The 454,013-nt window shown below is 72.4% G+C and carries 450 protein-coding genes, 2 tRNA genes, 1 other RNA gene and 8 pseudogenes (2 of these 461 running past the window's edge); 255 read left to right on the forward strand and 206 right to left on the reverse strand.

Going from position 1 to position 454,013, the window contains the following annotated elements; translation table 11 throughout:
* The 7 genes from fabF to OHQ87_RS01045 form a co-directional block, all read right to left on the reverse strand.
* A protein-coding gene (fabF, locus tag OHQ87_RS01015; RefSeq protein WP_328344056.1) for a beta-ketoacyl-ACP synthase II crosses the window boundary here: on the reverse strand, window positions 1-98 show its start. 1,129 nt of this gene lie to the left of the window's left edge; 98 of the gene's 1,227 nt are visible here — the first part of the coding sequence; it begins with the start codon at window positions 96-98; its stop codon lies beyond the left edge, outside the window.
* 1 nt (window position 99) lies between these two features.
* Complete coding sequence (locus tag OHQ87_RS01020; RefSeq protein ID WP_067313076.1) at window positions 100-339, reverse strand: acyl carrier protein; 240 nt, start codon at window positions 337-339, stop codon at window positions 100-102.
* A 76-nt stretch (window positions 340-415) separates the two neighbouring features.
* Complete coding sequence (locus OHQ87_RS01025; RefSeq protein WP_328344060.1) at window positions 416-1,360, reverse strand: beta-ketoacyl-ACP synthase III; 945 nt, start codon at window positions 1,358-1,360, stop codon at window positions 416-418.
* Entirely contained in the window at window positions 1,357-2,529 is a 1,173-nt protein-coding gene (locus OHQ87_RS01030) for an acyltransferase domain-containing protein (protein ID WP_328344062.1), read from the reverse strand. Before OHQ87_RS01030 ends, OHQ87_RS01025 begins: the two co-directional genes overlap by 4 nt.
* Window positions 2,530-2,663: 134 nt before the next feature.
* Window positions 2,664-3,854, reverse strand: coding sequence for a PucR family transcriptional regulator (locus OHQ87_RS01035; protein WP_328348701.1), 1,191 nt, complete (start codon window positions 3,852-3,854; stop codon window positions 2,664-2,666).
* Window positions 3,855-4,077: 223 nt separating this feature from the next.
* The gene (locus OHQ87_RS01040) at window positions 4,078-5,157 is read right to left on the reverse strand and encodes a cellulose binding domain-containing protein (protein ID WP_328344064.1); all 1,080 of its coding nucleotides are present in this window, start codon (window positions 5,155-5,157) and stop codon (window positions 4,078-4,080) included.
* Between the two features lie 126 nt (window positions 5,158-5,283).
* Entirely contained in the window at window positions 5,284-5,727 is a 444-nt protein-coding gene (locus tag OHQ87_RS01045; protein WP_442930641.1) for a LuxR C-terminal-related transcriptional regulator, read from the reverse strand.
* A 36-nt stretch (window positions 5,728-5,763) separates the two neighbouring features.
* Here OHQ87_RS01045 and OHQ87_RS01050 point away from each other — a divergent pair, with 36 nt between their 5' ends.
* Together OHQ87_RS01050 and OHQ87_RS01055 are read left to right on the forward strand one after the other, a co-directional pair.
* The gene (locus OHQ87_RS01050) at window positions 5,764-6,303 is read left to right on the forward strand and encodes a hypothetical protein (RefSeq protein WP_328344066.1); all 540 of its coding nucleotides are present in this window, start codon (window positions 5,764-5,766) and stop codon (window positions 6,301-6,303) included.
* 104 nt (window positions 6,304-6,407) lie between these two features.
* A complete protein-coding gene (locus tag OHQ87_RS01055) occupies window positions 6,408-6,761 on the forward strand; it encodes a hypothetical protein (protein ID WP_328344068.1) in 354 nt (117 codons plus the stop codon).
* Window positions 6,762-6,853: 92 nt separating this feature from the next.
* Here the strand turns inward: OHQ87_RS01055 and OHQ87_RS01060 are convergent, their stop codons facing one another.
* Window positions 6,854-7,513, reverse strand: a complete 660-nt coding sequence (locus tag OHQ87_RS01060) for a hypothetical protein (RefSeq protein ID WP_328344069.1) — start codon at window positions 7,511-7,513, stop codon at window positions 6,854-6,856.
* A 223-nt stretch (window positions 7,514-7,736) separates the two neighbouring features.
* Here OHQ87_RS01060 and OHQ87_RS01065 point away from each other — a divergent pair, with 223 nt between their 5' ends.
* Complete coding sequence (locus OHQ87_RS01065; protein WP_328344071.1) at window positions 7,737-8,348, forward strand: copper resistance CopC family protein; 612 nt, start codon at window positions 7,737-7,739, stop codon at window positions 8,346-8,348.
* Window positions 8,349-8,466: 118 nt separating this feature from the next.
* Here the strand turns inward: OHQ87_RS01065 and gltX are convergent, their stop codons facing one another.
* The 3 genes from gltX to OHQ87_RS01080 form a co-directional block, all read right to left on the reverse strand.
* The gene (gene gltX / locus OHQ87_RS01070; protein ID WP_328344073.1) at window positions 8,467-9,876 is read right to left on the reverse strand and encodes a glutamate--tRNA ligase; all 1,410 of its coding nucleotides are present in this window, start codon (window positions 9,874-9,876) and stop codon (window positions 8,467-8,469) included.
* 144 nt (window positions 9,877-10,020) lie between these two features.
* Complete coding sequence (locus OHQ87_RS01075; RefSeq protein WP_328344075.1) at window positions 10,021-11,298, reverse strand: MFS transporter; 1,278 nt, start codon at window positions 11,296-11,298, stop codon at window positions 10,021-10,023.
* Window positions 11,295-12,620 (reverse strand): GH1 family beta-glucosidase, encoded by a 1,326-nt coding sequence (locus OHQ87_RS01080; protein ID WP_328344077.1) that lies wholly within the window; start codon window positions 12,618-12,620, stop codon window positions 11,295-11,297. The genes OHQ87_RS01075 and OHQ87_RS01080 overlap by 4 nt, the downstream gene beginning before the upstream one ends.
* 183 nt (window positions 12,621-12,803) lie before the next feature.
* Here OHQ87_RS01080 and OHQ87_RS01085 point away from each other — a divergent pair, with 183 nt between their 5' ends.
* Window positions 12,804-13,250, forward strand: coding sequence for an SRPBCC family protein (locus OHQ87_RS01085; RefSeq protein WP_328344079.1), 447 nt, complete (start codon window positions 12,804-12,806; stop codon window positions 13,248-13,250).
* Between the two features lie 699 nt (window positions 13,251-13,949).
* On the opposite strand, the gene aceE is transcribed toward OHQ87_RS01085, so the two are convergent.
* A complete protein-coding gene (aceE, locus tag OHQ87_RS01090) occupies window positions 13,950-16,688 on the reverse strand; it encodes a pyruvate dehydrogenase (acetyl-transferring), homodimeric type (RefSeq protein ID WP_328344081.1) in 2,739 nt (912 codons plus the stop codon).
* Window positions 16,689-16,932: 244 nt separating this feature from the next.
* Here aceE and OHQ87_RS01095 point away from each other — a divergent pair, with 244 nt between their 5' ends.
* Window positions 16,933-17,337, forward strand: coding sequence for a YjbQ family protein (locus OHQ87_RS01095; RefSeq protein WP_328344084.1), 405 nt, complete (start codon window positions 16,933-16,935; stop codon window positions 17,335-17,337).
* 74 nt (window positions 17,338-17,411) lie between these two features.
* On the opposite strand, the gene OHQ87_RS01100 is transcribed toward OHQ87_RS01095, so the two are convergent.
* On the reverse strand, window positions 17,412-19,079 hold the full coding sequence (locus OHQ87_RS01100; protein ID WP_328344086.1) for an alkaline phosphatase D family protein: 1,668 nt from the start codon (window positions 19,077-19,079) through the stop codon (window positions 17,412-17,414).
* A 239-nt stretch (window positions 19,080-19,318) separates the two neighbouring features.
* On the opposite strand from OHQ87_RS01100, the gene OHQ87_RS01105 reads away from it, so the two are divergent.
* From OHQ87_RS01105 to OHQ87_RS01120, 4 genes are all read left to right on the forward strand, one after another.
* Complete coding sequence (locus OHQ87_RS01105) at window positions 19,319-22,090, forward strand: thiamine pyrophosphate-dependent enzyme (RefSeq protein WP_442930642.1); 2,772 nt, start codon at window positions 19,319-19,321, stop codon at window positions 22,088-22,090.
* A 113-nt stretch (window positions 22,091-22,203) separates the two neighbouring features.
* Complete coding sequence (locus OHQ87_RS01110) at window positions 22,204-22,641, forward strand: DUF3052 domain-containing protein (protein WP_091238156.1); 438 nt, start codon at window positions 22,204-22,206, stop codon at window positions 22,639-22,641.
* A 94-nt stretch (window positions 22,642-22,735) separates the two neighbouring features.
* Window positions 22,736-23,203: a peroxiredoxin gene (locus tag OHQ87_RS01115; protein ID WP_328344088.1), complete on the forward strand. Its 468-nt coding sequence runs from the start codon at window positions 22,736-22,738 to the stop codon at window positions 23,201-23,203.
* Between the two features lie 104 nt (window positions 23,204-23,307).
* Window positions 23,308-23,379, forward strand: a tRNA-Val gene (locus OHQ87_RS01120).
* Window positions 23,380-23,529: 150 nt separating this feature from the next.
* Here the strand turns inward: OHQ87_RS01120 and OHQ87_RS01125 are convergent.
* On the reverse strand, window positions 23,530-23,724 hold the full coding sequence (locus tag OHQ87_RS01125) for a hypothetical protein (RefSeq protein WP_328344089.1): 195 nt from the start codon (window positions 23,722-23,724) through the stop codon (window positions 23,530-23,532).
* Between the two features lie 565 nt (window positions 23,725-24,289).
* Here OHQ87_RS01125 and OHQ87_RS01130 point away from each other — a divergent pair.
* Together OHQ87_RS01130 and OHQ87_RS01135 are read left to right on the forward strand one after the other, a co-directional pair.
* On the forward strand, window positions 24,290-24,649 hold the full coding sequence (locus OHQ87_RS01130) for a nuclear transport factor 2 family protein (RefSeq protein ID WP_328344091.1): 360 nt from the start codon (window positions 24,290-24,292) through the stop codon (window positions 24,647-24,649).
* A gap of 62 nt (window positions 24,650-24,711) precedes the next feature.
* Window positions 24,712-25,503 carry an alpha/beta fold hydrolase gene (locus tag OHQ87_RS01135; protein ID WP_328344093.1) on the forward strand — a complete coding sequence of 264 codons (792 nt, stop codon included), beginning with the start codon at window positions 24,712-24,714 and terminating at the stop codon, window positions 25,501-25,503.
* Between the two features lie 66 nt (window positions 25,504-25,569).
* Here OHQ87_RS01135 and OHQ87_RS01140 read toward each other — a convergent pair whose 3' ends face one another.
* Complete coding sequence (locus OHQ87_RS01140) at window positions 25,570-26,517, reverse strand: phosphotransferase (protein ID WP_328344095.1); 948 nt, start codon at window positions 26,515-26,517, stop codon at window positions 25,570-25,572.
* 297 nt (window positions 26,518-26,814) lie between these two features.
* Between OHQ87_RS01140 and OHQ87_RS01145 the strand changes: the two genes are divergently transcribed.
* Window positions 26,815-27,963: a polysaccharide pyruvyl transferase family protein gene (locus tag OHQ87_RS01145; RefSeq protein WP_328344097.1), complete on the forward strand. Its 1,149-nt coding sequence runs from the start codon at window positions 26,815-26,817 to the stop codon at window positions 27,961-27,963.
* A 135-nt stretch (window positions 27,964-28,098) separates the two neighbouring features.
* On the opposite strand, the gene OHQ87_RS01150 is transcribed toward OHQ87_RS01145, so the two are convergent.
* Complete coding sequence (locus OHQ87_RS01150) at window positions 28,099-28,296, reverse strand: hypothetical protein (RefSeq protein ID WP_328344098.1); 198 nt, start codon at window positions 28,294-28,296, stop codon at window positions 28,099-28,101.
* Between the two features lie 84 nt (window positions 28,297-28,380).
* Between OHQ87_RS01150 and OHQ87_RS01155 the strand changes: the two genes are divergently transcribed.
* The 3 genes from OHQ87_RS01155 (at window position 28,381) to OHQ87_RS01165 (ending at window position 33,341) form a co-directional block, all read left to right on the forward strand.
* Window positions 28,381-28,902, forward strand: coding sequence for a DinB family protein (locus OHQ87_RS01155; RefSeq protein ID WP_328344099.1), 522 nt, complete (start codon window positions 28,381-28,383; stop codon window positions 28,900-28,902).
* A gap of 162 nt (window positions 28,903-29,064) precedes the next feature.
* Entirely contained in the window at window positions 29,065-32,361 is a 3,297-nt protein-coding gene (locus tag OHQ87_RS01160; protein WP_328344101.1) for an SNF2-related protein, read from the forward strand.
* Window positions 32,358-33,341, forward strand: a complete 984-nt coding sequence (locus tag OHQ87_RS01165; protein ID WP_328344103.1) for an SWIM zinc finger family protein — start codon at window positions 32,358-32,360, stop codon at window positions 33,339-33,341. The genes OHQ87_RS01160 and OHQ87_RS01165 overlap by 4 nt, the downstream gene beginning before the upstream one ends.
* 37 nt (window positions 33,342-33,378) lie before the next feature.
* On the opposite strand, the gene OHQ87_RS01170 is transcribed toward OHQ87_RS01165, so the two are convergent.
* A complete protein-coding gene (locus OHQ87_RS01170; protein ID WP_328344105.1) occupies window positions 33,379-33,642 on the reverse strand; it encodes a DUF3040 domain-containing protein in 264 nt (87 codons plus the stop codon).
* A 501-nt stretch (window positions 33,643-34,143) separates the two neighbouring features.
* Here OHQ87_RS01170 and OHQ87_RS01175 point away from each other — a divergent pair.
* Genes OHQ87_RS01175 through OHQ87_RS01195 form a run of 5 tightly spaced genes read left to right on the forward strand, consistent with a single transcriptional unit; the run spans window position 34,144 to window position 40,393 of the window.
* A complete protein-coding gene (locus tag OHQ87_RS01175; protein WP_328344106.1) occupies window positions 34,144-36,186 on the forward strand; it encodes a DUF1800 domain-containing protein in 2,043 nt (680 codons plus the stop codon).
* A gap of 20 nt (window positions 36,187-36,206) precedes the next feature.
* A complete protein-coding gene (locus OHQ87_RS01180) occupies window positions 36,207-37,598 on the forward strand; it encodes a DUF1501 domain-containing protein (RefSeq protein ID WP_328344108.1) in 1,392 nt (463 codons plus the stop codon).
* Window positions 37,595-39,016, forward strand: a complete 1,422-nt coding sequence (locus OHQ87_RS01185) for a ferredoxin reductase family protein (RefSeq protein WP_328344110.1) — start codon at window positions 37,595-37,597, stop codon at window positions 39,014-39,016. Before OHQ87_RS01180 ends, OHQ87_RS01185 begins: the two co-directional genes overlap by 4 nt.
* Before the next feature lie 13 nt (window positions 39,017-39,029).
* Window positions 39,030-39,623, forward strand: coding sequence for an FMN-binding protein (locus tag OHQ87_RS01190; RefSeq protein ID WP_328344112.1), 594 nt, complete (start codon window positions 39,030-39,032; stop codon window positions 39,621-39,623).
* A 47-nt stretch (window positions 39,624-39,670) separates the two neighbouring features.
* On the forward strand, window positions 39,671-40,393 hold the full coding sequence (locus tag OHQ87_RS01195) for an FAD:protein FMN transferase (protein ID WP_328348703.1): 723 nt from the start codon (window positions 39,671-39,673) through the stop codon (window positions 40,391-40,393).
* A 331-nt stretch (window positions 40,394-40,724) separates the two neighbouring features.
* Here OHQ87_RS01195 and OHQ87_RS01200 read toward each other — a convergent pair whose 3' ends face one another.
* Complete coding sequence (locus OHQ87_RS01200; RefSeq protein WP_328344114.1) at window positions 40,725-41,396, reverse strand: bifunctional DNA primase/polymerase; 672 nt, start codon at window positions 41,394-41,396, stop codon at window positions 40,725-40,727.
* A 255-nt stretch (window positions 41,397-41,651) separates the two neighbouring features.
* Between OHQ87_RS01200 and OHQ87_RS01205 the strand changes: the two genes are divergently transcribed.
* The 7 genes from OHQ87_RS01205 (at window position 41,652) to mctP (ending at window position 48,445) form a co-directional block, all read left to right on the forward strand.
* Entirely contained in the window at window positions 41,652-42,878 is a 1,227-nt protein-coding gene (locus tag OHQ87_RS01205) for a helix-turn-helix domain-containing protein (RefSeq protein ID WP_328344116.1), read from the forward strand.
* Window positions 42,879-42,894: 16 nt separating this feature from the next.
* Window positions 42,895-43,476, forward strand: coding sequence for a flavoprotein (locus OHQ87_RS01210; RefSeq protein WP_328344117.1), 582 nt, complete (start codon window positions 42,895-42,897; stop codon window positions 43,474-43,476).
* Between the two features lie 55 nt (window positions 43,477-43,531).
* The gene (locus tag OHQ87_RS01215; RefSeq protein ID WP_328344118.1) at window positions 43,532-44,398 is read left to right on the forward strand and encodes a Nif3-like dinuclear metal center hexameric protein; all 867 of its coding nucleotides are present in this window, start codon (window positions 43,532-43,534) and stop codon (window positions 44,396-44,398) included.
* Window positions 44,395-45,132, forward strand: a complete 738-nt coding sequence (locus tag OHQ87_RS01220; protein WP_328344119.1) for a zinc ribbon domain-containing protein — start codon at window positions 44,395-44,397, stop codon at window positions 45,130-45,132. The genes OHQ87_RS01215 and OHQ87_RS01220 overlap by 4 nt, the downstream gene beginning before the upstream one ends.
* A 4-nt stretch (window positions 45,133-45,136) precedes the next feature.
* Window positions 45,137-46,348: a bifunctional RNase H/acid phosphatase gene (locus OHQ87_RS01225; RefSeq protein WP_328344121.1), complete on the forward strand. Its 1,212-nt coding sequence runs from the start codon at window positions 45,137-45,139 to the stop codon at window positions 46,346-46,348.
* A gap of 199 nt (window positions 46,349-46,547) precedes the next feature.
* Window positions 46,548-46,790: a DUF3311 domain-containing protein gene (locus OHQ87_RS01230; protein WP_328344123.1), complete on the forward strand. Its 243-nt coding sequence runs from the start codon at window positions 46,548-46,550 to the stop codon at window positions 46,788-46,790.
* Window positions 46,790-48,445 (forward strand): monocarboxylate uptake permease MctP, encoded by a 1,656-nt coding sequence (gene mctP, locus OHQ87_RS01235; RefSeq protein ID WP_328344124.1) that lies wholly within the window; start codon window positions 46,790-46,792, stop codon window positions 48,443-48,445. Before OHQ87_RS01230 ends, mctP begins: the two co-directional genes overlap by 1 nt.
* A 1,184-nt stretch (window positions 48,446-49,629) precedes the next feature.
* Here the strand turns inward: mctP and OHQ87_RS01240 are convergent.
* Window positions 49,630-50,109 carry a MarR family winged helix-turn-helix transcriptional regulator gene (locus tag OHQ87_RS01240; RefSeq protein ID WP_328344125.1) on the reverse strand — a complete coding sequence of 160 codons (480 nt, stop codon included), beginning with the start codon at window positions 50,107-50,109 and terminating at the stop codon, window positions 49,630-49,632.
* 77 nt (window positions 50,110-50,186) lie between these two features.
* Between OHQ87_RS01240 and OHQ87_RS01245 the strand changes: the two genes are divergently transcribed.
* Entirely contained in the window at window positions 50,187-51,419 is a 1,233-nt protein-coding gene (locus tag OHQ87_RS01245; RefSeq protein ID WP_328344127.1) for an MFS transporter, read from the forward strand.
* 52 nt (window positions 51,420-51,471) lie between these two features.
* On the opposite strand, the gene OHQ87_RS01250 is transcribed toward OHQ87_RS01245, so the two are convergent.
* Window positions 51,472-52,233: a sulfite exporter TauE/SafE family protein gene (locus tag OHQ87_RS01250; protein ID WP_328344129.1), complete on the reverse strand. Its 762-nt coding sequence runs from the start codon at window positions 52,231-52,233 to the stop codon at window positions 51,472-51,474.
* Between the two features lie 136 nt (window positions 52,234-52,369).
* Between OHQ87_RS01250 and rnpB the strand changes: the two genes are divergently transcribed.
* Window positions 52,370-52,789: RNase P RNA component class A (gene rnpB / locus OHQ87_RS01255), an RNA gene on the forward strand.
* A 296-nt stretch (window positions 52,790-53,085) separates the two neighbouring features.
* Window positions 53,086-53,517, forward strand: coding sequence for a nuclear transport factor 2 family protein (locus tag OHQ87_RS01260; RefSeq protein ID WP_328344131.1), 432 nt, complete (start codon window positions 53,086-53,088; stop codon window positions 53,515-53,517).
* 11 nt (window positions 53,518-53,528) lie between these two features.
* Here OHQ87_RS01260 and OHQ87_RS01265 read toward each other — a convergent pair whose 3' ends face one another.
* The 5 genes from OHQ87_RS01265 to OHQ87_RS01285 form a co-directional block, all read right to left on the reverse strand.
* Window positions 53,529-54,011 (reverse strand): hypothetical protein, encoded by a 483-nt coding sequence (locus OHQ87_RS01265; RefSeq protein WP_328344132.1) that lies wholly within the window; start codon window positions 54,009-54,011, stop codon window positions 53,529-53,531.
* 225 nt (window positions 54,012-54,236) lie between these two features.
* Window positions 54,237-55,670, reverse strand: a complete 1,434-nt coding sequence (locus OHQ87_RS01270) for a hypothetical protein (RefSeq protein ID WP_328344134.1) — start codon at window positions 55,668-55,670, stop codon at window positions 54,237-54,239.
* Between the two features lie 289 nt (window positions 55,671-55,959).
* Window positions 55,960-56,448 (reverse strand): roadblock/LC7 domain-containing protein, encoded by a 489-nt coding sequence (locus tag OHQ87_RS01275; protein ID WP_328344136.1) that lies wholly within the window; start codon window positions 56,446-56,448, stop codon window positions 55,960-55,962.
* Window positions 56,445-56,816, reverse strand: coding sequence for a hypothetical protein (locus tag OHQ87_RS01280; protein ID WP_067306011.1), 372 nt, complete (start codon window positions 56,814-56,816; stop codon window positions 56,445-56,447). The genes OHQ87_RS01275 and OHQ87_RS01280 overlap by 4 nt, the downstream gene beginning before the upstream one ends.
* 308 nt (window positions 56,817-57,124) lie before the next feature.
* Window positions 57,125-58,345, reverse strand: a complete 1,221-nt coding sequence (locus OHQ87_RS01285) for a M48 family metalloprotease (protein WP_328344139.1) — start codon at window positions 58,343-58,345, stop codon at window positions 57,125-57,127.
* Window positions 58,346-58,686: 341 nt separating this feature from the next.
* Between OHQ87_RS01285 and OHQ87_RS01290 the strand changes: the two genes are divergently transcribed.
* The 4 genes from OHQ87_RS01290 to npdG all read left to right on the forward strand — a co-directional run bounded on the left by OHQ87_RS01290 (window position 58,687) and on the right by npdG (window position 62,239).
* Window positions 58,687-58,890, forward strand: a complete 204-nt coding sequence (locus tag OHQ87_RS01290) for a hypothetical protein (protein ID WP_088644869.1) — start codon at window positions 58,687-58,689, stop codon at window positions 58,888-58,890.
* An 82-nt stretch (window positions 58,891-58,972) separates the two neighbouring features.
* Window positions 58,973-59,908 (forward strand): histone, encoded by a 936-nt coding sequence (locus OHQ87_RS01295; protein ID WP_328344142.1) that lies wholly within the window; start codon window positions 58,973-58,975, stop codon window positions 59,906-59,908.
* 65 nt (window positions 59,909-59,973) lie between these two features.
* Window positions 59,974-61,407: an RNB domain-containing ribonuclease gene (locus OHQ87_RS01300; protein ID WP_328344144.1), complete on the forward strand. Its 1,434-nt coding sequence runs from the start codon at window positions 59,974-59,976 to the stop codon at window positions 61,405-61,407.
* Window positions 61,408-61,540: 133 nt separating this feature from the next.
* Entirely contained in the window at window positions 61,541-62,239 is a 699-nt protein-coding gene (gene npdG / locus OHQ87_RS01305) for an NADPH-dependent F420 reductase (protein WP_328344146.1), read from the forward strand.
* A gap of 37 nt (window positions 62,240-62,276) precedes the next feature.
* Here the strand turns inward: npdG and OHQ87_RS01310 are convergent, their stop codons facing one another.
* The 3 genes from OHQ87_RS01310 to OHQ87_RS01320 form a co-directional block, all read right to left on the reverse strand.
* Window positions 62,277-62,783, reverse strand: coding sequence for a hypothetical protein (locus OHQ87_RS01310; protein WP_328344148.1), 507 nt, complete (start codon window positions 62,781-62,783; stop codon window positions 62,277-62,279).
* 174 nt (window positions 62,784-62,957) lie between these two features.
* Entirely contained in the window at window positions 62,958-63,803 is an 846-nt protein-coding gene (gene panB / locus OHQ87_RS01315) for a 3-methyl-2-oxobutanoate hydroxymethyltransferase (RefSeq protein WP_328344150.1), read from the reverse strand.
* 162 nt (window positions 63,804-63,965) lie between these two features.
* Window positions 63,966-65,726: an NAD+ synthase gene (locus OHQ87_RS01320; RefSeq protein WP_328344152.1), complete on the reverse strand. Its 1,761-nt coding sequence runs from the start codon at window positions 65,724-65,726 to the stop codon at window positions 63,966-63,968.
* Between the two features lie 247 nt (window positions 65,727-65,973).
* Between OHQ87_RS01320 and glnA (OHQ87_RS01325) the strand changes: the two genes are divergently transcribed.
* The 4 genes from glnA (OHQ87_RS01325) (at window position 65,974) to OHQ87_RS01340 (ending at window position 69,401) form a co-directional block, all read left to right on the forward strand.
* Complete coding sequence (glnA, locus tag OHQ87_RS01325) at window positions 65,974-67,323, forward strand: type I glutamate--ammonia ligase (RefSeq protein WP_208568774.1); 1,350 nt, start codon at window positions 65,974-65,976, stop codon at window positions 67,321-67,323.
* Between the two features lie 210 nt (window positions 67,324-67,533).
* Entirely contained in the window at window positions 67,534-67,959 is a 426-nt protein-coding gene (locus tag OHQ87_RS01330; protein ID WP_328344156.1) for a DUF350 domain-containing protein, read from the forward strand.
* 150 nt (window positions 67,960-68,109) lie between these two features.
* Entirely contained in the window at window positions 68,110-68,802 is a 693-nt protein-coding gene (locus tag OHQ87_RS01335) for a helix-turn-helix transcriptional regulator (protein WP_328344158.1), read from the forward strand.
* Between the two features lie 224 nt (window positions 68,803-69,026).
* A complete protein-coding gene (locus OHQ87_RS01340) occupies window positions 69,027-69,401 on the forward strand; it encodes a VOC family protein (protein ID WP_328344160.1) in 375 nt (124 codons plus the stop codon).
* Window positions 69,402-69,503: 102 nt separating this feature from the next.
* Here the strand turns inward: OHQ87_RS01340 and OHQ87_RS01345 are convergent, their stop codons facing one another.
* Window positions 69,504-69,980: a hypothetical protein gene (locus OHQ87_RS01345; RefSeq protein WP_328344162.1), complete on the reverse strand. Its 477-nt coding sequence runs from the start codon at window positions 69,978-69,980 to the stop codon at window positions 69,504-69,506.
* 222 nt (window positions 69,981-70,202) lie between these two features.
* Complete coding sequence (locus tag OHQ87_RS01350; RefSeq protein ID WP_442930786.1) at window positions 70,203-71,135, reverse strand: S66 peptidase family protein; 933 nt, start codon at window positions 71,133-71,135, stop codon at window positions 70,203-70,205.
* Between the two features lie 82 nt (window positions 71,136-71,217).
* Between OHQ87_RS01350 and OHQ87_RS01355 the strand changes: the two genes are divergently transcribed.
* Both OHQ87_RS01355 and OHQ87_RS01360 read left to right on the forward strand, forming a co-directional pair.
* Window positions 71,218-71,982, forward strand: coding sequence for a type 1 glutamine amidotransferase (locus OHQ87_RS01355; RefSeq protein ID WP_328344166.1), 765 nt, complete (start codon window positions 71,218-71,220; stop codon window positions 71,980-71,982).
* Window position 71,983: 1 nt separating this feature from the next.
* Window positions 71,984-75,079 carry a bifunctional [glutamine synthetase] adenylyltransferase/[glutamine synthetase]-adenylyl-L-tyrosine phosphorylase gene (locus tag OHQ87_RS01360; RefSeq protein ID WP_328344168.1) on the forward strand — a complete coding sequence of 1,032 codons (3,096 nt, stop codon included), beginning with the start codon at window positions 71,984-71,986 and terminating at the stop codon, window positions 75,077-75,079.
* A gap of 62 nt (window positions 75,080-75,141) precedes the next feature.
* On the opposite strand, the gene OHQ87_RS01365 is transcribed toward OHQ87_RS01360, so the two are convergent.
* The gene (locus tag OHQ87_RS01365) at window positions 75,142-76,836 is read right to left on the reverse strand and encodes an FAD-dependent oxidoreductase (protein ID WP_328344170.1); all 1,695 of its coding nucleotides are present in this window, start codon (window positions 76,834-76,836) and stop codon (window positions 75,142-75,144) included.
* 217 nt (window positions 76,837-77,053) lie between these two features.
* Here OHQ87_RS01365 and OHQ87_RS01370 point away from each other — a divergent pair, with 217 nt between their 5' ends.
* Window positions 77,054-77,662, forward strand: a complete 609-nt coding sequence (locus OHQ87_RS01370) for a helix-turn-helix domain-containing protein (protein WP_442930787.1) — start codon at window positions 77,054-77,056, stop codon at window positions 77,660-77,662.
* A 103-nt stretch (window positions 77,663-77,765) separates the two neighbouring features.
* Here OHQ87_RS01370 and OHQ87_RS01375 read toward each other — a convergent pair whose 3' ends face one another.
* Window positions 77,766-79,601: a hypothetical protein gene (locus OHQ87_RS01375; protein ID WP_328344171.1), complete on the reverse strand. Its 1,836-nt coding sequence runs from the start codon at window positions 79,599-79,601 to the stop codon at window positions 77,766-77,768.
* 44 nt (window positions 79,602-79,645) lie between these two features.
* On the opposite strand from OHQ87_RS01375, the gene mptB (OHQ87_RS01380) reads away from it, so the two are divergent.
* Both mptB (OHQ87_RS01380) and mptB (OHQ87_RS01385) read left to right on the forward strand, forming a co-directional pair.
* Window positions 79,646-81,079 (forward strand): polyprenol phosphomannose-dependent alpha 1,6 mannosyltransferase MptB, encoded by a 1,434-nt coding sequence (gene mptB / locus OHQ87_RS01380; protein WP_328348705.1) that lies wholly within the window; start codon window positions 79,646-79,648, stop codon window positions 81,077-81,079.
* 62 nt (window positions 81,080-81,141) lie between these two features.
* Window positions 81,142-82,641 carry a polyprenol phosphomannose-dependent alpha 1,6 mannosyltransferase MptB gene (gene mptB / locus OHQ87_RS01385; protein ID WP_328344173.1) on the forward strand — a complete coding sequence of 500 codons (1,500 nt, stop codon included), beginning with the start codon at window positions 81,142-81,144 and terminating at the stop codon, window positions 82,639-82,641.
* Between the two features lie 15 nt (window positions 82,642-82,656).
* Here mptB (OHQ87_RS01385) and glnA (OHQ87_RS01390) read toward each other — a convergent pair whose 3' ends face one another.
* Window positions 82,657-84,081 (reverse strand): type I glutamate--ammonia ligase, encoded by a 1,425-nt coding sequence (gene glnA, locus OHQ87_RS01390; RefSeq protein WP_328344175.1) that lies wholly within the window; start codon window positions 84,079-84,081, stop codon window positions 82,657-82,659.
* Between the two features lie 302 nt (window positions 84,082-84,383).
* Here glnA (OHQ87_RS01390) and OHQ87_RS01395 point away from each other — a divergent pair, with 302 nt between their 5' ends.
* Window positions 84,384-84,794 (forward strand): RDD family protein, encoded by a 411-nt coding sequence (locus OHQ87_RS01395; RefSeq protein WP_442930644.1) that lies wholly within the window; start codon window positions 84,384-84,386, stop codon window positions 84,792-84,794.
* Window positions 84,795-85,431: 637 nt separating this feature from the next.
* Here the strand turns inward: OHQ87_RS01395 and OHQ87_RS01400 are convergent.
* From OHQ87_RS01400 to lipA, 3 genes are all read right to left on the reverse strand, one after another.
* Complete coding sequence (locus OHQ87_RS01400; protein WP_328344177.1) at window positions 85,432-86,121, reverse strand: DUF4191 domain-containing protein; 690 nt, start codon at window positions 86,119-86,121, stop codon at window positions 85,432-85,434.
* Between the two features lie 79 nt (window positions 86,122-86,200).
* Window positions 86,201-87,733 (reverse strand): NAD(P)/FAD-dependent oxidoreductase, encoded by a 1,533-nt coding sequence (locus OHQ87_RS01405; protein ID WP_328344178.1) that lies wholly within the window; start codon window positions 87,731-87,733, stop codon window positions 86,201-86,203.
* 215 nt (window positions 87,734-87,948) lie between these two features.
* Window positions 87,949-88,998: a lipoyl synthase gene (gene lipA, locus OHQ87_RS01410; protein WP_328344180.1), complete on the reverse strand. Its 1,050-nt coding sequence runs from the start codon at window positions 88,996-88,998 to the stop codon at window positions 87,949-87,951.
* 357 nt (window positions 88,999-89,355) lie between these two features.
* Here lipA and aspS point away from each other — a divergent pair, with 357 nt between their 5' ends.
* Window positions 89,356-90,642, forward strand: coding sequence for an aspartate--tRNA(Asn) ligase (gene aspS, locus OHQ87_RS01415; RefSeq protein WP_328344181.1), 1,287 nt, complete (start codon window positions 89,356-89,358; stop codon window positions 90,640-90,642).
* A 365-nt stretch (window positions 90,643-91,007) separates the two neighbouring features.
* On the opposite strand, the gene OHQ87_RS01420 is transcribed toward aspS, so the two are convergent.
* The 3 genes from OHQ87_RS01420 to OHQ87_RS01430 form a co-directional block, all read right to left on the reverse strand.
* Window positions 91,008-91,400, reverse strand: coding sequence for a VOC family protein (locus OHQ87_RS01420; protein ID WP_328344183.1), 393 nt, complete (start codon window positions 91,398-91,400; stop codon window positions 91,008-91,010).
* A gap of 4 nt (window positions 91,401-91,404) precedes the next feature.
* Entirely contained in the window at window positions 91,405-92,043 is a 639-nt protein-coding gene (lipB, locus tag OHQ87_RS01425; protein WP_328344184.1) for a lipoyl(octanoyl) transferase LipB, read from the reverse strand.
* Between the two features lie 107 nt (window positions 92,044-92,150).
* The gene (locus tag OHQ87_RS01430) at window positions 92,151-93,974 is read right to left on the reverse strand and encodes a DUF2079 domain-containing protein (RefSeq protein WP_328344185.1); all 1,824 of its coding nucleotides are present in this window, start codon (window positions 93,972-93,974) and stop codon (window positions 92,151-92,153) included.
* 196 nt (window positions 93,975-94,170) lie between these two features.
* Here OHQ87_RS01430 and OHQ87_RS01435 point away from each other — a divergent pair, with 196 nt between their 5' ends.
* The gene (locus OHQ87_RS01435; RefSeq protein ID WP_328344187.1) at window positions 94,171-95,388 is read left to right on the forward strand and encodes an extracellular catalytic domain type 1 short-chain-length polyhydroxyalkanoate depolymerase; all 1,218 of its coding nucleotides are present in this window, start codon (window positions 94,171-94,173) and stop codon (window positions 95,386-95,388) included.
* 50 nt (window positions 95,389-95,438) lie between these two features.
* Here the strand turns inward: OHQ87_RS01435 and OHQ87_RS01440 are convergent, their stop codons facing one another.
* Both OHQ87_RS01440 and OHQ87_RS01445 read right to left on the reverse strand, forming a co-directional pair.
* On the reverse strand, window positions 95,439-96,338 hold the full coding sequence (locus tag OHQ87_RS01440; RefSeq protein WP_328344189.1) for a TIGR01777 family oxidoreductase: 900 nt from the start codon (window positions 96,336-96,338) through the stop codon (window positions 95,439-95,441).
* Between the two features lie 52 nt (window positions 96,339-96,390).
* The gene (locus tag OHQ87_RS01445; RefSeq protein WP_328344191.1) at window positions 96,391-97,389 is read right to left on the reverse strand and encodes an aldo/keto reductase; all 999 of its coding nucleotides are present in this window, start codon (window positions 97,387-97,389) and stop codon (window positions 96,391-96,393) included.
* A 55-nt stretch (window positions 97,390-97,444) separates the two neighbouring features.
* Between OHQ87_RS01445 and OHQ87_RS01450 the strand changes: the two genes are divergently transcribed.
* Window positions 97,445-97,822 carry a MerR family transcriptional regulator gene (locus tag OHQ87_RS01450; RefSeq protein ID WP_328344193.1) on the forward strand — a complete coding sequence of 126 codons (378 nt, stop codon included), beginning with the start codon at window positions 97,445-97,447 and terminating at the stop codon, window positions 97,820-97,822.
* Here the strand turns inward: OHQ87_RS01450 and OHQ87_RS01455 are convergent.
* From OHQ87_RS01455 to OHQ87_RS01470, 4 genes are all read right to left on the reverse strand, one after another.
* Window positions 97,791-98,708, reverse strand: coding sequence for an LLM class flavin-dependent oxidoreductase (locus tag OHQ87_RS01455; RefSeq protein WP_328344195.1), 918 nt, complete (start codon window positions 98,706-98,708; stop codon window positions 97,791-97,793). The two genes, OHQ87_RS01450 and OHQ87_RS01455, sit on opposite strands and share 32 nt — an antisense overlap.
* 178 nt (window positions 98,709-98,886) lie before the next feature.
* Entirely contained in the window at window positions 98,887-99,432 is a 546-nt protein-coding gene (locus OHQ87_RS01460) for a hemerythrin domain-containing protein (RefSeq protein ID WP_328344197.1), read from the reverse strand.
* Between the two features lie 77 nt (window positions 99,433-99,509).
* Complete coding sequence (locus OHQ87_RS01465; protein ID WP_328344199.1) at window positions 99,510-100,904, reverse strand: low temperature requirement protein A; 1,395 nt, start codon at window positions 100,902-100,904, stop codon at window positions 99,510-99,512.
* A gap of 99 nt (window positions 100,905-101,003) precedes the next feature.
* Window positions 101,004-101,573 carry a TetR/AcrR family transcriptional regulator gene (locus OHQ87_RS01470; protein ID WP_328344200.1) on the reverse strand — a complete coding sequence of 190 codons (570 nt, stop codon included), beginning with the start codon at window positions 101,571-101,573 and terminating at the stop codon, window positions 101,004-101,006.
* Window positions 101,574-101,750: 177 nt separating this feature from the next.
* Between OHQ87_RS01470 and OHQ87_RS01475 the strand changes: the two genes are divergently transcribed.
* Window positions 101,751-102,695, forward strand: a complete 945-nt coding sequence (locus OHQ87_RS01475; RefSeq protein ID WP_328344201.1) for an SDR family NAD(P)-dependent oxidoreductase — start codon at window positions 101,751-101,753, stop codon at window positions 102,693-102,695.
* A gap of 197 nt (window positions 102,696-102,892) precedes the next feature.
* Here OHQ87_RS01475 and sucB read toward each other — a convergent pair whose 3' ends face one another.
* Both sucB and lpdA read right to left on the reverse strand, forming a co-directional pair.
* Window positions 102,893-104,707, reverse strand: a complete 1,815-nt coding sequence (gene sucB, locus OHQ87_RS01480; RefSeq protein ID WP_328344203.1) for a 2-oxoglutarate dehydrogenase, E2 component, dihydrolipoamide succinyltransferase — start codon at window positions 104,705-104,707, stop codon at window positions 102,893-102,895.
* A 71-nt stretch (window positions 104,708-104,778) separates the two neighbouring features.
* Window positions 104,779-106,206: a dihydrolipoyl dehydrogenase gene (gene lpdA / locus OHQ87_RS01485; RefSeq protein WP_328344205.1), complete on the reverse strand. Its 1,428-nt coding sequence runs from the start codon at window positions 106,204-106,206 to the stop codon at window positions 104,779-104,781.
* Window positions 106,207-106,348: 142 nt separating this feature from the next.
* Between lpdA and OHQ87_RS01490 the strand changes: the two genes are divergently transcribed.
* On the forward strand, window positions 106,349-106,678 hold the full coding sequence (locus tag OHQ87_RS01490) for a hypothetical protein (protein ID WP_328344206.1): 330 nt from the start codon (window positions 106,349-106,351) through the stop codon (window positions 106,676-106,678).
* 161 nt (window positions 106,679-106,839) lie between these two features.
* Here OHQ87_RS01490 and OHQ87_RS01495 read toward each other — a convergent pair whose 3' ends face one another.
* The gene (locus tag OHQ87_RS01495; RefSeq protein ID WP_328344207.1) at window positions 106,840-108,411 is read right to left on the reverse strand and encodes a leucyl aminopeptidase; all 1,572 of its coding nucleotides are present in this window, start codon (window positions 108,409-108,411) and stop codon (window positions 106,840-106,842) included.
* 161 nt (window positions 108,412-108,572) lie between these two features.
* Between OHQ87_RS01495 and gcvT the strand changes: the two genes are divergently transcribed.
* Window positions 108,573-109,703, forward strand: a complete 1,131-nt coding sequence (gcvT, locus tag OHQ87_RS01500) for a glycine cleavage system aminomethyltransferase GcvT (RefSeq protein ID WP_328344209.1) — start codon at window positions 108,573-108,575, stop codon at window positions 109,701-109,703.
* Window positions 109,704-109,866: 163 nt separating this feature from the next.
* Here the strand turns inward: gcvT and OHQ87_RS01505 are convergent, their stop codons facing one another.
* The 3 genes and pseudogenes from OHQ87_RS01505 to OHQ87_RS01515 all read right to left on the reverse strand — a co-directional run.
* Entirely contained in the window at window positions 109,867-111,162 is a 1,296-nt protein-coding gene (locus OHQ87_RS01505) for a DUF2314 domain-containing protein (RefSeq protein ID WP_328344211.1), read from the reverse strand.
* Between the two features lie 65 nt (window positions 111,163-111,227).
* Complete coding sequence (gene cobS, locus OHQ87_RS01510) at window positions 111,228-112,001, reverse strand: adenosylcobinamide-GDP ribazoletransferase (RefSeq protein WP_328344213.1); 774 nt, start codon at window positions 111,999-112,001, stop codon at window positions 111,228-111,230.
* 172 nt (window positions 112,002-112,173) lie between these two features.
* Window positions 112,174-114,084, reverse strand: a pseudogene (locus OHQ87_RS01515) (bifunctional adenosylcobinamide kinase/adenosylcobinamide-phosphate guanylyltransferase); the annotation flags it as partial.
* 214 nt (window positions 114,085-114,298) lie between these two features.
* Between OHQ87_RS01515 and OHQ87_RS01520 the strand changes: the two are divergent.
* Window positions 114,299-114,499 carry a hypothetical protein gene (locus OHQ87_RS01520; protein ID WP_328344214.1) on the forward strand — a complete coding sequence of 67 codons (201 nt, stop codon included), beginning with the start codon at window positions 114,299-114,301 and terminating at the stop codon, window positions 114,497-114,499.
* Window positions 114,499-115,296 (forward strand): site-2 protease family protein, encoded by a 798-nt coding sequence (locus OHQ87_RS01525; RefSeq protein ID WP_328344215.1) that lies wholly within the window; start codon window positions 114,499-114,501, stop codon window positions 115,294-115,296. The genes OHQ87_RS01520 and OHQ87_RS01525 overlap by 1 nt, the downstream gene beginning before the upstream one ends.
* Window positions 115,297-115,342: 46 nt before the next feature.
* Here OHQ87_RS01525 and OHQ87_RS01530 read toward each other — a convergent pair whose 3' ends face one another.
* Complete coding sequence (locus tag OHQ87_RS01530) at window positions 115,343-116,341, reverse strand: aldo/keto reductase family protein (protein ID WP_328344216.1); 999 nt, start codon at window positions 116,339-116,341, stop codon at window positions 115,343-115,345.
* 100 nt (window positions 116,342-116,441) lie between these two features.
* The gene (locus tag OHQ87_RS01535; RefSeq protein ID WP_328344217.1) at window positions 116,442-120,494 is read right to left on the reverse strand and encodes a WG repeat-containing protein; all 4,053 of its coding nucleotides are present in this window, start codon (window positions 120,492-120,494) and stop codon (window positions 116,442-116,444) included.
* Window positions 120,495-120,655: 161 nt separating this feature from the next.
* Here OHQ87_RS01535 and OHQ87_RS01540 point away from each other — a divergent pair, with 161 nt between their 5' ends.
* From OHQ87_RS01540 to OHQ87_RS01550, 3 genes and pseudogenes are all read left to right on the forward strand, one after another.
* Window positions 120,656-121,504, forward strand: a complete 849-nt coding sequence (locus OHQ87_RS01540; protein WP_442930646.1) for an ABC transporter permease — start codon at window positions 120,656-120,658, stop codon at window positions 121,502-121,504.
* A gap of 13 nt (window positions 121,505-121,517) precedes the next feature.
* Window positions 121,518-122,348: an ABC transporter permease gene (locus OHQ87_RS01545; protein ID WP_328344220.1), complete on the forward strand. Its 831-nt coding sequence runs from the start codon at window positions 121,518-121,520 to the stop codon at window positions 122,346-122,348.
* 38 nt (window positions 122,349-122,386) lie between these two features.
* Window positions 122,387-123,325, forward strand: a pseudogene (locus OHQ87_RS01550) (ABC transporter ATP-binding protein); the annotation flags it as partial.
* 7 nt (window positions 123,326-123,332) lie between these two features.
* Here OHQ87_RS01550 and OHQ87_RS01555 read toward each other — a convergent pair.
* The 3 genes from OHQ87_RS01555 to nadA form a co-directional block, all read right to left on the reverse strand.
* Window positions 123,333-123,938, reverse strand: coding sequence for a DUF3043 domain-containing protein (locus OHQ87_RS01555; RefSeq protein ID WP_328344222.1), 606 nt, complete (start codon window positions 123,936-123,938; stop codon window positions 123,333-123,335).
* A gap of 159 nt (window positions 123,939-124,097) precedes the next feature.
* The gene (gene murA, locus OHQ87_RS01560; protein ID WP_328344223.1) at window positions 124,098-125,453 is read right to left on the reverse strand and encodes a UDP-N-acetylglucosamine 1-carboxyvinyltransferase; all 1,356 of its coding nucleotides are present in this window, start codon (window positions 125,451-125,453) and stop codon (window positions 124,098-124,100) included.
* A 240-nt stretch (window positions 125,454-125,693) separates the two neighbouring features.
* A complete protein-coding gene (gene nadA / locus OHQ87_RS01565) occupies window positions 125,694-126,893 on the reverse strand; it encodes a quinolinate synthase NadA (RefSeq protein WP_328344225.1) in 1,200 nt (399 codons plus the stop codon).
* 94 nt (window positions 126,894-126,987) lie between these two features.
* Between nadA and OHQ87_RS01570 the strand changes: the two genes are divergently transcribed.
* The 4 genes from OHQ87_RS01570 (at window position 126,988) to OHQ87_RS01585 (ending at window position 130,264) form a co-directional block, all read left to right on the forward strand.
* The gene (locus OHQ87_RS01570; RefSeq protein ID WP_328344228.1) at window positions 126,988-128,124 is read left to right on the forward strand and encodes a glycerate kinase family protein; all 1,137 of its coding nucleotides are present in this window, start codon (window positions 126,988-126,990) and stop codon (window positions 128,122-128,124) included.
* A gap of 185 nt (window positions 128,125-128,309) precedes the next feature.
* Window positions 128,310-128,678: an iron-sulfur cluster insertion protein ErpA gene (gene erpA / locus OHQ87_RS01575; RefSeq protein WP_091237771.1), complete on the forward strand. Its 369-nt coding sequence runs from the start codon at window positions 128,310-128,312 to the stop codon at window positions 128,676-128,678.
* 111 nt (window positions 128,679-128,789) lie between these two features.
* A complete protein-coding gene (locus OHQ87_RS01580) occupies window positions 128,790-129,767 on the forward strand; it encodes a carbohydrate kinase family protein (protein WP_328344231.1) in 978 nt (325 codons plus the stop codon).
* Window positions 129,764-130,264: an AAA family ATPase gene (locus tag OHQ87_RS01585; RefSeq protein WP_328344233.1), complete on the forward strand. Its 501-nt coding sequence runs from the start codon at window positions 129,764-129,766 to the stop codon at window positions 130,262-130,264. The genes OHQ87_RS01580 and OHQ87_RS01585 overlap by 4 nt, the downstream gene beginning before the upstream one ends.
* On the opposite strand, the gene OHQ87_RS01590 is transcribed toward OHQ87_RS01585, so the two are convergent.
* On the reverse strand, window positions 130,252-130,461 hold the full coding sequence (locus OHQ87_RS01590; RefSeq protein ID WP_328344235.1) for a DUF397 domain-containing protein: 210 nt from the start codon (window positions 130,459-130,461) through the stop codon (window positions 130,252-130,254). The two genes, OHQ87_RS01585 and OHQ87_RS01590, sit on opposite strands and share 13 nt — an antisense overlap.
* A 15-nt stretch (window positions 130,462-130,476) precedes the next feature.
* Window positions 130,477-131,325, reverse strand: coding sequence for a helix-turn-helix domain-containing protein (locus tag OHQ87_RS01595; RefSeq protein WP_328344237.1), 849 nt, complete (start codon window positions 131,323-131,325; stop codon window positions 130,477-130,479).
* A 103-nt stretch (window positions 131,326-131,428) separates the two neighbouring features.
* On the opposite strand from OHQ87_RS01595, the gene OHQ87_RS01600 reads away from it, so the two are divergent.
* Complete coding sequence (locus tag OHQ87_RS01600) at window positions 131,429-131,731, forward strand: hypothetical protein (protein WP_328344239.1); 303 nt, start codon at window positions 131,429-131,431, stop codon at window positions 131,729-131,731.
* A 4-nt stretch (window positions 131,732-131,735) separates the two neighbouring features.
* Here the strand turns inward: OHQ87_RS01600 and OHQ87_RS01605 are convergent, their stop codons facing one another.
* Together OHQ87_RS01605 and OHQ87_RS01610 are read right to left on the reverse strand one after the other, a co-directional pair.
* Entirely contained in the window at window positions 131,736-131,951 is a 216-nt protein-coding gene (locus OHQ87_RS01605; RefSeq protein ID WP_328348707.1) for a sulfurtransferase TusA family protein, read from the reverse strand.
* A gap of 80 nt (window positions 131,952-132,031) precedes the next feature.
* Entirely contained in the window at window positions 132,032-133,183 is a 1,152-nt protein-coding gene (locus OHQ87_RS01610) for a cysteine desulfurase family protein (protein ID WP_328344241.1), read from the reverse strand.
* 171 nt (window positions 133,184-133,354) lie between these two features.
* On the opposite strand from OHQ87_RS01610, the gene ctaC reads away from it, so the two are divergent.
* Both ctaC and OHQ87_RS01620 read left to right on the forward strand, forming a co-directional pair.
* Entirely contained in the window at window positions 133,355-134,326 is a 972-nt protein-coding gene (ctaC, locus tag OHQ87_RS01615) for an aa3-type cytochrome oxidase subunit II (RefSeq protein WP_328344243.1), read from the forward strand.
* Window positions 134,327-134,336: 10 nt separating this feature from the next.
* On the forward strand, window positions 134,337-134,765 hold the full coding sequence (locus OHQ87_RS01620) for a cytochrome c oxidase subunit 4 (protein ID WP_328344245.1): 429 nt from the start codon (window positions 134,337-134,339) through the stop codon (window positions 134,763-134,765).
* 854 nt (window positions 134,766-135,619) lie between these two features.
* Here OHQ87_RS01620 and OHQ87_RS01625 read toward each other — a convergent pair.
* The 4 genes from OHQ87_RS01625 to OHQ87_RS01640 form a co-directional block, all read right to left on the reverse strand.
* A complete protein-coding gene (locus OHQ87_RS01625; RefSeq protein WP_328344247.1) occupies window positions 135,620-135,829 on the reverse strand; it encodes a hypothetical protein in 210 nt (69 codons plus the stop codon).
* Window positions 135,830-136,088: 259 nt separating this feature from the next.
* Window positions 136,089-137,135, reverse strand: coding sequence for an anthranilate phosphoribosyltransferase (gene trpD / locus OHQ87_RS01630; RefSeq protein WP_328344249.1), 1,047 nt, complete (start codon window positions 137,133-137,135; stop codon window positions 136,089-136,091).
* An 86-nt stretch (window positions 137,136-137,221) separates the two neighbouring features.
* A complete protein-coding gene (locus OHQ87_RS01635) occupies window positions 137,222-137,617 on the reverse strand; it encodes a hypothetical protein (protein ID WP_328344251.1) in 396 nt (131 codons plus the stop codon).
* A 176-nt stretch (window positions 137,618-137,793) separates the two neighbouring features.
* The gene (locus OHQ87_RS01640; protein WP_442930648.1) at window positions 137,794-138,861 is read right to left on the reverse strand and encodes a cytochrome c oxidase assembly protein; all 1,068 of its coding nucleotides are present in this window, start codon (window positions 138,859-138,861) and stop codon (window positions 137,794-137,796) included.
* 109 nt (window positions 138,862-138,970) lie between these two features.
* On the opposite strand from OHQ87_RS01640, the gene ctaE reads away from it, so the two are divergent.
* The 5 genes from ctaE (at window position 138,971) to OHQ87_RS01665 (ending at window position 144,098) form a co-directional block, all read left to right on the forward strand.
* Window positions 138,971-139,570, forward strand: a complete 600-nt coding sequence (gene ctaE / locus OHQ87_RS01645; protein ID WP_328344253.1) for an aa3-type cytochrome oxidase subunit III — start codon at window positions 138,971-138,973, stop codon at window positions 139,568-139,570.
* Window positions 139,571-139,642: 72 nt separating this feature from the next.
* A complete protein-coding gene (gene qcrC / locus OHQ87_RS01650) occupies window positions 139,643-140,476 on the forward strand; it encodes a cytochrome bc1 complex diheme cytochrome c subunit (protein ID WP_328344255.1) in 834 nt (277 codons plus the stop codon).
* 67 nt (window positions 140,477-140,543) lie between these two features.
* Complete coding sequence (gene qcrA / locus OHQ87_RS01655; protein WP_328344256.1) at window positions 140,544-141,629, forward strand: cytochrome bc1 complex Rieske iron-sulfur subunit; 1,086 nt, start codon at window positions 140,544-140,546, stop codon at window positions 141,627-141,629.
* On the forward strand, window positions 141,626-143,251 hold the full coding sequence (gene qcrB, locus OHQ87_RS01660) for a cytochrome bc1 complex cytochrome b subunit (RefSeq protein WP_328344257.1): 1,626 nt from the start codon (window positions 141,626-141,628) through the stop codon (window positions 143,249-143,251). Before qcrA ends, qcrB begins: the two co-directional genes overlap by 4 nt.
* A 166-nt stretch (window positions 143,252-143,417) precedes the next feature.
* Entirely contained in the window at window positions 143,418-144,098 is a 681-nt protein-coding gene (locus OHQ87_RS01665) for a DUF4142 domain-containing protein (RefSeq protein ID WP_328344259.1), read from the forward strand.
* Between the two features lie 129 nt (window positions 144,099-144,227).
* Here the strand turns inward: OHQ87_RS01665 and OHQ87_RS01670 are convergent, their stop codons facing one another.
* The 7 genes from OHQ87_RS01670 to OHQ87_RS01700 form a co-directional block, all read right to left on the reverse strand.
* The gene (locus OHQ87_RS01670; protein WP_067314680.1) at window positions 144,228-144,515 is read right to left on the reverse strand and encodes an Lrp/AsnC family transcriptional regulator; all 288 of its coding nucleotides are present in this window, start codon (window positions 144,513-144,515) and stop codon (window positions 144,228-144,230) included.
* Window positions 144,516-144,625: 110 nt separating this feature from the next.
* Window positions 144,626-145,237, reverse strand: coding sequence for a hypothetical protein (locus OHQ87_RS01675; protein WP_328344261.1), 612 nt, complete (start codon window positions 145,235-145,237; stop codon window positions 144,626-144,628).
* Window positions 145,238-145,347: 110 nt separating this feature from the next.
* Window positions 145,348-145,860, reverse strand: coding sequence for a hypothetical protein (locus OHQ87_RS01680; RefSeq protein ID WP_328344263.1), 513 nt, complete (start codon window positions 145,858-145,860; stop codon window positions 145,348-145,350).
* A 23-nt stretch (window positions 145,861-145,883) separates the two neighbouring features.
* Complete coding sequence (locus tag OHQ87_RS01685; protein WP_328344265.1) at window positions 145,884-146,744, reverse strand: sugar phosphate nucleotidyltransferase; 861 nt, start codon at window positions 146,742-146,744, stop codon at window positions 145,884-145,886.
* Window positions 146,741-147,262: an NUDIX hydrolase gene (locus OHQ87_RS01690; RefSeq protein ID WP_328344267.1), complete on the reverse strand. Its 522-nt coding sequence runs from the start codon at window positions 147,260-147,262 to the stop codon at window positions 146,741-146,743. Before OHQ87_RS01690 ends, OHQ87_RS01685 begins: the two co-directional genes overlap by 4 nt.
* Before the next feature lie 114 nt (window positions 147,263-147,376).
* Window positions 147,377-149,164 (reverse strand): RelA/SpoT family protein, encoded by a 1,788-nt coding sequence (locus OHQ87_RS01695; protein WP_328348709.1) that lies wholly within the window; start codon window positions 149,162-149,164, stop codon window positions 147,377-147,379.
* Between the two features lie 127 nt (window positions 149,165-149,291).
* Entirely contained in the window at window positions 149,292-151,049 is a 1,758-nt protein-coding gene (locus OHQ87_RS01700; protein ID WP_328344269.1) for a DEDD exonuclease domain-containing protein, read from the reverse strand.
* Window positions 151,050-151,176: 127 nt separating this feature from the next.
* Between OHQ87_RS01700 and OHQ87_RS01705 the strand changes: the two genes are divergently transcribed.
* From OHQ87_RS01705 to OHQ87_RS01720, 4 genes are all read left to right on the forward strand, one after another.
* The gene (locus OHQ87_RS01705) at window positions 151,177-152,607 is read left to right on the forward strand and encodes an NYN domain-containing protein (protein WP_328344271.1); all 1,431 of its coding nucleotides are present in this window, start codon (window positions 151,177-151,179) and stop codon (window positions 152,605-152,607) included.
* Between the two features lie 495 nt (window positions 152,608-153,102).
* Window positions 153,103-153,312, forward strand: a complete 210-nt coding sequence (locus tag OHQ87_RS01710) for a hypothetical protein (RefSeq protein ID WP_328344273.1) — start codon at window positions 153,103-153,105, stop codon at window positions 153,310-153,312.
* Between the two features lie 296 nt (window positions 153,313-153,608).
* Window positions 153,609-154,868 carry a M48 family metallopeptidase gene (locus tag OHQ87_RS01715; RefSeq protein WP_328344275.1) on the forward strand — a complete coding sequence of 420 codons (1,260 nt, stop codon included), beginning with the start codon at window positions 153,609-153,611 and terminating at the stop codon, window positions 154,866-154,868.
* Complete coding sequence (locus tag OHQ87_RS01720; protein ID WP_328344277.1) at window positions 154,865-156,004, forward strand: glycosyltransferase family 4 protein; 1,140 nt, start codon at window positions 154,865-154,867, stop codon at window positions 156,002-156,004. Before OHQ87_RS01715 ends, OHQ87_RS01720 begins: the two co-directional genes overlap by 4 nt.
* 90 nt (window positions 156,005-156,094) lie before the next feature.
* Here the strand turns inward: OHQ87_RS01720 and OHQ87_RS01725 are convergent, their stop codons facing one another.
* The 5 genes from OHQ87_RS01725 to OHQ87_RS01745 form a co-directional block, all read right to left on the reverse strand.
* Window positions 156,095-157,855, reverse strand: coding sequence for a putative bifunctional diguanylate cyclase/phosphodiesterase (locus OHQ87_RS01725; protein WP_328344279.1), 1,761 nt, complete (start codon window positions 157,853-157,855; stop codon window positions 156,095-156,097).
* The gene (locus tag OHQ87_RS01730; protein WP_328344281.1) at window positions 157,848-158,657 is read right to left on the reverse strand and encodes an SAM-dependent methyltransferase; all 810 of its coding nucleotides are present in this window, start codon (window positions 158,655-158,657) and stop codon (window positions 157,848-157,850) included. Before OHQ87_RS01730 ends, OHQ87_RS01725 begins: the two co-directional genes overlap by 8 nt.
* Before the next feature lie 207 nt (window positions 158,658-158,864).
* Window positions 158,865-159,533 carry a response regulator transcription factor gene (locus OHQ87_RS01735; protein ID WP_007072219.1) on the reverse strand — a complete coding sequence of 223 codons (669 nt, stop codon included), beginning with the start codon at window positions 159,531-159,533 and terminating at the stop codon, window positions 158,865-158,867.
* 7 nt (window positions 159,534-159,540) lie between these two features.
* The gene (locus OHQ87_RS01740; RefSeq protein ID WP_328344283.1) at window positions 159,541-161,232 is read right to left on the reverse strand and encodes a GAF domain-containing sensor histidine kinase; all 1,692 of its coding nucleotides are present in this window, start codon (window positions 161,230-161,232) and stop codon (window positions 159,541-159,543) included.
* A gap of 14 nt (window positions 161,233-161,246) precedes the next feature.
* On the reverse strand, window positions 161,247-163,046 hold the full coding sequence (locus OHQ87_RS01745; RefSeq protein ID WP_328344285.1) for an AMP-dependent synthetase/ligase: 1,800 nt from the start codon (window positions 163,044-163,046) through the stop codon (window positions 161,247-161,249).
* 168 nt (window positions 163,047-163,214) lie between these two features.
* Between OHQ87_RS01745 and OHQ87_RS01750 the strand changes: the two genes are divergently transcribed.
* The 6 genes from OHQ87_RS01750 to OHQ87_RS01775 all read left to right on the forward strand — a co-directional run bounded on the left by OHQ87_RS01750 (window position 163,215) and on the right by OHQ87_RS01775 (window position 168,584).
* Complete coding sequence (locus OHQ87_RS01750) at window positions 163,215-163,667, forward strand: SRPBCC family protein (protein WP_328344287.1); 453 nt, start codon at window positions 163,215-163,217, stop codon at window positions 163,665-163,667.
* A gap of 37 nt (window positions 163,668-163,704) precedes the next feature.
* Window positions 163,705-164,388 carry a hypothetical protein gene (locus tag OHQ87_RS01755; protein WP_328344289.1) on the forward strand — a complete coding sequence of 228 codons (684 nt, stop codon included), beginning with the start codon at window positions 163,705-163,707 and terminating at the stop codon, window positions 164,386-164,388.
* Window positions 164,389-164,461: 73 nt separating this feature from the next.
* Window positions 164,462-165,409, forward strand: coding sequence for an ROK family glucokinase (locus OHQ87_RS01760; RefSeq protein ID WP_328344291.1), 948 nt, complete (start codon window positions 164,462-164,464; stop codon window positions 165,407-165,409).
* An 89-nt stretch (window positions 165,410-165,498) separates the two neighbouring features.
* Entirely contained in the window at window positions 165,499-166,185 is a 687-nt protein-coding gene (locus tag OHQ87_RS01765; RefSeq protein ID WP_328348710.1) for an endonuclease/exonuclease/phosphatase family protein, read from the forward strand.
* A 168-nt stretch (window positions 166,186-166,353) separates the two neighbouring features.
* Window positions 166,354-167,760 carry a flavin-containing monooxygenase gene (locus OHQ87_RS01770; RefSeq protein ID WP_328344293.1) on the forward strand — a complete coding sequence of 469 codons (1,407 nt, stop codon included), beginning with the start codon at window positions 166,354-166,356 and terminating at the stop codon, window positions 167,758-167,760.
* Window positions 167,757-168,584 (forward strand): alpha/beta hydrolase, encoded by an 828-nt coding sequence (locus tag OHQ87_RS01775; RefSeq protein ID WP_328344295.1) that lies wholly within the window; start codon window positions 167,757-167,759, stop codon window positions 168,582-168,584. Before OHQ87_RS01770 ends, OHQ87_RS01775 begins: the two co-directional genes overlap by 4 nt.
* Before the next feature lie 10 nt (window positions 168,585-168,594).
* Here the strand turns inward: OHQ87_RS01775 and OHQ87_RS01780 are convergent, their stop codons facing one another.
* The 3 genes from OHQ87_RS01780 to OHQ87_RS01790 all read right to left on the reverse strand — a co-directional run bounded on the left by OHQ87_RS01780 (window position 168,595) and on the right by OHQ87_RS01790 (window position 175,928).
* On the reverse strand, window positions 168,595-170,013 hold the full coding sequence (locus OHQ87_RS01780; protein WP_328344297.1) for an alpha,alpha-trehalose-phosphate synthase (UDP-forming): 1,419 nt from the start codon (window positions 170,011-170,013) through the stop codon (window positions 168,595-168,597).
* 196 nt (window positions 170,014-170,209) lie between these two features.
* A complete protein-coding gene (locus tag OHQ87_RS01785) occupies window positions 170,210-171,058 on the reverse strand; it encodes a DUF308 domain-containing protein (RefSeq protein WP_328344299.1) in 849 nt (282 codons plus the stop codon).
* Between the two features lie 1,294 nt (window positions 171,059-172,352).
* Window positions 172,353-175,928: an ATP-binding protein gene (locus OHQ87_RS01790; protein WP_328348711.1), complete on the reverse strand. Its 3,576-nt coding sequence runs from the start codon at window positions 175,926-175,928 to the stop codon at window positions 172,353-172,355.
* Window positions 175,929-176,067: 139 nt separating this feature from the next.
* On the opposite strand from OHQ87_RS01790, the gene OHQ87_RS01795 reads away from it, so the two are divergent.
* Window positions 176,068-176,334, forward strand: a complete 267-nt coding sequence (locus tag OHQ87_RS01795) for a hypothetical protein (RefSeq protein ID WP_328344301.1) — start codon at window positions 176,068-176,070, stop codon at window positions 176,332-176,334.
* A 124-nt stretch (window positions 176,335-176,458) separates the two neighbouring features.
* Here OHQ87_RS01795 and OHQ87_RS01800 read toward each other — a convergent pair whose 3' ends face one another.
* Complete coding sequence (locus OHQ87_RS01800) at window positions 176,459-177,151, reverse strand: Crp/Fnr family transcriptional regulator (protein ID WP_043967208.1); 693 nt, start codon at window positions 177,149-177,151, stop codon at window positions 176,459-176,461.
* 262 nt (window positions 177,152-177,413) lie between these two features.
* On the opposite strand from OHQ87_RS01800, the gene OHQ87_RS01805 reads away from it, so the two are divergent.
* From OHQ87_RS01805 to OHQ87_RS01825, 5 genes are all read left to right on the forward strand, one after another.
* Window positions 177,414-177,926, forward strand: a complete 513-nt coding sequence (locus OHQ87_RS01805; protein WP_328344303.1) for a polyadenylate-specific 3'-exoribonuclease AS — start codon at window positions 177,414-177,416, stop codon at window positions 177,924-177,926.
* 52 nt (window positions 177,927-177,978) lie between these two features.
* Window positions 177,979-178,482, forward strand: a complete 504-nt coding sequence (locus OHQ87_RS01810; RefSeq protein ID WP_328344305.1) for a pyridoxamine 5'-phosphate oxidase family protein — start codon at window positions 177,979-177,981, stop codon at window positions 178,480-178,482.
* A gap of 170 nt (window positions 178,483-178,652) precedes the next feature.
* Window positions 178,653-179,681 (forward strand): 6-phosphofructokinase, encoded by a 1,029-nt coding sequence (locus OHQ87_RS01815; RefSeq protein WP_328344307.1) that lies wholly within the window; start codon window positions 178,653-178,655, stop codon window positions 179,679-179,681.
* 77 nt (window positions 179,682-179,758) lie between these two features.
* Window positions 179,759-180,577: a pyrroline-5-carboxylate reductase gene (gene proC, locus OHQ87_RS01820; RefSeq protein WP_328344309.1), complete on the forward strand. Its 819-nt coding sequence runs from the start codon at window positions 179,759-179,761 to the stop codon at window positions 180,575-180,577.
* Between the two features lie 280 nt (window positions 180,578-180,857).
* Window positions 180,858-181,211, forward strand: coding sequence for a DUF2203 domain-containing protein (locus tag OHQ87_RS01825; RefSeq protein WP_328344311.1), 354 nt, complete (start codon window positions 180,858-180,860; stop codon window positions 181,209-181,211).
* Window positions 181,212-181,422: 211 nt separating this feature from the next.
* On the opposite strand, the gene OHQ87_RS01830 is transcribed toward OHQ87_RS01825, so the two are convergent.
* From OHQ87_RS01830 to OHQ87_RS01840, 3 genes are read right to left on the reverse strand one after another with little or no spacing between them, the layout of a single operon-like run.
* Window positions 181,423-182,370, reverse strand: a complete 948-nt coding sequence (locus OHQ87_RS01830; RefSeq protein ID WP_328344313.1) for a threonine ammonia-lyase — start codon at window positions 182,368-182,370, stop codon at window positions 181,423-181,425.
* Window positions 182,371-182,399: 29 nt separating this feature from the next.
* Window positions 182,400-183,179 (reverse strand): class F sortase, encoded by a 780-nt coding sequence (locus OHQ87_RS01835; RefSeq protein ID WP_328344315.1) that lies wholly within the window; start codon window positions 183,177-183,179, stop codon window positions 182,400-182,402.
* Window positions 183,176-184,039 (reverse strand): DUF4397 domain-containing protein, encoded by an 864-nt coding sequence (locus tag OHQ87_RS01840; RefSeq protein WP_328344317.1) that lies wholly within the window; start codon window positions 184,037-184,039, stop codon window positions 183,176-183,178. Before OHQ87_RS01840 ends, OHQ87_RS01835 begins: the two co-directional genes overlap by 4 nt.
* Window positions 184,040-184,202: 163 nt before the next feature.
* Here OHQ87_RS01840 and OHQ87_RS01845 point away from each other — a divergent pair, with 163 nt between their 5' ends.
* The 3 genes from OHQ87_RS01845 to OHQ87_RS01855 all read left to right on the forward strand — a co-directional run bounded on the left by OHQ87_RS01845 (window position 184,203) and on the right by OHQ87_RS01855 (window position 186,158).
* Entirely contained in the window at window positions 184,203-184,697 is a 495-nt protein-coding gene (locus OHQ87_RS01845) for a GNAT family N-acetyltransferase (RefSeq protein ID WP_328344319.1), read from the forward strand.
* 3 nt (window positions 184,698-184,700) lie between these two features.
* On the forward strand, window positions 184,701-185,264 hold the full coding sequence (locus OHQ87_RS01850) for a GNAT family N-acetyltransferase (protein ID WP_328344321.1): 564 nt from the start codon (window positions 184,701-184,703) through the stop codon (window positions 185,262-185,264).
* A 90-nt stretch (window positions 185,265-185,354) separates the two neighbouring features.
* Complete coding sequence (locus OHQ87_RS01855) at window positions 185,355-186,158, forward strand: SGNH/GDSL hydrolase family protein (RefSeq protein WP_328344323.1); 804 nt, start codon at window positions 185,355-185,357, stop codon at window positions 186,156-186,158.
* A gap of 503 nt (window positions 186,159-186,661) precedes the next feature.
* On the opposite strand, the gene OHQ87_RS01860 is transcribed toward OHQ87_RS01855, so the two are convergent.
* Entirely contained in the window at window positions 186,662-187,150 is a 489-nt protein-coding gene (locus tag OHQ87_RS01860; protein WP_328344325.1) for a glutathione peroxidase, read from the reverse strand.
* 180 nt (window positions 187,151-187,330) lie between these two features.
* Between OHQ87_RS01860 and OHQ87_RS01865 the strand changes: the two genes are divergently transcribed.
* Window positions 187,331-188,980, forward strand: coding sequence for a glycosyl hydrolase family 18 protein (locus OHQ87_RS01865; protein ID WP_328344327.1), 1,650 nt, complete (start codon window positions 187,331-187,333; stop codon window positions 188,978-188,980).
* Window positions 188,981-189,057: 77 nt separating this feature from the next.
* Here OHQ87_RS01865 and OHQ87_RS01870 read toward each other — a convergent pair whose 3' ends face one another.
* Entirely contained in the window at window positions 189,058-190,053 is a 996-nt protein-coding gene (locus tag OHQ87_RS01870) for a helix-turn-helix domain-containing protein (protein WP_328344329.1), read from the reverse strand.
* A 168-nt stretch (window positions 190,054-190,221) separates the two neighbouring features.
* On the opposite strand from OHQ87_RS01870, the gene OHQ87_RS01875 reads away from it, so the two are divergent.
* From OHQ87_RS01875 to OHQ87_RS01885, 3 genes are all read left to right on the forward strand, one after another.
* Window positions 190,222-190,698 (forward strand): hypothetical protein, encoded by a 477-nt coding sequence (locus tag OHQ87_RS01875; RefSeq protein ID WP_328344331.1) that lies wholly within the window; start codon window positions 190,222-190,224, stop codon window positions 190,696-190,698.
* A gap of 68 nt (window positions 190,699-190,766) precedes the next feature.
* Window positions 190,767-192,173: a class II 3-deoxy-7-phosphoheptulonate synthase gene (locus tag OHQ87_RS01880; RefSeq protein WP_328344333.1), complete on the forward strand. Its 1,407-nt coding sequence runs from the start codon at window positions 190,767-190,769 to the stop codon at window positions 192,171-192,173.
* Window positions 192,174-192,267: 94 nt separating this feature from the next.
* Window positions 192,268-193,287, forward strand: a complete 1,020-nt coding sequence (locus tag OHQ87_RS01885; protein WP_328348712.1) for a threonine aldolase family protein — start codon at window positions 192,268-192,270, stop codon at window positions 193,285-193,287.
* Window positions 193,288-193,508: 221 nt separating this feature from the next.
* On the opposite strand, the gene OHQ87_RS01890 is transcribed toward OHQ87_RS01885, so the two are convergent.
* Window positions 193,509-194,369 (reverse strand): deoxyribonuclease IV, encoded by an 861-nt coding sequence (locus OHQ87_RS01890; protein WP_328344335.1) that lies wholly within the window; start codon window positions 194,367-194,369, stop codon window positions 193,509-193,511.
* Window positions 194,366-196,351, reverse strand: a complete 1,986-nt coding sequence (gene pknB, locus OHQ87_RS01895) for a Stk1 family PASTA domain-containing Ser/Thr kinase (protein WP_328344337.1) — start codon at window positions 196,349-196,351, stop codon at window positions 194,366-194,368. The genes OHQ87_RS01890 and pknB overlap by 4 nt, the downstream gene beginning before the upstream one ends.
* Window positions 196,352-196,529: 178 nt before the next feature.
* Between pknB and OHQ87_RS01900 the strand changes: the two genes are divergently transcribed.
* The gene (locus OHQ87_RS01900; protein WP_328344339.1) at window positions 196,530-196,919 is read left to right on the forward strand and encodes an Rv2175c family DNA-binding protein; all 390 of its coding nucleotides are present in this window, start codon (window positions 196,530-196,532) and stop codon (window positions 196,917-196,919) included.
* 238 nt (window positions 196,920-197,157) lie between these two features.
* Here OHQ87_RS01900 and OHQ87_RS01905 read toward each other — a convergent pair whose 3' ends face one another.
* Entirely contained in the window at window positions 197,158-198,240 is a 1,083-nt protein-coding gene (locus OHQ87_RS01905) for a polyprenyl synthetase family protein (protein WP_328344341.1), read from the reverse strand.
* A gap of 367 nt (window positions 198,241-198,607) precedes the next feature.
* On the opposite strand from OHQ87_RS01905, the gene metF reads away from it, so the two are divergent.
* Both metF and OHQ87_RS01915 read left to right on the forward strand, forming a co-directional pair.
* Entirely contained in the window at window positions 198,608-199,525 is a 918-nt protein-coding gene (gene metF / locus OHQ87_RS01910; RefSeq protein ID WP_328344343.1) for a methylenetetrahydrofolate reductase [NAD(P)H], read from the forward strand.
* Window positions 199,526-199,569: 44 nt separating this feature from the next.
* Window positions 199,570-200,259, forward strand: coding sequence for a CDP-alcohol phosphatidyltransferase family protein (locus tag OHQ87_RS01915; protein ID WP_328344345.1), 690 nt, complete (start codon window positions 199,570-199,572; stop codon window positions 200,257-200,259).
* A 4-nt stretch (window positions 200,260-200,263) separates the two neighbouring features.
* On the opposite strand, the gene OHQ87_RS01920 is transcribed toward OHQ87_RS01915, so the two are convergent.
* Genes OHQ87_RS01920 through OHQ87_RS01960 form a run of 9 tightly spaced genes read right to left on the reverse strand, consistent with a single transcriptional unit; the run spans window position 200,264 to window position 208,461 of the window.
* On the reverse strand, window positions 200,264-201,751 hold the full coding sequence (locus OHQ87_RS01920) for a phytoene desaturase family protein (protein ID WP_328344347.1): 1,488 nt from the start codon (window positions 201,749-201,751) through the stop codon (window positions 200,264-200,266).
* Window positions 201,752-201,762: 11 nt separating this feature from the next.
* Window positions 201,763-202,893 carry a glycosyltransferase gene (locus tag OHQ87_RS01925; RefSeq protein ID WP_328344349.1) on the reverse strand — a complete coding sequence of 377 codons (1,131 nt, stop codon included), beginning with the start codon at window positions 202,891-202,893 and terminating at the stop codon, window positions 201,763-201,765.
* Entirely contained in the window at window positions 202,890-203,879 is a 990-nt protein-coding gene (locus tag OHQ87_RS01930) for a carotenoid biosynthesis protein (RefSeq protein WP_328344351.1), read from the reverse strand. The genes OHQ87_RS01925 and OHQ87_RS01930 overlap by 4 nt, the downstream gene beginning before the upstream one ends.
* Complete coding sequence (locus OHQ87_RS01935; protein WP_328344353.1) at window positions 203,876-204,445, reverse strand: GNAT family N-acetyltransferase; 570 nt, start codon at window positions 204,443-204,445, stop codon at window positions 203,876-203,878. Before OHQ87_RS01935 ends, OHQ87_RS01930 begins: the two co-directional genes overlap by 4 nt.
* Window positions 204,446-204,455: 10 nt before the next feature.
* Complete coding sequence (locus tag OHQ87_RS01940; protein ID WP_328344355.1) at window positions 204,456-205,175, reverse strand: monooxygenase; 720 nt, start codon at window positions 205,173-205,175, stop codon at window positions 204,456-204,458.
* Window positions 205,172-205,660: a YbaK/EbsC family protein gene (locus OHQ87_RS01945; RefSeq protein ID WP_328344357.1), complete on the reverse strand. Its 489-nt coding sequence runs from the start codon at window positions 205,658-205,660 to the stop codon at window positions 205,172-205,174. The genes OHQ87_RS01940 and OHQ87_RS01945 overlap by 4 nt, the downstream gene beginning before the upstream one ends.
* Before the next feature lie 58 nt (window positions 205,661-205,718).
* Window positions 205,719-206,531, reverse strand: a complete 813-nt coding sequence (locus OHQ87_RS01950) for an FAD:protein FMN transferase (RefSeq protein ID WP_328344359.1) — start codon at window positions 206,529-206,531, stop codon at window positions 205,719-205,721.
* 8 nt (window positions 206,532-206,539) lie between these two features.
* The gene (locus OHQ87_RS01955; protein ID WP_328344361.1) at window positions 206,540-207,043 is read right to left on the reverse strand and encodes an FMN-binding protein; all 504 of its coding nucleotides are present in this window, start codon (window positions 207,041-207,043) and stop codon (window positions 206,540-206,542) included.
* A 20-nt stretch (window positions 207,044-207,063) separates the two neighbouring features.
* A complete protein-coding gene (locus OHQ87_RS01960; protein ID WP_328344363.1) occupies window positions 207,064-208,461 on the reverse strand; it encodes a ferredoxin reductase family protein in 1,398 nt (465 codons plus the stop codon).
* 502 nt (window positions 208,462-208,963) lie between these two features.
* On the opposite strand from OHQ87_RS01960, the gene OHQ87_RS01965 reads away from it, so the two are divergent.
* From OHQ87_RS01965 to OHQ87_RS02005, 9 genes are all read left to right on the forward strand, one after another.
* Window positions 208,964-209,413: an SAV_6107 family HEPN domain-containing protein gene (locus tag OHQ87_RS01965; protein ID WP_328344365.1), complete on the forward strand. Its 450-nt coding sequence runs from the start codon at window positions 208,964-208,966 to the stop codon at window positions 209,411-209,413.
* Window positions 209,414-209,586: 173 nt separating this feature from the next.
* Window positions 209,587-210,378, forward strand: coding sequence for a hypothetical protein (locus OHQ87_RS01970; RefSeq protein ID WP_328344367.1), 792 nt, complete (start codon window positions 209,587-209,589; stop codon window positions 210,376-210,378).
* A complete protein-coding gene (locus OHQ87_RS01975; RefSeq protein WP_328344369.1) occupies window positions 210,375-212,153 on the forward strand; it encodes a DNA polymerase Y family protein in 1,779 nt (592 codons plus the stop codon). Before OHQ87_RS01970 ends, OHQ87_RS01975 begins: the two co-directional genes overlap by 4 nt.
* Window positions 212,154-212,732: 579 nt before the next feature.
* Window positions 212,733-216,281, forward strand: a complete 3,549-nt coding sequence (locus OHQ87_RS01980; protein ID WP_328344371.1) for an error-prone DNA polymerase — start codon at window positions 212,733-212,735, stop codon at window positions 216,279-216,281.
* 92 nt (window positions 216,282-216,373) lie between these two features.
* Window positions 216,374-216,553, forward strand: a complete 180-nt coding sequence (locus OHQ87_RS01985) for a hypothetical protein (protein ID WP_067301863.1) — start codon at window positions 216,374-216,376, stop codon at window positions 216,551-216,553.
* Between the two features lie 43 nt (window positions 216,554-216,596).
* Window positions 216,597-217,367, forward strand: a complete 771-nt coding sequence (locus OHQ87_RS01990) for a methyltransferase domain-containing protein (protein ID WP_328344375.1) — start codon at window positions 216,597-216,599, stop codon at window positions 217,365-217,367.
* Window positions 217,364-218,593, forward strand: a complete 1,230-nt coding sequence (locus OHQ87_RS01995; RefSeq protein ID WP_328344377.1) for an alkaline phosphatase family protein — start codon at window positions 217,364-217,366, stop codon at window positions 218,591-218,593. The genes OHQ87_RS01990 and OHQ87_RS01995 overlap by 4 nt, the downstream gene beginning before the upstream one ends.
* 89 nt (window positions 218,594-218,682) lie before the next feature.
* Entirely contained in the window at window positions 218,683-219,942 is a 1,260-nt protein-coding gene (locus OHQ87_RS02000; protein ID WP_328344379.1) for a DNA polymerase IV, read from the forward strand.
* 115 nt (window positions 219,943-220,057) lie between these two features.
* Complete coding sequence (locus OHQ87_RS02005; RefSeq protein ID WP_067301847.1) at window positions 220,058-220,453, forward strand: DUF3040 domain-containing protein; 396 nt, start codon at window positions 220,058-220,060, stop codon at window positions 220,451-220,453.
* A gap of 202 nt (window positions 220,454-220,655) precedes the next feature.
* On the opposite strand, the gene OHQ87_RS02010 is transcribed toward OHQ87_RS02005, so the two are convergent.
* From OHQ87_RS02010 to OHQ87_RS02020, 3 genes are all read right to left on the reverse strand, one after another.
* The gene (locus OHQ87_RS02010) at window positions 220,656-223,124 is read right to left on the reverse strand and encodes a transglutaminase TgpA family protein (protein ID WP_328344380.1); all 2,469 of its coding nucleotides are present in this window, start codon (window positions 223,122-223,124) and stop codon (window positions 220,656-220,658) included.
* 126 nt (window positions 223,125-223,250) lie between these two features.
* Entirely contained in the window at window positions 223,251-224,549 is a 1,299-nt protein-coding gene (locus OHQ87_RS02015) for a DUF58 domain-containing protein (protein WP_328344382.1), read from the reverse strand.
* 1 nt (window position 224,550) lies between these two features.
* The gene (locus OHQ87_RS02020; protein ID WP_328344384.1) at window positions 224,551-225,609 is read right to left on the reverse strand and encodes an AAA family ATPase; all 1,059 of its coding nucleotides are present in this window, start codon (window positions 225,607-225,609) and stop codon (window positions 224,551-224,553) included.
* 414 nt (window positions 225,610-226,023) lie between these two features.
* Here OHQ87_RS02020 and leuS point away from each other — a divergent pair, with 414 nt between their 5' ends.
* On the forward strand, window positions 226,024-228,888 hold the full coding sequence (leuS, locus tag OHQ87_RS02025) for a leucine--tRNA ligase (RefSeq protein WP_328344386.1): 2,865 nt from the start codon (window positions 226,024-226,026) through the stop codon (window positions 228,886-228,888).
* Window positions 228,889-229,301: 413 nt separating this feature from the next.
* On the opposite strand, the gene OHQ87_RS02030 is transcribed toward leuS, so the two are convergent.
* Genes OHQ87_RS02030 through OHQ87_RS02040 form a run of 3 tightly spaced genes read right to left on the reverse strand, consistent with a single transcriptional unit; the run spans window position 229,302 to window position 232,016 of the window.
* Complete coding sequence (locus tag OHQ87_RS02030; RefSeq protein WP_328348713.1) at window positions 229,302-230,018, reverse strand: TVP38/TMEM64 family protein; 717 nt, start codon at window positions 230,016-230,018, stop codon at window positions 229,302-229,304.
* A gap of 38 nt (window positions 230,019-230,056) precedes the next feature.
* Window positions 230,057-230,779: a type 1 glutamine amidotransferase gene (locus OHQ87_RS02035; RefSeq protein WP_328344388.1), complete on the reverse strand. Its 723-nt coding sequence runs from the start codon at window positions 230,777-230,779 to the stop codon at window positions 230,057-230,059.
* Complete coding sequence (locus OHQ87_RS02040; RefSeq protein WP_328348714.1) at window positions 230,769-232,016, reverse strand: MurT ligase domain-containing protein; 1,248 nt, start codon at window positions 232,014-232,016, stop codon at window positions 230,769-230,771. The genes OHQ87_RS02035 and OHQ87_RS02040 overlap by 11 nt, the downstream gene beginning before the upstream one ends.
* Window positions 232,017-232,370: 354 nt before the next feature.
* Between OHQ87_RS02040 and mraZ the strand changes: the two genes are divergently transcribed.
* The 25 genes and pseudogenes from mraZ (at window position 232,371) to OHQ87_RS02170 (ending at window position 259,524) form a co-directional block, all read left to right on the forward strand.
* The gene (gene mraZ / locus OHQ87_RS02045; RefSeq protein ID WP_328344390.1) at window positions 232,371-232,802 is read left to right on the forward strand and encodes a division/cell wall cluster transcriptional repressor MraZ; all 432 of its coding nucleotides are present in this window, start codon (window positions 232,371-232,373) and stop codon (window positions 232,800-232,802) included.
* A 210-nt stretch (window positions 232,803-233,012) separates the two neighbouring features.
* Complete coding sequence (gene rsmH, locus OHQ87_RS02050) at window positions 233,013-234,122, forward strand: 16S rRNA (cytosine(1402)-N(4))-methyltransferase RsmH (RefSeq protein WP_328344392.1); 1,110 nt, start codon at window positions 233,013-233,015, stop codon at window positions 234,120-234,122.
* Entirely contained in the window at window positions 234,119-234,715 is a 597-nt protein-coding gene (locus OHQ87_RS02055; protein WP_328344394.1) for a hypothetical protein, read from the forward strand. Before rsmH ends, OHQ87_RS02055 begins: the two co-directional genes overlap by 4 nt.
* Window positions 234,716-235,092: 377 nt before the next feature.
* A complete protein-coding gene (locus tag OHQ87_RS02060; RefSeq protein ID WP_442930650.1) occupies window positions 235,093-237,111 on the forward strand; it encodes a peptidoglycan D,D-transpeptidase FtsI family protein in 2,019 nt (672 codons plus the stop codon).
* 52 nt (window positions 237,112-237,163) lie between these two features.
* Window positions 237,164-238,726: a UDP-N-acetylmuramoyl-L-alanyl-D-glutamate--2,6-diaminopimelate ligase gene (locus OHQ87_RS02065; protein ID WP_328344396.1), complete on the forward strand. Its 1,563-nt coding sequence runs from the start codon at window positions 237,164-237,166 to the stop codon at window positions 238,724-238,726.
* On the forward strand, window positions 238,723-240,135 hold the full coding sequence (locus OHQ87_RS02070) for a UDP-N-acetylmuramoyl-tripeptide--D-alanyl-D-alanine ligase (RefSeq protein ID WP_328344398.1): 1,413 nt from the start codon (window positions 238,723-238,725) through the stop codon (window positions 240,133-240,135). Before OHQ87_RS02065 ends, OHQ87_RS02070 begins: the two co-directional genes overlap by 4 nt.
* Window positions 240,132-241,268, forward strand: coding sequence for a phospho-N-acetylmuramoyl-pentapeptide-transferase (gene mraY / locus OHQ87_RS02075; protein WP_328344400.1), 1,137 nt, complete (start codon window positions 240,132-240,134; stop codon window positions 241,266-241,268). Before OHQ87_RS02070 ends, mraY begins: the two co-directional genes overlap by 4 nt.
* 272 nt (window positions 241,269-241,540) lie before the next feature.
* Window positions 241,541-242,947: an FtsW/RodA/SpoVE family cell cycle protein gene (locus OHQ87_RS02080; RefSeq protein WP_328348716.1), complete on the forward strand. Its 1,407-nt coding sequence runs from the start codon at window positions 241,541-241,543 to the stop codon at window positions 242,945-242,947.
* Window positions 242,947-244,053 carry an undecaprenyldiphospho-muramoylpentapeptide beta-N-acetylglucosaminyltransferase gene (gene murG / locus OHQ87_RS02085; RefSeq protein WP_328344402.1) on the forward strand — a complete coding sequence of 369 codons (1,107 nt, stop codon included), beginning with the start codon at window positions 242,947-242,949 and terminating at the stop codon, window positions 244,051-244,053. The genes OHQ87_RS02080 and murG overlap by 1 nt, the downstream gene beginning before the upstream one ends.
* A 31-nt stretch (window positions 244,054-244,084) precedes the next feature.
* Complete coding sequence (gene murC, locus OHQ87_RS02090; protein WP_328344404.1) at window positions 244,085-245,563, forward strand: UDP-N-acetylmuramate--L-alanine ligase; 1,479 nt, start codon at window positions 244,085-244,087, stop codon at window positions 245,561-245,563.
* A complete protein-coding gene (locus OHQ87_RS02095) occupies window positions 245,560-246,375 on the forward strand; it encodes a cell division protein FtsQ/DivIB (RefSeq protein WP_328344406.1) in 816 nt (271 codons plus the stop codon). The genes murC and OHQ87_RS02095 overlap by 4 nt, the downstream gene beginning before the upstream one ends.
* 238 nt (window positions 246,376-246,613) lie before the next feature.
* Complete coding sequence (gene ftsZ, locus OHQ87_RS02100; protein ID WP_328344408.1) at window positions 246,614-247,729, forward strand: cell division protein FtsZ; 1,116 nt, start codon at window positions 246,614-246,616, stop codon at window positions 247,727-247,729.
* Between the two features lie 107 nt (window positions 247,730-247,836).
* A complete protein-coding gene (locus OHQ87_RS02105) occupies window positions 247,837-248,583 on the forward strand; it encodes a YggS family pyridoxal phosphate-dependent enzyme (RefSeq protein ID WP_328344410.1) in 747 nt (248 codons plus the stop codon).
* A gap of 193 nt (window positions 248,584-248,776) precedes the next feature.
* Window positions 248,777-249,502 (forward strand): cell division protein SepF, encoded by a 726-nt coding sequence (locus OHQ87_RS02110; protein ID WP_328344412.1) that lies wholly within the window; start codon window positions 248,777-248,779, stop codon window positions 249,500-249,502.
* A 29-nt stretch (window positions 249,503-249,531) separates the two neighbouring features.
* On the forward strand, window positions 249,532-249,837 hold the full coding sequence (locus tag OHQ87_RS02115) for a YggT family protein (protein ID WP_328344414.1): 306 nt from the start codon (window positions 249,532-249,534) through the stop codon (window positions 249,835-249,837).
* A 43-nt stretch (window positions 249,838-249,880) separates the two neighbouring features.
* Window positions 249,881-250,681 (forward strand): DivIVA domain-containing protein, encoded by an 801-nt coding sequence (locus OHQ87_RS02120; protein ID WP_067301781.1) that lies wholly within the window; start codon window positions 249,881-249,883, stop codon window positions 250,679-250,681.
* 763 nt (window positions 250,682-251,444) lie between these two features.
* Window positions 251,445-251,663, forward strand: a pseudogene (locus tag OHQ87_RS02130) (hypothetical protein); the annotation flags it as partial.
* A gap of 11 nt (window positions 251,664-251,674) precedes the next feature.
* Window positions 251,675-251,980 carry a DUF167 domain-containing protein gene (locus OHQ87_RS02135; protein WP_328344417.1) on the forward strand — a complete coding sequence of 102 codons (306 nt, stop codon included), beginning with the start codon at window positions 251,675-251,677 and terminating at the stop codon, window positions 251,978-251,980.
* Window positions 251,981-252,002: 22 nt separating this feature from the next.
* Window positions 252,003-253,505, forward strand: coding sequence for a potassium/proton antiporter (locus OHQ87_RS02140; protein WP_328344419.1), 1,503 nt, complete (start codon window positions 252,003-252,005; stop codon window positions 253,503-253,505).
* A gap of 222 nt (window positions 253,506-253,727) precedes the next feature.
* A complete protein-coding gene (locus OHQ87_RS02145) occupies window positions 253,728-254,159 on the forward strand; it encodes a TraR/DksA family transcriptional regulator (RefSeq protein ID WP_328344421.1) in 432 nt (143 codons plus the stop codon).
* A gap of 65 nt (window positions 254,160-254,224) precedes the next feature.
* Window positions 254,225-254,875, forward strand: coding sequence for a signal peptidase II (gene lspA / locus OHQ87_RS02150; protein WP_328344423.1), 651 nt, complete (start codon window positions 254,225-254,227; stop codon window positions 254,873-254,875).
* Window positions 254,872-255,816 (forward strand): RluA family pseudouridine synthase, encoded by a 945-nt coding sequence (locus OHQ87_RS02155; RefSeq protein ID WP_328344425.1) that lies wholly within the window; start codon window positions 254,872-254,874, stop codon window positions 255,814-255,816. Before lspA ends, OHQ87_RS02155 begins: the two co-directional genes overlap by 4 nt.
* 4 nt (window positions 255,817-255,820) lie before the next feature.
* Complete coding sequence (locus tag OHQ87_RS02160; RefSeq protein ID WP_328344427.1) at window positions 255,821-256,678, forward strand: hypothetical protein; 858 nt, start codon at window positions 255,821-255,823, stop codon at window positions 256,676-256,678.
* A gap of 207 nt (window positions 256,679-256,885) precedes the next feature.
* On the forward strand, window positions 256,886-258,553 hold the full coding sequence (locus tag OHQ87_RS02165) for a MinD/ParA family ATP-binding protein (RefSeq protein ID WP_328344428.1): 1,668 nt from the start codon (window positions 256,886-256,888) through the stop codon (window positions 258,551-258,553).
* Window positions 258,554-258,609: 56 nt separating this feature from the next.
* Window positions 258,610-259,524, forward strand: coding sequence for a DUF2567 domain-containing protein (locus OHQ87_RS02170; RefSeq protein ID WP_442930651.1), 915 nt, complete (start codon window positions 258,610-258,612; stop codon window positions 259,522-259,524).
* On the opposite strand, the gene OHQ87_RS02175 is transcribed toward OHQ87_RS02170, so the two are convergent.
* Entirely contained in the window at window positions 259,439-260,134 is a 696-nt protein-coding gene (locus OHQ87_RS02175; protein WP_328344429.1) for an LON peptidase substrate-binding domain-containing protein, read from the reverse strand. The two genes, OHQ87_RS02170 and OHQ87_RS02175, sit on opposite strands and share 86 nt — an antisense overlap.
* A gap of 106 nt (window positions 260,135-260,240) precedes the next feature.
* Between OHQ87_RS02175 and hisD the strand changes: the two genes are divergently transcribed.
* The 12 genes from hisD to hisF all read left to right on the forward strand — a co-directional run bounded on the left by hisD (window position 260,241) and on the right by hisF (window position 268,678).
* Window positions 260,241-261,563 (forward strand): histidinol dehydrogenase, encoded by a 1,323-nt coding sequence (gene hisD, locus OHQ87_RS02180; protein ID WP_328344431.1) that lies wholly within the window; start codon window positions 260,241-260,243, stop codon window positions 261,561-261,563.
* Window positions 261,560-262,633, forward strand: coding sequence for a histidinol-phosphate transaminase (locus tag OHQ87_RS02185; protein WP_328344433.1), 1,074 nt, complete (start codon window positions 261,560-261,562; stop codon window positions 262,631-262,633). Before hisD ends, OHQ87_RS02185 begins: the two co-directional genes overlap by 4 nt.
* The gene (hisB, locus tag OHQ87_RS02190) at window positions 262,630-263,241 is read left to right on the forward strand and encodes an imidazoleglycerol-phosphate dehydratase HisB (protein ID WP_328344435.1); all 612 of its coding nucleotides are present in this window, start codon (window positions 262,630-262,632) and stop codon (window positions 263,239-263,241) included. The genes OHQ87_RS02185 and hisB overlap by 4 nt, the downstream gene beginning before the upstream one ends.
* Before the next feature lie 67 nt (window positions 263,242-263,308).
* Window positions 263,309-263,479 carry a hypothetical protein gene (locus tag OHQ87_RS02195; protein ID WP_168222542.1) on the forward strand — a complete coding sequence of 57 codons (171 nt, stop codon included), beginning with the start codon at window positions 263,309-263,311 and terminating at the stop codon, window positions 263,477-263,479.
* 89 nt (window positions 263,480-263,568) lie between these two features.
* Complete coding sequence (gene hisH / locus OHQ87_RS02200; RefSeq protein ID WP_328348718.1) at window positions 263,569-264,180, forward strand: imidazole glycerol phosphate synthase subunit HisH; 612 nt, start codon at window positions 263,569-263,571, stop codon at window positions 264,178-264,180.
* A gap of 24 nt (window positions 264,181-264,204) precedes the next feature.
* A complete protein-coding gene (locus OHQ87_RS02205) occupies window positions 264,205-264,528 on the forward strand; it encodes a hypothetical protein (RefSeq protein WP_067301738.1) in 324 nt (107 codons plus the stop codon).
* Window positions 264,529-264,544: 16 nt separating this feature from the next.
* The gene (gene priA, locus OHQ87_RS02210) at window positions 264,545-265,273 is read left to right on the forward strand and encodes a bifunctional 1-(5-phosphoribosyl)-5-((5-phosphoribosylamino)methylideneamino)imidazole-4-carboxamide isomerase/phosphoribosylanthranilate isomerase PriA (RefSeq protein ID WP_328344438.1); all 729 of its coding nucleotides are present in this window, start codon (window positions 264,545-264,547) and stop codon (window positions 265,271-265,273) included.
* The gene (locus OHQ87_RS02215) at window positions 265,270-265,692 is read left to right on the forward strand and encodes a RidA family protein (protein WP_328344440.1); all 423 of its coding nucleotides are present in this window, start codon (window positions 265,270-265,272) and stop codon (window positions 265,690-265,692) included. Before priA ends, OHQ87_RS02215 begins: the two co-directional genes overlap by 4 nt.
* Window positions 265,693-265,797: 105 nt before the next feature.
* The gene (locus OHQ87_RS02220; RefSeq protein ID WP_328344442.1) at window positions 265,798-266,244 is read left to right on the forward strand and encodes a MarR family winged helix-turn-helix transcriptional regulator; all 447 of its coding nucleotides are present in this window, start codon (window positions 265,798-265,800) and stop codon (window positions 266,242-266,244) included.
* Window positions 266,245-266,249: 5 nt separating this feature from the next.
* Window positions 266,250-266,681 (forward strand): organic hydroperoxide resistance protein, encoded by a 432-nt coding sequence (locus OHQ87_RS02225; protein WP_328348719.1) that lies wholly within the window; start codon window positions 266,250-266,252, stop codon window positions 266,679-266,681.
* Window positions 266,682-266,727: 46 nt separating this feature from the next.
* The gene (locus OHQ87_RS02230; RefSeq protein WP_328344443.1) at window positions 266,728-267,726 is read left to right on the forward strand and encodes an NADP-dependent oxidoreductase; all 999 of its coding nucleotides are present in this window, start codon (window positions 266,728-266,730) and stop codon (window positions 267,724-267,726) included.
* 184 nt (window positions 267,727-267,910) lie between these two features.
* Window positions 267,911-268,678 carry an imidazole glycerol phosphate synthase subunit HisF gene (gene hisF / locus OHQ87_RS02235; RefSeq protein ID WP_328344445.1) on the forward strand — a complete coding sequence of 256 codons (768 nt, stop codon included), beginning with the start codon at window positions 267,911-267,913 and terminating at the stop codon, window positions 268,676-268,678.
* A 116-nt stretch (window positions 268,679-268,794) separates the two neighbouring features.
* Here hisF and OHQ87_RS02240 read toward each other — a convergent pair whose 3' ends face one another.
* Both OHQ87_RS02240 and yczE read right to left on the reverse strand, forming a co-directional pair.
* Entirely contained in the window at window positions 268,795-269,253 is a 459-nt protein-coding gene (locus OHQ87_RS02240) for a hypothetical protein (protein WP_328344447.1), read from the reverse strand.
* A gap of 38 nt (window positions 269,254-269,291) precedes the next feature.
* Window positions 269,292-270,098, reverse strand: a complete 807-nt coding sequence (gene yczE, locus OHQ87_RS02245; protein ID WP_442930652.1) for a membrane protein YczE — start codon at window positions 270,096-270,098, stop codon at window positions 269,292-269,294.
* A 58-nt stretch (window positions 270,099-270,156) separates the two neighbouring features.
* Between yczE and yczR the strand changes: the two genes are divergently transcribed.
* Both yczR and OHQ87_RS02255 read left to right on the forward strand, forming a co-directional pair.
* A complete protein-coding gene (gene yczR / locus OHQ87_RS02250; RefSeq protein ID WP_328344449.1) occupies window positions 270,157-271,617 on the forward strand; it encodes a MocR-like transcription factor YczR in 1,461 nt (486 codons plus the stop codon).
* Between the two features lie 157 nt (window positions 271,618-271,774).
* Window positions 271,775-273,079, forward strand: a complete 1,305-nt coding sequence (locus OHQ87_RS02255; RefSeq protein ID WP_328344451.1) for a low temperature requirement protein A — start codon at window positions 271,775-271,777, stop codon at window positions 273,077-273,079.
* Window positions 273,080-273,137: 58 nt separating this feature from the next.
* Here the strand turns inward: OHQ87_RS02255 and OHQ87_RS02260 are convergent, their stop codons facing one another.
* Both OHQ87_RS02260 and OHQ87_RS02265 read right to left on the reverse strand, forming a co-directional pair.
* On the reverse strand, window positions 273,138-274,964 hold the full coding sequence (locus tag OHQ87_RS02260; protein ID WP_328344453.1) for an AMP-dependent synthetase/ligase: 1,827 nt from the start codon (window positions 274,962-274,964) through the stop codon (window positions 273,138-273,140).
* A gap of 138 nt (window positions 274,965-275,102) precedes the next feature.
* Window positions 275,103-275,732, reverse strand: coding sequence for a TIGR03085 family metal-binding protein (locus tag OHQ87_RS02265; protein ID WP_328344455.1), 630 nt, complete (start codon window positions 275,730-275,732; stop codon window positions 275,103-275,105).
* A 165-nt stretch (window positions 275,733-275,897) separates the two neighbouring features.
* On the opposite strand from OHQ87_RS02265, the gene OHQ87_RS02270 reads away from it, so the two are divergent.
* From OHQ87_RS02270 to OHQ87_RS02280, 3 genes are all read left to right on the forward strand, one after another.
* A complete protein-coding gene (locus OHQ87_RS02270) occupies window positions 275,898-277,772 on the forward strand; it encodes an ABC transporter ATP-binding protein (RefSeq protein WP_328344457.1) in 1,875 nt (624 codons plus the stop codon).
* A 115-nt stretch (window positions 277,773-277,887) separates the two neighbouring features.
* Window positions 277,888-279,675, forward strand: a complete 1,788-nt coding sequence (locus OHQ87_RS02275) for an ABC transporter ATP-binding protein (protein WP_442930653.1) — start codon at window positions 277,888-277,890, stop codon at window positions 279,673-279,675.
* A 119-nt stretch (window positions 279,676-279,794) separates the two neighbouring features.
* The gene (locus OHQ87_RS02280; RefSeq protein WP_328344459.1) at window positions 279,795-280,547 is read left to right on the forward strand and encodes a DUF2470 domain-containing protein; all 753 of its coding nucleotides are present in this window, start codon (window positions 279,795-279,797) and stop codon (window positions 280,545-280,547) included.
* 192 nt (window positions 280,548-280,739) lie between these two features.
* Here OHQ87_RS02280 and OHQ87_RS02285 read toward each other — a convergent pair whose 3' ends face one another.
* From OHQ87_RS02285 to OHQ87_RS02295, 3 genes are read right to left on the reverse strand one after another with little or no spacing between them, the layout of a single operon-like run.
* Window positions 280,740-281,345: a TetR/AcrR family transcriptional regulator gene (locus OHQ87_RS02285; protein ID WP_328344461.1), complete on the reverse strand. Its 606-nt coding sequence runs from the start codon at window positions 281,343-281,345 to the stop codon at window positions 280,740-280,742.
* Window positions 281,346-281,350: 5 nt separating this feature from the next.
* The gene (locus tag OHQ87_RS02290) at window positions 281,351-282,106 is read right to left on the reverse strand and encodes an ABC transporter permease (protein ID WP_328344463.1); all 756 of its coding nucleotides are present in this window, start codon (window positions 282,104-282,106) and stop codon (window positions 281,351-281,353) included.
* The gene (locus OHQ87_RS02295) at window positions 282,103-282,846 is read right to left on the reverse strand and encodes an ABC transporter ATP-binding protein (RefSeq protein WP_328344464.1); all 744 of its coding nucleotides are present in this window, start codon (window positions 282,844-282,846) and stop codon (window positions 282,103-282,105) included. The genes OHQ87_RS02290 and OHQ87_RS02295 overlap by 4 nt, the downstream gene beginning before the upstream one ends.
* A 641-nt stretch (window positions 282,847-283,487) precedes the next feature.
* Here OHQ87_RS02295 and OHQ87_RS02300 point away from each other — a divergent pair.
* The 4 genes and pseudogenes from OHQ87_RS02300 to OHQ87_RS02315 all read left to right on the forward strand — a co-directional run.
* Window positions 283,488-283,811, forward strand: a pseudogene (locus OHQ87_RS02300) (phosphoribosyl-AMP cyclohydrolase); the annotation flags it as partial.
* A gap of 159 nt (window positions 283,812-283,970) precedes the next feature.
* Entirely contained in the window at window positions 283,971-284,384 is a 414-nt protein-coding gene (gene hisI, locus OHQ87_RS02305) for a phosphoribosyl-AMP cyclohydrolase (RefSeq protein ID WP_328348721.1), read from the forward strand.
* The gene (locus OHQ87_RS02310; protein WP_328344465.1) at window positions 284,381-285,934 is read left to right on the forward strand and encodes an anthranilate synthase component I; all 1,554 of its coding nucleotides are present in this window, start codon (window positions 284,381-284,383) and stop codon (window positions 285,932-285,934) included. The genes hisI and OHQ87_RS02310 overlap by 4 nt, the downstream gene beginning before the upstream one ends.
* Complete coding sequence (locus OHQ87_RS02315; RefSeq protein WP_328344467.1) at window positions 285,931-286,521, forward strand: Trp biosynthesis-associated membrane protein; 591 nt, start codon at window positions 285,931-285,933, stop codon at window positions 286,519-286,521. The genes OHQ87_RS02310 and OHQ87_RS02315 overlap by 4 nt, the downstream gene beginning before the upstream one ends.
* Here the strand turns inward: OHQ87_RS02315 and OHQ87_RS02320 are convergent.
* Window positions 286,514-286,822, reverse strand: a complete 309-nt coding sequence (locus tag OHQ87_RS02320) for a hypothetical protein (RefSeq protein ID WP_328344469.1) — start codon at window positions 286,820-286,822, stop codon at window positions 286,514-286,516. The two genes, OHQ87_RS02315 and OHQ87_RS02320, sit on opposite strands and share 8 nt — an antisense overlap.
* A 475-nt stretch (window positions 286,823-287,297) precedes the next feature.
* Between OHQ87_RS02320 and trpC the strand changes: the two genes are divergently transcribed.
* The 5 genes from trpC to OHQ87_RS02345 all read left to right on the forward strand — a co-directional run bounded on the left by trpC (window position 287,298) and on the right by OHQ87_RS02345 (window position 292,827).
* The gene (trpC, locus tag OHQ87_RS02325; RefSeq protein ID WP_328348722.1) at window positions 287,298-288,101 is read left to right on the forward strand and encodes an indole-3-glycerol phosphate synthase TrpC; all 804 of its coding nucleotides are present in this window, start codon (window positions 287,298-287,300) and stop codon (window positions 288,099-288,101) included.
* A gap of 138 nt (window positions 288,102-288,239) precedes the next feature.
* Complete coding sequence (gene trpB / locus OHQ87_RS02330; protein ID WP_328344471.1) at window positions 288,240-289,472, forward strand: tryptophan synthase subunit beta; 1,233 nt, start codon at window positions 288,240-288,242, stop codon at window positions 289,470-289,472.
* Window positions 289,473-289,476: 4 nt separating this feature from the next.
* Window positions 289,477-290,286, forward strand: a complete 810-nt coding sequence (trpA, locus tag OHQ87_RS02335; RefSeq protein ID WP_328344473.1) for a tryptophan synthase subunit alpha — start codon at window positions 289,477-289,479, stop codon at window positions 290,284-290,286.
* A gap of 49 nt (window positions 290,287-290,335) precedes the next feature.
* Window positions 290,336-291,625 carry a prolipoprotein diacylglyceryl transferase gene (gene lgt / locus OHQ87_RS02340; protein WP_328344475.1) on the forward strand — a complete coding sequence of 430 codons (1,290 nt, stop codon included), beginning with the start codon at window positions 290,336-290,338 and terminating at the stop codon, window positions 291,623-291,625.
* Window positions 291,626-291,636: 11 nt separating this feature from the next.
* A complete protein-coding gene (locus OHQ87_RS02345) occupies window positions 291,637-292,827 on the forward strand; it encodes an FAD-dependent oxidoreductase (RefSeq protein WP_328344476.1) in 1,191 nt (396 codons plus the stop codon).
* A gap of 234 nt (window positions 292,828-293,061) precedes the next feature.
* Here OHQ87_RS02345 and OHQ87_RS02350 read toward each other — a convergent pair whose 3' ends face one another.
* Window positions 293,062-293,904: a GNAT family N-acetyltransferase gene (locus tag OHQ87_RS02350; protein ID WP_328344477.1), complete on the reverse strand. Its 843-nt coding sequence runs from the start codon at window positions 293,902-293,904 to the stop codon at window positions 293,062-293,064.
* Window positions 293,905-294,050: 146 nt separating this feature from the next.
* On the opposite strand from OHQ87_RS02350, the gene gltB reads away from it, so the two are divergent.
* Together gltB and OHQ87_RS02360 are read left to right on the forward strand one after the other, a co-directional pair.
* Window positions 294,051-298,706, forward strand: coding sequence for a glutamate synthase large subunit (gltB, locus tag OHQ87_RS02355; protein WP_328344478.1), 4,656 nt, complete (start codon window positions 294,051-294,053; stop codon window positions 298,704-298,706).
* Window positions 298,699-300,276: a glutamate synthase subunit beta gene (locus OHQ87_RS02360; RefSeq protein ID WP_328344479.1), complete on the forward strand. Its 1,578-nt coding sequence runs from the start codon at window positions 298,699-298,701 to the stop codon at window positions 300,274-300,276. The genes gltB and OHQ87_RS02360 overlap by 8 nt, the downstream gene beginning before the upstream one ends.
* Before the next feature lie 717 nt (window positions 300,277-300,993).
* Here OHQ87_RS02360 and OHQ87_RS02365 read toward each other — a convergent pair.
* Window positions 300,994-302,532 carry a M1 family metallopeptidase gene (locus OHQ87_RS02365; RefSeq protein WP_328344480.1) on the reverse strand — a complete coding sequence of 513 codons (1,539 nt, stop codon included), beginning with the start codon at window positions 302,530-302,532 and terminating at the stop codon, window positions 300,994-300,996.
* A gap of 149 nt (window positions 302,533-302,681) precedes the next feature.
* Between OHQ87_RS02365 and OHQ87_RS02370 the strand changes: the two genes are divergently transcribed.
* The 3 genes from OHQ87_RS02370 (at window position 302,682) to OHQ87_RS02380 (ending at window position 308,692) form a co-directional block, all read left to right on the forward strand.
* Window positions 302,682-305,396 carry a hypothetical protein gene (locus OHQ87_RS02370; RefSeq protein ID WP_328344481.1) on the forward strand — a complete coding sequence of 905 codons (2,715 nt, stop codon included), beginning with the start codon at window positions 302,682-302,684 and terminating at the stop codon, window positions 305,394-305,396.
* Window positions 305,397-305,476: 80 nt separating this feature from the next.
* On the forward strand, window positions 305,477-307,984 hold the full coding sequence (locus tag OHQ87_RS02375) for an FtsK/SpoIIIE domain-containing protein (protein WP_328344483.1): 2,508 nt from the start codon (window positions 305,477-305,479) through the stop codon (window positions 307,982-307,984).
* Window positions 307,985-308,692 carry a hypothetical protein gene (locus tag OHQ87_RS02380; RefSeq protein ID WP_328344484.1) on the forward strand — a complete coding sequence of 236 codons (708 nt, stop codon included), beginning with the start codon at window positions 307,985-307,987 and terminating at the stop codon, window positions 308,690-308,692. It abuts the gene before it with no gap.
* Between the two features lie 107 nt (window positions 308,693-308,799).
* Here the strand turns inward: OHQ87_RS02380 and OHQ87_RS02385 are convergent, their stop codons facing one another.
* The 4 genes from OHQ87_RS02385 to OHQ87_RS02400 form a co-directional block, all read right to left on the reverse strand.
* A complete protein-coding gene (locus OHQ87_RS02385; protein ID WP_328344485.1) occupies window positions 308,800-309,147 on the reverse strand; it encodes a hypothetical protein in 348 nt (115 codons plus the stop codon).
* A gap of 370 nt (window positions 309,148-309,517) precedes the next feature.
* Entirely contained in the window at window positions 309,518-309,979 is a 462-nt protein-coding gene (locus OHQ87_RS02390) for a hypothetical protein (RefSeq protein ID WP_328344487.1), read from the reverse strand.
* Window positions 309,976-310,776: a hypothetical protein gene (locus OHQ87_RS02395; RefSeq protein WP_328344489.1), complete on the reverse strand. Its 801-nt coding sequence runs from the start codon at window positions 310,774-310,776 to the stop codon at window positions 309,976-309,978. Before OHQ87_RS02395 ends, OHQ87_RS02390 begins: the two co-directional genes overlap by 4 nt.
* On the reverse strand, window positions 310,773-311,153 hold the full coding sequence (locus tag OHQ87_RS02400) for a hypothetical protein (RefSeq protein ID WP_328344491.1): 381 nt from the start codon (window positions 311,151-311,153) through the stop codon (window positions 310,773-310,775). Before OHQ87_RS02400 ends, OHQ87_RS02395 begins: the two co-directional genes overlap by 4 nt.
* Window positions 311,154-311,508: 355 nt before the next feature.
* Here OHQ87_RS02400 and OHQ87_RS02405 point away from each other — a divergent pair, with 355 nt between their 5' ends.
* From OHQ87_RS02405 to OHQ87_RS02440, 8 genes are all read left to right on the forward strand, one after another.
* Window positions 311,509-311,730 (forward strand): winged helix-turn-helix domain-containing protein, encoded by a 222-nt coding sequence (locus tag OHQ87_RS02405; RefSeq protein WP_328344493.1) that lies wholly within the window; start codon window positions 311,509-311,511, stop codon window positions 311,728-311,730.
* Window positions 311,731-311,893: 163 nt separating this feature from the next.
* Window positions 311,894-312,163 (forward strand): DUF6244 family protein, encoded by a 270-nt coding sequence (locus tag OHQ87_RS02410; RefSeq protein ID WP_328344495.1) that lies wholly within the window; start codon window positions 311,894-311,896, stop codon window positions 312,161-312,163.
* A 342-nt stretch (window positions 312,164-312,505) separates the two neighbouring features.
* On the forward strand, window positions 312,506-312,955 hold the full coding sequence (locus OHQ87_RS02415; RefSeq protein ID WP_328344497.1) for a hypothetical protein: 450 nt from the start codon (window positions 312,506-312,508) through the stop codon (window positions 312,953-312,955).
* Window positions 312,952-313,392 (forward strand): hypothetical protein, encoded by a 441-nt coding sequence (locus OHQ87_RS02420; protein ID WP_328344499.1) that lies wholly within the window; start codon window positions 312,952-312,954, stop codon window positions 313,390-313,392. The genes OHQ87_RS02415 and OHQ87_RS02420 overlap by 4 nt, the downstream gene beginning before the upstream one ends.
* A 379-nt stretch (window positions 313,393-313,771) precedes the next feature.
* Entirely contained in the window at window positions 313,772-317,239 is a 3,468-nt protein-coding gene (locus OHQ87_RS02425; RefSeq protein WP_328344500.1) for a type I restriction endonuclease subunit R, read from the forward strand.
* A complete protein-coding gene (locus OHQ87_RS02430) occupies window positions 317,236-318,726 on the forward strand; it encodes a restriction endonuclease subunit S (protein ID WP_328344502.1) in 1,491 nt (496 codons plus the stop codon). The genes OHQ87_RS02425 and OHQ87_RS02430 overlap by 4 nt, the downstream gene beginning before the upstream one ends.
* Window positions 318,723-320,222 (forward strand): type I restriction-modification system subunit M, encoded by a 1,500-nt coding sequence (locus OHQ87_RS02435; protein WP_328344504.1) that lies wholly within the window; start codon window positions 318,723-318,725, stop codon window positions 320,220-320,222. The genes OHQ87_RS02430 and OHQ87_RS02435 overlap by 4 nt, the downstream gene beginning before the upstream one ends.
* 184 nt (window positions 320,223-320,406) lie before the next feature.
* Window positions 320,407-320,742 carry a DUF6204 family protein gene (locus tag OHQ87_RS02440; RefSeq protein WP_328344506.1) on the forward strand — a complete coding sequence of 112 codons (336 nt, stop codon included), beginning with the start codon at window positions 320,407-320,409 and terminating at the stop codon, window positions 320,740-320,742.
* A 287-nt stretch (window positions 320,743-321,029) separates the two neighbouring features.
* On the opposite strand, the gene OHQ87_RS02445 is transcribed toward OHQ87_RS02440, so the two are convergent.
* Entirely contained in the window at window positions 321,030-321,245 is a 216-nt protein-coding gene (locus tag OHQ87_RS02445) for a helix-turn-helix transcriptional regulator (RefSeq protein WP_328344508.1), read from the reverse strand.
* Between the two features lie 79 nt (window positions 321,246-321,324).
* On the opposite strand from OHQ87_RS02445, the gene OHQ87_RS02450 reads away from it, so the two are divergent.
* Both OHQ87_RS02450 and OHQ87_RS02460 read left to right on the forward strand, forming a co-directional pair.
* Window positions 321,325-321,516 carry a hypothetical protein gene (locus tag OHQ87_RS02450; RefSeq protein ID WP_084261485.1) on the forward strand — a complete coding sequence of 64 codons (192 nt, stop codon included), beginning with the start codon at window positions 321,325-321,327 and terminating at the stop codon, window positions 321,514-321,516.
* A gap of 400 nt (window positions 321,517-321,916) precedes the next feature.
* A complete protein-coding gene (locus tag OHQ87_RS02460) occupies window positions 321,917-323,401 on the forward strand; it encodes a DUF3237 family protein (RefSeq protein ID WP_328344511.1) in 1,485 nt (494 codons plus the stop codon).
* Window positions 323,402-323,423: 22 nt separating this feature from the next.
* Here the strand turns inward: OHQ87_RS02460 and OHQ87_RS02465 are convergent, their stop codons facing one another.
* Complete coding sequence (locus OHQ87_RS02465) at window positions 323,424-324,374, reverse strand: FAD-dependent oxidoreductase (RefSeq protein WP_328344512.1); 951 nt, start codon at window positions 324,372-324,374, stop codon at window positions 323,424-323,426.
* A 122-nt stretch (window positions 324,375-324,496) separates the two neighbouring features.
* Here OHQ87_RS02465 and OHQ87_RS02470 point away from each other — a divergent pair, with 122 nt between their 5' ends.
* A complete protein-coding gene (locus OHQ87_RS02470; RefSeq protein ID WP_328344514.1) occupies window positions 324,497-325,417 on the forward strand; it encodes a LysR family transcriptional regulator in 921 nt (306 codons plus the stop codon).
* Between the two features lie 240 nt (window positions 325,418-325,657).
* Entirely contained in the window at window positions 325,658-326,542 is an 885-nt protein-coding gene (locus tag OHQ87_RS02475; protein ID WP_328344516.1) for a lipase family alpha/beta hydrolase, read from the forward strand.
* Between the two features lie 752 nt (window positions 326,543-327,294).
* Here the strand turns inward: OHQ87_RS02475 and OHQ87_RS02480 are convergent.
* Window positions 327,295-328,161 carry an aldo/keto reductase gene (locus OHQ87_RS02480; protein WP_328344518.1) on the reverse strand — a complete coding sequence of 289 codons (867 nt, stop codon included), beginning with the start codon at window positions 328,159-328,161 and terminating at the stop codon, window positions 327,295-327,297.
* Between the two features lie 116 nt (window positions 328,162-328,277).
* Complete coding sequence (locus tag OHQ87_RS02485; RefSeq protein WP_328344520.1) at window positions 328,278-330,404, reverse strand: PP2C family protein-serine/threonine phosphatase; 2,127 nt, start codon at window positions 330,402-330,404, stop codon at window positions 328,278-328,280.
* A 329-nt stretch (window positions 330,405-330,733) separates the two neighbouring features.
* On the opposite strand from OHQ87_RS02485, the gene OHQ87_RS02490 reads away from it, so the two are divergent.
* From OHQ87_RS02490 to OHQ87_RS02500, 3 genes are all read left to right on the forward strand, one after another.
* The gene (locus tag OHQ87_RS02490; RefSeq protein ID WP_328344522.1) at window positions 330,734-331,099 is read left to right on the forward strand and encodes a YciI family protein; all 366 of its coding nucleotides are present in this window, start codon (window positions 330,734-330,736) and stop codon (window positions 331,097-331,099) included.
* Between the two features lie 259 nt (window positions 331,100-331,358).
* Complete coding sequence (gene pyk, locus OHQ87_RS02495; RefSeq protein ID WP_328344524.1) at window positions 331,359-332,807, forward strand: pyruvate kinase; 1,449 nt, start codon at window positions 331,359-331,361, stop codon at window positions 332,805-332,807.
* Window positions 332,808-332,897: 90 nt separating this feature from the next.
* Entirely contained in the window at window positions 332,898-333,782 is an 885-nt protein-coding gene (locus OHQ87_RS02500; protein ID WP_328344526.1) for an acyl-CoA thioesterase, read from the forward strand.
* Between the two features lie 101 nt (window positions 333,783-333,883).
* On the opposite strand, the gene OHQ87_RS02505 is transcribed toward OHQ87_RS02500, so the two are convergent.
* Window positions 333,884-335,650 carry a vWA domain-containing protein gene (locus OHQ87_RS02505; protein ID WP_328344528.1) on the reverse strand — a complete coding sequence of 589 codons (1,767 nt, stop codon included), beginning with the start codon at window positions 335,648-335,650 and terminating at the stop codon, window positions 333,884-333,886.
* A 30-nt stretch (window positions 335,651-335,680) separates the two neighbouring features.
* Entirely contained in the window at window positions 335,681-337,234 is a 1,554-nt protein-coding gene (locus tag OHQ87_RS02510) for a serine/threonine protein kinase (protein WP_328344530.1), read from the reverse strand.
* Window positions 337,235-337,515: 281 nt separating this feature from the next.
* On the opposite strand from OHQ87_RS02510, the gene OHQ87_RS02515 reads away from it, so the two are divergent.
* Window positions 337,516-337,986, forward strand: a complete 471-nt coding sequence (locus tag OHQ87_RS02515) for an RrF2 family transcriptional regulator (protein WP_328344532.1) — start codon at window positions 337,516-337,518, stop codon at window positions 337,984-337,986.
* A gap of 114 nt (window positions 337,987-338,100) precedes the next feature.
* A complete protein-coding gene (locus tag OHQ87_RS02520) occupies window positions 338,101-339,234 on the forward strand; it encodes a sulfite exporter TauE/SafE family protein (protein ID WP_442930655.1) in 1,134 nt (377 codons plus the stop codon).
* Between the two features lie 22 nt (window positions 339,235-339,256).
* Here OHQ87_RS02520 and OHQ87_RS02525 read toward each other — a convergent pair whose 3' ends face one another.
* Window positions 339,257-340,699: a pyridoxal-dependent decarboxylase gene (locus OHQ87_RS02525; RefSeq protein ID WP_328344534.1), complete on the reverse strand. Its 1,443-nt coding sequence runs from the start codon at window positions 340,697-340,699 to the stop codon at window positions 339,257-339,259.
* Window positions 340,700-340,911: 212 nt separating this feature from the next.
* Here OHQ87_RS02525 and OHQ87_RS02530 point away from each other — a divergent pair, with 212 nt between their 5' ends.
* Window positions 340,912-343,212, forward strand: a complete 2,301-nt coding sequence (locus OHQ87_RS02530; RefSeq protein WP_328344536.1) for a rhamnogalacturonan lyase family protein — start codon at window positions 340,912-340,914, stop codon at window positions 343,210-343,212.
* 256 nt (window positions 343,213-343,468) lie between these two features.
* On the opposite strand, the gene OHQ87_RS02535 is transcribed toward OHQ87_RS02530, so the two are convergent.
* The 3 genes from OHQ87_RS02535 to OHQ87_RS02545 form a co-directional block, all read right to left on the reverse strand.
* Entirely contained in the window at window positions 343,469-344,479 is a 1,011-nt protein-coding gene (locus OHQ87_RS02535; RefSeq protein WP_328344538.1) for an LLM class flavin-dependent oxidoreductase, read from the reverse strand.
* Window positions 344,480-344,616: 137 nt separating this feature from the next.
* The gene (locus OHQ87_RS02540) at window positions 344,617-345,288 is read right to left on the reverse strand and encodes a transcriptional regulator (protein WP_328344540.1); all 672 of its coding nucleotides are present in this window, start codon (window positions 345,286-345,288) and stop codon (window positions 344,617-344,619) included.
* 32 nt (window positions 345,289-345,320) lie between these two features.
* Window positions 345,321-345,403: transfer RNA gene (locus tag OHQ87_RS02545), tRNA-Leu, on the reverse strand.
* A 94-nt stretch (window positions 345,404-345,497) separates the two neighbouring features.
* Here OHQ87_RS02545 and OHQ87_RS02550 point away from each other — a divergent pair.
* The 12 genes from OHQ87_RS02550 to OHQ87_RS02605 all read left to right on the forward strand — a co-directional run bounded on the left by OHQ87_RS02550 (window position 345,498) and on the right by OHQ87_RS02605 (window position 359,015).
* The gene (locus OHQ87_RS02550) at window positions 345,498-346,121 is read left to right on the forward strand and encodes an ANTAR domain-containing response regulator (protein ID WP_328344542.1); all 624 of its coding nucleotides are present in this window, start codon (window positions 345,498-345,500) and stop codon (window positions 346,119-346,121) included.
* A 184-nt stretch (window positions 346,122-346,305) separates the two neighbouring features.
* Entirely contained in the window at window positions 346,306-347,511 is a 1,206-nt protein-coding gene (locus OHQ87_RS02555; RefSeq protein WP_328344544.1) for a hypothetical protein, read from the forward strand.
* 274 nt (window positions 347,512-347,785) lie between these two features.
* Entirely contained in the window at window positions 347,786-348,946 is a 1,161-nt protein-coding gene (locus OHQ87_RS02560; RefSeq protein ID WP_328344546.1) for a branched-chain amino acid ABC transporter substrate-binding protein, read from the forward strand.
* A 106-nt stretch (window positions 348,947-349,052) separates the two neighbouring features.
* The gene (locus OHQ87_RS02565; protein ID WP_328344548.1) at window positions 349,053-350,003 is read left to right on the forward strand and encodes a branched-chain amino acid ABC transporter permease; all 951 of its coding nucleotides are present in this window, start codon (window positions 349,053-349,055) and stop codon (window positions 350,001-350,003) included.
* Window positions 350,000-351,145 carry a branched-chain amino acid ABC transporter permease gene (locus tag OHQ87_RS02570; protein WP_328344550.1) on the forward strand — a complete coding sequence of 382 codons (1,146 nt, stop codon included), beginning with the start codon at window positions 350,000-350,002 and terminating at the stop codon, window positions 351,143-351,145. The genes OHQ87_RS02565 and OHQ87_RS02570 overlap by 4 nt, the downstream gene beginning before the upstream one ends.
* Window positions 351,138-351,983 carry an ABC transporter ATP-binding protein gene (locus OHQ87_RS02575; protein ID WP_442930656.1) on the forward strand — a complete coding sequence of 282 codons (846 nt, stop codon included), beginning with the start codon at window positions 351,138-351,140 and terminating at the stop codon, window positions 351,981-351,983. Before OHQ87_RS02570 ends, OHQ87_RS02575 begins: the two co-directional genes overlap by 8 nt.
* Entirely contained in the window at window positions 351,973-352,683 is a 711-nt protein-coding gene (locus OHQ87_RS02580; protein WP_328344552.1) for an ABC transporter ATP-binding protein, read from the forward strand. Before OHQ87_RS02575 ends, OHQ87_RS02580 begins: the two co-directional genes overlap by 11 nt.
* Before the next feature lie 30 nt (window positions 352,684-352,713).
* Complete coding sequence (locus OHQ87_RS02585; RefSeq protein WP_328344554.1) at window positions 352,714-353,619, forward strand: ABC transporter substrate-binding protein; 906 nt, start codon at window positions 352,714-352,716, stop codon at window positions 353,617-353,619.
* Between the two features lie 6 nt (window positions 353,620-353,625).
* Complete coding sequence (locus tag OHQ87_RS02590; protein ID WP_328344556.1) at window positions 353,626-354,615, forward strand: amino acid ABC transporter permease; 990 nt, start codon at window positions 353,626-353,628, stop codon at window positions 354,613-354,615.
* Complete coding sequence (locus OHQ87_RS02595) at window positions 354,612-355,433, forward strand: amino acid ABC transporter ATP-binding protein (protein ID WP_442930657.1); 822 nt, start codon at window positions 354,612-354,614, stop codon at window positions 355,431-355,433. The genes OHQ87_RS02590 and OHQ87_RS02595 overlap by 4 nt, the downstream gene beginning before the upstream one ends.
* A 171-nt stretch (window positions 355,434-355,604) precedes the next feature.
* Window positions 355,605-358,313: a DNA polymerase I gene (gene polA, locus OHQ87_RS02600; RefSeq protein ID WP_328344558.1), complete on the forward strand. Its 2,709-nt coding sequence runs from the start codon at window positions 355,605-355,607 to the stop codon at window positions 358,311-358,313.
* Window positions 358,314-358,454: 141 nt separating this feature from the next.
* A complete protein-coding gene (locus tag OHQ87_RS02605; RefSeq protein WP_328344560.1) occupies window positions 358,455-359,015 on the forward strand; it encodes an isochorismatase family protein in 561 nt (186 codons plus the stop codon).
* 60 nt (window positions 359,016-359,075) lie between these two features.
* On the opposite strand, the pseudogene OHQ87_RS02610 reads toward OHQ87_RS02605, so the two are convergent.
* The 4 genes and pseudogenes from OHQ87_RS02610 to OHQ87_RS02625 form a co-directional block, all read right to left on the reverse strand.
* Window positions 359,076-359,420, reverse strand: a pseudogene (locus tag OHQ87_RS02610) (DUF3140 domain-containing protein); the annotation flags it as partial.
* A 128-nt stretch (window positions 359,421-359,548) separates the two neighbouring features.
* Window positions 359,549-359,872: pseudogene (locus OHQ87_RS02615) on the reverse strand (Uma2 family endonuclease); the annotation flags it as partial.
* A 12-nt stretch (window positions 359,873-359,884) separates the two neighbouring features.
* Window positions 359,885-360,037: a hypothetical protein gene (locus OHQ87_RS02620; protein ID WP_328344562.1), complete on the reverse strand. Its 153-nt coding sequence runs from the start codon at window positions 360,035-360,037 to the stop codon at window positions 359,885-359,887.
* Between the two features lie 167 nt (window positions 360,038-360,204).
* Window positions 360,205-361,014: a class I SAM-dependent methyltransferase gene (locus OHQ87_RS02625; RefSeq protein ID WP_328348725.1), complete on the reverse strand. Its 810-nt coding sequence runs from the start codon at window positions 361,012-361,014 to the stop codon at window positions 360,205-360,207.
* A gap of 405 nt (window positions 361,015-361,419) precedes the next feature.
* On the opposite strand from OHQ87_RS02625, the gene rpsA reads away from it, so the two are divergent.
* Window positions 361,420-362,919 carry a 30S ribosomal protein S1 gene (rpsA, locus tag OHQ87_RS02630; RefSeq protein WP_328344564.1) on the forward strand — a complete coding sequence of 500 codons (1,500 nt, stop codon included), beginning with the start codon at window positions 361,420-361,422 and terminating at the stop codon, window positions 362,917-362,919.
* 286 nt (window positions 362,920-363,205) lie between these two features.
* Entirely contained in the window at window positions 363,206-364,468 is a 1,263-nt protein-coding gene (gene coaE, locus OHQ87_RS02635; protein ID WP_328344566.1) for a dephospho-CoA kinase, read from the forward strand.
* Window positions 364,469-364,518: 50 nt separating this feature from the next.
* Here coaE and OHQ87_RS02640 read toward each other — a convergent pair whose 3' ends face one another.
* On the reverse strand, window positions 364,519-365,892 hold the full coding sequence (locus tag OHQ87_RS02640; RefSeq protein ID WP_328344568.1) for a hypothetical protein: 1,374 nt from the start codon (window positions 365,890-365,892) through the stop codon (window positions 364,519-364,521).
* Between the two features lie 512 nt (window positions 365,893-366,404).
* Between OHQ87_RS02640 and uvrB the strand changes: the two genes are divergently transcribed.
* The 4 genes and pseudogenes from uvrB to OHQ87_RS02660 all read left to right on the forward strand — a co-directional run.
* Window positions 366,405-368,513, forward strand: coding sequence for an excinuclease ABC subunit UvrB (uvrB, locus tag OHQ87_RS02645; protein WP_328344569.1), 2,109 nt, complete (start codon window positions 366,405-366,407; stop codon window positions 368,511-368,513).
* A gap of 12 nt (window positions 368,514-368,525) precedes the next feature.
* Window positions 368,526-369,407: a helix-turn-helix domain-containing protein gene (locus tag OHQ87_RS02650; protein ID WP_328344570.1), complete on the forward strand. Its 882-nt coding sequence runs from the start codon at window positions 368,526-368,528 to the stop codon at window positions 369,405-369,407.
* Between the two features lie 23 nt (window positions 369,408-369,430).
* The gene (locus OHQ87_RS02655) at window positions 369,431-369,799 is read left to right on the forward strand and encodes a VOC family protein (protein ID WP_328344571.1); all 369 of its coding nucleotides are present in this window, start codon (window positions 369,431-369,433) and stop codon (window positions 369,797-369,799) included.
* Between the two features lie 111 nt (window positions 369,800-369,910).
* Window positions 369,911-370,741, forward strand: a pseudogene (locus tag OHQ87_RS02660) (helix-turn-helix domain-containing protein); the annotation flags it as partial.
* A gap of 208 nt (window positions 370,742-370,949) precedes the next feature.
* On the opposite strand, the gene OHQ87_RS02665 reads toward OHQ87_RS02660, so the two are convergent.
* Window positions 370,950-371,711, reverse strand: coding sequence for an SDR family oxidoreductase (locus OHQ87_RS02665; protein WP_328344572.1), 762 nt, complete (start codon window positions 371,709-371,711; stop codon window positions 370,950-370,952).
* A 212-nt stretch (window positions 371,712-371,923) separates the two neighbouring features.
* Window positions 371,924-372,217, reverse strand: coding sequence for an antibiotic biosynthesis monooxygenase family protein (locus OHQ87_RS02670; RefSeq protein WP_328344573.1), 294 nt, complete (start codon window positions 372,215-372,217; stop codon window positions 371,924-371,926).
* 440 nt (window positions 372,218-372,657) lie between these two features.
* Between OHQ87_RS02670 and OHQ87_RS02675 the strand changes: the two genes are divergently transcribed.
* Window positions 372,658-373,656 (forward strand): TerC family protein, encoded by a 999-nt coding sequence (locus tag OHQ87_RS02675; RefSeq protein WP_328344575.1) that lies wholly within the window; start codon window positions 372,658-372,660, stop codon window positions 373,654-373,656.
* 49 nt (window positions 373,657-373,705) lie between these two features.
* Here the strand turns inward: OHQ87_RS02675 and OHQ87_RS02680 are convergent, their stop codons facing one another.
* Both OHQ87_RS02680 and OHQ87_RS02685 read right to left on the reverse strand, forming a co-directional pair.
* Window positions 373,706-374,614, reverse strand: coding sequence for a C40 family peptidase (locus tag OHQ87_RS02680; RefSeq protein ID WP_328344577.1), 909 nt, complete (start codon window positions 374,612-374,614; stop codon window positions 373,706-373,708).
* A gap of 60 nt (window positions 374,615-374,674) precedes the next feature.
* Window positions 374,675-375,772, reverse strand: coding sequence for a mandelate racemase/muconate lactonizing enzyme family protein (locus tag OHQ87_RS02685; RefSeq protein ID WP_328344579.1), 1,098 nt, complete (start codon window positions 375,770-375,772; stop codon window positions 374,675-374,677).
* On the opposite strand from OHQ87_RS02685, the gene OHQ87_RS02690 reads away from it, so the two are divergent.
* The gene (locus OHQ87_RS02690) at window positions 375,771-376,613 is read left to right on the forward strand and encodes a tyrosine-protein phosphatase (RefSeq protein ID WP_328344581.1); all 843 of its coding nucleotides are present in this window, start codon (window positions 375,771-375,773) and stop codon (window positions 376,611-376,613) included. The genes OHQ87_RS02685 and OHQ87_RS02690 overlap by 2 nt on opposite strands.
* Window positions 376,614-376,722: 109 nt before the next feature.
* On the opposite strand, the gene OHQ87_RS02695 is transcribed toward OHQ87_RS02690, so the two are convergent.
* From OHQ87_RS02695 to OHQ87_RS02705, 3 genes are all read right to left on the reverse strand, one after another.
* On the reverse strand, window positions 376,723-377,580 hold the full coding sequence (locus OHQ87_RS02695) for a serine hydrolase (RefSeq protein ID WP_328344583.1): 858 nt from the start codon (window positions 377,578-377,580) through the stop codon (window positions 376,723-376,725).
* A gap of 292 nt (window positions 377,581-377,872) precedes the next feature.
* Complete coding sequence (gene typA, locus OHQ87_RS02700) at window positions 377,873-379,741, reverse strand: translational GTPase TypA (protein WP_328344585.1); 1,869 nt, start codon at window positions 379,739-379,741, stop codon at window positions 377,873-377,875.
* Between the two features lie 479 nt (window positions 379,742-380,220).
* Window positions 380,221-382,374 (reverse strand): MMPL family transporter, encoded by a 2,154-nt coding sequence (locus OHQ87_RS02705; protein WP_328344587.1) that lies wholly within the window; start codon window positions 382,372-382,374, stop codon window positions 380,221-380,223.
* Window positions 382,375-382,521: 147 nt separating this feature from the next.
* On the opposite strand from OHQ87_RS02705, the gene OHQ87_RS02710 reads away from it, so the two are divergent.
* From OHQ87_RS02710 to OHQ87_RS02720, 3 genes are all read left to right on the forward strand, one after another.
* Entirely contained in the window at window positions 382,522-383,037 is a 516-nt protein-coding gene (locus OHQ87_RS02710) for a MarR family winged helix-turn-helix transcriptional regulator (protein WP_328348726.1), read from the forward strand.
* Between the two features lie 5 nt (window positions 383,038-383,042).
* Entirely contained in the window at window positions 383,043-384,695 is a 1,653-nt protein-coding gene (locus OHQ87_RS02715; RefSeq protein WP_328344589.1) for a CocE/NonD family hydrolase, read from the forward strand.
* A 195-nt stretch (window positions 384,696-384,890) separates the two neighbouring features.
* Window positions 384,891-385,748 carry a hypothetical protein gene (locus OHQ87_RS02720; RefSeq protein ID WP_328344591.1) on the forward strand — a complete coding sequence of 286 codons (858 nt, stop codon included), beginning with the start codon at window positions 384,891-384,893 and terminating at the stop codon, window positions 385,746-385,748.
* 136 nt (window positions 385,749-385,884) lie between these two features.
* Here the strand turns inward: OHQ87_RS02720 and OHQ87_RS02725 are convergent, their stop codons facing one another.
* Complete coding sequence (locus OHQ87_RS02725) at window positions 385,885-386,088, reverse strand: cold-shock protein (protein WP_091237353.1); 204 nt, start codon at window positions 386,086-386,088, stop codon at window positions 385,885-385,887.
* 194 nt (window positions 386,089-386,282) lie between these two features.
* Between OHQ87_RS02725 and OHQ87_RS02730 the strand changes: the two genes are divergently transcribed.
* Window positions 386,283-386,957, forward strand: a complete 675-nt coding sequence (locus OHQ87_RS02730; protein WP_442930789.1) for a class I SAM-dependent methyltransferase — start codon at window positions 386,283-386,285, stop codon at window positions 386,955-386,957.
* A 102-nt stretch (window positions 386,958-387,059) separates the two neighbouring features.
* Here the strand turns inward: OHQ87_RS02730 and OHQ87_RS02735 are convergent.
* A pseudogene (locus tag OHQ87_RS02735) lies at window positions 387,060-387,248 on the reverse strand (MBL fold metallo-hydrolase); the annotation flags it as partial.
* 2 nt (window positions 387,249-387,250) lie between these two features.
* Between OHQ87_RS02735 and OHQ87_RS02740 the strand changes: the two are divergent.
* On the forward strand, window positions 387,251-388,777 hold the full coding sequence (locus OHQ87_RS02740; protein WP_328344597.1) for a recombinase family protein: 1,527 nt from the start codon (window positions 387,251-387,253) through the stop codon (window positions 388,775-388,777).
* On the opposite strand, the gene OHQ87_RS02745 is transcribed toward OHQ87_RS02740, so the two are convergent.
* From OHQ87_RS02745 to OHQ87_RS02800, 12 genes are all read right to left on the reverse strand, one after another.
* The gene (locus OHQ87_RS02745) at window positions 388,774-389,346 is read right to left on the reverse strand and encodes a hypothetical protein (protein WP_328344599.1); all 573 of its coding nucleotides are present in this window, start codon (window positions 389,344-389,346) and stop codon (window positions 388,774-388,776) included. The two genes, OHQ87_RS02740 and OHQ87_RS02745, sit on opposite strands and share 4 nt — an antisense overlap.
* Window positions 389,347-389,822: 476 nt before the next feature.
* Complete coding sequence (locus OHQ87_RS02750; protein WP_328344601.1) at window positions 389,823-390,254, reverse strand: winged helix-turn-helix domain-containing protein; 432 nt, start codon at window positions 390,252-390,254, stop codon at window positions 389,823-389,825.
* Window positions 390,255-390,486: 232 nt separating this feature from the next.
* Window positions 390,487-390,792, reverse strand: coding sequence for a hypothetical protein (locus tag OHQ87_RS02755; protein ID WP_328344603.1), 306 nt, complete (start codon window positions 390,790-390,792; stop codon window positions 390,487-390,489).
* 190 nt (window positions 390,793-390,982) lie between these two features.
* The gene (locus OHQ87_RS02760) at window positions 390,983-391,378 is read right to left on the reverse strand and encodes a hypothetical protein (RefSeq protein ID WP_328344604.1); all 396 of its coding nucleotides are present in this window, start codon (window positions 391,376-391,378) and stop codon (window positions 390,983-390,985) included.
* A 152-nt stretch (window positions 391,379-391,530) separates the two neighbouring features.
* Window positions 391,531-391,728 carry a hypothetical protein gene (locus OHQ87_RS02765; RefSeq protein ID WP_328344606.1) on the reverse strand — a complete coding sequence of 66 codons (198 nt, stop codon included), beginning with the start codon at window positions 391,726-391,728 and terminating at the stop codon, window positions 391,531-391,533.
* Window positions 391,729-391,753: 25 nt separating this feature from the next.
* Window positions 391,754-392,086: a hypothetical protein gene (locus OHQ87_RS02770; RefSeq protein ID WP_328344608.1), complete on the reverse strand. Its 333-nt coding sequence runs from the start codon at window positions 392,084-392,086 to the stop codon at window positions 391,754-391,756.
* Between the two features lie 17 nt (window positions 392,087-392,103).
* Window positions 392,104-392,397, reverse strand: coding sequence for a hypothetical protein (locus tag OHQ87_RS02775; protein WP_328344610.1), 294 nt, complete (start codon window positions 392,395-392,397; stop codon window positions 392,104-392,106).
* 15 nt (window positions 392,398-392,412) lie between these two features.
* Complete coding sequence (locus tag OHQ87_RS02780) at window positions 392,413-392,682, reverse strand: hypothetical protein (RefSeq protein WP_328344612.1); 270 nt, start codon at window positions 392,680-392,682, stop codon at window positions 392,413-392,415.
* Window positions 392,683-392,700: 18 nt separating this feature from the next.
* Window positions 392,701-392,883: a hypothetical protein gene (locus tag OHQ87_RS02785; protein ID WP_328344614.1), complete on the reverse strand. Its 183-nt coding sequence runs from the start codon at window positions 392,881-392,883 to the stop codon at window positions 392,701-392,703.
* 2 nt (window positions 392,884-392,885) lie between these two features.
* Entirely contained in the window at window positions 392,886-393,200 is a 315-nt protein-coding gene (locus OHQ87_RS02790; RefSeq protein ID WP_328344616.1) for a hypothetical protein, read from the reverse strand.
* A 3-nt stretch (window positions 393,201-393,203) separates the two neighbouring features.
* Complete coding sequence (locus tag OHQ87_RS02795; RefSeq protein WP_328344618.1) at window positions 393,204-393,473, reverse strand: hypothetical protein; 270 nt, start codon at window positions 393,471-393,473, stop codon at window positions 393,204-393,206.
* Between the two features lie 253 nt (window positions 393,474-393,726).
* Window positions 393,727-394,326, reverse strand: a complete 600-nt coding sequence (locus tag OHQ87_RS02800) for a hypothetical protein (RefSeq protein WP_328344620.1) — start codon at window positions 394,324-394,326, stop codon at window positions 393,727-393,729.
* Window positions 394,327-394,435: 109 nt separating this feature from the next.
* Between OHQ87_RS02800 and OHQ87_RS02805 the strand changes: the two genes are divergently transcribed.
* The gene (locus OHQ87_RS02805; protein ID WP_328344622.1) at window positions 394,436-394,678 is read left to right on the forward strand and encodes a hypothetical protein; all 243 of its coding nucleotides are present in this window, start codon (window positions 394,436-394,438) and stop codon (window positions 394,676-394,678) included.
* A gap of 73 nt (window positions 394,679-394,751) precedes the next feature.
* Entirely contained in the window at window positions 394,752-395,234 is a 483-nt protein-coding gene (locus tag OHQ87_RS02810; protein ID WP_328344624.1) for a hypothetical protein, read from the forward strand.
* A gap of 171 nt (window positions 395,235-395,405) precedes the next feature.
* Here OHQ87_RS02810 and OHQ87_RS02815 read toward each other — a convergent pair whose 3' ends face one another.
* The 22 genes from OHQ87_RS02815 to OHQ87_RS02920 form a co-directional block, all read right to left on the reverse strand.
* Window positions 395,406-395,954, reverse strand: a complete 549-nt coding sequence (locus tag OHQ87_RS02815) for a hypothetical protein (protein ID WP_328344626.1) — start codon at window positions 395,952-395,954, stop codon at window positions 395,406-395,408.
* Window positions 395,954-396,298 (reverse strand): hypothetical protein, encoded by a 345-nt coding sequence (locus OHQ87_RS02820; protein ID WP_328344628.1) that lies wholly within the window; start codon window positions 396,296-396,298, stop codon window positions 395,954-395,956. Before OHQ87_RS02820 ends, OHQ87_RS02815 begins: the two co-directional genes overlap by 1 nt.
* A 92-nt stretch (window positions 396,299-396,390) precedes the next feature.
* On the reverse strand, window positions 396,391-396,744 hold the full coding sequence (locus OHQ87_RS02825; RefSeq protein WP_328344629.1) for a hypothetical protein: 354 nt from the start codon (window positions 396,742-396,744) through the stop codon (window positions 396,391-396,393).
* A gap of 81 nt (window positions 396,745-396,825) precedes the next feature.
* Window positions 396,826-397,035 (reverse strand): hypothetical protein, encoded by a 210-nt coding sequence (locus OHQ87_RS02830; RefSeq protein ID WP_328344631.1) that lies wholly within the window; start codon window positions 397,033-397,035, stop codon window positions 396,826-396,828.
* Window positions 397,036-397,108: 73 nt separating this feature from the next.
* A complete protein-coding gene (locus OHQ87_RS02835; RefSeq protein WP_328344633.1) occupies window positions 397,109-397,471 on the reverse strand; it encodes a glycosyl hydrolase family 28-related protein in 363 nt (120 codons plus the stop codon).
* The gene (locus OHQ87_RS02840) at window positions 397,468-397,743 is read right to left on the reverse strand and encodes a hypothetical protein (RefSeq protein ID WP_328344635.1); all 276 of its coding nucleotides are present in this window, start codon (window positions 397,741-397,743) and stop codon (window positions 397,468-397,470) included. The genes OHQ87_RS02835 and OHQ87_RS02840 overlap by 4 nt, the downstream gene beginning before the upstream one ends.
* Window positions 397,731-397,973, reverse strand: coding sequence for a hypothetical protein (locus OHQ87_RS02845; protein ID WP_328344637.1), 243 nt, complete (start codon window positions 397,971-397,973; stop codon window positions 397,731-397,733). Before OHQ87_RS02845 ends, OHQ87_RS02840 begins: the two co-directional genes overlap by 13 nt.
* A gap of 732 nt (window positions 397,974-398,705) precedes the next feature.
* The gene (locus tag OHQ87_RS02850) at window positions 398,706-399,242 is read right to left on the reverse strand and encodes a hypothetical protein (RefSeq protein WP_328344639.1); all 537 of its coding nucleotides are present in this window, start codon (window positions 399,240-399,242) and stop codon (window positions 398,706-398,708) included.
* Between the two features lie 12 nt (window positions 399,243-399,254).
* Complete coding sequence (locus OHQ87_RS02855; RefSeq protein WP_328344641.1) at window positions 399,255-399,512, reverse strand: hypothetical protein; 258 nt, start codon at window positions 399,510-399,512, stop codon at window positions 399,255-399,257.
* Window positions 399,509-399,862: a hypothetical protein gene (locus OHQ87_RS02860; protein WP_328344643.1), complete on the reverse strand. Its 354-nt coding sequence runs from the start codon at window positions 399,860-399,862 to the stop codon at window positions 399,509-399,511. The genes OHQ87_RS02855 and OHQ87_RS02860 overlap by 4 nt, the downstream gene beginning before the upstream one ends.
* 16 nt (window positions 399,863-399,878) lie before the next feature.
* Complete coding sequence (locus OHQ87_RS02865; protein ID WP_328344645.1) at window positions 399,879-400,277, reverse strand: hypothetical protein; 399 nt, start codon at window positions 400,275-400,277, stop codon at window positions 399,879-399,881.
* Window positions 400,274-400,588 carry a hypothetical protein gene (locus tag OHQ87_RS02870; RefSeq protein WP_328344646.1) on the reverse strand — a complete coding sequence of 105 codons (315 nt, stop codon included), beginning with the start codon at window positions 400,586-400,588 and terminating at the stop codon, window positions 400,274-400,276. Before OHQ87_RS02870 ends, OHQ87_RS02865 begins: the two co-directional genes overlap by 4 nt.
* Complete coding sequence (locus OHQ87_RS02875) at window positions 400,585-400,821, reverse strand: hypothetical protein (protein WP_328344648.1); 237 nt, start codon at window positions 400,819-400,821, stop codon at window positions 400,585-400,587. Before OHQ87_RS02875 ends, OHQ87_RS02870 begins: the two co-directional genes overlap by 4 nt.
* A gap of 31 nt (window positions 400,822-400,852) precedes the next feature.
* Window positions 400,853-401,638: a tRNA(His) guanylyltransferase Thg1 family protein gene (locus OHQ87_RS02880; protein WP_328344650.1), complete on the reverse strand. Its 786-nt coding sequence runs from the start codon at window positions 401,636-401,638 to the stop codon at window positions 400,853-400,855.
* A complete protein-coding gene (locus OHQ87_RS02885; RefSeq protein WP_328344652.1) occupies window positions 401,635-401,880 on the reverse strand; it encodes a hypothetical protein in 246 nt (81 codons plus the stop codon). The genes OHQ87_RS02880 and OHQ87_RS02885 overlap by 4 nt, the downstream gene beginning before the upstream one ends.
* Window positions 401,881-401,931: 51 nt before the next feature.
* On the reverse strand, window positions 401,932-402,408 hold the full coding sequence (locus tag OHQ87_RS02890) for a hypothetical protein (protein WP_328344653.1): 477 nt from the start codon (window positions 402,406-402,408) through the stop codon (window positions 401,932-401,934).
* 20 nt (window positions 402,409-402,428) lie between these two features.
* Window positions 402,429-402,641, reverse strand: a complete 213-nt coding sequence (locus OHQ87_RS02895; protein ID WP_328344654.1) for a hypothetical protein — start codon at window positions 402,639-402,641, stop codon at window positions 402,429-402,431.
* A 25-nt stretch (window positions 402,642-402,666) separates the two neighbouring features.
* Window positions 402,667-402,936 carry a hypothetical protein gene (locus OHQ87_RS02900; protein ID WP_328344655.1) on the reverse strand — a complete coding sequence of 90 codons (270 nt, stop codon included), beginning with the start codon at window positions 402,934-402,936 and terminating at the stop codon, window positions 402,667-402,669.
* On the reverse strand, window positions 402,933-403,505 hold the full coding sequence (locus OHQ87_RS02905) for a hypothetical protein (RefSeq protein ID WP_328344656.1): 573 nt from the start codon (window positions 403,503-403,505) through the stop codon (window positions 402,933-402,935). The genes OHQ87_RS02900 and OHQ87_RS02905 overlap by 4 nt, the downstream gene beginning before the upstream one ends.
* Window positions 403,506-403,529: 24 nt before the next feature.
* Entirely contained in the window at window positions 403,530-404,435 is a 906-nt protein-coding gene (locus OHQ87_RS02910) for a DnaB-like helicase N-terminal domain-containing protein (RefSeq protein WP_328344658.1), read from the reverse strand.
* A gap of 211 nt (window positions 404,436-404,646) precedes the next feature.
* Complete coding sequence (locus OHQ87_RS02915) at window positions 404,647-405,258, reverse strand: helix-turn-helix domain-containing protein (protein WP_328344659.1); 612 nt, start codon at window positions 405,256-405,258, stop codon at window positions 404,647-404,649.
* A 219-nt stretch (window positions 405,259-405,477) separates the two neighbouring features.
* The gene (locus OHQ87_RS02920) at window positions 405,478-405,690 is read right to left on the reverse strand and encodes a hypothetical protein (protein ID WP_328344661.1); all 213 of its coding nucleotides are present in this window, start codon (window positions 405,688-405,690) and stop codon (window positions 405,478-405,480) included.
* A 243-nt stretch (window positions 405,691-405,933) separates the two neighbouring features.
* Between OHQ87_RS02920 and OHQ87_RS02925 the strand changes: the two genes are divergently transcribed.
* The 16 genes from OHQ87_RS02925 to OHQ87_RS03000 all read left to right on the forward strand — a co-directional run bounded on the left by OHQ87_RS02925 (window position 405,934) and on the right by OHQ87_RS03000 (window position 410,659).
* Window positions 405,934-406,626, forward strand: a complete 693-nt coding sequence (locus OHQ87_RS02925) for a hypothetical protein (protein ID WP_328344663.1) — start codon at window positions 405,934-405,936, stop codon at window positions 406,624-406,626.
* A complete protein-coding gene (locus OHQ87_RS02930; protein WP_328344665.1) occupies window positions 406,623-406,964 on the forward strand; it encodes a hypothetical protein in 342 nt (113 codons plus the stop codon). Before OHQ87_RS02925 ends, OHQ87_RS02930 begins: the two co-directional genes overlap by 4 nt.
* The gene (locus tag OHQ87_RS02935; RefSeq protein ID WP_328344667.1) at window positions 406,961-407,284 is read left to right on the forward strand and encodes a hypothetical protein; all 324 of its coding nucleotides are present in this window, start codon (window positions 406,961-406,963) and stop codon (window positions 407,282-407,284) included. Before OHQ87_RS02930 ends, OHQ87_RS02935 begins: the two co-directional genes overlap by 4 nt.
* Window positions 407,284-407,601, forward strand: coding sequence for a hypothetical protein (locus OHQ87_RS02940; RefSeq protein ID WP_328344669.1), 318 nt, complete (start codon window positions 407,284-407,286; stop codon window positions 407,599-407,601). Before OHQ87_RS02935 ends, OHQ87_RS02940 begins: the two co-directional genes overlap by 1 nt.
* The gene (locus OHQ87_RS02945) at window positions 407,598-407,756 is read left to right on the forward strand and encodes a hypothetical protein (protein ID WP_328344671.1); all 159 of its coding nucleotides are present in this window, start codon (window positions 407,598-407,600) and stop codon (window positions 407,754-407,756) included. Before OHQ87_RS02940 ends, OHQ87_RS02945 begins: the two co-directional genes overlap by 4 nt.
* The gene (locus OHQ87_RS02950) at window positions 407,753-407,902 is read left to right on the forward strand and encodes a hypothetical protein (protein WP_328344673.1); all 150 of its coding nucleotides are present in this window, start codon (window positions 407,753-407,755) and stop codon (window positions 407,900-407,902) included. Before OHQ87_RS02945 ends, OHQ87_RS02950 begins: the two co-directional genes overlap by 4 nt.
* An 86-nt stretch (window positions 407,903-407,988) precedes the next feature.
* Entirely contained in the window at window positions 407,989-408,156 is a 168-nt protein-coding gene (locus tag OHQ87_RS02955; RefSeq protein WP_328344675.1) for a hypothetical protein, read from the forward strand.
* 92 nt (window positions 408,157-408,248) lie between these two features.
* On the forward strand, window positions 408,249-408,449 hold the full coding sequence (locus tag OHQ87_RS02960) for a hypothetical protein (RefSeq protein WP_328344677.1): 201 nt from the start codon (window positions 408,249-408,251) through the stop codon (window positions 408,447-408,449).
* 20 nt (window positions 408,450-408,469) lie between these two features.
* Window positions 408,470-408,724, forward strand: coding sequence for a hypothetical protein (locus tag OHQ87_RS02965; RefSeq protein ID WP_328344679.1), 255 nt, complete (start codon window positions 408,470-408,472; stop codon window positions 408,722-408,724).
* The gene (locus tag OHQ87_RS02970; protein ID WP_328344681.1) at window positions 408,721-408,855 is read left to right on the forward strand and encodes a hypothetical protein; all 135 of its coding nucleotides are present in this window, start codon (window positions 408,721-408,723) and stop codon (window positions 408,853-408,855) included. The genes OHQ87_RS02965 and OHQ87_RS02970 overlap by 4 nt, the downstream gene beginning before the upstream one ends.
* On the forward strand, window positions 408,852-409,313 hold the full coding sequence (locus tag OHQ87_RS02975; RefSeq protein ID WP_328344682.1) for a hypothetical protein: 462 nt from the start codon (window positions 408,852-408,854) through the stop codon (window positions 409,311-409,313). Before OHQ87_RS02970 ends, OHQ87_RS02975 begins: the two co-directional genes overlap by 4 nt.
* A gap of 89 nt (window positions 409,314-409,402) precedes the next feature.
* On the forward strand, window positions 409,403-409,594 hold the full coding sequence (locus tag OHQ87_RS02980; RefSeq protein ID WP_328344684.1) for a hypothetical protein: 192 nt from the start codon (window positions 409,403-409,405) through the stop codon (window positions 409,592-409,594).
* 41 nt (window positions 409,595-409,635) lie between these two features.
* Complete coding sequence (locus tag OHQ87_RS02985) at window positions 409,636-409,761, forward strand: hypothetical protein (protein ID WP_328344686.1); 126 nt, start codon at window positions 409,636-409,638, stop codon at window positions 409,759-409,761.
* An 89-nt stretch (window positions 409,762-409,850) separates the two neighbouring features.
* A complete protein-coding gene (locus OHQ87_RS02990) occupies window positions 409,851-410,006 on the forward strand; it encodes a hypothetical protein (protein ID WP_328344688.1) in 156 nt (51 codons plus the stop codon).
* Entirely contained in the window at window positions 410,003-410,140 is a 138-nt protein-coding gene (locus OHQ87_RS02995) for a hypothetical protein (RefSeq protein ID WP_328344690.1), read from the forward strand. The genes OHQ87_RS02990 and OHQ87_RS02995 overlap by 4 nt, the downstream gene beginning before the upstream one ends.
* Window positions 410,141-410,317: 177 nt before the next feature.
* Window positions 410,318-410,659, forward strand: a complete 342-nt coding sequence (locus tag OHQ87_RS03000; protein ID WP_328344692.1) for a hypothetical protein — start codon at window positions 410,318-410,320, stop codon at window positions 410,657-410,659.
* Here the strand turns inward: OHQ87_RS03000 and OHQ87_RS03005 are convergent.
* The gene (locus tag OHQ87_RS03005) at window positions 410,656-410,886 is read right to left on the reverse strand and encodes a hypothetical protein (protein WP_328344694.1); all 231 of its coding nucleotides are present in this window, start codon (window positions 410,884-410,886) and stop codon (window positions 410,656-410,658) included. The two genes, OHQ87_RS03000 and OHQ87_RS03005, sit on opposite strands and share 4 nt — an antisense overlap.
* Before the next feature lie 79 nt (window positions 410,887-410,965).
* Between OHQ87_RS03005 and OHQ87_RS03010 the strand changes: the two genes are divergently transcribed.
* The 19 genes from OHQ87_RS03010 (at window position 410,966) to OHQ87_RS03100 (ending at window position 417,669) form a co-directional block, all read left to right on the forward strand.
* Complete coding sequence (locus tag OHQ87_RS03010; protein WP_328344696.1) at window positions 410,966-411,343, forward strand: hypothetical protein; 378 nt, start codon at window positions 410,966-410,968, stop codon at window positions 411,341-411,343.
* 13 nt (window positions 411,344-411,356) lie between these two features.
* Window positions 411,357-411,614, forward strand: coding sequence for a hypothetical protein (locus OHQ87_RS03015; RefSeq protein WP_328344698.1), 258 nt, complete (start codon window positions 411,357-411,359; stop codon window positions 411,612-411,614).
* A gap of 37 nt (window positions 411,615-411,651) precedes the next feature.
* Window positions 411,652-411,864, forward strand: coding sequence for a hypothetical protein (locus OHQ87_RS03020; protein ID WP_328344700.1), 213 nt, complete (start codon window positions 411,652-411,654; stop codon window positions 411,862-411,864).
* 22 nt (window positions 411,865-411,886) lie between these two features.
* Entirely contained in the window at window positions 411,887-412,279 is a 393-nt protein-coding gene (locus tag OHQ87_RS03025) for a hypothetical protein (RefSeq protein WP_328344702.1), read from the forward strand.
* A gap of 39 nt (window positions 412,280-412,318) precedes the next feature.
* Window positions 412,319-412,540, forward strand: coding sequence for a hypothetical protein (locus tag OHQ87_RS03030; protein WP_328344704.1), 222 nt, complete (start codon window positions 412,319-412,321; stop codon window positions 412,538-412,540).
* A gap of 98 nt (window positions 412,541-412,638) precedes the next feature.
* Window positions 412,639-412,887, forward strand: coding sequence for a hypothetical protein (locus tag OHQ87_RS03035; protein WP_328344706.1), 249 nt, complete (start codon window positions 412,639-412,641; stop codon window positions 412,885-412,887).
* 9 nt (window positions 412,888-412,896) lie between these two features.
* Entirely contained in the window at window positions 412,897-413,127 is a 231-nt protein-coding gene (locus OHQ87_RS03040; protein ID WP_328344708.1) for a hypothetical protein, read from the forward strand.
* A gap of 11 nt (window positions 413,128-413,138) precedes the next feature.
* Window positions 413,139-413,375, forward strand: coding sequence for a hypothetical protein (locus OHQ87_RS03045; protein WP_328344710.1), 237 nt, complete (start codon window positions 413,139-413,141; stop codon window positions 413,373-413,375).
* 2 nt (window positions 413,376-413,377) lie between these two features.
* A complete protein-coding gene (locus OHQ87_RS03050) occupies window positions 413,378-413,572 on the forward strand; it encodes a hypothetical protein (protein ID WP_328344712.1) in 195 nt (64 codons plus the stop codon).
* A 76-nt stretch (window positions 413,573-413,648) separates the two neighbouring features.
* Window positions 413,649-414,350 carry a hypothetical protein gene (locus OHQ87_RS03055; protein WP_328344714.1) on the forward strand — a complete coding sequence of 234 codons (702 nt, stop codon included), beginning with the start codon at window positions 413,649-413,651 and terminating at the stop codon, window positions 414,348-414,350.
* On the forward strand, window positions 414,343-414,738 hold the full coding sequence (locus OHQ87_RS03060; protein WP_328344716.1) for a hypothetical protein: 396 nt from the start codon (window positions 414,343-414,345) through the stop codon (window positions 414,736-414,738). The genes OHQ87_RS03055 and OHQ87_RS03060 overlap by 8 nt, the downstream gene beginning before the upstream one ends.
* A 47-nt stretch (window positions 414,739-414,785) precedes the next feature.
* Entirely contained in the window at window positions 414,786-415,100 is a 315-nt protein-coding gene (locus tag OHQ87_RS03065; protein WP_328344718.1) for a hypothetical protein, read from the forward strand.
* Between the two features lie 112 nt (window positions 415,101-415,212).
* Entirely contained in the window at window positions 415,213-415,509 is a 297-nt protein-coding gene (locus tag OHQ87_RS03070) for a hypothetical protein (RefSeq protein ID WP_328344719.1), read from the forward strand.
* 3 nt (window positions 415,510-415,512) lie between these two features.
* Entirely contained in the window at window positions 415,513-415,905 is a 393-nt protein-coding gene (locus OHQ87_RS03075) for a hypothetical protein (RefSeq protein ID WP_328344720.1), read from the forward strand.
* Window positions 415,906-415,908: 3 nt separating this feature from the next.
* Window positions 415,909-416,505, forward strand: coding sequence for a DUF262 domain-containing protein (locus OHQ87_RS03080; RefSeq protein ID WP_328344722.1), 597 nt, complete (start codon window positions 415,909-415,911; stop codon window positions 416,503-416,505).
* Window positions 416,506-416,510: 5 nt separating this feature from the next.
* Window positions 416,511-416,786: a hypothetical protein gene (locus OHQ87_RS03085; RefSeq protein WP_328344724.1), complete on the forward strand. Its 276-nt coding sequence runs from the start codon at window positions 416,511-416,513 to the stop codon at window positions 416,784-416,786.
* Window positions 416,786-417,019 (forward strand): hypothetical protein, encoded by a 234-nt coding sequence (locus OHQ87_RS03090; protein WP_328344726.1) that lies wholly within the window; start codon window positions 416,786-416,788, stop codon window positions 417,017-417,019. The genes OHQ87_RS03085 and OHQ87_RS03090 overlap by 1 nt, the downstream gene beginning before the upstream one ends.
* Window positions 417,016-417,447 carry a hypothetical protein gene (locus OHQ87_RS03095; RefSeq protein WP_328344728.1) on the forward strand — a complete coding sequence of 144 codons (432 nt, stop codon included), beginning with the start codon at window positions 417,016-417,018 and terminating at the stop codon, window positions 417,445-417,447. The genes OHQ87_RS03090 and OHQ87_RS03095 overlap by 4 nt, the downstream gene beginning before the upstream one ends.
* A 15-nt stretch (window positions 417,448-417,462) precedes the next feature.
* Window positions 417,463-417,669, forward strand: a complete 207-nt coding sequence (locus OHQ87_RS03100; protein WP_328344730.1) for a hypothetical protein — start codon at window positions 417,463-417,465, stop codon at window positions 417,667-417,669.
* 355 nt (window positions 417,670-418,024) lie between these two features.
* Here the strand turns inward: OHQ87_RS03100 and OHQ87_RS03105 are convergent, their stop codons facing one another.
* The 3 genes from OHQ87_RS03105 to OHQ87_RS03115 form a co-directional block, all read right to left on the reverse strand.
* Entirely contained in the window at window positions 418,025-418,468 is a 444-nt protein-coding gene (locus tag OHQ87_RS03105; protein ID WP_328344732.1) for a hypothetical protein, read from the reverse strand.
* 280 nt (window positions 418,469-418,748) lie between these two features.
* Window positions 418,749-419,078 carry a hypothetical protein gene (locus OHQ87_RS03110; RefSeq protein ID WP_328344734.1) on the reverse strand — a complete coding sequence of 110 codons (330 nt, stop codon included), beginning with the start codon at window positions 419,076-419,078 and terminating at the stop codon, window positions 418,749-418,751.
* 23 nt (window positions 419,079-419,101) lie between these two features.
* Window positions 419,102-419,872, reverse strand: a complete 771-nt coding sequence (locus tag OHQ87_RS03115) for a helix-turn-helix domain-containing protein (protein ID WP_328344736.1) — start codon at window positions 419,870-419,872, stop codon at window positions 419,102-419,104.
* Between the two features lie 236 nt (window positions 419,873-420,108).
* Here OHQ87_RS03115 and OHQ87_RS03120 point away from each other — a divergent pair, with 236 nt between their 5' ends.
* Window positions 420,109-420,636: a hypothetical protein gene (locus tag OHQ87_RS03120; protein ID WP_328344738.1), complete on the forward strand. Its 528-nt coding sequence runs from the start codon at window positions 420,109-420,111 to the stop codon at window positions 420,634-420,636.
* Window positions 420,637-420,704: 68 nt separating this feature from the next.
* On the opposite strand, the gene OHQ87_RS03125 is transcribed toward OHQ87_RS03120, so the two are convergent.
* Window positions 420,705-421,469, reverse strand: a complete 765-nt coding sequence (locus OHQ87_RS03125) for a GntR family transcriptional regulator (protein ID WP_328344739.1) — start codon at window positions 421,467-421,469, stop codon at window positions 420,705-420,707.
* A gap of 110 nt (window positions 421,470-421,579) precedes the next feature.
* Between OHQ87_RS03125 and OHQ87_RS03130 the strand changes: the two genes are divergently transcribed.
* The 12 genes from OHQ87_RS03130 to OHQ87_RS03185 all read left to right on the forward strand — a co-directional run bounded on the left by OHQ87_RS03130 (window position 421,580) and on the right by OHQ87_RS03185 (window position 431,463).
* On the forward strand, window positions 421,580-423,484 hold the full coding sequence (locus tag OHQ87_RS03130; RefSeq protein WP_328344740.1) for a DUF2637 domain-containing protein: 1,905 nt from the start codon (window positions 421,580-421,582) through the stop codon (window positions 423,482-423,484).
* Window positions 423,485-423,582: 98 nt separating this feature from the next.
* Complete coding sequence (locus OHQ87_RS03135; protein WP_328344742.1) at window positions 423,583-423,966, forward strand: hypothetical protein; 384 nt, start codon at window positions 423,583-423,585, stop codon at window positions 423,964-423,966.
* A 31-nt stretch (window positions 423,967-423,997) separates the two neighbouring features.
* Entirely contained in the window at window positions 423,998-424,267 is a 270-nt protein-coding gene (locus OHQ87_RS03140; RefSeq protein WP_328344744.1) for a hypothetical protein, read from the forward strand.
* Window positions 424,264-424,485, forward strand: a complete 222-nt coding sequence (locus OHQ87_RS03145) for a hypothetical protein (protein ID WP_328344746.1) — start codon at window positions 424,264-424,266, stop codon at window positions 424,483-424,485. Before OHQ87_RS03140 ends, OHQ87_RS03145 begins: the two co-directional genes overlap by 4 nt.
* 134 nt (window positions 424,486-424,619) lie before the next feature.
* Window positions 424,620-424,916: a hypothetical protein gene (locus OHQ87_RS03150; RefSeq protein WP_328344748.1), complete on the forward strand. Its 297-nt coding sequence runs from the start codon at window positions 424,620-424,622 to the stop codon at window positions 424,914-424,916.
* A 3-nt stretch (window positions 424,917-424,919) separates the two neighbouring features.
* Window positions 424,920-425,312 (forward strand): hypothetical protein, encoded by a 393-nt coding sequence (locus OHQ87_RS03155; RefSeq protein WP_328344750.1) that lies wholly within the window; start codon window positions 424,920-424,922, stop codon window positions 425,310-425,312.
* Window positions 425,313-425,316: 4 nt separating this feature from the next.
* Window positions 425,317-426,306 (forward strand): hypothetical protein, encoded by a 990-nt coding sequence (locus OHQ87_RS03160; protein WP_328344752.1) that lies wholly within the window; start codon window positions 425,317-425,319, stop codon window positions 426,304-426,306.
* A 29-nt stretch (window positions 426,307-426,335) separates the two neighbouring features.
* Entirely contained in the window at window positions 426,336-428,807 is a 2,472-nt protein-coding gene (locus OHQ87_RS03165) for a hypothetical protein (RefSeq protein ID WP_328344754.1), read from the forward strand.
* 56 nt (window positions 428,808-428,863) lie between these two features.
* On the forward strand, window positions 428,864-429,460 hold the full coding sequence (locus tag OHQ87_RS03170) for a hypothetical protein (protein ID WP_328344756.1): 597 nt from the start codon (window positions 428,864-428,866) through the stop codon (window positions 429,458-429,460).
* Window positions 429,457-429,837, forward strand: coding sequence for a hypothetical protein (locus OHQ87_RS03175; RefSeq protein WP_328344758.1), 381 nt, complete (start codon window positions 429,457-429,459; stop codon window positions 429,835-429,837). Before OHQ87_RS03170 ends, OHQ87_RS03175 begins: the two co-directional genes overlap by 4 nt.
* Complete coding sequence (locus tag OHQ87_RS03180; RefSeq protein ID WP_328344759.1) at window positions 429,809-430,810, forward strand: helix-turn-helix domain-containing protein; 1,002 nt, start codon at window positions 429,809-429,811, stop codon at window positions 430,808-430,810. Before OHQ87_RS03175 ends, OHQ87_RS03180 begins: the two co-directional genes overlap by 29 nt.
* Before the next feature lie 341 nt (window positions 430,811-431,151).
* Entirely contained in the window at window positions 431,152-431,463 is a 312-nt protein-coding gene (locus tag OHQ87_RS03185; RefSeq protein ID WP_328344761.1) for a hypothetical protein, read from the forward strand.
* 253 nt (window positions 431,464-431,716) lie between these two features.
* Here OHQ87_RS03185 and OHQ87_RS03190 read toward each other — a convergent pair whose 3' ends face one another.
* Window positions 431,717-431,866, reverse strand: coding sequence for a hypothetical protein (locus OHQ87_RS03190; protein WP_328344763.1), 150 nt, complete (start codon window positions 431,864-431,866; stop codon window positions 431,717-431,719).
* Between the two features lie 162 nt (window positions 431,867-432,028).
* Here OHQ87_RS03190 and OHQ87_RS03195 point away from each other — a divergent pair, with 162 nt between their 5' ends.
* Window positions 432,029-432,523 (forward strand): hypothetical protein, encoded by a 495-nt coding sequence (locus tag OHQ87_RS03195; protein ID WP_328344764.1) that lies wholly within the window; start codon window positions 432,029-432,031, stop codon window positions 432,521-432,523.
* A gap of 134 nt (window positions 432,524-432,657) precedes the next feature.
* On the forward strand, window positions 432,658-432,813 hold the full coding sequence (locus OHQ87_RS03200; RefSeq protein WP_328344765.1) for a hypothetical protein: 156 nt from the start codon (window positions 432,658-432,660) through the stop codon (window positions 432,811-432,813).
* A 118-nt stretch (window positions 432,814-432,931) separates the two neighbouring features.
* Here OHQ87_RS03200 and OHQ87_RS03205 read toward each other — a convergent pair whose 3' ends face one another.
* Window positions 432,932-433,348, reverse strand: coding sequence for a hypothetical protein (locus OHQ87_RS03205; protein WP_328344766.1), 417 nt, complete (start codon window positions 433,346-433,348; stop codon window positions 432,932-432,934).
* 92 nt (window positions 433,349-433,440) lie between these two features.
* Between OHQ87_RS03205 and OHQ87_RS03210 the strand changes: the two genes are divergently transcribed.
* Window positions 433,441-433,761, forward strand: a complete 321-nt coding sequence (locus OHQ87_RS03210; RefSeq protein WP_328344767.1) for a hypothetical protein — start codon at window positions 433,441-433,443, stop codon at window positions 433,759-433,761.
* Here the strand turns inward: OHQ87_RS03210 and OHQ87_RS03215 are convergent.
* The 23 genes from OHQ87_RS03215 to OHQ87_RS03325 all read right to left on the reverse strand — a co-directional run.
* The gene (locus OHQ87_RS03215) at window positions 433,758-434,090 is read right to left on the reverse strand and encodes a hypothetical protein (RefSeq protein ID WP_328344768.1); all 333 of its coding nucleotides are present in this window, start codon (window positions 434,088-434,090) and stop codon (window positions 433,758-433,760) included. The two genes, OHQ87_RS03210 and OHQ87_RS03215, sit on opposite strands and share 4 nt — an antisense overlap.
* A gap of 232 nt (window positions 434,091-434,322) precedes the next feature.
* Complete coding sequence (locus OHQ87_RS03220) at window positions 434,323-434,646, reverse strand: hypothetical protein (protein WP_328344769.1); 324 nt, start codon at window positions 434,644-434,646, stop codon at window positions 434,323-434,325.
* A 42-nt stretch (window positions 434,647-434,688) separates the two neighbouring features.
* Window positions 434,689-435,591 (reverse strand): hypothetical protein, encoded by a 903-nt coding sequence (locus OHQ87_RS03225; protein ID WP_328344770.1) that lies wholly within the window; start codon window positions 435,589-435,591, stop codon window positions 434,689-434,691.
* Between the two features lie 39 nt (window positions 435,592-435,630).
* Window positions 435,631-437,751: a hypothetical protein gene (locus OHQ87_RS03230; RefSeq protein ID WP_328344771.1), complete on the reverse strand. Its 2,121-nt coding sequence runs from the start codon at window positions 437,749-437,751 to the stop codon at window positions 435,631-435,633.
* Window positions 437,752-437,761: 10 nt separating this feature from the next.
* A complete protein-coding gene (locus OHQ87_RS03235) occupies window positions 437,762-438,454 on the reverse strand; it encodes a hypothetical protein (RefSeq protein WP_328344773.1) in 693 nt (230 codons plus the stop codon).
* Window positions 438,439-439,557, reverse strand: a complete 1,119-nt coding sequence (locus OHQ87_RS03240; protein WP_328344775.1) for a hypothetical protein — start codon at window positions 439,555-439,557, stop codon at window positions 438,439-438,441. The genes OHQ87_RS03235 and OHQ87_RS03240 overlap by 16 nt, the downstream gene beginning before the upstream one ends.
* A gap of 50 nt (window positions 439,558-439,607) precedes the next feature.
* Window positions 439,608-439,808, reverse strand: a complete 201-nt coding sequence (locus OHQ87_RS03245) for a hypothetical protein (protein WP_328344777.1) — start codon at window positions 439,806-439,808, stop codon at window positions 439,608-439,610.
* Window positions 439,809-439,816: 8 nt separating this feature from the next.
* The gene (locus tag OHQ87_RS03250; RefSeq protein ID WP_328344778.1) at window positions 439,817-441,859 is read right to left on the reverse strand and encodes a right-handed parallel beta-helix repeat-containing protein; all 2,043 of its coding nucleotides are present in this window, start codon (window positions 441,857-441,859) and stop codon (window positions 439,817-439,819) included.
* 1 nt (window position 441,860) lies between these two features.
* Window positions 441,861-442,274, reverse strand: a complete 414-nt coding sequence (locus tag OHQ87_RS03255; RefSeq protein WP_328344779.1) for a hypothetical protein — start codon at window positions 442,272-442,274, stop codon at window positions 441,861-441,863.
* 39 nt (window positions 442,275-442,313) lie between these two features.
* Entirely contained in the window at window positions 442,314-446,453 is a 4,140-nt protein-coding gene (locus OHQ87_RS03260) for a hypothetical protein (protein WP_328344780.1), read from the reverse strand.
* A gap of 21 nt (window positions 446,454-446,474) precedes the next feature.
* Window positions 446,475-446,639 (reverse strand): hypothetical protein, encoded by a 165-nt coding sequence (locus tag OHQ87_RS03265; protein ID WP_328344783.1) that lies wholly within the window; start codon window positions 446,637-446,639, stop codon window positions 446,475-446,477.
* A 29-nt stretch (window positions 446,640-446,668) separates the two neighbouring features.
* Entirely contained in the window at window positions 446,669-447,136 is a 468-nt protein-coding gene (locus tag OHQ87_RS03270) for a hypothetical protein (RefSeq protein WP_328344785.1), read from the reverse strand.
* A gap of 74 nt (window positions 447,137-447,210) precedes the next feature.
* The gene (locus tag OHQ87_RS03275) at window positions 447,211-447,792 is read right to left on the reverse strand and encodes a phage tail tube protein (protein WP_328344787.1); all 582 of its coding nucleotides are present in this window, start codon (window positions 447,790-447,792) and stop codon (window positions 447,211-447,213) included.
* A 65-nt stretch (window positions 447,793-447,857) separates the two neighbouring features.
* Window positions 447,858-448,289, reverse strand: coding sequence for a hypothetical protein (locus OHQ87_RS03280; protein ID WP_328344789.1), 432 nt, complete (start codon window positions 448,287-448,289; stop codon window positions 447,858-447,860).
* A 3-nt stretch (window positions 448,290-448,292) separates the two neighbouring features.
* Window positions 448,293-448,721 carry a hypothetical protein gene (locus tag OHQ87_RS03285; protein ID WP_328344791.1) on the reverse strand — a complete coding sequence of 143 codons (429 nt, stop codon included), beginning with the start codon at window positions 448,719-448,721 and terminating at the stop codon, window positions 448,293-448,295.
* Window positions 448,722-448,732: 11 nt separating this feature from the next.
* Entirely contained in the window at window positions 448,733-448,993 is a 261-nt protein-coding gene (locus OHQ87_RS03290) for a hypothetical protein (RefSeq protein WP_328344793.1), read from the reverse strand.
* Between the two features lie 2 nt (window positions 448,994-448,995).
* Window positions 448,996-449,214, reverse strand: coding sequence for a hypothetical protein (locus tag OHQ87_RS03295; RefSeq protein WP_328344795.1), 219 nt, complete (start codon window positions 449,212-449,214; stop codon window positions 448,996-448,998).
* The gene (locus tag OHQ87_RS03300; protein ID WP_328344797.1) at window positions 449,211-449,744 is read right to left on the reverse strand and encodes a hypothetical protein; all 534 of its coding nucleotides are present in this window, start codon (window positions 449,742-449,744) and stop codon (window positions 449,211-449,213) included. The genes OHQ87_RS03295 and OHQ87_RS03300 overlap by 4 nt, the downstream gene beginning before the upstream one ends.
* A gap of 1 nt (window position 449,745) precedes the next feature.
* Complete coding sequence (locus OHQ87_RS03305) at window positions 449,746-450,063, reverse strand: hypothetical protein (RefSeq protein ID WP_328344799.1); 318 nt, start codon at window positions 450,061-450,063, stop codon at window positions 449,746-449,748.
* Between the two features lie 26 nt (window positions 450,064-450,089).
* Window positions 450,090-452,723: an alkaline phosphatase D family protein gene (locus OHQ87_RS03310; RefSeq protein ID WP_328344801.1), complete on the reverse strand. Its 2,634-nt coding sequence runs from the start codon at window positions 452,721-452,723 to the stop codon at window positions 450,090-450,092.
* 31 nt (window positions 452,724-452,754) lie between these two features.
* Window positions 452,755-453,141, reverse strand: a complete 387-nt coding sequence (locus OHQ87_RS03315) for a phage tail fiber protein (RefSeq protein ID WP_328344803.1) — start codon at window positions 453,139-453,141, stop codon at window positions 452,755-452,757.
* A gap of 70 nt (window positions 453,142-453,211) precedes the next feature.
* Complete coding sequence (locus OHQ87_RS03320; RefSeq protein ID WP_328344805.1) at window positions 453,212-453,727, reverse strand: hypothetical protein; 516 nt, start codon at window positions 453,725-453,727, stop codon at window positions 453,212-453,214.
* A 10-nt stretch (window positions 453,728-453,737) separates the two neighbouring features.
* Window positions 453,738-454,013 carry the end of a phage major capsid protein gene (locus OHQ87_RS03325; RefSeq protein ID WP_328344807.1) on the reverse strand. Its footprint extends 657 nt past the window's final position, so only the last 276 of its 933 coding nucleotides appear in the window; its start codon lies off the right edge, out of view; the stop codon is at window positions 453,738-453,740.

The following is a 454,013-nucleotide window of genomic DNA, read 5'->3' on the forward strand; positions in this document are numbered from 1 at the left end:
GAGCGGCCGGCGAGCATGGCGTCCCAGGTCGACGCGACGTCCCCGCCCAGCGGGGTGGTCGCGCCGAGCCCGGTGACGACGACGTCGACGCGACTCATCTCAGGACTGCGCCTCGATGAAGCTGACGGCGTCCCCGACGGTCTTCAGGTTCTGCACCTCGTTGTCCGGGATCTTGACGCCGAACTTCTCCTCGGCGGCGACCACGACCTCCACCATGGAGAGCGAGTCGACGTCGAGGTCGTCGGTGAAGGACTTCCCCTCGGCCACGTCGTCCGGGTTCACCCCGGCGACCTCTTCGAGGATCTCGGCGAGGCCGGAGGTGATCTCGTCACGGGTCATTGCGGTGGGTTCCTCTCATCGGGGTTTGTTCTCCGCCGGATGGCGGTGCGCCGCGGTCGCCGACCGCGGCGGGTCTTCAGGGGCAGCGGACTACCTGACCTGCGTAGGTCAGCCCACCGCCGAAGCCGAACAGCAGCACCGGGGCACCCGAGGGCACCTCCCGCCGCTCGACCAGCTTGGACAGGGCCAGCGGCACGCTCGCCGCCGAGGTGTTGCCGGATTCGACGATGTCCTTGGCGATGATCGCCTGCGGGATGTTCAGCCGCTTGGCGATGCCGTCGATGATCCGCGAGTTGGCCTGGTGCGGCACGAAGGCAGCCAGCTCCGACGGGTCGACGCCGGCCTTCTCGCAGGCCTGGAGGGCGAGCGGGGCCAGCGCGGTGGTGGCCCAGCGGAACACCGACTGGCCCTCCTGCGCGATGTACGGCCGCCAGCCCTCGATGCGTACCGCGTCGCTCTTGTCCGGCGCGGAGCCCCACACCACCGGCCCGATCCCGGCAGGCTCGTCGTCGGCGGTGGCGGTGACCACCGCCGCGCCGGCACCGTCGGCGAAGATGATGCAGGTCGAGCGGTCGGTCCAGTCGGTGAAGTCGGAGAGCTTCTCGGCACCGATGACGAGCGCGTTACGCGACGCGCCGGCACGGATGGCGTGGTCGACGGTGCCCAGGGCGTAGGCGAAACCGGAGCAGGCGGTGTTCAGGTCGAACGCGCCGGGGGCGGTGATGCCCAGCTTGGCGGCGACCCGGCAGGCCACGTTCGGGCTGCGGTCGATCGAGGTACAGGTGGCGACCACCACCAGGTCGATGTCGGCGGCGGTGAGGCCCGAGTTGGCAAGCGCCTTGTCGGCGGCGGCGGTGGCCATGTCGGCGACGGTCTCGCCGTCGGCGATCCGCCGGCTGGCGATGCCCACCCGGTCTCTGATCCACTCGTCGTTGGTGTCGACGAACTGGGCGATGTCGTTGTTGGTCACCACCCGGGACGGCTGGTAGTGCCCGAGGGCGACGATCCGACTGCCGCTCATGCGTGGCCTCCGATGCGGGCGATGGGTTGGCCCGGCGCGACCGGGTCGGCGTGGTGGGCGAGCCATTCGGTGAGCGGGCCGCTGTCGTGCGCGGCCACCTCGACCGGCCCCTGCCGGGTGGTCACCTGCCCGAGCACCTGTCCGGTGCTCAGGTGGGCACCCTCGGCGAGGCCCTCCGCCGGGGTGAACGGGCCGACGGCGGGGGCGACGACCACCCGGGACCGGGCCGGCGTCGGCCGGTGACCGGGCGGGCCGCTGTGCCGGGCGATCAGGTCCCGGGCGGCGGGCAGGTCGTCTGGGGTGTTCAGGGTGACGATCTCCGGCGCTCCGGTGGCCTTGAGCTCCCGCTTGACCAGCCCGGCCAGGGTGCCGGCCGGGGGAAGTTCGAGCACGCCGGTGACCCCCAGGTCGGCGAGCGCACGCATGCACAGGTCCCAGCGCACCGGCGCGGTGACCTGCCGGACCAGCCGGTGGACCACTTCCCGGCCGTGCGGGACGGCGACGCCGTCGAGGTCGGAGAGCAGGATCCGGGCCGGAGTCGACGGGGTGATCCCGGCGGCGACGGCGGCAAGCGCCTGCTCGGCGGGGGCCATGTACGGGGTGTGGAACGCCCCGGCGACCTTGAGCCGGACGATCCGGGCCTTCGCCGGGGGTTCGGCGGCGAGCTTGTCCAGCGCGTCGAGCGCCCCGGCGGCGACCACCTGACCGCCGCCGTTGCGGTTGGCCGGGTGCAGGCCGTGGGTGGTCAGGGTGGCGAGCACCTCGTCCGGGTCCCCGCCGAGCACGGCGGCCATCCCGGTCGGCTCCAGGGCGCAGGCGGCGGCCATCTCCCGGCCGCGTATCCCGGCGAGGGTGATCGCGGTCTCGGCGGAGAACACCTCGGCCAGCGCGGCGGCCGCCAGCTCGCCGACGCTGTGCCCGGCGACCAGGTTCACGTCGTGCAGTGGCAACTGCTCGGCAGCCAGCAGGGCCGAGGCCACCAGCAGCGGCTGGGTGCGGGCGGTGTCCCGGATCTCGTCGGCATCCGCCTCGGTGCCGAGCCGGACCAGGTCGACCCCGGCCGGCACCGACCACCAGCGCAGCCGTGACTCGACCCCGCGCAGGTCGAGCCAGGGCGTCAGGAAGCCGGGCTTCTGGGAACCCTGGCCGGGAGAGAGGACGGCGAGCACGTCTATGACTCTTCCCGATACCTCGGGGTAGCGCTGTGCGGGCTGACACCAAACCGCACTAGAACTCTTGGAGGTTTCCTACAAATATCGGCGGTGATCGTCGCCTATCGGGCCTGACCATCGGTCACCCGGCGTCATCGCTGGGTCGGCCCGGGTACGCCGGCCGGGACGATCGGGTCGAGCCGACCCACCGTGAGTGCCACCTGGAGCGCGAACGCGTCGCGGGGAGTCAGCGGGGAGAAGCCGGTCACCTCGGCGATCCGGCGCAGCCGGTAACGCACCGTATTCGGGTGGACGAAGAGCGCCCGCGCCGCGCTCTCCAGCGTCCCGCCGGCGGCGAAGAAGGCGTCGAGCGTCTCCAGCAGTTCGCCGCCGGCGCGCACCAGGGTGGCGTACACGTCGTGGCGCAGCCGGCGGCGGGCCTCGGCGTCCCCGGCGAGCGCCCGCTCGGGCAGCAGGTCGGCCGCGGGCACCGGCCGGGGCGCGGTCGGCCAGGCCGGCGCCGCCCGGTAGCCGGCCAGCGCCGCCCGCGCCGAGTCCGTCGCCTCGTCCAGACTGGGTACGGCGGGACCGACCACCACCGGACCCTCGCCGAACGCGGGCAGCAGCTTCTCGGTGGCGGCCATCGGGTCGGCCGCGCCACCGAGCACGATGACCAGCCGGTCGCCGTGCACGCCACCGATCACCTCCACCCCGATCCGGCGGGCGTGCCGGTAGACGGTGTGCAGCACGGCGGCCACCTCCCCGCCGGGGGACCGGCCCACCGCCACCGCCACCGGCGGCGCGTCCGCCCAGCCCAGCGCGGCGGCCCGGCTGGCCAGCACGTCGGGGGAGTCGCCGCGCAGCAGGGCGTCGACGAGCAGCGCCTGCAACCGGGCGTCCCAGGAACCCCGCGACTCGGCGGCGCGGGCGTAGACCCGGGCGGCGGCGAAGGCGATCTCCCGGGAGAAGCGCAGCACCGCCTCGCGCAGCTGCTGCTCCTCGCCCGGCGCGGCCAGGTGCGACACCTGCTCCTCGACCACGTCGATGGTCACCTTGATCAGCGCCACCGTCTGCTGGAGGCTGATCGACCGGGCCAGGGCCAGCGGCGCGGTGGCGAACACCTCGTCGGAAACCTCCTGGGTGCTGTCCGTGGTGCCGCCGCCGGAGCCCAGCCACTCGACCAGGGACCGGGCGCCGGCCTGCGCCACCAGCATCACCCAGGAACGCTGGTCGGCCGGCAGCTCACGGAACCAGGGCAGGCTCTCGTCCATCCGGACCACGCTGGCCGTGGCCAGCGCCCCCGCCGCCCGTTCGATCCGGCGCAGGGTGGCCGTCAGTTCCATCCCACCCGGTTCGTTCACCACACCAGCCTGACATGCCCTGAGCAGGGCCTCGACGCGGGCTCCGGTCCACCCGTGAACCGGTCCGGGTCACCGGGTCGCGCGGGCGGCGGGACGCACGCCGGGGGTGGTCAGCACGGGGTGGGCCCCCGGTCGGCCCCCCGGCGTCGGCCGGGTCGCCGGCGGCGGGGCGTCGGCCGGGTCACGGGCGTCGTCCGGCGGTGGTTCAGGCGGTGACGGTGACGTGGACGACCCAGCGCACCTGGGGGGAGGGGCACGGTGTGGGTGCGTGCCGGCAGGCGTTGTCGGTGATGGTGGCGACGTCGACCTGCCCCGGGGCGGTGGCCAGGTAGCGGGCGACGAGCGGCTGGTCGGTCGGGTAACCGCCGGTCACCTCCCGTGCCACCACGACACCGGCGGGGGTGACGGTCGGCGGCAGGTAGTTGCTGGCCAGGCTCACCACGAGGGTGTCACCGACGCGCAGCGTGAGGTCGCGCTGGTTGTCGGGGGCGGTGACCACGACGGTCTGCCCGGTGCCGGTCGACGGCAGCTCGATGACGGCGACGTGCACCGTCCACATCAGGCTGGGCAGGGCGCACGGCGGGGTGGTGTGCCGGCAGGCGTGGTCGGTTCGGGTGGTCAGGTCGGCGGTGCCCGGCGTCACCGCGCGGAAGGTCGCCGCCAGCGGCTGCCCGGTCGGATAACCGCCGCTTGTCGAGACGGGGGAGAGCGCAGGCCCGGTGACCGTGGGAGGCAGGTAGTCGGCGGCCAGGGCCACCCCCAGCGTCTGCCCGACGAACAGGGTGACCGTGCGCTGGTTGTCGGCCTCCCGGACGGTGACGTCGGCTCCACTCGGTGGGCTGACGGTGGTCGGCGGGGCGGCGTCGTTGGTGCAGCTCGGCGTGGGCGTCGCGGTGGGGCCGGCGAGCTGGACGCCGAAGGTGGTCGACGCGCCCGAGGCCAGCACCCCGTTGTACGGCGCGTTGGTCGCGGTCGCGGTGCCGCCATCCGCGCCGATCGAGGTGTTCCAGGACGACACGACCCGTTGACCGTCGACGAGCGGCCAGGTGACCGTCCACCGGTGGGCGGTCGACGACGAGGTGTTGGCGACGGTGAAGGTGAGGATCTGGCCGCCGCTGGCCCCACTGCCCCAGCGGGAGTCGACCCGGACGGTGGCGGTGCACCCGCCCGCCGTGGTGGCGGTGGCCGGTGTGCCGCCGGCGACCGTGGTCATGCCGAGGGCGACGATGGTGGTGCCGACGACGATGGCGCTCGCCGTCAGGACGGACCGTCTGGACGCGATCATGACCATTCCTCCGATCCGGCGGATCTCGGGCCGGCCACGGCGTCGGACGCCAAGGTGCCGGCCGGTAAGACACGCTGCTGAGCAGCAGGCTATGGCCGCCCGGACCGGTAGTCAATAGACGAATCTCTATGAATGCCCGTCTTCTGGCGGTGACACGGGCAGCGCCATTTCCTGGGCCAGGATCGCCGCCTGCACCCGGCTGCGCAGTGCCAACTTCGCCAGGATCCGGCTCACGTGGGTCTTGGCGGTGCTCTCCGCCACCGCCAGCCGGTCGGCGATCTGCTGGTTGGACAGGCCGACGCCCAGGCAGGCCAACACGTCCCGCTCGCGGGGGGTCAACGCCGCCACGGCCGCCCGGTCCGCCCCGGTGGCACCCGGCGCGGTCGCCGCGAACGCCGAGATCAACCGCCGGGTCAGGGTCGGGGCGATCACCCCCTCGCCCCGGGCCACCGTCCGCACCGCCGCCACCAGTCCGGGCGCGTCGGTGTCCTTGAGCAGGAAGCCGGCCGCCCCGGCGCGCAGCGCGCCGAAGACGTACTCGTCCAGGTCGAAGGTGGTCAGCACCAGCACGTCGGCGGCACGCTGGAGCGGAACGGGGAGGTAGGCATGGTGCTGGCGGTCATCGTCGGATGTGAGATCGGATTCTGGGTGCTGCTCGCCGCGGGGCTGGTCGCCCGGTACCCGCTGCGGCGGCCCCGGCTGGGCGCGGCGTTGCTGGTCTGTGTCCCGCTGGTCGACCTGGTGCTGCTGGGCGCGGCGGCGGTGGACCTGCGCCGGGGGACCACCGCGGACGCCACCCACGGGTTGGCCGCCGTCTACCTCGGCTTCTCGGTGGCGTTCGGGCACTCGCTGATCCGCTGGGCGGACCAGCGGTTCGCGTACCGCTTCGCGGGTGGGCCGCCGCCGGTCAGGCCGCCCCGGTACGGCTGGGCACGGACCCGGTACGAGTGGCGGGAGTGGGGCAAGGCCCTGCTCGGTTGGGCCGTCGCGTGCGCGCTGCTGGCCGCCGCGATCGTCCTGGTGGGCGACACCGAGCGCACCCGGGAGCTGTCGGACTGGATCCGCAACCTCACCGTGGGGCTGCTGATCTGGCTGGTCGCGTTCCCGGTCTGGGAGACGATCTTCCCGCGCCGCCCGAAGTCCTGACACCGGGGGTACGCGCTGCACGGCGTGTCGGTGTCGGCCAGTACGGTGGCACTGCCGCGCCGGGGTGCCGTCCCGGCGCGCGACGCGAGGGTGAGGAGACCGGGATGGCGCACGGGGAGGCCGAGCACGGCTGCGCCCAGGGCGAGCCCTGCCGGCCGGGTCAGCACGACCAGCCGGGCTCGGCGCGACCGCACCGCCGGTCGTCGACGGACCAGGTCTGTCGGGTCGAGCGGGTCGACGACGATCCGGTACCGCCCCGACAGCGCAGCGCCGAGACAGCCGACGGTGCGGCGTCCCGGCCGGCAGCGGTGGAGCCCGGCCCGGTCGGGCCGTCGGACGCGCCGACCCGGGCCTGCCGCAGCAATCTGGCCGGTTGGGCCGGTGCCCACCGGCACGGCCCGGTACGCCCCGGTCGGCGTCCACAGCGCCTCCAACGCCCGCCACACCGCTGGTGCTGACCACCCGCCGCCGCGCCGGCTGGCGGCCCGACCGAGGCGGCGGTCGACGGCGCTGACCTCAGCGGCGGGTGCGGCAGTGGACGGCGCTGAGGTCAGCGGGTGCGGCGGCGGACCAGCAGGGCGATGCCTGCCAGGCCGACGGTGATCATCAGCATCACGCCGACGTTGAGCAGTAGCAGCCGCTGAAGTTCGTCGATCGCGCCGTCGATGTCCCGGCCCGGGTTCAGGGCGTCCTCCGGGAGTACCCGCTCGCCGCCACCGACGCCACCGGTGACCGTGTCGAGCTGCGGCTCCAGCGGCACCCCGGCGGCCCGCAGCGTCTCGGACATGGTGAGGCGGCCGAGGAACCAACCGGCGATGGTCTTGCGCAGGTCGGGCTGCTTGGCCGGTCGGTAGGCCCGGGGGCCACCCTTGGCCAGCGGATAGAGGTCGTACGTCTGCTTCGGCGCGTCCCCGGCGAGCACCACGATCGTGTACTTCGGACCGAGGTCGGCCGGCTTGGGCCCCTTCGCCTCGCCGGTACGGCCGAACCAGCTGACCTGGTCGATGACCGCGACCACATGGGTCGGTGCGGTGTCCGTCCGCAGTCGCAACGGCTCGGTCAGCCCGACGCCGGTGATGTCCACCCCGGCGGGGGGCGTCTTCGGCGCGGCCCGGTGCGTCCCGACCGCCTGCGCCGCCGGACCGGTGGTCACCACCACCACCGCCACCATGGCGACCACTGCGAGCAGTCGCCTCACCCTTTCGACCATCGCCGCCTCCTCGCCCCGTTCGATGGATGGCTGTGCTGCGGGTCACGTGCGGGTCGGTCGACGTCGGTGGTCGACCGGGCAGCGCCGGCCCCACCTCATAGACTCCATGGAACATCGCGCGGACGCAGCTCTGGGAACAATATGTGGAACTATCTGCGATCCCGGAACGACCAAAAGACATCCGCGCGATCAGTGGGCGGATCGTACCTTTGCGGAGGGCATCATGGGGGGCAGGATCCCACAGGTGGCGCGGGCGGTGTCGGTGCTCGTCGGCGTGGTGCTCGCAGCGGCGCTGCTGGCACCGACACCGGCGTACGCGCACAACTCGCTGACCGGCAGCAACCCGGTGAACGGTGCGCGGATCGCCACCGCGCCGGCCAAGGTCGAGCTGCGCTTCCTGGCCAAGCTCGATCCGGACAGGACGAAGATCACAGTGGTCGGACCGGACAACGTCCCGGCCTCCGGCGGCGCGCCGACCTTCTCCGGCAGCCGGGTCAGTGTGCCCTTCGCCCCCGGTGCGGCCGGCCTCTACATCGTCGAGTACCGACTCCCCTCCAGCGACGGGCATCCGATCAAGGGGGAGGTGCGGTTCACCCTCACCACCGGCACCGCCGCCACGCCCCCGTCGCCGTCGGCCACCCCGTCGGCCAGCACCGCCCCGACGCCGACGGAGAGCAGCAGCCCGGCACCGGCGTCCTCGTCGGCCGCCCCGGTCGCGACCGCCGGCACCGACGACGCCGGCCGGGGTTGGCTCTGGGCGGTCGGTGCCGGCCTGGCGCTGCTCGCCGCGCTCGCCGCAGGCCTGTTTCTCCGCCGCCGCGCCGCCCGCCCCTGACCCGGGTACGCCGGACCCGGTTCACCGTCTCGTCGACGTCGGCCTGCCGGTCACCGGCGGGCCTGGCCAGGGAGCACTGGTCGACCGCGTCCTCGACGCCGGCCGGCCGCGATGTCCGTCAGACCAGCCGGAGCCGGGCGGCGCGCAGCCGGGTGAGGGTGCGCTCCCGGCCGAGCACCTCCAGCGACTCGAACAGCGGCAGCCCGACGGTGCGGCCGGTGACCGCCACCCGGACCGGAGCCTGCGCCTTACCCAGCTTCAGGCCTCGCTCCGCGCCGACCGCCTCCAGCGTCGACTTCAGCGACTCCGCGTCCCAGGAGTCGAGGGCCGCGTAGCCGGCGATCGCCGCGTCGAGCAGGTCGGCGGCCCCCTCCTTCATCGCCTTCGCCCAGGCCGCCTCGTCGATCAGCGGATCGGCGACGAAGAGGAAGTCGACGTTCGGCACGATCTCGCTGAGCACCGCGATCCGGGTCTGCGCCAGCGGGGCCACCGCAGCGAACGCGTCCGCGTCGAACTCCGCAGGCTGCCACGGCGGCGGCGCGATGGTGTCGGTGCCGGTCAGCCAGGGCTGGCAGGCGGCCACGAACTCGTCGACAGGCAGGGCGCGGATGTACTCGCCGTTGAACGCGCGCAGCTTCTTCTCGTCGAAGAAGGCGGGGGAGGGGTTGACCTCGGCCAACCGGAACTCGTCCTCGATCACCGACCAGGGCACGATCTCCCGGTCGCCCGAGGGCGCCCAGCCGAGCAGCATCAGGTAGTTGCGCATCGCGGCGGCGAGATAACCCTCGTCCCGGTACGCCTCCAGGGCCACCTTGTCGCGCCGCTTGGAGAGCTTCTGCCGCTTCTCGTTGACCACGACCGGGACGTGCGCCCAGATCGGCGGCTTGACGCCCAGCGCGTCCCAGAGCAGCTGCTGCTTCGGGGTGTTGGGCAGGTGCTCCTCGGCCCGGATCACGTGGGTGATCCCCATCGTCATGTCGTCCACGACGTTGGCCAGCAGGAACACCGGGGAGCCGTCGCCCCGGGCGATGACGAAGTCCTCGATCAGCTTGTTCTCGAAGGTCGGCTCGCCCCGGATCAGGTCGACCACCACGGTCGTACCCTCGTCGGGGGTGCGGAAGCGCAGCGCCCGCCCCTCGCCCGCGGCCAGCCCCCGGTCCCGGCAGAAGCCGTCGTAGCCCTGGTACTGCGAGCCGGTACGGGCCTGCACGGCATCCCGGGTGCAGTCGCAGTAGTAGGCCCGACCGGCGTCGTGTAGCCGCTGGGCGGCGGCCCGGTGCTCACCGGCGTACGCCGACTGGAAGTAGGGGCCCTCGTAGCTGCCCCGGGCGATGCCGATCCAGTCCAGCGCGGACAGGATGCCCTCGGTCCACTCGGGCTTGTTGCGGGCGGCGTCGGTGTCCTCGACGCGCAGCACGAACACCCCGCCCTGCTGCTTGGCGTAGATCCAGTTCTGCAGCGCCGAGCGGGCACCGCCGACATGGAACATACCGGTCGGGGAGGGGGCGAATCGCACGCGTACCGTCACGTCGTCCAGCCTACGGCCGGGCGCGACCCGGTTTCGCCAGGGGGCAGGACGCCGGTGCCGGGCGCGCGCCGGCAGCGGGCCGGCCCGCCGCTGCCACGCGCCCGGCCCGGTGCCGGCGGCCCCGGCCCGCCACCGGACCGGTACTCAGCGGACCCCGCGGATCTTGAGCACCAGGGCGCTGCCGAGCAGGGTCACCACGGCGGTCACCGCGTACAGGGTCGGGTAGCCGCCCAGGTGGACCACGATCGGGGCGGAGAGCGCCGGGCCGAGCACCTGGGGTGCGGAGTTGGCGATGTTGATCACGCCGAGGTCCTTGGCCCGGTCGGTGGCGCGTGGCAGCACCTCCGTGATCAGCGCCGCGTCCACCGACAGGTAGACGCCGTAGCCGGCGCCGAGCAGCACCGCGGCGACCAGCGCCATCGACCAGGTCGGCGCGACCGCCAGCAGCAGCGCGGCCACCGCCATCACCACCCCGGAGACGATCACGTAGACCTTGCGCCGGCCGGACCGGTCGGACAGCACCCCGGCGACCACGGCGGTCAGCATCATGCCGAGGGTGTAGAGCAGGATCAGCACCAGCAGGCCACCCTCGGGATCGGGGTAACGCACCCCGTCGGTGAGGAAGTACAGCAGGTAGAGGGTGCCCAGGGCATTGCCGATCTGGACCAGGAACCGGGTGATCCAGGCCCAGGCGAAATCCGGGTGCCGGCGCGGGTCGATCCACATCGACGCGACCAGCGTGCGCAGCCGCAGCGGCGCACGGTGTGCCCGGGGCAGCGGGTCGTCGGGGGTGAGGAAGGCGAACGGCAGCGACAGCAGCAGCACCGCGAGCGCCATCGCCGTGTAGCCGGGGACGGTGCCGCTGACCAGGGCGGTGACCAGCACCGCGCCGAGCACCAGGCCGAGCGCCTGCGGGATGCCCACCCAGCCCGAGACGCCGCCGCGCTGGACCACCGGCACCCGGTCGGGGATGCCGGCGGTGAGGCTGGCCAGCATCGCGTTGAAGCAGACCTGGGCGGCCACCCAGCCCAGCGCCACCCCGGCGATGGTCTGCTGCCGGGCCAGCAGCACCAGCGCCAGCGCGCCGAGCACCGCGCCGCCGGCGGTCCAGACGTGCCGGCGGCCGAACTCCCGCCCGCCGACGCGCAGGCAGGTACGGTCCGACAACGCCCCGGCGAGTGGGTTGGCCAGCACTGCCGCCAGCGCGCCCAGCCCGGTGACGACCGCCAGCATCGCCTCCTTGTGGTCCGGCGCGATCCGCTCCACCTGCTGCGGCAGCAGCACCTGGATCGGGGTGAAGAAGGCCATCCACACGCCGAGGTTGGCCGCGAAGACCAACGCGATCCAGCTCCGCCGGACCGGGACGACCGGGTCGGCGAGCGCCGCCGGTAGCGAGGCCGGCGTCGGGTCGACGGTGGTCACCCCCGGCCGACCTGGGTGCGGTACCAGGCGTACGAGGACTTGGGCGTACGGGTCTGGGTGGCGAAGTCGACGTGCACCAGACCGAAGCGCTTGGTGAAGCCCTCCGCCCACTCCCAGTTGTCGAGCAGCGACCAGACGAAGTATCCGGTCACGTCGACGCCCTCGTCGATCGCCGCCCGGACGGCGCGCAGGTGCCCGTCGAGGTAGGCGATCCGGTCCGGGTCGTGCACCCGGCCGTCGGCGTCCGGGACGTCGTCCCAGGCGCAGCCGCCCTCGGTGATCTGGATCGGCGGCAGCGCGTCGCCGTACCGGTCGCGCAGGCCGACGAGCAGGTCGCGCAGCCCGTCCGGGACCACCGGCCAGTCGAACGCGGTACGCGGGTAATCCTCCAACGGGACCAGCGCGAAGGGCAGCGGCGAGCCCTCCTCGGGGGCGCGTACCCCGGTCGGGTTGTAGTAGTTGACCCCGAGCACGTCGAGCGGGGCGGCGATCACCGCCAGGTCGCCGTCGCGCACCACGCCCGGGTCGAAGCCGTCCGGGTAGCCCCGGCCCAGCAGCGGATCGGTGAACAGGTGGTTGTGCAGCGCGTCGTACGCCGCCGCGGCGGCATGGTCGGCGTCGGTGTCGCCGTGCCGGACCACCGGCGAGTAGTTGTTGGCGATGGCCACCGGCGCGGTGCTGTGGGCGCGCAGCGCGGCGACCGCCAGCCCGTGCCCGAGCAGTTGGTGGTGGGCGGCCGGGAAGGAGTCGAAGAGCAGGGTCCGGCCGGGGGCGTGTTCCCCGGTGCCGTGGCCGAGGCTCAGGTGGATGAACGGCTCGTTGAGGGTGATCCAGAGCTTCACCCGGTCGCCGAGGCGGGCGGCGGTCAGGTCGGCGTACTCGGCGAAGTGGCCGGCGGTGTCCCGGTTGAGCCAGCCGCCGGCGTCCTCCAGGGGTTGCGGCAGGTCCCAGTGGAACAGGGTGGCCACCGGGTCGATGCCGGCGGCCAGCAGGTCGTCGACGAGCCGGTCGTAGAAGTCCAGGCCGGCGGCGTTGACCGGGCCGGTCCCGCCGGGTCGCACCCGGGGCCAGGCGATCGAGAACCGGTAGGCCGAGACCCCGAGCCCGGCCAGCAGCGCGACGTCCTCCCGGTGCCGGTGGTAGTGGTCGCAGGCCACGTCGCCGGTGCTCCCGTCGATGATCCGGCCGGGCGTGTGGGCGAAGGTGTCCCAGATGGAGGGTCCCCGGCCGTCGGCGTCGGCGCCCCCCTCGATCTGGTACGCGGAGGTGGACACCCCCCAACGGAAGCCGGCGGGGAAACCGGGGATCGGTGCGGTCGTCATCCACCCTCCCAGAACGCGAAACGTGCTCGCACTCTAGGGCGCGAAGTCCGCGAGCGCTATAGGTGCGAAGCAATGCGGGCGCAAGGGCTCTCGGCGTGTCTTTTTCCGAACACGTCCCGGTAAGTCCGATTTGGCGCATAGAGTGCGGAATATCGCGGATGTCCTCAGTGGGGGAAGAAAAGAATGATCCTCGTCGAACGCAGTGCGCACGTGACGGCACCGGTGGAAGCGGTCTGGGAAGTCGTCCAGCGGGCCGAACAGTTGCCCGCCTGGCTGGCCGGGGTCCGGGCAGCCGAGGTGCTCTCCGGAGAGGGCTTCGGCCGCCGACAACTCGTCCAGGCCGGGCGCGGCTCGGCGCACGAGGCCGAGGTGATCGCCTACCAGGAGCCCACCCTGATCGGCTGGCGGGAACGCGCCAAGGGGGCCGGTGCCCGCGCGGAGGCGCGCACCGAGATCTACGTGCAGCTCACCGCCGACGAGGAGGAGGGCGGCACGATCGTCCGGCTGATCGTGGTCCGTTGGCCGGCCGGCCCGGTGAAGGGTGCCCTGCTGCGCCTCGGGCTCCGACGGGTCGGCGCCGACCTGGAGGAATCGCTGGCCCGCCTCACCGACCTGGCCGCCGTCGGCTGACCCGACACCTCTGCACACCACCCGACACCACCCGAACCGGCGGTGGTCCGACCTCCCCGCCAGGGACGCCGGACCACCGCCGCACTGTCATCCGCCCCCTCCCACTCCGGCAGCTCTGCCCACTCCGGCACATTGCCCGCGCGCCTTTGTCTGCGCGCCCTGTCCGCGCGCCCTGCCCACCTCGTTCCTGTGCTGTGCTGCTCCCCACCCGTCTCGCGGCGTGCTCACGGTCAAGGTCGTGCTGGAACCTTGTTGTCAACACCGTTGCGTTAACGCCGTGGGCGGCTGGTCAACCCGGGACAGGAAGTGCCCGATCGGGGAGCGGGGTGGGCGGCCCGCTTGGCGATCATGGAGTTGTGGTGCCGACTTTGGGGGTTTTACGGGCGTTCTGCTACCCACCACAACTCCATGATCGGCGAGGCAGCGCTGGTTGACGAACAGCCGTTCCACCTAACGCAACGGTGTTGACCTTGTTGTAGTGACATCCCCCGACTCCGAGGCCACTACAACCATGTTCGAGCACGACCTTGCGGTTCAGCGGTCCGCACGCGGAAGGGGAAGGGCGGGCGAGGCGCGGTGGGGCAGGTGAAGGTGGAGGCGAGGCGGGTGGAGGAGACGACGAAGGGCCCGGCGCGAAAACGCCGGGCCCTTCGTCGTGCTCGCAGGTGGGTCGTGCTCGGGGACGAGTCGTTGCCGGAACTAGCTGTCGCCGCCGGTCTCGCCGACCGGGGCGGCGTTGACGTCGTCGATGGCGTACTTCTTGGCCGCCTCGGCCGGGACGGTGGCCGGCACCGTGCCCCGCAGGGCGAGCTGGCGCAGCGTCGCGACCGCCACCGACTCGGCGTCGACGTGGAAGTGCCGGCGCAGCGCGTGCCGGGTGTCCGACATGCCGAAGCCGTCGGTGCCGAGCGAGGTGTAGTCGCCCGGTACCCAGCGGGCGATCAGGTCCGGCACCGCGCGCATCCAGTCGCTGACCGCGACCTTCGGCCCGTCCGCGTCGGCGAGCTTCTGCTGGATGTACGGCACCCGCTGCTCCTCGCCCGGGTGGAGCAGGTTGTACTCCTCGCAGACCACCGCGTCGCGGCGCAGCTCCGACCAGGAGGTCACCGACCAGACGTCGGCCGCCACCCCCCAGTCCTGGGCGAGCAGCTGCTGGGCCTTGAGCGCCCACTGCATGCCGGTGCCGGAGGCCAGGATGTTCGCCTTCGGGCCGTCGATCTTCGGGGCAGCCGCGTACCGGTAGATGCCCTTGAGCAGTCCCTCGACGTCCAGCTCGGACGGCTCGACCGGCTGGTGGATCGGCTCGTTGTAGACGGTGAGGTAGTAGAAGACGTTCTCCTGGTCCTCGCCGTACATCCGGTGCAGGCCGCGCTCCACGATGTGCGCCAGCTCGAACCCGAACGCCGCGTCGTAGGCGACCACCGCCGGGTTGGTGGCGGCGATCAGCAGCGAGTGGCCGTCCTCGTGCTGGAGGCCCTCACCGTTGAGCGTGGTACGACCGGCGGTGGCGCCGAGGACGAAGCCCCGGGCCATCTGGTCGGCCGCCGCCCAGAAGCCGTCACCGGTGCGCTGGAACCCGAACATCGAGTAGAAGATGTACATCGGGATCATCGGCTCGTCGTGGGTGGCGTACGAGGTGCCGGCGGCGGTGAACGAGGCGACCGAGCCGGCCTCGTTGATCCCCTCGTGCAGGATCTGCCCGGTGGTCGACTCCTTGTAGGACAGGAACAGATCCCGGTCGACCGAGGTGTACCGCTGACCGTGCGGCGAGTAGATCTTCGCGGTCGGGAAGATCGAGTCCAGGCCGAAGGTGCGCGCCTCGTCCGGGATGATCGGCACCCAGCGCTTGCCGAACTCCTTGTCCTTCATGATGTCCTTGAGCAGGCGGACGAAGGCCATCGTGGTGGCCACCTTCTGCTTGCCCGAACCGCGCTTGACGTCGGCGAACCGCTCCGGCCCCGGGATGGTCAGCTTCTTGTGGCTGGTCCGCCGGGACGGCAGGTAGCCGCCGAGCTGCTCGCGCCGCTCCCGCAGGTACGCCATCTCGTCCGAGGACTCACCCGGGGTGTAGTACGGCGGCAGGTAGGGGTTGTCCTCCAGCGCCTTGTCGGGGATGTCCAGGTAGAGCCGGTCGCGGAACAGCTTGAGGTCGTCCAGCGTCAGCTTCTTCATCTGGTGCGTGGCGTTGCGGCCCTCGAAGTGCGAGCCCAGCGTCCAGCCCTTGATGGTCTTGGCCAGGATCACCGTCGGCTGCCCGGTGTGCTCGGTGGCCGCCTTGTAGGCCGCGTAGAGCTTGCGGTAGTCGTGCCCGCCCCGCTTGAGGTTCCAGATCTCGTCGTCGGACAGGTGCTCGACCATCTTGCGGGTCCGCTGGTCGCGGCCGAAGAAGTGCTCCCGGACGTACGCCCCGGACTCCGCCTTGTAGGTCTGGTAGTCACCGTCGGGGGTGGTGTTCATCAGGTTGACCAGCGCGCCGTCGGTGTCCGCGGCGAGCAGCGGGTCCCACTCCCGGCCCCAGACCACCTTGATGACGTTCCACCCGGCACCCCGGAAGAACGCCTCCAGCTCCTGCATCACCTTGCCGTTGCCGCGGACCGGCCCGTCCAGCCGCTGGAGGTTGCAGTTGATCACGAAGGTGAGGTTGTCCAGCTCCTCGCGGGCGGCCACGCCGATCGCCCCGAGCGACTCCACCTCGTCCATCTCGCCGTCGCCGAGGAACGCCCAGACGTGCTGCTGGGAGGTGTCCTTGATGCCCCGGTGCTGGAGGTATCGGTTGAACCGGGCCTGGTAGATCGCGTTCAGCGGCCCCAGCCCCATGGAGACGGTGGGGAACTCCCAGAAGTCCGGCATCAGCCTCGGGTGCGGGTACGACGGCAGCCCGCCGCCCGGGTGGGACAGTTCCTGCCGGAACCCGTCGAGCTGGTCCTCCGAGAGTCGACCCTCCAGGAACGCCCGCCCGTACATGCCGGGGGAGGCGTGTCCCTGGTAGAAGATGTGGTCGCCGCCGCCCGGGTGGTTCTTGCCCCGGAAGAAGTGGTTGAAGCCCACCTCGTAGAGGGAGGCGGAGCTGGCGAAGGTGGAGATGTGCCCACCGACGCCGATCTCCGGCCGCTGCGCCCGGTGCACCAGCATCGCCGCGTTCCACCGGACGTACGCCCGGATCCGCCGCTCGATGTGCTCGTCACCCGGGAACCATGGTTCCTGCTCCGGGGTGATGGTGTTGATGTAGTCGGTGGTGGTCAGGGACGGCACCCCGACCTGCCGCTCGCGGGCCCGCTCCAGCAGGCGCAGCATGACGTACCGGGCGCGTTTGGTTCCGCGCTCGTCGATGACACCGTCGAGCGACTCGACCCACTCGCTGGTTTCTTCGGGGTCGATGTCCGGAAGCTGGCTCGGCAGACCAGCGGTGATCACCGGGCGCTTGCGTTCCGTAGCCACAGGCGTTCCCTCGGTTGTGTGTGGGATAGGTCTCTAGCGCCATCCTGCCCTCTGGTGGCACCCGTCGTCACGTCTAGCTCCCCCAGACGCGACGCTGAACACAGGTACCCGCCGGTAACTTTACGCGTTCGGCCCGCCGGGCGGGCCGGTGCCGCCGACGGGACCGGTCGTCCCGGTCGTCCCGGCCGTCCCGGTCGTCCGGGATGACGGGCGGTACCGGGACCGGTGCGGCAGAATGCGCCCCATGCGTAGTGAGGTGATCACCGTCCGGACCGGTTCCCGGCCCACCGTCGCGGACATCACGGCCGAGGCCGAGCGGTTCGTCTCCGGGCAGGGCGACGGCCTCCTGCACGTCTTCGTGCCGCACGCCACCGCCGGGGTGGCGATCATCGAGACCGGCGCCGGCTCCGACGACGACCTGCTGCGGGCGCTCGACGACCTGCTGCCGACCGACGACCGCTGGCGGCACCGGCACGGCTCACCGGGGCATGGCCGCGACCACGTGCTGCCCGCCTTCGTCCCGCCGTACGCGACGCTGCCGGTGCTCGACGGCCGGCTCCAGCTCGGCACCTGGCAGTCGGTCTGCCTGGTGGACCCCAACGGCGACAACCCGACCCGCCAGGTCCGCTTCTCCTTCCTTGCCGGCTGACCCGACCGGCCTTGCCGGCTGACCCGACCGGGCCGCCTCCCCGGGTGCCCCGACCAGCTTCCCGGCCGGGAAGCTCAGCGCAGCCCGGTCTCCGTCTCGACCGTGTACCGGTCCCGGTCGACCTGCGGCGGCAGCGTGCGGGCCGTGGTCGGTGGGCGGTCGTACGTCTGGTGCAGGCCGGGCACCCGGTCCTCGACCACGAACGACGCCCGCGCGTAGGCCGGGGCACCCGCCCGGCTCACGTACGGCAGCACCATGAAGTCCGCCGTGAGCTGGGCCGGGGTGATCGTGGTCCGGACGAAGCCGCGCAGGTCGTTCTGGAACCGCAGGTGCGGGTTGGTGCGCAGCCAGGGGTGCGAGCCGCTGGCCGAGTCGAACCCGTCCCCGCCCGAGGTGACCGAGGAACAGACCAGCTCGGTGCCGACCGTCCGGGCGGCCGGGTCGGTGTAGTCCAGCTTCAGGTCGGCCGCCCAGTGCGCGTGCACGTCCCCGGTCAGCACCACCGGGTTGCGCACCCCGGCGTTCACCCAGCCCCGGGTGATCCGGTCCCGGGAGGCCAGGTAGCCGTCCCAGGCGTCCATGCTGGTCAGCCGGGTCGGCCCGGGGTCGCGGTCCCGGGCGGCGAAGAACACCTGCTGGGCGAGCAGGTCCCAGCGGGTGTCGGAGCGGCGGAACCCGTCCAGCAGCCATGCCTCCTGCGCCGTCCCGGTGATGGTGCGGTTCGCGTCGGCCGCCGCCGGGCAGTCCCGGTAGCCGTCCCCACAGGCCTGGTCGTCACGGAACTGCCGGGTGTCGAGCAGGTGGAAGGTGGCGAGCCGACCCCAGCGCAACCGCCGGTACAGCGCGATGTCCGGACCGCGCGGCACCGAGGCCCGCCGCAACGGCATGTTCTCGTGGTACGCCTGGAAGGCGGCGGCCCGCCGGGCCAGGAAGTTCGGGTCCGGCTCCTCCGGCACCGCGCCGGCCCAGTTGTTCTCCACCTCGTGGTCGTCGAATACCACCGCCCAGGGGGCCACCGCGTGCGCCGCCTGCAGGTCCGGGTCGGTCTTGTACTGGGCGTGCCGTTGCCGGTAGTTGGCAAGCGTCCGGGTCTCCGGCCCCTCGTGCCCGCGCGGCCGGTCCGGGCCGTACTCCCGGGCGTACTCGTACTGGTAGTCGCCGAGGTGCAGGATCAGCTCCGGCGCGCTCTCGGCCAGCCGTCGGTACGCGGTGAAGTACCCCTGCTCGTAGTGGGAGCAGGAGACGAAGCCCAGGGCCAGTGCGGTGGGCAGGGATGCCGGGTCGGGGGCGGTGCGGGTGCGCGCGGTCGGGGAGAGGTGCCCCTCGGCCCGGAACCGGTAGAAGTACTCCCGTCCCGGCAGCAACCCGGTCAACTCGACGTGCACGCTGTGCGCCGAGGTGGGCCGGGCGGTCTCCGTACCCCGCTGTACGACGTGCCGGAACAGCTCGTCGGCGGCCACCTCCCACTGCACCTCGACGGCCCGGTCGGGCATGCCGCCCAACCCGTCCCCGGCCAGCGGTTGCGGGGCCAGCCGGGTCCACAGCACCACTCCCTGGTGGTCGGGGTCGCCGGAGGCCACCCCCAGGGTGAACGGCCAGATCAGCGGCCGGTGGCTGGCGGTGCCCACCGGCCGGGTCGGACGCCCGCCGGCGGCGTCGGCCGGCGTCGGCAGACCGGCGGTCGCGCCGGCCGCGCCGAGGGCCGCACCGGAGAGCAGGACGGTACGTCGGGACAGCGCCACGGGAACCTCCCAGGTCGGTTCGTTCCTGACTCCGGCAGCGTCGCGACCCGGGGTGACCGTCAGGTGACGGATGGAGACCGCCCTCGTCTCCGCTAGCCGAACAGCGGCCTGCGGGGAGCGGGCGCACCGGCTTCGGGGCTTGGTCCGGGCTGCCCGTGCCGGTGTGTGGGGGCCGGGTCACCCCGGGTCGGGTCGTGTCTGAGTGGGCGAGCGTGGCCTTCGTCGGTAATGCTGATCGCGTGACCACCCCGCAAGATCTCGACGACCGGTTCCGGGAGACCCTGGGCGCGTTGCCCGAGCCCGAGCGGCGGCATGACCCGGCGCAACCGGTACGGCCCGACGCCACGCTGACCGGACGACAGCTGCTGGCCCTCTTCGACGCGCAGGTGACCAGCCGCCAGCTCGACCTGGCCGGCCGCTGGCTGCGCAGCTTCGACGAGGGTTTCCACACCGTCGGCTCGGCCGGACACGAGGCCAACGCGGCGGTGGCCGCCGCGCTGCGACCGACCGACCCGGCCCTGTTGCACTACCGCTCCGGCGCCTTCTACTGCCTGCGCGCCGCCCAGGCGGCAGGTGGCTTCCCGGGCGGGGACGGTTCCACCGGCCCGTTGCCGGACGACGGCCGGGAGGATGCCACCGCCGACGACGGCACCGACCCGGCGGGCACGACGGACACCCTCGACGCCGTCGCGGTACGACCCTCCCCGGCGGAACCGGTCGCCTTCCGGGTGGCCATCGACGGCACCACCGAACCGGTGCCCCGCCACCAGCCCACCGTCGCGCTGTCCACCGCTGCCGGCCCTGCCGGCTCCGGTGCGTTGCCCGCCACCGCGGACACCGGCCCGGACGACGACCCCGCCGGCTCCGGCGCGGACACCGGCCCGGACGGCGACCCCGCCGGCTCCGGCGCGCTGCCCGCCGGCGCGGACACCGGCCCGGACGGCGATCCTGCCCACTCCGGCCCGGTGTTCGCCGGTTCCGGGAGCCCGCAGACCGTGGCGGGCGTGTCTCCCGCACCGGCCGACGGGTCGGGACCGGGTGTGGACGGGTGGCAGGAGGCGTACGCCGAGGCGGCCCGGGACGTGCTGCGTGGCATGGTCGCCTCGGCCCGGGAGCCGTTGGCCGGTGGCCGGTCCAAGGTCTTCGGCCGGGCCGATCTGGCGGTGGTGCCGACCACCTCCACCGTCGCCTCGCACCTGCCCCGGGCGGTCGGGCTGGGACTGGCCGTGGAGCGGCTGCGCCGGATCGACACCGCCGGCCGGCGCGACGACCCGGCCGGTCCGCCACGTTCGCCGTGGCCTCGGGACGCCATCGTGGTGTGCTCGTTCGGCGACGCCTCGGTCAACCATGCCAGTGCCACCGCCGCGTTCAACACCGCCGGCTGGTACGACCACACCGGCCTGCGGATCCCGGTGCTCTTCGTCTGCGAGGACAACGGCCTGGGCCTCAGCGTCCGGTCGCCCGACGGCTGGGTGGAGCGGATGCTGCGGTCCCGGCCCGGGGTGCGCTACTTCACTGCCGACGGCGTCGACCCGGTGGCCGTGCACGCGGTGGCCGTCGAGGCCGCCGGCTGGGTACGCCGGCACCGTCGCCCGGCGGTGCTGCACCTACGTACGGTGCGGTTGCTGGGACACGCCGGTGGGGACGTCGAGCGGGCGTACCGCAGCACCGCCGAGATCGCCGCCGACGAGGCACGTGACCCGGTGCTGGCCACCGCCCGGCTGCTCGTCGAGGCCGGGGTGGCCACCGGGGAGGAGCTGCTGGCCCGGTACGACGAGCGGGGCTGGCAGGTACGCCGTACCGCCGAGGAGGTGCTCGACGAGCCGAAGCTGGCCGCCCCGGCCGAGGTGGTGGCCCCGCTGTCGCCCCGCCGGCCGTCGCGGGTCGCCGCGACGGTGGCCCAGGCGGCCCAGCGGGCCGCCGGGCCGGACGCGGCCGGCCGGGTCGAGGCGTTCGGCGGCAAGCCTCCGGAGCTGGCCGGCCCGCTGACCCTGGCGCAGAGCATCAACGCCGCGCTCGCCGACGGGATGCTCAGCCATCCGCAGCTGGCCGTCTTCGGTGCCGACGTCGCCGCCAAGGGCGGGGTGTACGGGGTGACCAAGGGGCTGCGGGAGCGGTTCGGCGCGGCCCGGGTCTTCGACACCCTGCTCGACGAGACGTCGGTGCTGGGGCTGGGGCTGGGTGCCGGGCTGGCCGGGATGCTGCCGGTGCCGGAGATCCAGTATCTGGCGTACCTGCACAACGCCGAGGACCAGTTGCGGGGCGAGGCGGCCACCATGCAGTTCTTCTCCCAGGGGGCGTTCCGCAATCCGATGGTGGTGCGGGTACCGGGGCTGGCCTACCAGGAGGGGGCCGGCGGGCACTTCCACAACGACAACTCGGTGGCCGTACTGCGGGATGTGCCGGGTCTGGTGGTCGCGGTGCCGGCGCGGCCGGACGACGCCGCGCCGCTGCTGCGGACCTGCCTGGCCGCCGCGGTGGCGGACGGCACGGTCTCGGTGTTCCTGGAGCCGATCGCGCTCTACCACACCCGGGACCTGTACGAGCCGGGGGACGGTGAGTGGCTGGGGGCGTACGCCGAGCCGGCCGCCTGGGCTGCCGGTCACGCGCCGATCGGCCGGGCCCGGGTGTACGGCGTCGGCTCGGCCGAGGACCTCACCATCGTCACTTTCGGTAACGGGGTACGCATGTCGCTGCGGGCGGCGTCGACCCTGGCCGACGAGGGCATCGGCAGTCGGGTGGTCGACCTGCGCTGGCTGGCGCCACTGCCGGTGGCGGACCTGATCCGGGAGGCGTCGGCGACCGGTCGGGTGCTGGTGGTGGACGAGACGCGGCGTTCCGGCGGGGTCGGTGAGGGGATCCTCGCGGCGCTCGTCGATGCCGGATATGTGGGTGCGGCGCGGCGGGTGGCGGCAGTTGACTCGTTTGTACCATTAGGTCCGGCTGCCCGTCAGGTGCTGGTCTCCGAGGATGCCATTACCCAGGGTGCCCGTACGCTGCTGGCACGGTAAATTCCGTTCCACCCGGTGCGCCACTTGCGCGACGGACCACAACTGTGTGGACTCTGCCTGACGGCGTCGCCGCGACGCCGCCGGGCAGGGACGAGATGAGGAGGCACGCGACAGTGAGCGCGACCGCTGGTCAGGCCGCCGACGGGGTACGTCTCCTGGCGGACCGGTTCGGGATCGAACCGGGGATGGTCGTCATGGAGATGGGGTACGACGAGGACGTCGACCAGGATCTCCGGGACGCCCTGACCGACCGCTGTGGAGAACTGGTCGACGAGGACACCGACGAGGTGGTCGACGCGGTGCTCGTCTGGTACCGCGACGGCGACGGTGACCTCTTCGAGCTCCTCGTCGACGCCCTCGGCCCGCTGGCCGACGCGGGAGTCGTGTGGCTGTTGACGCCGAAGGCCGGGCGGGACGGGCACGTCGAGCCGAGTGAGGTCGCCGAGTCGGCGCAGACCGCCGGCCTCCAGCAGACCTCGACCCTCAACGCCGGCCTGGACTGGAGCGCCGCCCGGCTCGTGCTGCGTCGCGGGTCCAAGGGCCGCAAGTAGGCCCCACCCGAATGGGAATCCCGCACCCGGGGCGCCGCCCACGGGTGTGGCAGGCTGGACCCACCCCAGACCCGACCCGACCCAAGGAGTTCGCATGCCGATCGAGGTTGGCGCCGAGGCGCCCGACTTCCTGCTGAAGGACCAGAACAACCAGGAGGTACGGCTCTCGGACTACCGGGGCGACCGCACCGTGCTGCTGGTCTTCTACCCGCTCGCCTTCACCGGCATCTGCCAGGGTGAGCTGTGCGAGGTACGGGACAACCTCAACGAGTACGTCAACGACGACGTGCAGGTGCTCACCGTCAGCGTCGACTCGGTGTACGCCCACAAGATCTGGGCCGACAAGGAGGGCTACCAGTTCCCGCTGCTTGCCGACTTCTGGCCGCACGGGGCGGTCGCCCAGGCGTACGGCGTCTTCAACGACGTCGCCGGCATCGCCAACCGGGGCACCTTCGTCATCGACAAGGCCGGCGTCGTCCGGTTCGCCGAGATGAACATGCCGGGTGAGGCGCGCGACCAGCAGGGTTGGCGCAAGGCCCTCGCCGACACGGTCGCCGCCTGACCGGTCGACCGGGCACATCGGTTTCACACCGGGTACACCGTTGCGACGGGCCGGCGGCCGGCAGGTAAGCTTGCCAGCCACCGGCCCGCTCGTACGGGCGTTCCGGGCGCGTAGCTCAGTGGGAGAGCACTCGCCTTACAAGCGAGGGGTCGCAGGTTCGAAACCTGCCGCGCCCACCCGCACCACCAGCACCCGAAACGGGCCGCCGGATGACCGGCGGCCCGCTCCCGTCCCGCAGGACCGGCCGCGTGATGCGCGGCGGGGAACGATCACTGAATGGTGTCTACCTCACCGTAGGAGCCGTCGCCTCGCCCTGGAAGAGCCGGTCAGGCGACACACAACAGCAGTTCGTAGACGGGGTACCAGTCTGCGGTCAGGTCCTGTGAGGGCGAGTGCGGCGTGGTGTAGGAGCCCCCACTACTGAGGGCCATCTTGACCCGGTCGTTGGTGCCGGGCAGGTTGTTGATCCACCAGCCGGCCCCCACCAGTCGCCGGGGATCCCGGCGCGGCCGCAACCCCACGCCTTGCCGTATCCGGCGGCGTTGTCGTAGCCGCAGAACTTGCCCGATGGGCAGGAGGCGGCCAGTTCCGCCCGTGAATCCACGCCGCGTAGCATCGTCACGCCATTGCCGAGATCGATCAACTCGACCCCGTCGTCACGGGTGGCGTGACTCTTCTCTGCGAACTCGGTCGTCGTCCTCGACGGCGTGGCCGCCGACACTGGCACCGCGCTCACGAACAACGCACCCAGAGCGAGCGCGATGACCACAGCGGATTGACGAAAACGCATGTGAAGCCTCCATTCATGTCCAGCCGCGGAGCCGGTTGCCCCTCGTGAGAACCAGTGTCGACAGGCTGGGTGGAAGGTGCGTTGAAGGGCGCCGAGTCCGGCGGACCATCCAGTCGCACCTTGACAGCGGCCCGCACAGGTCCTGGTCGGCTGCTGTCATACGGGGAGCCTCGCCCTGCGTCGGCCGCGCCCCGTCGTGCCACCCGTGACCAGCACCGTCACGATGGAGAAGGTCCTTGAGTTCGCCGCCGTCATCCTCGTCCGCGTCGGTGCGCCCACGGGTGCATACTCGCCTCGTGACCCAGGGACGCCAGCTGGCAGAGCGGATGTACGACGCGTTCAATCGCCGGGACGCCCCGGCCGCCGGGGAGATCTTCGCCGGCACCTTCTACAGCCATCCGTTGCGGGCCAGCGGCTGGGAGTGCGTGCAGCGGGCCTGGCAGCAGATGTGGGCGCAGCATCCCGACCTGAGGGTGACGCTGAAGGATCTGGTCGCGGACGGCGAACGTGTGGCGACCCGGACCGAGATGGTCGGCTTCATCGACGGCCCGGCGGCAACGATGCTGGAGATGCTCACCGTCGACGGCGACCGGATCGTTGAGCTGTGGGGCCTGTCCGCCAGGCCGCAACCCGTACCCACCCCGCCCGAGGTCTGAGAGAGCGCCGTCAGTGGGGCTCTTCCGGGCCCCGACGCCCGGCGCAGGTAGTAAGGATCATCGTGAGCTACGCGGACGTCAACGGGTTGCGGCTCTGGTACGAGGAGCACGGCGAGGGACGACCGCTGGTGCTGCTGCACGGCGGCTACGGCGCGGTGGAGATGTTCGCCCCGATCCTGCCGGCGTTGGCGCAGCGCCGCCGGGTGATCGCGGTGGACCTCCAGGGCCACGGCCGGACCGCCGACGTGGACCGACCGCTGCGGTACGAGTCGATGGCCGACGACGTCGCCGCGCTGCTGCGACACCTCGACCTGCCCGGGGCGGAGGTGCTGGGCTACTCCCTCGGCGGCGGGGTGGCGCTGCGTACCGCGATCCAGCACCCGGAGCTGGTGCACCGTCTGGTGCTGGTCTCCACCCCGTGCAAGCGGCAGGGCTGGTATCCCGAGGTGCTGGCGGCTATGGCCGGTCAGGACGAGCAGTTCGGCGAGCGGATGCGCGGCACGCCCCCGCACCAGCTCTACGTGAGGATCGCTCCCCGGCCGCAGGACTGGCCGGTGCTGTGGGCCAAGACCGGCGCCCTGCTGCGCCGCGAGTACGACTGGTCGCCGGAGGTGGCAGCCCTCGCTGTGCCGATCCTGCTGGTCTTCGCCGACGCCGACGCGATCCCGGTCACCCACATGGCCGAGTTCTACCGGCTGCTCGGCGGCGGCCACCGGAACCCGGGCGGAGCCGGCACCGACCGCCCCACCTCCCGCCTGGCAGTACTCCCCGGCCTTACCCACCACGACGTCCCCACCACACCCCTCCTACCCCACCTGGTCCTCCCCTTCCTCACCCACCAACTCCGCCCCTAGGTTTCTCGCGCGATCAAGAGGTTTGCGTCACGAGACCCGCCGCCGATGACGCGAACCTCTTGGTCATCATGCTGTCTCGGGGTGGGTGAGGCGGTGGGCCAGCCAGGGGAGGAGGGCGTCGGCCTGGGACTGTTGGAAGGGGCGGACGGTGGGGATGCCGGGCGGCGGCGGGCGGCGGGCGCTGTCGGTGAAGAAGCCGGCCAGGCCAGCGTAGAAGCCGGTCAGGACGGCGGAGTCGACGTCGGCGGTGCGCGGCGACCGGCGTAGCAGCATCTCGGTGTCGTGCCCGCCGTGCAGCCGTACGTTGACCAGCAACAGCGCGGTGTCCAGCCAGGCGGGGCCTCGACAGGCCCACGGCCAGTCCACCACGGTGACCCTCCCGTCCGGCCCGATCAGCAGGTTGTCGGCGCGGACGTCGAGATGGCACAGGGTGTCCCCGGTCAGCGCGGCCAGCCCCCGGTCGGCCGCCGCACAGAGTTCGGTCAGGTGCGTGGCTGCCCACGGGTCGAGCCGGGGTGGTGGGTCGGCGGCGATCCGCCGCCAGCCGGCGAAGTCGTGGGCCAGCCGCTCGGCGGCGGTCGGTACGTCCGGCACCGGGTTCGGAGTGAGCGTGGCGGCCAGGGTGTCGAGCGTGTGCAGTACCGGGTCGAGTTCGGCAGCTCGCCAGGGCGTGTGCGGGTGCCGGCCGTCGACGTCGGTGAGGACCAGCGCCACCCACTCGCCGTCGTCGTGGCAACCGAGCAGCCGGGGCGTCGGGGCGGTCCGGGGCAGGGCGGCGGTGTGCCGGGCTTCGGCGCGGTGCATCCGGGGGCTGTCCGGGTTCAGTGTCGGGCCGACCGCCTTGACGAACGCCCGCCGGCCGCCGGCCGTACTGACCCGGTCTGCGGTACCGGGGGAGTACCCACCGGGTTGGGAGACCGCCTCGACCACCCGGTCACCGATGATCTGCTCCACCGCCTGCCGGACGGACCAGGGCAACTCCCCCCAGCCAATCCTGCCCCCACCCCCACCCATACCCCCACCCCCGCCCCCACCGTCCATCCCCCCACCATGCGCGGCCCCCCAACACCAAACAACCGAATTACCCCCACACGCCTCACCCGCCCCTCGCATCGAGGTGTATCACTCGGTGATCAAGAGATTCAGGTCAGGATCTCGACCCGGCGTGACGCAAACCTCTTGATCACCGGACTGGGCTGGGGGTGGGGGAGGGGGAGGGAGGAGGGGAGGGAGGGCGGGGGTGGGGGTGGGGGTGGGCATGGGTTGGGGATGGGGGGGAATGCGGGCGGGACGGTTTGGGGAGGAGCGCGGATGAGGGGTCCTACCGGCTTGACCATCGGTGTGCTCGGCTCGTACGGGGGGCGGAACCTGGGGGACGAGGCGATCCTCACCGGGCTCCTCGCCGACCTACGCGAGCAGGAGCCGAACGCCCGGATCATCGTGTTCTCCCGTAATCCAGCACATACCGCGCTGGCCCACCCGGACGTGGAGGCGGTGCCCTGGGAGGGCGTCAGCCGGGTCGACTCGTCCGAGGTGCTCGCCCAGCTCGACCTGCTCATCCTCGGCGGCGGCGGCATCCTGTACGACAAGGAGGCCCGCCGTTACCTGCGGGTCGTCCGGGTGGCCCAGGAACGCGGGCTGCCCCTGCTGACGTACGCGGTGGGTGTGGGGCCGCTCAACGACGGGGTGGACACCGGGATGGTCCGGGAGACGCTGGCCGGGGCGACCGAGGTGACCGTCCGGGACCAGGAGTCCCGGATGGCGCTGGAGGAGGCCGGGCTGCTCAACCCGATCACCGTCACCGCCGACCCGGCGTTCCTGCTGGAGCCGGAGGACTTTCCCGCGCGGCTGCTGCGCGAGGAGGGGGTACCGGCCGGCAAGCGCCTGGTCGGTTTGAGCGTCCGCGAGCCGGGACGGGCCGCCGAGCGGCTCGACGTCGACGGGTACCACCGGTTGCTCGCCCAGATCGGCGACTTCCTGGTCCAACGGATCGACGCGCACGTGCTCTTCGTCCCGATGGAACGCGACGACATCCGGCACTCGCACGGGGTGCTGTCCCACATGGTCGCCGCCGACCGGGGACGGATCCTGCACGGCGACTATTCGCCCCGGCAGGTGCTCGGCCTGATGAGACACTTCGACCTGGCGGTCGGCATGCGGCTGCACTTCCTGATCTTCGCGGCTATGGTCGGCACCCCGTTCCTGCCCCTGCCGTACGCGGGGAAGGTCTTCGACCTGGCCCAGCGGCTCGGCGTGCCGGCGCTGCGCGGGGTGGAACGCGAGGTGGAGGGTCCGCTGTTGGCGGAGGTCGACCGGCTCTGGGACGAACGGGAGTCCCGGCGGGAGGCCACCGCCCGGCGGGTCGCCGAGGTGTGTGAACAGGCCCGGGGCACCTCGCAGGTCACCCGGGCCGTGCTGGACGGCCTGCGGTCCCGCACCCTGGCCCGGATGGCCGCCTGACCGATCTGCGCAGGCCGGGTGGCGTCCGCCCACCTGCGCAGGCCGGGTGGCGCTGGCTCACCTGGTGTGTCGCCGCCGACCCCGACCCGCGCGCCCCTGCGGCGCACGCCCGACCGTCCCGGGACGACGGAGTGGTCAGACCGCCGGGCCGCGCCAGCGGTAGCGCCACGTGTCGCCCGCTGACTCCAGTTCGTAGATCTGGGCGTCGACCAGGCCCTGCGGGCCGAGGTGGTGGTGGGTCAGCGGGGGGCGCTCGTTGCTGTCCAGCTCGACGTCGACCGCCTCGCCGTCAGCCGGGCCGTCCGTCAGGGGAATCCGTACCGTCGAAGCCATGCGCCCATCCTGCCAAGCCGGCCGCCGGACCGCAGGGTTTGGCCGGGACAGCGGGTCGCCACCGGATGCGGCTATCGTCCGGTGATGGCGGAGATCCAGATCGACGTGACGCTAGCTCCGGTGCTCGCCCGCACCGGTGACGAGCGGGCCGTGCTCGACGCGTTCCTCGACTTCCACCGCGCGATCGTGCTGCGCAAGGCGCGGGGGTTGACCGACGCCGAGGCGACCCGCCGGCTGGTGCCGTCGGCGACCACCCTGGCCGGCCTCCTGCGGCACCTCACCCTGGTCGAGCGGAACTGGTTCCCCTACCTGCTCGACCCGGCCCCCGGCGACGTCTTCCCCACCTCCGAGGAGGACGCGGCGGCCAGCTTCGCCCTGGCCGAGGGGGAGACCCTCGACTCGCTCGCCGATGCCTACGAGCGGGCCTGTGACCGCTCCCGGGAGTTGGCCGCCCGGTTCCCGCTGGACCATGTCGTCCCGCAACCGCAGCTCGGCGAGGTGTCGTTGCGCTGGATCATGGTGCACATGATCGAGGAGACCGCCCGGCACGCCGGCCACGCCGACATCCTCCGTGAGCTGACCGACGGCAGCACCGGCCAGCTCTGACCCGCACCCGGGGCCGTCGCGGTCGTCGGGCCGGAGGCGGCAGGGCCACTCCGCCCGTCCCATCAGGGCGGGCGACGTCAGTCGGGGCGGGCGGCCATGGCGCCGACGGTAACCGGTTACCGCCGCCTATCCTGGCCCCCGGGCGTCGACGAGGGGGAAAACGTGCTGGTCGTCCACGGGGCGTGGCTGGTCGGGACCGGGCTGGCGGTCTGGGCGGAGGATTCCACCCGGCCGACGCAGGTGCCGCGACGGCCCGGTCGGGCCCCCCGCGAGCGCCCCCACCCCTTCGCCGCCGAACCGGCCGCGCTGTCCGCGCTGCTCGGCGACCACCCGGCCGGCACCGTGCTGCTCACCCTCCCCACCCGGGCCGGTGCGCCGCTGCACTCCCCGGAGCTGGTCCCGGCCACCGTCGCGGAACCGGTCCGCGGCCCGGTCACCCTCGCCGGCTGGCGAACCCCCACCCTCCGGTACGCCCCGGACGACGCGCTCGACCTGCTGCGTGCCCTCGACGGGCTCGATGCCGTGGTCGGGGCCGGCCTGCGCCACCTCGCCGAGTTGGCCGGCTTCGCGGTCGACCTGGTGGCCCGGGGCCGGTTGCTGCCCGGCGTGGCCGATCGCCCGCCGGGGGACGTACCCCGGTCACCGGCCGGTCGGTCGGCGCGTTCCGCCGGGGCGGCGGTCGGGTGGGCGGTGTGGCGGCCCCTGCTCACCGGCGCGGACGCCGCCTGGGCCCGGTCGCTGGCCCTCGCCCTGCCCCCGGCCGTCCGGGCCGCCGCCGATGCGGCGACCCCCACCTCCCGTTCCCGCCCCGCCGCAGGCCGGGCGGCCGGGGTGACCAACGGGAAATCGCCCGGTAGCGGTGCGGTCGAGACCCCCGGTTCGCGGCCCGTCTCCGGTGTGGTCGAGGCTGCCGTGATGCCGCCCGGTCCCGGTGCCGAGGCGGCGGAGGGTCGGTCCGGTCCCGGTGTCGCCGGGGCCGGTGTGCTGGTCGCCGACGTGCTGGACCTGCTCACCGATGCCGCCGCCCGACGGGTGCTGGCCGACACAGACCTGGTCAGGGGCGGCCGACGTGACGGGGCGACGGCCGGCTGGCTGGCGGCGCTGACCGGCCCGCAACGCCGGTTCACCGCCGAACCCACCGCGCTGGCCACCCTCCGTGCCGAGCTGGACGCCTGGCAGCGCGACGCGGTCGGCGGCCCGGTCCGGGCCAGTTTCCGGCTGGTCGAGCCGGCCGACGACGAGATCGTCGACGCCCTGACCGTGGTGCCGGCCGACCCGTCGACAGTCGTCGGTCAGGGTGGACGGTGGCGGATCGAGTTCGGTCTCCAGGCCGCCGACGAACCGGGCCTGCATGTCGCCGCCTGTGACATCTGGCGGACGCCGGAGCGGCTGCCGGCGCTCGCAGGCCGGTGGGACGACCCGCAGGAGACCCTGCTGGCCGAGCTGGGCCGGGCCGGGCGGCTCTGGCCGGAGCTGGACCAGGCGCTGCGCACCCCCGCCCCGGAGCAGCTCGAACTGGACGTCGAGGGGGCCCACCGGTTCCTGCGCGACGGTGCTCCGGTGCTGCACGCCGCCGGCTTCGGGGTGCAGTTGCCGTCCTGGTGGCGGCGGCCGTCGGCCCGGCTCGGCACCCGGTTGCAGGCCCGCAGCCGCACGGCCCCGGGCACCGTCGCCGCCGCCTCCGGCGGGCTCGGGCTGGACGCGCTCGTCGACTACCGCTGGGAGGTGGCGCTCGGTGACGAGACGGTCGACGCCGACGAGCTGGCCGCCCTGGCCGCGTTGAAGACGCCCCTGGTGCGGCTGCGCGGCCGGTGGGTGGAGCTGGACCCGAAGCGGTTGGCCGCCGGGCTGCGGCTGCTGCGCTCCTCCGGTGAGTTGACAGTCGCCGACCTGCTCAAGATGGGGTTGGGCGGGGCGGACCGGTCGGACGCGCTGCCGGTGCTGGAGGTGACCGCCGACGGACCGCTCGGTGACCTGCTGGCCGGGCAGGCCGAACGGCGGCTCGTGCCACTGGACCCGCCGTCCGCCTTCAAGGGCACCCTGCGGCCGTACCAGCGGCGTGGCCTGGCCTGGCTGGCCTTCCTCCAGTCGCTGGGGCTCGGCGGGGTGCTCGCCGACGACATGGGGCTGGGCAAGACGGTGCAGCTGCTCGCCCTGCTCGCCGGGGACCCACCGGACGCCGGGCCGACCCTGCTGGTCTGTCCGATGTCGCTGGTCGGCAACTGGCAGCGGGAGGCGGCCCGGTTCACCCCCGGGCTGCGCGTGCACGTGCACCACGGCGCGGACCGGGCCCGGGACGCGGAGTTCGAGGCGGCGGTGCACGCCGCCGACCTGGTACTCACCACCTATTCGGTGGCCGCCCGGGACGCCGTCGCGCTGGCGTCGGTGGGTTGGCACCGGGTGGTGGTCGACGAGGCCCAGGCGATCAAGAACGCGGCCACCCGGCAGGCCGAGGCGATCCGGGGGCTGCCCGCCCGGCACCGGGTCGCCGTCACCGGTACGCCTGTGGAGAACCGGCTGGCCGACCTCTGGTCGATCATGCAGTTCGCCAATCCCGGCCTGCTCGGCCCGGCGAGCAGCTTCCGGCAGTCGTACGCGGTGCCGATCGAGCGGCACGGGGACACCGACGCCGCGGCGCGGCTGCGCCGGATCACCGGTCCGTTCGTGCTGCGCCGGCTCAAGACCGACTCCTCGATCATCTCCGACCTGCCGGAGAAGCTGGAGATGGAGGTGCTCTGCAACCTCACCGCCGAGCAGGCCTCGCTCTACCGGGCGATCGTCGACGAGATGCTGGCGAAGATCGAGTCCAGCGACGGGATGGAACGGCGGGGCCTGGTGCTGGCCACCATGACCCGGCTGAAACAGGTCTGCAACCATCCCGCCCAACTGCTGCGCGACGGCTCGCCGCTGGCCGGCCGGTCCGGCAAGCTGCAACGGTTGGAGGAGATCGTCGACGAGGTGCTCGCGGCCGACGAGAAGGCCCTCCTGTTCACCCAGTACGCCGAGTTCGGCGCGCTGCTGCGCGGCCACCTGTCGGCCCGCTTCGGCCGGGAGGTGCTCTATCTGCACGGCGGGGTCGGCAAGGCCGACCGGGACGACCTGGTCACCCGGTTCCAGTCCCCGGACGGACCGGCCCTGTTCGTGCTCTCGCTCAAGGCCGGCGGGACCGGGCTCACCCTGACCGCCGCCAACCACGTGGTGCACGTGGACAGGTGGTGGAACCCGGCGGTGGAGGACCAGGCCACCGACCGGGCGTTCCGGATCGGCCAGCGGCGGCGGGTGCAGGTCCGCAAGTTCGTCTGCGCCGGCACCGTCGAGGAGAAGGTGGCCGCGATGATCGCCGACAAGCGGGGCCTGGCCGCGTCCGTGGTGGGTAGTGGCGAACAGTGGGTCACCGAGCTGTCCACCGGGCAGCTGCGGGAGCTGTTCGCGCTGGACGCCGGGGCGGTGGTCGAATGACCCCCCGGGGTGCCGGACCCGGCGCGGGTGGTGCCGGGGCGGGGGGTTCGTTCGCCGAGTTCGGGCCGCCGCGCCGGGTCGACGACGGGCTCAAGGCCCGCAGCGCCCGGGGTGCGATCGGGGTCTCCTGGTGGTCCCGACGCTTCCTGGAGGTGCTGGAGTCGTTCGCGCTCGGCACCCGGCTCACCCGGGGGCGGGCGTACGCCCGCCGGGGTCAGGTGCGCCGACTCGACGTGTCACCCGGGCGGGTCGAGGCGAGCGTGCAGGGCTCCCGGCCGCAGCCGTACCCGGTGGTCATCGCCCTGCCCCCCTTTCCCGCCGCGCTCTGGGAGCGGGTCGAGCGGGAGTTGGCCGGGCAGGCGTTCTTCAGCGCCCGACTGCTCGCCGGTGACCTGCCCGCAGAGCTGGAGCAGGTGTTCGCCGCCGCCGGGGCGCCCCTGTTCCCCGCCTCGGTGGGGGAGTTGACCCAGCATTGCGGTTGTCCCGACTTCGCGGTGCCGTGCAAACACCTCGCGGCGACGTTCTACCTGCTCGCCGAGGCGTTCGACGCCGATCCGTTCCAGTTGCTGCACTGGCGGGGCCGCAGCCGCGACGAACTGCTGGGCCGGCTCCGTACGCTCCGCGCCGAGGCGGTCGGGTCACCCGCACCCGTCGACGGCTCGCCTGTCGACGTCGCGTCGGGTGGTGCGCCCGGCCGGACACCGGTCGCCGTACCGTCGCTCGTGGACGGTGCGGACGTCGGGTCGGACACCACCGTGGCGGGGTCGGCCCGGGTGCTCGCCGACCTGCCCGACGTGCCGCTCACCGAGGCGGCGGACCGGTTCTGGTTGCCGCCGGTGCCGCTACCGGACCGGCCGACGATCCTGGCCACCGACCCGGAACTGCTGTTGCGTCAGCTCGGCTCGCCCGCACCGGCGATCGGCGGCCCCGGCCTGCTGGAACGCCTGCGTCGGGCCTACCAGGCCCTCGGCCCGGGCTGACCGGTCTCGGTCCGGCCGGTATCGGGTGGGCCGAGTGTCAGCGCCAGCGCCAGCGGTGCCGGAAGTGCCACATCAGGCCGGTGTTGGCCGCCAGGAGCACGACGCACATCGCGCCGGCCGATCGTCCGGCCAGGACGGTCATCGCGGGCAGCGACGCCCACAGGATGACGGTCAGCAACATCAGCCAGCGTCCGCGTCGGGCCCGGACCCGATGGTCGAGTCTCGCGAAGAACTTCGGGTCGCTCTCCCGGAGCTGCCGGGTGATCTGTTCGAATCTGCGCTGATCCTCTTTGCTGAGCATGGCGGTGCCTTCCCCTCACGGCTTCGGCGGTTCGGCGGCTTACCCGCTTCGGCGGCGGGTCACGCCCTCCTGCTGTTGCTACTTTCGGTCCCGGCTGCGCGCACGCGGGAACGGGCCGGTCGGCGACGGGACGGGCGGCCCGAAACCGGGCCACGGGGGTGCCCGGGGCGACCTCAACGGCGGCTTACCGGTGCCTTAAGTTTCGCTGTGCCGGTGAACGTCGCGCTCGGCGACGCGTACCGCGGGAACGGTACGGCAGGGTCGCAGCCGGACACGTCGTTCCTGCTGGGGACGCCGCCGCCCGGCCGGGGCGGAACCGCCCGGCCGAGGGTGCCGCTGAGCTGCGTCTTAAGTGCCCTTCCGGGCCGTCGTGAGCAGCCTTGAAGGCCTCTCACCCGTTGGCTACGTTCCCGTGGCAACTCCTCCGGCAACAGCCGCCGCACCCGCCACCCGCCTCCGGTCGCAGTGGTACGGCGCACCGAAAGAAAACGGGACCGGTACATGGCCGACCAGAATGTGCCACCGCACCGACCGCGCGACGACCGCGGCTGGGACGGACGACGACATCCCGCCGCCGACGGATATCCCACGGTGTCCTACGACGCCCCCGGTCATCCCGCCGCATCGCACGGCGAGCACGGGTACCCGCCCGCCGGTGTGTCCCGGGGCCCGCAGTGGGTCGGCCCCGAGGGCCTGGGTCGGCAGGCGTTCCACCAGCCGGCCGGCAGCGGACTGCCCACCCTGGACGACGACGGGGACGGCGACCGGGGCCGGGTCGGCCGACGACGCGCCCTGGTCGCGCTGGGCGGCACCGCCGCCGTGGTGGCCGGTGGCGCGGCGCTGGCGATGAGCCCCCAGGTGCGGGGCCTGTTCGGTGCCGACACCGCCGCCGGGGACGCCACCGGGGCCACCGTCACCGACGGCACGCCGGCGCGCCCCAGCGGCCAGCAGCCGAGCACGGTACGCACCTACACCGAGCAGAACGAGAGCTACATGGGCTCCCGGGCCGGTGCGGCGCTGAAGAAGAACTCGCCCAGCGGGGGGCGCACCTTCTCCGGCCCGGCCGCCGCCGCGGCGGAGACCCCGGTGACGGTGAAGACCGTGCTGGCCAAGGACCCGGTCCGGCATCTGGCCAGCCGGGCCACCTTCGGGGCCACCCCTAAGGTGCTCGCCGACATCAGGCGGATGGGCATCGACGCCTGGGTGCGTCAGCAGCTCGACCCGGAGAAGATCGCGCCGAGCGCCGCCGAGCTGAAGCTCGCCGAGCTGCCCACCCTCAAGCTGACCAGCCAGCAGCTGCGTGACCAGCGGGAACAGCTCAACGAGCGGGGGGCGCAGCCGGAGAAGGAGATGGTCGACGGCACGCTGGCCCGGCAGATCTGGTCGGAGCGGCAGCTCTACGAGGTGATGGTCGACTTCTGGAACGACTTCCTGCACGTCGCGGCGGACTTCGACGGCGGTGAGGCGTACCGCAACTCGTTCGACCGGGACGTGGTCCGCAAGCACGCCATGGGCAGCTACCCGGACATGCTGGTGGCTGCGAACAAGCACCCGGCGCTGCTGCTCTACCTCAACCAGAACGACTCCCGGGCCGACGCGGTCAACGAGAACCTGGCCCGGGAGAACCTGGAGCTGTACTCGGTCGGGGTCGACGGCGGCTACACCGAGAAGGACGTCCGCCAGGCCGCCCTGCTCCAGACCGGTCGGGGCGTCGACGACGGGAAGTACGTCTTCCGCGACGAGCGGCACTACCGGGGCAAGGTGAAGATCCTGGGCTTCAGCCACCCCAACGAATCGGCCGACCCGAAGAAGGCCGACCAGGTCATCGACGCCTATATCACCTACATCGCACTGCACCCGTCGACCGCCCGGTACGTGGCCCGCAGCCTGGCCACCCGGTTCGTCTCGGACACCCCGCCGAAGTCCCTGGTGGATCGGCTCGCCAAGATCTACACGGTCAACAAGGGCTCGGTGAAGCCGCTGCTCATGTCGCTGTTCAGCTCCTCGGAGTTCTGGGCGGCGGTGGGCCAGAAGGTGCGCCGGCCGATGGAGTACCTGGTCGCCACGTACCGGACGCTGGGGGTCCAGCCGCAGGCCGGACCGGGTTTCCGGCAGGGTGACAGCAAGCGCACCGCGTTCGCCCAGGGGCTGCGCCAGGTCCACGACAAGCTGCGCGAGCTGGGCCAGTACCCGATGGGCCAGCCCACCCCGGACGGTTACCCGGACGTCTACGTCGCCTGGACGTCGGCCGGCACGATGGTCAACGGGTGGAACGAGGCCGCCGACCTGATCGCCGGCAACCGCACCCAGTTCACGTACACCAGACCGGAGAAGTTGGTGGCCAAGCCGCCGACGACCGCCGGGGCGTACGTGGACGCGCTGGCCCAGCGGCTGGTGCACCAGAAGCTGTCCGCGCGCGAGAGGAACCTGATCCTCGGGGTGGCCGGGGTGCCCGCCACCGCCAAGGTCGACGCCACCTTCGACGGTGCCGTCACCGCCGTCGCGCGGGCGATCCTCGCGTCCCCCCAGCACCACCTGCGGTGAGGCAGTCGATGGAGAAGCCGGTGACGCACCCGATGGAGAAGACCGTGCCCCCGTTCCCCCTGCACCCCGAATGCCCCGACCTGCGCCGGCTGGCCGACGACCCGGCCGAGGCGCTGCTGCGCGCCGAGGCCGACGTGGTCGCCGCCGAGAACGCCGCCGAGGCCGACCGCTACCGCCGGCTGGAGGACCTGGAGGAGGCCCAGCAGGACGGGCGCGGGGTGACCCGGCGGACCTTCGTCGCCGGGGCCGCCGCCACCGCCACCACGCTGGCCACCGCCCAGTTCGTCACCACCTCCGCCTCGTTCGCGGCGACGAAGACCGGCACCCTGATCCACGTCTTCCTCTACGGCGGGCTGGACGGGCTGAGCCTGGTCGCCCCGGCCGACGACCCGGTGCTGGCCAAGGCCCGCCCGGACCTGCTGCTCGGCGACGACTCGCTGGCCCTGGGCCGGGGCTTCAAGCTGACCAGCGCCTTCGCCCCGCTGGAGAAGTGGCTCAGGGCCGGTCAGCTCGGCTTCGTCCCGGCGGTCTCCGACGAGCGGCTGTCCCGCAGCCACTTCCAGGCCGCCGACGCCTGCAACCTGGGCGGCCTGCCCAACGAGACAGGCGGCCGGGGCTGGCTGGACAGCCTGGTCGACTCCCTCGGCAAGGGCACCGCGTTCCGCAGCGTGGGCATCGGCAGCACGCTGCCCCGCTCGCTGGTCGGCACCAACGGCGCGCTGTCGCTCAACAGCGTCGGCTCGTTGCGGCTCAACGGCGACGACCGCTACCGGGCGGCCACCGAGAAGGCGATCCGGGGCCTGTTCACCGGGATCAACCACCCGGTCGAGGAGGCGGTGATCGAGGGGATGGGCGCGCTGTCGACCGCCCAGAAGCTCGCCGCGAAGCCGTACCAGCCGGCGGAGGGCGTCGAGTACGAGGGCGTCGGGTACGCCTTCCAGCAGCTCGCCCAGTTGATCAAGGGTGGGGCGAACGTCCGGGTCGCCACGGTCGGCATGGGCGGCTACGACACGCACGAGAACCAGGGCACCCGCTCCGGCGGTCAGCTGCACCGGCGGCTCGGCGAGCTGGCGAACGCGATGGCGGCCTTCTTCACCGACCTGGGTGACCGGGCCGCCGACGTCACGATCATGGTGTCCAGCGAGTTCGGCCGCCGGGTCGCCTCCAACGGCGGCGGCACCGACCACGGCCACGGCGGGGTGGTCACCATCCTGTCCGGTCGTAAGCTCGCCGGTTCGCTGCTGGGCACCTGGGACGGACTGAGCGATCTGGACTCGGGCGACGTACCTGAGTACAACAACATGTTCGACGTCTACGGTGCGGTGGCGCAGGGCCGGTTCGGGCTGACCACGGCGCAGGTGGACAAGATCTTCCCGAGGAAGAAGTTCACTCCGATGAAGCTCTACGCGTGACCCGTCCGGGCCTGCCCGCAGCCGGCCGTCATACCGGGGAACAGTCCCGGTACGGCGGCCGGTCGGCTGCGTCCGTACCCTCGCCGCCGGCCCGGCCCCGACGCGGGTCCGCCGGTCGGCGGGTGCTGTCCGGGCTGTTCTGGCTGGGCCTGGTGGCCGCGGTCCTGCCGTGGTGGCTCGACACCCCGGCCGGCTCGTTGGCCGGCACCGCCGACCTGCTCACCGCCGCCGGTCGGGTCACCGGCCTGGTCGCCGGCTACCTGCTGCTGGTGCAGGTGCTGATGATGAGCCGCCTCGGTGTGCTGGAACGCGGGGTCGGCGGTGAGCGGCTGTCCCGGGTGCACCGCGACCTCGGGGCGACCCTGCTGGTGGCGGTGTCGGCCCACCTGTCGTTGCTGGTGGTCGGCTACGCGCGGACCCAGGACAACCCGGTCACCGCCCAGGTGGGGGTGCTGCTGCGCGACTTCGACGACATGGTGTCCGCCTTCGTCGCGGCCGGCATCCTGCTGCTCGTCGGCGGCACCGGCATCCGGGCGATCCGCCGGGCCATGCCCTACGAACTCTGGCACCACCTGCACCTGACCAGCTATCTGGCGCTGCTGCTCGGCTTCGGCCACCAGTTCAGCAACGGCGCGCAGCTCTTCCCGCCCGGCCCGGTACGCACCTGCTGGATCGCCGGTTACCTGCTGGTGGCCGCCGCCCTGCTCTGGGGCCGGCTGGTCGCGCCGCTGCTGCTCAACCTGCGGCACCGGCTGCGGGTGGCCGACGTGGTGGCGGAGAGCCCGGACACCGTCTCGATCTACCTGACCGGCCACCGGCTCCACCAACTCGACCTGCTCGGCGGGCAGTACCTGCGCTGGCGGTTCCTGGCCCGGGGCTGCTGGTGGCAGTCACACCCGTTCTCGCTCTCCGCCGCGGCGAACGGCCGCTGGCTGCGGCTCACCGTCAAGGTGGTCGGCAGGCACACCGCCGACCTGCGCGATCTCGACCCGGGCACCCGGGTCTGGGCGGAGGGTCCGTCCGGCACCTTCACCGCCGCGCACCGGACCCGGGAACGGGCCCTGCTGATCGCCGGCGGCAGCGGCATCGGCCCGCTGCGGGCGATGCTCGAGGAGTTGCCGCCCGGCGCGGCCCTGATCTACCGGGCCCGCACCCCGGCCGACGTGCTGCTGCAGCACGAACTGGACTGGCTTGCCCAGGCCCGGCAGACCTCCGTCTGGTATGTCGTCGGCTCCCGCGCCGACGCCGGCCCCCGGCAGGTGATGAGCCCGGACGGGCTGCGCCGGCTGGTGCCCGACCTGATCCGCCGGGACGTGTACCTGTGTGGGCCGCAGGGGCTGGTCGACTCCTCGGTGCGGGTGCTCCGCCAGGCCGGCGTGCCCCGTCGGCAGATCCACCTCGCCCCGTTCGAGCTGTAGAAAGGCACCTGACATGCGTCGCGCGCTTCTCGCGATCACCGGGCTGGCCGCCGGCACCACCGCCCTGGTGGTGCTCAAGGGCGCACCGGGCGGCAGCCAGGTCGCCCAGGACCTGCCGGCCGGCGTACCCGTCGGGACGCCCGGACGGACCGGTCCGGCCAGCCCTGGCGTGGCTCCGGACCGGGCCGCCGCGACGACCCGGCCGACCGGTCGCCCCGGGGCCACGGCGAGCCGCACCCCCGGTGCCGCCCGGACCACCGCAGGTGGCAGCGGCACCCGGCGCACCCCGGCCGCCCCGAGGAGCACCGCCGCCGCGCCGAAGTCGACCACCCGCAAGGTCACCGGCCCGGTGGTCGTCACGGAGTTCGGCAACGTGCAGGTGCAGCTCACCGTCTCCGGCACGAAGATCGTCAACGCGGTGGCCCTGGAACTGCCCCAGGGCGGCCAGTCCGACCTGCGCAGCAAACGGGTGGACGACGCCTACAGCGGCACCTCCGGGGACGTGGTGCGCCAGCAGGGCGCCAGCCTGGACACGATCTCCCAGGCGACCGCCACCAGCAACGGCTACCGACAGTCGTTGCAGGCCGCGCTCGACCAGGCGCGCTGATGACCGTGCCGTCGACCCGGCCCGGTCTGCGCCGGGTCGAGCACGTCATGGGTACGGCGATCAGCCTGGACCTCGCCGACGACCTGCCCGCCGCCACCCTCGGGACGCTTGCCGACGACACGTTCCGCTGGCTGCGCGAGGTCGACGCCCGGTTCACCACCTACCGCGAGGACAGCGAGGTACGCCGGTTCGACCGGGGGGAGCTGCCGCTGGCCGGGGCGTCGGCGGACCTGCGCGCGGTGCTGGCCCGCTGCGCCGACCTGTGGGGCGACACCGACGGCTACTTCGACGCGTACGCCACCGGGAGGTGGGACCCCTCCGGTTACGTCAAGGGTTGGGCGGCCCAGGTCGCCTCGGACCGGCTGGTGGCGGCCGGGGCGGGCCAGCACTGCCTCAACGCCGGCGGTGACGTCCGGGTACGCGGGCACTCGTCGTCCGGGCAGCCGTGGCGGATCGGCGTCCGGCATCCCTGGGACGCGTCCGCCACCTGCCTGGTGCTCACCGGCACCGACCTGGCGGTGGCCACCTCGGGCGTCTACGAGCGGGGGCACCACGTCCTGGATCCCCGGCGGGGTGAGCCGGCCCGGGGCCTGCGCTCGGTCACCGTGGTCGGCCCGGACCTGGGCGTCGCGGACGCGTACGCCACGGCGGCGGTGGCGATGGGCGTGGCCGGCGTCGGCTGGCTCGACCGGCTCCCCGGCCACCTGCACGCGGTGGTCACCGACGACCGTCGGCTGCTGCGCTCCACCACCCTGCCGCTTGCCGACTGACCCCGACCAGGCGGTTCAGGGCCAGTGGCGAGGTGGGTTCAGTGGGTGGTGCCGGTCCGTGGGTGGTGCCCGTCGGCGTGCTGGTCACCGGGTGGTGCGCCGGGTACCGGCCGGACGGGAGCCGGTCGGCCGGGGCCGCCCCGGTCGGGAACCGGCGGGCCGGGTGTCCGACCAGTGGCGTGGTCGCCACCGGTGCGGTGGCTCGGTGTCGTCGGTGTACGGCATCTCGTCGTCCCTGGCCATGTCCTACCCCCGCTCCGGTGGCGCGGTCGGGCCGTCGTGGTGTGCAACGAGTCCGGCGTCGGCCCGGACGCTGGCGGGCCTGCCCTGCTCAGTGGCCGCGCCGCGGGAGCGGGAGCTGGCCGGGCAGCAGCTCCGGGGTCAGCGTCACCCCGTCGGCCCGTAACACCTCGATCAGGGTGTTCTGCAACAGGTACGAGTCGGGCAGTTGCCAGCGGGCCTGCTCCGGGGCGACCGCCCAGCGCACCGTGCCCTCGGGCAGCCGGGTGGGCGGTGCCGGAATCCACGAGCCGGTCCCGTGCCGTACCACGTGGAAGCAGTGCTCCAGTTCGGGGCGGAGCGGGTCGCCGGGGCGGACCAGGAACATCCATCGTCCGGTCGGGGTCACCACCACCGGACCCCGGGCGCCCGGGCCGGCCGGGTGGCCGGGAACCGCGTCGAGCAGCCGCCGGCCGAGGTGCGCCGAGATCTCCAGCACGTCGAAGGCGCGGCCGGTGGGCAGCAGCACCCCGTGCGGGCGGCTGCGCCACCAGGTGGCCACCCGGGCCGGGTCGGTGCTCGCCCCGCGCTCCCAGTTCTCCAGGGCGGGATGGCAGCCGACGGTGGGGCAACCGGCCCGGCCGCACACGAAGCGGCTGCGCGCGAGACAGGCGCCGGGCGTCACCTCCCAGCCGTGTACCGCGTACCGCACCGCGATCCGGCGCAGCCGGACCCGTTCGATCGGTGACAGCTGGGCGACCCTCGGCCCGACGACTTCCCACATGTTCCGTGCTCTCCGCTCACTCCGACCGGTCACGGCCACCCCTCACGTCGAGCGCCGTCACTGTCCCGACCCGGGATCGTTGTCCTGACGAACGGCTCGTGCAACTTGCACGGGAAAGGTAAGAGAACGAGCTGCATGAAAGGCGCACCTGCTGTGCGACCTGCGAATACCTGGAACGGACGGATCGGAAGCGCCCCGCGCGGGACGTCCGGAGACCGGGCCGGACGAACCGACGATGGGGAGGAATGAGAGAAGATGGACGAGCTGCCGATAGGGCGACGGGTGGCCTACTGGCGCGGGCGGCGCAAGATGTCCCAACAGGTCTTCGCCGACCGGCTCGGCAAGTCCAAGAGCTGGGTCGACAAGGTCGAACGCGGGGTACGCCGACTTGACAAGTTCTCCGTCCTGTACGAGATCGCCGTCATCCTCCGGATCGACGTGCAGCTGCTGCTCGGCAAGGACCCGGAACGGCGTACCGACGCACTCAGCTGCATCGACCAGATCGAGGTGCAGGAGATCCGGGCGGCCCTGGAGCAGTACAGCTCGATGACCGCGTACTTCGACGCCGTGTCGCACCCGCCGCCGCTGTTCGACATGCGCAAGGCCGTCACGCACGCCTGGCTCACCTACCAGTACGGCCGCTACGGGATGCTCACCCGGGCGCTGCCGAAGCTGCTGCGCGAGGCCCAGGCCGCCGACGCCGGCTACCACGGTGACCAGGCGAAGGAAGCCGCCCACCTGCTAGGGCAGGTCTACCAGATCGCCTCCTCGGTGCTGCGCAAACTGGGCGAGTGCGAGTTGGCCTGGTTGGCAGCCGACCGGTCGATGGCGGTGGCCCAACGCGCCGACGACCCGCTGCTGGCAGGTGTCGCCACCTCCCGGGTCTGCAACGCGCTGGTGGCGATGGGCCGGGCCCGCCCCGCCCTGGAACTGAACGTCAGCATCGCCAACCGGCTCGCCCCCGGCGGCATGAACGACAGCGAGCCGGCCCGGCTCTCCGTCTATGGCACGCTGCTGTTGCAGGGTGCGATGGCAGCCGCCCGGTTCGGCGACTCGGACGCCGTCGAGGAACTGTTCCACGGTGCCCACGAGGCGGCCGTCATGCTGGGCGGCGACCAGAACCACTACTGGACCTCGTTCGGCCCGACGAACCTCGAACTGCACCGGGCCGCCGCCGCGGTGGAGATGGGCGACGGCGGGCGGGCGGTGGAGATCCACCAGCGCATCCCGGAGCCGAGCTTCAACGGGCTGCTGCCCGAACGCCGGGCCCACCACCTGCTCGACATCGCCCGGGGCTACACCCAGCTCGGTGACATCGCCATGGCGGGGGAGATGCTGCTGCGCGGCGACCGGCTCGCCTCGTCGGAGATCCGCTGCCGGCCCATCGCCCACGAAGTGCTCTCCGACGTCCTGCGTCGCACACGGGGTGCGTTGCCCGGGCCGCTGGCGGAGTTGGCTGAGCAGATGGGAGTCGGAGTATGAGCACGACGGTGGCCGGATGAGCGGCGGCCCGCACCAGAGCAGCGAGCACCGAGCGGTGCTCTACGTCATCGCCTGCGGTTCGCCGCTGGCCCGTCACCTCGACCGCCTGGTCGACCTGGCCCAGGACGACGGCTGGGAGGTCTGCGTCGTCACCACCCCCGACGGGGCGAAGTTCGTGGACCGGGCCGCGTTGGCCCGGCAGACCGGGCACCCGGTCCGTACCCACTACAAGAACCCGGGCGACCCGGACGTGCTCCCCCCGGCCGACGCGATGGTGGTCTGCCCGGCCACCGTCAACACGGTCAACAAGTGGGCGGCCGGGATCACCGACACCCTGGCCCTGGGCCTGCTGGTCGAGGGCCAGGGCAAGGGGGTGCCGGTGGTGGTGGTGCCGTTCACCAATGCGGCGATGGCCGGGCATCCGGCCTTCCAGACCGGTCTGCAACGACTGCGCGAGTGGGGTGCCACGGTGCTCTTCGGCGACCACGTCTACCCGCTGCACCCGCCCGGTACGGGGGAACGGCACCTGCACGCCTTTCCGTGGGAGGCGGCGGTGGCGGCCCTGCCGGACCGGTCCCGGGCCGCCTCGGCCGCCTGACCCGACCGACGGGCGTGGGCGTGGCCGCCGCTGCGCGCCGGTAAGCTGACCGGCCGTGAGCACAACCGCGTCCCCGCCGTCCGTCGCCGATGTCGTCTCCGAGCTGGATCGGTGTTTTCCGCCCGCCTGGGCCGAGGAGTGGGACCGGGTCGGTCTGGTGCTCGGCGAGCCCACCGACCCGGTCCGCCGGGTCTACGGCACGGTGGACGTCGTCCCCGAGACGGTCGCCGAAGCCCTCGCCGCAGGTGCCGACCTGATCGTCGCGCACCACCCGTTGCTGCTGCGCGGCGTCTCGTCGGTCGCCCCGACCACCTGGAAGGGGCGGATCGTGCACGACCTGATCCGCGCCGGGGTGGCCCTGTACGTGGCGCACACCAACGCCGACATCGCCGCGCCGGGCGTCTCCGACGCGTTGGCCGCCCGGTTCGGGTTGACCGGCCTGCGGCCCCTCGAACCCTCCGCCCCGGGCTCCCCGGCGGCCGGTGGCGGTCGGGGCATCGGCCGGGTCGGTGAGCTGCCCGCCCCGCTGACGCTTGCCGAGTTGACCCGGTACGCCGCCGCCGTCCTGCCCGCCACCGTGTGGGGGGTTCGCGCCGGCGGCGATCCCGGGCGTATCGTGCGTACCCTCGCGGTCAGCGGCGGCTCGGGCGAGGGTTTCCTGGCCGCGGCGACCGCTGCCGGGGCGGACGCCTTCCTCACCTCCGACCTGCGGCACCACGCCGCCGGCGAGCACCTCGCCGCCGGTGGGCCCGCCCTGCTGGAGGCCGCACACTGGGCGACCGAACGACCCTGGCTGGACGACGTGGCCGCCCACCTGCGGGCCGGCTTCGGCGTCGAGACCGTGGTGTCCGACCTGGACACCGACCCGTGGACCGTGCACGCCGCCGCACCCGCGATGGACGACAAGGAGCCCCGACCGTGAAGGCTGAACCCCAGGTCCAGCGCCGCCTGCTCGATCTTCAGGCGATCGACACCACCCTCGCCCAGCTCGCCCACCGTCGCCGGTCGCTGCCCGAACGGGCCGAGCTGGAGGGGTTGGCCCGCGAGTTGTCCGCGCTGGAGGACGACCGGGTCCGCGCCCAGGTCGCCGTGGACGACCTGGACCGGGACATCGCCCGGCTGGAGAAGGACATCGACCAGGTACGGGCCCGCAAGAGCAAGGACGAGGCCCGGCTGGCCAGCGGCAGCGGGCCGGCCCGCGAGCTGGAGGCGCTCCAGCACGAGCTGGTCTCCCTCAACCGCCGCCAGGGCGACCTGGAGGACGCCGAGCTGGAGCTGATGGAGCAGCGGGAGACGGCCCAGGCGACCCTCGACGGGATCGAGGCCCGGATCGCCGAGACCCGGGACCGGCGGTCCGCCGCCGAGCAGCGCCGCGACGACAGCCTGGCCGCCATCGCCAAGGAGGAGGAGTTCAAGAAGGGCGCGCGCAAGCCGCTCGCCGCGGACCTCCCCGCCGAGCTGGTGACCCTGTACGACAAGATCCGCGAGGACACCGGGCTCGGCGCGGCGCTGCTCACCGCGGGCCGCTGCGGCGGTTGCCGGTTGGATCTCTCCGGCGCGGACCTGGCCCGGATCCGCAGGTCGGACCCGGACGAGGTGGTCCGCTGCGAGGACTGCCGACGGATCATGGTGCGTACCAACGAGTCGGGGCTGTAGCCCGGTGGCGGTGCGTGCGGTCGTCATCGAGGCCGACGGCGGCTCCCGGGGCAACCCCGGGCCGGCCGGTTACGGTGCCGTGGTCCGGGACCCGGCCTCCGGCGAGGTGCTGCTGGAGCGCGCCGAGTCGATCGGGACGGCCACCAACAACGTCGCCGAGTACCGGGGGCTGATCGCCGGGTTGGAGGCCGCCGCCGAACTGGGCGCGGTCGAGGTCGACGCCCGGATGGACTCGAAGCTGGTGGTCGAGCAGATGTGCGGCCGGTGGCAGATCAAACACCCGGGGCTGCGTCCGCTCGCCGCGCGGGCCGCCGCGCTTGTCGACCGGTTCGACACCGTCCGGTTCAGTTGGATTCCCCGGGAACGCAACAAGCACGCCGACGCCCTGGCCAACGCGGCGATGGACGCCGCCGCCGGCAAGCCGTCCCGGCCGGTGGCCGCGCCGGTCGACGTCGCGCCGTCCCGGCCGGTGGCGGCGGCCGACTCACCGGCCCGGGCGCAGGCCCGCGAGGTGGCCGCCCGCGCCGACACCCGGACCGCCGGCACCGACCCGGCGACCGTCAAGGCGTCCTGGGAGCCGAGGCCGACCTTCACCGCCACCCGGCTGATCCTGGTCCGGCACGGTGCGACCGAGTGGACCGTGCAGCATCGCTACGCCGGCCGCGCCGACGTCCCGCTGTCCGAGTCCGGCCAGGCCCAGGCGCGGGCCACCGCCGCCCGGGTGGCCGCGCTGGCCCCGTCCGTCGCGGCCGTGCTCAGCTCCCCGCTGTCCCGGTGTACGGCCACCGCCGAGGCGATCGCCGGGGCGCTCGGCGAGCTGCCGGTACGCCCGCAGGACGACTGGATCGAGTGCGACTTCGGCGACTGGGACGGCCACACCTTCGCCGAGGTACGCGACCGGTGGCCCGGCGAGTTGGACGCCTGGCTCGCCTCCACCCGGATCGCCCCGCCGGGCGGTGAGTCGTTCGCCGAGGTCGCGCAGCGGGTCGACCGGGCGATGGCGGCGCTACGGGAGGCGTACCCGGGGGAGACCGTGGTGGTCGTCTCGCACGTCTCGCCGATCAAGCTGGCGTTGCGCGACGCCCTCGCGGCCGGGGACGCCTTCCTGCACCGGCTCTACCTGGACGCGGCCGGCATCTCGGTGCTCGACATGTGGCCCGACGGCGGGGTCGCGGTCCGCTCGGTCAACGACACCGCCCACCTCCCGACCGACTGATCCCGGGTAGGACGTCGATCGGCCCGGGACGTCCCGGGCCGGTTCGTCGTGGGTCGATGCGTCGGGCTGTGCGTCGCGCCGTTCGGCGCAGCCGGGCGGCCGTTGGGCGCATCGTCAAGCGCCGATCGACGATGACTGGCTCCACCGGGTCGTAGCGTCCGGCCGTTACCGGCCGGCACGACTACCGGAGGTGGATCAGATGACCGCTGGCGAACCGGAGACGCCGCGTACCGCGTCGTCCAGGGCGAAGGACCACAGCCCCTGGAACTGGTTGCTCTTCGTCCCGATCGTGGTGCCGCTGATCCCGGTGCTGTTCAACGCGGACTCGCCCCGGCTGTTCGGCTTCCCGCGCTTCTACTGGCTGCAACTGGTCTGGATCCTGCTCGGGGTGGCCACCACCACGCTGGTCTACCAGATGACCAAGAAGCGGGGTGACCACTAATGTGGCGGGATCATCTGGTCGAGATCATCGTGTTTTCGGCGCTCTTCCTGCTGGTGAGCGCGATGGGCTTCGTGGCGGCCCGGTGGCGGGCGCCGAAGGACATGGCACACCTCGACGAGTGGGGTCTGGGCGGGCGCAGCTTCGGCGGCTGGATCACCTGGTTCCTGGTCGGCGGTGACCTCTACACGGCGTACACGTTCGTTGCGGTGCCGGCGTTGATGTTCGGGGCGGGCGCGGCCGGGTTCTTCGCCGTGCCGTACACGATCGTCATCTACCCGCTGGTGTTCCTGGTGCTCTGCCGACTCTGGTCGGTGTCGCACCGGCACGGTTTCGTCACCCCGGCCGACTTCGTCCGCCGCCGGTTCGACTCGCCGGTGCTGGCCCTGCTGATCGCGATCACCGGCATCGTCGCGACCATGCCGTACATCGCGTTGCAGTTGGTCGGCATCGAGGCGGTACTCAAGACGATGGGGGTCACCGGTGACAACGCGGTGGCCCGGCACCTGCCGATCATCATCGCCTTCGCGATCCTGGCCGCCTACACCTACCAGTCCGGGTTGCGCGCCCCGGCGCTGATCGCCTTCGTCAAGGACAGCCTGATCTACGTCGTCATCCTGGTGGCGGTCATCTATCTGCCGTACAAGCTGGGGGGTTGGGGTTCGATCTTCGACGCCGCGGACGCGAAGTTCGCCGCCTCGCCGAACCCGAACGACGGCATCCTGCTCAACGCCGACAACCAGCTCCAGTACGTCACCCTGGCGTTCGGTTCGGCATTGGCGCTGTTCCTCTATCCACACAGCATCACCGGCGTGCTTGCCAGCCGGAGCCGGGACGTGATCAAACGGAACATGTCGGCGTTGCCGGCGTACAGCCTGCTGCTCGGGTTGATCGCGTTGCTCGGCTTCATGGCCATCGCGGCCGGGGTGAAGCCGTTGCCCGGGGCGAAGGAGGGCACCGTCGACAGCAACACGGTGGTGCCTGTGCTGTTCGACAAGCAGTTCCCGGACTGGTTCGCCGGGGTGGCGTACGCGGCGATCGGCATCGGCGCACTGGTGCCGGCGGCCATCATGTCGATCGCGGCGGCGAACCTGTTCACCCGCAACATCTACCGGGAGTACCTGAAGCGGGACGCCAGCCCGGCCCAGGAGGCGAACGTCTCGAAGATCACCTCGCTGGTCGTGAAGGTCGGCGCGGTGGCCTGCATCGTCTTCCTCGACCCGCAGTTCTCCATCGACCTACAGCTGATCGGTGGCGTGATCATCCTCCAGACGCTACCGGCGGTGGCACTGGGCCTCTACACCCGCTGGTTCCACCGGGGCGCGCTGATCGCCGGCTGGGCGGCCGGTATGGGGCTGGGCATGTGGATGCTCTACCAGATCCCCAATCCCGTCTCGAAGCGCGCGCACTTCGGCGGGTCGGCGTTCCCACTGTCCGACTTCGGCGTCGACACCAAGAAGACGATCTACGTCGGCATCGTCGCGGTGCTGGTGAACCTGGTGGTGGCGGTGCTGGTCACGCTGGCGCTGCGGGCGGCGAAGGTGGCCGAGGGCGTGGACGGCACCACCCCCGACGACTACTTCGCCGACGAGGGCGACCCGCGCGTCACCCCCGGCCCCGACCGGGACGCCGACTCGGCCCGCGAACCGGTCGCCTGACCCGCCCCGTCCCCGCTCCGTCCCCGCCCCTGCCGCTCCGTCCCCGCCCCTGCCGCTCCGTCCCCGCCCCTGCCGCTCCGTCCCCGCCTGCCGCTCTGTCCCCGCCTGCCGCCCTCCGCTACCCGTCCTTCCGCCATCCCTTCCTCGATGCGGAATCGGTAGGCGGGTGGCCGATGGGGTGGCCGGTGGGGTGTGCCGGCGAGGCCGGCTCGACGCGGAGCGGGTGGACCGGGCGGGGTGGACCGGACCGGGTGGACCAGGTCGACCGGGTGGACTGGGCGGACCGGGCGGACTGGGCGGGCACGCTACGGACCACGTCGGAGCCAGCCCGTGGAGGCGTTGTGGACAATGGTGCTGGCCGATGGGCTGGTCGCCCTGGTCGCCCTGGTCGCCCTGGTCGCCCTGGTCGCCCTGGTCGCCGGTGGGGCCGGCTTTGACGGGCGCGCCACGGACCACGTCGGATCCAGCCGGTGGGGGCGTCGCAGATGGTGTGCACCGGCCCCTGGGCCCTCGGTCCTGGGCCTCGGTCGGTGGTGTACCTGTACTACTTCGCGCCCTGTAGAGCTGATGACGTTAGCGATTCACGATCTTCCAGGCCGGCTGAATCGCTAACGTCTTCAGCTCTACAGCATCCGAATGTGATTACCCACCCTCCCGTCTCTATCGAGTAGGTCCGGGCTTCAGCACGCCTTCAGCACGCCTTCAGCACGCCTTCAGCACGCCTTCAGCACCGCCTCCATCCGGTCCACCTGCTGGCTCGCCAGTTTGGTCGCCTTGCCTAACTTCCGGCAGCCGGAAGCCGGCAGCGTTCGGGGGTGAGACGCCGGCATCCGGGTGAGCGTGGTCCTCGCCACCTTCGGTGTGGCACCAGTCGCCCTGGGGGTTGCCCTGGTTCGCGCTGAGGGCTGCCATAACGGGACGGGACGTGGCTGCCCTGCCTGCCCCGCGGCCAGCAGTCGCGAGGTCGGGCGGCGGGCGGCAGGCGGTGCAGCGCAGCGGGCGGCGGGGTCGGGTGGCGGGCGGCAGGCGGTGCAGGGCAGCGGGGCAGAGGGGCCGGCAGGGCAGCGGGGCAGCGGGGCCGGCAGGGCGGTGGGGCGGGCAGGGCGGTGGGGCCGGCAGGGCGGCGGGCGGCGGGGCCGGTGGGGCCGGCAGGGCGGTGGGGCCGGCAGGGCGGTGGGGCGGGGTCAGCGGCGGCGGGTACGGGAGTCGAGGGCCTCGTTGAGTCGGCCCAGCAGGGTGGCCAGGGTGTCCCGGTCGGCGGGGGTCCAGTCGGCGAGGATGTCGCCGTAGAGCCGGGTCCGGGCGGCCTGGACGGCGGCCATCCGGTGCAGCCCGGCGGGGGTGGGGGAGATCACCGTGCCGCGCCCGTCGGCCGGGTCGGGGGCGCGGGTGATCAGGCCGTCGCGTTGCAGCGCCGACACCTGGCGGGTCACCGTGGAGCCGTCCAGGTTGAGCCGGGCGGCAAGCGCCGAGACGTTCTGCGGGCCGGTGGCGTCCAGGTGCCGCAGGATCACGTACGCCGCCCGGTCGAGGACCCGGTGCTCGGCGCTGCCGGTGGCCCGGCGGGTCGCCTCGCCCAGCCGCATCAGCAGGGCGACTTCGGTCTCGATCCGGCCGAGCGTGCCGTCGCCCGGGTCCGTTCCCGTCGCGGGTTCGTCGGTCATGGCTGTATGCTACAACAAAACTAACTGTACGATACAGCTATCTTCGGCCTCGGCTGGACAAGGACAAGGGGGCTGGAGTGGATCGGCGTAACGAACCACACCGCAGTGCCATCTACGCCACCACGCTGGTGGCCTTCCTCGCCATCGCCGGCATCGCCGTGGTGGACCCCATCCTGCCCGCCATCGGCACCGCGATCGGGGTCACCGCCTGGCAGGTCGAACTGCTCTTCACCGCGTACATCGCGGTGATGGCGGTCGGGATGATCCCGGCGACCCTGGCCAGCGGACGGTTCGGCTTCAAGCCGGTGCTCGTCACCGGCGTCTCGGTGGTCGGCCTGGCCGCCATCGCCGCCTCGTTCAGCAACGACATCGTGCAACTGTCGGTGCTGCGTGGCGTCTGGGGGCTGGGCAACGCGATGTTCTTCGCCACCGCCATGGTGGTGCTTGTCAACCTGGCCAACGACCGGGAATGGGTGGTCGGCCTCTTCGAGACCGCGCTCGGCCTCGGGTTCGCCGTCGGTCCGCTGATCGGCGGCCTGCTCGGTGAGGTCAGCTGGCGACTGCCGTTCTTCGTCTGCGGCGTGTTCATGGTGTTCGCCCTGATCGTGGCCGCCCGCAGGCTTCGCGAGCCGACCAACCGGCAGGCCCCCGTACGGCTGGGGCAGATCTTCGCCACCTACCGCCGGCCGGCGTTCGTCACCCTCTGCGTGGTCACCGCCGCGTACAACTTCGTCTTTTTCGTGGTGCTCGGCTACACGCCGCTCTTCCTCGGTCTCGACGTCATCCCCCTGGGGCTGGCCTTCACCGGCTGGGGCCTCGGCCTGGCCGCCGGCATCCTGCTGGTCGGCCACCGGCTGGCCCACCGGATCGGCGCGGTGCAGACCGTCGGGGTGGCCCTGCTCGGCTTGCTGGCCTGCATGGTCCTCTTCGCGACCTCGGCCGGCACCGCCGAGGCGCTTGTGGTGCTGGTCGTCGCCGGCCTGTGCATGGGCCTGGCCAACGCCAACCTCACCGACCTGGCCCTCGGCCTCGGCTCCGGTGACCGCCGGGTCGCCACCGGGGCGTTCAACCTGGTCCGTTGGGGCGCTGCCGCACCCGCCCCGATCCTCTCCGGCAAGCTCGCCGAACACAGCCTGGCGCTGCCGTTCTGGGTCGGCTTCGGGGTGCTCGCCGTCGGTCTGCTGGTCTACCTGGCCTTCGCGCACCTGATGGCCGCCGGCTATGGCGAACGGGTGCTCTGGTCGCGCTGGAACCGGGCCGCCCGGCAGGCCGAACACGCCCCCGAGGAACCGGTCGGCGAGGCGTACTGACGGTCGAGCGTTCCGGTCGGCGTGCGCTCTCGCGTTGCGGTGGCGCGGCTGCTCAGCCCAGCGCGCGCCAGAGCAGGTAGAGGCCGATCGTCGTACCGAAGCAGACGATCAGCGACCGGAGCACCACCGGCGGCAGCCGACGGGTCACCCGGGCGCCCACGTACCCGCCGAACATGGTGGCCGGCGCGACCACCGCCACCGCCGCCCAGTTCACCGGCCCGAACAGGGCGAACACCACAAGCGTGGTCAACCCCACCACGGCGGAGAGCAGGTTCTTCACCGCCGACACCCGGGCCAGCGTCGCGTCCAACACCAGGGCCAGGCCGGCGACCAGCATCACCCCCAGCGCCGCGCCGAAGTAGCCGCCGTACACCGTGCCGACCGCGACCATCGCCTGCACCGTGAGGGTACGGCGGCGCGTGCCCAGGTCGGCCGGGTGACCGACCAGCCGGCGCAGCGGCCCCTGGAAGGCCAGCACCGCCGTGGCCCCGAGCACCAGGAACGGCACCACCAGCTCGAACGCCCGCGCCGGGGTGGCCAGCAGGAGCAGGCAGCCGACACCCGTGCCGAGCACCGCCGTCGGCAGCAACGGCCACAGCGTCCGCCGGGGCGGCAGGTCCATCCGGCTGCCCGCCACACTCGCCACGTAGCCGGGAAAGACCGACACCGAGTTGCTGACGTTGGCCGCGACAGGCGGCAGACCCACCGCGATCATCGCCGGAAAGGTGATCAGCGAACCACCGCCGGCCGCCGCGTTCACCGTGCCCGCGGCGAGACCGGCGACGAGCAGCAGCGCGGCATCGGAGAGGTCCATGGTGCCCAGAGGCTAGTACGCCCTGATCAGCGCGCTCCCACCGCGTCAACCGCGTACCATTCTCGGCTTCGTCGCGGCGCGGACCGGGGCGGCATCGGTGGGGCACGTCGCGTCGTTAGGATGGGAGCGCGACGGACGAGTCGACCGGGCGGTCGCGTCGGCGGGCTGCGGCCCGTCGCCGAGGAACGTCCGGACTCCACAGGGCAGGGTGGTTGTTAACGGCAACCCGGGGTGACCCGCGGGACAGTGCCACAGAAAACAGACCGCCGACCCCCACTCGGGGACGGTAAGGGTGAAACGGTGGGGTAAGAGCCCACCAGCACCCCGGGTGACCGGGGTGGCTAGGTAAACCCCACCCGGAGCAAGGCCAAGCAAGGGCCGTCACCGCAAGCTGACGACCCGGCGCAGACGCTCGAGGGCTGCCCGCCCGATGTCTGCGGGTAGGCCGCAGGAGCCTGCCGGCGACGGTAGGCCGAGATGGATGGCCGCCGCCGGTGCGGGCCCCGCGAGGGGTACGCGCCGCGCACAGAATCCGGCGTACAGGTCGACTCGTCCGTCGCCCACCAGCTCAGAGCCGTGATCAAGGCTCTGAGCTGGTTCTATGTTCGGGCGTCGATGGTCGTCCAGCCATGTCCAGCCGTAGCAGGTGTGAAGCTCGGCGCGGATCTTGATGAGACGCACGAAGATCGGCCGGGTGAACTGAGGCCCGGCCGCGTCGGCCAGCCCGCCGAGTCGAAGCAGGTAACCCTCGATGATCACGCCGTGGACGATGGCCCGCGAGAAGGGTGACAGCGGCGAAGCCTCGTTCTACGGTCGTTCATTGAACGAGCGTCGAACGAAGGGATCGAGGCGATGGCCGTCACGTCACGCGAGATCGTCGAGCGGCTGCTACAGGCGGGTCGCGACCTGGATATCGAAGCGTTCGTAGAGGTGATGGCACCCGACGGGTACATCGAGTGGCCGTACCGGCCGCCCGGCGTCCCCGCGCGGGTGCGGGGCCGCGCGGAGATCCGCAGGCACCTGGCCGGGGTGGCCGGGGCGCTGGTGCGGTTCGACGAGTACCGCGATGTCGTCGTGCACGAGACCACCGACCCGGAGGTCATCATCGTGGAGTACGAGGCACACGGCGTCCTCACTGCCACCGCCGAGCCGTTCCACCAGCAGGTCATCGCCGTGTTCCGGGTGAAGAACGGGCAGGTCGTGTCGTACCGCGACTACATCAACCCGCTGCCCTTGATGGAAGCGCTCGCGAGCCTCGGCGGCACCCGCCGGACCGGTGTGTAGCTGCGGCAGGGTCAGGTGTGGTCGCGGCAGCCGACCTGGTCGCCGAGCTCCTTCGGGATGCCGTACGGGCGGCATTCCAGCGCACTGCCCTCGCCGATCTTCTTCCACCCGCTCGCCGAGTGCGTGAAGAGCAGCACGCCGTCGCCCTGTTGCGCCGGGTCGACGGCGATCACCCCGGCGGTCGCCCACTGCCGGGCACACCTGATCTGGTCGGGGTCGATCCGGTGCGTCTTTCTGTCCAGCCCCGATGCCTGCTGGAGGGTGGCGGCGCTGACCGGGCAGGCCGCCCTGGTGGCCGCCGGCGTGGCGGCCACCGCCCTACGCGTCGGGGATGGGCTGTCGGGTGACGGGGCAGCGCCGGTGGTGGCCGTTGTGCCGGGTACGGGCGACGCGGTGCCGGAACCGGCCACCGGGTCGGGTGCGGTGGTGTCGCAGGCGGCCAGAGCCGCCAGCAGGACGACGGGCATGAGGACTCGCAGGTTCTTCAGTGACATCGTTCCTCCGGTCCGGACGGCGACGCTGCTTTGTCGATACACCCCCGACCGGCGCACCAGGTTGCAGCCGGGTCGGAATCCGATCAGGTCTTCTCTCAACGTCTCGGCGGGCGGTGGAACGACAGAGGCGTCCGAGAAGTCGCCGTGGGCGGGCATCGCGCTCGGCTGGGCCGGGCATCGACGTCGCCGGCGGACGGTGCCGACGTCGATGCCCGGAGGTTCAGGTCAGGTGGCGCACCCGTGCGGCCTGTCGGCCGTGAGGTCGGCCAGCGAGCACATCCTCAACAGCGGATAGTGCGGCCCCATCACGGTGGCGGCGGTCTCCGCCGAGCTGTCCACCGGCACGTTCTGGGTGGCGTGCGGGAAACCGGCGACCGGCATCAGGTTGCGCAGCAGGACCATGTGCGGGGCCGCCGGGTAGGAGACGGAGAACGGCAGGAAGGTGGCGTCGTCCACCGCCTCGATCGCCGTCCGCTGCTGCTCCCGGCCGAGCACGTACGTGTAGTAGCCGTGCCGGTCGAGGCGGGTGTCGTCGTCGTAGCGGCAGCCGAGGCTCGCCGGCGCGTCGGTGAACCGGTTGATCACGACGGGCTTGACCTGGCCGCCGAGATTGGTGCACATCGAGAAGTAGCGCAGGTCGGTGTGCCGGCGCGGCCAGACGCCCGGATGGTTGCCGGAGACCGTGCGGGGCGCCCGGCCCCGGATCACCACGACCTGGTCCGCCGCCGGCGGAGTTACCCAGGCGCCGAGATACGCGTTGTCCGGGTTCGGCGCGAGGTTCTCCACCTCGGACGTTCGGGTGAAGAGCTTCTGCCCGGTCTCCTCCGGCAACCCCGGCCCACCTGGCCCACCCGGCCCACCTGGCCCACCTGGCCCACCTGGTCCGCCGGGCCCAGGTCCGCCTGGATGTCCAGGGCCCCCAGGGTGATGTCCGGGTACGCCCGGCCCGCCCCCGGGATGCCCAGGCCCGCCGGGCCCACCCGCGCCGGACCTTCCCGTGTCCGCCACCGCTGCCGTGGTGGGGGCGATGCCTCCCGAGGTGCAGGGCGGCAGGGTCTGCGGCACCCCGTCGAGGGTGAGGGTGATGATGGGCAGGACCACCGTCGCATCGCCACCGGCCGGCAGGTAGACCCGGAAGATCACCGATGCCTTCGCGCCGGGCAGGGCCTCCTCGCGGGCCAGGGGCATTCGGTTGGTCTGGCCGACGGCCACCTCGGGGCTGATGGTGAGGGTGAACCGGCCGCCCGGCGACGCGGCGGTCTGCCACGGATTCAGGCTGCCCGTGTCCGGTGTGATCAGGTAATCCGGCATGCTGGAGCTGACACCATTACGCGTGAAGTAGGTGGGCTTGTCGTCGTACACGTTGAAAGACGCGTATCTGGCGTCGGGAAAGACCCCGGAGATGGTGATTTCCAGGCCGGGCGTCACCGGATAGACGGTTGACCAGTAGGTGGCGGCGGTGTCCGGCCAGTAGGCGTTCAGGCTTGTCGCCCCGTACTTCGACGACCAGGCGCAGGTCGGCATGCTGACGGCGGCGGCGGAACGTTCCGCCTCGGCGGGGGTGGCTACCAGGGGAATGGCCAGTGCGATCAGCCCGGACAGCAACAGGAATGGCCGACGCGTGACCCGCGTCGCTGGTGCGAGTACGGAGAGTGGCATGCGTCGACTTGATCAGAAACTTGTGTCGACACAGTTACTTTCGCGGTCAATTATCGTTGCTGCGTCGAGCGCCCCGGCCCATCTGTGATAACTATTTCCCGGCAGTGATGACTATTTCGGGAAAGCCAGATCCGGGATATCTGGTCGGGTGGTGCGGTGGAGTGTGGACAGCGGCCGGGATTCGCCCGTTCAAGAAGGTCTCCGACCTGGGTGGGCAGGTGCGGCCGGCTACCCCCGGCCCGGGCGGCCGGGGGCACGGCGTGCTCCGCCGTCGCCCCCGCCGTCCGGATCAGGCCTTCATCGGTACGCGGGTCAGCAGCGCCGCGAGGCGGCCGGCCACTCCCGGAGCGTGCAGGTGTAGCCGGGCGACGTTGACGGCGTCCGTGCCGACCACGGCGAGCAGGGCCTGCTCGCTGACCGCGTAGACGCTCAGGTAACCGCCCTGGTTGCGTACCGTGGACTGTTGGAAGTCTCCCTGGCCGAGCCGCATCCCGACCTGCCGGCCGAGGCCGAAGGTGGTCGCGGCGAGCGCGGCCAGGTCGTTCGGGTCCACCTCGTTCTGCAGATTGTGCGTGATGAGCAGACCGTCGACGCCGCCCAGCACGCAGCCGTGCACCCCCGGGATCTGGTGCCGCAGTTCCGCCAGCTCGCGACCGATCGCCGGATACGGCAACGAGCGGTCCCCGGCGAGCGACGGCGGGAGCGGCCGGGCGGCCGGCAGCTTGGTGGCGCGCGCGGAGCGGCGGGGCAGGATCGTCTCGGTCTTGTCTGCGCTCACAGTTCCAGGCTCTCCTCGATGGTGCGCAGCTGGTGCCGGGCCATGGCCAGGTTGGCCCGGCTCTTGCTCACCATCAGATAGAGGAACAGGCCCTTGCCGGTGCGGCCGGTCAGCGGACGGATCAGGTGGTACTGGCTGCCGAGTGTGATCAGGATGTCCTCGATCTCATCCTCGATCTTGAGCATTTCCAGGGTGCGCATCTTGGCGCGGACGACGTCGGTGTTGCCGGCGGCGGCGACGGTCAGATCGATCTCGCCGGTGCCACCGGCCACGCCGAGGGTCATTCCGCTGCTGTAGTCGACGAGCGCCACCCCGATCGCTCCGTCGATACTCATCGCGTTCTTCAGGGCGACGTCCAGGCTAGCCACGGTGGTGTTCTCCCGGTTCGACAGGGCGGCGCCGTCGACACCTTCGTCGTCCCGCCCAGCTGACGGGCGGGGGCAGCGCCGCAAGAGGTCTGACGAGGCTCGCACACACCCTCGCCCGGTCGCATCCGGGGCAGGCGCATCGACCTGTCCGGCCGACCAGGGTCGGCCGGCGGTCCCGTCAAGAGGACCATGCCGAAGGATGGTTCATCTCGGGGCGAGCTGATACCAAGTACCTGCTCCGGACGGTAGGGGCGGAAGTCCCTCATTCCCGCGCCAGTAGCCGTACCCCGGACAGCGCGGACGAGGGCTCAGCCGGACCAGGCGACGATCCGGGCCACCCGGTCGAAGTGCCGGGTCAACTCCGCGTCGAGGCGCTCCATCCGGCTCTCGTCCAGCGTCACCGCCGGCTCGTGGGTGGCGCGGGCGGCGAGCATCCGGTGGCGCAGCCCGGCCGGCGGGTGCGAGGCGAACAGCGACGCCTGTTCCCGGACCGACAACTGGCGGACCAGTGGCATGCGCCCGGCCGCCGCCGTCCTGGCCTGCGCCACCCCGGACCGCCACTGTCGTGGCCCCTGCCCGGCCCGGGACGCCTGCCGCACCACCAGGGCCACCGAGTCCCCACTGAGTAGGACGTCGAGCAGGTCGCGCGCACCGGTGCTGCCCGCCGTCCGGGCGGCTAACTCGTCGGCGAGGTACTCGGCCCGCTGACTGTCCCGCAACGCCGTCCAGACCAGCAGCAGGTGGACGCCGAAGAGCAGCCGGGACAGTACCCACGAGACCGCCCGGCCCAACGCCTCGCCGACCATCTCCAGCAACCCGCCGGCCCGGTCGGCGGGAGACGGCCGGAACAGGTCGGCGGCGTCGCCGAGCATCGTCAGTGCGGGCTGGGTGACCAGCAGCCGGCGTACGTCGCCGTTGACGAAGTGCGCCAACTCGTGGCCGATCAGCGCAACGCGCTGCGCCCCGTCGAGGGCGCCCCACAGCGGCAGCCCGAGACAGAGCACCCGCTGCCGCCGCAGCCCCACCGACGTCGAGTACGCGTTGAAGCTGTCGTCCACCCCGATCACCTGCGGCACGGGCGCTCCGACCGCCGCCGCCACCTCCGCGACCAGCGCGTGCAACTCCGGCGCGTGCGAGCGGTCGAGCACCTCCAGATCGGTGCCGAGCCGCCCGAACCGGGGCCGCAGCACCACCGCCAGCACGACCAGCACCGCCCCGGGGAACACAGCGAGATTCGGGAAAGGGTACGCGAAGAGCAGCCAGCAGCCGAGCCCGGCCAGCGCCAGCACCCCGACCGTCAACAGCAGTGAGGCGGTCGCCGTCACCACTCCCGCCGTTCCCGGTCCGGCCGATTCCAACGGGCGGCCGACGAGGTCGGCGTACTGCCGACGGTTCAGCCGGGCGGCGATCCGGTGGGTGCGTCGGTCGACCCATCCCCAGCCGAACTCGGGTGCCCGACACCCCGGGTCGTAGGCGTCCAGGTTCCACTCGCAGTCCGGGCACCAGGGCATCGCCGCACGTATCGACACCGTCGTCGTCGCGCAGCGCGGACACGTCCCCGGCTCGATCACGACGTTCGATTCTGCCAGGGGCTGTCGAAGTCGTACCACCGGCTTCTCGGCTCGCCCGATCCCGCCCACCGCCGACCATTCCGGGGTGGCGTCGCGGTCGGCGGGCCCGCCCCCACGGCCGCTCCCGGACACGGCCGACGCGGGTGCCGCCGGGACCTGATGGGACAGCCTCCGGGCAGGTCGGGACCGGTTTGACGATTCCGTCTCCGGGGCGTCCGAGCACGTCTACTGTGGAAGGGGTCGCGACCAATTGCGGCGATCCGGTGGCGGTCGGGCTGCGCCCGGTGCACAGTGATCTCATGAACGACAGCGGAAGTGGTGGGCACTACTACTGGTGCACCCGACACCACCGGGTCGAGACCGATGCCGACGTGTGCCCTGCCAAGCACGTTCTCGGACCGTATCCATCGGCTGCCGACGCGGAGAACGCCCTGCAAAAGGTGCAGGAGCGTAACGAGGCGTGGGAGGCCGAAGACGCCCGCTGGGCCGGGGAGGGCAACTGAACGGCGCGGGACGGCCCGCGTCGAGGACTCCGTGCCTCCGTGCGGAGGCACGCGGGAGCATGTCCCCAAGGAGGGAACCGAGATGGCCGAAGCAACAAAGGCCACCACCCGCCCGGCCGCGACGAAGACCGCCGCGGCGGAGCGGACCGCAGGCGCGACCCGGAGCACTGCGGCCCGCCGCTCCATCACGACCACGGCTGCGGCCCGTAAGGCGACGGCAGGCCGGGCGACGGCGAGCGCGGCGGGTGCCGGCTCGGGCCGGACGCCGGTCGCCGGTATGGCCACGGCCAGGAAGACGGCGGCCGGCAGGACCGGCGCGGCGAAGAAGGCGACGGCGGCCAAGAGCACCGCCAAGAAGGCTCCCGCGTCGAAGTCGACGGCGAAGAAGGCCCCGGCGGCCAGGAGCACCGCGTCGAAGTCGACCGCGCGGAAGGCCCCGGCGAAGAAGGCCGCCGGCAAGACCACCGCCGCCGCCCGGAAGACCGCCGGGGCGGCGAAGAAGACCACGGCCACCGCCCGGACCACAGCGGCCAAGAAGACCACCGCGGCGAAGCGGACGACAGCGGCAGCGGCGAAGAAGACCACCGCGACCGCCCGCACCGCGGCGAAGAAGACCACGGCCGTGAAGAAGACGGCGCCCGCGAAGACCACGGCGGCCCGGAAGACGGCGCCCGCGAAGACCACGGCGGCCCGGAAGACGACGCCCGCGAAGACGACGGCGGCCCGGAAGACCACGACGGCGAAGAAGACGACGCCCGCGAAGAAGACCGCCGCCGCGAAGAAGGCACCGGCCAGGAAGTCGACCGCTAAGACGGCTCCCGCGTCGAAGTCGACGGCGAAGAAGGCCCCAGCCCGAAAGACGAGCGCGACGACCGCCCGCAAGGCGGCGACGAAGGCGACAGCAAGGAAGACGCCCGCCAAGAAGGTCACCGCCCGCAAGGCCCCCGGACGTACGGCGGCAGCGCGGGCCACCGCGCCGGCCGGTGCCCGGTCACGCGCCCGGAAGGCCACCGGCTGACCGTACGGAGACCGTCGCCCGCCTGCCGGAGGGCGGATCACGCGGCACGCTGCCAGGATTGACCCGTGGTCATCCGACGTGTGCTCGCGCCCCGCATCGACTTCGGCGCGCTGCGCCGTGAGCTGGGACTGCCTGACGGCTTCCCGGCCGCGGCGCAGCGCGAGGCGGACGAGGCGGCCGCCGCCCCGCCGCCCGCCGTGGCCGACCGTACCGACGTCCCCTTCGTCACGGTCGACCCGGCCACCTCCCGCGACCTGGACCAGGCGATGCACCTCGGCCGCCGGCCCGGCGGCGGCTACCGGGTGCGGTACGCGATCGCCGACGTCGCCACCCACGTCCGCCCCGGTGGTCCACTGGAGGAGGAGACCTGGCGGCGCGGGCAGACCGTCTACCTGCCCGACGGCAACGTGCCGTTGCATCCGCCCACCCTCAGCGAGGGGGCCGCCAGCCTGCTGCCCGACGTCGACCGGGCGGCGGTGCTCTGGACCATCGACCTCGACGCCGACGGGGCCACCGTCGCCGTCGGGCTGGAGCGCGCCCTGGTCCGCAGCCGCGCCAAGCTGGACTACCCGGGGGTGCAGGTGGCCGCCGACGCCGGCCGGCTCCCCGAACCGATCGCGCTGCTGCCCGAGATCGGTGCCCTGCTCACCGCCCGTGGCCTGCGTCGGGGTGCGGTCAACCTGCCGCTGCCCGAGCAGGACGTCGAGCCCGACGGGGACGGCTGGCGGCTGGTGCTGCGCGGTCCGGGCCCGATGGAGGACCACAACGCCCAGATCTCCCTGCTCACCGGGATGGCCGCGGCGGACATCATGCTCGCCGGCCGGATCGGGCTGCTGCGGACCATGCCGGCGCCGAAGCCGGAGGCGGTGGACCGGCTGCGCGCGGCGGCGGCCCCGCTGGGCGTGCACTGGCCGGACGGGGTACGGGTGGGCGAGGTGCTGGCCGGGTTGGACGCCTCGCAACCCCGGGCCGCCGCCTTCGTCGACCAGGCGGCCGAGCTGATGCGTGGTGCGGCGTACACGGCGTTCGACGGCGAGCTGCCCGAGCAGCCGCAGCACGGCGGGGTCGCCGCCGCGTACGCCCACGTCACCGCCCCGCTGCGTCGGCTCGCCGACCGGTACGCCACGGAGGTCTGCCTGGCCCTGCACGAGGGTCGCCCGGTGCCGGAGTGGGCCCGGACGGCGCTGCCCCGGCTGCCGGAGGTGATGGCCTCGACCGACCGGACGGCGGGCACGGCCACCCGGGGTGCGATCGAGTTGGCCGAGGCGGTGCTGCTGGAACACCGGGTGGGGGAGACGTTCTCGGCGGCGGTGCTGGACACCGACGCGCCCCTGAACGGCCAGTCGAAGCCCGGCCGGGTCCCCGGCGGGACGGTGGCGCTTGACGATCCGCCGGTGCGGGCCCGCTGCACCGGGGAGCTGCCGCTGGGCGAGCGGGTCACCGTACGCCTGGTCACCGCCGACCCGGTCGACCGCAAGGTCCTCTTCGCCCGCGCCTGAACTCCCCGGCCCGCGTCCTCGTCCCCGGCGGTCGGGACCGTCCCCGGCGGCCGGTCGACGAGGCCGCCGGGCAGCCGAGAGGAGAGCGCCGGGGGCACCGCGCCGCGCCCGGCCGGTTTGCGAGGATGGCGGTATGGCATACGACGCGAGCACCCTCCCCGACGTGTCCGGGCTGACCGTCGGCATCATCGGTGGCACCGGCGACCAGGGGCGGGGGCTGGCCTACCGGTTCGCCCGGGCCGGTCAGCAGGTGCTGATCGGGTCCCGTGCCGCCGAGCGGGCCGCCGAGGTGGCGGCGGAGATCGCCGCGCTGCCCCGGATGCCCGCCGGGGTCGACGTGACCGGCGCGGACAACGACGAGGTGGCCCGCCGCAGCGACGTGGTGGTGATCGCGGTGCCGTGGGACGGGCACGCGGCCACCGTCACCGCGCTGGCCGGGCCGCTGGCCGGCAAGATCGTCGTCGACTGCGTCAACCCGCTCGGCTTCGACAAGCAGGGCCCGTACGCCCTGCCGGTCGCCGAGGGCAGCGCCGTGCAGCAGGCGGCGGCCCTGCTGCCGGATTCCCGGGTGTGCGCGGCGTTCAACCACGTCAGCGCGCCGCTGCTGGCCGACCCGGAGGTCGACCGGATCGACCTCGACGTGCTGATCTGCACCGAGGATCGGGAACTGGTCGACGTCGTCGGCGCGCTTGCCGCCCGGATCCCCGGCATGCGCGGCATCTATGCCGGCCGGCTGCGCAACGCCCACCAGATCGAGGCGTTCACCGCCAACCTGATCGCCATCAACAAGCGCTACAAGGCGCACGCCGGCATCCGGGTCACCGACCTCTGACCGCCACCCGTTCCCGGCGGCCGTGGTGGACGTCCCGTCAGAAGTTGATGTCGACCCCGACCTTCTTGCAGGCGGCGTTCGCCATCGCGCTGGTCTTCTGGAACTCGGGACGGCCGGCGGCGGCTGCCATGTCCGGGGCGGTCGCCACCCGGCCGGCGGCAGCGCCGAACGCGGCCAGCGCGGTGGCGGCCTCGCTGGCGGGGGTGCCGGCCGTGGCCTTCGCCAGGCCCGTCGCCATCTCGGAGTAGGCCTTCTTCAGGGCCGGGGCCGGGTCGCCACCCGACGTCGCGGCCTTCACCACGTCGGCCTTCGTCTCGTCGGCGATCTTCTTCGCCGTCGTGCAGAGCTTCTTGTCGGCGGCCGGGTCGGCGGCAGCGGCCGGGCCGGTGGTCGCCGGGCCGGTGGTGGCGGGGTCGGTGGTGGCCGGGGAGGCGGACGGCGCAGTGCTGGCGGACGCCGACGGCGCGGCCGTCGTCGACGGTTCCGCCGTGCTGCACGCCGCGAGGGCCAGCACGGAGACACAGGTCAGGGCGACAGTTGACAAGCGAACATGATCCACGAGCGAACCCTAGCGGCTTTCGCCGATCCCCGGTCAACCCGTTTCGGCCTGCCAACCCGGACACCTGTCCGCCGGGCCCGGGTGCGGCAGTTCCGACAGCGGTCCGGTGGGCGGTGGCGGCTCCTCCGGGGAGGAGGCACCGCCACCGCGCCACCCGACTCAGAACGTGTGCTCGGTGGCGGGGAAGTCGCCGCCGCGTACCTCGTCGGCGAACCGGCGGGTCGCCTCGGTCAGCGCCCCGGCCAGGTCGGCGTAGCGCTTGACGAACCGGGGGGCCTTTCCGGTGCGCAGCCCTGCCATGTCCTGCCAGACCAGCACCTGGGCGTCGGTGTCCGGGCCCGCGCCGATGCCGACGGTGGGGATCGTCAGTTCGGCGGTGACCCGCTTGGCCACCTCGCCCGGCACCATCTCCAGCACCACCGCGAACGCCCCCGCCCCGGCCACCGCCCGCGCGTCGGCGAGCACCTCGTCGGCGGTGTCGCCGCGCCCCTGCACCCGGTAGCCGCCCAGGGTGTGCTCGCTCTGCGGGGTGAACCCGATGTGCGCCATCACCGGGATGCCCGCACCGGTGATCGCCGCGATCTGGTCGGCGCAGCGCCGGCCGCCCTCCAGCTTCACCGCGTGGCAGCCGCCCTCCTTCATGAACCGCACCGCCGTGCGCAGCGCCTGGGTCGGCCCCTCCTCGTACGAGCCGAACGGCAGGTCGCCGACGACCAGGGTGTGCCGGGTCGCCCGGACCACGGCGCGGACCAGCGGCAACAACTCGTCGACTGTCACCGGCAGGGTGGTCTCGTAACCGAACACGTTGTTCGCCGCCGAGTCGCCGACCAGCAGCGCCGGGATCCCCGCCTGGTCGAAGATCGCGGCGGTGTACTGGTCGTACGAGGTGAGCATCGCCCACCGGTCGCCGCGCTCCTTGGCGGCGATCAGGTCACGGGTGCGGACCCGGCGGGTGGCCGGCCCGCCGTACAGGGCGGTCACCTCGGTCGGGGTGGACTCCACCATGGCTGTCTCCTTTCCTCGAGGCCGCTGTCGCGGTCCCCGGGCTCCGTCGCGATCGTCGCACCACACGACCTGTCGACGGCAGGGAACAGTGCAGGATGTCACTCCGTCGGGACGGCACCCGGCCGCCCCGGAGGTCGGGCGCCGCCCCGACGGGTCGGGTGCTCAGCCGTCCTCGCGCCACCGGTTGGTGATCGGCAGGCGGCGGTCCCGGCCGAACGCCTTCATCGAGATCTTGGTGCCGGGCGCGGACTGCCGACGCTTGTACTCGGCGGTGTCCACCAGCCGCAGCACCTTGTCGACCACCGCCGGGTCGTGACCGGACTCCACCAGACCGGCCCGGCCCAGGTCACCGTCGACGTAGCCGATCAGGATCGGGTCCAGCACGTCGTAGTCGGGCAGGTTGTCGCTGTCGAGCTGGCCGGGGCTCAACTCGGCCGACGGGGGCTTGCCGATGGAGTTCTCCGGGATCGGCGGGGTCTCACCCCGCCGGGCCGCATCGGCGTTGCGCCACTTCGCCAGCCGCCAGACCAGCGTCTTCCAGACGTCCTTGACCGGGTTGAAGCCGCCGACCGAGTCGCCGTAGAGGGTCGAGTAGCCGACCGCCAGCTCGCTCTTGTTGCCGGTGGTGAGGACCAGATGGCCCTCCTGGTTGGACAGTGCCATCAGGATCACCCCGCGGACCCGGGCCTGGAGGTTCTCCACCGCCACCCCGGACAGCGAGATGTTCGCCAGGAAGGTGTCCACCATCGGCTGGATCGGCTCGACCCGGTAGTCCAGGCCGGTCCGCTTGGCGAGGTCCTCGGCGTCGGCCCGGGAGTGCTCCGAGGAGTGCTGGCTGGGCAGCGAGACGCCGACCACCCGCTGCGGCCCGAGCGCGTCGACCGCCAGCACGGCCACCACCGCCGAGTCGATCCCGCCGGACAGGCCCAGCACCACCGAGGGGAACCGGTTCTTGTCGACGTAGTCGCGCAGGCCCAGCACCAGCGCGTGCCACACCTCGGCCTCGTCGGCGACCGGCGCCAGCAGACCGCCGTCGGCCGCCGGCCCGGTCGGTGCCGCCGGAATCCCCTCGACGGTACGACGTACCACCCGCATCCCGTCGGCGAGGTCCTCGGTGTCGGCGGCGTGCGGGCCCGCCCCGGCCAGCTCCACGTCGTGCACCAGCAGGTGCTCGACGAACTGCGGCGCGCGGGTGAGCAGGTCCCCGTCGGCCGTGACGATCATCGAGTCGCCCTCGAAGACCAGCTCGTCCTGGCCGCCGACCATGTTGACGTACGCGATCGGGGCACCGGCCTCGACGGCCCGGCGGCGCACCAGCGGCAACCGGACGTCGTCCTTGTTCAACTCGTACGGCGAGCCGTTGATGTTGACCACCAGGCCGACACCCGCCTGCCGGGCCACCGCGAACGGGCCGCCGGCCTGCCACAGGTCCTCGCAGATGGTAAGCGCCACGTCCACCCCGCCGACCCGGACCACGGTCAGGGTGTCCCCGGGCACGAAGTAGCGGTCCTCGTCGAAGACGCCGTAGTTGGGCAGGTGGTGCTTGAAGTAGTGGGCCACCACCTCGCCCCGGTGCAGCAGCGCGGCGGCGTTGCGGGCCCCCCGACCCGGCCGGGCGTCCCCGCTGACCTGGGGCGGACCGTCGGCGTCCAGGTAGCCGACCACGGCCGGCAGGTCGCCGAGGCCGTCGGCGGCCAGGTCGGCGGCGAGCCGGCGCAGCGCGGCCTGCGAGGCGGCGACGAAGGAACGGCGGAAGACCAGGTCCTCGACCGGGTAGCCGGTGAGCACCATCTCCGGGAACGCGACGAGCTGGGCACCGGCGTCGGCGGCCCGACGGGTCCAGGCGCGGATCAGCTCGGCGTTGCCGGCCGTGTCGCCGACGGTCGGGTTGACCTGGCACAGGGCCAGACGCAGGGTGGGCATGCCCTCATCTTGCCCCAGCGGCTGCCGGTCAATCAGGCCGCTCCGACGAGACGACGGCCACCCTTTTCCGGTCCCCGGCCGGCCGGGTGCGGGTGGCGGGGCCGTCCGCTGATCCGTCGGTCGGGACACCGCAGGACGAGCGGCAGCAGGTCGCGTAACGTCTGCTTAACCAGGCCGGGGAAGACTGGGCGGTCAGGACGGATCGGCCGCCCGGTGCCGGACGTACGTCGCGCGAGGGGTTGGGGAAGTGGACCGTCAGCAGGAGTTCGTCCTCCGTACGCTGGAAGAGCGGGACATCCGTTTCGTCCGGCTGTGGTTCACCGACGTGCTGGGCACGCTCAAGAGCGTCTCGGTCGCTCCGGCGGAGCTGGAGGCCGCCTTCGAGGAGGGCATCGGGTTCGACGGCTCGGCCATCGAGGGCTTCGCCCGGGTCTTCGAGTCCGACATGGTCGCCATGCCGGACCCGACCACCTTCCAGGTCTTCCCGTTCGAGGGTGGAGTCAGCGGCGAGAGTGCCCGGATGTTCTGCGACATCCTGCTGCCCGACGGCGGCCCGTCCTGGGCCGACCCGCGGCACGTGCTGCGCCGGATGCTGTCCAAGGCGGCCGAGAAGGGCTTCACCTTCTACACCCACCCCGAGATCGAGTTCTTCCTGCTGGAGAACGGCCCGCAGGACGGCTCGGTGCCGACCGCCGTGGACACCGGCGGTTACTTCGAGCACACCACGCACGCGGTGGCGCGGGACTTCCGCCGCCAGGCCGTGCTGGCGCTGGAGCGGATCGGCATCTCGGTCGAGTTCAGCCACCACGAGGTCGCCCCCGGCCAGCAGGAGATCGACCTGCGGTACGCCGACGCGCTGACCACCGCCGACAACATCATGACCTTCCGGCACGTGGTCAAGGAGGTGGCGCTCTCCACGGGGGTGCAGGCCAGCTTCATGCCGAAGCCCTTCACCGACCAGCCGGGCAGCGGCATGCACACCCACCTGTCGCTGTTCGAGGGGGAGCGCAACGCGTTCCACGACTCCGGCGACCCGATGAAGCTGTCGAAGGTGGCCAAGTCGTTCATCGCCGGTCTGCTGATGCACGCCCGGGAATACACCGCGGTCACCAACCAGTGGGTCAACTCGTACAAGCGGCTGTTCCCGCAGGCGTTGCCGGACCGGATCACCGAGAGCCCGGCGTACGTCTGCTGGGGGCACCTGAACCGGTCCGCGCTGGTCCGCGTCCCCGCGTACGGCAAGCCGAACTCGGCCCGGGTGGAGGTCCGCTCGCTGGACTCGGCGACCAACCCCTACCTGGCGTTCGCGGTGATGCTCGGCGCCGGCCTGAAGGGCATCGAGGAGGGCTACGAGCTGCCGCCCGGCGCGGAGGACGACGTCTGGTCGCTGACCAGCGCCGAGCGCCGCGCGATGGGCTACGAGGCGCTGCCGGAGAACCTGTCCGAGGCGATCGACGTGATGGCCGGCTCGGAACTGGTCGCCGAGGTGCTCGGCGAGCACGTCTTCGACTTCTTCCTGCGCAACAAGCGGGCCGAGTGGGAGCAGTACCGCCGCGAGGTCACCCCGTACGAGCGGCAGCGTTACCTGTCGCTGTAACCCGCCGCACCCGCCGCCCCGGGGCCGGGGCCGTTCGGACCCGGGGCCCCGGCGGCTCGGATCCGGCGAGGCCGGGCCGTCGGGGCCCCGGATCTGCCGATGGTCCGGGCTCCGGCCTGGCCGGGGGGTATCGGGGGTGGCGCGGTGCCGCTATCGTCTCGATCACCGTGCCGGCAGCCGTGCCGGGCGCAGGAGGTCGGGAGGCCGTCGGTGCTGGAGGATCTGCTCACCGGAGCATGGCAGAGCGTCGTGTTCGGTGTCGTCGGGGTGGCGCTGATGGCGGCCGGCTTCGTGCTGGTCGACCTGCTCACCCCGGGCAAGCTGCGCGAGCTGATCTGGGTACGCCGCAACGGCAACGCCGGGCTGCTGCTGGCCGCCAACCAGCTCGGTGTCGCCGGCATCGTGTTCACCGCGATCGTGACCAGCTACGACGACTTCGCCAAGGGGCTCGCCTCGACGGTGGTCTTCGGGTTGATCGGGCTGGCCGTCATGGCGCTGGCCTTCGGCGTCCTGGACCTGCTCACCCCGGGCCGGCTCGGCGAGGTGATCTGCGCGGACGAGCCGCACCCGGCGGCCCGGGTCAGCGCCGCCACCCACTTCGGCGCGGCCCTGATCGTCTGCGCCTGCATCGCCTGACCCTGCGGCCACACGCCTGCACCGCCTGAATCCGGCCCGTGGCCTGCGCCGTCCCGCTGGGGGCGGTCCGGGTGACGGGCCGGCTGCGTCCGCGTCCGGCCCCACCTGTCGACCGGCCGGTTCGTCGTACCCCCGTCGTAGTGTGCGGGGGTGAACCGGACGGATCGTCTCTATGCCCTGGTGGAGGAGCTGCGGGCGGTGTCACCCCGGCCGCGCAGCGCCCGCTGGCTGGCCGCCCGCTTCGAGGTGAGCACCCGCACCGTCGAACGGGACATCATCGCCCTCCAGGGCACCGGCGTGCCGATCTGGGCCGAGCCCGGCCGCACCGGCGGTTACGTGGTGGACCGGTCGCACACCCTGCCACCGGTCAACCTGACCGCCGCCGAGGCGGTGGCGATGGCGGTGGCCCTGCACGGGCTCGCCGGCACCCCGTTCGCCGTGGCGGGCGGCACCGCGCTGCGCAAACTGCTGGCGGTGCTGCCGGCCGCCGACGCCGCCGACGCACGCCTGCTCGCCGGCCGGGTGCTGCTGGTCGGCACCGGGCCGACCACCTCCGTCCCGGCTGTCGTCGCCGACGCGGTCTCCGCCCGCCGGGTGCTCCGCCTGCGGTACGCCGACCGCTGCGGTGTGGTCTCGTCGCGTGAGGTCGAGCCGTTGGGCTACCTGGGCAACAGCCGGCACTGGTACCTGCTGGCCTGGTGCCGGCTCCGCGACGGGCTGCGCTGCTTCCGTACCGACCGGATCTGCGGGGTGGAGGCGTTGCCGGAGCGGGTGACCCGGGAGTTCTCCCCGACCGAGCTGGATGTCCCGCCCGAGCGGGTGCGCCGACTGACCCTGGTGTGAGCAGCCGACCCGGGTGCGAGGAGTGAGTCCCGGGGCGGATCGCCCGGCGTCGTCATGCCGACCGTCAGGAGCGACACCCGTCGGCCTGGTGCCCGGCCGGAGTCCGGTGCCGACGACGGGCCGGCTCTTTCCGTAAACACCGACAGGACGCTGTCGCGGACGCCCGGGAGGCTGGCTCCCGAACCCACCGGCCGCCCGGCCGGCAGGGGAACAGGAGGCGACGCGTGACCAGCACACCCATCACCTGGTTCGAGATCGGCACCGACCGGCCGGACGAGGTGCAAGGCTTCTACGCGGAGTTGTTCGGCTGGACCTTCGTCGAGGAGGGTACGGCCGAGGGTGGTTCCTACCGGACGACCGGCGCGGGACAGCCGGCGGGCATCGGCGGAGGCATCCGGGCCATCGCCGAGGGCGCCCCCGGCTACGCGATCCTCTACGCCGAGGTGACCGACGTGACGCAGACGTGCCGCCGGGCCGAGACGGCGGGCGGCACGGTGCTGACGCCGCCCCGGACCACGCCGGGCGGGTTGACCCTCGCCCTGCTGCGTGACCCGTCGGGCAACCACCTCGGTGTCTTCTCCCCGGCGGGCACCGCCTGATGCAAGGGGCCGAAGTTGCGGTGTCCCGGTGCATCGGACACCGCAACTTCGGCCCATCTGCGTTGATCTTCGGCCCGCCGGGTCGGGCGGGCCGAAGGTGGGTCACCTGCCGGGCGTACCCGCCGGGCCGTCGTGGTGGCCTCGGCCACCCGGACCCGGGAAGACGCCGGCCTCGACGGCCTTGGTGATCGCGTCGGCCTGCTCCTGGGTGAGCTTGCCGTCCTTGACCGCCTGGGCCAGCCGCTCGGTCAGCTTCGCCTGCCGGTCCTCGGCCGACGGGCGCTCCGGCCGGTCACCCTTGACCTGGTCCTTGTGCTGCGCGCGCACCTTCTCCAGGGCGGCGGTCACCTTGTCGGTGTCCACGCCCAGCTCCGTGGCCAGCGCCTCGGCGAACTCGTTCTGCCGGTCGGCGCGCTGCTGCTGCCGGTCGGTGCCCTGGTCGGCCGCACTGCTGACGCTCGGCGTCGGGGTGGAGCCACTCTCGGCGAAGGCCACCGTGGGAGCGGCGATCCCCACCCCGAGCACACCGGCGGCGGCAAGGCCGACCAGCACCTGCTTCTTCGACATGGTGCGGGACATCGTTCCTCCAGTACGTCGGTGGTGATGCGTTGACGTCACCGACAGTGACCGCCGAACCTGAGAACCCCCCGTCCCGACCCTGTCCCCAAGCTGAAAATCCGCCCCGCCGGCCCCGGTGATCAAGAGGTTTCGGCCAGGAATGCGCTTTCCATCCCCGCAAACCTCTTGATCACCCGGGCGGGACGGGGCGGGGCGGGGGCGCGGGGGGGTGGGGGTGGGGGGTTACTGGACGGCGGGGGAGATGGTGAGGGTTCCGGTGTTGGTGTCGAGGGTGGCTTCGGTGCCTACCGGGACGGTGAGTTGGTGGGGGCCGTGGCCGATCGGCAGGCCGCCGAGGACCGGTACGCCGAGGTCGCCCAGGCGGTCGTTGAGGACGTCCACGACTGTGGTGTCCCAGCCGTCGGCGCAGTCGGTGAACTGGCCGACGGCGACCCCGGCCAGGCCGGCCAGCGCCCCGGCGCGGCGTAGGTGGGTGAGCATCCGGTCGACCTTGTACGGGGGTTCCTGCACCTCCTCGACGAGCAGCACCGCCCCGGTCAGGTCCGGCATGTCCGGGGTGCCGAGGGTGGCGGTGAGCAGGCAGAGGTTCCCGCCGAGCAGCCGGCCGACCGCCCGGCCGGGAACCCGCACCGGATAGGTCTCCTCCCCGGGCACCGCCGCCATGGTGACCGGTGCGGTGGTCATCAGCGCGGCGTGCAGCGACTCCGCCGAGCGCAGCGGGGTCCGCTCGTCGACCCAGGCGGCCCCGGGGCCGTGCACGCCGGCCAGCCGGGCACCCCGCCACAGGGCGAGCTGGAGGGCGGTGATGTCGGAGAACCCGGCCACCACCTTCGGATCCCGCCGGACGGCGGCCATGTCGACCAGGTCGACCACCCGCTGTGCGCCGTACCCGCCCCGGGTGCAGATCACGCCGCGGACCTGCGGGTCGGCGAAGGCGGCGTTCAGGTCGGCGGCGCGAAGCGCGTCGTCCCCGGCGAGGTAACCCCGTCGGGCGTACGCGTGGGGGGCCACCACCGGGCGCAGCCCCCAGCCGGTCAACAGCTCGATGCCGCGTGCCACCCGCTCCGGGCGGGTCGGCCCGGACGGCGAGACCAGCAGCACCGTGTCGCCCTCGCACAGCACGGGCGGGCGCAGCACGGGCGGGTCGTCGTCGATCACAGCGGCAGAGCCTAGTCGCCCCGCCGCGCGGACCGAGGCGTTCCCGGCGGCGGTCGACGTACCCGATAGCCTCGACGGCGTGGGAACCGCACTGGTGATCGAGAACGACCCGACCGACGACCCCCGAAGGTTGGGGGAGTGGCTGGTGGAGGGGGGCCTGGAGCTGCGGGTGCTGCGCCCGTACGCCGGCGACGACCTCCCCGACGACCTGGCCGGATACGTGGCGCTGGTGGTGCTCGGCGGCGACCAGCGGGCCTACCCGGCACCCGACGGCACCCCCGGGGCGCCCTGGTTCCCGAAGCTGGAGGGGTTGCTGCGCAAGGCGGTCCGGCACCGGGTGCCGACCCTGGGCGTCTGCCTCGGCGCGCAACTGCTCGCCACCGCGCACGCCGGCCTGGTCGAGCGCAGCCCGTCCGGCCCCGAGGTGGGCCCGGGGGTGGTCGGCCGGCGCGATGCCGCCGAGAGTGACCTGCTGTTCCGGTACGTGCCGCTGATCCCGGACGTGCTCCAGTGGCATTCCGACGAGATCACCGAGCTGCCCCGGGCCGCCACCCTGCTGGCCGCCTCGACCCGCTACCCGCACCAGGCGTTCCGGCTCGGTGACCGGGCCTGGGGCCTCCAGTTCCACATCGAGTGCGACACCGCGATGATCGCCGGTTGGGCCCGCGACTCCGCGCTCCTGGCCGAGCTGGGCTACGACGAGGACCTGGTGGTGGCCGCCTGCGACCGGGTGATGGCCGACGTCGAGGAGGTGTGGCAGCCGTTCGCCGTCCGGTTCGCCGCCCTCGCCCTCGGCGAGCTGGACGACGACACCCGCCGCAGCCTGCCGCTGCTCGGGCACTGAGATGAGCAGACCGACCAGGGGACGCCTGGCCCGCTACGGCTTCGCCGAGGGTGACGGCGGGGTCCGCGCCGCCGACCTGCTCGGCGCGGACGGGCTCGGGCTGTGGCGGGCCGACGAGCAGGAGCCCACCGACGGGCCGGCGGCCGACCTGCTGGCCGCGCTCTCCCGGGCCGCCGACCCGGATCTGGCGCTGCGCCAACTGCACCGGATGGTGGAGACCGAACGCCGCGCCACCGGCAACGGCGCGGCCGGGCCGGGCCGTAGCGCCTCGACGGCGACCGGGCCGGGGGCGACGGCGGGAGACAACGGTGTGGCCGGGCCGGTGGGCGGGTCGGCGCTGCTGAGCGGGCTCGCCGCCGACCCCGGTCTGCGCCGACGGCTGGTCGCCGTGCTCGGCGCCTCCTCCGCCCTGGGTGACCACCTGGTCGCCAACCCCGGGCAGTGGACGGTGCTCGGGACCGCCCCGGACGGGCTGGCCCCCGCCGCCGACGGCCGGCTCGATCTGGTCCTGGCCGGCCGGCTGACCACCGCCACCGCACCGGTTGCGGTGCTGCGGCAGGCGTACCGGCTGGCGTTGCTGCGGATCGCGGCGGCCGACCTGACCGGCGGGCGTGGCCTGGAACAGGTGATGGCGGCGCTCTCCGCGCTGGCCGACGCCACCCTGGCGGCGGCGTACGAGATCGCGGTGGGCGAGCTGCCGGCGGGCACGTCCCGGCCCCGGCTGGCCGTGGTGGCGATGGGCAAGTGCGGGGGCGACGAGCTGAACTACGTCTCGGACGTCGACGTGATCTTCGTGGCCGCGACCGACGAGGACCTGCCCGCCGCGACCGCCGTCGCCACCCGGCTGATCCACGTCTGCGGGCTGGTCGCCTGGCCGGTCGACGCCGCGCTGCGCCCCGAGGGCAACCGTGGCCCGCTCGTCCGCACCCTGGCCAGCCACCTCGCCTACTACCAGCGGTGGGCCCGCACCTGGGAGTTCCAGGCGCTGCTCAAGGCCCGCCCGGCCGCCGGTGACCTGGCGTTGGCCGGCGAGTGGATCGACGCCCTCGCCCCGCTGGTCTGGCGGGCGTCCGAGCGACCCGAGGCGGTCTCCGACGTGCGCGCCATGCGCCGCCGGATCATCGACAACATCCCGCCCAAGGAGCTGGACCGCGAGATCAAACGGGGCCCCGGCGGGCTGCGGGACATCGAGTTCGCCGTCCAGCTGCTGCAGCTGGTGCACGGCCGGGGCGACGAGTCGCTGCGGGTGCCGGGCACCGTGCCGGCGCTGCGCGCGTTGGTGACAGGCGGTTACGTCGGGCGGGCCGACGGCGAGGCGCTGCTGCGCGGGTACCGGTTCCTGCGCGGCGTCGAGCACCGGCTCCAGCTCCAGGCGCTGCGGCGTACCCACACCGTGCCGACCGAGCCGGCCGCACTGCGCTGGCTGGCCACCGCGCTCGGCTACGCCGCCATCCCGGGCCGCAGCGCCGTGGAGAGCTTCCGCGCCGACTGGGTCGCCCACGCCACCGAGGTACGCCGGCTGCACGCCAAACTGCTCTACCGGCCGCTGCTGGAGTCGGTGGCCCGGGTGCCCGCCGACGGGCTGCGGCTCACCCCGGAGGCGGCCCGGCACCGGCTGGAGATCCTCGGTTTCGCCGACCCGGCGGGGGCGCTGCGGCACCTCCAGGCCCTCACCGGCGGGGTCAGCCGGACCGCCGCGATCCAGCGGACCCTGCTGCCGGTGCTGCTCAGCGAGTTCGCCGACGCGCCCGAACCGGACCGGGGGCTGCTCAACTACCGGCAGGTCTCCGACAAGCTCGGCAGCACCCCGTGGTACCTGCGGTTGCTGCGTGACTCGGGCCCGGTGGCCCGCCGACTGGCCCGGGTGCTGTCGTCGTCCCGCTACGCGGCCGACCTGCTGGCCCGGGAGCCGGAGGCGCTGCGGCTGCTGGCCGAGGAGACCGAGCTGACGCCCCGGCCCAGGGAGGTGCTCTGCGACGGGTTCGCCGCCGCCGCCGCCCGGCACGCCGACCCGGTCGAGGCGACCCGGGCGGTACGCGCGCTGCGCCGGCGGGAACTCGTCCGGATCGCCTGCGCCGACGTGCTCAGCCGGGCCGGCGGGCTGGCCCCGCGCCCCGAACGCGGCGCACCGGCCGGCCCGCTGGCCGACGTCACCCGGGTCGGCACCGGGCTGTCCTACGTCACCGACGCCACCCTCTCCGCCGCGCTGCGCGCCGTCCGGGCCGCCCAACCGGAGCTGCCCGGCCTGCGGTTCGCGGTGATCGGTCTGGGCCGGCTCGGCGGGTACGAATCGAACTACCTCTCCGACGCCGACGTGCTCTTCGTCTACGACCCGCCGGCCGGGACGCCGGAGAGCACGGCCAGCGCCACCGCGCACGCCATCGCCGAGGAACTACGCCGGCTGCTCGCCGCCCCGGCCCCCGACCCGGCGCTCGGCGTCGACGCCGATCTGCGCCCGGAGGGACGGCAGGGACCGCTGGTCCGCAGCCTCGCCGCCTACGCCCAGTACTACGCCCGCTGGTCGCGGGTCTGGGAGGCGCAGGCGCTGCTGCGGGCCCGGTTCGTCTGCGGCGACGCCGACCTGGGCACCGAGTTCGAGACGATGATCGACCCGGTCCGCTACCCGGCCGACGGGTTGACCCGGGAGCAGGTCGTCGAGATCCGGCGGATCAAGGCCCGGGTGGAGAACGAACGGCTGCCCCGGGGCGCCGACCCGGCCACCCACACCAAGCTCGGTCGGGGTGGCCTGGCCGACGTCGAGTGGGCGGTGCAACTGCTCCAGCTCCGGCACGCCGGGGCGTACCCGCAGCTGCGCGGCACGCGTACCCTCGACGCTCTCGCGGCGGCGCGGGACGCCAAGCTTGTCGACCCGGCGGACGCCGCCGCGATGGCCGCCGGGTGGACCCTCGCCGCGCAGGTCCGCAACGCGCTGATGCTGGTCCGGGGGCGGGCCGGCGACCAGCTCCCCCGGCACGGGGTGGAGTTGGCCGGCGTGGTGCGGCTGCTCGGCGCGGACGACCCGGGGGAGTTCCTCGACGACTACCTGCGCACCGCCCGGCGGTCCCGGGCCGCCATGCAGCGGGTCCTGGAGGGCTGAGCCCGACGTCGGTGTGGTGGCCCGGCCGGGCTCTCCAGGCCGGGCTCTCCCGGCCGGGCCCGTCACCGGCGGCGGACCAGCACCAGATGGTCGATCAGGGTGCCGGTCTCGCCGTTCGGGGTGGTGGCCTGCCGCTGTGGCGCGTCCAGCCGCTCGACGTGCCACCCGTCCGGATCGAGGTCGAGGTCGGCCAGGGTCTCCTGCGGGGTGGGGAACCGCACGTGGTGATGTGCGGCGTTGCCCCACGGCGGCACCGCGCCGTGCTCGACCACCAGCAACCGTCCGCCCGGGGCGACCGCCCGCGCCGCGGACCGCAGCACCTCGGCCCGGGGGAACTCCAGCGGCGACTGGAGGAACTGCGCCGAGACCAGGTCGAACACCCCGGCCGGGAAGGTCCGGGCCAGGTCGTGCCGCTGGAAGTCGACAAGCGCCGCCACCCCGGCGGCCGTCACGGCGGCGGCCGACCGCGCCAACGCGGTGCCGGAGACGTCGACCGCGGTCACCCGCCAGCCCTGCCGGGCCAGCCACACCGCGTCGCCGCCCTCGCCGCAACCCAGGTCGAGGGCGGTGCCCGGCGGCAGCGCCCCGACCACGTCGACCAGATGCGGATTCGGTCGCCCGCTCCATTGCTGCTCCCGGGCCCGGTACAGCTCGTCCCAGTGCCGGGCGGTCTCCTCGTCCACGGTCCGGTCGGGGTCCGCGTCGTTGGTAGTGCGTTGCGCGGCCGCCGTCCGGTCGGGGTCCGCGTCGTTCGTCGTGCGTTGCGCGGCGACGGCCCGGTCGGTCTCTTCGTCGATCAGGTCGGCGTTCAGCGCGGCGGCGGCCTTCAGGCCCGCGGCGGCGGCGGCGATCACGGTGGCCTGCGGGTCGGTGACGTTGCCGGCCGCCCACACCCCGGGCACCCCGGTCGCGCCGGTGGCGTCCGCGGCGACCCGGTCGCCGAAGGCGTGCCCGCCGACGACGAAGTCCTCGGTGCCCAGCCCGAGGCCGGTGAGGACGGCGGCCCGTGCGGCGAACCGGGGTGCCACCACCAGCGCCTCCCGGGGGACCATCGGGCCGGAACGCAGCCGTACGCCGGTGAGCCGGTCGGCGGTGACCTCCACCGCCGCCACCTCGCCGTCGACCACAGTGACGCCCCGGGCGGCCAGCTTCTCCGCCTGGTCGGCGGGCAACGGCCCGGCGGTGTGCGTGAAGACCACCACGTCGTCGGTGAGCTGACGGAACAGCAGCGCCTGGTGGGCGGCCATCGGACCGGTGGCGAGCACCCCGACGGCCTGGTCGCGTACCTCCCAACCGTGGCAGTAGGGGCAGTGCAGCACGTCCCGACCCCACCGGTCGGCCAGGCCCGGCACGTCGGGCAACTCGTCGACCAGGCCGGTGGTGACCAGCAGCCGCCGGGCGTGCAGGGTACTGCCGTCGGCCAGGGTCACCGCGAACCGCGCCGGACCGGCGCTGTCGGTCAGGTGTGCGGGGTCGTCCGGGTGTGCGGGGTCGACGGGGTGTGCGGCGGTGACCGTGCCGTCGAGCACTGCCACCCCGTACCGGGCCACCTCGGCGCGGCCGGTCGCGTACAGGGCGGTGGGCGGGACACCCTCGCTGGTCAGGAAGTTGTGCACGTGGTCGGCGGGGGCGTTGCGCGGGGCACCGCCGTCCACCACCACCACGTCGCGGCGGAACCGGCCCAGGGCGAGCGCGCCGCTGAGCCCGGCCGCGCCGCCGCCGACTACCACCACGTCGTGCACCACCGGGTACGCCATGGTCACTGCCTCCTCGCGGCGGGTCCGTCCCACCGACGCCCCGGATCGTCCCCCCGGATCGCCATGCTGCCAAACATCGTTGCCGGAATGGCAAACTGGTGCGGTGACCGAAGACCACACCGATCAGGAAGCGGAACCCGGGCCGGCTCAGGGGGGCGGGCAGGGTCAGGGGCAGTGGGTGGTGCCGGGCGGGACGGCAGACGTCGGCTCCGACGAGGTGCTGACCACCGTCGGGCCGCGCCTGCGCGCCCTACGCCAGCAGCGCGGCGTGACCCTGAGTCAGCTCGGTACGGCGACCGGGATCTCGGTCAGCACGCTGTCCCGGCTGGAGTCCGGCGGGCGGCGGCCCACCCTGGAACTCCTGCTCGCCCTGGCCCGCTTCCACCGGGTGCCGCTGGACGACCTGGTCGGTACGCCGCAGATCGGGGACCCCCGGGTGCACCGCCGGCCGGTTGTCCGACACGGCGTCACCATCGTGCCGCTGACCCGTCGCCCGGGTGGCGTCCAGGCGTACAAGATGATCTATCCGCCCGGGGTGCCGGTGGGGGAGCCGACCCAGCAGGTGCACGAGGGGTACGAGTGGCTCTACGTGCTCTCCGGTCGGGTCCGGCTGCTGCTCGGCGGCCACGATCTCACCCTCGACTCCGGTGAGGTCGCCGAGTTCGACACCCGTACGCCCCACTGGTTCGGTAACCCGTACGACGCTCCGGCGGAGATTCTCAGTCTTTTCGGGCCGCAGGGGGAGCGGCTGCACGTCCGCGCCCGCCCCTCCCCGACCCGTCGCCGGGGCGGTGCCGAGCAAGATCCTGCTCGATCAATGTTGTAGTGGCCTGCTCGGCGCTTGGGTGGCCACTGCATCGTGGATCGAGCACGATCATGGAACGGGTGGGGTGGCTGTGCCCGGCCGGATCGGCGGCGGCGGTGGCGGGTCAGCCGTGCAGGGTCCAGACGCCGGCGCGCGGGACGGTGACCAGGGTCCACGTGCCGTCGGCGGTGACGGTGGCGTCGTCCGAGGCGGTCAGCCAGCGGTTGTGCCGTACCCGGATCGGGACCCGGGCGGCGGCGGCGGTCCGGAACGTCAGCGTGGCACCGTCCTGCCGCACCAGCTCTCCGGGTGCGGCGACCAGCGGAGTCGGGTCGGTCACCGCGTACAACCGCCAGTGCGGGGTGGACCAGACCTCGGTCAGGTACGGCAACCCCGCGCCGACCAGCTCCGCCTCGGCCCGGCCCACCCAGGACAGCGGCGCGTCCGGGACGGCGACGTACTGCACGGCGTTCCCGTCCAGCCAGGCCCGGTAGCTGTCGGCGGTCAACGGCACTCCGGTGCCGGTGGCCCCCGGGACGGTGGTGAAGAAGAGCGGGTTGCGGCCGATGTCGACCTGGCGCAGCCAGCCCCGGGCCAGCGGCACCTCGCCGAGCTGCGCGGCCTCCCAGTAGTTGCGGGTCGGCGGCACCTCCACCCGACCGGTGAGCCCGCGCCGGCTCAGCTCCGCGGCGAGCGGGTCGAAGTAGGCCCGGGCGGCGGTCGGATCGTCGGCACTGCGCAGGTCGGCCGCCACCACCGGCGGTAGCCACCAGCACACCACCGCCAACAACGCCGCCAGAACCACCCCACCGGCCCGGGACGTCTGCCCGCCCTCGGAACTCCGCTCGGTGCGTGCCGGTCCGCCTACCGGGGCCGGGGCGATCGCCCGGGGGGTCAGGCGGAACGCGGTGGGGAGTCGGGCGGTGAGCCAGGTCGGTGGGCGGGCGGCGGCGGCCAGCACCGGCAGCGCGAACATGGTCACCAGTCGGGTCGCGTTCAACCCGACCGGGGTGTGCACCAGCGCCGCCGCCAACACCCCGGCTGCCGACAGCAACGCCGCCACCCGCAGCGGCCGGTACGCCACCAGCGCCGCCACCAGCAGGCTGACGGTGACCGACCGCAGGGTGTCGGTGCTGCTGATGTTCATCCAGCCGCCCTCGCCGAACAGCAGCCCGGTGACCGCCAGCGGCACCGCTGCCGCGACTCCGAGCAGCAGTCCGTCGGCGTACCGGCGGGTGACAAGCAACGCCACCCCGGCCAGGCCGACGAACAGACCGGCCACCGGGCTGGTCGCCGAGGCCAGCAACGCGCCGACCACCACCAGGGTCGGCCTGGCCCAGCGCCCGCCGCAGGCCCGGCGGCCAACCTGCTGACCAGGGTGACGAACCTGGTCGCGCTGCTGACCGCCCCGGTTCCCGCCCCGACGGATCAGTCGGCCCGAGCCGGTCGACCGGTTCCAGCGTCCGCCCGGGCCGGTCGAGGGCGACCCGGGTCCGGCATCGGCGGTGGGCCGGGCGTCGGGTGCGGCATCGGCGGTCGGCAGGGTCAGGGCGAGCAGGGCGGCCAGCCCGAACGCCACCCCGAGGGCGTAGGTGACCCGGCCGGAGACCAGGTTGCCGGTGATCGTCAGCACCCCGACCAGGCTGCCGAGCAGTGGCCTGGGCACACCGGTGCGTGCCAGCAGGGCGGCGAACGCGGCGGCCGAGCCGACCAGGGCCAGCGCGCCCGTCACCCGTACCCCCAGGGTCGCCATCAGCGGCGGCGAGACCAGGCTGTAGCCGAACGGCTGGATGCCGGCGTACCAACGCAGGTCGACCAGGGCAAAGCCGTGCGCGGCGAAGAAGTCGGCGCGCGCCACCTGGGCGGACAGGTCGGAACCCAGTCGGGGCAGCGCCAGCCACACCCCGGCGAGCACGACGGCGAAACCGGTGGCCGACCCCACCACCCTGTTGCCCCGCATGCCCACCTCCGGTCCGCGACCACGGTACTGGCAGCATGGCGGACGTGCCTCACCACCTGTCCCGCTGGCTCGGTCTGTTCGGCTCGGTGCTGCTCGCCATCGCCGCGTACCTCGGGGGTGCGCTGCCGGGTGGGGAACTGCGCCCCACCCCGGTCAGCATCTGGCAGAGCCGGCACGGGCCGCTGATCCTGATCCTCTGGCTGGTCGGCACCGGGCTGCTGGCCTGGGCCTGGTGGACCCTGCGCGACCGGGTGCCGTCGACCCGGTGGGCGCTGGTCACCGCCGGGCTCTGGGTGCTGCCGCTGCTGTTCGCGCCGCCGCTGGGCAGCCGGGACGTGTACGCGTACTCCTGTCAGGGCGCCAGCTACGTGGCCGGGATCAACCCGTACGAGCAGGGGGTGTCGGCGCTGCCCTGCCCCTGGATCGACACCATCTCCTACATCTGGCGGGACACCCCCGCACCGTACGGACCGCTGTTCGTGATGATCGCCGGGGCGATCGTCCGGGCCACCGGGTCACTCGACACCGACACCGCGCTGACCGTGAACATCGCCCTGTTCCGGCTGCTCGCGGTGCTCGGGGTGGTGTTGATCGCCGCCTGCCTGCCGGTGCTGGCCCGGCGCTGCGGCGTACCGGTGGGGCGGGCGCTCTGGCTGGCGCTGGCCTCCCCGCTGGTCGGCGTACACCTGGTCTCGGGGGCGCACAACGATGCGCTGATGATCGGTCTGCTGGCCGCCGGCCTGGCCGTGGTGGCGACCCACCCGGGGCGGCGTTGGCCGCTGCTGGCCGGTGGGGTGCTGCTCGGCCTGGCCGGCGCGGTGAAGGTGACCGCCCTGGTGGTGGTGCCGTTCGCAGTGCTGGCCGCGCTGGCCGGGCCGTACCGGATCCGGGGAATGCTGCGCGACGGACTGCCGGTCGCCGGCGGTGCGCTGGTCGCGGTGGTCGGCGCGACCCTGGCGGCGGGCCTGGACTTCGGCTGGATCGCCGGCCTGGAACAGGGCGGCCTGGTGATCGCCTGGACGTCGCCGTCGACCGCGGTCGGGCAGACCGCCGGGTACGTGGCGGCGCTGTTCGGCGCGGACGTCGACGCGCTGCCGGTGACCCGGGCGATCGGCATGATGGTGCTGGCGGTGCTGCTTGTCTGGTTGTGGTGGCGGGCCCGCACCCGGGACCCGTTCTGGCACGCCGGCCTGGCCCTGGTCGCGACGGTGGCCCTCGCCCCGCTGTTCCACCCCTGGTACTGGCTCTGGCCGATGGCGGTGCTCGCCGCGACGACCCGCCGGACGACCAGGTGGTTCGCGCTGGTGGCGTTGATCTCGGCGTTCCTGGTGCTGCCCGACGGCACCGGGCTGGCCCGGTTCACCAAGCTGCCCGGCGCCCCGCTGATGACGGTGTTGGTGATCGTCGTGGCCGTCCGGTTGGTACGGTCGGCTCGGGCGGACCGGCGGCCCACCACCGCCGATTCGACCGCCGACTGAACTACCGATCCGACCGCCGACTGAACCGTCGGTTTCGACCGCCGACTGAGGAGAGATGGCCGGTGACCGGACCGGGCGTGCCGACCGGAGGGCGGGCCCGTTCGGCGCGTTACCTCGGGTTGACCGGAGCGGTGCTGCTCGGCGTGGCCGGCTGGCTGGGCGGGGTGCTGCCTCAGGTGCCGCCGACCGGCCCGTGGCGGGCACCGTACGGCCCCGCCGCGGTGTGCTGCTGGCTGGTCGGGACGGCGCTGATGGTGGGCGCCTGGTGGGCGCTGCGCGCCGGTGCCCCGTCGACCAGGTGGGCGTACGTCACCGCCGGGCTGTGGGCGCTGCCGCTGCTGGTCACCCCACCGCTCGCCAGCCGGGACGTCTACTCGTACGCCTGCCAGGGCTGGTCGTACGCGGCCGGGCACGACCCGTACCGGGTGGGGGTGGCGGTGGCCGGCTGCCCGTGGGTCGACTCGGTGGCACCGATCTGGCGGGACACCCTGGCCCCGTACGGCCCGGTCTTCGTGCTGCTGGCCGCGCTGGCCGCGGTGCTCGGCGGCACCCTGGTCGGCACCCTGGCCGTGCTGCGGCTGTACGCGGTGGCCGGGGTGCTGCTGGCGGCGCTCTGCCTGCCCGGCCTGGCCCGCGCCGCCGGGGTGCCCACCCGCCGGGCGGCCTGGCTGGGGTTGGCCTCCCCGCTGGTCGGGGTGCACCTGGTGGCCGGCGCGCACAACGACGCGGTGATGCTCGGGTTGCTCCTGTTCGGCCTGCTGGTGCTGGTCCGGTCGCCCGGTCGGACGCGGGCGCTGCTCGTGGCCGGGCTGCTGCTCGGGTTGGCGGTGGCGGTGAAGGCGACAGCGGTGGTGGTGCTGCCGTTCGCGGCGTTGGCGGCGGTGCACGGCCGCTACACCCTCCGGGCCCTGCTGCGCGACGGCGGCCGGCTGGCCGGGGCGGTCCTGGTCACCCTGGCGGCTGCCTCGGCGCTGTCCGGGCTGGGGCTGGGCTGGGTGGGCGGGTTGGCCCGCAGTGGCGACTCGAAGCAGTGGACGTCGCCACCGACGGCGGTCGGCTTCGTGGTCGACTACGTCGGTGAGTGGGTCGGCCGACGCCCGGATGCGGTGCCGGTGACCCGGGCGGTCGGCCTGCTGGTGCTGGCGGTGCTGCTGGCGCTGCTGTGGTGGCGGGCGTGGACGGCGTTGCGTCGGCTCAACGACGTCCGGCAGCGGGTGCACCGGTTGGCGGCGGCCCGGCCCCGGGTCACCCTGCTCGCGGCGGGTGCCGCGCTGGCCGCGACGGTGCTGCTCGCCCCGGTCCTGCACCCGTGGTACGTGACCTGGCCGCTGCTGGTGCTCGCGGTGTCGGCGACCCGGACCACCTGGTTCGTGCTGCCCGCGGCGGTGGCATCCTTCCTCACCCTGCCCGACGGCACCACCGTCGCCCGGTACAGCAAGGCGCCCGGCGCGATCGTGGTGACCGCCCTGGTGTTGGTGGTGCTGGTCGGTGCGGTGCGGGGCCGGTGGAACGGAACGGGCCGGTTCCGCGAACGCGGAACCGGCCCGGCCGGTGGAACGTGACCGTCGAGGGAGACCTCAGCAGTCGAAGTACATGGCGAACTCGTGCGGGGTCGGGCGCAGACGCACCGGGTCGACCTCGTTGGCCCGCTTCCAGCCGACCCAGGTGGAGATCAGGTCGGGCGTGAAGACGCCGCCGTCGAGCAGGTAGTCGTGGTCGGCCTCGAGCGCGTCGAGCACCTCCGGCAGCGAGCCCGGCACCTGCTTGACGTCGCCCCACTCCTCCGGCGGGAGGTCGTAGAGGTCCTTGTCGATCGGGGCCGGCGGCTCCATCTTGCTCTTGATGCCGTCCAGGCCGGCCATCATCATCGCCGAGAAGGCGAGGTACGGGTTGCTGGACGGGTCCGGCACCCGGAACTCGACCCGCTTGGCCTTGGCGTTGCTGCCGGTGACCGGGATGCGGGTGCAGGCGGAGCGGTTGCGCTGCGAGTAGACCAGGTTGACCGGGGCCTCGTAGCCGGGCACCAGCCGACGGTACGAGTTGACCGTCGGGTTGGTGAACGCCAGCAGCGACGGGGCGTGGTGCAACAGGCCACCGATGTACCAGCGGGCCATGTCCGACAGGCCGGCGTAGCCGGTCTCGTCGTAGAACAGCGGCTCGCCGTTGAGCCAGAGGCTCTGGTGGGTGTGCATGCCGGAGCCGTTGTCGCCGAAGAGCGGCTTCGGCATGAAGGTGGCCGTCTTGCCGTTGGCCCAGGCCTCGTTCTTCACGATGTACTTGAAGAGCTGGAGCTGGTCACCGGCGTGCAGCAGGGTGGAGAACCGGTAGTTGATCTCCGACTGGCCGGCGGTGCCGACCTCGTGGTGCGACCGCTCCACGGTGAAACCACCGTCGACCAGGCGACGCACGATCGAGTCACGCAGGTCGGCGTAGTGGTCCACCGGCGGCACCGGGAAGTAACCGCCCTTGTACGCGGTCTTGTAGCCGCGGTTGCCGCCGACCTCCTCACGCCCGGTGTTCCACGCGCCCTCGACCGAGTCGATGTAGTAGAACGACTGGTGCGCTGAGGTCTCGTGGCGGATCGAGTCGAAGATGTAGAACTCGGCCTCGGCACCGAAGTACGCGGTGTCGGCGATGCCGCTGGCGGCGAGGTAGGCCTCGGCCTTCTTGGCCACGTTGCGCGGGTCCCGGGAGTAGGCCTCCCGGGTGAACGGGTCGTGGATGAAGAAGTTCAGCGCGAGGGTCTTCTGCGTGCGGAACGGGTCGATGAAGGCGGTCGCGACGTCCGGGAGCAGGAGCATGTCCGACTCGTGGATCGCCTGGAAACCGCGGATCGACGAACCGTCGAACGCGAGACCGTCGGTGAAGACGCTGTCGTCGAAGGACTCCACCGGCAGATTGAAGTGCTGCATCACGCCGGGCAGGTCACAAAAACGTACGTCGACGAACTTTACGTCCTCGTTCTTGAGGTATCGCAGGAGTTCCTCGGGATTGGCAAACACACGTCCTCCTGGCACGTCCACTCCGGTGGCTGGGCTCTGGCGACGCTATGACCGTGGGGTTGCTCGCCCGTGTCTCCAATGTTTCTGCCGTGTTACGCCGCTAGCGGAGCGTCATCTGCGCCGCTCAGTACCCACCCGGTTGTCCGTTCGGACGATACCGGCTGGAGCACTGTATCGCCATTCGATGTGATTAGACCGAATTTGCATAAACTGCTGGAACGCCCTGCCCGTCCACCTGGTGACCGGTCGGCCCGGTCAGCCCCCGGTCGGCGTCGGGCCGATGCTGACTACCCTTGACCGTCGTGACGAGTACGCCCGCTGCGGCACCGGTGCCGCCCGCCGCCGACCCCGCCTTCACCCCGCCGAGCCTCGGTCGACGGTTCGGGGCCCTGGTGATCGACTGGGTGCTCTGCCTGCTGGTGTCAAACTTCTTCGCCGACCCGGTCCGCGACGGCTGGGCCCCGGTGGTGGTGCTCGTCGTCGAGTACGGCTTCTTCCTCGGCCTCTTCGCCCAGACCCCCGGCATGTGGATCACCCGGCTGCGCTGCCTCGACTGGTCCGACGGCGGTCGGCTGGGGATACCCCGGGCGCTCCTGCGCGGCCTGCTGCTGGCCCTGGTCGTACCACCCCTGATCATGGATGAGCAGCGCCGTGGCCTGCACGACCGCCTCACCGGCGCGGTCATCGCCGACGCCCCCCGGACCACCGGCTGATCACACCGGACCACCTGTTCGCGCCGGATCACCGCGCGATCGCACCCGGCCGCCCTGACCGCATCGGCCCGTCGGATGCCCCGGTCGCCCCGTCGCCCGTCGCCCGTCGGCCCGTCGCCCGTTGCATGCCCCCATCGCCCATCGCCGTCGTATGCCCGCGTCGTCCGTCGTATGCCCGCGTCGCCCCGCTGCATGATCGCGCTCGATCCTTGTTGTCAACACCGTTGCGTTAGGTGGAACGGCTGTTCGTCAACCAGCGCTGCCTCGCCGATCATGGAGTTGTGGTGGGTGACAGAACGCCCGTAGAACCCCCAAAGTCGGCACCACCACTCCATGATCGCCGAGCGGGCCCACCCCGCTCCCCGATCGGGCACTTCCTGTCCCGGGTTGACCAGCCGCCCACGGCGTTAACGCAACGGTTTGTCCTTGTTGTAGTGGTCTCGCGGAAGTCGGATGCCACTACAGCAACGATCGAGCGCGGCCATGACGTGGTTGATCTCTTCCGCGGCGGGATCACGCGGCAGGCGCGGGTGGGCAGGGGCGCGGAGGTGTAGGCGCGGAGGGCGAGTGGCCGGCCGTGGGACGGCGCGGGCCTCCGAGGCCGAGCGGCGTAGGGGTGCCGCGTCCGGCGGTAGGGTCAGCGGCCCCGCGTCTGGCGGAACGCGCGGCCCGGGGGCCGCATGTTCTTCGGGATCGCGCCCTTGGGCATCTGCGGGCGGGCGGTGAGCGCCTTGAGCCGCTTGTCGAGCGAGTTGACGTCCTTGCCGTTCAGGGTGCGCGGCAGCCGCATCAGGGTCATCCGCAGCTTGCGGATCGGCAGCTCACCCTCGCCCTGGCCGATCACGTAGTCGTGCAGCGGCGCGGAGCCGATCACCTTGGCCAGCCGGCGCTTCTCCTGGCCCAGCAGGCCCCGGACCCGCTGCGGGTTGCCCTCGGCGAGCAGGATCACGCCGGGCCGGCCGATCACCAGGTGCACCATGTCCATCTGGGTGGTGGAGCTGACCGCCGGAGTGACCCGCCAGTCGCCACGCATGCTCTCCATGATCTGCGCCGCCGCGCCGGGCTGCCCCTCGGCGGCGTTCATCATCGCCTTGTTGGACCGCAGGTTGAGCACGATCAGCACGGCGAGCAGGGCGAACAGGATGCCGATCGGCAACCACAGCCAGCCCCAGAGGATCACCGCGACCACGGTGAGCGCGAGCGGGATCAGCACCGCCCCGGCGGCCAGTGGCGCGAACCACCTGTCCTGCTTGGCGGTGAACTTGAACACCATCCCGATCTGCTTCAGCCGCTGGCCGAACGAGACCTTCTCCTGGGGCTTTGCCATGCCGCCGAGTCTAGTGCTCCCCGCCGGGACGGATGATCCCCGGCCGGTGGTGCGGTCGGCAGCACCCCCCGGGCGGCGGTCAGCCGGTGGGCGAGCGGTCCCCGGCCGGTGGTGCGGTGCGCGGGCGGGGCACCACCGGGGCGGCGCGACCGGTGCCGCTCTCACCGGTGCCGCTGCGAGCGGAGCCGGTGCTCTCGGTGCCGCCCTCCTCGTGGTAGTCCTCCTCGACGTTGACCGACCAGACGTCGTGGTCGGTGCCGTCGAGGATGTTCTCCGCCGTCAGCATCGCGGTGAGCATCGAGTGGTCCTGGTTGTTGTACCGGTGCATGCCGTTGCGACCCACCGGGTGCACGTTCGGTACGGCCTCGGCCAGCCAGCGGCGGATCACCTCGACGGCCTCGCCGTAGCCCTCGTCGTAGACCGGGTAGGCCTTCGGCATCCGCACCACGTACCCGGTGGTGACCGAGCCGGGGCTGACCAGGCCGAGCCGCTCCAGCTCGGCGGTGCCGAAGGCGACCAGCTCCGGGTCGGGGGTCGACCACAGCTCGTCACCCTCGTTGACGAAATACTCCAGGCCGAGGCAGGTGCCGCCGTCACGGACCATCTCCGGCGACCAGGCGCCGAAGTTCTGGATCCGGCCGACCTTCACCCCCGGGGTGTGTACGTAGATCCAGTTGTCGGGGAAGCTGGCCTCGGCGGGCACCACCAGCGCCACGGTCAGGAAGTCCCGGTACCGCAGCAGGTCGGCGGCGTCGCGCACCGCCGCCGGGGCGGGCGGGTCCATCGCCCGGACCAGGGCCGAGATCGGCATGCTGGACACCACGTGGTCGGCGGCGATCCGTCGCTCACCGGCCGGGCCGTCGACGGTCACCGCGACCGCCCGGTCGTCCGCACGGTGGACGGTGCGTACCGCAGTCTCCAGATCGACCGTCCCGCCGGCCTTGACCACCAGTTCGGCGCAGCGCTCCCACATCATCCCCGGGCCGAGCCGGGGGTAACGGAACTCCTCGATCAGGCTGGTCACGTCGTTGCCGCCCCGCTTGGGCAGCAGCGCACCGCGGATCGCCGCACCGAGGGAGAGGTTGCGGATCCGCTGGGCCGCCCAGTCCGCCTGCAGCTCCGTCGCGGGAATGCCCCACACCTTCTCGGTGTACGTCTTGAACAACATCCGGTACAGCCGGGCCCCGAACCGGGCCGACACCCAGCCCTCGAAGTGGGTCTGGTCGGCCGGCGGACGCACCCGCGCCCACAGGTACGACCCGACACACCGGGACGCCTCCAGCACCCCCAGGTTCTTCAGGGCGTTGCCGGCCCGCAGCGGATAGTCGAACAGCCGTCCCTGGTAGTGGATCCGGCTCATCCGGGGGCGCAGCAGGAAGTCGTCGTCGGAGAGCAACTCGTGCCAGAACGCCTCGACCCGGGACACCTTCGTGAAGAACCGGTGCCCGCCGATGTCGAACCGCCAGCCCTCCCGCTCCACGGTGCGGCTGATCCCGCCGACCACGTCGTCGGCCTCGACGACCTCCACCGGGGCGTGTCTACGGGTCAACTCGTACGCGGCGGTCAGGCCGGCCGGGCCGGCGCCGATAACAACCGTGTGCGGCTGCGCCATTAAAGACACCACCATCGATGATTTGAGGGTCGGGGCTGGCGGAATCTAACACGATCTCGCCCTGCTCGGGGAGTGCCCACGGGTCGACCCGGATCATCGGTTGGCTGCCCCTTGCGGGCGTCGCCGACGTCTGGGAAGATCGACACACTCGAATGCCCGGCGGTCGCCGCCGTGGCCGGTGGAATCCTGGGGCGTGGCCCGGTGGCGTCCGGGGGTCAGCCGACCGTGACCGTGGCGTCCTGACGGGCCGTCAGGGCCTGCTGGTAGAGCCGCCCCGCGCGGTACGACGAGCGCACCAGCGGCCCGCTCATCACCCCGGCGAAGCCGATCTCCTCGGCCTCCTCGCGCAGCTCGACGAACTCCTCCGGCTTGACCCAGCGGGTCACCGGGTGGTGCCGGGGGGTGGGGCGCAGGTACTGGGTGATGGTGATCAGCTCGCAGCCGGCCTCGTGCAGGTCGCGCAGCGCCTGGGAGACCTCGGCCCGTTCCTCGCCCATGCCCAGGATCAGGTTGCTCTTGGTGACCAGGCCGTCGGCGCGGGCCTGCCGGATCACGTCCAGGGAGCGCTCGTAGCGGAACGCCGGCCGGATCCGCTTGAAGATCCGGGGCACCGTCTCGACGTTGTGCGCCAGCACCTCCGGCCGGGCGCCGAACACCTCGGCGAGTTGCTCGGGGACGGCGTTGAAGTCGGGGATCAGCAGCTCGACGCCGCAACCGGAGCGCAGGGCGTGGATCTGCCGGACGGTCTCGGCGTACAACCACGCGCCGCCGTCGGGCAGGTCGTCGCGGGCCACACCGGTGATGGTGGCGTAGCGCAGCCCCATCGTGGCGACCGACTCGGCGACCCGGCGGGGCTCGTCGGCGTCGAACTCGGCTGGCTTGCCGGTGTCGATCTGGCAGAAGTCACAGCGCCTGGTGCACTGGTCGCCGCCGATGAGGAAGGTGGCCTCCCGGTCCTCCCAGCACTCGTAGATGTTGGGACAGCCGGCCTCCTGGCAGACGGTGTGCAGTCCCTCGCGGGAGACCAGCCCGCGCAGCTCGGTGTACTCCGGCCCCATCTTGGCCTTGACCTTGATCCACGGCGGTTTGCGCTCGATCGGCGTCTCGGCGTTGCGCGCCTCGATCCGCAGCATCCGTCGCCCCTCGGGGGCGACCGTCGCGGAGCGCGTTGCCTGCTGGCTGGTCGGCGCGGAGTGCTCGATCGTCACAAAAACGAGCCTACGCCCGACGGCGGCGATCGATGCACGTCGGGCGACCGGCGTCACGTCGCGGGTCTTGTGACACCGGACACCGGAGGGCCGAAAAAGTGCGTTACACGCCGCCGGGGCGGGTGCTAGCGTGCCGGCAGAGCTGTGACGGAGCCGAGTACCGCCCCGATCCGCCAGTGCAGAGAGCCGCCGGTTGCTGGAAGGCGGTCTGACGCCGGGGCGCGAAGACCCTCCCGAGCCGCGGGAAGAACGGCGTGTCCACGCGCCCAGTAGAGCCCGCCCGGCTGGCCCCGGTGAAAAGGCGACGAATGAGGCCCCGGCTTCGGCGGGGGCGAAGGTGTGGTGGCACCGCGAGGTTCCCGCTCGCCCACACCTCCCGGGGATCGCGTTGCGATCGATCGAGGAGGTAACGCCGTGCAACGCATCCTGTCCTCCCACCTGCCCACCCGTGTCGGCGAGACCGTGCGGATCGCCGGTTGGGTGCACCGCCGCCGGCTGTTGAAGTCGGTGGCCTTCCTGATCGTCCGGGACGCCGCCGGCCTGACCCAGGTCGTGGTCACCGACCCGGCCGTCCGGGCCGCCGTGACGGCCCTGCCCGAGGAGACGGTGGTCGAGGTGGTCGGCACGGCCACCGCGAACGGCACCGCGCCCGCCGGGGTCGAGCTGACCCACCCGACGGTACGACCACTCGGCCCACCCGCCGTGCCGCCCCCGTTCGACCTGTACCGGCCGGTGCTCACCGCGACCCTGCCCACCCAGCTCGACCATGCGTCGGTGGCGCTGCGTCACCCGACCCGCTCGGCGGCGCTGCGGATCTCGGCGGCGGCGGTGGCCGGCTTCCGGGCAGCCCTGGACGCCCGCGACTTCGTGGAGGTGCACACCCCCAAGGTGGTCGCCACGTCGACCGAGAGCGGGGCGAACGTCTTCACCCTGGACTGGTTCGGCCGGCCCGCCTACCTGGCCCAGTCGCCGCAGTTCTACAAGCAGCTGATGGTGGGGGTGTTCGAGCGGGTCTACGAGGTGGGGCCGGTGTTCCGGGCCGAACCGCACGACACCGTCCGGCACCTGGCGCAGTACACCTCGCTCGACGTCGAGTTGGGCTTCGTCGTCGACCACCGGGACGTGATGGCGGTGCTGCGGGACACCCTCGCCGTGATGCTCGCCGAGGTGGCCCGGCGGGCCGGTGGCGCGGTGGCGACCCTGGGCCTGCCCCTGCCCGGGGTGCCGGTCGAGATCCCGGCCGTGCACTTCACCGAGGCCCTGCGGATCGCCGCCGCACCCCCCGACGAACCGGACCTGGCTCCCGCCCACGAGCGGAGACTGGGGGAGTGGGCGCGCACCACACACGGCTCGGACTTCCTCTTCGTCACCGGGTACCCGATGGCGAAGAGGCCGTTCTACACCCATCCCGACCCGGCCCGCCCGGCGTACTCGAACGGTTTCGACCTGCTCTTTCGCGGTGTGGAGCTGGTGACCGGCGGGCAGCGGCTGCACCGCCACGAGGACTACCTGTCGGCGCTCGCGGCACGCGGCGAGCCGGTCGGGCCCTACGCCGGGTACGTCGACGCGTTCCGGCACGGGATGCCACCGCACGGTGGTTTCGCGATCGGTCTGGAGCGGTTCGTGGCCCGGCTGGTCGGTGCGGCCAACGTCCGGGAGGTGACCGCCTTCCCACGCGACCTGCACCGGCTGATCCCCTGAGCCGCCGAGCCTCCGCGCGACCGGGCTGGGCCTGGCCTGGCCGAGCTGGGCTGGGCCTGGTCGATTCGGGCCGGGCCGGGCCGGGCCGGGCTGGGTGGGCTGGCTGGGTCGGGCTGGGGTGGCGTGCCGAGGATGCTGGCAAGCGGTCGGCCGCCTGCCGTGCCGGCCTGCCTGGTCGCCCACCGGGCGTCGGGCCTGACACCCGCATATGCCCCGGTCAGGCAAGCGGCCTGACCGGGGCACGCGGTCAGCGGTGGGGAAGTCGGTACGGCCGGGGGTGGGAGGGGGCAGCAGCCTGGCGGATGCCGGTCGCGGTGGATCTGCGACGGCTCGACGGGGCCACAGGGGCAACAGGGGCGGCTGGGTCAGGCCGTGCCGAGAAGGTCCCAGCGGTTGCCGGCGATGTCCCGGAACACCGCCACCCGACCGTACGGTTCGGTGCGCGGCGGCTTCACGAACTCCACGCCGGCGTCGACCATCCGCCGGTGGACGGCGTCGAAGTCGTCGACCTGGAGGAAGAAGCCGACCCGGCCGGCCACCTGGTCACCGACCGCCGCCTCCTGCCGCTCGCCGTCGGCGCGGGCCAGCAGGATGCCGGTCTGCCCACCGGGCGGGCGGACCACCACCCACCGCTTCGGGCGGCCGTCGTTGGTCAGCGACGGCGCGTCCTCGACCAGCTCGAAGCCGAGGATCCCGGTGAAGAACGCGATGGCCGGGTCGTAGTCGGCGACGACGAGGGTGACGAGGTCGATCCGCACCGGCTCAGCCGAGCAGGGTGGGCAGGTGCCGCTCCACCACGGGGAGGACGTCGGCCACCGGGACCGGGCGGCCCAGCTCGGCGGTGAGCGAGGTGGTGCCGGCGTCGGCGATACCGCAGGGCACGATCCGGTCGTAGTACGACAGGTCGCAGTCACAGTTGATCGCGAAGCCGTGCTGGGTGACGCCACGGGCGACCCGGATGCCGATGGCTGCCACCTTGCGGGCCGGGCCCCGGTCGTCATCGGGCACCCAGACCCCGCTGCGCCCCTCGACCCGGCCGGCGGTCAGCCCGAACTCGGCGCAGACGTCGATCAGCAGTTGCTCGGTGCGGCGGACGTAGGCGACCACGTCCACCGGGTCGGGCAGCCGGACGATCGGGTAGCCGACGAGCTGCCCCGGACCGTGCCAGGTGATCTTGCCGCCCCGGTCCACGTCGACCACCGGCGTGCCGTCCATCGGCCGGTCCCACGGCTCGGTGCGCTTGCCGGCGGTGTAGACGCTCGGGTGCTCCAGCAGCAGCACGGTGTCGCCACGCTCGCCGGCCACCACCTCCGCGTGCAGCCGTCGCTGCTCGTCCCATGCGGCCGGGTAGTCGACCACACCGGCCCGGACGGCGGTCACCCCGGAAGTCGTCACGCTCACCCCACCACCCTAGCCCCGCCCGCCCGTGACCCGACCCGTGAGCCTCGTCGCGTCGGCCAGGGGGCAGGACGGCCAGCGGGCGGGGAAGGGCCGGCCGGCGGGGACGGTCAGCCGGCGGGGAAGGTCCAGAGCCAGACGTCGTCCACCCGGCGTGGCTCGCCGAGCAGCGCGGTGGCGGTGCGGCGCAGGGCGTCCTCGTCGAGGTCGTACTTGGCCCCGTGCACCTCGTCCGGGAGCACGACCGCCTCGACCCCCCAGTAGCGGAGGTCGGCCCGGGAGAGGCGGATGCTGCCCTCGGTGACGATCGGCACCAGCCCGGTCCGGCCGGCCTGGTCCATCAGGGTGTCGAAGGTGCGCGGCGGCGGGCCGATCCGACCCCGCCCGTCCGGGCCGCCGGGGCCGAGGAAGAAGCCGGCGGGCAGCCGGAACTCACCCTGCCGGTGCGCCAGCGCGTACGCCTGCCAGCGCTGGCCGTCGGGGGTGACGTCGAGGGTCAGCGGGATCGGGGTGAGCACCCCGCCGGGTGAGACGTACTGCCGCCAGGTGCCGGCGGTGACGAACTCCGGCACCGGCGGGCGGACGCTGGTCAGCAGCGGGGTGGGCAGCAGCGGCAGCAACGCCGCCGCGAAACCCACAGCCCACATCGAGGCCGCCGTCCGGCCCGGCGGCCTCGCCCGCAACCGGTCCACGGTGTACGCCAGCAGCACCCCGATCACCGGGGCGACGACCAGGGCCAGCCGGGACGGCAGGGCGGCGTTGACCACCGGCAGGTTGTCCAGCACCCCGAAGGGCAGCAGTTGCCCGGTACGTCGCCCGTTCCACTGCGCCAGCGGCCCCCAGGAGAGCACCGCGAAGACCACCGCGGTGACCCCGAGCGCGGTCAGCGTGGCCCGCCGGCCGGGACTGGCCCGTCGCCACAGCAGTCCGAAGCAGGCCACGGTGAGCAGCAGCAGCGGCAGCCCGAAGAAGCTGTTCTCCTCGGTCGGGTTGGGCGCCAGCGAGGTGTCCAGCCCGGCGGCCCCGGCCAGCGACCGGCCCGGGTACGCCCCGAACGCGGCGATGTCCTCCGAATGGATGACCGGGTCGAAGCCGGTGCCGTGGAAACGCTGCGGCCCGGCGAAGTGCAGCCACAGCGGGTACGCCAGCAGCACCCCGGCGACCAGCGCGGTCACCGCCAGCCCGCGCAGGAAGTCCGGCAGCGCGGCGCGGGCCTGCGCCCGGCGGGCCGGGTGCACCGCCCAGACGCCGAGGAAGACGGCGATCGCCAGGGCGGTGAAGAACAGCCCCTCGGCGGCGATCGAGAAGGCCACCGCGACCAGCACACCGAGCACCAGCCCGCCCCGCCACCAGCGCCCGGGTCGGCGTAGTGCGAACACCGCCGCCACCAGCAGCGGCACGAGCCAGCCGGCGGTCCAGTTCAAATGGGCGTTGGCGTGCGCGACCATGCCGGGGGAGAAGGCGACGAACAGCGCCCCGACGCCCGCCGCGAGCCGGCTGCCGACCAGGTGCCGGGAGAGCAGCCAGTACCAGGCCAGCGCGGTGGCGGCCAGGTTGAGGGTGATGATCACCAGGAACGTCGCCGGCGGTCCGATCAGGTACGTCAACGGCGCGAAGACCACCGCGTACACGGTGATCGAGGTGTTGACGGCGAGGTTCACCCCGTCCGGCACGTTGAGCAGGTGGGTGAAGAGCGGGTTCTCCCCGTGGGTGACCGCGTGTCCGCCGAAGGCGAGCAGCCACTCGAAGAGCGCCTGGTCGCTGGAGTTCACGGTGATCGCCCGCTGGTTGGGGTCGCGCCACAGCCCGCTGGTGACCCAGACCGCCAGCGCCACCGCGACGATCACCACGATCAGGTCGGCCCGTCGCCCCCGGCCGGTGCCCGGCACGGCGGTGGGTGGCTGGTCGGCGGCCAGGGTCGGGGAGGTCGGCACGGAGCGGACGTTACCAACCGGAACTGGACCCACCGGCCGGACCCGCGACCCCGACGCCGGGCGGGAACCGCCCGGGCGACCGCTACATCGGCGAGGACAAATGTGTGAACGGCGGCCATGTCGCCACTTCGCAACACGGACGTAACGTCGCGGCCATTCGGGGTGACCCGGTCCACATTGTCGACAGGAGGCCGTCATGCGTCGCCGTTCCTCCCCGCTCACCCGGCTCGCCGGAGCGTTCGCCGCGACCGTGCTCGCCGCGACCGCCCTGGTCACCGCGGCGGCACCCGCCCAGGCCGCGACCCTGACCCAGGTCACCGGCTTCGGCAGCAACCCGGGCAACCTGGCCATGTACGCGTACCGCCCGGACGGCCTGCCGGCCGGCGCGCCGGCCGTGGTGCTGCTGCACGGCTGCACCCAGAACGCCGCCGGCTACGTCGCCGACTCCGGCTGGCAGAAGTACGCCGACCTGTGGAAGTTCGCCCTGATCGTGCCCCAGCAGTCCACCGCCAACCAGGCCCTGACCTGCTTCAACTGGTTCACCGAGGGGGACGTCACCCGAGGGCAGGGCGAGGCCCTGTCGATCCGCCAGATGGTCTCCCACGCCACCTCGACCTACGGGCTCGACGGCAGTCGGGTCTTCGTCAGCGGGCTGTCGGCCGGCGGGGCGATGAGCGCGGTCATGCTCGCCACCTACCCCGAGGTGTTCGCCGCCGGCTCGGTGATCGCCGGACTGCCGTACCGCTGCTCGCCGCCGGCGTCGACGAGCGTCTGCCAGTACAGCGGGGTGGACCGGACCCCGGCGGCCTGGGGTGACCTGGTCCGGGCCGCCTACTCCGGCTACACCGGCCGGCGGCCCCGGGTGGCGATCTGGCACGGCACCTCGGACAGCACCGTCGTGCCGGCCAACGCCGTCGAGTCACGCGACCAGTGGACCGACGTGCTCGGCGTGTCGCAGACCCCGACCAGCACCTCGTCGCTGCCCGCCGGCACCAGCCTGGAGGTGTACGGCGACGACGCCGTCCGGCTGTACCGGGTCGCCGGGATGGGCCACGGCACCCCGGTCGACCCGGGAGCCGGCACCGACCAGTGCGGCACCGCGACCTCGTACTTCCTGGACACCATCTGCTCGACGTACCGTGACGCCCGGTTCTTCGGCCTCGACGGCGGCACCACCCCCACGCCGAGCCCCACCCTGACCACCCCGCCCACCGCGAGCCCGACCTCCACCGCGACGCCCGCGCCCACCTGTGTCACCGCCAGCAACTACGCCCACGTGGTCGCCGGCCGCGCCTACCAGTCCGGTGGCTACGCCTACGCCCTGGGCAGCAACCAGCGGATGGGCCTCTACAACACCTTCTACACCAGCACCCTGAAGCAGACCGCCCCCGCCAACTGGGTGGTCGGCTGCTGAGCAGCCGACCGGCCAGTAGGCGCGGGGGCGCACCCCCGCCACCCACCTGCTCAGTCGGTGAGGGCGGCGTGCAGGGCGGCGGGGAGCGCCGGGAGGGTCCACCCGAAGCCGGTCCGGGTGAGCACGGCGGGGAGGACCCGGGTGCTGGTCAGGGCCTCCTGGGCGAAGCCGCCCAGGGCGACCTTCAGGGCGAGCGCCGGGATCGGGACGATCGCCGGGCGGTGCAGCTGGCGGGCCAGTTCCCGGGTGAACTCGGCGTTGGTGACCGGGTTCGGGCCGACGACGTTGACCGGGCCGGCGACCTCCCCGGCGGTCAGCAGGAACACCGTGGCGTCCAGCCAGTCCCGCAGCGAGATCCACGGTAGCCACTGCCGCCCGCTGCCCAGTCTGCCGGCGATGCCCAGCTTGAACGGCAGCAACTGCGGTTTGAGCAACCCGCCGTCGCGGTGCAGCGGCAGACCGGTCCGCAGCCGCACCACCCGTACCCCGGCGTCCTCGGCGGGGCGGGTCGCCGCCTCCCAGACCCGGCACACGTCGGCGAGGAACCCCTCACCCGCCGGGGCGTCCTCCTCGACCACCCGGTCGCCGGTGTCGCCGTACCAACCGACCGCCGAGGAGTTCAGCAGCACCCCGGGCCGGTCGGCCGCCGGCAACCCGGCGATGGTGACGGCCAGCGTGGTGGTGCTGTCCACCCGGCTGGACCGGATCACCCTGCGGTAGTCGTCGGTCCACCGCTTGTCGCCGACCCCGGCCCCGGCCAGGTTGACCACCGTGTCGGCCCCGGCCACCACGGCCGGGTCGAGCTGCCCGGCGGCCGGGTCCCACCGCCGTTCGTCGGGGGTGCGCGGCGGCCGCCGGACCAGCCGGGTGACCTGGTGCCCGTCGCCGGTGAGGCGGTCGACCAACCGGGTGCCGAGGAAGCCGGACGCACCGGCCATCAGGATCCGCATACCCCCATCTTCGGGCACGCGGACGGATCCGGATGCGCCGACGCGGGCCGACTCAGCCGGCGGGGACCGGACGCAGGTCGGCGAGGAGCCGCTCCACCTCGGCGAACGCGTCCGCCGGCAGCGGGCCGAGGGCGAGGGTGGCGAAGTTCTCCCGCGCCTGCGCCACCGTCCGGCAACCGGGGATCGGCAGCGTCCGGGGGCTGCGGGCCAGCAACCAGCCCAACGCCCCCTGGGTGAGGGTACGGCCGTCCGAGGTCAACGCCGCCCGGATCGCCTCCACCCGGGTTGACCACTCGGGGGTGGGCCGACCGTCGCGGAACCAGACCAGCCACTCCGGTGCCCGCCCCCGCACGTCGTCCGCGCCCACCGTGCGGGTGGCCCCGGTGAGCAGGCCCATCGCCAGCGGCCCCCGGTTGAGGCTGGCCAGGTCGAACGCGTCGCAGACCGAGAGCAGCTCCGGATTGTCGTTCAGCACCGACTCGTCGTGTTCGACCGCGATGCAGTGCGGCCCGGCGTCGGCGAACACCCGCGCCGACTCCGGGTTGTCGGTGCTCCAGCCGTACCCGCGGATCTTGCCCTGGGTGACCAGGCCCTCCAGGGTGTCGACCAGGTCGAGAGCGGCGGACGCCGGCAGGTCGTTGAGGTGCAGCAGGTAGAGGTCGACATGGTCGGTGCCGAGCCGGCGCAGCGACCCCTCCAGGCTGGCCACCGCGTATGCCGGGCTGGCGTCGACGCCGAGCGCCCGCCGGGTCGCCTCGTCGGAACGGTTGCCGAACTTGGTGGTGATCACCGCCCGGTCCCGCCGGCCGGCCAGCGCCCGGCCCAGCACCCGCTCGCTGTGCCCGGCACCGTAGTTGCTCGCCGTGTCGAAGAGGGTGACACCCAGGTCTAGGGCGTGGTGGATGGTGGCGACCGACTCGTCGTCGTCCACCTCGCCCCAACCGAACGGCTGGCCGTCGTCGCCCCACAGCGGGCCGCCGATCGCCCAGCACCCCATGCCGATCGCGCCGACCTCGATTCCGCTGCGGCCCAGAGTCCGTGTGATCGTCATGCCGACAAGTCTTCAACCTGGAGTGCGCTCCAGGTCAAGCCTTAGGATCCGGGTCATGTATCCGCCCTCGGAGGCTGCCCGGCGCAGCGGGTTCAGCCTCGACACCCTGCGCTATTACGAGAAGATCGGCCTGCTCAGCGGCATCGGACGCACCTCGGGTGGCCGTCGGGTCTTCACCGACGAGGACCTGAGCTGGCTGCTGGTCTACCGCTGCCTGCGCGACACCGGTATGCCGATCGCCGAGATGTGCCGCTACGCCGAGCTGTCCCGCGCGGGGGAGCACACCATCGGCGCGCGGCAGGAGCTGCTGGAACAGCACGCCGCCCGGGTCGAGGAACAGTTGACGCTGCTCCAACGGCAGTACGACCACCTGCGCGAGAAGATCCGCTTCTACCAGGGCATCACCGCAGCAGGCGGGTCAGGACCGGGGTGAGCGGGTCGAGGGCGTCACGGCGTACCACGAAGCGGGTGACGCCCCAGCGGCGCCGGTGTGCCGCGACCGCCGCGACGATCTCGTCCACCGTGCCGATCAACACGAACGGGGTGGCCAGCAGCTCGGCGACGGTCAGGCCCACCCGGTCGGCCTGCTCGGCGGCGGCGGCCCCGGCGTCGTCGGTGACCACCACCGTCTGCACCAGCGCCTCCAGCGCGGGCGGGGTGTCCCGGCCGACCGCGCCGGCGGCGACGTGCGCGAGCTGGGCCTCGATCTGGTCGGTCCGCCAGCGCGCCTCGTGCCGGTGACCGTCGGCGAGGGTACGCCCGAAGCCGGTCAACCCGACCACGTCGGCGTGCGCGCCGGCCCAGCGCAGCAGCGTCGAGTTGGCGGTCCCCATGGTCAGCGGGATGCGGTCCTGCACGGGTCGGGGCGAGGTCAGCCGGGCCTCCCGGGCGACCAGGTCGGGGGAGTCGACGGTCACCGGGGAGCCGTCGAGCAGGGCGCGGACCGCCTCGGCGACGGCCACGCAGCGGCGTACCCGGCCGGCCACGTCGGGGCGTACCCGGCCGACGGCGGCCCACTCGGCCGGGGTCTGCCCGGCGCCGACGCCGAGCCGGGCCCGGCCACCGGAGAGCAGGTCGAGGGTGGACACGTCGGCGGCGAGCAGGATCGGTTCCCGGACGCCCAGGTTCGACACGTACGAGCCGAGCCCGATCGTGGTGGTCACCGGCGCGGCGGCGGCGAGCGCGACGAACGGGGACGTCACGGCGCCCGGGTGGTCGGCGGCGAGCAGGGCGTCGAAGCCGGCCGCCTCGGCCCGGCGGGCGAGCGCGATCCAGCTCGCCGCATCGGTCGGGGTGGCCTGGAGTGAGAAGACGGTCACCGGGCAAGCTTCGCCGTCGAGGGCCGTCCCGGCCATCCCGTACGCCCGGATTCTGCCAACCGGAGAATCACCGCCCGCTCTCCCGGCCGGAGTCTGCCGCGCGCCCGTTCGGGCTGTCCGCCCGGCCCGGTGCTCCCGCCTGTCGTGCCGTCGGCCCGTCCCGGTGCTGTCCGTGGGGTCACCAGTCCGGCGGTGGGGTCACCCCGAGCAGTTCCTCGGTGTTGCCGGCCCGGGTGCCGAGCGCGTCGAGGGCGGCGGTGAGGGTGCGTTCCTCGTAGCGGAAGTGCGAGCCGAGGATAGCGGAGAGACCGTCCAGTTCGACGCGTACCCGGTCGAGGGCTGCCGGGTCGTCGACCGGTGGATCGGCGACCAGCGCCTCGATCCGGCGCACGATCCAGTCGACCATGCGATGGTCCCGGCTGAGCTTGTCCAGCACGGGCCGCAGCTCGGGTGCCTCGTCGGCGAGCACCCGGAACGCGCCGGCGTCCTCGCCGGTGTGATGCCGGGTCAGCGCCGCACAGAAGCTCAGGCAGTGGGTACGCAGGTTACGCAGCCGGCCGTCTGCGAGCCGGCCCGAGCCTGCGGGTGGACCGGCGTCGGCCGGCGGCCCGGCGTCGAGGCCGGCCCGGAGTTGGTCGAGCTCGTCGAGGAGCCAGAGGTGGATCTCTACGAGTTGGTGGCCGAGCGCGGTCAGGCGGTCGGCCGGAGTGGAATCGGGGTGCACGTGTGTCCCATGCTGTCCCGCGCCTCCATGCCCTCGGCGGTCTCCTTGCCGGGTGCACTGCGACGCTGGCATTGATCCTACGACGCGCCGGGCGGGCTGTCCGACCCCTGCAGCGGCGCACCCGGCGTGCTGTCCGGCCGTTCACCCGGCGTGCTGTCCGGCTCATCCTCGTGCCAGCGGGTCCGCCAGGCGGCCTCCTGCGCCTCGTGGTTGACCCGTTCGTCGTGCACGGCCTGGCGCAGGGCCTGCCGGGAACCTCCCAGGGTCACCATCTCCACCGCGATCAGCCCGACGCAGATGACGGTCAGCAGCGCCAGCGCACCCAGCGCCGACAGCCCCGCCGCGACCGGCATGGCGGCGGCGAGCACCACCAGCACGCCGACCCGGCTCCAGCTCAACGTGTGCAGGGTGCGCAGTTGGAACAGCATGTTGCTGGCCAGATAGCAGATCACCCCGCCGAAGAACAACGGCACGGCCGATGCGTGGGCATGCTCGCCGATCCCGCTGGCCGGATCGGTGACCGCGGCGACCAACTCCTCACTGCCGATCGCGAACAGGATGATGCCCGCGATCATCGGCAGGTAGAGGTAGGCGTAGGCGTCCCGGGCCATGGTCGCCCGGCGGCGGCCGGCCGCCGCGTGCAGGGCGATCCGGGCGGCCGGGCCGATCAGGTCGAAGTGTGCCCACCACAGCGCGGCGGTGAAGACGATGCCGAACGTGGCGGCGACGACCCCGGGCCAGGTCACCGGCTTACCGAGGACGTTGCCCCCGACGCCGACCGAGATGATCGACTCGCCGAGCGCGATGATCAGGATGAGGTCGTACCGTTCGGTCCAGTGTTCGGCGGAGGTCACCACCCAGCTCCAGGTGCCGGCGACCAGCCCGGTGCCGTACTGGACCAGCACCACCAGGATCCAGAGCACGTCGCGGACCAGCCCGGCCCGGCCGGAGTCCTCGATCGCCACCGGGGCCAGCGCCGCTGCCAGCAGCAGCACGGTGCTGGCCAGCAGCTCGGGCAGGAAGTGGAGCAGGTGACGCCGGTCCGGCGGGTTGTCCCGCGCGGCACGCAGGAACAGCACCACGTGTACGCCCCGGACGACCACGTAGCTGACCGCCACCACCAGAGGCCCGGCCAGATCGCCCTGTGGAGGGCTGAACGCCTGCGGCAGGGCCAGCGCGAACGCGAACAGGGAGGCCATCGCGGCCACCATCAGCACCGGGACGAAGCCCTCGCCGAGCCGCAGCCGGGTGGCGGCCATGCTGTGCACCACCCAGCACCACCAGAGCACGGCGAGCACCAGGCCGGCGTGCAGCAGCTGCCGGCCGCTGATCTCGGCGGCGGTGGCCCGGGTGATGATGAAGAACGAGACGACGAAGACCAGGTCGAAGAAGACCTCGAACTTGTCGACCCGGGCACCGGGTGCCACGGCCACGGCCGGGCCGAGCCCGCCGTACCGCCGTCTGCCGCCCATTGATTCACTCTGGCAGCGCCGGGTGCGCCCGGGGGCGGGATTCGATTCAACCGGCTGGGTGCCGGCGCAGTCCGGCCGTCGGTGTCGGCAGTCCGGCCGTCAGTGCCGGCGCAGCCCCGCCATCAGCAGGTCGAGCAGGCGGCCGGCGAGGTCGCGCTGCTCCGGCCCCTGGGCCGCCAGGGACATCCCGCTGAGCCCGGCCAGCACGTCTCCCGGGTCGACGTCCGGGCGGATCGTGCCGGCGGCGACGCCGGCCGCCAGCAGCCGGGTCAGCGCGGCCATCAGCAGGTCCCGGCTCTGCGCGTACGGGTTGGTGCCGGCGGCGACCACCAGGCGCAGGGCGTCGGCCATGCCCCGCTTGGTGGCCAGGTAGTCGACGAAGTGGTCCATCCAGGCCCGGGTCGCCTCGGTGGCGGGCAGCCGGGCCAGCAGCTCGTCGGCGGCGGCGCAGAGCTTGGCCAGCTCACTGCGGTAGGCGGCCTCGACCAGCGCCTCCCGGGTGGGGAAGTGCCGGTAGAGGGTGCCGATGCCGACCCCGGCTTCGCGGGCGATCGCGTCCAGCGTCACCGCCGGCCCCTGCCGGGAGAACGCCCGGACGGCGGTGTCGAGCAGCCGCTGCCGGTTGCGCAGCGCATCGGCGCGCAGCGGTCGAGGGCCGGTCTGCGGCACGTCGCCTCCTGGGATTGGTGCAGCGGTGTCGGCGGCCGGCACGGTTGCTGCGGTCGTCGGCCGGCTGGCAAACGGAGGAACCTCCGGTTAGGCTCGGCGCCTGTAACGGAGGGGCCTCCACTTCTCATCGTAGCGGCCGGGCCGCCCGGCCCACGCCGCGCCGGACAAGGATGGATCATGACCACCAACGCACCAGTCCGCACGCCCTTCGACGCCGGCAGCACCGCCCTGGAGGTGGTCCGGGACGTCGACCTCACCGGCCGCCGTGCCGTGGTGACCGGCGGTGCCTCGGGCATCGGCGTGGAGACCGCCCGCGCGCTCGCCGCCGCCGGGGCCGAGGTCACCCTGGCCGTACGCGACCTCGACGCCGGCCACCGGACCGCCGGGGAGATCACCGCCAGCACCGGGAACGACAGGCTGCTTGTCGCCCCGCTCGACCTCGCCGACCAGACCTCGGTGGCCGCTTTCGTGTCCACCTGGGACGGGCCGCTGCACCTGCTTGTCGACAACGCCGGCGTGATGGCGTCGCCCGAACGGCGTACCCCCGAGGGCTGGGAGTTGCAGTTCGCCACCAACCACCTCGGCCACTTCGCCCTCGCCACCGGGCTGCACCGCGCCCTCGCCGCCGCCGACGGCGCCCGGATCGTCTCGGTCAGCTCCGCAGGGCACCTGCGTTCACCGGTGGTCTTCGACGACATCCACTTCCAGCAGCGCCCCTACGACCCGTGGGAGGCGTACGGGCAGTCGAAGACCGCCAACGTGCTCTTCGCCGTCGAGGCGACCCGGCGCTGGGCCGACGACGGCATCTTCAGCAACGCGCTGATGCCCGGCGCGATCCGGACCAACCTCCAGCGCCACGTCAGCGCCGAGGAGTTGGCGCGGATGCGGGCCGCCAGCGGTGGCGGCGCGGCCAACTGGAAGACCGTCGAGCAGGGGGCCGCCACCTCGGTCCTGGTCGCCACCTCGCCGCTGCTCGACGGGATCGGCGGCCGGTACTTCGAGGACTGCCAGCAGGCCGGCCCGCACCAACCCGGCACCCGCACCGGCGTCGCCGCGTACGCCCTCGACCCGGCCGCCGCCGAGCGGCTCTGGACGGTCTCCGCGCAGACCCTGCGCGGCTGACCCGTAGGGCAGACCCTGCGCGGCTGATCCCCGGGGCAGACCCTGCGCGGCTGACCCGTAGGTCCTTCGGTGCCGTGCCGCAGCCGGACGGGCCGGGGCCGGCGGTCGGCATCCGGTGCCGGCTGCCGACACAGCCGGCGCGGAGATGGCGGAGGCGCCCCGGCCGACCGACCGGGGCGCCTCCGTGCACGCGGGTGTTACAGGCCCAACTCGGCCTCGAAGTTGCCGCCCTCCAGCCGCTCCTTGACCGCGACCAGGAAGCGGGCCGCGTCGGCGCCGTCGATCAGCCGGTGGTCGTAGGACAGGGCCAGGTAGACCATGGACCGGACCGCGACGACCTCGCCCAGGTCGGGGTCGCTCACCACGACCGGACGCTTCACCACGGCACCCGTGCCGAGCATCGCCGACTGCGGCGACGGCACGATCGGGGTGTCGAAGAGCGCCCCCCGGCTGCCGGTGTTGGTAAGCGTGAAGGTCGCCCCGGCGATCTCGTCCGGGCTGATCTTGTTGGTCCGGGTGCGCTCGGCCAGGTCGGCGACCCGCTTGGCGATGCCGCCCAGGTTGAGGTCACCGGCGTTGTGGATGACCGGCGTCAGCAGGCCGCGCTCGGTGTCCACCGCGATGCCGAGGTTCTCGGCGTCCGGGTAGGTGATGGTGCCGGCGTCGAGGTCCATCCGGGCGTTCACGATCGGGTACGTCTGCAGCGCCTCGATCGCGGCCAGGGCGAAGAACGGCAGGAACGACAGCTTCACACCGTGCCGCTGCTGGAACGAGTCCTTCGCCTGCGCCCGCAGCTTGGCGATCCGGGTGACGTCCACCTCGATCACGGTGGTCAGCTGCGCCATCTCGTGCAGCGACTCCTGCAACCGGGTGGCGATGGCCTTGCGGATGCGGGTCAGCTTCTCGGTGCTGCCGCGCTTGCCGCTCGGCTGCGCCTTGGCCGCAGGCTTCGCCGGGGCCGCGGCGGCCGGCTGCGCGGTGGGGGCCGGGGCGGCCTTGGCCGCCTTCGCCTTCTCCGCCGCCTCCAGCACGTCCTGCTTGCGGATCCGGCCGCCGACCCCGGTGCCGTTGACCGACGCCAGGTCGACGCCGTGCTCGCCGGCCAGCTTGCGGACCAGCGGGGTGACGTAACCGGCGGCCTCCTCGCCGCCACCCTGGGCGGGAACGGCCGACCGGGCCGGCGTCGCCGTGGGCGCGGCGGGCTGGGCGGCCTGCTCGGCCTGTGCCGGCTGGGCCGCCGACTCGGCCTCGGCGGCCGGCTCGTTGTACCCGGCACCCGGAGTCGGCTCGGTGACCTCGGGCTTCGGCTCCGGCTTCGGCGCGGGCTGGGCCGCCGCCTTCGGGGCGGGCTCCGGCTCCGGCTCGGCCGGGGCCGCGCCCGCCGCGCCGATGATCGCCAGGTCCGCGCCGACCGCGGCGGTCTCGTCCTCGGGGACCTTGATCTCCAGGACGGTGCCGGCGACAGGCGACGGGATCTCGGTGTCGACCTTGTCGGTGGAGACCTCCAGCAGCGGCTCGTCGACCTCGACGGTCTCGCCTACCTGCTTGAGCCAGCGGGTGACGGTGCCCTCGGTGACGCTCTCGCCCAGGGCCGGCATCTTCACCGCGGTGCCCTCGCCGGAGGACGCCGGGGCGGCCTGCGCCGCCGTCTGCTCCTGGGCCGGCTGCTCCGGCTCCGGGGCGGTGCCCTCGGCGGCGGCCGTCGGCTCGGCGGCCGGCTCGGCCTGCTCCTGCCCGCCGGCCTCGCCGTCCTCCTGCCCGCCGGCCGACTCGCCCTCGCCGGAGATGACCGCCAGCTCGCTGCCCACCTCGGCGGTCTCGTCCTCGGCGACCACGATCCGGCTCAGCACCCCCGCCGCGGGGGAGGGGATCTCGGTGTCGACCTTGTCGGTCGACACCTCGAGCAGCGGCTCGTCGACCTCGACGGTCTCACCCTCCTGCTTGAGCCAGCGGGTGACGGTGCCCTCGGTGACGCTCTCGCCGAGCCGAGGCATGGTGACCGATACCGGCATGTTCTGAAACTCCTTCGTGGCCTGGTGCGATCCTCGCCCGCTTGCCGCCGGCGTCGCGGAATGAGTGTGGGTCAGGCGTGCGCGTGCAGCGGCTTGCCGGCCAGGGCCAGGTGTGCCTCGCCCAGGGCCTCGTTCTGGGTCGGGTGGGCGTGTACGAGCTGCGCCACCTCCGCCGGGTAGGCCTCCCAGTTGTAGATGAGCTGCGCCTCGCCGATCAGCTCACCGACCCGGGCACCCACCATGTGTACGCCGACCACCGGGCCGTCCTCGACCCGGACCAGCTTCACGAAACCGGCGGTCTTGAGGATCTGGCTCTTGCCGTTGCCACCCAGGTTGTAGTTGTAGGTGCTGACCTTGTCGCCGTACTGCTCCTTGGCCTTCGCCTCGGTCAGGCCCACCGACGCCAGCTCGGGGTCGGAGTAGGTGACGCGCGGGATGCCGGCCTCGTCGATCACGGCCGGGTTCAGGCCGGCGATCTCCTCGGCGACGAAGATGCCCTGGGCGAAGCCGCGGTGGGCGAGCTGCAGGCCGGGCACGATGTCGCCGACCGCGTAGACGTTCGGCACGCCGGTGCGCAGCCGCTCGTCGGTCAGCACGTAACCCCGGTCGAGCTTGACGCCCTGCTCCTCGTAGCCGAGATCGGCGGTGTTCGGCCCCCGGCCGACGGCGACCAGCAGCAGCTCGGCCTCGACGGTCTCGCCGCCGGAGATGGTCAGCTTGACGCCCTTCTCGGTCTTCTCGACCTTCTCGAACGGCTTGCCGACCTTGAAGTTGATCTTCCGCTTGCGGAACGCCCGCTCCAGCGCCTTCGACGACTCCTCGTCCTCGGCGGCGACCAGCCGGGGCAGCGCCTCGACGATCGTCACGTCCACCCCGAAGGACTTCCAGACGCTGGCGAACTCGACGCCGATCACGCCACCACCCAGCACGATCACCGACGCCGGGACCCGGTCCAGGGTCAGCGCGTGGTCGCTGGTGATGATCCGCTCGCCGTCGACCTCCAGGCCGGGCAGGCTCTTCGCGTACGAGCCGGAGGCCAGGATCACGTTGCGGCCGGTGTACCGCTTGCCGTCCACCTCGACGACGTTCCTGCCGACCAGCTTGCCGGCGCCCGCCACGAAGGTGATGTTCTTGTTGCTGCCGACCAGCCCCTGCAGGCCCTTGTACAGCCGGGAGATCACCCCGTCCTTGTACGAGTTGACCCCGGCCATGTCGATGCCGACCAGCTCGGCCTTGACGCCGAACTGCTCGGACTCGCGGGTCTGGTCGGCGATCTCGGCCGCGTGCAGCAGCGCCTTGGTGGGGATGCAGCCGTTGTGCAGACAGGTGCCGCCGAGCTTGCCCTTCTCGACGAGCGCGACGGAGAGGTCAAGCTGGGCGGCACGCAGCGCCGCCGCGTAGCCGCCGCTGCCACCTCCGAGAATGACGATGTCGAAGGTTGCGTCGTTCGGCTCGCTCACGTCCAACTCCCTGGTCGCTTCGCTGCATCGGGGGGTCACGGCGGGGCGGCACGGGCAGACCCCACCTCGGTCATCTTGTCACTTGCCCGTCCGTAGCGCGTACCGAGGTGCCCAACGACACGTCCCGGACACGTACTCTTGGCACCGTCCTCGATGACGGACGGGGGAGAGGAGGAGCCCGGTGGCGCTGTTCCGGCGACGTAAACCGCCGACCGCGGCCAACCGTGACCGGCCGGCCGACCGGGCCGACCTGGATCATCTGGCCAACTTCGTCCGCACCCGGCGGGGCGTCGAGGCGTACCTCGAACCACGGACAACCGTCACCGAGACCACCGTCATCATGATCGCCGACGACGGCGAGTGGACCCGGCGGCGCATCGACGGCCCGGACGGCGCCCGCCGCTTCGCGCACGCCCTGGGCATCCCCATCTACGACGTCCGGCTGATGGGCTATCCGCAGCGGATGCGCGACTACAACGAGCGCCGCAAACGCCGACCCGAGCTGTTCTGACGGCGGCCCCGTCCGGGACCGACCGACCCGGTGCCGGCCGCGGCGCTCCGCTGCGCGCCGTGCCCGATCAGCGACGCCGTGCCCGATCAGCGACGCCGTGCCCGATCAGCGACGCGTGGACGGGCACCCGTGGGCGGCCCCGTCCACGTGTCGCGAATCCGTCAGCCGTTGGCGGCGACGTCCTCGACCAGCTGCACCAGGGTGCGGACCGGCACCCCGGTGCCGCCCTTGGTCCAGTAGCCGGTCGGCTCGCCCGAGTGGTAGCTGGGACCGGCGATGTCGATGTGCGCCCAGGCCACCTCGTCGGTGACGAACTCGCGCAGGAACACCCCACCCTGGAGCATGTGACCGGCCCGGTCCATGCCCGCGTTGACCTGCGAGATGTCCGCCACGTCCGAGTCCATGCCCTTGCGTACGTCCTCCGGCAGCGGCATCGGCCAGGCCGGCTCACCGACGGAGTCGCCGGCCGCCTTCACCCGCTCGCACAGCTCCGGCGTGCCCATCACCCCGGCGATCCGCTTGCCCAACGCGACCACCTGCCCACCGGTCAGGGTGGAGGTCTCGAACAGGTAGTCGGTGCCGTCGGCGCAGGCGCGGGCCATCGCGTCGCCGAGGATCATCCGGCCTTCGGCGTCGGTGTTGAGCACCTCGACCTTCTTGCCGTTGAACATGGTGACCACGTCACCCGGCCGGTAGCTGGTGCCCGACGGCATGTTCTCGGCCATCGGCAGGTAACCGGTCACCGTCACGGACGGCTTGAGTACGGCGATCGCCAGCATCGCCGCGCCGACGGCAGCCGCGCCGGCCATGTCGGACTTCATCTCCCACATGCCCTGCGCCGACTTGATCGAGATGCCGCCGGTGTCGAAGGTGATGCCCTTGCCGACCAGCGCCACCCGCTTGCCGTTGGTCTCGCCCGACGGGGTCCAGGTCAGCTTGACCAGGCGAGGCGGGGCCTCCGAGCCCTGCCCGACGGCGGTGATTCCGCCGTACCCGCCGGCCCGTAGCTCCGCCTCGTCAAGCACCTCGACGTCGAGCCCCGCGGCCCGCGCGGCGGTGGCGACGATCTCGGCGAAGGCCGGCGGACGCAACTCGTTCGGCGCGGTGTTGACCCAGTCCCGGCTGGTACGTACCGCACCGGCCACCACGGTGGCCCGGTCGACCTCGGCCAGGGCGGTCGCGTCGGCGGCGTCCGGCACGGCGATCAGCACCTCGGCCACCGGCTCCCGCCGGGAGGGCTGCGGCCTGGTCTTGTAGCCGGCGAACCGGTAACCGCCGAGCAACGCGCCCTCGGCGACCGCGCGCAAGGCGGCCGGGGCGTCGGCGTCGTCGGGCAGCGGCAGGCTCAGCGCCACCCGGGGCGCTCCGGCCAGCGCCCGGACCGCCGCACCGGCCCCTCGGCGCAGGGTCTCCGGGCCGGGGGCGGCACCGGTCGGCTCCGGGCCCAGCCCGACCGCCACGACCAACGGGGCGGTGACGGTGCCCAGCGTGGCCAGCTTGATCACTTCGCCGGGGCCGCCGGTCGCGCCGAGCAGGGCCAACGTCTCGGTCAGCTTGCCGTCGAACGCGGCGGCGATGCTCTCCGCACCGTCGGCCAGCAGCAGGGAACCGCCGGGACCGCTCGTGGCGTCCGGGCCGGTGGTCTGGCTGTGCAGGCCGATCACGATCGCGTCGACCGCGAGTTCGGCGGGGTCGGTGTCGACCAGGCTGAGGGTGGTGCTGGACGATGTCACTGAAGCTACTCCGGGCGGGCCGGGCCGGCCGCGTCGTCGCGTACCGGCGGTGATGGTCTCCGGTGGCGACTGAGCCGCCGGAGCGCGGGTGCGTCCCGCCGATGTGCCGACGGGTCCCGCCGATGCTAACCAGCGGCGCAGCCACCGGTAAGTTGCCACCCATGACGGACGTGACCTCCGACGCTGCCGCGACCCGGCTGCGCCGTTCCCCGCTGCACGCGCGGCACACCGCGCTCGGCGCCAAGTTCGCCCCTTTCGGGGGCTGGGAGATGCCGCTGGAGTACGCCGGCGGCGGCGTGCTCCGGGAGCACACGGCGGTGCGGACCGCGGTCGGCGTCTTCGACGTCTCGCACCTGGGCAAGGCACGGGTCACCGGCGCGGGCGCGGCGCGGTACGTCAACTCCTGCCTGACCAACGACCTGGACCGGATCGGAGCCGGCCAGGCGCAGTACACGCTCTGCTGCGACGACGCCACCGGCGGGGTGGTCGACGACGTCATCGCCTACCGGTACGCCGACGACCACGTCTTCCTCGTCCCGAACGCGGCGAACACCGCCGAGGTGGTACGCCGGCTGCGCGCCGCCGCACCGGCCGGCGTCGAGGTGACCGACGAGCACGACCGGTACGCGGTGCTGGCCGTGCAGGGTCCGCGCTCCGCCGAGCTGCTCGACGCGCTGGCCCTGCCCACCGGGCACGACTACATGAGCTTCTCCCCGGCGACGCTTGCCGACGCCGAGCTGACCGTCTGCCGCACCGGGTACACCGGCGAGCTGGGCTACGAGCTGGTGGTGCCGGCCGGGCACGCCGTCGCCGTCTGGGACGCGCTCCTCGCCGCGGGTGCGGGTGTCGACCTGCGGGCCTGCGGGCTGGGCGCCCGGGACACCCTGCGCACCGAGATGGGCTACCCGCTGCACGGTCAGGACCTGTCCCTGGAGATCACCCCGGTGCAGGGCCGCTCCGGCTGGGCGGTGGGCTGGGACAAGCCGGCCTTCTGGGGCCGCGACGCGCTGCGGGCCGAGAAGGCCGCCGGCCCCCGCCGTACGCTGCGCGGCCTGGAGGCCGTCGACCGGGCCATCCCCCGCGCCGGCATGACCGTGTACGCCGACGACGCCCCCGTCGGCACGATCACCAGCGGCACCTTCAGCCCGACCCGCAAGCAGGGCATCGCCCTGGCTCTGGTGGACACCGCCCCGAAACTCGCCGACGGCGACCTCGTCGAGGTCGACATCCGGGGCCGCCGCGCCCAGATGCGCCTCACCCGCCCCCCCTTCGTCACCCCCTCAGTCCGCTAACCCCACCCCCACCCCCACCCCCACCCCCACCTCCCCGCCCGCCCCCGCCCGGTGATCAAGAGGTTTATGTCATGTCGGGCCGAAATCCTGACCTAAACCTCTTGATCACCGGGGCGAGCCGGGGTGGGGTGGGGGGAGCGGGGTGGGGGAGCCGGGGTGGGGGTCAGTGGGTGGGGTGGGGGCGTTCGCCGGCGTCTAGGACGGCCTGGGTCCAGCCGCCCTCGATGACGCCGGTGCCGTCGAGGATCGCCCAGTCGACGACCTCGGTGACCGGCACCACGACCGGGGAGCCGATCCGGACGGTGGGATCGGTGTTGGCATCGCTGGCGCTCGCGCCGACGATCCGCTCCGGGGTGTCCCACGAGTTCACCCCGGCCCAGACGTACTCGGGGCCGTCGTTGCCGGGCAGGCCGTACTTGACCACCAGTTGTGCCTCCGATGGCAGCCCGTCGGCGAGGAACCGGGCCCGGATGTCGTCCAGCCCGGCGCGGGCGGTGGCGACCGCCCGGCTCATCGCGTCGCCCGACCGGGCGTAGCGGACGTCCGGCTCGATGCCGGAGAAGAGGGTCGCGCAGGCCGCCGCGTAGTAGCGGCCGTCCGGCCCGGGGTGGCCGGGCGGGGGACGCAGGCTGAGGAACGAGTCGGCCTCCGGGTCGGTCGCCGGGTCGAGTTCCAGCCGCAGCAGCACCGGGGCCGTCGCGCCGTGCTGCTCCGGATTGCCGTACGCCACCGCGATGTCGTGCCCGGTCACCGTGGCCAGCACCGGCAGCTGCACGAACGCGGGCACCTCGTCGCCGGCGAGCCCGTCGGTCCAGTCCCGCAGCAGTCGGCGGGCGGCACCGGTCAGCACCGCGCCCCAGGCCCGGGTGAGGTGGTCGGGCACCCCCTGGGTCTGCAACTCCAGCAGCCCGAACCGGCGCAGCCCCTTGGTGGTGAACCACAGTCCCTCGGTGTCCGAGGAATAGGGGACCAGCACCCAGTCGACGAGCCGGATCCGGCCCTGCGCGTCCGGCAGCGACTTCAGCGCCGTGGCCGGGTCGAGGAACTGCAACCCGAACACGTCCACCACGTCGCCGTCGACGGATTCGGCGACGGCGGCGGCCACCGCGCGGGCCGCCCACTCGTGCGCCGGTGGCCACCCCGGCCGGTACTCGGCCCGCACCACCACCAGGTGACTGGCCGCGGCGAGGCGACCCAGTTGGGCCTCCGTGGCGCCGAACGCGGTGAGCAGGTCCGGTGGCAGTTGCGGGAACTCGTCGATCGACCGGGTGTCCACCGACATCAGCGGGCTGTCCAGCATCTGCGTGGCCAGGCCGTACACCGGGTCGGCGAGGCGGCCGGCCAGCCCTCGTACCGCGGTCTTCGGGCTCACCGGCGGCAACCCCGCCATCGGCACCAGATAGGTCGCACTGAGCGACTCCGGGACCGGTACGGGCAGGAAGTCGTCCGTGATGAGCAAGTCGTCCCCCGGAAGGCCGTGCCGGTGTTGTCGGGGCAAACGCTACCCGCCGCGCCGCGTGGTCCTCAGCCGGACAGTACCAAGCCCAGGTAGACCAGCGTGGTCACCACCTCGACGGTGGCCCCGAGCACGTCACCGGTGATCCCGCCGAGCCGGCGTACCAGGTGCCGGAGCAGGGCGGTGGCGACGGCGAGGGCGGTCAGCACGGCCAGTGGCCCCTGCCACGGACGGTCCGGCACGGCCGGCACCGCCGCCAGCGCGACGGCGACCGCGCCGACGACCGCCGTGACCGGCCCGACCGTCCCGGCGACCAGCGCGCCCAGCCCGTCGGGACGGGCCGCCGGCACCCCGCGCCGGCAGGCCAGGGTCACCCCGAGCCGACCGGCGGCGGTGCCGGCCACCACCGCCGCGAGGGTCGCCGGCCACGGCCGCCCGGCCAGCTCCGCGAGCGTCGCCGTCTGGAGCAGCAGTACGACCACCAGGGCGACCACGCCGAACGGTCCCACGTCCGGCTTCTTCATGATCTCCAGCGCCGCCGCCCCCCGCCGGTACGACCCCAGCGCGTCCACGGTGTCGGCCAGCCCGTCCAGGTGCAGCCCCCGGGTGAGCAGGGCCGCCACTGCGACGGTCACCCCGGCGGCGACCAGGGGAGGGGCGAGCGCGGCAGACAGCAGCAGCACCGCGCCGAGCACCGCCCCGAGTAATGCCCCGACCAGCGGGGCGAGCGCCATCGCGGTGCCCGCCGTCGCCCGGTCGACCCGGCCGGACCGGAGCGGGACGGTGGTGAAAGTGGTCAGCGCCAGTCGGAACCCGTCGCCGCGCCCCGACTCAGCCGGCACGCCGGCCGGACGGGTCGCGCTCCGGCCCGGCGTCGGCGGTGCCCGACCCGGGGCCGGTGCCGTTCGGTGCGCCGGGCTCCGGACTGCCTTGCTCCCCGGTGCCTTGCTCCCCGGTGCCCTGTTCCCCGGTGCCCTGTTCCCCGGAGGCCTCACCCGGGCGCGACGTGCTGCCGGTCGGGTCGGGTGCGGTGGTGGTCGGACCCGGGCCGGCCGGCTGCGGCTCCGCGAACTCCGGGGTGGCGTCGGGCACGTCGTCCCCGGGGACCACGGGGTCGGCGGGCTCCGGGGTGGTGCCGTCCGGCGGGTCGTCGACGCCGCCGTGGTGCGGGTGTGCGGGCAGCGACCCGGCCAGCGCCAGCACCGAGCGCAGCAGCGGCAGGGCGGCCAGCGCGTTCGCCCCCTCACCGAGGTCGAGCCGCAGGTCCAGCAGTGGGGTCAGGCCGAGCACGTCGGCGGCGAGCCGGACCGCCGGGTGGCCGCCGTGGTCGACCAGCAGGCACCAGTGCCGGGCCTGACCGGCCAGGTCCCGGCTGATCATGCCGGCGGCCAGCCCGACCGGCCCGTCGAGCAGCACCGGCACCCGGCGGGCGGTTGCGCCGAGCAGCACGCCGGTGGCCACCGCCACGTCGCCGCCACCCAGCTCGGCCAGGACGTCCTTGGCGTCGCGGGGGGAGCGACGGGTGCGGTGCAGCGCGTCCCGGACCGTCGCGCAGCGCACCATCCAGGCCGCGTCGTCGATCTCGCCGTCGGCGGTGTGCACCCGGCCCAGCACCGTCGGGGCCTCCGCGCCGGCGGTCGCGACCAGCACCGCCGCGGCGGCGGCCTCGGCACCCGCGCCGCACGCCCCCAGCACCAGCAGCCGTACGCCCGCGTCGGCGGCCTCCTCGGCCAGCCGCCAGCCGTAGCGCAGCGCCGCCTCGACGGCGTCGACGTCCAGCGCCGGCCCGTGTTCGATAGGTGCGGACGGCGGGGCGTCCACCACCTGGAGACTTGCCCCGCTCTCGGCGGCCAACCGGGCCAAAGCCCCCCGGCCGGCGCGTGCCTGCCGGGCCAACCGGGCCGACTCCCCGGCCGGTGCCCCGGCCGCCGCACCACCGGCGTGGTCACCGTGCAGCAGCAGCACCCGGACATCGGCCCACGGCGTCGGGGTGGGGGTGCCCTGGGTGGCGGCGGCGAACTCGACCACCCGTTCCAGCACGCCCAGCCCGGCCCCCGGCAGGTCCAGGGTGCCGAGCCGCTGCACCGCCTGCGGGCCGGCGTACTCGTCGGGCATCGGCAGTTCCATCCCGGGCTGGATGACCAGCCCGGTGGCGACCACCGGCAGCGCCATGGTCGGCGCCGCCCAGCCGGTGCCGTCGGTGGCCGGCGCGGCCGGGGCCGCCGGCACGCTGGGGGTCAGCACCTCCGGCAGCGGCGGCGGCGATCCGTCGGCCGGGGCCGACCCTTCGCCGGTCGAGCCGGCCGCGCCACTGGTCGGGGTGGCCGTGCCGGTGTTCGGGGTGGCCTGGGTGGGCACGCCGAGCGGCAAGGCCGGGGCGGACGGCTTGAGCCAGGCCGGCTGGCCGGCGACCACAAGTGCCACGGCGTCGCAGGCGTCCGCGACGGCCCGGTTGGCCGCGCCAAGCGCGTCGGTGAACGCCCGCCCCAGCGGGGTGGTCGGCACCAGCGACAGCCCCACCTCCGGGCTGACCAGCACGATCCGTGCCTCGCTGGCGCGCACCGCGTCGGCCAGTTCGGCGATCGTGGCGACGTCGTCGGCCGGCTGGTGGGCCGGATCGAGCAGTACGGTCACCCAGCCGCCCAGGTCGTCCACGAGCAGCGTCTCGTTCGGCCCGGCCGAGGCGAGCACGTCGGCCAGCCGGCGCGGATCCTCGGCGGTCTCCTCGGTGGTCCAGCTGCCCGGCCGGCGTTCCCGGTGGGCGGCCAGTCGGGTGGCCCACTCGGTGTCGTCCGGGTCGGCGGCGGCGGAGGTCGCCACGTACCGCACCGTGGGCGAGTCGGCCACCAGGGACTCGGCGAACTCCGACTTGCCCGAACGGATACCGCCGAGCACCAGGACCGTGTTCCACCCGTCAACGGACATGCCCGTACCTTAGAGCCGCCCGGCCCGGCCCCGCCCGCCGGCCCGGCCGCGCAGGGTGTCGTCGTGGCCGGTCGGGCCGCGTCGGACCGGTGGAGGTGACGGCGCGTCACCGGTGCGGCCCCGGGGCGTGCGTCCGGTGCGGTCCGGCGGCGGCCGACTACGCTTGCGGGGGTCCGTCCCCCGGGGGCGGTGGAGCGGCGAGGGGAGACGCGGCATGGCGTGGAGCTGGCGGTACGAGGGCACGGACGGTGCGGCGGTCGACGGGCCGGCGGAGACGTTCAGCAGTCAGGCGGACGCCGAGTCCTGGATCGGCCAGACCTGGCGGGAGCTCGCGGCGTCCGGCGTCACCTCGGTCACGCTCGTCGAGGACGACCGGGTGGACTACCGGATGAGCCTGCTGCCGACGGCGGAGTGATGGCGTACGACCGCCCGGGGGGCGAGCCGCTGGTGCTCGGCGTGCCCCGGGCGGCGTTCCGACCCAGCCCGATCTTCCTGGCCCTGGTCGCGCTCTTCGTGACCAGTGGTGTGCTGATCTGGAACGGGGTGGGCAACGTCCGGTTCGACGTGTTCCTCTTCGTCGTCTCGGGCTGGCTGGTCTCGCTCTGCCTGCACGAGTACGCCCACGCGGTGGTCGCCTACCGGGCCGGCGACCGGGACATCGCCCACCGGGGCTACCTGACGTTGAACCCGCTCAAGTACACCCACCCGCTGCTGTCGATCGTGCTGCCGGTGGTGGTGGTGCTGCTCGGCGGCATCGGCCTGCCCGGCGGGGCGGTCTGGGTGGACAGGCACGCGATCCCGGGGCGGCTGCGGCACACCCTGGTCAGCCTCGCCGGCCCGGCCACCAACGTGCTGTTCACCCTGCTGCTGGTGGTGGTGCTACGGGTGGGGATCGACGCCGGTGGCCCGATGGAGTTCTGGGCCGGGGTGGCGCTGCTGGCGTTCCTCCAGCTCACCGCCAGCGTGCTCAACCTGCTGCCGGTGCCCGGCCTGGACGGCGGCAACATGATCCAGCCGTGGCTCAACCCGCAGTGGCGGCGGATGTACGACATGTTCGCGCCGTTCGGCTTCATCCTGCTCTTCGCCCTGCTGTGGAACCCGCGCATCGGCAACTGGTTCTTCACCGCCGTCTTCTGGCTCAGCGACCTGCTGGGCCTGCCGCCCTGGCTCTACAGCACCGCGCTGTCCCTGATCCGGTTCTGGCAGACCTGACCGCACCCCACCCCGCGGAACCGGGGTGGGGTGCGGTCGGCACCGCTCAGGGGCGCTGGGCCGGGCTCTCGGTCTTGCCCGGGTCCCGCTCGGTGACCGGGGCGACGATGTCGTCGATGGCCTTGAGCAGGTCGGCCTCCAGGGTCACCCCGGCGGCCTTGACGTTGTCGTGGACCTGGTCGGGGCGGGACGCACCGATGATCGCCGAGGCGACGTTCGGATTCTGGAGCACCCAGGCGACGGCGAGCTGCGGCATGGTCAGTCCGGCCTGCTCGGCGAGCGGCTTGAGCTGCTGCACCCGGGTCAGCACCTCGTCGTTGAGCCACTCCGCGATGAAGTTCGCACCCGACTTCTCGTCGGTGGCCCGGGAACCGGCCGGTGGCGGCTGACCCGGCAGGTACTTGCCGGACAGCACGCCCTGGGCCATCGGCGACCAGACGATCTGGGAGATGCCCAGCTCCTCGCTGGCGGGCACCACCTCGGCCTCGATGACCCGCCACAGCATCGAGTACTGCGGCTGGTTGGAGACCAGCGGGATACGCAGTTCCCGGGCGAGGGTGTGCGCCTCGCGCAGTTGCGACGCCTTCCACTCCGAGACGCCGATGTAGTGCGCCTTGCCGGCCCGTACGACGTCGGCGAACGCCTCCATCGTCTCCTCCAGCGGCGTGCTGTAGTCGTACCGGTGGGCCTGGTAGAGGTCCACGTGGTCGGTCTGGAGGCGGCGTAGCGAGTTGTCGATCGACTCCATGATGTGCTTGCGGGACAGGCCACGGTCGTTGCGGCCGCGCCCGGTCGGCCAGAAGACCTTGGTGAAGATCTCCAACCCCTCCCGGCGCTCCCCGGCCAGGGCCTTGCCGAGCACCGTCTCGGCGCGGGTGCCGGCGTAGACGTCGGCGGTGTCGAAGGTGGTGATGCCGTTGTCCAGGGCGGCCCGGACACACGCCAGTGCCGCATCCTCCTCCACCTGGGAACCGTGGGTGATCCAGTTGCCGTACGAGATCTCGCTGACCATGAGGCCCGAGCGGCCAAGGTGACGGAATTCCATGTGACGACCCTAGCCCCGTCCCGTCCCCTGCACCCGTCGGTGCGGTCCGGCGGGCGCGGGCGGGTGGCGCGGGCGGGTGCCGGCGCGGCCCGGTGCCGCGTCAGAGCACGGGGTGGGTGTCGGCGAGCAGGCGGTCGATCTCCGCCACCACCGTGTCCCGGTCGGGGTGTACCGGCGGGATCAGCGGCTCGCCCCGCCGGTCCAACGCCCCCCAGTGGCTCATCCCGTCGCCGACCAGGAACGCCACCGGGTGGATCACCAGGGCCGGGTGCACCGGCCGGACCAGCACCGTGCCGGTGCGGTCGACCACGCCCCGCCGACCGGCCAGCTCCACCACGGCCAGCCCCTCGTCGGTGAACCCGTCGAGCTGGTTGCCGTCGGACAGCGTCGTGCGGATCCCGTGGTAGCGCGGTGGCACGACCAACCGGCCGCGCCGGTCCGTCGCCCCCCAGCCGCCCTGCCGGACGGCCGCCACGCCGGCCCGGAACGGTCGGACCTCCTCGAAACCCGCCGGCACCAGCACGGTGCCGTCGGGCTCGATCGCCGACCAGTCCGCGTCGCCACCCTGCGACACCCACGCCAGGCCGTCGGAGAAGGGCAGCACCCGGGCGTACCCGGGGTCGAGCAGGATAGCGCCGGACTCGTCGATCAGCTCCCAGCCGTCCTGGTCGGGGCGACGTACCCAGGCAAGCTGCTCGTGGAACGGCTGTGCCTCGGCGTACCGGTAGTCGACGACGAGGTCACCCTCGGCGTCCGCGTACCCCCAGCGGTCCTGGCCGTCGTGGGTGGGCCGCGGGGACCGGCGGCCGTGCCGCACCTCGTCCCCACTGCGGGGGTACGGCCCGAAGCCGCCCCGGGCCACCGCTCGGGCGTGCACCGCGTCCAGCGCCACCCCGATCCGCCCGGTCAGTTCCGGGTCCTCGGCCCGGCGCAGGTCCAGGGCCCGCTCGAAGTGCCCGCACGCCTCGATCAACCGGCCCTGGTCGTAGCAGGACCGGCCGGCGTGTTCGTGCAGCGCCGACCGGAGCCGGTCCGGCAGCTCCGTGGAGTTGGCCTCGGTGAAGAGCCGGTCTGCCTCGGCGAACTCGCCCTTCCAGCGCAGCGCCTCGGCCAGCCGCGCCCGGGCCAGCGCGGTACGGCGTAGTTCGCCGGTCGCCTCGGCGTAGGTCAGGGCGAGCCGGCCGTCGGCCAGCGCGTCGTCCAGGTCGTCGACCAGTCGGGAGATCACCGCCCGCAGACTGAGCAGCCGGGCCCGCGCCCGGTTGTCCAGTGCCGAGGCGAGCTTCTCGGTCAGCCGGCGTCGGAGAATCCGCAGCTCCGCCGGGTCGTCGGCCACCTCGCGCAGGGTCTGCGGGTCCAGCCGCCAGCGGTAGCCGGCCAGTAGTTGCTCCGGATCGTCCAGGGGCACTGCCGCCGCCGTCGGCACCGACCCGTCCGGCTCCCCGACGGTGGCCGCCGTCGGGGCCGAACCGGTGTTGCCCAGGTCGGTCCCGTCGGCGGTCGGCTCTGTCGCGGTGCCGGTCCGGTCGGCGGTGCCGGTCTGGTCGGTGGTGCCGGTCCGGTCGGTGGTGGTGGACGCTCCGGCACCGACCGCGTCGGCGAGGGTGCCGGCCGGTCCGGGATCTGTCGCTCCGACGAGGGTGCCTGTCGCTGTGGTGCGGGTGTCGGCGGGTCCGGTGCGGGTGTCGGTCGGCTCCGTACCGGCGTCGGTGCTCCGGCCGGCGTCGGTGCCGACGGTGCCGGTCGCTGGCGGTGCCGAAACGGTCCTGCCGAGGGCAGCCGTGGGCCCGGCGCTGTCGCCGGGCGGGGGAGTCCCGTTCCCCGCGTTCTTCCCGGACGGGAGCGGGTCACTTCCGACGGTGTCGACCGGGACGGGTTCTTGTGCCGGGGCGGATTCCCGGGCCGGGGCGGTCCCGGCGTCGGGGACCGCGCCCGGCCGGGGAGCGGTATCGGGCGAGTCGGCGGAGGACCCGGAGCGGACCGGTGGGTCCACGCTCCTCGCCCCGGTGTCGGCGGTGGCCCCGGTGTCGGTCGTACCGGTGTCGGTGCCGCTGGCCGTGGTGGCGGTGGTGCCGGGCAGGTCGCTGCCGTCGGTGGTGCCGGTGGGCGGCACGGGGGCCGGCCGGGGTCGGAACCAGGCCGCCGAACTGTTCGGCGTCGCCTGGGGCGCGGTGTCCGGGTGCCCGGTGGAGTCGGGTTCCGGAGCCGGCGGGACGTACCGGCGTGGTTTGTCGGGAGTGATCTCCAGGCCGGTGGATCGGCTGCTCGGGGGAGTGAAGGCGGGTCGGTCGAGGGGTGGCGGCGCGGCCGCCCGACGGTCGTCCTGCGGAGGCTGACGGAACTCGATGTGCAGCCGGGTGGCCGGCGGCGCGGAGATCGGGGTGACGTCGTCCGGGTCGGCCGGGGAGGGCCGCCCCTCGGTGCCGCGGTCCCGGGTCGGCGGGTCGGCGGGCGGTACGGGGGTGCGGGGCGGCACGACTGCGGGCCGGGCCGCCGCCGGGGCGCTCGGTGCCGGGGAGACCTGGGCCGGCGGAACCGGTGCCGGGGCGCTGGGTGCCGGGGAGGTCTGGGCCGGCGGAACCGGTGCCGGGGAGACCGGGGGACCGGAGACCGGAGTCCCGGACACCGGGCGACCCGGCGGCGGACCGAAGGACGGCGTACCGGGGACCGGATGTCCGGGGGCCCGTGCCGTACCGGCCCGACGGTCCCGGAGGTGGTCCGGGGTCCGCTCCGGGGAGACCTGGGCGGCCGGGCGGTCGTCGTAGCGGGCGGGCGGGGTGACCGGCCGTTGTGGTTCCGCCGGACGGCGCTCCGGCCGGGGGTACGGCTGTCGGCCGTCGCGGCCGTGGTCGGTCTCCTGCGGGGGCCGGACCGTTCCCGCCCGGCCTGCGTCGGCGCGGCTCCACGGCTCGCGGGGCGGGGTGACCGGCGGAGCCGGTTCGCGCGAGCGCAGGTCGGGGTACGTCTCCGCCCGGGCCGCCGCCTCGCGTGGAGCCGGCGGCCGGTGCTCGTCCTGGCCGCGCGGGTGCTGCCACCGCTCCTCGGGGATGGGGGAGACGACCCCCCGGCCGTCGTCGACGGGTCGGCGTCGCTGGTCGTCGTGGCCGTGCGCGGCGGGTCGCCCGTCGGCCGCCCGGCGGGTCGACCGGGGTGGTTCGTCCTCCCGGAACCGCGTCGGGAGGTCCCGCTCGGGCCGTCCGGGCCGGCCCGGGTACGGGTCGTATCCGCTGGCGGCGTAGTGCCGGGACTCGTCGGCGGCCCGACTGCCGGGAGCGGCGGAGTCGCCGGCGGGGTGACGGTCGTAGCCGTCCTCGAAGCCCCGGCGGTCGTAGCCGTCCCCGATGCCCCGGCGGTCGTAGCCGTCCTCCGTGCCCTTGCGGTCGTAGTCGGCGGCGGGGCGGTCGTAGCCGTCCTCGGCGCTCCTGCGGTCGGGACGGGCCATGCCGGCGGGGCGTTCGCCGGTGGTGCGTCGACGGGGCGTGGTCTCGTCGGGCTCGGGCATCCAACCCGGTTCGGCGAACCGGTCGGGGCGGTGGTCACGGGGCGGCTCGTGCCGGGGGGCGGGGGAGACGGGCGACCGGCCGGGGGAGACCGGAGTGACACCGGGAGCGGTGTGATCCCGACGGGGTGGGGTGTCGGACCGGTCGGTGCGGTGCCGGTCGGGGGCGGCGCGGTCGCGGTGCCAGCCGGTCGGGACCGGCTCGGCGTCGCCGCGTCGCCGGTCGGACCAGCTGGTCCGACCGGCGCGCTGGTCGGCTTCCGGGCGGCCGTCGTACCGGTCCGGTTCGGCCCGGTCGTCGGGCCGGTCCGCCACGGGTCGACGTCGTTCCCGTTGCCAGATCGGCTCGTCGACCGGACGGCGGTACGCGTCGTGGTCGGTGCGCCGCCCGTCGTGCGGGTCGTCCCGGCGGGTCGTCTCGTCGTCCTGCTGGTCGGCCCAGGAACGGCCGAGGTAGGTGCCGTCGGGGCGGGTCGGGGCGAGCGGGGGCACCCCGGCGCGGCCCAGCGCCCGTCCCCGGGGGTCGGCGTACCGGTTGCCGATGTCGCCGGGGTAGCGCTGGCCGCGGAACTGGGGGTGCCATTCGCTTGTCGGTTCGATCACCCAGGACGGTTCCGCCGGGGCGTCCCAGCGGTCGGACCATCCGCCCGTCATCGGGGGCCTCCGTGGCCACGCGTGCGGCGCGGTCCGATGCCCGGCTCGCGTCGCTCGCTCACGGCGGTGTCACCTCGTTGGAAATTGTCGTGCCCCGCGCCCCGGGATGCCGGTAGAGTCCCCCGTCCGGCACGGCGGGGCTGCGGAAGGAGGGTAGCGGCGTGGGTTCGGTCACCGCCACTGTGGCAACGCCCACGAGCGCAAAGGTTACCCGATGGTTCCGGACATTCGGGGCCATATCTCGGGCCGGATTCCACCGGTACGCCACCTATCGACAGGCCGCTCTCGCCGGTGCCGTGACCAACACCGTGTTCGGCTTCCTGCGCTGCGCGGTGCTGCTGGCCGCCGCCGGGGCCGGTACCGTCGGCGGGTACGATCGCGACCAGCTCGCCACCTTCGTCTGGGTGGGGCAGGGGCTGCTCGCCGTCGTGCTGCTCTGGGGCTGGACCGATCTGGCCGACCGGATCCGCACCGGCGACGTGGCTGCCGATCTGCTCCGCCCGGTGCACCCGGTGACCAGCTACCTCGCCACCGACCTGGGTCGGGCCGGGTACGCCGCACTGGCCCGGCTGGTCCCGCCGGTCCTGGTCGGGCCGCTCTTCTTCGACGTCTACCTGCCGTCGAGGTGGCCCACCGTCGGCCTCTTCGCGGTCTCCGTGGTGACCGCCGTGGTGCTCTGCTTCGGCTGCCGGTTCCTGGTCAACGCCACCGCCTACTGGTGGCAGGACGCCCGGGGGCCGCTGCTGCTGTGGACCCTCGGCTCGGGCGTGCTGGCCGGGCTCTACTTCCCGCTGCGGTTCCTGCCGGAGTGGCTGCAACTCGTGCTGTGGTGCGCCACCCCGTTCCCGAGCCTGCTGCAGACCCCGCTCGACGTGCTGGTCGAGCGGGATCCACCGGCCACCCAGGTCGGCCTGGTCGCCCTCCAGCTCGGCTGGGCGGTGCTGGTGCTGGCCGCCTGCCGGCTGGTGCAGCGCCGCGCCGAACGCCGCCTGGTGGTGCAGGGTGGTTGAGCATTGCGAGCCGGTGACCGGAGCCGGCCGGGGGGACGGGCCGGGTGGGACGTTCGCGGCGTACCGGGCGTTGCTCGGGGCGCAGGCCCGCTCGCAGACGACCTACCGGGCGTCGTTCCTGCTGGACCTGCTGGGCAACGTGGGGGCCACCGTCTTCGACGTGGTCACCGTCCTGGTGATCTACGGGGTGACCCGGGAGCTGGGCGGGTTCACGCTGCGCGAGACGCTGGTGATGGTGGGCCTGTCGGCAAGCGCCTTCGCCGTGGCGGACCTGCTGGTCGGCAACATCGAGCGGCTGCCAGGTCACGTGCGGACCGGCCTGTTCGACGCGGTGCTGCTCCGGCCGCTCGGCGCGCTGCCCCAGCTGCTGCTGATGAACCTGCCGCTGCGCAAGGTCTCCCGGGGCGTGTTCGGGGTGGGCGTGCTGGTGGTCGCGCTGGATTCGGCGGGGATCGACTGGACCCCGGCCCGGGTGGCGCTGGCGGTGGTCGCCCCGCTGGCCGGGGTGGTCTTCTTCGGGTCGGTCTTCGTGGCCACCGCCACCGTGTCGTTCTGGTGGGTGGACTCCGGCGAGCTGGCCAACTCGGTCACCTACGGCGGGCGGGACTTCACCTCGTACCCGGTGACCGTCTTCGACGGGTGGTTCCGGGCGGCCTTCGCGTACGGGCTGGGGTTCGCCTTCGTCAGTTACCAGCCGGCGCTGGCGCTGCTGGGCCGCGCCGACCCGCTCGGCCTGCCGTCGTGGGCCGGCTGGGCCGCGCCGGCGGTGGCGCTGGTCGCCGCCGCGCTCGCGGCGACGGCCTGGCGCACGGGTGTCCGCCACTACCGGAGTACGGGGTCATGAGCGTCATCGAACTGGACGGGCTGCGCAAGGAGTTCACGGTACGGGTGAAGGCGGGCCGGCTGCGCCGCGAGAAGCGGACGGTCACCGCCGTGGACGGCATCGACCTGCGGGTGGAGCGGGGCGAGCTGCTCGGCTACATCGGCCCGAACGGCGCCGGCAAGTCGACCACCCTGAAGATGCTCACCGGGGTGCTGAGCCCGTCGGCGGGGCAGGCCCGGGTCTGCGGGCTGCGCCCGGTCGCCGACCGGACCCGGCTGGCGTTGCGGATCGGGGTGGTCTTCGGCCAGCGGTCCCAGCTCTGGTGGGATCTGCCGTTGGGTGACTCGTTCGACCTGCTGCGTCACCTCTACCGGGTGCCGGCCGGTGACCACGCCGCCCGGTTGCGCCGCTGTCGCGACCTGCTCGACCTGGACGCCTTCCTGGACACCCCGGTACGGCAGCTCTCGCTGGGGCAGCGGATGCGCGGCGAGCTGACCGCCGCCCTGCTGCACGGCCCGCAGGTGCTCTTCCTCGACGAGCCGACCATCGGGTTGGACGTGGTGAGCAAGCAGGCGGTCCGGGGGTTCCTGGCCGAGCTGGGCCGGGCCGGCGACACCACGCTGGTGCTGACCACCCACGACCTGGCCGACATCGAGCGGCTCTGTGCCCGGCTGGTGGTGGTCGACCACGGCCGGGTGGTGCACGACGGGTCGATCGCCGCCCTGCACGCCCGGTACGGCTCCCGCCGGCTGGTCGTCGCCGAGCTGGACGTCCCACTGGCGGCACCGCCGCAGCCGGTGGGGGCACCGCTGCACCGGGTCGAGGCCGACGGCCGACGGCTTGTCTACACGCTGGAGTCAGCCGGGGTGGCGGAGGTGGTGTCCGCGCTGGCCGGGGTGGCCGCACTGCGCGACGTCTCGATCGTCGAACCGGACATCGAGGACGTCGTGGCCCGGCTCTACCGGACCCCAGTCCCCGATCCGCGCGGCCCGGCTTGACCGTGGGTCAGATCCGTTCGCCGATCTTCACCCGGGGAGCCGGGGCACGCATCCGGCGGAAGGTGATCGACCGCATGATCGCGTAGAGGTAGAGCGAGCCCATCCGCTCCCCGCTGTTGGGGAAGCGCTCGCGTACCAGCTTCTTGATCCGGCGGGAGATGAGCACCGAGTCGATCAGCACGCCGAGCGCGAGCGCGCCCCACACCACGTTGGAGGCGAGCCGGATCGCCTGTGGCATCGCGGCGTTCGACCCGATCAGCACGATCAACGCGCCGCCGAAGAACCAGGTGCCTACCGTCCGCCGGGAGTCGACCACGTTGCGGGCCAGCAGCCGTTCCGGCCCCCGGTCCCGGGGGCCGCCCTCGAGGCGGAACTCGGCAGCGGCCTCGGTGCGCGCCTTGCGGCGCTGCTCCCGGGCCTCCTCCTTGGTCAGCGGCCGGGTCGGGCCGGCTGGCCGGCGACCGGCGACCGGCCGTTTCGGGGTCTCGACGCCCAGTTCCTTCTTGCTCGGGGTGTAGCCCCGGGGGCGCGCGGCGGATGGCTCCTCGGTCACCACGGCAGCGGTGGCGGAGGAGTCGGAGTCGGCAGGCTTGCGGCGAAACAGCGACGGCACGAGGTGAAGGGTAGCCACCCGACGGCGCCCGGTGCACATCACGGGTGCACCGGGCGCTCGGTGGAACGGGTCGGACGGGGTCACGGCTGCCGGCGGGAGCGGGCCGGACCCGGGGTCACGGGCCGCCCGGACCGGGGTCACCGGCGGCCCGGACCGGGGTTACGGGCGCTCGGTGTGGGCGCCGAGGCTGGCCAGCTTGGCCTCGAAGTCCTCGTAGCCCCGGTTGATCAGGTCGACGCCGTACACCCGGGAGGTGCCCTCGGCGGCGAGCGCCGCGATCAGGTGGCTGAACCCGGCCCGCAGGTCCGGGATGACCAGGTCGGCGGCGTGCAGCTTGCTCGGGCCGGCGATCACCGCGGAGTGCTTGAAGTTGCGGCGGCCGAACCGGCACGGGGTGCCGCCGAGGCAGTCCCGGTAGACCTGGATGTTGGCGCCCATCTTGTTCAGCGCCTCGGTGTAGCCCAGCCGCTGCTCGTAGACCGTCTCGTGGACGATCGACAGGCCCCGGGCCTGGGTCAGCGCCACCACCAGCGGCTGCTGCCAGTCGGTCATGAAGCCGGGGTGCACGTCGGTCTCCAGCGCCACCGCGTGCAGCTCGCCGCCCGGGTGCCAGAACCGGATGCCACCCTCCTGGCCCGGGTCGCTGAGCTTCGGCGGCCGGGCGTCGGTGACCTCGTACTCGCCGCCGACGGAGCGGAAGATGTTCAGGAAGGTCATCATGTCGGCCTGCTGCGCGCCGAGCACCTCGACGTGACCGCGGGTGGCCAGCGCCGCCGCCGCCCAGCTCGCCGCCTCGATCCGGTCCGGGATCGGGCGGTGGCTGTAGCCGTGCAGCCGCTTGACGCCCTGGATCTCGATCACCCGGTCGGTGTGCACCTTGATGATCGCGCCCATCTTCTGCAGGATGCAGATCAGGTCGATGATCTCGGGCTCGACGGCGGCGTTGCGCAGCTCGGTGACGCCCTCGGCCATCACCGCGGTCAGCAGCACCTGCTCGGTCGCGCCGACGCTCGGGTACGGCAGGGCGAACTTGGTGCCGTGCAGCCCGTTCGGCGCGGACAGGTGCAGACCCTCGGGGGTCTTCTCCACAGTCGCGCCGAACTCGCGCAGCGCCTGGAGGTGGAAGTCGATCGGGCGGGGGCCGATGTGGCAGCCACCCAGGTCGGGGATGAAGGCGTGGCCGAGCCGGTGCAGCAGCGGGCCACAGAACAGGATCGGGATCCGGCTGGATCCGGCGTGCACGTTGATCTGGTCGGTGCTGGCGCTCTCGACGTTGGACGGGTCGAAGACCAGCTCGCCGTCCTCGGTGCCGTCGGTCACCTTCACCCCGTGCAGGCCGAGCAGCCCGCGGACCACCTCGACGTCACGGATCTTGGGGACGTCGAACAGCCGGCTGGGCGAGTCGCCCAGCAGGGCCGCGACCATCGCCTTGGAGACCAGGTTCTTCGCGCCGCGCACGCGGATCCGCCCTTCGAGCGGAGTACCTCCGTGTACGACCAGGACGTCGTCCGTCAACGCAACCTCCAGCGCGTGTCAGGTGGTGCCGGGTGAAAGTCGATGGTGGGGCATGCTGTCCAGCTGTCCGGTTCGAGCTGTCAGCTACCCGGAGCGGGGCCGGCTCAAAACGGTCCCCCGTGGTACGTCGCCCCGGCAGCATAGCCCTCCGTGACGAAATGGGAATCGGTCACCGCACGGGTTAGGGAACGAACCGGGGAATCCGGTACGTTTCCGTACCTCGGTGGTGACCTTAGGTGATCAGGTGGCGGCGGGCGGCGGGGTGTCGGCACCCGGCAGCGCGAGCATCTGGTCCAGCGCCACCCGGGCGTGGTGCGCGGTGTCCGCGTCGACGGTGATCTGGTTGACCACCCGGCCGGCGACCAGCTCCTCCAGCACCCAGACCAGGTGCGGCAGGTCGATCCGGTTCATCGTGGAGCAGTAGCAGACCGCCTTGTCCAGGAACATGATCTGCTTGTCCGGGTGGGCCAGCGCCAGCCGGCGGACCAGGTTCAACTCGGTGCCGACCGCCCAGGCCGAGCCGGCCGGGGCCGCCTCGATCGCCTTGATGATGTACTCCGTCGAACCGACCTGGTCGGCGGCGGTGACCACCTCGTGCCGGCACTCCGGGTGCACCAGCACGTTGACCCCGGGCACCCGGGTCCGGACGTCGGTGACGCTGTCCAGGGTGAACCGGCCGTGCACCGAGCAGTGCCCGCGCCACAGGATCATCTTCGCGTCGCGCAGCTGCGCGGCGGTGAGCCCACCGTTCGGCTTGTGCGGGTCGTAGAGCACGCAGTCGTCCAGCGAGTAGCCCATCTCCAGCACCGCCGTGTTGCGGCCCAGGTGCTGGTCGGGCAGGAACAGCACCTTGGAGCCCTGCGCGTACGCCCAGTCCAGCGCCCGCTTCGCGTTCGACGAGGTGCAGACCACGCCGCCGTTACGGCCGACGAAGCCCTTGATGTCCGCCGAGGAGTTCATGTACGTCACCGGCACGGTGTCCGCCGCGACGCCCAGGTCGGTCAGCACCTCCCAGGCCCGCTCGACCTGCGACAGCACCGCCATGTCGGCCATCGAACAGCCGGCCGCCAGGTCGGGCAGGATCACCCGCTGCGCGTCGGTGGTGAGGATGTCCGCGCTCTCGGCCATGAAGTGCACACCGCAGAAGACGATGTACTCCGCGTCCGGGCGGGCCGCCGCCTCCCGGGCCAGCTTGAACGAGTCGCCTGTGACGTCGGCGAACTGGATCACCTCGTCGCGCTGGTAGTGGTGGCCGAGGACGAACACCTTCGTGCCCAGCGCGGCCTTCGCCGCCGTCGCCCGGGCCACCAGGTCCGGGTCGCTCGGCGCCGGCAGGTCTCCCGGACACTCCACGCCACGTTCGGTGGCGGGGTCGCTGCCGCGGCCGAGGAGCAGCAGCGCGGTCGCCGTGTTGGAGGGTTCCACCCAGGTCGAAGTCACGCCTTCATGGTCCCACAGCGGGCCGCCCGCACGACCGCTGCCGGTGTGGGCTGCCACACTGCTCCGCCCCGATGTGGCCTGCCACACTCTGGGCATGCGCGTGCTGCTCTGTCCGGACAAGTTCGCCGGCACCCTCGAGGCCCCCGAGGTGGCGGCCGCCGTCGCCGCCGGCTGGCGCGAGGTGGCCGACGCGGACGAGCTGCTGATCCGTCCGCTCGCCGACGGCGGGCCGGGCTTCGTCACGGTGCTCGCCGACGCACTCGCCGGCCGGCGGATCCCGGTGCCGACCGTCGACCCGCTGGGCCGCCCGGTCGGTGGTGAGATCCTGCTCACCGCCGACGGCGTCGGCTACCTGGAGAGCGCCCAGGCGTGCGGGCTGCACCTGCTGGCCGCCGCCGAGCGGGACCCGAAGGCCACCACCTCGTACGGCCTCGGCGCGCTGGTCACCGCCGCCGTCGAACACGGGGCCCGGACGGTGGTGATCGGGCTGGGCGGCTCCGGCACCAACGACGGCGGGGCCGGCCTGTTCGCCGCCCTCGGCGCGACCCCGCTCGACGACGCCGGTCGGGCCCTGCCGTACGGCGGTGCGGCGCTGACCGCCGTCGACGCCCTCGACGGGGTGCCCCGGCTGCGCGGGGCCACCCTGGTCGCCGCCACCGACGTGGACAACCCGCTGCTCGGCCTGCACGGTGCGAGCAGCGTCTACGGCCCGCAGAAGGGCGCCGACCGGGCCGACGTGCTGCTGCTCGACGCCGCGCTGGAGCGCTGGGCGGCGGTGCTGGAGCGGGATCTGCCCGGCTGCCCGCCCGGCCTGGGTGTGCTGCCCGGCGGCGGCGCGGCCGGCGGCCTCGGCGCGGCGATCCTGGCCCTCGGCGGGCGCTGCGAATCCGGCATCGACCTGGTCGGCCGGGCGATCGGGTTGGACGCCGCGCTCGACGACTGCGATCTGGTGATCACCGGGGAGGGGTCGTTCGACCACCAGTCGCTGCGCGGCAAGGTGGTCGCCGGGGTGGCCGGGGCGGCCCGCGACCGGGGGGTGCCCTGCGTGGTGCTGGCGGGCCGGGTGAGCACCGGCCGGCGGGAGGCCGCCTCGGCCGGGGTGACCGAGGCGTACAGCCTGGTGGAACACTTCGGCGGCGAGGAACGCGGCGGGGTGGCGGCGGCGATGGGCCGACCCGCCGAGGGGCTGCGCGCGCTCGGTGCCCGGCTGGCCCGCCAGTGGAGCCGCTGACCGGGCAAGCAGGTGGCAGGGTCGGGCGTGGGTCGGGCGTGGGTGGCCCGGGGCGGCGATCACGCCGGCCGGGTGGGGTCGGCCGGGGCGGCGTACCATCGGAGCTGGACCACACCGGGAATCACTGGGCGACGCGTGCTGTTGACCAGGGTGTCCGGACCCATACCGCGCAGGGAGATTTCCACGTGACCACGCCAGCGCAGACCGACTCGACCGAGGCCCAGGCCCCTACTTCCGTCGTCCTCACCGACGTCGCGGCGCAGAAGGTCAAGGCCCTGATCGAGCAGGAGGGCCGCGACGACCTGCGGCTCCGGGTCGCGGTGCAGCCGGGTGGCTGCTCCGGCCTGCGGTACCAGCTCTTCTTCGACGAGCGCTCGCTCGACGGTGACGTCGTCACCGACTTCGACGGCGTCGGCGTCGTGGTCGACCGGATGAGCGCCCCCTACCTGTCCGGGGCGACCATCGACTTCGCCGACCGGATCGACGCCCAGGGCTTCACCATCGACAACCCCAACGCGGGCAGCTCCTGCGCCTGCGGCGACTCGTTCAGCTGAGTCGCGATCCGTCGCGTCCGAGGGGGCCGTCCCGGCACGGGACGGCCCCCTCGTCGTGCGCGTCGGACCGGTAGGCTGACCCGCGCCGTGCTCCCGACCCCGAGGGTTGACATGAAGATCGCCGTGACCGGCTCGATCGCGACCGACCACCTGATGAGCTTCCCGGGTCGCTTCGCCGACCAGCTCATCGCCGACCAGCTGCACAAGGTGTCGCTCTCCTTCCTGGTGGACGACCTGGTGTTGCGCCGGGGTGGGGTGGCCGCCAACATCGCCTTCGGCATGGGGCAGCTCGGGTTGAGCCCGGTCCTGCTCGGCGCGGTGGGCGCCGACTTCGCCGACTACCGCTCCTGGCTGGAGCGGCACGGCGTGGACTGCGACTCGGTGCACGTCAGCGAGGTGGCGCACACCGCCCGCTTCGTCTGCACCACCGACACCGACATGTGCCAGATCGCCTCGTTCTACGCGGGCGCGATGAGCGAGGCCCGCAACATCGAGCTGGGCCCCGTCGCGGACCGGCTCGGCGGCCTGGACCTGGTCCTGGTCAGCGCGAACGACCCCGAGGCGATGATCCGGCACTCCGCCGAGTGCCGGGACCGCGGCTACGCCTTCGTCGCCGACCCGTCCCAGCAGCTCGCCCGGATGGACGGCGCGGACGTCGTCTCGCTGATCGACGGCGCCGAGTACCTGATGACCAACGACTACGAGAAGTCGCTGCTCCAGAGCAAGGCCGACCTCACCGACGCCCAGCTCCTGGAGCGGGTGAAGGTCCGGGTCACCACGCTGGGCAAGGACGGCGTCGAGATCGCCGGCCGGGGGGTGGAGCCGTTCCGGGTGCCGGTCGTCCGGGACGCCCGTGCCGTCGACCCGACCGGGGTCGGCGACGGCTTCCGGGCAGGTTTCTTCGCCGCCCTGTCCTGGGGGCTCGGTCTGGAACGCGCCGCCCAGGTCGGTTCGCTGCTGGCCGCCCTGGTCCTGGAGACCGTCGGCACCCAGGAGTACGACGTACGCCGCGACCTGTTCGTCAAGCGGCTGGCCGAGTCGTACGGGGACGACGCCGCCGAGGACGTTCGGCAGCACCTGGTGCCATGACGCAACTCCTGGTCGTCTTCGCCGGCCTGCCCGGGGTGGGCAAGAGCACCCTCGCCGGGCAGGTCGGCGTGGCGCTGGGTGCCCCGGTGCTGCCGGTCGACCCGATCGAGCGGGCGCTGGCCCGGCACGGGCTGACCGGCCACGGTTCGGGCCTGGTCGGCTATGACGCGCTGGCCGGGCTGGCCGAGGTGCAGCTCGGGCTGGGGACCAGCGTGGTGGTCGACGCGGTGAACCCGGTGGCCGGCGCGCGGGGGCTCTGGCTCGACCTGGCCGCGCGGGCCGGGGTGCCGCTGCGGCTGATCGAGGTCTACTGCGGTGACGAGGCGCAGCTGCGCCGCCGGGTCGAGGCCCGGCACGGGGCCGACCCGCTCGCCCCGACCTGGGAGCAGGTCCGACAGCGCGGCGAGGAGTACGAGCCGCTGATCGGCCCCCGGCTGGTGGTCGACACCACCATCGCGATCGACCCGCTCCCGGCGATCCTGCGTTACCTGGCCTGACCGGGGGAGCGGACCGGGGCGGCGGCGACGAACGCCGACCACTGGTGCGCCGGGAAGAACAGCACCGGGCCGCAGGGGTCCTTGCTGTCGCGTACCGCCATCAGGTCGGGCAGGACAGCGCACTCGACGCAGTCGCCGTTGTTGGTGCTGCGGCTGCTGGTGAACCACTGGGCGGTGGCGAGGTCGGGGGTGCGCACGGTGGCCTCCGGGGGCTAGTCCGCGCCGGCCAGCTCCCTGATCAACGCGCGCGACTCGGCGGGCGAGAGGGCGACCTGGCGCAGGTTGTCTGCCACCATGCTATAGGTCCGGACACCGTCCGGGTCCTGCACGTACATCGCCCCGTCGAGCACCTCGGTGTAGGCGATCGGCCGGACGTTGGCGAAGTCCAGCAGGACGAACTTGCCGATCGCGCCGGCGGCGTGCGGGCCGTCCTCGGGGCGGAGCACCTGCACGGTGACGTTCGGCAGCTCTGACATGGTGGCCAGGTGCCGGAGCTGCGCCCGCCGGGTCTCGTCGCCGTTGACCCGCAGCCGCAGCGCCGCCTCACCGATCACCGCGTGCAGGGTGAGCGGGTCGTCGTCGGTGAGCCGGCGGGCGCGGGTCTGCCGGAAGGACACGAAGCGCTCGGCGTGGTCGGGGCGGACGAACCCGGTGCCCAGGGTCAGCGCCTGGGCGTACTCCTCGGTCTGGAGCAGGCCGGGGATGACCATCGACTCGAACACGAACGCGCCGTCGGCCAGCCCTTCCAGCCCGACGTACGTCTTGAACCAGTCCGGCATCACCGCAGCCCAGGGCGCCCACCAGGTCTTGGCGTCGGAGCGGCCGGCCAGGGCGGTCAGCCGGTCGATCGCCGGCTGGTCGGCCCCGCAGGCGCGGAGCACGGCCGAGATGTCCTCGGGGAACTGCTGGTAGCGGCCGGTCTCCATGTGACCGAGCTTCGGCTTGCCGATGCCGGTGCTGGCGGCCAGTTCGGTCAGCGTCATCGGTGCCTCGCGGCGGTACCGACCCAGCTCGGCACCGATCAGCCAGCGCAGCGCGGACGGATCCGTTCGCCTACCCATGATTGCCTCCAGATTCGTGTACCGACGAGAACATCATGGCGACAGGCCTTCCAAAGAGCAAGGATCGCGGCTATACGTATAGCAACGACTCTTGGAGGTGGTCATGTCCGACCCCGTGCTCCCGCCGCTCGGTACGCCCGAGGAGTTCCACCAGATGCTCGTCGACCTGGCGAACGAGTTCGCCCCACGCCGGTTCGCGATCGGTGAGGAGCACGGCGACCGGATCGACGGAGGGATCCTCGCCTGGGGCCTGGCGTTCCCCGACCGGGCACTGCTCTGCGGCGACCAGCAGGTTCCGGTCGGGCGTTTCGCCACCGCCGAGAGCGCGCTGCGGCTCCTCAGCCGCACCGGTCGCCGCCTCCGGCTGATCTGGATCGACGCGAGGCCGGTCGACACCCGCGTCTGACGGATCAGCGGGTGCGGCGTACCTCGTAGCCCGGTCCGTCGGGGACGGCGGCGACGAACTCCTGGCCGCGCATCCGGCACCAGGCGGGGATGTCCACGGCGGCGGCCGGGTCGTCGGCGAGCACCCGCAGCACCGCGCCGATGGGCAGCTCGGGCAGCCGACGGGCCAGCGCGATCACCGGCAGCGGACACCGCTGCCCCCGACAGTCCAGCACCTCCACCGCCCCGGCCCTGTCGCCGCCCGCCCCGGCCCTGTCGCCGCCCGCGCCGGCCGGGGCGTCGTCCGGCCCGGTCGGGGTGGTCACAGGCCCACCACGCCGGCGTCGGCGCGCAGCTCGGCGACGATCCCGGGCAGCTCGGCGAGGAACCGCCCGACGTCCGCCTCGGTGGTGTCCCGGTGCAGCGAGACCCGGACGTTGCCGTGCGACAGCACCCCCATCGCCTCCAGCACGTGCGACGGGCGCAGCGTCGAGGACGTGCAGGAGGAACCGGAGGAGACGGCGAAGCCGCGCCGGTCCAGCGCGTGCAGCAGCACCTCGCCGTCGACGTACAGGCAGGAGAAGGTCACCAGGTGGGGGAGCCGGTCGACCGGGTCGCCGACCACCTCCACGTCCGGCACCTCGGCGGCGACCCGGGCCCGGATCAGGTCCACCAGCGGGGTCAGCCGGGCCGCCTCGGCCGCCGCGTCGGCCGCCGCCGCGCGCAGACTCGCCGCCGCCGCCACCACCGCCGGCAGGTTCACCACCCCGGGGGTACGCCCGAGCTCCCGCTCGTCGGCCGGCCACGGCGACTCCCAGCGGGTGCCCTTGCGGACGACCAGCAACCCGACGCCGGGCGGACCGCCCCACTTGTGCGCGCTGGCGGTCAGCACCGACCACCCGTCCGGCACCGGCACCCGGCCGACCAGTTGGGCCGCGTCCACGTAGAGCGGCACCCCGGCGGCGGCGCAGGCGGCGGTGGCCCCGGCGACCGGCTGGACGGTGCCCACCTCGTGGCTGGCCCCGATCAGCGCCGCCAGCGCCACCCCGGGGGAGTGCACCGCCGTCGACCAGGCGGCAAGGTCGAGCCGGCCGAGCCGGTCCACCGGTACGGAGGTCGCGGTGCCGCCGGTCGCCACGTGCCGTTCGGCGGCGTGCAGCACCGCCGAGTGTTCGATCGCCGAGTGCACCAGGGTGTCGCCGCTGCGCTGCCGGCCGGCCAGGCCACCGAGCACGGCGGAGTGCGCTGCGTGCGTACCGCTGGGGGTGAAGGAGAGTTCGTCGGGGCGGACGCCGAGGGTGGCGGCGGTGGCCTCGCGGGCCGCGTCGAGGAGTTGGGCGGCCCGGCGGGCCCGGCTGTAGAGGCGGGCGGGGTCGGCCCAGCCGTCGTCGAGGGCCGCCAGCAACGCCTGCCGGGCGACCGGGTGCAGCGGCGCGGCGGTGGCCGCGTCCAGGTAGACCGGGTGGGCACTCACGGCTGATGACGCTATCGCGTCAGGATCGGCAAGATCCCCCCGATGGGGTCGGACAGCGACCCCAAGACGGTCGAGCCCGCCATGGTCGAGTAATCTGCGACCGTCGGTGACGCCTTTGCCGTCGGTGCTGATGGAAAGCCCCACCGCGGCGCGCTAGGGAGGCAGGACCAGGTGGTCGCAAGGAGTTCGGAGGTACGGCCGTCGGCCGTACGGCACAGCGCTTCCCCCGGAGCCGGTGAGCGTCGGCGGCGTGGTGCTGGCCGGCTCGCCGGGCTCGGTCTCGGCGGAGCTGCGCTGCTGGTTCTGCTCACCGGGTGTGACGTCGGCCGCTCGGTCGACGGCTTCGGCTGGCCGCAGGGCGGCATCACCCCCGAAGCGCACCGGATGTACGACCTGTGGATCGCCTCCTGCATCGCCGCCCTGGCGGTCGGTGTCTTCGTCTGGGGCCTGATCTTCTGGTGCGTGGTGCGCTACCGCAAGCGCGGCAACGAGCTGCCGGTGCAGACCCGTTACAACCTGCCGATGGAGTTCCTCTACACCATCGCGCCGATCCTGATCGTCTCGGTCCTCTTCTACTACACGGCGGTGGTCCAGACCGACGTGGTGCGGACGACGAAGAACCCGGATGTCACCGTCGAGGTCGTCGCCTTCAAGTGGAACTGGCAGTTCAACTACCGCGACGGCCAGGGCACCGAGGCCAACACCGTGGCGTCGGTGCTGGGCACCAGCGAGGTCATCCCGGTGCTGGTGCTGCCGACCGACCGGTCCATCCGGTTCGAGGAGACCAGCCGCGACGTCATCCACTCCTTCTGGGTGCCGGAGCTGCTGTTCAAGCGCGACGTGATGCCCGGCAAGATCCGTAACGTGTTCGAGGTCTCCAAGCTGGAGTCCGAGGGCGCGTACGTGGGCCGCTGCGCCGAGCTGTGCGGCAGCTACCACGCCTTCATGAACTTCGAGCTGCGGGTGGTCTCCCCCGAGGCGTACGACCAGTTCCTGGCGGCCAAGCGGGACGGCAAGTCGACGCAGGAGGCGCTGACCGCCATCGGCCAGGACCCCTACGCGAAGACCACCCAGCCGTTCGACACCCGTCGCAACAAGGACAACTTCAACCCGGACGGCGCGTCCGCGGGCGCGGGAAACTGAGGTATCCGGCATGAAGACCGAGTGGCGTATCTTCCTCATCATCGCCGGGTTCCTCTTCGGCGCGACGATCCTCTACGGCGCCTGGACGTACGGCGACTCCGGCGGCCAGGTCGAATGGGTCGGCACGGTGGCCCTGCTGCTGTCCTTCCTGCTCTGCGCGATGTGCGGTGGCTTCTTCTGGTTCGTCTCCCGCCGCATCGACCTGCGCCCCGAGGACCGGCCGGACGGCGAGATCGCCGACGGCGCGGGCGAGATCGGCTTCTTCAGCCCCGGCAGCTACTGGCCCTTCGGCTTGGCGCTGGCTGCCGCGCTCGCCGGCCTGGGTCTGGTGTTCTGGCAGTTCTGGCTGCTCGGACTGGGTTTGGTGTTGGTCATCTTCGCCGCCTGTGGCCTGCTCTTCGAGTACTACTCCGGTACCCGCCGCACCGCCGAGCACTGACCCCCGCTCGCCCCGTCGCGCACCGGTCCCGCTTGTCCTGCTCGCCCCGTCGCGCACCGGTCCGAACTTCGGACAGGCCCGCCTCCCACCTGGGAAGCGGGCCTGTTTTCGCTGTCCCGCAAGATGATCGACTCCGGTGGGTCGACGTAGCGGTATCCCCGTGACGTGATGCCGCTGTTTCGGCTCACGCGAGTGGATCAACCACACCTCGCGCGCGGCGTCTCGAAGACTGCGGGGTAGGGAGTACTCGTTCGCGTCCTGTAGAGCTGATGACGTAAACGACTCAGCAGCAACCACGGGATCCGTTAGGCGTGCCGCTGTCCGTGGGTGCACCCTGCCGTGCTGCGGGGCCCTTCCGCGCCGGTCCGGGAGACTGATGCGCGCCGGCCCGGTGGAATATGGGAGAGCATCACGGGATCGACGGTCAGGAACCCATCGCCAGGCGGGTGATGCGTCTACGTCATCAGGTCCAAAGGACGCGAGTGTGGTCCCATCACCTGGCCGGAACACGCAGGTCGCAGGCGACCGTCGCGCCCGAGTGCTGTCGATCGGCGACAGGCACCGGTCGATGGCGACGCCGAAAGAAGCACGGTGCGCCGGTTGATATCACTGTCGACCCGACCACCGGACGGGCGCCGACCGAGCACGAGCGGTCGGCAGGAATGGTGCACAGTGGGGTGCCCCGGCTCGCAGGCGCGAATCAGTGGCCGGGGCGGTGCGCCATCGTTGTGGCGGTCGGACGGGGACCGAGGGGGCCGGGAGCCAGTTTCGGCGGCGTGGCGGCGTGGCGGGACCGAGGTGGGCCGGGAGCCAGTTAAGGCGGCGTGGCGGGACCGAGGGGGCCGGGGAGCCAGTCAGGCGGCGTGGCGACCGGGCGCTGGCGGGCGGCGACGACGGCTGGCCAGGCGGGTGGCCTGGAAGGCGAAGGTCGCGATCAGCACCGCCGTGCCGCAACCGGTGCAGAGCAGTTCAGGGCAGTCGACGCCGTGACCATCGGGGCACGGCGGCATCTCGAACGGCTGGACGCCTTCACAGGTGTCGCAGTAGAGCTCGCGGTCCGACACGGGCGTCTCCTCTCGCTCCGGAACCCGCCGATGGACATCGCCGCCATCACCGGAAACGGAAAATTACTCCCATGTAGTTTCCCACGCCCCTACGACACTTCCCCGCCACCCCGCCACCCCGCCACCCCGCCACCCCGCCACCCCGCCACCCCGCCACCGTGGCACCGGGCCTGTGCGCCACTGGTCATCCCGCCATGCCGCACCCCCGGCGCTGGGCGCGCGGGGTGGGCGGGGCAGGTGGGTGGGCGGAGGGAGTGGGTCAGAGGGAGCGGGCGACGTCGACCCAGCGGTCCAGGACCGCCGCTGCCGCCCCCGAGTCGACTGACTCCGCGGCGCGGGCCATGCCGGCGCGTACCGCCTCGGTGAGGTCGCCGTCCAGCGGGGTCTGGGTGGCCAGCGCGACGGCGGCGTTGACCAGGACGGCGTCGCGTACCGGACCGGTCCCGCCGGCCAGCAGCCGGTGGGCCACTGCGGCGTTGTGCGCGGCGTCACCGCCCCGCAGGTCGGCCAGGGTGGCCCGGGGTACCCCGAGATCGGCCGCGTCCAGCACGGCCTCCCGTACGGTGCCCTGCTGGGCCACCCAGACCCGGGTGGGCGCGGCGGTGGTGAACTCGTCCAGGCCGTCCTCGCCGCGCATCACGATTACCGAGTCGCCCCGGCGAGCGAAGACCTCGGCCATCACGGGGGCCATCCGGGCGTCGAAGCAGCCGACCGCGCCGGCGTGTGGCCGGGCCGGGTTGGTCAGCGGGCCGAGGAAGTTGAACGCGGTCGGCACGCCGATCTCCCGGCGGACCGGGCCGGCGTGCCGGTACCCGGGGTGGAACCGGGGCGCGAAGCAGAAGCCGATGCCGGCCTCGGTCACGCACCGGGCCACCTGCTCGGGGCCCAGATCCAGCGGTAGGCCGAAGAACTCCAGCAGGTCGGCGGTGCCGCACAGCGACGAGGCGGCCCGGTTGCCGTGCTTGACCACCGGGACGCCGGCACCGGCCACCACCAGTGCGGTCATGGTCGAGATGTTGACCGTGTGGGCGAGGTCACCCCCGGTGCCCACCACATCGATCGCGGTGCGCCGCAGCTCCTCCGGCAGGGTCACCGGCACCGAGTTGTCGAGCATCGCCTCGACCAGACCGGCCAGTTCGGCCGAGGTCTCACCCTTGGCGCGTAGCGCGACCGCGAAACCGGCGATCTGCGCCGGGCCGGCGGCACCGGCCATGATCTCGTTCATCGCCCAGGTGGTGTCGGCGGTGGACAGCTCGTCGCCGCGCAGCAGCGCGTTGAGCAGGTGCGGCCAGGTCCGTTCGCCCATGATGGGCCTCCCGAGCGGGCGTGGGGGTGCGGGTGGACGGTGCGCCCGTCACCCCGGGCGCCTGGGCGCCGCCGAGTGCGTCCGACTCAGGCGGCGGCGTGCGTACGCAGCAGCTCGGCGACCGTGGTGCCGGTGGTCACCGGGTCGAGCGGGTGCATCAGCACGCCGTCGACCTGCGCGTACGAGGCGAGCCATCGGTCGGCGGCACGGGCGATGACCACGCAGGTGGGCGGGGCGTCCTCCCGGTCGTCCTTGATCTGACGGGCGATGCCCAGGCCACCGCCGGGGCTGGCCTCGCCGTCGAGCAGCATCAGGTCGATCTCGTAGTCGTCGACCAGCCGGACACAGCCGAAATAGTCGGACGCCTCGACGAACTCGATCTTCAGCCCGGGCGCGGGGCGGGTGCCGACGGCCAGCCGCATCCGGTCCCGGACCTGCGCGTCGTCGCTGTAGAGCAGGACGGTGCAGAGACGCTCGCTCATGCCGACACTCCGCTTCGCTCCGTGCCGTGATGAGGCACCGTCGCACTGAGCCTGACTCGCTCGCTGCGCACACTCATGGGCTGTACTCCTCGTTGCTGCCCGCTGATCCTACCGGGCGGTGTGGCGTACCCGACATCCCGCCTGCCGGCTCCCGGCGGACCGGCCGTCGCGGCAGCTCAGAGCGGGTTTCCGGGGGTCGCGGCGGTGGCGGCCGGCGGACCTGCCGGCGGGGTGGTCCCTGCGTCGGGACTGGCGGTGGCCACGGCGGCGGGGGTGGCGGCGGTGAGGATGGCGTCGGCCTCGGCGGCGCGGTCGCGGGCCTCCTGCCGGTCCAGCTCGCGGTCCACCCGGCGGGCCTCCCGCTCGGACTGCTTGACCCACTGCACCACCAGCACCGCGATCATCGTCACACTGACGAACTCGCCGCCGGCCCAGAGGATGCCCCCGGCGACCACCTGGTCGTTGCGCGGGTCTGACCAGGCCAGGCCGAGCGACGGGTACCAGTCGCCGCCGAACAGGGTGGTGCTCTGCATGATGGTGAGCCCGAGCACGGTGTGGAACGGCACCGACAGCAGCATCAGCAGCGCCCGCGCCGGGTACGGCCAGCGGCCGGGCAGCGGGTCCAGGCCGAGCAGCGGCCAGAAGAAGACGCAGCCGGTCATGATGAAGTGCGCGTGCACCAGCTCGTGCGCCCAGGCGTGTTCGAGGGTGTAGCGGTACAGGTCGGTGAAGTAGAGCGCGAACGGGTTGACCACGAAGATGGTGAACGCCACAAGCGGGAAGCTGTAGACCCGGGCGATCCGGCTGTGCACGACCGCCAGCAGCCGTTTGCGGGGGCCGACCGGCAGGGTGCGCAGGGCCAGGGTGACAGGTGCGCCCAGGGCCAGGAAGATCGGCGCGATCATCGACAGCACCATGTGCTGCACCATGTGCACCGAGAGCAGGGCGGTGTCGTAGGCGTGCAGCCCGCTGACCGTGACCGCGGCGATGCCGCCCAGGCCCGGCCCGAGGAAGCAGACGGTACGCACGACCGGCCAGCGGTCCCCGCGCAGCCGCAGCCGGTAGACCCCGTAGAGGTAGAGGCCGGCGGCGAGGACCAGGCCCAGGGCGAGCCAGCTGTCCAGCCGGGTCTCGGTGAAGACCCGGGTGATGTCGAACGGCGGCGGTACCTCGACGCCGCCCGCCGCGAGGCTGGTGGGCGGGGTCGCCGAGGTGGCGGCGAAGATCGAATCGACGTGCAGCACGCTTTTCAGGCTAGGCCAGGCGAACCGGACCTCCACGATCGGGCCATCCCTCACCCGGGTTTTGGCCCCCCGCTGATCGCCCGCCCCGGTCAGGGGCAATAATGACCGCGTGACTGCGGCCCCAGCCATTGACAAGAGCCGGATCCACTCTCTGACGCGGCCCAACATGGTCAGCGTCGGGACGATCGTGTGGCTCTCCAGCGAACTCATGTTCTTCGCGGCGCTGTTCGCGATGTACTTCTCGATCCGCGCGGCGGCGCCGGAGCAGTGGGAGAAGCACACCGAGGTACTCAACATCCCCTATGCGACCACCTTCACGGTGATCCTGGTGCTGTCCTCGGTGACCTGCCAGCTCGGTGTCTTCGCGGCCGAGAAGGGTGACGTCCACGCCCTGCGGCGCTGGTTCACGCTCACCTTCGTGATGGGCCTGATCTTCGTGCTCGGCCAGGCGAACGAGTACCTCACCCTGGTCCACGAAGGCGTGAAGATCAACGAAGACGGTTACGGGTCGATGTTCTACCTGACCACCGGCTTCCACGGCCTGCACGTGACAGGCGGTCTCATCGCCTTCATCATCTTCATGGTCCGCACCACCATGGGCCGGTTCACCCCCGCCCAGGCCACGTCGGCGATCGTCGTGTCGTACTACTGGCACTTCGTCGACGTCGTGTGGATCGGGCTCTACGCCATGATCTACTGGCTTCAGTGATCTTGGCGTGTCACGTTCCGCGCCGCTGCTCCGTCCCCTGAGACAAGGTCCAACCGGTTAAGGACACAGGTCATGACTTCTGACAACGACCGCCGACGCGGTCTGCTCGCGCGCCTGCGCGGGCGGCCCGCGGCGCGCAGCAGGGGCCGCCGCCGGCTGGGCGCGGCGTTCCGGCTGATCGCCGCGCTGACGCTGGCCGGCGGCGCCTACACCGTCTTCGCCCCGGGCGTGCAGGCGCAGGAAAACCCGCCGCTGACCGGTGCCGCGGCCGAGGGCCGGGCCCTGTTCGACGTGAGCTGCGTGACCTGCCACGGCCGTAACGCCCAGGGCGTCGAGGGTCGTGGCCCGAGCCTGATCGGTGTCGGCTCCGCCTCGGTGGAGTTCCAGGTGGGCAGCGGCCGGATGCCGATGGCCCGGCAGGAAGCGCAGGCCATGCGCAAGCCGCCGGTCTTCACCGACGAGCAGGTTCGCCAGCTCGGCCAGTACATCCAGGAGCTCGGCGGCGGCCCGCAGGTCCCGCAGGGCAACCTCCGCGAGGGCGCCAACCTGGCCACCGGCGGCGAGCTGTTCCGGATCAACTGCTCGCAGTGCCACGCCTTCGGTGGTGGCGGCGGCGCGCTCTCCTCCGGCAAGTACGCCCCGAGCCTGGCGCCGGCCAGCGACGCGCAGATCTACGCCGCGATGCTCAGCGGCCCGCAGAACATGCCGGTGTTCGGCGACAACCAGATCACCCCGGAGCAGAAGGCGGACATCATCGCCTACATCCAGGAGTCGCTGAAGGCCGACCAGGACCAGGGCGGTTTCAACCTCGGCCGGTACGGCCCGTCCACCGAAGGTCTGGCGATCTTCCTGGTGGGCATCGTCGCGCTGGTCTTCGCGAGCCTGTGGATTGCGGGCAAGTCGTGACCGACCGGATCGTCAACAGCATTGCCGTGGTGCCGGGCGCCGGCACCGCCCGTAGCGAGGTGACGGCATGAGCACCCAGACCGAGCAGCACGCCCCGCAGGGTCGGGAGCCGCTCGACGTCCACGACCCCCGACTCTCCCGGTTCGACATCGTCACCGAGGGGGCCCGGCGGGACGACATCGAGATCGTCCACTACGAGGAGCAGGTCGTCCCGGGCAGCAAGGCCGAGCGCCGGCTGACCCGTACGGTCGCGGCGATGTTCCTGCTCACCGGCCTGGCCGCCACCGCGTTCCTGGTCGTCTACATCTGGTGGCCCTGGGAGTACGAGCCGGGCCGTGGTGGCGACAAGTGGTACACCCCGCTGCTCGGCCTCACCCTGGGCCTCGCCCTGCTCGGCGTCGGCTTCGGCATCCTCACCTGGGGCAAGAAGCTGCTGCCCAAGGAGGTCTCGATCCAGGACCGGCACGACGGTCCCGGGTCCCAGGAGGACCGGAAGATCACCGGTGAGACCATGCGGTACCTCGCCGACGAGATGGGGGTACGACGTCGTCCGCTGCTCGGCGTCTCGCTGGTCGCCGGTCTGCTGCCGGTCGGTGCGGTCGCGGCGGCCCCGCTGGTCGGTGGCCTGATCTCCAACCCGCACAAGAACAACCAGATGTTCACCACCGGCTTCGCGCCGGCCGACGGCAAGAAGATCCGGCTGGTCCGCGAGGACGGTCGGCCGATCCGCCCGGCCGACGTCAGCGCCGGCGGTCAGCTGACCGTCTTCCCCGGCATCGAGCACGGCGTGAGCAACAAGCACGCCGACTCGCCGACGCTGCTGATCCACCTGCGGGAGACCGACGCGGAGAAGTCCCGGCAGGCCAACTCGCGGGTCGGTCACGGTGACTTCATGTGGGGCAACTACGCGGCGTACTCCAAGATCTGCACCCACGCCGGCTGCCCGGCGAGCCTCTACGAGCAGCAGACCAACCGGCTGCTCTGCCCGTGTCACCAGAGCCAGTTCCTGATCACCGACAACGCCCGCCCGGTCTTCGGCCCGGCGAGCCGGCGGCTTCCCCAGCTGCCGATCGAGGTGGACGAGGAAGGCTTCTTCGTGGCGAAGTCCGACTACACCGAAACCGTCGGCCCCGACTTCTGGGAGCGGCCATGAAGCGCCGAAAGTTTGACGTAGCAGCGGTGCCGGGCAAGGCCGCCGGGGGAGTGGACGACCGCTTCCAGGTCGCCACCCCGTTACGCAAGCTGCTCAACAAGGTCTTCCCGGACCACTGGTCGTTCCTGCTCGGCGAGATCGCGCTCTTCTCGTTCGTCGTGCTGCTGCTGACCGGTGTCTTCCTGACCTTCTTCTACGAGCCGGCGATGACCGAGGTGGTCTACAACGGCAGCTACGCCCCGCTGCGGGGCACCCCGATGTCCGCCGCGTACGCCTCCAGCCTCGACATCTCGTTCGATGTCCGGGGTGGTCTGATCATGCGGCAGATGCACCACTGGTCCGCGCTGCTGTTCATGGCCGCGATCGTGGTGCACATGATGCGGGTCTTCTTCACCGGCGCGTTCCGCAAGCCGCGGGAGACCAACTGGATCATCGGCTCACTGCTGTTCTGGGTCGGCTTCCTGGCCGGCTTCTCCGGCTACTCCCTGCCGGACGACGGTCTGTCCGGCACCGGTCTGCGGATCGCCTCCGGCATCATGCTGTCGATCCCGGTGGTCGGCTCCTGGGTCACCTCGTCGATCTTCGGTGGCGAGTTCCCCGGTGAGATCATCATCAGCCGGTTCTTCATCGCCCACGTGCTGCTGATCCCGGGTCTGCTGGTCGCGCTGATCAGCGCCCACCTGGGCCTGGTGTTCAAGCAGAAGCACACCCAGTGGCCCGGCCCCGGCCGGACCAACGACAACGTGGTCGGCGAGCGGATGTTCCCCCGCTACGCGCTCAAGCAGGGCGGCTTCTTCATGGTCGTCTTCGGCGTGATCGCGCTGATGGGTGGTCTGTTCCAGATCAACCCGATCTGGTACTTCGGCCCGTACGAGGCATGGGTGGTCTCGGCCGCCAGCCAGCCCGACTGGTACGTCATGTTCCTCGACGGCTCGACCCGGCTGATGCCCGCCTGGGAGATCAACATCCCGATCGGCGACGGGTACGTCATCCCGCCGCTGTTCTGGCCGACTGTCGTGCTGCCGGGCATCCTGGTCGGGCTCTCCACGCTCTACCCGTTCGTGGAGGCACGGCAGCTCAAGGACCACCGGCACCACAACCTGCTGCAACGGCCCCGGGACGTCCCGGCCCGGACGGCGGTGGGCGCGATGGCGGTCGCCTTCTACATCGTGCTGACCCTCTCCGGTGCCAACGACGTGATCGCCGACAAGTTCCACATCAGCCTGAACGCGATGACCTGGGCGGGCCGGATCGGCCTGCTGGTGATCCCGCCGCTGGCGTACTACGTCGCGTACCGGATCTGCCTCGGGCTCCAGCAGCACGACCGGGAGGTGCTGGCCCACGGTGTGGAGACCGGCATCATCCGGCGCCTGCCCGACGGCCGGTTCGAGGAGATCCACCAGCCGCTCAGTGCGACCGACGACCACGGACACGCCGAACTGGACTACGTCGGCTGGGTGGTACCCAAGAAGATGAACCGGCTCGGGGCGCTCGGCCCGGCGATCCGGGGCTTCTTCTACCCGATCGAGAAGCCGGTCGAGGCGCCGGTCTCGCCGGGGCACCCGCCTGTGGAACCCCGCCCGGAGCGGGAGGAGATCGGCAGCGGCGAGTCCCGCCGCTGACCTCCCCGATCCGTTCGACCGAGGCGCCCGCCGGAATCCTCCGGCGGGCGCCTCGTCCGTTTCCCGGGCAGGCGGGCCGGAGTGACCGGACCCCAATGGGTGGAAGCACAGGATTAACCCCCGCCAGTCGGGTATCCGTGCGGTCCAACGGAAACGGGGAGGGAACATGTTGGGTATCAAACGCCTGGGACTGCTGGCCACGCTGGTGGTGGTCGGTCTGGCGCCCGCGGCCACCGCGCAGGCCGCTGCACAGCCGTCGGCGCAGGACACCCAGTACCTGCAGGCGGTGCACCAGGTGAACCTGGCGGAGATCGTCACCGGGAACCTGGCCCAGAAGAAGGGGCAGAACGAGCAGGTCAAGCAGTTGGGGCAGCAGTTCGTCACGGATCACACCCAGCTCGACCAGACGGTGCAGAACACCGCGCAGCAGCTGAACGTGACCCTGCCGAACGCGCCGACGGCCGACCAGCAGAAGGTGATCGACAAGCTCAACGGCCTCAACGGCGCCGCGTTCGACAAGGCGTGGGTGACCGCTGAGCTGGCCGGTCACGTGCAGGCCATCCAGGCCACCCAGACCGAGATCTCGCAGGGTTCCGAGCAGTCGGTGGTCCAGCTGGCGCAGGACGCGCTGCCGGTGTTGCAGGCGCACTACGACGCGCTGGTGGCCCTGGCCCAGGAGTTGGGCATCCCGGTCCCGCAGACCAGCGCCAGCGGCACCGCGAGCCCCGGTGGCAGCGGCACGCCGGCCCCGGGTGGCACCACGGAGTCCCCGGCACCGGGTGGCACCAGCACCGAGTCCCCGGCTCCGGGCGGCCCGACCGAGACGCCCGCGCCAGGCAACAGCTGACGTCTCGTACCACCTGATGGTGGCCGGTCCCCAGCGGGCCGGCCACCATCGTGCGCGCCGGTTGCCGGCGGTGTGGGCCGGTTGCCGGCGGCATGGCCGGTCGGTGCCGGCGACCGCCGGCGGTGCGGGTCAGTCGGCGCTGGCCAGACCGATCGCGAACGCCTCCTCCAGGTCGTGCTGGGAGTAGGCACGGAAGGCGATGTGCGACTCGGTGCCGAGCACCCCGGGCACCTTGGAGATGCTGCCCGCGATGACCTGGGCGATCTGCTCGAACTCCCGGACCCGGACGATGGCGATCAGGTCGACGTGCCCGGCCACCGAGTAGACCTCGCTGACTCCGGGCAGGTTGGCCAGGTTCTCGGCCACCTCGGGGATCGAGTCGGTGGCGCAGTCGATCAGGACGATCGCGGTGATCACTTGACGATTCTCCGTTCGTCGTGCCCGGCGCGATGCCGGCCTGGCGTCGCTGACCATGCTAGTGCCGCACCCCCGGCGTCTCCCGGTCGTCCCCGCCCGGGCGGCGCGGGTCAGAGCAGCATGGTGCGCGGGTCGGCGGCCATGGCGCGCAGCCAGCCGGCGGCCTCCGCCGCCCCCGGGCAGCGGGCGGTGTCCAGCGCGGCGGCCAGGGCGTACATCTCGGGAGGTGGGATGAGCAGGCCCTCCCGGCTGCGCAGCCCCAGCTTGACCGTGCCTGTGTCGGCGCTGACGGTGAGCACCGGCGTCCGGGTGACCGCGCCGGTGGCGACCAGCCCGCCGTCGCTGGACACGCCGGTCTGCGCGATGGCCGCGGCGCGGAGTGTCACCGACCGGGCGGCCCGCAGGTCGACGGTCCGGGCGGCGAGGTTGACCACGGTGAGCCGGCTGCCCTCCAGCCGGGCCCCGGCCCGGACGATGCTCGTCACCAGCAGGCCGATGAGGAGCATGACGAGCCCGGCCACCAGGAGCGCGACGAGCGCCGGTACCGCCGGGTTGCCCCCGGTGTCGCCGACCGACGCGTTCAGGCCGGTCCCGGCGACGGCGCCGACACATCCGCAGCCGATCGTCAAGATGGTGCCCAGCACCAGCAACGAGACGATCCGGCTGGTGCGGCTGGACTGGTAGCCGACCGACAGGGCGATCCGGGGCGGGTGCGGTTGCATGGTGGTGATTGTGGCAGCGGTGATCAATCTCCGCCGGGTACGGCCGCCACCGTCCGGGGCGATCAGGATGTCGTCGCCGGCGGCGTGCAGGTTGTTTCGGGTCGGGGTCGTCAGAGCATGGTGCGGGGACCCGCCGCGACGGCGCGCAGCCAGCCTGCCGTCTCCGCCGCGCCGGGGCAGCGGGCCGTGTCGAGTGCGGCGGCCAGCGCGACCAACTCGCCGGGCGGGAGGAGAACCCCCTCCCCGCTGCGCAGAATGAGCTTGACGGTGCGGGCGTCCGTGGTGACGGTGAGCAGCGGCGTCCGCTTGACGGAGCCGGTGGCGCGCAGCGACACCGACCGGGCGGCCCGCAGGTCGACGGTCCGGGTGGCGACGTTGACCACGGTGAGCCGGCTGCCCTCCAGCCAGCCCCCGGCCCGAAGGATGCTCCTCATCAGCAGGCCGTAGAAGAGCATGACGGGCGCGGCAACCAGGAGCCCGGCGAGCACCGACCTGGCGGTGACGCCGCAGAGACCGCCGCAGGTGATCGTCAGGACGACACCCAACATCAGGAACGCGACGACGGCGCGGGTGCCCGACTGGTATCCGACCGACAGCGTGATCCGGGGCGCGAGCGGTTGCATGGCGGCGATTGTGGCAGGATTGGTCAATGACCTCCGGGAACGGTCGTCACGGTGAGGCCTTCGCCGGCCCGGATCGCGTCGCGGAGCCGTTCGTCCGGGCCGACCGTCGCGCCGGGCCAGACCACCACCCGCTCCACGTCGCCGCGCACCACCGCGCCCGCACCGACCACCGCGCGCCGTGCCCGGCCCGTCACGGTGGCGTCCGGGGCGACCAGGGTGTCGTCGCCGGCGGCGTGCAGGTTGGCCGCCAGGTAGTCGGCCGGGGTGCCAGTGTCGAAGAACGTGCCGGGGTACGCCACCACGGTCAGCTCACCGGCCGCCTCCGCCGGCCGCCACACCGTGCGGACCAGGTCGCCGAAGCTGGCCGGCAGTTCGCGTACCCGGTGCCAGGGCAGCAGTGAGAAGCCGGTGAAGACGTGCCCGTCGAAGGTGCCGGGGGCGGCCGGGTCCGGAGCGGGCCGGCCGAGCAGCCGTACGGAGCGGAAGTCCCAACCGGCCAGCAGCGCCGCGACGTCCGGGCCGGGGGCTGCCCCGGGATCGGCCAGGTAGGCGTCGGCGTTGCCCACCAGCACCCCCCGGCCGGCGATCCAGTCCCGCAGGTTGCCCAGGCCACCGGCGGTGCCCAGCGGATCACCCGGCTCCACCGACAGGTGCGCCCGGTCGCCGACGTGCGTCACCACCTGGTCGGCCAGGTAGCAGGCGTTCACCGCCACCCGGTCCGGCCCGGTGAACCCGAGGCCGGCGAGCCGTTCCAGCGCCCGGTCCAGCAGCGGCACGTTGCCGACCGGGCAGAGCGCCTTGGGTACCCCTGCGGTGAGCGGGCGCAGCCGGGTGCCCTCGCCGGCGGCGAGCACCACCGCGCACAGGCCCTCCGGCGCGCTCACGTCGTGGGCTGGCCGGCCTGCGGCCCGATGCCGTAGTGGCCGAGCAGGTTGGCGGTGGCCCGGCTCAGCCGGGGCAGGTCGTCGAGCGGGTGCCAGGCCGCCTCGAAGACCTCCGCGCCGTCCACCTTCAGCGTGGTGCCGGCGGCCGGCACCTCCGCCTCGAAGACCATGTCCACCCAGCCCCGGGTGTGCACCAGGGCGTTCGGCACGGCCGGGCGGAGCTGCTCCGGGGGGAGCCGCACGCCGGACTCCTCGTGCAGTTCCCGGGCCGCGCCGACGACAGGGGTCTCACCGCGCTGGAGCAGCCCGGCGGGCAGCGTCCAGCTGTGCCCGGGGGGCTGGCGCAGCAGCAGGATCCGGCCCGCCCCGTCGGCCTCGCTGTCCCGGACCAGGGTCACCGCGCCGACGACGTACTTCGGCCCGGCGAGCCGGACCAGGCGGCGGCGCACCGTGACCGGCAGCCGGTAGAAGACCTTGTAGGCGACGGCCCGGCCGGTGGCGCGGGAACGGAGGATCATGGCTTCAGGCTAGGCCGTCGGCGCGCTGCCGTGGGATGCGGGGCGACCGGTCACCCGGGCAGGGCGACCAGCCGCACCGGTCGCCGGGCGGGCGACGGTCGGACCCGACCGGGCTCACTGTTGATGGTCGACCAGGTCGATGAGCTGGCGTACCACGGTGTCCGGCTCGACCGCCCGGTCGAAGACCGCGACCAGCAGGGTCTCCAGGTCGGGGTAGCCCAGCTCCTCCGACAGCCGCAGCAGCGGCAGGTCACTGGCCAGCCCACGGTCGTGCTTGCGCAGGGCCAGGCCGATGGTGGCCCGACCCAGGCGTACCTTGTCGGCGATCGAGATGCCGGGCTCGGTGTGGTCGGTGAACCAGCGGCTGATCTGCATCTGCGCGTGTGGTGACTTCACGAAGTCGAGCCACTCGCGACGGGGGCCGCGGGGGGCGGCGTCCGCCTCGAAGCCGCTCTCCGCGTCGTTCTCCGAGAAGATCTCCACCACGTCGCCCTCGTCCAGTTCGGACGCCAGCGGCGCGAGCCGGCCGTTGATCCGCGCGGCGAGGCAGTGGTCACCCCGCTCGGTGCCCAGCTCGTACGCCAGGTCGACAGGGGTGGCACCGGCCGGGAGCAGCACCTGCCGGCCGTCGGCGACCACCTGGATCTGCGCCTCGGCCAGGTCGCACCGCAGCGACTGGAGGAACTGGGCCGGGTCGGGCGCCTCCTGCTCCCAGTCGAGCACCCGGCGCAGCCAGGAGAGCTGGTCGGTGTTGCTGGCCCCGGTGGCGGCGCGGGGGAAGCGGAAGTCGGCGGCCACCCCGTACTCGGCGCAGCGGTGCATCTCCCGGGTGCGGATCAGCACCTCGACCGTGCGGTCCTGCGGGCCGCAGACACTTGTGTGCAGGGAACGGTAGAGGTTGTTCTTGGGCGAGGCGATGAAGTCCTTGAACCGGCCGGGGACCGGTCGCCAGCTCCCGTGCACCGCGCCGAGGGCGGCGTAACAGTCGGTGGCCGGGCCGTCCACCACGATCACGATCCGGGGCAGGTCGTACGGGACGGCGTGCCCGCCGGCCACGGTGTCCTTCCAGATCGAGTAGAGGTGCCGGGGGCGGACGCTCACCTCGGCGTCCACCCGGCTGCGGCGCAGTGCCACCTTGGCCTGGGCCACCACGTCGTCGAGGTAGGCGTCCCAGCCGGACCGGTCGTGCACGTGCCGGGCCAGCCGGGCGTGCTCGTCGGGCTCCAGGTGCAGCAGCACCACGTCGTCGAGGTCCCGCTTGAGGGTCTGGATGCCGAGCCGGTCGCAGAGCGGGACCAGCACCTCCTGGGTCTTGCGGGCGATCCGCTCCCGGGAGGCGGCCGAGCGGACCCCGAGGGTACGCATGTTGTGCAGCCGGTCGGCCAGCTTGATGATCAGCACCCGGACGTCCTTGCCGGCCGCGATGATCATCTTGCGGATCGTCTCCGCCTCGGCCGCCTTGCCGTAGAACGCCTTGTCGAACTTGGTCACCCCGTCGACCAGGTGCGCCACCTCGTGGCCGAAGTCCTCGCTGAGCGCCTGGAGGGTGTAGCGGGTGTCCTCCACCGTGTCGTGCAGCAGCGCCGCGACCAGGGTGGTGGTGTCCATCCCGAGGTCGGCGCAGATCTGGGCGACCGCCAGCGGATGGGTGATGTACGGCTCGCCGCTCTTGCGGAACTGACCGCGGTGCATGTTCTCGGCGATCGTGTACGCCCGGCGCAGCACCGACGAGTCCGCGCTGGAGTGGATGCCACGGTGGCTGCGGACCAGCTGCGTCACCGGGTCGGCGTCGTTGGCCGGCCAGCTCAACAGGGACCGGAGCCGCCGGGTCAGGGGCAACTCGCCCGGCTGGGCCGGGAGCGCACCCCCCAGGGCGGCGCCGTGTCCGGCGTCGACGTCCACGTGGGACACCTCCTCACCCCGGCTCCAGGCCACCGTACCCGGCAACCGGAAGCAGGCCCACGAAACGGGCAGGACTGCACTCCCTTAACAGCCTAAGCGAGGCGGGGTAGTCCGATCGGTCACTTGCTCATGAGCGTTCGGTCGAGAGTTGGTGCGACCCGCCGCCCTCGGCCTTCGCCAACAGGTCACGGAACCGCCCCGCGCCGGCCACCGGGGAGGACCAGACGGAGGTCATCTCCACCAGCCGGGTCTCCGGTCGCTCCAACCACGACAGGATCCGCTCGGTCTCCTCGGCGGTGGCCCGGGGCACCGGCCCGTGCCCACCCGGTTCGACCGTCTCGGCGGTGGCCCGGATCGCGGTGATCGTCGGTCGCGGGTGGACGCCCGGCGGAGACACCCCGGCACCGGCGAGCCGTCCGTACCGCACCAGCGCCAGCTCCCAACCGCCCCCGGTGGCGGGCCGGGCGGCGGCCAGCTCGCCGATCCGGGTCAGCGCGGCCAGCCGCTGCATCCGGACGGCGGCCCGCAGCACCGCCGCCAGCCGGGACCGCACCACCGCCGCCTCCTCGTAACGGTGCGTCGCCGCCAGTGCCTCGATCCGGGCCAGCAGGGCGTCCACCACCACCTGCGGGTCGCTGGTGGTGGCGGTGCGGAACGGCGCGACCGCGCGGTCGTCGTACTCCTCGGGGGTGATCTTGTGCTCGCAGGGTGCCGGGCAGCGGCCCAGCTCGGCCAGCGCGCAGGCCGGCGTGACCGTGCGCAGCGACAGCCGGTGCGTGCACTGGCGCAGCGGCACCGCGTCGTGGAACCCGGCGGCGGCCAGTTCGGCGGCCTGTTTGGAGCGGAACGGACCCAGGTAGGCGGTGTCGCCGGGGGCCAGGCCGCGCACCACCGACAACCGGGGGTAAGGCCCGTCGGTCAGCTTGAGCCACACCATCCGCTCCGGATACTTCGACCGGCGGTTGTACGGCGGCGCGTGCGCGGCGATCAACCGCAGCTCGCGTACCTCCGCCTCCAGCGGGTGGGCGCACTCCACCGCCTCCACCCGTTCGGCGGCGGCCAGCATCTCCGACATCCGGGCCCGCTTCTCGGCGGCGGTGAAGTAGCTGCGGACCCGGGTGGCGATGTCGCCGGAGGTGCCGACGTAGAGCGGCCGGTCGTCGGCGGCCCGGAAGATGTAGACCCCGGGCACCCTGGGCAGCCCGTCGGCCAGGTGCCGCTTGCGCCGCTGGGTGGGGGTGACCGCACGGGCGAACTCGATCGCCTCGCCGACCGTGTCGACCCGGTGCCCACCGAGCCGGGCGATCAGCCCGTGCAGCACGTCCACGGTGGCTTTGGCGTCGTCCAGCGCCCGGTGGGTGGGCTGGGTGGTGGTGCGGAAGTAGGCGGCCAGGGTGCCGAGCTTGCGGTTGGGCACCTCGTCGCGGCTGAGCACCCGACGGGCCAGCGCCGCCGTGTCCAGCACCCGTGGGTTGGGCCAGCGGTAGCCGTGCCGGGCGCAGGCGGCCTTGAGGAACCCGACGTCGTAGGGCGCATTGTGGGCCACCAGCACGGCGTCGGCGAGGAACTCCAGGAAACTCGGCAGCACCTGCTCGACCGGCGGGGCGGGGACCAGCATGGCCTGGGTGATCCCGGTCAGCACGGTGATGAACGGCGGGATCGGCACCCCCGGGTTGACCAGGGTGCCGAGCACCCCCAGCTCCTCGCCGCCGCGCACCTTGACCGCGCCGATCTCGGTGATGCCCCCGCCGTCGGGTGAGCCGCCGGTGGTCTCCAGGTCGACCACCACGAACGTCGTCGCGTACAGCGGCAGGGCCGGATCGACGCCGCCGGCCGACTGGTCCAGACCGGCCAGGGTCTGCTGGACGTACTCCCCAGGTGCCACGGGCGGCAGGCTAACCGTTTGGTGCGACACTCCCGTCACCGCAGCCCCAGGGGCCCCTGCCGGCATAGGATGAGAGATCGGCTCACTCATCCGGCGGTGGGCCCGGTCGCGGTGGGAGACTTGCCCCATGCCCCTCACCGAGCCGTACGACGACCACCTCCCGGAGGAGGGGTCGTCCGCCGCCGCGCCCGAGGCCGGCGGGGACCTGGGTGCGGGGGCGCCCGAGGCCGACCCGGAGCCCACGCTGCCGGAGCCGGAGCCCACGCTGCCGGAGCCGGTCCGGCAGCGGATCGTGGCGCTCACCGCCGCGGTCCTGCCCGGCCTGCCCGGCGACGAGGTGCCGGTGCCGCTGCGCCGGGTGGCGAAGTTCGCCCCGAACCGCCGGGCCCGACTTGGCGGTTCGGTCATCGCCGCCCAGCTCACCGCCGATCCGCTGTTCCGGCAGCGGGTCACCGCCCGGGTGCTGGCCGACGCCGGTGACCTCGGCGCGGCAGTGGTCGAGGGCACCGCGCCGGCCGCCGCCGACCCGGTCGAGGTGGCCGCCCTGGCCTACCTGGTCCGCCCCCGGGGCTGGCGGGAGCTGATCGACGCCAGTGGCGCGGCGGTCCGCGCCGAGGCGGACAGCGCGGTCGTCGCCGAGCTGGTCCGGGAGGCAGAGCAGCGGGCCACCCGGGCCGAGCACGACCGGGCGGTGGCCCGGGTGGAGGCGGAGAAACTCCGCGACGAACTGGCCCGGGTCCGCGAGGAGCTGGGCCAGCTCCGGGAGGAGAGCCGTCAGCTCCAGCGCAACCTGCGGGAGACCCAGGCCCGGGAACGCCGGGCCAACGAGCTGCTCGCCACCGAACGCGGCCGGGCCACCCGGGCCGCCGCCGACAGCGACGCCGAGCTGCGCCGGGCCCGGGCCCGACTGGCCGAGGCCGAGGCGGCGGCCGGGGTGGCCAAGGCCAGCGCCAAGGAGGCCCGCTCGGTCGACGACGCCCGGCTGTGGCTGCTGCTGGAGACGATCGGCCAGGCCGCCGTGGGGTTGCGCCGGGAACTGGCCCTGGACCCGGTGGACAAGCTCCCCGCCGACTTCGTGGCCGACGCCTTCACCGATGCCCCGGTCACCGCCCAGAGCGGGCCGGCGACGCGCGCCCGGGACACCGACGACCCGGCCCGACTCGACCAGCTGCTCGCCCTGCCCCGGGCGCACCTGGTCGTCGACGGTTACAACGTCACCAAGCGCGGATTCGGCGAGATGTCCCTGGAACAGCAGCGGAAGCGGCTGATCACCGGGTTGGGCGGGATCGCCGCGCAGACCGGTGACGAGGTGACGGTGGTCTTCGACGGGGCGGAGCGGATGCACGGCCTGCCGCCCACCCCGCGTGGGGTGCGGGTGCTCTTCTCCCGCAAGGGCGAGACCGCCGACGAGCTGATCCGCCGGCTGGTCCGGGCCGAGCCACCTGGCCGCCCGGTGGTGGTGGTCTCCTCCGACCGCGAGGTCGCCGACGGGGTACGCCGGCACGGGGCGTACCCGCTGGGCGCCGACTCGCTGCTGCGCCGGCTGTCCCGCTCCTGAGGCCGCATCACCGATCGCATGGAACCACCTGCGGTGTGGTTCCTGCGAAGGTCAGGGTGGTGCGGGCCGGTCAGGAGCGACGGTGTCGGGCCGGGGCGCTGGTGCTTCCGACGATGGCGAACCGTGCCGCTGCCTCGGGGAGGGTGATACCCGCGCGTACCGGTATGCCTGTCGGGCATAAATATGCCTGACAGGCATACCACCCTCTCGAAGTGGTGGGTCATCGCCGCCGCGCGCCGCGCCGCCGCGCCGCCGCGGCCGGCAGGCGGGGTCAGGTCTCCCGGCAGGCCGAGCCGGGCGGGGAGGGCCCCCGGCAGTGGGCCTTCGCCATCTGCGAGCTGTCGGTGCGCGCGGCATGGGGACGGTCGGTCCCGAGGAGTTGATCACCGGTTGTCCGATTGTGTCGTACCCGATGGCTAGTGTCCGACCTGACCGACGGTGCTCGGGTGGTGACGAGGGTCTTCCGCCTGACGCCGCACTGCGTCAGGAGGCACGATGCTCATCGACTGCGACGGTTGCCGGGTCCGGGGCGCGGGCTGCGCCGGCTGCCTGGTGACGGCCCTGCTCGACACCGACTCGCCGGCCGCCGGCCTGGGTGTCGCCGAGCACCGGGCGATCGAGGTGCTCACCCGCTCCGGCTTCGAGGTGGAGGTGCTGGCCCACGAGACCCACCGCGCCCGGCCCACCCACCGCCGGGTCGCCTGACCGCCGCCGCCCGCCGGAGGAGGCCGCGCCGCGCCGCCGGCCCGCTGGCCCGCCGGCCCGCTGGCCCGCTGGCTGCCGGTCTGCGGCCCGGGAGCCCGCCGGCCCGGCCCCCAGGCCCCGGCCCGGGAGCCCACCGGCCGGGGCCTGGGAGTCGACGGTCATTTCGGGTGGGCCCGGGGCACACACCGCGCCGGAGCCACGTCGGCGGGCCATAGGATGGGCGCTCACGGCGGGAGGAGCGGCGGCATGACACGGGTACGACGCCACACCCGCAGGCCCGCTCGCGGGGCGTCGAGGTGACCCCGCGCGGCTGGGCGGTGCTCACCCTGACGGCGTTGGTGCTGGCCCTGCTCGTGGTCGGGGTCCTGCTGGTCCCGTGGCACCGCCCCCCGGCGCCCCGGGCCGATCAGCTCGCCGCGCTGCGTGACCTGCCCACCGACCAGGTGGCCAGGGGGCGGGCGTTGCAGGCGGCCCTGCGCCCCGGCCGCTACACCGGGCTGGCCGTCGGGCTGCTGGTGGCCCTGCTGCTCGGGCTGACCCCGCTCGGCGCCCGGCTGGTCGAGTTGGCCGGGCGGCCCTTCGGCGACCACTGGATCGCCCGCGCCGTGCTCGGCGGGATCGCCGTGGTGCTCGTCGCCGACCTGCTCACCCTGCCCTTCGCCGCCTGGCGGCAGTCGGTGCTGACCCGCTACGGGCTGAGCACCCAGGGCTGGGGCGGCTGGACGGTCGACCTGCTCAAGTCGTACGCGCTCAGCGCGGTCGTCGCCGCAGTGGTGCTGCTCGGCTTCTACACAGTCACCCGGCTCGCCCCACGCTGGTGGTGGGCGTTCGGGGCGGTCGGCGCGGCCGGGCTGGTCGTGCTGCTCTCCTTCGTGCTGCCGGTGCTGGTGGAGCCGGTGTTCAACAGGTTCACCCCGATGGAGCAGGGCCCGCTGCGCACCGAGCTGACCGCGCTGGCTGCCCGCGACGGCGTACCGGTGCGAGACGTGCTGGTCGCGGACGCCTCCCGGCGGACCACGGCGGTCAACGCGTACGTCTCCGGTCTGGGGCCGACCCGGCGGGTGGTGGTCTACGACACCCTGCTGCGCGAGGCCACCCCTGCCGAGGTGACGAGCGTCGTCGCGCACGAGCTGGGCCACGCCAAGGACCGGGACGTCTGGACCGGCACGGTGACCGGCGCGCTCGGTGCCGCCGCCGCGGTCGTGGCGCTCTACCTGCTCGGCTCCTGGACGCCGCTGTTGCGCCGGGCCGGCGTCGACTCGATAGCCGAGCCCCGGGCGTTCGCGCTGCTGATCGCCCTGGTGACTGTCGTCGGGCTGGTCGCCGGTCCGGTGCAGGCGCTGATGTCGCGCCGGGTCGAGGCGCGTGCCGACGCACACGCGATGGCGCTCACCGGTGACCCGGCCACCTTCGAGGCGATGCAACGCCGGCTCGCCGGGGTCAACCTGGCCGACCCGGACCCGCCCCGCTGGGAATACCTCTGGGCGGCGTCGCATCCGTCCACGGTGGAGCGGATGGCCGCCGCCCGCGCGTACGCCCGGGAGGCGGGCCGGTGAGTCGTACCCTGCTGGTCACCAACGACTTCCCGCCGCGCCCCGGCGGCATCCAGTCGTTCGTGCACCAGCTCGCCGTCCGCCAGCCGCCCGGGTCGGTGGTCGTCTACGCCTCCAGCTGGCGGGACGCCGCCGAGTTCGACGCCGCGCAGCCCTTCCCGGTGGTCCGGGACGCCACCCGGGTGTTGCTGCCCACCCCGCGGGTCGCCCGCCGGGCCGCCCGGCTGGCCCGCGAGCACGGCTGCGACACCGTCTGGTTCGGTGCCGCAGCCCCGCTGGGTCTGCTCGCCGGTGGGCTGCGGCGGCGCGCCGGCATCCGCCGCGCGGTCGCGCTGACCCACGGCCACGAGGCCGGCTGGGCGGCCCTGCCCGGGGCCCGCGCCGCGTTGCGCCGGATCGGCCGGGACACCGACGTGGTCACCTACCTGGGCGACTACACCCGGGTACGGCTGGAACGCGCCCTGCACGGCGTCACCGAACTGCACCGGCTCGCCCCCGGGGTCGACGTGGACATCTACCACCCGTCGGTGGACGGCGCACCGGTGCGGGCCCGGCTCGGGCTGACCGACCGGCCGGTGGTGGTCTGCGTCTCCCGGCTGGTCCCGCGCAAGGGCCAGGACATGCTGATCCGGGCGCTGCCGACGATCCGCCGTCGGGTGCCCGACGCGGCGCTGCTGGTGGTCGGCGGTGGTCCCTACCGGGCGACGCTGGAGAAGCTGGCCCGGCAGACCGACGTCGAACGGGACGTGGTGTTCACCGGTTCGGTGCCGTGGTCCGAGCTGCCGGCCCACTACGCCGCCGGTGACGTCTACGCGATGCCGTGCCGCACCCGCAACCGGGGCCTGGACGTCGAGGGGCTGGGCATCGTCTACCTGGAGGCGTCGGCGACCGGGCTGCCCGTGGTGGCCGGCGACTCCGGCGGCGCACCCGATGCGGTCCGCGAGGGCGAGACCGGGTACGTCGTGCCGGGCCGCGACGTCGCCCTGCTCGCCGACCGGGTGGCCACCCTGCTCGCCGACCGGGACCTGGCCCGGCAGCTCGGCGCGGCCGGGCGGGCCTGGGTGGAGAAGGAATGGCGCTGGGAGACCCAGGCCCGACGGCTGACCGACCTGCTCGCCGGCACCACCTCATCCGGCTGAGCGGCCGCTGACCCGACCTCGCCGGGCGGCACCGCCCCGGCATGCGTCCCCACAGCGTCCGGCGCCGTGCCGGTCAGCCCGGTCGGCGGATCAGCGGATCTGCTCGAGGATGCGGGCGGCGGGGGCGGGTCGGCCGAAGTGCCAGCCCTGGCCGGCGTCGCAGCCGATGGCCCGGAGCAGGTCCGCCTGGTCGGCGGTCTCCACCCCCTCGGCGGTGACGGTCAGGTCCAGCGCGTGGGCCAGCGACACCAGCGAGGCCAGAATCCGTTCGTCGGTGCGGCTGGCCGGGTCGACCTGCGGGGTACGCAGCCCGGTCACGAACTCGCCTGCCATCTTCAGCTCGGTCACCGGCAGGTCCCGCAGGTAGGCCAGGTTGCTGTAGCCGGTGCCGAAGTCGTCGATGGCGATCCGGACCCCCAGGTCGTTGAGCACCCGCAGGGCACGCACCGGGTCCTCCGCGCCGGCGCTCATCATGGTGCTCTCGGTGATCTCCAGCTGGAGCCGTTCCGGCGGCAGGCCGGTCTGCGCGAGCAGCCCGCGTACCTCCTGCACCAGATCCGGGCGGTTCACCTGCCGGACGGCGAGGTTGACGCTGACGAACGGCGCCGGCCGGCCGCCGGCCGCCCAGCTCTCCGCCTCCCGGCACGCCTCGGCGAGCACCCAGCCGCCGAGTCGTACGATCAGCCCGGTCTCCTCGGCCAGCCCGATGAAGCTGTCCGGGCCGAGCACCCCCAGCTCGGGGTGCCGCCAGCGGACCAGCGCCTCCACCCCGAGCAGGGTGCCGTCGCGCAACGACGTCAACGGCTGGTAGTCCAGGAAGAACTCGCCCCGGTCCAGGGCGGCGGGGATCGCCGCCGACAGGGCGTACCGGGCCAGCTCGGTGCGGTGCCGGGCCGGGTCGAACAGCGCCCAGCGGGCACCACCGGCCGCCTTGGCCCAGTGCAGGGTGCTGTCGGCGGCCCGCATCAGCTCGCCCGGGGTGGTGCCGGCCACCGGCCGCTCCACGATGCCGACGCTGGCCGTGACGCTCAGCTCGTGCCCGTCGACCAGGACCGGCTCGCCGACCGCCGCCAGCGCCGCCTCGGCCGCCTTGACCACGTCGTCGGTGCCGTCGGTCCGCTCGACCAGGATGACGAACTCGTCGCCGCCGAGCCGGGCCACCAGGTGCTCGCCGAGCGCCCGGCGCAGCCGCCGGGCGACCTGCACCAGCAGCGCGTCGCCGAGCTGGTGGCCGAGGGAGTCGTTGACCACCTTGAACCGGTCGAGATCGAGGAAGCAGACGCCCACCCGGTCGGCCCCCCGCGCCGGCTCGGCGATGGCGGCGGCGAGCCGCTCGGTGAACAGGGTGCGGTTGGGCAGGTCGGTGAGGGGGTCGTGGGTGGCCTGGTGGCGGAACCGGGACTCGCTGTCGCGTAGTGCCCGTTCGGCCTGCGCGCGGGCCACCATGGCGGCCCGGCGGATCGACTCCTGCTCGTCGAGCGTCCGGTCGCGCAGCGCGCGGGCGTATCCGGTGGTGACGGTGGCGAGGAGCCGGGCCAGCCGGTCGGAGACGTCGTCGCCGACGAGGCCCAGGTCGCGCAGCAGCCGGAGCTGGATGACCTCGACGGTACGGCCCAGGCCCTCGGCCGAGGCGATGTGCGCGGCCACCAGTTCGGCGCCCACCTGGTGGCCGACGCGCGGGTCGAACGGCTCGGCGCGCAGCGCGGCGGACAGCCGCACGGTGAGCCGTTGCAGCAGCGCCTCCAGCTGGGCCTGGGTCATCGGCAGGTAGCTGGTGCCGGAGACCGCCTTGGCCCAGGCACGGGCGAAGGTGCCCGGGCGGGACGCGCCGGGGGTCGCCGGCTCACCCATCGAGACGCCCGACGCCGCCGAGGAAGACGGCCTGCTCGGCGTCCTCGGCGCTCTCCGGCGTCTCGGGCCGCCACTGCGGCACCCAGACCACCCCCGGATCGACCAGGGTGAAACCGTCGAAGAAGGCGGTCAGCTCGGCCCGGCTGCGGATGCACAGCGGATTGTCGGTGCGGCGGTAGACCCGTTCCGCCTCGGTCCGTTCCGCGCCGCTGCGGCTGTCGTCGCTGGCCTGGGAGAGGACCAGGTAACTGCCCGGGGCCAGCGCCGCGCGCAGGATGCGCAGGGTCTCCTCGGGATGGTCTGCGTGCGGGATGAAGTGCAGCACCGCCACCACCATCACGGCCACCGGTTGGGAGAAGTCGATCATCCGGTTGACCTCGGGGTGCCGCAGGATCGCCTCCGGGCGGCGCAGGTCCTCCCGGACGACTGTGGCGTTGCGGTTGCCGGCGAGGATCTCCTGGCTGTGCGCCACGGCGACCGGGTCGACGTCGACGTAGACCACCCGGGTGTCCGGGGCGGCCCGCTGCGCGATCTCGTGCACGTTGCCGACGGTGGGGATGCCGGAGCCGATGTCGAGGAACTGGCGGATGCCGGAGTCGACCAGGTGCTGCACCACCCGGCGCAGGAACGCCCGGTTGGCCTGGGCCATCAGCGGCGCGTCGGGCACCGCCTCCACCATCGCGCGGGCGGCCACCCGGTCGGCGGCGAAGTTGTGCGAACCGCCGAGATAGTAGTCGTACATGCGGGCGACGCTGGGGCGCTCGATGTCGATGTCGTCGGGTGCCCAGTCCGGTCGCTGCATCCCCAACCCCTTTGTCGAGTAGCACCACGAGGGTCGTCACCTGCGCGGTTCACCCGGGTATTGTGCCCCTCCGCTGCGCAGGTGCAAAGAGAGTGATCAGTGCGCGATCGTCCCCTCACCGCGCGCAGTCGGAGCCGGCGGTTGGGGTGGTCAGGCCCGGGTCCGGCGGTGGACCCGGGCCTGTGGCCCGGCGGGTGCGACCCGCCTTCAGAACTTCGGGGCGTCCGGCGCCTCGAGCAGGCCCAGCCGCAGGGCGGTCATCAGCGCCTGCGCCCGGTTGGCCGCGCCCAGCTTCTCGTAGAGCTTGGAGATGTGGGTCTTGGCGGTGGACTCGCTGACGAAGAGCTGCTTGGCGATGCCGGCCACGCTCATGCCGTCGGCGAGCAGCCGCAGCACCTGACCCTCGCGGGGGGACAACTGCGGGCCGGACGGGGCCAGCCGGCGCTTCATCGCCTCGGCCAGGTCGGCGGCGGTGAACGCGCTGGGGGAGGAGGCGGCGTGCCGGGCGGCGGCGACCACCTCGTCGGCCGGCGCGGTCTTCGGCACGAAGGCGCTCGCCCCGGCCTCCAACGCGCCGAAGAGCTGGTCGTCACCGGCGTACATGGTGAGCACCACGATGCCCATCGAGGCGCTGGACTTGCGCAGCGCCCGGGTGGCCTCCAGGCCGCTGCCGTCGGGCAGCCGCAGATCCATGATCACGACGTCCGGTTGCAGCGCGCCGGCCTGGCGCACGCCCTCCGCCGCCGTGGCGGCCTCGCCGACGACCTCGAACTGACGGTCACGCTCGAAGGCGTGCCGCAGCCCCTTGCGGATCAGGTCGTGATCGTCGACAAGGAGGACCTTGGTACGGGTGGCCGGTGTCGGGCTTGTGGTCATCCTCGAATTACTCCACTTCTGCTGCTGCGCTGCCACGCACGTTATCGCGCCGGGGCGACGAACCCACCACCACCGCCACGGTCGTTCCGCTGGGTTGCCGGGGACTGATCTCCAGCCGGCCCCGGATACGTTCCGCCCTCTCTGCCATGATCGCAAGACCGTAGTGACCGTCGGTGCGCTGGTCACCGATGCCGTGACCGTCATCCGACACTTCAATTTGGGCGTACGGGGGGTCCACCTCACAGGTGACCCAGAGATTCGACGCCCCGGCGTGCTTGCGGGCGTTGGTCACCGCCTCCTGCGCGATGCGCAGCAACTCGGCCTCGGTGGCGGCGGGCAGCCGGGCGGTCGACTCGTCGAGCGACAGGTGCACCCGCAGCCCGCCGGACGCGCCCACGGTGCGGGCGTACTCGGCGATCGCCGCCGCCAGGCCGCCGTGCCGGTCCACCTCGCTGCGCAGCTCGAACAGGCTCAACCGCAGCTCGGTGATCACCCGGGTCACCTCGCCGCGCAGGGTGCGCAGCGCCTCGGCGGTCTCCTTCGGGTCCTCGTCGACGTAGGCCAGGGCGTTGTCGATGCCGTAACCGACCATCACCAGCTCCTGTGCCACCCCGTCGTGGATCTCCCGGGCCAGCCGCTGCCGCTCCTCGTTGGTCGCCAGCGAGCGTACGTCGTCGAAGAGGAGCGCCGCCTCCAGCCGCAGCGCGGCCGGGCCGGTCAACGCGGTCACCCGGGACACCACAGGCGGTGGGTAGGCGTGCGCCGCGTCCGCCTCCAGCACCACCAGGCCGACGGTACGGACCCCGGCGACCAACGGCACGATCAGCGCCGAGACGTCGCCGCCGGTGTGCGAGCGGGCCTGCGAGCGGGCCGAGGTCTGCGGTTGCTGGCTGGCCCAGGCGTCGGCGATCGCCGAGTCGGCGTCCAGCGTCGTCTCCCAGTCGACCCGGTCCACGCCGACCTGGGCGAGCACCACCAGCCGCCCGCCGCCGCTTGCCGACAGCACCGCGCCCCGGTTGCCGGGGGCGACCGTCCGCAGCTCCTCCAGCAGGTGCTCGGAGATGCCGCCCGGGTCGAGGGTGGCCCCGGGCAGCTGCCGGGCGACCGTCCGCAGCTGGGTCAGCAGCCGGGTCGCCTCGGCGTACGGCTGGGGCTTGCTCTCGGCCCGGACCTGCATCACCTGGTGCAACGTGCCGGCGGCGTAGAGGCCGAGCCCGGCGAGGATCAGCCACTGCGCGCAGACCGCCAGGTAGCCCGGTTGGCCGAGCTGCCGTCCGCCGTCGACCTCGGTGAATCCACCGGCCACCAGCAGGGTGGCCGCGGTGACGCCGAGCAGCACCGCGCCCTCGCGGAACTGCCGGCGCAGCGCGGTGACGGTCACCGGCACCGCCAGGTACGGCAGCACCGCCGACGCGCCCAGCCCGCCGACCGACGAGCCGAGGGCGGAGGCGACGGCGACCTGGCTGGCGGCCAGCCCGATCACCAGCGCCTCGGCGAGCCGGCTCAGCGGGCCGAGCAGCCGGTGTTCGGGGGCCAGCAGGGCGGGTGCTCCGGCGGCGGCCAGCAGGGCGATCCACCAGAGCTGGGCGGGATCGCGGGTGGCGATCAGGGTCAGGACGCCGACCAGCGCGAGCATCACCGCACGCGCGGCGGCGGCGAGGGGACGCGTCTGGGGGCGGACGGCTGTGGAGGCGGACACGTGACGGATCGTAGTCAGCCTTGGTAGATGTCCGCGATCTCGGCCGCGTACGTCTTGTGCACGACCTGCCGTTTGACCTTGAGGGAGGGGGTCAACTCGCCTGTCGCCTCGGTGAAGTCGTGCGGCAGGATGCGGAACACCTTGATCGCCTCGGCCTTGGAGACGGCCAGGTTGGCGGTGTCCACCGCGCCCTGGATCTCGGCCCGCAGCCCGTCGTGGGTAAGCAGCTGGTCGACCGGGGTGTCAGCGGGCAGCCCGTGCCCGGCCAGCCACTTCGGCAGCGCCTCCTCGTCGATGGTGACCAGGGCGGCGATGAACGGCTGCCGGTCGCCGACCACCACGCACTGGCTGACCAGCGGGTGCGACCGGACCTGGTCCTCCAGCACGGCCGGGGCGACGTTCTTGCCGGCGGCCGTCACGATGATCTCCTTCTTGCGGCCGGTGATGCTGAGGAACCCGTCGTCGTCGAGGTGCCCCAGGTCGCCGGTGCGGAACCAGCCGTCGGCGAGCGCCTCGGCGGTGGCCGCGTCGTTCTTCCAGTAGCCCTGGAAGATCAGGTCGCCGGCGATCAGGATCTCGCCGTCGTCGGCGATCCGGATGGTCACGCCGGGCAGTGGTCGGCCGACGGTGCCGATCTTGGTGCCGGTGGGCAGGTTGGCCGCGGCGGCGGGGGAGGTCTCGGTGAGGCCGTACCCCTCGCAGATGGTCACCCCGATGCCCCGGAAGAAGTGCCCGAGCCGGGCGCCGAGCGGCGCGCCGCCGGAGATCGCATCCCGGCAGCGGCCACCGAGGGCGGCCCGGAGCTTGCGGTAGACCAGCCTGTCGAAGACGGCGTGCTGGGCGCGCAGCGCCAGCCCCGGACCCTGCGGGGTCTCCTGCGCCTCGCTCCAGGCGATGGCGACCTTCTCTGCCCGGTCGAAGATCGCGCCCTTGCCGTCGGCCTCGGCCTTCTGCCGGGCGCCGTTGTAGACCTTCTCGAAGACCCGGGGTACGGAGAGCACGAAGGTGGGCCGGAACTCCTGGAGCTCGGCGACCAGGTCCCGGGTGTCGGCGCAGTGCGCCATGGTGGTCCGCGCCTGCACCACCCCGATCTGGATGAGCCGGGCGAAGGCGTGCGCCAGCGGGAGGAACAGCAGGGTCGAGGCCCCCGGGCGGAACAGGTTCGGCAGCACCGGCACCGCGTTGGCGATGTCGGCGTACATGTTGCGGTGGGTCAGCACGCAGCCCTTGGGGCGGCCGGTGGTGCCGCTGGTGTAGATGATCGTGGCGACGTCGGCGGCGCGGACCGAGGTGCGCCGGCGCTCGATCTCGTCCCGGTCGACCGACGTGCCGCCGGCGACGATCTCGTCCACCCCGCCCAGCTCGATCTGCCACACCTCGCGCAGCTCGGGCAGCCGGTCCCGGATCCCGGCGACCAGGGTGGCGTGGCTGTTGGTCTCCACCACCACCGCGACCGCGCCGGAGTCGGCGAGGATCCAGGCGGCCTGTTCGGCGCTGGAGGTCTCGTAGATCGGCACGGTGACCGCGCCGGCGGCCCAGATGGCGTAGTCGAGCAGGGTCCACTCGTACCGGGTGCGGCTCATCAGGGCGACCCGGTCGCCGGGGTTGATCCCCGCGCCGGCCAGGCCCCGGGCGACCGCGACCACCTCGTCGCGGAACTGCCGGCAGGTGACGTCGACCCCGGCGCGGCCCTCGGCGGCGGGCCGGACGAACTGCACCGCGTCCGGTGCGGCCTCGGCGTTGTCCCAGACCGGGTCGGTCAGGCTTGCCGCGTCGCCGATGCTGACGATCGGCGGAACGGAGAACTCGCGCACCTGCACTCCCTCGTGCTCGCACTGGCCGGGCCGACCACGGACCGGCATTGTCGAAACCTACCCGCCCACCCCGGCGGATGCGCCAGGCAGGTTGCCCGCCCACCGGCCCGGACCGCCCTTCGGGGGTGGAGCGGGGCGTCCGCCGGCTGCGGCGGGTAGCCTCCCCCCATGGCGGACTCCTCCACCCAGTCGATCATCATCGGCGCGTCACCGGACCGGGTGGCCGCAGTCATCTGCGACTTCGCGAGCTACCCGGAGTGGACCGAGGCGGTGCGTCGGACCGAGGTCGTCGAGGAGTACGAGGACGGCTACGCCAGCCAGGTCCGGTTCACCATCGACGCCGGGGTGATGGCCGACGAGTACGTGTTGGCCTACGAGTACGCCGAGGACCTGTCCCGGGTCGAGTGGCACCTGGTGGCGCCGTCGAAGATGCAGAAGGCCCAGCGCGGCTCGTACGACCTGGCCGGCAACCCGGACGGCACCTGCACGGTGACCTACACCCTGGAGGTCGAGCTGTCGGTGGGCATGCTCGGCATGTTCCGCCGCAAGGCCGAGAAAATGATCATGGATACGGCGTTGAAGCAGCTCAAGCACCGGGTAGAAGCAACCGGTGCGGCGTAGCGGCGCGGCGGCCGGCGACACGACGGAGGAGCCGACCATGGGCGCAACGGAACCGGGTTCGGCCCGGGAGGAAGCGGAACGGCTGGTCGCCACGCTGCTCGCGACGGCCAGACTGGCGTCCGCAGGCACCGGCCCGGGGGCGGGACCGTGGGGTCCGCTCGGTGGGATCGTCTCGGGTGTCCTCGGTCACAGTGCCGGTCCGTCCCGCCCGACCGGCGGCGCCCACCGGGTCGACGGTTTCGGCACCGCATCGCCCGAGTGCTGCATCTGTCCGGTCTGCCGGGCTATCGCCGCGTTGCGTGACCCGAGTCCGGAGTTCGCCGAGCGGCTCGCGACCGGTGCGGGAGATCTGGCAGCCGGCGTCGCCAGCCTGATGCGTGCGTTCGGTACGCCCGGAGGTGGGGAAGCATCCCACGCGACGCCCGCTGACGCCAGCGCGACGACCGGCGGGGACGGACCTTCCGATTCCGACGCCGATCATGTGTGGCGCGAGGCCACCCGTACCGGGCATGATTCTGCGTCGGCGCCGGAGCGGGACGTCTGGTCCGCCGCCACCCGGGCGGAGGACGCGGCCGCACCGACCGTCGCCGCACCGCCCGTCGACGACGCCGGGCCGGCCGCGCCGGCCCAGCAGGTCCGGCCCACGGCCGACGGCCCCGTGGTGCCCGCCTCGCGAGCGCCGGGCGGCGCGGGCGGGGACGCACCAGGCGACGGGGCCTGACCACCGGACATCCCGGCGGCGTACGGCCGGATCGGCCGATGTCGGGACGCACATGCAGAGGGGAGTGGCCGCGGTGACGCTGACCATCGGAGTCGACGTCGGTGGCACGAAGGTGGCCGGCGGTGTCGTGGACGACACCGGCAGGGTGCTCGTGCAGGCCCGGCGGGACACCCCCGCGGACGACGTCGGCAAGACCCGCGACGTCATCATCGAGCTGGTCACCGAGCTGGCCACCGGCCACCAGGTCGACGCGGTGGGGATCGGCGCGGCCGGCTGGATCGACGCCTCCCGCTCCACCGTGCTCTTCGCCCCGAACCTGGCCTGGCGCGACGAGCCGCTGCGCGACTACGTCAGCACCGCCACCGGGCTGCCGGTGATCGTGGAGAACGACGGCAACGTGGCGGCGTGGGCCGAGTTCCGGCACGGCGCGGCCCGGGACGCCGACGACTCCATGGTCATGTTCACCATCGGCACCGGGGTCGGCGGCGGCATCGTGCTCGGCGGTGAGCTGGTCCGCGGCGCCCACGGCATCGCCGCCGAGCTGGGCCACATGCTCACCGTCCCCGACGGCCACCAGTGCGGTTGCGGCCGGCTCGGCTGCATCGAGCAGTACGCCAGCGGCAGCGCCCTGGTCCGGTTCGCCCGCGCCGGTGCCCGGCAGGAGCCGCAGCGCGCCACCGCCCTGCTGGAGCTGGCCGGCGGCGAGGCCGAGGCGATCACCGGCCCGATGGTCACCACCGCCGCGCAGGCCGGCGACCCGATCTCGGCCGAGGCGTTCGCCCAGATCGGCCGCTGGCTGGGCACCAGCCTCGCCGACATGGCCCAGATCCTCGACCCGCAGGTGCTTGTGGTCGGCGGTGGCGTGATCGACGCCGGCGACCTGCTGCTCGGCCCGACCCGGCGGTCCTTCACCGACGCGCTGGCCCAACGCAGCCGGCTCCCGGTGGCCGAGGTGCGCCCCGCCGAGCTGGGCAACAGCGCCGGCGTCATCGGCGCCGCCGACCTGGCCCGCCGCCGGTGAGCGCCGGATCGACGGCTCCCCGCCCGGCCGCTGCCGCATCCGCCGACACCGACGCGGGAACCCCGGGCCCGGCGGGCGACGGCAGGCGGGTGCCGCTGCGGGTGGTCTCGTACAACATCCACAGTCAGCGCGACGACACGGCGGCGCTGGCCAGCGTGGTCCGCGAGGCCGCCCCGGACGTGGTGATCGTGCAGGAGGCGCCGCGCCGGTTCCGGTGGCGGCAGAAGTCCGCCGCGCTGGCCGACTCGTTCGGGCTGGTGGTGGCCGCCGGTGGCCTGCCCTCGCTGGGCAACCTGCTGCTGACCAGCCTGCGGGTCCGGGTGACCGGGACGCACTGCCAGCGGTTCCCGCTCACCCCGGGCCGGCACCTGCGTGGCGCGGCGTACGCCCGTTGTGAGGTGGGCGGGGCCCGGTTCCTGCTGGCCGGCTCGCACCTGGCCACCGACCCGGTCGAACGCCCCGGCCAGGCCGCCCTGCTCAAGCGGGAACTGTCCGCCAGCGACCTGCCGGTGGTCTTCGGGGCCGACCTCAACGAGGGGCCGGACGGCCCGGCCTGGGGTACCGTCGCGGCCGGGTTGACCGACGCGGCGATCGCCGCCGACGCGGCGGACCGGCACACCTACTCGTGCGCCAACCCGCGTCGCCGCATCGACGCGCTCTTCGTCGACCCCCGGGTCGAGGTGGTCGGCTACGACGTGGTGGACACCCCGACGACCCGCCGGGCCAGCGACCACTTCCCGGTCCTGGTGGACCTGCTGCTACCGGCCGCCGGCTGAACCGTCGGCGAGGCACCGGCTCGCCGACCGGCATGCTCCGGTCGGCCCGCCGGGCCGGGTCCACGCCGACCCGCGACGGCCCCCGCGAGCCGGGCTGGACAACGGGCCGCGGGTCCGGGGAGGATGCCCGTCGAACCGGCGTACCTGGCCGCACAAAAGGAGATTCCGGTGCCCCCCTCCACCGAGCACGGCCGGCCCGATCCGGAGAGCAGCACGCTCGCCCCGAGCCGGGACGGCCGTCCGGTCTCCGACCGGGGCGACACGGTCTGCGTGATCGGTGCCGGGGCCAGCGGCCTCACCGCGGTCAAGAACCTCACCGAGCACGGCTTCGGCGTCGACTGCTACGAACGGGAGACCGGCGTCGGCGGCGGCTGGAACTGGCGGCACGACCGTAGCCCGGTGTACGCCAGCACCCACCTCATCTCGTCGCGGCCGTTCACCCAGTTCCCCGACTTCCCGATGCCGGACTCCTGGCCGGACTACCCGCACCACAGCCAGCTGCTGTCCTACTTCGAGCGGTACGCCGACCACTTCGACCTGCGCCGGCACATCTGGTTCGGCACCGAGGTGGTCCGGGTGGAGCCGGTCGACGGCGAGAGGTGGGACGTCACCACCCGCAGCACCGGCGGGTACGGCCCGGAACGCACCTCCCGGTACGCCGCCGTACTGGTCGCCAACGGGCACAACTGGTCGCCGAAACTGCCCCGCTACGAGGGGCTGGAGGAGTTCCGGGGCGAGATCATGCACGCCTCGTCCTACAAGGACCCGGCCCAGTTGCGCGGCAAGCGGGTGCTCGTGGTCGGGGCCGGCAACACCGGCTGTGACCTGGCGGTCGAGGCGGCCCAGCAGGCGTCCCGCTGCTGGCACTCCACCCGCCGCGGCTACTGGTACGCCCCGAAGTACGTCCTCGGTCGCCCCGCCGACCAGGTCAACGACGCGCTGCTGGCGCTGCGGGTGCCGCTGCGGCTGCGCCAGTGGCTCTACCACTGGACGCTGCGGCTCACCGTGGGCGACCTGACCCGGTTCGGGCTGCCGAAGCCGGACCACCGGGTCTACGAGACGCACCCGATCGCCAACAGCCAACTGGTCTACTACGTCGGCCACGGAGAGATCACCCCGGTGCCGGAGGTGGCCCGGTTCCACCCCGGCGGGGTGACCCTCACCGACGGCCGGGAGATCGACCCGGAGCTGGTCGTCTTCGCCACCGGCTACCTGCCCCGCTTCGAGTTCCTCGACCCGGGGATCCTCGGCGACGCCGACGGTTCCGGCCGACCCCGGCTCTGGCTGCACGCCTTCCCACCGGGTCACCCCACCCTGGCGGTGGCCGGGCTGTTGCAGCCCGACTCGGGGTTGTTCCCCCTGGCGCACTGGCAGACGGTGCTCTTCGCCCGGTCGCTGCGGCTGCGCCGGGACCGGCCGCAGCGGGCCGCCGCGTTCGCGTCCCGGGCGACGGCCGGCGCGGGCGAGCGGTACGCCGGGAAGGTCAAGGACAGCAGCCGGCACTGGTTCGAGGTGGGCCACGTCGACTACCTGCGCGCGGTGCAGCGCGCCCTCGACGAACTGGAGGGCAAGTGAGCGGCACGACCGACGAGCGGGTACGCATCGTCCGGGGTCGGGAGTGGGCCCGCCCGGTCCGCCCGGCCCGGCGCGAGGTGCTCAGCGCCACCCCGGAGCTGGAGGAGGGGCGTCCGCCGCTGCTCTTCGTACCCGGCTTCGGGCACGGGGCCTGGGCGTTCGCCGAGCACTGGCTGGAGCACGCCGCGACGAGGGGCTTCCCCGCGTACGCGGTGAGCCTGCGCGGGCACGGCGGCAGCGAACCGGCGCCGGGGGCGACACTGCGGGCGTACACCCATGATGTGGTCCAGGTGGCGGCGGAGCTGCCGCGGCAGGCGGTGCTGGTGGGGCACGGCGCCGGGGCGCTCGTGGTGTCGCACGCGTTGGCGCGGTACCCGGCCCGGGCGGCGGTGCTCGTCGCGCCGGTGCTCGGTGGCCCCGCCACGGCCGCCGCGGCGCTGCGCAGCAACCCGGCCGGTACGCTGCCCGCCCTGTTCGGTGGGGCGCTGCGGCTGCACCGTCGGCAGCTGTTCAGTCGGGAGTTGCCCGACGCGGACGCGCGCCGGCACCTGGCCCGGCTGGGCCGGGCCGGCCGGCGGGCACAGTGGCAGCTGCTCGCCGGCCGGGAGGCCGAGCCGGCGGTGGGTCGCCCGCCGGTGCTGGTGCTGGGCAGCCCCGACGACCGGGTCGTCCCGCCCGCCGCGCTGACCCGGGCCGCCCGCCGGTACGGTGCGGCCCCGCTGCTCTTCCCCGGCATGGGGCACGACCTGATGCTCGACACCCGCTGGCAGGAGCCGCTGGACGCGCTCCTCGACTGGCTGGTCAAGGAGCCGGGTAGGAGCTGACCCGGGTGGGTCAGCCGGTGCTGCTGAGCCGGGTGAGCAGGGAACCGGTGTCGTCCAGGGCGCTGAGATAGGAGCGGGCCCAGGCGCGGATGTCGTGCCGGTGCAGGTGGTCGCGCATCGCCCGCATCCGGTCGCCGGTGTCGGCCGGCCCGGCCCGCAGCGCCGACAACAGCCCCTGCTTGAGCCCCTCCAGGTCGTGCGGATTGACCAGGTACGCCTGCTCCAGCTCGGCCGCCGCGCCGGCGAACTCGCTGAGCAGCAACGCGCCGGTGTCGTCGACCCGGGCGGCCACGTACTCCTTGGCGACCAGGTTCATGCCGTCGCGCAGCGGGGTGACCGCCATGACGTCGGCGACCCGGTAGAGCGCCGCCAGCTCGGCCCGGTCGAAGGGCTGGGTGAGGTAGTGGATGGCCGGTTCGCCGACCCGTCCGAACTCGCCGTTGATCCGGCCGACCTCGCGTTCGATCCGCTCGCGCAGGATCTGGTACTGGCCGACGCGTTCCCGGCTCGGCATGGCGACCTGCACCAGCACCGTGTCCCGGACCTTGACGTCACCGCTGGCGAGCAGCTCGCTGTAGGCCTTCAGCCGCTGCTCGATGCCCTTGGTGTAGTCCATCCGGTCGAGGCTGAGGACGACCCGCTCGGGGTCGCCCAGGTCGTGCCGGAGCCGGCGGGCCCGCGCGGTCACGTCCGGCCGGCCGGCGAGCGCCGCCATCTCGGCGGTGTCGATCGCGACCGGGTACGCCCCGATCCGCACCACCCGGTCCTGCACGCCGATCCGCCTGTCGGTGGCCGGCAACCCGAGCACCTTGGTGGCCAGCTGGGCGAAGTTGTGCGCCGCCTGGGCCCGCTGGAAGCCGATCAGGTCGGCGCCGAGCATCCCGCGCAGCAACTCCGCCCGGCGGGGCAGCTGCATGAACAGCTCCGGGGGCGGGAACGGCACGTGGAGGAAGAAGCCGATCCGCAGGTCTGGGCGGAGCTCGCGGAGCAGGCCGGGGACCAGTTGCAGGTGGTAGTCCTGCACCCAGACCACCGCGCCCGGGTCGGCCACCTCGGCGGTCGCCTCGGCGAACCGCTGGTTGACCCGCTGGTACGCCTCCCACCAGCGACGGTGGTACTCGGGTTGCTCGACGGCGTCGTGGTAGAGCGGCCAGAGGGTGGCGTTGGCGAACCCCTCGTAGTGGTCGCGCAGGTCGTCGGCGGTGAGCGGGACGGTCTGCATGTGGACGCCGTCCACGTCGGGCAGCGCGGGCGCGGGCCCGGTGCCGCCGGCCCAGCCCACCCAGGTGGCGGGGGTCTGGCGGAGTAGTGGGTGCAGCGCGCTGACCAGCCCGCCGGGGCTGCGGCGCCACTCGCAGGCGCCGTCGGGCGCCACGCTGTCGTCGATGGGGAGCCGGTTGGCGACCACCACCAGGGAACTCTGTCGCATCTCGGGCATTCCGATCGGCAGTGGACCGACCACGCGAGCGAGGAACAACCGGGCGGTCGGTGAGGGAAGTGACCTACAACGGTATTCCTACTGACCGTAAGTTACACCGCTGTTACACCTGGCGTGGGGCCGGCGGCGTCCCGGTATGCGGGCAGGGGCCGGCGGTGGACGGGGGCCTGCGGGGGTGTGGGAGGGGTCAGACGACCGCGCCGTCGTCGGGGTCGTAGTCGTCGTCGTCACCGGGTCGTAGTCGCCAGATCAGGGTGACGAAGCCGGCGAGGATGCCGGTGAAGCCGAGCAGATTGACCACCGAGGCGTCCACCACCGGCAGCAACGACGGGTTGAGGAAGAGGACGAAGCCGACCACGATCCCCAGCACGCCGACCACCGCGTACTTCGAGATGCGGGGTAGCGGTGGTGGTGGGGGCGGGGTGTAGCCCTCCTCCGGATCGTCCGGCAGGTCGGCCCCGAAGGTGTCCAGGCCGTCCAGCAGCGACGGCTCGTCCTCCCGGCCCCGGGGGGTCACCGAGATGCCGGAGATGTCGGCCGCGTACGGCAGTCGTCGTACGTCGGTGGCGGTGGGACCGGTCGGTTCGTCGGCGCGGGTGGCCGGGCCACCCGCCCGGGCAGCCGGGTCGGTCGGCTCGTCGTCGTCGACGTCCTCGGAGGCGGGCCAGGGATTGCTGCCGGCCGTCGGGGCGGTGTGGAAGGCGGCGACGATCCGTTCCCACTCGGCATCGACGTCCGGCTCGGCGCGGTCCGGCTCCGGGGTCGCCTCGTCGGCGAGCTGGGTGAGGTAGTCGCGGGCGGTGGTCAGGTGTGAGCGGTCCACGTAGAGCCGGTCGACCGGCCGGGACGGCACGGTGGTCGTCCTGGTGATCGGGTTCAGATCGGCGGAGGGCTGGAGGTAGGCGGCGATCCCGCCCGCGGCGAGCACGTCGAGCAGGTGCTCACCGACGCGCGGATCGACGTCGCCCGCGACGGCGTACTCGCTCGCGTCGAGCCCGTTGTCCCGCCGTCCCCGGCGGGCGCCACCCGCTGACACCGGACATCCTCCTCCGCGCACCTCGCGGTGCGGTCGTGTCGGCGCCCCGTACGCCGTGCCCTGAATCGTGACACGTCGGCACCCGGTTCCGGGAGTGCGTTGTGGCGTGCCGCTCTGGGTTCGTCGTTCCCAGGGCCGGCAGGTGTCCCCGTAGCACCCGTCCCGGGGCGCCCCGGCCGTCTCCCGCATACCCTGCCCGGCCGGCCCGACGACGGGTCGACGGCGCCGGGCCGGGGCGGGAACTGTCGCCGTACCGCCTGGTGGCGTGCCTGATCGGCGTTCCGCCGCGCGGGTGGGGCCACCCGCTCCGCTGCGACGGACGCCCGGCCCTGCCCACCGGAGGGTCGGTGCCCCTCGACGGCGACGGCACCGCCGCTCCAGCCCGGCCCACCCCCGAGCGGGGTCTGCAAGAAGTAACATTCCTCGCTAACCGCCATACTCTACCCGCGATCGCCGCGATCGCCCCCGCCCGGCCTGTGTCTGGCCCGGCCTGTGTCTGGCCCGGCCTGTGTCTGGCCCGGCCTGTGTCTGGCCCGGCCTGTGTCTGGCCCCGCCCGGAGCAGGCTGGAACCCTGCGGGAGCGGGACCTGTCGCTGGTGCTGCTCGCGTCCTTTCGAGCTGATGACGTTGGCGATTCACACGACCGGCCCGCCCGTTACCTACCTGATCGTCGCCAACCGGGCCTTCGGCCGCCCGGCCAGGTACGACCGCCTGCCCGGGTCGTTTCGCCCTTCTCCGCCCTCGCGTCCGGCGTACCGGCACCGACCGATCAGCGCGGAAGGGGCGGAGGAACCGCGCGGGCTCCAGACGACCAGGGCGCGGACCGCAGGTGGACAGCGGGGTGAACAGCGGGGTGGACAGCGCGGGGCGGCGGCGGGGTGGACAGCGCGGGGCGGCGGCGGGGTGGACAGCGCGGGGTGGGCAGCGCGGGGCGGCGGCGGGGTGGACAGCGCGGGGTGGGCAGCGCGGGGCGGCGGCGGGGTGGACAGCGCGGGGTGGACGGCGCGGGCGTGAGCGGGGTTGGGGCGCTGGTGAATCGTTTACGTCATCAGCTCGAAAGGACGCGAACAGCACCCTTCAACCCTCGGCGATCCGCTCTCCGTGGGACGAGGTCGGCCTCAGCCTGCCGGCTCTCGGGTGTCGAACAGCGGTGTCGAAATCCGTAGCGTGCCGTTGTTCCGGCCGGTTGACCTCGGCGGGGCAGGGGTGGCCAGTCAGGGCAGGAGTCACATCCGCTGCTACCAGCCATCAGCCCATCACCTTCAGGGCAACCCGGCCAGCCTCACAGCCAGCCTCACAGCCAGGTCTGGTCGGTCGTCGCCGGGGCGGCCAGTCGGAGCAGACCGGGCATGCCGAAGCGGTCGGCGAAGCCGCGTACCCGGTCGAGGGCGACCGCCGCCTCGGCGGGGTCGGCCAGGATCAGCGCCGGCACCGACAGCGCGGTGGTCAGCATGTGGTCGGTGGTGTCGGTAATCCGCGCGTAGCTCGCCGCCGCCGTCCGGAACAGTCGGGTGGCGCGGTGGGCATCCCCGTCGGCCAGTGCCAGGGCGGCGTCGGCGACCTGCCCGGCGGCCTCCGCCCAGGGGGTCATCCGGGCAGACCGGTCGAGCAGGTCGTGGACCAGCCGGGCGGCTTCCGGGCCGAGCACCGCGGCGACGTGCCCCACCGCCGGCACCCACTCGGCGAACGGGATCATCCGGGTACGACGCCAGTCCTCGTCCAGCTCCACCAGCAGCCGCATCGCCTCGTCGGGTCGACCTCGGACGGCCCGGCAGAGCGCGGCGTGTGCCAACGTCGACCGCAGCACCCGGTGGAAACCGCTGCGCCGTGCGGCGACCAGCGCCTGGGCCACCAGGTCCTGACCACCCGCCCCGGCCTCGACCGCCCCGGCCTCGACCGCCCCGCCCTCGACCGCCCCGGCGTGGCCTGTGGCGGACGGGGTCGGCACCGGGCGGGACGCCCCGTCGGTCGGCGGGTCCCCGGCGCGCAGCGCCCGCATCCACCCCGAGACCGCCACGATGTGCAGGTCCCACTCGGCGGTCGGTCGGCGGGTCGACTCGGCGGCCATCTCCAGCGCCGCCACCCAGTCGCCGGCGTAGTACGCCCGCGCCCACTGGTCGGCGAAGCTGGTCGCCAGGCCGTGCCCACCGGCCAGGTCGAGCGAGCGCTGTTCGTCGACCAGCCGGGCCGACCGGGCCAGGTCGCCCTCCTCCTGGGCGGCCCAGGCCAGGTTCTGCACCGCCCGGCGTCGGCAGGCCAGCCGGTCCGCCCGGCACTGTTCGGCCACCTCGGCCAGCTCCGCGTACGCCTGCTGTTCGCCGGCCAGGTAGCGGGCCACCGCCAGGGTGATCCGGGCGTTGGCCCGTACCTCGGGAAGCACCAACTGCTCGGCCAGCTCGGCTGCGGAGCGGGCCGCCGCGCGGGCGGGATCGGTCTCGAAGTTGAGCATCCGGACCCGGGCCAGCTCCAACAACGCCTCCGCCTTGTCCTCGGACTCGGGCAGCTCGGCGTAGATCTCGTTGGCCCGGTCCAGGCAGCGCAGCGTCTCGGACCGGTCGGCCCGGCTCCAGGCGGCGGTGGCGAGCAGGGTCCAGGCGCGGGCCGCGCCGGCACGGTCCCCGGCGGCGGCCAGCCGGTCGACCAGCCCGGTCAACGTCTCGGTGCCCCCGTCGACCAGGAACGTGTCCCCGTCGCGGAACAGGGCCAGCTGGGCGGCGAACAACTCCAGGCCCGGGTCGGCCTTCCCGCCGACCGCGAGGGCCCGGTCGACAAGCGTCGCCGCGTTGTCCAGGGCGTGCAGCGCGCTGGCCCGTCGGGCGGCCCGGTGCAACGCGGTCCGGGCCGCCATCGCGTACGGGGCCGGGTCCAGCCCGACGGTCCGGGCGATCTCGTGGGCGGTCCAGCGGTGGTTGGCCAGCACCTCGGCCAGATCCTGCTGCCCGGCGTCGGCGCGCTGGGCCAACCAGTCGGCGGTGCGCTGGTGCCGCAGCACCCGTTCCGCCCGGGGTAGCCGTTGGTAACACACGTCGCGGACCAGGATGTGCCGGAACCGGTACTCCGGCTGACCGACCATCGTGGAGGTGGGCAGCTCGAAGACCATGTCCCGGCGCTGCAACCGGTCCAGTGCCCGCTCCACCCACTCCACCGTCCGACCCAGGGCGGTCGCCACCGGGCCCGGCCAGAACTGCACCCCGACCACGGCGGCGGTCTGGAGTACCGCCCGGTCGGCCGGGTCGAGCAGGTCGAGCCGGTTGGCGATGACCGCCTGGACGGTGCGCGGCATGTCGGAGCCGCCGGTCGGGTCGAACCGGGCGGCCGGGTCCAGCAGCCCGCCGTCCATCAGCATGCGGGCGTACTCCTGGGCGTACAGCGGGTTGCCGTCGGCGAACTCGATCAGTGGCGCCCGGGCCGCCGCCGGCAACGCGGCCTGGCCGAGCAGCAGGGAGTAGAGGGTGTCGATGTCCGCGTCGTGCATCGGCGGCACCGAGATCGACATCGCCCCGCTGATCGTGCCGGTCCAGGCCGGGTGCCGCTCCCGCAGCTCCGGCCGCGCGGTCGCCACCACCAGCAGCGGTACGCCCCGGGCCGCCGCGCCGAGCTGCTCGACGAAGGTCAGCATCGCCTGGTCGGCCCAGTGCATGTCCTCGAAGACCAGCACGGTCGGACCGTGCCCGGCGAGGGTGAGCAGGAACCGCCGCCAGGCCGCCTCGGTCTCGCCCTGGTTGAGTCGTTCCCCGGCCACCCCCAGCAGTGGCCCGAGCGCGCCGGCCAACCGCAGGGCGTGCGGATCGTCGAGCTGACCGAGCCGCTGGCGTAGCCGGTCGTGCAGCGGCTCCGGGTCGTCGGTGTCCGGCACCCCCAGCCAACCCTTGACGATGTCCGCCAGCGCGGCGTACGTGACGTTCTCGCCGAACGGTGGGCACTGCCCGACCAGCCAGGTGACCCGGTGGCCGGGCAGGTTGGCGGCGTGCCGGGACAGCTCGCGCAACAGCCGGCTCTTGCCCACCCCGGCCGGACCGAAGACGGTCACCAGCTGGGAGGTGCGCTCGTTGACGGTGCGGTGCAGGGCGCTGACCAGCAGGCCGCGCTCGTGCTCCCGGTCGACCATCGGGGTCAGCTCGGCGGCCTGCGGGTCGGTGCGCGGCCGGGCCCGTACGGCGAGCCAGATCCGGCTGACCGCCGAGCGTCCCCGGAGGGTGACCGACGGCCGGTCGACGTACTCCAACTCGTGTCGGGTGGCCGACCAGGTGCTCTCGTCGACGACCACCCCGCCGGTGGGGGCCAGCGCCTGCAACCGGGAGGCGGTGTTCACCACGTCACCGGTGACGAAGGCCTGGCCACCGTCGCGGGTGGCGGAGAGGTCCACCAGCGCCTCACCGGTGGCCACGCCGACCCGGAAGCCCAGCGGCGGTTGCGGCCCGGCGGTCTGCCGGGCCAGGCTGCGTTGCAGCTCCAGACCGGCCCGGACGCAACGCAGCGCGTCGTTGTCGGTGGCGACCGGGGCGCCGAAAAGGGCCATCACCGCGTCGCCGATGTATTTCTCCACCACCCCGCCGTACTGGTGGACCAGCTTGCGGACGGTGGCGAAGTACGCCTGCTGGAGGCTGCGCGCCTGCTCCGGGTCGGCCCGCTCGGCGTACGTGGTGAAGTCGACGATGTCGATGAAGAGCACGCTGACCTGGCGGCGGTCCTCCTGCACGGTGATCCCGCGGTCGCGCAGCGGCTGCCCGCAGTTGGTACAGAAGCTGGCCTCGGGGCTGTTGGCGTGCCCGCAGGAGGCACAGCCGAGCGTCAGCGCCTGTCCGCAGCCGCCGCAGAAGCGGTCGTCCGGTCCCGCCGCCCGGGAGCAGTGTCCACACTTGAGGTCGATGACGAACTCCGTACGTGAGGAGGTCCCAGTATCCCGCTGCGGCGGGCCAGTCGGGTACCCGACGTGCGGTCGGACCCTGCGGTTGGGCGGCCGCCACTAGTGTTCCTCACGAGGAGAACTCACTGTCAGGAGAGTGGCCGTGCAGGTGCGCTTGTCCGCCTACTGGACCGACCCGGACGGCACCGTCCGGTCCCCCGGGGAGACGGTCGACGTCGATGCGGTCACTCTCGCCAGAATGGAGGAACAGGGCATGGTGGAGAATCCCGACAGCCAGTCGACCTCGGACGCCGGCACGACCACGGGTTCGACGGCCAAGCCACAGAAGATCGGACCCGGGCCGACGACACCCCCGGAGAAGATCGGCCCGGGGCCGACCGCTCCACCCGCGGACGACAACGGCAGGTGACCGACCGGCGTGCCGGTGGATCTCGGTCCGCCGGCCACGCCGCGCTGTCTGCCCCGCTGCCGCGCCGCCCGGACCGCTCCACCGCCCGGAGCATGCCGCCGCCCGGCCGCGCCGGGAAGCCTGGTCAGCGGTCGCTCATGCCGGCCCGGCGGCGCAGCGCCGCCACGTCGGTGACCACGATCCGGCGGCCCTCGGTACGCAGCCAACCCCGGCTGGCGAAGGAGCCGATCGCCTGGTTGACGCTCTGCCGGGACCCCCCGGCCATCTCGGCCAGCTGGCTCTGGTTGAGCTCGATGGTGATCATCGGGGCCTGGCTCTCCCCGGCCAGCCGGACCAGCGTCTTGGCCACCCGGCCGGGCAGGTCGAGGAAGACGTGGTCGGCGTTCTGCTCGGTGAGCCGCCGGATCAGACCACCCAGCGACCGCATCACCGCGTCCAGGATGCGCGGGTTGGAGTGCACCAGTTCCATGAAGGCCGGACGGGACAGCGCGAGGGCGGCGCAGTCCTCGATCGCCTCGGCCGAGGCCGAACGGGTGGAGGCGTCCAGCAGGGAGACCTCGCCCAGCACGTCCGGCGGTCGGATGACCGACAGCACGGCGCGTTCCCCGGTCGGCGCGGTGCGGAACACCGCCACCGCCCCCCGACGCAGCACGATCAACGACTCGCCGGGATCGTTCTCGACGAAGAGGAGCTGGCCCTTGCGGTAGGTGCGCGGCACGGCCGCGGCGATCACCCGTTGGCGTACCTCCGGCTCCAGGCCGGCGAACATCTCCACCCCGGTGAGGGCGTCACCCGGCTCCGGCAGGCGCATCTCCACGGCCCCACCCCTCCCCCGGTCACGGACCACAACTTCGCTCACCGGGTGAACCCTGACGGCCCCTGCGGAGGTGAACTGACACCTGTTCGGCGTCCGGTAGCGGTACACATCAGATCATGACGGCCCAGTCGCTTGCTGTACACCCCCGTAGACCTTTCCGTGACACTCCCGAGCTGCGGCGGACGGTGGCGACCACCGTCCGCGCGCGGGGACGGCACCCCGGCCGGCGACGGTCACCGACCGTGGGCGAGGATGGACGGCGATGGTCTACCGCTACTTCTACGACTGCGAATTCATCGAGGACGGCCGGAGTGTCGACCTCGTGTCGATAGGTGTCGTCGACGAGTACGGCCGCGAGTTCTACGCGGTCTCCACCGAGTTCGACGACTCCCGCGCCATACCCTGGGTCCGTCGTCACGTGCTGGACAAGCTCCCCTCACCTGCCGACCGGGCCTGGCGTTCCCGCGCCCGGATCCGCGACGACCTGTACGAGTTCCTGCTGGAGCCGATCCGCGACCGGCCGGGCGAGCAACTGGAGCTGTGGGCCTGGTACGCCGCGTACGACCATGTGGTGCTGGCCCAGCTCTGGGGGGCGATGCCGGCGCTGCCCCGGGAGATCCCCCGCTTCACCAAGGAGCTGCGGCAGCTCTGGGACGACCTCGGTCGGCCCCGGCTGCCGGACGCGGCGGCCGACCGGCACGACGCGCTGGTCGACGCCCGGCACAACCTGGCCCGCTGGCAGGCGATGACAGCCGGTGACGGTCGGCAGGTTTGACAGGCGTGGTCCGGGGCACCGGTTCGGGCGAGCCGATCCGAGGGAGTGCGCCATGGCCGACGATGCGACCACCATCACCGACGCCCGGCGACGGGTGACCGAGCTGATCCGGGACGCCCGGATCTGCATGCTGACCACGATCGGCGTGGACGGCCGGCTGCTCAGTCGGCCGATGGCGCTCCAGGCGGCCGAGTTCGAGGGCGACCTGTGGTTCTTCGCCTACACCGACTCGGCCAAGATGCGCCAGCTCCGGGTCAACCCGGAGGTCGACGTGGCCTTCTCCGACCAGCGGCACCACGCCTGGGTCTCGATCTCCGGCACCGCCCAGGAGGCGTACGACCGGGCGCGGGCCGAGCAGCTGTGGAACCCGGTGCTCAAGGCGTGGTTCCCGGACGGCCTGGACACCCCCGGGCTGACCCTGCTCAAGGTGCACGCCAGCTCGGCCGAGTACTGGGACTCGCCGGGTGGCTCTGTGGTCAACCTGCTCGGCCTGGCCAAGGCGGCGGTGACCGGCGAGCCGCCGAAACTGGGCGAGAACCACGAGGTCAGTTACTGACCGGTAGCCGGCCGGTGCGGGTCGGGGCGCGGTGTCGGCGTACACCTGGGCCGACTACAGTGCGCACTGACGGCCCGCCCCGGGCCGGCAACGGTGCCGATGGTCTGAGCTGACACATATCCTGGGGCTTATCCGGGCTTCACCTGACGTTTCAGGAGGATGTGCAGATCATGCGTATCGGCGTGCTCACCGGCGGCGGCGACTGCCCAGGTCTCAACGCGGTCATTCGGGCGGTGGTCCGTAAGGGCGTCGCTACTTACGGTCACGAGTTCGTGGGTTTCCGGGACGGGTGGAAGGGTCCGCTGGAGGGCCTGTCCAAGCCGCTCGGCATCCCCGAGGTGCGGGGCATCCTGCCCCGCGGCGGCACCATCCTCGGCTCGTCCCGCACCAACCCGTTCAAGATCGAGAACGGCGTGGAGCGGATCAAGGAGAACCTCGCCGCGCAGGGCGTCGACGCCCTGATCGCGATCGGCGGCGAGGACACCCTGGGCGTCGCGACCAAGCTGCACGAGCTGGGCGTCAACGTGGTCGGCGTACCGAAGACGATCGACAACGACCTGGGTGCGACCGACTACACCTTCGGCTTCGACACCGCCGTCAACATCGCCATGGAGGCGATCGACCGGCTGCACACCACCGCGGAGAGCCACCACCGCACCCTGGTCGTCGAGGTGATGGGTCGGCACGCCGGCTGGATCGCCCTGCACGCCGGCCTGGCCGGTGGCGCCAACGTGATCCTGCTGCCGGAGCGCAAGTTCGACGTCGAGCAGGTCGCCGGCTACGTCGAGAAGCGCTTCCAGCACCAGTACGCCCCGATCGTCGTGGTCGCCGAGGGCGCCCAGCCGCTCGACGGCCAGATGGTCCTGCACAACCAGGAGCTCGACGCCTTCGGTCACGTCCGCCTCGGCGGCATCGGCCAGTGGCTCGCCGAGCAGCTGGAGGCGAAGACCGGCAAGGAGGCCCGGACCGTCGTGCTCGGGCACATCCAGCGCGGTGGCACCCCGACCGCCTTCGACCGGGTGCTCGCCACCCGGCTCGGCCTCCAGGCGATCGACGCCGCGCACGAGGGCGACTGGGGCAAGATGGTCGCGATGCAGAGCACGGACATCGTCCGGGTGCCGCTGGCCGAGGCCACCCGCGAGCTGAAGACCGTCCCGATCGAGCGTTACGACGAGGCCGAGGTCTTCTTCGGCAGCTGACCCGCCCACCCCTGCCCCTCCGCCACGCCGGAGGGGCAGGGGGTACGGGACGGGTCGAACGGGACGGAAGGGTGGAGATGGCGGCTGCGAAGCACACCGTCGCGGTGATCGGGGCGGGAAAGATCGGTGAGCTGGTGCTCTCCGGGCTGTTGCGGTCCGGCTGGCCGGCGCAGCGGCTGCTGGCGACCGCCCGCCGTCCCGTCCGGGCCGAGGAACTGGCCACCCGGTACGGCGTACGGGTGGTCGACAACCTGACCGCCGTCGACGAGGCGGCGGTGCTGGCGGTCGCGGTGAAGCCGCAGGACGCGGGCACCCTGCTGGACGAGATCGGCCCGAAGGTGCCGGCCGACAAGCTGGTCATCTCGCTCTGCGCCGGGCTGCCCACCAGCTTCTTCAGCCGCCGGCTGCCCGAGGGCACCCCGGTGGTCCGGGTGATGACCAACACCCCGGCCCTGGTCGACCAGGCGATGAGCGCGATCTCGGCCGGCGCGCACGCCACCGGTGAACACCTGGCCCTGGCCGAGGAGATGTTCGCCCCGCTCGGCGCGACCCTGCGGGTGCCCGAGTCGCAGCAGGACGCGGTGACCGCCCTCTCCGGCTCCGGGCCGGCCTACTTCTACCTGCTGGTCGAGGCCATGATCGACGCGGGCATCCTGCTCGGCCTGCCCCGGCAGGTGGCACACGAGCTGATCGTGCAGACCGCGATCGGCTCGGCGATTATGCTGCGCGACTCCGGCGAACACCCGGTCAAGCTCCGCGAGGCGGTCACCTCCCCGGCCGGCACCACCATCTCGGCCATCCGCGAGCTGGAGAAACACGGCGTACGCGCGGCACTGCTGGCGGCGCTGGAAGCCGCCCGCGACCGCGCCCGCGAACTGGCCGCCCAGGCCGACTGACAGCCGGCAGCGACAGGGGTGGGTGCGAAAGATTGGTCCGTCATGTGCTGGTGGGAAGCAGCTCACCGTTGACGAGGTATCGGCAGGTGCCGAGGGCGGCTGCTGCAACGGCATTCGTAAGCCGACGCCAGACATAGGGTCGAAGCATCGGCTCGGCTTCATCGGGCGGGCTCAGGTGGTACGCCGGTAGTTCACCGTCGGCCAGCCGTAGCGCTGCTTTCTTTTCCCCACGAAGCACGCCGCCTAGGTACGGCGAACGTGAGTGCCCCATACTGGCCCGGTGTTCACTCTCGCCCAGGCGCGGTACCTGGTCGCCACCCTGCAGCCCCGCATCGACGAGCTGATCGGTATCCGGGCCGACCTGGCCGAGTTACGGGCCGACCTGGCCGGCCCCGGGATGTCGGCGCTGGGCGGCCGGGCCGAGGTCAAGGCCCTCGAGGCCCGGCTGCACGGCGTGCTGGAGGATTTGAACTCGCACGACATCCAGGTCAAGGGGATCGCCCCGGTGCTGCTCGACTTCCCCGGCGAACACGACGGCCGCGCCGTGCTCTGGTGCTGGCTGGAGGGCGACTCCGACGTGCGCTGGTACCACCGCGTCGAATGCGGCTTCGCCGGCCGCCGCCCAATCCGCTAACCCACCCCCCCACACCCCCCCACACCCCACCCCACCCCACCCCACCCCACCCCGTCGATCAGGGAGTTATGGTGGGAGCAAAGCATGCGATATGGGGATGCAACGGGCACCAGAACTCCAAGATCGCGCGCAGTCGGAGCCCTGCCGGGTCAGGGCGGGGTCGGTCAGGGCGGGGTCGGTCAGGCCATGGGTGGGGGTGGGGGCAGGGCGGTCAGGCGAGGGTGGCCAGCATGGTGGGGGAGACGTTGCCGCCGCTGAGGACCAGGATCGTCCGGGCGCCCGGGGCGGCGGTCACCCGCCCGGTGCGCAGCGCGGCGAGGGTGACCGCCGCCGCCGGTTCGAGCAGCAGCCGGGTGGCCGCCATCAGATCCCACCAGGCGGCCCGGATGTCCGCCTCGGTGACCTCCACCATGTCGTCGACCAGGTCCCGGACGTGGGCCAGGGTGAGCCGGCCGGCGAACGGGGCGGCCAGCCCGTCGGCCATCGAGACCGGTCGGGTCGCCGGGCCGTCGCCGTCGGTGCGCAGCGCGTGGCCGACGACGTTGGCGGTGGCCGGCTCGACGCCGACGATCCGGGCCGTCGGGGCAGCAGCCCGGACGGCAGCTGCCACCCCGCTGATCAGCCCGCCACCGCCGACCGGGACCAGTACCAGGCCCGGCGGTGGGCCGTCGGCCAGCAGTTCCCGGCCCAGGGTGGCCTGACCGGCGATGACGTCCGGGTCGTCGAACGGCGGCAGCAGGTGGTAGCCGCGCTCGGCGGTGATCGTCTGACAGGTGGCGAGCAGGTCGTCGGTGAGCACCACCTCGCCACCCCACCGGCGGACCGCCTCGATCTTGGTGGGCACCGCGTGCGGGGGCATGCAGACGACGGTGGGCAGGCCGAAGGTACGACCGGCGAAGGCCACCGCCATGGCGTGGTTGCCGGCCGAGAAGGCGGTCAGCCCGGCCGGGGTCGCCTGCCGTTCGGCCAGGGCGAGCAGCGCGTTCAGCGCGCCCCGGACCTTGAAGCTGCCGGTGTGCTGGAGATTCTCCGCCTTCACCGCGACGTCCAGTCCGAACTCGTCGCCGAGCTGCGGGCAGGGCAGCAGAGGGGTCCGGACGATCCGCCCGGCGAGCCGGCGCTCGGCGGCCAGGACGTCGTCCACGCTGGTCAGTCGCATCGCCGGAGCCTAGCCGCCCGGGTTGGGGGTCAGTCGGCGGCGGAGCGGGGGACGGGGTCGGCCGGCGGGTCGGCGACGGCGAAGACCACCACGTTGTCCCGGTAGTGCCCGACCCGCCGGTCGAAGTCACCACCGCAGGTGATCAGCCGCAGCTCGGGGCCGGGCGTCGGGCCGTACACGGTGGCGGTGGGGAAGGCGTCCTTGGGGGTACGCAGCGTGCCGGTGACCCGGAACGTCACCCGGCGCGCGCCCCGCCACACCTCGATCCGGTCGCCGGGGCGCAACTCGCCGAGGCGGGCGAAGACGGCCGGGCCACGTCGGGAGTCCAGGTGACCGGCGATCACCGCCGGCCCCGGGTCGCCCGGTGCCGGGCCGCCGCCGTACCAGCCGGCCCGGGTGAAGTCCGCCGGTGGGACCAGGGTGCCGGCGCGGTCCAGGCCGAGCGCGGTGAGCGTGGAGTCGACGTCGATCCGCGCCACGCGTACCCGGGTGGGTGGCGCAGGCACGGCGCGCAGCGCGCCGGCACCGGTGGCGCAACCGGCCGCGCAGCCGGGCCGCCAGTCACCGGCCGGGCCCACCGGCCGGGCGGAGCCGTCCGCCGGGCCGGCGTCGGAGTCTGGGCCGGCGTCGGAGTCTGGGCCGGGGGTGGCGGCCGGGCCGGGGGCGGTGGTGAGGCCGAGGCGGGTGTCGGTGGCCAGGCCGACGCCGGTGCCCGCGGCCAGGCAGAGCGCCGCGCCGACCGCGACCAGGGCGGCGGACGACCCCCGCCGGGCGCGGTGCCGCCGGATCGCGAAGCCGGGCCTGGTCACCAGACCGGTCGCCGCCGACGCCGCACCAGCACCGTCGTGCCCACCACCACGGCCCCCGCGAGCAGCCCGCCGGCCACCATCGGGTACGCCCCGAGCCCGCCTGCGGCCAGCCCGCCGGCACCCGCCGGCACGCCACCGGCCGGGGCGACCCCGCCGTCGCGGGCGTCCTCGCGCAGCTCGGTGGTGAGCCCGCCCCGCTTGCCGTCGAGCACCAGCAGCGAGTAGACCCGCCCACCGGCGAGGGTCACCTCGGCGTCGGTGGTCGGGCCGCTGCCACCGCCGAGGCGCAGCCGCCAGCGGCCCGGCTCCACCTGCCGGTAGGCGGTGGTGGTGGCGAACCGGACGGCCTCGGCGACGGTCGGGCCGTCGTCGGCCGTCACGTCGACCACCGGGGCCCGCACGGAGGCCTGGACGACCCGCACCTTCGCCTGCCCGGCTGCCGGGGCGCTGAGGTCGTCGGCGAGGACCCGCAGGCCGAGGTCGGCGTAACGACCCACCCCGGCCACCGTGTACGCCTCACCCGCGTCGACCGCCACCTCGGTGGTGAGCACCGGCGGCTCGCTGGCCGGTGCGCCGGCCTGCCGCATCGCCACCGCGTACCGGCCGGCGGCCAGGGGCAGGTAGCGGGAGACGACGCCGTAGCCGACGGCGGGGAAGACCTGTGGCGCCCCGTTGCCGGGGGCGGAGAGGTAGACGTCCACGGCCGGGGTGTCGGGGGAGAGGTGGGCGAGCCGGACGTAACCGACGTCGCCGGTCGCCGCGGTGGCGGGCGCGACGCCGATGGCGGCCGATGCGGTGCCGAGCAGGAGGGTGCCGGTGGCGGCGAGCAGCCGGCGCGGCGCGGTACGGAGCTGGGGCATCTCGCCTCCGAGGTGGTGTGTCGGTGCCAATCTGGTGTCGGTGCCGACCCACAGCGTCCCGTGAGCGGGACTGGATGGCAAGTCGGACAACTCCGTGTCCCACCGTTTCCGATCAGCGTGTCTCGGCGGGTGTCCCGTGCGGAGTATCCGGTACCGTCCGTTCGTGATCAACGTTCGACGCGCCGTGGTGGCCGACGCCGGCGAGATCGTCCGCCTGCGTGGGGTGATGCTGGCCGACATCGACGCGATGGCTCCCGCGCCGGGCCCCTGGCAGCAGGCCGCCCGGGAGGTGCTGCACCGGCGGCTGGCCGAACCGGCCGACCTGATGGCGGTCTTCGTGGTCGACGACCCGCGCCGGCCGGGTGTGCTGGCGGCCTGCGCGACCGGGACCATCGAGCAGCGCCTCGGCGGCCCCGGCAACCCCGACGGCCTGACCGGGTACGTCTTCAACGTGGTCACCGAGCCGGCGCACCGCCGGCGCGGCTACTCCCGGGCCTGCCTGGAGGCGCTGCTGGACTGGTACCGGCAGCGCGGGGTCGGCAAGGTCGACCTGCGGGCCTCGGCTGCGGGCGAACCGCTCTACCGGTCGCTGGGCTTCGTGCCCACCTCCTTGCCGACGCTGCGGTTGAGCCTGCCGGTGTCGAGCAGGAGGGGCTGACCGGTGTTCGCGCTGCCGCTGACCGGGGACGCCGAGCTGCGCCCGCTCTCGCCGTGGCACGCGCAGGAGTTCCTGACCCATCTGGACCGGGCCCGCGAGCACATCGCCCCCTGGGTCGGGGCGTCCTTCGTGGCCACCGACCTGGACTCGGCCCGCCGGGTGCTGCGCCGGTACGCCGAGAAGTGGGCGGCCGACGCCGGTGGCATCTGGGGGATCTGGGCCGACGGCACCCTGGTCGGCGGGGTGATGTTCGTGTCCTTCGACACGGCGTCCGGGCTAGCCGAGGCGGGTTGCTGGCTGGAACCGGCCGCCGAGGGGCGGGGCCTGGTGACCCGGGCGGCGACCCGGATCGTGGACTGGGCGATCCGGGAACGCGGCATCCACCGGGTCGAATGGCGGACCAGCGTCGGCAACGTCCGTAGCGCCGCGGTGGCCCGCCGGCTCGGGATGCGGCACGAGGGCACCCTGCGCGAGGTCGCACCGGGTCCGGCGGGCCGGGTCGACGTCGAGATCTGGGCGGTGCTGGCCGGGCAGTGGTCGTCGACGGACGGGTCGCAGACCCCCTGACGACCCCTGTTCCATATCGATGGCCTTCCCAAACTCTTCATCGAGTGATATCTATCTCACACCACCACTTCCAGCCCCCAGGAGTGCGACGTGCGGAGATCCCGTCTCGTGTCCCTTGCCGTGAGTCTCGCGGCATCCATCGGCGTGACCCTCGGCGTGGCGGTGCCCGCCCAGGCGGCCCCCACCGACCGTTACGTGGCCCTCGGTGACTCCTACGCCTCCGGCGTCGGTGCCGACAGTTACACCTCCGAGAGCGGCGCCTGCCAGCGCAGCACCAACGCCTACCCGGCGCTGTACAACACCACCGTCAAGCCCGCCTCGTACAAGTCGGTCGCCTGCTCCGGGGCCACCACCACGGACGTGGTCAACAATCAGCTCTCCGCACTGACCTCGACCACCACCCTGGTCAGCGTCACCATCGGCGGCAACGACGTCGGCTTCTCGTCGATCATGACGACCTGCGTGCTCCAGGGGGAGGCCCAGTGCGTCGCGGCCGTGCAGGCCGCCGAGAACAAGGCCCGCGCGGAGCTGCCCGCCAAGCTGGCGGCCGTCTACAACGGGATCAGGTCCCGCGCGCCGTCGGCCCGGGTGGTGGTCGTCGGCTACCCGGTCTTCTACCAGCTCGGCACGGTCTGCGTGGGGCTCACCGCGACCTCCCGCACGAAGATCAACGAGGGCATCAACCTGGTGGACGACATCACCCGCACCGCCGCCACCTCGGCCGGCTTCACCTTCGCCGACGTCCGGTCCATCTTCGTCGGTCACCAACTGTGCAGCTACGGCGAGAAGTGGCTGCACGCGCTGAACTTCGTCAACATCGGCGTGTCCTACCACCCGACGGCGGCCGGTCAGTCCGGCGGCTACTACCCGGTCTTCCGTTCCGCAGCGGGCTGATCCGCAGCGGGCTGGTTCGTGGCGGGCTGATCCGTGGCGGGTTGGTTCGTGGCGGGCTGGTCCGGTGCCCCATGGCCGTGTCGACCTGTCCCCGGGTCGGCGCGGCCCTGGCCTGATCGGGGACCGTCGGGCCAGGGCGGGGTCGCCTTCTCTCCGCTGGTCCGGCTTCTTCCTCCCGGTCGGCCTTTCCCCTGGTGCTCTTCCCGCCGGTCGGCCGATTCCCGCCGGTCGGCCCCTTGGCGTTGGTCGGCTATCTTGCGCCGGTCGGGCGCTTCGGGGGGACGTGGCCGGCTGGTACACGGCGAGGCCGGTATGCCTGCCCGGGTGCTTTGGAGCTGATGACGTTAGCGACTCACGATCCCTGTCGGAGGGGTGACTCGCTAACGTCATCAGCTCGAAAGGGCCCGAGGAGACATCGGTGGGTATCGGGTGCCAGTGTTCCTGACGGTGGTTGCGCGCCGGGCGGGCTGAGGGTCGGGTGACCTACTCCCGCGTCCTGGCTCTCAGGCTGGCAGGACCTTGTCGATCGCGGTGCGCAGCTCGGCCGAGTCCGGGGTGACCGTCGGTGCGAACCGGCCGGCGACCGTGCCGTCCGGGGCGACCAGGAACTTCTCGAAGTTCCACCGGACGTCCCCGGTGTGTCCCTCGGCGTCGGGGGTGTCGACAAGTGCCGCGTAGAGCGGGTGCCGGGCCGGGCCGTTGACGTCGACCTTCTCGGTCAGCGGGAAGGTGACCCCGTAGTTGACCTGGCAGAACTCGTCGATCTCGGCGGCCGTGCCGGGTTCCTGCCCGGCGAACTGGTTGCACGGCACGCCGAGCACCACCAGACCCCGGTCGGCATACCCGGTGGACAGCTCCTGGAGGGCGGCGTACTGCGGGGTGAGGCCGCAGCGGGAGGCCACGTTGACGACCAGCAGCGCCCGGCCCCGGTAACCGGCCAGGTCGGCGGATCCGCCGGTCAGCGCGTCGATCTCGATGTCGAAGACGGTCATGCCGCGAGGCTACGCGCCCGTGCGCGCCACCCGGGCCACCCCGACCCCGAACCGCCCGAACCGCCCTGCTCACCCCGGGCAGCGAATCGACGGATGCGCATCTTGACGAAGTGATGACGGTGTGAGTAGCGTCTCCCCAACCGATCTGGAAAGTTTCCTAACTGTTTGAGGAGGCGCCCCATGAAGAGATCCCTCCGCCGCGCCCTCTGGGCTGGCGCGGTCGTCGCGCTGACCGTTGCGGCGGTACCGGTGACCTCGGCGTTCGGCGCCGGAAGCGTCACCGCGACATTCGCCTCGGCCCAGGACTGGGGGACCGGCCACGAGGGCCGGGTCACCGTCGCCAACGGCTCCAGCGCCAGCGTCAGCACCTGGCGGATCGAGTTCGACCTGCCGGCCGGCACCACCATCAGCAGCTTCTGGGACGCCGACGTCACCAGCAGCGGCAATCACTACGTGGCGGTGAAGAAGAGCTGGGCCGGGCCGCTCGGCCCGGGAGCCAGCTTCAGCTGGGGCTACAACGGCACCGGGCCGTACAAGGCGCCGCTGAACTGCACGATCAACGGCGCGTCGTGCGGCGGGGGCACCCCGCCCACCACCACGAAGCCGCCGACGACCGCGCCGCCCACGACGACCCCGCCCACTACGGCACCGCCGACTACGGCACCGCCGACCACCCCGCCGGCGACGACCCCGCCGCCCACCACCCCGCCCAGCGGGGACAAGAAGGTCGTCGGCTACTTCGCCGAGTGGGGCGTCTACGGCCGCAACTACCACGTCAAGAACATCGCCACCAGCGGCTCCGCCGCCAAGCTCACCCACATCCTGTACGCCTTCGGCAACACCACAGGCGGCCGGTGCACGATCGGGGACAGCTACGCCGACTACGACAAGGCGTACACCGCGGCGGACAGCGTGGACGGCGTCGCCGACACCTGGGACCAGCCGCTGCGTGGCAGCTTCAACCAGCTGCGCAAGCTCAAGAAGATGTACCCGCACCTGAAGGTGATCTGGTCCTTCGGCGGTTGGACCTGGTCGGGCGGCTTCACCCAGGCCGCGCAGAACCCGGCCGCGTTCGCCGACAGCTGCTACAACCTGGTCGAGGACCCGCGCTGGGCGGACGTCTTCGACGGCATCGACATCGACTGGGAGTACCCCAACGCCTGCGGTCTGAGCTGTGACAGCAGCGGCCCGAACGCCTTCAAGAACGTGATCGGCGCGCTGCGTACCAGGTTCGGCTCGTCCGCCCTGGTCACCGCCGCGATCACCGCCGACGGCAGCAACGGCGGCAAGATCGACGCCACCGACTACGCCGGTGCGGTGGGCAACCTCAACTGGCTGATGCCGATGACCTACGACTACTTCGGCGCGTTCAACGCCCAGGGACCCACCGCCCCGCACTCGCCGCTCACCTCGTACACCGGGATTCCGCAGCAGGGCTTCAACTCCGACGCGGCGATCCAGAAGCTCAAGTCCAAGGGGGTGCCGGCCAACAAGCTGTTGCTCGGCATCGGCTTCTATGGTCGGGGCTGGACCGGGGTGACCCAGGCCGCCCCGGGCGGCACCGCCACCGGCGCCGCCCCCGGCACCTACGAAGCGGGCATCGAGGACTACAAGGTCCTCAAGAACACCTGCCCGGCCACCAGCACCATCGCCGGGACGGCGTACGCCAAGTGCGGCAGCAACTGGTGGAGCTACGACACGCCGGCCACCATCGGCGGCAAGATGACCTACGCGAAGAACCAGGGCCTCGGTGGCGCCTTCTTCTGGGAGCTCTCCGGTGACACCGGCAACGGTGAGCTGATCGGCGCCATCAAGGGCGGCCTCGGCTGAGCCGAGCGCCGACGCACCACCCACACGGGCGGGGAGGGACCACACCGGTCCCTCCCCGCCCGCAATGTCCGGGCAGGTCAGCGTCCGGCCGACCGGGCCCGGTGCTCGCGGGGGGAGAGGCCGAAGTCAGCCCGGAACGCGCGGCTGAAGTGGGCCCGGTCACGGAATCCGCACCGGACGGCGATCTCGTGTATGCCCAGATGGGCCAGGGCCGGGTCGGCGAGGTCCCGGTGGCACCGTTCCAGCCGACGGGTCCGGATCAGGGCCGCCACGGTGCTGCCGGAGGGCTCGAAGAGCCGGTGCAGGGACCGTAGCGACAGGTGGTGCGCCTCGGCCACCGCGGCCGGGGTCAGCTCGGGGTCGTCGAGGTGTCGGGAGACGAACGCCTCGATCCGGGCCCGCAGGCCGGTCGCCCGTACCTCGGTCGGCAGCGTCGCGGTCAGGTCGAGGCGTCCGGCCAGGGTGCCGGTGATCAGGTCCAGGGCGATCCGGTCCAGTCGGGGCGCGTCGGTCGGGGCGTACTGCTCGGGATGCTCGACGACCTGCCGCAGGAACTGGGCCAGCAGCACGCCCATCCCGGTGCCGGCCGGGATCCGTACGGCAAGCAGTTCCTCGACCCGGCCGGCCGGCAGGTGCAGCGCCCCGTGCGGCACCAGCGCGGTCACCGTCTGCAACGGCCCCGACCTGTCGGCGGCGTCCGGTCGGTGCGCGGAGCCGTGCGGCCGGACCGTGTCGACCAGGGTGAACCCGGACGGGTCGAGTGGCCCGTCCCGTCGCCCCTGGAACGCCCTGCCGTGCCCGGACAGCGGCAGGGCGAGCTGGTACAACTCCGGGTCGGTGCTGCGGATCAGCGGGTGTGTGCGGCGCATCTCCAGCGACGGGTACCGCCAGACGCCGAGCCGGACCACCCCCAGCTCGACGACCCGGGCCGCGGCGGGGAAGTCGGCCGCGTGGTCGCTGCTGATCCGGGCCGCCGCCGACTCCCGGGCGACCAGGTCCTGCCAGAAGGCGAACCGGTCGGCCGGCGGAAACCCGGCGGTGTCGATCGACGCCACGGCGAGGATGACCGCCACCTCCCATCGGTCGAGGTCGTTACGGTAACCACAGGATCGCAGTCACCGGCAGGCGGGAGGGCGACGCGACAGGGCCGCCGCGGCCGTGACGGGTTGCCACCTGGCCGGTGCGGTGTGACACACTCGCCGCTCGGCAACCGGTCGACATCCGCACCCGGGGGAGGACGCATGGGATCGAGGTTCCGCACCGCCGGCGTCGTACCGCTGGTCCTGCTGCCGTTCGCCCTGCTCGGCTGCGGTCTGGGTGGGGACGGGGAGGCCGACGGTCAGCCCGAGCGGGCACCCGCCCAGGAGGCGTCCGCCAAGGCCCGCGAGCGGGTCCAGGCGTACCTCGACGCGATGGCGGCCAAGGACCCGGCCGCCGGCCGTAACCAGCTCTGCGCGACGATGCAGGCGGGTTTCGACGCCGCCGCGACCGGGCCGAACGGCGACTTCGCCGACCACTTCCAGGTGCCCGATGCGACGATCACCGACATCCGGACCGGCACCCGGGGTCAGGAGGTCAGCACCACGGTGACCGTTTCGGTGGGGGCGAAGAAGGCCACCCGACCGCTGCTGTTCACCGTCACCAGGGACGGCGCGGACTGGTGCATCGCGGGCGAGGAGCCCGGTGGGCACACCCCGGAGCCGTCGGTCACCCCCTGAGCTCCCAACTGCCGGAACCGCGCCCCTCGCCGCCGCAGCACTCGGACCGTCGCCGTACGCTTTCCCTCATGCGCCATGAGTGGCATCAGCTGAGCTACCCCGCCGTGAGCAGCCCCGGGCTGCAGACCAGCCGCCCCACCGTCGACTCGGCCGAGGACGCCGCCCTCGGTCTCGACAGGTGGCGTGAGCTGCCCCGTCAGCAGATCCCGCCGTGGTCCGACCCGGCCCAGGTCGCCGAGGTGTGCAAGGTGCTCGACACCGTGCCCTCGGTGGTCGCCCCCTACGAGGTCGACCAGCTCCGCCGCAAGCTCGCCCTGGTCTGCGAGGGCAAGGCGTTCCTGCTCCAGGGTGGTGACTGCGCCGAGACCTTCGCCGACAACACCGAGAGCCACCTGCTGGCCAACGCCCGCACCCTGCTCCAGATGGCGATCGTGCTCACCTACGGCGCGTCCCTGCCGGTGGTCAAGGTGGCCCGGGTCGCCGGCCAGTACACCAAGCCCCGGTCGCTGCCCACCGATGCCCGGGGCCTGCCGGCCTACCGGGGCGACATGATCAACGCGCTGGAGGCCGACCCGACCGCCCGGGTCGCCGACCCGCAGCGCATGATCCGGGCGTACGCGAACTCGGCCGCCGCGATGAACATGCTCCGCGCCTACCTGGCGGGTGGGCTGGCCGACCTGCACGCGGTGCACGACTGGAACAAGGGCTTCGTGAAGAACTCCCCGGCGGGGGAGCGCTACGAGGCGATCGCCCGGGAGATCGACCGGGCCATCGCGTTCATCCGGGCCTGCGGGATGACCGAGGACGACGCGCTGCGTACGGTCACCCTCTACTGCTCGCACGAGGCGCTGGCCCTGGAGTACGACCGGGCGCTCACCCGGGTCTCCGACCGCCGGGCGTACGGGCTGTCCGGGCACTTCCTCTGGATCGGCGAACGGACCAGGCAGCTCGACGGCGCGCACATCGACTACATCTCCCGGATCGCCAACCCGATCGGCGTGAAGCTCGGCCCGACCACCAGCCCGGACGAGGCGATCGAGCTGTGCGAGAAGCTCAACCCGGAGAACATCCCGGGCCGGCTCACCCTGATCAGCCGGATGGGCAACCACAAGGTCCGTGACGCGCTGCCGCCGATCGTCGCCAAGGTCACCGCGGCCGGGGCGAAGGTGGTGTGGCAGTGCGACCCGATGCACGGCAACACCCACGAGTCCTCCAACGGCTACAAGACCCGGCACTTCGACCGGATCGTCGACGAGGTGCTCGGCTACTTCGAGGTGCACCGGGGTCTGGAGACCCACCCCGGGGGCATCCACGTCGAGCTGACCGGCGAGGACGTCACCGAGTGCCTCGGCGGCGCCCAGGGCATCGAGGACCTCGACCTGCCCGGCCGGTACGAGACCGCCTGTGACCCGCGGCTGAACACCCAACAGTCGCTGGAACTGGCCTTCCTGGTGGCGGAGATGCTGCGTGGCTGACCGCCCGAGCGGCCCGGCCGGTGACCCGACGGGAGGGCGGGGCATTGCGCCTGCCGACCGACGGGAGGGTGGGCACCTCGGCGACCCGGGCCCGGTGGTGGACCTGCGCTCCGACACGGTGACCCGGCCGACCGCCGGGATGCGGGCGGCGATGGCCGCCGCCGAGGTCGGTGACGACGTCTACGGCGAGGACCCGACGGTCAACGCGTTGGAGGCCGAGGTCGCCGCGCTCTTCGGGCACGAGGCGGCGCTCTTCGCCCCGACCGGCTCGATGGCCAACCAGATCGCCCTGCAACTGGTCGTCCCACCCGGCGACGAACTGCTCTGCGACGCCGACGCGCACGTGGTGACGTACGAGGTCGGCGCGGCGGCGGCGTACGGCGCGATCTCCTCGCGGACCTGGCCGGCCCTCGGCGCGGCCGTCGACCCGGACGTGGTGGCCGGGATGATCCGGCCGGACGGTTACTTCGCGGTGCCGACCCGGGCGATCGCCGTCGAGCAGACCCACAACCGTGGCGGTGGCGGGGTCATCCCGCTGGCGACCCTGCGGGAACTGCGCCGGGTCGCCGACGCCGCCGGCCTCGCCCTGCACTGCGACGGCGCCCGGATCTGGCACGCGCACGTCGCCGACGGTGTGCCGCTGCACGAGTACGGCGCGCTCTTCGACACCCTGTCGGTCTGCCTCTCCAAGGGCCTCGGCGCACCGGTCGGCTCGCTGGTCGTCGGCAGCGCCGAGCAGATCACCCGGGCCCGCGTCCTGCGTAAGCGGATGGGTGGCGGGATGCGGCAGGTCGGGGTGCTCGCCGCCGCCGGCCGGTACGCCCTGACCCACCACCTCGACCGGCTCGCCGACGACCACGCCCGCGCCGCCCGGCTCGCCGAGGCCATCGCCCCGTCCGGGGTGCTGGCCGGGCCGGTGCGTACGAACATCGTCCCGCTGGACCTGACCGGGCACCGGCTCGACGCCCGTGCCCTGGCGACCGCCGCCCGCGCGGAGGGGGTGCTGCTGTCGGTGCTCGGCCCGCGTACCGCCCGCCTGGTCACCCACCTCGACGTCGACGACGCCGCCATCGACCACGCCACCAAGATCCTCCCCCACCTCCTGACCCCCTGAACCCACCCCCACCCACCCCACCCCCCACGCCCCACCCACCCCGCCCCCGCCCGCCCCTCCGGCCGGTCGCTGGTGATCAAGAGGTTTGCGTCAACTTTGATCTTCAGGCTGCCCTAAACCTCTTGATCACCGGGGCGTGGCGTTGCCGGGGCGTGGCGTTGCCGGGGTGCGGCGCTGCCGGGGTGGGGGGGCCGGGGTGGGGGGTGCCGGGGTGGTTTGGGTTAGGGGTGGAGGCGGGTCAGGGTGGCTATGTCGGTGGCGTGGCCCTCGTGTTTGTCCGACGGGGTCTCCACCACTACGGGGATGCCGGCGGTGGCGGGGTGGGCCATCAACTCGGCGAAGGCCGGCTCGCCGATGCTGCCCTTGCCGATGTTCTCGTGCCGGTCCCGGGTGGAGCCGCACAGGTCCTTGGAGTCGTTGGCGTGGATCAGCTTCAGCCGCTCCGCCCCGACCGTGGCGACCAGGGTGTCCAGGGTCGCCGTCATGCCACCCTCGGCGGCCAGGTCGTGCCCGGCCGCCCAGGCGTGGCAGGTGTCGAAGCAGACCCCCAGCCCCGGGTGCCGGTCGACCGCGTCCAGGTAGGGGCCGAGGTGCTCGACCCGGGAGGCCAGTGACCGGCCGCCACCCGCGCTCGGCTCCACCAGCAGCAGCGGACCGCCGTCGGTCGTGGTCTCGTCGAGCAGCGGCAACAGCGACTCGCGTACCTGCCGTAGGGCGGTCTCGGCGTACCCGGCGTCGACCGCGCTGCCGGCGTGGAACACCACGCCACGGGCCCCGATCGCCCGCCCCCGGCGCAGCGCGTGCGCCAGGGTGAGGGTGGATTTCTCCACCGTCGCCGGGGTGGGCGAACCCAGGTTGACAAGCAGCGACGCGTGGATGTAGACCGGCACGCCACGGGCGGCGCAGCCGTCGGCGAAGAGCGCGTCCTGGGCCGGGTCGCCGGGCGGCAACGCCCAGCCCCGCGAGTTGGAGACGTAGACCTGCACCACCCGGGAGCCGGTCGCGTCGACGTACGGCAGAGCCGCCCTGGCCAGCCCGCCCGAGGTGGGGGTGTGCGAACCGACCGGCCGCAGGGTGCTCACAGGCAGCCCAGGGTGACCGGAGTGCCCGGGGGCACCTGGGAGTTCTCGCCCGGGTTCTGGAACCGGACGATGCCGTTGGGGTTGAACTGGACGTTCACCGTGAATCCGGCCCCCTCCAACTGCTGTTTGGCCTGCTGACAGGGCAGATCGACCACCCGGGGGACGGCCACCTGCGGCGGACCCTTGCTGACGTCCAGCCTGACCTTGGTGCCCTTCTCCACGCCCGCGCCGTCGGCCGGACTCTGTCCGAGCACCTCGTCGCGCGGCTTGTCGGAGTCCTTGTACGTCTCGACCGGCACCAGCCCGAGCTGGGAGAGCGCGGAGCGGGCGTCGCCGAGGCTCTTGCCGACCAGGTCGGGCACCGTGATCGGGGCCCGGCCACGGCTCAGGATGACTGTCACCTTGGCACCCGGCTTCACCTCGGCGCCGACCTTCGGGTTGGTGTCCACCACCACCCCGGCCGGCAGGTTGTCGTCGTAGCGGGGGGTGCCCTTGGCGACCACCAGCTTCGCGCTGGTCAGGTCGGCCTCGGCCAGCTCGAACTCCTTGCCGACCACGTCCGGCACCGGGAACCGCTCCGGCCCTAGGGACAGGGTGAGCGTGATGGTGCCGCCCTTGAGGATCTTGGCAGCCGAGCCCGGGTCCTGGGCGAGCACACCGTCGCGGGGGATCTTCTCGTCGTAGCGCGGCTCGGCGAAGGAGAGGCGGAACCCCGCCCGGTCCGCCTGGGCCTGCGCGTCGGTGCGACTGAGGTTCACCAGCTGCGGGGCGACCGTGTAGCGGCCCACCCCGACCCACCAGCCACCCATCGCGGCGAGCAGGCCGACCACCACCACGGCCGCCGCCACGGACAGCCGTCCGCGCGGGTTACCCATCACCCGGGTACGCAGCTCCGCCAGCCGGGATCCCAGGTCGGCGCCCTCGGTGGCCCGGCGTCGGTGTGGGCGCTGCGGGGCGGCCGGTTCGGGCAGCCGTGCCCAGGTCGGCCGGTTCACCGGGCTGACCGCCGCGACCACCATCGTCGGCTGGGCCATCGCCGGCGACTCCTCGGCCACCCGTCCCAGCACTGCGGTGTGTGCGTTCGGGTTGCCCAGGTCGTCCCGGGCCACCTGCACCTCGGCCAGCAGGGCGCCCGCGTCGGCCGGTCGGGCCCCCGGATCCCGCCGGGTCGCCCGGGCGACCAGTTCGTCGAGCGCCCGGGCCAGGCCGGGCACCAGGATCGACGGGGCCGGGACGTCCCGGTCGACATGCTGCCAGGCCACGTCGACCGGGCGGTCCCCGTCGTACGGGACCCGACCGGTCAGCATCTCGAACAGCACGATGCCGGCCGAGTAGACGTCGGTACGGGGGTCGGCGCGCCCGTCGGTGACCAACTCCGGCGCCACGTACGCGACGGTCGCCATCAGCTGGTTGTCGTCACCCTCCTCGGCGCTGGCCTCCACCGCGCGGGCCAGGCCGAAGTCGGCGACCTTGACCACACTGTCGATCAGGTTGGCCACCCCGCCGGTGGGCGCCTCGGCGACCAGCACGTTCTCCGGCTTTACGTCGCGGTGGACCAGCCCGGCGCGGTGCGCGGCGGCGATCGCGGCGAGCGTCTGCTCCATGATCGCCAGTGCCTCGTCGGGGTTGAGCCGGCGGCGTTCGGCAAGCACCTCCCGCAGGGTGCGGCCCCGGACGTACTCCATCACCAGGTAGGGCAGCCCGTTGTGGGTGCCCTGGTCGTAGACGGCGACGACGTTGGGGTGGGTCAACCGGGCGATGGCCTTGGCCTCGTCGGTGAACCGGTCCGGGAAGCCCGCCAGCCGGGCGCCTGCCCCGGCGGCCTGGGACGGGTGAATGATCTTCACCGCGACGGTACGTTCCAGCCGCTCGTCGGTGGCGGTGTACACGGTCGCCATGCCGCCACGGGCCACGCGACCGCGAATGCGGTAGCGCCCGTCGAGCAGCGAGCCCAGCAACGTGTCGGCGACCTGTATGTCCATCGGCAGGGAGTCTATGTGTCCTGAGGGTGAAGGTTGAACAGGATGCTACAGCCGGGTTCCGGCCCGGCTCGGCCCGCCGCACCCACGCAGGCGCGACGGGGTGCCGCCGTGCCGCACCCACGCAGGCGCGACGGGGTGCCGCTGCACGTGCGGCCGGGCGACGTGGCAGGGTGGTCGGGTGACCGATTCCGTACCCGCCGACCAGTCCGTCGGCAGTGACCTGGCCGGCCCCAGCGACCCGGCGGACTGGCTGAGCCTCCCCGACGTCGCCGAGCGGCTCGACCTGTCGATCAGCAAGGTCCACCAGATGATCCGGGACCGTGAGCTGATCGCCGTACGCCGGGACGGCATCCGCCGGATCCCCGCCGACCTGGTGGCCAACAAGACGGTGCTCAAGCACCTGCCCGGCGTGCTCAACCTGCTCGCCGACGCCGGCTATGACGACGAGGCCGCGCTGCGGTGGCTCTACCAGCGTGACGACACCCTCTCCGGCGGCACCGGTGCGGTCACCCTCGGCGGCGACCACGCCCGCGAGGTGAAGCGCCGCGCCCAAGCCCTCGGCTTCTAGCCCCACCCCCGCGCCACCCCCGCCCCACCCTGCTCCACCCCACCCTGCTCCACCCCACCCTGCTCCACCCCACCCTGCTCCTTGCCCTGCCCCCGCCCCCCTGCCTCTGCCCTGCCGCGTTGATCAAGAGGTTTAAGTCAGTTGATCAAGAGGTTTGGGTCATCTGCCGGGGCATTCGTGACCGAAACTTCTTGATCAACATGGCCCGGCGTGGGGTGGTGTGGGTGGGTGGGTGGGGTCAGTCGGCGCGGCGGGTGGCGGCGATGGCCAGGTCCACCAGGGCCTGGCGGGCCTCGGTGTCGAGGTCGACACCGGCCAGCGCGGCCAGGGCGGTGTCGGTCAGGGTGACGATGCGCTGCTCGGTACGGGCCAACGCGCCGGTGCCGCGGATCAGCTCGCGGAGCCGGGCCACCCCGTCCTCGTCCAGCTCCGGATCGCCGAGCCGGCCGAGCAGCAGGTCCCGACCGGCCTCGTCGGCGGCCTCCACCGCCGCCGCCACCAGGTAGGTGCGCTTGCCCTCACGCAGGTCGTCCCCGGCCGGCTTGCCGGTCTGCGCCGGGTCGCCGTACACCCCCAGCACGTCGTCGCGGAGCTGGAACGCCTCACCGAGCGGCAACCCGTACGCCGAGTAGGCGGTGCACACGTCCGCCGACGCGTCGGCGAGTGCGCCACCGAGCAGCAACGGTCGCTCGACCGTGTACTTGGCCGACTTGTACCGGGCGACCTTGCCGGCCCGTTCCAGCGAGACCTCCCCGGTCGCCTGGGTCAGCACGTCCAGGTACTGCCCGACGGTGACCTCGGCGCGCATCTCGTCGAAGACCGGTCGGGCCCGGGCCACCGTGTGCGGGTCCAGCCCGGCGGAGTGCAGCAGCTCGTCGGACCAGACCAGGCAGAGGTCACCGAGCAGGATCGCCGCCGCGTCGCCGAAGCCGTCCGGGGCCCCGTTCCAGCCGGCTGCCCGGTGCCGGGTGGCGAACCGTCGGTGCACCGCCGGCTCACCGCGCCGGGTGTCGGACCGGTCCATCACGTCGTCGTGGATCAGTGCGCTGGCCTGGAAGAACTCCAGCGCCGCCAGGGCGGTCACCACCTGGTCGGCATCCACCCCACCGGCACCCCGGAATCCCCAGTACGCGAAGGCCGGGCGCAGCCGCTTGCCGCCACCGAGCACGAACCCCTCGATCGCCTCGGCGACCGGGGTCAGAGCCTCGTCGATGCCGGCCATCCAGCCGCGCCGGCCGGCCAGGAACTCGGTCAGGGCCTTGTCGACGCGTTGCCGCAGGCCGGCACGGTCGACGGGGGAGACGGGAGCGGCGTGGGTCACGCCCAGACGCTAGCCGGTCCCCGCCGCCGCCGCCGCACCACCACCTCGGCGCGTCACCCCGGTGGGCGCGGCAGGCCGCTGCCGGTCGAACTCACTTCTGCTCGGCAACCCACGTCCCGCGACCGGCGAACGTCGATACCAACCCACGCTACGTGCTGGCCGGACCTGGACGCGAAGGGCGATGCCATGTCGGGCCGCAAGATCGGCGATGCCATGTCGCGCCGCAAGATCTTCGTGCGGAAGGACGGTCTTCGCCCTGCCGCAAGATCCAGCGGGCGGGGGACGGGGCGTCGGGCGGGTCGGTGGGCGTCGATGTTCTGGTGGGAAGTGCGTGGGGTCGGACGGCGTCGCCCGCTAGAGTCGTCACGTGGCGCTCGGTCTTCCCTCCGTCCTTCCCAATCCCCAGCCGGCGATCGGGGAGTTGATCCGCGACCGCCAGCCGACGTTCTCGTTCGAGTTCTTCCCGCCCAAGACGGCACAGGGTGAGCGGCTGCTCTGGCAGGCCATCCGCGAGCTGGAGTCGTTGCGCCCGTCGTTCGTGTCGATCACCTACGGGGCCGGCGGCTCGACCCGGGACACCACCGTCGCGGTGACCGAACGGATCGCCACCGAGACCACGTTGCTGCCGATGGCGCACCTGACCGCCGTCAACCACTCCGTCGCCGAGCTGCGCAACGTGATCGGGCGGCTGGCCGGCGTCGGCGTCCGCAACGTGCTCGCCGTGCGCGGCGACCCGCCCGGTGACCCGGGCGGCGAGTGGATCCGACACCCCGAGGGCGTCGGTTACGCCGAGGACCTGGTCCGGCTGGTCCGCGACGCCGGCGACTTCAGCGTCGGGGTGGCCGCCTTCCCGTACAAGCATCCCCGTTCGGCAGACGTGGACAGCGACACCGCACACTTCGTCCGCAAGTGCCGGGCCGGCGCGGAGTTCGCCATCACCCAGATGTTCTTCGACGCCGACGACTACCTGCGGCTGCGCGACCGGGTCGCGGCGGCCGGCTGCGACACGCCGATCCTGGCCGGGGTGATGCCGGTGACCCAGATCGGCACCATCGAGCGCTCGGTGCAGCTGTCCGGCGCGCCCTTCCCGGCCGCGCTGGCCGAGCGGTTCGCGCGGGTCGCCGACGACCCCGAGGCGGTCCGCCGGCTCGGCATCGAACAGGCAAGCGAGATGTGCGCCCGGCTGCTCGACGAGGGGGTTCCGGGCATCCACTTCATCACCCTGAACCGCTCGCCCGCGACCCGCGAGGTGTGGCGCAGCCTGCGGGCCGACGCCCGGGTGTGAACGCGTCGACCCCGACACCTCGACCGTGCCGTGGCGGTTGACCGATGGTGGGCACACAGCTGAAATGGGACGAGTACGCGACCGCCTGGGCGCGGTTGCACGGCGGCTTCGACCCCCGGGTCGCGGCGCCTGTGGTCCGTGCCTGGCTACGCTTCGCCTACCACGTCGGTTTCGTGCTGGGCCGGTTGCGGGTCACCCCGACCGCGGTGACCGTCGGCGGGGTGCTGCTCTGCCTGTGCGTGCCGCTGTTCAGCGTCCGGTCGCCCCAGGGGCCGATCGTCGGCGCGCTGTTCGTGCTGCTCGCCTCGGTCGCCGACAGCGTCGACGGGGCGGTCGCGGTAGCCACCGGCCGGACCACCCGGCTCGGCTACGTCTACGACTCGGTCGCCGACCGGCTCGGTGAGATCGCCTGGCTGGTGACGTTCTGGCTGGTCGGCGCGCCCGGCGCGCTGGTGGTCGCGGCCGGCGCGCTGTCCTGGCTGCACGAGTACGTCCGGGCCCGCGCGGTCGCCGCCGGGATGCGGGAGATCGGCGCGGTCACCGTGGGGGAGCGGCCCACCCGGGTCTGCGTCGCCCTGGTCGGGCTGCTGCTGGCCGGGCTGACCGGGCTGATCGACCTCGACCTGGCGGCCGGCACCATCACCATGGCCACCGCCGTCTGGCTGCTGCTGGCCGGCTTCGGCCTGGGCCAGCTCCTCTCCACCGTCCGCCGGGCCCTGCTCGACGCCGGCTGACCCGCTACCAGGCGGGGCCGATCTCGTCGGCGACGATCTGGGCGGACATGGTGACCATCGGCAGGCCGCCGCCGGGGTGGCTGGAGCCGCCGACCAGCCACAACCCGTGCGCCGGACCCCGGTTGGCGGGGCGGAGCAGCCCACCCGCCGTGCCGTAGATCGACCCGCCCGGCGCGGCGGTCGCGGCGTCCAGGTCGGCCGGGGTACGGGTCTCGCGGAACACCAGCCGGTCCCGGACGTCGACCCCCCGCTCGGCGAGCACGTCGAGGATCCGGTCGGCGTACGCGTCGGCGAGCCCCGGCCGACGCCAGTCCACCGCATCCGGGGCGGTGCCGTGGCGGGCGGCGTTGACCAGCACGAACCACGCCTCGTGTCCGGCCGGGCGGGCGGTCGGGTCGTCGGCCACTGTGACGAAGACCGTCGGGTCGGTCGCCGGCCGGGCCCGGATCCCCCGCCCGGGGTCACCGAAGACGGCGTCGAACTCGGCGTCGTAGTCGCCGGGGAAGAACACGGTGTGGTGGGCCAGGCCGGAGTCGCCGCGTACCCCGAGCAGCAGCACGAAACCGGCCAGGCTGCGGTCGGTCAGCGCGGCCAGCCGGCGCGGGTGGGGCAGCAGGTCCCGGTAGACGGTGAGCGCGTCGGCGTTGGCGACCACCACGTCGGCGGGCACGGGCGCGTGGACCCCGGCCAGGCGTACCCCGTGCACCCGGCCACCGGCGGCGTCGATCCGGGTGACCGTCTCCCCGGTGCGCACCGTGACGCCCAGGTCCAGGCAGCGGGAGAGCAGCGCGTCGGCCAGGGTGCCCAGCCCGCCGCGCAGGTACCAGCCACCGAAGGTCAGCTCGGCGTAGGGGACGGCGACCAGCGCGGCCGGGGCGCGGCGCGGGTCCGCGCCGGTGTAGGTGGCGTAGCGGTCCAGCAGCATCCGCAGCCGGGGTTCGGACAGGTGGCTGCGGCCCAGCCCGCGCAGGGTGCGGCCGGGGCCGATCGCGGCCAGGTCGCCCAGCCGCCAGGCCAGCGCGGCCAGGTCGCGCGGCGAGTCGACGGTCCGCCGCAGGATGTCCCGGTGCGACGCCGTCCAGACCCGGGCGGCCCGCCGCCACAGCCGCTGCCAGTCGGCGGCGGACCGGTCGCCGAGGGTGGCCCCGATCCGGGCGGCGAACTCGTCCGGGTCGGCGCACGAGTCGAGGGCCGGTCCGCCACCGGGGAAGACGTGCCGCACGATCGGATCCAACGGGACCAGGTCGAGGTACTCGTCGAGCTTCGCGCCGGTCGCCTCGAACAGCTCGTGGAAGACCTGCGGCAGGGTGAGCAGGCTCGGCCCGGTGTCGAAGTGGAAGCTGCCCGCCGGGGTGTCGTGGACGTGGCGGCCGAGCTTGCCGCCGACGGTGTCGGACCGTTCGAAGACGGTCACCTCGTGCCCGCTGACCGCCAGCCGGGCGGCGGTGGCCAGCCCGCCCACGCCGGCGCCGATGACCACGATCCGCGCCATGCCGCGTCCTCCTAGCTGACCGGACGGCCCCGCCAGGACAGGCGACGCCGCTTCCGCAGATGGTACGACCGCAGGGTCAGCCAACCGAGCACCACGACCGACACGGGGTGGGCCAGCGCGTCGGGCCAGGCCCGGCCGCCGGTGGCGCGGGCGCTGCGCACCCGCCCGGCGACTCCGGCGGCGTACCCGAGCAGGGCCAGCCCGGCTGCCGGCGGCGAGCCCGCCACCAGCGCCGCCACCGCCAGCAGCGGCGGCGCGGTGTAGAGCAGGAGCAGCGCGGCGACCACTGTCGCGGCGGCCCCCGGGTGGCCGAAGGTGGCCCAGAGCGACTTGGTGTAGCCGTCGCGCAGTTGGGGCCAGGTCCCGTACATCCGGCAGTCGGCCAGCCGGGAGCCGTCGGCCAGCGCGATCCGCCCGCCGGAGCGCTTCACCGCCCGCGCCAGCTCGATGTCCTCCAGCACCCGGTCGGCGACGGCGGCGTGCCCGCCGGCCCGGTCGTAGCCGGCCCGGTCCACCAGCAGGAACTGCCCACCGGCCGCGGCCAGCGACGGCCGCGCCGAGCGTTCCATCGCACGCAGCGGCAGGAAGGTCAACCACAACCACTGCAACAGCGGCTGCACCAGCCGGTCACCCACCGTCCGCACCAGAATCCTCGGGTACGCCGACAGCAGCGTCGCCCGTGCCGCGCGCAGCTCGGTCACCGCCGCCGCCACCGCGTACGGGGTGAGCACCACGTCCGCGTCGACGAAGGCGAGCACGGTGGCGGCCGGCCCGGCGTGCCCGGCGAGTTGGTGGCAGGCGTACGGCTTGCCCAGCCAGCCCGGCGGCGGGGTGACCCCGGTGAGCAGGGTGACCCGGGGGTCGTCGCCGACCACCGCACGGACCACCTCGGCGGTGCCGTCGGTCGAGCCGTCGTCGAGCACCGTGATCCGTAGCCCCGGCACCCCCTGCTGGGCGAGCAGCGCGCGCAGGCACGGGGTGACCCGGTCGGCCTCGTCGCGCAGCGGCAGCAGCACCGCCACGGTCTCGTCGACCTCGACCGGCCCGTCGACGGGCCGACGCAGCCAGCACCCGGCGTTGACCCAGGTGTGCACGGTCAGCGCGAGCACCGCGACGGCCAGCGCGAGCGCGACGACGGTCACCGCCGACCCACCGCCCGCCCCCGCGCCCCCGCTGCCGGCCGGTCGGCGGGCCGGTGGCGGGCGCGCAGCAGGGTCACCGCCAGCGGCACCGCCACCACCGCCATGCCCACTGCGCCCCAGACCGCCGAGGCGGGCAGCCGGAGGAAGACCGCGTGCGCCAGCACACTGGAGAAGTACGTCCACAGGTAGAGCGCGAACATCGGGTCGTCGCGGGAGTCGGTGACCGCGACGGCCGACCCGGCCAGCGGGCGCAGCGCGCTCATCAGCAGCACCGCGAAGAGCAGCCAGCCCAGGTAGTTGCTGACCGGGATGCCGGGCAGGCCGGGCAGCGCCGGGGTGGCGTCGCGCCACACCCAGTAGCCCTCGGCCACCATCTGCGGGTCGAGGAAGAGGTCCCAGCCGGCCAGCCCGACGGTGGCCAACGCCACCCGCCCGGCGTGCCCCGCCCACCCGGGCGTCGCGCTGCCGGGTGCTGCGGTGCGCGGTGCTGCGGTGCGCGGTGCTGCGGTGCGCGGTGCTGCGGTGCGCGGTGCTGCGGTGCGCGGTGCTGCGCTGCCGGCCGGTGCGGTGCCGGCCGGTGCGGTGCCGGCCGGTGCGGTGCCGGGGGCCCGGCCGGTGGGCGTGGTCAGCCGGACCGCGGCCAGCCAGGCGGGCCAGGCCATCCAGGTCCAGGCCAGCGGGATGATCAACGGCACCCCGGCCAGCTTCGGCCCCAACTCGCCTGAGTAGTCGTAGCTGCCGAACGGAAAACCGGTCGCCACCCCCAGCGCCTCGATCGCGAACCCGCCGCCGGTGGCCACCGCGACCAGCGCCACCGCCGCCCGGGGGCCCCGGGTGAGCAGCGCGTGCCCCACCGAGAGCAGGTAGCCGAGCACGACCGTGGCGACGGTGAGGCGGGCCCGGGTGACCCCGGTGGTGAGCGGATAGCAGATCTGGGTCAGCACCAGGACGGCCAGCAGCAGCCACGGGACGTGCCGGCGGGTCATGACGCGGTCGGGCCGGACGTGTCGGGGCGGGGCAACGGCAGGTCGCGGCCGAGCACCCCGAACGGTCGTTCGTCGCCGGGGAACCGGAAGTGCCGCAGGACGTCGACGAAGCCGAACCGCCGGTAGAGCCGCCAGGCCCGCGACGCCTGCTCGTCGGCCTCCGGGGTGGACAGCAGGGTGGTGCCGCCCTCGGCGAGGCTGAGCAGGGCGGTGAGCTGCCGGGCACCCACACCGTGCCCCTGCGCGGGCGGCCGGACGTGCAACTCGACCACCTCGAAGCAGTGGGTCAGCCAACGCTGTCGGGCGTCCGGGTCCAGCGCCCGGTAGACCTGGTCGTGCCACCACTGTCCACCCGCGCCGAGGTAGCCGTACCCGAAGCCGGCCAGGTGGCCCTCGGTGGTGAGGCTGGCGACGGCGCGGAACCCGGGTCGTCGGGCGTGGGTGGCGATGTAACCGCGTCGGGCCTCCAGCAGCTCGCTGCGGTAGCCCATCGCCTCCCCGTACACCGCGACCACGTCGTCGAGCCGCCGGACGAGATCCTCCGGCGTCCACCGCACCAACCTCATGCGCGTCCTCTCACGGTTGCGGATCACCGTCGGCGACCCATCCCAGCACCGACCGGTCACCGACCACTGCGCGCACCTCGAAACGCGCGAACAGCTCCTCCGCGTACCACCCCTCGGTGGGGGTGCGGGTGATCGCCGCGCGGTGCTCCGGGTGACGGTACGCGAACGCCACGAGGTCCGTCGGGTCGCGCCACACGCTGACCGTGCCCTGCCAGCCCAGCGGCGCCTCACCCACCCCGAAGCGGGCGAGCAGCCCCGGCGCGGCGTGCAGCGCTGCCGCGACCGGCGGGACGGCCTTCCAGAAGGTGAGCGCGCGGCGGGGACGCAACCGGGCCCGGGTCAGCGCCAGCACCGGTCCGTCGACCCGGCCACCCGCCGGATCGCCGAACGGACGCCGGCCCGACCACTCGCCCCGGCTGGTCACCGGGCGCAGCTCCAACCGGGCCGAGGCGCGGGCGATCCGGGCCCAGGAACGGCCCACCGGGGAGGTGTCGAAGCCGGCCGCCGCAGCGGGAGAATCCCACACCACCAGGGCGGCCCACCGGGTCAGGTCGGCGTCCCCCGGGCCGAAGCCGGTGCCGGTCCCGGTGCCGAGCAGCTTGCCGAACCGTACGCCGGGAGTGCGCCGCAGCCGGCCCGGGTGCCGGGCCATCCGCACCAACGCCTGACCGAGGGCGGCCCGGTGCACCCGCCACACGTGCAGGGTGACCAGCTCCGGGGTGGTGTTCACGCCACTTCGGCGGGGGTGCCACCGGTGATCCGCAGCAGCTCCGGGTAGCTGGTCGGGAAGACGGCCTGCGGTACGCCACCGGCGGCCCACACCTCGGCGTACCCGGTCAGGGCGGTGTCGACCAGGGTGCGCAGCGGCCCGGGGTGACCGACCGGGGCGACCCCGCCGATCACCTGGCCGGTGTGCTCCCGGACGAAGTCGGGGGTGGCCCGGCGCAGGTGGGTCACCCCGAGCTGGGCGGCCAGGCCGGCGGTGTCCACCCGGTGCGCGCCGGAGGTGAGCACCAGCAGCGGTACGCCGTCGGCGTCGAAGACCAGCGAGTTGGCGATCGCGCCGACGGCGACGCCGAGCGCGTCGGCCGCCGCGGCGGCGGTGTGCACCGCCTCGGGCAGCAGGCGGACCCGGCTGGCCGCGCCGGAGCCGTCCCGCGCGCCCGCGTCGTCGAGCGCCCGCTGCACCGCCTGCACGTTCGGGTGTGATTGCATGGGTCCATTCTCCCCGGTCCGCCCGGACGCCCCGCACCCGGTGGTCGGCCGGGGTGGGTCAGCGGGCGGGCGGCGGCCCGGGGCGGGTGCCGGGCCAGTCCGGGGTGGCGCGGACCCGGCCGTCGGCGGTCACCAGCAGCGCCTCGTGGTCGGCCAGGCCGGTCAGCCAGGTCAGCGCGTCGTCGGCGTCCCGGGTCATCGCCGCGGTGGCGTACACGTCGGCCCAGAGCAGTTCCGGCCCGACCACGGTGACCGACCGCAGCGCGGTCGCCGGCCGGCCGGTGAGCGGGTCGACGATGTGCGCGCCGCGCCGAGCGGTGCCCGAGGTGGCGACCGCGCCGTCGCGCCGGTCCAGTACGTCCAGCAGGTGGCCGGGGCGGTCCGGGTCCTCGATGCCGACCCGCCAGGCCGGCCGGTCCGCCCCGGCGTGCAGCAGCACGTCGCCACCAGCGTTGAGGCAGCGGTCGTGCCCGGTCAGGTCGGCCAGCCGGCCGGCCGCCCGCTGCACCGCCCACCCCTTGACCAGACCGGACGGGTCGTACCCGGCACCGCCGCCGGGCAGCGGGAGCCGCCGGGCGTCGAACCGGCCGCCGGTGCGCAGCCGGGCCAGCTCGCACAGCTCCGCCACCTCCCGGACCAGCGGGCTCGCGGTGGCCGGGTCCGGCGCCCGGCCGGCCAGCCGCCCGATCTCGGTGTCCGGCCGGTAGGTGCTGCACGTCGCGTCGACCGCGCGCAACTCGGCGAAGACCCGCTCCACCCGGGCGGCGACCGCGTCGTCGTGCACGTCCGGGCCGCGCAGGTGCACGCTCACCGGCAGCCCCATCACCTGCACCACCCAGGCCCGTCGGTCCGACTCCGCCGTCAGGTCCATCGTCGCGCTCACTTCAGGTGGGCCGCGTCGATGGCGGCCTGGAGGGACTCGCGGTAGCCGTCGCTGGTGACTGTCGCCCCGGACACGGTGTCGATCCGGGCGCTCTGCGCGGTGAGCGTCGACTGCCGCAGGATCGGCACCGCGTGGTCGTTGATCTGCTGGTCCCGGAAGTTGCCGTCGGGCACCTGGAGCGCCGTGACGTCGGTGATCCGCCCGCCCGCCACGGTGATCCGGACCTGCACCGGCCCCCACCGGGTCTGCGCCACCGACCCGTCGTACCTCCCGCCGCCGCTGCTGTTCCCGTTGCTGCCGTTGCTTCCGCTCGGCGAGTCCGAGTCCGAGTCCGGGTCCGAGCCGGTGGACGTACCCCCGGCGCCGGGGACGGCGCCGCCGCTGTCGCCGGCGGCGACAGTGCTGGTCCCCCCACCGACGCCCATGGTGCTGGTCCGGTAGCTGAACAGCAGCACCAGGGCGGCCACCGTGGAGAGCAGCCAGATGGTGATCCGTCGCACGGATCCTCCCTCCCCGCCCGTCACCAGGCGAAGCGTTCGTGATGGACGTACCGTTCGGGCACCCCGGCGGCCCGGGTCGCGGCCCGCACCGCGTCGATCCAGCCGTCCGGGCCGCACAGGTAGACGTCGTGGCCGGCGATGCCGGGGGAGAGCCGGCGCAGCGCCTCGGCGTCCGGCAGCCCCGCCGCGTAGCCGGGCAGCCAGGCCGGCTGCCGGCCGCGCGGGCCGACCAGGTAGTGGACCCGCACGCCACGTTCGGCCGCTAGTCGCTCCAGCTCCGCCCGGAAGGCCAGCTCCTGCGGGGTACGCACGCGGTAGAGCAGCACCGCCTGTCCCGGCGCGTACGGCAGTTCCCAGAGCAGGGCCAGCAGCGGGGTGATGCCGATCCCGCAGGCGAGCATGGTGATCCCGCCGCCGCGCCAGTGCTCCCCGGTCAGCCGCCCGTACGGGCCCTCCAGCAGCACCCGGGTGCCCGGTCGCAGGGCGGCCACCCCGGAGCTGTCGTCGCCGAGGTCCTTGACGGTGATCCGCATGAGGTCACCCGTCGGCGGGGCGGACAGCGAGTAGGGGTGGGCCCGGGACCAGCCGGGACCGGTCAGGAAGCGCCAGCCGAAGAACTGTCCGGCCCGTACCGGCAGCCGGTCCAGGCCCCGCCCGCGCAACCAGACCGAGGTGACGCCAGGTGCCTCGGGGACCACTGCGGCCACCTCGACCCGGTGCCGCAGCGAGCGGTACGCCGGCAGGCCGAGCCGGAACACCAGGACACTGCCCAGCGCCCCCAGGTAGGCCGTCCACCAGTACGCCCGCGCGGCGGCCGAGGCGACGAAGTCCGCACCGGTCCACAACTGGTGCGGCAGCGCCAACCCGACCCCCAGGTACGCGTACAGGTGCAGCAGGTGCCAGGACTCGTAGCGCAGCCGGCGGCGGGCCGTCCGGACCGAGGTGACCACCACCAGCACCAGCAGGGCCAGCGCGGCGGTGGCCAACAGCATCCCCGGGTACCCGGTGACCAGCAGCCAGAGCTGTGTCACGGGGTTCTCCCCGGCGGTCCCGGCGTACCCGAGGGTGGTCAGCAGCACGTGGGCCAGCAGCAGGTGGAACGAGGTGAAGCCGGCCAGCCGGTGCCAGCGGGCGAGCCGGTCCTGGCCGAAGCGCCGTTCGACCAGCGGCACCCGGGCCATCAGCACCACCTGGACGAGCATCAGGTCGGCGCTGAGCAGGCCGGTGAGCCGACCGGCGGAGGTGAGGCCGGCGGCCACCCCGGAGAGCAGTTCCTGCACCCCCCGGTCGGCGGTCCAGAGCGCGGTGACGACCAGCAGGCTGAGCACGGCCGCGCTGCCGGCCAGGTCGGCCCACCAGCCGGGGGCGGTGGGCAACGGCCGGCGGGGGGTACCTCGGTCCAGGACGGTGGCGCTCATCCGAGGGTGGTCTCGGCGGGTCCTTCTCTCATGGCCCCACCCTGCGAGCAGGACCTCGGCTCCGGCTTTGCCGCCGCTGTGCGCGGGCTGGGAATCGTCGGTGGCACGCCGTACGCCGGACGTTGCGTTTTCGTCGGGGGCAGGGTGTACTGTCAGGGTAGTTAGAACGAGTGTTCGATTCACTCGTACACCCGTTCCAACGCCCCCGGGGGCGGTGTTTCGCGGCACCGACCCGGGCAGGTGCGGTTTCGCGGACCGCACCGGGTTCCGGGCAGTCGCGAGCCCGGTCCCGTCAAGGCAGGTCGTCGCCCGCCGCCCACGACCCCCGGGCGGCGGGCGACGAACCCGCCGGTTCGCCGGCCGGGTGTGGTGTGGGGAAGCATCCGCACCCGGCCGGTCCCCATCGGTGCGTCTTCCTCCGCACCACCCGCCCCGGGCGTCGCGCCGGTGGATCTCCTCCACCGCGCGTCCCGCCCGACCCGGTCACGCGGAGGAGACAGTCATGCCGACCAACCCGGCCCAGGCGCCGACGGTGCCCGCGCACGTGCTGCCGCACCGCACCCCGACCCAACTCCTCACGATCGCCCGGCGCGGGCTGGCCGAGGCCGCCCAGACCCGCCCCGACGGGCTGCGCTACGCCGCCGCCCACCTGGCCGCGCTGCGTGCCGCCGCCGCCCTGCTGGCCGCCCGGGCCCGCCCCGCGCCCGCCCGCCGACGCCGGATCACCAGCGTCTGGGTGCTGCTCGCCACGGTCGCCCCCGAGTTGGACGAGTGGTCCCGCTACTTCGCCGCCGCCGCCGGCAAACGGGCCGCCGCCGAGGCCGGCATCCCCCGGGTGGTGAGCGCCCGGGAGGCCGACGACCTGCTCCGGGCCGCCGGGCAGTTCGTGGCGGTGGTGGAGCACGCCCTCGGGCTGGCCCACCAACCCGCCCTCGACGGCCTCGCCGCCTGATCCGGCCCGCACCCGGTCCCGGTCCGGCCGGGTCGCCGCCCGACGGACACCTGACCGACCGTGTCCGGGTCCCGCCGGTCTGCCGCCTGCGGAACACCTGATCCGGCCGCGTCCGGGTCCCCGTCGGCCGATGAACATCTGATCCACGCAACGACACGACGGGGGTTGGTCCGATGGCGGGCCGCATGGTGGGCGGTTCCGCCGCACTGGCCGCTCTGGTACGCCCGGCGAGCGCCCCGGATCCGACGGGCGGTCACCGGGTGCTCCCGGTGGCACCCGAGCTGACCGGCCTGCTGCCGCACCGGGGGCTGCGCCGGGGCAGCACGATCGCCGTCACCACCGGCCAGCCCCGGCGCAGTGGCGGCACCTCCCTGGTGCTCGCGCTGCTCGCCGAGGCGTCCCGGGCCGGATCGTGGTGCGCGGTGGTCGGGGTGCCCACCTTCGGGGCCGGCGCCGCCGCCGAGGTCGGCATCGCCCTGGACCGACTGGCCCTGGTGCCCCACCCCGGCCCGGAGTGGCCCACCGTGGTGGCAGCACTGATCGACGGGGTCGACGTGGTGGTGACCGCCGTGCCGCACACCGTCTCCGCCCCGGTCGCCGACCGGCTGGCCGCCCGCGCCCGGCAACGCGGCTGCGTGCTCGTCCCGTACGGCCGGTGGACCGGTGCGGACGTCACGCTCCAGGTGGTCCGTGGGGTATGGGCGGGGCTCGGGCCGGGTCGGGGCCGACTGCGCCGTCGGGAGGTCACCGTGTCGGCACGCGGACGCGGGGCGGCGGCCCGCCCGAAGGAGATCACCATGTGGTTGCCCGGCGACGGGCTCACCCGGGTCATCCCGCGCGCCGCACCGTCCGGTTCCCCCGCGTCCACCGCCGCGTCCGGTTCCGCCGGTTCCGCCGCCGGTTCCGCCGCCGGTTCCGCCGCCGGGGTCCGGTCGGGCGGGTTCACCGTGGTCGGGTCGGCGTGACCCGCGCGCCGGTACGCACCCTGCTGCTCTGGTGCCCGGACTGGCCGGTGCTCGCCGCCGAGATCGTCGACGGGGTGCCCGCCATCGGCCCGGTGGCGGTGCTGCACGCCAACCGGGTGGTGGCCTGCTCCGCATCCGCCCGTGCCGCCGGGGTACGCCGTGGCCTGCGCCGCCGGGAGGCCCAGGGGCGCTGCTCCACGCTGACCGTCGTGGACCACGATCCCGGTCGGGACGCCCGTGCCTTCGAACCGGTCGTCGCCGCCGTCGAGGAGGTCGTCGCCGGGGTCGAGGTGGTCCGTCCCGGCGTCTGCGCGCTCGCCGCCCGGGGCCCCGCCCGTTACCTCGGTGGTGAGGAGGCCGCCGCCGAGCGGATCGTCGAACAGGTCGCCCAGTCCTGTGCGGTGGAGAGCCAGGTCGGCATCGCCGACGGGATCTTCGCCGCCGGCCTCGCCGCGCGCACCGGGCAGGTGGTGCCGCCGGGCGGGACACCGGGGTTCCTGGCCGGGCTGCCCGTCGAGGCGATCGGCCGGCCGGCCCTGGCCGACCTGCTGCGCCGGCTCGGCGTACGGACTTTGGGCGACTTCGCCGCGCTACCCGCCGGTGACGTGCTGGCCCGGTTCGGCTTCGACGGGGCGCTCGCCCACCGGCTCGCCGCCGGGTACGACCACCGACCGCTCGCCGTCCGGCAGCCCCCGGTCGACCTGACGGTCACCGCCCACCACGACGAGCCCCTCGACCGGGTCGACGCGGCGGCCTTCGCAGCCCGGGTGCTCGCCGAACGGCTGCACGACCGGCTGGCCGGGCACGGGCTGGCCTGCACCCGGCTCGGCATCGAGGCGGTCACCGCGCACGGCCAGGAACTGCACCGGGTGTGGCGGCACGACGGGCTGCTCACCGCCGCCGCCATCGCCGACCGGGTGCGCTGGCAGCTCGACGGCTGGCTCTCCGGCAGCACCGGTCGGCCCGGTGCCCGACCGGCCCGACCCACCGCCGGGATCGTCCGGCTGCGGCTGGTCCCCGACGGGCTGCTGGCCCGGGGAGGGCTGCAACCCGGCCTGTGGGGGGAGGCCGGCGAGGAACGGGAGCGGGCGCACCGGGCGTTGAGCCGGGTGCAGGGCCTCCTCGGCCCGGAGGCGGTGGTCACCGCCGTGCTCGGCGGCGGTCGGTCCCCGGCCGACCAGACCCGGCTGGTCCCGTGGGGTGACGAGCGCCTCCCCACCCGCCCCGGCCCGCCCCCACCGCCGGGCGTCCCCGTCCCTCACCCACTGGACGGGCCTCCTGCCGGGTCGCCGGTTTCTGCCGTGCTGCCGGTTTCTGCCATGCCGGTGGTGGGTGGGTCGTCAGCCATGCCGGTGGTGGGTGGGTCTACTGCTGGGCTGGTGGTGGGCGGGCCTGCCCCGGTCAGGCAGGGGCGGGGCGGTACCGGGCAGCGGCGGGGGAGTCCCGTGCCGCCATGGCCGGGGCGACTGCCGCCACCCGCGCCGGCCGTGGTGCTGCCCGTCCCGCTCACCGCGAGCGTGCACGACGCCGCCGGGGAACCGGTGCTGGTCAGCGCCCGGCTGGCGATCAGCGCCGCCCCCGCCCGGCTGGTCGTCGGCGGCACCACGCCGGCGGAGATCGTCGGCTGGGCCGGTCCGTGGCCGGTGGACGAGCGGTGGTGGGCCCCCGCCGAGGCCCGCCGCCGGGCCCGGTTCCAGGTCTGCCTGGCCGACGGTGCCGCCCTGCTGTTGGCCGTCGAGGCGGGCCGGTGGCTGGTGGAGGCGATCTATGACTGACCGGTGGCCTGCGCTGGTCCCGCCCGCTTCGGCTCTGTTCGGGCCGGTCGGACCCCTGCGGGCGGGGCCCGTGTCGGTCGACTGCGTGTCGGTCGACTGCGCGCCGGTCGACTGCGCGCCGGTCGACTGCGCGCCGGTCGGGCTCGGGCTGGTCGGGTTCGGGCTGGTCGGGTTCGGGGCGGCCCTGTTCGGGGCGGCCCTGTTGGGGTCGGTCGGGTTCGGTGACCGGCGCTCCCGCTGCCGGTCGGTGCGGTGCTCCGCACGGGGTCGCCTTGTGTGGGGTCGCCTTGTGTGGGGTCGCCTTGCGCGGGGTTGCCCTGCGCGGGGTTGCCCTGCGCGGGGTTGCCCTGCGCGGGGTCGCCCTGCGTCTCGACGATGTTGCCGCATGAGCGGTATGCCGCTGAGGCATAAATATGCCTCAGCGGCATACCGCTCACCGGGAAGACCATCCCTGTCCGCGGTGTCATCACCCCGCCACGCGATCGGCCGCAGAAGGCACGCGATCGGCCGCAGAAGGACGGCCCGCTCCGCTGGGTCAGCCCGCACCGCTGGGTCAGCCGGCACAGCCGGGGCGACCGGATGAGCTTCCACAACCCGAAGTTGCCCTGGTCGGAGCTGGAACGGGTGTTGTCCGGACGATCCACCACCGACGGCGACGCGGGCCACCACCCCCGTGACGACCACCCCCGTGACGACCGTCCCCAGGGCGGCGGGCCCAGAGGCGGCGGGCCCCGGGGCAGTGAGGCCCAGGGCGGCGGGCCCCGGGGCAGTGAGGCCCAGGACAGCGGGGGTCGGGGCGGCGGGGCCCAAGGCGGGCGGCGGGGCGGGGAACGGCACCTGCACGTGGTGGACCCGCTCGCCGGGGCCGACGGCGGCGACTCGCCGGCCTGGAGCCGGCGCCGCGAGCGGTACGCGCCTCCCGAGCTGACCCGTCCGGACGGCACCGTTCCCTACGCCGAACTGCACGCGCACACCAACTTCAGTTTCCTCGACGGGGCGAGCCACCCGGAAGAGCTGGCCGAGGAGGCCGCCCGGTTGGGGTTGACCGCGCTCGCCGTGACCGACCACGACGGGTTCTACGGCGTGGTCCGGTTCGCCGAGGCGGCCCGTACGCTGCGTCTGCCGACGGTCTTCGGTGCGGAGCTGTCGCTGGGGCTGCCCGGCCCGCAGCAGGGCGAACCGGACCCGTCGGGCCGGCACCTGCTGGTGCTCGCCCACGGCCACGAGGGGTACGCGCGACTCGCGTCGGTCATCTCCCGGGCCCAGCTGCGCGGTGGGGAGAAGGGCCGCCCGGTCTACGGGGAACTGGAGCAGGTCGCCGCCGAGCTGCGGGACCACGTGCTGGTGCTGACCGGCTGCCGCAAGGGGCACGTGCCGGCGGCGCTGCTCACCGAGGGGGTCGACGCGGCGGCCCGGGAGCTGGACCGGCTCACCGCGCTGTTCGGCGCGGAGACGGTGGCGGTGGAGCTGACCGACCACGGGCACCCGGTCGACGCCGACCGTAACGACGCCCTCGCCGAGCTGGCGGCCACCGCCGGGCTACCCACGGTGGCCAGCAACAACGTGCACTACGCCAGCCCGGGTCGACGGCGGCTGGCGACCACCCTGGCCGCCGTCCGGGCCCGGCGCAGCCTGGACGAGATCGACGGCTGGCTGCCCGCCGCGGCCACCGCCCACCTGCGCAGCGGTGCGGAGATGGCAGCCCGTTTCGCCGGGTACCCGGGTGCCGTGGCGAGGGCCGCCGGGTTCGGCGCGGAACTCGCCTTCGACCTGCACCTGGTCGCGCCCCGGCTGCCGGCGTACCCGGTGCCGGCGGGGCACACCGAGATGAGCTGGTTGCGCCGGCTGACCATGGACGGCGCCCGGGAGCGCTACGGCCCGCCCGAGGCGCACCCGGAGGCGTACGCGCAGTTGGAGCACGAGCTGCGGATGATCGACGAGCTGGGCTTCCCCGGCTACTTCCTGGTGGTCTACGACATCGTGGCGTTCTGCCGCGCGCAGGACATCTACTGCCAGGGCCGGGGTTCAGCGGCCAACTCGGCGGTCTGCTACGCGTTGCGGATCACCAACGTCGATGCCGTCCGGCACCGGCTGCTCTTCGAGCGGTTCCTCGCCCCGGAACGCGACGGGCCGCCCGACATCGACGTGGACATCGAGTCCGACCGGCGGGAGGAGGTGATCCAGCACGTCTACGCCCGGTACGGCCGGGAACACACCGCCCAGGTCGCCAACGTCATCTCGTACCGGCCCCGGTCGGCGGTGCGGGACGTGGCGAAGGCGTTCGGTTTCTCGCCCGGCCAGCAGGACGCCTGGAGCAAGCAGATCGACCGCTGGGGCCCGGTCGCGGCGGTGGACGTCGAGGGCATTCCCGAGCAGGTGGTGGCGTACGCCAACGAGTTGACGGGGGCCTCGGGGCGGTGGGCGGGCTTTCCCCGGCACCTGGGCATCCACTCCGGTGGGATGGTGATCTGCGACCGGCCGGTGATCGAGGTGTGCCCGGTGGAGTGGGGGCGGATGCCCGGGCGCAGCGTGCTCCAGTGGGACAAGGACGACTGCGCGGCGGTCGGGCTGGTCAAGTTCGACCTGCTCGGCCTGGGCATGCTCTCCGCCCTGCACTACGGCTACGACCTGATCGGCCAGCGCCTCGATCTGGGGGACATGACGTTGGACGACCCCGAGGTCTACGACATGCTCTGCCGGGCCGACTCGGTGGGGGTGTTCCAGGTGGAGAGCCGGGCCCAGATGGCCACCCTGCCCCGGCTGAAACCGCGCGAGTTCTACGACCTGGTGGTGGAGGTGGCGCTGATCCGGCCCGGCCCGATCCAGGGCGGTTCGGTGCACCCGTACATCAGGCGCAAGAACGGCCAGGAGCCGGTGACGTACCCGCATCCGCTGATGCGCAACGCGCTGGAGAAGACCCTCGGCGTGCCGCTGTTCCAGGAGCAGCTGATGCAGCTCGCCATCGACCTGGCCGGCTTCGACGCGGCCGGGGCCGACGAACTGCGTCGGGCGATGGGGGCGAAACGGTCGGTGCAGCGGATGGCGCAGCTCGCCGACCGGCTCTACGCCGGGATGGCCGAGCGGGGGATCACCGGCGAGCTGGCCGACGACGTCTACCGCAAGCTCACCGCCTTCGCCAGCTACGGCTTCCCGGAGAGCCACGCGATGAGCTTCGCCTACCTGGTGTACGCCAGCTCGTGGCTCAAACGCCACCACCCGGCGGCGTTCCTGGCCGCCCTGCTCAACGCCCAGCCGATGGGCTTCTACTCGCCACAGACGCTGGTCGACGACGCCCGCCGGCACGGCGTCGAGGTCCGTCGGCCGGACGTCAACGCCAGCGGGGCGGGGGCGGTGCTGGAGTCCACCCCGCAGACCCGGTGGGGGAGCGTGCCGGGGGAGCCGCCGCACGCCTGGGGGCTGGGCGGGCCGGCCGTCCGGCTCGGGCTGGGCAGCGTCCGTACCCTCGGTGACGGGGTGGCCGGGCGGATCGAGGCGGAGCGGACGGCGCACGGGGCGTACCGGGACATGCCGGATCTGGCCCGGCGGGTCGGTCTGACCGCCGGGCAGCTGGAGGCGCTGGCCACCGCGGACGCCTTCGCCTGTTTCGGGCTGACCCGGCGGCAGGCGCTCTGGGCGGCCGGGGCGGCGGCCCAGGACCGGCCGGGTCGGCTGCCCGGCACGGTGACCGGCGCGGCGGCGCCCACCCTGCCCGGGATGGAGGCGGTGGACCGGCTCGTCGCCGACGTCTGGGCCACCGGGCTGTCCCCGGAGAGCCACCCGGCCCGGTTCGTCCGGGACCGGCTCGACGCGCTGGGCGCGGTGCCGATCGCCCGGCTCGGTCAGGTGGAACCGGGTCGGCGGATCCGGGTCGGCGGGATCGTGACCCACCGGCAGCGCCCCGCGACCGCCGGCGGGGTCACCTTCCTCAACCTGGAGGACGAGACCGGAATGCTCAATGTCACGTGCTCCCCGGGGCTGTGGCAGCGCTATCGTCGAATCGCCCGCACCAGCGTCGCCCTCGTGGTCCGTGGTCGGTTGCAGCGGCACGAGGGGGTCACCAACCTCACCGCCGACCGGCTGGACCCGATCACGCCGCCGGTCGCGCCCGCCTCCCGCGACTTCCGGTGAAGTGATCCACATTACGGTTTTCCGGGCCGGGAGACGGGAGAATTCCGGCACGCGCGGGCAGAGCGGCCCACGTGTGGCAAGGGGGATGACCAGTGACGATGGACAGCACGTACACCGGTGGACTGGCGAACGCCCGGCGCACCCGGCTGGGTGCCGGTTGGACGCCCGCCCAGGACGCCGAGCCGCGCGAGTACCAGGTGACCGAGGGTCCGGTGGCCAACGACCGCCGGTCCCGTGCCGAGGAGGACCCGGCCGGCGGCGGGGAGATCTGAGCCGTCGACGACGGCACCACCAGCGGGAGGTCGGGCGGTCCGGGTGACTAGGCTCGACCGGGTGGAACAGAGCCCCCGAGGCCGGTTCGCCGGGCCGCCGCTGACCCCCCGTACCGCCGTCGTCTGGTCGGTGCTCGCCGCCGAGCTGGACCGGCGGGCCGACGTCGAGCTGACCGTGCTCGACGTGGGTGGCGGCACCGGCGGGTTCGCCGTGCCGCTCGCCCAGGCCGGCCACCGGGTCACCGTGGTCGACGCCAGCCCCGACGCGCTCGCCGCGCTCACCCGCCGGGCCGCCGAGGCCGGGGTGGCCGACCGGGTACGTGCCGTGCAGGGCGACGGCGACGCGCTGACCGGCCTGGTCGAACCGGCCTCCGTCGACCTGGTGCTGTGCCACTCGGTGCTGGAGGTGGTCGACGACCCGACGCCGGTGGCGACCGCGCTGGCCGACGCACTGCGCCCCGGGGGCGCGGCGAGTGTGCTGGTCCCCGGGCGGGCCGCCGCCGTGCTGGGCCGGGCGATGAACGGCCAGATGGACGTCGCCGCCGCGCTGGCCGCCGCCGCCGACGGCGCCGCCGGCCCCCGCGACACCCTGCGCCGCCGGTTCGACGCCGAGGAGGCCGCCGCGCTGTTGCGCGCCGCCGGCCTCACCGTGGAGGAGATCCACGGGGTACGCGTCCTGGCAGATCTGCTGCCCGCCACCGTCGCCGACGGTCAGCCGGCTGCCCTGGTGGAGCTGGAACGGGCGCTGGCCGGGCGCTCGCCGTACCGGGATCTCGCCGCCCAGCTGCACCTGTTCGCCCGCCGGCCGGCATGACCGCCGTGCCGTCGGCCGGGGCGCCGGTGCCGCCGCCCGGTGCGTCCGGGCCCCGGGCCGTCGTGCCCGCGTCCCCCGCCGATCCGCTGGCGGTGGTGTCGCCGCGCTACGGCGGGGGCAGCCTGGCCGACGTGCTACCCAGCGTGCTGGCCGTGCTCGGCGTGCCGGGCGCGGTCGACCTGCTCGGGCTGGTCCCCGGCCTGACCGGGGTGCGCCGGGTCGCCGTGCTGCTCGTCGACGGCCTCGGCTGGTACCAGCTCCCCACCGCCGCCCGGTACGCCCCGACCCTGACCGGGCTGGCCGCGACGCTGGGTCGCCCGCTGACCTCCGGGTTCCCCTCCACCACCCCGACCAGCCTGGTGACCCTGGGTTCGGGTGCGGCTCCCGGGGCGCACGGCGTGCTCGGGTTCACCGTCCGGGTGCCCGGCACCGACCGGGTGCTCAACCACATCGACTGGACCGGTGAACCGGACCCGCTGCGCTGGCAGCCGGTACGCACCCAGTGGCAGCGGGCCCGCGCCGCAGGGGTCGCGGTGACCGTGGTGAGCCGCCCCGAGTACGCCGGCAGCGGGCTGACCCTGGCCGCCAACCGGGGTGGCGACTACCGGGGGGCCGCCGGGGTGGACGCCCTGGCCCGGACGATGCTGGCGGCGCTGGCCGCCGGGACCGGCCCCACCCTGGTCTCCGGCTACCACCCCGACCTGGACCGGCACGGGCATCTCAGCGGGGTCGACTCGACGCCGTGGCGGATCGCCGTCGCCGAGGTGGACGGCCTGCTCGCCCGGCTGGTCGACGGGTTGCCGTCGGACGCCGCGTTGCTGGTCACCGCCGACCACGGTCAGCTCGACGTGCCCGCCGGACACCGCTTCGACCTGGACACCGACCTGCGGCTGCGGGCCGGTGTGCGGGTGGTCGCCGGGGAGCCCCGGGTGCGTTACCTGCACGTCGAACCGGGTGCGGCGAACGACGTGGTGGCCACCTGGTCGGCGGTGCTCGGGTCGGCCGCCCGGGTGCGCACCCGCGAGGAGATGGTGGCCGAGGGCTGGTTCGGCCCGGTCGGCGAGGACCATCTGCACCGGGTCGGCGACGTGGTGGTGACCTGCCGCGACACGTACGCGGTGCTGGCCACCCGGTCCGAGCCGCCGGCGGTCTCCCGGCTGGTGGCGTACCACGGGGCGGACACCGCGGCGGAGATGACCGTGCCGCTGCTGGTGGTCCGGGGCTGACGCTCGCCGCCTGGCCGCCCGGCCGCCCGGCCGCCTGGCCGTGGGCGGCTGCCGGGGCGACTGTCGTACCGGGCGACTAGCCTGCGGTGATGGGTCGGAGTCAGTCGCTGCCGCGTGGTGGTGACCCGCGCTTCGGGCCCGACGCCGACGACTCGGCCAGCCCGATCCTGCACGTCGACATGGATGCCTTCTTCGCCGCCGTCGAGGTGCGCCACCGCCCCGAGCTGCGGGGCCGGCCGGTGGTGGTCGGCGGGGTCGGGCCACGCGGCGTGGTCAGCTCCGCCAGCTACGAGGCCCGCCGGTACGGCGTCCGCAGCGCGATGCCGACCGCCCGGGCGCGGGCGCTCTGCCCCGGCGCGGTCTACCTGGCACCTGACTTCGCCCGCTACCGGGCGGCCTCCGACGCGGTGATGCGGATCTTCCGGGACGTCACCCCGCTGGTCGAGCCGCTCTCCCTCGACGAGGCGTTCCTCGACGTGACGGGGGCCCGCCGGTTGTTCGGCCCGCCGGCCGCCATCGCCCGGCGGATTCGCGCCCGGGTGACGGCCGAGCTGGGGCTGACCTGTTCGGTCGGGGTGGCTCCGAGCAAGTTCGTGGCGAAGCTCGGCTCCACCCGGGCCAAGCCGGACGGTCTGCTCGTGGTGCCTGCCGACCGGGTGCTGGAGTTCCTCCATCCGCTGCCGGTCGACGCGCTGTGGGGGGTGGGGGAGCGGTCCGCCGAGACGCTGCGTCGGCTCGGCCTGCGCACCATCGGTGACCTGGCCGAGGCGCCCGTGGGGATGCTCCGCAAGGCGCTCGGCGTGGCGTCCGCGACCCATCTGCACGAGCTGGCCCGGGGGCGGGACCCGCGCCCGGTCAGCCCGGAGCAGGTGGAGAAGTCGATCGGGGCCGAGGTGACCTTCGACGTCGACGTGGTCGACCCGCAGCAGATCCGCCGCGCCCTGCTCGCCCTCAGCGAGAAGGTGGGCAGCCGGCTGCGCGGGGCCGGTCAGGTCGGCCGGACGGTCTCGCTCAAGGTACGACTGTCCGATTTCCGTACCGTCAACCGGTCCCGGACCCTCGGCGTGACGACCGACGTGGCCCGGGAGATCTTCGACACCTCGTGGGGTCTCTGGACGGTTCTCGCCCCTGGTGAGCCGGTCCGGCTGGTCGGCGTCCGGGTGGAGGGCCTGGCCGGGGTGGCCGACACGCCGAGGCAGCTCACCCTCGGCGCACCCGAGCGGGGCTGGCGGGAGGCGGAGACCGCCGCCGACGCGGCGGCTGCCCGTTTCGGGCGGTCCGTCATAGGTCCGGCCAGTCTGCTCGGCAAACGTGATCCCCGGCCCGGGGAAAATAGCAGTCGACCGTAGGTCGTCCCGCTTTCCGACGCGCGAGCCCCCTCGTAGACTTGGCGGCAAGCAGCCGGTTGGCTGCCACGGTCTGTCGGCCCGACCGGGCCGACCAACGTGACCGGGGAGGAGTGCCGTGCCGCTCTCGGAGCACGAGCAGCGGCTGTTCGAGCAGATCGAGCGGTCGCTTGCCGAGGACCCCAAATTCGCCTCGGCCGTGCGCGCCAGTGACCCGCGTTTCCATACGCGACGTCGCCTGCTCGTCGCTGCCGGCGTGGTCGTCGTCGGCCTGGCCCTGTTGGTCTACGGGGCGGTGATCAAGACTCCGCCGCTGGCAGTGGCGGGGTTCGTCGTCATGCTGGCCGCGTTGGGCTATGCGGTGCAGTCGCACCGGCGGGCGCAGTCACCGGACCTGCACGTGGTGGGTGGCACGACGAGTCGTCGCCGTCCGCGTGGCCGGGGCGGTCGTCGGCCGTCGTTGCTGGACCGGATGGAAGATCGGTGGCGGCAGCGTCCGGAGGGACATCGCTGAACCCGTCCACCCCAGAGGTGGACGGGCGTCACCGACGACGGTGGGTGCCGGACGCAGTCCGGCCACCTCCGTCGCATCATCACGTCCGCACCCGTGCCGTCCTCCCGGCTCGCCCCTTCCCTCCCCACCCCGGCTCGCCCGCCCCATGGGCGTGAGCCCCAAGCACCCGCCCCACGGGCGTGTGCCCATGGGGCGGGGGCGGTCAGGCGCGGCGGGTGGCGAGCAGCCGGCGGGGGTTCCAGCGCAGCAGCAGGCGGCGGAGCCGGCCGGAGGCCGTCACCAGTCGCGCGGAGTTGTCGCCGAGCGAGGTGCGCCAACGCAGCAGCACCGAGGGGGGCAGCACGGCGGCGAGGAGCCGGGTACGCCGGTCGGCGCGGGCGGCGAGGGTGCCGCGTACCGTCCGCAACGCCGGGTGCAGTGGTTCGCCGGTGAGCGGATCCCGGGCGTACCGGGCGCGTTCCTCGGCCCGGCCGAGCAACCGCACCGCAGTGGCCGAGTCGGCGTCCGCGCCGATCGCCTCCCGGGCCAGCCGCTCGGCGGTCGCCCGGGGCGTCTCCGTCCGGTCGATCGGAACCCGGTAGTCGACCAGGGTGTCGAGCAGTTCGTCCCAGGCGGCGTGGGCGTCCGCCCGGGCCCGGTCCGCGTCCGCACCCAGCACCGTCATCGGGATGCTCCCGCCCGCCCCGTCGTCGGGGGCCGCGCCGGCCTGCGCCGCCACGGGTGGGCGGTGCCGGCGCTGACGCAGCGTACGCCGACGCAGGGCTGGTACGGCCAGCAGCGCGAGCAGTGCGAGCAGCCCGGCAGCCGTCCACCACGGCCAGGTCGGGGCGCGTTCGACGGGAGCGTTGGCGGTCGCGTCGAAACCCTGGTCGACGTCCCGGTCGATCTCGTCGTCGCGCTGCGGTCCGGCAGTCGCGCCCGGGTCGCCCGGGGCAGCCGGTGTGGTGGTGTCCGACGGCTCCGGGTCCGGGGCGTCGGAGTCCGGCGCCCACGCCGACCGGGTCGACCCCTGTACGCCGTACGCGGGGGTGGCGTCGAACGGCACCCAGCCGAACTGGTCGAAGTAGACCTCCGTCCAGGAGTGCAGGTTCCGGTTGGTGAGCGTGTAGGTGTCGCCGGTGGCGTTGCTGCCGTTGGTGAAGCCGAACGCCACCCGGGCGGGGATGCCGGCGACCCGTACCAACCAGGCCAGCGCCGCCGCGTACTGCTGGCAGTAGCCGGCCTTGTTGGTGAGGAAGTCGACGATCTCCTGCCCGCTGGTGCCGCCCTGGGTGCTCAACGAGTAGCGGAAGCCGTTCTCCTGGGAGAAGTAGTCGTAGATCGCCCGGACCCTGTCGTAGTCGGTGGACTTCCCCTCCACCAACCGGTCGACGAGCAGACCGACCTCCCGTACGTCCGGGGTGCGGGTCTGCTGCAGCCGGATCGGGTGCTCGGCCGGCAACGGCCGGGCCCGGCGCAGCGCCGCCGGGGTGTACGTCGAGCGCACGTACTCGAACGAGTAGCGCTTGCCACGGGAGTTGTCCCGGTTGGAGAAGACCACCCCGAGATTCTGGTCGTACGACCAGTTGCCGTTGAGCCCGTCGAAGCCGACCGGGTCGGTGTAGAGCGGCACGAAGGGCATGTTCAACGTCCGGTTGACCTCCACGGTCGCCCGGTAGGTCTGCTGCTGCACCCCCGGCCCGGCCCGGTCCGCCGGGTCGGGCAGTTCCCGGTTGACCGGCCGGCCGTTGGGCGGGCGCACCCGGAAGCCGTCCGGGCGTAGTTCGTCGGCGACGCCGAAGCGCAGGTAGAACGGGTTCTTCTCGGTGGTGGTGACCTTGACCATGTCGGCCACCTCGGACTGGTTGAGCTGCCCGCTGAGCGCTGCGAAGAGGTCGATCCGGCCGGGGCCGCCGCCCTGCCCGGCGCGTCCGTTGCCGGTGCCGTTACCGGCGGTGCTGAACTGGTCCAGCAGCCCGCCGCTCATCCCCGGTACGGCAAGCGGCAGCACCACGGCCAGCGCCACCCCGACCACCGCCAGCCGGCGGCCGGCGGCGGCCAGCGGGGAGGACTCCCAGACGTCCACGTCCCGGCCCTCGCCGGTGAACCGGCGGCCGAACCGGCGTACCCGGTCGACGTTGTCGGTGACCAGCAGCCAGAGGTAGCCGGCGGCGCCGACCACGAACGGCAACGCGGGGACACTGTCCACGTAGACCGCGACCGGCACCGAGTAGATGGCCAGCATCGGCAGCCCGGCCAGGGCCGGCCGGCGCAGCCCGACGGCGAGCACGTCGACCACGACCGCCACCGCGCCCACCCCGAGCACGCTGATGAACAGCAGCGGGGTGGTGTCGGGCACCTTCACCCCGTAGGAGCGCATGTCCTGCAACGAGCCCTGCGCCAGCTCACCGAAGTGGGCAAGCGTCCCCGGCGTGGGCAGGAAGGCGATCAGCTCGCCGCCGCCCGGGAAGAGCCAGGTCAGGGCGAGCAGGAGACCGGCGAGCATGCCCAGCACCTGACCCCAGAGCGGGGCCCGGACCAGTCGGGTGAGCGCCGCCGCGCCGGCCACCACGGCGACCGCGATGGCCGACTGGATCAGCCAGGTCCACTGCTGGAAGATCGACGACAGCGGGGCCGCGGCGAGCAGGGTCGCCACGGCGGCCACGAAGCCGAGGTTCCGGGACGCGATCACGGCGTCACCCTCTCTGTCGTCGGACACCGGCGCTGACGCGCGGCGCGGCGTGCTGGTCGCCGGTGCCGTGCCCACCGGTGTGGCCAGGGGTGCGCGGACGGTGCGGTCGCGGGACCGGCCGGCGGCTCACCGCACACCCCCGGCGACCGTCTCGGCGAGCGCCGCGCGCAGCGCGAAGCCCTGCGAACCGCGCCCGGCCTGGGGCCAGAGCGCCGGCAGTTGACCGTCGTGGTTCACCCCGATGACCCGCCAGCCGCCCTGCAACAGGGCCAACACGGCGGCGGCGTGGGCCTGTTCGGCCTCGAACCGTGCCCGCTCCGGCAGGCTGAGCCAGGTGGAGCTGTGCAGCACGAAGCCGACGCAGGTCGCGCCGCTGCCGCGCAGCCCGCTCAGCAGCTCCGCCTCGCTCGTGGTCAGCGACCCGAACAGCGCGATGATCAGGCCCCCGTCGGCGCGTTGCCGGACCCGCTGCACCAGGCTCGCGACGTCGCCTCGCTGGTCGAGCCGGACGTCGGCGAGGTGGTCGAGGAGCAGGCCGTCCCCGGTGGCCTCGGTGGCGTCGACGTCCACTCCGTCCCCGGTCACCAGGCGCAGCTTGTAGCCGGCCTGCCGCAGGTGGGTGGCGATGCTGGCGGCGGCAGAGACCGACCACTCGAAACTGGCCGTCGGGCCGTCGCCCCGGTGACCGTGCGCCCGGGTGTCCAGCAGCACGGTGGCCCGGCTCTCCCAGGGCTGCTCCTCGCGGCGCACCATCAGCTCACCGGTGCGGGCTGTCGACTTCCAGTGCACCCGGCGCAGGTCGTCGCCCATCCGGTACTCCCGGGTGGCGGTGTCGTCCTCGCCGTGCACGGCCACCGACCGGGCCCGGCTGTCGCCGCTGCCGGCGTACTCGCCGGGCAGGCGTACCGAGGGCAGCGGGGTGACCTGGGGGATCACGGTGAGCTGTTCGGTGCTGGGGAAGGCCCGGCTCAGCTCGCACAGCCCGAAGGGGTCGGTCATCCGGACCACCAACGGACCCACCTCGTACCGGCCGCGCACGTCGGCACGGACGGTGTACGCCACCGAGCTGGCCTGGTGCGCGCCGAGCCGTTCCAGCACCACCCGCGGCCGGCTGCCCAGCGCGTACGGCAGCCGGTCCTCCAGCAGCAGGGTGCCGGTGGGCAGCCGGGACATGTTCTGCAACCGCAGCACCACCCGGGAGCTGGCCCCGACCGGCACCCGGTGCGGGTCCAGCGAGCGGTTGCAGGCCAGCTTGTAGCGGGTCCGCCCGACGTACAGCGCGGCGAGCAGCGGCAGGACGCCGAGCAGCACCGCCACCCGGAGCAGGTCCCGTTCGCCGAGGATGCCGGCGGAGACCGCCGCGGCGATCGCCGCCGCCAGGAACGAACGGCCCCGGGTGGTCAGGCCACGCAGCCCGGCACGCACGTCACGGCCTCCGTGGCTCGAACGGCGGGCGGCCGTTGCCGGCGGCGGGCCGGGGCGTGTCGTACCCGGTGGGGCGCTTACGGTCCGGCGGCAGGACCAGCCGGTGCACCAGCTCGGCGACGATCGCGTCGGTGGTGCGGCGGGCCAACTGGGCGTCCGCGGTGGGGATGATCCGGTGGGCCAGCACCGGCACCGCGAGCGCCTGGAGGTCGTCGGGCAGCACGTAGTCGCGCCCCTCCAGGGCAGCCACCGCGCGGGCCGTGCGCAACAACTGGAGGGTGGCCCGGGGGGACGCGCCAAGCCGCAGGTCGGGGGCCTCCCGGGTGGCGGTGACCAGGTCGACGGCGTACTGCTTGACGGCATCGGCGACGTGCACGTTGCGGACGGTGGCGATCAGTTGGCGGACCGTGTCGGCGTCGGAGACCGGCCGCAACTCCTGGAGGGGGTCGGCGGCGCCGTGTCCGTCCAGCATGGCCAGCTCGGCCTCCGGGCCCGGGTATCCCATCGCGATCCGGGCGGTGAACCGGTCCCGCTGTGCCTCCGGGAGGGGGTACGTCCCCTCCATCTCGATCGGGTTCTGGGTGGCGATCACCATGAACGGCGTCTGGAGCTGGTAGGTGACCCCGTCGACCGTGACCTGCCGCTCCTCCATGCACTCCAGCAGGGCGGACTGGGTCTTCGGCGAGGCCCGGTTGATCTCGTCGCCGACGACCAGGTTGGCGAAGACCGCGCCCGGCCGGAACTCGAAGTCGTGCGTCTCCTGGTTGTAGACGCTGACCCCGGTGACGTCGCTGGGCAGCAGGTCGGGGGTGAACTGGATCCGCCGCACCGAGCAGTCGATGGACCGGGCGAGCGCCTTGGCCAACTTGGTCTTGCCGACCCCGGGGACGTCCTCGATCAGCAGGTGACCCTCGGCGAGCAGGACGGCCAGGGCGAGCCGCACCGTGGCTGTCTTGCCCTCGATGACCTGCTCGATGTTGGCCACGATGGCCTCGCTGGCGGCGCGGAACTCGTCGTGCGGCAGCACGCCGCCCACCTCGTCCCAGGTCTGTTGTGTCACGGGCCTTCTCCTCGTCGCGACGGCAGCTCGGAAAAGAGCACCTGGACCCGTCCTTCGGTTCGCAACGGGAAGCCTCGTCTGCCGCAGGAATCGCACTGGCCTCTCAGGCTAACCATGTTTACGGTGATCGCCGACCCCTGCCGGAAGTCAGCCGGTCACGCGGCGGATATTCGTCAGGTCGGGGGACCTGACGCGCCCGGGTGGTGACGGAAGGTGATCGGCAGGCCGGACGCGGCCCGCAGCCGGCGGATCCGACGGGGTACACTGCCGGACATGGCCGGAGTCTTCCTGCTTCTTACCGGGCCGTGCTGATGCGCTGACGCGCGACAGCACGGCGGCCCCTCCTGCGCGAGGGGCTTTTTCGTGCCCTGAGCAGGTGCCCCGGATCCGACATGACCGCGCCAAGGAGAAGCCATGACTGAGGCAGCCGCACCGGCGGGCGACATTCCCCCGTTCCGGTACACCGCGGCCCTGGCCGACGAGATCGAGCGTCGGTGGCAGGACACCTGGGCGCGGGAGGGCACCTTCCACGCCCCGAACCCGGCCGGTCCGCTTGCCGATCCGGGCCACCCGCGGGCGGGCGCGGAGAAGCTGTACGTGCTTGACATGTTCCCCTACCCGTCCGGTGCCGGGCTGCACGTCGGTCACCCGCTGGGCTACATCGGCACCGACTGTTTCGCCCGTTACCAGCGGATGGCCGGGCGCAACGTGCTGCACGCGATGGGCTTCGACGCGTTCGGCCTGCCCGCCGAGCAGTACGCGGTGCAGACCGGCACCCATCCCCGGACGACCACGGTGGCCAACATCGAGCGGTACCGGGCGCAGCTGCGCCGGCTGGGGCTGGCCCACGACGAGCGGCGCTCGGTGGCCACCATCGACACCGATTTCTACCGGTGGACCCAGTGGATCTTCCTGCAGGTCTTCAACTCCTGGTACGACTCCGACGCCGCGAGGGCCCGCCCGATCGCCGAGCTGATCGCCGAGTTCGCCGCCGGGGACCGGCCCACCCCGGACGGCCGCGCCTGGGCCGAGCTGACCGACGCCGAGCGGCGGCAGATCGTCGACGACCACCGGCTGGCGTACGTCTCGCAGGCGCCGGTGAACTGGTGCCCGGGGCTGGGCACCGTGCTGGCCAACGAGGAGGTCACCGCCGACGGCCGCTCCGACCGGGGCAACTTCCCGGTCTTCAAGCGCAACCTGAAGCAGTGGATGATGCGGATCACCGCCTACGGTGACCGGCTGCTGGACGACCTGGACACGCTGGACTGGCCCGAGTCGATCAAGCTGATGCAGCGCAACTGGATCGGCCGGTCCACCGGCGCGCACATCGACTTCGCGGCCCCGACCACTGGTTCCGGCTCTGCCGGCGAAGCCCGCATCAGAGTTTTCACCACCCGGCCGGACACCATCTTCGGCGCCACCTACCTGGTGCTGGCCCCCGAGCACGCGCTTGTCGACGCGCTGGTGCCGGGCACCTGGCCGGCCGGCACCAGGGACGCCTGGACCGGCGGGCACGCCAGCCCCCGGGCGGCCGTCGAGGCGTACCGGAAGGCGGCGGCGGCCAGGACCGACGTGGAGCGGCAGGCCGACACCAGGGAGAAGACAGGCGTCTTCGTCGGGGCGTACGCCACCCACCCGGTCACCGGCGGGCAGATCCCGATCTTCATCGCCGACTACGTGCTGGCCGGCTACGGCACCGGCGCGATCATGGCGGTGCCCGCGCAGGACGAGCGGGACTGGGCGTTCGCCGAGGTCTTCGAACTGCCGATCGTGCGCACCGTGCAGCCCGCCGAGGGGTTCGACGGTGCGGCGTACACCGGGGACGGGCCGGCGATCAACAGCGCTGCGCCCGAGCGTGGCCTGGACCTGGACGGGCTGGGGGTGGCCGAGGCCAAGGCGGCGATCATCGAGTGGTTGGAGGCCAACGGCCACGGCGTCGGGGCGGTCACCTGGCGGCTGCGGGACTGGCTGTTCTCCCGGCAGCGCTACTGGGGCGAGCCGTTCCCGATCGTGTACGACGAGACCGGGGCGGCCATCGCGCTGCCCGAGTCGATGCTGCCTGTCGAACTGCCCGAGGTGGACGACTTCTCGCCGAAGACCTTCGACCCCGACGATGCCGACAGCAACCCGGAGACCCCCCTGTCGCGGCGGCGCGACTGGGTCGAGGTGGAGCTGGACCTGGGCGACGGGCCGAAGCGGTACACCCGGGAGACCAACGTGATGCCGCAGTGGGCCGGCTCCTGCTGGTACGAGCTGCGCTACCTGGACCCGACCAACGCCGACCGGTTCGTCGACGCCGAGAACGAGCGCTACTGGATGGGGCCGCGCGCCGAGGGCGACTGCGGGGGCACCGACCTGTACGTCGGCGGGGCCGAGCACGCCGTGCTGCACCTGTTGTACGCCCGGTTCTGGCACAAGGTGCTGTACGACCTGGGGCACGTGTCGTCGTTCGAGCCGTACCGCAAGCTGTTCAACCAGGGCATGATCCAGGCGTACGCGTTCCGCGACCCCCGGGGTACGCCGGTGCCGGCGGAGGAGGTCGTCGAGGTCGACGGTCGGTGGCTGCACGGCGAGCAGGAGGTCACCCGCGAGTACGGCAAGATGGGCAAGTCGCTGCGTAACGTGGTCACCCCGGACGACATGTGCGCGGCGTACGGCGCGGACACCTTCCGGGTGTACGAGATGTCGATGGGCCCGCTGGAGGTGTCCCGCCCCTGGGACACCCGGGCGGTGGTCGGGTCGTACCGGTTCCTGCAGCGGGTCTGGCGGGCCGTGCTCGACGAACAGACCGGCACGCTGCGGGTCACCGACGCGCCCGCCGACGCCGAGACCCGCCGGCTGCTGCACCGGGTCGTCGACGGGGTCCGGGTCGACATGGAGGGCATCCGGTTCAACACCGCCATCGCCAAGCTGATCGAGCTGACCAACGCGGTGACCCGGCTGCCGGAGACCCCCCGCGAGGTGGCCGAACCGCTGGTGCTGATGCTGGCCCCGTTCGCCCCGCACGTCGCCGAGGAGCTGTGGCGCACGCTGGGCCACGACACCTCCCTGGCGTACGCGGACTTCCCGACCGCCGACCCGGCCCTGCTGCTCGCCGAGACGGTCACCTACCCGGTGCAGGTCAACGGCAAGGTCCGGGGCCGGATCGAGGTGCCCGCCGACGCGTCGCAGGAGGCCGTCCGGGCGGCGGCCCTGGAAGCGGTCGCGTCCGCGCTGGCCGGTAGGGAACCCCGCAAGGTCATAGTGGTGCCGGGCCGGTTGGTCTCGGTCGTCGCCTGACGGTGCGGCCGGGCCACCCGTCCGGTCGGGGACGCGTCGGGTCCGGGCGGCCGTCGGGCCGCCGTAGCGCAGAGTGACGACAGGTCGGATGTATGTCGACCCGGAGTGGTATGCCGGAGAGTCATATTTATGACTCTCCGGCATACCACTCGCACCGCATAGCTATCCCCGGTGCCCGGACCGGTTCTGGCGGAGGGGCCGCAGGTGGCGCATCGGTAGGCCTGTTCCGGCAGCCGCCCACCAGGTCGGTCGCACCGGTCGGCGAGCACTCCGGTGACCGGTGCGACCACCAGGGCGTGGGCAATCATGGGTGCGGACAGCGTCGGGCGGGCGTCGGCGGGCGGCGGGCGGGCAGGCAGGGGGCGGCGGGCGGGCGTCGGGCGGCGGACAGCGGCGGGAGCATTCGGCCGGTGTCAGGAGCCAGGGTCGGTGATGACCCGCCGGCGTCGGCGTTCGGCCTGCCACCAGCGGTACGCCAGCACCGCGCTGGCGATCAGCCCGAGACTGGCCGGGGCGGCGGCGTACCAGTTGATCCGGCCGGGGGAGCTGACCGCCGCGCCGATCGCGGCGTAGCCGAAGGCGGTCGGGGCGGAGGCCAGCACGCTGCCGACCAGGAACGGCAGCACCCGCGCCCCGGTGGTGCCGTAGCCGTAGCTGACCAGTCCGAACCCGGAGATCGGCAACAGCCGTACGGTGATCACGCCGAGCACGCTCTGCCGGGCGAACCAGCCGTCCAGGCGGGCCAGCCGGCCGCGTACCCGCTCGGCGACGAACTCCCGGCCGAGCACCCGGCCGACGGCGAAGCCGAGCGCGGCGGCCAGCAGCGCCGCGCCGAGCGCGTACGTCCCGCCCTCCAGCGGGCCGAAGACGGCCCCCGCTGCGAGCGTGACGAAGGTACGCGGGACCAGCGCCACCAGCAGCAGCGCCCCGACGACGATCCCGGCGACCGGGGCGTAGCCGCCGAGGGAGTCGGCGAGCCGGGGCAGCGCGGCGACGTCGGGCCGGGGTGCCACCAGCAGCAGTACGGCGAACCCGACGAGCATCACCAGCAACAGGACGAACCGACGCGCCGACGGCTGGCCGAGCAACCGCCACCCGACGGCGATCGTTGCCGCCCGGCGGGAGGTCATGTCCGCCCGGCGGGAGGTCATGTCCGGGCGGCGGGAGGTCATGTCCGGGCGGCGGCGGCCACCGCGGCGCGGCGCTCGGTGCGCAGCCGGTCCGCCCAGGTGTCGTCCAGCGGCGGAAGCTGGTGGGTGCCGGTCGCCCAGCGCAGCAGCAGATCGGCCAGGGCCGGGTTACGGGCCAGGGCCGGACCGTGCGAGTAGGTGCCCAGCAGGCTGCCCCGCCAGGCCCCCTCGGTGACACCGTCGTTGCCGACCCCGGCGCTGACCCGGGCCAGCGGCGACACGCCGGGGCCGAGGTGGGTCCGACCGCCGTGGTTCTCGAACCCGGACAGCGCCGGCACGCCCAGCCTCGGGTCGATCTCGCCGGCCAGCTCGCCGACCGCCCGGGTCGGACCCCGGTCGGAGGAGATGTCGAGCAGCTCCAACCCGGCGCACTTGGTGCCCTTGGCGAAGAAGGAGGTGCCGAGGAGTTGGTAGCCGGCGCAGACGCCGAAGACCACCGAGCCCTGGGCGACGGCCCGGTGCAGGCCGCCGTCGGCGAGCAGCCGCTGCGCGCCGAGCGCCTGCGGGCCGTCCTCACCGCCACCGATCAGGTAGATGTCGGCGGTGGCGGGCAGCCGCTGGTCGGAGCGGACCTCCAGCACCTCGACCGGCATCCCGCGCTGCTGCGCCCGACGGGCCAGGATCAGCAGGTTGCCCCGGTCGCCGTAGGTGGAGAGCAGGTCGGGGTAGATCCAGACGATACGCAGGCTCTCAGTTGACACGGTCCAACTCCGCTCGGATGTCCTGGAAGGCGGTGTAGTTCGCGATGACCTCCAGCCGGCCCGGCGGGACCGCCCGGACCGCCTCGCCGAACGCCCGGACGTGCTGGAACGGCACGCCGTTGACGTCGAGCCGGACCGCCAGGTCGTACGCCCGGTCGCCGGTGATCAGCACCTGCCGGCCGCGCAGCGGGGCGAAGTCGACGTCGAACAGCCAGGAGGTGTCCAACCCGTCGGGGTCGCGGGCGTTGATGGAGAGCAGGGTGGGCGCCTCGTCGGCCATGTCGAACGCCTCCAGCCAGCTGGCCGGGTTCTTGGCCAGCAGCAGCCGGATGTTGCGGCCGTCCCGGTCGACCTGGGCGTAGCGGCCGGCGACCGAGGTCACCGTGTGCAGCCGGGAGACCGCGTCGACGGGGCGTACCCCGAACTCGGCGGCGACGGCGAGGGCGGTGGCCGCGTTGCCGAGGTTGACCTTGCCGGGGAGCTGGAGGGTCACCTTGTGCCAGGCCCCGGTGGGGTCGAGCACGCCGTCGTCCTCCACCGTCCACTGCGCGTCCGGGCGGCGCAGCGGGCAGCCGCTGCACCACCACTGCTCGCCGGAGCGCTGGATGGTGGAGCCGCACTCGGGGCAGACCCAGGAGTCGTCGTGCCAGCGCTGTCCGGCGCTGAACCAGGTGACGTGCGGCGGGCGGATGCCCTGCGCCGGGTCGGCCGGCGGGGTGGCCGCCCAGACCACCAGCGGGTCGTCGGCGTTGGCGACCACCCGTACGTCGGTGTGCCGGACCAGGGCGGCCCGCCAGAGCTGCGCCATCATGGCCACCTCCTTGGCCCGGTCGAGCTGGTCACGGGAGAGGTTGAGCAGGGCCACCACGTGCGGCTCGGTGGCCTCCAGCACCTGCGCGAGGTAGTGCTCGTCGACCTCCAGCACCGCGTACGGGGTGCTGCCGGCCTTGGCCAGCGCCGAGGTGTGCCCGGTGGGCATGTTGGCACCGAAGGAGTTGGTGGCGACCCGGCCGAGCACGCCGACGGCGGCGGCGCTGAGCCGGGTGGTGGTGGTCTTGCCGTTGGTGCCGGAGACCAGCGCGATGGCGCGTCCGGCCGATAGGTGGGCCAGCAGGTCCGGATCGATCTTCAGGCCGATCCAACCGCCGATCACCGAGCCGTCGCCCCGCCCGGCGGCGCGCGACAGCGCCGCGGCTGTCCGCGACACCGAGCTGGCCACCTTCGCCCGCAGGGGCATCTTCGCGTCAGTCACCCGAGCGAGGTTACCGGACCCCCGCGCCCGCCAGATCGCCGCCGACGGCGAACCGTTCGGTCGGGGTGGGCCGGGCGTCCGGTCGGTGGACGCTCCGCCGGATGGAGTCGATCGATGTCGGGTTGTGGACGCCGGGCGGGGCGCTCCGCCCCTCCACTTCCCTCCACCGCTCCTGACGTGCGGTTTTGTCCATGACGGCGACGCGCCGGGCGGGCGATTCTGGTTGCAGGTGGAGGGAAGTGGAGTAGAGTGGGGCGCATTGGTGAGGCCGGGAGGGCCCACCGGCCCGGGGGGTCAGCGGCGCCGCGAACGCCGCTCAGGGCGAGGGGGGTTGGGCCGATGTTCCTCGGCACCCACACTCCGCGCCTGGACGAAAAGGGCCGGTTGATCCTTCCGGCCAAGTTCCGGGACGAGCTGGCGGGGGGTGTCGTGATCACCAAAGGACAGGATCGCTGTCTCTACGTCTTCCCCACCCCCGAGTTCCAGCGGATCGCCGACCAGTTGCGCGCGCAGCCGATGACGAACAAGGCGGCCCGGGCCTACAGCCGGGTCTTCTTCGCCAGTGCGCACGACGAGGTTCCCGACAAGCAGGGCCGGGTCACCATCCCGGCCCACCTGCGGTCCTACGCCGCGCTCGACCGGGATCTGGTGGTGATCGGGGCGTCCACCCGGGTGGAGATCTGGGACCGGGCGGCCTGGGACACCTACCTCGCCGACAGCGAAGACGACTTCGCCGACATCGAGGAGGGGGTGCTGCCCGGCGGTCTGTAGGGCGTGGCGACGCCCGACGTACTGCGAGATCTCCAGCCGCTTTCGAGTTCCTGGCGCCCCTTCCCCGGTGCCAGGTGCACGATCTCCACTCCGGGTCGGTGAGCCGGAGCCGGAGCGGGAGCGGATGGGGATCTGGCGGTACGACGGTGCGGCATCGTCCGACGAGCAGAGCGCGACACGAAGAGCAGGTATTCCACAGTGGGGGTCGACATGGGGGAGCTACGCGGCACGCACGTGCCGGTGCTGCTCGAGCGGTGTCTCGAGCTGCTGGCCCCCGCGCTGGACCGGGGCGGCCGTACGGTCCACGTCGATGCCACGCTGGGGCTGGCCGGGCACGCAGAGGCGGTGCTGGAACGGCATCCGCGCACGGTGCTGATCGGTCTGGACCGGGACACCGAGGCCCTGGCGCACGCCCGGGTCCGGCTCGCCCGGTTCGCCGACCGGATCCACCTGGAGCACGCCGTCTACGACGAACTGCCCGAGGTGGTGAGGCGGCTGGGCTACCCGGGCATCGACGGGGTGCTGTTCGACCTGGGCGTCTCCTCGTTGCAGCTCGACGCGCCCGACCGCGGGTTCGCCTATGCCCAGGACGCGCCGCTGGACATGCGGATGGACCAGACCCGGGGGGTGACCGCCGAGGAGGTGGTCAACAGCTACTCCCACCCGGATCTGGCCCGGGTGCTGCGGGTCTACGGCGAGGAGAAGTTCGCCGGCCGGATCGCCTCGGCGATCCTGCGGGAGCGGGAGCAGGGCCGGATCACCTCGTCGGCCCGGTTGGCCGAGTTGGTCAGGGAGAGCATTCCGGCACCAGCGCGACGAACCGGGGGACATCCGGCCAAGAGAACGTTTCAGGCTTTACGGATCGAGGTAAACAGGGAACTGGCAGTGCTGGAGCAGGCGCTGCCGGCTGCCCTCGACACGCTCGACGTGGGCGGTCGCATGGTGGTCCTGTCCTACCACTCGCTGGAGGACCGGCTCACCAAGCAGGCGCTCGCCGACCGGGTCCGCAGCAAGGGCCCGATCGACCTCCCGGTGGAACTGCCCGGGTCGGGTCCGACGTTCCGGCTGCTCAGCCGGGGTGCCGAACTCGCCGGGGAGGTGGAGGTCACCGCGAACCCGCGGGCCGCATCCGTGCGGTTGCGGGCCGCGGAGCGGCTCGACCCGACCACCGGGCAGCAGGGGCGGACCGACCGCGAACGGTCCCGCCGACGGGTCAGGGCGATGCACCAACCGGGGACGGGGTCGACACCGGGTTCCACAGTGGACCAGGGGCCGACGCCGGGGGATGGCAGGACGGACGAACAGGGGGAGGGGACATGAACGTCAACAAGCGTGACGGCCGCGACGCGGTCGTCGGGCAGCGCGCACCGCGGTCGGGGGGCCGGACCACGGCGCAGCGCACGACCCGTACCGCGATGCCGGCGGACCTCGCCGGTCGGCAGGGGGAGGCACGCCGGGGGGCGCGCGAGTTCCCCACCCAGGGCAGCGCCGCGCTGCGGCCGGCCGAGCAGCCGGCCACCCGGACCACCGCCACCCGGCCGCCCCGACTGCGGGTGGCACCGCCGCCGCCGGTCCGGGTGCCCCGGGCGCCGTTCGCGGCGCTCATCGTGGTGCTGGTGGTCGGTGGGGTGCTGGGCATCCTCGCGGTCAACACGAAGATCAACGAGAACGCCTTCCGGCTCCAGCAGCTCCAGCAGCAGCAGGCCCGTCTCGACGTCGACCAGCAGCAGCTGGAGAAGCAGATCGAGGAGTACAAGGAGCCGGGCAACCTGACCGCCGAGGCCCGCAAGCTGGGCCTGGTGGAGGCGGGCGAGCCGGCGTACATCCGGCTGCCGGACGGCCGGCTGATCGGCGTGCCGCAACCGGCCGACGGCCAGCCGGCGATCACCAGCCAGCAGGGCGACGGGGGGTAGCACCCGTGCCGCCGAGGTCGGACGAACCGCGCCGGGACGCCACGGGCTCCCGGCGCGGTGCGGTTCGTGGTGGAGCCGCCCGGTCCGGCGAGCCACGCCCAGGGGAGCCACAGTCCGGGCAGCCGAGGGCCGGGCAACAACGGTCCGGGCAACCCCGGTCGGGGGAGCCGAGGGCCGGGCAACCCCGGTCGGGGGAGCCGAGGGCCGGGCAACCACGGGCCGGGGAGCCACGGGCCGGGGACGTCGGTGGGATCTCCGACGCGCGGGCGTACACCCCGCGGGGCCGGACCATCCGGGAGAGCAGCGAGGACCGGGGCGGGCAGCGACGTACTCCGCGCGCCGGGCGGTCCGGCGACCCGTTCCGCCCTGCCCTCCAAGTGCTCGACGGTGGTCGGGCCGCCGCCAACCGGGCCGGCCGCCGGGAGGCCGCCGCCGACCGGACCGGCCGCCGGGGGGAGGCCGCCACCGGTCGCACCGGCGTGATCAGGACCGTGCCGCCGCGGGCCGCCCCCGACGACGACGAGTTCGCCGAGCCGCCCGCACCGCGCCGTCGGCCCGGGCGCACCACCCCGCGCCGGGGTGACGTGCCCGGCCGTACCCCGCGCCGCACCGAGATGCCCCGCCGTACCGACCGGCCGGCCGGCCGGCGACCGGTGCGCAAGCCGCGCCGCCCGCCGAAGCTCGCCGAACCCCGTCGCCGGCTGCGGCTGGGCACCGTGCTCGTGCTGGCGATCTTCGCCGTGATCGGCATCCGGCTGGTCGTCCTGCAGGCCGTGGACACCCCGGCGTACGCCGGGGGTGGCGTCAGCGGCCGGCTCACCCGGATCGACCTGCTGGCCCCGCGCGGGTCGATCGAGGACCGCACCGGCGCGCCGCTGGCCCGCAGCGTCGAGGCGCGGTACGTCTTCGTCGACCCGACCCTGGTGAAGGACCGGACGGAGACCGCGAAGCTGCTCTCCCCACTGCTCGGCATCCCGGTCTCCGAGCTGGCCGAGAAGATGAAGCGCAAGGGCGGCCTCCAGTTCCGGTACCTGGCCCGGGGTGTCGACATCGCGCAGGCCAAGCAGATCGAGGCGCTCGACCTGGCCGGCATCGGCACCCACCGCGACGAACGCCGCGAGGTGCCCGGCGGTGACCTGGCCGCCAACCTGGTCGGCTTCACCAGTCTGGACATGGACGGACTGGAGGGGTTGGAGGCCCGCTACGACGACCTGCTGCGCGGGCAGGACGGCCGGCGGGTGTACGAGGCCGGCGCGGGCGACCTGAACGCGGCGATTCCCGGCGGCTACAGCCAGACCACCGCCCCCAAGCCGGGCAGCTCGCTGGTGCTCACCATCGACCGGGACCTCCAGTTCCAGACGCAGCAGATCCTCAGCAGGCAGATGGCCCAGACCCGGGGCGCGATCGGCGCGGCGGTGGTGCTCGACGCCAAGACCGGTGACGTGCTGGCCCAGGCCAGCAACCCGACCTACAACGCGGCCACCCCGGACCGGAGCCGGCCCACCGACCGGGAGGACGCGGCCAGCAGCTTCGTGGTCGACCCGGGCTCGGTGCACAAGGCGATCACCTACGGCGCGGCGTTGCAGGAGGGCGTCATCACGCCGGACAGCGCCTGGCCGGTCGCGAACACCATCACCAAGGGCGACGTCACCTTCCGCGACACCCACCCGGCCGAGGGCAAGAAGCTGAGCGTGGCCGGGATGCTGGCCTACTCGTCGAACGTCGGCACCATCGAGATCGGCGACCGGCTCGGTCCGGACCGGCTGATCGACTACCAGAAGCGGTTCGGGTTGGGGCAGCCCACCGGCGAGGGGATGCCCGGCGAGGCGTCGGGCCGGCTGCTCCCGGCCGACAAGTGGAGCGGCTCGTCGTACGGGTCGGTGCCGATCGGGCACAGCGTCGACGCCACACCACTGCAGATGGCCGCCGCGTACGCCACCATCGCCAACGACGGCACCTACGTGCAGCCGCACCTGATCAAGGAGGTGGTCGGGGCGGACGGCAAGCGCACCCCGTCCGCCGCCCCGGTCACCCGCTCGGTGCTCAGCCCGAGCAACGCCGCCGCGCTGCGTACCCTGCTGGAGGCGGTCACCACCGTCGACGGCGCGACAGGCCTGGCCGCCGCGGTGCCCGGCTACCGGATCGCCGGCAAGACCGGCACCGGGCTGCGCTACGTCGACGGCAAGCAGCAGCCCGGCGAGGTGGGTTCGTTCATCGGGATGGCCCCGGCGGAGGCCCCCCGGTACGTGGTGGCGGTCTTCGTCTGGAATCCCGAGGGCGGTGGCGGCGCGGTCGTCGCCCCGGCGTTCCGCGAGATGATGGGCTTCACGCTGCGTCACTACCGGGTCCCGCCGTCGCGCGGGAAATCCCCCAACTTCGAGGTCTTTCCGCGCTGACCGGGAACGGCGGGACATCATCGGTGAGTGCCGACGAACCATCGGGGCGGCTGTGCGGCCGGAACCGGACGACCGGGTAGGGTCTGACGCCGTGCCCGGCAATCCACGCCCCCGTACCGTGCCCGGAGTCCGGCTCGGCGACCTCGCCGACCGGCTCGCCGTAGCGCCGCCGACCGACGCCGCCGAGCTGGTCGTGACCGGGGTGACCCACGCCAGCCAGGAGGTCCGCCCCGGCGACCTGTACGCCGCGCTGCCCGGCGCCCGTCGGCACGGCGCGGAGTTCGCCGCCGGTGCCGCCAAAGCCGGTGCGGTGGCGGTGCTGACCGACCCGGCCGGTGCCGCGGCGGCCGGCGCGACAGGGCTGCCCGTCCTGGTGACGCCGGACCCCCGGGCCGTGCTGGGCGAGCTGGCCGCCGCGGTCTACGGCGACCCGACCGACGGACTCACCGTGATCGGGGTGACCGGCACCGCCGGCAAGACCTCCACCGCCTACCTGATCGAGTCCGGGCTGCGCGCCGCCGGCCACGTCACCGGCCTGATCGGCACGGTGGAGACCCGGCTGGGCGACCTGGTGATCGACAGCGTCCGGACCACCCCGGAGGCCACCGACCTGCACGCCCTGCTCGCCGCCGCCCGGGAACGCGGGGTGACCGCGGTGGTCATGGAGGTGTCCAGCCACGCGCTGGCGATGGGGCGGGTCGGCGGGGTCCGGTTCACCGTCGGCGGCTACACCAACTTCGGCTCCGACCACCTCGACTTCCACGCCGACTCGGCGGACTACTTCGCGGCCAAGGCGAAGCTCTTCGACGGGCGCTGCCGGGTCGAGGTGCTCAACCACGACGACCCGGCGCTGCGGCCGCTGTTCCGGCCGGCGACGGTCAGCTACTCCGCGGCCGGCGACCCGACCGCCACCTGGTGGGCCGACCGGGTCGGTGGTGAGGGCTACGCCCAGCGGTTCACCGCACACGGCCCGGACGACCTCGTCCTGCCCGCCGGGGTGGCGCTGCCCGGCCGGCACAACGTGGCGAACGCGCTGCTCGCCGTGGCCACCCTCGTCGCCGCCGGGGTCGACCCGACGACCGCCGCCGCCGGGGCGGCCGCCTGCGGCGGGGTGCCCGGCCGGCTGGAACTGGTCAGTGGGGACGCCCCGGTGCGCGGGGTGGTCGACTACGCGCACAAGACCGACGCCGTGGTGGCCGCCCTGGCCGCGCTGCGCGGCACCGGCACCGGGCGGCTGATCTGCGTCATCGGCGCCGGGGGTGACCGGGACCGGGGCAAGCGGCCGGTGATGGGCGCCGCCGCCGCCCGGGGGGCCGACGTGGTGCTGGTGACCGACGACAACCCGCGTACCGAGGACCCGGCGACGATCCGGGCCGAGGTGCTGGCCGGCGCGTACGGCGTCGCGGCCGCCGCCCGGATCATCGAGGTGCCGGGGCGGCGGGAGGCGATCGCCGAGGCGGTACGGCTGGCCGAGCCGGGCGACGTGGTGGCGCTGCTCGGCAAGGGACACGAACGCGGTCAGGAGATCGCCGGCGAGGTGCACCCGTTCGACGACCGCACCGAGCTGGCGGAGGCGCTGCGCGTCCGCTTCGGCGACCTGGCGGGTCGACGGTGATCGCGCTGAGCCTGGCCGAGGTCGCCTCGGCGGTCGGCGGTCGGCTGCACGCCGCCGACCCGGACGCCCGGGTCACCGGCCCGGTCGAGTTCGACTCCCGCAAGGTCGTCGCCGGTGCGCTCTTCGTGGCCTTCCCCGGCGAGCGGGTCGACGGGCACGACTACGCCGCCGGCGCGGTCGCCGCCGGTGCGGTGGCGGTGCTCGGCACCCGGGAGCTGCCCGGGGTGCCGATGGTGCTGGTGGACGACGCGCTGGCCGCGCTGGGCCGGCTGGCCCGTGCCGTGGTGGACCGGCTGCCCGGCCTCACCGTGATCGGGCTGACCGGTTCGTCGGGCAAGACCACCACCAAGGACCTGATCGCCCAGCTCGCCGTGCGACTCGGCCCGACGGTGGCCCCGCCCGGGTCGTTCAACAACGAGCTGGGCCACCCGTACACCGCGTTGCAGGCCACCGCGCAGACCCGGTACCTGGTGATGGAGAAGGGCGCCCGGGGCGTCGGGCACGTCCGCTACCTCTGCGACGTGGTGCCGCCGCGGATCTCGGTGGTGCTCAACGTCGGGGTGGCGCACCTGGGTGAGTTCGGCTCGGTGGAGAACATCGCCCTGGCCAAGGGGGAGCTGGTGGAGGCGCTGCCGGCCGAGGGGCTGGCCGTGCTCAACGCCGACGACCCACTGGTCGCCGCGATGGCGTCCCGCACCGCCGCCCGGGTGGTCCGCTACGGCGAGTCGGCCGACGCCGACGTCCACGCCGTGGACGTGACCCTGGACGGGCGGGGTCGGCCGGCGTACACCCTGGTCACCCCGGAGGGGACCGCGCCGGTGCGGCTCGGCCTGACCGGCCGGCACCAGGTCTCCAACTCGCTCGCCGCGGCGGCGGTCGCCCGGGAGCTGGGCATGCCGCTGGCCGAGCTGGCGGCGGCCCTGGGTGACCTGGGGCTGGTCTCCACCCGCCGGATGGACGTCTTCACGCGGTCCGACGGGGTGACCGTGATCGACGACTCGTACAACGCCAATCCGGCCTCGACGGCGGTGGCGCTGCGCGCGCTGGCCGGGATGCACCGGGGCGGGCGGACGTTCGCCGCGCTCGGCTACATGGCCGAGCTGGGCGCGTACGAGGACGAGGGGCACCGGGAGGTCGGCCGGCTCGCGGCCGAACTCGGTGTCGACCGGCTGCTCGTGGTGGGTGAGCCGGCCGCGCCGATCCACGAGGGCGCGACAGCGGTAAGTGACTGGGGAGGAGAGTCGGTGCTGCTCACCGATCAGGCGGCGGCCGTCGAGGTGCTGCGCAGCGAGCTACGACCGGGCGACGTCGTCCTGGTGAAGGGCTCCCGGTACCGCACCTGGGAGGTGGCCGACGCGCTGCGTGCCGACGGCGATGGTGACGGGGCCGGCGCGGGGGGTGCCGCGTGAGGGCGGTCATCGTCGCCATCGGGGTGGCGTTCCTGGTCTCGCTGCTGGCCACCCCGCTGGCGATCAAGGTGTTCGCCCGGCTCAAGGCCGGCCAGCCGATCCGCTCGGGACTCGGGCTGGCCAGCAACGAGGGCAAGAAGGGCACACCGACGATGGGCGGCGTGGTCTTCATCCTGGCCACGGTGATCGCGTACGTCGCCGGTCACCTCGCCCTGACCACCCTGCCGGACGCGCAGATCGCCCAGGTCGAGCCGACCATCACCGCGCTGGTGCTGCTGGGCCTGATGGTCTTCTCCGGGGCGGTCGGCTTCATCGACGACTTCCTCAAGGTGCGCAAGCGGCACAGCGGCGGGCTGAACAAGCGCGGCAAGCTGTTCGGGCAGATCCTGGTCGGGGCGATCTTCGGGGTGGTCGCGCTCTACTTCCCGAGCAGCATGACCGACGCCAGCGGCGCGACGACCAACACCGAGACAGTGGGCAGCAGCACGCTGAGCTTCATCCGGGACATCCCGGCCCTGGAGATCGGCAAGATCGCCTCGGTGATCGTGATCATCCTGGTGGTGATGGCGGCGACCAACGGGGTCAACCTCACCGACGGTCTGGACGGGCTGGCCACCGGCGCGTCGGTGATGGTGCTCGCCGCGTACGCGCTGATCGCGTTCTGGCAGTACCGGCACTGGTGCGCCGACCCGACGTACACCGCCAACCCGGACAACTACTGCTACGCCGTCCGGGACCCGCTGGAGATCGCGCTGATCGCCGGGGCGGCGGCCGGGGCCTGCGTGGGCTTCCTGTGGTGGAACACCTCGCCGGCCCGGATCTTCATGGGCGACACCGGCGCGCTGGGCCTCGGCGGCCTGATCGCCGGGATGGCGATGTCCACCCGGACGGTCCTGCTGCTGCCCATCCTCGGCGGGCTCTTCGTGATCATCACGATGTCCGTGGTGATCCAGATCATCTCCTTCCGGACCACCGGCAAGCGGGTGTTCCGGATGTCGCCGCTGCAGCACCACTTCGAGTTGGCCGGCTGGAGCGAGGTCAACATCGTGGTCCGGTTCTGGATCATCGCGGGCATCGGGGTGGCCATCGCGCTCGGCCTGTTCTACAGCGACTTCCTGGCCAGCATGGGCTGACCCGGCCGCGGACACTCCTGACGGTGCGTCCCACGCCCGACCACGAGAAGGGGGTTCCTCACTACCGGAGGCGCCCCCTTTTCGCATTTCGACACGCCGACCGGGGGGAACGGCCGGAACGGGCCGCCGGTAACGGCGATGATGGGCGGGTGGGGGAGGACCGAGGCACGAGCAGCGGCACGACGACGCAGACCCAGCCGCGGCGGGTCACCGGCGCGGGGCGTACCGCCGACCCGCCCGGGGCGCTGGCCGGGCTGGGGCCGGCCGGCGGCCTGGCGGCGCTGCGCGGCCTGCTGGCCCGCCCGTTGGCCTCCTACTACCTGCTGCTGTCCAGCGCCGGTCTGCTGCTGCTGATCGGCCTGACCATGGTCTTCTCGGCGACCAGCGTGCGGGACTACGCCGAGGCGGGCGACGCCGCGGCCTCGGTGACCAAACAGGCGATCTTCGCGGTGATCGGCATCGTCGCGTTCTGGGCCTGTCAGCGGCTGCCGGCCAGCACCTTCCGCTCGCTGGGCCGGCCCCTGCTCGGGGGCGCGGTGGTGCTGCTGCTGGTGCTCAACCTGCTGGGGGCACTGGACGCGTTGTTCGGGCTGGAGTCCCTCGGGCCGCTGCAGGCCGACCTGCTCTGGCTCTACCTCGGGCCGATCCAGGTGCAGCCGGCCGAGTTGGCCAAACTGGCGCTGGTGCTGTGGGGCGCGCACGTGGTGGCCCGCAAGGGCGCCGCGCTGGGCTGGTGGAAGGAGTTGGCCACCCCGCTGTTCCCGGTGGTCGGCCTGCTCTTCGTGCTGGTCGGCTACAACGACCTGGGCAGCATGCTCTGCCTGCTGGCCATCGTGGTCGGGCTGCTCTGGGCGGCCGGGGTGCGGCTGCGGGTCTTCGCCGCCCTCTCCGCGGTCGGCCTGGTCGGCATCGGCCTGCTGGTGGCGGTGGCCTCGCTCGGGGCCGGCTCCGGCGCGCGGGGCAAGGAGAACTACCGGCTGGCCCGGCTCACCTCGTTCCTCGACACGCCCGACCCGGCGAAGTGCGTCGAGGACGCCTGCTGGCAGATGGTCCAGGCCCGCAACGCCATCGAACACGGCGGCTGGTTCGGCGTCGGTCTCGGCAAGGGCAGCCTCAAGTTCGGCTGGCTGCCGGCCGCCCACAACGACTTCATCTTCGCCGTCATCGCCGAGGAGCTGGGCGTGGTCGGCTGCACCGTCATCCTGGTGCTCTTCGCCGTGCTGGCCTACACCGGGCTGCGGATCGCCCGCCGGGTCGCCGACCCGTTCCGCCGGCTGGCCGCCACCGCCGTCACCGCCTGGCTGGTCGGCCAGGCCGTGATCAACATCGGTGGGGTGACCAAGCTGCTGCCGCTGACCGGGGTGCCGCTGCCGTTCATCTCCGACGGCGGCAGCGCCCTGGTCGTCACCCTGGCGGCGGTCGGCATGCTCGCCTCCTTCGCCCGCGCCGAACCCGACGCGGCGCGAGCCCTGCACGCCCGTCCGCCCGCCCGATGGGTCCGACTAGTCTGGGCCCCGTTGCCGCCGCTTCCCGGCGCGCGGAGCCGACCGGCGCCGCCGTCGGCTGCCCCGGGGTCCGTACCCCGGACGCGCGGGCGGCGACCCGACGATCAGGCCGTACCGCGCGGCGTCCGGCAGGACCGGGCCCGGGGCGGGTCGGCGAGCGAGAGGAGACGCTGATGGGTCCGCTGCGTTCGGTGGTGCTCTGTGGAGGGGGCACCGGTGGGCACATCTACCCGCTGCTCGCCTTCGCCGACTGCCTGCGCCGACACGACCCGGGCGTCCGGATCACCTGCCTCGGCACCCCCAAGGGGCTGGAGAACGAGCTGATCCCGCCGGCCGGCTACGACCTGCGGACGATCCCGGCCTACCAGCTGCCCCGCTCGGTCAACCTGGGCCTGGTCCGGACCCCGGACCGGATGTGGAAGGCGGCCCGCGCCGCCGGCAAGGTGATCGACGAGGTCGCCGCCGACGTGGTCGTCGGCTTCGGCGGGTACGTCTCGGTGCCCGGTTACCTGGCCGCCTGGCGGCGCGAGATGCCGATCGTGATCCACGAGGTGAACGTCCCGCCGGGGGTGGCCAACCGGCTCGGCATGAAGTTCACCAGGAACCTCGCGGTCGGCTTCCCGCACCAGCCGGCCCAGTCCGAGGCGCTGCGCGACGCCCGGGTGGTCGGCGTGCCGCTGCGCCGGGGCATCGCCGGGCTGGACCGCAACGCCGCCCGCGCCGCCGCCCGCGCCCACTTCGGACTCCGCCCCGACCTGCCGGTGCTCTTCGTCGCCGGGGGCTCGCAGGGGGCCCGGTCGATCAACCTGGCGGTCTCCGGCGCGGCCAAGGAACTGGCCCGCAACGGCGTGCAGGTGCTGCACGTGATGGGCGCCCGCAACGAGCCGGTGCCGATCCCCACCGACCTCCCGGTGCCCTACGTGGCGTTGCCCTACCTGTCCGAGATGGAGCTGGGCTACGCCGCCGCCGACCTGATGCTGGCCCGGGGCGGGGCGATGACCTGCGCCGAGGTGGCCGCGATCGGCCTGCCCACCATCTACGTGCCGTACCCGCACTCCAACCAGGAGCAGAAGCGCAACGCGCTGCCCGTGGTGGAGGCCGGGGGCGGGTTGCTCGTGGACGACGCGGAGCTGACCCCGGCCTGGTTGGAGCGCACCGTGCTCCCGCTGCTGCGCGACCCGCAGCGGCTGCACGCGATGGGCGCCGCCGCCGCGGCGTACGGCCGGCGCGACGGCGACGTGGCCCTGCTCAACTTCGTCTACGAGGCGGTGGCCCGGTGAGCCGGGCGGCCGCGACGGGAAGGTACCTGGCATGAACACCGCGCAGTTCACCCCGGCCGGCACGCTCACCGCGGAGGACCTGGGCCGGATCCATCTGATCGGGGTGGGCGGGGTCGGCATGAGCGGCCTGGCCCGGCTCTTCCTCACCCGGGGCCTGCCGGTCTCCGGCAGCGAGCTGCGCGAGTGGCCGTCGCTGGCCGGGATGCGGGCGCTGGGCGGCACCATCCACATGAGCCACGAGGCGACCAACCTCGACGGGGTGGACACCGTGGTCTACTCCTCGGCCATCCCGCAGGACCACCTGGAGATGGTCGAGGCCCGGCGACGCGGGCTGCGGGTGCTGCACCGCTCCGAGGCGCTCGCCGCGGCGATGACCGGCCGGCGGACCGTTGCGGTGGCCGGCACCCACGGTAAGACCACCACCACCTCGATGGTGACCATGGTGCTCCAGCAGGCCGGGGTCGACCCGTCCTTCGTGATCGGCGGGGAGATCTCCGAGGTGGGCTCGGGGGCCCACCACGGCACCGGTGAGCACTTCGTGGTCGAGGCGGACGAGAGCGACAGGTCGTTCCTGATCTACCGACCGTACGTCTCGATCATCACCAACGTCGAGGCCGACCACCTGAACACCTACGGTGACCTGGCCAACCTGGAGGCGGCATTCGCCGATTTCGCCCGGCTGACCGACCCGGCCGGGTTCGTCATCACCTGCGCCGACGACCCGGGCGGCCGGCGGCTGGCCGAGACGTTGCGCGCCGAGGGCCGGCGGGTCTGGACGTACGGCGAGGCGGCCGACGCCGACCTGCGGCTGTCCGAGATGGCCTCGTCCGCCCAGGGGGTGCGCTACCTGGCGGCGCTCGACGGCCGTTCGTTGGGGGAGATCCGGCTGCCGGTGCCGGGGCGGCACATGGGGCTCAACAGCGCCTCGGCGGTGCTCGCCGCCCACCTGCTGGGCCTGCCGGTGGCGGCGGCGGAGGCGGCGCTCGCCGCGTTCCCGGGGGTGCGCCGGCGCTTCGAGCGCAAGGGTGTCGCCGACGGGGTGCTGGTCTACGACGAGTACGCCTACCACCCGACCTCGATGACCCTGGCCCTGCGGACGCTGCGCGAGGTGGCCGGCGACGGCCGGCTGATCGTGGTCTTCCAGCCGTACCGGCTGTACCGCACCCGGGATCTCCAGGCCGAGATCGCCGCCGCCCTGGGCATCGCCGACGAGCTGGTGCTGCTGGAGGTCTTCGGCCCCGGCGAGCTGCGCCAGCCGGGCGAGGGGTCGGCGGCGTTGCTGGCGGCGGTGCCGCTCGACGCCGCGCACAAGGTCTTCGTGGACTCGTTCGACGACGCGCCGGTGGAGGTGGCCCGCCGGGCCCGCCCCGGCGACGTGGTGGTGACCATGGGCGCCCCGCCGATCTCGCTGCTGGGTGACCAGCTGCTCGACGCGCTGACCGCCCGGGCCGGGGACGCCGCGGACCCGACCGTTACGGGTCCGGACGGCGCGGCCGCCACGACCGGATGAGTCCGGGGCCGGCGCGGGGTCGTACCGCAGGCGCGGACGGCGGCTCCCGACGTGGCCCGGTACGGCGCTGGCAGCTCGTCCGGGCGGGCAGCGACGCGGTGCCGCCGTCCACCCGGCGGTTCATGGCCCGGGCCCGGCAGCGGCGGATGCGCGCTGCCCTGCCCTGGGCGGTGCTGGCCGGGGTGCTGGTCCTCGCCGGCCTGGTGGCCTGGGCGGTGCTCGGCTCCGGCCTGTTCGGGGTGCGCGAGGTCCGGGTGGAGGGGGCCAGACTGGTCACCCCGGTCGAGGTACGCGACGCGGCGGCGGTGCCGGACGGGGCGCCGCTGGCCCGGGTGGACCTGGCCGCGACGGCCCGGCGGATCGGTGGCCTGGCCCCCGTGGAGCGGGCCACGGTCCGCCGGGACTGGCCGGGCACGTTGGTGGTGACCGTGGTGGAGCGGACCGGGGTGGCGGTGGTGCCCCGCGACGACCGGTTCGTGGTGCTCGACCGGAGCGGGGTGGTGTTCCGGACGCTGGCCCGTCCCCCGGAGGGTCTGCCGGTGGTGCGGCTGGCCACCCCGGGGCCGGACGATCCGGGCACCCGGGCGGCGTTGCAGGTGCTGGCCGTGCTGACCCCGCAGTTGCGGACCCTCCTGGTCGAGGTGACCGTCGAGGGGCTGGCCCGGATCGGGCTGACCCTGCGCGACGGACGGACGGTGGTGTGGGGCGACGCCACCCGGGGCGAGGACAAGGCTCGGGTGGCGACGGCGCTGCTCGGTCGCAAGGCCGACACGATCGACGTGAGCGCGCCGGACGTGGTCACCCTCAGATGAGGTCCCCGACGAACGTGAGTCGGCTCGCTCCCGGCGGCGACACGCCGGTGGGGTCCTTGGCTGACGGCGTGGGGACGCTTACGTTGCCCCGAAGAGGATCAGTGGTTGACATAACTGTAAGCCTCTAGTAGAGGGTTAGGGTTCAGCTCTGATCCTCGCTGGTGACAGCTCGTCGACCACCGGTGTGGGCCACGCCGACCGGGGCGGTGCGAGCCAATCTCGAAGGGAAGGACCGGAGATGACACCTCCGCACAACTACCTGGCGGTCATCAAGGTCGTCGGCATCGGCGGCGGCGGCGTCAACGCCGTCAACCGGATGATCGAGGTTGGGCTCAAGGGCGTCGAGTTCATCGCGATCAACACCGACGCGCAGGCGCTGTTGATGAGTGACGCCGACGTCAAGCTCGACGTCGGTCGGGAGCTGACCCGGGGGCTCGGCGCGGGTGCCAACCCGGACGTCGGCAAGAACGCCGCCGAGGACCACCGCGACGAGATCGAGGAGGTGCTCAAGGGCGCCGACATGGTCTTCGTCACCTGCGGCGAGGGCGGCGGCACCGGCACCGGCGGGGCGCCGGTGGTGGCCAACATCGCCCGTAAGCTCGGTGCGCTGACCATCGGCGTGGTGACCCGGCCGTTCTCCTTCGAGGGAAAGCGCCGCCAGGTGCAGGCCGAGTCGGGGATAGACGAACTGCGCAACCAGTGCGACACCCTGATCGTCATCCCGAACGACCGGCTGCTGGCCCTGGGCGACCGCGGGATCAGCATGATGGATGCCTTCCGCACCGCCGACCAGGTGCTGCTCTCCGGTGTCCAGGGCATCACCGACCTGATCACCACCCCGGGCCTGATCAACCTGGACTTCGCCGACGTCAAGAGCGTGATGAGTGGGGCGGGCAGCGCGCTGATGGGCATCGGCAGCGCCCGGGGCGAGAACCGGGCGGTCGAGGCGGCCGAGGCGGCCATCTCCAGCCCGCTGCTGGAGCAGAGCATGGACGGCGCGCGGGGCGTGCTGCTCTCCATCGCCGGTGGCTCCGACCTGGGCCTTTTCGAGATCAACGATGCGGCGCAGCTGGTCACCGACGCGGCCCACCCGGACGCCAACATCATCTTCGGTGCGGTCATCGACGACGCGCTCGGCGACGAGGTGCGGGTCACCGTGATCGCCGCCGGCTTCGACGGCGGCACGCCCGCGTACAAGGCGGTCGAGTCGCCGCGCAAGAGCAACCAGAACCAGCCGACGACGCAGACCCCGACGGTCTCCGCGCCGGCCACCATGCCGCCGCCGCAGCAGTCGCCGCGCCGGGTGCTCTTCGACGACGTCGATGTGCCCGACTTCCTCAAGAACGGCTCCTGAGCCCCGCCGATGACGAGCAACCCCGCTGGTGGGCCCACCGCCCCGCCGACGACGAGCAGTTCCTGTGGTGGCCGCGCCGCCCCGCCGACGACCGGGCGGCCCGGCCGATGACCGGTCGACCCGACCCGGTGCGTCCGGAGCGCCGTGCCGAGTTGGCGGCCGGGCTGGCCGTGGTGCGTACCCGGATCGCCGACGCCTGCGTCGCCGCCGGCCGGGATCCGGCCGAGGTGACCATGATCGCGGTGACCAAGACCTACCCGGCGGGTGACGCGGTCGCGCTGGCCGGGCTCGGCGTCGGTGACCTGGGGGAGAACCGGGACCAGGAGGCCGCGCCGAAGGCGGCCGAGGTGGCGGCGGCGGGGGTGACCCCGCGCTGGCACTTCATCGGTCAACTGCAACGTAACAAGGCCCGTTCGGTGGTCCGCTACGCCGACGTGGTGCATTCCGTGGACAGCGTCCGGCTGGCCCGCGCGCTGGCCACCGCCGCCGAATCCGGCCGGGACCGTCCGCTGGAGGCGTTGGTGCAGGTCAGCATCGACGGTGACCCCGATCGGGGTGGCGCCCTGCCGGGCTCCGCCGACCCCGACCGGGGGCTCGACCCGGTGGCCGGGGCGCTGGCCGGGGCGGGGGCGCTGCGGCTGGCCGGATTGATGGCGGTGGCGCCGCTGGGCTGGGAACCCGAGCGGGCCTTCGCCCGGTTGGCCGAGGTGGCGGCGGCGTTCCGGGCCCGTCATCCGGCGGCCACCGTGCTCTCCGCCGGGATGAGCGGTGACCTGGAGGTGGCGATCGGGTACGGGGCGACACATGTCCGCGTCGGCAGCGCGTTGCTCGGAATGCGTTCCACGCTGCGGTAGCCTGGCCCCGGTAGGAGCAAATTACATCAGTGTTGTTCAGGAGCGGCGTCCCGAGGTCGGGGGCCACGACGGGCGAGCCGCGAATCGCGCGTCGGGGGATTGCCGTTCCGATCCGGTGGGCAGGGAAGTCCACTCGCGATCATGGCGACACGGCACGGGGGTGCGTGCCGCACGGCGGACGGAAGGGCGCGGGATGGGTGCACTGCGCAAGGCGGGGGTCTGGCTCGGGCTCGTCGAGGAAGACGACGAGCGCGGCTACGACGAGGGCTACGACAAGCCCGGCTACCGCGAGTCGCGGTACCGGTCGAGCCGGTACTCCGAGGAGTTCGCCGACGACGACGAGGACGACGCGGAGGAGCCGCCGGCGCCGCGTCCGCGCCTGGGTGACCGGGGCCGGCTGGCCGACCGGTCGAGTCGGACGGTGGAGGCCGACCGCGCCGACGACGAGCGGGCCGAGCGGTCGGACCGGGCTGAGCGGGCCGAGCGGTCGGACCGGGCCGAGCGGGCGAGCGTCCGGTCGATCACCCGGTCCGGTGGGTCGGAGACCTCGGGCGCGTTGAGCTACCACACCCGGGACAATCTCGCCCTGGCGCCGCAGGCGTCGCCCCGCGAGCGGCCGGTCGTGGCCGAGGAGGAGCAGCGCTACCAGATCACCACGCTGCACCCGACCACCTACCGGGAGGCGCGGACCATCGGCGAGCACTTCCGCGACGGCGTCCCGGTGATCATCAACCTCACCGAGATGGACGAGGCCGACGCCCGCCGTCTGGTGGACTTCGCCGCCGGGCTCGCGTTCGGGCTGCGCGGTACGATCGAGCGCGTGACCAACCGGGTGTTCCTGCTCTCACCGGCCAACGTCCAGGTCACCGCCGAGGACAAGGCCAAGATCGCTGAGGGCGGCTTCTTCTCCCTGAGCTAAGTCCACCCGAACGAGGGACGTCGTCTGCCGTGTTGTCGATCGTGTTCCAACTTCTGTACCTGATTTTGTACCTCTTCCTTATTGTGTTGTTGGCCCGATTCGTTCTCAGTGCCGTCCTCCAGTACGGTCGTCGGTGGCAACCGGGGCGTGGCGCGTCCGCCGGGCTCGAGTCCGTGTGGAGCGTCACTGATCCGCCTCTCAAGGCGTTGAGGCGGGTGATCCCCCCACTGCGAATTGGTACCGTGAGCATCGACCTGGCCTCCCTTGTGCTCCTGGTTATCCTGTTCGTGCTGATGAGGTTTGTGTTAGATCCGCTGATCAGGAACTTCTCCTGACCAGCGCGCGCTTTCGCGGCCGCAACTGACCCGAGGAGTTTCGATGCCGCTGACACCGGCCGACGTGCACAACGTCGCCTTCAAAAAGCCGCCGATCGGCAAGCGGGGGTACGACGAGGAGGAGGTCGACGCCTTCCTGGACGAGGTCGAGCGTGAGCTTGCCCGTCTGATCGAGGAGAACAACGAGCTGCGCGCCCAGGTGGAGCGCGGCGGTCGTGGCGGGGCCCCTGCCGGCCCCGGTGGCGACGCCCGGCTCGCCGCCGAGCTCAACGACGTCAAGGCCCAGCTCGACCGGGTGCAGCGCGACAAGGCCGCCGCCGAGCAGGCCGCCCGCGCGATGCAGGCAGAGCTGGAGCAGGTCCGCACCACCGGTGGCCCGGCCGTCGGTGGCGACGGCGAGCAGCAGGCGCTGCGGGTGCTCATGATGGCCCAGCGCACCGCCGACGACCACGTCTCCGACGCCCGTCGCGAGGCCGACCAGCTGCTCTCCGAGGCCCGTTCCAAGGCCGAGGAGGTCACCCGGGAGGCGCGGGCCAAGGCCGACGCGCTGGAGCGCGACGCCCGCCAGCGGCACCAGGAGGCCATGGGCGGCCTGGACGCCAAGCGGACCGCACTGCAGAAGCACATCGAGGAGCTCAAGCAGTTCGAGCGCGAGTACCGCACCCGGCTCAAGGCCTACCTGGAGAGCCAGCTGCGCGACCTCGACGGTCGGGGTCAGGGCCTGGAGGCCGAGATGACCCGCACCGAGGGCACCCGTGCCGTCGGTGGCAACGGGCTCGCCGCGGCGAGCCTCGCCGGCTCGTACGGTGGCAGTCGTTCCGGCGCCCTCGAAGCCGGCCGCTGATCCACGGTCGGCGACCGTCGCCCGACGGTCGCCGACCCAGCCACGACCCACGACGCGGCGGGGGTGAGCCGTGCTAGTCGCCAGTCTGCTGCTCATCCTCGGCGCGGTCGTACTGCTGGTGTTCGGCCTCGTCGAGGGTTCCAGCTCGCTGTTGACCAGTTCCATAGCGGCCAGTCTGCTGGCCGCCGTCGCGTTGGTGGCCGGTGCCCGCCAGGCAGCCGCCACCAGGGCGAGGGCGGCGGAGCGGGCCGACTCGGGTGATCGGCCGGCGGGTCCGCCCCGCACGACCGCCCCGCCGACCGCGACCGAGTCGTCGGAGACCCCGACGACGTACGTCCCGACGACGATCGGTACCGGTGGTGCCGGGTGGCGGCAACCACCCGGCCCGCCGGCAGCCGGCGGGCCCGTCGATGTTTCCCCCCGCCCTGACGTCGATGCCTGGAAGCCCGAGGCGGAGGCTCCGTGGGACCCTGTCGTGGTGTCCGCCCCACCGGATCCGACGGCCCCCGGACAGCCGGCCCCGCCGACCGGCCGGCAGCCGGCGACCGACCTCGGCCGGGACGCCGGAACCGAACCCGCCTGGCCCGACGCGGACGACCCTGCCCGATACGGCACGGAAGATCCTGCCCGGCACGACGATTCTGCCCGGTACGACGATTCTGCCCGGCACGACGCGGACGATCCCGGCTGGGACGCCCCGGACGACCTCGCGCCGCCCTGGGAGCGCCCGGGTGACGCCGCCTCGCCGTGGGACCCGCCGGCCCAGCGGGTGCCGCCCGGTGACGCCGCCCGGGTGGCCCGGCTCGACGCCGAGGTGCTGGTGGTCGACGGGCATCCCCGCTACCACCTTCTTTCCTGCGCCCACCTGATCGAGCGGGAGCACGAGCCGCTGCCGGTCTCCGAGGCGATCTCCCTCGGGTTCACCCCGTGCGGTCTGTGCAATCCGGACACCGCCCTGCTCGCCGACACCTACCCCCGCTGAGGTTGGGGTCGATGCCCACGGACGACACGTTGACCGTCGCGGTACGGGTCAAGCCCGGTGCGTCCCGGCCCCGGGTCGGCGGCTGCTTCGCCGGTCCGCACGGTCCGGCCCTGGTGATCGCGGTGACCGCCCCGGCGGTGGACGGTCGGGCCACCGAGGCGGCCCGTCGGGCGCTGGCCGGGGCGCTGGGTGTCCGCCCGGCGGTGGTGGCGCTGCGTACCGGGGCGACGAGCCGGGACAAACTCTTCCTGGTCGACCGTCCGACGCCCGGCCTGGTCGAGTTGCTGCGCCGGCTGCGCGACGGAACGGACGGGTGACGGCGCCTCGGGTGGGGCGCCCGTGACGCCGGGGTTGGATCTGGCGCTGCTCCTCGGCGCGGCCGTGTTGCTGGTGGCGGTCGGTGCGGTGCGGTTCTCCACCCGGCTGGGCGTGCCGAGCCTCCTGGTCTATCTGGCGCTCGGGGTGGCGATCGGCGAGGCCGGGTTGGGCATCCGGTTCGACGACGCCGAACTGACCCGGGTGCTCGGCTTCTGCGCGCTGATCGTGATCATCGCGGAGGGTGGGCTCACCGCCCGGTGGAGCACCCTGCGCCCGGTGCTCGGGTTGGCCGGCGCGTTGTCCACGGTCGGCGTGCTGGTCAGCATCGTCGTCGTCGGTCTGGTGGTGCACCTGCTGCTCGGGCTGGACTGGCGACTGGCGCTGCTCTACGGCGCGGTGCTCTCCTCCACCGACGCGGCGGCGGTCTTCGCCACCCTGCGCCGGCTGCGGCTGCCGCCCCGGCTGGTGGCCACCCTGGAGGCCGAGTCGGGCATGAACGACGCCCCGGTGGTGATCCTGGTGGTGCTGCTGTCCCGTAGCGGCCCGATCGAGCACCCGTGGTGGTTCGAGGTCTTCCTGGTCGGCTACGAGCTGGGGGTGGGTGCCGCGGTGGGGCTGGCCGCCGGGCTGGCCGGCCGGTTCACGTTGCGGCGGGCTGCGCTGCCGTCGTCCGGGCTGTATCCGATCGCCGCCGTCGGGTTCACCGTGCTGGCGTACGCCGCCGGAGCGGTGCTGCACGCCTCCGGGTTCCTCGCCGTCTACGTGGCAGGGGTGCTGCTCGGCAACGCCCGGCTGCCGCACCGACAGGCGATCCTGGGGTTCGCCGACGGGTTGGCCTGGCTGGCCCAGATCGGGCTGTTCGTGCTGCTCGGTCTGCTGGCCACGCCGGAGCGGTTGCACACCGCGCTGCTGCCGGCGGTGGTGACCGGCCTGGCCCTGCTGTTGCTGGCCCGGCCGCTGTCGGTGCTGGTCTCCGCGTTGCCGTTCCGGGTCCCCCTGCGCGAGCAGGTCTTCCTGTCCTGGGCCGGGCTGCGTGGTGCGGTGCCGATCGTGCTGGCCACCATCCCGCTGTCGGCCCGGGTGCCCGGGGCGGACCGGCTGTTCGACGCGGTCTTCGTGCTGGTGGTGATCTTCACGGTGCTCCAGGCGGGGACGCTCGCGTCGGCCGCCCGCCGGCTGCGGGTGACCGCCCCGGCGGAGTTGGCGGAGATCCGGGTGGAGACCGCCCCGTTGGAGCGGATGCGGGCGGACCTGCTCCAGTTGGAGGTGCCGGCGGGCTCCCGGTTGGCCGGGGTGCACGTCGACGAGTTGCGGCTGCCGGTGGGGGCCTCGGTGACCCTGGTGCTGCGCGACGGGGTGGGCTTCGTGCCTGCTGCGGGCACCCGGCTCAAGACCGGGGACAGCTTGTTGATCGTGGCGACCGCCGGAGTGCGGGACGAGGCGGAGCGCCGGCTGCGGGCGGTCAGCCGGCGGGGCCGGCTGGCGAGGTGGTTCGGCGAGTACGGCGAGGATCGGGACGGTTGATCTGCTAGTCTTCTTTTTGCCCCAATTGGGGGTTTTAGGGGCTGAGCAGCGGTGCGACAGTGCGGTACGTTGTCGGACGCCTGTACGTTCCGTATTCTTGCCAACCTCCGGAGTGCGCGGCCACCGTTGCCGTGCGCCCGTTTTGTTACCTGGGTACGCCACGTCGGCGGACCCTGTCCGGGCACCGCCGACCGCCGCGTCCCGCGGCTGAGGGAGCTGACGATGGCGAAGCCAGCCGACACCAGGACCGCCGGTCGTAAACCAGCGGCGAAGGCCACTCCGAAGGCGACCCGCAGCGCGGCGGAGACCGAGAAGATCCGGGCGGCCCTGGCGGCCCGACGGGACGAGCTGCGTGCCGAGTACGATCAGACGCTGAGCGAGATCACCGAGCTGCAGCGCGACCGGTTGACCGACTCGGCCGGGGACGACCAGGCCGACACCGGCACCAAGACGTTCGAGCGCGAGCAGGAGATCTCCCTCGCCAACAGCATCCGGGAACGGATCACCCAGGTCGAGCGCGCTCTGGAGCGGCTCGACGAGGGCGGCTACGGATGGTGCGAGCGGTGCGGGAACCCGATCCCGGTGGAGCGGCTCGCCGCCTTCCCGTCGGCGACCCTCTGCGTGACCTGCAAGCAGCTGGCGGAGCGGCGCTGACGTCCACTCCCCGGTGACCTCGCGAGACGGCGGACCGCGCCGTCCGGACAGTCGATGGGGAGTCGATGACCACAGCAACGACCGCCGGATCCGGCACCACCGAGCCGGGTGGCGGCACGCCCCGCCGCAGGGCGGTCGTGGTCCTCGTCAGCATCGCGTCGGTCGCGCTGCTGACGGATCTGCTCACCAAGCACCTCGCCCTGCAACTGCTCGACGACCGGGGGCCGGTCCGCCTGCTCGGCGGGGCGGTCTACCTCACCCTCACCCGCAACAGCGGGGCGGCGTGGAGCATCGGCGCCGGCCACACCTGGGTGTTCCCGCTGATCACCATCGGGGTGGTCGGCTGGATCGGCTGGATGGCGCTGCGGTTGCGCTCGCTGCCCTGGGCGGTCTCCCTCGGCCTGGTGCTGGGTGGCGCGCTGGGCAACCTCACCGACCGGATCTTCCGGGCCCCCGGCCACTTCGTCGGTCACGTGGTGGACATGGTCAGCCTCTTCGACCCGTACGGCCAGGTGTGGCCGGTGTTCAACCTGGCCGACAGCTGCCTGGTCGCCGGGGTGCTGCTGGCCGTGCTGCTGGAACTGACCGGTCGCCAGCGCGACGGGCGGCGGGTCGGCGGCAGGGGTGACGAGGTGTCCGCCGGGTCGACGTCCGGCGGCGGCCCGGTCGCCGCCGGGTCGGACCCGACCGATGTCGAGCCGAGGGAGCGGGCATGACCTCCACCTTCGCCGCGGGCGGCGACCACCGTTCGCTGCCCGTCCCGGACGGCCTCGACGGGATGCGGCTGGACCAGGCGGTGTCCCGGCTCTTCGGCCTGTCCCGCACCGCCGCCGCCGCGCTCGTCGACGCCGGTGACGCGCTCGTCGACGGCGCGGCCCGGCAGAACTCGCACAAGGTCAAGGCCGGTTCCTGGCTGGAGGTGACGCTGCCCGCCCCGGTCGCCCCGCCGACCGTGGTGCCGCAGGCGGTCCCCGGGCTGACCGTGGTCTACGCCGACGACGACATCGTGGTGGTCGACAAGCCGGTCGGGGTGGCGGCCCATCCCAGCCCCGGCTGGACCGGCCCGACCGTGATCGGTGGCCTCGCCGCGATCGGCCACCGGATCTCCACCAGCGGGGCCGCCGAGCGGCAGGGCGTGGTGCACCGGTTGGACGTGGGCACCACCGGGATCATGGCGGTGGCCAAGAGCGAGCAGGCGTACACCGCGCTGAAGCGGGCGTTCAAGTACCGCGAGGTGGAGAAGCGTTACCACGCGGTGGTCCAGGGGCACCCCGACCCGTCGCGCGGCACCATCGACGCCCCGATCGACAGGCACCCGCACCACGACTACCGCTGGGCGGTGGTCTCCGACGGCAAGCCGAGCATCACCCACTACGACACGATCGAGGCGTTCCCGGCGGCCAGCCTGCTCGACGTCCGGCTGGAGACGGGGCGTACCCACCAGATCCGGGTGCACTTCTCGACCCTGCGGCACCCGTGCGTCGGCGATCTCACCTACGGCGCCGACCCGACCCTGTCGGCCCGGCTCGAACTGCGCCGACAGTGGCTGCACGCCCGGTCGTTGACCTTCGCGCACCCGCGTACCGGCGACGATGTCACCTTCGTCAGCGAATACCCGGACGACCTGGCCCGCGCGCTGACGATCCTGCGCGACTGACCCGGTGCGGCACGATCCGTCGGGCGGTGTCTCCGGGCCGGGCACCGACCCGGAGACCGTCGACCCGGTGACCACCGACCCGCCCGTCGACCCGTCCCGGCAGGCGCGGTGGCTGGTCACCGCAGCGGTGCTCGCCGTCGGCGCGGTGCTGCTCACCGTCGGCTGGCTGGCCCGCCGGCCCGCACCGGTCGGCGACCGCACGGTCGGGCAGGTCACCCGGGTCGGGGTGCTGCCGGGTGACTCGCTGCCCGGCTACGCCATCGCCAGCCGGGCCGAACTCGCCGCGCTGACCGCCGGGGCGTACGCGCTGGTGAGCTTCGACAGCTACCTCGCGCCGGACCGGCTGCCGGTGCTGCTGGCCGACGTCGAGGTCGCGGCGGTGGTGGTCCGGGTGCCGCTGCCCGGCCGGCAGACCGAGGTGGTCCGGCTGCCGGCGCAGCTGCTGCCGCAGGACGTCACCGCCGGGATGGCCGGCCTCGCCGACCGCAAGGACCGGGAGGCCGCCGACCAGCGGATCCGGGCCGCCGGCACCACCGACCCCACCAGCCGCCGGGGGTACGAGACCGGGGCGCAGGTCGCCCGGGCGGAGGCGGCCGGCTACCGGTCGGCCTGCGCCTGCGTCTATGCGGCGGTGGTCCGGGCCGAGGCGGCCACCCTGCGCGCCCTGGCCGGCCGCGGCGGGGTCCGGGTGCTCGACCCCGCGCCCGAGGTGACCCGGCTGGACCGGACGGTGTTCCTACCGCCGCTGCCCGAGCAGCGGGAGGTGGCCCGGCCGCCCGCCGACACGGCCGCGACGGTGGGCGCCGCGATGGCGAGCCGGGTACCGCGATGGGCGATTCGTCGGAAGGGGCACCCGGTGTGACCGTCCCGACACCGTCGCCGAGGGTGGCCGGACCGGACCGGTGGGTGCCGACCCCCGCTCCGACCTCCCCGGACTCCCGTCGCAGCGGGTCGTCCGGCCGGTTGCCCTAAGTATTGTTCCCTGGGGATGTGTGCAGACCGGTGTGGTCCGAATAGGGTTTCGTTCGTAGCCTGTCAGGCGGAGATCGACGGCGCGGGAGGGCGAGCCTTGGACGGCACCGAGACCGGCTGGGGCCGGTCGGCCGAACCGGCACCGCGATGGCGGGCGCTCTTCGAGCGCGCCCGCCTCGGCGGACGGGCCGCCGAACAGGCGGAACCGGACCGCCGCAGCGAGGACGCGGCCCGCGAGTCGCTGGCCGGCCGTGCGCCCGGTGGCGGCTGGTCCGGACGGGGATCGGCCGCCGTGCCCCCGCCCGCCGACCCGGCCTACGGTGCCGATCCGGGCTACGGTGCCGGCCCGGGTTTCGGTGCCGACCCGGCCTACGGTGCAGATCCGGGCTTCGGTGCCGACCCGGGTTACCGTGCCGGGGCCAGCTACCGGGTCGAGCCGGCGTACCGGGCCGACCCCGGTTACCCGGCGGATCCCAGCTATCCGGCGGACCCCAACTATTCAGCCGATCCCGGTTACCCCGCGACTCCCGGCTACTCAGCCGATCCCGGTTACCGCGCCGATCCCGGCTATCCGGTCGACCCCGGTTACCGGGCGGCCCCCGGGTACGCGGCCGACCCCGGGTACCCGTCGGAGCCGGCCCACCCGCCGGAGCCACCTGTCGTCCCGTCCCGCTACGCGCTGCTGGACCGCGGCTACCGGCCCGAGCCACCCCCCGAGTCCCGGTACGCGTTGCTGGACAACGGCTACCGTGCGCCGGGCTACGCGCCGCCGGAACCGGGGTACCAGCCGCCCCAACCGGCGTACCCCGAGCCCGGTTACCCGGCCGAGCCGGCGTACCAGCCGGAGCAGCCGGCCTACCCGCCCGCGGTGGTCGCCGACCGGGGCTATCCGGCTCGCGTGGAGCCGGCCCGGGTCGAGCCCGCCCGCATCGAGTGGCGTCAGCAGGGTCCGCAGGACGAGCAGGAGCGGGCCGCCGGGATCCTCCGCCGCGATCTGGGCACCCCCCGGGTGCTCGCCTTCGCCAACCCCAAGGGCGGCGTGCACAAGACCACCGCCACGGTGCTCGCCGCCGCCACCGTCGGCAGCGTCCGGGGTCGGGGCGTGCTCGCCTGGGACGACAACGAGCTGCGCGGCACCCTCGGCCTACGCGCCGGCAGCGCCCGGCACGCCCGGACGATCCGGCACCTGATCAGCGACCTGGCGCACATCGAGATCCGGGACGGCGCCGAGCTGCTGGAGTCCCTCGACGACTACCTGCGGCACGCCTCCGACGGCTCGTACGACGTGCTGGCCGGGGAGGAGAGCCCCCGGTTCGCCCAACGCCTCGACCAGTTCACCGTCAAGCGGGTGCTGGAGCTGCTGCGGCGTACCCACGACGTGGTCTGCGTGGACACCGGCAACAACGTGGAGAGCCCCAACTGGCGCACCGTCATGCACGCCGCCGACCAGCTCGTGGTGACCACCGTGCCGCGCGAGGACGCCGCGTTCAGCGCCGACTGGATGCTCGACCTGCTGCACGAGGAGGGGATGGGCGAGCTGGCCGACAACGCGATCACCCTGATCTCCTGCCCCACCCCGGGCCGGTCGACCCTCCAGGACGACCTGGAGCGGCACTTCGCCACCCGGACCCGGGCCGTCGCGGTGGTGCCGTACGACCCGGTGCTGGAGACCGGGTCGTCGATCGAGTACCACCAGCTCCAGGCGGAGACCCGGGCCGCCTGGCTGCGGGCCGCCTCGGTGATGCTGGAGCCGTTCGCCCGCTGAGCGGCTGTACGGGCTCCGCCGCCCCGCCGCACCGCTACGCCTGAGAGGATCATCGGGTGAGCCCGGACACCCCCGATCCGCACCGCCCCGCCGACGCCCCGGCGGGTGCCGTGCCGACCCCGGACGCCCTCACCACCGGGCCACCGGCCGGCGGGACAGCGGCCGACGGGCCACCGGCCGACGGGACAGCGGCCGCGTCCGGGTACGACCCGGGTGGGTCGTACCTGCCGTGGCCGCCGCCGTACGCCGGGCTGCCGCAGCCTCCCGACGCGCGGCCCCGGCACACCACGGCGGTGGCGTTCGCCCTCGCGTGCGGCCTGACCGCGCTCGGGGCGTTGCTGGGGCTGCTCTGGGCGGCGCTGGCTCCGGACACCCCGGTGCGCAAGACCGCCGAGGGGGCCGTCTACGCCCAACCCCAGCCGGAGCAGCCGATCGCCGCCGACGGCTGGTTCAGCCTGCTCGGGCTCGGCTTCGGGGTGCTCGCCGCGATCGCGGTGTGGACGCTGCTGCGCCGCCGACGCGGGCCGGCGCACCTGGCCGCGCTGACCGTCGGCGCGCTCGGTGCCGCCCTGGTCGCCTGGCAGGTGGGCCGCCGGATCGGGCTGGCCGGCTACCAGCGGCTGCTGGACACCGCCCCCGCCGGTACGCCGTTCGACAAGCCGGCAGACCTGCGGGCCGGTGGCATCGAACGGGTCTTCGGGGTGCTGCCGGTGCCGTACGGCAACCTGCTGCTGCCGGCGTTCGCCGCCGCCGTGACGTACACCCTGCTGGCCGGCTGGTCTCGTTGGCCGTCGCTGCGCCCGGAGCCGGAGCCCGGCGGACCCGAATGGCCGGGCGGACCCGAATGGCCCGGCGTCTCCGGTGCCCCCGGTGGGGTGGGCGGGGTCAGTTGGGGGTCGGCGGGGACGCCAGCTCCGACAGCGGCACCGGAACCGCCCGCACCTGACGCAGCAGGGCCGACTCGCGGTTGAGCAGCCGCAGCTCGGCGCGGAGCCGGGCGGCGGTGTCGTCGATGGCGAGCAGCCGCTGCCGGTCCGCCACGGTCAGCACCGCGGTGGCCGCGACCAGGTGCGACAGCACCGTCGGGTCCTCCGGTAGCTGCTCGGACAGCTCCTCCGGGTCGGCCCGGATCAGCCCCAGGTACTGCCGGAACACCGCGATCACCCGGGCCGCCAGTAGCTCCGCGGCCTCGTCCGGGCCGGTCGGCTCGGGCAGCCACTCGACGTCGGCGGTCAGGTAGGGGGCGGCCTCCCGGTCGACGTCGACGACCCGGAACCGCCGCCGACCCACCGTGACGATGTCGAAGCCCCCGTCGTCCAGCTCGGTGACCTGGCGCAGCTCGGCCGTGCAGCCCACCTCGTGCAGGGTCACCTCGCCGCCGCCCGGGGTGGTCCCCGGGCCCGGGGCGACCTCCCAGCCGGAACGGATCGCCACCACACCGAACTCCCGGGGCACCCCCTCGGGCCGTCCGACCAGGTCCCGCACCAGGTGGCGGTAACGCTCCTCGAAGATGTGCAACGGCAGCACCAGACCTGGGAAGAGCACCGTTGCGAGGGGAAACACCGGCAGCCGTGCGGTCACGCGTCCGAGCGTAGCCCGATCCCGCGAGGTCGGCGTGTCCCGGCTCACCGTCCCGCGGTACGGGCGGCGCGGGTCGCCCCGGGAGCCGCCGCCTAGACTCGGGAGCGTGTTGAATCGGATCGACCTGCGCGGCGGGTTCCGTGACCCGCGCCGCCTGCTGCCCCGTGCCCAGCTCGACGTCTCCGTGGCCGTCGAGCGGATCCGCCCGCTCGTCGAGGCGGTCCGGGACCATGGGTACCCGGCGATCCGGGAGGCGAGCGAGCGGTTCGACGGCATCAGCCCGCCGGTGCTGCGGGTGCCGACCGAGGCGATCACCGAGGCGGAGGGGACGCTCGACCCCGACGTGCGGGCCGCCCTGCTGGAGTCGATCGACCGGGCCCGGCGGGTGCACGACGACCAGCGCCGCACCGACCACACCACCCAGGTCGTGCCGGGCGGCACCGTCACCGAGCGCTGGGTGCCTGTCGACCGGGTCGGCCTCTACGTCCCCGGCGGGCTGGCGATGTACCCGTCGACCGTGGTGATGAACGTGGTCCCGGCCCAGGCGGCAGGGGTCCGCTCGCTGGTGGTGGTCAGCCCGCCGCAGCAGGACAACGGGGGCCTGCCGGACGCCCGGGTGCTCGCCGCCTGCGCGCTGCTCGGCGTCGACGAGGTGTACGCCGTCGGCGGCGCCCAGGCGGTCGCCATGCTGGCGTACGGCGCGGCGGTGGACCCCGAGGGCACCCTGCGCTGCGAGCCGGTCGACATGATCACCGGGCCGGGCAACATCTGGGTCACCGCCGCCAAGCGGCTGCTGCGCGGCGTGGTCGGCATCGACGCCGAGGCCGGCCCGACCGAGATCGCCGTGCTGGCCGACGACACCGCCGACCCGGCGCACGTCGCCGCCGACCTGATCAGCCAGGCCGAGCACGACCCGCTGGCGGCCAGCGTGCTGGTCACCCCGTCGGTCGAGCTGGCCGACGCGGTGGACCGGGAGCTGACCCGGCAGGTGCCGGCCACCAAGCACGCCGAGCGGGTCGGCACCGCGCTCGGCGGGGAGCAGAGCGGCATCGTGCTGGTCGACGACCTCGACGCCGGGTTGCGGGTGGTCGACGCGTACGCCGCCGAGCACCTGGAGATCCAGACCCGGGACGCCCGCGAGTGGGCACTGCGGGTACGCAACGCCGGGGCGATCTTCGTGGGCGCCTGGGCGCCGGTCTCGCTCGGCGACTACTGCGCCGGCTCCAACCACGTGCTGCCCACCGGGGGCTGCGCCCGGCACTCGTCCGGCCTGTCCGTGCAGTCCTTCCTGCGCGGGGTGCACCTGGTGGAGTACACCCGGGAGGCGCTGCGCGACGTCGCGCCGCACGTGGTGACCCTGGCCAACGTGGAGGACCTGCCGGCGCACGGCCAGGCGGTCGCGGTGCGCTTCGTCGGGGAGTCGTCGTGACCACCCTGGACGACCTGCCCGTCCGCGACGACCTGCGGGGCCGCTCGCCGTACGGTGCGCCGCAGCTCGACGTGGCGGTCCGGCTGAACACCAACGAGAACTCCTACCCGCTCCCCGAGCCGGTGGTGGAGGCGATCGGCAAGGCGCTCGCCGCCGAGCTGCGGGACCTCAACCGTTACCCGGACCGCGACGCGCTGGCGCTCCGCGCCGACCTGGCCGGCTACCTGGGCGACGGGATCACCGCGGAGCAGGTCTGGGCGGCCAACGGCTCCAACGAGATCCAGCAGCAGCTGCTCCAGGCGTTCGGTGGGCCGGGGCGGTGTGCGCTGGGCTTCGTGCCGGCGTACTCGATGCATCCGTTGCTGGCCCTGGGCACCGGCACCCGGTGGGTCCCGGCGCAGCGGGGGGTGGACTTCGGGCTGACCGCCGACGAGGCGGTCGCCGAGGTCCGGGCGCACCGCCCCGACGTGGTCTTCCTCTGCTCGCCGAACAACCCGACAGGCACCGCGCTCGACCCGGCGGTGGTCAGCGCCGTGCTGGACGCCACGCCCGGCATGGTGGTCGTCGACGAGGCGTACGCCGAGTTCGCCCGCCCCGGCACGGGTAACGCCCTGGCGCTGCTGCCCGGCCACCCGAGGCTGGTGGTGACCCGGACGATGAGCAAGGCGTTCGGCTTCGCCGGTGGCCGGCTGGGCTACCTGGTCGCCGATCCGGCGGTGGTGGCGGCGGTGCAGCTGGTCCGGCTGCCCTATCACCTCTCGACGCTCACCCAGGCCGCCGCCCGCGCGGCGTTGGCGCACCGCGACGCCCTGCTCGGCACCGTCGACGCGATCAAGGTGCAGCGGGACCGGATCGTGAGCACGCTGCGGTCCCGGGGGCACCGGGTGGCCGACAGCGACGCCAACTTCGTGCTCTTCGCCGTCGGCGGTGACCAGTCGGTGGCCTGGCAGAGCCTGCTCGACGCCGGGGTGCTGGTCCGGGACGTCGGCCTCCCCGGCTGGCTGCGGGTCACCGCCGGCACCCCCGCCGAGACCGACGCCTTCCTCACCGCGATGGAGAAACTGTCATGAGTCGCACCGCCCGGGTGGAGCGGATCACCAAGGAGACCAAGGTCCTCGTCGAGATCGACCTCGACGGCACCGGCCAGGCCGAGATCAGCACCGGGGTCGGCTTCTACGACCACATGCTGCACCAGATCGCCCGGCACGGCGGCTTCGACCTGACCATCCGCACCGTCGGTGACCTGGAGATCGACGCCCACCACACGATGGAGGACACCGCGCTGGCCCTGGGCGCCGCGTTCGACCAGGCGCTCGGTGACAAGGCCGGCATCCGGCGGTACGGCTCGGCCACCGTCCCGATGGACGAGGTGCTCGTCCGGGCCGCCGTCGACCTGTCCGGCCGCCCGTACGTGGTGCACGACGAGCCGGCGCTGACCCCGTACATCGGGCCGGTCTACCCGACCAGCATGACCCGGCACATCTGGGAGTCCTTCGGCCAGTCGGCCCGGGTGACCCTGCACGTGGACGTGCTGCGGGCGGCCCGTCCCGGCGGCCACCCGGACGCGCACCACGTGGTGGAGGCCCAGTTCAAGGCGGTCTCCCGGGCGCTGCGGGAGGCCACCGCGCTCGACCCGCGCAACGCCGGTGTGGTGCCCAGCACCAAGGGCGCGCTGTGACCGGCACGCCCCGCCCCGGCCCGGCCCTGCGACGTGGCCCGGCGGACCGGGCCGGAGGGCGGCGCTGATGGGCCCGGTGCTGCCGACCCTGCTGCTGATCCTCGCCGGCATCCTCGTCGGCGGGGCCTGGTCGTTGTACCGGCAGGACGCGCCGCGCGGTGCGATCGTGGTCACCGGGCTGCTCGCCGTGCTGGCCACCGTCGGCGGCGTGCTCTGGCTGCTACCCGGGGAGGGCTGATGAGCGAGCAGGTCGCCGGAGCCGACACGGGCACGGGCGGGCGGGTCGTCGGAGCCGACACCGGCACGGGCGGGCGCGGTAAGCGGATCGTGGTGCTCGACTACGGCTCGGGCAACCTGCGCTCGGCCGAGCGGGCCCTGGCCCACGCCGGGGCGGACGTGACGGTCACCGCCGACCTTGCCGCCGCCGCCGAGGCCGACGGGCTGGTGGTGCCGGGCGTCGGGGCGTACGCGGCCTGCATGGCCGGGATCGAGGCGTCGGGTGCCGGCCCGGTGATCGCCGAACGGGTCGCCGCCGGTCGGCCGGTGCTCGGCATCTGCGTGGGCATGCAGGTGCTCTTCGCGCACGGCGACGAGCACGGGGTGGTGACCAAGGGGCTGGGGTTGTTGCCGGGCGGGGTGACCCGGCTGCCCGCCGAGCGGTTGCCGCACATGGGCTGGAACACGGTGACGCCGCCTGCCGGTTCGGTGCTCTTCGCCGGGCTGCCCGCCGACAGCCGCTTCTACTTCGTGCACTCCTACGGGGTGCTCGACCAGCCGGCGTTGACCGCGGCGGGGGCCAGGGTCACCACCGCGCACCACGGCACGGACTTCGTCGCCGCGGTGGAGTGGGGTGCGCTGTCGGCCGCCCAGTTCCACCCGGAGAAGTCGGCCGAGACCGGTGCCGTGCTGCTGCGCAACTGGCTGGCCACGGTTGACTGAGAGCCGGACCGGGTCGGGGGCTCGGTGAGCAAGGAACGGGCCCGTCGGCGGGCCGTCCGGGAGGCGGAGGCGGCCCGCGACCGCGTCGTACGACAGCGCAAGCTGGCCCGTCGGCAGCGTCGCCGCGCCCTGGTCCGCCGGGTCACCCCGCAGTGGCGGCGGGGCCGGACGGGTCGACTTGCCCGGCGCAGCCGGGGGGAGCGGGCCGCCATCGTCGGGTTGACCGCGGCGGCGCTGGCGCTGATCTGGGTGTTCGTCGACGATCTCGCGCTGCGGTTGGTGCTTGTCGTGCTGTTGCTGCTGGTCCTGCCGGCGATCGTGGTGATCGCCCTGGACCGTCGGATCTGATCGAGGAGTAGGAAACGTGAGCCTGACCCTGTTGCCCGCTGTGGACGTCGCCGACGGCCAGGCCGTCCGGCTCGTGCAGGGCGCCGCCGGCAGCGAGACCGCCTACGGCGATCCGCTGGACGCGGCGCTGGCCTGGCAGAACGACGGCGCGGAGTGGATCCACCTGGTCGACCTGGACGCGGCCTTCGGCCGGGGCTCCAACGCCGCCCTCCTCGCCGAGGTGGTCGGCAAGCTGGACGTGCGGGTGGAGCTCTCCGGCGGCATCCGGGACGACGCGTCGCTGCGGGCCGCGCTCGGCACCGGGGCGGCCCGGGTGAACATCGGCACCGCCGCCCTGGAGGACCCGCAGTGGTGCGACCGGATCTGCGCCGAGTACGGCGACCGGGTGGCGATCGGCCTGGACGTGCGGGGTCGTACCCTCTCGGCGCGCGGCTGGACCCGCGACGGCGGTGACCTGTGGGAGGTGCTGGCCCGGCTGGACGCCGCCGGCGCGTCCCGGTACGTGGTGACCGACATCACCAAGGACGGCACGATGCGCGGGCCGAACCTGGACCTGCTCCGCGAGGTGTGTGCCCGCACCGACGCCCCGGTGATCGCCTCCGGCGGGGTCTCGACCCTGGACGACCTGCGCGCCCTGGCGACCCTGGAGTCGGCAGGCGTGGAGGGCGTGATCGCCGGCAAGGCGCTCTACGCGGGCGCGTTCACGGTGGCCGAGGCGCTGGCCACGCTCCGGGCCGCCGGGTGACCGACGTCGAGCTGCTGCCGGGTGACGACGCGATCGTCACCCGGCTCGGCTCGGGCGGCCCCTGGGAGGCCGTGTACGGCTACTCCCGGGTGGTCCGGGCCGGTCGGTCGGCCTGGACGGCCGGCTGCACGTCCACGGTCGACGGGGTGGTGACGCACGTCGGTGACGCCGCCGCGCAGACCGCGCAGGCGTTGCGGATCGGCCTGGCCGCCCTGGCCGAGGTGGGCGCGTCCGCCGCCGACGTGGTGCGGACCCGGATGTACGTGACCGACCGGCTCTTCGCCGACGAGGTCGGCCGGGCGCACAACGCCGTCTTCGGCGCGATCCGGCCCGCCGCCACCATGGTCGTGGTCGCCGGCCTGCTCGACCCCGACCACCTGGTGGAGATCGAGCTGGAGGCACACCTGCCCCCGGCCTGATCCTCCGGTCGGCGTCGTCCTCCGGTCGGCGACCCGGGCGGGTGACGGGGGCCACCTCCGGCCAGATGAGTTGTGCACAATTTAATTGCGGGCTACAGTTTCCGGGTGAGTGAGAATCTGGTGCTGCGTCGGCAGGTGTGCTTCGCCCTCTATGCGGCGTCCCGCGCGCTCACCGACGTCTACCGGCCCATCCTCGACGAGTTCGGGCTCACCTACCCGCAGTACCTGGTGCTGCTGGTGCTCTGGGAGCGGGGCGACGACCCACCCACGGTCTCCGAGCTGGGGGCGGCGCTGCGGCTCGACTCCGGCACGCTCTCCCCGCTGCTCAAGCGGTTGGCGGCGGCGGGCCTGGTGGTCCGCACCCGCTCCGCGCACGACGAACGCCGGGTGGAGGTGGGGCTCACCGCCGACGGCGCGGCCCTGCGCCAGCGGATGACCGACGTGCCGCTGCGGGTGGCCTGTGCCACCGGCCTCGACGAGGCCGAACTCGTCGCGTTGCGCGACATCCTCACCCGCGTCACCGAGACGATCCACCGACAGAAGGAGCAGTGATCCCCATGCAGGTGCTCTACACCGCCTCCGCGACGGCCACCGGCGACGGCCGTGACGGCCACGTCCGCACCTCCGACGCCACGGTCGAGCTGGACCTGGCCATCCCGAAGGAGATGGGCGGCGCGGGCGGCGCGGCCAACCCCGAGCAGCTCTTCGCCGCCGGCTACGCGGCCTGCTTCCACTCCGCGCTGCGCCTGGTCGCCCGCCGGGCCAAGGCCGACGTGACCGGCTCGGTCGTCGAGGCCGAGGTCGGCATCGGCCCGAACGGCAGCGGTGGCTTCGGCCTGGCCGTCACCCTGGTGGTGGACCTGCCTGCCGTCGAGCGCTCTGCCGCACAGCAGTTGGTCGAGGCCGCCCATCAGGTCTGCCCGTACTCGAACGCCACCCGGGGCAACATCGAGGTGGCGCTCACCGTGCGCGAGGCCGCCGCGGCCTGAGCGCCGCACCGGCCCACCACCATCGCGTACGAGAGGACGACACCGGATGACCAGCAACCGTGAGATCCACCTGGCCTCCCGCCCACAGGGGTGGCCGACCGCAGACGACTTCCGCCTCGTCGAGACCGAGGTGCCCACCCCGGGTCCGGGGCAGATCGTGGTCCGCAACCAGTTCATGTCGGTCGACCCGTACATGCGCGGCCGGATGAACGACGCCAAGTCCTACGTGCCGCCGTTCGCCCTGGACGCCCCGCTCGACGGCGGCGCGATCGGCGAGGTGGTGGCCGGTGGTGCCGACGGGATCAGTGTCGGCGACACCGTGCTGCACGGGCTCGGCTGGCGGGAGTACGCGCTGCTCGACGGTGCGTCCGCCCGCCGGGTCGACCCGACCGCCGCCCCGGTGAGTGCCTACCTGAGCGTGCTCGGGATGACCGGGCTGACCGCGTACGCCGGGCTGCTCGACGTGGCGGCGATGCAGCCGGGGGAGACCGTGTTCGTCTCCGGCGCGGCCGGCGCGGTGGGCAGCATGGTCGGCCAGATCGCCAAGCTCCGGGGTGCCGGCCGGGTGATCGGCAGCGCCGGTTCGCCGGCCAAGGTGAAGCGGCTGACGGCGCTCGGCTTCGACGCCGCCTTCGACTACCACGACGGCCCGGTGCGGGATTCGCTGAAGGCCGCCGCCCCGGACGGGATCGACGTCTACTTCGACAACGTCGGTGGCGAGCACCTGGAGGCCGCCATCGGCGCGATGAAGCTGCACGGTCGGGCCGCCATCTGCGGCATGATCGCGCAGTACAACTCGGCTGAGCCGCCGGCCGCACCGCGCAACCTGGCGCTTGTCATCGGCAAGCGGCTGACCCTGCGTGGTTTCCTGGTCGGCGACCACGGCGACCTGCGCGAGCAGTTCGTCGCCGAGGTGGCCGGCTGGCTGCGCGAGGGCCGGCTCTCCTACGACGAGACGATCGTCGACGGCATCGGCAACGCCCCCGAGGCGTTCCTCGGCCTACTACGCGGCGAAAACCTCGGCAAGATGCTGGTCCGCCTCTAACCCCCCCACCCCCACCCCCCACCCCCACCCCCCGGCGGGTGGTGACCAGGATGACCGTGTTGATCAAGAGGTTTGCGTCATTCTTGAAGATCGAACTGACGCAAACCTCTTGATCACCGGCGCCTCCCGGGGGCGGACACACGGGGCGGTCGTCGGTGTGACCGGGGTTGGATAGGCTCACGGCATGACGGTGGCGGTGCGGGTGATCCCGTGTCTGGACGTGGACGCCGGTCGGGTGGTCAAGGGGGTCAACTTCCTCGACCTGCGCGACGCCGGTGACCCGGTGGAGCTGGCGGCGGCGTACGACCGGGCCGGCGCGGACGAGTTGACCTTCCTGGACGTCACCGCGTCCTCCAGCGACCGGGGCACCATGCTCGACGTGGTACGCCGTACCGCCGAGTCCGTCTTCATCCCGCTCACCGTCGGCGGCGGCGTCCGGCAGGTCGCCGACGTGGACACCCTGCTGCGGGCCGGAGCCGACAAGGTGGGGGTGAACACCGCCGCCATCGCCCGCCCCGAGCTGATCGCCGAGATCGCCGACCGGTTCGGCCGGCAGGTGCTGGTGCTCTCGCTGGACGTCAGGCGGGCCCCCGCCGGCACCACCCCCAGCGGTTTCGAGGTGACCACCCACGGTGGCCGCCGGGGCACCGGGCTCGACGCGGTCGAGTGGGCGGCGCGTGGGGCCGAGTTGGGCGCGGGGGAGATCCTGCTCAATTCGATGGATGCCGACGGCACCAAGGCCGGCTTCGACCTGACCCTGATCGAGGCGGTCCGGGCGGTGGTCGACGTGCCGGTGATCGCCAGCGGCGGGGCCGGCCGGGTCGCGCACTTCCCACCCGCGATCGGCGCGGGCGCCGACGCGGTGCTCGCCGCCAGCGTGTTCCACTTCGGCGAGTTGACCGTCGGCGAGGTCAAGGACGCCCTGCGCGCCGCCGGCCACCCCGTCCGCTGACGATCCGCGCCGCCATTCACCCGGCCCCCTGATCCGGACCGCCGGCCCACCCGGGCACCCTGATCCGGACCGCCGGCCCACCCGGGCACCCTGATCCGCGCGCCGAGCGCGATGCATCAGCGGCCGGTCTGGCCCTCCGGGGAGCGGCGCGGGGCCGGGATCGACCGGACCACGTACTCCTGCACGGCGGCGGCGTGGTCCTCCTCGGGCAGGTGCCACTGCGCGCTGCCCGGAGCGTGTCGCCGGACGAGCACCCCCTGGACGCTGTCGACCGTGCCGCCGACCCCGGCCCGGGGCCGGGTACGCCAGAGCTGCTCCCCGTCGGGGGTGATCCGGAACCAACCGTCGGAGACGGTGACCAGCCCCGCCCCGACCAGCCGCTGGACCGCTGTCTCCACGTCGAGCCGTTCGGGTATCGCCTGGTTGAGGTGGTCGGCGGTGGACAGCACGTCAGTGAGCCGGACCCCCTCCGGGCGGCGGGAATCCACCGCGCGGCGGTGCCGTCCGGCCCCGCTGGCGATCACCAGTGACACGAAGATCCAGGCGTCCGTCCAGCGCCACGCGTTCTCCCCCATGCACGAATGATGCCTGTAGGTGTCCGTTGAGGAAACACCTACTTTCCCCCTGTCGTGTCAACGCAGCTCAGCGTGGTCACCTCCGGACGCCCCGAGCCTGGTTTCGGCGGGAACGGTGCCCGGGGGCCCGGTTCCGCGGCGACCGGTGCCATCTCGCCCGGTGCGGTGGCGACCGGTGCCGGGTGGCCCGGTGCGGTGGCAGCCGGTGCCGGGTGGCCCCGTTCCGCAGCGCCAGGTGCCGCGGGGACGGCGAAGCGCGGGATGAAGAACTGGGCCAACGGGCCGATGCCGAGCGCGTAGGCGACGGTGCCGAGGCCCACCGTGCCGCCGAGCAGCCAGCCCAGGGCCAGCACGGTGACCTCGATGACGGTGCGGACCAGCCGGACCGAGGGGCCCGGCCGGCGGGCGACGTAGCCGGTCATCAGGCCGTCGCGGGGGCCGGGGCCGAGCCGGGCGCCGAGGTAGAGGCCGGTGGCGGCACCGTTGGCGACGATGCCGCCGAGCAGCAGGCCGATCCGGGCGGGCAGCGGCAGCCCGGCCGGCAGCAGGGCCACCGTGGCATCCACCACCAGGCCGATCACCACCACGTTGCTCACCGTGCCGAGCCCGGGGCGTTGCCGCAGCGGGATCCAGAGCAGCAGCACCACAGCGCCGACCGCGATGGTCACGGTGCCGAACGACAGGCCGGTCTGCCGGGCCAACCCCTGGTGGAAGACGTCCCACGGGTCCAGGCCGAGCCCGGAGCGGATCATCATGGCCATGCTGACGCCGTAGAGGACCAGCCCGGCGTAGAGCTGGGTGAGCCGCCGGGCGGGGCGGTGCCGGAGATTGCCAATCGAAGCCATGCATGCCACCCTAGGGTCCAATACCGCGCAGAGAAGAGCCAATTCTGGAGGGGTGGCCGTGACCAGCCAGGTGCGAGGGGTCCAATTGGCTCGGCTGCTCGGGCAGTGGCACGCCCTGCCGGGCCGTCGCCGCAACCCCGACTACGCCGCGCTCGCCGCCGCCGTCCGGGGCCTGCTCGCCGACGGTCGCCTCCCCCTGGGGGTACGCCTGCCGGCCGAGCGGGAGCTGGCCGAGGCGCTGCGGATCAGCCGCACCACGGTCACCGCCGCGTACCGGCAGTTGCGGGAGACCGGCCACCTGGCCAGTCGGCGCGGCGCGGGGAGCTGGACCATGCTGCCCGGCACCCACCGGGTCGCCAGCACCGGCCTGTGGACCCCGCTGGACGACCGCGACATGATCGACCTCGGGGTGGCCGCGCTGTCCGCCCCGCCCGAACTGGTGCCGGCGGCCCGCGCCGCCGTGGAGGACCTGCCGCGCTACCTGTCCGGTGCGGGCTACCACCCGACCGGCATCGTCGAGCTGCGTGAGGCGGTCGCCCGGGCGTACACCGGGCGGGGGTTGCCGACCAGCGCCGAGCAGATCATGGTGACCAGCGGCACCCAGCACGCCCTGGACCTGGTGCTGCGGCTGGCCCTCGCGCCCGGCGGGAACGTCCTGGTGGAGTCACCCACCTACCCGAACGCGCTCGCCGCGCTGGCCGCCCGGCGGGCCCGGATCAGCACCCACGGCCTTGCCGTCGACGGTGCCGGCTGGGACGCCGACCTGCTGCTGGGCAGCGTCCGGCAGACCCGGCCCAAACTGGCGTACCTGATCCCCGAGTTCCAGAACCCGACCGGGCACCTGATGCCCGCCGAGCTGCGGGAGCGGCTGGTCGCCACCGCGCACGCCGCCGGCACCGACCTGGTCGTCGACGAGTCCTTCGTGGACCTGCCGCTGGACGGCACGCCGCTGCCCCCGCCGGTCGCCGTCTTCGACAGGCACTCCCGGGTGATCTCCATCGGGGGGATGAGCAAGCCGTACTGGGGTGGCCTGCGGATCGGTTGGGTACGCGCCTCAGCCCCGCAGGTGCAGCGGCTGGCCGCGGCCCGGGTCGGGGTGGACATGGCCAGCCCGGTGCTCGACCAACTGGTGGCGGTGCACCTGCTCGCCCAGGCCCCGGCCATCGTCGCGGCCCGCCGTACCCAGCTCGCCACCCAACGGGACGCCCTGCTCGACGTGCTCGCCGAGCGGCTGCCGGACTGGCGGGTCGGCGTGCCCCGCGGCGGCGTCACGCTCTGGGTCGAGCTGGACGGCCCGATCTCCAGCGCCCTGGCCCGGGCCGCCGAGGAGGTCGGCGTACGGCTGGCTCCCGGCCCCCGGTTCGGCCTGGACGGCACCCTGGAGCGCTTCCTGCGACTGCCCTTCACCCTGCCCGTCGCCGACCTGGTGGAGGCGGTCGGCCGGCTGGCCGCCATTCGTTACGACCTCGACCGGGGCGCCGGCCGCCCAGGCTGGCGGGAACCGGCCGTCATCGCCTGATCCCGGCTTCCGCCCGGGGCCGCCGCCGCGCCCGAGGCCACCGCCCGCGTCCGGCGCCGAAGTAGCCGACCCGCCGGATTGGCCGACCTGCCGGGAGTGGCCGACCGGTCGGAGTGAACCGGCCTGGCCGGCCGGCGTCGACTGGGAGACTGCCGGTGTGGGCAGCCGGAGGTGGTCGCATGGTGTCCGGCTCGGTGCGCCCGGCTCCCGGACCACCCGGCTGGAACTCTTCTACGACCTGGTCTTCGTCTTCGCCTTCTTCAACGTCACCACGTTGACCTCGCAACAGCCCACCGTCAGCAACCTGCTGCGCTGCCTGCTGGTGCTGGGATTGCTGTGGTGGTGCTGGACCGGGTTCGCGGGCCTCGGCAACATCGTCCGCGCCGACCAGGGGCTGCTGCCGGTGGTCGGCTTCCTCACCCTCACCGCCACCTTCCTGCTGGCGCTGACCATGCCCGGGGCGTTCAACGACCGGCCCGGCGGGCTGAACGGCCCGCTGGTCTTCGTCAGCTGCTACTTCCTGGTCCGGGCCTGTCAGTTGGCCGTCCTAGGCGTGGTGGCCCGGGGCGACCCGGCCCGGTGGCGGCAGTGGAGGCGGCTCGTGCTGCTGCCGGCGACCGCCACGGCGTTGCTGATCGTCTCCGCGCTGCTGCCGCGGAGGATCGCCGAGGACGGCACCGCGACCGCCCTGCAGCTCACCCTCTGGACGGTCGCCCTGCTGGTGGAGTACGTGGCCGGGGTGCGCCTGGGCGGGGCCTACTGGGCGGTGGTCTCCGCCGGGCACTGGGCGGAACGGCACGCCCTGATGGTCCTGATCGCGCTCGGCGAGTCGATCATCGCGTTGGGGGTCGGCCCGAACTTCGTCACCGGTCTGCCGCTGACCTGGCCGGTGGTGATCGCGGCGGCGCTCGGCATCGTCGTCGTGTCGGTGCTGTGGTGGGCCTACTTCGACACCCTGGCGCTCGCCTTGGAGCAGGCGTTGCACCGCAGCCGTGACCCGGCGTCCCGGGCCCGGTTGGCCCGGGACGCCTACACCTACCTGCACCTGCCGATCGTCGCCGGGGTGATCTTCTTCGCCCTCGGGCTCAAGGACCTGCTGGCCGAGGTGGCCGACCCGGGCACCCCGGAGTGGGGAGTGCCGTTGGGCGGCTACTGGGTGCTGGTGCTCTACGGCGGGGTGAGCCTCTATCTGCTCAGCCTCGTCGCCTGCGGGCTGCGGGCGGTGCGGGTGCTGCGCTGGCCGCCGGTGCTGGCGGTGCTGGCGTTGGGCGCGCTCGCCCCGCTGGGGGCCCGGGTGCCCGAGGTGGGCGCGTTGACCCTGCTGGCCCTGGTCTGCGTCGCCCTGGTCGTGGTGGAGACCCGGGGGCAGGGCCGCCGTCGGCACCGGGTGCGCCAGTTGGCCCTGGAGGAGGAGGAAGCCGCCGAGACCGAGCAGAGCCGGTGGCGTCACGAACACCTATGACCGGCCGGCGGCCGTGTCCCGGGACGGGAGGACACGGACGCCGGCCGGTCACCGGCGGTCAGATCTCGGCCAGGCTGCCCGCGTACATCCTGTCGATCTCGGCGGCGAAGTTGCTCTCCACCCCGCGGCGCTTGATCTTCAGCGACGGGGTCATCTCGCCGTCCTCGATGGTCAGGTCGCGGGGCAGCACGGTGACCTTCTTGATCGTCTCCCAGCGGTTGAGCTTGGCGTTGAGCTGGGCGACGTGTTCCTCGACCATGGCCCGCGCCTCGGGTGAGGCGACGATCTCGGCGTAGTCACGCCCCTCGAGCGGGCCGCCCACCGCCCAGCCCCGGATCGCGTCCGGGTCCAGGCTGACAAGCATGGTGCAGTAGTTGCGGGCCTGACCGATCACGATCGCCTGCGAGGTGTACGGGCAGATCGCCTTGAACATGCCCTCGATGTGTGACGGCGCGACGTACTTGCCGCCGGAGGTCTTGACCAGGTCCTTCTTCCGGTCGGTGATGCGCAGGTAGCCGTCGTCGGTGAGGCTGCCGATGTCGCCGGTGCGGAAGAAGCCGTCCCCGGTGAACGCGGCGGCGGTCTCCTCGGGCAGGTTGTGGTAGCCGCGCATCACCGGCCGACCCCGGACCAGGATCTCGCCGTCGGTGTCGATCCGGCACTCCAGGTCGCCCATCGCCCGGCCGACGGTGCCGATCCGCAACCCGTCGGGCGGGTTGACGAAGTTGCCGGCGCTGGTCTCGGTCAGGCCGTACCCCTCGGAGATGGGCAGGTTGGCCGCGGCGAAGAAGGTGGCGATCTCCGCGCTCAGCGGGGCCGCGCCGGAGACGAGCACCCGGATCCGCCCGCCGAGCCGGGCCTGGAGCTTGCTGAACACCAGCTTCTCGGCCACCGCGTACCTGAGTTTGAGGCCGCCCGGGACCGGTCGGCCGGCCTGCTCCAGGGCGACCTTCTCCTTGCCGACCGCGACGGCCCAGGCGAAGATCTTGGCCTTCGCGCCGCCGGCGTCCTGTGCGGTGGTGACCGCCTTGTTGTAGACCTTCTCGTAGACCCGGGGCGCCCCGCACATCAGCGTCGGCCGGATCACCCCGAGCAGGTCGACCAGCCTGTCCACCCGGCCGTCGACGTAGGTCGGCAGGCCGACGTGCGTCGAGCCGCAGAGCAGCGTCTTGCCGAACGAGTGGGACAGCGGCAACCACAGGTACTGCACGTCGTCGTCGCGCAGCAGGCCCGTCTCGGCCTGCACCACCCCCTCCCAGCACCAGCCGCCGTGCAGCAGCTCGACCCCCTTCGGCCGGCCGGTGGTGCCCGAGGTGTAGATCAGCGTGGCCAGGTGCTCCGGGCCGACCGGGGCGACCAGCCGGGCGATCAGGTCGGGATCGGCGGCCAGCGCCCGCGCGCCCTGCTCCTCCAGCTCGGCCAGGGTGAGCTGGGGCACCGCGGCGGCCGGGTCGGGGGTGCCGTCGAAGAGCACCACGTGGGTCAGCGCGGGCAGCTGCGCCCCGGCGATCTTCGCGGCCTGGGCCGGGTTCTCGGCGAACAGCACCCGGGAGCCGGAGTCGGCGACGATGTACGTCGCGTCCTGCGGCTCGGTGGTCGGGTAGACGGTGGTGGTCGCGCCGCCCGCGCACATGATGCCGAAGTCGGCGATGATCCAGTCCAGCCGGGTGTTGGCCAGGATCGCCACCGGGTCCTCCAGCCCGACCCCGAGCCCGTGCAGGCCGGCGGCGACCGCGTCGGCCCGCCGGCCGACCTGCGCCCAGGTCAGCCAGACCGGCCCGGAGTCGTCCGCCGCCGGGTGGGCGAAGGCGTGCCGGTCGGGGGTCGCGGCCACCCGCTTGCGGAACATGTCGGGGATGGAGCGGTACGGGACATCGAGAGCCATCGCGGTAGCCGCCTTCGGGGGTGGGTGACGTGACGGGGGTCACGTCGCTCTGCGGTTACCGAAGGGTATTGCCTGCACGGGGGCATCGGCTAGCCCTCGAACCTGTGAGGCGGCTGAGTGGTGCGCGCGGTCGGCCGGTCAGAGTCCCAGCGGGGCGGTGCGCAGCCGTTCGGTAAGCGCGGGCGGGCCGTCGAGCTGGACCCGGGCCACCCGTTGCCGGCCGGAGAGGAACAGCACCAGCTCGCCGGGGGAACCGACCAGTCGTACCCGGTCGCCACCCCGACCGGTGGTCACCTCGCCGTGGCCGGGTGCCTGCACCAGCAGGTTCGCCGGGAAACGTCGGGCCCGGGTCCGGGCCAGCAGGGCGACCGGCTTCCACAGACGGGCGGCCAGCCCGGCCGGGAGGTCCCGGGGATGCCACCCCGACCGGGCCCGCCGGACGTCCTCGTGGTGGATGAAGAACTCCATCGTGTTGGCCAGCTCGTCGGCGAGCGGGTTGCTGACCGGGCTCCACAGCGGTGGGCGGCGCACCTGACCGACCAGCTCCGGCCAGGGCCGGGCGGCCACCCGCAGGCGCACCCGCTCGGCGTACCCGTGCAGGGGCGGCAGCAGGATGCCGCCGGCGGCGTCCGGGCGGCGCTCCCGCACCACCAGGTGGGCGGCGAGGTCCCGGGCGGTCCACCCCTCGTTGATCGTGGGGGCGTCCGGGCCCACTTCCAGCATCAGGTCGGCGAGCGCCTCGCGCTCCGATCGGGCGTACCGCGGCATGCAGCGATCGTAGGTCGGGCGGCCGTCGTCGGCGCGGCGAGTGGCCCGCTGCCGCCCGGCACGCCGGGGCGGCGACGTGATGGTGGACATACGACGCAGGGCGGCAGAGGTGGCGGCGACCGGTAAGGATAAGGGAGATAATTGCGGCTTACGGCGGGGGAGAGCGTGGCGAGCGGGACGAGTCGGGACGTCATCCAGCGGGGGCTGTCGGTCCTCGGCCGGGCGATCCGGGAACAACCGCGCATCTTCGCGGTGGCGGTCGCCGGCAGCGTGCTCTTCGGCGGGCTGGTGATCGTCAGCGCGTACGTGGTCGGCGCGGTCGTCGGCGACGTGGTGGTGCCGGCGGTGGAGTCCGGTGAGGTCGGTACGGGGACACTGGCCCTGGCCGCGGTGGCGCTGTTCGGGATCAGCGTGCTGCGGGTGGTGGGCATCTTCGGCCGACGGCTCGGTGCCGGCTACATGCAGTTCCGCCTCCAGGCCGCCTACCGCCGTCAGGTCACCCGCCGCTACCTGGAGCTGCCGCTGGCCTGGCACCACCGCAACGCCACAGGCACCCTGCTGTCCAACGCCAATTCCGACGTCGAGGCGGCCTGGTACCCGATCGCGCCGCTGCCGTTCGCGGTCGGCACGCTGGTGATGCTGGTCGGCGCGGTCGGTTCGCTCTTCGCCACCGACTGGGCGCTCGCCCTGGTCGGGCTCGCCGTGTTCCCCGCCCTGTTCGCGCTCAACGTGGTCTACTCCCGCCGGATGGCCCCCCGCCAGGCCCGCGCGCAGCGGTTGCGGGCCGAGGTCAGCGGCATCGCCCACGAGAGCTTCGACGGCGCCCTGGTGGTCAAGACCATGGGCCGGGAGGCCCAGGAGACCGCCCGGTTCGCCGGCCGTGCCGGGCAGCTGCGGGACGCGCTGATCTCGGTCGGCCGGCTGCGGGGGGTCTTCGACCCGCTGCTGGAGACGCTGCCCAGCCTCGGCACCCTGGCCGTACTCGTGGTCGGCACGATCCGGCTGCGGCAGGGCGCGATCAGCGTCACCGAGCTGGTCAGCGTCGCCTTCCTCTTCACCGTGCTGGCCTTCCCGGTGCGGGCCATCGGCTGGGTGCTGGCCGAGCTGCCGCGCAGCGTGGCCGGCTGGGACCGGGTCAGCCGGGTGCTCGACGCCACCGGCGAGATGCCCTACGGAGACGTCACCCTGGACCGCGACGGACCGCCCGCCACCCTCGCCTTCGACGGCGTCCACTTCGGGTACGAACCGGCCGAGGCGCACCTGCCCGGGACGCAGGTGCTCGGCGAGGTCGCTTTCACCGTGCCGGCCGGGCGGACGGTGGCGCTTGTCGGCCCGACCGGCGCCGGCAAGTCCACCATCGCCTCGCTGGCGGTCCGGCTGGTCGACCCGGACGCCGGCACGGTCACCCTGGACGGGGTGGACGTCCGGCAGCTCACCGCGGAGTCGCTCGCCTCGACCGCCGCCCTGGTCGCCCAGGTGCCGTTCGTCTTCGACGACACGGTCCGGGCCAACATCGGCCTGGACCGGCCGGGCATCGGCGACGAGGACGTCTGGGCGGCGCTGCGGCTGGCCGAGGCGGACGGTTTCGTCGCCGCCCTCCCCGACGGGCTCGACACCATGGTCGGTGAGCGGGGCACCTCGCTCTCCGGCGGCCAGCGGCAACGGCTCACCCTGGCCCGCGCGCTGGCCGGTCGGCCCCGGCTGCTGGTGCTCGACGACGCCACCAGCGCTGTCGACCCCCGGGTCGAGGCCGCCATCCTGGCCGGGCTGCGCGCCCCGGCCCCCGGCCAGCACGCCGCCGCGTCGATCCTGGTGGTGGCGTACCGGCGGGCCACCATCGCGCTCGCCGACGAGGTGATCTACCTGGAGCAGGGCCGGGTGCTGGCCCGGGGCACCCACACCGAGCTGCTGGCCACCGTGCCCGGCTACGTCGACCTGGTCACCGCCTACGAGCAGGCCGAGCAGGAACGGGAACAGAACCGGACATACGACGAGGTCGCCCCGCTGCCGTCGGGCCTGGAAATCGAGGTGGACCGGTGAGTGCGAGGAGTGCAGCGCAGCGGAGCCCCGCAGTCGCGAACGGAAGGTCGGTCCGGTGAGTGCGAGGAGTGCAGCGCAGCGGAGCCCCGCAGTCGCGAACGAGAGGTCGGCACCGGTGGGCGTGGGTACGGGTGACGGGGAGGAGCGGGTCGAGGGGACCTGGCAGACGTTGCGGCGGGGGTTGGCGCTCTCGCCGGAGCTGCGTACCGGGCTGGCCGGCACGATCGCCCTGGCGCTCGTCTACATGGTCGGCCGGGTGGCCGTACCGGTCGCCGTGCAGCGCGGCATCGACCAGGGGATCGCCGTACCCGGTGGCCCGGATCTCGGGGTGATCGTCACCGTGGTCACCGCCACGGCGGCGGTGCTGGTGGTCACCACCGCCTGCGGCTACCTGATGATGCGGCGGCTGTTCACGGTCAGCGAGACCGCGCTGGCCAACGTCCGGACCAGGGCGTTCCGGCACGTGCACGACCTGTCGATGCTGCACCAGCAGTCGGAGCGGCGCGGTTCGCTGGTCTCCCGGGTGACAAGCGACGTCGACCAGATCACCCAGTTCCTCCAGTGGGGCGGGGTGATCCTCATCGTCAACCTGGGCCAGCTCGCCGTCACCACGGCCGTGATGCTGGCGTACTCCTGGCAGTTGACGCTCGTGGTGCTCGTCGCGTTCGCGCCGGCGGTGTTGATGATCAGGCTGTTGCAACGCCGGTTGGCCGGCGCCTACGGGATGGTCCGGCAGCGGATGGGCACCCTGCTCGGCACGATCGCCGAGAGCGTGGTGGGCGCGCCGGTGATCCGGGCGTACGGGGTGTCCGGGCGGACGGCCCGGCGGCTGGACGCGGCGATCGAGGGGCAGCGGGTGGCGCAGCAGCGGGCCATCCGGATCAGCATCCTGGGTAGCTCGGTGGGGGAGTTGGCGGCCGGTGTGGCGCTGGCCGGGGTGGTGGTGGTCGGGGTGTCCCTCGGGGCGGACCGGACGCTGTCCGTCGGCCAGCTCACCGCGTTCCTGTTCCTGGTCACCCTCTTCATCCAGCCGGTGCAGATCGCCACCGAGGTGCTCAACGAGGCGCAGAACGCGATCGCCGGCTGGCGTCGGGTGCTCGACGTGCTGGACATCGCGCCGGACGTGGCCGACCCGGGGGAGCAGGGCCGGGAACTGCCGGTGGGGCCGTTGGACATCCGCTTCGCCGAGGTGACGTTCGCCTATCCCGGTGGGCCGCCGGTGCTGCACGGCGTCACCCTGGACATCGCGGCGAAGAGCCGGGTGGCGGTGGTCGGCGAGACCGGCAGCGGCAAGACCACCTTCGCCAAGCTGCTCACCCGGCTGATGGATCCGACCGAGGGGCGGGTGTTGCTGTCCGGGGTGCCGTTGGACGAGGTGCGCTTCGATTCGTTGCGGTCGCGGGTGGTGATGGTGCCGCAGGACGGGTTCCTGTTCGACGCCACGGTCGGGGAGAACGTCCGTTTCGCCCGCCCCGAGTTGACCGACGCGGAACTCACCGCCGCCTTCACCGAGCTGGGCCTGGCCGACTGGTTGGACGGCCTGCCGGCCGGTCTGGCCACCCCGGTGGGCGAGCGGGGGGAGGCGCTGAGCGTCGGGGAGCGGCAGTTGGTCGCGCTGGCGCGGGCGTACGTGGCGGATCCGGACCTGCTGGTCCTGGACGAGGCGACAAGCGCCGTCGACCCGGCCACCGAGGTACGCCTGCAACGCACCCTGGACGCGGTGACCCGGGGCCGGACCACGCTGGCCATCGCACACCGGCTCTCCACCGCGCAGGCCGCCGACGAGGTGGTGGTGGTGGACCGGGGCCGGATCGTGCAGCGTGGCCCGCACGAGGAGCTGGTCCGTGACCCCGACTCGATCTACGGCCTGCTCTACGCCTCCTGGCTGGAACAGACCCGCTGACGGTCTGCCGCGCTGCCTCCGCCCGGCACCGGCTACGGGGCCGGGGCGGTCCGCGGCGGGTGGCCGGCTTCCGGGTGCTACCCTCCGGGTTAGGTAAGCCTAACCTTCGGAGGTGCCCGATGGCCCCGACCCCCGCTGAGCGGATCCGTACCCTGGTGGCTGGCCGGCTGCCCGGCCTGGTGCACCTCGCCCACCGGCCCGGCCCGTTCCACGTCCGGCACGCCACCGACCGGGAGGGGCGGGTGTTGCTGCTGGTCCCGGTCTTCAGCGACCTCGCTGCCGAACTGGACCCGGGTGCCGTCCGGGACGTCGCCGTGGTGCTCGACGTGCTCGACCTGCCCCCGGCCGCCGGAGCGCCGTCCGCCGGGCGGGCCTGGGTGTCGGGCTGGGCGATGCCGCTGCACGGCGGGTCGGCCCGTCGCGCCGCCGCCGACTTCGCCGCCGTGGACCCGACCGGCGACCTGCTCGACGTCGGCAGCCGTTTCCGGCTGCACCGCTTCGAGGTGGCCGAGGCCCGGTTGGAGACCGCCGGTGTGGTGCACCGGGTCGACCCCGGCGAGTACGCCGCCGCCGAACCGGATCCGCTGCACGCCGACGAGGCCGCGTTGCTGGCCGACCTCGCCGACCACCACGGGCCGGCGGTGGTCGCGTACCTGCGCCGTCGGCTCGACCTGACCGACGACGAACCCCGGGTGGTACGCCTCGACCGCTACGGCCTGGTCGTGGCGTACGGCCGACCCGGCGATCGCCGCCGAGCCCGCCTCCCCTTCCCCCACCCGGTGACCCACCCGGCGCAACTGCCCCACCTCCTGCACCCCATGCTCTGCACCCACCCCACCCCCCACCTCCAACCCACCCACCCCCACCCCTGACCCCCCACCCCCCACCCCCCCCCCCCCCCCCCCACCTCCCGCCCTCCCGCCCTCCCGCCCCCCTTTGTCCCCGGTGATCAAGAGGTTTGCGTCACGACAGACGTCTGGCATGACGCAAACCTCTTGATCACCGGGGTGGGGACGGGGCGGGGACGGGGCGGGGACGGGGCGGGGTGGGGGGTGGGTGGGTGGTCAGGGGGTGGTGGGGGGTAGGGGGGCGGTGAGGTAGCGGTGGATGGTGGGGCCGAGGGTGGCGGCCAGGGTGTCGGGGGTCGCGGAGGCGACCGGTTCCAGCCGGATCACGTAGCGCATCATGGCCAGGCCGATCATCTGGGTGGCCACCAGGGCGCCGCGCAGCGGCAGCTCCGCCGGGGGCAGGTCGAGGTGGTCGAGCACCCGGCGTAGCACCTGGGTGACCAGGAACTCGCGCATCAGCCGGGCGGTCCACTCGTTGCCGGTCGCCGACCGGAGCAGGGCCACCGCCGCCGCCCCGGCCGGCGAGTCCCACACCCCGAGGAACGTGCGGACCAGTCGTTGCCCGATCTCGTCCGGGTCGCCGGCCAGCACGGCGGGCAGCAGCGCGGCCGGGTCGACCGGGATGTCGACGGTGGCCCGGAACAGCTCCTCCTTGCTGCCGAAGTAATGGTGCACCAGGGCCGGGTCGACCCCGGCGGCGGTGGCGATCTGCCGGATCGAGGTGGCGTCGAAGCCGCGCTCGGCGAATGCCGACCGGGCGGCGGCGAGGATCGCCTCCCGGGTGTCGGGGTTGCCGGGGCGGCGGCCGGTCCGGCGGGGCATCGGGCTCAACCGCTGCGCCGGCGCAGGGTCGCCGCCGCCAGCACCAGGGCCACCAGCGCCGCGCCGGCCACGATCGCGAGGTCCCGCCACATCAGGCCGGTCGGTTCGGGGTGCGCGCCGACCTCCTGGAGCGCCTCCACCGCGTACGACAGGGGCAGCGCGTCGCTGACCGCCTGGAGCCAGCCGGCCATCTGCCCGCGCGGCACGAAGAGCCCGCACAGCAGCAGTTGCGGGGCGACCACCACCGGCATGAACTGCACCGCCTGGAACTCGGTACGGGCGAAGGCGCTGCAGAACAGCCCCAGCGCGACGGCCAGCACCGCGTTCACGGCGGCGATTCCGACCACCAACCCGGCGGATCCGGCAGTGGTCAACCCGAGCAGCTGGTACGCCACCGCGGCGGCGACTGTCGACTGCACCACCCCGGCCAGCCCGAATGCGATGCCGTAACCGAAGAGCAGGTCGAGCTTGCCCAGCGGGGTGGTGAGCAGTCGTTCCAACGTCCCGCTGGTGCGCTCACGCAGCATCGCGATACTGGTCACCAGGAACATGATGATGAACGGGAAGAAGCCCAGCATCACCAGGGCGACCCGGTCGAAGGGGGCCGGCTGGCCGGGCGGGGCGGGCTGGTCGTCGTACATGTAGTAGACCAGGGTGAGCAGCACCGTGGGCACCACCACCAGCAGCGCCACCGTACGCCTGTCGTGCCGCAGTTGGCGCAGGATGCGCCAGGTGGTGGCGGCCAGGATCGTCGGGTTCACGCCGCCGCCTCCCCGGTGGTCGACGGGCCGGCCTCGCCGGCCCGGATCAGCCGCAGGAACGCCTCCTCCAGGTCGTCCACCCCGGTGGCGGCGCGGACGGCGTCCGGGGTGTCGTCGGCGATCAGCCGGCCGTGGCGGATCAGCAGCAGCCGGTCGCAGCGGGCCGCCTCGTCCATCACGTGGCTGGACACCAGCAGGGTGGTCCCGGCGGCCGCCAGGGCGTGGAACCGGGCCCACAGGTCGGCCCGCAGCACCGGGTCCTGCCCGACCGTGGGCTCGTCCAGGACGACCAGTTCCGGCTCGCCGACCAGCGCGCAGGCCAACGAGGCGCGGCTGCGTTGCCCGCCGGAGAGGGTGCCGACCAGTTGCCCGGCGGCGGCGGCCAGGCCGACGTCGGTGACCGCCCGGTCTGCGTCGGCGGCGGTACGCCCCTGGAGGGCGGCGAAGTACCTGGCGTTCTCCCGGACGGTCAGGTCGGCGTAGACGCTGGGCGCCTGGGTCAGGTAGCCGACCCGGTGGCGCAGCTCGGCCGCGCCGGCCGGACGACCCAGCACGGTGACCGTGCCCGAGCTGACGGTCTGCACCCCGACCACGGCCCGCATCAGGGTGGTCTTGCCGCTGCCGCTCGGGCCGAGCAGCCCGGTGACCGCGCCGCGCGGCACCGCGCAGCCGATGCCGTCCAGCACCCGTCGTCGACCCCGGTCGACCACCAGGTCACGGACGGCGATGGCGTCGTCCATCGCACCTCCTCGGTAATTCATCACCTGTTGAACTCAACGATAGATGAATTACCCGGTGCTTCGCAACGACCTGTCACCGGGTGCCCCCGGGGCGCGGCGGTCCCCGACACGCCCGGGTCTGGAAGTCGGGCACCAGCCTTCGGATCGGGCGTCAGCCTTCGGACCAGGGCACTAGCCTTCGGATCGGGCGTCAGCCTCCGGACCGGACAGGTGGTCCGCCTTCGGGCATTGCGCCCCGATCGGGCCTGCGGCACGATGGCGCGGTGGATCACGCTCCGTTGCCGGAGGCCGCCTTCCTGGCCGACTGGACCGACCGGTTGCGCGCGTCCGCCGAGCGCCCGGTGGTCGGAATCCTGCTGCGCGGCAGCCACGCCCGGGGGGCCGCCACCGTGTGCAGCGACGTCGATCTCGACGTCCTGGTCGCCGCGATCGCCCCGCCCACCCCGCCGTACGACGTCCGGCTCGCCTACCTGGCCGAGGCCGACGGGCGGATCGTGCACGTCTCGGTGGCCGCCCGGGACGTCCGCTCCTGGGTCGACCGGCTCGGCGAGCCGGCCGACTGGGCGTTCGGCTTGCCGGTGACCACCCCGGCCCGACTGCTCTGGGCCGACCCGACCTGGCGCCGGCGGATCGACCTGCCGGTGCTCTGCCAGCCCGCCGACCAGCCCCGCCTGGAGGAACTGGTCGCCACCCTCGGCAAGGTGGCCGGGGCCTGCGCCGGTGACGACCCGCTCGGCGTCCGGCTGGCCGCCGCCGACCTGGCCCGGCTCTGCCCGAGCGTGCTGCGCCCGGCCAACCCCGGTGTCCGGGTGGCGTCCCGGCGGACCGCCTTCGCCGCCGCCCTGGACCTGCCGGTCGCGCCGCCGGGTTACCGCGACGACATGTTGCTCTGCCTGGGGGTACGCCCCGGTCTGACCGTCGAGGTCGCCGCCGCCGCGGCCCGCCTGGTGACCGGGGTGCTCCCGCTGGTCCGCCCGTACGCCGACCGGATCGCCGAGACGGCCGGCGCGGACCTCGCCCTGGCCCTGCTCGACGGCCGGTTGGACAGGTACGTCGCCCAGTTGTCCCGGGCGGTCGGGGACGGGGCGCAGGTGCCCGCGCCGCGTGCGGGACAATCGGTAACTGTGCCCGTACCTGACTCTGCTTCCAGCGACGGCGGACCCGCCGGCGCGGTCCGCCCGTCCCGTCTCGATCCGGCCGTCGCCGCCCGGCTGCGCCGCACCCCGGACGGCCTGGTCGCCGCGGTCGTGCGCCAGCACGACACCGGCGAGGTGCTGATGGTCGCCTGGATGGACGACGAGGCGCTGCACCGCACCCTCACCACCGGCCGGGCCACCTACTGGTCGCGCAGCCGCCAGGAGTACTGGGTCAAGGGGGCCACCTCCGGCCACCACCAGTACGTCCGCTCGGTGGCGCTGGACTGCGACGGCGACGCGCTGCTGGTCGGCGTGGACCAGGTCGGCGCGGCCTGCCACACCGGCGAGCGCACCTGCTTCTTCACCGAACTCCCGGTCACCACCCAGGGGGCCCGCTCATGACCGACGGTGCGCTCAGCCCGGATCTGCCGGCGTTCGTCGAGGCGGCGGCCCGGTGGCGGGTGGTGCCGGTGACCCGGCGGTTGCTTGCCGACGCGGAGACCCCGGTGGGGGTCTACCGCAAGCTGGCCGGCGGGCCGGGCACCTTCCTGCTGGAGTCCGCCGAGCAGGGTGTCGGCTCGGCCGGGATGGCCTGGTCGCGGTACTCGTTCATCGGGGTGCGCAGCAGCGCCACCCTGGTCGAGCGGGACGGTGTCGCGACGTGGACCGGCACCCCGCCGGCCGGCGTGCCGGTCTCCGGCGACCCGGTGCACGTGCTGCGGGAGACCGTCGCGGCGCTCGCCGGTGGCACCCCGGACCCGGCCGCCGGGCTGCCGCCGCTGACCGGCGGCATGGTGGGCTACCTGGGGTACGACCTGATCCGCCGGTTCGAGCGGCTGCCCGAGCTGACCGAGGACGACCTCGGAGTGCCGGAGCTGGGCATGATGCTCGCCACCGACCTGGTGGTGCTCGACCACTACGACGGCTCGGCGATCCTGGTCGCCAACGCGGTGCTGCCGCCGCTGGACGACCCGGACCGGGCGGCCCGGGTCACCGCCGCCTACCACCACGCGGTGGGTCGGCTCGACGCGATGACCACCGCTCTGTCCCGACCGATTCCGCCCATGATCTCGACGGTGGGCCGACCGCCGGCCGGCGACGTGGTCAGCCGGACCGCCGAGGGTGGCTACCCGAAGGCGGTCGAGGCGGCGAAGGAGGCGATCCGGGCCGGCGAGTGCTTCCAGATCGTGCTGGCCCAGCGGTTCGAGCGGGTCACCGACGCCGACCCGCTGGACGTCTACCGGGTGCTGCGGACCACCAACCCGAGCCCCTACATGTACCTGCTGCGCTTCGACGGGTTCGACATCGTGGGCTCGTCCCCGGAGGCGCACCTCAAGGTCAACACCGACACCGACGGGCAGCGGCGGGCGATGCTGCACCCGATCGCCGGCACCCGGCCGCGCGGGGCCACCCCGGTCGCCGACGCCCGGCTCGCCACCGAGCTGCTGGCCGACCCGAAGGAGCGGGCCGAGCACGTGATGCTCGTCGACCTGGGCCGCAACGACCTGGGTCGGGTGTGCCGACCGGGCACCGTCCAGGTGCCGGAGTTCGCCACCATCGAGCGGTACAGCCACGTGATGCACATCGTCTCCACTGTGGTGGGCACCCTGCGCGACGACCGGACGGCCTTCGACGCGCTGGCCGCCACCTTCCCGGCCGGCACGCTGTCCGGGGCGCCGAAGGTCCGGGCCATGGAGATCATCGAGGAGTTGGAACCGGTCCGCCGGGGGCTCTACGGCGGCACCGTCGGCTATTTCGGGTTCGGCGGCGACCTCGACATGGCGATCGCGATCCGTACCGCGCTGATCCGCGACGGCCGGGCGTACGTGCAGGCCGGGGCGGGGGTGGTGGCCGATTCCGATCCGGCCGCCGAGGACCAGGAGACCCGGAACAAGGCTGCCGCCGTGTTGGCCGCCATCGCCGCCGCCGAGACCCTGCGGCCGGCCCGGTGAGCAGCACCGGGACCACCGCGACGACGGCCACCGACGGTGCGTCGACCGGGCGGCGCGAGCTGACGTACGCGGTGCTGCTCTGTCTGGTGGGCGCGGGCCTGGCCTGCTGGGCGGCGACCCGCACCTGGTCGGTGGAGGTGCTCGCCCGGGGCGCGTTGCCGCCGTCGCGGCAGGGCCGCTCCGGGGCGGACCTGCTGCCCTGGCTCTCCGCGTTGGCGCTTGTCGCGCTGGCCGGTGGGGGTGCGGTGCTGGCCACCCGGGGGCGGATCCGTCGGCTGCTGGGTGGCCTGGTCACCCTGCTCGGTCTGGCGGTGGCCCTCGGCGGCGGCTACGGGCTGGTCGCCGACCTGGGTGCCGAGGCCCACCGGCAGTGGCCCGCGCTCTGTCTGCTCGGGGGGCTGGTGGCGGTCGGCGGCGGGCTGCTCACCGCGCGGCGCGGCGGGCGCTGGCCGGCGATGGGTGCCCGCTACGAGCGGACGGTCCGCGCCGGCACGCCGGACCGGCCCGACGGGCGGCCGGCCGCCGACCGGGGCAACCGGGAGGCGTGGGACGCGCTCGACCGGGGTGAGGATCCGACGGTCAGCTGACCGGCTGCGCCGCGCGGGCCGGTTGCCGCCGGTCCCGGGCGGTGTGCCGGGCCTGGGTCACCTGCCGGGCCGCGGCCCGGGTGGCGGCCAGTTCGGCGACCAGCCGGTCCAGTTCGGCGCGCTGGTCGGCGCGGGCCCGGTCGGCGCAGACCGCCTCCCAGGCGTTGCCCCGGGCGGTCCGCACCCGGCCCTCGCCCGCCACGACACGTTCGAGGGTGTGCACCACCTCGACCGCCAGCGAGGCGACGGTCCGGGAGATGGTGGTGAGTCCGATGCCGGCGTTCGGCTCCGCAGTGCTCATGGTCACCCCGCACGATGAGATCCGATGATGGGCAGGCGCGTCGTCGAGTCTGCCCGAAACCGATGCTGCCGGGTTGACGTTTCGCCCGGGTGACGGGCAGGTCAACGGCCCCCACCAGCGCCGCAGGGTCGTCCTTGACCTTGGTCACAGGTCGCCGGGACCGGGCCGAGCTGCGCGGTGGACCGGATCGTGATCTCATATCGTATGGGCATCGATCGATGGTCCGGAGGACTCCTGAGGACGGATGTCGATGACACCGACCGGCAGGTCCGGTGGCGCTGCGTGACATTCCGTTCACCGGAGGTCCGGCATCATGCCACAGCCCATCTCGTGAGGAGCGCCATACCCCCGGCGCATGTCGCCAGGTGGCGCCCCCTAGCATCGGCCCATGACACCCGGAGAGGGGAGTCCGTTGGTGACTGCTGAGCATGCGCACGCGGAGGGGGACGGGGCCGGTTCGGCGGCGTCCGGAAGCGTGCTCGACGAGATCCTGGCCGGCGTCCGCGAGGACGTGGCGCGACGGCAGGAGCAGCTTCCGCTGGAGCGGCTGCGCGAGCTGGCCGCCGCCGCGCCGCCGCCGTTGGACGCCTATGCGGCCCTGCGTAAACCCGGGGTGGCGGTGATCGCCGAGGTGAAGCGCTCGTCGCCGAGCCGGGGCCGGCTCGCCGAGATCGCCGATCCGGCCGAGCTGGCCGGTGAGTACGCCTCCGGCGGTGCCCGCGCGATCAGCGTGCTGACCGAGGGCCGTTGGTTCGGCGGCTCGCTCGACGATCTGGCCGCGGTCCGTGCCGCCGTCAAGGTGCCGGTCCTGCGCAAGGACTTCGTGGTCTCCAGCTACCAGGTGCACGAGGCCCGGGCGCACGGGGCCGACCTGGTGCTGCTGATCGTCGCCGCGCTGGAGCAGAACGCCCTCGTCGGTCTGCTGGAGCGGATCGAGTCGCTCGGCATGTGCGCGCTTGTCGAGGTGCACACCGAGGAGGAGGCCGACCGGGCCCTGGAGGCCGGCGCGCAGGTGATCGGGGTCAACGCCCGTGACCTGCGTACCCTTCAGGTCGACCGGTCGGTGTTCGAGCGGATCGCCCCCGGCCTGCCGAGCAGCGTCGTCAAGATCGCCGAGTCCGGCGTGCGGGGCCCGCACGACCTGATCCGGTACGCCTCGGCCGGCGCCGACGCCGTCCTGGTGGGCGAGGGCCTGGTCACCCAGAAGAGCCCCCGTGAGGCGGTCGCCGAGCTGGTCAACGCCGGGAACCACCCGGCGACGCCCCGCCCGGCACGCTGACCCGACGGGCAGATCTGCGCAGCGAGAGGACATCGCGATGAGCGAACGCGAGCGATTCGTCACCGGCGACGCGACGGGGCGTCAGGTCACCGGCGACGCGACCGGGCGTCGGAGCGCGACCGGTCGGGGAGCGGCGGCATGAGCGCCGACGTGTCCACGCCGGGGCGGTTCCCCGACTCCGCCGGTCACTTCGGCCGGTTCGGTGGCCGCTTCGTCCCCGAGGCGCTCGTCGCCGCGCTCGACGAGCTGGACGCCGCGTACCGCAAGGCGATGACCGACGAGGAGTTCCGCGCCGAGTTCGACGCCCTGCTGCGGGACTACGCCGGCACCCCCTCGCTGCTGTACTCCGCCGAGCGGTTCTCTGCCAAGATCGGCGCCCGGGTGCTGCTCAAGCGGGAGGACCTCAACCACACCGGCGCGCACAAGGTGCGCAACGTGCTGGGCCAGGCGCTGCTCACCCGGCGGATGGGCAAGCGGCGGGTGATCGCCGAGACCGGCGCCGGCCAGCACGGCGTGGCCACCGCCACCGCCGCCGCCCTGTTCGACCTCGAGTGCGTGGTCTACATGGGCGAGGTGGACACCGAGCGGCAGGCGCTCAACGTGGCCCGGATGCGGATGCTCGGCGCCACCGTCGTCCCGGTGACCACCGGCTCGCGCACCCTCAAGGACGCGATGAACGAGGCGATGCGGGACTGGGTCGCCAACGTCGACGACACCCACTACCTGATCGGCACCGCCGCCGGCCCGCACCCTTTCCCGGAGATGGTCCGGGACTTCGTGCGCGGCATCGGCGACGAGGCCCGTCAGCAGTGCCTCGACCTGACCGGCGGGCTGCCCGACGCGGTGCTGGCCTGCGTCGGCGGCGGCTCCAACGCGCTGGGCATCTTCCACGCCTTCGTCCCCGACACCGGGGTGCGGCTGTACGGCTTCGAGGCCGGCGGCGAGGGTGTGGAGACCGGCCGGCACGCGGCCAGCATCACCGGCGGTAGTGCCGGGGTGCTGCACGGCACCCGCACGTACGTGCTCCAGAACGCCGACGGCCAGACCATCGAGTCGCACTCCATCTCGGCCGGGCTGGACTACCCAGGGGTCGGCCCGGAGCACGCCTGGCTGCACGACAGCGGCCGGGCGAACTACCTGCCGGTGACCGACCGGGAGGCGATGGCCGCGTTCGAGCTGCTCTGCCGTACCGAGGGGATCATCCCGGCGATCGAGAGCGCGCACGCGCTGGCCGGCGCGGTGACTGTCGCCCCGCGGCTCGCCGCCGAGCTGGGCCGCGAGCCGCTCCTGGTGGTCAACCTCTCCGGTCGCGGCGACAAGGACGTGCACACCGCCGGCGAGTACTTCGGCATCCTCGACAAGGAGCAGTGAGATCGTGAGCCGGATCGGGGTGGCCTTCGACAAGGCCCGTGCCGACGGGCGGGCCGTGCTGGTCGGCTGCATGCCGGCCGGGTTCCCCACCGTCGAGGGCAGCATCGCCGCGATGACCGCCATGGTCGAGGCCGGGGTGGACGTCATCGAGATGGAGATCCCCTACTCCGACCCGGTGATGGACGGCCCGGTGATCCAGAAGGCCAGCGACATCGCCCTGGCCGGCGGCGTCCGCACCGCCGACGCGCTGCGCATCGTCGAGGCGGTCGCGGCAGCCGGTGCGCCGGTGGTCACCATGACCTACTGGAACCCGATCGAGCAGTACGGGGTGGACGCCTTCGCCCGGGACCTGGCCGCCGCCGGGGGCACCGGCCTGATCACCCCCGACCTGATCCCCGAGGAGGCCGGCGAGTGGCTGGCCGCCTCCGAGGCGTACGGACTGGACCGGACGTTCCTGGTCTCCCCGTCGTCCACCGACGCCCGGTTGCGGATGACCGTGGAACACTGCCGGGGCTTCGTCTACGCCACCGCCATCATGGGGGTCACCGGCGCCCGGTCGCAGACCTCGGACGCCGCGCCGGTGCTGGTCTCCCGGCTGCGGGAGGTCACCGAGCTGCCCGTCGGGGTGGGGCTCGGGGTCGGCACGGGTGCGCAGGCGGCCACCGTCGCCGGGTACGCCGACGGGGTGATCGTGGGCAGCGCGCTGATCCGCTGCCTGCTGGACGCACCGGATCTCGACACCGGCCTGACCGCCCTGCGGGCGCTCTCCGCCGACCTCGCCGAGGGCGTCCGGGCGGGCGGGTCGCGGGTCTGACCGGACCGGGGTGCCACCGTGGGGCTGCGCAGCGGTAGCCTGTGCACCCGTGACCCTCGTCTCGATGACGCCCCTGGCGGCGCTGCCCAGCCCGACGACCGCCGTCTGGCAGCTCGGGCCGGTCCCCATCCGGGCGTACGCCCTCTGCATCGTGGCCGGCATCGTGCTCGCCTGCCTGGTGACCGACTACCGGCTCCGCCGGCGCGGCGTGGCCCCCGGCGCGGTGCTCGACATCGCGGTCTGGGCCGTCCCGACCGGCATCATCGGCGCCCGGATCTACCACGTGATCACCTCGCCCGAGAAGTACTTCGGCACCGGTGGCGACCCGTGGAAGGCGTTCGCCATCTGGGAGGGGGGTCTCGGTATCTGGGGCGCCGTCGCCGGTGGCGCGGTCGGCGCCTGGATCGCCGCCCGGCAGCTCGGCATCCCGCTGTCGGTGGTGGCCGACGCCCTGGCCCCGGGCCTGCCGCTGGCCCAGGCGGTGGGCCGGTTCGGCAACTGGTTCAACAACGAGCTGTACGGCGGCCGGACCAGCCTGCCGTGGGGCCTGGAGATCCACCGGATGGACCCGGACAATCCCGGGCACGCACTGCGCGACGACGCCAACCAACCCATCCTGGAGCCCGGCCTCTACCACCCGACGTTCGCCTACGAGGCGCTGTGGAACCTCGGCGTCGCCGGTCTGGTGTTCGCCGTTGACCGCCGGTTCAAGCTGGGCCGTGGCCGGGCCTTCGCGCTCTACGTGATGGGGTACACCGCCGGCCGGTTCTGGATCGAGCTGATGCGCAGCGACGAGGCGAACCGCATTCTCGGCGTACGCCTCAACGTGTGGACGGCCGGTCTGGTCTTCGTCGGCGCGTTGATCTACTTCCTGCGGGTCCGTGGCCCCCGCGACTATCTGATCCCGATCGACGCCCCGACGGCCCCGGCCCCGGTGACCGGTGGCGACGTCTCCCAGGTCGATCTGTCCCGGACCGGAAAGGGGTCCCCGACGGCCGCCGCCCCGGTGGGCTACCAGGTGGTCGACGAGGAACAGTTCACCGCGTACCGGGAGACCGGGGTGCGACCCGACGAACCCGCCGCCGACGACGTGCCGGCGACCGGCGACGAGGTCGCGCAGCCGGCCCCGGACGCCGCCGACCAGGCCCCGGCGACCGCCGACGCGGCCCCGGCGACCGGTGACCAGGCCCCGGCGACCGCCGACCAGGCCCCGGCGACCGCCGACGCGGCCCCGGCGACCGGTGACCGGGCCGCAGGCCCCGGTGACCGACCCGCCGCCACCGACGACGGCACGCCCGCCGGGGCGGGCGGCAACCGGTCCGCCGACCGGGACAGCTGAGCGGGCGCGGCGTGCGCAGCGCGGTGGTGGTCGGCGCCGGGCTCGGCGGGCTGGCGGTGGCCGGCGCGCTGGCCCGCTCCGGATGGCAGGTCACCCTGCTGGAACGCGCCGACCGGGTGCGCCCGGAGCCCACCGCCGTGGTGCTCTGGCCCAACGGGGTACGCGCGTTGCAGGTGCTCGGCCTCGGTGCCGGCCTGGACGCCATCGCCACCCCGCTGCCCGACGGCGGCATCCGTCGCCCCGACGGTCACTGGCTGGTGCAGCCCCGACCCACCCCGGCCGACCGGATGCCGGTGGTGGTGCACCGGGAGGATCTGCACGACGCCCTGATCGCCGGCCTCGGTGACCGGGTCGAGCTGCGGACCGGGGTCGCGGTGGACGACGTCCGGGCGGATGCCGGCGAGCGGCCCGGGGTGGGGCTGGACGGGCAGTTCGTCGAGGCGGACCTGGTGGTCGCCGCCGACGGCACGGACAGCGTGCTGCGCCGTCAGCTCGCTCCCGAGGCCGCCGTGGTCAGCTCCGGCTGCGCCGCCTGGCGGGCGGTGATCCCCTGGTACCGGGCGCCCCTGCCGGCCGACCAGCCGGTCGGTGGCGAGGTGCTGGGTGCCGGCTACCGCTTCGTGGCCGCCTCACTCGGCGAGCGTGGTTCCTCCGGCGCGTCCCGCCGGGGTGGCATCTACTGGGTGGCCACCGCCGCCGGAGCGCCCCGACCGGAGCCGGCAGAGACCCAGCTCACCCTGCTCAAACGCTGGTACGACGGTTGGCCCGCGCCGATCGGGGAGCTGTTGGCGGCCACCGATCCCGCCGACCTGGTGCAGCAGGAGGTCCGCGAACTGCGCCCGCTGCCCCGGTCGTACGGCTTCCCGGCCGGGCCGGGCGGGGTGGTGCTGCTCGGTGACGCCGCCCACGCCATGCCGCCCCACCTCGGGCAGGGCGCCTGCCTGGCCTTCGAGGACGCGGCCACCCTCGCCTCGCTGCTGCGCGAATCCCGGCTCCCCGACGCCGTGCAGGCGTACGACCGGCTGCGTCGTCCCCGGGCGGCCACCGTGGTCCGGCAGACCCGCCGGATGTCGGCGGTGCTCCAGGCCCGGGGCCGGCTGGCCCTGCGCGCCCGCGACGCGGCCCTCGGCACGATCACCACCCGCCTGCTCTCCGGCGCCGCCACCACCGCCGCCGCCTGGCGCCCCCCACCCACCTCCTAACCCCACCGCCCCCGCGCGCCCCGCCCCGCCCCCGCGCGCCCCGCCCCGCCCCGCCCCGCGCGCGGTGATCAAGAGGTTTAGGTCACCCGCCGCCGATTTCGTGACGCAAACCTCTTGATCACGGAGGTTCGTGACGCAAACCTCTTGATCACCGGGGGCGGGCGCGGGCGCGGGTGGGGGTGGGGGTGGGGGGAGGGCGGCGCGAGGGGTGGGGGTGGGCGGGAGGGTGGGGTGTTAGAGGAGGGCGGTGGGTTCGGCCAGGCAGGCGGTGCCGATGCGGCGGAAGCCGATGCGGAGGTAGACCCTCGCGATCTCCTCGCTGCCGGCGGAGAGGAAGACCAGGTCGGTGCCGGCGTCGCGCAGGGCGTGGGCGAGGGTGGCGGTCACTGCCGAGGCGAGCCCGCGGCGGCGGGCGGAGGGCAGGGTGGCCACCCCGGCGATCTCGGCGACGTCGTCGACCCGCATCGCCATGCCGCTGGCCAGCGCGCCGTCGTCGGGCGTACCGGCGATCGCCGACAGTCGCCGGCCGTCGGCGATCCGGACCCGTTCCTCGTCCAGGGCGGCCATGTCCAGCTCGGTCATCGCGGCGTCCCGTTCGGCCGGGCCGGCGTCGCCCCGGGTGGTGCCGGCGGCGGAGAACCCGACCGCGGCGACCGCGCGTCGGGCCGCCACGTCGAGCGCGAAGCCGGGCGCGTCCGGGTCCAGCACCCGCACGGGTACGTCGGTGAGCGTCGCCGGGTCGGGCAGGGCGGCCGGGTCGAGCACCAGCAGCGGTGCCTCCAGGACGCCCAGCCCGGCGGCGCGGGCGGTGGCGAGCAGGTCCGGGGTGGTCTCGTGCACCCACTCGAACGCCTCCGGCAGGCCCAGCTCCCGTTGCCGTTCGCGTACCGCGTGCACGTCGGCCAGCGACGGTGGTGCGGTGGCGTCGAGGCGCGGTCGCGCGTAGAACGGCCAACCCTCCCCATCCCGGGCAAACAGCACCAGCGCGCCGTGTTCCTCGGGGCGGGCGGCGTCCCGGGGTACGGCATCGTAGAAGCGTTCCAACCGGTCGAACAGGTCGCGGTGTGCAGGATCCACCGCGCGAGACTACATGTCCCAGAGTCTGGACGGTGTGATCAATCCGCACTGGCCCCGCCGGGGTCGCCCTAACGTAGACTCAACAGACTGCCAAGGGCCGACGTCGTCCCGACCACGAAACAACCTGAGTGACGACAGGAGACCCGGTGGCCCTTCCGTACCCGCACACCCCGCAGCCGGTCCCGTCCGCGACCGGTCTGTACGACCCGGCGCACGAGCATGACGCGTGCGGGGTGGCCTTCGTGGCCGACCTGTACGGACGGCGCTCCCATGCGGTGGTGGCGAACGGCCTCGGTGCGCTCTGCCGGCTGGATCATCGCGGCGCCCGGGGTGCCGAGCAGAACACCGGCGACGGCGCAGGCATCATGATCCAGATTCCGGACGCGTTCCTGCGCGCGGTGGTGGACTTCCCGCTGCCTCCCGCCGGTCAGTACGCCACCGGCCTGGTCTTCCTCCCCGACGACGACGGCGGCGAGGCCCGCGCCCGTCGGGTGGTGGAGAAGTACGCCCTGGTCGAGGGGGCCGAGGTGCTGGGCTGGCGGGAGGTGCCGACCGACCCGAGCGGGCTCGGCGCGACCGCGCTGGCGGCGATGCCCCGGATCCGGCAGGTCTTCCTGGCCGCGCACCGGCTCACCGACACCCCGGCCGGTCCGGCCGGCTCCCCGCTGGCCGGCATCGACCTGGACCGGGTGGCGTTCTGCGTCCGCAAGCAGGCCGAGCGGGAGACCGCCGAGCGGGGGGTGACCGCCTACTTCCCGTCGCTGTCGGCGCGGACGATGACCTGGAAGGGCATGCTCACCCCCGACCAGCTGCCGGAGTACTTCCCGGAGCTGACCGACGAGCGGGTCGACAGCGCTATCGCGCTGGTGCACTCCCGGTTCTCCACCAACACCTTCCCGTCCTGGCCGCTGGCCCACCCCTACCGGTTCATCGCGCACAACGGCGAGATCAACACGATCCGCGGCAACCGGAACTGGATGCAGGCCCGCGAGGCTCTGCTGCGCAGCCCCGGGATCCCCGGCAACATCCGGCGGGTCTTCCCGGTCTGCACCCCGGCCGCCTCCGACTCGGCCAACTTCGACGAGGTGCTGGAGCTGCTGCACCTGGCCGGTCGGAGCCTGCCGCACGCGGTGCTGATGATGATCCCGGAGGCCTGGGAGAACGACCCGGGCATGCGCCCGGACAAGCGCGCGTTCTACCGGTTCCACGCCAGCCTGATGGAGCCGTGGGACGGCCCGGCGTCGGTCGCCTTCACCGACGGTGAGATCGTCGGCGCGGTGCTGGACCGCAACGGCCTGCGGCCGGGCCGCTGGTGGCGTACCGCCGACGGGCTGGTGGTGCTGGGCAGCGAGGCGGGGGTGCTCGACCTCGACCCGGCCACCGTGGTCGCCAAGGGCCGCCTCCAGCCGGGCCGGATGTTCCTGGTCGACACGGTCAACGGCCGGATCGTCTCGGACGACGAGATCAAGACCGAGCTGGCCGCCGCCCAGCCGTACGACGAGTGGCTGCACGCCGGCCTGATCGACCTCGGTGACCTGCCCGCCCGCGAGCACGTGGTCTACACCCACGACTCGGTGCGGCGGCGGCAGCAGACCTTCGGGTACACCGAGGAGGAGCTGAAGATCCTGCTCGCCCCGATGGCGCGTACCGGGGCGGAGCCGCTCGGCTCGATGGGCACCGACACCCCGATCGCGCCGCTGTCGACCCGGCCCCGGCTGCTCTACGACTACTTCCACCAGCTCTTCGCCCAGGTCACCAATCCGCCGCTGGACGCCATCCGGGAGGAACTGGTGACCAGCCTGGCGTCGACCATCGGCCCGGAGGGCAACCTGCTGGACCCGGGCGCGGCGAGCTGCCGCCAGATCGTGCTGCCCTACCCGGTGATCGACAACGACGAGCTGGCCAAGCTGCTCGACGTCGACGAGGACGGCGACCTGCCCGGCTTCAAGGCGGTCCGGGTCTCCGGGCTCTACCGGATCCGCGACGGCGGTGCCGGCATCAAGGCTCGGCTGACCGAGATCTGCCGGCACGTCTCCGAGGCGATCGAGGACGGCGTACGCATCCTGGTGTTGTCCGACCGGGACTCCAACGCCGATCTGGCGCCGATCCCGTCGCTGCTGCTCACCGCGGCGGTGCACCAGCACCTGGTGCGGGAGCAGACCCGGACCCAGGTGGCGCTGATCGTGGAGTCCGGCGACTGCCGCGAGGTGCACCACGCGGCGGTGCTCATCGGGTACGGCGCGGCGGCGGTCAACCCCTACCTGGCCTTCGAGTCGGTGGAGGACATGATCACCACCGGGGCGCTGGCCGGGGTGGAGCCGGCGAAGGCGGTCCGCAACTACGTCAAGGCGCTCGGCAAGGGCGTCCTGAAGATCATGTCCAAGATGGGCATCTCGACCGTGTCCTCGTACTGTGGCGCCCAGGTCTTCGAGGCCGTCGGCCTGGACACCCGGCTGGTCGACCGTTATTTCCGGGGCACACCCAGCACCATCGGCGGGATCGGGCTGGTCGAGATCCACGCCGAGGTCGCCGCCCGGCACGGGCAGGCCTGGCCGGCCCCCGGCGCCGTCGGCTCCGACCGGCTGGAGGTGGGCGGCGAGTACCAGTGGCGGCGCGAGGGTGAGCTGCACCTGTTCAACCCGGAGACGGTGTTCCTGCTCCAGCACGCCACCCGCAGCCGCCAGTACGACGTGTTCCGCCAGTACACCGCCAAGGTCGACGAGCTGGCCGCGCAGGCCGGTTCGCTGCGCGGGCTGTTCACCCTGCGTACCGGGCTGCGCCCGGCGGTGCCGATCGACGAGGTCGAGCCGGCCACCGAGATCGTCAAGCGGTTCGCTACCGGGGCGATGTCCTACGGGTCGATCTCGGCCGAGGCGCACGAGACCCTGGCCATCGCGATGAACCGGCTCGGCGGCAAGTCCAACACCGGTGAGGGCGGCGAGGACGTCGACCGGCTGCACGACCCGGCCCGCCGTTCCGCGGTCAAGCAGATCGCCAGCGGCCGCTTCGGGGTGACGAGCGAATACCTGGTCAACGCCGACGACCTCCAGATCAAGATGGCGCAGGGTGCCAAGCCCGGCGAGGGCGGGCAGCTACCCGGCAACAAGGTCTGGCCGTGGATCGCCAGGACCCGGCACGCCACCCCCGGCGTCGGCCTGATCTCCCCGCCGCCGCACCACGACATCTACTCCATCGAGGACCTCGCCCAGCTCGTACACGACCTCAAGTGCGTCAACCCGGCCGCCCGGGTGCACGTCAAGCTGGTCAGCGAGGTCGGCGTGGGCACGGTCGCGGCCGGGGTCGCCAAGCTCAAGGCCGACGTCATCCTGATCTCCGGGCACGACGGCGGCACCGGCGCGTCCCCGCTCAACTCGCTCAAGCACGCCGGCACCCCCTGGGAGCTGGGCCTGGCCGAGGCGCAGCAGACGCTGCTGCTCAACAAGCTGCGGGACCGGGTCACCGTGCAGGTCGACGGCCAGCTCAAGACCGGTCGGGACGTGGTGGTGGCGATGCTGCTCGGCGCGGAGGAGTTCGGCTTCGCCACCGCCCCGCTGATCGTCGAGGGCTGCGTGATGATGCGGGTCTGCCACCTGGACACCTGCCCGGTCGGCATCGCCACCCAGAACCCGGTGCTGCGGGAACGCTTCACCGGCCGCCCGGAGTTCGTGGAGAACTTCTTCCTCTTCCTCGCCGAGGAGGTCCGCGGCTACCTGGCCGAGCTGGGCTTCCGCAGCATCGAAGAGGCGATCGGGCAGACCGAGGTGCTCGACGTCGTACCGGCGATCGACCACTGGAAGGGCCACGGCCTCGACCTGGCCCGGGTGCTGCACACCCCGGAGCTGCCCGAGGGCGCGGCCCGGCGCGGCGTCCGCGCCCAGGACCACGGCCTGGAGCTGGCGCTCGACAACGAGCTGATCGCGCTGGCCCAGCCGGCGCTGCGCGACGGCAGCCCGGTCCGGGTGGAGGTGGCGGTGCGCAACGAGCACCGCAGCGTCGGCGCGATGCTCGGCGGCGAGGTGACCCGCCGGCACGGCGGTGCCGGCCTGCCGGACGACACCGTCGAGTTCGTGCTGCGCGGCACCGCCGGGCAGTCCTTCGGCGCGTTCCTGCCGCGCGGGGTGACCCTGCGGCTGCACGGCGACGCCAACGACTACGTCGGCAAGGGGCTCTCCGGCGGGCGGATCATCGTCCGCCCGGACGCCGCCGCGCCGTTCGTCGACCCCGAGGCCACCGCCGGGCAGCGCGCCGAGGACCAGATCATCGCCGGCAACACCATTCTCTACGGGGCCACCGGCGGTGAGCTGTTCCTGCGCGGCCGGGTGGGGGAGCGCTTCGCGGTCCGCAACTCGGGCGCGGTGGCCGTCGTCGAGGGCGTCGGTGACCACGGTTGCGAGTACATGACCGGCGGCACGGTGGTGGTGCTCGGTGAGACCGGCCGCAACTTCGCCGCCGGCATGTCCGGCGGTACGGCGTACGTGCACCGGTTGGACACCGGCCGGGTCAACGCCGAGCTGGTCGACCTGGCCCCGCTGCGCGACGCCGAGCGTGAGATGCTGCACGACCTGGTGCAACGGCACGTCGCCGAGACCGACTCGGCAGTCGGCGCGGAGCTGCTCAAGCGCTGGCCGGAGGCGGTGGAGGAGTTCACGGCAGTGGTCCCCCGGGACTACCGCCGGGTGATGGAGATCATGAAGGCCGCCGAAGCCGCCGGCCGCGACGTCGACGACGCGGTCATGTCTGCGCTGACCGCGTCGGTGCCGCCCGCCACGCGGGTGGTCGCCCAGGAGGTGGCCCGTGCCTGACCCGAACGGTTTCCTGCGTTACGACAGGCGGCTGCCGGCCCGCCGCCCGGTGGCGGTGCGGATCACCGACTGGCGCGAGGTCTACCCGCCCGCCGGTGCCGAGCTGATCCGGGAGCAGGCCACCCGCTGCATGGACTGCGGCATCCCGTTCTGCCACGACGGTTGCCCGTTGGGCAACCGCATCCCGGACTGGAACGACCTGGTCCGCACCGGCGGTTGGGACGCCGCGGTGGAGTCGTTGCACGCCACCAACAACTTCCCCGAGTTCACCGGCCGGCTCTGCCCGGCGCCCTGCGAGGCGGCCTGCGTACTGGGCCTCGGTGGCCAGCAGCCGGTCACCATCAAGCAGGTCGAGGTGGAGATCGCCGACGCGGCGGTGGCCCGGGGCGGGCTGAACCCCCACCCGGTGCCGGCGTCCACCGGCCGGTCGGTCGCCGTGGTCGGTTCCGGCCCCGCCGGGCTCGCCGCCGCCCAGCAGCTCGCCCGCGCCGGTCACGCCGTCACCGTCTACGAGCGCGACGACGCGATCGGTGGCCTGCTCCGGTACGGCATCCCCGACTTCAAGCTGGAGAAGCAGCACATCGACAGGCGGTTGGCCCAGCTCGTCGCCGAGGGTGTGCAGTTCCGTACCGGCGTGAACGTCGGCGTCGACGTGACCGCCGAGGAGCTGCGGTCCCGGCACGACGCGGTGCTGCTGGCCTGCGGTGCGCTCCAGGGACGGGACACCCCGGAGACGCCGGGTCGGCCGCTGCGCGGCGTACACCAGGCGATGACCCACCTGGTCGCCGCCAACCGGGTGGTGGCCGACGCGGCTGCCGCCGGCTCCGGCGTGGCCGGTGGCGGCCTGCAGGGCGATGGCGTGGCCGGCGGCACCGGGTCCGATGGTGGCGGGCCCGCGACGGCGGTGCTGCCCGACGGCACGCCGATCGACGCGGCCGGCAAGCACGTGGTGATCATCGGGGGTGGCGACACCGCCGCCGACTGCCTGGGCGTGGCCCACCGGCAGGGCGCGGCCGGTGTCCACCAGCTCGACCTCTATCCGGAGCCGCCGCACGGCAGGGACGCCGAACGGGACCCGTGGCCGACCTGGCCGTGGGTGCTGCGTAACTACCCGGCGCACGAGGAGGGCGGCGAGCGGGTCTTCGCGGTGGCGGTGCAGGAGTTCGTGGACGACGGCACCGGCCAGGTCAAGGGTGTCCGGATCGCCGAGGTGACGGTGGAGCGGCGGGACGGCCGACGGGTGGTCACCGCGCTGCCCGGATCCGAACGGGAGCTGCCGGCCGACCTGGTGCTGCTGGCCATCGGCTTCGAGGGCACCGAGGAACAGCCGCTGCTGGCCCAGTTCGGGGTGACCCGCAACGCCCGGGGCGCGGTCGACGCCCGCCCCGACTGGCAGACCGACACCGACGGCGTCTTCGTCGCCGGTGACATGCACCGGGGCGCGTCGCTTATCGTCTGGGCGATCGCCGAGGGACGGGCCGCCGCCGCCGCGATCCACTCCTACCTGGGCGGGGTCGGCACTCTGCCCGCCCCCGTCGACCCGGCCCGGCAACCCCTGGCCGCCCGCTGATCCCCCGACCCGCCGAATCCCTCGCCGCCCGCTGGTCCGTCCGCTTCGCTGGTGCTGTCAGCCGACCTGGTCCGCAGGTCGGCTGACAGCGTCCGGAGCCGGGATCGGCCCGCACGCCCGCCTGGGCCCGCCGGGTCCACTCCGTCAGCTGGCAGCCGGTCTCGCGGCACTACCTGTCCCGGTTCTCGTGCTGGGTGCCGGTACCGCTCCGGGCCGGCGGGTCCGCCGGTGCGGGTGCTGGTGCTGGTGCGGATGCGGGACAGCAGGGACCGTGCCCACCGGGAGGCGAGCTGGCTCGGGTTGGGCACTGTCCGCAGAGGCTGCTATGCCCAGCAGGCATATTCATGCCTGCTGGGCATACTGCTCTCCGGGGTTACTGTTCCGGCTGGCGTAAAGGCGGTCCGGGGTTGGTCTGCGGGGCTACTGTTCCGGCCGGGTCGAAGCCGGCCCGGGGCTGGCCCAAGCCGAGCCGGAGCAGGGGTCAGAACCAAGACCGGGACCAGTGCAAGCCGGGGCGAAGGCAAGGCCAGACCGTCGTGAGAAGGCTGGAGTCGGGGCCAGCGCATGCTCTGGAGCAGAGTCAGGTCGGGGCCGGGGCCGCCGGCAGGACTGTCGGGAATGTCGGGCCGGTCGGGTGCCCCGTGAGATGCGCAGGGGTGGGGCCGGTTCGGGCTGCCCGCCCCGGTGCCTGGGGCAGGCAGCCCGAACCGGGGTCGGTCAGCGCGCCATCAGCTGGTGCGCCGCCCGGATCTGTGACCACGACTTCGGCTGTGCCGGAGCGGTCGCGGTGCGGGTGGCGGCGGCCGGGGTGGGGCGGCCGGGGGTGAACAGCCAGGTGGTGAAGACCGGGTCCAGGTCGACGCCGGAGATCCGCTCGGCGAGGGCCTGGAACTGGGCGATGCTGCCGTTGCCGTACTGGTGCTCGGCGGTCCAGGCGGGCAGGATCCGGAAGAACGCGTCGTCACCGACAGCCCGCCGGAGCTGGTGCAGCGCCATTGCGCCCCGGTCGTAGACCGCGTCGTCGAAGATCGCACCGGCACCCGGGTTGCCCGGCAGGACCTGCCAGAACGGGTCGTCGGCGGGGTAGTTGCCGTACGTGAAGTCGAACAGCTCCTGCGCGGTGCCCTCACCCTGCGCCTCCGACCAGAGCCACTCGGCGTACGAGGCGAAGCCCTCGTTCAACCAGATGTTGCTCCAGTTCGCCACCGAGACCGAGTCGCCGAACCACTGGTGGGCGTTCTCGTGCACCACCACGTACGGGTTGCTGCCGCGTCGCCAGAAGCCGGGCCCGTACACCGGGCGGGTCTGCGTCTCGAGGGCGAAGCCGATGCCGTCGACCGGCCCGGCCACGCCACCCTGCGCCTCGAACGGGTACGGCCCGAAGAGGCCGCTCTCCCAGTCGACGATCTCGGCGGTGCGTTCGATGCTGGCCCGGGCGGCGGGCCCCTGCACGCCCAGCGTGGTGCTGTAGGCGTTGATCACCGGCTGCCCGTTCGGCGCGGTGTCGGTGACGATGTCGTACTGGCCGATCGCCAGGAACGCCTGGTAGGTGGCGCCCGGCTTGGTGCTGCGCCAGCTCCACCGGGTCCGGTTGCCGGCCTCGGCCAGCGGGGGCCGGGGCTGCACGCCGTTGCTGACCACCTCGACGCCGGTGGGCACCGACACCGAGATGTCCCAGGTGGCCTTGTCGAGCGGGTGGTCGTTGGCCGGGAACCACCACCAGGCCGATTCGGGCTCGTTGACGGCGAGCGCCCCGTCACCCGTGCGGGTCCAGCCGGAGTAACCGTCGACCAGGGTTTCCGACGGCACACCGGAGTAGGTGACCACGATGGTCATCGCCTGGCCGGTGGTGAGACCACGCGGCGCCGTCACCACCAGCTCGTGGACGCCCTCCCGGCTGAACCGGGCGGTCCACCCGTTGACCCGCACCGACTCCACGTCGAGCAGGAAGTCGAGGTTGAACCGGGAGAGGTCCTGGGTGGCGGTGGCCAGGATGGTGGTGGTGCCACTGAGCCGGTCGCTCGCCGGTTCGTAGCGGAGCCGCACGTCGTAGTGGTCGACGTCGTAGCCGCCGTTGCCGTAGTCGGGGAAGTAGGGGTCGCCGAGCCCGGGGCTGCCGGGTTTCGGGGCGGCCGAGACCGCGACCGACCGGCTCTTGCCCGGTCGGGCGTCGGCCTGGCCGGGGGTGCCGGTCACCAGGGTGCCGGCGGTGGTGACGGTCAGGGCGGCGATGGCCGCCGTGAAAACACGTCGCACGGGTGGACTCCCTCCATCGGGGTGTTCGCACCGACAACCTAATCGACGGCGGTGGAACCGTCCGCCCCGCATCGGTGGCGATCCGCTACTTGCCCCGGACGTCGACAATGGGGGGTCTGGAGCTCCCGAGAGCACGGCGGAGGTGCCCGATGGTCGAGCCGGTGACTCCGGAGCCTTCCGGGTCCGTTCCGGACGGGCTCCCGGCGGGTGGCGTCGAACTGCTCTCCCTGCTGACCCGGTTGCTGCGCCGGCCCCGCCGGGGCGACCACCGGCTGCCGGTGATCTGGCTGGTCCGGGCCGTCGCCGGTAGTGACCCGGGTGCGCTGTTGCGGCGCTTCGTCGGGCGGGGCGTCGGTCGTCGGGTGCCGCATGCCGTACTGGATCTGGCGGTCCGTCGCGACATCTCGGACGTGCCGGCGTTGCTGCGGGAACTGCACAGGCAGTTGTCGCTGGAGGCGTTCGGGGCGGCCCGGCTGCGGTTCCGGCACTACCCGCTGGCCGACTGGCTCATGCAGCAGACCCTGGGCGTGGGCACCGGCCCTGCCGGCCCGGCCGACTCTGCCGACCCGGCCGACCCCGCCGACAGCGGCCGGGCCACCCTGGTCCGTCGCCTGCGTGACCGGCGGGGCCGGCGGCCCGTCGACGAGCCGCAGGTCAGCGGGGAATCGGGGGTCGGCACGGCGCTCCAGGTGCTGCTCTGGCTGCTGCGCCGCGCGGTGCCCAGCGTGGTGTTCCGGATCGCCGTCTCCGGCCGGGTGCCGGTCGTCGGAGGTCAGTACCGCTGGTTCATGCGGCAGCAGTACCTGGCCCCCCGCCAGTCGGTGACCTTCCTCGGGTTCGCCGAACGCCTCACCGCCGGTTGGCGCGACGGCGAGCAACCGGCCCAGGTGGACAAGCTGCTGTTGCACGCCTTCCTGGAGGACCTGCGGCAGGCGTACCGGCGACGGGTCTGGCGGCCCGGGGACTGGCGACGGACCGCCTACCCGGTGCTGCTGCTCGACGGGGTGACCGTCGGCAGCGTCGGGCACACCCTGGCCCGGCTGCTCAACGACGTCCGCAACGAGACCGGGCGCAACGATCCGCTGCTGGTGGTGGCGCTCGCCGCCGAACCGCCACCGGAGCTGCCCGGCACCCGCCCGCTGCGCGAGGCGGACGACGCGGTCGACGAGTGGGCCGAGGCGGTGACCGAGACCCGACGGCTGCGGCGGCCGGCAGCCTGGCTGGTGGCGTTACGGCCGGACGCCGACGACGCCACGCCGCCGCCGGGGGTGGTCCCGCCCGCGCTGGTCGCCCCCGATCCGCCGTGGTGGGCGCGGCGGTTCCTACCGGCGGCGGTGGTGCTGGCGCTGCTGGTCGGGGCCGGTGCATGGGCGGACAGCCGCTGGACGACCGACTGCCATCCGGCGCTGACCGGTCAGGTGCGGGTGCGGTTGATCGCCGGGGAGTGCGTCGGCTACAGCGACGGCGCGGCGCAGGTGTTCAACAGCGAGCCCGGCCAGGACCGGCTGCGGGCGGTGCAGCGGCGGATCTTCGCGCAGAACCGGGCCGCCGAGGAGGTGTGGCGGCGCAGCGACCACCGTCGCCCATACCTCACCCTGGTCTACCTGGGCACCCTCACCGGAAACCGGACCCGGGCGGACGAGGAGTCGTACGTCTCTGAACGGGAGGAGCTGGAGGGTCTGGCCACCACCCAGTACGCCCTGCTCAAGGAGTCGGCGGCGGCCGACGGCGCGGCCCTGCTGCACGTGGTGGTCGCCAACGGGGGCCGGCAGATGCGCCACGCCGGGCCGGCGGTGGCCATGCTGGAGGGTCTGGCCCGTGAGGATCCGACGGTGCTCGGGGTGGTGGGGCTGGTGGAGAGCCGGACCAGCACCGCCTCGGCGTTACGGGAACTCAACCGGGTCGGCCTGCCGGTGCTCGCGCCCACCCTGTCCGCCGACCGGATGGATCAGAACTCCAGCCTCTACCTGCAGATCTCCGCGCCCAACTCGGCGCAGGCCGCGATGATCGAGGTGTACGCCCGGCAGGTGCTGCGGGTGACCGAGGCGCACGCCTACTACAGCACCGGGGAGGACAGCTCCCTCACCGAGGACCTCTACGTCGGCACCCTGGTCGACGGGTTGCGCCAGCGGTTCGGCACCCGGCTCACCCGGCTCGACGAGTGGCGTACCGGGCAACGGTTGACAGGCGAGTGCGGTTACCGGGGGGTGCTGGTGTTCGCCGGGCGTTGGTCGGAGTTCGACGGTTTCCTGCGGGCGTTGAAGGAGTGCGGCGGCAACCCGCCCCGGCACCTGGTCGGCGACGATTCGGTCAACAGGTACATGGCCAACCCGGGGCTGCGGGTAAGCGCCCCGGGCAACCTGCCGGTGACGTACGTGTCGAAGGCGGCCCTGGCCACCTGCGCCGCGCTGCGGGCCGCGCAGGCCGCCGGGGACGACGCCCGGGGCAGCTTCCTGACCTGGGTCGGCTCCGCCGGCCTGCTCGATCCGCCGCGCTGCCGCGACGGTGCCGGCGCGCCGGTCGGCGAGCGGGTCAGTCTCGCCTACGACGCGGCGATGATGGTGGTGCGGGCGGTGGAGAGCCTCGCCGCCCGGCTGCGGCACGCCGATACCGGTCGGCGCTGGGAACCCCGCGCGGTCAACCCGGTCGGGGTGCACGCGGAGGTGCTGCGGCAGAACGCCGCCGCCGGCTACCCGGGGGTGGCCGGGGTGGTCCGGTACGCCCCCGACTCCGGGGAGCCGGTCGCCAAGCGGTTGGCGTTGCTGCGGGTGGCCCGGGTGCCGGACGTCGTCGCCGAACCGGTCGAGGTGTTCCACTGCGGTGCCGCCGACAGCGGGCCGGACCCGGGCTGCCGGCCGGTCTGACCGGTGGGCGGGTCGTGCGCCGCGACCCGGTGGGGCGCTAGGGTTCCCTCGATTCGTCCGCGCGTCGGTGGGGAGCAGTGGTGGGCAGGCTCGCATCGGCGTACGGGCAGGCGGTCGCCGCGCACCGGCAGGCCCGGCAGCGGTGGACGGCGGCCCGTGCGCTGCTGGACCGGTTGGCCGGGCAGCCCGTCCCGGAACGCACCGCCGACCTGGTCGCCCGGCTGGCGCGGCTCGCCGACGCGCTGGCCGCCCCGCAGGCGTCCGGGGGTCCGGCGCCGGTGCGCATCGGGGAGGCGTCCACGGCGGACGGTCGGTTCCCACTGCTGTTGCCGTTGGGTGCCGGCCGGCACCTGGCGGTCGACCGGGACGCCCGCGATCCCCGGGTGGCGGTGCTGTTGCGGGTGCTGGTGCTGCGGCTGCTCACCACGGCCGCACCGGGCAGCGTGCGGGTGGTCGGCATCGACCCGGCCGCCTGGGGTGCCACCTTCATCCCGCTGCGCCCGTTGCGCGACGCCGGGGTGCTCGGCGGCGTCGCCACCACCGAGGCGGAGATCGGCGCGCTGCTGGACACCGCCGAGGCGCACGCCCGCGCCGGTGCGGGGGAGGCGGAGCTGCTGCTGGTGGTGGCCGCGTCCGCGCCCGGCCCGCGGGAACTGGCCCGGCTCGCCGCGCTCACCCACGCCGGGCCGACCGCCGGGGTGTGCGTGCTGTTCGCCGGGCGCGCGGTGACGACGCCCGGCCAGGCCGCCCCGGTGTTGGGCGGCACCACCGAGGTACGCCTGGACGAACGCTACGCCCGGATCGGCGACCCGCCGGGGCAGCCGTTCAGCGACGACGGCACCGGGCTGGCCGTGCCGGTGTTGCTCGACGGCGATCCGCCCGCCCCGGCCGTGCAGGCGTTGGCCGACCGGCTGGGCGCGCAGGTGCGCCGGGACACCGCCCTGCACCTGGCCGACCTGCTGCCCGAGCGGCGCTGGACCGGCTCCGCCCGCGCCGGCCTGTCGACAGTGGTCGGCCGCTCCGGTCGTACCCCGGTGGGTCTGGCGTTCGACGACGCGACCCCGCACTGGCTGGTCGGTGGCCGCACCGGCGCGGGCAAGACGGTCTTCCTGCTCGACGTGCTGTACGGGCTGGCGGCCCGGTATTCGCCGACGGAGCTCCAGCTGTGGTTGCTCGACTTCAAGGAGGGGGTGAGCTTCACCGAGTTCGTCCCCACCGACCGGGACCCGTCGTTCCTGCCGCACGCGCGGGCCGTCGGCGTCGAGTCCGACCGGGAGTACGGCCTGGCTGTGCTCCGGGAGCTGCGCCGGGAGCTGGGCCGGCGGGCCGGGCTGTTCAAGCGGCACGGGGTGACCAAGCTCGCCGACCTGCCGGACACCGAGCCGGTGCCCCGCACGGTGGTCGTGATCGACGAGTTCCACGTGCTGTTCGCCGGCAACGACCGGCTGGCCCGGGAGGCCGTCGACCTGCTGGAGGAGCTGGGCCGCAAGGGCCGCTCGTACGGCGTACACCTGGTGCTGGCAAGCCAGAGCACAAGCGGCGTGGAGGCCCTGTACGGCCGGGCCGAGTCGTTGTTCGGGCAGTTCGCGTTGCGGGTGGCGCTGCCCGGCGGCGAGGCGGTGCTCGGCCCGCGCGGGGTGGTCACCGGCGCGACGGAGATCGGCACGGCGGTGGTCAACACCGCTGCCGGGGCGGCCGGCGCGGACACCCTGCTGCGGTTCCCCGACGCGCACGCCGACGCCCGGCAGCTCGCCCGGCTGCGCTACGAGCTGTGGGACGCGCGTCCTGACGACAACGGCCCGCCCGCGGTCTTCCGTGGCTACGCCACCGCCCACCTGGAGGACGAGCCGGTCCCGGCCACCGCTGCCGCCGCCCGCCGCCCGACGGTGCTGGTGGGCCGCACTGTCGACGTGGCCGGCAGCACCGCCCGGTTCGACCTGGACGCCTCGCCCGGCCGGCACCTGGGCGTGGTGGGCACCTCGGCGACCGGCGGGCACGTGCTGCGGGCCGCCGCGCTGAGCCTGGCCGGTCAGCACCGGCCCGGGGAGGCCGATTTCGTGTTGGCGTCGCTGGTGGCCGCCGCCGACGAACTTGCCGACGACACGGCCGTCGGGCTGAAGGCCGCCGGGCACCCGGTGACCCGGGTCGACGCGGCCGGGCTGCGCGCCCGGATCGGTGCGCTGGTGGCCGACCCGGGCGGGGGCGGCCGGACGTACCTGGTGGTCTTCGGGGTGGACGCGGCAGGTGCGGCGCTCGCCGTCGCCGACCCCGACACCTTCCGGTCCGGCCACGACGACCTGCGGTCGCTGCTCCGGACGGGGCCGGGGCACGGGGTGCACCTGCTCGGCTGGTGGCGGGGCCTGCGCCGGCTCGCCGACGACCTCGGCGGCAGCCAGAACCGCGACGACGTGGCCTGCCTGGTGGCGTTGAACGTGCCCGCCGACGATCTCGGGCTCTATCTCGGGGTGACCGACCTGACCTGGACGCCACGCCCCGACCGGGCGCTGCTGGTCGACAGGCACGCCCAGCGCACCGCGCTGATCGTGCCGTTCGTCCGCCCCGGGTACCACCCCGAAGAGGAGCGCTGAGTGGCCGGCTACGACGAGTACGCGGCGGCGGTCCGTCAGCTCTCCGCCCGGATCCGGGAGGGCGAGCGGGGTGCCGCCGCCGAGGCGGAACGCCGGCGCACCCTGCACGCCGGGGTGACCCGGCTCGGTCAGCGGCTGGCCGCCCAGGAGCAGCGCCTCGGCCAGCTCGGGGCCGCCGCCGGCCTGCCCCCGGCGACCGACCCCGCTCCGGGTGCTGTTCCCGCTCCGGAGTCGATCGCCGGGGCCGGGGCTGCTTCCGGGGCCGGGGTGGCTCCCGGGTCCGGAGCGGACGGTGATCCGGCGGTGGTGTTGGCGGAGGCGGCCCGGCTGGTCGACGAGGCGGACCGGCTGGGGCAGCAGGCCGAGGCGCTGGCCCAGCGGCCTGCTCTGCTGCCCACCTGGTCACCGACGGCCCGCGCGGTCGCCGTCTACGTCGGCTGTGCCGCCGTCGGGGCGCTGACCATGCTGGTGCTGGTGGTCGCCAACGGCATCGGCGTGGTCGACGGCTTCACCCTGGCCACGCTGACCTGCGCCGGCCTGCCGCTGGTCTCCTTCGTCGCCGGTTGGCTGATCCTCGGGCGGTGGGGACGACCGGCCCTGGCCGACACCGATCCGCCCCGGTACGCCCCGCTGGGCTTTCTCGTCTGCGCCCTGCTGGTGCCGCTGGCGTACTGCGTGACCCTGCTGCTGTTCCGCCTGGTGCGCTGAGGTGCCTGCGGGGCCGGTGGCGGCTGCTGCGCGGCAGCCGTTTCGGCGGTGGTGAAGAAGGGACCTCGTCCCGGTGGTCGTCCGGGAACGACCACCGGGAATGCTGGTCAGCCGGCCCGATAGGAGAGGTAGTAGCCCTCGTACGGCCAACTGTGGAAGTTGTTCAGTTCGGACGCGGTACCGGTGCAGTCGGAGGTCCGATAGCCGAAGACGGAACCGAAGCCGTTCCAGCCGATCGCCCAGATCGCCTCTGCCGGGACCGGGCGGCAGATACCGTCGGGCGTGGCCTGCCTGCCGACGATGATCTGCGTGGTGGCCTGGTAGAAGACGAGGCCGACGTCGGGGACCTTGAGCGTCTCGACAGCGGCTGCGGGCGACGCCGGTACCGTCACGGCCAGCGTGGTGATCAGTGCGGCGGCGAGACCCGCAGCGATTCGGCTGGTGAAACTGCGCATGAGCTTCCCTTCCTAACGGTTTTCAGGAACGGGGCCGGAGCTCGTTCAGTCCCGGAATAAATTGATCTGGATCGACTATATTCCCCGTGTCAACCAACCCCGTCGCTGATCGCTGTCGCCGGCTGCTGCCCGGGAGTGCCAGGTACTTGACGGTGAAACCTGCCGGCGGTAGCTTGGAGTCCGATCCACTCACATCAATGTGGTTAGATAGCTGTGCTGTTTATGCCGGCACGGACTGCGCCACGCCTGGTGACGGATTCTTCTACGTTCCCATGACCGTGACTAAGGTGAGTTGGCAGACGCACGTCTGCTGAATCCCGCCGTTTCCGCTCTCCCGGTGCCGCTGACCCGCCGCCTACCGCCTCGGCATCTACTGTGGTGTCGGTGCCTGCGGCGGCTTCGGCGGTGTTGGTTTCGCGGTGTCGGTTGCGGCAGTTTCGGCGGCGGTGAGGAAGGCGTCCAGTTCGGTGGGGAGCAGCCCCTCGTCCTCCAGCAGCCCGAGCAGCAGCACCGTCCGGGCGACCACGGCCGTCGGGTCGTCCGGCACCGGTGGCTGTTCGCCGAGGGCCGCCCAGATCAGCGCCTCGGCGCGTACCGGGTCGACGTCGCGGCCGGTCGGGTCGTAGCGTTCCCGGGCCGCCGCCACGAACCGGATCACCGGGGCGCGGTCCTGGCCGGCGACGAAGCGCCGCCGCACGGCGACCAGCAGCGCCCCGGCGAGCAGGTCGCCGTACCGTCGCCACTGGGGTTCGGTGAACCGGCGCAGCCGCCGGTCGTGGCTGCGGAGCCGGCCGGTGAGCAGGCCGCGCAGCGCGGCGGTCGGATCGTTCACCAGGTGTCCTCTCGGGAAGGGTGGCGCGGGTACGGGCCGGGGCGCGAGCGGAGCAGGCTCAGCGGGCCGGGGCGGAGCAGGCCGAGTGGGCCGGGGCGCTGGCGGCGGCGTCGGGCGGCGACCAGGCGTACCGCCGCTCTGCTGCCCGTGGCCACGGCGGCGACCGAACCGGTTGCCGGCGGTGGCGGCGGCTCCGGCTCCGGCGAGCCGGACACGTTCGCGGCGTACCGGTCGACGCGCCGGCCGCCGACCGCGAGCCGGGCGGCGGCCAGGTCGAGCCGGTGCCGAGCCGCACCGAGCCGCCGGGCCGCGACCAGATCCGCCGCCCCGCCGGTACGACGGAGCCGATCCTCGGCCGCGCCGAGCCGGTGCCTGACCACGCCGACGAGCGCGGTGGCCAGCTCGGCGTCGAGTCGCGCCGCCCGCAGCCCGGCCAGCAGCTCACCGGCCGAACCACCAGCATCGTCCGGTACCGCGTGGGCCAGGTTCAGCGCCCGCCAGCACTCGACGACGGCGTCCTGCCAGGGCACCTGCCGACCCGGCGGCCCCGCCCCGTGCAGTTGCGCTCCGGCCCGGTCGGCCGCCGCGAGCGTCGACAGCCAGGCGACCCGCAGATCGTCCACCGTGCCGCCGTAGTGCGCCAGCCAGGCCCGCGCCGCCCGCTGCGCGTCACAAGGCCCCGGCCGCCCGCAGCTCCGACAGACCCCGGTGTACGCCTCGATGCCGTGCTCGGCGAGCGTCCGCCGCGCCTCGGCGGCCCGTTCGGCGGCGTACCGGCGCAGCTCGGTGGCGTTCACCGGCGTCCCCTGGCGGCGACGGCCTTGATCAGCCGGGCGTACCGCACCTGCTCGCACGGGTAGTCGTCGCCGCAGCCGCAGATCCTGTGGGTCACCACGCGCGGGGGATGGGCGAACAGGATGTCGTCGGCGTCCTCGACGTCCTGGTCGGAGACGAGCAGACCGAGGTCACCGCCGGGTTCGGGGGGACCGTCGGCGGTCGAGCGCTGGTTGTCGTACGGGCGGCGGTTGTCGGGCTCGCGGTGGTTGTCGTGCGCTCGTTGGTTGTCGTGCGCTCGGCGGGTGGGGTGTGCTCGGTGCCGTCGGTCGGCGTGGCGCTGTTGGTCGGGGCCGGTTCGGTTGTCGGGGTGGTCGTCGGGGTCGGGTCGGTTGTCCATCGGGGCAGCTCCCGGTTTGTTCGGTCACCTCGGGCGGGGTCTGGTGGGTCGGGTAGCAGGGCTGTGTGGGCAGAGCGCATGCAAGCGGGCTTCTGGTCGGGTGAGCCTTGTTCGGGGGCGGGCTTCCGGTTGGGTGTGGGTGGGCAGGCTTCGGCACGCCCGGTCGGGTCGGGGGATGACCCGACCGGGCGCTCTGTGCGGGTGCGGAACAGACCAACTCCGGGTTTGCAGACCAGGGAGCCAGTCAGGGGCGACTTTGCCACACTAGTATGTACAAGTCAATGACGTAGTGGTCCCGTCTTGTCCTGACTAGTGCGATGTGATCAAATGGCGGCGCAGACCAGGGAGACCACACATGCCCGCCAAACCCAAGTGGGCGCAGCTCGCGGACAACATCCGCGAGAAGATCGCGTCCGGTGAGCTCGCCCCGGGGGATCAACTCCCCTCAACCGCGCAACTCCGCGCCGAACACGGAGTCTCGGCGGGCGTTGTCCGACAGGCGATCCTCGTGCTTCAGACACAGGGCCTCGTCGAGGGCGTTCATGGGCTCGGGGTGTTCGTCGCCGAGCGGGAGTGATCGACGACGGGCTTTCCGCCGACAGGCCGTCGGTGGCGGTGGCCCTGCCGGGCGGGGTGCGGTTCCGTTACGGGGTGGCTGCGTTCGGTGTTCACCTCGTAGGCTCTCTGTGGTCATCGCCGGTGCGGCGGCGTGACTGTGGTGTGTCGACAGACCTGGGGGAATGTGTGTGAGCGCGGCGGAGATGATCGCGAAGCTGGCAGCGGCCTCGCAGAAGTTGGACGAGGCGCGGGCGAAGACGGCAGCGGCGGCGCAGGACGCCGCCGAGGCACGGTCCCTGGTCGCCGGGGCGTTGCAGGGCATCGCCGCCGGTCCGCTGATCGGCATGATCGACAGCTACCGGCAGGCGCTCACCCAGGCCGCCCAGGGTGGTCAGCCAGCCAAGCAGCAGGTCCAGGAGACGATCACGAAGGTTCGTGCGCTGGGAAACTGAGCGGGGGTGCTGGCAGCGCCACCCGCCAGCCACCCGAATTCGTGGTGCCCGTCCTTCGGAAATCAGTGCCACCGTCAGCTTCTGCTCTGCCGATCCCTGCCAGCACGCTCGGTGACGCCCGGAGTCGAGAGGCGAACCGAGCACCGCAGCCGACACGTCGGCAGCGCATCAGCCCGGAAGCTCTAGCTCTCGGTGGTTCCGCTGCGGGAACGGCATGGGCTTCGGTGGCAGAGTTCCTACCGGCTCTACCGAAGGCTGTTGCTGGCGTGGTCCTCGGTCTCGTTGCGACGTGGGGATCAGTCAAGGCATACAAGGCGAGGTCACGGCAAGATGGAGGTTCCGATGAAGGTTGACGATGACGTCGAGCAGTTCGTTCGCGACACACTGCACTTCGCTGTGAAGCAGCAGCCGGCCGAGTTCGATCAATCTCTCAGTCGAGTCTCCGGCGAGCGGGAGCGTCAAGCTGCTCTCGAATTGCTCGTTGCGATCTCGCTCTATGTCGCCATCGACATCTGCGGCGAAAGGCCGTCGGCACAGCAGGTCAGAGAGCTTGCCGTGAGGGTCGCTGATGCGGAGTCATGGAGTTCGGCCACTCCGGACGACGTCGAGAAGTTTCTCACCACGGCATTGGCGGGTGGCCGCCTGATCGACGAACTACCTGCGAACACTGTCGTCGTCCTCGCCTTTGTGATTGCCGCGAGTCTGCTTGCGTCAAAGCCCAAGGCGGAAGGGGAGTGGTGGTTCAACTACCTGGACAAGGTGGAGGCGGCTATCGAGGTGGCGGGGCGATGACAGTGGCTGAGGTGGGCGGGCGCGACGGTGGCGAGTTGGACGGGTTCCAGGTGGGGCGGGTGCCGGAGGGTGCCGGGGAGTTGGTGTCGGACTTCGCCTCCGAGTGGGAGGACGTCAGCTTCGCCAGCCGGGTCTGGGAACGTGCGGTGGAGGACGGCTTCCGGGTCGACCTGCGGGTGCACGTGTTGCGGGGCGAACGGTTGACCACACTGGTGCAGTTGCGCGAGTTCCTGGCGGGCTACCACGAGCGCGATTCCGCCGAGTGGCCCCTGGCCGAGTTCGGTCGCGGCGACGGCGTCGGGCTGGCCGGTGGGGGCGAGGCGTTCTGGCTCGTCCGGCCGGGCCTCGCGGTCGACGTGCTGGTGGACGTCGAGCGGTTCGACGCGGAAACCGCCATCGAGGTCGCCAGCTCCATCACGGAGCTACCCCACGGCTGACCCCGGGCGGGGTGATTCCTGGGGAAGGTCGTATGCCTGTCCGTCATATTTATGACGCTGCGGCATAAGACCTTCCCCACGTATTACGTCTGGGCGGCGGCACCCCCGCGCCGCTCGGAGGCACCGCCTACTCCCGCGCCGCTCGGAGGCACCGCCTACTCCCGCGCCGCCCGGAGGCACCGCCTGCTCCCGCGCCGCCGGGGGCACCGGAGCACCCCCGCACCGCCCCGGTCACACCCCGCGACGCCGGGCGCTACCGGAGTGCTGTCGGGTTTCCGATAACGCGCGGGGCCACGAAGATGTACGCCCGTTCATATTCTGACGTGTTCACCGTCGGCTATGGACGTGGAGAGTCGTGGATCATCGACAGGTACGCCGCTTGGCGGAGCAGTCTGCCAACTTCGGGTTCTTGGCGGAGCACCCGCTGCTGGTCTGGTACGGCGCAGGGGCGGAACTGCTCGTCTACGTCGACGCGCAGTCGGCGATGCTCAAGACCCGCAGTTTCGGCGAGGTGCTGGCAAAGGACCTGGTGCGCCGCACCAACGCCAAGGCGGTCAGCGGCAAGTTCGTCCACCAGGTGCAGGCCCTCAACGCCGACGGTGCCCTGAAACCGAACGTGTACGCCGCGTTCGAGAGGTTGCGCAACGTCGGAAACGAGGCGGCGCACGAGCATCTCAGCGAGGTGCGGGAGGCGTTGACGCTGCTGCGTACCTGCTTCGAGTTGGGGTTGTGGTTCCACCGGGCGGTGACCGACGACCGTGCCCCGATCGGGTTCGTGCCGCCGTCCCCGCCGCAGCGGCAGGTGCCGGCCGAGGCGGTGGCCGGTCTCCAGGCGGAGCTCGATCGCTACCAGCGGGAGCTTGCCGAGACGAAGTTGCTGTTGGCGGGGCAGCCGTCGCTGGCCCTGGCCCAGGCCGCCGCGAGTGTCGCCGCCGAGCAGGCGGTACGGGACGCCGACGCCCGCCGGCCGCAGGCCGCCGCCCTGCTCGCCAGCCTGGAACCGGCCGCCGAGGCGGCGCGGCAGGCGTTCGACAGCGCGAAGGTGGCGAGGGTGTCCGCCGCGAGGCGCGAGGACTTCATCGCCCGCGCCCGTCGTGCCTCCCAGGAACCGCTGAACGAGGTGCAGACCCGGGTCGAGATCGACCGCCAGCTCACCGCCGCCGGTTGGCAGGTCCAGGATCAGAGCCAACTCAACCTGTACGCGGGCAGCGGCGTCGCCGTCCGTGAGGTGACCCTGGCGACGGGCCGGGCCGACTACCTGCTCTACGTCCACCAGCGGCTGGTCGGGGTGATCGAGGCCAAGCGGGAGGGCACCGCCCCGCGTGGTGTGGAGGCGCAGCTCGACCGCTACCTCGACGGGTTGACCGCCGAGCAGCGGCTCAGTGCCTGGCGGCGGGACGCGGCGTTGCCGTTCGGGTACGTCGCCACCGGCACCGAGACCGCCTTCGTCAACCGGCTCGACCCGTTTCCGCGTACCCGGGAGGTGTTCGCGTTCCATCGGCCGGAGACGCTCGCGCGGTGGATGCGCGAGGCGGACGACGAGCCGGACGCGCCGACGCTGCGGGCCCGGCTGCGCCGGATGCCGGCGCTGGACCGGCTCGGCCTACGCCCGGCGCAGGTCGAGGCGGTCGACGGTCTGGAACGGTCGTTGGCCGACAACCGGCCCCGGGCGCTGATCCAGATGGCCACCGGGGCGGGGAAGACCTTCACCGCGGTCACCAGCAGCTACCGGCTGCTCAAGCATGCCCGCGCCCGCCGCATCCTGTTCCTGGTCGACCGGAACAACCTCGGCAAGCAGACCCTGCGCGAGTACGCCGGCTACCAGACCCCCGACGACGGGCGGAAGTTCACCGAGTTGTACACGGTGGACCGGCTCTCCGGAGCCGGCCTGCTCGAATCGTCCAACGTGGTGACCTCGACGATCCAGCGCCTGTACGGGGCGTTGCGCGGCAGCGAGTTGCCCGACGTCGACCTCGACGATCGGGCCTACGACAGCTACGACCTCGACGAACCGGCCGAGGTCGGCTACAACCCGCAGTTGCCGCCGGAGACGTTCGACCTGATCGTGGTGGACGAGTGCCACCGTTCGATCTACGGCAAGTGGCGAGCGGTGATCGAATACTTCGACGCCTTCGTGGTGGGGCTGACGGCGACCCCGGTGAAGCAGACCCTCGGCTTCTTCCAGCAGAACCTGGTGTCGGAATACACCTACGAGCAGGCGGTCGCCGACGGGGTGAACGTCAACTTCGACGTCTACCGGATCAAGACCGAGATCACCGAGGGCGGGCAGAAGATCGAGGCCGGCACCGTCGTGCCGCTGCGCGACCGCCGCACCCGGGCCGAGCGCTACCAGGAGCTGGAAGACGACTTCACCTACGCGGGCCGCCAGGTCGGCCGGTCGGTGATCTCCAAGGGGCAGCTCAAGCTGGTGCTGGACACCTTCCGCGAGCGGCTGTTCACCGAGATCTTCCCCGGCCGCTCCACGGTGCCCAAGACGCTGATCTTCGCGTGCGACGACAACCACGCCGAGGAGATCGTCGCCATGGTGCGGCTGGTGTTCGGGCGCGGCAACGAGTTCGCCAGGAAGATCACCTATTCCTCCCGGCGGGACGGCGACAACCCCGACACCCTCATCCAGGCGTTCCGCAACAGCCCCGAGCTGCGCGTCGCGGTCACCGTCGACATGATCGCCACCGGCACCGACGTCCGGCCGCTGGAGTGTGTGTTCTTCCTCCGGCCGGTGCGCAGCGCCACCTACTTCGAGCAGATGAAGGGGCGCGGGGCACGCACCATCGACCCGGCCGACTTCCAGTCGGTCACCCCCGACGCCCAGGTCAAGGAGCGGTTCGTCATCGTCGACGCGGTAGGCGTCACCGAGGCCGACCTCGACGAGGCGGTGCCGCTGCAACGGCACACCGAACAGCAGATCTCGCTGCGTGACCTGCTGCGCAAGGCCGGCACCCTGACCGCCGACCCGAACGAGGTGGCGACCCTCGCGTCCCGGCTGTCCCGCCTCGACCGGCAGCTCACCGACGACGAACGCGCCGAGTTGGCCGAGCTGGGCGGGCAGCCGCTCAAGGGCATCGTGCGCGGCCTGGTCGACGCCGTCGCCCCCGAACAGCTCAACCCGGCGACCCAGGCCGGGCCGGACGCCGTCCGCGACCTGCTGGCCGGCGCGCTGCGCCCGCTCGCCGCGAACCCGCAGCTGCGCGACCGCATCCTGGAGATCCGCCGCGCCCACGACATCACCATCGACGAGGTCAACGTCGACAACCTGGTGTCGGCCGCCGGGGTGCCCGCCGCCGATCGTGCCCAGGTGACCGTGCGGAGCTGGCACGACTACCTGGAACAGCACCGCGACGAGATCACCGCGTTGCAGGTGTTCTATGAGGGCAAGGGGCGGGTCAGCTACGACCAGCTCAAGGAGTTGGCAGCCCGGATCGCCCGGCCCCCGCAGGCGTGGACGCCGGATTCGCTGTGGCAGGCGTACGTGCTGCTCGGCCGGACCGCCGAGCAGTCCGGGCCGCGCGGGGTCACCGACCTGGTCGCCCTCATCCGCTACGAACTGGGCTACGACCAGGAGCTTCGTCCATTTCGTACGGCCACAGAGGAGCGTTTCCGTGGGTGGCTGCTGCGGCAGCAACAGGCGGGCGCTACCTTCACTGCCGATCAGGTGTGGTGGCTGGAGAGGATCAAGGACGTGATAGCGGTCAGCGTGGAGATCACCCCCGACGACCTGGAAGGGGCACCCTTCACCGAACGCGGCGGCATCGACGGCTACGCGGGCGCCTTCGGCAACCGCGCCGAACCCCTCCTCACCGAACTCAACCAGGAGCTAACCGCGTGACCGACCTGCCACCTGGTTGGGAATGGTGCACGCTCGGCGATCTGGTCACCCGCATCGAGGCCGGAAAATCGTTTACGTGTCACCCGCGCCCCGCACGCGACAATGAGTGGGGCGTGCTCAAGGTCAGCGCGATGACCTGGGGTGAGTTCCGTGAGCAGGAGAACAAGGCAGTTCCTGAGGGTCGAGAATTCGACCCGAGGTATGAGGTTCGGCCTGGGGACATCCTCGTAAGCCGCGCGAACACGGAACAGTATGTAGGCGCTCCGGTCCTGGTCCGCAAGTGCCGTCCCCGACTTCTGCTCAGTGACAAGAGCCTGCGATTGGTGCCGTCTCCCGAGATTGATTCCGCCTGGCTGCTTCGAGTTCTTTCCTCGCCGTCGATCAGGCGTCAGATATCCGCCCGCGCCAGCGGCCAGCAGGACTCGATGCGGAACATCTCCCAACAAGCGCTCCTGTCCCTGGAACTGCCCATCCCGCCGCTCGCCGAGCAGCGCCGCATCGTCGCGGCCCTAGAAGGTTATCTGTCTAAGGTCAAGGGAGCGGATGCACTTCTTGCTTCTGCCATGTCGAAACTGATCTGCCACCGTCAAGCAACTGCACTCGCTGCTATCCGTGGTTCACTTGTATCGGATGACTCGACTGATCTCTCCGCGAGTTTACTGGTGGAGAAGATCGCTGGGCGGGCTGGGATTCTTCCTAGTGGCGATTGGCCTGTTCCTGCGTCGTGGGCGTGGTCGACGTTGGGGGACCTGTTCGAGATCTATGTCGGCTTCACTCCGCGTAGGTCTGATCCGACATTATGGCAGGGTGATGTGCCCTGGGTGTCGAGCGGAGAGGTTGCTTTCGGGCGAATTAAAGCCACGAGAGAGAGCATCGCTCGGCAAGCAATTGGCAATACCGCTACCAAATTGCATGCCCCAGGCACCTTACTTCTTGCCATGATCGGTGAAGGCAAGACGCGCGGTCAGGTGGCAATCCTTGACATCGAAGCTGCCCATAACCAAAATTGTGCATCAATACGCGTATCAAATACTCCGATTCTCCCCGAGTTTGTTTACATCTTTTTGATGGCGCGATATGATCAGACGCGGCGTGCTGCTGCGGGCGGAAATCAGCTCGCCTTGAATCGAGGCATGATCCGCGAAATCCGGATTCCAGTTCCGCCAGTTGAAATGCAGGTGCGGATCGTTGAAGTCGCGAATGAAGCATTCTCTGCAAACGATCGGTTAAGCCTGGAGTTGGAGCGCGCTGTAGAGCGATCCGCACGGCTGGTGTCGTCGCTGTTGGCGGAGGCGTTTGCGGGGCGGTTGGTACCGCAGGATCCGAACGACGAGCCGGCCGCCGGACTGCTCGCCCGGATCAGGGCCGAGCGCTCGGCCACCATCCCGAAGCAGCGGACGCGCTCCCGGCGTACCCCCAAGGAGTTGGCGGCACCGCCGACCAGGGTGACCGGCGACGACTATCAGCAGGAGACCTTGCCACTGTGAGCACTGTGGATTCGCGCCGTCTGGTGCAGAAGCTGTGGAACTACTGTGACGTGCTGCGCGACGACGGCGTGTCGACCATCGATTATGTGGAGCAGTTGACGTTCCTGCTGTTCCTCAAGATGGCCGACGAGCGGGCCAGGCGGACGTTCCGGCCGGAGCAGATCGTGCCCGACGAGTTGAGCTGGCAGACCCTGCTGGACGCCGAGGGCGACGACCTGGAGGTGCAGTACCGGCACATCCTCACCGGGCTGGCCCGGGAGGGCGGCACCCTCGGCACCATCTTCCGCAAGGCGCAGAACAAGATCCAGGACCCGGCGAAGCTCAAGCGGCTGATCGTCGACCTGATCGACAAGCAGGAATGGTCGGGCACCGGGGTCGACGTCAAGGGCGACGCCTACGAGGAGTTGCTGGCCAAGGGCGCGGAGGACGCGAAATCCGGCGCGGGGCAATACTTCACCCCGCGTGCGTTGACCGTCGCGATGGTCGACTGCATGCTGCCCACCCCCGACGACACGATCACCGACCCGGCCTGCGGCACCGGCGGGTTCCTGCTGGCCGCCTACGACCACATCCAGCGTAACCACGGCAGCACCCTCACCCCCGACCAGCGGCGACGGCTCGCGGGCGGCGCGATCTCCGGCACCGAGCTGGTCGACGGCACGGCCCGCCTGGCGGCGATGAACATGCTGCTGCACGGCATCGGCACCCCGAACGGCCCGTCGCTGATCGCCGTGCGCGACGCCCTCGGCCGGGAGCCTGACCAGCGGGTCAGCCTGGTGCTGGCCAACCCGCCGTTCGGGCGCAGTTCGTCGATCCGGATGGTGGGGGAGGACGGCCGGTCCTCCCGCGAGGAACGCGAGATCGAGCGTGCCGACTTCTGGGCCACCACCGCCAACAAGCAGCTCAACTTCGTCCAGCACATCGCCGCGCTGCTGGAGATCGACGGCCGGGCGGCGGTCGTCCTGCCCGACAACGTGCTGTTCGAGGGCGGCGCGGGGGAGACCATCCGCCGCCGGCTGCTCAAGCAGTACGACCTGCACACCATGCTGCGCCTGCCCACCGGCATCTTCTACGCCGGCGGCGTCAAGGCCAACGTGCTGTTCTTCGAGCGCAAGCGCGCCCGCGAGGAACCCTGGACCCAAACCCTCTGGGTGTACGACTTCCGCACCAACCAGCACTTCACCCTCAAGCAGAACCCGCTGCGCCGGGAACACCTCCAGGATTTCGTCGACTGCTACCTGCCCGGCAAGGACCGCGCCGAGCGGGTGGAGACCGAACGTTTCCGCCCCTTCTCCTACGACGAGCTGATTGCCCGCGACAAGGTGAACCTGGACATCACCTGGCTCAAGGACGCCTCCCTGGAGGACGCCGACGCGCTGCTGCCACCCGAGGTGATCGCCCAGGAGATCGTCGAGGACCTCCAGGCGGCCCTACGCGAGTTCGCCGCCATCGCCGAAGCCCTCGGCGCGACAGCCTCACGGGTCGACACCGACTGAGTCGTGGGGCGCACCGCTGGGGAAAAGCGCAGGCGTGCTGGTGGCCCTCCCGGTAGGGTCGCCAGCGCGTGCCGTACCGGCCGGTCGGTGCCGTGGTGCCCCGTGACCTGCCGGCCTTCCTTCCGGTCGCGCCAGCTCTCCCGTCCGATGTCGTCGTGCTCAGCAGGAGCCGGAGGTCCCCACCATGGCCGCTAAGACCTACCAGGTCATCGTGCGCGGCAAGTTCGCGCCGCTCGGTGACGAGCAGCGTGCCGCGCTGCTCGCCAGGGCGGACGACCATGAGGTGTTCCAGGCGAGGTTCACCGAGGAGGGCACCGTGACCTATGAGCGGTCCCTGCTCGGGTTCACCTTCCGCTGCCTGATCCCGGCCACCGGGGAGGAGTCAGAGGCGGTGGTGATCGGTAGGGCGGAAGCGCTGGCTGCGGCCGCCGTCGCGGAACTCGGTGCCGGCCACCGTGACCTCAGGTCGGTGTCGACCGACCTCGACAACATCAAGATCCGCCACCGCGCACACCCGTAACGGTCAGCCACCTCTCACAGCCGTCGCCGCGAATACCTTTGTGGAGAGTTGTTGTCGCCCTGGGCGCAACAAGTTTCCACAAACCTGGCCTGCTCGTGGCTCGCCCACCCGCAAATCGACTCTCCAGCAGATTGCCGACCGCCCGCGTGTCGCCGAGGGGCGCGTCTCGCACATCGAGCAAGGCAAGCTCACCGCAGACCGGATCCGGCCGATGGCATCGGCCGGCACGATCACCGCGTTGCCGTGACGTCCTCGCCCGCTATGCGGGCGTGCTCGGGTACGGTCGCTTACTCCGGGGTGTCGCCATCGGTGGGGCGTGGCGGCCGGTGCTTCGTGATCCACTCTTCGACGTCCTCGGCCAGCCACACCTTCATGCCGCGTAGCTCCTGGTAGGGCCTCGGGAAGGTGGGGTGCCGGGTGAGCTGCTGGAACCGTTGCCGCGAGACACTCATCCGCTGGGCGATCTCGTAGGGACCCATCAGCAGCACCGGGTCACGACTCATGTGGCCGACGGTAGTGGGTTGCGTACTTTCCGATCGGCTATTGCCAGCTGACTAAAGCTCCACCGGGGACCGTGTCGGCATGTCTCGACGAGTGTCCTACCACGAGTATCTGCTCGCCACCGCGATGACGTTGGCGCGGCGGCACCGGCCGGCGTGGTCGTGGCGGCGGTGGCGGTTCGTCTGCCGGTGCGGCAACGAACTGCCCTGCCGCTACCGGCACCGCATCCCGATCAACCAGCGGCACTGGCCGAGCCAGGACGGGCCGCGATGATCGCGCTACGAGCCGGGGTGCTCGTGTACGTGACGCGGAAGGCGAGCCCGCAGTTCGTCAAGCCGATCCTGTTCCGCCTGATCCGGGTCCGCACCGAGTGGATCACGTACGACGGGTGGGCCTGGCTCGACGGCTACCAGATCGACGCCAAGGGCGACGCGGTGGCCCGCCGGTTGATCTACGTCCAGCCGGCCGAACTCCAGCCCCCGAGCCCACCCCGCAAACCACCCCGCCCCGCCGCCCCGCCCCCGCTTCCCGCCCCGCCCCGCCCCGCCCCGTCGGATGTCAGGCGGAGTAGACGGCGGGAAGCCAATCGAGATACGTCGATTGACAGAAGTTTGTCCGATCGGGACACTGGCGGAAACATAACTGTGCGTGCAAGGGCCGATCGGGAGTACAGATGAGGCTCGTACACCGTCGGTCCCTGCTCGCCGGAGCGCTCGCCGTCGCCACCCTGGTCGGTGCCGGCGGCCTCGCCACCTCGGCCTCCGCCGCCGCCGGCTGCCGGGTCACCTACACCGTCTCCAGCCAGTGGAACGGCGGCTTCGGAGCCAACGTCGCCGTCACCAACCTCGGCGACCCGCTCAACGGCTGGCAGCTCACCTGGTCGTTCACCGCCGGCCAGCAGGTCACCCAGTACTGGAACGGCACCGCCACTCAGAACGGCGGTCGGGTCACCGTCGGCAACACCACCTGGAACGCCGCGCTCGGCACCGGGGCGAGCGCGGCGTTCGGGTTCAACGGCTCGTGGAACGGCGTCAGCAACCCGGCACCCACCGACTTCGCACTCAACGGCACCCCCTGCACCGGCGGCACCACCACGCCCACGGCACCGACCACACCCACCCCGGGCACCCCGCCACCCACCACGCCGCCACCCACCCCGACCACGCCGCCGCCGTCGAGCACCCCGCTGCCCACCCCGAGCACCACCCCGAGCGGCGCGGAGGCGACGATCGTGCCCGACCCGTCCTGGACCTGCGGCCGGTCCGCCGGCATCGTGCCACCGGCGCGCGGCCGGCTGGTCCTCCGCGCCACCGCCCAGCTCGGTGCGATCCGTGACGTGGGGCTCACCCAGTACGGCCACCGCCGCATCCTCGACATCAGGGGCGGCACGATCACCGGGGGCCGGATCAACGGCACCATCCTCACCGGCGGGCTGGACCTCGAACTCACCCTCGGCAACGGTGCGACCGAGCTGGAACAGGTCGCCATCCTGCGTACCAACGACGGCACCCTCATCTACCTGCGCAGCTGCGGAGTCGCGCCGGCCGGCGACTCCACCGTCCGGATCGTGCCCGACTTCGAGGCCCCGAACTCCAGCGCGTACGCCTGGTTGAACACCGGGACGTACGCCGGCACCCGGACGGTCGACACCGCGACGAACACCCTGCACCTGGCCGTGTACGACGTCTCCGGGGTGACCCCGGCCGACCCGCGCGTGCAGCTCACCGACCCGGCCGGCGTCGCCAACCAGTCGTGGGACTGCGCGACGGGCAGCGGCACCCGGGGCGCGGCGGTGTTCACCGAGACCGTCACGCTCGGTGCCAGCGTCTCGATCGGGGCCAGCAAGCGCGGCACCCGCAACATCATCCCCATCACCGGCGGCACCGTGACCGGCCGGGTGACCGGGACCGTCCTGCCCGGCGGCGCGGACTACCAGCTCATCGGCGCGACCAGCACGCTTGACGCCCGCTACGTGCTGTCCACGGACGACCGGGAGCTGATCCTGGTCCGCAACTGCGGGGCGTTCGGCCGGCTGGTGCCGACCTTCGAGGCCCGCGCCGCCGGCCCGTACGCCTTCCTCAACGCCAACACCTGGCTCAGCTCCGACCCGGGTTCCGCCCAGGGCGGCGTGAGCATCACCTTCTACGAACGCCGGTGACGCGGGGGAGTGCGCCGGCCGGTCAGCCGTCCAGGGCCAGCCGGGCCACCTCGTCCGCGCAGCCCCAGGCCAGGGTCACCCCGGCGCCCCCGTGGCCGTACGCGTGCACCAGCCGCTGCCCCGGGGCCGCCCCGGCCTGCACCGCCACCCTCGGCCCACCGTGCCGGGCCGGGCGCAGCCCCACCCGGGACCGCAGCACGGGGGCGTCGGCCAGCTCCGGCACCAGCGCCACGCACCGGTCCCGGATCGCCGCCGAGGTGGCCGGGTCGGGGCTGGTGTCCCACTCGCCCGGCTCGAAGGTGCCGCCGAGCACCACGTCGTGCCGGCGCGGGTGCACGTAGGTGATGCCGGCCGGGTTCTCCTCGTCGCGTACCGAGGTGGTCAGGCCGGGGTTCGCCACCAGCACCAGCTGCCCGCGTACCGGATGCACGGCCGGGTCGTCGGCGAGCCGGCCGGCGGCCAGGCCGGTCGCGTTGACCACCGTCGGGGCGAGGGCGAACCCGTCGACGAGCCGGTCCAGCCGGCCGGTCTTGACCACCCCACCGGCCGCCGTGAACCGGTCCCGCAGCCAGCCCAGGTAGGGCGACATCTCCACCGTCGGCGCGGTGAACCGCAACTCCGCCGCGTACGGCCCGAAGCCCGGCCCGGTCGCCAGGTCACCGGTCGCCGCCGCCCACCACGGCGGGCCGGTCCACGGGCGGCGTAGCAGCATCCGGGTCGGCCGGGCCACCACCCCGGGCACCCCCGTGGTGGCCTGCCAGCTCAGCTCCGCGTGTGTCTCGACGGCCCAGCGCAGCACCCGGGGATCGGCGTCGGTGTGGCTGGGATACCAGACCGCGGCGGCCACCGCCGACACCGTGTCGTCGGGCGGGTCGGCGGTCAGCAGCGTCACCTGCGCCCCCCGCTCCCGCAGCCGCACCGCCGCCGTCGACCCGATGATCCCGCCCCCGACCACAAGCACGTCCACGTCCATCGTCGACCTCCCGTCGGCGCCGCCCGAGGTGGAGCGGCCGGACCCCGATCGTCTCCCCCGCCCGACGGTCCGGTCCAAGACAGAATCGGCAGTCGGCGATAAGCCCCGCTTATGCTCGTCGGATGGGGGTGCCACCGCCCGACGGACCGCCCCGGCCGGACGACGTGGACCTGCGCCGGTGGCGGTACTTCGTGGTGCTCGCCGACGAGCTGCACTTCACCCGCGCCGCCGCCCGGCTGCGGATCGCCCAACCGGCGCTCAGCCAGCAGATCCGCGCCCTCGAACGGCAGCTCGGAGTGACCCTGCTGCACCGCGACAGCCACGGTTGCACGCTGACCGGGGTGGGCGCGCAGGTGGCCGGCGAAGCCCGTCGGCTGCTCGCCGAGGTGGACGCCGCCAGCACCCGGATCCGTGACCTGGTCGGTGGGCGCGGCGGCCGGCTGCGGTTGGCGTACACCAGGTCGGCCCGGGGTGGTCGGGTGGACGCGCTGGTGGCCCGGTTCCGGGCGGCCCACCCCGAGGTGGAGGTGGTCCCCGAGACCGGCTGGACGGCACCGAACGTGACCGGGCTGCTCACCGGCCGGCTCGACGTCGCCTTCGTCCGTCCGCCGTTGCCGGAGGCGGGCCTGACCTGCCGTACCGTCGATCGCGAGGAGCTGTTGCTGGCGGTGCCGGTCGGGCATCCGCTCGCCGCCGGGCGGGGCCGGGTGCGCCGGGCCGAGGTGGTCGGCCTGCCCGCGGTGATGTGGCCCCGCGAGAACGGCCCCGGCATGTTCGACCGCACCATCGCCCAGGTCTGGCCCGACGGCGGTTTCCACCTGGTCCGCCAGGAACCCGACGACGAACAGTTGCTGCGCGCGGTGGCCGACGGCGACGTGGTCGCGGCCGTCCCCGCCGGCCGGGCCCGCGCCCTGAAAGTCCCGGGTGTACGCCTGCGGCGCTTCGCCGCCCCGCTGCCGACCGTCGACGTCGCCCTGGCCTGGCGTCGCGGCACCACCAACCCCGCCGTACGCCACCTCGCCGCCCTGCTCGCCACCGCCTGAGCCGGTTCCGCCGTGCCGGGTGGGACTGCGTCGTGCCGGGTGGGACTGCGTCGTGCTGGGCGGGACTGCGTCGTGCCGGGCCGTTGTGCCGGTTTGTGCGGTGGGCGCGACAAGAGGTTACCGAGGCGTAACTTTCCATTGACGGGTGTGAAACAGGCCACGCATCATCGGTCCCACGATCGATCGGATCCCCCGCCCGCCGTCCCGGGTCACCGGGTACCTCCCACCGGAGGCGCAGCCATGCTGCTCCGCACGATCCTCGCCGCCACCACCCTCGCCGCCGCCCTGCTCGCCCCGGCCACCGCCGCCGTGGCCACCCCACCCACCCCACCCACCCCATCCGTCCCCGTCGTTCCCGCCGCCCCCGCTGACCGGACCGCCGCCACTGGTCGAGCCGCTCCCGCCGCCGACCCCGCCGCCGCCGACGCTGCGGGTGGTGAGCCGGGGTTCGCCCGGGTCGCCGCGACCGCCAACCCGGTCATCGTGGTCGGAGGGCTGGTAGGTGTCGCGATCGCCTACGAACCCATCGCCGCCCGGCTGCGCGCCGACGGCTTCCGGGTGTACGTCTACCAGCTCCCCGGACTCGGGTTCGGCGACATCACCGACTCCGCCCGCGCCTTCGCCGGCTTCGTCGACCAGGTGCGGACCGCCACCGGGGCGGCCCGGGTGGACATCGTCGGCCACTCAGAGGGTGGCCTGGTCTCCCGCTGGTACGCCAAATTCCTCGGCGGTACCGACCGGATCGGCCGGTACGTCAGCCTGGGCAGCCCACAGCAGGGCACCTACGTGGCGAACATCATCGCGTTCGCCGGGCTGGGGGACTGCGTCGGCATCATCGCCTGCCAGCAGATGTCCATCGGCTCGGACTTCCTGACCAGCCTCAACGCCGGCGACGACACCCCGGGGTCGGTGCGCTGGACCACCATCCGCACCAACCAGGACGAACTCGTCCGCCCGGTCGGCAACGCCACCCTCGCCGACGGGGCCACCAACGTCCTGGTGCAGGCATGGTGCCCACTGCGGGTGGTCGGCCACCTTGGTCTCGTGCTCGACGGCACCACGTACACGGTGGTCCGTCAGGCGCTCACCGACGCCGCGATCCGCCCCAACTGCCTGGCCCTGTGACGCCCGGGCCGGGCCCTGTGTCGGCCGGGCTGCCTGTGCCGGTCGAGCCTGGCCTCGTGTCGGTCGAGCTGGCCTCGTGTCGGTAGTGCCGGGTCCGCGCTGGTCGCGCCGGGTCGGGCCGGTCGGGTCGGGTCGTGCCGGGTGGTCGGGCCGGGTCGGCCGGGTCGGTCGGGTCGGGTCGGTCGGGTCGGTCGGGCCGGGTCGGTCGGGTCGGGGTCGGTCGGGTCGGGGTCGGTCGGGTCGCAGACCGGGCGGCACCGCGGGAGCCTCGCGCCGGGAGCCTGCGCCGGGGCATGTTCCTCTGTAGTCCTCATGCCCGTCCGTCATAAATATGACGGACGGGCATGAGGACTACTCGACATACTGTGGCCCGGCGCGACACGCCGACGCGAAAGCTTGCCATCGCCACATCACAGCCGTCCGCCGCCGCCAGCCGTCCGCCGCCAGCCGTCCGCCGTCCGCCGCCCGCCGTCCGCCGTCCGCCGCCCGCCGCCCGCCGTCCGCCGCCCGCCGTCCGCCGCCCGCCGCCGCCCGCCGCCAGCCGTCCGCCGCCGCCCGCCGTCCGCCGCCCGCCGCCAGCCGTCCGCCGCCGCTAGCCGCCGTCGGCCGCCAGCAGCCGGTAGTCGGTCAGCCGTGAGCCGGCGCCGTCAGCCGGTCAGCCGCGAGCCGCGAGTCGGGAGTCGGGAGCCAGCATGCGGTCAGCCGGCAGCGGCAGCGGGGGTCGGCCGCGGCCGGGCCGGGGCCGGGTCGGGTCAGGCGGCCTTGGCCAGGGCCTCGTACTCGGCGTCGGTGAGCTCGACCTGGGCGGCGGCCACGTTCTCCTCCAGGTGACCGACCGAGGACGTACCCGGGATGGGCAGCATGACCGGCGAGCGGCGCAACAGCCAGGCGAGCGCGAGCTGGGCGGGCGTCGCGTCGTGGCCGGCGGAGATGGCGTCCAGCGGACCGCCCGGCTTGGCCAGGTTGCCGGTGGCGATCGGGAACCACGGGATGAACGCCAGGTCGTTGCGCTCACAGTGGTCCAGGACGTCCTCGGCGCTGCGGTCGGCCAGGTTGTAGAGGTTCTGCACCGACACGATCGGGGTGATCTTCTGGGCCGCCTCGATCTGCGCGACGGTCACCTCGGACAGCCCGATGTGCCGGATCTTGCCCTCCTGCTTGAGCAGGGCCAGCTCGCCGAGCTGGTCGGCCAGCGGGACCTTCGCGTCGATCCGGTGCAGCTGGTAGAGGCCGATCGACTCCAGGCCCAGGTGCCGCAGGCTCAGCTCGCACTGCTGGCGCAGGTACTCCGGGCGCCCCACCGGCCGCCAGTCGCCCGGCCCGGAGCGGGTCAGGCCGGCCTTGGTCGCGATGACCAGGTCGTCGGCGTACGGGTGCAGCGCCTCCTTGATCAGCAGCTCCGAGACGAACGGCCCGTACGAGTCGGCGGTGTCGATGAACGTGACACCCAGCTCGTACGCCCGGCGCAGCACCCGGACCGCCTCGGCCGGGTCCTTCGGGTCACCCCACACCCCCGGCCCGGTGAGCTGCATGGCCCCGTAGCCGAGCCGGTCGACCTGGAGGTCGCCACCGATCCGGTAGGTGCCGGACGCCTTGGCGGGTTGTGCGTGGGTACCCATGAGTCTTACCTCGATCCTGTGCGTTGTCGTCAGCGGCAAATCTAGCCACCACCTCCATGGCTTTCCCGGAGATCGCCGTCGGCAACACCTGCGCGCCCGATGTGGGCACCGACACCTCAGCCGGCGTGCCGGATGACCACCAGCGCCTGGTCGTCGTCGGAGCCGGAGAGCTTGGTCAGGATGGTGTCCGCGATGACCTCCACCGGCTGGTCGCGCACCGGCACGAGCACCTCGTGCAGTGCCGCCACCCCGGCCTCGTACGCCTGGTCGCGCCGCTCCACCAGCCCGTCGGTGTACGCCACCAGCAGGTCACCCGGGCCGAACGCCACGGTGGTCACCGGCACCGGGTCGCGGACCAGCCCCAGCGGCAGCGAGTGCCCCGTCCAGACCGTCTCCGGCGGGTGGCCCGGCCGCAGCAGCACCGGATGCGGGTGCCCCACCCGGGCGATCTGCGCCTCGCCGGCGACCGGGTCGACCACCATCGCCAGGCAGGTGCCGAGGAACCCGACCCCGAGCAGCCCGGTCAACCGGGGGAACACCTCGGCCAGCGGCACCCCCGAGCGGATCAGGGTGTTCACCACCGTACGGAGCTGGGCCATGTCGGCGGCCGCCTCGACCTGGTGACCCACCACGTCGCCGACCACCACGCCCAGCCGGCCCTCGTCCAGTTCGACCAGGTCGTACCAGTCACCGCCCAGGTGCAGGCCGCTCATCGCCGGCTGGTACCTGGTGGCCAGCTCCAGGCCGGGCGACCCGACCGTGTCCGAGGTGCGTAGCCGATCCGCCAACCGGGTCACCAGGTTGTGCTCGGCGGCGACCAACCGGACCCGCTCCAGGGTCTGCTCGCACAGGTCGGCGATGGTGTCCAGCAACGCCAGGTCGTCGTCGTGCAGCGGCCGTTCCCGGGGCCAGCCGAAACCCAGTGCGGCGATGGGCCGCCTCGACGCGTCCAACAACGGCAGCACCACGGTGGTCACCATGCCGTACGTCGCGGCCAGGTCCGGCAGGTCGGGATGGCGGGCGGCGAACTCGGCCCGGTTGCGCAGGATGATCCGCTCACCGGTGCGCAGCGCGCGGGCGATCGGCCGCGGATCGTCGATGGTCAGGTCGTCGAAGGTGGCGACCAGCCCGGTCGGCAGCTCGCCGTGCCACACCCGGACCCGGCGGCCCTCGTCCCGTATCGCCAGGCCGGGCAGTGCCGCGCCGAGCGCCGTCGGGGCGGCGTCCAGGATCACCTCGATCGCCTCGGCGGTGGACCGGGTGACGCTGAGCCGGGCGGCGAACTCCGCCATCGCCCGCGCCGACGCGGTCAACTCGGCCCGCCGCAACGCCTGGCTGCACAACCCCGCCACCGCGTCGAGCAGGGTACGGCGGGCCTCCTCGTCGGTGACCGGCCCGGCCCAGCGCACCTCGAGCGCGCCGAGCACCGCGCCACCGCCGTCGCGCAGCGGCAGGCAGATCCCGTCGGGCAGCGGCACGGTCGTCTCCTCGCGTACCGCGCGGGCCAGCGGCTCGTCGTCGGCGACCGCCAGCCGGGACGGCCCGGTGCCGCCGGCCACCGCCAGGTCCAACGCGCCGGCCGTGGCCACCGCGACCCGGACCTCTGCCGCGCCGACCAGCGCCGGGGTGACCGAGGTGACCACCTCCGTCACCGCCGCCGTGCTGCCGGCTGCGCTGAGCGACCCGGCGAGCCGGGCCAGCCCCTGGGCCTGCCGCAGCGCCCGTCGCCGGTCCCCGGCCCGCTGGGCGGGAACGTCCCCCTCGGTGGGGGCGTCGGTGATCGTGGTGAAGACGCCGCCGGGGTGGCCGAGGGCGTCGACGACCGGGCCCGACGAGCAGACCAGCCGCCGTCGACCCGCACCGACGTCGACGTCGCGTTCGTGCCGGCAGGTGACCCGGGCGGCGGTCAGCACCTCGGTCAGCGCCGGCACGGCGTCCGGCCAGACCGCCGCGCCCCGCCGGCCCGGCGACTCCCGCCCGGCCGGGTCGAACAGCGCCAGGTAACCGTCGTTGGGCAACAGCACGAGTTCCGGACCCCACCAGACCGCCGCCGGGGTCGGGGTGTGCAGGCAGATGGCCAGGGCGGTGCGCAGGCTCTGCGGCCAGGAGTCCAGCGGCCCGAGCGGGGTGCCGGCCCAGTCGTGTCCGACGATCCGCAGGCCGGCGTCACCGGCCCGGGAGAGGAGTTCCCGCCAGCGCGAGTCGTCCGGCGGCCGGGGGGCGACGGCGGCGGAGCGAGTCATGTCGGGACCTCCGCTCTGCGGATCGAGCGCTTTCCCATCAGTCGGACCGTACCAGCGTCAGCCGACACCCACGTCGGTCGATCCCCGGTGCGGGACGTCGGAGCGCCGCCGTCCCGCCCGTCGGACCGCGCCGGACCGGGTGCGCCCACGTCGCCGGTCGGCGCACCGGCAGCAGCCTCCCGGGCAGTTGCCCCGACCGCCCGCCGGGGGCGGTCGGGTCGTGGGACGCTGGCCGGGGCCGGGGGAGCGCGGCGGGTTCGGCACCGCCAGGTCATCCCGGACGAGGTCGACGACCGGCGCGGTGGGGCGCCGACGCGCAGGGGGACGCCATGACCGGTACGCCGCAGCTGGACTTCGCGCTCGACACGTACGAGTGCATCGTGCTCTATCCGGGACCGGCCGGTCGGGTGCTGCCGAAGGAGACCGTGCAGCGGCTCCAGGCCGAACACGCCGCGCACATGCGGGCCCTGCAACGCCGGGGCCTGGTGCTGGTCGCCGGGTCGATCGACGGCCCGGCCCGGGAACCCGCCCCGCCGATCGGCATCGGGTTGGCCCGCACCGGCTCGGTCGACGACGTACGCAGCGTGATGGCGGCCGATCCGGCGGTGCAGGCCGGGCTCTACACCGTCGACGTGCTGAGCTTTCTGTGCCCGGCCGGCTCACTGGAGTTTCCGCTGGTCAAGACCGACAGCTAGCGGCCTGCGGGGAAGGAGGTCCGGCAGCGGCGGCCGATGACGGCGCCGCCGGGGCGGACGGGCACGGGAGCGCGCGGACGGCGGTGGCCGGTGAGCGGTACGATTCCCGGCGCGCGGTCGCCGATGCCCGCGCCTCCCCGACGTCCCCGGCGTGGCCCGCGTCCCGCCGGCCACGCGCCCCACGCGCGCGTCGTCGGACCCTGTTCCTCAGTCCGCAAGGGGTCGGCCCACAGGTCGACCCGGAGGAGAGACTAGCCTGATGGGCGTGAAACGCCGCGCGAAGATCGTCTGCACCCTTGGCCCCGCCACCTCGTCCCCGGAGCGGCTCCGGGGGTTGATCGAGGCGGGCATGAACGTGGCCAGGCTGAACTTCAGCCACGGCAGTCACGCCGATCACGAGTCGGTCTACCGCATGGTCCGCGAGGCAGCCGAGGCGGTCGGCGTGCCGGTCGCCATCCTGGCCGACCTGCAGGGCCCGAAGATCCGGCTCGGCCGGTTCGCCGACGGGCCGCACGAGTGGCGTACCGGCGACTCGGTGGTGATCACCGGGGACGACGTCCTGGGCACCAGGGACCGGGTCTCCTGCACCTACCGCAAGCTGCCGCAGGAGGTGAAGCCGGGCGACCGGCTGCTGATCGACGACGGCCGGGTCGCCGTCGAGGTCAGCGACGTCACCGGCAACGACATCCGGTGCCTGGTCACCGAGGGCGGCCCGGTCTCCAACAACAAGGGCGTCTCGCTGCCGAACGTGGCGGTCAGCGTCCCGGCGATGTCGGACAAGGACGCCGAGGACCTGCGCTTCGCCCTCGGCCTGGGCGTCGACCTGATCGCGCTCTCCTTCGTCCGCTCGGCAGAGGACATCAAGCTCGTCCACACCATCATGGACGAGGAGGGCGTACGCCGCCCGGTGCTGGCCAAGGTCGAGAAGCCCGAGGCGGTCGACCACCTGGAGGCGATCGTGCTCGCCTTCGACGGCGTCATGGTGGCCCGCGGTGACCTCGGCGTCGAGATGCCGCTCGACCAGGTGCCCCTGGTGCAGAAGCGGGCCGTGCAGCTGTGCCGGGAGAACGCCAAGCCGGTCATCGTGGCCACCCAGATGCTCGACTCCATGATCGAGAACTCTCGGCCGACCCGCGCGGAGGCCTCCGACGTGGCCAACGCGGTGCTCGACGGCGCGGACGCGGTGATGCTCTCCGGCGAGACCAGTGTCGGCAAGTACCCGGTGCTCACCGTCAGCACCATGGCCAAGATCATCACCACCACCGAGGCCGGCTCGATCGGGGTGCCCCGGCTCCAGCACGACCCGCGTACCCACGGTGGCGCGCTCACCGTGGCTGCCTCCTCGATCGCCCGCGCCATCGGGGCCAAGGCGCTTGTGGCCTTCTCGCAGACCGGCGACACCGTCAAGCGGCTCAGCCGGCTGCACTGCGACCTGCCGCTGCTGGCCTTCACCCCGGTCCCCGAGGTACGCAGCCAGCTCGCGCTCTGCTGGGGCGTGGAGACCTTCCTGATGCCGTTCGTGCAGCACACCGACGACATGTTCCGCCAGGTCGACCAGGCGCTGCTCGGCCTCAACCAGGCGACTCCCGGCGACTACGTGGTGATCGTCGCGGGCAGCCCGCCCGGCACCCCCGGCTCCACCAACACCCTGCGCGTACACCAGCTCGGCTCCCTGGTCGACGCCGCCTCCGCCCGGGCGCTCCAGTGAGCCCGTCGGCGTCGCGAAGAGAAGTGATCCGGTGAGCGCGAGGAGTGCGCCGGGGTTGCGCGCCCCGCAGTCGCGAACAGAAGTGATCCGGTGAACGGGCGTCCGGCGGCGACCGGTCAGGCCGCGGTCGACCAGCTCCTCGAGGTCCTCGACCTCGACCACACCGGCGAGATGACCTTCCGGGGGATGAGCCCTCCGGTCGGTCCGCAGCGGGTGTTCGGGGGGCAGGTCGCCGGTCAGGCCCTGGTCGCCGCCGGGCGCACCGTCGACCCGGAGCGGTTCGTGCACTCGCTGCACGGCTACTTCGTCCGCCCTGGCGATCCGGCCGAACCGATCGAATACCAGGTGGAGAACGTCCGGGACGGGCGGTCCTTCTCGGTCCGTCGCTCGGTGGCGTTGCAGCACGACAAGCCGATCTTCTTCATGTCGGCCTCGTTCCAGCGGCAGGAACAGGCCCTGGAACACCAGGCCCCCACCCCGCCGGACGTGCCCGGCCCGGACGACGTCCCGACGATGTCCGACCGGCTGGCCCGCTACCCGGAACGGCTCGGCATCTGGGGGCAGATCCCCCGCCCGATCGACGTCCGTTACGTCGGCGAACCCGGCTGGGTACGCCCCGGTGACCGCCCGGCCGACCCGCACCAGCGGGTCTGGATGCGCATCGACGGCAAGCTGCCCGACGACCCGCTGCTGCACGCCTGCGCCCTCACCTACGCCTCCGACCTGACCCTGCTGGACTCGGTCCTGTCGGTGCACGGCGAGGTCTGGGGGCCGGGCGGCCTGGTCGGGGCGAGCCTGGACCACGCGCTGTGGTTCCACAGGTCGTTCCGGGCCGACGAGTGGTTCCTCTACGACTGCTGGAGCCCCTCCGCCTCCGGCGCGCGGGGCCTGGCCACCGGCCGGATGTTCACCACCGACGGTCGGCACATCGCCAGCGCCGTCCAGGAGGGCCTGCTCCGCCGCGTCGGCGCGTGATCCGGCAGGGCCGGGCGGCCCCCCGGCCCGTGCCCGCCGGCCCCGGACCCCGCAGGCACCGGCCGGCTCCCGGCCCCCGACCCGTCGCCGGCCGGGGTGGGTCAGAAGCTGCTGACCACCTTGACCAGGGCGTCGTCGATGGTGGCCGGGTCCTTGGCGTCGAACGCCTTGCCGGCCGACGCCTTGGCGATCCGGTCCAACGCGGCCAGGTCCGAATCCTGGTCGAAGGCCACGCAGAAGACCTTGACCGGCTGCTTCGGGTCCAGCGCGATGTCCCGGAGCAACCGGTCCAGGTCGCTGTCCTTCTGGTACTCGTTCTTACCGTCGGTGAGCACCACCACCGCGTTGATCCGGTTCGGGTCGTAGCGGTCGAGCAGGGTGCGGTGCGCCGCGCGGACCGTCGCGTACAACGCGGTGTTGCCGCCGATGCGCAGCCCGGTCAGCTTGCGGTTGAACGCGTCCCGGTTCAGCGGCGCCAGCCGTACCTCCTCGCTGTAGGGCTTTTTCGGCCGCTGCGGAGTCTCGCTGGAGAACGACCAGAGCGCCACCTGGTCGGCGGAGTTGAGCAGCCCGATCGCCTTGCTGGCGGCCCTGGTCGCCGCCTGGAACCGGGTCTGGTCGCCGACGACGGCCTTCATCGAGCCGGAGGTGTCCACGGCGAGCAGGATGTTGGCCTTCTTGCGCAGGGTGTTCCAGCTGCCGAGGATCGCGCCGACCACCTCCGGGGTGGGCGGGTCGAAGTAGGTGAGCCGGTCGCCGCCCGGCCCGGGGACGGCGGCGAGCAGCCTGTCGTCGGGGCGGCGCTCGTCGTCCCGGAAACCCAGCGCGGCGAAGCTGCGCTGCTGCGCGCCGTCGCGGAGGAAGGCGAGGAAGTCCTCGGCGGCCTCGCGCTGCGCCGGGTCGGCCGAGGGCAGCACCACGTACGGGTGGTCCAGGTTGAAGGTGCCCTCCTTGGGATGCACCGCCACCAGCGGAACCCGGGGCTTGCTGCCGGTGGGGCTGAGCTGGCCCTGGTTGTAGAGGTAGACCAGCTCCTCCTGGAGGACGATCGCGCTCATGTCGGTCGCCGGGGCGTCCCCGCTGGCGGCGGCGTCGGCCTCGGCGAGGTTGCGCAGCAGGTCCACCGAGTCGTCGCTGTAGTGCGAGACGTTGGCCTCGATCCGCCTGACGAACTGGGTCACCGCCGGCTGGGCGAGGTCCTCGCTGGTCAGGTCGCTGGCCCGGTTGACCGCCGCGTAGTAGGTGGCGATGGTGGCGGCCAACCCCGAGGTGGACAGGTGCGGGTTGTCCTTGCCGAAGGTGAACCGGCCCCACTCGGGCTTCCCGAACGCCGCCCAGCCGGTGTCCCCGGAGAGGCCGAGGACGTCGGCCCAGCCGAGCGGGCCACGCTGCTGCACCAGCTCGCCCTTGTCCTTCGGCATCGCGATGACCAGGGGACTGTTGGCGATCGACGGGTACTGACCGGGGGTCTGCGCGGGTCGGCCCGCCGCCTTGTCCAGCAGGCGCAGCTGCCCGGTCCACAGTGACGAGGTGGGCAGCCACACCTGCGGCTCGGCTACCTGCGGCTGGGTGAGCGCCCACCCGCCGGCCAGCGCCTCCATCGCCTCGCCCGAGTTGAGGCCGTGCACGGTCACCTGCGCGCACCGCCCGCCGAAACGCCGGTCGGCGGCGTTGTACCGGTCGGCGAGCTGGGCGACCAGCTCGCTCTTCTCGGTCGAGGAGCTGACCTCCAACCGCACGCAGTCCGCCCGCTGCGTACCGGGTGCCGGCCGGACGTACAGGTACGCCGCGCCGATCACCGCGAGCCCCGCGACGACGGCCATCGCGTACGGCAGCCACGATCGGGCGGGACGCTCAGCGGTGGCCATCGGGTCCTCCAGGGGTTCGTTCGGCGTGGGTCAGGAGTCGGACCGGGGTGCCGGTGCGGGGCGCCCGGGGGGCTCCGGCGGGCCGTCCGGCGCGGCGGGCGGGGTCAGCGCGGCGGCGACCAGTAGACGGACACCGTAGACCACCACCAGGGTGACCGAGCCGAGGGCGGCGGCGGTGCCCACGGCGGTCGTGGCGACGTACCCGGTGGCGGCGCCCACCGAGCCGAGGAAGATCGCGGTCGACACCCCCCACGGGTCGGCCCATTGCCGGCGCAGCCGCCGGCCGAAGCCGTCCCGACCCACCGGCGGGGTGACCGCCGTGACCGGCCGGTCGGTGGCCGTCAGGGTGGGTGGGGGCGTGAGGGCCGGGGCGGTGGCGGTGGCCCGGGTCCACGGGGGTGCCGTCGGTCCGGCCGGGGCGGACCGGGCCGTCGCCGGTGGGGCCGTCGCCGGGTCGGTCGGCACGTGCGGTGCGTGGTGGGTGCTTGACGTGGTGGGCCACGGTGCCGTCGCCGGCGGCTCGGTCGGCACGTGCGGTGCCGGGTGGCCGGTCGACGCGGTCGGCCAGGGTTCCGCCACCCCGGCGGTCGGCCAGGGGTCCGCCGCCGCACCGGTCGGCCAGGGGTCGGCCGCCGCACCGGTCGGCGCGTGCGGGGTGGCCGGCGGGGGCACCGGCGGGGTGGTGGTCAGGGTCCGGGGCACCTGCTCGGTGGCCGCCGCGTCGGTGCCGGCCCGCAGCACGGTCTGCAGCGGCGCGTCGCCGGTGCCCGGGTGGGTGTCCCGCCCGAGCAGGCGGAGCAGCACCTCCTGGGCGTGCGGCCGGGCCCGGGGGTCCTTGTCGAGACACTGTCCGATCAGGGCGGCCAGCGGGCCGGAGAGCCCGGTCAGCTCCGGGGGGTCGTGCAGGATCCGGTGCATCACCACGGTGACCGGTCCGGTGCCGAACGGCGGCTGCCCGCCCGCCGCGTAGGCGATCGTCCCCGCCCAGGCGAACACGTCGCTGGCCGGCCCGACCGCGTCGTCGCGGAACCGTTCCGGGGCCATGTACGGGGCGGTGCCCATGATGCGGTTGGTCATCGTCTCGGTGACGTCCAGTGCGCGGGCGATGCCGAAGTCGATCACGCGGGGGCCGTCCGCCCCGAGGATCACGTTGTCCGGCTTCAGGTCGCAGTGCACCACGTCGGACTGGTGGATCGCGGCCAGCGCGGTGGCGGTGCCCACGGCCAGCCGGTGCAGCGCGTTGCCGCCGATCGGCCCCTGCTCGCGTACGTGCCGTTGCAGGGTGACGCCCTCGATGAACTCGCTGACCACGTACGGCAGGTCACCGTCCACGTCGGCGAAGAGGATCTGCGCGGTGCAGAACGGCGCCACCCGGCGGGCGGCGGCGATCTCCTTGGTGAACTGGGACTTCGCCTTCGGGTTCCGGTGCAGGTCCACGTTGATCACCTTGACCGCGACCCACCGGCCGTGCTCGTCACGGCCCAGGTAGACCACACCCTGCCCGCCCGCGCCGAGCCGGCCGACCAGCTCGTACGGCCCGGCCTGGCGCGGGTCCCACGCGTTCAGCGGTGTCACGTCCGGCATCGCTGTCGCTGCCCCTATCGGCCGGTGCTCCGGTGCGCTGTGTCGTCGCTCGGCGACCATGCCGACGACACGGGTATGGTGCCATGCCCGTGCCACCGTTGGCATCGCCCGGCCGGTAGCAGGGCACCGTCGGGCCGGTAGCAGGGCACGGTCGGGCCGGTAGCAGGCCCGGTCGGGCCGGCGGCGGGGACGGTCCGTCCGGCGAACCGTCCGTGACGCGATCGGCCGTTCGGTGGAGGGTGGCGGACCGGCCGGACGGTCCGCCGACTAACCTTGCGGCCATGCGTCTCTCCGCCCGGGTCGACTATGCCCTCCGTGCGGCCGCCGAACTCGCGTCGGTCGCCGACGGCGCGGACTCCGGGCGGTCGCGGCCCGTCACCGCCGAGCAGATCGCCCGGTCGCAGGACATCCCACCGAAGTTCCTGGAGAGCATCCTGCTCCAGCTGCGCCGGGGCGGCATCGTGCACGCCCAGCGCGGCCCGGAGGGTGGCTACTGGCTGGCCCGACCGGCGGCGGAGATCTCCCTCGCCGAGGTGATCCGGGTGATCGACGGCCCCCTCGCCCACGTCCGGGGGCAGCGCCCCGAGCAGCTCGGCTACCGCGGCGCGGCACAGGCGTTGCAGGAGGTCTGGATCGCGTTGCGGGCCAGCGAGCGGGAGATCCTGGAGCAGGTCAGCATCGCCGACGTGGCGGCCGGGGTGTTGCCGGGGCGGATCAACGAGCTGGCCGCCGACCCGCGCGCCTGGAGCTGAGCCCGGCGGAGCCGGTGGCGCGTCCCAACTACCAATCAGGGGGTTGACCCGCGGGCCGCGATGCCGCATTGTCGACCAAGTCGATAGGAGATACCGAAAAGTTCGGAGGGGCTCGTGCGCAAGCTTCTGGTGCTCGCCCTGGTGGGCCTGGCCGCGCAGCTCGTCGACGGCGCGCTCGGCATGGCGTACGGGCTCACCTCGTCCACCCTGTTGCTCTTCGTCGGCGTCGCCCCCGCCGCCGCCTCGGCGTCGGTGCACCTCGCCGAGATCGGTACCACCCTCGCCGCCGGTGTCGCGCACTGGCGGTTCGGCAACGTCGACTGGCGGGTGGTCACCCGGATCGCCCTGCCCGGCGCGGTCGGCGCGTTCGTCGGGGCCACCTTCCTCAGCTCCATCTCCACCGAGAACGCCGCCCCGTGGATGGCCGGCATCCTGTTCACCCTCGGGGCGTACCTGCTCGTGCGTTTCTCCCGACCGCTGCGCCAGCGCTCCGGCGCGGGGCCGCTGCGTGGCCGGTTCCTCGGCCCGCTCGGCCTGGTCGCCGGGTTCGTCGACGCCACCGGCGGCGGGGGATGGGGGCCGGTGGCCACCCCGGCGCTGCTGGTCTCCGGCCGGATGGAACCCCGCAAGGTGATCGGCTCGGTGGACACCGCCGAGTTCGTGGTGGCCGGGGCGGCCAGCATCGGTTTCCTGATCGGCCTGGGCAGCGAGGGCTTCCTGCTGCCCACCGTCGCGGCGCTGCTGATCGGTGGCCTGATCGCCGCGCCGGTGGCCGCCTGGCTGGTGCGGATCGTCCCCGCCCAGCTGCTGGGCGCCACCATCGGCGGGGTGATCGTGCTGACCAACGCCCGCATCCTGCTCAACGCCGGCGACGCCGGGTCGACCGCCCGCCCGGTGGTCTACACGCTGCTCGCCCTGGGCTGGGTGGTGGCCCTGACGCTGGCCGTCCGCGCGCTGCGCCGGACCCGCCGTGCCCGCGCCATCGTCGACGCCCACGCCACCGACGCCCACGCCACCGACGCCCACGCCACCGACGCCGACGCCGACGTGTGGGCCGACGTCCACGCCGGCACCCGCGTCGCCGCCGAGGTCGACACCCGTGCCACCGCCGAGGTCGACACCGGTGCCACCGCCGATGCCGACGTCCGGGCCGGTGCGGACGCCCGCGCCGACGCCGGGACGGCACCGCGTCCGGTCACGCCCGCGCCGGACGCGGCCCCCGACGCGCTGGTCGTGGCCGAGCGCTGACCTTTACCGGTACGCCGGCAGCTCAGTCCCCGGTCCCGGCCAGGATCTCGGTCGCCGCGCTCGACAGCAGGTCCCACGCCCGGTCCACGTGCTCCGGCCCGGTCAGCGGCGAACCGACGGCCAGTCGCAGGGTGTACCGGCCGTTGACCCGGGTGTGGGTCAGGTGCACCTGGCCGCTGTCGTTGACCCGGGCCAGCAGTGCCGCGCTGGCCTCGTCGCCGGCCCGCAGCCGGAACGTGACGAGCGAGAACGGGTGCGGGGCGGCGAGGGCGAACCGGTCGTCGGCCAGCACCCGGGTGGCGAACCCGTCGGCCAGGGCCACCCCGGAACGCAGGTGCGCGCGCAGCCCTTCGACGCCGTACCAGCGCATGACGAACCAGAGCTTGAGCGCCCGGAACCGGCGGCCGAGCGGCACCTGCCAGTCCCGGTAGTCGATGACCGCGCCGGACTCGCTGGCGGCGTTGCGCAGGAACTCCGGCATGACGGTCAGCGCCTCGACCAGCTCACCTCGGTCGGCCACCCAGAAGGCGTCGCAGTCGAAGCCGGTGAGCAGCCACTTGTGCGGGTCGAAACAGTACGAGTCGGCGTGCTCGACACCTGCGTGCGACCAGCGCAGCTCGGGGCAGATCGCCGCCGCCCCGGCGTACGCGGCGTCGACGTGCAGCCAGACGCCGTACTCGGCGCAGATCGCGCCGATCTCCGGCAGCGGGTCGACGGCGGTGGTGGAGGTGGTCCCGATGGTCGCCACCACGATGGCCGGCACCTCGCCGGCGGCCAGGTCCGCCGTGATCGCCGCGCGCAGCGCCGCCGGCCGCATCGCCTGGGTCTCCGGGTCCACCTCGATCGTCCGGACGCCCTGCTCGCCGAGCCCGGCGACACGGGCCGCCTTCTCGATCGAGGAGTGCCCGTGCACCGAGGTGTACGCCCGGTACCGCCTGTCGACGCCCACCTCCCGCCAGCGGCCCTTGCCGGCCCGGTGCAGGGCGGCCAGGGTGGCGACCAGCGTCGCGGAGGAGGCCGAGTCCTGGATGACGCCGCCGCCGGGGCCGGTGGAGCGGAACCTCGCCGGCAGGTCCATCAGGTCGGCCAGCCAGTCCAGTACCACCGTCTCCAGCTCGGTGCCGGCCGGGTTGGTGGCCCAGAGCATCCCCTGGGTGCCGAGGCCGGAGCTGACCAGGTCGGCCAGCACGCTGGGGCCGCTGGTGTTGGCCGGGAAGTAGCCGAAGAAGCCGGGGTGCTGCCAGTGGGTGACCCGGGGCACGATGATCTCGTCCAGGTCGGCAAGCATCGCCGCGACCGGCTCACCGTGCGCGGGCGGGGTGGTCGGCAGGGCGGCGGTGACCGTGCCGGGCGGGTCCTGGGGGACGACCGGGCGCTGGTCCAGCGTCCGCCAGTAGTCGGCGACCCAGTCGACCACGGCGTAACCGGCGCGGCGGAACTCCTCCGGGTCCATGTGCTCAGCCATGGGCCAAGTCGATCAGGTGGGTCGCCCGGGAGCAAGAGCGGGTACGGGTTGTGCGGCCGGAAAGCGTTGTCCTACGATCCAGCTGCGCGGAGTCGAACTATGGATGTCGATGCAAGGCGTCCCGTCACCACCGTCAGCGTGGCGCACCATCCCGCCGGTCTGGGCAGGCCGGCGTCGTCGCCGTGCGCTGACCTCCGCGAAAGGCGTTCCCCGTGCACCTGAATCCCACCCGTCGACGAGCCGCGTTGCTCGCCGCCGCCGCGGTCACCACCCTCACCGCCGGCACCCTCACCGCCGTGACGGCCTCGGCCGCCGCTGCCGGCTGCCGGGTCGACTACAAGATCAGCAGTCAGTGGGGCGGCGGCTTCGGTGCCGACGTCACCGTCACCAACCTCGGCGATCCGCTCAACGGCTGGACGCTGACCTGGTCCTACACCGCCGGTCAGCAGGTCACCCAGGCGTGGAACGCCACTGTCACCCAGTCCGGCGCGCAGGTCAGCGCCAAGGACGCCGGTTACAACGCCGCGCTCGGCACCAACGGCGCCGCGAACTTCGGCTTCAACGCCTCGTGGAACGACGCCAGCAACCCGGTGCCGGCGAGCTTCGCCCTCAACGGCACCACCTGCACCGGCGGTACCGCGCCGACGACCGCCCCACCCACCACCGCGCCCCCGACCACGGCACCGCCCACCACCGCGCCGCCGACCACGCCGCCCCCGACCACCCCGCCACCCACCACACCGCCGCCGACCAACCCGCCGGCCGGGGCGAAGCAGTTGGAGAACCTCGACCGGGGGCTGATCAGCGTGCGCTCCGGCAGTGGCAACCTGGTCTCCTGGCGACTGCTCGGCACCGAGACCAGCGGGGTGTCGTTCAACCTCTACCGGGGCTCCACCAAGGTCAACGCCTCGCCGCTCACCGGTGCCACCAACTACCTGGACAGCGGGGCTGCGGCCGGCTCGGCGTACACAGTGCGGGCCGTGGTGGGCGGTGCGGAGCAGGCGGCGTCCGCGCCCGCGCTCCAGTTCGCCAACGGCTACCTGGACGTGCCGATCCAGCCGCCGGCCGGCGGCACCACCCCGAGCGGGGAGGCCTACAGCTATTCGGCCAACGACGCCAGCGTCGGCGACCTCGACGGCGACGGCCGCTACGAGATCGTGCTCAAGTGGGACCCGTCGAACGCCAAGGACAACAGCCAGTCCGGCTACACCGGCAACGTCTACGTCGACGCGTACACCCTGACCGGCAGCCGGTTGTGGCGCATCGACCTGGGCCGCAACATCCGCGCCGGCGCCCACTACACCCAGTTCCAGGTGTACGACTACGACGGCGACGGCAAGGCCGAGGTGGCCATGAAGACCGCCGACGGCACCCGCTCCGGCACCGGCCAGCTGATCGGCTCGTCGTCGGCGGACTACCGCAACTCCAGCGGCTACGTGCTGTCCGGCCCGGAGTACCTGACCATGTTCAACGGGCAGACCGGTGCCATCGCCTCCACCGTCAACTACGACCCGCCGCGCGGCACCGTCTCCTCCTGGGGCGACTCGTACGGCAACCGGGTCGACCGGTTCCTCGCCGGCACCGCCTACCTGGACGGGCAGCGGCCGTCGCTGATCATGGCGCGCGGCTACTACACCCGCGCGGTGATCGCCGCCTGGGACTTCCGCAACGGCGCCCTGACCAAGCGGTGGACGTTCGACTCGAACGCCTCCGGCAACTCGGCCGCCGCCGGCCAGGGCAACCACCAGCTCTCCGTCGCCGACGTGGACGCCGACGGCCGCCAGGAGATCGTGTACGGCGCGGCCACCATCGACGACAACGGCCGGCTGCTCTACTCCACAGGCAACGGACACGGCGACGCCCTGCACGTCGGTGACCTGGACCCGAGCCGCTCCGGCCTGGAGGTCTTCAAGGTCGACGAGGACGCCAGCAAGCCCAGCTCGTGGTTCGCCGACGCGCGTACCGGCCAGATCATCTGGAAGACCGCGGCCAACGGCGACAACGGTCGGGGTGTCTCGGCCGACATCTGGGCCGGCAGCCCCGGTGCCGAGTCGTGGTCGTCGGCGGTCGACGGCCTGGCCAACACCCGGGGGCAGAACATCGGGCGCAAGCCGTCGTCGGCGAACTTCCTCGCCTGGTGGGACGGTGACCCGGTGCGGGAGCTGCTCGACGGCACCAAGATCGACAAGTACGGCACCGGCGGCGAGACCCGGCTGCTCACCGGCAGCGACGTGGCCTCCAACAACGGCACCAAGTCCACCCCGGCGCTCTCCGGCGACATCCTCGGCGACTGGCGCGAGGAGGTCATCTGGCGCACCAGCGACAACCGGGCGCTGCGGATCTACAGCACCCCGACCCAGACCAGCACCCGGATCTACACGCTGATGCACGACCCGCAGTACCGCGCGGCGATCGCCTGGCAGAACACCGCCTACAACCAGCCGCCGCACCCGGGTTTCTTCATCGGCGACGGCATGTCCACCCCGCCCACGCCCAACATCTACCTGCGTTGACGGCGCCGGCCCGGCGCTGACGCGGCCCTGCCCGCACCGCCCCGACCGGGGCGGGGCGGCTGCGGTAAGGGCGGTGCGGTCAGGGCCGAAAAAGCAGGCACCGGGTCGCCAGCCGCGGAATCCGCTCAGCTGGCGACCCGGTGCACCACACCGCAGCACCCCCGACCCGTCCCGACCGGGAGTGCCGTACCACCACCGGTCATAAAGTTAGAGGTCCTACGCGACGGTGGGGTGACGTGGCTATGAAGAGCGTGTTTCAAGCGCTCCGGGAGAGCCCGCCGGCAACCTTCTCGGCCACCAGCTCGAACGAGCGCACCCGGTCGGCCACGTCGTACACCATCGTGGTGAGCATCAGCTCGTCCGCGCCGGTGCGGGCCAGCAGCTCGGACAACTGCCGGCGGACCGTCTCCGGCGAACCCATCGCCTGGCCGTCGCGGCGCTGCCTGACGAACTCCCGCTCGACCTCGGTGTACGGGTATGCGGCGGCGTCCTCGGGACTGGCCAGCGGCTCCGGCCGCCCCGACCGCAGCTTGAGGAACGACAGCGCGCTCGGCCCGGTCAGCCACTCGGCGCGCTCGTCGGTGTCGGCGCAGACCACGTTCACCGCCACCATCGCGTACGGCTCGGCCAGCCAACGCGACGGCCGGAAACTCTGCCGGTAGAGCTGGAGCGCGGGCAGGGTGTGCTGGGCGCTGAAGTGGTGCGCGAAGGAGAACGGCAACCCGAGCAGACCCGCGAGCTGGGCGCTGAACCCGCTGGAGCCGAGCAGCCAGACCGCGGGGGACTGGCCCAGCCCCGGGGTGGCGGTGATCGCCCCCGGGTCGTCGCCGCTGAAGTAGTTCATCAGGTCGGCCAGCTCCCGGGGGAAGCCCTCCGCCGACAGCCCCTCCATGGTGCGGCGCAACGCCAGCGCGGTCCGCTGGTCGGTGCCCGGGGCACGGCCGATGCCGAGGTCGATCCGGCCCGGGTGCAGCGCCTCCAGGGTGCCGAACTGCTCGGCGACCACCAGCGGCGCGTGGTTGGGCAGCATCACCCCGCCCGAGCCCAGCCGGATCGTGGTGGTGTGCGCCGCCAGGTGGGCGAGCAGCACCGCCGGTGCGGAGCTGGCGATCGCCGGCATGTTGTGGTGCTCGGCCACCCAGAACCGGCGGTAGCCCAGCTCCTCGGTCCGGCGGGCCAGCTCGGTGGTGTGCCCGAGCGCCTCGGAGGCGGTGGCCCCGGCGGCGACCGGAGCAAGATCAAGAACAGACAACGGTACGTCGATCACGCCACTGCCCAACCCGTCCCGCGCCGGATTTGTTCCCCTGGCCGGGTCTCCGGGGAAGACTCAGCTCTTGGGGCCGACATGGCGGCCCAGGGTGGCGACCGCCGTCCGTCGGGCCACCGACAGGCAGTTGCGACGGTTCATCCTCCAGTCGATGCCGAGCAGGTCGAGTGCCCACTGGCAGAGGCCCATGATGTGGGGTGATTCGTTGCTGAAGTGGTAGCGCGGGAGACGCACCGCCGGCCACGGACGGTCACCCGGTTGTCCACCCGGCAGCCGTCGGAGTGGAACAGGCCCCGCAGAAAGTCACCCAGTTGACGCTGGACGATCTCGCGTTGCCAGTCGGCCAGGACGATCGGGCGTTCGTGCTTCCTGCCCCGCCCGTGTTGGGCGAACAGGCACGGCCAGTGCGTGCCATAGCTCTGCACGCCGACGCAACCCTGCTTCCGTACCCGTTGCACCTTCGTGGCGAGTACGGCCCGCATGGCCACGTCGCACGCGTCGATCAGCCCCGGCCGGGTCTCGGAGCAGTAGATCCGCAGCACCGGCACCCGGGCTGTCGTTACCAGGTGGCCGTCGCCGAGGTAGAGGCCGAGGAGATAGGCGTACGCCGCAGGGTCGGTCGGACCGTCGACACCGTCCCGGCAACGGAAGCACCGCAGCAGGGTGCCCTGCTGCAGTGGTTCGGGGCGGTCGTTGCACCAGTGCCAGACCGCGCGGTAGGGGAGGCCGACGGCACGTGCGGTGTCGGCGACCGAGCCGCCGGCGCGGTGCAGTTGCCGTGCGCGGGCCCTGATCTCTGGTGGATGCACGGGGGCATCGTCGAATACACGTATGACAGCGGTGCCGGGAGCGGGATTCGAACCCGCAAGCCCTCTCGGGCAGAAGTGTTTGAGACTTCCGTGTATGCCGTTCCACCATCCCGGCGTCACCCCACGGGGCGCGTGGCTCACTGTACCCGACTAGGCTCATGCGAGAGCATGGGCGGTAGCCGTGTGGGATCTATGTGGGGGTAGGGCTGGTGGCCGAGACGCAGACGGATGCCGAGCGCAGGCGGGTGTTGATCGCCGAGGACGAGGCGCTCATCCGACTGGACCTGGCCGAGATGCTGGTCGAGGAAGGTTACGAGGTCGTCGGCGAGGCCGGGGACGGCGAGACCGCCGTCCGGTTGGCCGAGGAGCTCAAGCCCGATCTGGTCATCCTCGACATCAAGATGCCGATCATGGACGGGCTGGCCGCCGCCGAGCGGATCGCCGGCGCCCGGATCGCCCCGGTGATCATCCTGACCGCGTTCAGCCAGCGTGACCTGGTGGAACGGGCACGGGCCGCCGGCGCGATGGCGTACCTGGTGAAGCCGTTCCAGAAGAGCGACCTGGTGCCGGCGGTGGAGATCGCCCTCTCCCGCTACTCCGAGGTGGCCGCCCTGGAGGCGGAGGTCGCCAGCCTCACCGACCGGCTGGAGATCCGCAAGACGGTCGAGCGCGCCAAGGGCGCGCTGATGACGACGTACGGGATGACCGAGCCGCAGGCGTTCAAGTGGATCCAGCGCACCGCGATGGACCACCGGATGACCATGAAGGAGGTCGCCGAGCGGATCCTCGCCGAGACCGCCGGTGGCGAGGTCGCCGAGCAACCCACCACCTGACCGGTCGCGCCGCGGATCCCGCCGGTTCGGCCACCGGATCATGGCCGACCGGCGCGACACCCGCCTCCGGTGGGCGGCCGGTCCCGCACGGATCGGGTGGTCGCCCACCGCCTGTCGGCGGCCGGTCCGGAACCGGTCGGTGTGATGACACCCGTCGACGGGTGTCACTGGTTAACATCGACGCGTGTCTGCACGACGCGTCCTCGCGGTGTTCGGTGTCCTCGTCATGCTGGTCGCCGGCTGCGACCGCCCCGGAGCCGATGACGACCGTTCGACGGCTGGTGACGGCCGGGCGGCGGCACCGATGGAGCTTGCCTGGCAGGAGTTGACCCTGCCCGCACCACCCGGCCCGGCCGGCCGGCTGCTGCTGCGTGACGCGGTCTCCTGTGCCGGGCGGTGGTTCCTGGTCGGCGGGGTCGTCGACGCCGCCGGGGAGACCCGTCCGGCCGCCTGGTCCAGCGTGGACGGTTCCTCCTGGACCCCGGTGCCGATCGCGGCGCGGACGTTCTACGGCCGACAGCACGTGCTCTACGCGGCGGCCTGCGCACCGGGCCCGGCGGGCGGGTCGGCCGGGGGTCGGGTGGCGGCGTTGGGCGCCAAGAACGGCGGGGTGCACGGCAATCCGCGTACCGGCACCTGGGTACGCGACGGGGCTGGCGCGTTGCGTGAGGTCCCGGCGGCGTTCGAGCTGTTCGGCGGGCCGCGTGCGGTAAGCGTGGCCCGGCTGGCGGCCGGTGCGGGCGGGTGGTTGATCGCCGGTGCCCGGGTGGACGGCGCGGCGGTCTGGACCTCCCCGGACGCGGACGGGTTCACCCTGGCCGAGGGCCTGCCGGAGCTGGCCGGGGACGCCCGGGGCCGGACGGCGGCGTACGACGTGGTGGCCCTGCCGGCGGGCTGGCTGGTGGTCGGTTCGCTGCTGCCGACGGGTGGCACCGCGCTGACGCCGGTGGCCTGGACCTCGACCGACGGGCGATCCTGGCGGCGGGCGGAGCTGCCGGCCCGGGGCGGGCGGGGCCGGGCGGAGCGGGCGACCCTGCGCGACGGTGTGCCGGTGGTGGTCGGCGCGGCTCCCGACGGCTTCGACGTGTGGCGGGCCGACGACGGGTCCCGGTGGCGGCGGGCCGGCGGGTTCGGGGCAATCGGCCCGGGGGTGCTGTCGGTGGTGGGGCTGACCGCGGTGCGGGGTGTCCTGGTGGCGGTCACCGGGGACGGTGCCGGTCGCTCTGCGTGGGCATCGACGGACGGGGGAGCGTCGTGGCGGGCCGTACCGGTGCCGTTGACGGTGGTCGATGGGGGCGACACGGCGCTGGCGGTGGCCGGCGATGGAGATCGACTTTTGCTGTTGGCTGACGACGGCCGCGGCTCCCATGCCTGGTGGGGGAGGGTTTGAGTGCCTATAGGCGGGGGTTGTCCCCCGGATTGCCCGACACCTTCGAACGGAAAGTGAAAGCCATTCGTAACCGATGGTTCTTACAGCTAACGTTTCCGATCCGCCACGGCGTGTAACGGTTCGATCAACCCCGCTTGCTGGGGCTTACGTCGCAGCTTCCCGGTGGGATAACGTCCCGCCCCAGACCGGCGACGACGGTCTGGTTCGTCCGCCCCCCGCAAGGGCCAATAACCAGCGGGTGGTCCGGGCCATGTGACGGAGGAGGGTTCCGGCCTTGAGGCAGAAGCTCGCACGCGTGATCGGTGGAGTTGCCATGCTGGCGCTCGTCGCCGGCGGCACCGCCTGCTCCAGCGGCGGCGACGACGAGGCGTCCGGTGGGGACGGCTGCGGCAGCAAGATCGCGTTCTTCGGCGCGCTGACCGGCAGCTCGGCGGCGCTGGGTATCAACGAGAAGAACGGCGCCAAGCTCGCCGTCGACAAATACAACAAGGAGAACGCCGACTGCAAGGTCGAGCTGGTCGAGCTCGACTCGCAGGGCAGCGGCGACCAGGCCCCCGGCCTGGCCCAGAAGGCCATCGACGACGCCAAGATCCTCGGTATCGTCGGCCCGGCCTACTCGGGTGAGTCCGAGGCCGCCGGCCCGCTGTTCAACGAGGCCGGCCTGGTCACCATCACCCCCTCCGCCACTCGTCCGAGCCTTGCCGACCAGAACTGGAAGACCTTCTTCCGGGCGGTCGGCAACGACTTCAGCCAGGGCCCGGCGGCCGGTAACTACATCAAGAACGTGATGAAGGCCGACAAGGTCTACGTCATCGACGACCAGTCCGCCTACGGCGCGGGCCTGGCCGACGAGGTCAAGAAGGTCCTCGGCGGCTCGGTCGCCGGCTCGGACAAGGTCCAGGGCGAGGGCAAGCAGACCGACTTCTCCGGCGTGGTGACCAAGGTCAAGGCCGCCAACGTCAAGGCCGTCTTCTTCGGCGGCTACTACCAGGAGGCCGGCCTGATCCGCAAGCAGCTCACCGCTGCCGGCGTCACCGCCCCGCTGGTCGCCGGCGACGGCACCAACGACCCGGCGTACATCACCTCGGCCGGCGCCGCCGCCGCCGAGGGCACCATCCTCACCTGCCCGTGCGCGCCGGCCACCGAGGCCCGTGGCACGTTCGTCGAGGAGTTCAAGGCGCTCAACGGCACCGAGCCGGGCACCTACAGCGACACCTCCTACGACGCCGCGAACATCCTGCTCGCCGGCATCAAGGCCAAGAAGACCACCCGGGCCGACCTGCTGGAGTTCGTGAAGGGCTACAGCGGCGAGGGTGTCGCGGCCAACTACAAGTTCGTCGAGGGCGGCGAGCTGGACCCGGCGCAGGTGAAGGTCTGGGCCTTCAAGGTCACGGGCGGCAAGGTCGTCCCCGACCAGGAGATCCCGAAGTCCTGACCACGGTCGCCGTGAGCGATTGACGACAGATCGCGGGTGCGGCCGGGAGCTAGCTCGCTCCCGGCCGCACCTTCTCTTTCTCCTCACCTGACGGAGCGGCCCTCCCGTGAACTTCGACGGACTGTTCTCCAACTTCGGGGAACTCACCACGACCGGCCTGACACAGGGTGCGATCTACGCCCTGGTCGCGCTCGGCTACACGCTTGTCTACGGCGTACTCAGACTCATCAACTTCGCGCACTCCGAGGTCTTCATCGCCGGCGCGTTCGCCGCCATCTGGACCTGGAACGCCTTCGGCCTCGACCAGGACTCCCAGGTCAGTGGGCTCGGCTCGATCCTGTTCTACCTGCTCGTCGCGATGATCGTGGCGGCCATCGCCTCCGCCGGCACGGCGACCGTGATCGAGCGGGTGGCGTACCGGCCGCTACGCAAGCGCAACGCCCCACCGCTTGCCTTCCTGATCACCGCCATCGGCGCGTCGATCGCGATCTCCGAGGCATTCGGCGTCTACACCCGCCGCCTTCCGGAGAGCGCGCCCAAGCTGGTCAGCTCCGAACCGGTGTTCCACCTGGGCAAGGTGCCGATCGATGGGATCCAGCTGCTCACCCTCGGTGCCGCGCTGGCGATGATGGTCGCGCTGGACCAGTTCATCAACCGTAGCCGGGTCGGCCGCGGCATCCGGGCGGTCGCCCAGGACGCCAACACCGCCGCGCTGATGGGGGTCAACAAGGACCGGGTCATCCTGATGGTGTTCATCGCCGGTGGCTCGATGGCCGGCGTCGCCGGCCTGCTCTACGACGTGCGGATCCAGACCCTGACCTACAGCGTCGGCTTCCTGCTCGGGCTCAAGGCGTTCACCGCCGCGGTGCTCGGCGGCATCGGCAACCTGCGCGGCGCGCTCCTGGGCGGCCTGCTGCTGGGCGTGCTGGAGAACTACGCGGCGGGTCTGTTCGGTAGCCAGTGGAAGGACTTCGCCGCCTTCGCCGTGCTGGTGGTGCTGTTGATGTTCCGGCCGACCGGTCTGTTGGGCGAATCGCTGGGAAGGGCACGGGCATGACGACGACGGTTAATCCGCCGACCCCCGAGCAGCAACAGGGGATCCGGACACGGCTGCGGCACGGCCGCGAGGCCGTCGCGCAGCGGTGGCACGACGCCCCGCGCTGGGTGCGCTGGGCGGCGCTGGTGGCGCTCATCGCGTTCTTCTACGCGCTACCGAACAAGGAGTTCTACCAGTACCTGGGGCCGATCCCCACCACCGGCTCCAACTTCACCCAGGTGTTGTTCACCGTCTCGATCTACGTGCTGCTGGCGGTCGGGTTGAACATCGTGGTCGGCTTCGCCGGCCTGCTCGACCTCGGCTACTTCGGCTTCTTCGCCGTCGGCGCGTACACCGTGGCGGTGTTGACCTCGCCGAGCAGTGACCTCAAGACGCTCTGGCCGTGGCTGCTGGTGGTGCCGGTCGCGATCGCCCTCACCATGGTCTCCGGCGTCATGCTCGGCACCCCGACGCTGCGGTTGCGCGGCGACTACCTGGCGCTGGTGACGCTCGGCTTCGCCGAGATGATCCGGATCGCGGCGACCAGCTCCGAGTTCCTCAAGGGCCAGCGGGGCTTCAACCAGATCCCGCACCCGCCCGGCAAGTACGCCGACGGCAAGCCGCTGTTCGGGGTGCTCGACGCCCGCCCGTACTACTGGCTGGTGCTCACGCTGATCATCCTGGTGGTGATCGGGGTGCGGAACCTGACCCACAGCCGGGTCGGCCGGGCCTGGATCTCGATCCGGGAGGACGAGGACGCCGCCCAGCTGATGGGCGTGCCGACCTTCAAGTTCAAGCTCTGGGCGTTCGCCTCGGGCGCGGCGATCGCCGGCCTGGCCGGCGCGCTCTTCGCCGGCAAGCAGAACTTCGTCAACTCGCAGAACTTCGAGCTGCTCAACTCGATCATCATCCTGGCCGCGGTCATCCTGGGCGGCTCGGGCAACATCGTCGGCGCGATCGTCGGCGGCGGCCTGGTGGCGTACATGATCGAGCGGTTCCGCGGCATCGAGCTGTTCGGCATCGAGCTCTACGAGTACCGCTTCCTCTTCTTCGGCGTGGTGCTCGTGGTGATGATGATCTTCCGCCCACAGGGCATCATTCCCAACCGACGACGGGCGGCGGAGTTCAAGGACCGTCGCAAGGAGGTGATCGTCGGTGAGTGACACCGAACAGACCCCGGCCGTTCCGGCCCAGGCGGGCGCGCCCGCCGTCGAGACGGTCCCGGCGCGGGAACCGCTGCTGGAGGTCGACCACGTCACGCTGCGCTTCGGTGGTGTGGTGGCGCTCAACGACGTCGACTTCACCCTCTACAAGGGGGAGATCCTCGGGCTGATCGGCCCGAACGGTGCCGGCAAGACCACCTGCTTCAACGCGATGACCGGCATCTACCAGCCCAGCGAGGGCCAGATCCGGTTCCGTGGCCAGAAGATCAGCGGTAAGAAGCGGCACCAGATCACCAAGATGGGCATGGCGCGGACGTTCCAGAACATCCGCCTCTTCCCGGAGATGACCGCGCTGGAGAACGTGCAGGTCGGTGCCGACGCGCACCACAAGACCAGCGTGGTCTCGGCGCTGCTGCGGCTGCCCCGGCACCGGCGCGAGGAGCGCGAGGGCCGGGAGAAGGCCGAGCGGCTGCTGGAGTTCGTCGGCATCCGGCCCCGGATGCACGAGTTCGCCCGCAACCTCTCCTATGGCGAGCAGCGCCGGCTGGAGATCGCCCGGGCCCTGGCCACCGACCCGGTGCTGCTCTGCCTGGACGAGCCGGCCGCCGGCTTCAACCCGGCGGAGAAGGAGGAACTGCTCCAGCTCATCCGGCAGATCCGCGACACCGGCGTGACAGTGCTGCTGATCGAGCACGACATGCGCCTGGTCATGGGCGTCACCGACCGGATCGTGGTGCTGGAGTTCGGGAAGAAGATCGCCGAGGGGCTGCCCGCCGAGGTGCGGGACAACCCGAAGGTGGTCGCGGCGTACCTGGGGGTACCGGACGATGCTGCTTGAGATTGAGGACGTCAGCCTGCTGTACGGGCGCATCCAGGCGCTGCACGGGATCAGCCTGACGGTGGGCGAGGGCGAGATCGTCGCCCTGATCGGCGCGAACGGCGCCGGCAAGTCCACCACCATGCGGGCGATCTCCGGCATCCGGCCGATCGCCACCGGGGCGATCCGCTTCGAGGGCGAGGACATCTCCAAGCTCCGGGCGGACCTGCGGGTCCGGCGGGGGCTCTGCCAGGCCCCCGAGGGTCGCGGCATCTTCCCCGGCATGACCGTGCTGGAGAACCTCGACATGGGTGCGTACACCCGGCGGGACCGGGCCGGCATCGCCCAGGACCTCAACCGGGTGCTGGAGCTGTTCCCCCGGCTGGCCGAGCGACGCAAGCAGGCCGGTGGCACCCTCTCCGGCGGCGAGCAGCAGATGCTGGCCGTCGGGCGGGCGCTGATGAGCCGACCCAAGCTGCTGCTGCTCGACGAGCCGTCGATGGGGCTGGCCCCGATGCTGATCCAGCAGATCTTCACCATCATCACCGAGATCAACGAGCAGGGCACCACCATCCTGCTGGTGGAGCAGAACGCGCAGCAGGCGCTCGCCCGGGCACACCGGGCGTACGTGCTGGAGACCGGTCGCATCGTCAAGAGCGGCACCGGCGCGGAGCTGCTGCACGACCCGTCGGTCAAAGAGGCCTACCTCGGCGTGGCCTGACCGTCGCCCCCCTCGCAAAGGAGTACAGCCATGTTCCACCTCACCCCTGGTCGGCGGGCGGCGTTCGGCGTCGCCGGCGCGACCGCCCTGCTGCTCTCCCTCGCCGCCTGTGGCGAGGAGGAGAGCACCGAGCAGCCCGGCGGCGGCCCCTCGGTCAGCGCGTCGGCCGACACCTCGCTGGCCGACAAGGTGCCCGCGGCCATCAAGGCCGACGGCAAGATCGTCGTGGGCACCGACTCGACGTACGCCCCGGCGGAGTTCCTGGACTCCGACGGCAAGACGGTCATCGGCTTCGACGTGGAGCTGTTCCGTGCCGTCGCCCAGAAGCTCGGTCTGCAGGCCGAGTTCGTCTCCGCCCCGTTCGGCGACATCATCTCCGGTGTGGGCAGCGGTAAGTACGAGGTCGGCGTCTCGTCGTTCACCATCAACGACGAGCGCAAGCAGCAGGCCAACATGGTCAGCTACTTCCAGGTCGGCACCCAGTGGGTGACCAAGAAGGGCAACCCGGCCGGCGTCAAGATCGACGACGCCTGCGGCAAGAAGATCGCCGTGCAGAAGGACACCGTCCAGGTCGAGGACATCCAGAAGCGCTCCAAGACCTGCACCGACGGCGGCAAGCCGGCGATCACGATCGAGCAGTTCCCCGGCCAGGACGCCGCGACCGCCGCGGTGGTCTCCGGCAAGGACGACGCGATGCTCGCCGACTACCCGGTCGGGGTGTACGCGGTGACCCAGTCCAACGACGCCCTCGAACTGCTCGACAAGCAGTACGAGGCGGCCCCGTACGGCTACGTGGTCGGCAAGGACCAGGCGGCGTTCGCCGAGGCGGTGCGGGACGCGACCAAGGCGCTGATCGCCGACGGGTCGTACAAGTCGGTGCTGGACAAGTGGAAGGTGGCGGACGGCGCGATCACGGACCCCGCGGTCAACCCGTAACAGGTCATGGAATCCCACGACACTTCCACCGTACGGGCGCGGCCGGAGCCACTCCGCGCCGTGCCCGTACGGCACCCGGGGCGCTGGGTCGCGGTCGCGGTGCTGGCCGTGCTGGTCGCCATGTTCGTCCACCTGCTGGTCACCAACACGGCCTTCAACTGGCCGTTCATGGTGGACAAGATGTTCCGTCCACCGATCATCGAGGGGCTGCTGCGCGGCACGGTGCTGATGACGGTGAGCGCGATGCTCATCGGTGTCACCCTGGGCGTGGTGGTCGCGGTGATGCGGCTGTCCGACAACCCGATCCTGCGCGGGGTGGCCTGGCTCTACACCTGGTTCTTCCGGGCGGTGCCCCGGCTGGTGCTGCTGGCGGTCTTCGGCAACGTCGGCATCCTGTGGAGCCGGATCGAGTTCGGGGTGCCGTTCGACACCCAGCTCGGCCAACTCTTCGGCATCGACAACCTGCAACTGCGGCTGTTCGGGTTCTCGTCCCGGGACATCATCAGCGGCTTCATGGCGGGTCTGCTGGGGCTCGCGCTCTCCGAGGCGGCCTACATGGCCGAGATCGTCCGGGCCGGCATCCAGTCGGTCGACGAGGGGCAGACCGAGGCGGCCCAGGCGCTGGGCATGAGCCGGGGTCAGCTGCTGCGCCGGGTGGTGCTGCCGCAGGCGATGCGGGTGATCATCCCGCCGACCGGCAACGAGACCATCGCGATGCTCAAGGACACCTCGCTGCTGCTCTACGTGCCGGTGAGCGTGGAGTTGTTCTTCCAGCTCGACGCGGTCGGCAAGCGGACCTTCCAGATCTTCCCGATGTATGTCGCCGCCTGCCTGTGGTACCTCTTCCTGACCAGCATCCTGCTGGTCGGGCAGTACTTCCTCGAGCGGCACTTCGGCAAGGGTTACGGTCCGGCGGGCCGGGCGCGGCTGCGGTTGCGCGGGATGGCGGCGGAGACCGGTGGCGGCGGCAACGCGGGGACGGTGGGTCCGGCATGAGTGAGCTGATTCCCGGCCAGCCTGGTGCGCCGGCCGCCGAGTCACGGGCCGGCGGGTCCGAGGTGATGGTCCGGGCCGAGCAGGTGCACAAGTCGTTCGGGTCCCTGGAGGTGCTCAAGGGCATCGACCTGGAGGTCCGCGCGGGGGAGGTGTGCTGCCTGCTGGGGCCGTCCGGCTCCGGCAAGTCCACGTTCCTGCGCTGCATCAACCACCTGGAGAAGATCAACGCCGGGTCGATCCGGGTGGACGGCGAGCTGATCGGCTACCGGGAGCGCGGCGGCAAGCTGCACGAGATGCGGGAGAAGGAGGTGGCCGCGCAGCGACGGGCGATCGGCATGGTGTTCCAGCGGTTCAACCTCTTCCCGCACATGACGGTGCTGGGCAACGTGGTCGAGGCGCCGGTGCTGCTGGGCCGGGAGAAGAAGGTGGCGGCCCGGGAACGGGCCGCGCAGCTGCTGGAGCGGGTGGGGCTGGGCGACAAGCTCGGCGCGTACCCCGGTCAGCTCTCCGGCGGGCAGCAGCAGCGGGTGGCGATCGCCCGCGCGCTGGCCATGCGGCCGAAGCTGATGCTCTTCGACGAGCCGACCAGCGCGCTCGACCCGGAACTGGTCGGCGAGGTGCTGGACGTGATGAAGGACCTGGCCCGGGACGGGATGACCATGATCGTGGTGACCCACGAGATCGGCTTCGCCCGGGAGGTCGGCGACACGCTGGTCTTCATGGACGGCGGCGTGGTGGTCGAGTCCGGCGACCCGCGCGAGGTGATCGCCAACCCGCGGCACGAGCGGACCAGGGCGTTCCTGGCCAAGGTGCTCTGACCGTCGGCCGGACGGCGGCCCGCTGCGGTGTCACCCACCGCGCCGGGCCGCCGTTTCTGTTCCGGTATGTCCGTGCCGCCGGCCCGGGTCCCACCCGCCTCCGGCGGCGACCGCAGGGCGCGCCCGTGCCGCCGCCCGGGGTTGTCGGGGGTACGGACTAGAGTCGCTGCCGTGACAGCTACGACGCCGCGCCTGCTTCTCGTCGACGGACACTCCCTGGCATACCGGGCGTTCTTCGCTCTGCCGGTGGAGAACTTCTCCACCACGACCGGGCAGCCGACCAACGCGGTCTACGGCTTCACCTCGATGCTGATCAACGTGCTCCGCGACGAGCAGCCGACCCACATCGTGGTCGCCTTCGACGTGTCCCGGCACTCCTTCCGCACCGATAAGTACGCGGAGTACAAGGCCGGCCGCAGCGAGACCCCGTCCGACTTCAAGGGTCAGGTCAGCCTGGTCAAGGAGGTCCTCGACGCGCTGCGCGTCCCGGTCGTCGAGCAACCGGGCTACGAGGCCGACGACGTCATCGCCACCCTCGCCTGCCAGGCTCGCGACCAGGGCATGCAGGTGCTGATCAGCACCGGCGACCGGGACGCCTTCCAGCTCGTCGGCGACACCGTCACAGTGCTCTACCCCCGCAAGGGCGTCTCCGACCTGGCCCGGATGGATCCGGCCGCGATCGAGGCGAAGTACGGCGTCGGCCCGGAGCGTTACCGCGACCTGGCCGCCCTGGTCGGCGAGACCAGTGACAACCTGCCCGGCGTCCCCGGCGTCGGCCCCAAGACGGCCGCCAAGTGGATCACCATGTACGGCGGGGTCGAGGGCGTGATCGCCCACGCCGACGAGATCAAGGGCAAGGCCGGCGACAGCCTGCGCGAGCGGCTCGCCGACGTGATCCGCAACTACGAGATCAACTGCCTGGTCTCCGACCTGGAGCTGCCGATCCGCCCCGAGGACGCCCGCTGGCAGGGCTGGGACCGGGAGGCCGTGCACCAGGTCTTCGACACCCTCCAGTTCCGCATCCTGCGCGACCGGTTGTATCAGTACCTTGAGGCGGTGGAGCCCGAGGCCGAGGCCGGCTTCGACCTGACCGCCGAGGTGCTCACCGCGCCCGGCGCGTTGACCGGCTGGCTCGCCACCCACGCCCCGGTCGGCACCCAGGTCGGCGTGGCGGTGAAGACGCCGGCCAAGCCGAAGGACCCCCGCGAGCGTTACGAGCCGCAGCTGGAGGCGCTGGCGTTCGCGCTGGCCACCGGTCCGGCGGCGTGGCTCGACCCGACGACGTTGGCAGAGGACGACGAACGCGCCCTGGCCGGCTGGCTGGCCGACCTGCGGCAGCCGAAGGTGCTGCACGACAGCAAGCACGCCCGGCTGGCGTTCGCCGCGCGTGGCTGGTCGCTGGCCGGGGTCGCCCGGGACACCGAGCTCGCCGCCTACCTGGCCCGCCCCGACCAGCGCTCCTACGACCTGACCGACCTCGCGCTGCGCTACCTGCACCGCGAGCTGCGGGTCGACGCACCCGAGACCGGGCAGCTCACCTTCGACGGCCTCGGTGACGACGGCGAGGCCGAGCAGAACCTGATGCTCCAGGCACGGGCCACCCTCGACCTGGCCGAGGCGATCGACGCCGAGCTGTCCCGCGACGGCGAGCAGTCCGCCCGGCTGATGGCCGAGGTCGAGCTGCCGCTGTCCGAGGTGCTGGCCGCGATGCAGCGCGTCGGCATCGGTGCCGACCTGGACTACCTCCAGGAGCTGGAGGCGCACTTCGCCGGCGAGGTGAAGTCCGCCGCGCAGAGCGCGTACGCCTCGGTGGGGCGGGAGTTCAACCTGGGCTCACCCAAGCAGCTCCAGGAGCTGCTCTTCGGGGAGCTGGGGCTGCCGAAGACCAAGAAGATCAAGACCGGCTACACCACCGACGCCGACGCGCTCCAGTGGCTGCACGCCCAGAACCCGCACCCGGTGCTGGAGCACCTGCTGCGGCACCGGGACGTGGCGAAGCTCAAGACCACAGTCGACGGCCTGCTCAAGTCGGTCGCCGACGACGGTCGCATCCACACCACGTTCAAGCAGACCGTGGCGGCCACCGGCCGGCTCTCCTCCACCGACCCCAATCTGCAGAACATCCCGATCCGCACCGAGGAGGGGCGGCGCATCCGTCGGGCCTTCGTGGTGGGGGAGGGCTACCAGACCCTGCTCACCGCCGACTACAGCCAGATCGAAATGCGGATCATGGCGCACCTGTCGTTGGACGAGGCGCTGATCGAGGCGTTCAACTCCGGCCACGACTTCCACGCCGCCACCGCGTCCTCGGTCTTCGAGGTCCCGGTCGGTGAGGTCACCCCCGACCAGCGCCGCAAGATCAAGGCGATGAACTACGGCCTGGCGTACGGGCTGAGCGCCTTCGGCCTGTCCCAGCAGCTCGGCATCACCGCCGAGGAGGCCCGGGGGCTGATGGAGAACTACTTCACCGGTTTCGGCGGGGTGCGCGACTACCTGCACGAGGTGGTGGCCCGGGCCCGCCAGGACGGCTACACCTCCACCGTCCTGGGTCGCCGCCGCTACCTGCCCGACCTGGTGAGCGACAACCGGCAGCGCCGGGACATGGCCGAGCGGATGGCGCTCAACGCCCCCATCCAGGGCTCGGCGGCCGACATCATCAAGGTCGCCATGCTGCGCGTGGACACCGCGCTGCGCGACGCCGGGCTCCGGTCCCGCATGCTGCTCCAGGTGCACGACGAGTTGGTCTTCGAGGTCGCCCCCGGTGAGCGGGAGGCGTTGGAGGCGCTGGTCCGGCAGGAGATGGGTGCGGCGTACCCGCTGTCCGTGCCGCTGGAGGTCTCCGTCGGCGAGGGCCGGGACTGGAACAGCGCCGACCACTAGCCGCTACCCGGCCGGGACGATGGAGCTTGCCCGGGTCCGGCGTGCGCGTCGACTGTCGGAGGGTGCGGCTAGCCTGCCGGGCAGCGCGGCCGACCGCACCGGGGGCTGCCGACCGGTTCGATCGCCACCAGGGGGAGACACATGAGCACACTCACCGACCGACCGCACACCGCGCTGCTCGTCGTCGACGTGCAGAACGGCGTGGTCGCGGGGGCCTACCGGCGCGACGAGGTAGTCGCCAACATCGGCGGGCTGGTGGAGCGGGCCCGGCACGAGCGGGTGCCGGTCGTCTGGGTGCAGCACTCCGACGCCCAACTCGTCAGGGGTGGTGACGACTGGCGGATCGTCCCCGAGCTGGTTCCGGGTGACACCGAGCCACTTGTCGAGAAGCGGTACGGCGACTCCTTCGAGGACACTCCCCTGGAGTCGGTGCTGGCCGGGCTGGGGGTCGGGAGACTCGTCGTGGCCGGTGCGCAGACCGACGCGTGCGTCCGGTCGACGCTGCACGGCGCGTTCGTCCGCGGCTACGACACCACGCTGGTCAGCGACGCCCACACCACGGAGGACCTGACGGCCTGGGGCGCCCCGCCGCCGGCGCAGGTCGTCGCCCACACCAACCTCTACTGGTCCCACCAGTCGGCCCCGGGCCGTACGGCCGGCACGGTCGAGTCGAAGGACGTCGACTTCGCCGCTCCGGCCTGACATCGCCGACGGCGTGCCGACCGTCGCCGGTGCGGCGTGGGTGCGGGGTGCGTCCGGTCAGCGCAGCGGGTCGTGTCCCCAGTTCATCAGCGACCACCGCCACTTCGTGTCCCGGACGTCCCCGGCGGGCCGCTGGGCCAGGTGCCGGTGCACGTAGCCGATCACCGTGCGCATGTGGTGGTAGTCGGCGGCGGAGAGCTCGGCCCGCTTGCGGCGGAGCAGGTCGACGATCCGCCGGCCGGACGAGTGCCCGACCGACTCGCCGCCCCCGGCCCGGCCGCCCTTGTGCCAGCCGACCTGCTTGGACTCCTGCGTCTGCAGCCAGGAGGAGAGCTCGCCGGGCCGCATGTTCACCGCCTCGGTGAACTCCCGGTAGGTCTCCTGCGGATCGTCCGCCCGGCTCATGGCGCGACGCCTCCGGCCGGCGGACGACCTCCCGGAGCGTCGTGGTGGATGCGGGACCTCTGCTCGACCATGCCGCCGGGTACCCGGCGGCGGTCCACCGAAACGACCAGGTCGGCCGGGCGGCGTCGCTAGGGGGTGATCTCGGCGATCGGCAGCTTGATGTCGAACGGCTCGGTCAGCTCGATCAGGTCGGCGCTGTCGGCGACCAGCTCGTACTGCCGCACTCCGCCCGGGCCGACGCGCTCACCGATCCGGTACGCGTAGAGGTGCACCGGATCCTGCTCGATGCGCCAGTAGAACGGGATTCCCGCGGCGGCGTACTCGCCGGGTTTGGCGAACCGGTCGACCCGCCGGGTGCCGGGCGTGACGATCTCCACCGCGAGTACGACGTCCGACGACCGCAACCGGAACCGGTCGGCCGGCACCTCGGCGCGATACAGCAGCACGTCCGGCTGGCGGCTGGACTACTCCGTCGACGAGTTCGACGTCGACGAGTTCGACGCGGGGGCGTCGTCCGGCAGGGTGAGCAGATCCTCCAGTGTGTAGTCGGCACTCTGCTGCCGCATCGGATCCGGACACCAGGGGCCAGGTGATGTCGGGATGGGCTCGGCGCTCATGGGTGCACCGTACCGCCGGGGAAAGCGGCCCGGGTCGCACCGGCGGTGCGACTGCGGCCCGGTCCGGCGACGGCGTCCACTCGCTCCCGGCAGCCGGATCGACGTGCCGGAACGACCCGGTACGGGCGGCGACCGGGCCCGTCGGGACCGGTCAGGGCGGAGGCCGGTCAGCCGGGGGACGGCTTCTCGGCGACGAAGATGGCGGTGCCGGGGAAGAGCCGCCCGCGCAACGGGCTCCACTGCCCCCAGGTCTGCCGGTGCTCCGCCGGCCACTCCGGTTCCACCAGGTCGAGCAGGCGGAAACCGGCGTCGACCAGCTCCCGGATCCGGTCACCGAGGGTCCGGTGCTGCTCCACGTAGCTGGCCACCCCGCGCTCGTCCTGCTCCACGTAGGGCGAGCGGTCGAAGTACGAGTGCACGGCGGTCAGCCCGCCCTCGCCCGGGTCGTCGAGGAATATCCAGCGCATCGGGTGGGTCACCGAGAAGACCCAGCGTCCGCCGGGGCGCAGCACCCGGTGCACCTCGGCCATCACCGTGGCCGAGTCGTCGACGAACGGGATCGCTCCGAAGGCCGTACAGGCGATGTCGAAGGACGCCTCGACGAAGGGCAGGGCCAGGGCGTCGGCCTGCACCAGCGGAACGCGTACCCCGCTGGTGCGGGCGGCGCGGGAGGCGTGCCGCAACATGCCGGCGGAGAGGTCGAAGGCGACCGGGCGCGCGCCCTGGGTGGCCAGCCAGCGGGCGCAGGACGCGGCCCCGCAACCGACCTCCAGGACCCGCCGCCCGGTCACGTCGCCGAGCAGCCGCGCGTCGGCCTCACGGAGCCCCTCCGGGCACCAACGGAAGTCCACCTCGCCGAGGAACGTGCCGTGTTCGGCCTGGTAGTCGTCGGCATCGTCGTCCCACCAGCCGCGGTTGGCCCGGCGCGTCTCCGTGTCGCCCACCCGGCGTCGGAGCACCCGGTCGTCATCGTCCAGCCGCACGTCGTCGTTCACCCGCTCACGCTAGGCCCTGCCCGGGCGTCACCCGCCGGACCCCGGTGTGCGCGGCGTGCCGGACGGCCGTACGCTGTCGGTCCCGTGGGGTGGATGTGACGGATGAGACAGCGGAGGTGTTTTCCCACCGAAATCTCCGCTTTCGCAGCTGACGAGGTCACGAGGACCGGGGAGGGCTTGCACGCTGTGGTAATGCAGCGGGTAGGCTGGACGATGCGCTCGTGGATCGTGTACCTCGGCAGGGAGCAGGTGCGCGGTCATCGGAGCACCAATGGTCTTCTTCTTGGCGATCGTTCGGTGCGCCCGGTGGCGGATCCGCTGGCGCGAACGGGTCACTGCGACACCACGCCTGCTGTGACAACCCATCCGACCGGAGCAACCGCCCACATGACGAGCAGCATCGAGGCCCCCTCGAGCGCCACCCGGGTCACCCACGACGATCTCGGTTCCGAGGAGGCTTTCCTCGCCGCGATCGACGAGACCATCAAGTACTTCAATGACGGCGACATTGTCGAAGGCACCGTCGTCAAGGTCGATCGGGACGAGGTCCTGCTCGACATCGGCTACAAGACCGAGGGTGTGATCCCCTCTCGGGAGTTGTCGATCAAGCACGATGTGGACCCCGCCGAGGTCGTCTCGGTCGGTGACCACATCGAGGCCCTGGTCCTCCAGAAGGAGGACAAGGAGGGGCGTCTGATCCTCTCCAAGAAGCGGGCGCAGTACGAGCGGGCCTGGGGCACGATCGAGAAGATCAAGGACGAGGACGGCGTCGTCCGCGGTTCGGTCATCGAGGTGGTCAAGGGTGGCCTCATCCTCGACATCGGGCTGCGCGGCTTCCTGCCCGCCTCCCTGGTCGAGATGCGGCGGGTGCGTGACCTGCAGCCGTACGTCGGCCGCGAGCTCGAAGCCAAGATCATCGAGCTGGACAAGAACCGCAACAACGTGGTCCTGTCCCGCCGGGCCTGGCTGGAGCAGACGCAGTCCGAGGTGCGCACCGAGTTCCTCAACAAGCTCCAGAAGGGCCAGGTCCGCAAGGGCGTCGTCTCGTCGATCGTCAACTTCGGCGCGTTCGTCGACCTGGGCGGCGTGGACGGCCTGGTGCACGTCTCCGAGCTGTCCTGGAAGCACATCGACCACCCGTCCGAGGTCGTCGAGGTGGGCCAGGAGGTCGAGGTCGAGGTCCTGGACGTCGACCTGGACCGCGAGCGGGTCTCGCTGTCGCTGAAGGCGACCCAGGAGGACCCGTGGCGGCAGTTCGCCCGTACCCACGCGATCCAGCAGATCGTGCCGGGTAAGGTCACCAAGCTCGTCCCGTTCGGCGCGTTCGTCCGGGTGGACGACGGCATCGAGGGCCTGGTCCACATCTCCGAGCTGGCCGAGCGCCACGTGGAGATCCCGGAGCAGGTCGTCCAGGTGGGCTCCGAGGTGATGGTCAAGGTCATCGACATCGACCTGGAGCGTCGCCGGATCTCGCTGTCGCTCAAGCAGGCCAACGAGGGCTTCGTCGAGGGCGAGGAGCACTTCGACCCGACCCTCTACGGCATGGCCGCGACGTACGACACCGAGGGCAACTACATCTACCCGGAGGGCTTCGACCCGGAGACGGGCGAGTGGCTCGAGGGGTACGACAAGCAGCGCGAGACCTGGGAGAACCAGTACGCCGAGGCGCGTCAGCGGTGGGAGGCCCACACCAAGCAGGTGCAGACCTCCCGCGCCGCCGACGCCGAGGCCGCTGCCAACCCGGCTCCGCCCGTGGCCACCGGTGGTGGCACCACCACCTCGACCAGCTCGTCGACCCCGAGCCGGCAGGCCGAGGAGCCGGCCGGCACCCTGGCCACCGACGAGGCGCTCGCCGCGCTGCGGGAGAAGCTCGCCGGCGGCAAGTGACCCCGGCGGCCACTCCCATCCGGTACGGCGGCTGACGCCGCACCGGGCGGGGAACCGTCGCTGACGACGAAGAGCCCCGCCCCCGATCCGGTTACCCCGGGTCGCGGGGCGGGGCTCTCGCCATTCCCTCCCGCTGCCGTTTGCGCACGGCACCATTCCCGCCCTGTGCTGTTCTTGCGCGTGGCGGTCCCGGGCATGGCGGTCCCGGGCGTGGGGATTCCGCGCGTGGGGTCGTCTGTGGTGGGTCGGTGTGGTGGGGCGGGGGCCGATCCGGTTGACTGGGCCCGTGTTGAGGGTGGGGTTGACCGGTGGCATCGGGTCCGGCAAGAGCGCGGTGGCGGCCCGGCTGGCCGAGCGGGGCGCGGTGATCGTCGACTCCGACCGGATCGCCCGGGAGGTGGTCGCGCCGGGCAGCGAAGGGCTGGCCGAGATCGTCGCCGCCTTCACCGACCGGGTGTTGACCGTCGACGGGGCGCTGGACCGGGCGGCGCTGGGCGCGATGGTCTTCGCCGACGGGGCCGCCCGTCGCCGGCTGGAGGAGATCACCCATCCCCGGGTACGCGCCCGGTCCGCCGAGCTGTCCGCCGCGGCGCCTTCCGACGCGGTGGTGGTCAACGACGTACCGCTGCTGGTGGAGGTGGGACTCGCGCCGACGTACCACCTGGTGGTGGTGGTGCGGACGGCCGTGGCCACCCGGCTGGAGCGGTTGGCGCGGGACCGGGGGATGACCCGGGCGGAGGCCGAGCGGCGGATCGCCGCCCAGGCCGACGACGCCCGCCGCCGCGCCGCCGCCGACGTGCTGCTCGACAACGACGGCGGCCTCGACGAACTGCACGCCGCCGTGGACGCCCTCTGGCGGGACCGGCTGCTGCCCTACGAGCGCAACGTGCGCGACCAACGTGCGGTCCGGGAGGGACCGGTGGTGCTGACCGAGCCGGACCCGACCTGGCCGCAGCAGTACGCCCGGCTGGCCGCCCGCATCCGGCACGCGCTCGCCCCGGCCGACCTGCGGATCGACCATGTCGGCTCCACTGCCGTCCCGGGGTTGGCCGGCCGGGACGTCATCGACGTGCAGGTCACCGTGCCGTCACTGGCCGAGGCGGACGGTCCGTTGGCGCAGCGGCTCGCCGACGCCGGCTTCCCGAGGGTGCCCGGGGACCGGTGGGACAGCCCCCGGTCGGCGGGTGGCGAGGGTTGGACAGGCACTGAGGTCGGAGCACCAGGGGAGGATTGGGCAGCCGGCGAGGGCCGGGCGGGTCGGGTGGGCCACGAGGGTTGGGAGAAGCGGTTGCACGGCGGTGCCGACCCGGGTCGGCCGGTCGAGGTGCACCTGCGGGTGGCGGGTTCCCCCGGTTGGCGGCACGCGCTGCTGATGCGTGACCACCTGCGTGCCGATCCCGATCATCGGGCTGCCTACCTGCTGGTGAAACGGGAGTTGGCAGCGTCGGCACCGGACGGCGCGGGCTCCGCCACCGCCGCCGACCCGTGGTTCGACGAGGAGTACCTGCGGGCCGAGGCCTGGGCTGCGCAGACCGGCTGGCGCCCCTGACCGGGCACCGGGGTCCGGATCCCGGTCGGAACGCGAGCCGGACGGGAGTGCTAGCCACGACGGGGTGGGACGATTTCCGCCGGCAGCGGGCCGGGGGTCAGGTCGAGCTGCGCCCACGGACCACCTGCGGTACGCAGTTCCAGCCGGTGCGGGAATCCGGAACGGTCCAGCCAGTACCTCATGCGCTGGCTCTGGAGGCGTACCTCGAACACGTCCACGGGTCGGCCGGCCCGCCGGTCGCCTCGCACCCGTACCGTCGCGTTGGTCGGTGGGGTCGCCCCGCCGGCCCGCAGCGCCGCGTCGACAAGCACGTCCAGTTCGTCGGCCGGTTGCCCGGCGGACCGCCAACCGACGTCGGTCGGTGGCGGCAGCGGCGGCCCGGTGGCCGAGGTGTCCGGTCCCACCGGTACGTCCGCCCGGGCGAAGCCGGCCCGGTCCCGACGAAGCAGCGTGCGGCGGCCGAGGGTGTCCAGCTCGGCCACCGACAGGTAGGCGACGCCGGCGGACCAGCTCAGCCAGCCGGTGCCCCGCAGGTTGGCGGCGCCGCCGAGCGGTGCCGTGACGGTCACCGCGGCTCCGGAGCCGGTACGCAGCCGGGTGGGCAGCCGGCCCAGCCGTGCGGCCTCCTCGTCGGTGAGGGCCCGGGGCAGCCCCGGCCGGCCCCCGAGCGCGTCGACCGGCCACAGCGTCGGCCGGTCGACCCGGTCCAGTTCCACGGTGATCGGGGTGCCGTCGGCGAGCCGGCCCGCCCAGCGACGCAGCCGGGCGTCCCGGTCGACCCACCAGCGGGGATCCCCCTCGCCGGCCACCGGATGGCCGGTCGGTGCGGTGGTCGGGCCGGCTGGTGCGGACGGTTCGGCCGGCCACAGGGCCGCCTGGAGGACGTCCACCCGGTCGCCACCGAGGGTGTCCTGCCCGATCCAGCGCCCGCCGCCGGCCCGCAGCGGTTCCGCCACCTCGGCCCGGCCGGCGGCGAGCCCGAACAGGACGGCCAGCGCCCCGGCCAGACCCCGCCCGGACGGCAGGCTCCGTAGCCGCCACCGGTCAGCGGGCGGCACCAGCGGCGGCCGGGCCGGGGTCACGATCGCCGTGGGGTCGGGACGGTGCACCACCGTCGACCGGGTGGCCTGCACCAGCCCCCGGTCGGGGCCGGCCCCCGGACCGCCGACGTCGAGGTAGGCCAGCGGACGGGACCAGTCGACCCAGCCGATCAGGTCGGTGCGGCCGGCCCCGGTCCCGACGGCCACCCGCACCCCGGCCCGGACGTCCCGGTAGGTGCTGACCCGTACGGCGGCGAGCCGTTCGGCCTCCTCGCCGGTCAGCGCGCGGGCCGGCACCGCCGGGGCGGGCGCCCAGCTGAGCAGGCCGGCGGTCAGGGCTGCGGCGGAGACGGCGGCGACCACACCCAGCGCGACCAGGGTCACCCGCCGACGGCCAGGTGCGTTGTCGTCGGTTTCCGCCGTGGCGGGTACGGCGACGGTGGCCGGTCGACCGGACGGCCGATGGTGCCGGCCGGGTCGCCGCCGACCCGGACCGGTCGGCGGCGGGCTGGCCCCGGGGGTGCGTCGTGGCAGGTCGGACGAGGTCTCCACGTGTGGTTGAACGGGCCGGCCCGGGGTCGGGTGACGCCGGGGGCCGCCGGGGTGATGCCGGGCGGGTGGGTCGGGAAGGCAGGGGCGCTCGCGGCGGCCGGTCTGCGCCAGGGGCGCGACCACGCGGGATGCGCACGCCGGTGATGTCCGGGTGCTGCGACCCCAGGTGCCGGGCGGTGGGAGCCTGTCGAGGGCCCGGCCACCGCCGCGGTCGGCCGCCGCGAGCGGCCTACGGTGTCAGGCTAGCCCTCTGAGATGTGGGCCACAATGGCAATATCGAAGGTTATCACCGGCTGGGCGATGATCGCGGTGGAGTGTCGGACCTGCGGCGTACCGTGGGGACCATGGCGCTCGACATTCCCCGGCTCGACGGTCGCTTCCAGGTCGTCAGCGACTTCCAGCCGGCCGGTGACCAGCCGGCAGCCATCGACGACCTTGAGCGCCGGGTCCGGCGTGGCGACCGGAACACCGTGCTGCTCGGCGCCACCGGCACCGGTAAGAGCGCCACCACGGCGTGGCTGGTCGAGCGGCTGCAACGGCCGACCCTGGTGCTCGCCCCCAACAAGACGCTCTGCGCCCAGCTGGCCAAGGAGTTCAGCGAGCTGCTCCCGCACAACTCGGTGGAGTACTTCGTCTCCTACTACGACTACTACCAGCCCGAGGCGTACATCCCGCAGACCGACACCTACATCGAGAAGGACTCCTCGATCAACGAGGAGGTCGAGCGGCTGCGGCACAAGGCGACGATGTCGCTGCTCACCCGGCGGGACACGATCGTGGTGGCCACCGTCTCGGCCATCTACGGCCTGGGCACCCCGGAGGAATACCTCGACCGGGCCGTCCGGGTCACCATCGGGCAGGAACTCGACCGCGACCAGCTGCTACGTCGGCTGGTCGACATCCAGTACACCCGCAACGACATGGCCTTCCAGCGGGGCACCTTCCGGGTCCGGGGCGACACCCTGGAGATCATCCCGGCGTACGAGGAGCTGGCGGTCCGGATCGAGCTCTTCGGGGACGAGGTGGAGAAGCTCTACTACCTCAACCCGCTCACCGGTGACGTGGTCAAGGAGGTCGACCACCTGCTGATCTTCCCGGCCACCCACTACGCGGCCGGTCCGGAGCGGATGGAGCGGGCCACCCGGGACATCGAGGCCGAGCTGGGGGAGCGGCTGGCCGAGCTGGAGCGGCAGGGCAAGCTGCTGGAGGCGCAACGGCTGCGGATGCGGACCACCTACGACCTGGAGATGATGCGTCAGGTCGGGTTCTGCTCCGGCATCGAGAACTACTCCATGCACATCGACGGCCGGCTGCCCGGCAGTCCGCCGCACTGCCTGCTCGACTACTTCCCGGACGACTTCCTCACCGTGGTCGACGAGTCCCACGTCACCATTCCGCAGATCGGCGGCATGTTCGAGGGCGACGCGTCGCGCAAGCGGATGCTGATTGACCACGGTTTCCGGCTGCCCAGCGCCGCCGACAACCGCCCGTTGCGCTTCGACGAGTTCCTGGAACGGGTCGGCCAGGTGGTCTACCTGTCGGCCACCCCCGGTCCGTGGGAGATGGAACAGGCCCAGGGCGAGTTCGTCGAGCAGGTCATCCGCCCCACCGGTCTGATCGATCCGGAGGTCGTGATCAAGCCGACCAAGGGCCAGATCGACGATCTGATGCACGAGATCAAGTTGCGTACCGAGCGGGACGAGCGGGTGCTGGTCACCACGCTGACCAAGAAGATGGCCGAGGACCTGTCCGACTACCTGCTGGAGAACGGCATCCGGGTGCGTTACCTGCACTCCGAGGTCGACACCCTGCGCCGGGTGGAGCTGCTGCGCGAGCTGCGCAAGGGCGACTACGACGTGCTGGTCGGCATCAACCTCCTCCGGGAGGGTCTCGACCTGCCCGAGGTCTCCCTGGTGGCGATCCTGGACGCCGACAAGGAGGGTTTCCTGCGCAGTGGCCGGTCGTTGATCCAGACCATCGGCCGGGCCGCCCGTAACGTCTCCGGCCAGGTGCACATGTACGCCGACAAGATCACCCCGTCGATGGCGGCGGCGATCGACGAGACCAACCGCCGTCGGGCCAAGCAGACCGCGCACAACGAGGCGCACGGGATCAGCCCCGAGCCGCTGCGCAAGAAGATCCACGACATCCTCGACGACATCTACCGCGAGGCGGAGGACACCGAGGCTTCCCGGGTCGGCGGGGCCGCCCGTCAGCTCTCCCGGGGCAAGGCCCCGGTCAAGGAGACCCGCAGCCGCAGTCGGACCACCGCCGGGGCGCCCTCCCGGGAGGGGATGGCCCGAGCCGACCTGGCGCAGCTCATCCAGGAGCTCAACGACCAGATGCTCGCCGCCGCCCGGGAGTTGCAGTTCGAGCTGGCCGCCCGGATCCGCGACGAGGTCGCCGACCTCAAGAAGGAACTGCGCGGGATGGACGCCGCCGGGGTGAAGTGACGGGGCGCGACGATGCTGGACGAGGTGTGCGTCGGGGTGCCGGCCGGCCGGTTGCGTCCATTCGTGGGCGGCTACCTGGGCTACCGGGAAGGCGCGGCGCGGCACCCGGCACGCCTGGAGGGCACACCGCCGCCACTGGTCCGGCACGAGGCGGCCGGTGCCTTCGTGGTGCTCGTCCTCGGTTGGGGTGCCCCGCTCGACGTGGTGGACCCGCGATCGACGGCGCGTAGCGCGTACCGGGTGGACTCGTTCGTGGCGGGGCCGTACGACGGCTACTGCACGACCTCGACGATGGGTGCCGGGGCCGGGGTGCAGTTGCTGCTCACCCCGCCGGCGGCCCGCCGGATTCTCGGGGTGCCGCTGGGTGAGCTGGCCAACCGGGCGGTGCCGGTGGACCGGCTCCCCGACCCCTGGCTCGACCGGCTGCGGATCCGGCTGGCCGAGGCACCGGACTGGCCCCGCCGGTTCGCCCTGCTCGACACGGCGCTCGGCGCCCGGCTGGCGGTCACCGACCCGATCGACCCGCGCCTCGATCGAGCCTGGGGCCTGCTCACCGGTTCGGCCGGTCGGATCGGCATCGGTGGGTTGGCCGACGAGGTGGGGTGGAGTCGTCGGCACCTCTCCGCGCGGTTCGGTCGGGAGCTCGGGTTTCCCCCGAAGGCCACCGCCCGTCTGTTGCGCTTCCAGCGGGCGTACGCGGCACTGGGTCGGGAGCTCGTGCTGCGTCCCACGTCGGTCGAGGCGGACCCTCCCGGGCCGGGTGGCTGGGCCGAGTTGGCCGTGCGGTGCGGGTACTACGACCAGTCCCACCTGATCCGGGAGTTCCGGGAGTTCGCCGGGGTGACACCGGCGGCGCTGGGACAGCCCGGTTCCCATTCGTCCAATCCGGGCTGAGCGTGGGGCGGCACACTCGACACATGACCAACATCTTCCCGACCTTCCGATACCCGGATGCCCGGGCGGCGATCGACTGGCTCTGCACCGCGTTCGGTTTCCGGGTCCACGCGGTGCACGGTGGCCCGGACGGGGCGGTGGCGCACGCCGAACTGGCGCTCGGTGACGGCATCGTCATGCTCGGCACCGGCCCCGGTCGACCGGACCGGCCGGCCGACGACGACTACGCTGTCTACGTGGCGGTCGACGACCTGGACGCCCACCACGACCGGGCGCGGGCGGCCGGGGCGGAGATCGTCCGGCCGCCGTTCGACACCGACTACGGATCCCGCGACTACGCGGTCCGGGACCCGGCCGGAAACGTCTGGTCGTTCGGTACCTACCGGCCCTGACCTCAGCTCTTCACCGGCATCCGAATCCGGCTCAGATAGTCATTGCGGTGAGCAAGCAAGGTGTTGCCCTGGGTGATGATCCTGCGTACCCTCCCTCGTGGGGAGGCTGGGATGCCATTGTCATCGAGTCCTGTCATTCGACGTGCACGGCTCGGCGCCGAGCTGCGGCAGTTGCGCAGACGGGAGGCGCTGACGCTGGAACAGGTCTGTTCCCGGTTGGGTTGGGCCTCCACCTCGAAACTGTCCCGCATCGAGCTGGGGCAGAGCCGGCCCGACCTGGCCGACGTCCTCGACCTGCTGGACGTCTACGAGGTCCCGTCGCCGCAGCGCGAGGCGCTGATCGTCATCGCCCGGGATGCGGCGACCGGCCGCGGCTGGTGGAAGGCGCTCGGCGAGATGAGCGAGCGGCAACGCACCTATGCCGAGTTGGAGGCGGGGGCGGCGTCCATCGTGGAGTACCAGCCGGCGGTGCTACCCGGCCTGCTCCAGGCGCCCGGGTACGCCCGGCTGCGGATCACGGCCGGCCGGCTGTTGCATCCGGACATCGACGTCGAGGCCGATCTGCGGGCCCGGCTCACCCGGCAGGGGGTGTTGCGCCGTCCCGATCCGCCGCGGTACACCGCACTGCTCGACGAGCGGGCCTGCGATCCGGCCGACCTGCCCACCGACGTCTGGCGCGAGCAGTTGGACCAGTTGCTGGCGTTGGCCGAGCTGTCGCACGTGACGATCCGGGTGGTGCCCCGTACGGCGGCTCCGCGCGGTGGGGCGTACCCGTTGACCGCCTTCTCGTGCTATTCGTTCCCTGACCCGGCCGATCCGCGCACTGTGATGCTGGAGGCGTTGACCACCGATGTCCGGCTGGCCTCCGACGCCGACGTCAGCCGCTACGACCGGATGACCGGCTGGCTCTCCGCCGCCGCGCTGAGCCCGGCGGAGACGGCGGAGCTGTTCCGCCACAAGGCCGCAGATCTGGCCGCCGGCGCAGCCGTCGAGCTCGCCACCGACACCACCGCAGATCTCGCCGCCGACCCGCTCGTCGATCCGTCGGCCGGCGAGGAGGCCGGCGAGAGCGGGCCGGCGGCCGTCGAAGAAGCCGGTGACGTCGTGTCCGGGGCCCAGGGGATCAGCAGGCGGACGGTTGCTCCGGGGCTCAGCCGTAGCGGTTGAACCCACCCTCGGAGTCGATGACCTGACCGGTGATCCAGTCCGCCTCCCGGGAGCAGAGGAAGCGGACCAGTCGTGCCGCGTCCTGTGGGGTTCCCCAGCGCCCGGCCGGAAAGCGCGCCGCCACGGCATCGTGCGTGTCCGGTGGGGCGTACCCGGTGTCGGTCGGTCCGGGGTTGAGGCAGTTGACGGTGATCCCCCGGGCCATCAGCGCCGGCGCGAGCTGGGTGGTGAGGTTCTCCACGCCGGCCTTGCTGGCCGCGTAGGCCAACTCGGCCGGCATCGGACCGAGCCGTTGGCCGCTGGAGAAGAACACCAACCGGCCGCCCGCTCCGGCGGTGAAGGCGGTGGCGTACGCGTCGGCCAGCAGCAGTGTGGCCCGTACGTTCACCAGCAGGTGCCTGTCGATCTGGGCCACCTCCAGCTCACCCAGGCTGGTCGGGTGGGAGTAGGCGTGCGCCGCCACCACCGCGTCGAGCCGACCGTGCCGGCGCACCGCCTCGGCCACCAGGGCGGCCGGGGTGGCGGGATCGAGCAGATCGGCGACGACGTGGTCGGCGGCGTCGCCCAGCTCGGCGAGCAGCGCCGGTATGCCGTCCGGATCTCCGCCGTAGGGCTGGGCGTCGTCGTAGCCGGGCAGCCCGGTGAGGAGCAGCCGGTGCCCGTCGGCGGCGAGAGCGCGGGCGACCGCCGCGCCGATGCCGATCCGCCGGCTCACCCCGGTCACCAGGAACACCTGTTGAGTCATGCGGGCCAGTCAACTGGCCCGGCGGCCCGCCTGCCACGGGTTATCCGTCGCGTCGCCGACCCGCGTCGCTGACGTGTGTGGATCGTCGCCGCGTGGCCACCGGACCCGGCACCCCCGAACGCGTCGGGGCCGGTGTGCCGCGCGTGCGCCGCACGATAGACCGGGGGTACGACAGTTTCGGGGTGCCGGAATCGAGCAGGGTGAATTGCTTCTCAGGCGGGGACGTCGACGAAGTGCTCGACCCGGGGTGGCCCGGCGAAGTGCGGGCCGATCAGCGCCCGCCACCTGCCGAACGCCTCGGTCGCCCGGAAGTTCTGGTCGTGCGCCTGCACCGAGTCCCACTCGACAAGCAGGACGAACCGGGAGGGGCTTTCGATGCCCCGGGTCATCCGGACCGAGCGGCAGCCCTGTGCGGCGACGATGATGGCGTGCGCCTGCGCGTAGGCGGCGGCGAATTCGTCCTCGTGTCCGGGCAGTACGTCGATGAGCGCGACCTCAAGCACCATGTCGACAGCCTGCCACGCCACCGCACCCCGCCGCCCTGCCGGGGGCGATCTCCCTGCGCGAGTGCCGGGAGAAGTCGCGGCACCTGCGCTCGAACGACTATCCCTAGCCTCCTAGGATGCCTTAGGGAATGGGAGGTGGGTAGCAGGCGACCGGGTGTCGGAACGTGATGCTGTCGGCAATGCGGGCCGCAGGAGGTGCGCCCGTGGCCCTCGATGGTGAACAATGGCGGCCGAGGAGGGGAGTATTCCCTCGCGACGGAGTCGTCAGCACGGTCGAGCGTCACCCCGACGATCGACCCGGCTCCGCCGGTCAGCGTCCTGCTCGCGGGGGTCGCTGGCGGAAGAGACCTCCGACAGTCACCAATGTGTGCGTCGTCGCCCACCCCGCCGTCACGCGGCGTACGGTGTGCCCGACGCCGCGTGTCTGCCGGAGGAATGGATTGAACGTGTCCGGAATGGTGTGGGCGGGAACCCTCGTCGCACTGACGGCGGTACTCCTCGTCGACCTCTTCATCATCGGCCGCCGGCCACACGAGCCCAGCGTTCGCGAGTCGAGCCTCTGGGTCGGCTTCTACGTCGGCCTGGCGCTGCTGTTCGGGGCGGGGCTGTGGGTCACCGCGGGCGGCAACGTGGCCGGCCAGTTCTACACCGGTTGGCTCACCGAGTACAGCCTCTCGGTGGACAACCTCTTCGTCTTCGTGATCATCATGGCCCGGTTCGGGGTGCCCCGGAAATACCAGCAGAAGGTGCTGCTCATCGGCATCGTGCTGGCGCTGGTCATGCGGGGTGGCTTCATCGCCGCCGGGGCGGCGCTGCTCGCCCAGTTCTCCTGGGTCTTCTACATCTTCGGTGCGTTCCTGATCTACACGGCGATCAACCTGGCCCGCCAGGGTGAGCCCGAAGAGGACGAGTTCAAGGAGAACGTGCTGATCCGGTGGAGCCGCAAGGCGCTGCCGATCTCGCGGGACTACGACGGCGCGAAGCTCACCACCCACCAGGCCGGCCGGCGGCTGTTCACCCCGATGCTGGTGGTGATGATCGCGATCGGCACCACCGACCTGATCTTCGCGCTGGACTCGATCCCGGCGATCTTCGGGATCACCCAGGAGCCGTACCTGGTCTTCACCGCGAACGTCTTCGCGCTGATGGGGCTCCGGCAGCTCTACTTCCTGGTCGGTGGGCTCCTCGACCGGTTGGTCTACCTGAGCTACGGCCTGGCCGTGGTGCTCGGCTTCATCGGCGTCAAGCTGGTGCTGGAGGCGCTCGCCGACAACAACCTGCCGTTCCTCAACGGTGGCGAGCCGATCGGCTGGGCGCCGCACATTCCGATCTGGCTGTCGTTGACCGTCATCCTCGGTTGCCTCGCCGTGGCGACGGTGGCCAGCCTGGTCAAGTCGTCCCGGGACCGGCGGCGCGAGCCGGTCGAGGCCCACCACTGACCGTGGCCCGGCCGGGACGCCGCCCTACCCGGCGGTGTCCCGGCCGGGGTCAGACCCGGTGCGCGCCGACCAGGGTGGCGACCCGGTCGGGCGGCAGCGGCTCCGCCAGCACCCGTTGCTGCCGGTAACAGGCATGCAGCATCCGGGGGCCGGCACCTGCGGTCACCAGGCCGACGTGGTGGATTCCCCTCCCGGGTCGGGCGAAGAAGTAGAGGTCGCCGGGTCGCTCCTCGCCCGCCGGCACCGGTGTGGTGGCCGCCGCCTGGTCGTCGGCGTCCCGGGGCAGCGTCACGCCGAACCGCCGCCAGACCAGGTGGACCAGGCCGGAACAGTCGATCCCGTGCCCGGAGAGCCCACCCCAGACGTACGCGACGTCGCGCAGCCGGGCGGCGACGGCGAGCACGTCGACGGCCGACGGCGCGACGGCGGGCAGGTCGGTGACGTCCGCCTCGGAAACCCAGAGCGGAACGAGTCGCCCGGGTACCCGGACCGGCCGCCACCCGTCGACGGCCGGCCCGACGGGAAGGAGCCGGGTGCCGAGGACGACCCCGGGCAGGGCCACCGGACCGTCCGGAACGGCGTGCAGCGCGGTGCTGACGGCGTCGACGACCAGCGGCGCGGGTGGGTCGCCGGCCGGGGTGGAGGGGGCGAGCTGGGCGGCGGGCAGCCAACCGGGATAGCCGCGCGGGTCGCGGCGGGGGGCCGCCTGTTCCACCGCGACCACCTCGGCCCAGCCGCCGGGATGCAGCGCGGTCACCAGCACCCGTTCGCCGAGCAGCAACTGGCTGAGCACACAGTCGCCGACCCGCTGGGTGGGGTCCATCCCGGTGATCCAGCGGTAGGTGTCGGAGGGCACCGACAGGGCCGGCCGGTCGACCGTCCGGGTCGCGCCGGGCTCGGTCCAGAGCGTGGCGACGGCTACTCGTACCAGGGCCTCCCGGCCCGGCTCCAACTCCACGTCGACCTCCGGCTCACGTGTCGGTGCCTACCCGGACGATAGGAAAGAAATCTGCCGCCATCAACCGTGGTGTTGAACTTTTGTTTCGGTCACCGAGGTTATGCCGAGCCCCGGCGCGTCCGGCAGCACCACCGTGGCGCCCTCGTACCGCAGGCCGCCGCGCACCGGTGACCAGGCCAACCACCAGGCGGCGTCCAGGTCGGACACCGCGCTGGTCCGGTACGCGGCGGCCAGGCTGGCCGCCGCGCCGACGCCGACCTGACTCTCCATCATGGACCCGACCAGGGTGCCCATCCCGTGCGCGCGGGCCAGCTCCAGCAGGGTCCGCGCAGGTCGCAGGCCGCCGCACTTGGCGAGCTTGACGTTGACCAGGTCGGCGGCCCGTCGCCGGATCACCTCGACCAGGTCCCGCACCCCGAACACCGCCTCGTCGGCCAGGATCGGCACATTCACCCGGTCGCCGACCCAGGCCATGCCGTCCAGGTCCCACCGGGCCACCGGCTGCTCGACCAGCTCCACGTCGAGCCCGGCGTCCTCCGCACCCCTGATCACCCGGACCGCCTCCCGCGGTGTCCAACCCTGGTTGGCGTCCAACCGGATCCGCACCTGCGGGCCGACCGCCGCCCGGACCGCCCGGACCCGTTCCAGGTCGCCCGCCGCGTCCGTGCCGACCTTCAGCTTCAGCACGTCGAAGCCCTCGGCCCGCCGTTGCCGGGCCGCCACCGCCAGCTCCGCGTCGTCCCCGGCGGCCAGCGTGACGTCCGTCGGGACCCGCAGCTCCGCACCCCCGAGCAAGCGCACCAGCGGTACGCCGAGCCGCCGTGCCGCCAGGTCGTGCAGGGCCACGTCCAGCGCCGCGCGGGCCGCCTCGTTGCCGGCCACCGCCGCCTCCACCTCGGCGCAGCGCGCCAACACGTCGTCGGCGTCCCGCCCGACCACCGCCGGGGCGAGCACGTCGTGCACACACGCCTGGGCGCCGGCCACCGACGCCCCGGTCACCTGCCACACCTGCGGCGCCTCGCCGTAACCGGACCGCCCGTCGGCGTCGGTCACCTCGACCACCAGGGTCTCCACAGTGGTGGTCCGGCGCAGCGCGGTGACGAACGGGGTGTGTAAGGGGGCGGACAGCCGGTGGGTGCGTACCGCGGCGATCGTCATGTGCGGCACCCTATACGCACGACGTCACCGGAGAGGGAGGCCGACGAACGTGCGGGACTGGGAGCTGTTGGGCGCACCGAACGCCCGTGACCTGGGCGGACTACCCACCACGGACGGGCGGCGGGTGCGGGTCGGCCGGCTGATCCGCACGCCGGCGCTGGGTCGGCTCACCGAGGACGACCTGACCGTGCTGGGTCGGCTCGCCCCGGCCTGCGTGGTCGACCTGCGCGACGACTCCGAGACGGCGGTCGCTCCGCCCAACCGGCTGGTCGGTGACCCGTACCTGGTCCGGCTGCCGGTGCTCGATCCGGCGCACCCCGGGTTTACGTACCTCTCGGCGGTGTTGCACGGGCGCGACCTCGCCGGGTACGACGACCAGGCTCGACGGGGCGCGGCGGCGGCGATGGCGACGGTCTACCGCTGGTTCGTCACCGGTGCGGCGGCCCGGGAGGGCTTCGCCCGCGCGGTCCGGCTGGCGGCCGACCCGGCGAACCTGCCGCTGCTGTTCCACTGCTCGGCGGGCAAGGACCGCACCGGGTGGCTGGCGGTGGTGCTGCTCACCGCCCTGGGCGTCGACGAGGAGACGGTACGGGCGGACTACCTGCGGCACAACGAGCTGACGGTGGAGCTGCGCGAGGCCATGTCGGCGGCGATGCTGCGCCGACGGCCGGAGTTGGACCCGGAGACGGCGCGGGCGGTGCTGGAGGTCCGCCCCGAGTACCTGGACGCCGGATACGACGAGGCGCGCCGGGTGTACGGGTCGTTCGACGCCTACCTGGCCGACGGGTTGGGGATGACCGCCGCGCTCCGCACCGCCCTGCGCACACACCTGCTGGACTGACTGTGAGGCTGGCGGGGTCGGTCCGCAGGTGATGTGCCGAGGTCGGCAGCGGTGGGCGTGGCTCCTGGTCTGACCGGCAGCGCGGCCGGCCGGGTCGCCCGTCGGTCGGTCAGCCGGTCAGGTCGTGTCGGGCGGCCCAGGCCGTCGCCGAGATCTCCGCGACCAGCCGGCAGGCGTCGTCGAGGTCGTCGTCGGGGGAGGCGGCGAGGTCGGTGGTGGTGCAGACGGCGATCACGTACGCCGGGGCGTCGTCGGGCCACACCACGCCGACGCCGTGCCGCACACCGCGTACCCAACCGTTCTTGTGGGCGATCCGGGTGCCGTCGGGCAACCCGGCGGCGAGGTCCTCGCGGTGCCGCTGGGCCAGCAGCACGTCCACCATGGCGGCACAGGCCGCCGGGGAGGCCAGCGGACCGGCCCGGAGTGCGCCGACGGCCAGCCCGCCGAGCAGCGCCGCCAGGTCGGCGGGGGTGACCAGGTTGGTGATGCCGGCCTCCCGGGCGGCGGCGTCCTCGATGCCGCGGCCGGTGACGCTGTGTCGGGCCCCGGCGAGCTGCCACGCCTGCGCCACGGCGGGCAGCCCGACCCGGTCGATGATCAGGTTGGTGGCGAGGTTGCTGGACCGGGTGATCATCCGGTCGGCCAGCCACCGCGGGGTGGCCTGCCCGCCCAGCCGTTCCCAGACCGCGTCGTCGTTGTCGTAGTGCCGGGCGCAGGAGAACCGGGGCGCGCCCGGCTGGGCCGAGTCGAACTCGTCGACCACCGGCACCGGGGTGTCCAGGTCGAGGGCGCCCGCCTCGGCGGCCCGGTGCAGGGCCAGCAGCACCGCGACCTTCATGGTGCTGGCTGCGTAGTGGGTGGCATCGGGGTCACGGGTCCAGGTGGGCGGCGCGTCGAGCCGGCCCAGGTACGCCGAGACGGTGCCGGGCACCCGGTCCAGCCGGGCGTCGAGATCGTCCCAGGTCATGCCCGTGACGCTAGCGGACCACCGGCCCACCCGGGTACCGGGACCACGTCGGGGCCCACCGTTGCACCCACACCTCGCCACCCGGTGGCCGGACCGGAGCGGTCTGCCGCGCCGCCCGATGGCTGGAGTGGGAGATCGCCCCGGCGCCCCTCGCGCCCGCCGCAGTGGGAGCGGGCCGCTTGCTCTCGCGTCGCCGTCGCTGACGTCGACCGCCTCCGCAAGGGTGCGGGACGGCTGGAGCCCCGGGCCGCGTGCGGCGGCCCGGGGCTCCGGGTGGGTCAGGTGGGGCGGGTCAGCTGGAGTGCTTACGGCGGGCGGCCATCCGGCCCCGCTGGGTCTGGTCCAGCACCACCTTGCGGATCCGGACGGCGACCGGGGTCACCTCGACGCATTCGTCCTCGCGGCAGAACTCCAGCGCCTGCTCCAGGGAGAGCTTGCGCGGCGGGATCAGCTTCTCGGTCTCGTCGGAGGTCGAGGCCCGCATGTTGGTGAGCTTCTTCTCCTTGGTGATGTTGACGTCCATGTCGTCGGAGCGGGAGTTCTCCCCGACGATCATGCCCTCGTACACCTCGGTGGTCGGCTCGACGAAGAGCTGGCCGCGTTCCTGCAGGTTGATCATCGCGAACGGGGTGACCACGCCGGTCCGGTCGGCCACCAGCGACCCGTTGTTGCGGGTCCGCAGCTCGCCGAACCACGGCTCGTACGACTCGAAGACGTGGTGCAGGATGCCGGTGCCCCGGGTGTCGGTGAGGAACTCGGTGCGGAAGCCGATCAGGCCGCGCGCCGGCACCAGCCACTCCATCCGGATCCAACCGGTGCCGTGGTTGACCAGCTGCTCCATCCGGCCCTTGCGGGTCGCCAGGAGCTGGGTGATCGCGCCCAGGTACTCCTCCGGCGCGTCGATGGTCAGCCGCTCCACCGGCTCGCAGGTCTTGCCGTCGATCTCCTTGGTGACCACCTGCGGCTTGCCGACGGTCAGCTCGTACGACTCGCGGCGCATCTGCTCGACCAGGATGGCCAGGGCCAGCTCGCCACGGCCCTGCACCTCCCAGGCGTCCGGCCGCTCGGTCGGCAGGATGCGCAGCGACACGTTGCCGACCAGCTCCTTGTCGAGCCGGTCCTTGACCATCCGGGCGGTGACCTTGGCGCCCTTGACCCGGCCGACAAGCGGCGAGGTGTTGGTGCCGATGGTCATCGAGATGGCCGGCTCGTCCACGGTGATCAGCGGCAGCGGGATCGGGTTCTCCGCGTCGGCCAGGGTCTCGCCGATCATGATCTCCGGGATCCCGGCGACGGCGATGATGTCGCCCGGCCCGGCCGAGTCGGCGGGCTTACGCTCCATGCCCTCCGTCATCAGCATCTCGGAGATGCGGACCCGTTGGGTGTTGCCGTCGGTACGGCACCAGGCCACCGTCTGGCCCTTGGTGATGGTGCCCTGACGCACCCGGCACAGCGCCAGCCGGCCCAGGAACGGCGAGGCGTCGAGGTTGGTGACGTGCGCCTGCAACGGCGCGTCCTCGTCGTAGGAGGGCGGCGGGATGGTGTTGAGCAGGGTACGGAACAGCGGCTCCAGGCTGGTGCTGTCGCTGGGCACCGAGCCGTCGGCCGGCTGGGTCAGCGAGGCGATGCCGTCGCGGGCGCAGGCGTAGACGATCGGGAAGTCGATCTGCTCCTCGTCGGCGTCCAGGTCGAGGAAGAGCTCGTAGGTGTCGTCCACGACCTCCTTGATCCGGGCGTCGGGCCGGTCCACCTTGTTGATCACCAGGATGATCGGCATCCGGGCCTTGAGCGCCTTGCGGAGCACGAAGCGGGTCTGCGGCAGCGGGCCCTCGCTGGCGTCGACCAGCAGCACCACCCCGTCGACCATGGTGAGGCCCCGCTCGACCTCGCCGCCGAAGTCGGCGTGACCGGGGGTGTCGATGATGTTGATGGTGACCGGGTCCGAGCCGTCCGCCGGCAGGTACCGCACGCCGGTGTTCTTGGCCAGGATGGTGATGCCCTTTTCCCGTTCGAGATCCATCGAGTCCATGACACGCTCGGTGTTCTCGCCACGGGCCCCGTAGGCGCCGGCCTGCCGCAACATGGCGTCGACCAGGGTCGTTTTGCCGTGGTCGACGTGGGCGATGATGGCGACATTGCGGAGGTCGGTGCGAAGCTGCATACCCTCCATACTCCTGTCTACGGTTGCCGGGGCATGCGTCGGGGTAACCCCGGCACCGCCCGGATCTCTGCCGGAACTGCTGTTCCGGCCGTGCCAGCTGCTGGTCCGCCGTTTCCTCCGGTCCGGTCGGTCGGTCCGGTCCTGTCGGTCCGGCTGGCCGGGGCCGTTCGACGACCGCGAGATCATGGCGGACGAGGCCGCAGTGATCTTCGGTTTGTCGGTGCCGGGGGAGACGACCCTGCTGGTCGGTCTCCTAGCGTACGCGGGACCGCGAAGGCCCGTCTCGGCACTGCTCCCGACGACCGCCCCCACCGTGACCGGCGACACCCCCACCCCCGCCCCCGCCACCCCCGGTGGCGGGTCCGTCGCCCCGTCAGCAAGACCGCACTCGAACATGGTTGTAGTGGCATCCAGTGCATCGGATGCCACTACAACCATGAGGCAGCGCGCTCCTGAACCAGGAAGCAGCGCGCTCCTGCTCAGTCCCGCCCGGCGCGGGAGCGGTCGGGGGTGAGGGTGTCGGGGGTGGGGGTGGCGGGGACGGGCTCGGTGGGGGTGTCCCGGTGGATCCGGCCCGGCCACCAGAACCGGTCGCCGAGCACGAACGCCAGCGCCGGCACCAGCACCGTACGGACCAGCAGGGTGTCGAGCAGCACACCGATGCACACGATGATCCCGATCTGGGTCAGGGTGATCAGCGGCAGGACGCCGAGGACGGCGAAGACCGCGGCGAGCAGGATGCCGGCGCTGGTGATCACCCCGCCGGTGACCCGCAGGGCGGAGAGCATCCCGTCCCGGGTGCCGGCCCGGCGGGCGTCCTCCCGGGCCCGGGTGACCAGGAAGATGTTGTAGTCCACCCCGAGTGCCACGAGGAACACGAAGGCCAGCAGCAGCACCCCGCTGTCCAGCGCGGGGAAGCCCAGCACGTGGTCGAAGAGCAGCCAGGCCGCGCCGAGGCTGGCGAAGAAGGACGCGATCACGGTGAGCACCAGCAGCAGCGGGGCGAGCAGCCCGCGCAGCAGCAGCACCAGCACGGCGAAGACCAGCACCAGGATGATCGGCAGGATCAGCCGCAGGTCCCGGGTGTTGGCCTCGTCGGAGTCGTACGTCGCGGCCACGGTGCCGCCGACGAGTGCCCCACCGGCCGGTGCGACGCCCTCGACGGCGGGCGGTGCGGAGTCCGGCACGGCGGCGACGGCGTCGCGCAACGCCTCGACGGCCCGGTCGGAGGCCGGGCTGCCCGGTTCGGCGGTCAGCACCACGTCGACCTGGGCGACTGTGGTGCCGGCCGCGCCGGGGCGGGCGGAGGCGACTCCGGGTACGGTCGCGGCGACCCGGGTGACCGCCGACGCGGCGGCCGGGTTGGTGATGACGGCCACTGGCTGGGTGGTGCCGGCGGGGAAGGCACGGGCCAACGTCTCGGCTCCGGCGACCGCCTCCGGCTTGACCCGGAACTGTTCGGTCTCGGACAGGCCGGTGCGTACGCCCAGCCCACCGAGGGCGAGGCCGGCGAGCAGCAGGGTGGCCAGCACGGCGACCGGCACCGGGCGGCGGACCACGGCCGCGCCGAGCCGGCCCCACAGCCTGCCCTCCCGGGCGGGGCCGCCGACGGTCGGCACGAACGGCCAGAACAGTCCCCGCCCGAAGACGACAAGCACGGCGGGTAGCACGAACAGCGCCGAGAGCATGGCGAAGACGACCCCGGTGGCGCAGGCCACGGCGAGTGCCCGGTTGGTCTCCTGCTCGGACAGCAGCAGCGTGAGTACGCCGAGCACGACGGTCCCGCCGCTGGCAAGGATCGGTTCGGCGGTACGGCGTAGGGCGGCGCGCATGGCGGCGAACCGGTCCTCGACGCGGCGCAGTTCCTCCCGGTAGCGGGCGATGAGCAGCAGGGCGTAGTCGGTGGCGGCGCCGAAGACCAGCACGCTGGCGATGCCGGTGACCGCGCCCTCCTGGAGGTTGATGCCGACGGCCGGGACGATGGTGTCGACGGCGCGCAGGGTGAGCTGTTCGGTGGCGGCGACGACGATCAGCGGCACGATCCACAGGAACGGGCTGCGGTAGGTGATCAGCAGCAGCAGGGCGACCACCCCGGCGGTGACGGCGAGCAGGGTGACGTCGGCGCCCTCGAAGACCTTGGTCAGGTCGGCGGTGAACGCGGGCGCCCCGGTGACCGCGACGGTGAGGCCGTCGGGCAGGCCGGTGAGGGTGTCGCGTACCTGGGCCACCTCGTCGGCGACGGCCTGCTGGCCACCTGCGGTGTCCAACGGCACGGCGAGCAGCGCGACGGTGCCGTCCGGGGAGACCTGGGGCGGGCTGACCTGACCGCCGACGGCCAGCCGGCCCAGTGCGCCGGAGCGGTCGGTGACGGCGGCCCGGTCGGCGTCGGTCAGCGGGCTGCCGTCGTCCCGGCTGACCACGATGATCGCCGGTTGCACGCCGCTGGCCGGCAGTTGGTCCTGGAGGCGTTCCACCTGGGTCGACTGCCACTGCACGGACAGGCCGGTGGCGGAGACCGGGGCGGGGTTGTCGGGCTTGGGGAGCCCGAAGACGACCGCGCCGACGACGATCGCGGCGACCACGGTGAGCCAGGCGGCGAGCCGGCTGCGGGCGACGCGGGTGAACAGCGACATCGAATGTCCTCATGGTCTGCCGGTGTGACGCCGGACGGAGAGATAGCCCGTTCTTCGAGTATCTTGATAGGCGAGATTATCGGCAGCTGCTCTATGCTGCAACCGGGCACACCGACAGGGGGCGGCGCGGGCGTGGCAGCGCACGAGATGTATCGGCGGCGGGACGACCCGCGCGGGCGGATGGTGGCCGACATCACCAACGACCTGCGGCGTTACTCGGTGGACGCGCAACACATCGGGCACGCCTTCGCCGGCCTGCACGGGCTCAACCCGACCGACCTGCACGCGTTGATCGCGGTGATGGACGCCGAACTGCTCGGCGCCCCGATCACCCCCGGCCGGCTCGGCGAACAGCTCAACCTCTCCTCCGGGTCGGTGACCGCGCTGGTCGACCGCCTGGAACGCGCCGGGCACATCCGCCGGGACCGGGACACCGCCGACCGGCGCAAGGTGTTCCTGCACTACGCCGACCAGGGGGCCGCCCTGGCGATGAGCTTCTTCGGCCCGCTCGGCCGGCGTACCGACGAGGTGATGGCCCGGTTCACCGACGACGAACTGGCGGTCGTGCACCGGTTCCTGGCCACCATGGTCGCCTCGATGCGGGAGCACCGTGACGCCATGCGGGCTGCCCGTGCCGAGCCGCCCCGCCGTCCGGTGGACTGACCGCCGTGCTGGACCGTTCGCTCGCCCGGCTCGCCGCCGCCGCGCTGCGGCTGCCGGCCGGGCCCACGCACCGGGTCGACGTCACCCGGGGCCTCACGGTCCGGGCCCGCGACGGGGTGCCGCTGCGCACCGACCACTACGCCCCCCGGGTGCCCGGTGCGCCGACCGTGCTGATCCGAACCCCGTACGGGCGGGGTGGGCCGATGCGGCTGCTCGGTCGGCTGGTCGCCGGTCGCGGCTTCCACGTGGTGATCCAGTCCTGTCGGGGAACCGACGGCTCAGGCGGGCGGTTCGACCCGCTGGTGCACGAGCGCGACGACGGCCTGGACACCGTCGACTGGCTGCGCCGGCAACCCTGGTACGCGGGCCGGTTCGGCATGTTCGGGGCCAGTTACCAGGGCTTCGTCCAGTGGGCGCTGGCCGCCGACGCGGGAGAGGACCTGGCCGCGATGGTCGCGGTGGTCACCGCCTCGGCCACCCGTGACTCGACGTACGCGGGGGAGTCCTTCGCCCTGGACACCGTGCTGACCTGGGCCGAGCTGCTCCAGGCGCAGACCGTGCCGTGGCTGGCCCGGCAGTGGGAACTCAAGCGCGGGCAGCCCCGGCTGGCCGCCGCCCTGGCCCACCTGCCGCTGGCCGAGGCCGACCGGGTGGCGACCGGGGTGACCGTGCCGTTCTTCCAGGAGTGGCTGCGCCACCACACCCCGGACGCCGACTACTGGCGGACCCGGGTCTTCGGCGCGCGGATCGCCGAGGTGCGCGCCCCGGTGACGATGGTCAGCGGCTGGCAGGACATCTTCCTCCCCGCCCAGCTCGCCGACCACGCCGCGCTGCGGGCGGCGGGGGTGCCCACCCGGCTCACCGTCGGCCCGTGGACGCACGGCAGCCCCGGGCTGCTGGCGACGGCGCTGCGGGAGGGGCTGGGCTGGCTCGACGCCCACCTGCACGGCCGGCCCGTGCCGCCATGCGCCCCGGTGCGGGTGCACGTCGGCGGGGACGGCGGCGGTTGGCGGGACCTGCCCGACTGGCCGCCGCCGGCGACCGGGACCCCGTGGCACCTGCACGCCGGTGGCCGGCTCGCCCCGGAGCCACCGGCGGCGTCGGCACCGGACACCATCCGGTACGACCCGGCCGACCCCACCCCGTCGCTGGGCGGCCCGCTGCTTGTCGCCCAACGGGCCGGCCCGGTCGACAACCGCCCCGTCGAGGCCCGGCCGGACGTGCTGGTCTACACCGGCGCGGTGCTGACCGCCCCGGTCGAGGTGGTCGGCCCGGTCCGCGCCGAGATCCACGTCCGCAGCGACCTGCCCTACCTGGACGTGTTCGTGCGGCTCTGCGACGTGGACCTGCGCGGCCGGTCCTGGAACGTCTGCGACGGTCTGGTCCGGGTCGCCCCCGGCCGGTTCCCGGTCGACCCGGACGGGGTGACCCGGGTGCCTGTGGCACTGTGGCCGGTGGCGCACCGCTTCGCCGTCGGGCACCGGCTGCGGGTGCAGGTCTCCGGCGGTGCCCACCCCCGGTACGCACGCAACCCCGGCACCGGCGAAGCGCTGGGCGAGGCGGTCACGCTCCGCGCAGGGCTCCGACAGATCCTGCATGACCCAGCGCACCCTTCGCGGCTGGTGCTGCCGGTGCTCCCCGCCAGTCCCCAGCTTTGACCTATCTGAAGACAACCCCTCTGAGCTGGGTATTTCTGGCAACTACGGATAGCGTTCCTCGCAACACTCGATGACGTACACCAGTGCTCGGGTCCGCTCCCCAGCAGGTGCTGCCTACTGGCAGTCACGATCCTCCAGCCCTGGTTGGCGCTGAAGCAGCCGACGCCGCTGGCCCGGCCGCAGAAACGGGACGTCATGACAACCGCTCCGACCAATCTGCTCGCCGTCCGCCGGCTCCTGCTCGACACCATCAGCGGGCTCGATCCCGCTTCGGTCGGGATCGTCGGTGATCCGGCCCACCGGGGTGGCTACCACACCGGCTCGGACCGGGTGGTGGCCAACGACTACTCCGTGGTGGAGTCCACCCGGGACTCCACCGGCCTCACCCTCTACGCCTCGGCACTGGACGTCGGCACGTTCAGCGTGTGGTCCGGGGGTGCCACCCACAACCTGCGGACGTTCTCCGAGTGGTGTGTCGCCCAGTGCCGGGCGAACACGGGGGACAGCCGCGACATCCGCGAGATCATCTACAGCCCGGACGGCAAGGTCGTGCGGCGCTGGGACCGGCTCGGCCGGCGCAGCTCCGGCGACGACTCGCACCTGTGGCACACCCACGTCAGCTTTTTCCGCGACTCGACCAAGGCCGGACGGGACCAGACCCCGCTGTTCCGGCGCTACCTGACCGGCATCGGACTACTGGAGGGCACTGACATGACACCCGAAGAGCACGCCTGGCTGGAAACCGTCCACCGGAACCTCACCGTCCTGGACGGCCGGAACCCGGTGGGTCAGATCTATACCCGGATGGCTACGGGCGAGGACCACACCAACCCCGACCTGGTGGTCTCGCACCCGACCCTGAAGTCGCTCGGCACCCAGCTGACCTCGGTGCAGACCGTGCTGGCTGTGCTGGCCAACAAGGATTTCACCGACGAGCCGGCGATCGTCACCGGCGTACTGGCCGGACTCGCCCCGGACAAGATCGCCGCCGCCATCCCGCCCACCATCGCGAAGCAGGTCGCTGACGAACTGGCCAAGCGGCTGGTCGCCTGACGGCCGAGCCCGTGGGCACCCCGTCCGCCGTCGGCACACCCGCAGCAGCGGTCCGTGCCGGAGTGGTGAGAGCGGCGGGTGACCGCGGGAAAGCGCTCGGTGGCGGCGGCCCACGGCCGCCGCCACCGGCACGGACCTACAGCGGGCGGACGTTCTCCGCCTGCGGACCCTTCTGCCCCTGGGTCACATCGAACTCGACCTTCTGGGCCTCCTGCAGCTCCCGGTATCCGCTACTGGCGATCGCCGAGTAGTGGACGAAGACGTCGGGGCCTCCGCCGTCCTGCTCGATGAAGCCGAAGCCCTTTTCCGAGTTGAACCACTTGACCGTGCCGGTTGCCATGCATCTCTCCCTGTTTTACAACGGGTGACCCTCCACCACTGCGGCGGCTGGTCGCCCTGTACTGCCCCGACAGTAACCGGCCGGCCCGGTTTTTGCCTGCTGAAGTGCCGCAAGATTCAACGGAAAACTCGCGGGCGGTGCCGGAATACCGCCCGTCGGCTGGTCGGCTCCGGCACACTCGACCGGTGAACGGACTGAGTACCGCCGCGTTGACCGCGCTGGAGCGGGAGATTGACGCGCCGGGTGAGGGGCTGGACCGGCTCCGGCTGGTGCCCACGCCGTTCGTGCCCGAGGTGCGGCTGCACCTCGCCGAGGACGCGATCGTCTGGTGGGCCCGGATGGAGGCGGCGGCCGGCCATACCCTGCCGCCGCCGTTCTGGGCGTCGGCCTGGGCCGGCGGCCAGGCGCTCGCCCGGCACCTGCTGGACCACCCCGACCTGGCCGCCGGCCGTCGGGTCCTCGACCTGGCCGCCGGCTCCGGGCTGGTCGCCATCGCCGCCGCGCTGGCCGGTGCCACCCAGGTCGTCGCCAACGACGTGGACCCGTACGCGGTGGCGGCGGTGACCGTCAACGCACGGGCCAACCGGGTACGGGTGCTCGCCCGCCAGGGCGACCTGCTCGACGACGACGGAACGCCCGCCGATCTGCTGGTCGCCGGGGATGTGCTCTATGACCGGGACCTGGCTGAACGGGTGCTGCCGTACCTGCGACGGGCCGCCGAGGGCGGAACGCAGGTGCTGGTCGGCGACCCGGACAGGGGGCACCTGCCGCCGGACGTGCTGGAGGTGGTGGCCAGCTATCCGGTGCCGACCACCGAACCCTCCGTCGACTCCCAGGTCCGTCGGGTGCAGGTGCTGCGACCCCGCTGAACGGCCCGGGAGGGGCGGCGTCGGCGTGGCCCGGGAGGGGCGGCGTCGGCGTGGACCGGGAGGGGACGGCGTCGACCGGCCGGGCCGACCGACGCCGCGCCGTCACCAGCCGCGGGCCCGCCACTGCGGCAGCGACGCCCGCTCCGCGCCGAGGGTGCTGTCTGCGCCGTGCCCCGGGTAGAACCAGGTCTCGTCGGGCAGCCGGTCGAACAGCTTCTGCTCGACGTCGTCGATGAGTTGACCGAAGCGCTCCGGGTCCCGGTCGGTGTTCCCCACGCCTCCGGGGAATAGCGGTGGCGCTAAGACGCCCATACTATGCCCTCATGTTCGAGGACTACTTGTACGCCCGGATCAGCGATGACGAAATCGGTATGGAGAAAGGCATCACTCGGCAGCTCCGCGACAGCCGCGACGTGTCCGAGCGGTCCGGGGGTCGGGTCGTGGATGAGTTCTCCGACAACGACATCAGCGCGCTGGCAGGTGCCCCACGGTCGGGGTATGACCGTCTGCTGGCGGCGCTCGCCGCCCCTAACCCGCTCGGTGTGCAGCGGCGCATCGTGTGTGTGCACACGTCCCGGGTGTGGCGTAACCGGTCGGAGCGGGCCGCTGGCATCGAGTTCGGCAAGGCACACAAGATCATTGTCAAGCAGGTCAACGGTCAGGAGTTCGACCTGCGGACCGCGCAGGGCCGCATGTTCGCTGGGATCGTGGGTGAGACCGACACCGGAGAGTCGGAGGTCAAGGCGGAGCGGGTGGCCGACGTGGCCCGGGAACGCGCCGAGGAAGGCCGCGCGAACGGGCGGGTGGCGTACGGCTGGCAGCGGGTCTACGAGTACGACTCCCGAGGCAAGATCGTCGGGTTTCACGATGAGGAGGACACCACCGAGGCGGATGTGGTGCGGGAGATCGTCGGTCGACTGCTGGCATCTGACACCCTCAAGGCGATCACCGACGACCTCAACACCCGGGGGGTGCTGGCTCCGAGCGCGGGGGACCGGCGTAAGCACCGGGCGAAGGGGCAAACGGCGGACGGGGCTCTGTGGAACAAGACGAGCGTCAGGAAGATTGCGGTCCGACCGGCGAACATCGGTTTGCGGATCTACCACCGGGGCCGCCCCGATGAACAACTGCTGCCGGCGGCGTGGCCGCGCATCGTGGACCCCGACGACCACGACCGGGTGGTGGCGTTGCTGTCCGATCCGGAGCGGGGGCAGACGAAACCGGCAGCACGATCGCACCTGCTGTCGTGGGGTATCGGCGAGTGCGGGGTGTGTGGGGCGCACCTGCGGACCACGTGGAAGGGCAACGCCAAGTGGGGGAAGAAGCAGCTGCTGTACACGTGTGAGGCGAAGGGGTGTGTGGGGCGCAACGAGCAGGCGGTGGATTTGCGGGTGAGGGCGGTGATGCTGTCGTTGCTGCGGCGTTCCGATGTGCTGGATTTGTTGGATGGGTCGTCGTCGCGGCAGGCGGAGTTGTTGGCGCGGGCGGAGGCGTTGCGGGCGCGCATGTCGGCGGCGGCGTTGGCGTTCGCGGAGGGTGACATGTCCGCCGAGCAGGTGCGGGTGATCAACGGCCGGTTGAGGCCGCAGATTGAGGAGGCGGAGCGGGAGGCACGCCAGCATCAGGTGTCGCCGCATTTGTCGCTGGTGGTGGCGTCGGTGGGGGAGCAGGCGGAGGAACGTTGGGACTCGTACAGCCTGGTGCAGAAGCGGGCGATCATGGAGGCGTTCGGGGTTCGGGTGCGGATTTTGCGTACCCGCCGGGGTCCGGGGTTTGACCCCGAGTCGGTGGAGGTCAAACCCCGTGACCGTGAGGGTTAGCTGTAGCGGTGGGATTGGCGGGCTTGCGGGAGACGGATGACCGGGCTGGGGTCGGATGAGGGGGCGGTGCCTTGACGTGGGCGGGGAGCACGCCCGTTGGTGGCGGCAAGGGCCTGCTCGATGTTGTCGGCCTTCTTTTCCCACCGGGTTTGCTGGGCGGCTTTCTCCGCTTTGACGAACCGGGCGTACACGGCCTCCGCGACCCGCTTGACTTGCTGTTCTTCGTCGTAGGCGTGGATGCGGTCGTGGTCGGCGGTGTGCCGTTGGATGACCCGCACCATCATCCAGGTGCGTACGCAGCCTGCTGCGGCAACGCCGGCTAGTAGGGCGAATGCAAGGAACGCCTGGTAGCCGCGTGTGCTTTGCGCGGCAGGGTCCATGTGGGCGTCGTGGAATACGAGGCCCCACATGAAGGCAGCGCCTATGGTGAGGCCGAGGGCGATGAGGCCGTAGGCGGTGTGGCCTACACGTTGCCGTTTGGCTCGGAGGTCCAGGATTTCCTTGTGCCTGTTGGTGAGGCGGGTGATTTCTTGGCTGTCTTGGTCGGTGCGGCTGGTGTTGTTGCACATGGTGGTGGTGCTCCGTCTCTGCCTGCTGGGGAGGGGTGAGATCGGAGACGCAGGTCGCGGGCTGCGTCTCGCCGTGTCCCGGGGCGGGGAAGTCCCCGGGGTGGCGGTCAGCCTGGCGGTGCGAGGTGTGCGGTGGTTCTGGTGGTGGTGCTGTGAGGCGGCATGGTGGTCCCCCCGGAAACCGTGCGCGTTGTGTGTTTGTTGATGGTGCAACGGTTGGTGTTAGGCAACCATCGGTCTGCTGGTGGTGTTTCTGCCTGTTCACGTTAGTCGGGGATGGTTCGTTCGGTTGACCCCTGTTTGGGGGTCGCCGCCCGCTCGGTTCGCACAAACGGACATTATGGCTGAGTGACTGGTCAGGGGTGTTTGAGTAGTCGATGGTGCCCCAATCGACGCAGCGCGCAAGTCTCACTGGTACCGACAGGCACATGATGCAAAGTTGCCTATTGGGCGTATCCCACGCGGCGGGGGTGTCGTTAGTGTGCGTCAGGCCAGGATGGACCCGGGACCGTCCACCGGTCACCGGCCAGCATCTCCGGCACCTCTGCGCCGTCGCGCCACACCAGCAGGATGGGTACCCCATCGTCGGGTGGCACGTCCATGTCGTCGCGTTCGGGGCCGGTGGGCATGCGGGTTTCGATGCGCACGACCCCGGTCATGTCGAGGGGGCGTCTCGGGTGCTCTTGCCGCACCCTGGAAGTGTGCCCTTGTCGTACGACGATTAGCCCTTCGGCGCGGAGCCGGGCGATGGCGAGGCGTACAAGGTTGCGGCTGACGCCGTGGGTTTCCTGGAGCCAGCGGTCGGATGGGATGGGGTCACCGGGTTTGAGCTGCCCGGACAGGATTTGGGTGCGGAGCAGTGCGGCAAGCTGGTGCGAGCTTGGGCGCGGCTGTCCCGGGTGGACCACGCGCTAAGTCTGTGTCAGCGGAGGGTAACCACCTCAGCGGACCATGTCGGTACCAGTGGGGCCTGAGCGTGGCGCGGCCCGCACCCTCGGGGGATGGTGCGGGCCGGGCTGGTGGTGGCCGCAACCTGGGGGGATGTGCGGGCACCGGGGGTCGATGTTACGCCGGTCGATGGGATGCGGGGCCCCGGCGACGCGAGGTGGACTCATGCCACGGGCCGGGGTCGGGGTCGGGTCAGCGAAGTTCGCGGATGGCGGCGGCGATCAGCCGATCGGCTGCCTGCTGGTCGATGTGTTCGATGTAGCCGTCCTCATCGAGCCGTCCGGGCACCATCCCGGCAATGATCAGCGGTAGGTGCAGGTCGCTCTGCCAGCCAGAGTTGCCGAACGGCCGCTTGCCGTTGAAGCCCTGCTCCTCCTCCCACACCATGGCGAGTAGTTCGATCAGGTAATCGCGGACGGTGGCAGCGTCGGCGTCGTTGTCCGGCAGCGGAAGGTCGAGCACTCGGCGGGCGGTGTCGGCGTCGATGGTGTCGGTCACGGGGTCTCCTCGGCGGTCTGGGGGTTGTTTAGGCAGTGGGGTGAGCAGTAGTCCACGCCGCTGGCCTGAGCGACGATCCACCCACAGTTGCGGGAAGCGTGTCGGCGGATGCGCTGGGCGTTGCCCTCCCAGGTGAGGGCGTTATCGCAGTCGTGGCCGTTGCAGCGGATCTCGCTGAGGCGGCGCACGGTCATCGGTTGGCCCCAGCAGGGTCGAACAGGGCACCCTGGCTGGTGGGCTGGCGGGTCTTTCTCTGTCGCGGCCGGGCTGGCGGTGCCACGGTCGGCGGGTGCCTGACGTCCTGCCCGTTGTCGTCGACCTCGTACCCGTACAGGGCACCCACCACCTGGTTGAAATGCCGAATGTCGGCGACCTGCTCGGGGGTGCATGAGTGGTCGGCGTCGGCCGGGTTCCGGTCCGAGCTGGTGAACAGGGCGTCACCGTTGTTGCCGGGTAGACGTTCGAGGCGGATGAGGTCTCGGTCTCGGGCGGCCGGGGTGGGGTAGGGGCCGATCAGGTGCAGTTCACGGTAGGTGTCCTCGTCGCCGAAGAATGCGGTCACCTCAATGCTGTGATGTTCGGTCATCGGAACATCCGGGGGAGGGCCATCAGCCCGAACACGGCGAGGATGGCGAGTGGTGCGATCAGCCAGGTTGGCATGGTGGTCTCCGATCGGTGGGGGTCTGGTCGGTTACCGCTCGCGCCGGACGCTGGGGTTCCGGCGCGGCGGTACGCCGGTCAGTCCGCGTAGTTGGCAGCCAATGCCAGCACCGTCGCCGGGTCGTCGCGGATCGCTCGGGCGATCTTCTCGGCGAGCCGGCACGCCTCCTGATGCTTGTCGTCGGCGATCTCGTCGTCCTCGTTCATGTCGTCCTCGGCGAACGAAATGGCACCGTCCACCACCAGGCCGATGGCGTATTCCTCGATGGTCTTCATGCGGTTCTCCTTCGGTCAGGTGCGGTCAGGCGGCTTGCGCGGTGAGCACACCGGCAGCGCGGTAGGCGGCACGCAGGGTGGCCAAGGCGGCGTTGGTGACGTGGAGGGTGTCGCGCATGTTCGGGTTCCGGTCCAGTTCGGCGCGCAGGGCGGACACCTGCCACCGGTCGTCGAACTCGGTGAACTGGGAGCCGCCGCCGAGCTGTCCGGTGAACGGGTACGGCTCAAAGTCGCCGCTGGTCTGGTGGTTGACGAAGTGGTCGAGCTGGTCGAGTGGGGCACCGGCCTGCCCGGCGAGGGTCAGGTAGATGTCGGTGGCCTGCTCGGCGGTCATCGGGTGTGCGGTGTTGGTCGTCATGGTGGGGCTCCGTTCGGTCAGCGGGTGGCGTGGTCGATGCCGTGCACGACCCACACAGCACCCGACAGGGTGGCGCGGTCGCTGTAGTTGCTGTCGTCGTTCTCGGGTGCCTGCTCGATGGTCAGGTCTGCGGCACCGCGCACGATGGGGCTGATCCGCCAGATGCCGGCATTGGTGTAGGTGATGCGCAGAAGGGTGCCGTCGGAGAATCCGAGGGTGGCGGGTTCGGCGTTGCGGTAGGGGAATTCGGCGCTGATGTCGCCGTCGACCTCGATGATGTCGTCGCTGGCTCCGTAGACGGTGATGGCCATGAGGGCTCCGTTCGGTCAGGCGTTGGTGGGGATGGTGATCTGCCGCGTGCCCGCGTAGGTGGCGAGGTGCGAGCGCAGCTCGGCCACGGCCTCCTTGATGTGTTGGTGTACGGCCCGTAGTTCCTGCGCCGACTCCACCGGGTTGTGCCCGCAGTCGGGGTCGGGGCAGTGGTGCTCGCACAGCAGTTCGCCGATCTTTCCGGACCGGTCGTAGGTGGCGAGGTAGTGCAGTTCGGCGTCGATGAGCCTCAGGGCGGTTTCGGTGAGCTGCTTGTCGGTGAGCATGGGTGGGGCTCCGTTCGGTCAGTTGGTGATCTCGGGTATGTCGACCAAGTCGACGGTCATGGTTGCGGCGAGCGGGTCGCCTCCGTGTCGGGCGACGATGTCCACGCACCACTGCTGGGCTTCGGTGTCGCTGGTGGTGAAGCCGTGAACGCGCTGCCGCCGCCAGTCGACGACGGCGATAACCCGCACCCGTTCAGCCACGGTCAGTTCTCCGCCGGGATGGCGCGGGCAATAATGTCGGCCAGCCAGCCCGGCATGTCATCCAGTTGGCCCGGGTGGAGGCAGGAACCGACCAGCGCCTCCCCACCGCCCGGGTACTGCTTGGTGGCGTAGATGGCGATCAGGGTGGCCCGCCATGGTCCGTTGCCGGTGCGGCGGTGGTCGAACGTGATGCTGTAGGGGCGGTAGGTTTTGCCGCCTGCCCGGATGGTGGGTGCGTCGGCGAGTTTGACCCCAGTTTCCACCTGGTGGCGGGGTGTCTTCCACGCCTCGGAGGGTGCGGGGGTGGTGTCGGTCACGGGTCAGTCCTCCTTCTTCCATCCGGCGGTCTGCCACTCGGTTGCCGGTCGGTAGACCCAAGTGGTGCGGTGCTCGCCGCCAACCCATTCCTGAACGTCGGTGCGGCGGGTTGGATCGCCCGAGTAGGGGCCGCCTGGGCGTGCCCTGAGCATCCGAACTGCCGTCTGCGCTGCGGCGAGGGATCCGTAGACGCCGAGGATGGCCAGGGACTCTTCGTAGTCCTGGACGGGGTCGACGGCGATGAACACGTGCGCCGAGTGCTTGGGTTCCATCGCGGTCGGTCCTCCATCGGGTCGCAGGTGAGGCAGTCGACGGCGGCCTCGGTGGGGTGGTTGATGCAGACGGTCAGCACCTCGATTGACGGACGGTGCGGGGCGAGGTCGACCAGGATCTGCTCCACGGCCGCGTAGCCGTACGGGTCGGCGGCTTCGTTGATGTGCTCGGCGAATCGGCCGTCAACGAACACGGCGAGCGGGGCACCGGCGTCGCCGCAGGCGTCCTGGTGGGCGAAAGGCTGGCGGGGCATCAGGCGGCCTCCGCCCTGTGGACCCGCGCCACAGCTTGTGCCTCAGCCCGGTCATCACCCTCGCCCCGCCATCCGCAAGTGCACTTGGCGAATGCGTTCTCGGTGCGCCGCCGGGCGAAGACGCGCCCGTTGGACTTCACCGGCTGGTATTCGCGCTGGACGGCGTAGAGAGCGGTCGTGGTGATGTGCGTAAACGTCGGCGGGATCGTCTCGCCCTGCTCGGCGCTCTCGTACGGCAACCAGATTGCGCCGTGATCGTTGGGGCGCTCCGGGAGCAGCCGTCCGGCAACCCACGCCCCGTCCTTGGTCATGAGCAGGGTTTCGCCGAATTCGCCGAGCTTGGTGATGACCCAGCAGCGCAGGGGTCGGGTGCAGCATCCCGGCATGACGCGGATGTCCTTGTCGACGTTGAGGCCGCGCACCCGCAGGTTCCGGAGCGTCGTCTCGGCTTCCCGCTTGGTTGTCCAGTGGGCGACGTGGCGGGTGCGCCGGTGGAGGGCGATGGCGGTAATGCCGTCGCGCGGGTCGGCGGGGGTGAGCTTGGCGCGGAGGGCGGCAACGATGGCGGCGGTCTCGGCGTCGTAGGCGGCGCTGGTCATCGGTGCTCTCCCTCTGATCTGACTGCTTGCTGTGCCAACACAGTATGCGTACTCTGTTTGCATGATGTCAACCCGCTACGCAAACACAGTTGGCACACTCGGTTGTGAGATGATCGCCGACGTGTCCTTGAAGCCAGAGCAGGAACGCGCACTCGCCGAAGCTGCCGCCAAGTACGAGCGGGCAGCCGAAGCGAAGGAACGCGCGTCCGCCGAACTGGCCGAACTGATGCGGGCCGCCTACGCCGACGGCGGACAGCAGTCGGCCATCCTGCGCGCCACGAGGCACGTGTGGACCCGCGAGTACCTGCGGATCGTTCTCGGACTCACGAAGCGAAAGGGCCGGGGGGAGTAGCGTCGCCTACCTGACAGACGTCCGTCTGATCGGCCCATCCCCGCCCACCACCACCAGCAGCACACTCGGGCGGGTGAGAAACCCTTTCACCACCAAGCAGACCATCGGCGTCACCCTTGCCTCGCTGTTCGTCCTGTGCTGCTGCGGTGGCGGCATCGTCGGCGCAGTCAGCGACACCGATCCGAAACCGAAACCCGCAGCAGCGCCGGCCATATCGGCGACGGTGGAGGCACGGAAGCTGGGTGGGGCGCTCGACACCGCCAGCCCCACGGCCGCACCAAGCCCGTCGGCGGTCACCACAACCAGCGCCGCCGCGAAACCGACGCCTTCGCGCACCCCTGCGGCCCGGAAGACGACCAACCCACCCCGGACCACCGCGCCCAAGCCGAAACCGAATCCGACCCCGGTCAAGACCACCGCGCCGTCGGTGCAGAAGGGTGTGCACCCGGGCGCGTTCTGCTCGCCGAGGGGTGCGCTCGGTCGCACGGTGAAGGGCACCCTGATGCGGTGCGGGCCGAAAGGCTCAGACACCCGCAACCGGTGGCGGGCCGCCTGAACCCGCACACGACGAAGCCCCGCACCTGAACGTGAGGTGCGGGGCTTCAACTCAGAACCGGCGTCGACCAACGGCCGACACGCCATCACATGTCAATAGTCGGCTGATTGCTTCCCGGGCACGTTTTGCGGCTGCCCTCCGTTTGATGCATCGGACACGGCTGACCGGGTGTCACACCGACACGGGCACCGCAGGTGCCGCACTTCGACCGTGGTGCCATTCCACGACCCCCTCAGGGATGCGATAGTCCGGGCACGGGTCGGTCTTCGGTTCGGCTGCGCCACCGCGAGGCCCAGACGCCGCCGTGGCACGCAGATAGGCTACCGACCCGTCGTCGCCGACGATACGGATCGCCGACGGGCTTTCCCCGGACGCAGGCCAACCGACGCCGGGGGCCGCGCACAACTGCCACGATGTGAAACCGTTCGGGCGGGCGGCGTCGAGAAGCCGCACCATCAGCCGCAGCATCCGCCCCGGCATCGACGTCACCAACACGTCATCGTCGGCCTGCACGGGTGTGGCCTCGCGAGGCACTTCGGCAGCCCACAGCATCGACGTGGACCCGGACATGTGGGCGGCTTTCACCCCGGCCGGCGACTGGCCTCCCGGCAGGCTGTCCCGACCGTACCGGGTGATGTTGGTGTAGTCGGGGTGCTCGGCTGCCCTCAGCAGGGCTTCCACCACGTCGAGAACAGCCCTGTTGGGCATCGGCTTTGCCATCAGCGATCAATCCTCGTTCCGGGCTGCATGCAGCCGTTGCTGCCGAGGCGCAGGCCGGCGAGGATGCCGCCGTCCCGCCTGCCGCTGCGGGCGAGAGTGTTCACGCCGCACGCTTCGGCATACTCGTACACATCGAAGTTGGGGTCGTTGTAGCCGAGCACCTGCGCGGTCACCCACATAACGTTCATGGTGAGCCGGTGGGTGTGGGCGTCGTCGAGTTGTTCGGTGGGGTGGCGGTCGTCTGCCCGGTCGTGTCCGGCCCGGTCTGCCCGGTATGGGGCGTCTGACCAGTCGTGTTGCCGGATCTCGTCGGCGAACTGCTGCGCCAACCTGCTCAACGGCATGGGTGGTTCTCCCTCCGATAGGGGTGTTGCTGGCGTCGCCCCCCGACGGGACTGCCTGGCGGTGAGAGTACACCGAAGGTTGGCCGCAGGGGTCAGTCGGCGGGTTCGACGACCATCCGCGCCCGGTAGTCCTCGGGCTGCTCCCCGGCCGCGTCCTGCACCTCACGCACGTGGTTGAGGAGGATGTCCAGCATGTCGCGGAACCCGGCCACCGCCCCGTAGCCGCCCAGCTCGACCGGGTGCGGTCCGCCGTTCTGCTTCGGCTCCTCCCAGATCCGGTCAACGTGCATGTAGACCATCCACAGCGCCCTGCTGTGGGCGGCCCGTTCTTCGGGGGTGTACTGGGCGAGCATCCGCTTGTCGTGGTCTTCGAACCGGCGGGTGAGGTGCACGGCGACGGTCTGGAGTTCGTCGTCGCTCATCGGGTTGTCGTCGTAGTCACGCATGTTCACTCCTCGGGTTCCGGCGGTGACGTTCAGGGTAGGGCCGGAAGCCGCCCGTGCAGTGGATGCGACGTGTGGCACACATCAGTGACCTTCACCGTTGTCGTCGCCGGGGCTGGTGACTGGCGGAATGATGCGGGCGCGCAGCCGTTCGATGTCGTCCGGTTCCGCGTAGGTGTGGGTGTGGGCTGCGGCGACGGACCGGCGCAGAAACTCCGCCAGCTCAGGCCACTCGTCGGGGCCGGGCAGGTCGTCTACCGATCTGATCGGCCGGCGGGTCGGCGGTTCGGTCATTGGCGCTCCTGTGGTAGACGCGGGCCGGGTTGTGTGACATGCCGTTGCGCAGACGGTGCACCACAAGCCAAGGTCAGCAGGCACCGGGTTCGACGGGGCGATGCAGGTCGGGTCGGTTGCAGCACACGTCGAAGCCGCCGTGCACCCCGCATTCCGTCTCCCCGGAGGTGGGGCAGAACCACATCTCGCAAGGCGTGGCGGCAGCATCGATGGCCGCCTGGATAGCGGGAGCGTCGTCGGTTATCCCGTCGCCGACGGCACCGAAGTTCTTGACGTTGACGACGCAGTCGCGGGTGCTCAGTGCGGCGGCGCGTTCCACGATCCGCTGCGCCGTGTCGTCCGGCACGCTGTCGCGCAGCTTCCGGGCGTCAGGCGTGCCCAGCGAGGATGCTTCGATCAGCCGGCGGATCGGTGAGTCGGAGCCTGGAGACGTCATGCCGGTTGCCTCCGCGCTTCCCCCAACTGGTGGTGCAGGTCGGCGACGGTGGCCACCCACTCGTCAACGGTGTGGGTTTCGAGGTGCCGCCGGCATGCCTCGTCGTCGGCGGCCGTGGCGGCGGTGAAGGCACGGCTCATGTCGAGGTTGCCGTCGTGGCCGAGCTGGACGAGGCCGAGGGGCGGCTTGGTGCGGTCCATCTCCCAGGGACAGTTGTTGACGGGGCATTGGATGACCCATCGCATGCCGAGCGGGCTGGTCAGCGGGTCCATGGCAGTGCCTCACGTCCGGGATCGGGTAGGTAGGTGACGGGCACCAGGGCGAGTCCTTGCGGTGAGGTGCCGACGGCGGCCGGATGGTCGGGGCGGCATTGGGTGCAGACGCGCGGTTGGTCGGGTCGGATTTTGACGGTGGCGGGTCGGGTTTCGCGCCACCAGTGGCCGCAGCCGGCGATGACGAGGGCGCTGACGGGTTCGGTTGCGGGGGTGTCGGTTGCCGGCATGACGGCTCCTTCGGTTGGGGTGTCGGCCCGCTCAGTTCGTCTCAGAGGGTTCGGGGTGTGCCGGTGGTGCGGGGCGGGCGTTTCGGGGCTGTGCGTCGATCTGAGCGGGCGCGCGGTCCGGTTCCGGGGCGGCATCACCCCACAGTGCGCGGGCAAGCCGGTCCCGTGCCGACTCCCCCCACAAGGTGACCGTGCAGTCATGCCCGCACCCCACCACCCACGGCATGCCTGCCGCCTGCTCCGCCACAGTGGTGGGCCGCAGCACCGTGCACCCGCCACCCACCCACGCTGAGGTGTGATGCCCGCAGTCGGGGCACACCGGGTACCTCGGGTCTGCGGCGTCCGGATCCGGTTGGGGGCGGGGGGTGGTGCGACGGCGCAGGGACGCCGGGCCACGGCGGGCACAATGGCCGGTCACCGGATGTGCTCCGCGCCCAGGATGATGCGCCGACACGCGCAGGCGTAGGCGTCGCACCGGTCGGACCGTGCGAGGAAGTGCAGGCCGGTGCGGCAGCAGCCGAGACGTGCCGCGCGCGCCCACCGGTAGCGGGAGAGTAGCTGACCCTCAACCACGGCCGACCCGCCCCACCGTCGGGTCGCCGGCACCAGTGCACCTGCACGACCCTCCGTCGTCTGTGTCGGTGCGTCGGCCGCACCGAGGGCACCACACACGCAGGTCGTCATCGCACACACAGTCGTCGCCCTCCGTGCACCACCAATCGTGTTCCACGGTCACCACCCAGCCTCGACGGTGGCGGCGTGCTGGCGGAGTCTGACGATCTCGTCGACCAAGCCGGCGATCAGCAGCCGCACATCCCCGGTGGGGCAGGTGCACGACTGCGGCAGGCCGGCGTCACACGACCCGCACACCTCCAACCAGGGGGCGACTTCCACCAGGTCGAGGGGCACGGTCGGTGCGGGGGTGCCGTCGTTGACCGCGTGGTAGGCGGCTTTCAGGTTGGAGCGCACGGCATCCCCGTCGGACACGACACAGCCCTGTTGGATCCGGCCGGAGGGGATGAGGCGCAAAGCTTGCAGCAGGGGCAGGGCGAGGATGCGGCGGATACGTTCCCGCTCGACCTGGATGGGGTCGGCGGCAGTGGGGGCGGTGTCCATGCCCATCCGTGCCCGTGCGGCGGCTGTCACGGGCACCCCCTTACAGGAGTGGATCACGGGAAACACCCACTTGCCGCAGCGTCCGCATTCCTGCCGGCCGTCGCCGGGGTCGGTGTGCGGGTGGTCGCCGGTGACGCGGGCGGTGTTGGTCATGGTCGGCTCCGTTCAGTTGGGGGTGATGACGTGCCCGAGTTCCCGGCACCGGAAGGTGGGCGGTGCCGGGTGGCAGTGCTGGCAGACGGGTTCGCCGGTCGGGGACACGATGGTTCGCCGGTAGCCGGCTTGGAGGATGGCCAACGCCATGGACCAGGTGGCGGAGCCGATACCACGCATGCGGGCGTCAGCGATGACGTCCAGGAGTGCCATCACTTCGTCGTCGCTGTAAGGGGCGGGGATCGTGCGGGCCGGGGTCGGGTCGGTCATTGCTCGTCCCACACGGTCGCGTTGAGGCGTGGCTCATCGCTCTCCCGTTTCGCCCCGTACTCCACCCTCACCACCTCGAAGTCGGGTAGCCAGTCCTTGACCCGCTGAACGAACAGGTCGCGGGCGTCATCGCCGTCGAGGGTGGGGAAGATCCACGAGTCTTCCCCCTCGGGCATGAACACGTACGAGGCGTACCGCACCCCGCCTTGTTCGCCGGGTGCGCGGACCGGGCCGACGATGAGCGGGTGCAGTTCGGCAGGCATACCGGCGTGGAAGTCGCCAGCGTCGGGCAGGTTGCCGGTGTCGGGGCCGGTGGCGATGACCGCTTCGTGGGCGTGGTACTTGGTCACGGGTTCCTCCGGTCGGTCAGCCGCGCTCGACGTCGCGGACGGTGGCAGCCCAGTCGGGCCGGAACACGAGCCGGTCACGATCCACGTTCAGCCGGTCGCACAGCAGGTCGAGGGCAAGGTTTCCGCCGGTCATGTGGGAGCCGTTGCGGAGGGCGTTGTCGATCGCGGCGAGAATCGCGGGCAGGGCGTCATCGGCGCGGCCGGGCGGGCAAAGTCGGCCGTCTTCGTGAAGTGCGGTGAGGACGGCTCGGGCGTCACCCCGGTAGTCATCCATGAGGATCTTGTCGATGTTGGGCATGTCGGGGGCGGTTTTGGTGCCGTTGATCCACTGGTCGTCGCCTCCGGCTGCGGCGATGACGAGGGCGTAGCGGTCAACGTCGGCGTCGGTCCAAGGCTGCGCGGTTATGTCGGTCATCGGGCCGCCTCCCGGTTGTTGGCCATCCACCGGTCGTTGGCGGCCTGCACGTCGCCTTCCAGTGCGGCCCGGCGCGTGAAGAACCGGGCGGTCTGCTCCTCGTAGGTGATGTGCAGGAGTTGCACGCAGATGATGGCGAACAGCTTGTCGGTGACCTCGGTGTCGGCCCACCCGTGGGCGGCGGCAATCTCGGTCAGGTCGGGGTCGTTGTTGATGGCGTTGCGGATGATGCGCGGGTCGAGGGTGACGGCGGCGTATCCGCGTAGGGCGGCCTGTGCGGCGGTCAGGTCGCGGGTGGTCGGTTCGGTCATCGTCGTCCCTGCGTTCCGTCTTCGCGCACCAGGGATGACGTTTCGATGCCGTGCTCCACCGCGCCCCCATCCCAGCGGACCGACGCCCGCCAGTACGGGTCGGCGAAATGCCCCCAGCGGTCGCAGCGGATGACGGTGCCGACGGTGCGGGGGGCACGCCAGCGGGTGACACGTTCGTTGGCGTCGGGTTCCCACCCTCGCAGCGGGGGACGGTGCTGGTCGAGGTCGGTCATCGGTTTTCCTCCCTGCTCGTAGCGGTGAGGGTCATGCCGCCACCGCACTCAAACCGGCCATCACCGGGACCACTCCGGCCAGGAAACCGCCAGCCTCCCCGGTGAAGTGCGGTGCCGGCGTCACCTCCCACCATGACCGCAACGCCCGCACCGTCTCCGGCTGCTGGGTGCGCTTGTGCGTGAACGTCACCTCCCGCTCACCCGAGGCTTTCACCACCACCCGGCCGCGCTTGCAGCCGTCCGGGTAGTCATTCCAGTTGATGCCACACTCGGACCACAGCAGCTCCTGCATCTGCCCGGTGTTCATCCCGTGCAGCAGCTTGTGCGGGAACTGGGCTTGCGCGGCCATGGTGATGCTGTTGCGGACACAGTCGCGTTGCCGCCAGATGAAGTAGTTGGCGACTTCGCGGGGGTCGGCGATGGTGAACACCCGGGAGTCGAACAGGGCGGTGCGGCCGGGGCGGCGGGCGTTGAGGGTGGCGGTGGCGACAGCCGCGCTGATGGACACCATTTTGGCGGCGACACCACCGAACCACGGTTGGGTGCCGGGGGTGGTGAAGTCGCACAGCAGCAGGCTGATCTCGTCGGATTGGGTGTAGGCGAACACGGCCCCGCTGATTTCGTGGCAGAGGGCTTCGGCGACGGCGTCCATGTCGGCCATGAACTGCTGGTCGTACGGTTTGGCCGCGCCGCGCAGGTAGGTGTGGAAGGCGCGTCCGTCGGCCCGCAGGATGGTGTAGGTGCGGCGGGGCAGCAGGGTGCGGGTGGCGCGCTCGTACGACTTCATGCGGTCGCCGAGGCTGTCGGTGTCGGTCATCGGGTCACCTCCGGTCGGGTGCTGTTGAGGTCAGTGCCACGCAGTGCGGCGGCTGCGACACGCCGCCAGTGCCGTTCCTGCACCCAGTGGTGGCCGGTCAGGAATGTGAGGCCGAGGGTGACACCTGCACCGGTGGCGGCGATCATCCCGAATGGGCTGGACGGGTCCAGGGCGATGGTCGAGGTGAAGGCGGCGATGGTCAGGGCGGCGAATCCGAGGGTTTGCTTCGCTTCGGTCAACATGACGCGCTCCTCCGTGGGTGGTTGGGGGTCAGCGGCGGGGGTGTCGCGGGTTCAGCCCCAGTACGAGCACAGCAGCCACCGCGCCCGATCCTGCGTTGGCGTCAGCCCCAACGCCGTCAACGCGGCCCGCAACTTCTCGTCATAGCCGCCCTCGACCGTCTCCCGGGTGAGGGCGTCGAAATCGACCACCTCACAGTCGCCCCGGCTGGCGGTGATCTTCTTCGCGGCGAGCACGTACATCGGGTAGTCGCCGGAGCAGTGCGTCACAACCTCCACACCCATGGCGGCCTTCGCCTCGGTCTGCCTCTGGTAGAAGCCGTCAACCTGCCAGTCGGTTTCGGTGAAACCGTGGGCGGCGAGAAGCTTGGTTTCGATCGACTCGACCAGGTCCGTGCCACCGTCTTCGCTGTACCAGTCGTGTGCGGTGAAGTCGTAGCCGCCGTACTCGCCGGCCCCTTCAAGCTTCCATTCGTCGTCGTTGCCGAGGTTGTAGCCGTAGGTGAGGATCGCGTCGGTTGAGGTTCCCATGATGATCTCCTTCGAGGGGGTCAGGTGTTGTCGGCGTCGAGCTGGGTTCGGGTCGCGGTAAACCGGTCGGTGTCGCACACCCCCACACCCCACCAGTCACTGTCGGGGCGGGTGCTGTGGTAGTGGACGTTCGGCCGGTCGTGGATGACGGACAGTTTGGTGATGGTGTCGATGGTGCCGTCACGACGCCGCCAGCGGCTGTCGACGGTCGGGGTGGGCTTGAGGTCGGTCATGGGTTCCTCCGTGGGTGGTTGGGGGTCAGTGCTGGTCGAGGGCGGAACGCCCGGTGTCGGTGATCTCCCACCGCCGGTGCACCCCGTCGCCTTGGCCGGCGCGGATGTACCCCAAGCCGCGCAACCGGTCGATGGTCTTGTGGTTGACGGTTTTCCCGGTGCGCCGGTTGGTGGCCTGGAAGATGGTGCCGACGGAGGTTTGCCACAGGTGGCCGTCGGCTGCGGCGCGGAGGGTGGTGGTTTGGGCGGGGGTGAGGCGCGGCGCGGCGGTAGTCGTCTCGGCGGGATCGCTCATCGGTTCGCGTCCTTCCATGCGGTTTGGAATGCGGCCAGCGGGTCCATGTCGAACACACCGTCGGCGCGTTGCACGGCCAGCGGGGAGAACTCGCGCACCTGGTCGTGGCGGACAATCATGGTGCCGGCGGTGAACGAACCCAGCGGCCACGAGTACAGGTCGAGGCGGAACGTGTCATCGTCGACGGCGGTGACGACACCGACGGGGCAGCGTCCGTCGTTGAGGCCGGCGGCGAGCACATCACCGGGGCGCACCGGCATGAACGCCTCATCATCGGTGCCGTCGGCCCGGTAGTGCTCGTCCACCGTCAACAGCAACTGCTCGGCCAGCCGTCGAGCGTTGTCAGCGGTCAGGTGCAACGGGGCCTCCACCATCGGCCCGTTCGGCGCGTTCAGGTCGGCCGGGGCGGTGGCGCGAACCCACACGTGCGGGCCGGAAGCTGCCGACGACTCCGATACGGAAATCCACCCGCCGTACTGCGAGGGGATGTCGGGGAGAATCGTGAAGCCCCGCTCGGTTTTGATCCGGTTGAGGTGCCAGCGGTCATCGGTGTTGGTCGGGTCGGTCATGCTGTTCTCCTTCGGGGTTGGGGGTCAGCCTCGGGACACGGCGGGGGCGAGCAGGTCCATGCGGCCATGCTCGATCAGGTAGGCCACCAGGCGGGCGCGGGCTTCGGTGGTGTCGTTGTAGATGTGGTTGAAAAGGGGCCGCTCCGCCTCGATCGCGGCCTTCTCTGCCGCCTCTGCCTCCTGGCGAGACGGGAACCGCTCGATGGTGCCGCGAACCGCGAAGTCTGCCCAGGAAGACTTCTTCGCGTGAGCCGACTGGCGAACGTGCGGGTCGTTCGTGATCCCGATGTACAGAAGCGTGCCGTCAGCGTCGAACCAGCGGTACAGGGCCGTCACCGTGGAACCCTGATCTCGTGCCTTGATGAAGGTCCAGTCGGCTCGGTGGTCAATGCCAAGGTTCTCGCTCATACACGCGTGGATGTGAGCAAAGGTGGCGGCGATCCGCTGCCGGTTCCCCAGCAGGCACTCTCGAAGGAGCATCTCGGCACCTGCCTGCATCTGCCTGGCGAACGCCTTGTCGGCAAGGCAAGTCGCCCACTCGTCTATCTGGCTTCCCGGGTTGATGAGCTTGGGAGCCTTGGCTACCAGTTCGCGTAGATACTCCACGCCGTTGTCTGCGGTGAGCTTGCCGGACGAGGCAAGAGCGTCTGCCACAGACTCGGGCGTCACAAGCCGGCGTTGGGCGTTGAGCACGAAGATTAGGTTGGCGATCGGCCCGTGCATGGGCGAGAAGGTTGATGCGTCCACGATCCATGACGCTCGGGTTATGGCGAGGCGTGACCGAAGCATGGCACCGATCAGCCAGCGCTCGGCTACATGCTGGGGGATGTTCGCCACTTCGCCAACACCACTGCCCACCTGAGTGCTCGGTCGCAGGGGGCCGCCTTCGATCAGGGTGGGGTCCGCGTTGGGGAAGTTCGCGTTGGTCATCGAGTCTCCGTTCGATCGCACCGCCCTTCGCGGTAGCGAAGGGGAGAGGTCTTATGAGTGTTGAGGATGAGTGATCACATGAGTGATGGGCGGCACTGACTTCCGGTATCTGCGGAACTCACTTCCGCCATTGCCGGAACTCACTTCCGGTACCCCCGGAACTCAGTACCGGCACCGGAACTCACTTCCGCCATCTCCGCGACTACCGAGGTCACCAGTCGTCCCCCCTCGCCCTGCGGAACCCGGCCCACACCTTGCCGCCGAGCTGCCCCCACCGTGGCTGCCCCTGCTCGGCTTGGCTGTCGTTCCACATGTCGAGGCAGTACGGCTCGTCACGGCCCTTCTTCGCCCTCGGTGGAGGGCAGAACGCCATCAACTGCACCCGGAACGACACCACCTCGCTACCGCCGTCGACCTTGACGGTGCAGTTGCCCTGCGGGGTGAACTGCTTCTCGCAGTACAGGCAGTGGAAGTCCTGCACATGCGGCCCGTAGATCGGCAGGCTCTGCCAGTTGTCGGGAATCACCAACTGGTACTCGTCCGCCAGTCGCCGGTGAGGCGAGCCGTAGGCGACCCGCTCAGCCATGCCGAGGCCGCGCAGCACCTGCCACGCGGTGCGGACCGTCCGGTCGCTGAGCCCTGTCTCCCGTTCGATGCGCTTGTTGCTGGGGTGGCAGCTTGACCCGTCGTCGAAGTCGGCGAAGTCGATCGCGGATCGGGCGACGGCTTTGACGGAGGGGTCGAGCAGCAGCACCCGGACGAGCACGTTCCATCGAGCGATGAACGGCTTGTCTTCGTCGTCGGGGGCGTGGAGGCGGCTCACCACAGCGTTTCCCCTGGGAAATGGCTATGGCATGGGCTATCCGATGGCCTATCCCAGAGGTGGCCGCGCTGCGGCACCCGTACGCCTGTACGGGTCGGGAAGTCGCGTATCTTCGGCATCGGCTGGTCAGGTCCGTTCTCTCTTAGCTGGGGAAGCAGGCTCGCTGGTCACAGGCCCTGGCTCGGTGGTAGGACACCGGGCTGGGGCCGTCTCTTTGGGTCAGGCAGAACTAGCGGCCGGCGGCACGTCGGGGCGTTTCGGCAGCTTGGAACCGGGTCGGCGTGCCATCCAGCGCATGAACTCCAGGATCAGAGCGGTGCGGTTGGAGCCGAGCTGCTTGGACACGTCGCCGAACTCGTCCCAGAGGTCGAGTGGTACCCGGATCGGCCTGGTCGGCGTGCTGTTCGCGGTCGTCGTCTTGGTCATTGTCACCCCCTCACTGTAGCTACAGGGATCATCTTACGCACACCGGGGGTGTAGCTACAAGAATCTTGAACGACATGCCCGGCATCTCTTGCGCCGTAGCTATCGCCGTAGCTACAGTGATCCCAGCACCAAGAGGAACGGCCCCCGGAAAACGACGCTCCAACGTCGCCCCCGAGGGCCGCCAGTAACACGGGGCGCTCCAACGCCCCGGTACCTAGCCCGACAACCTGAGCAACCAGGAGTCGAACCATGCAGCAGACTACTTCTGCACGCACCGAGCCGGTCACCGAGCCCGGCGAGCACTACGCTCGCACCTACGGCCAGTACACGGTCGTCCTGTCCCTGCCCGTCGACGGCGGGTTCGCCATCAACACGTACGCCGCCACCGGCAGCCACCGCTACGCCGAACTCTCGTTCACCGTCGGCGACGCGGACACCGGCAACCTCGCCCACCGCATCATCAAGACCGGCGGCGAGCAGGGTGTCAGCCCGGCCGGCATCCGTGAGGCGTTGACCGACGCCCTGGTGCGGGAGTTGCACGAGGTGCAGGCCCGCCGGGACGCCGAGTCCCGCACCCGCATCGAGCACATCAACGCCCTGCTCGACCACCTGGAGTCGCCCGCCGACACCGCCAAGGTCGCCGAGCTGGCCGAGCAGGTGCGCCGCAACCTCACCGACACGGTGCCCGCCGGCCAGCAGCCGCAGATCACCCGCTCCCGCAGCGGTGTCGAGCACAAGCCGCTCAGCGTCCCCATGCAGCGGGCACTCAACGCGCACGTCAACGGGATCGTCTACCCCGACACCCGGGTTGTCCGGGCCACCCTTCGTGCGCTCGCCGGGCGCGGTCTGGGCACCCTGCACTTCGAGGGCACCCGCAAGCGCATCGTGTCCCTGGAGTTGAACAAGCAGGGCCACAACGCGGTCAAGGCGGTGGCCCGATGAGCACCCTCACCTTCGCCGGCCTCCGCAGCCACCACATCTTCCACGGCGGTGACATGCACCCCCGCTGGTGCACCCGCATCATCGGCTGCGACGGGCAGTGCACCACCACCGCCAGCTGGCCCACCCTCGACGGCCGCACCTTCACCATCACCGTCACGCTGCCCCACAACGCCCTGTGGCCCACCTTCACCTGCACCCTCGACGGGCTGCCGGCCGCCTTCGACCCGCACCTGCACACGGTTGCCGTGTCCGACGTCATCTACTGGCAGGTCCGGGTGTGGTGCGAGCAGGTTCCGTCCCCCGTCCGTCGTGCCGCCCCCGCCGGAGGTGTCCGATGACCGCACCCGCCCTGCTCGACGCCTACACCGCCCCCTGCCCCGACTGGTGCGTCGAGGACCGCATGCCCGACCCCGGTGTCGTCGACCACTTCTCCCGAGTCTGGTCCGGCTCCGACTGGCTGGAAGTCGCCTGCTGGAAGGTGCAGGTCACGCAGACCGTCACCCACCACGCCGACGGCAGCATCACCGAAGGGCTGGCCGGGATCATCGTCTCCGGCGCTGACAGCACGTTCGGGTCGGTTGCCGAGTTCACGCGGGCGTTGATGCAGGCCGAGGGTCTGAAGAACCGCATCAACGCCGGCCGCCGGCAGGTGTTGTGATGAGCGCCCTATTCGACGGTTCGGTGCTGGCACTGATCAATGAGGGCGGTGTGGCTGCCGATCAGTTCGGCAGCATCTTCCTTCCCGACCACATCGAGGTGCCCGCGCTGCCGGAGGTGCGGCTGCGGGTGGTGGTGGCCATCGCTCGAAGCCTCGCGTTCCGGGTCGCCCCCGACGGGGAGCTGGGTCCACGTCCGGTGGAGTTGACGACGTTGGGGGAGGCGGTGCTGCGGCACGGCAACCCGGACCGGTACCGGTCGGCGACGGCGGTTGAGGTGCGTGACGGCCGGTACAGCACCCCGGCGGTGAAGTCGTGACCGGGCCCAGCAGGTACGCCCGCACGGAGATGGTGGCGCAGGCCGCCGCACTCCAACCCGCTGCCCGCGTGTTCGACCGGGCCCACATTTCGGGTGCCCCGGTCAACGAGCGGTACACGGCGCAGCGGCCCACCACGAAGGCCAGCATCCGATGACCGGCCGGGTGGTGCACCTCGACGACCGGCGGGAGCCGCAGAAGCGCCGCGACAACCAGGTCATTGAGGTTTTCGAGAACGTGACCGACTGGCCGACGGCAGCCACGACCAGCAGCACCGACAAGCGCGGCAACAGCAGGCGCTGACCGCACTTCACACCCGGTGGCCCCGTCGAGGGGGCGGGGCCACCACACCTTCCGACATCCTTTTCGTCCCGCTTTAGGAGCATCCCATGTTCGCCAAGTCGACCTCCCGTCGTCTCGCCCGCGCCACCCGCACCACCATCGCCATCGAGGCGGACACCGACACGGGCATCACGTTCCGTCCGGCCCGACGCCCGGCCCGCCGCAACGTCGAGCAGGCCGCCATCCGCGCCTCCCTGATGGGGCTCGCCTTCTGACCCTGCGCCGTGCCTGTCGGGTTGGACCCAGCTTTCCCAGCCCGGCGGGGTCGCCGCAGCGGCCAGCCCCAACCCCGTCGGAGGACACCACGATGGACGCCAACAACGTCGAGGTCACGATCACCGTGACCATCAACGGCACCAGCATCACCAAGAGCGCCACCGCCGGCAGCACCGGCAACCCGTACCGGCTGGCAGAGAACGTCGTCAACAGCGTCGCCGGGGAGGCCAACAACGAGATGCACCACGCCCGGTTCGGCTGGGACCAGGCCGCGAAGAAGGCCCGCCGGTGACCGGCCCCGACCAGAGGCCGATGACCGGCCCCGAACACGTGGCAGAGGCGCTGCGCCTCGCCGACCTCGCCGAGCAACCCCACTGGGACGACCTCGCCGACCCGTCAGACGAGCACCGGTACCGGATGCTGATGCGCGCCCACCTGCACGCCAACCTGGCACGCACCGCCGCCATGGTCGACGGGAAGCGGTACAGCGACGGCACCCGGAGCTTCGAGAGCCGCGACGGATGGCAGCGGGAGGCGTGGCACAAGACGTTCGGGGTTCAGCCGTGAACCCCCGCCAGCGCCACCACCGTTGGTTGACCGTGGACGGTGACCCCGACCGTATGACCGTCCGGCAGCAGTTCCTGTGGACGCTGCGCGCGGTCATCCCCATCACCGTCCTGCTGAGGGCGGACCGGTGAACGTCGACACGGGCGCACTACTCGACCAGGCATGCGAACGCACCGACGCCCACCACCAACGCATCGACACGAAAGTCAGCGTCCTCCTCGCCCTCAACCTCGCCACCATCGGCGTCGCCGGGGCCGCACTCACCCAAGCCCCCGGCTGGGCGGTCACCGCCGTCGCCGCCGGCACACTCGCCCCACTGGTGGCGTCCACACTCACCGCCCTGACCGCATTCGCACCCGACCTGTCCGGCACGTGGGGGTTCATGGCATACGCCCGCGCCTCCGACCCGGATGAGGTGATCGGCGCGGTGGTGGAAGACCACCGGCAGCAGGCAACCCGGTTGGCGGGCACGTCGTGGGCGGTGCGCCGCAAGTACGGGCGGCTGCGGCTGGCGGTTCTCCTGTCCGGGGTGGGCATCTGCGCTGGTGCGGTGGTGGGGGCTGTGGTGGGGGTTTCCTGGCTGCTGTGACTGTGCCGGTCCCGTGGTGCCCGACCCATCACTCGGGCGCACGCGGTGCCGCCACAACCGGCGGACCACCCAACCCTGTAGGAGCGCACATGTCGTCTGACCTGCCCGAAACCCTGCGCACCATCGCCGGCCTGCAGAACAACCTTGCCGGTGCCGCCGAACTGGACGCCCGCGCCGACGGGCTCGCATGCCGCCCCGGAATCACCAAGGCGGAGCGGGCCGACACCTACACGACCATCGCCGAGCTGCGGCAGCGGGCACGCGAGCTGCGCGGCGAATAGCAGCACTGACCATCCCAACACCAACCCAGCAGGAGGCCCTCATGTCAAACAGCAGCAGCAGCGCCCAGCAGGTCGGTCAGACGATCCGCGCCACCGGCGACCTGTCCCCGACCAAGCGGCACACCGCCGTCGACCAAACCCTCAACCCGCCGAAGCGCGGCAAGTGAATGGCGGCGGGGTGCGGCAGCCCTCAGAAAGCACCGCACCCCGCCAGATCCCCAACCAGAGGACCAGCCAACCCCCGAAGGAGCCGACCATGACCAAGCCTAAGCCCCCGCAGTACGACCCGAAGATCGGGCAGGCCGCCCGCGACGAGGCCAAGCCGTACACCGACCCCACCGCCACCTACCAGACCGCGCAGAACTACAGGCACAACATCGCCGAGGGTGCTGCACGGCGGAGCCAGCAGTGACCGGCCAGAACGAGCACTACAGGCAGCAGCGCATCGACCGGAACCGGGCTGCCCGCTTGGCGACGATGGCGGAGGCGCAACGCCTGGCCGAGCAGCGCAACGCGGCCCGCACCAACCAGGACGGGCAGCGGTGACCGCAGGCAGCATGAGCGCGGGGGTGGCCACGCACGGTCGCCCCCGCGCCACCCGCCGGCCGGTACCACCGCCGCAGCCGGTCGACACCGTGTGCCCCGCCTGCCTCACCGACCAGACGACCGGGGTGTGTGCTGCTGGCTGCCCCGAACACGCCCGACGCCGTTAGGAGGTCCACCATGCCGTTCATGCCCGCGCTGGAGCCGTGCTGGCTGATCGAGATGGAGGGCGACTGGTTGGGGTGCGGCAGGGACTTCGATCGGGCTGTTCGTCTGGCCGCTGCCATCTGGGGTGACGAGATGCAGGCCGGTGCGGTGACGGTCGGCCCGCCAACGTTGAGGCGGGCCGACCTTCCGTGCGTGCAGTTGTTGTGCGAGGGCTGTGGGCGGTGGTTGGCGGATCCGCAGACGTTGGCCCCGCTGCATGGGGTTACGGGGGCGGATGTGCTGGCGTTGGCGGTGGGTGACGGGTGGGTGGGGGAGAGGTGTCCGGCCTGCCAGCCCGCCGAGGCGACGTCTTAGCCCTTCGCCTTGGGTGGCCGACCTCGAACGCGTGGTGGCTTGAACGAGGCGAGGCGCTTCAGCATGGCGCTGGGGTTCTGGTTGACCAGTTCCATGCACGCGGACACGAACTCGGTCATGGTCCAGTCGTTCGCTTCGAGGGTCTTCTTGGTGCGTTCTTGTAGGTCGTCGTCGGGGCGTATGCCCATGGGCTTGTTGCGGTGGCGGTCGCTGTTGGTGTTTGTCATGGCCTCAGTCTGCCATGTGGCTTGCCACTAATCCACGGGTGGGCTACTATATGGATAGCCACTTACCGAGGAGGCCGTCATGCAGGAAACCCGCCACACCGTCGACAGTGTCCGCTACCTGTACAGCACCCCCACCGGCATCCTCGAATTCCGCGCCCGCCCCACCAACACCACCATCATCGAAACCCTCATCGTGCACATCCCGCAGTGCGACGGCGACCAGTGCGCCGCATTCGACTACGACTGCGACGCCGAAAACGGGGCCGACATCGCCCTCTACTGGGCGGCCGGAGGTGACGCCGGAGTGTGGTACGGGCTCGCCGAATACGCGGTCGCCCAAGAAGCCGCCACCATCCACCAAGGCCCACACGAGGCCAGCCACGAGCAGAGGGCGTTCCGGGGCCGGCTGATCGCCGAAGGCCGCCGCATGGAAACCGACCCCGACTACTTCAACTGACAGGAGCACCGACGTGTCCACCCTGACCGGCCCCGACCGCGCCGCCATTCACAGCATTGCCGCAGTCATCCGCCGCCACAGCAACGACACCGACCCGAACATCCTCGGCGCAGCCATCGCCGCCCACCTCAACGACGACAACTGCGGCTGCCCCGGCTGCGGCGGGGTGGTCGCCGACATCATCCGCCGGGTGAACCCGAACCACACGATGGGTGCGCGCAATCTGGCCGAGGCCATCTACCTCGACCTGTACGACGACGACGACAACTGAGCGCCTGACCTCATCACCCCAGCAGAGGAGAACCCGAATGTCAGTGAACCCGCTGTGGAGCCGCGAGGACCGCATCAACATTGCTGCTCTGAACCTCGGAGTTCGGAACGTCGCCGTTCAGGTGGACGACCCGGCGGGTGGGCCAGTCACGGTCTCTGTGACCAGCGGTGCCAACCGGGCTGGTGTCGCTGACGCGGTGAGGGAAGCGTTTGCCCACGTCGACATCGACGTTGCCCAGATCAACCGCTGACCAGCAGCGAGGAGAACCCGTCATGGACACGATCCCCGCCGACCTGTTCTTCGCCACCGTCACCCCCGGCACCCGCTTCCGTGCGTGGCCCACCACCGGCCGCAACGTGCACGCCGGGCTCATCCTCACCGCCGTCACCCCACCCACCCGCAACGACGACGGCGACCTGTACGTGCCGTTCGCCTACCCCCGGTGGACGAACCTCGGTGGTGGTGCCGTCTACCGCGACAACCCCGACCGGTACGAGCTGGTGGCGGCGGGCGCGGTTGACGTGTGCAGTTGCGGTGAGCCCGGCAGCATCGTGCCCGACCCGCACCTCACCGCCGACGGCCGCCACGACACGGCCGCGATGCTGCCGGTGATGCTGTGCCCGACCTGCCTGGTGCAGGTGACCGCCCTCGCCCACGCCGACTGACCCAACCCGCCAACCGCTCGCAGCAGAGGAGAACCCGACATGACCGAGCTGACCCGCTACCGCAAGCCCTCCGACATCGGCTGGGTGTTCGAGTTTCCCAACGGGCACACCGCCTCCGTCATCAACGACCCGTCCCGCCCGTTCCGGTTCGAGGTGTTGTCCGACGACCCGGACGACGCCGGCCGGGGCGGGGCGGCGGTCAACCTGACCACCGAGCAGGTGGAGGACAAGCTACAGCGGATCGCTTCGCTGCTGGTCTGACCCGCTCAGCCTCTGCATCTTGCCGTGAGGGTGCCGCATCGAATGCGGCCGGAGGCACCACAACCCCACACCGCCCAGACCGACCCGAGGAGCACCAGATGTTCGACGAAGCCGCCTTCCGCCAGCTCGCCGCACAGTTTCGCGACCACGGCCACGACTACGCCGCACTCGGCCTCACCTCCGACCAGGCCGCCCACTGGGCGAACCGGGGATTCCTGCCCTCCGAGGTCGGACCGTGGCTCGCCGCCGGATTCGACCCGGACACGGCAGCCCGGCACGCGGACGCGTTTCGTGGCCCCGCTGAGGGGCCCGCCTACGACAACCGGCGCAAGCCGAAAGCCGCCTGAGGAGCAGCCATGACCGTTCCGACCGTTGAGCGGCACTTCGCCGCCGTCCGCATCCTCACCACCACCAGCGCCTACCACCTCAACCACGAACGGCTGACCGCCGCCATGCGATACCTCCGCGAGGCCGACGGCAGTGCGGCCATGAAGATGCGAGACACCTACCCGGGCATGAGTCCGGCGGACATCACCGATCACCTGTGCGCCGCCGTCCTGTGCATCGACTACAACATCGAGCCGTAAGGGGCAGTGACATGGACGGCACCGCAACCCTGACCGTCACCCCCATGGGGCTGAACCTGCGCCTGTCCCACCGAGGCTTCACCTTCGACACCCTCCACGGCACCGTCGTGGACGGGGAAACGCCCACCGACACCGCAGGGCGGATGCTCGCCGAACACGGCTGGCAGCCGGTCGACGGGTGGGAACAGCAGCGGACCGGCAACCTCGCCCAGTGGGCGGCAGTCATCGACACCACCAAGGAGCAGTGATCATGCCTTGCCCACACCGCACCGCCCTCATGGCCGTCGGCACCGTCATCGAGGACACCAACGGCACCCACTACCGGAAGGCCACCGAATCCCGGCGCGACCCGTTCCCGTGGACCACCGAGCAGGGCAGCGAGTACGGGGATGAGCGGATGGCGCACCTACTCGACGACGGCGCGCAGGTGGTGGAGGAGCCGTAGCCCGGCCCGCCGGAAGTAGGCCGCTTGACGCAGCGTTGACACCCCACAACAGCCACACACGCAAGGAGCAAAACCGGTGAAGGTATTCACGATCGGCCACCCCAAAGGTCGCATCAACCAGTCCATCCGCGACGCACTCGGCCTCAACGTGGCAGACAACCACGGCACCTGGATCGTCGCCGCACCCAACAAGACGTTCGCCGTGCACATGCTGCGCGCCCGAGGTTTCCCCGACTGGCCCAGCGATGGCATGGGTCTCATCCAGGCCAAGGGTGCAGGGGTGGATGCCCTCACTGCCGCCGGGCGGCTCGACGAGCAGACCGTGCTGGTGTGCCCGTTCAGCCTGCTGCCGGGGCACCCGGTGGCTGTCGTCGACAAGGGCGGTCAGGCTCGACGTATCGGCACCATCAACGGTGACCGGTTCACCCCCGACAACGACCACCTGACCGCACCCGAGCGTGCCGCCCTGGACGCATGGCTGCGGGGCAGCGCCGACACCACCGGCATGCTATACGCCGTACGTGCCGCACTCCAGCAGGTCGACAAGCACAAAGACGCCCGCCTGGCCGTCGCCAACAAGAAGCTGCACGACGCAGGGGAAGCGATCCTCGGGGTGGTGGAGAACGGGTCGTGGGCCACCGAACCCGACCCGCAGACCGCCGAACGTGCCCGCCGGTATGTGGTCGACGCCTGCTATGCCATCGCCATGGACGCCGGCCTGACTGAGGTTGCCGAGGCATGCCAGCGGGCGCTGAACGGGGAGGTCGACCGTGGTTGACGACGACATCGAACCCGCCGCCCTGGCCGCCGCAGCACGCGTCGACTTCCGGCTCACCTACGCGCGAACCCAGCTCCGCCGTGTGCAGCCCGGCGCATTGGACGGCCCCACCATCCCCTGCGCCTACGGCGGCAAAGACGGGCAGGACGGCGGCTGGTACGACGGACGCGACCTAGCCGTCACCGGGCGCACCGAAGCCGAATGGGTGGACCGGTACTTCGGGTACGCGGTCAACGAGGCTGTTCACGAAGTGTTGGAGTGGTTTCGGGTCGACGGCTTGCCGTGGCTGGACCCGCACGGCAGCCCCGCCCATGAGGACGAGGTGTGCGCGGCTGTGGATGAACTGGTGGACCGGCTCGCGCAGATCAGGAGGAACCGCCGTGGCTGACCCGACCGACCTGGCACTCGCCGTCATCACCGGAAAGGACACCTGACATGCGCCTCACGAATGGTGCCGTCGCCGCCATGTTCAAGCCCGTTTCCTGCAACCGCTGCCACAACGGCGTGTACGACATCGGTCGGGTGGAGGTGACAGCCCGGTACGCGGACTGCTCGATGTGGAAGACACCGTGCTGCGGGTCGGTGGTGGATGACCGGGGTGAGACCGGGTGGACGTCCCGCAAGGACTACGAGGTGATCGACAAGTCGGGGTTGGACCCGGACGACCGGAGGCCGTGGCGGGGGCGGTTCAGTGTCGGCATGGATGGGGTGTTTTACCGCCGCTGGCCTGGGTTGTTGGTGGTTGCGTGAGGGGCCTGCTGCTTTCGGGTGGTGGGCTTCTTTCGTGTGGACACTCAAACCGGGTTGATATGGCTTCCATATCTTGCTATGCTTGCCATATCAACGCAGAGAGGTGCCAGCCATGAAACTCACCCCCACCCCCACCCCCACCCGCCTCGCCGTCCTCCACGCCATCGCCGCCGGCCACGTCAAGCACCACCGAAGCTGGACTGGCGACAGGAAGGACCACGACACGTGGAAGGTCGACGAATACACCACGAAGAACGTCACCCGCATCTGTACCGACCTCGCCAACGCCACCCCCCGACTGATCCGACCAGGACGCCGCACCAGCCCGTCAATCCTCGCCCCCGAGGTGTGGGAACTGACCGCCGACGGAGAGAAGCTGCTCGCCGACCACAACACCAAGGAGGCGTGACCCATGAGCGCCGCCGACTGGATCCACGAAGGCGCAACAGTCGCCGAGTACTACAACAGCTACTACGACCCCCGCGTCTCCACCGCGAAGATTGCGCGCATCACCAAGACGCAGATCGTTCTCGACAACGGCAACCGCTACAACATGCGGTGCGCCCAGATCGGCGAGAAGCGCTCCCTGGCGGGCTACAGCACCGAACTACGGCCCATCACTGATCCGCAGGTTGTCGACACCCTCGCCCGCGCACAGTTCGCCGACGTGGCCAGGCTCGTCGAAGTCCTGGCCGGCAGGAACAAGAACGAGCGAACCTCCGCGACCGACGTGCTGGCCGCCCTCGACCAGATCGAGCAGGCCGTCCACGCCGCACGGCAGGCCATCACCGGCAAGGAAGAGTGAGTCATGACCCGGCAGACCAGCACCCCGCTCCAGCGCCTCCCCATCGACACCTTCCGCCGCCAGGCTCGCTGGCTCGTCAAGCAGATCGAAGCCGGCGAGATCGACATCAACCCGCCATACCAGCGCGGCTCAGTCTGGACCGAAGACCAGCGGGTCGCCCTCATGCGTTCCCTGCTCTCCGGGACCCCCGTGCAGTCGATCATCATCAACGACCGACACGGCGACTGGTGGACTGACACCGACAACTACGACCGGCACAACGCCAACGGCATCGCCTCTTACGTGGTGGTGGACGGCAAACAGCGCCTCCTCTGCCTCTCCGCATGGTTCAACAACGAACTGGCCATCCCCGCGTCGTGGCTGCCCGCCGAAGAAGTGCTGCACACGGAAGACACCCCAGACGGCCCGTACGTACGCGCCAGTGGGCTGACCGACCTCGGCCGTCGGATGACGGGGGAGCGGATTCAGCTTGCCGTCGCCGAGGGTCAAATGGGCAGCCTCCGGGAGGAAGCAGCCGTGTACGTCCTCGTCAACGGCCAGGGAACCCCACAGGCCGACGCCGACATGGCCAACGCCCAGCGCGTCGCCGAAGGGAAGTGACCGGCATGACCGGCCAGCCCGCCACCGTCGAGCAGTACGCCGCCGACCACCTGACCCGGCAACTCCACAACACCGCAGCCAGCCTGACCGATCTCGCCGACACCATCCGTCGACTCGCCGACGACGTGCCCCGCGTAGACGGCTCACCTGGCCGCCCCCACTACGCCGGGATCGTCGGGCAGGCCGTCAACGAAATTAACACGACACTGATGAACCTCAACCTCGGCTCCCTCGCCAACCGGGCCGCCGAAGCGGACACCGCCCGCGTGAAGGGGGAGTAGTGGCCGACCGGGATGCCCTACTAGCCCAGCTCGCCACCATCCGCCCCCGACGGCAGGCGATCGACACCGAAGAACTCCAGCTTGTCGCCGACCTGCGTGCCGCCGCCTGCCCCTGGAAGTTCATCGCCCAGGCACTCGGCAGGGAAACCCCCAACGTCATCGCCACGTTCAAGCCGAAGCTGGAAGAGACACGCACCGTCCGGGTCCGACCCAACCCCGAGGAGAAGCCGTGACCAGCCAGCCCAAGTCGTTCGGGCGAGCCCTCCTGTCCGCCCTCGCCGACCCGCAGGGCTACCTCGCCAGCGCCACCCGCCTCAACGCCGGCCCCGGCTACACGTTCACGTACACCGTCGCCCACGAGGCGTGGTGGTGGCCCGCCCGACGTAAGGCCGACCCCCTCCCCACCCTGATGGTCGCCAAAGCCGCAGACGGCGGTGGCTGCGCATGGGAGTTCGCCGTCGTCCACAAGCAGTTCACTGCCGTCGACCAGGCCGCGATTCAGGTGCGGGTGTTCAATGACGGGTTCGCCGCCTACACGGAGATGGCCCCGTTCTTCGCCGCGCTCGCCGACCAGCAGCCGACCACCCTGGACGGGGTGCGGGCGATCCTCGACGGCTTGGGCGTGGTCGACGCCACCGAACGCACCAACCCGAACGACTGAACCCGAGGAGACCGCATGATCCCCACCGTGTGCCCCGCCCCCACCACCCACACCGGCCACTGCCACGACACCCGCTACGACAACCGAGGCGACTGCCACGGCCACACCCACACCTACACGCTCACCGACTACATCCTCGACGGGAGGCCGGGGGAGCAGATGCAGATGTGCGGCTCCCACGGCCGGCAGGCCAGCCGAAAAGGCGAGGTGAAGCGCGTCTGACCCCAACCACAGAAGAAGCCGCCCAGCTTGATGCTGGGCGGCTTTCTTGTGCCCGGTGGGAGGGGTGGTGACATGACCGGCAACAGCACCACCCCCGACAACCAAAGCAACCGATGAGCGGCCCCGGCTGAGACCGGGGCCGTTTCGTGTCGAGAGGAGACCACCATGCCCCGTAAGCCACCCCGCCCCCGCAGCCGATGTAAGCCACACCCCTGGGAACCGTGGGCTGGACCTGCTGCCCGCTTCGGCGTCGAGGTGATCGCCGCGATTGTCCGAACCCTCACCCAGTAGCCGCTTGGTGCCGCCCACCCACCCGGTAGGCGGCCCCGGTGCTCGCCCCTTACGAAGGCGGCCGTCAACACACCCGTTCGATCACCACACCAAACGGGTACCCATCCGGGTAGTTGATATACACCACCATGTTCACGCACACGCCCGGGGGCGCATACACCTGCATCCCGTAGCTCCACCCCGTGCCGGAGTCGTACTCCTCCCACGTTTGGCCGTAGTCAGAGGAAAGGGTCTTGCTGGTTACGCCGCCGGCCGGGTTGCCCGTCACGCGAATCCAGTTCGTCTGGCAGGTGCGCGAGTACCACAGCTCGGCGCGCTCCGTTGTGCCTGCGCCTCCTGACGTACTGAACGGGAAACTCCTGTACATGAACGAGTTGCCGGCGCATCCGCTGGCGTACGGGTCGGTGCCGTAGTGCTGTGGTCCGGCCTGCGCTGGTGCTGCGGCCAACCCGACCAACACCAGGATGGTGGCGAGTGTGGCTGCCGCGTAGCTGACGAGTCTGCGCATGGGGCTCCCTCCGTCGTGTGACTGTCCACGTTGGTGCACGACGGGTGTGGATGTCTGTGGTGTGTCGTGTAGCGGGCGGGAATCGTGACGGATCGTGTTCGCGTCGCTACAATCCCGGGCGGACGTGGGGTGGCAGTGACGGCGACTTCCATCCGGGGCCGCCCATCCGGTGTGGTGGGCGGCCCCTTCCGTGTGCTGGCGTGAGCAACCACAGCAACCCGATGGCACTTGCTACCGGTTTGCTAGACGTTTGCCATGGCACCTGCCATCCGAGCAGCCGTCACGCCGTGGGCAGCGGACCCAGACGGGCCGGATGCACCAGCCGCAGCCGCTCCACCCCGCCCACCGTCTCCGGCACCAGGTAGCCGCCCAGCTTCAACTCACGCACCATCTCCGCCACCGGCGGATCGTTCGGGTGCCCCCGTTCCGCCAACACCGAACCGGGGATCACCTCGCCGAGATCGTGGCTGAGCAGGAACACGACCAGGCCAACCGTCGGGTACTCGGGGTACAGGTCTTTCAGCCAAATCTGCGGTACGTGGGTGTTCTCGCCGTCGCGGGGCACGTCCACATCGCACACGATGTCCAGAAGCTCACTGCTGTCGGTCATGATCGCTCTCCTTCAAGGTGGGGTTACTCGGGGGACAAGCCTTCGTTGTCCAGCCAGTCCAAGACGCCAGTACGCGGGTTCTCTTCGTGGATCTTCTCCAGGTAGCGGCCAGGCCACTTGATGGACGGGGTGCGGTTGACGCGAAACGCCCGGTACCACAGGTCAGCGGTCCAGGTGCCCTCCGGCCAGCGAGAGCCCTTGCCGCCCTCGCAGGTCAGCTTCTCACCAACAATGGAGCGGAACAGGGCACGGTCCTCGTCACGCCAGTTGCCAGACGATCCGTCGTAGCCGCCGGCAGGTTCCGGATCGCCGTCGTCAGCTTCGGTGTCGCCTCCGCCGCCTTCGCTTGCGAAGGTGGGGCAGGACAGATCAGGAGCATCTTCTACTACGGTTCTTCGGTCTAGTTCTTCTATAGAACGGCCTTCACCATCCGACGGGATACCGTCCGACGGTTTGGGACTTATGGTCCGACCTGCGGAAATGTCAACCAGGTGTGGCTGCGACACGTCGTAGAAGACGTGCTCCCAGCCGATCCGGCCGTCGTCGCCCCTGACGCGCTTCCGCTCCAGGTATCCGGCCTTCTCCAGCTCGTTGAGTGCCCGGCGGATCGTCTTGATGCCCTCACCCTTGACGGTGCTGGCGGCCAGGCTTTCGGCGGTGATCCGCCAGTTGTCGGGCCGAGACACCACGTCGCTGAGGATGCCTCGGGCTACGTAGCTGATCCGCTTGTCGCGGGCGACCGCGTTGCGGAGGATGAAGAAGTCTCGGGTGGGTAGCGGAGATCGCTTGATCACGGGGCCACCTCGCCGCTGCGGCGGGTGTCTCGTGGCATGCCTGGTATCCGCACACCAGTGCGGACGGGATACACTCGTACCCTCATCGTGGGTCGCCTCCTAGCGGCGATCAAGGGGCCGGATTCCAGGCGTTGGCGCGCCTGCCGGCCCCGTCTTCTTTTGTGCCTCCATCCTACCGTGTGTCCGGATCATGCCGGCCGACGGCGACGCTGGTGGGGCACGCATACCCTCACCCCGTGGACACCCAGAACCTCGTTACCCTCGGCGTCGCCCTTCTCGCAGCAGCAACAGCCGTATGGGTTCCCACCTGGACCTTCAAGCGGACCCTCGAACTGGAACACGTCAAGTGGATGCGCGACCAACGGTCACAGCTCTACATCGACATGCTCACCGAGGCGTACGCCGAGAAGCAGTGGCACCTCCACCTCATGACCGAGCATGAACTTCACCTCATCGGCACCCGCGACGGCGACGAACCCCGCGTACCCCGCACCGAACTCCCGCCCCCTCCAAACCTGCGGCTCGGCGACGTCGAGAGAGCGCGGCTCGGTGCCCGAAGTGCCGCATTCGCCAGCGGCAGAGTGATTGCGGCGTTCAACGCCTTCAACGGCGTCCTCGCCCGGACTTCACTGCTTCCGCCGAGGACTGAGGGCGATGCCCACATGGCGAAGATCCGTGCAGACGAACTGTTCGCCGCGCTGGAGAAGGCGATTCGCGATGAACTGGGCGCGACCAAGCCCGACCTGCCCGCGCAGCGACACTAGATCGTCCTGCACGACGAAGCCCCGGCCGGTCACCCGGTCCGGGGCTTCATCGTCTGCGGCGCGGGCGACTACAGGTCGATCTCGTACTCCAGGCGCACCCCGTCACCCGGATACACAATCTCCCGGGCCACCTCCACCACCCGGTCACCGGCGTACATCTGCCGGGTGATCGCCAGCACCGGACCCGACGGCATGCGCAGCACCTCCGCCTCACGGGCTGTCGGCATCCGCGACTCCACCGTCTCCACCACCCGCGTCACCCGCACCCCCAACGACCGCAGGTGTCCGATCGCCCCGCCCTGCGCCGGCTCCGACCCCGGCCCGGCGACCGATGTGCCGGCCACCATCTCCGCCAGGTAGTACGACGTCGACATGTGGGTTGGCCAGCCGTTCAGGCGGAACACCAGATCACGGCGCACCAGGCCCGTGCCCGGGTCGACGTCGAACAGTTCGGCGACCTCCGGTGACGCAGGCTCCGTCGTGATCACCGCATCCGGGTTGTGCTGGTCAAACCGAATCCCGTAGTCGTGCGTCACCGATGTCTGCGGGTTCTCCGGGGTGGACTCGACGTCGGCGCGGTAGCGGGATGACGCCACCCGGACCGGCTTGAGGCGGGGCCGCACGAACGAGCCTCGGCTTTTGATGGTGTGAATGCGCCCCTGCTCCCGCAGCACCGCCAGCGCCTGCCGGGCAGTGTTCCTGGCGACCCCGAACTCGGCCTGAATCTCCTTGTCGGAAGGGAACGGCATGCCGTTGCCGAGGATGCCCGCGTCGATGCGCCGCCCGAGCTCGTCTGCGATCTGGGCGTATCTGGGGCGGGGGTCGGCAGCCATGCAGGTCACCCTAGCTGCCGATCTTGCAAGTTTCGCATCACCTGTATGGACACGACATGAGAGTATCCCTGTATAGACACACCGGTCTAGTCAGGTGTACGTTATGACCCGTGACCAACCACGCGACCCTCGCCCTCATCCCCGACCCGGGAGAGCCGGACCAGTGGCACGTACCCGCCCCGGTCAACGGCGGCTGGCTCGCCGACATCACCGCGTGGGCCGACACCATCCCCGGCTGGTCCTGGGCCGCAGCCCTCACCACCCTCACCCTCTTCACCGTCATCTCCCTACCCTGGGCACGCGCACAGGCATACAAAGCAGGACGACGCACCGCCGGCACCACCACCGACACCAAAGGCCGGGCACTGTTCATCGCCGCCATGGTCCCCGCCGCGTTCTTCTGGCTCGCCGTCCTCGCCGGCAGCTTCCGGGGCCTCGCCGCATTCGGCCGCGACACCCTCCACTGGGCCGACGGGTGGGAATACCTCGTCCCCCTCACCCTCGACGGCATCGCCATCAGCTTCGGGTTCCTCGCCTTCCGGGCAGTCCGCTCCCACCGGTCACCCGACCGGGCAGTCCACGTCGCCACCGGTGCAGCCGTCGCATCCGCCCTCATCAACTACGCGCACGAAGTCAGCGTCGGCGGCTCATGGGTGGGCGGCGGCTACCTCGCCCTGCTGTCCATCCTCGGCCTGCTGATCTTCCACGAGTTCCTCGACCAGTTCACCGAAGGCACCGCCTACATCCAGCGGGTCAACCCCAAGTTCGGGCTGCGGTGGCTCACCTGGCCGTCGAACACGGTGTGCGCGTGGATCGCCTGGCGCAACTACCCGCCCCTGCCACTGCCGTCCAACCCGACCGACGGGCAGAAGCGGTGGTGGGGGTCCATCAACCACGCCGTCGCCCACCTCAACACGGTGCGCCGTGCCAAGCGCATCGCCCGCCACACCGTCGACCTCAACCAGAAGCGACACACCATCCACCCGCTGCTGGCCACCATCCCCCCAGTCCGGCAGCTCGTTGCCACCCTCACCGCCCAGAGTGCGGAGATGGCGGAGATGTCCGCCCGCCTCGACCAGGTTGCCGCCGGCTACGAGGCGGAGAAGCTGCGGGCTGCCGCTGCGGAGAACCGGGCGGAGACCGAACGGCAGCGCGCCGACAACGCTGTCGACGCCCAGACCATCGCCGAAGCGGAGACCGTGGAAGCCCACCGTCGGGCGGAGAAGCTGCGCGGCGAAATGGAGGCGGAGATGACCCGCCTGCGGGCGGAGACCACCAACACCATCCACCGCACCGAGTCCATCGCCGACCGGCGGGTCACCACCGCGCAGGCGGAGAAGGACCAAGCCCTCGCCCGCATCGACCAGCTGGAGCAGCAGTGGATTGAGGCGAAGCAGGAAGCGGCTGTCTCCGCCGAACGTCTCTCCGCCGCACAGACCGAAACCGTCTCCGCTCTCCGCTCCGCAGAGCAGGCGGAGAAGGAAGCCGCATCCCTCCGCTCCACCCTCACCCAGGTTGCGGAGAAGCACACCGCCGAACTGGCGGAGACCACCGCACGGTTCCGGGTGGAGATGGCGGAGAACGAGGCACGCCTTCGGGCGGAGATGAGCACGGTGAACCTCTCCACCTGGCGGAGTGAAAGCCGCAGCGGAGAGCGGAGGAAGCCCACCACCGGGCAGCGGGGCAAGCCTGCGGAGAACCGCAGCGGAGCCTCCAACCAGCCGCGCATGAGCGACGGAGAAGCAGTTCAGGCGCTTCTCCGCGCCCACCCCGAACCCGACTACGAGTGGAAGCAGACGGAGGTGCAGGCGATCACCGGAGCAGGCTTCGGTCGGATCCCCCGGCTGATCTCCGCCGTCGCGGAGCACCACCGGGCCGCCGTCGCGGAGAACCACTCCGGTATCGCACGGAGCGCCGACGCGGAGCGGAGCGGAGACGCCACCAGCCCGGAGACCACTCCGATCGGAGAGGACACGGAGATTGCTCGAACCCCCGCGACTGTCGCTGCCGGCTGATCTGCGGAGTGACGCGGAGAAGTTGCTGTGGCTTCTCCGCTCCGCATGGAACGACGGACCGAAGTTGATCGAACGACCCGAACCGGAGGAGGACCCCGATGAGCACTGACACCGTCACCGCACCGCTGACGACCCTCACCGAGGCGGAGGTTGCGGAGATCCGCAACAACCTGCCCGACGTCCACATCTACTTCGACGAGCCCGACACCCCGACCGTCCTCGACGAGGTGCACATCCACCGCGACCGCACCCAGGACGCCTACGACGCGTCCGTTATCGGCGCTGGCCTCATCGGCACCGCCGCCGCGTTCGCCCACGCCTACAGCCCGTACGTCCTGCTCAACAACACCCTCATCGGACTCACCGTCGCCCTGGTCTTCACCGCGATGCTGCTGCGCTGGGCGGTCACCCGGGAGGGCCGCAAGTGGGTGTACGCCGACACCGACGAACCCTGCGACCCGAACCCCGCCCCAGCTGTCTGACCAGCGCAAACACGAGGAATTCGAGATCAACATGGCATCGAAAATCTACGAGATCACCGTCTACAAAGACCGCCGGGAGGTACGCGACATGCAGCCGTTCCTCACCAGCGTCGACCTCGAAGACGGGGACACGACCGCCGACACCCTCAACCGGCACCTGCTCGGGGCGGTGCTGCGGGCCAACGCCCACCGCTCCGACGTGCACCGCTTCCACCTGGAAGCCCGCGACGTGGACCGGGACGGCAAGGGACGCGGTTCGGTGCTGTGGCGGTGGGCGATGCCCGCAGGGGAGGGCGTGTGATGGCCGGCAGGGCCAGGAAACCCGAGGTCAACCGGCATGCGTGGCATGAGGCGAGGGTTGCCGAAGCCCGCACCCCGAAGGAGAAGTTGTGGGCGCTGTGCCACTGGCTGGTGGCGGAGGCGTTCCACGCCGGACCCGACCAGTTGCAGGCCGCCACCGACATGGTGCGGGGCCGTATCACCGAACTGGCTGAGGCCAGGAAGGAGGCCACCCGATGACGACGACTGTCACCGAGCGTGAAATTCGATCCCCTATCAACGGGCGGGTGCCCCGCCTGGACAGCCCGCCCGCGCCCGCGCGCGCGGGCGCGAGATTACCGGTAACAGTCAGTGTTGGCAAGGTGTGGGGGTCGGTGTGCTCCGCATGCCGTGATTGGTGGGCATGGACGGCCCGTCCCGCCACCCTCGCTGACCTGTGGGCGGCGTCCGCCGTCGACCCGAAGCGCATCCCCACTAACAACACGGCGCTGCGTGTCGCGTGGCAGGTGTCCAACTGGACGGACCGGCTGCTCATGTTCGCCGCCATCGCCGCCGCACCCACGCTCGCCACCGGCCCGCTGCGGTGGCTCGCCGCACGCCCCACCCGCCGGTGGGCGTTCTACCTCATCACGGCGGCACTCACCGCCACCTACACCCTCGGAAAGGGGTGACCCATGTTCAACGTCGGAGCCGGTGTCGGCCTCATCATCATCGCCCTGTCCGCCCAGTACCTGATCGCCAAGCGGCTCAAGCACCAGAAGGTGTCCAAGTTCTACAGCTGGGTCGCCTGGGTGTTCGCCGTCCTCGGCGGTGTCGCCGTCACCGGTGACCTCGGTGACGCCGTCGGTGTCACCGCCGGTGGTGCCGCCATTGCCTCCATCGTCGGCCTGCTGTTCATCGGTGTGGACATCGCCGACAAGCGGCCCGACTGGTTGGCGTTCGCGTTGATCATCGTCACGCCGACGATGATGCGCGCCTCCGGCGGCACCCTCGGCACCATCTACGACGGAATCCTCATGCTGCCGGACTCGATCCTCGCCGGCATGCGCACCTTCCTGGGGATGTGACCGGGTGATCGATCCGATCTCCATCCTGGTGACCGTGTTAGCCCTGTACGGGCTGGCGAAACGGTCACCGCGTCTGCTCGGCGAGTTGGCTGAGGAGTGGCAGGCGGCCCGGCGGGGTGAGGAGTCCCCGTCGGCTGCCGCCCGCCGGCAGCGGCTCATCGCCAACGGCATCGACCCCACCACGGGCGGCCCGATGCGCCAGTACGTGGGTAACCGGTGGCGGGACTTCTGGCTCGACGAGGACCTGAAGGCCACCCGCCGCCGCGCCGAACGCCTCGACAAGGAAGCAGCCGGGGAGGTGCTGTCGTGGCGGGAGCGGATGGAGTCCCGCATGGATGACGAGGTGACCCGCCGCGCCGAGCAGTGGCGCACCCGCCCTGACGGCGACACCACCCCACCGGTGACGGTCACCGACATTCCCCGGCAGAACCCGGGCGGCAGCACCCCACCGCCCCAGCGTGACGGTCACACCAACCCCGGCTGGGCCTCCGACACCGTCCACGACACCCCGCCCACCGGCGGCCCCGAACACACCAGCCCCCCGCCGCACGACACCCCGCCCACCGGCGGCCCCGACCGGGAACCCATCCGGGTCGACGTCACCGTCGGCGAACCCACCCGCCCCACCAGCAGCCAGCCAACCGCCGAACCGGCAGCAATCACCGCAGGAGGAACCATGTCCAACACTGTCGCCCAGCAGGCCGTCACCGGTGTCGTGTCCGGTGCCGCCGAGGCACGCGCCATCGAAACCGCCCTCAACGCCGCCACCGAGGAGTATGTGACCCGCCTCAACCGGCTGCGGGGTCGCATCGCCCAGTTGGGGGAGCAGACCGTCGGCACCGTGCAGATGTCCGGACGGTCGCAGGTGGTGGCGAACATCGCCGCCGCCGCCGAAGCCGCCGCCGCCGCGCAGGCCAACGCCCGGTCGTGCACCACCGAAGTGGTGCCGCTGCTCGGCCAGGTGGCCCGAGCGTTCGAACGCATCAACAGCTGACCCCGCCCACAACCCTCAAGGAGGACGCCATGGCAGTGACGACGCACCGGCCGACGCCGCTGCCGCACAACGGCGGCAACCCGGCACCCGACTTCACCGGTGCCGCCCACAGCAGGACCGCCCCCACGCCGGTGCCGGTGGGGGCGACCCGAATGCAGCCCTGGCACATTGACCCGGCCGATGACCGGCGCAAACGCATGCCGTACCCGGTGCCCGTCGACAACGACAACCACCGCACCCCACACGTGCTGCACCAGTGCCCGAAGATGCGCAACACCAACGGTGGTGGCAAGGAACGCTGCCCGGTCACCGCGTGGATGCTGCCCGGCGAGCCGCGCCAGTTCTGCCAGCACCACGGCGAACCGCTGACCCCACCGAAGACGTCCACCGGGCTGGTCGACTTCTTCGCCGAGGTGCGGCGTCTGCACGGCCGTTCCGCTGCCGCATGGGCGCTGCCCGCCTCCGTCGTCACCGTCGACATGGCCGCCGCCGTCGCCCACCTGCCGGCCGCCGGGGTCGCCGCGTTCGCGCCGGCCGCCGCCGGGGCCACCTACCTGCACGTCAAGCGGACCCTCACCCGCCGCGCTGTCGCCCGCAACCGCATCGAGGTGGGGCAGCGCACCGGGAAACGTGTTCGCGCCATCCACCGTCAGGCGCAGCGGGCCGCGCTCACCGCCGGGGAAACCAGCCTGTGGGCTGCCGCGCTCGCCGCCACCGACATCACCACCCTCGCCGGTCAGATCGTCGCCGCGTTCGGCCTCGTCCGGTGGGCGGTCGGCGCATACCGCTGGTGGGCTGACGCCGACGCCCGCCGGGCAGCCCCCACCCCCATCACCATCGACACCGCCGCTGTCGTCGACACCCCACCAGTGGAGGCACCCAACCCAGTGCAACTGCACGCCGTCACCACCTTCGCGACGCTCATCGGCTGCACCGGTGGCCCCCTCGCCGGCACCGAACTCGTCGACTGGAAACAGCTTCCCGCCTGCGACGTCGGCGCGAACATCCGCACCCGCCTACCCAACTGGACGGCGAAAGTCGTCGCGAAGATTCCCGGCTCCATCAACATGCGGGAGCAGCGCCCCCTGCTGCGCGGGCGGATCGCCGCCGCCTACGGATGCACCTACGCCGACGTGTCGTTCGCCGCCGACGAGTCGGACCTGTCCATCGGCTGGCTTCGCGTGCAGCCAGACAACGTGCTTGCCGAAACGAAACTGTGGCCCGGCCCCGCCACGGCAGGCGAATGGAAGCGGGGACGGTCCCGCATCGGCCGCTACGACGACGGCGAAGACATTTGGTACCAGTGGTGGACGAAGACAGGTGCCGCCCACGACCTGATCTCCGGCTGCACCGGCTCCGGCAAGTCGGAACTGGTGGCGCAACTGCTGCTCGCTTCCCTCCACTCGCAGGGCCTGGTTCTCGACTGGGTTGGTGACCCGCAGGGCGGACAGTCGTACGGGGCGCTCAAGGACGCCGTCGACTGGTTCGCCCGTGACACCTCCGAGATTCGGTTCATGCTGCTGGCCGCACTCAAGGAGATGTTGCGCCGCAACGACGAACTGGCGGCAGCGAACATCAAGACGTGGCAGCCCACGAAGAAGATGCCGCTGCTGGTCATCACCTTGGATGAGGTGCAGTCGTACATCGACGACCCGATCATCCTGGAGTTGGTGGAGAAGCTGGTCGGGCAGGGCCGCAAGTGCGGCATCAAGATGCGGCTGATCACCCAGATCCCCGCCGCGTACAACCTGGGCGGTTCCACGTACATCAAGGAGCAGTTGAAGGCCGGACAGACGTTGATCTTCCGGGCGATGACCGACATCGCCGGCCGTTCGGCGGTCGACGGGGACTGCCCCGTCGACCCGACGGAACTGCCCGACAGGTGGGGCAAGAACACGTGCGCGGCAGGCGACACCACCGCCGGCCTCATGTACGTGCAGGGCATCAACGGTCGCGACGTGTACGGCCGCGCCGACTACACCGGTGAGGACATGCGGGTGTGGTTGGTCGACGACGCCGGCCAGTCGACGCTCACCCCCGGCGTGTTTGGTTCGGAAGCGCAGCAGGAATCGGGGCCGCTGTGGGGTGACCGGAAGGAGCGGGCGGCGCTGCTGATTGCCGCCGGCCGCAACGACGCCGACCTGCTGTCCGGGGGGAAAGCCGTCGAGTTGTTGGAGGCCGCCGCTGTCACCCAGGTCACCCCGGCGTCGCTGCGGCCCACTCAGCCGAGCACGCAGCAGCAGGCGGCGGCACGGGTTGCCCGCGATGTGGTGCTTGAGGCCGCCCGGGAGAACGCCGACGGGCGGGGACTTGTCACCAAGGAGCAGGTGGTGAAGGCGCTTGCCGCGATGGTGGAGCCGATGAAGGACGGCACCCGCGACAAGGCCCTCACCGACCTGGTGGCCGACGGGAAGCTCCGCCGCGTCAAGAACGGCCTGTACGAGGTGCCCGGTGCTGCCGCCGCGCCTTCCCTTTTCGAGAGCACGGAGGCAGGCCAGTGACCGCGACTGCACAGCAGTACACCGACCGACGTGAGTGCGCCCTGTACCGGTTTTGGGTGCGCCACCCTGTCACCGGGAAGGTGGTGCTCGGGTACATCGGGGAAACCGGCCGGCTGCCGTTCGTGCGCCTCATGGAGCACGTCCTCGCGCAGCCGTGGGCGGACACGATCGTCCGCTGGGAAGTTGACCCCACCACCTACTGGGGTAAGCCGGCGGTGGAAGCAGCCGAGAAGACCGCCATCGAGCAGGAACGGCCCCTGTACAACGTCGAGCACAACATGGGCAACCCGGACCGGATCAAGCCGTGGGAGGCGGTGGCGCAGCGTCAGGCCCGGGAGCCTGGCTGGCAGCCGCCGGTGGTGAAGCCGAGGGTGCCGCACCCGCGCGGCGGTAGCCGTCAGCCCCGGAAGGCGCAGGTGCCGGAGTGGCGGCAGCGGGTGCAACTGTTCGGCCAGGTGGCCTACTGGCTGGGTGTGGTGTTGTTCGGCGGGTGGGTGACTGCTGTTGCCGCCTCCGGTCCGGTAGCCACCTGGGTTGACGGACTCGCCTACGGGATCGCGTTGCCGACGGTGCTGGTGTGCGCCCCGTGGCCTGCGATCCGCCGTCGTGCCGGTCGTGGGGTGCGCCGGTGGTGGCGTCGGGTGACCCGGTGACCGGGGTGTGGGGGTGGCAGTTGCTGGGCAGGTCGGGGGAGATCCGCACCTACGGCACCGTCCACCTGTGGGGTGATTTGGACGAGCAGCATGAGCAGGCCCATCGGTGGGCTGCCGACCGCATGTGCGCCGAGCTGTGGCGTGTTGAGCCCCGGTGGGAGCGCCTGTCCGGGTGGCGGGTGCGGGTGTGGTCCGGGCAGCGGGAGGCGGTGGCCGAGGCGGAGGAATGGTTGGCGGTGCTGCGGGCGGGGCCGTTGGCTCGGGTGCGGGATCGGGTGGAACTGCTGTCCCGGCCGGTGGGGCGAAGCCTCGCCAAGGTTCATGCCCCTGAAGTAGGAAGGAACCGTGATGCCGTCACGCATACGAAGTCTGGTTGACCCGCGCTTTCCGGCCACCCTCGCCCACCTGCGGGCCAGCCGGGGCATGTCCCTACGCGACCTCGCACGACAGATTCACCGAGGCAAGAGCTACATCAGCGAACTGGAAACGAGCCGCACCCGACCGTCGGCCCTGGTGGCCGCCCAGCTCGACGATGCCCTGCAAGCCGGCGGCACCCTCGCCGCCCTCGTCGTCGACCTGCCCCCCGTGGTGGCCGACGACGACGCCCGCATCACCCACAACCTGGGCCGCCCCCAACGGCTCGATGTCACCACCGTGGCGTTGCTCGCCGACCGGCTCGCCGAACAGCGACGCCTCGACGACCGGCTACCCGCCCCCATGCTGCTGCCCACCGCCGCCCGCCAGCATCACACCGTGCACCAGCTCGCCGGGCAGGCGCGCGGACCACACGCCGACGCGGTGCGGGAGGTGGCCGCCGAGTGGACCCAGTTCCTCGGCTGGCTGCACGCCGAAGCCCGCAACGACGCGCACGCCGTTCGGCTGCTGACCGAGGCCACCGACCAGGCCGACGCCATCAACCATGGGCCGCTCGCCGCACAAGCCAGCAACTTCCGGGGCTGGTTGGAACGGCAACGCGGCAACCCGCGCGGCATCGTCCGCCACTTTCTCGACGCGTACCACACCCCGGGGGCCAACACGCTGCAACGGGTGGGGGATGCCATCCAGGCCGCCCACGGGTACGCCCTGCTCGATGACCGGGTGGAGGCCATGAGGTGGATGGGGGTCGCCAGTGACCTCACCACGGCGGCCGAAGCCGCAACCCCGCCGGTCACCGCCTACTGGCTGTCCCCGACGTTCCTGCGGCTGAACCTGGGCTTGGCGTTCACAGGGCTGGGTGATCCTGCGGCAGCCGCCGACAACCTGCGTGTCGGGCTTGCAGGGCTGCCGGCGGAGCATCAGAACGCCCCGTGGACGGTGGAGTATCGGATGGCACTGGCCGCACTGGAGTGAAAGATAGTTTCCGGACAGGTTCCGGACGTGTTGGGGCCGCCTACCCGCCGGTCACCGGGCACGCTGAACATGTCGGTACCAGCTGTTCTGCTGTTCCCGACGTGGAGAGGCGCAGCCCGCAGCAGGCCGGAGGCCGGTGCTGGTTGTAGCCGGAGCAGTGTGTGGTGCTCGCGGGGGTCCCCAGCCCCTCCGGGCACCACACCCCCGGAGGTGGTGGCGGTGGCGCACAGTACGCAGCCCGACGGCAACAGCCGCATCTGGGACCGCCTGCCACCTGACCCGTACGGCAACCCTGGGACGCACGCCCCCCTGTACCCGGATGAGCCGGCCATTATCGGCGGGTGCGCCGCCGCGAGGATCGCCCAGAATTTGCCGTGGCGGTGGCAGCGGTGACCGCCGTGGACCTGCCCGAGGTGCCGGCCGGAACCGTCATGCAGTTCGCCGCCGCCGACTGGTATCCGAGCCCCCGCCGGCACGCCGAACACGATGTGACCGTCGTGGTGGCCGCTGTGTACCGGCAGGAACTTGCCGGCCGAATCTGGGTGCGCGGGCATGTGTGCTCGTGGCATGAGCCGGACTGTGGCACGTCGGCGTGCTGGGAGTACCAGGTGCACACGTCGGCGGTGCGCGCCCAGCTCGGCGGTGGCCGGTGACGGGCATGGTGGAGTCGGATGATCCGGCGGCGGTGTGGGTGGTGGCGCGGCTGGTGTTGGACTCGCATGCCCGAGGTGTGACCTGCCAGCGGTGCACGGCGGATGGATGCGATCAGGTGCCGTGGGCGGAGCGGATGGTCGAGTGGGGTCGGCGGGGTAGCCCGGGGGAGTGCCCAGCCTGAACGCACGACAACGCCCCACCCCCGGCGCGGGAGGTGGGGCGTTGTTCTTGTGGGTGAAGGAAAGCGTGTTCCTACTCTGGGTCGGGTTGGGTGTTCTGGGTGCGGGCCTTGTTTCGGGCGCGCCGGTCCAGCTCCCGGCGGATTGCCCGTTCGAGGAAGACGGCGAACTTCTCCCCGTCCTCTTTGGCTGCGTCGTGGGCCTCGTCCCATGTGGCTCCCATGCGGACGCTGCGGCCTTGGATTTGCCCTGTTGCCGGTCGCCCCGGCTTGCCGTCTGCCATGCAGAAAATGTAGCACAAAAACTTGCCGTGAGCTGTTGTGGTCTACTGCCCGCCGTGCCATACTTGTATTACAAGAAAGGCTAGCGAGCAGGGGAGACGGAAATGGCGAACACCGACATCATCACCACCGCCCGGGAAATCCACACCACCGAGCAGCAGATCGCCGACGCCCGCACCGCCCGCAACCGCACCGACATCGCCCGCCTCAACCGGCAACACCGCAAGCTCACCGCCACCCTCCAGCAGATGACGATCGCCGCCCTCAACAACGGGGCCGACGCCGGCACCCTCCGCGCCCAGGTGTGGGCCGCCCTCGACGGCAAGGCCACCACCCCCGCCGACCTGGAGCAGGTCATCGTCGACACCATCCACCAACTGGCCGCCGAGCCCGACGCGTGGGTGTCCCTCACCCGCCTCCGCGCCGCCCTCCCCACCACCCACAACCGCGACGCTGTGGACACCGCCCTCCGCAACCTGGACCGCAAGCGTGCCGTCGACATCGCCCCCGAGGACAACATGCGGATGATGACCGAGGCGGACCACGCGGCAGCCCTGCGGCACGGCGGGCAGGACCGGCACCTGATCGCCACCTGCTGACCCCAGGTACGCGAAACAGCCCCCACCCCGATCGGGGTGGGGGCTGTTGTCTGTGGCCCGGAAACACGTCAGGGAAGCGCTTTCCTCCACCCGCCTCAGCGTCAACCACCAGCCCAGCGGGTACCGCACCCCGCATGAACCGGGAGCACTGGCAGGCGCTCGCCCACAAGCACAGCCGGTGCGACACCGACCCCCGCCGCTGCCACGACTGCGCCGCCTACTGGCCCTGCTGTTACCGGCTCCGCGCCAACACCGAACTGGACACCCGCCGGCCCGCGCACGCCCACTGAACGCAGAGAAGGGGCCGCCCCGCCTCCTGCAACCCGCGTGGCGGCGGGGAAGCAGAAGACGGGACGGCCCGATGGGTGCCGGCGCTGGGGAGCTAGACCGGGGAACCCGAGAGGAAAGTCAGACCACGTCGGCGGCAGACGGCCCCGACACCACCACACCATCGACCACACGCGGGTCCGCCTTCGGCGTCGACTGCGGCCGGATCACCAGCGCCGTCAACAGCGCCACCGACGCCGCAGCGATCGAACCCACCTGCGACTGCGACAGCGAGAACCCGTAGGTGGCAGCCAGCGTCGCCCCCGTGGTGATCACACCCACCAGCAGCGTCGGAGCGACCGGCCGCACCTTCGCCGCGATCAGCACCGCCGCGACAGCCGTCAGGAACGCCTCGATCGCACCGGCCTGCGCCGCCGACAGGAAGTCCAGGCCGAACGCCACGAACACGGCCAGCAGGGATGCGACACCGCCGATGAGGACTGCCGGTTCCCGGCCGAAGATGGTGCCCGACGTTGCGGGCAGGTTGACGTCAGTCATGACCCCTCCATGGGGTGATCTTGGAATGTAAGGAAACCGGCCGAAGCTTTAAAACAGGCCGGCAGAATTAACGTCGCCGTACGATCAGCGGCATGAGCGGGCCGGGAAAGCGGGTGCAGCCGTGGAACCTGCCCGGCCTACAACGGGTCCGCCGCTGGCAGCAAGGCCACACCGGGCATCACGCCGCGCGCCACGTCGCCCTTGGCGAACTGCCGGACGGCAGGTGGATCGCCGAACACGCCGACCTCACCATCGGGTCGTACACCCACCCCACCCGCGAGGCCGCCGAACAGCAGCTCACCGAATGGATGTGGGACGGCGAATGGCATGAGGTGCCCGCCGCCTACAAGGCCGACGGGCAACCGTACGGCGACGGCTGGGTGCGGCGCGGCAGCCAATGGGTGCGCAGCTAACCGTCGCGGGACAACCGCCTCCGCTCCCGCCCCACGAACGCCCGATACGACACCAGCCGCAGCAACAACAGCGCGTCAATCAACGCCAGCATGCCCAACCCGAACACGGCATCCCACACATCACGTTGCGACGCCCCCGGCCAGCGGACCACCACCAGCACAATCTGCCGCAGGTAAAACAACCCCACCAGCAGCACCCACCCGGACGCGTCCCACGCCGCCAACCGCCGCCACTGCCGAGGCCGATGCGCCGTCAAAAACGCCAACGCCGACAACAACCCCACCACCAGCAGCACCAACACCAACACCTGATACGTGACAGCACTCATTCGCCCCGCACCACCCGCCGCAGCCAGTCGTCATACGCGTTCGCCGTGTTGTGCGCGCGCAACCGCTCCGTCAACTGCTCCGCCTCCACCCTCCGCCGGGCAGCTGCACGCCGATCCTGCTCAGCCAGCGACGCCGAACGGTCAGCGCACGCCACAGCCTCCCGGGCCTCCGGTGATGGCTGACGCCCCCAGTCGAACGGCCACAAAGCTGTTCGCATGCGTCGCCACCACCTCATGAGATACGCCCCCCGCCCGTGGGGTGCCCCAACTTGTCGAGCAGCCCCGTCGCGGTGCGGGCGGTTTCTACCGCCGCATTCGCCGACCGGGACGCGTCGATGAACGCATCCCGGGTGGCCTGGTGGGCGTCCCTTTCTTTCTCGTAGGACGCACGCCACGTGTCCCGGTCGGTGCGCATCTGCTCATATGCCCCCTTCGGCACCAGCCAACCCATGAGGATCAGCAGCAGCACCACCCCGGGGACACCCCATTGCAGGATCGCCCCGAGAACGTTGGGTGTGTCTGTGGTGGCTGCGTCGGCGGCCCATCGGATCAGCATCGGCCCCCCGAGTGTGTGTTGATGATGTGGTGCCGCGCCCGGTCAGTCGGCGAAACGCCGGGCCAGTTCGTCGGCGACCTGCCGGGCGATGCTGGGCGGGATGGCGGCGGCGATCTTCTCCGGGGTGAGCCCGGCCAGCACACCGGCCGTCACCGCCGGGGCAGATGCCTCCGCGCCCTCACGGGCTGCTGCCCGGATCTGCTCCAGCTCGGCCGCATCCAGGCCGGCAGCCTCCCCCAGGGTCACCAGCGTCTTACCCAGCCACGTGGTGTCCGTGTTGCCGTGCACCACCGCCCACGCCACGTCCCGGATCTGCTGCACCACACTCGCCGGGTACCGGCTGCCCTTCTTGCCCTCACCCAGCAGCGCCTCATGCAGCTCGGCGATCTGCGCCTCAGCCTTCTGCGACATGTCGTCTCCCCCTCGAATGCGGGCCACCGGGTCATAGCCGGCCCCCACAGTGCTCGACTCGAAGCCGGTCAGGCCCGAGATGTGAATGTGCCCCCGGTCCGACGACGCCCGCCGGGAGTAGTTGGGCTGCCACGAGTCATGCCAGCACGGGCCACCGTTGTCCCGCTCCGGCTCCCAGTTCAGGTACTTCAACCAGCGAACATCCGCCACGCCGGCCTTCCGGTCGGCGACCAGACGGGCACCCAACTGCTGCAACGACGGCAACGGCAGCCCGTCCACCTTCGACCGGGCACCTTTCGGCGGGGGCATGATGTCGACCGCGTAACCCACCCCGTACACGGCCCGACCCGGGTAGGCAGTCGCCGAGTAGGGGGTGTGATCCTCCGGCGGCTCATGCGTCAGGTGCGCCTCGTTGCCGATGTCGTAAACCACATACCCGTGCGCGCGCAGCCGAGACTTGAGATCCTGCGCCGGCTGCATCAACCGGAACGGCCTGCCCCGGCTGATCCACTGCTGATAGTCGGCCCGACTCACCAGGCCACCCCCTTCGAGTAGCCGCGAATGATCGCCATGTCACGCCTGCCAGCTGCCGTATCCGGTGGTCCCGTTCGCCCCACGGGCTAACGCTCGGTACTCGTAGTTGCGGCCCGACCGGACCGTCCAGTCGTCGTACACCCCCGCCGCCGACAAGCCCTGCACCACCGTCACCGCCACCTCATCCGGCTGCCCCGCCTCGCGGCGCTGCAAGTCGTTGCCGAGCAGGGCCGGTTGACCCACACCAGGGGCAGGATTGGTAATCACCAACCGGATCACACCCAACGCGGGCAGCGGCGACGCCGACACCGTGGGCAGCGGCGGCTCCACATAGTCGACGGCGATGGTGGTGACGACTTCGCCCGATGGAAGCCCCTTGGCGTTGCGGGTCTGCACCACGATCGTGTACGTGACGCCGTCGGCCAGCGGGTACGGGACCGTGTACGAGGTGCCCGCGCCGGCACGCCAACCCGAGTCGTGCAGCACATCCGAACCGTCACGCAACTGCACCCGGTACGCGGACTGCTCGGTGACCGCCCACGACACCGCCACCGTGTCCGACGTCCACGTCACCCCATCCGGGGTGGGCGCGGTGATCGTCGGATCCACCGGTGAGGCCGGCACCACCACCAGACCATCCGAATACAGGGAGGCTGTGTCGGCGGTGTCCCACACCCGCACCCGGAAGGTGTACGGATCATCGGTCGGCGACGCCCATCCGGCCGGCAGCACCCGCAGCGATGTGCCGCCCGCGTTCTTCTGCTCCGCCGGCTGCCAGGTGGCGTCCGAGGCGCGCAGCCACTGCACAGCACCTGAGCCGATCTGCCGCGACAGCGCCCACGCCGTCTGTGCATCCACCGGGTCCGGATCGGAGAACAGCCACGGCAGGTCCAGCGACGCGGCGACATCCATGGCGGCACCGTTGTTCGGTGGGGCTTGCGAGGTGGACCCGACCAGCCACGTCGGCACATCCGGTGCATACGTGACCACCTGATGCGTGGACACGATCGTGTTGGGGGAGCCGGCGTGGGCGGTGAGCACGTCATACCGGGCGGACCCGTACGACTCGCGGCGCACCGCAAAGTTCTGCCCGGTCGTGCCCATGATCGGGGTGGCGGTGACCGTCGCCCACGACGTCCAGGTGGCGGTGGCCCTCTGAAAATCGGTGTAGTACAACACGGTGTCGGAGGTGCCGACCGCGTACACCCGGAAATCACCGGACGTCGAGTTGTAGGCGAGGGTGCAGTTTCGGACATCCCCGGTCGGGTGCGGCGGGGACGTCCACCGCACCGAAAGGCTGTTGGCCGCGTTGCGTTCGGTTACCGCCACCGTGTCAGTGGCACCCGTCGCAGGGTTCGGAACGGCGATGAGGAACCGGCTGCCGTCCCACCGTCCCGTGATGGCGTCCTGCGCGGCGACCGAATCCAACGACACCGGGGCCGTTGGCCCCGCCCAGGCACGGCCCGTCCACGCCAGTTTCACCACGAATGCGCGGGTGCGGCCGAACACGCACCACAGGTGCGGGGAGTTCGCCGTCTTCGCGTTACCGATGTGCTCAATGTCCAACGACGGTGTGGACCGGCCCGTCGATAGGGGCGCGGACAACCATTGCCGTTTGCCGGTGATCACCGCATTGTAGGAGGTGAGAACTTCGGAGGCGCTGACGTTCGCGCCGTACAGGGTGACACCCATGCTCGCCCCGACAACAGTGCCGACAGCCACCACCACACGGGCGGTGCTGTCGGCGGGAATTTTCACCACCTGCACATCCATACCGGTGTGCACAGACCCGGCCACCCCACCGTTGCCCGGTGAAGCGGCCAGCAGGGGCGTGCCGGCGGTGAACGACAGTTGGTCGCCTTGGCAGCGGCGCACCCAAATTCGGTCCTGGCTGGCCTCGGCGGTCCGGTAGGCGATGGTCAAACGCTCGTCGTTGCCGATGTGCAAGCTGGAAATCTCCCGCACAGTCGCGGAGATCGTCCACGACCCGGCGAGACTCCACGTGCCGGTGCCGTACGTGGACCGGTAGTAGTTGACCCCGTTGCCGGCGTTGTTGATGACCGCCGCCCATAGGTGTCCCCGCAGGGACTGCCGGGCAATCTGGCTGACCGGCGGATAGTTGAGTGGATTGGCGAGGGTGGAGGTAGTAACGGACCCCATCGCGCACCTCCTAGATCGGGCAGGCGTGCGGCCAGTCGGCGGGGCTGCCGGGCATGCGGTGCACTTCCAGGTAGCGGGGGGTGGTGGGGGTGCCGATGTGGGTGACGGTGCCGGTGGACGCCTGCGCGGTAACCGCGACCGTTTGCTCAGTCAAGGCCGTGTCGGTGGCGTTCGCTAGGTAGTGCTCGCCGATGAGGGCGTACGGGTTGCCGCCCGAGTAGGCCGGGTAGTGGCCGAACTGCCCCCAGTCGACGAGGAACGGCCCGGCTGCGCGGTCTCGCACCCGCCACAGGCTGTAGTTCGCCACCGACCCCTGCTGCTGCCCGCCCAGGCGCAGCCGGTACACGGTTTGTGGGGCGAACGTGAACCCGGTGAGGGTGAGCACCACCGCCTCCGAGGTGACCGCCGCCGAACTGTTGGTGTCGGAGGCGACCGCCACCAGATCACCGGCACCGCCGAACACTCCGGTGATCACCCAGTCGGAGCCATGGCGAATCAACGTCACCCGAGCGGCGAGGCGTGGCTGCACATGGGCGAGCACCTTGGCCGGCACCGGCACCTGCGACCCGTCGAACGCGACCGCAACCGTTGCGCCGGACAGGTCAGCGACCGTGCCGACGGCGGTGACAATCTGCCGTGCCGCCTGGATGCGGGTGTCGATCAGCCGGATGAGGTCTGCGCCCCACATCAGATGATCCGCCATTCGTGGGTCATGTCCGAGCCATCGAACGGCAACGTCCACGACGTGCCGAGAACGTTGGAGAAACGCCCGATGTCAGGGTCGTCGACCACCAGCCGGTCGAAATGCCAGTGCAGCGGGTTCGGGAACGTTGCCACACGGAGGGTGGTGGGGGCGCGCATGTCGGCGTCGATCATCGCCAGCGCGGTACGCACCAACGCCTCGTGGTCGGCGGCGTCGGTGAACTCGACGCGGGTGATGACCCGCCCGTTGCGGGCCGACACCGACGTGTCCCCCTCGAAGTCGTTCTGGAAGATGAACAGGCCATCACCGTCCACCGGCGGCTTGTCATCGATGTTGTTCTGCCGGGCGATCACCCACCGGTTCGGGGCCTCAAAAAAGTCCCGCACCGCCGTTCGCGCCGGCGACAACATCGACGTCTGCTGGCCGGCGTCGTACACCCACTCCGTCGCCCGCTCCTTGGGCGTCTGGTACGGCTGGCAGCGCAGTTGCCCATCCCAGTCCGACCAGATGCCCTGGTATCCGATCGCCTCAAGCAAGTCGTTGACGATCGACAACCAGCGGGTTTGGTCATCCAACGGCCACACCCGCGCTGACGGCAGCACCGAATCCGCCCGCGTCTGGTCGATCAGGTAGCGGGTGTAGCCCTGCTCCCGCAGGATCTGCTCCACCGCCACCAGGTACGGGGTGCCGGCGGCGACCGCGTACGCCTCACCGGTAGGCGAGTACAGGCCGTGAAGGATGTCCACCCCCGCCACGTCGTAGGTGACAGGCTGCTCCCCGAACGTGCGTTCCGGAACCGACGGGTAGTAGACACCAAGGTTGAACCGGGCGGTCACCCCCTCGTCGCACACCTCCAGGTAAGGGCGCACCAGCGCCGAAGACCACGCCAACTCCCGCGACAACGCCAGCGAGGCGGTGCCGTGGAGGGTGGCGTAGGAGTTGCGGGACACCGACCCGCCGGCCAGGTCGGTGGAGATGTTCTCGACCGTCTCCAAGTTCTGGTCGACCAGCTCACAGCCTGCGGTCACGGTGGGGGCGTTGGAGTCCCGCAGCAGCCAGGTGACCTGCTCGGCGGGCAGACTCTGGCGGGGTGAGGCGGTCAACGGCTGCACAACACCCCCTACTGAGTCCGAGGTGCGAGAGCGTCGAAAGATCAGGTTGGATTGCCCTCAAGGCCAACGACCCGCCATATGGGCGTGATCACCCACGGCACCTCGGCAGTGGCCCCAGAGTCGGTCCACGCTTGCAGGACACCCACCGCTTCCTCGAAGGTGTCAACCACCTGCGACAGGGCGCTCTGCGAACTGTGAACCCGAAAGCCGGCCTTGACGTCGGCGATGTCTATCGTCGCCATGGTTGCTCCTATCCGATGCCAGCCCACAGCACGTGCTGGCTGGGGGTGTTGCTGCTGGTGGTGATCGACGCCGGTAGCGACGTCTGCGAGGTGCCGTTGGTGGCGAACCGGGTCGTTGAACCGGCAGCCCCCGCGTTGTGCAGGGTGGCGTTCAGGTCACCGCCTCGGTACGGGGCGGGTGGGGTGGTCGCGTTGAACACGAACCCCACCCAGTGCCGGCCGGGGGTGACCGCTGTCGACGACACTGTGGTGGTGCGCATGCCGGTGGTGGTGACGTCCGCGTCGACCCCCGCCGAGACGAGCAGCGTGCCAGTCGAGTTGTACAGGCCGACGAAGTTCTGCCCAGCGGTCGGCGTCGCCCCGGCGGTGAAGTTCCCCCACATGATCTTCGTGACGCTGACGGATCGGGGCACATACACGGCGACCAGGTAGACGGTGCCGGACGTGGTGGTCTTGCCTTGCGCCACGTTTGCGGGATCGAACGACCACGCCGCCAAGCCGACCGATCGGGGGGTGGGTAGGCCAAGCGCCTGCGCCACCACGTCCAGGGACGCACCCAGCACGGTGTCGCCGGTGGCGCGGGAGATGGTGAGCGGCGAGTCCAGTTCCGCCCCTGCATCCGAATGCCGCACCACCGCGAAATCGGAGCCCGCATTCGACCCCGACTCGGAGGTGCCCGTTGCCCGGGTCGCCCAACGGATACCGCCACCCCGGGTGCTGAACAGCACCTCGCGTGCCGCCCCTTGGTTGCCGACGATCACCGCACGGTCGGACGTCGACATGGTGATCGCACCGGTGGACACGTTGACGGTGCCCAGGTTGGTGCCGGGGGCGCGGGCCACCACCAGGGCCGTGTCCTGGATCGCCGCCGTCGTCCCGAGGTAGTGGCCGCCGGCAATGCTCACCCGGTTCGCGCCCGCACCCGCGTACAGGCCGTACTCGGGGGAGCGCAGCCCTGACGAGTTGTCGTCGCGGGCCACATCCGCGTAGCAGCCGTTGAGGATCGCCCCCGGGCCCGTGCCGCTGGCCGGGGCGATGCGGAAGCCGGCCCACCCGCCGGGGGTGATGTTGTCGCCGCGCCCGTCACGCTTGGCGAGGCAGTTGGTGAGCAGCACCGGACTGCCGGCGGTGTGGGCGAGCAAAAACCCGTCCTTACCGGACCGGTCCGTGTCGCAGGCGGTGATCACCAAGTTGTAGCAGGTGCCAGACACTACATACCCGTAGCCGGTGGTCCACTCCGACCGGCAGTTGGTCAACATCACCGCGTTCGGGTTGTTGAGGAGGATGCCGTCGCCGCCGCTGCCCTGGACGTACACCTCCACCAGGTCGGCATCCACCGCACCCGAGCTGCCGCCGGTGGAGTCCCACAGGCGGACACCGTTTCCGCCGCAGTGACTGACCACCACGTTCCGCATTTTGATGCCGGCGGCCCGGTCCATGTCGACGCCGACCCCGGACATCTGCCAGATGGTGGTGTCGCGGATCCCGATGTCCTTCACACCTGAGGCGACGCTGATACCGGCGATCGTCCCGCCAACACTGTTGGTGGCGTTACGGCCGGAGACCGCCAGCCCCTCGATGCGGGGGCCGCCGCCGTAGGCGCTGTCCAAGTAACTGTCGTTGACCGGCGCGGGGTTGACCTGGATGAGGGTGGTGCCGACGAACGCCCCGCCGGTGGCGGGCCGCAGAAACGACCCGATCATGTTGGTGCGGGGTGCAAAATGCGGGGCCCACCCGGCCCCCTGCAACGTGACACCCAAGGTGAGGGTGATCGGCGACGCCAGCCGGTACCGGCCCGGCGGAACCACCACCACATCGCCCTGCACCGCCGCGTTGATGGCGGCCTGAAACGCGGGGGCGTCGTCGGTGACGTCATCACCAGTGGCACCCCACGAGCGGACGTTCAGACTGCGGTACGAGGTTGCGCCGACGATCGCCACAGCGGTGGCGGCATCCGTGGAGGCGGTGGCCAACGCGGTCTCCATTCGGTTCAGTTCGTCGGTGGTGGCCTTGTAGCGGGTCGATGACCACACCTTCGGGGTGAACGGCACGTCAGGTCACCGTGATCTCTCCGGGCAGCGGAGCCACATCCAGCGGCCCATCCACCCACGTCGTCTCTTGCAAGGTCAGGGAAAGGTCGTACCGGTCGACCTCGGTCTTGTACTCGCGGTAGCCCAGCTCGAAATACACGCCGGTGAACCTCTGTCCTCGGTAGTCGCGGTACATGACTTCAAGGCCGATCCACTGCTCCAGGCGTTGCACCTGTGCTGATGTCAGCCGACGCATGGTGAACGCCATGCTGTTGCGGCGGCCAACACTGGTGACCGCCCGCCGCCGACCGCCGCCGTAGGTGCGGACCTCGCCCTCCGCCGACAGGTCCCGTTTGCGGTCGGCGGAGGGGGCGGCCACGAACTCACCCGACGACATCAGGTTGATCCACACCGCTTTCAGGTGCAGGGTCGCCACCCGCCACCCCCATCCGCCGGTTCGTGTCTGCTCAGGGGGTTAGAGGGTGCGGCCCATGTGCAGGGCGTGTGTGCTGGCCCCGTTGATGGCCCGACCAACACCCGGCGCTACCCGGCCGACCGCGTCACCGAGAGCGGCGAGGTCATCCCGCACCCCTTCCAGCAGAACGGCAACCCGGTCCATGGATGCCCCGGTCGACACATGCTCGGTGCGGCCGGACAGGTTGACGCCGACGGTGCCGGAAGGCCAGTCACCGCCGGAGTCGAACAGGCGGGCCGGCATGCGCGGGACGATGCCGCCGAGCCGAGCCGCCCAGTGGTCGTGGGCGTTGCCCCCGGCGAAATTGTGCTGATTCCACACCGCACCCGTGTACCGGTGCTTCTTGCCGTTGAGCAGGTTGTACTCCGGCCACGGGGTGATCAGCTCCTTGGTGACCTTCCGCATGTTGGTGTAAATCCACTCGGCGACGTCGTGGATGGGTGGCACATCGACCGCCCGGTTGGTCGAGTGGTAGCTGCGATTGCCGGTCAAGGTCACCGACCCCGGCCGGTAGCCGGAGATCAACCGCAAACCCGGAAACTGCCCCCGGAGGATGCGCATCATGCCGGCCGATCCGCCTAGCGGTGAGTTGCCGACAACCCCGTTGCCGCCATCCTCACCAGACAAAAAGAAGCTGCCCACACTGTCTAGGACGGCTTTCACTGCCTTGCGGGGCATGGCGGTGACGAGCCGCCCGAACTCGGTGCCCTTGCCCGGCACCAGGTCGATCAATTTGTCGACGACACGGCGGAGGGTGCCCACTGGGTCGGTGACGAAATCCGTCACCCCGGAGATCACATCCCCGGCGGTTTTGCGGGCCTTCGCGGCGGCGTTGTTCAGCGAGCCGAGGATGCCGCCGTCAGCGAAGCCACCCAGCCAGCGTTGCACCCCGGAGACGCCGCCGCTGCGGGCTGCCGCGTTGATGCCGTCCACCCAACCCCGGCCGAGCGCCCGGGTGCCCTCCGGGCGCAGGATCGCCTCACCGCCGGACAGGTCCAACGCGCCGCCAGTAGATGAGACGAAACGGTGCACATCCCGGCCCGGGGTGTAGCCGGGTAGCACGCCGCCACGGGCGAACCCTGGCGGCTTGTCAATCCGATCCACCTTGTCGACGCCGAACTTGCCGGCGATTTTGTTGTACGTGTCGATGATTCCGCTATTGATGACTGTGTCGATGATGAACTTGACCGGCACCTTCGCAACGTCCTTGATCTTCTCCCAGGCTTTCCCGATCGCCGACACGCCCGTTCTGAAAGCCGGCACCACATACTTTTCGAGGAACCCGCCAAGGGCGTTGAACACCGGCTTGATGCCCGTCTCCCACACCGCCGAGATGGTGGCCTTGATGCCGTTCCACACCGGCTTGATCACGTTGTTCCACAACCACGTGAACACGGGGGCGAGTACGTTCTTGACGTAGATTTGGATCAACCCGAACACGATCTTGATCAGCGTCCACGCCACCTCAATAGCGGCACGGATACCCGTCCACGCCGGCTGGATGACCCGCTGCCAGAACCATGTGAACAGGGGTGCCAGGATCTCCGACACGAAGAACCTCAGGCCGGCGAACGCAGGCTTGATCACGTTCTCCCACGCCCACGACACCGCCGTACCGATACCCTCAAACGCAGGCTTGATCACGTTGCGCCACAACCACAAAACCGCCGGCACCACCTGGTTAAGCAGGAAGTCTCTGAGGGCACTCAGCGCAGGCTTGATGTACTGCCCCCACGCCCGAGCCACCACCGCCGAAATGTCGTTGAACGCCGGGACGATCACCTCACGCCACAGCCGCAGCACCGCCGGAATGATCTGGTTAAGCACCACATCCTTGAGCGCGAAGAACGCCGGCTTCAGGTACTGCTCCCACGCAGTCGACACCGCCAACTGAATCCCAGCCCACGCCTTCTGCACGACCGCCCGGAACGTGTCCGACTCCCGGTAGGCGATCACAATCGCAGCGATCAAGGCGAGCACGGCCACCACAATGAGACCAATAGGGTTAGCGGACAATGCGGCGTTGAACGCCCACTGAATACCCGTCCAAACCTTCTGCGCGGCAGCCGCGACTTTCGTCGCGAAAGCCCACGCCTTGGTGGCCACCGTTGCGGCTTTCACGCCCACGTTGTACACCGTCACAGCGGCGGAGATGGCACCAATACCAATGAAGATCTTCGCCAGTGTTTCCGGAGACAGCTTCGTCAGCGCGCCACTCAGCATCACCAAGCCTCGAAGCAGGCCGGCACCCAAAGGTGCCAAGCCTACGACCAGATTCCCGGCCGCCTTGGCAAGGTTCCCCACCAGTTGCAACACAAGCGGCCCATTCGCCCGCACATAGTCCAGAAAGCTCTGGAAACCCTCACTGGCCGACAGTTGCTCAGCCCACGCCGCGAACTTGGCAGTCAGATCAACCAGGCCGGCACCCATGTTGGCGTTGAGCGGTCCGAACGCCTGCAAGATCGAGGCCAGCCCCGTGCCCACATTCAGCGCCGCATCGAACATGGTCGTCAGCGCAGGGGAGGCCGACTTGTCGATGAACGCGAAGAACCGCTTCCACACCGGGCCGGTCAGCGCCTTCGACGCCTTCACCGCCAAATCACCCAGCGTGGAACCGATCTTCCCGACGAACTTCTCCACCTGCGGCAGATACGGCAGCAGATTTTCGATGGCCTTCTGCACCCCCGGCAGCAAACCTGCCTGGGCGGCATTACGGACCCGCCGGAACTCGTCCTTCAACCCGAACAGAAACTTGGCGAATTTCCGCCCGGCCGGCGACAGGCCAGCCATCGCATCCCGCAACTTGCCCATCGCGGACGCACCCGCCGCACCCGACGCGACCGTAGCCTGCCGGTACGAGCGCTGCGCGGCGATCAACTGCTGCTGTGCCTGCTGGATCTGCCGGGCCCCGTCACGTTCCTGCTTCTGCTGCTGCTTGCGGGCATCGGTGACCTGCTGCTGCGCCTGCCGCACCCGCTCGTCCGCGTCAGCGATCCGCTTCCGGACCGCCTCCACCTCGCGGGAACCCTCAACCCCGGCCTTCGACGCGGCGGCCTGCTCGTCGGCCATCTGCTTCCCGCGCCGCTTCAAATCCTCCAACTGGAGAACTTCACGCTCGTAGGTAATGCGAGCCTGTTCCCGCTGCGCCAGCGTCGCCTTCGGGTCGGCGAGCACCTTGTCCAGGGCGGCCTTCGCCTCCGCCACATCCAAGTTGGCTTGCCGCTGGGAGAGGGCGTTCTCCTTCACCGACTGGTTCAGGTCCTCCAGCCGCTGCTTCGCCTGCTTGCGGGCCTCGTTCAGCTCCAGGGCGACATCGCGGGCGTCCTGCTGGGCCCTCGTCAGATCCTTCTCGGCATCCGACACGCGGCGGGCCGCCTGTGCGCTGCCGTCGGCGGCCTGCTCCCGGGCGCGCGCCAGCGACTGCTCCGCGTTGCGTACACCCTCAGCGGCGGAGGTGACCGCGTCGTGGGCGCGCGACAGGGCGGCGGCATTGTCGGCGGCGGCATCCTCGGCCGCACCCATCGCCGACACCGCATCCGAGATGCCGTTGAATGCGAGGGCGACCACACCAAGTCCGGCGAGCGCGGCAATTCCGGCGGCACCGATACCGGCAACCGCAGCGGCAGCGGCAGCGGCCACCGGGATCAGAGTCGGGCCGAGGGAAAGCCCAGCGGTCAGAACCCCACTCAACCCGAACTCGGCGCTGGCCGCGCCCCGGTTGAACGCCCGAGCGAAGCCGCTACCGGAGTTACCGCCCTCGGTGACGAATCGGCCCCGCGCATCACGGAGCCGGCCGTTGGCGTCCCGCACAAACCCTTCGCCGAAACCGTCACCGGCACCCTCGCCTTCGCGAATGAACCGACCCCGTCCGTCTCGCAGGCGGCCGGCGGCGTCCCGCACGAAGTCGTCACCAAACCGGCGACCCGCGCCGGCCCCGGCACCGGAGGTGGACTCCTCCGCTTCACGCCGAAACCGGCCGAAGGCATCCCGTGAACGGCTGGCGAGGCTGCGGGAGAACGAGTCCCCGAACGAGCTGCCAGCCCGGTCACCGGCGCGGGACGCATCCCGTTCGACGTCCCGTTCGAACCCGCTGGTGTCAGCGCGGACCCGCACGAACGCGGTAGCCAGGGGCACACCCACGAGGGGTCACCCCCTCGCGGATCACGCCTGTTGGATCAGATCCTGTAGCCGCCGGTCGGCCGCATCCCAACCCTCAGCGGGGGCGTTCAACCACTCGTCGAACGATGTGAACGCCTTCGCCCGGTCCTTGCCATCCGCCATCACCAGGGCTTGCACCAGATCCCGGCGCAGCCACGCATACGCCAAGTTGCACAGCAGGCGGGGGGTCAGGCCGTCTAGTGGGCTTCGAGCAGTGCGGTAATCGACACCAACTCCCCAGCCCCCTCCGGCACCCGGGGGGACGGCCCCGTTGAGGGCGAGTTCCCCTTCGAGGTCGGGGATGTGGGCTGCGGCCCAGCCGAGGAGTCGGCGGGCCGCTGGGTAGGGCGGGCCGTCAGCACCTGAATGACGTCCGTGACGACCTTGAGCAGGTCGTCTTGGTCGGCCTTTTTGTCGGTGGCGTCCCGCTCGAACCGCGCCCATTCGGGGGCGTCGATGCAGTCTTTGATCAGCGAGTACATGGCGGCCAGGGCTTCCATGTCGTCGGACTCCATGCCGGATCTTGCGGCGACCGCGAACCGCATCAGCGGCATCAGCCCTACGCGGTCGGCGATCCGGTAGTCCTCGCCCATGAAGGTGACCTTCTGCCCACCGCCCACCACATCCACGCCTTCGGCGCGGGCCTGAATCTCATGCACACTCAACCTCTTGCTCCCCTCATCGTGATGTGCGTTCATGCGCCAGGGTGGGGCCGCCACCCCGAACCCCCGGCGTCAGATCAGCCCCGGACAGCCCCAGCGAAGATGTGGTGGTACGGGTTGCCATCGGCCGCCGGCTCGAACTTCCACTCCGTCGGCAGACCCGCGTTGTCGGCACCCTTGCGGCGGGCGATCGACAGGCTTCCCGTCTGAAACGCCTGCTCCGCGTACAGACGCTCCGTCAGATCCTGCGACTCCCAGCCGAGCATGCAGCGGGTTTCCTGCCCGATCGTCGGCGGCGTCAGCTCCGACCGGAGGGTGGCACCCGACCCGGACGTGGCGATCGTGCCGCCGTTGAGCGCCCGCTTGAGGTTCGTGGCGTGGATCTGCATCATCTCGAAGGACATGCCACTGGTGCGACCGGTGGTGACCGTGGCGATCGGGTCCAGGTACTCGGCGGCCTCCACGTCCTCGGTGGACAGCTCGTAGTTGAACTCGTGACCTTCGCGGGTGACCCCCAGCAGCACCCAGCCGACCGGCCACGTGTCGGTGAACACGGAGCCGGAGACGGTGCAGGCGGGAACGCTGGTGCCGAGCGGAGCCCAGTAGAGCCAACCAGCGCCGAACGACAGGGCGTTCTTCGGCGCGACTGCGATAGGCATGGCGGTGTCCTTCCCCCGGCGCTACGCCAGGCGATCGAAGTGGTGCGCGGGTGGTTCGGGTGGCGCTACGCCGCCCGGAGGTAGAAGTCGGCGTCCACAACAAGGCGGGGGCCGGCTTGGTCGGGTGCCCAGTAGGGGCCGCTGATGCTGTCCGGGTCGACGACCAGGCAGACGGCGTTCGCGCCCATGGGTTGTGGTGTGCCGTCGAGGGTGAGCAGCGCATCGCAGTAGGCGAGCGCCGCCGCCGTCGCAGCTTCCTTGGTGGGCCCGTAGATGGATGCGGAGATTCGCGCCCGATGGTCCGGGTTTTCGGGGGAGAGGGCGACACCACCGGGCAACATCGACAGGAGCGCGTAGCAGGTGGGGGCGGCAGCCCTCAACTGGTGCAGATGTGCGCCTTTGGTAAGGGGCTGTCCAACACCTACGAGGGTGCCGGTGAGGGAGTTGACCCAGTCGGCGACCGCACGTTCCGCATCAACGAAGGTGCCCACGGTCACCCCCTACACTTCGCGGCGCAGCACTTCCAACGACGGACGGAGAAACGGCTGCGCCTCGGTGCCGGGGTGGTTCACCTCGTGGCCGAACACGTTGCCGTGCTGGTCGCGCAGCGGGTAGCTGCCGTGGGAACGGATCACATGCGGGCGGGTGCCAAGCTCCACGTCCATCGGGTAGCTGTGCCCGTCGGGTGTGGTGGCGTCTGTGCCGATGTCGACATGCAGGCCGATCTCGTCGCGCCCCAACTGGGACTTGACGTGGTCCCGCATCCATCCGGGCGGGCGACCGTGCGACCCGTCAGGAGAGACGGGGGCGAGTCGCTTCTGCTCGTTGGCGACCCGCTCGCCTTTGATGGCGAGGTCCCGGCCGACCGGCCCCGACTCGGACGCCAGCAGCCGTTGCAGTTCGGCCCGGTTCCACACGACCCGTGCCACTGTTGCCTCCTTCATGCGGTGAGGCTGTGCCCCACCAGATGCCGGTGGAATGCCACCCCACCGGAGACGGTGATCGGGCAGTAGTGGCAGACGATGACGACGCTGTCGGGGTCACACCGGTCGCAGCCCGTCAGGGTGCCGATCTTCTGCAACCCGGACGGCACCATCGCGTACATGTCCGCCTCATACCCGGCGGAGGTGAGGCAGGTGCCACACCATCGGGTGCGAACGTCGTCGGCGACGGCGACCGCGCTGGCAAGTTCCGTGGCCACGGCTATCGGCCCTTAGGAAGGAACGTGGCGTGTGCTGCGCTGTACGCCTCCATGAAGCCACGCGATTCAAGGGCCAGCTTCATCAGGTTTTTAGCGTCCGGGTGCATGTAGATGGCGTAGAACAGGCGTGTGCCTGCGTTGACCTTGGCGATCAGGTCAGCGGCCAGCACGTCACCGGCGACCGGACCGGCAGCAGGGCTGGCGTCCTCGTCGCCGCTCACGAGCGTTCCGGCCCGAACAGGGTGTCGTAGTCGGCGTCCGCGAGCTGCGGAATCGTCGAATCCTCCGCCGTCTCACGGGGCATACCCCGCCACACCGCGTACGCCACCCACTCGGGCTTACGGGCGTTCTGGGCTGGACGCTCCACCGGCTCCACCGGTTCGGCCGTCTGCTCGGCAGCCTGCACGGCCACCACATCCGGCAGCGGGTCCGGCACCACATGCACCGCCGCGTTCAGGTCCGGGTCGCCGCCCAGCACCTCCGGCGGACGGCCGGCCAGCTCGTCACGGGTCATGCCGTCGATGTCCTCTCGCGGCATGCCCTGGCCCAGCCAGTACGCCTCCCAGTCGGCACGGCGCGCGTTCCCGGCCGGGCGTTCGATCACCCCGGCGTGGACGGGCAGCACATGCTCACCCACGACCAGCCCCAGGTTCGACACGGCCGACGCGGGCACGTCATCACCCGGGTTGTAAGCGCGCACCCCGTTGACCTGGATCGGCTGCTGCGCGATGTACTCGGCAGGTGCACGCACGTCAGGCCCCCACAATCCAGTAGGTGACCTCGGACGCGGTGCCGTCGATGGCGAGCGGCACTCGACCGTTGGCGTCGGCGTAGGAGGTCGGCACACGGATCGCGGCGGCAGCACCGGCGGCCACCGTCACCACCCGGGACGCGACCGCCAAGCCGTCGTACAGCGCAGCCACGCTGAGCGTGAGGGTGTGCGATCCGGCACCGGTGTTGCGGGCGATGACCAGCGCACCCGCCGGCACCGTGTCCGAACTGGCGGTGCCGGTCCGCTGGGTCAGAGTCGTGCCCGCGCTCGTCGGCGCTTGGGCCGCATAGTCAGCCATCAGTGTTCGCTTTCTTCAGGGGATGGTCAGAGCAGCCAGTCGCCCCACGCGGGCGCAGCCGGGAAGCTGTAGACAGGCAGCAGCACCGGTTCCGACCCGGCACCACCACCAGCGGCGTCATTCGCGGCGATCAGCCGCAGCAGGTCCGCATCGGCGCGGGCATCCAGCGCGGCAGCCCGAGCTAGGTCGCCGTCGTCGCGGGGGAACGCGCGGACAATCGCAGCCGCCGCCCGCAACGCGGTCACATGCTGCGCCAGCGGGTAGACGGCCTCCGCCAGCAGTCCAACGGCGGCAGCCACCGGCGGCCACGCACCCTCAATCAGCCGCGTGGCCTGCACGTCCGTCGGCGACGTTGCCACGCTGAACGTGCCCAGATATGCCTGCGAACCGGGGGTTACCACATCCACCGTCATGTACGGGATGTGGTCGGCGACCTGGGCCACCGACGGTGCCCACACGGGTAGAGCCACACCGGCCTCCTCGCCTGCGGTGACGGTCGCATCGGCGAGCAGCAGAGTGGCAGCAGCCATGACGGCGGACACGTCGGAAACGGTCACCGCGTCGGCGTCGAAGTCGCTGGCACCGTCCAGGGCTGCTGTCGCCGGCTGCACGGCCACCGCGTCAGCGGTCATGCTCGACGCGCTGCCCAGGGCTGATGCCGCCGAGGCGATGTGTGTCCCGGTCGCGGTGAGCGAAGACCCCGCCGCCAAGGCTGCCGCAGCAGGCGCAACCCGGGTGGCCGAAGCCGTCAACGACGACGCAGCCGACAGGCTGCCGGCAGCAGCCACCGACAGGGGGATGACCGTGGTCATCGACACCCGGGTCACACCATCGAGGGAAGTGATGCCCTTGTAGTCGATGGTGATGCTGCTACCAGCGTCGCTAACATCCAGCCACCCGTACGCCTGCATCGTGGGTCCGCCGAGCGTGTACGTGCCCTGCGACCACGTGTCGGTGGGGGTGGTCGACGACTGTTGGATGGGTGCCCCGCCGGCCTGCGGGATGCCACGCGTGCCGGTGGAGGTGCCGTCGTCAGCCCACAGGTAGTGCCTGTCCCCGGCGATGACGTACACCCGGCCGGGCACGTTGGTCGCCATGTACGTGGACAGTTCGTCGAATTCGTTGGGGTAGCTGCCCCACCTGCCGCTGCCGTTGCCGTCGTCACGCCACGGGTAGTTGGCGCACACGATCTTGACGGGCTCGGCGGCGACGAGCTGCGCCTTGAACCAGCTCTTCTGCTCGACACCCAGCATCGTCTTGGTCGGGCTGTTGCTGGTGGCCTGCGGATCCCGGTAGGAGCGCACATCCAACTGGATAAGCCGAACCCTGCCGACCACCCACGTGAAGTACATGCCCCGGCCGTTGGTGGCGGGCAGCGGGTAGGTGGGAAACAGGCGACGCCACTGTGCGGCCACCAGATCACCGGCCGCCGCAGTCCGGTCGGACGTGTCGCCACCCCAGTCGTGGTTGTCGACCTCATACGCGAGGGGGATCTTCGCCACCGTCGGGGCCATGCTCGCCGACCCCAACGACGTCATGTACTGGGCGAGTAGCTGCGCGGCAGTGGTGGTGCCGTCCGGGTCCAGGTAGTGCATGTCGCCCCCGTGGGAGCCGAACAACGCCCGCCCGTACGGGCCGTTGCGGGCGAGGATCGCCGCGAACGTGGAATCGGTGGGGGCGTTGAACTGGCACGACGAAAACCACAGGGAGAACGACGCCTGCGATCCGGCGGCGGGGAACGTCTTGACCTCACCCCGACCGCCGGTCAGCAGCAGACCGTCGGCTTCCACCCCGAAGTAGTAGGCGGTGTTCGCGGTCAAACCGGTTACCGGGAGTTGCACGATACCGTCGGCGTCGGGGGCCACCGTGCTGCCGTACACGGGTGAGGTGAGACCAGAGTTGGTGGACACCACCAGCCGCGCCGACGCCGTGTTAGCCAGCCGGTAGGCGCCGGTGAACCCGGTGGGGCCGACCGCACCCGACCACGGGCCGACCTGTACTGCCGCCGCCGACGGGATGGCCGGGTAGCCGGAAGTAGACCAGTCAACGTCATCGACGACGACGGTGTAGCTGTTGACGCCGGAGCGGACCGCCCCCACCTGCAACTTGCACAGCCCAGCAGCGCCGCTGGTGTTCTGGTTCGCGGCGCTGGCCAGCGTCTCGGCGATGTTGCCGGCGGCATCCCAAATCCGCATCTCCATCTGCCCCACGGACGTGGAGAAGACGAGCACAGCCACACCGGCATCCGCCCACGTGTTCGCGGTGAGCGTCAGGGTGGAGGTGGCGAGCACCGTCCCGGCCGCGTTACGGAGTTGCAGTTTGCCGCTGTCGATCAGCCGGACCTCGGCCCGGAACGAGCCGGTGGAGTCGGCGACCAGGATGATGCGCATCCCGGTGGAGTCCGGGGGGAGCACTGGCACACGGAACCGCAACCGTCCGAACACCTGGCCGGTCGAGTTGACGTTGACGCTGGTGGTGCGCTCGGCATAGCAGATCCCCCCGGCGGTGCCGGTGGTCAACTGCATGCACTGGCTGCCTCGGTAGGGCAGGGTGTTGATGATGGTCGCGCCACCACCGGCCGGGCTGGCAATGAAGTCGAACCCGGCGGTGGCTGCGCTGGCCGCGCCAAGGGTTAGACCCTCGAAGGTGGAGACAGCCACGGCACCCCCCGGCGGGCTGGTAGGCGGGCGGTCAGGTCAAGGCGACGATGACCGACCCGATGGCGAACTGGACGCTGTCGCCGGCCTGCACGGTTTTCGACGCCGACAGGGCACCCCACCAGCAGCGGCGCGGCGAACCAGACGAGTCGAACACCTCCAACCCGACCACCGTGGTTGCCGGCATGCCTGCGAAGGTGATGAGCGCCGTGTTGGAAGCGGACCCACCCGAGGCAGCACCGAACACCACGGTCTGCCGGGCGTACGAACCACCCGTCACCTCCGTGCCGGCAGCCGACGCCGACCCGTTGGCGGTCACCAGCGCCAACTTCATCGGACCGGTCGGGGCGGCGAACGCGGCGGCACCCAGTGACGCGTCAAGCAGCCGGTTCGCCTCAGCCTGCGTCAGGTTGTTGGCCATGCGGAGCCTTCCTGCTCAGCCCAACCCGACGCCACCCACCCCCGTGGGCAGGTGGCGTCGGGTGCGGGGGTCACTGCTGGCGGGACTTCGCCAGGTCGATCAGCGCCTGCTTGTCCTGGCCGGCGAGGTCGTCGTAGCTGCCGCCCTGCGCGACGTGGTACTCCACCCACACGTCCTGACCGTGGGACGACTTCGGCGGCGAACCGTCGGTCGGGAGCTTCCCCCGCGCCGCAGCGCGCTTCGTCGCCAGCGCCTCACCGGCGTCCTCCGTGGAGGTCCGCTCCGGCAGCCGCGACTCGGCCTGCTCGCCGGTCGTCGCATTCGCCGCATCGAACTGCTCACCAGGATCGCCGTCCGCGCCCACCCGCTCGGTGTCGGCGACCACCGCCCCCGCCGAGTCGACGCCCACATCCTGCGAACCGCCGACCTTCTCGATCAGCCCCACCGACAGGTTGTGCTCGATCTGCCCCGGCTTCGCGTCCGCCGGGACAGTCTGACCCCGGTAGAACATGACCCGCTGGTGGCCGGCGTCGGTGACCGTGTCGAACTGGGCGCAGTGCCCCGTCACCACATACGTGTCTGCCATGACTGTCTCCTCAGCTGCCAGTGCCGGTGATACGGATGCCGGCACCCGGCTCGGTGACGATCGGAACGGTCAGGCGACGCGCCCACAGATCCCAGCCGTCACGCTCCGGCCGGCGCATCGTCTGCACCTGGATGTTGTAGGCACCGGTCGCGTAGCCCGGGTCCTGGTTGACCTCGTCGGCCATGCCGCCGAGCTGCTTCGAATCGATGACCCACACGTCGTTCGACGGCAGGTTCGCGGCGCTGGTGTAGACGACCTTGAACTTGCCGACCCGGTCGATGTCACC

This window comes from Micromonospora sp. NBC_00421 (genome assembly GCF_036017915.1).
Classification (GTDB): Bacteria; Actinomycetota; Actinomycetes; order Mycobacteriales; family Micromonosporaceae; genus Micromonospora.

Coding starts and splice junctions, on each gene's coding strand:
- OHQ87_RS01020 (WP_067313076.1), bottom strand. CDS start 339: ATGACCCGTGACGAGATCACCTCCGGCCTCGCCGAGATCCTCGAAGAG.
- OHQ87_RS01025 (WP_328344060.1), bottom strand. CDS start 1,360: ATGAGCGGCAGTCGGATCGTCGCCCTCGGGCACTACCAGCCGTCCCGG.
- OHQ87_RS01035 (WP_328348701.1), bottom strand. CDS start 3,854: ATGGAACTGACGGCCACCCTGCGCCGGATCGAACGGGCGGCGGGGGCG.
- OHQ87_RS01040 (WP_328344064.1), bottom strand. CDS start 5,157: ATGATCGCGTCCAGACGGTCCGTCCTGACGGCGAGCGCCATCGTCGTC.
- OHQ87_RS01050 (WP_328344066.1), top strand. CDS start 5,764: ATGGTGCTGGCGGTCATCGTCGGATGTGAGATCGGATTCTGGGTGCTG.
- OHQ87_RS01055 (WP_328344068.1), top strand. CDS start 6,408: ATGGCGCACGGGGAGGCCGAGCACGGCTGCGCCCAGGGCGAGCCCTGC.
- OHQ87_RS01060 (WP_328344069.1), bottom strand. CDS start 7,513: ATGGTCGAAAGGGTGAGGCGACTGCTCGCAGTGGTCGCCATGGTGGCG.
- OHQ87_RS01065 (WP_328344071.1), top strand. CDS start 7,737: ATGGGGGGCAGGATCCCACAGGTGGCGCGGGCGGTGTCGGTGCTCGTC.
- OHQ87_RS01080 (WP_328344077.1), bottom strand. CDS start 12,620: ATGACGACCGCACCGATCCCCGGTTTCCCCGCCGGCTTCCGTTGGGGG.
- OHQ87_RS01085 (WP_328344079.1), top strand. CDS start 12,804: ATGATCCTCGTCGAACGCAGTGCGCACGTGACGGCACCGGTGGAAGCG.
- OHQ87_RS01095 (WP_328344084.1), top strand. CDS start 16,933: ATGCGTAGTGAGGTGATCACCGTCCGGACCGGTTCCCGGCCCACCGTC.
- OHQ87_RS01115 (WP_328344088.1), top strand. CDS start 22,736: ATGCCGATCGAGGTTGGCGCCGAGGCGCCCGACTTCCTGCTGAAGGAC.
- OHQ87_RS01140 (WP_328344095.1), bottom strand. CDS start 26,517: ATGGGTGGGGGTGGGGGCAGGATTGGCTGGGGGGAGTTGCCCTGGTCC.
- OHQ87_RS01145 (WP_328344097.1), top strand. CDS start 26,815: ATGAGGGGTCCTACCGGCTTGACCATCGGTGTGCTCGGCTCGTACGGG.
- OHQ87_RS01150 (WP_328344098.1), bottom strand. CDS start 28,296: ATGGCTTCGACGGTACGGATTCCCCTGACGGACGGCCCGGCTGACGGC.
- OHQ87_RS01155 (WP_328344099.1), top strand. CDS start 28,381: ATGGCGGAGATCCAGATCGACGTGACGCTAGCTCCGGTGCTCGCCCGC.
- OHQ87_RS01165 (WP_328344103.1), top strand. CDS start 32,358: ATGACCCCCCGGGGTGCCGGACCCGGCGCGGGTGGTGCCGGGGCGGGG.
- OHQ87_RS01170 (WP_328344105.1), bottom strand. CDS start 33,642: ATGCTCAGCAAAGAGGATCAGCGCAGATTCGAACAGATCACCCGGCAG.
- OHQ87_RS01175 (WP_328344106.1), top strand. CDS start 34,144: ATGGCCGACCAGAATGTGCCACCGCACCGACCGCGCGACGACCGCGGC.
- OHQ87_RS01190 (WP_328344112.1), top strand. CDS start 39,030: ATGCGTCGCGCGCTTCTCGCGATCACCGGGCTGGCCGCCGGCACCACC.
- OHQ87_RS01195 (WP_328348703.1), top strand. CDS start 39,671: ATGGGTACGGCGATCAGCCTGGACCTCGCCGACGACCTGCCCGCCGCC.
- OHQ87_RS01200 (WP_328344114.1), bottom strand. CDS start 41,396: ATGTGGGAAGTCGTCGGGCCGAGGGTCGCCCAGCTGTCACCGATCGAA.
- OHQ87_RS01205 (WP_328344116.1), top strand. CDS start 41,652: ATGGACGAGCTGCCGATAGGGCGACGGGTGGCCTACTGGCGCGGGCGG.
- OHQ87_RS01210 (WP_328344117.1), top strand. CDS start 42,895: ATGAGCGGCGGCCCGCACCAGAGCAGCGAGCACCGAGCGGTGCTCTAC.
- OHQ87_RS01230 (WP_328344123.1), top strand. CDS start 46,548: ATGACCGCTGGCGAACCGGAGACGCCGCGTACCGCGTCGTCCAGGGCG.
- mctP (WP_328344124.1), top strand. CDS start 46,790: ATGTGGCGGGATCATCTGGTCGAGATCATCGTGTTTTCGGCGCTCTTC.
- OHQ87_RS01240 (WP_328344125.1), bottom strand. CDS start 50,109: ATGACCGACGAACCCGCGACGGGAACGGACCCGGGCGACGGCACGCTC.
- OHQ87_RS01250 (WP_328344129.1), bottom strand. CDS start 52,233: ATGGACCTCTCCGATGCCGCGCTGCTGCTCGTCGCCGGTCTCGCCGCG.
- OHQ87_RS01260 (WP_328344131.1), top strand. CDS start 53,086: ATGGCCGTCACGTCACGCGAGATCGTCGAGCGGCTGCTACAGGCGGGT.
- OHQ87_RS01265 (WP_328344132.1), bottom strand. CDS start 54,011: ATGTCACTGAAGAACCTGCGAGTCCTCATGCCCGTCGTCCTGCTGGCG.
- OHQ87_RS01270 (WP_328344134.1), bottom strand. CDS start 55,670: ATGCCACTCTCCGTACTCGCACCAGCGACGCGGGTCACGCGTCGGCCA.
- OHQ87_RS01290 (WP_088644869.1), top strand. CDS start 58,687: ATGAACGACAGCGGAAGTGGTGGGCACTACTACTGGTGCACCCGACAC.
- OHQ87_RS01295 (WP_328344142.1), top strand. CDS start 58,973: ATGGCCGAAGCAACAAAGGCCACCACCCGCCCGGCCGCGACGAAGACC.
- npdG (WP_328344146.1), top strand. CDS start 61,541: ATGGCATACGACGCGAGCACCCTCCCCGACGTGTCCGGGCTGACCGTC.
- panB (WP_328344150.1), bottom strand. CDS start 63,803: ATGGTGGAGTCCACCCCGACCGAGGTGACCGCCCTGTACGGCGGGCCG.
- OHQ87_RS01320 (WP_328344152.1), bottom strand. CDS start 65,726: ATGCCCACCCTGCGTCTGGCCCTGTGCCAGGTCAACCCGACCGTCGGC.
- OHQ87_RS01345 (WP_328344162.1), bottom strand. CDS start 69,980: ATGTCCCGCACCATGTCGAAGAAGCAGGTGCTGGTCGGCCTTGCCGCC.
- OHQ87_RS01360 (WP_328344168.1), top strand. CDS start 71,984: ATGAGCAGACCGACCAGGGGACGCCTGGCCCGCTACGGCTTCGCCGAG.
- OHQ87_RS01365 (WP_328344170.1), bottom strand. CDS start 76,836: ATGGCGTACCCGGTGGTGCACGACGTGGTGGTAGTCGGCGGCGGCGCG.
- OHQ87_RS01375 (WP_328344171.1), bottom strand. CDS start 79,601: ATGCGGGGCAACAGGGTGGTGGGGTCGGCCACCGGTTTCGCCGTCGTG.
- OHQ87_RS01400 (WP_328344177.1), bottom strand. CDS start 86,121: ATGGCAAAGCCCCAGGAGAAGGTCTCGTTCGGCCAGCGGCTGAAGCAG.
- OHQ87_RS01405 (WP_328344178.1), bottom strand. CDS start 87,733: ATGGCGCAGCCGCACACGGTTGTTATCGGCGCCGGCCCGGCCGGCCTG.
- OHQ87_RS01435 (WP_328344187.1), top strand. CDS start 94,171: ATGCGTCGCCGTTCCTCCCCGCTCACCCGGCTCGCCGGAGCGTTCGCC.
- OHQ87_RS01440 (WP_328344189.1), bottom strand. CDS start 96,338: ATGCGGATCCTGATGGCCGGTGCGTCCGGCTTCCTCGGCACCCGGTTG.
- OHQ87_RS01445 (WP_328344191.1), bottom strand. CDS start 97,389: ATGACGATCACACGGACTCTGGGCCGCAGCGGAATCGAGGTCGGCGCG.
- OHQ87_RS01450 (WP_328344193.1), top strand. CDS start 97,445: ATGTATCCGCCCTCGGAGGCTGCCCGGCGCAGCGGGTTCAGCCTCGAC.
- OHQ87_RS01465 (WP_328344199.1), bottom strand. CDS start 100,904: ATGGGCGGCAGACGGCGGTACGGCGGGCTCGGCCCGGCCGTGGCCGTG.
- OHQ87_RS01475 (WP_328344201.1), top strand. CDS start 101,751: ATGACCACCAACGCACCAGTCCGCACGCCCTTCGACGCCGGCAGCACC.
- sucB (WP_328344203.1), bottom strand. CDS start 104,707: ATGCCGGTATCGGTCACCATGCCTCGGCTCGGCGAGAGCGTCACCGAG.
- gcvT (WP_328344209.1), top strand. CDS start 108,573: ATGACGGACGTGACCTCCGACGCTGCCGCGACCCGGCTGCGCCGTTCC.
- OHQ87_RS01520 (WP_328344214.1), top strand. CDS start 114,299: ATGGCGTGGAGCTGGCGGTACGAGGGCACGGACGGTGCGGCGGTCGAC.
- OHQ87_RS01525 (WP_328344215.1), top strand. CDS start 114,499: ATGGCGTACGACCGCCCGGGGGGCGAGCCGCTGGTGCTCGGCGTGCCC.
- OHQ87_RS01530 (WP_328344216.1), bottom strand. CDS start 116,341: ATGGAATTCCGTCACCTTGGCCGCTCGGGCCTCATGGTCAGCGAGATC.
- OHQ87_RS01535 (WP_328344217.1), bottom strand. CDS start 120,494: ATGACGGGCGGATGGTCCGACCGCTGGGACGCCCCGGCGGAACCGTCC.
- OHQ87_RS01570 (WP_328344228.1), top strand. CDS start 126,988: ATGCGCGTGCTGCTCTGTCCGGACAAGTTCGCCGGCACCCTCGAGGCC.
- OHQ87_RS01580 (WP_328344231.1), top strand. CDS start 128,790: ATGAAGATCGCCGTGACCGGCTCGATCGCGACCGACCACCTGATGAGC.
- OHQ87_RS01585 (WP_328344233.1), top strand. CDS start 129,764: ATGACGCAACTCCTGGTCGTCTTCGCCGGCCTGCCCGGGGTGGGCAAG.
- OHQ87_RS01595 (WP_328344237.1), bottom strand. CDS start 131,325: ATGGGTAGGCGAACGGATCCGTCCGCGCTGCGCTGGCTGATCGGTGCC.
- OHQ87_RS01600 (WP_328344239.1), top strand. CDS start 131,429: ATGTCCGACCCCGTGCTCCCGCCGCTCGGTACGCCCGAGGAGTTCCAC.
- OHQ87_RS01620 (WP_328344245.1), top strand. CDS start 134,337: ATGAAGACCGAGTGGCGTATCTTCCTCATCATCGCCGGGTTCCTCTTC.
- trpD (WP_328344249.1), bottom strand. CDS start 137,135: ATGGGCGAACGGACCTGGCCGCACCTGCTCAACGCGCTGCTGCGCGGC.
- OHQ87_RS01635 (WP_328344251.1), bottom strand. CDS start 137,617: ATGAGCGAGCGTCTCTGCACCGTCCTGCTCTACAGCGACGACGCGCAG.
- qcrC (WP_328344255.1), top strand. CDS start 139,643: ATGACTTCTGACAACGACCGCCGACGCGGTCTGCTCGCGCGCCTGCGC.
- qcrA (WP_328344256.1), top strand. CDS start 140,544: ATGAGCACCCAGACCGAGCAGCACGCCCCGCAGGGTCGGGAGCCGCTC.
- qcrB (WP_328344257.1), top strand. CDS start 141,626: ATGAAGCGCCGAAAGTTTGACGTAGCAGCGGTGCCGGGCAAGGCCGCC.
- OHQ87_RS01665 (WP_328344259.1), top strand. CDS start 143,418: ATGTTGGGTATCAAACGCCTGGGACTGCTGGCCACGCTGGTGGTGGTC.
- OHQ87_RS01675 (WP_328344261.1), bottom strand. CDS start 145,237: ATGCAACCGCACCCGCCCCGGATCGCCCTGTCGGTCGGCTACCAGTCC.
- OHQ87_RS01680 (WP_328344263.1), bottom strand. CDS start 145,860: ATGCAACCGCTCGCGCCCCGGATCACGCTGTCGGTCGGATACCAGTCG.
- OHQ87_RS01690 (WP_328344267.1), bottom strand. CDS start 147,262: ATGATCCTCCGTTCCCGCGCCACCGGCCGGGCCGTCGCCTACAAGGTC.
- OHQ87_RS01705 (WP_328344271.1), top strand. CDS start 151,177: ATGCCCCTCACCGAGCCGTACGACGACCACCTCCCGGAGGAGGGGTCG.
- OHQ87_RS01710 (WP_328344273.1), top strand. CDS start 153,103: ATGCTCATCGACTGCGACGGTTGCCGGGTCCGGGGCGCGGGCTGCGCC.
- OHQ87_RS01725 (WP_328344279.1), bottom strand. CDS start 157,855: ATGGGTGAGCCGGCGACCCCCGGCGCGTCCCGCCCGGGCACCTTCGCC.
- OHQ87_RS01730 (WP_328344281.1), bottom strand. CDS start 158,657: ATGCAGCGACCGGACTGGGCACCCGACGACATCGACATCGAGCGCCCC.
- OHQ87_RS01735 (WP_007072219.1), bottom strand. CDS start 159,533: ATGACCACAAGCCCGACACCGGCCACCCGTACCAAGGTCCTCCTTGTC.
- OHQ87_RS01750 (WP_328344287.1), top strand. CDS start 163,215: ATGGCGGACTCCTCCACCCAGTCGATCATCATCGGCGCGTCACCGGAC.
- OHQ87_RS01755 (WP_328344289.1), top strand. CDS start 163,705: ATGGGCGCAACGGAACCGGGTTCGGCCCGGGAGGAAGCGGAACGGCTG.
- OHQ87_RS01780 (WP_328344297.1), bottom strand. CDS start 170,013: ATGCGACAGAGTTCCCTGGTGGTGGTCGCCAACCGGCTCCCCATCGAC.
- OHQ87_RS01805 (WP_328344303.1), top strand. CDS start 177,414: ATGGTCTACCGCTACTTCTACGACTGCGAATTCATCGAGGACGGCCGG.
- OHQ87_RS01810 (WP_328344305.1), top strand. CDS start 177,979: ATGGCCGACGATGCGACCACCATCACCGACGCCCGGCGACGGGTGACC.
- OHQ87_RS01815 (WP_328344307.1), top strand. CDS start 178,653: ATGCGTATCGGCGTGCTCACCGGCGGCGGCGACTGCCCAGGTCTCAAC.
- proC (WP_328344309.1), top strand. CDS start 179,759: ATGGCGGCTGCGAAGCACACCGTCGCGGTGATCGGGGCGGGAAAGATC.
- OHQ87_RS01830 (WP_328344313.1), bottom strand. CDS start 182,370: ATGCGACTGACCAGCGTGGACGACGTCCTGGCCGCCGAGCGCCGGCTC.
- OHQ87_RS01840 (WP_328344317.1), bottom strand. CDS start 184,039: ATGCCCCAGCTCCGTACCGCGCCGCGCCGGCTGCTCGCCGCCACCGGC.
- OHQ87_RS01860 (WP_328344325.1), bottom strand. CDS start 187,150: ATGACCGTCTTCGACATCGAGATCGACGCGCTGACCGGCGGATCCGCC.
- OHQ87_RS01865 (WP_328344327.1), top strand. CDS start 187,331: ATGAAGAGATCCCTCCGCCGCGCCCTCTGGGCTGGCGCGGTCGTCGCG.
- OHQ87_RS01875 (WP_328344331.1), top strand. CDS start 190,222: ATGGGATCGAGGTTCCGCACCGCCGGCGTCGTACCGCTGGTCCTGCTG.
- OHQ87_RS01880 (WP_328344333.1), top strand. CDS start 190,767: ATGCGCCATGAGTGGCATCAGCTGAGCTACCCCGCCGTGAGCAGCCCC.
- pknB (WP_328344337.1), bottom strand. CDS start 196,351: ATGGACATACAGGTCGCCGACACGTTGCTGGGCTCGCTGCTCGACGGG.
- OHQ87_RS01915 (WP_328344345.1), top strand. CDS start 199,570: ATGGTGGGCACACAGCTGAAATGGGACGAGTACGCGACCGCCTGGGCG.
- OHQ87_RS01920 (WP_328344347.1), bottom strand. CDS start 201,751: ATGGCGCGGATCGTGGTCATCGGCGCCGGCGTGGGCGGGCTGGCCACC.
- OHQ87_RS01930 (WP_328344351.1), bottom strand. CDS start 203,879: ATGACCCGCCGGCACGTCCCGTGGCTGCTGCTGGCCGTCCTGGTGCTG.
- OHQ87_RS01935 (WP_328344353.1), bottom strand. CDS start 204,445: ATGAGGTTGGTGCGGTGGACGCCGGAGGATCTCGTCCGGCGGCTCGAC.
- OHQ87_RS01945 (WP_328344357.1), bottom strand. CDS start 205,660: ATGCAATCACACCCGAACGTGCAGGCGGTGCAGCGGGCGCTCGACGAC.
- OHQ87_RS01950 (WP_328344359.1), bottom strand. CDS start 206,531: ATGGACCTGACGGCGGAGTCGGACCGACGGGCCTGGGTGGTGCAGGTG.
- OHQ87_RS01960 (WP_328344363.1), bottom strand. CDS start 208,461: ATGAGCGCCACCGTCCTGGACCGAGGTACCCCCCGCCGGCCGTTGCCC.
- OHQ87_RS01965 (WP_328344365.1), top strand. CDS start 208,964: ATGCCGACCAACCCGGCCCAGGCGCCGACGGTGCCCGCGCACGTGCTG.
- OHQ87_RS01970 (WP_328344367.1), top strand. CDS start 209,587: ATGGCGGGCCGCATGGTGGGCGGTTCCGCCGCACTGGCCGCTCTGGTA.
- OHQ87_RS01980 (WP_328344371.1), top strand. CDS start 212,733: ATGAGCTTCCACAACCCGAAGTTGCCCTGGTCGGAGCTGGAACGGGTG.
- OHQ87_RS01995 (WP_328344377.1), top strand. CDS start 217,364: ATGACCGCCGTGCCGTCGGCCGGGGCGCCGGTGCCGCCGCCCGGTGCG.
- OHQ87_RS02000 (WP_328344379.1), top strand. CDS start 218,683: ATGGGTCGGAGTCAGTCGCTGCCGCGTGGTGGTGACCCGCGCTTCGGG.
- leuS (WP_328344386.1), top strand. CDS start 226,024: ATGACTGAGGCAGCCGCACCGGCGGGCGACATTCCCCCGTTCCGGTAC.
- OHQ87_RS02030 (WP_328348713.1), bottom strand. CDS start 230,018: ATGACCTCCCGCCGGGCGGCAACGATCGCCGTCGGGTGGCGGTTGCTC.
- OHQ87_RS02040 (WP_328348714.1), bottom strand. CDS start 232,016: ATGCCCCTGCGGGCGAAGGTGGCCAGCTCGGTGTCGCGGACAGCCGCG.
- mraZ (WP_328344390.1), top strand. CDS start 232,371: ATGTTCCTCGGCACCCACACTCCGCGCCTGGACGAAAAGGGCCGGTTG.
- rsmH (WP_328344392.1), top strand. CDS start 233,013: ATGGGGGAGCTACGCGGCACGCACGTGCCGGTGCTGCTCGAGCGGTGT.
- OHQ87_RS02055 (WP_328344394.1), top strand. CDS start 234,119: ATGAACGTCAACAAGCGTGACGGCCGCGACGCGGTCGTCGGGCAGCGC.
- murG (WP_328344402.1), top strand. CDS start 242,947: ATGGGTCCGCTGCGTTCGGTGGTGCTCTGTGGAGGGGGCACCGGTGGG.
- murC (WP_328344404.1), top strand. CDS start 244,085: ATGAACACCGCGCAGTTCACCCCGGCCGGCACGCTCACCGCGGAGGAC.
- OHQ87_RS02095 (WP_328344406.1), top strand. CDS start 245,560: ATGAGTCCGGGGCCGGCGCGGGGTCGTACCGCAGGCGCGGACGGCGGC.
- ftsZ (WP_328344408.1), top strand. CDS start 246,614: ATGACACCTCCGCACAACTACCTGGCGGTCATCAAGGTCGTCGGCATC.
- OHQ87_RS02105 (WP_328344410.1), top strand. CDS start 247,837: ATGACCGGTCGACCCGACCCGGTGCGTCCGGAGCGCCGTGCCGAGTTG.
- OHQ87_RS02110 (WP_328344412.1), top strand. CDS start 248,777: ATGGGTGCACTGCGCAAGGCGGGGGTCTGGCTCGGGCTCGTCGAGGAA.
- OHQ87_RS02120 (WP_067301781.1), top strand. CDS start 249,881: ATGCCGCTGACACCGGCCGACGTGCACAACGTCGCCTTCAAAAAGCCG.
- OHQ87_RS02135 (WP_328344417.1), top strand. CDS start 251,675: ATGCCCACGGACGACACGTTGACCGTCGCGGTACGGGTCAAGCCCGGT.
- OHQ87_RS02145 (WP_328344421.1), top strand. CDS start 253,728: ATGGCGAAGCCAGCCGACACCAGGACCGCCGGTCGTAAACCAGCGGCG.
- lspA (WP_328344423.1), top strand. CDS start 254,225: ATGACCACAGCAACGACCGCCGGATCCGGCACCACCGAGCCGGGTGGC.
- OHQ87_RS02155 (WP_328344425.1), top strand. CDS start 254,872: ATGACCTCCACCTTCGCCGCGGGCGGCGACCACCGTTCGCTGCCCGTC.
- hisB (WP_328344435.1), top strand. CDS start 262,630: ATGAGTCGCACCGCCCGGGTGGAGCGGATCACCAAGGAGACCAAGGTC.
- OHQ87_RS02195 (WP_168222542.1), top strand. CDS start 263,309: ATGGGCCCGGTGCTGCCGACCCTGCTGCTGATCCTCGCCGGCATCCTC.
- OHQ87_RS02225 (WP_328348719.1), top strand. CDS start 266,250: ATGCAGGTGCTCTACACCGCCTCCGCGACGGCCACCGGCGACGGCCGT.
- OHQ87_RS02230 (WP_328344443.1), top strand. CDS start 266,728: ATGACCAGCAACCGTGAGATCCACCTGGCCTCCCGCCCACAGGGGTGG.
- hisF (WP_328344445.1), top strand. CDS start 267,911: ATGACGGTGGCGGTGCGGGTGATCCCGTGTCTGGACGTGGACGCCGGT.
- OHQ87_RS02240 (WP_328344447.1), bottom strand. CDS start 269,253: ATGGGGGAGAACGCGTGGCGCTGGACGGACGCCTGGATCTTCGTGTCA.
- yczE (WP_442930652.1), bottom strand. CDS start 270,098: ATGGCTTCGATTGGCAATCTCCGGCACCGCCCCGCCCGGCGGCTCACC.
- OHQ87_RS02260 (WP_328344453.1), bottom strand. CDS start 274,964: ATGGCTCTCGATGTCCCGTACCGCTCCATCCCCGACATGTTCCGCAAG.
- OHQ87_RS02265 (WP_328344455.1), bottom strand. CDS start 275,732: ATGCCGCGGTACGCCCGATCGGAGCGCGAGGCGCTCGCCGACCTGATG.
- OHQ87_RS02280 (WP_328344459.1), top strand. CDS start 279,795: ATGGCCCCGACCCCCGCTGAGCGGATCCGTACCCTGGTGGCTGGCCGG.
- OHQ87_RS02285 (WP_328344461.1), bottom strand. CDS start 281,345: ATGCCCCGCCGGACCGGCCGCCGCCCCGGCAACCCCGACACCCGGGAG.
- OHQ87_RS02295 (WP_328344464.1), bottom strand. CDS start 282,846: ATGGACGACGCCATCGCCGTCCGTGACCTGGTGGTCGACCGGGGTCGA.
- OHQ87_RS02310 (WP_328344465.1), top strand. CDS start 284,381: ATGACCGACGGTGCGCTCAGCCCGGATCTGCCGGCGTTCGTCGAGGCG.
- OHQ87_RS02320 (WP_328344469.1), bottom strand. CDS start 286,822: ATGAGCACTGCGGAGCCGAACGCCGGCATCGGACTCACCACCATCTCC.
- trpB (WP_328344471.1), top strand. CDS start 288,240: ATGAGCGCCGACGTGTCCACGCCGGGGCGGTTCCCCGACTCCGCCGGT.
- OHQ87_RS02370 (WP_328344481.1), top strand. CDS start 302,682: ATGGTCGAGCCGGTGACTCCGGAGCCTTCCGGGTCCGTTCCGGACGGG.
- OHQ87_RS02385 (WP_328344485.1), bottom strand. CDS start 309,147: ATGCGCAGTTTCACCAGCCGAATCGCTGCGGGTCTCGCCGCCGCACTG.
- OHQ87_RS02400 (WP_328344491.1), bottom strand. CDS start 311,153: ATGGACAACCGACCCGACCCCGACGACCACCCCGACAACCGAACCGGC.
- OHQ87_RS02405 (WP_328344493.1), top strand. CDS start 311,509: ATGCCCGCCAAACCCAAGTGGGCGCAGCTCGCGGACAACATCCGCGAG.
- OHQ87_RS02410 (WP_328344495.1), top strand. CDS start 311,894: ATGTGTGTGAGCGCGGCGGAGATGATCGCGAAGCTGGCAGCGGCCTCG.
- OHQ87_RS02415 (WP_328344497.1), top strand. CDS start 312,506: ATGAAGGTTGACGATGACGTCGAGCAGTTCGTTCGCGACACACTGCAC.
- OHQ87_RS02420 (WP_328344499.1), top strand. CDS start 312,952: ATGACAGTGGCTGAGGTGGGCGGGCGCGACGGTGGCGAGTTGGACGGG.
- OHQ87_RS02440 (WP_328344506.1), top strand. CDS start 320,407: ATGGCCGCTAAGACCTACCAGGTCATCGTGCGCGGCAAGTTCGCGCCG.
- OHQ87_RS02445 (WP_328344508.1), bottom strand. CDS start 321,245: ATGAGTCGTGACCCGGTGCTGCTGATGGGTCCCTACGAGATCGCCCAG.
- OHQ87_RS02450 (WP_084261485.1), top strand. CDS start 321,325: ATGTCTCGACGAGTGTCCTACCACGAGTATCTGCTCGCCACCGCGATG.
- OHQ87_RS02460 (WP_328344511.1), top strand. CDS start 321,917: ATGAGGCTCGTACACCGTCGGTCCCTGCTCGCCGGAGCGCTCGCCGTC.
- OHQ87_RS02465 (WP_328344512.1), bottom strand. CDS start 324,374: ATGGACGTGGACGTGCTTGTGGTCGGGGGCGGGATCATCGGGTCGACG.
- OHQ87_RS02470 (WP_328344514.1), top strand. CDS start 324,497: ATGGGGGTGCCACCGCCCGACGGACCGCCCCGGCCGGACGACGTGGAC.
- OHQ87_RS02475 (WP_328344516.1), top strand. CDS start 325,658: ATGCTGCTCCGCACGATCCTCGCCGCCACCACCCTCGCCGCCGCCCTG.
- OHQ87_RS02480 (WP_328344518.1), bottom strand. CDS start 328,161: ATGGGTACCCACGCACAACCCGCCAAGGCGTCCGGCACCTACCGGATC.
- OHQ87_RS02485 (WP_328344520.1), bottom strand. CDS start 330,404: ATGACTCGCTCCGCCGCCGTCGCCCCCCGGCCGCCGGACGACTCGCGC.
- OHQ87_RS02490 (WP_328344522.1), top strand. CDS start 330,734: ATGACCGGTACGCCGCAGCTGGACTTCGCGCTCGACACGTACGAGTGC.
- pyk (WP_328344524.1), top strand. CDS start 331,359: ATGGGCGTGAAACGCCGCGCGAAGATCGTCTGCACCCTTGGCCCCGCC.
- OHQ87_RS02505 (WP_328344528.1), bottom strand. CDS start 335,650: ATGGCCACCGCTGAGCGTCCCGCCCGATCGTGGCTGCCGTACGCGATG.
- OHQ87_RS02510 (WP_328344530.1), bottom strand. CDS start 337,234: ATGCCGGACGTGACACCGCTGAACGCGTGGGACCCGCGCCAGGCCGGG.
- OHQ87_RS02515 (WP_328344532.1), top strand. CDS start 337,516: ATGCGTCTCTCCGCCCGGGTCGACTATGCCCTCCGTGCGGCCGCCGAA.
- OHQ87_RS02525 (WP_328344534.1), bottom strand. CDS start 340,699: ATGGCTGAGCACATGGACCCGGAGGAGTTCCGCCGCGCCGGTTACGCC.
- OHQ87_RS02570 (WP_328344550.1), top strand. CDS start 350,000: ATGACGACGACGGTTAATCCGCCGACCCCCGAGCAGCAACAGGGGATC.
- OHQ87_RS02580 (WP_328344552.1), top strand. CDS start 351,973: ATGCTGCTTGAGATTGAGGACGTCAGCCTGCTGTACGGGCGCATCCAG.
- OHQ87_RS02585 (WP_328344554.1), top strand. CDS start 352,714: ATGTTCCACCTCACCCCTGGTCGGCGGGCGGCGTTCGGCGTCGCCGGC.
- OHQ87_RS02590 (WP_328344556.1), top strand. CDS start 353,626: ATGGAATCCCACGACACTTCCACCGTACGGGCGCGGCCGGAGCCACTC.
- OHQ87_RS02595 (WP_442930657.1), top strand. CDS start 354,612: ATGAGTGAGCTGATTCCCGGCCAGCCTGGTGCGCCGGCCGCCGAGTCA.
- OHQ87_RS02605 (WP_328344560.1), top strand. CDS start 358,455: ATGAGCACACTCACCGACCGACCGCACACCGCGCTGCTCGTCGTCGAC.
- OHQ87_RS02620 (WP_328344562.1), bottom strand. CDS start 360,037: ATGAGCGCCGAGCCCATCCCGACATCACCTGGCCCCTGGTGTCCGGAT.
- rpsA (WP_328344564.1), top strand. CDS start 361,420: ATGACGAGCAGCATCGAGGCCCCCTCGAGCGCCACCCGGGTCACCCAC.
- uvrB (WP_328344569.1), top strand. CDS start 366,405: ATGGCGCTCGACATTCCCCGGCTCGACGGTCGCTTCCAGGTCGTCAGC.
- OHQ87_RS02650 (WP_328344570.1), top strand. CDS start 368,526: ATGCTGGACGAGGTGTGCGTCGGGGTGCCGGCCGGCCGGTTGCGTCCA.
- OHQ87_RS02655 (WP_328344571.1), top strand. CDS start 369,431: ATGACCAACATCTTCCCGACCTTCCGATACCCGGATGCCCGGGCGGCG.
- OHQ87_RS02665 (WP_328344572.1), bottom strand. CDS start 371,711: ATGACTCAACAGGTGTTCCTGGTGACCGGGGTGAGCCGGCGGATCGGC.
- OHQ87_RS02670 (WP_328344573.1), bottom strand. CDS start 372,217: ATGGTGCTTGAGGTCGCGCTCATCGACGTACTGCCCGGACACGAGGAC.
- OHQ87_RS02690 (WP_328344581.1), top strand. CDS start 375,771: ATGTGCGGCACCCTATACGCACGACGTCACCGGAGAGGGAGGCCGACG.
- OHQ87_RS02685 (WP_328344579.1), bottom strand. CDS start 375,772: ATGACGATCGCCGCGGTACGCACCCACCGGCTGTCCGCCCCCTTACAC.
- OHQ87_RS02695 (WP_328344583.1), bottom strand. CDS start 377,580: ATGACCTGGGACGATCTCGACGCCCGGCTGGACCGGGTGCCCGGCACC.
- typA (WP_328344585.1), bottom strand. CDS start 379,741: ATGCAGCTTCGCACCGACCTCCGCAATGTCGCCATCATCGCCCACGTC.
- OHQ87_RS02705 (WP_328344587.1), bottom strand. CDS start 382,374: ATGTCGCTGTTCACCCGCGTCGCCCGCAGCCGGCTCGCCGCCTGGCTC.
- OHQ87_RS02710 (WP_328348726.1), top strand. CDS start 382,522: ATGTATCGGCGGCGGGACGACCCGCGCGGGCGGATGGTGGCCGACATC.
- OHQ87_RS02720 (WP_328344591.1), top strand. CDS start 384,891: ATGACAACCGCTCCGACCAATCTGCTCGCCGTCCGCCGGCTCCTGCTC.
- OHQ87_RS02725 (WP_091237353.1), bottom strand. CDS start 386,088: ATGGCAACCGGCACGGTCAAGTGGTTCAACTCGGAAAAGGGCTTCGGC.
- OHQ87_RS02745 (WP_328344599.1), bottom strand. CDS start 389,346: ATGTGCAACAACACCAGCCGCACCGACCAAGACAGCCAAGAAATCACC.
- OHQ87_RS02760 (WP_328344604.1), bottom strand. CDS start 391,378: ATGACCGAACATCACAGCATTGAGGTGACCGCATTCTTCGGCGACGAG.
- OHQ87_RS02765 (WP_328344606.1), bottom strand. CDS start 391,728: ATGAAGACCATCGAGGAATACGCCATCGGCCTGGTGGTGGACGGTGCC.
- OHQ87_RS02770 (WP_328344608.1), bottom strand. CDS start 392,086: ATGACGACCAACACCGCACACCCGATGACCGCCGAGCAGGCCACCGAC.
- OHQ87_RS02775 (WP_328344610.1), bottom strand. CDS start 392,397: ATGGCCATCACCGTCTACGGAGCCAGCGACGACATCATCGAGGTCGAC.
- OHQ87_RS02780 (WP_328344612.1), bottom strand. CDS start 392,682: ATGCTCACCGACAAGCAGCTCACCGAAACCGCCCTGAGGCTCATCGAC.
- OHQ87_RS02795 (WP_328344618.1), bottom strand. CDS start 393,473: ATGGAACCCAAGCACTCGGCGCACGTGTTCATCGCCGTCGACCCCGTC.
- OHQ87_RS02800 (WP_328344620.1), bottom strand. CDS start 394,326: ATGACCAGCGCCGCCTACGACGCCGAGACCGCCGCCATCGTTGCCGCC.
- OHQ87_RS02805 (WP_328344622.1), top strand. CDS start 394,436: ATGATCGCCGACGTGTCCTTGAAGCCAGAGCAGGAACGCGCACTCGCC.
- OHQ87_RS02815 (WP_328344626.1), bottom strand. CDS start 395,954: ATGGCAAAGCCGATGCCCAACAGGGCTGTTCTCGACGTGGTGGAAGCC.
- OHQ87_RS02820 (WP_328344628.1), bottom strand. CDS start 396,298: ATGCCGTTGAGCAGGTTGGCGCAGCAGTTCGCCGACGAGATCCGGCAA.
- OHQ87_RS02825 (WP_328344629.1), bottom strand. CDS start 396,744: ATGCGTGACTACGACGACAACCCGATGAGCGACGACGAACTCCAGACC.
- OHQ87_RS02830 (WP_328344631.1), bottom strand. CDS start 397,035: ATGACCGAACCGCCGACCCGCCGGCCGATCAGATCGGTAGACGACCTG.
- OHQ87_RS02835 (WP_328344633.1), bottom strand. CDS start 397,471: ATGACGTCTCCAGGCTCCGACTCACCGATCCGCCGGCTGATCGAAGCA.
- OHQ87_RS02840 (WP_328344635.1), bottom strand. CDS start 397,743: ATGGACCCGCTGACCAGCCCGCTCGGCATGCGATGGGTCATCCAATGC.
- OHQ87_RS02845 (WP_328344637.1), bottom strand. CDS start 397,973: ATGCCGGCAACCGACACCCCCGCAACCGAACCCGTCAGCGCCCTCGTC.
- OHQ87_RS02850 (WP_328344639.1), bottom strand. CDS start 399,242: ATGACCAACACCGCCCGCGTCACCGGCGACCACCCGCACACCGACCCC.
- OHQ87_RS02855 (WP_328344641.1), bottom strand. CDS start 399,512: ATGACCGACCCGACCCCGGCCCGCACGATCCCCGCCCCTTACAGCGAC.
- OHQ87_RS02865 (WP_328344645.1), bottom strand. CDS start 400,277: ATGACCGACATAACCGCGCAGCCTTGGACCGACGCCGACGTTGACCGC.
- OHQ87_RS02870 (WP_328344646.1), bottom strand. CDS start 400,588: ATGACCGAACCGACCACCCGCGACCTGACCGCCGCACAGGCCGCCCTA.
- OHQ87_RS02875 (WP_328344648.1), bottom strand. CDS start 400,821: ATGACCGACCTCGACCAGCACCGTCCCCCGCTGCGAGGGTGGGAACCC.
- OHQ87_RS02880 (WP_328344650.1), bottom strand. CDS start 401,638: ATGACCGACACCGACAGCCTCGGCGACCGCATGAAGTCGTACGAGCGC.
- OHQ87_RS02885 (WP_328344652.1), bottom strand. CDS start 401,880: ATGTTGACCGAAGCGAAGCAAACCCTCGGATTCGCCGCCCTGACCATC.
- OHQ87_RS02890 (WP_328344653.1), bottom strand. CDS start 402,408: ATGGGAACCTCAACCGACGCGATCCTCACCTACGGCTACAACCTCGGC.
- OHQ87_RS02895 (WP_328344654.1), bottom strand. CDS start 402,641: ATGACCGACCTCAAGCCCACCCCGACCGTCGACAGCCGCTGGCGGCGT.
- OHQ87_RS02900 (WP_328344655.1), bottom strand. CDS start 402,936: ATGAGCGATCCCGCCGAGACGACTACCGCCGCGCCGCGCCTCACCCCC.
- OHQ87_RS02905 (WP_328344656.1), bottom strand. CDS start 403,505: ATGACCGACCCGACCAACACCGATGACCGCTGGCACCTCAACCGGATC.
- OHQ87_RS02910 (WP_328344658.1), bottom strand. CDS start 404,435: ATGACCAACGCGAACTTCCCCAACGCGGACCCCACCCTGATCGAAGGC.
- OHQ87_RS02925 (WP_328344663.1), top strand. CDS start 405,934: ATGCAGCAGACTACTTCTGCACGCACCGAGCCGGTCACCGAGCCCGGC.
- OHQ87_RS02930 (WP_328344665.1), top strand. CDS start 406,623: ATGAGCACCCTCACCTTCGCCGGCCTCCGCAGCCACCACATCTTCCAC.
- OHQ87_RS02935 (WP_328344667.1), top strand. CDS start 406,961: ATGACCGCACCCGCCCTGCTCGACGCCTACACCGCCCCCTGCCCCGAC.
- OHQ87_RS02940 (WP_328344669.1), top strand. CDS start 407,284: ATGAGCGCCCTATTCGACGGTTCGGTGCTGGCACTGATCAATGAGGGC.
- OHQ87_RS02950 (WP_328344673.1), top strand. CDS start 407,753: ATGACCGGCCGGGTGGTGCACCTCGACGACCGGCGGGAGCCGCAGAAG.
- OHQ87_RS02955 (WP_328344675.1), top strand. CDS start 407,989: ATGTTCGCCAAGTCGACCTCCCGTCGTCTCGCCCGCGCCACCCGCACC.
- OHQ87_RS02960 (WP_328344677.1), top strand. CDS start 408,249: ATGGACGCCAACAACGTCGAGGTCACGATCACCGTGACCATCAACGGC.
- OHQ87_RS02965 (WP_328344679.1), top strand. CDS start 408,470: ATGACCGGCCCCGAACACGTGGCAGAGGCGCTGCGCCTCGCCGACCTC.
- OHQ87_RS02980 (WP_328344684.1), top strand. CDS start 409,403: ATGTCGTCTGACCTGCCCGAAACCCTGCGCACCATCGCCGGCCTGCAG.
- OHQ87_RS02985 (WP_328344686.1), top strand. CDS start 409,636: ATGTCAAACAGCAGCAGCAGCGCCCAGCAGGTCGGTCAGACGATCCGC.
- OHQ87_RS02990 (WP_328344688.1), top strand. CDS start 409,851: ATGACCAAGCCTAAGCCCCCGCAGTACGACCCGAAGATCGGGCAGGCC.
- OHQ87_RS03000 (WP_328344692.1), top strand. CDS start 410,318: ATGCCGTTCATGCCCGCGCTGGAGCCGTGCTGGCTGATCGAGATGGAG.
- OHQ87_RS03005 (WP_328344694.1), bottom strand. CDS start 410,886: ATGACAAACACCAACAGCGACCGCCACCGCAACAAGCCCATGGGCATA.
- OHQ87_RS03010 (WP_328344696.1), top strand. CDS start 410,966: ATGCAGGAAACCCGCCACACCGTCGACAGTGTCCGCTACCTGTACAGC.
- OHQ87_RS03020 (WP_328344700.1), top strand. CDS start 411,652: ATGTCAGTGAACCCGCTGTGGAGCCGCGAGGACCGCATCAACATTGCT.
- OHQ87_RS03025 (WP_328344702.1), top strand. CDS start 411,887: ATGGACACGATCCCCGCCGACCTGTTCTTCGCCACCGTCACCCCCGGC.
- OHQ87_RS03030 (WP_328344704.1), top strand. CDS start 412,319: ATGACCGAGCTGACCCGCTACCGCAAGCCCTCCGACATCGGCTGGGTG.
- OHQ87_RS03035 (WP_328344706.1), top strand. CDS start 412,639: ATGTTCGACGAAGCCGCCTTCCGCCAGCTCGCCGCACAGTTTCGCGAC.
- OHQ87_RS03040 (WP_328344708.1), top strand. CDS start 412,897: ATGACCGTTCCGACCGTTGAGCGGCACTTCGCCGCCGTCCGCATCCTC.
- OHQ87_RS03045 (WP_328344710.1), top strand. CDS start 413,139: ATGGACGGCACCGCAACCCTGACCGTCACCCCCATGGGGCTGAACCTG.
- OHQ87_RS03050 (WP_328344712.1), top strand. CDS start 413,378: ATGCCTTGCCCACACCGCACCGCCCTCATGGCCGTCGGCACCGTCATC.
- OHQ87_RS03065 (WP_328344718.1), top strand. CDS start 414,786: ATGCGCCTCACGAATGGTGCCGTCGCCGCCATGTTCAAGCCCGTTTCC.
- OHQ87_RS03070 (WP_328344719.1), top strand. CDS start 415,213: ATGAAACTCACCCCCACCCCCACCCCCACCCGCCTCGCCGTCCTCCAC.
- OHQ87_RS03075 (WP_328344720.1), top strand. CDS start 415,513: ATGAGCGCCGCCGACTGGATCCACGAAGGCGCAACAGTCGCCGAGTAC.
- OHQ87_RS03080 (WP_328344722.1), top strand. CDS start 415,909: ATGACCCGGCAGACCAGCACCCCGCTCCAGCGCCTCCCCATCGACACC.
- OHQ87_RS03085 (WP_328344724.1), top strand. CDS start 416,511: ATGACCGGCCAGCCCGCCACCGTCGAGCAGTACGCCGCCGACCACCTG.
- OHQ87_RS03100 (WP_328344730.1), top strand. CDS start 417,463: ATGATCCCCACCGTGTGCCCCGCCCCCACCACCCACACCGGCCACTGC.
- OHQ87_RS03105 (WP_328344732.1), bottom strand. CDS start 418,468: ATGCGCAGACTCGTCAGCTACGCGGCAGCCACACTCGCCACCATCCTG.
- OHQ87_RS03110 (WP_328344734.1), bottom strand. CDS start 419,078: ATGACCGACAGCAGTGAGCTTCTGGACATCGTGTGCGATGTGGACGTG.
- OHQ87_RS03125 (WP_328344739.1), bottom strand. CDS start 421,469: ATGGCTGCCGACCCCCGCCCCAGATACGCCCAGATCGCAGACGAGCTC.
- OHQ87_RS03135 (WP_328344742.1), top strand. CDS start 423,583: ATGAGCACTGACACCGTCACCGCACCGCTGACGACCCTCACCGAGGCG.
- OHQ87_RS03140 (WP_328344744.1), top strand. CDS start 423,998: ATGGCATCGAAAATCTACGAGATCACCGTCTACAAAGACCGCCGGGAG.
- OHQ87_RS03155 (WP_328344750.1), top strand. CDS start 424,920: ATGTTCAACGTCGGAGCCGGTGTCGGCCTCATCATCATCGCCCTGTCC.
- OHQ87_RS03165 (WP_328344754.1), top strand. CDS start 426,336: ATGGCAGTGACGACGCACCGGCCGACGCCGCTGCCGCACAACGGCGGC.
- OHQ87_RS03180 (WP_328344759.1), top strand. CDS start 429,809: ATGCCGTCACGCATACGAAGTCTGGTTGACCCGCGCTTTCCGGCCACC.
- OHQ87_RS03190 (WP_328344763.1), bottom strand. CDS start 431,866: ATGGGAGCCACATGGGACGAGGCCCACGACGCAGCCAAAGAGGACGGG.
- OHQ87_RS03195 (WP_328344764.1), top strand. CDS start 432,029: ATGGCGAACACCGACATCATCACCACCGCCCGGGAAATCCACACCACC.
- OHQ87_RS03200 (WP_328344765.1), top strand. CDS start 432,658: ATGAACCGGGAGCACTGGCAGGCGCTCGCCCACAAGCACAGCCGGTGC.
- OHQ87_RS03205 (WP_328344766.1), bottom strand. CDS start 433,348: ATGACTGACGTCAACCTGCCCGCAACGTCGGGCACCATCTTCGGCCGG.
- OHQ87_RS03210 (WP_328344767.1), top strand. CDS start 433,441: ATGAGCGGGCCGGGAAAGCGGGTGCAGCCGTGGAACCTGCCCGGCCTA.
- OHQ87_RS03215 (WP_328344768.1), bottom strand. CDS start 434,090: ATGAGTGCTGTCACGTATCAGGTGTTGGTGTTGGTGCTGCTGGTGGTG.
- OHQ87_RS03220 (WP_328344769.1), bottom strand. CDS start 434,646: ATGCTGATCCGATGGGCCGCCGACGCAGCCACCACAGACACACCCAAC.
- OHQ87_RS03230 (WP_328344771.1), bottom strand. CDS start 437,751: ATGGGGTCCGTTACTACCTCCACCCTCGCCAATCCACTCAACTATCCG.
- OHQ87_RS03235 (WP_328344773.1), bottom strand. CDS start 438,454: ATGGCGGATCATCTGATGTGGGGCGCAGACCTCATCCGGCTGATCGAC.
- OHQ87_RS03245 (WP_328344777.1), bottom strand. CDS start 439,808: ATGGCGACGATAGACATCGCCGACGTCAAGGCCGGCTTTCGGGTTCAC.
- OHQ87_RS03275 (WP_328344787.1), bottom strand. CDS start 447,792: ATGCCTATCGCAGTCGCGCCGAAGAACGCCCTGTCGTTCGGCGCTGGT.
- OHQ87_RS03305 (WP_328344799.1), bottom strand. CDS start 450,063: ATGGCTGACTATGCGGCCCAAGCGCCGACGAGCGCGGGCACGACTCTG.
- OHQ87_RS03315 (WP_328344803.1), bottom strand. CDS start 453,141: ATGGCCAACAACCTGACGCAGGCTGAGGCGAACCGGCTGCTTGACGCG.
- OHQ87_RS03320 (WP_328344805.1), bottom strand. CDS start 453,727: ATGGCAGACACGTATGTGGTGACGGGGCACTGCGCCCAGTTCGACACG.